At 70.5% G+C, this 461373-nt stretch carries 367 protein-coding genes, 15 pseudogenes and 1 riboswitch; of the genes and pseudogenes, 186 read left to right on the plus strand and 196 right to left on the minus strand.

Translation table 11 applies throughout. From position 1 onward, the window contains the following. Positions 1-343: 343 nt before the first annotated feature. From FRCN3DRAFT_RS0213255 to FRCN3DRAFT_RS0213275, 5 genes are all read right to left on the minus strand, one after another. Positions 344-724 (minus strand): nuclear transport factor 2 family protein, encoded by a 381-nt coding sequence (locus FRCN3DRAFT_RS0213255; protein ID WP_007514160.1) that lies wholly within the window; start codon positions 722-724, stop codon positions 344-346. A gap of 34 nt (positions 725-758) precedes the next feature. Beyond that, positions 759-1181 carry a nuclear transport factor 2 family protein gene (locus FRCN3DRAFT_RS0213260; protein ID WP_007514161.1) on the minus strand — a complete coding sequence of 141 codons (423 nt, stop codon included), beginning with the start codon at positions 1179-1181 and terminating at the stop codon, positions 759-761. A 5-nt stretch (positions 1182-1186) separates the two neighbouring features. Further along, positions 1187-1993, minus strand: coding sequence for an MBL fold metallo-hydrolase (locus FRCN3DRAFT_RS0213265; protein ID WP_007514163.1), 807 nt, complete (start codon positions 1991-1993; stop codon positions 1187-1189). A gap of 47 nt (positions 1994-2040) precedes the next feature. Next, complete coding sequence (locus tag FRCN3DRAFT_RS0213270) at positions 2041-2664, minus strand: DsbA family protein (protein WP_007514165.1); 624 nt, start codon at positions 2662-2664, stop codon at positions 2041-2043. A gap of 146 nt (positions 2665-2810) precedes the next feature. Continuing rightward, the gene (locus FRCN3DRAFT_RS0213275) at positions 2811-3293 is read right to left on the minus strand and encodes a MarR family winged helix-turn-helix transcriptional regulator (protein ID WP_007514166.1); all 483 of its coding nucleotides are present in this window, start codon (positions 3291-3293) and stop codon (positions 2811-2813) included. A 655-nt stretch (positions 3294-3948) separates the two neighbouring features. On the opposite strand from FRCN3DRAFT_RS0213275, the gene FRCN3DRAFT_RS55055 reads away from it, so the two are divergent. The 3 genes from FRCN3DRAFT_RS55055 to FRCN3DRAFT_RS0213295 all read left to right on the plus strand — a co-directional run bounded on the left by FRCN3DRAFT_RS55055 (position 3949) and on the right by FRCN3DRAFT_RS0213295 (position 7024). After that, complete coding sequence (locus tag FRCN3DRAFT_RS55055; protein ID WP_007514168.1) at positions 3949-4404, plus strand: alpha/beta hydrolase fold domain-containing protein; 456 nt, start codon at positions 3949-3951, stop codon at positions 4402-4404. A 301-nt stretch (positions 4405-4705) separates the two neighbouring features. Next, positions 4706-5272 (plus strand): TetR/AcrR family transcriptional regulator, encoded by a 567-nt coding sequence (locus tag FRCN3DRAFT_RS0213290; protein ID WP_007514170.1) that lies wholly within the window; start codon positions 4706-4708, stop codon positions 5270-5272. A 240-nt stretch (positions 5273-5512) separates the two neighbouring features. Continuing rightward, the gene (locus FRCN3DRAFT_RS0213295; protein WP_007514174.1) at positions 5513-7024 is read left to right on the plus strand and encodes an alpha/beta hydrolase domain-containing protein; all 1512 of its coding nucleotides are present in this window, start codon (positions 5513-5515) and stop codon (positions 7022-7024) included. Positions 7025-7224: 200 nt separating this feature from the next. Here the strand turns inward: FRCN3DRAFT_RS0213295 and FRCN3DRAFT_RS0213300 are convergent, their stop codons facing one another. Both FRCN3DRAFT_RS0213300 and FRCN3DRAFT_RS44335 read right to left on the minus strand, forming a co-directional pair. After that, positions 7225-7809, minus strand: coding sequence for an aromatic-ring hydroxylase C-terminal domain-containing protein (locus FRCN3DRAFT_RS0213300; protein WP_007514176.1), 585 nt, complete (start codon positions 7807-7809; stop codon positions 7225-7227). Positions 7810-7824: 15 nt separating this feature from the next. Next, positions 7825-8529, minus strand: coding sequence for an integrase core domain-containing protein (locus FRCN3DRAFT_RS44335; protein WP_007514178.1), 705 nt, complete (start codon positions 8527-8529; stop codon positions 7825-7827). Positions 8530-8975: 446 nt separating this feature from the next. Between FRCN3DRAFT_RS44335 and FRCN3DRAFT_RS44340 the strand changes: the two are divergent. Next, positions 8976-9260 (plus strand): annotated as a pseudogene (locus FRCN3DRAFT_RS44340) (group II intron maturase-specific domain-containing protein); the annotation flags it as partial. A 173-nt stretch (positions 9261-9433) separates the two neighbouring features. On the opposite strand, the gene FRCN3DRAFT_RS0213315 reads toward FRCN3DRAFT_RS44340, so the two are convergent. From FRCN3DRAFT_RS0213315 to FRCN3DRAFT_RS57095, 5 genes are all read right to left on the minus strand, one after another. Next, positions 9434-10567 (minus strand): glycosyltransferase, encoded by a 1134-nt coding sequence (locus tag FRCN3DRAFT_RS0213315; RefSeq protein ID WP_007514182.1) that lies wholly within the window; start codon positions 10565-10567, stop codon positions 9434-9436. A 376-nt stretch (positions 10568-10943) separates the two neighbouring features. After that, entirely contained in the window at positions 10944-11747 is an 804-nt protein-coding gene (locus FRCN3DRAFT_RS57690) for a DUF7507 domain-containing protein (protein ID WP_425343340.1), read from the minus strand. After that, positions 11693-12010 carry a DUF7507 domain-containing protein gene (locus FRCN3DRAFT_RS0213325; protein ID WP_027140541.1) on the minus strand — a complete coding sequence of 106 codons (318 nt, stop codon included), beginning with the start codon at positions 12008-12010 and terminating at the stop codon, positions 11693-11695. Before FRCN3DRAFT_RS0213325 ends, FRCN3DRAFT_RS57690 begins: the two co-directional genes overlap by 55 nt. 209 nt (positions 12011-12219) lie before the next feature. Further along, on the minus strand, positions 12220-13149 hold the full coding sequence (locus FRCN3DRAFT_RS0213335) for a methyltransferase domain-containing protein (protein ID WP_232794031.1): 930 nt from the start codon (positions 13147-13149) through the stop codon (positions 12220-12222). 490 nt (positions 13150-13639) lie between these two features. After that, positions 13640-18835 carry a tetratricopeptide repeat protein gene (locus tag FRCN3DRAFT_RS57095; RefSeq protein ID WP_198535969.1) on the minus strand — a complete coding sequence of 1732 codons (5196 nt, stop codon included), beginning with the start codon at positions 18833-18835 and terminating at the stop codon, positions 13640-13642. Positions 18836-18981: 146 nt separating this feature from the next. Here FRCN3DRAFT_RS57095 and FRCN3DRAFT_RS55065 point away from each other — a divergent pair, with 146 nt between their 5' ends. Beyond that, the gene (locus FRCN3DRAFT_RS55065; protein ID WP_027140542.1) at positions 18982-19251 is read left to right on the plus strand and encodes a hypothetical protein; all 270 of its coding nucleotides are present in this window, start codon (positions 18982-18984) and stop codon (positions 19249-19251) included. 172 nt (positions 19252-19423) lie between these two features. Here the strand turns inward: FRCN3DRAFT_RS55065 and FRCN3DRAFT_RS44355 are convergent, their stop codons facing one another. Further along, a complete protein-coding gene (locus FRCN3DRAFT_RS44355; RefSeq protein ID WP_007514195.1) occupies positions 19424-23071 on the minus strand; it encodes a WD40 repeat domain-containing serine/threonine protein kinase in 3648 nt (1215 codons plus the stop codon). Between the two features lie 388 nt (positions 23072-23459). On the opposite strand from FRCN3DRAFT_RS44355, the gene FRCN3DRAFT_RS57415 reads away from it, so the two are divergent. Next, entirely contained in the window at positions 23460-23804 is a 345-nt protein-coding gene (locus FRCN3DRAFT_RS57415) for a transposase (RefSeq protein ID WP_342435308.1), read from the plus strand. A 115-nt stretch (positions 23805-23919) separates the two neighbouring features. After that, positions 23920-24762: an IS5 family transposase gene (locus tag FRCN3DRAFT_RS0213370; RefSeq protein WP_027140517.1), complete on the plus strand. Its 843-nt coding sequence runs from the start codon at positions 23920-23922 to the stop codon at positions 24760-24762. A gap of 203 nt (positions 24763-24965) precedes the next feature. Here the strand turns inward: FRCN3DRAFT_RS0213370 and FRCN3DRAFT_RS0213375 are convergent, their stop codons facing one another. Both FRCN3DRAFT_RS0213375 and FRCN3DRAFT_RS54035 read right to left on the minus strand, forming a co-directional pair. Then, complete coding sequence (locus tag FRCN3DRAFT_RS0213375) at positions 24966-25772, minus strand: helix-turn-helix domain-containing protein (protein WP_007516208.1); 807 nt, start codon at positions 25770-25772, stop codon at positions 24966-24968. A gap of 72 nt (positions 25773-25844) precedes the next feature. After that, a complete protein-coding gene (locus tag FRCN3DRAFT_RS54035; protein ID WP_007516209.1) occupies positions 25845-26081 on the minus strand; it encodes a hypothetical protein in 237 nt (78 codons plus the stop codon). A 433-nt stretch (positions 26082-26514) separates the two neighbouring features. On the opposite strand from FRCN3DRAFT_RS54035, the gene FRCN3DRAFT_RS55070 reads away from it, so the two are divergent. Next, entirely contained in the window at positions 26515-27105 is a 591-nt protein-coding gene (locus FRCN3DRAFT_RS55070) for a hypothetical protein (protein ID WP_007516210.1), read from the plus strand. On the opposite strand, the gene FRCN3DRAFT_RS0213390 is transcribed toward FRCN3DRAFT_RS55070, so the two are convergent. Together FRCN3DRAFT_RS0213390 and FRCN3DRAFT_RS0213395 are read right to left on the minus strand one after the other, a co-directional pair. Beyond that, positions 27074-27838 carry an SDR family NAD(P)-dependent oxidoreductase gene (locus FRCN3DRAFT_RS0213390; RefSeq protein ID WP_007516211.1) on the minus strand — a complete coding sequence of 255 codons (765 nt, stop codon included), beginning with the start codon at positions 27836-27838 and terminating at the stop codon, positions 27074-27076. The genes FRCN3DRAFT_RS55070 and FRCN3DRAFT_RS0213390 overlap by 32 nt on opposite strands. Then, on the minus strand, positions 27835-28281 hold the full coding sequence (locus FRCN3DRAFT_RS0213395; RefSeq protein WP_007516212.1) for a nitroreductase family deazaflavin-dependent oxidoreductase: 447 nt from the start codon (positions 28279-28281) through the stop codon (positions 27835-27837). The genes FRCN3DRAFT_RS0213390 and FRCN3DRAFT_RS0213395 overlap by 4 nt, the downstream gene beginning before the upstream one ends. Positions 28282-28517: 236 nt before the next feature. On the opposite strand from FRCN3DRAFT_RS0213395, the gene FRCN3DRAFT_RS0213400 reads away from it, so the two are divergent. The 5 genes from FRCN3DRAFT_RS0213400 (at position 28518) to FRCN3DRAFT_RS0213425 (ending at position 34315) form a co-directional block, all read left to right on the plus strand. After that, the gene (locus FRCN3DRAFT_RS0213400) at positions 28518-29327 is read left to right on the plus strand and encodes an enoyl-CoA hydratase (protein WP_007516213.1); all 810 of its coding nucleotides are present in this window, start codon (positions 28518-28520) and stop codon (positions 29325-29327) included. A gap of 178 nt (positions 29328-29505) precedes the next feature. Beyond that, on the plus strand, positions 29506-30267 hold the full coding sequence (locus tag FRCN3DRAFT_RS0213405) for a sugar phosphate isomerase/epimerase family protein (protein ID WP_007516214.1): 762 nt from the start codon (positions 29506-29508) through the stop codon (positions 30265-30267). 112 nt (positions 30268-30379) lie between these two features. After that, positions 30380-31540, plus strand: a complete 1161-nt coding sequence (locus tag FRCN3DRAFT_RS44360; protein ID WP_007516216.1) for a nickel-dependent lactate racemase family protein — start codon at positions 30380-30382, stop codon at positions 31538-31540. A gap of 84 nt (positions 31541-31624) precedes the next feature. After that, the gene (locus FRCN3DRAFT_RS0213420) at positions 31625-32590 is read left to right on the plus strand and encodes a TIGR03621 family F420-dependent LLM class oxidoreductase (RefSeq protein ID WP_007516217.1); all 966 of its coding nucleotides are present in this window, start codon (positions 31625-31627) and stop codon (positions 32588-32590) included. Between the two features lie 33 nt (positions 32591-32623). After that, on the plus strand, positions 32624-34315 hold the full coding sequence (locus tag FRCN3DRAFT_RS0213425) for a thiolase C-terminal domain-containing protein (protein WP_007516218.1): 1692 nt from the start codon (positions 32624-32626) through the stop codon (positions 34313-34315). Here FRCN3DRAFT_RS0213425 and FRCN3DRAFT_RS0213430 read toward each other — a convergent pair. From FRCN3DRAFT_RS0213430 to FRCN3DRAFT_RS51420, 4 genes are all read right to left on the minus strand, one after another. Next, positions 34278-34997, minus strand: coding sequence for a GntR family transcriptional regulator (locus tag FRCN3DRAFT_RS0213430; protein ID WP_007516219.1), 720 nt, complete (start codon positions 34995-34997; stop codon positions 34278-34280). The genes FRCN3DRAFT_RS0213425 and FRCN3DRAFT_RS0213430 overlap by 38 nt on opposite strands. Positions 34998-35279: 282 nt before the next feature. Further along, on the minus strand, positions 35280-36146 hold the full coding sequence (locus FRCN3DRAFT_RS0213440) for an alpha/beta fold hydrolase (protein ID WP_007516221.1): 867 nt from the start codon (positions 36144-36146) through the stop codon (positions 35280-35282). Between the two features lie 29 nt (positions 36147-36175). Further along, positions 36176-37126, minus strand: coding sequence for a TauD/TfdA dioxygenase family protein (locus FRCN3DRAFT_RS0213445; RefSeq protein WP_007516222.1), 951 nt, complete (start codon positions 37124-37126; stop codon positions 36176-36178). 282 nt (positions 37127-37408) lie between these two features. Next, positions 37409-37873 carry a LuxR C-terminal-related transcriptional regulator gene (locus FRCN3DRAFT_RS51420; protein ID WP_007516223.1) on the minus strand — a complete coding sequence of 155 codons (465 nt, stop codon included), beginning with the start codon at positions 37871-37873 and terminating at the stop codon, positions 37409-37411. Between FRCN3DRAFT_RS51420 and FRCN3DRAFT_RS56155 the strand changes: the two genes are divergently transcribed. Beyond that, the gene (locus FRCN3DRAFT_RS56155) at positions 37851-38096 is read left to right on the plus strand and encodes a hypothetical protein (RefSeq protein WP_027140547.1); all 246 of its coding nucleotides are present in this window, start codon (positions 37851-37853) and stop codon (positions 38094-38096) included. The genes FRCN3DRAFT_RS51420 and FRCN3DRAFT_RS56155 overlap by 23 nt on opposite strands. A gap of 49 nt (positions 38097-38145) precedes the next feature. Further along, the gene (locus FRCN3DRAFT_RS44370; protein ID WP_007516224.1) at positions 38146-38406 is read left to right on the plus strand and encodes a hypothetical protein; all 261 of its coding nucleotides are present in this window, start codon (positions 38146-38148) and stop codon (positions 38404-38406) included. A 344-nt stretch (positions 38407-38750) separates the two neighbouring features. On the opposite strand, the gene FRCN3DRAFT_RS0213465 is transcribed toward FRCN3DRAFT_RS44370, so the two are convergent. After that, on the minus strand, positions 38751-39239 hold the full coding sequence (locus tag FRCN3DRAFT_RS0213465; RefSeq protein WP_027140548.1) for a DinB family protein: 489 nt from the start codon (positions 39237-39239) through the stop codon (positions 38751-38753). A 340-nt stretch (positions 39240-39579) separates the two neighbouring features. Between FRCN3DRAFT_RS0213465 and FRCN3DRAFT_RS0213475 the strand changes: the two genes are divergently transcribed. Together FRCN3DRAFT_RS0213475 and FRCN3DRAFT_RS0213480 are read left to right on the plus strand one after the other, a co-directional pair. Further along, positions 39580-40257, plus strand: coding sequence for an IS6 family transposase (locus FRCN3DRAFT_RS0213475; protein WP_007516227.1), 678 nt, complete (start codon positions 39580-39582; stop codon positions 40255-40257). Between the two features lie 242 nt (positions 40258-40499). After that, positions 40500-40940, plus strand: a complete 441-nt coding sequence (locus tag FRCN3DRAFT_RS0213480; RefSeq protein ID WP_131803649.1) for a hypothetical protein — start codon at positions 40500-40502, stop codon at positions 40938-40940. 473 nt (positions 40941-41413) lie between these two features. On the opposite strand, the gene FRCN3DRAFT_RS0213485 is transcribed toward FRCN3DRAFT_RS0213480, so the two are convergent. Then, positions 41414-42127, minus strand: coding sequence for an LmeA family phospholipid-binding protein (locus tag FRCN3DRAFT_RS0213485; RefSeq protein ID WP_007516229.1), 714 nt, complete (start codon positions 42125-42127; stop codon positions 41414-41416). A gap of 963 nt (positions 42128-43090) precedes the next feature. On the opposite strand from FRCN3DRAFT_RS0213485, the gene FRCN3DRAFT_RS44375 reads away from it, so the two are divergent. Next, positions 43091-44434 (plus strand): sensor histidine kinase, encoded by a 1344-nt coding sequence (locus FRCN3DRAFT_RS44375; RefSeq protein ID WP_035927762.1) that lies wholly within the window; start codon positions 43091-43093, stop codon positions 44432-44434. Continuing rightward, the gene (locus FRCN3DRAFT_RS0213495; protein ID WP_027140550.1) at positions 44337-45050 is read left to right on the plus strand and encodes a response regulator transcription factor; all 714 of its coding nucleotides are present in this window, start codon (positions 44337-44339) and stop codon (positions 45048-45050) included. Before FRCN3DRAFT_RS44375 ends, FRCN3DRAFT_RS0213495 begins: the two co-directional genes overlap by 98 nt. Before the next feature lie 2 nt (positions 45051-45052). On the opposite strand, the gene FRCN3DRAFT_RS0213500 is transcribed toward FRCN3DRAFT_RS0213495, so the two are convergent. Both FRCN3DRAFT_RS0213500 and FRCN3DRAFT_RS0213505 read right to left on the minus strand, forming a co-directional pair. Continuing rightward, a complete protein-coding gene (locus tag FRCN3DRAFT_RS0213500) occupies positions 45053-45514 on the minus strand; it encodes a VOC family protein (protein WP_007516233.1) in 462 nt (153 codons plus the stop codon). Between the two features lie 320 nt (positions 45515-45834). Further along, positions 45835-46782, minus strand: coding sequence for an NADP-dependent oxidoreductase (locus FRCN3DRAFT_RS0213505; protein WP_007516234.1), 948 nt, complete (start codon positions 46780-46782; stop codon positions 45835-45837). 185 nt (positions 46783-46967) lie between these two features. Here FRCN3DRAFT_RS0213505 and FRCN3DRAFT_RS0213510 point away from each other — a divergent pair, with 185 nt between their 5' ends. Beyond that, the gene (locus FRCN3DRAFT_RS0213510) at positions 46968-47459 is read left to right on the plus strand and encodes a MarR family winged helix-turn-helix transcriptional regulator (RefSeq protein WP_007516235.1); all 492 of its coding nucleotides are present in this window, start codon (positions 46968-46970) and stop codon (positions 47457-47459) included. 162 nt (positions 47460-47621) lie between these two features. Then, a complete protein-coding gene (locus FRCN3DRAFT_RS0213515; protein WP_007516236.1) occupies positions 47622-47867 on the plus strand; it encodes a hypothetical protein in 246 nt (81 codons plus the stop codon). Positions 47868-48019: 152 nt separating this feature from the next. Here the strand turns inward: FRCN3DRAFT_RS0213515 and FRCN3DRAFT_RS0213520 are convergent, their stop codons facing one another. Next, positions 48020-49225: a hypothetical protein gene (locus tag FRCN3DRAFT_RS0213520; protein ID WP_131803650.1), complete on the minus strand. Its 1206-nt coding sequence runs from the start codon at positions 49223-49225 to the stop codon at positions 48020-48022. A 486-nt stretch (positions 49226-49711) separates the two neighbouring features. Continuing rightward, on the minus strand, positions 49712-49963 hold the full coding sequence (locus FRCN3DRAFT_RS0213525) for a hypothetical protein (protein WP_007516238.1): 252 nt from the start codon (positions 49961-49963) through the stop codon (positions 49712-49714). Between the two features lie 132 nt (positions 49964-50095). On the opposite strand from FRCN3DRAFT_RS0213525, the gene FRCN3DRAFT_RS0213530 reads away from it, so the two are divergent. The 11 genes and pseudogenes from FRCN3DRAFT_RS0213530 (at position 50096) to FRCN3DRAFT_RS0213575 (ending at position 61709) form a co-directional block, all read left to right on the plus strand. Beyond that, positions 50096-50554, plus strand: a complete 459-nt coding sequence (locus FRCN3DRAFT_RS0213530) for a hypothetical protein (protein ID WP_007516239.1) — start codon at positions 50096-50098, stop codon at positions 50552-50554. 785 nt (positions 50555-51339) lie between these two features. Then, positions 51340-51750 (plus strand): hypothetical protein, encoded by a 411-nt coding sequence (locus tag FRCN3DRAFT_RS54045; RefSeq protein WP_131803651.1) that lies wholly within the window; start codon positions 51340-51342, stop codon positions 51748-51750. 56 nt (positions 51751-51806) lie between these two features. After that, positions 51807-54935, plus strand: coding sequence for an ATP-binding protein (locus FRCN3DRAFT_RS54050; RefSeq protein WP_007516241.1), 3129 nt, complete (start codon positions 51807-51809; stop codon positions 54933-54935). Further along, on the plus strand, positions 54932-55177 hold the full coding sequence (locus tag FRCN3DRAFT_RS54055; RefSeq protein ID WP_007516242.1) for a hypothetical protein: 246 nt from the start codon (positions 54932-54934) through the stop codon (positions 55175-55177). Before FRCN3DRAFT_RS54050 ends, FRCN3DRAFT_RS54055 begins: the two co-directional genes overlap by 4 nt. 693 nt (positions 55178-55870) lie before the next feature. Continuing rightward, positions 55871-57160: a GIY-YIG nuclease family protein gene (locus FRCN3DRAFT_RS0213545; RefSeq protein WP_131803652.1), complete on the plus strand. Its 1290-nt coding sequence runs from the start codon at positions 55871-55873 to the stop codon at positions 57158-57160. 149 nt (positions 57161-57309) lie between these two features. Continuing rightward, positions 57310-57408: pseudogene (locus FRCN3DRAFT_RS52995) on the plus strand (IS6 family transposase); the annotation flags it as partial. 64 nt (positions 57409-57472) lie between these two features. Then, a complete protein-coding gene (locus FRCN3DRAFT_RS58150; RefSeq protein ID WP_007516244.1) occupies positions 57473-57604 on the plus strand; it encodes a hypothetical protein in 132 nt (43 codons plus the stop codon). Between the two features lie 503 nt (positions 57605-58107). Beyond that, positions 58108-59289 (plus strand): cytochrome P450, encoded by a 1182-nt coding sequence (locus tag FRCN3DRAFT_RS0213565; protein WP_035924739.1) that lies wholly within the window; start codon positions 58108-58110, stop codon positions 59287-59289. Between the two features lie 227 nt (positions 59290-59516). After that, entirely contained in the window at positions 59517-59804 is a 288-nt protein-coding gene (locus FRCN3DRAFT_RS51430; RefSeq protein WP_084174313.1) for a transposase, read from the plus strand. An 82-nt stretch (positions 59805-59886) separates the two neighbouring features. Beyond that, a complete protein-coding gene (locus FRCN3DRAFT_RS0213570; protein ID WP_007516246.1) occupies positions 59887-60426 on the plus strand; it encodes an ArsR/SmtB family transcription factor in 540 nt (179 codons plus the stop codon). A 17-nt stretch (positions 60427-60443) separates the two neighbouring features. Beyond that, on the plus strand, positions 60444-61709 hold the full coding sequence (locus FRCN3DRAFT_RS0213575; protein WP_232794033.1) for an MFS transporter: 1266 nt from the start codon (positions 60444-60446) through the stop codon (positions 61707-61709). A gap of 32 nt (positions 61710-61741) precedes the next feature. Here FRCN3DRAFT_RS0213575 and FRCN3DRAFT_RS51435 read toward each other — a convergent pair. Then, positions 61742-62237, minus strand: a pseudogene (locus FRCN3DRAFT_RS51435) (IS6 family transposase); the annotation flags it as partial. Between the two features lie 329 nt (positions 62238-62566). On the opposite strand from FRCN3DRAFT_RS51435, the gene FRCN3DRAFT_RS0213585 reads away from it, so the two are divergent. Together FRCN3DRAFT_RS0213585 and FRCN3DRAFT_RS0213590 are read left to right on the plus strand one after the other, a co-directional pair. After that, positions 62567-62941: a PadR family transcriptional regulator gene (locus FRCN3DRAFT_RS0213585; RefSeq protein ID WP_007516248.1), complete on the plus strand. Its 375-nt coding sequence runs from the start codon at positions 62567-62569 to the stop codon at positions 62939-62941. Then, positions 62938-64308 carry a permease prefix domain 1-containing protein gene (locus tag FRCN3DRAFT_RS0213590; RefSeq protein ID WP_007516249.1) on the plus strand — a complete coding sequence of 457 codons (1371 nt, stop codon included), beginning with the start codon at positions 62938-62940 and terminating at the stop codon, positions 64306-64308. Before FRCN3DRAFT_RS0213585 ends, FRCN3DRAFT_RS0213590 begins: the two co-directional genes overlap by 4 nt. A gap of 186 nt (positions 64309-64494) precedes the next feature. Here the strand turns inward: FRCN3DRAFT_RS0213590 and FRCN3DRAFT_RS51440 are convergent, their stop codons facing one another. Further along, on the minus strand, positions 64495-65130 hold the full coding sequence (locus tag FRCN3DRAFT_RS51440) for a hypothetical protein (protein WP_051466249.1): 636 nt from the start codon (positions 65128-65130) through the stop codon (positions 64495-64497). A gap of 815 nt (positions 65131-65945) precedes the next feature. Here FRCN3DRAFT_RS51440 and FRCN3DRAFT_RS0213600 point away from each other — a divergent pair. Then, positions 65946-68522: a CHAT domain-containing protein gene (locus FRCN3DRAFT_RS0213600; protein WP_051466250.1), complete on the plus strand. Its 2577-nt coding sequence runs from the start codon at positions 65946-65948 to the stop codon at positions 68520-68522. A 318-nt stretch (positions 68523-68840) separates the two neighbouring features. Here the strand turns inward: FRCN3DRAFT_RS0213600 and FRCN3DRAFT_RS0213605 are convergent, their stop codons facing one another. Continuing rightward, the gene (locus tag FRCN3DRAFT_RS0213605) at positions 68841-69824 is read right to left on the minus strand and encodes an NAD-dependent epimerase/dehydratase family protein (protein ID WP_007516252.1); all 984 of its coding nucleotides are present in this window, start codon (positions 69822-69824) and stop codon (positions 68841-68843) included. A gap of 127 nt (positions 69825-69951) precedes the next feature. Between FRCN3DRAFT_RS0213605 and FRCN3DRAFT_RS0213610 the strand changes: the two genes are divergently transcribed. Beyond that, a complete protein-coding gene (locus FRCN3DRAFT_RS0213610; RefSeq protein WP_007516253.1) occupies positions 69952-70854 on the plus strand; it encodes a helix-turn-helix domain-containing protein in 903 nt (300 codons plus the stop codon). Between the two features lie 256 nt (positions 70855-71110). Here FRCN3DRAFT_RS0213610 and FRCN3DRAFT_RS53000 read toward each other — a convergent pair. The 3 genes and pseudogenes from FRCN3DRAFT_RS53000 to FRCN3DRAFT_RS53005 form a co-directional block, all read right to left on the minus strand. Continuing rightward, positions 71111-71398: pseudogene (locus FRCN3DRAFT_RS53000) on the minus strand (WD40 repeat domain-containing protein); the annotation flags it as partial. Positions 71399-71540: 142 nt separating this feature from the next. Further along, positions 71541-71924, minus strand: a complete 384-nt coding sequence (locus FRCN3DRAFT_RS0213620) for a hypothetical protein (RefSeq protein WP_007516255.1) — start codon at positions 71922-71924, stop codon at positions 71541-71543. Between the two features lie 539 nt (positions 71925-72463). Beyond that, positions 72464-72589: pseudogene (locus FRCN3DRAFT_RS53005) on the minus strand (IS6 family transposase); the annotation flags it as partial. Between the two features lie 559 nt (positions 72590-73148). Between FRCN3DRAFT_RS53005 and FRCN3DRAFT_RS56165 the strand changes: the two are divergent. After that, a complete protein-coding gene (locus FRCN3DRAFT_RS56165; protein WP_007516257.1) occupies positions 73149-73508 on the plus strand; it encodes a hypothetical protein in 360 nt (119 codons plus the stop codon). 642 nt (positions 73509-74150) lie between these two features. Continuing rightward, positions 74151-74300: pseudogene (locus FRCN3DRAFT_RS53010) on the plus strand (IS6 family transposase); the annotation flags it as partial. A gap of 686 nt (positions 74301-74986) precedes the next feature. On the opposite strand, the pseudogene FRCN3DRAFT_RS44385 reads toward FRCN3DRAFT_RS53010, so the two are convergent. The 14 genes and pseudogenes from FRCN3DRAFT_RS44385 to FRCN3DRAFT_RS0213705 form a co-directional block, all read right to left on the minus strand. Continuing rightward, positions 74987-75772, minus strand: a pseudogene (locus FRCN3DRAFT_RS44385) (IS1380 family transposase); the annotation flags it as partial. 74 nt (positions 75773-75846) lie between these two features. After that, positions 75847-77646 (minus strand): group II intron reverse transcriptase/maturase, encoded by a 1800-nt coding sequence (gene ltrA / locus FRCN3DRAFT_RS0213645; RefSeq protein ID WP_007516260.1) that lies wholly within the window; start codon positions 77644-77646, stop codon positions 75847-75849. 879 nt (positions 77647-78525) lie between these two features. Further along, positions 78526-79917: a group II intron reverse transcriptase/maturase gene (gene ltrA / locus FRCN3DRAFT_RS0213650; protein WP_232794022.1), complete on the minus strand. Its 1392-nt coding sequence runs from the start codon at positions 79915-79917 to the stop codon at positions 78526-78528. Between the two features lie 646 nt (positions 79918-80563). Beyond that, positions 80564-81103 (minus strand): annotated as a pseudogene (locus FRCN3DRAFT_RS44390) (transposase); the annotation flags it as partial. Between the two features lie 120 nt (positions 81104-81223). Further along, positions 81224-81937, minus strand: coding sequence for an ATP-binding protein (locus tag FRCN3DRAFT_RS44395; protein WP_051466252.1), 714 nt, complete (start codon positions 81935-81937; stop codon positions 81224-81226). Between the two features lie 211 nt (positions 81938-82148). Further along, positions 82149-83036, minus strand: a complete 888-nt coding sequence (locus FRCN3DRAFT_RS0213665) for a hypothetical protein (RefSeq protein ID WP_007507546.1) — start codon at positions 83034-83036, stop codon at positions 82149-82151. Between the two features lie 95 nt (positions 83037-83131). Beyond that, entirely contained in the window at positions 83132-83746 is a 615-nt protein-coding gene (locus FRCN3DRAFT_RS44400; RefSeq protein ID WP_007507543.1) for an RNA polymerase sigma factor, read from the minus strand. 301 nt (positions 83747-84047) lie between these two features. Then, positions 84048-84764, minus strand: coding sequence for an IS6 family transposase (locus tag FRCN3DRAFT_RS0213675; protein ID WP_027140559.1), 717 nt, complete (start codon positions 84762-84764; stop codon positions 84048-84050). Positions 84765-85760: 996 nt separating this feature from the next. Continuing rightward, positions 85761-87050: an ABC transporter substrate-binding protein gene (locus FRCN3DRAFT_RS0213680; RefSeq protein ID WP_232794034.1), complete on the minus strand. Its 1290-nt coding sequence runs from the start codon at positions 87048-87050 to the stop codon at positions 85761-85763. Between the two features lie 288 nt (positions 87051-87338). Further along, positions 87339-88193 (minus strand): ABC transporter ATP-binding protein, encoded by an 855-nt coding sequence (locus tag FRCN3DRAFT_RS0213685; RefSeq protein ID WP_007507538.1) that lies wholly within the window; start codon positions 88191-88193, stop codon positions 87339-87341. Beyond that, a complete protein-coding gene (locus FRCN3DRAFT_RS0213690; protein WP_007507537.1) occupies positions 88190-88960 on the minus strand; it encodes an ABC transporter ATP-binding protein in 771 nt (256 codons plus the stop codon). Before FRCN3DRAFT_RS0213690 ends, FRCN3DRAFT_RS0213685 begins: the two co-directional genes overlap by 4 nt. Beyond that, positions 88957-91173, minus strand: a complete 2217-nt coding sequence (locus tag FRCN3DRAFT_RS0213695) for an ABC transporter permease (RefSeq protein ID WP_007507535.1) — start codon at positions 91171-91173, stop codon at positions 88957-88959. The genes FRCN3DRAFT_RS0213690 and FRCN3DRAFT_RS0213695 overlap by 4 nt, the downstream gene beginning before the upstream one ends. Before the next feature lie 288 nt (positions 91174-91461). Further along, the gene (locus tag FRCN3DRAFT_RS0213700; protein ID WP_027140560.1) at positions 91462-92154 is read right to left on the minus strand and encodes a TetR/AcrR family transcriptional regulator; all 693 of its coding nucleotides are present in this window, start codon (positions 92152-92154) and stop codon (positions 91462-91464) included. A gap of 137 nt (positions 92155-92291) precedes the next feature. After that, complete coding sequence (locus FRCN3DRAFT_RS0213705; protein ID WP_035927796.1) at positions 92292-93506, minus strand: cytochrome P450; 1215 nt, start codon at positions 93504-93506, stop codon at positions 92292-92294. Between the two features lie 827 nt (positions 93507-94333). On the opposite strand from FRCN3DRAFT_RS0213705, the gene FRCN3DRAFT_RS0213715 reads away from it, so the two are divergent. From FRCN3DRAFT_RS0213715 to FRCN3DRAFT_RS0213735, 5 genes are all read left to right on the plus strand, one after another. Beyond that, entirely contained in the window at positions 94334-95458 is a 1125-nt protein-coding gene (locus tag FRCN3DRAFT_RS0213715; RefSeq protein ID WP_007507528.1) for an aminoglycoside phosphotransferase family protein, read from the plus strand. A 550-nt stretch (positions 95459-96008) separates the two neighbouring features. Next, entirely contained in the window at positions 96009-97127 is a 1119-nt protein-coding gene (locus tag FRCN3DRAFT_RS0213720; protein WP_232794035.1) for an ABC transporter substrate-binding protein, read from the plus strand. Positions 97128-97948: 821 nt separating this feature from the next. After that, positions 97949-98998 (plus strand): C40 family peptidase, encoded by a 1050-nt coding sequence (locus FRCN3DRAFT_RS0213725; RefSeq protein ID WP_007507525.1) that lies wholly within the window; start codon positions 97949-97951, stop codon positions 98996-98998. A gap of 94 nt (positions 98999-99092) precedes the next feature. After that, positions 99093-99611, plus strand: coding sequence for a hypothetical protein (locus FRCN3DRAFT_RS49465; protein WP_131803628.1), 519 nt, complete (start codon positions 99093-99095; stop codon positions 99609-99611). Between the two features lie 246 nt (positions 99612-99857). Continuing rightward, complete coding sequence (locus FRCN3DRAFT_RS0213735; RefSeq protein WP_007507519.1) at positions 99858-100499, plus strand: DUF305 domain-containing protein; 642 nt, start codon at positions 99858-99860, stop codon at positions 100497-100499. A gap of 166 nt (positions 100500-100665) precedes the next feature. On the opposite strand, the gene FRCN3DRAFT_RS0213740 is transcribed toward FRCN3DRAFT_RS0213735, so the two are convergent. After that, entirely contained in the window at positions 100666-103188 is a 2523-nt protein-coding gene (locus tag FRCN3DRAFT_RS0213740; RefSeq protein WP_051466253.1) for a heavy metal translocating P-type ATPase, read from the minus strand. A 60-nt stretch (positions 103189-103248) separates the two neighbouring features. Next, positions 103249-103536: a DUF2933 domain-containing protein gene (locus FRCN3DRAFT_RS0213745; RefSeq protein ID WP_007507514.1), complete on the minus strand. Its 288-nt coding sequence runs from the start codon at positions 103534-103536 to the stop codon at positions 103249-103251. A gap of 1 nt (position 103537) precedes the next feature. On the opposite strand from FRCN3DRAFT_RS0213745, the gene FRCN3DRAFT_RS57420 reads away from it, so the two are divergent. From FRCN3DRAFT_RS57420 to FRCN3DRAFT_RS0213770, 4 genes are all read left to right on the plus strand, one after another. Continuing rightward, entirely contained in the window at positions 103538-104530 is a 993-nt protein-coding gene (locus FRCN3DRAFT_RS57420; protein WP_342435310.1) for an MFS transporter, read from the plus strand. A gap of 116 nt (positions 104531-104646) precedes the next feature. Continuing rightward, complete coding sequence (locus FRCN3DRAFT_RS0213760) at positions 104647-104886, plus strand: hypothetical protein (RefSeq protein WP_157845211.1); 240 nt, start codon at positions 104647-104649, stop codon at positions 104884-104886. Between the two features lie 47 nt (positions 104887-104933). After that, positions 104934-105764 (plus strand): methyltransferase family protein, encoded by an 831-nt coding sequence (locus FRCN3DRAFT_RS44410; protein ID WP_007507509.1) that lies wholly within the window; start codon positions 104934-104936, stop codon positions 105762-105764. A gap of 173 nt (positions 105765-105937) precedes the next feature. Further along, positions 105938-106612 carry a class I SAM-dependent methyltransferase gene (locus FRCN3DRAFT_RS0213770; RefSeq protein ID WP_007507507.1) on the plus strand — a complete coding sequence of 225 codons (675 nt, stop codon included), beginning with the start codon at positions 105938-105940 and terminating at the stop codon, positions 106610-106612. A gap of 122 nt (positions 106613-106734) precedes the next feature. Here the strand turns inward: FRCN3DRAFT_RS0213770 and FRCN3DRAFT_RS56170 are convergent, their stop codons facing one another. Next, a complete protein-coding gene (locus tag FRCN3DRAFT_RS56170; RefSeq protein WP_232794036.1) occupies positions 106735-107469 on the minus strand; it encodes a C40 family peptidase in 735 nt (244 codons plus the stop codon). Here FRCN3DRAFT_RS56170 and FRCN3DRAFT_RS56175 point away from each other — a divergent pair. The 3 genes from FRCN3DRAFT_RS56175 (at position 107462) to FRCN3DRAFT_RS0213785 (ending at position 109609) form a co-directional block, all read left to right on the plus strand. After that, the gene (locus FRCN3DRAFT_RS56175) at positions 107462-107719 is read left to right on the plus strand and encodes a hypothetical protein (RefSeq protein WP_232794037.1); all 258 of its coding nucleotides are present in this window, start codon (positions 107462-107464) and stop codon (positions 107717-107719) included. The two genes, FRCN3DRAFT_RS56170 and FRCN3DRAFT_RS56175, sit on opposite strands and share 8 nt — an antisense overlap. 61 nt (positions 107720-107780) lie before the next feature. After that, positions 107781-107947, minus strand: a riboswitch (cyclic di-AMP (ydaO/yuaA leader). 308 nt (positions 107948-108255) lie between these two features. Then, the gene (locus tag FRCN3DRAFT_RS0213780) at positions 108256-108627 is read left to right on the plus strand and encodes a BlaI/MecI/CopY family transcriptional regulator (protein ID WP_007507505.1); all 372 of its coding nucleotides are present in this window, start codon (positions 108256-108258) and stop codon (positions 108625-108627) included. A gap of 1 nt (position 108628) precedes the next feature. Beyond that, entirely contained in the window at positions 108629-109609 is a 981-nt protein-coding gene (locus FRCN3DRAFT_RS0213785; protein WP_007507503.1) for a M56 family metallopeptidase, read from the plus strand. Between the two features lie 148 nt (positions 109610-109757). On the opposite strand, the gene FRCN3DRAFT_RS0213790 is transcribed toward FRCN3DRAFT_RS0213785, so the two are convergent. Both FRCN3DRAFT_RS0213790 and FRCN3DRAFT_RS0213795 read right to left on the minus strand, forming a co-directional pair. After that, complete coding sequence (locus tag FRCN3DRAFT_RS0213790) at positions 109758-110426, minus strand: response regulator (RefSeq protein WP_007507501.1); 669 nt, start codon at positions 110424-110426, stop codon at positions 109758-109760. Then, entirely contained in the window at positions 110423-111622 is a 1200-nt protein-coding gene (locus FRCN3DRAFT_RS0213795) for a sensor histidine kinase (RefSeq protein WP_232794038.1), read from the minus strand. Before FRCN3DRAFT_RS0213795 ends, FRCN3DRAFT_RS0213790 begins: the two co-directional genes overlap by 4 nt. A gap of 131 nt (positions 111623-111753) precedes the next feature. On the opposite strand from FRCN3DRAFT_RS0213795, the gene FRCN3DRAFT_RS57105 reads away from it, so the two are divergent. The 6 genes from FRCN3DRAFT_RS57105 to FRCN3DRAFT_RS0213825 all read left to right on the plus strand — a co-directional run bounded on the left by FRCN3DRAFT_RS57105 (position 111754) and on the right by FRCN3DRAFT_RS0213825 (position 117273). Next, positions 111754-111888, plus strand: a complete 135-nt coding sequence (locus FRCN3DRAFT_RS57105; RefSeq protein WP_269799822.1) for a hypothetical protein — start codon at positions 111754-111756, stop codon at positions 111886-111888. After that, a complete protein-coding gene (locus tag FRCN3DRAFT_RS0213805; protein ID WP_007507497.1) occupies positions 111885-112607 on the plus strand; it encodes an ABC transporter ATP-binding protein in 723 nt (240 codons plus the stop codon). Before FRCN3DRAFT_RS57105 ends, FRCN3DRAFT_RS0213805 begins: the two co-directional genes overlap by 4 nt. Next, the gene (locus tag FRCN3DRAFT_RS0213810) at positions 112604-113344 is read left to right on the plus strand and encodes an ABC transporter permease (protein ID WP_007507496.1); all 741 of its coding nucleotides are present in this window, start codon (positions 112604-112606) and stop codon (positions 113342-113344) included. The genes FRCN3DRAFT_RS0213805 and FRCN3DRAFT_RS0213810 overlap by 4 nt, the downstream gene beginning before the upstream one ends. A 416-nt stretch (positions 113345-113760) precedes the next feature. After that, on the plus strand, positions 113761-113973 hold the full coding sequence (locus tag FRCN3DRAFT_RS0213815) for a heavy-metal-associated domain-containing protein (RefSeq protein WP_007507494.1): 213 nt from the start codon (positions 113761-113763) through the stop codon (positions 113971-113973). Next, positions 113970-114914: a hypothetical protein gene (locus FRCN3DRAFT_RS0213820; protein WP_007507492.1), complete on the plus strand. Its 945-nt coding sequence runs from the start codon at positions 113970-113972 to the stop codon at positions 114912-114914. The genes FRCN3DRAFT_RS0213815 and FRCN3DRAFT_RS0213820 overlap by 4 nt, the downstream gene beginning before the upstream one ends. A gap of 31 nt (positions 114915-114945) precedes the next feature. Next, positions 114946-117273, plus strand: coding sequence for a heavy metal translocating P-type ATPase (locus FRCN3DRAFT_RS0213825; protein ID WP_007507490.1), 2328 nt, complete (start codon positions 114946-114948; stop codon positions 117271-117273). Positions 117274-117466: 193 nt separating this feature from the next. Here FRCN3DRAFT_RS0213825 and FRCN3DRAFT_RS0213830 read toward each other — a convergent pair whose 3' ends face one another. Continuing rightward, on the minus strand, positions 117467-117763 hold the full coding sequence (locus tag FRCN3DRAFT_RS0213830) for a metal-sensitive transcriptional regulator (protein WP_007507488.1): 297 nt from the start codon (positions 117761-117763) through the stop codon (positions 117467-117469). A gap of 123 nt (positions 117764-117886) precedes the next feature. Here FRCN3DRAFT_RS0213830 and FRCN3DRAFT_RS44415 point away from each other — a divergent pair, with 123 nt between their 5' ends. Beyond that, on the plus strand, positions 117887-118063 hold the full coding sequence (locus FRCN3DRAFT_RS44415) for a hypothetical protein (protein WP_198535971.1): 177 nt from the start codon (positions 117887-117889) through the stop codon (positions 118061-118063). A gap of 60 nt (positions 118064-118123) precedes the next feature. On the opposite strand, the gene FRCN3DRAFT_RS0213840 is transcribed toward FRCN3DRAFT_RS44415, so the two are convergent. Then, the gene (locus tag FRCN3DRAFT_RS0213840) at positions 118124-118588 is read right to left on the minus strand and encodes a hypothetical protein (RefSeq protein ID WP_007507485.1); all 465 of its coding nucleotides are present in this window, start codon (positions 118586-118588) and stop codon (positions 118124-118126) included. Between the two features lie 864 nt (positions 118589-119452). Between FRCN3DRAFT_RS0213840 and FRCN3DRAFT_RS54065 the strand changes: the two genes are divergently transcribed. After that, positions 119453-120016, plus strand: a complete 564-nt coding sequence (locus FRCN3DRAFT_RS54065; RefSeq protein WP_007507483.1) for an RICIN domain-containing protein — start codon at positions 119453-119455, stop codon at positions 120014-120016. Between the two features lie 501 nt (positions 120017-120517). Then, positions 120518-120913: an NUDIX hydrolase gene (locus FRCN3DRAFT_RS51465; RefSeq protein ID WP_027140563.1), complete on the plus strand. Its 396-nt coding sequence runs from the start codon at positions 120518-120520 to the stop codon at positions 120911-120913. A 260-nt stretch (positions 120914-121173) separates the two neighbouring features. On the opposite strand, the gene FRCN3DRAFT_RS0213850 is transcribed toward FRCN3DRAFT_RS51465, so the two are convergent. After that, positions 121174-122085 (minus strand): phosphotransferase, encoded by a 912-nt coding sequence (locus FRCN3DRAFT_RS0213850; protein ID WP_007507479.1) that lies wholly within the window; start codon positions 122083-122085, stop codon positions 121174-121176. 150 nt (positions 122086-122235) lie between these two features. Between FRCN3DRAFT_RS0213850 and FRCN3DRAFT_RS0213855 the strand changes: the two genes are divergently transcribed. Then, a complete protein-coding gene (locus FRCN3DRAFT_RS0213855) occupies positions 122236-123675 on the plus strand; it encodes an MFS transporter (protein WP_007507477.1) in 1440 nt (479 codons plus the stop codon). A gap of 496 nt (positions 123676-124171) precedes the next feature. Here FRCN3DRAFT_RS0213855 and FRCN3DRAFT_RS0213860 read toward each other — a convergent pair whose 3' ends face one another. Beyond that, positions 124172-126616 carry a tetratricopeptide repeat protein gene (locus FRCN3DRAFT_RS0213860; RefSeq protein WP_106410449.1) on the minus strand — a complete coding sequence of 815 codons (2445 nt, stop codon included), beginning with the start codon at positions 126614-126616 and terminating at the stop codon, positions 124172-124174. A gap of 94 nt (positions 126617-126710) precedes the next feature. Next, entirely contained in the window at positions 126711-127094 is a 384-nt protein-coding gene (locus FRCN3DRAFT_RS0213865) for a hypothetical protein (protein ID WP_007507474.1), read from the minus strand. 258 nt (positions 127095-127352) lie between these two features. On the opposite strand from FRCN3DRAFT_RS0213865, the pseudogene FRCN3DRAFT_RS50655 reads away from it, so the two are divergent. The 4 genes and pseudogenes from FRCN3DRAFT_RS50655 to FRCN3DRAFT_RS0213890 all read left to right on the plus strand — a co-directional run. Continuing rightward, positions 127353-127625, plus strand: a pseudogene (locus FRCN3DRAFT_RS50655) (DDE-type integrase/transposase/recombinase); the annotation flags it as partial. A 387-nt stretch (positions 127626-128012) separates the two neighbouring features. Continuing rightward, a complete protein-coding gene (locus FRCN3DRAFT_RS0213880) occupies positions 128013-128486 on the plus strand; it encodes a nuclear transport factor 2 family protein (protein ID WP_007507470.1) in 474 nt (157 codons plus the stop codon). A 214-nt stretch (positions 128487-128700) separates the two neighbouring features. Continuing rightward, a pseudogene (locus FRCN3DRAFT_RS44425) lies at positions 128701-129410 on the plus strand (IS6 family transposase). A gap of 148 nt (positions 129411-129558) precedes the next feature. Next, on the plus strand, positions 129559-130437 hold the full coding sequence (locus FRCN3DRAFT_RS0213890) for an MBL fold metallo-hydrolase (protein WP_007507467.1): 879 nt from the start codon (positions 129559-129561) through the stop codon (positions 130435-130437). Positions 130438-130467: 30 nt separating this feature from the next. On the opposite strand, the gene FRCN3DRAFT_RS0213895 is transcribed toward FRCN3DRAFT_RS0213890, so the two are convergent. The 4 genes from FRCN3DRAFT_RS0213895 to FRCN3DRAFT_RS0213915 form a co-directional block, all read right to left on the minus strand. Further along, positions 130468-131262: an SDR family NAD(P)-dependent oxidoreductase gene (locus FRCN3DRAFT_RS0213895; protein ID WP_007507465.1), complete on the minus strand. Its 795-nt coding sequence runs from the start codon at positions 131260-131262 to the stop codon at positions 130468-130470. A gap of 391 nt (positions 131263-131653) precedes the next feature. After that, on the minus strand, positions 131654-132970 hold the full coding sequence (locus FRCN3DRAFT_RS0213905) for an ABC transporter substrate-binding protein (protein ID WP_007507463.1): 1317 nt from the start codon (positions 132968-132970) through the stop codon (positions 131654-131656). Positions 132971-133076: 106 nt separating this feature from the next. Further along, positions 133077-133724: a carboxymuconolactone decarboxylase family protein gene (locus FRCN3DRAFT_RS44430; RefSeq protein WP_342435312.1), complete on the minus strand. Its 648-nt coding sequence runs from the start codon at positions 133722-133724 to the stop codon at positions 133077-133079. Between the two features lie 228 nt (positions 133725-133952). Next, on the minus strand, positions 133953-135116 hold the full coding sequence (locus FRCN3DRAFT_RS0213915; RefSeq protein WP_007507460.1) for an NAD(P)H-dependent amine dehydrogenase family protein: 1164 nt from the start codon (positions 135114-135116) through the stop codon (positions 133953-133955). Positions 135117-135930: 814 nt separating this feature from the next. On the opposite strand from FRCN3DRAFT_RS0213915, the gene FRCN3DRAFT_RS0213920 reads away from it, so the two are divergent. The 7 genes from FRCN3DRAFT_RS0213920 (at position 135931) to FRCN3DRAFT_RS0213955 (ending at position 141339) form a co-directional block, all read left to right on the plus strand. Further along, positions 135931-136536 (plus strand): TetR/AcrR family transcriptional regulator, encoded by a 606-nt coding sequence (locus FRCN3DRAFT_RS0213920; protein WP_198939480.1) that lies wholly within the window; start codon positions 135931-135933, stop codon positions 136534-136536. 295 nt (positions 136537-136831) lie between these two features. Further along, positions 136832-137758 (plus strand): IclR family transcriptional regulator, encoded by a 927-nt coding sequence (locus FRCN3DRAFT_RS0213925; protein ID WP_007507456.1) that lies wholly within the window; start codon positions 136832-136834, stop codon positions 137756-137758. A 110-nt stretch (positions 137759-137868) separates the two neighbouring features. Then, positions 137869-138084 (plus strand): SDR family NAD(P)-dependent oxidoreductase, encoded by a 216-nt coding sequence (locus FRCN3DRAFT_RS0213930; protein WP_232794040.1) that lies wholly within the window; start codon positions 137869-137871, stop codon positions 138082-138084. A gap of 94 nt (positions 138085-138178) precedes the next feature. After that, positions 138179-139465: a sulfotransferase family protein gene (locus FRCN3DRAFT_RS0213940; RefSeq protein ID WP_007507452.1), complete on the plus strand. Its 1287-nt coding sequence runs from the start codon at positions 138179-138181 to the stop codon at positions 139463-139465. Continuing rightward, positions 139462-140712: an MBL fold metallo-hydrolase gene (locus FRCN3DRAFT_RS0213945; protein ID WP_007507450.1), complete on the plus strand. Its 1251-nt coding sequence runs from the start codon at positions 139462-139464 to the stop codon at positions 140710-140712. Before FRCN3DRAFT_RS0213940 ends, FRCN3DRAFT_RS0213945 begins: the two co-directional genes overlap by 4 nt. Continuing rightward, positions 140709-140876, plus strand: a complete 168-nt coding sequence (locus tag FRCN3DRAFT_RS55075; protein WP_007507448.1) for a hypothetical protein — start codon at positions 140709-140711, stop codon at positions 140874-140876. Before FRCN3DRAFT_RS0213945 ends, FRCN3DRAFT_RS55075 begins: the two co-directional genes overlap by 4 nt. Further along, entirely contained in the window at positions 140866-141339 is a 474-nt protein-coding gene (locus FRCN3DRAFT_RS0213955; RefSeq protein ID WP_007507446.1) for a VOC family protein, read from the plus strand. Before FRCN3DRAFT_RS55075 ends, FRCN3DRAFT_RS0213955 begins: the two co-directional genes overlap by 11 nt. 180 nt (positions 141340-141519) lie before the next feature. Here FRCN3DRAFT_RS0213955 and FRCN3DRAFT_RS44435 read toward each other — a convergent pair whose 3' ends face one another. From FRCN3DRAFT_RS44435 to FRCN3DRAFT_RS0213980, 4 genes are all read right to left on the minus strand, one after another. Beyond that, positions 141520-143238, minus strand: coding sequence for a sialidase family protein (locus FRCN3DRAFT_RS44435; protein ID WP_131803630.1), 1719 nt, complete (start codon positions 143236-143238; stop codon positions 141520-141522). 665 nt (positions 143239-143903) lie between these two features. Further along, positions 143904-144131 (minus strand): dibenzothiophene desulfurization enzyme, encoded by a 228-nt coding sequence (locus FRCN3DRAFT_RS0213970; RefSeq protein ID WP_007507443.1) that lies wholly within the window; start codon positions 144129-144131, stop codon positions 143904-143906. 117 nt (positions 144132-144248) lie between these two features. Beyond that, the gene (locus FRCN3DRAFT_RS0213975) at positions 144249-145589 is read right to left on the minus strand and encodes an ABC transporter substrate-binding protein (protein WP_007507441.1); all 1341 of its coding nucleotides are present in this window, start codon (positions 145587-145589) and stop codon (positions 144249-144251) included. 119 nt (positions 145590-145708) lie between these two features. Next, positions 145709-146461, minus strand: a complete 753-nt coding sequence (locus FRCN3DRAFT_RS0213980; RefSeq protein WP_007507439.1) for a carboxymuconolactone decarboxylase family protein — start codon at positions 146459-146461, stop codon at positions 145709-145711. Between the two features lie 78 nt (positions 146462-146539). On the opposite strand from FRCN3DRAFT_RS0213980, the gene FRCN3DRAFT_RS0213985 reads away from it, so the two are divergent. Then, on the plus strand, positions 146540-147205 hold the full coding sequence (locus FRCN3DRAFT_RS0213985) for a TetR/AcrR family transcriptional regulator (protein ID WP_007507437.1): 666 nt from the start codon (positions 146540-146542) through the stop codon (positions 147203-147205). Positions 147206-147361: 156 nt separating this feature from the next. Here FRCN3DRAFT_RS0213985 and FRCN3DRAFT_RS44440 read toward each other — a convergent pair. From FRCN3DRAFT_RS44440 to FRCN3DRAFT_RS0214040, 11 genes and pseudogenes are all read right to left on the minus strand, one after another. After that, positions 147362-148697: pseudogene (locus FRCN3DRAFT_RS44440) on the minus strand (ABC transporter substrate-binding protein). 103 nt (positions 148698-148800) lie between these two features. Next, on the minus strand, positions 148801-149613 hold the full coding sequence (locus FRCN3DRAFT_RS0213995; protein WP_007507434.1) for an NAD(P)-dependent oxidoreductase: 813 nt from the start codon (positions 149611-149613) through the stop codon (positions 148801-148803). After that, on the minus strand, positions 149610-150341 hold the full coding sequence (locus tag FRCN3DRAFT_RS0214000; RefSeq protein WP_007507432.1) for a 3'(2'),5'-bisphosphate nucleotidase CysQ: 732 nt from the start codon (positions 150339-150341) through the stop codon (positions 149610-149612). The genes FRCN3DRAFT_RS0213995 and FRCN3DRAFT_RS0214000 overlap by 4 nt, the downstream gene beginning before the upstream one ends. Next, positions 150338-152266, minus strand: coding sequence for a sulfate adenylyltransferase subunit CysN (gene cysN / locus FRCN3DRAFT_RS0214005; RefSeq protein WP_007507430.1), 1929 nt, complete (start codon positions 152264-152266; stop codon positions 150338-150340). Before cysN ends, FRCN3DRAFT_RS0214000 begins: the two co-directional genes overlap by 4 nt. Further along, the gene (gene cysD, locus FRCN3DRAFT_RS0214010) at positions 152266-153201 is read right to left on the minus strand and encodes a sulfate adenylyltransferase subunit CysD (protein ID WP_083401894.1); all 936 of its coding nucleotides are present in this window, start codon (positions 153199-153201) and stop codon (positions 152266-152268) included. The genes cysN and cysD overlap by 1 nt, the downstream gene beginning before the upstream one ends. Positions 153202-153241: 40 nt before the next feature. Then, complete coding sequence (locus tag FRCN3DRAFT_RS0214015) at positions 153242-154000, minus strand: carboxymuconolactone decarboxylase family protein (protein WP_007507426.1); 759 nt, start codon at positions 153998-154000, stop codon at positions 153242-153244. A gap of 35 nt (positions 154001-154035) precedes the next feature. Continuing rightward, positions 154036-155070, minus strand: coding sequence for a zinc-dependent alcohol dehydrogenase (locus FRCN3DRAFT_RS0214020; protein ID WP_007507425.1), 1035 nt, complete (start codon positions 155068-155070; stop codon positions 154036-154038). After that, positions 155067-155873: a sugar phosphate isomerase/epimerase family protein gene (locus FRCN3DRAFT_RS0214025; RefSeq protein WP_007507424.1), complete on the minus strand. Its 807-nt coding sequence runs from the start codon at positions 155871-155873 to the stop codon at positions 155067-155069. Before FRCN3DRAFT_RS0214025 ends, FRCN3DRAFT_RS0214020 begins: the two co-directional genes overlap by 4 nt. Next, positions 155870-157105, minus strand: coding sequence for an MBL fold metallo-hydrolase (locus FRCN3DRAFT_RS0214030; protein ID WP_007507422.1), 1236 nt, complete (start codon positions 157103-157105; stop codon positions 155870-155872). The genes FRCN3DRAFT_RS0214025 and FRCN3DRAFT_RS0214030 overlap by 4 nt, the downstream gene beginning before the upstream one ends. Then, positions 157102-158373 carry a sulfotransferase family protein gene (locus FRCN3DRAFT_RS0214035; RefSeq protein WP_007507419.1) on the minus strand — a complete coding sequence of 424 codons (1272 nt, stop codon included), beginning with the start codon at positions 158371-158373 and terminating at the stop codon, positions 157102-157104. Before FRCN3DRAFT_RS0214035 ends, FRCN3DRAFT_RS0214030 begins: the two co-directional genes overlap by 4 nt. Beyond that, positions 158364-159170: an SDR family NAD(P)-dependent oxidoreductase gene (locus FRCN3DRAFT_RS0214040; protein WP_007507418.1), complete on the minus strand. Its 807-nt coding sequence runs from the start codon at positions 159168-159170 to the stop codon at positions 158364-158366. Before FRCN3DRAFT_RS0214040 ends, FRCN3DRAFT_RS0214035 begins: the two co-directional genes overlap by 10 nt. A gap of 83 nt (positions 159171-159253) precedes the next feature. Between FRCN3DRAFT_RS0214040 and FRCN3DRAFT_RS0214045 the strand changes: the two genes are divergently transcribed. Next, complete coding sequence (locus tag FRCN3DRAFT_RS0214045; RefSeq protein WP_035924752.1) at positions 159254-160186, plus strand: IclR family transcriptional regulator; 933 nt, start codon at positions 159254-159256, stop codon at positions 160184-160186. Between the two features lie 65 nt (positions 160187-160251). On the opposite strand, the gene fdhD is transcribed toward FRCN3DRAFT_RS0214045, so the two are convergent. Together fdhD and FRCN3DRAFT_RS0214055 are read right to left on the minus strand one after the other, a co-directional pair. Next, entirely contained in the window at positions 160252-161094 is an 843-nt protein-coding gene (fdhD, locus tag FRCN3DRAFT_RS0214050; RefSeq protein ID WP_007507416.1) for a formate dehydrogenase accessory sulfurtransferase FdhD, read from the minus strand. Between the two features lie 49 nt (positions 161095-161143). Next, positions 161144-163465, minus strand: coding sequence for an FdhF/YdeP family oxidoreductase (locus tag FRCN3DRAFT_RS0214055; protein WP_007507414.1), 2322 nt, complete (start codon positions 163463-163465; stop codon positions 161144-161146). A 667-nt stretch (positions 163466-164132) separates the two neighbouring features. Here FRCN3DRAFT_RS0214055 and FRCN3DRAFT_RS55080 point away from each other — a divergent pair. Together FRCN3DRAFT_RS55080 and FRCN3DRAFT_RS44445 are read left to right on the plus strand one after the other, a co-directional pair. Continuing rightward, positions 164133-164498: a hypothetical protein gene (locus tag FRCN3DRAFT_RS55080; RefSeq protein ID WP_007507413.1), complete on the plus strand. Its 366-nt coding sequence runs from the start codon at positions 164133-164135 to the stop codon at positions 164496-164498. A 46-nt stretch (positions 164499-164544) separates the two neighbouring features. Next, positions 164545-165414 (plus strand): AfsR/SARP family transcriptional regulator, encoded by an 870-nt coding sequence (locus tag FRCN3DRAFT_RS44445; RefSeq protein WP_007507412.1) that lies wholly within the window; start codon positions 164545-164547, stop codon positions 165412-165414. Here FRCN3DRAFT_RS44445 and FRCN3DRAFT_RS55085 read toward each other — a convergent pair. The 3 genes and pseudogenes from FRCN3DRAFT_RS55085 to FRCN3DRAFT_RS57705 form a co-directional block, all read right to left on the minus strand. After that, on the minus strand, positions 165399-165611 hold the full coding sequence (locus FRCN3DRAFT_RS55085) for a hypothetical protein (RefSeq protein WP_007507411.1): 213 nt from the start codon (positions 165609-165611) through the stop codon (positions 165399-165401). The genes FRCN3DRAFT_RS44445 and FRCN3DRAFT_RS55085 overlap by 16 nt on opposite strands. A 23-nt stretch (positions 165612-165634) precedes the next feature. After that, positions 165635-165958 carry a hypothetical protein gene (locus FRCN3DRAFT_RS55090; protein WP_007507410.1) on the minus strand — a complete coding sequence of 108 codons (324 nt, stop codon included), beginning with the start codon at positions 165956-165958 and terminating at the stop codon, positions 165635-165637. A 108-nt stretch (positions 165959-166066) separates the two neighbouring features. Beyond that, positions 166067-166301, minus strand: a pseudogene (locus FRCN3DRAFT_RS57705) (transposase); the annotation flags it as partial. A gap of 220 nt (positions 166302-166521) precedes the next feature. Between FRCN3DRAFT_RS57705 and FRCN3DRAFT_RS53040 the strand changes: the two are divergent. Beyond that, a pseudogene (locus FRCN3DRAFT_RS53040) lies at positions 166522-166638 on the plus strand (IS5/IS1182 family transposase); the annotation flags it as partial. Between the two features lie 54 nt (positions 166639-166692). On the opposite strand, the gene FRCN3DRAFT_RS0214085 reads toward FRCN3DRAFT_RS53040, so the two are convergent. From FRCN3DRAFT_RS0214085 to FRCN3DRAFT_RS0214110, 3 genes are all read right to left on the minus strand, one after another. Beyond that, positions 166693-167538: a LuxR C-terminal-related transcriptional regulator gene (locus FRCN3DRAFT_RS0214085; protein ID WP_007507408.1), complete on the minus strand. Its 846-nt coding sequence runs from the start codon at positions 167536-167538 to the stop codon at positions 166693-166695. Positions 167539-168334: 796 nt separating this feature from the next. Beyond that, positions 168335-169600: an ABC transporter substrate-binding protein gene (locus FRCN3DRAFT_RS0214100; RefSeq protein ID WP_007507407.1), complete on the minus strand. Its 1266-nt coding sequence runs from the start codon at positions 169598-169600 to the stop codon at positions 168335-168337. A gap of 370 nt (positions 169601-169970) precedes the next feature. Next, positions 169971-170429 (minus strand): WD40 repeat domain-containing protein, encoded by a 459-nt coding sequence (locus FRCN3DRAFT_RS0214110; RefSeq protein ID WP_007507405.1) that lies wholly within the window; start codon positions 170427-170429, stop codon positions 169971-169973. 1504 nt (positions 170430-171933) lie between these two features. Between FRCN3DRAFT_RS0214110 and FRCN3DRAFT_RS44450 the strand changes: the two genes are divergently transcribed. After that, positions 171934-172560 carry a TetR/AcrR family transcriptional regulator gene (locus tag FRCN3DRAFT_RS44450; protein ID WP_063630156.1) on the plus strand — a complete coding sequence of 209 codons (627 nt, stop codon included), beginning with the start codon at positions 171934-171936 and terminating at the stop codon, positions 172558-172560. Between the two features lie 612 nt (positions 172561-173172). After that, positions 173173-175476 (plus strand): MMPL family transporter, encoded by a 2304-nt coding sequence (locus tag FRCN3DRAFT_RS44455; RefSeq protein WP_007507403.1) that lies wholly within the window; start codon positions 173173-173175, stop codon positions 175474-175476. Positions 175477-175645: 169 nt separating this feature from the next. Here FRCN3DRAFT_RS44455 and FRCN3DRAFT_RS0214125 read toward each other — a convergent pair whose 3' ends face one another. Continuing rightward, the gene (locus FRCN3DRAFT_RS0214125; RefSeq protein WP_007507402.1) at positions 175646-176515 is read right to left on the minus strand and encodes an SAM-dependent methyltransferase; all 870 of its coding nucleotides are present in this window, start codon (positions 176513-176515) and stop codon (positions 175646-175648) included. Between the two features lie 447 nt (positions 176516-176962). Here FRCN3DRAFT_RS0214125 and FRCN3DRAFT_RS0214130 point away from each other — a divergent pair, with 447 nt between their 5' ends. Next, positions 176963-177424 (plus strand): DUF6941 family protein, encoded by a 462-nt coding sequence (locus FRCN3DRAFT_RS0214130; RefSeq protein ID WP_007507401.1) that lies wholly within the window; start codon positions 176963-176965, stop codon positions 177422-177424. Positions 177425-177464: 40 nt separating this feature from the next. Here the strand turns inward: FRCN3DRAFT_RS0214130 and FRCN3DRAFT_RS0214135 are convergent, their stop codons facing one another. From FRCN3DRAFT_RS0214135 to FRCN3DRAFT_RS0214170, 8 genes and pseudogenes are all read right to left on the minus strand, one after another. Beyond that, positions 177465-179111, minus strand: a complete 1647-nt coding sequence (locus tag FRCN3DRAFT_RS0214135) for a diguanylate cyclase domain-containing protein (RefSeq protein WP_007507400.1) — start codon at positions 179109-179111, stop codon at positions 177465-177467. Between the two features lie 871 nt (positions 179112-179982). Next, the gene (locus FRCN3DRAFT_RS44460) at positions 179983-181521 is read right to left on the minus strand and encodes a serine/threonine-protein kinase (protein WP_007507399.1); all 1539 of its coding nucleotides are present in this window, start codon (positions 181519-181521) and stop codon (positions 179983-179985) included. 305 nt (positions 181522-181826) lie between these two features. Next, positions 181827-182309, minus strand: coding sequence for an alpha/beta hydrolase domain-containing protein (locus tag FRCN3DRAFT_RS53045; protein WP_007507398.1), 483 nt, complete (start codon positions 182307-182309; stop codon positions 181827-181829). After that, positions 182287-182508: pseudogene (locus FRCN3DRAFT_RS56190) on the minus strand (alpha/beta hydrolase domain-containing protein); the annotation flags it as partial. The pseudogene FRCN3DRAFT_RS56190 and the gene FRCN3DRAFT_RS53045, both read right to left, overlap by 23 nt. Beyond that, the gene (locus FRCN3DRAFT_RS56195) at positions 182432-182614 is read right to left on the minus strand and encodes an alpha/beta hydrolase domain-containing protein (RefSeq protein WP_342435705.1); all 183 of its coding nucleotides are present in this window, start codon (positions 182612-182614) and stop codon (positions 182432-182434) included. The pseudogene FRCN3DRAFT_RS56190 and the gene FRCN3DRAFT_RS56195, both read right to left, overlap by 77 nt. Positions 182615-183071: 457 nt before the next feature. Then, entirely contained in the window at positions 183072-184082 is a 1011-nt protein-coding gene (locus tag FRCN3DRAFT_RS0214160) for a VOC family protein (RefSeq protein ID WP_007507396.1), read from the minus strand. Continuing rightward, entirely contained in the window at positions 184082-185317 is a 1236-nt protein-coding gene (locus tag FRCN3DRAFT_RS0214165; RefSeq protein ID WP_007507395.1) for a cytochrome P450, read from the minus strand. Before FRCN3DRAFT_RS0214165 ends, FRCN3DRAFT_RS0214160 begins: the two co-directional genes overlap by 1 nt. 439 nt (positions 185318-185756) lie before the next feature. Continuing rightward, entirely contained in the window at positions 185757-186365 is a 609-nt protein-coding gene (locus FRCN3DRAFT_RS0214170; RefSeq protein WP_007507394.1) for a TetR/AcrR family transcriptional regulator, read from the minus strand. Positions 186366-186530: 165 nt separating this feature from the next. Here FRCN3DRAFT_RS0214170 and FRCN3DRAFT_RS0214175 point away from each other — a divergent pair, with 165 nt between their 5' ends. Further along, positions 186531-187073 carry a PaaI family thioesterase gene (locus FRCN3DRAFT_RS0214175; protein ID WP_007507393.1) on the plus strand — a complete coding sequence of 181 codons (543 nt, stop codon included), beginning with the start codon at positions 186531-186533 and terminating at the stop codon, positions 187071-187073. A gap of 198 nt (positions 187074-187271) precedes the next feature. Here the strand turns inward: FRCN3DRAFT_RS0214175 and FRCN3DRAFT_RS0214180 are convergent, their stop codons facing one another. Continuing rightward, the gene (locus tag FRCN3DRAFT_RS0214180) at positions 187272-187970 is read right to left on the minus strand and encodes a response regulator (protein WP_007507392.1); all 699 of its coding nucleotides are present in this window, start codon (positions 187968-187970) and stop codon (positions 187272-187274) included. Then, positions 187967-189631 (minus strand): sensor histidine kinase, encoded by a 1665-nt coding sequence (locus FRCN3DRAFT_RS0214185; protein WP_051466257.1) that lies wholly within the window; start codon positions 189629-189631, stop codon positions 187967-187969. The genes FRCN3DRAFT_RS0214180 and FRCN3DRAFT_RS0214185 overlap by 4 nt, the downstream gene beginning before the upstream one ends. 166 nt (positions 189632-189797) lie before the next feature. Here FRCN3DRAFT_RS0214185 and dctA point away from each other — a divergent pair, with 166 nt between their 5' ends. From dctA to FRCN3DRAFT_RS0214235, 9 genes are all read left to right on the plus strand, one after another. Continuing rightward, entirely contained in the window at positions 189798-191255 is a 1458-nt protein-coding gene (dctA, locus tag FRCN3DRAFT_RS0214190; protein ID WP_007507389.1) for a C4-dicarboxylate transporter DctA, read from the plus strand. Between the two features lie 539 nt (positions 191256-191794). Beyond that, positions 191795-192772 (plus strand): hypothetical protein, encoded by a 978-nt coding sequence (locus FRCN3DRAFT_RS44465; protein ID WP_131803638.1) that lies wholly within the window; start codon positions 191795-191797, stop codon positions 192770-192772. Between the two features lie 428 nt (positions 192773-193200). Further along, positions 193201-194469 carry an amidohydrolase family protein gene (locus FRCN3DRAFT_RS44470; RefSeq protein WP_007507386.1) on the plus strand — a complete coding sequence of 423 codons (1269 nt, stop codon included), beginning with the start codon at positions 193201-193203 and terminating at the stop codon, positions 194467-194469. Positions 194470-194843: 374 nt separating this feature from the next. Beyond that, the gene (locus FRCN3DRAFT_RS0214210; protein WP_007507385.1) at positions 194844-196076 is read left to right on the plus strand and encodes an ABC transporter substrate-binding protein; all 1233 of its coding nucleotides are present in this window, start codon (positions 194844-194846) and stop codon (positions 196074-196076) included. Positions 196077-196157: 81 nt separating this feature from the next. Continuing rightward, positions 196158-198911: a branched-chain amino acid ABC transporter permease/ATP-binding protein gene (locus FRCN3DRAFT_RS0214215; RefSeq protein ID WP_007507383.1), complete on the plus strand. Its 2754-nt coding sequence runs from the start codon at positions 196158-196160 to the stop codon at positions 198909-198911. Continuing rightward, a complete protein-coding gene (locus tag FRCN3DRAFT_RS0214220; RefSeq protein ID WP_007507381.1) occupies positions 198908-199669 on the plus strand; it encodes an ABC transporter ATP-binding protein in 762 nt (253 codons plus the stop codon). Before FRCN3DRAFT_RS0214215 ends, FRCN3DRAFT_RS0214220 begins: the two co-directional genes overlap by 4 nt. Before the next feature lie 71 nt (positions 199670-199740). Then, a complete protein-coding gene (locus FRCN3DRAFT_RS0214225) occupies positions 199741-200520 on the plus strand; it encodes an SDR family NAD(P)-dependent oxidoreductase (RefSeq protein ID WP_007507379.1) in 780 nt (259 codons plus the stop codon). Positions 200521-200701: 181 nt separating this feature from the next. After that, the gene (locus tag FRCN3DRAFT_RS44475; protein WP_007507377.1) at positions 200702-201346 is read left to right on the plus strand and encodes a TetR family transcriptional regulator; all 645 of its coding nucleotides are present in this window, start codon (positions 200702-200704) and stop codon (positions 201344-201346) included. A 133-nt stretch (positions 201347-201479) separates the two neighbouring features. After that, positions 201480-203849, plus strand: coding sequence for a CaiB/BaiF CoA-transferase family protein (locus tag FRCN3DRAFT_RS0214235; RefSeq protein WP_083401913.1), 2370 nt, complete (start codon positions 201480-201482; stop codon positions 203847-203849). A gap of 45 nt (positions 203850-203894) precedes the next feature. On the opposite strand, the gene FRCN3DRAFT_RS0214240 is transcribed toward FRCN3DRAFT_RS0214235, so the two are convergent. Together FRCN3DRAFT_RS0214240 and FRCN3DRAFT_RS0214245 are read right to left on the minus strand one after the other, a co-directional pair. Further along, positions 203895-204659 (minus strand): FadR/GntR family transcriptional regulator, encoded by a 765-nt coding sequence (locus tag FRCN3DRAFT_RS0214240; protein WP_007507373.1) that lies wholly within the window; start codon positions 204657-204659, stop codon positions 203895-203897. Positions 204660-204870: 211 nt separating this feature from the next. Then, complete coding sequence (locus tag FRCN3DRAFT_RS0214245; protein ID WP_007507371.1) at positions 204871-205983, minus strand: acyl-CoA dehydrogenase family protein; 1113 nt, start codon at positions 205981-205983, stop codon at positions 204871-204873. Between the two features lie 123 nt (positions 205984-206106). Between FRCN3DRAFT_RS0214245 and FRCN3DRAFT_RS0214250 the strand changes: the two genes are divergently transcribed. Both FRCN3DRAFT_RS0214250 and FRCN3DRAFT_RS0214255 read left to right on the plus strand, forming a co-directional pair. Further along, entirely contained in the window at positions 206107-207003 is an 897-nt protein-coding gene (locus tag FRCN3DRAFT_RS0214250; RefSeq protein WP_035927876.1) for an SDR family NAD(P)-dependent oxidoreductase, read from the plus strand. 49 nt (positions 207004-207052) lie between these two features. Continuing rightward, positions 207053-208228: an acyl-CoA dehydrogenase family protein gene (locus FRCN3DRAFT_RS0214255; RefSeq protein WP_007507368.1), complete on the plus strand. Its 1176-nt coding sequence runs from the start codon at positions 207053-207055 to the stop codon at positions 208226-208228. A 462-nt stretch (positions 208229-208690) separates the two neighbouring features. Here FRCN3DRAFT_RS0214255 and FRCN3DRAFT_RS0214260 read toward each other — a convergent pair whose 3' ends face one another. Together FRCN3DRAFT_RS0214260 and FRCN3DRAFT_RS0214265 are read right to left on the minus strand one after the other, a co-directional pair. Then, positions 208691-209245: a PIN domain-containing protein gene (locus FRCN3DRAFT_RS0214260; protein WP_007507366.1), complete on the minus strand. Its 555-nt coding sequence runs from the start codon at positions 209243-209245 to the stop codon at positions 208691-208693. Positions 209246-209248: 3 nt separating this feature from the next. Beyond that, positions 209249-209707, minus strand: coding sequence for an excisionase family DNA-binding protein (locus FRCN3DRAFT_RS0214265; RefSeq protein ID WP_007507364.1), 459 nt, complete (start codon positions 209705-209707; stop codon positions 209249-209251). A 95-nt stretch (positions 209708-209802) separates the two neighbouring features. Between FRCN3DRAFT_RS0214265 and FRCN3DRAFT_RS0214270 the strand changes: the two genes are divergently transcribed. After that, positions 209803-210174 carry an acyl-CoA dehydrogenase family protein gene (locus FRCN3DRAFT_RS0214270; protein WP_084174250.1) on the plus strand — a complete coding sequence of 124 codons (372 nt, stop codon included), beginning with the start codon at positions 209803-209805 and terminating at the stop codon, positions 210172-210174. A 114-nt stretch (positions 210175-210288) separates the two neighbouring features. Here the strand turns inward: FRCN3DRAFT_RS0214270 and FRCN3DRAFT_RS0214275 are convergent, their stop codons facing one another. Next, complete coding sequence (locus FRCN3DRAFT_RS0214275) at positions 210289-210996, minus strand: DUF2306 domain-containing protein (protein WP_007507361.1); 708 nt, start codon at positions 210994-210996, stop codon at positions 210289-210291. Positions 210997-211151: 155 nt separating this feature from the next. On the opposite strand from FRCN3DRAFT_RS0214275, the gene FRCN3DRAFT_RS0214280 reads away from it, so the two are divergent. The 6 genes from FRCN3DRAFT_RS0214280 to FRCN3DRAFT_RS0214305 all read left to right on the plus strand — a co-directional run bounded on the left by FRCN3DRAFT_RS0214280 (position 211152) and on the right by FRCN3DRAFT_RS0214305 (position 217334). Then, entirely contained in the window at positions 211152-212393 is a 1242-nt protein-coding gene (locus tag FRCN3DRAFT_RS0214280; RefSeq protein ID WP_007507359.1) for a sensor histidine kinase, read from the plus strand. After that, on the plus strand, positions 212390-213055 hold the full coding sequence (locus FRCN3DRAFT_RS0214285; RefSeq protein ID WP_007507356.1) for a response regulator: 666 nt from the start codon (positions 212390-212392) through the stop codon (positions 213053-213055). The genes FRCN3DRAFT_RS0214280 and FRCN3DRAFT_RS0214285 overlap by 4 nt, the downstream gene beginning before the upstream one ends. Before the next feature lie 249 nt (positions 213056-213304). Continuing rightward, the gene (locus tag FRCN3DRAFT_RS0214290; RefSeq protein WP_232794042.1) at positions 213305-214447 is read left to right on the plus strand and encodes an ABC transporter ATP-binding protein; all 1143 of its coding nucleotides are present in this window, start codon (positions 213305-213307) and stop codon (positions 214445-214447) included. Continuing rightward, on the plus strand, positions 214444-215274 hold the full coding sequence (locus FRCN3DRAFT_RS0214295; protein ID WP_007507352.1) for an ABC transporter permease: 831 nt from the start codon (positions 214444-214446) through the stop codon (positions 215272-215274). The genes FRCN3DRAFT_RS0214290 and FRCN3DRAFT_RS0214295 overlap by 4 nt, the downstream gene beginning before the upstream one ends. Positions 215275-215397: 123 nt before the next feature. Beyond that, the gene (locus FRCN3DRAFT_RS44480; protein WP_035924761.1) at positions 215398-216732 is read left to right on the plus strand and encodes a sensor histidine kinase; all 1335 of its coding nucleotides are present in this window, start codon (positions 215398-215400) and stop codon (positions 216730-216732) included. Continuing rightward, positions 216729-217334 (plus strand): response regulator transcription factor, encoded by a 606-nt coding sequence (locus tag FRCN3DRAFT_RS0214305; protein WP_007507349.1) that lies wholly within the window; start codon positions 216729-216731, stop codon positions 217332-217334. Before FRCN3DRAFT_RS44480 ends, FRCN3DRAFT_RS0214305 begins: the two co-directional genes overlap by 4 nt. Before the next feature lie 89 nt (positions 217335-217423). On the opposite strand, the gene FRCN3DRAFT_RS0214310 is transcribed toward FRCN3DRAFT_RS0214305, so the two are convergent. The 5 genes from FRCN3DRAFT_RS0214310 to FRCN3DRAFT_RS0214330 all read right to left on the minus strand — a co-directional run bounded on the left by FRCN3DRAFT_RS0214310 (position 217424) and on the right by FRCN3DRAFT_RS0214330 (position 222599). Then, positions 217424-218467: an LLM class flavin-dependent oxidoreductase gene (locus FRCN3DRAFT_RS0214310; protein ID WP_007507347.1), complete on the minus strand. Its 1044-nt coding sequence runs from the start codon at positions 218465-218467 to the stop codon at positions 217424-217426. 7 nt (positions 218468-218474) lie between these two features. Further along, entirely contained in the window at positions 218475-219641 is a 1167-nt protein-coding gene (locus FRCN3DRAFT_RS0214315) for an acyl-CoA dehydrogenase family protein (RefSeq protein WP_007507343.1), read from the minus strand. Beyond that, the gene (locus tag FRCN3DRAFT_RS0214320; RefSeq protein WP_007507342.1) at positions 219638-220915 is read right to left on the minus strand and encodes an acyl-CoA dehydrogenase family protein; all 1278 of its coding nucleotides are present in this window, start codon (positions 220913-220915) and stop codon (positions 219638-219640) included. The genes FRCN3DRAFT_RS0214315 and FRCN3DRAFT_RS0214320 overlap by 4 nt, the downstream gene beginning before the upstream one ends. Before the next feature lie 78 nt (positions 220916-220993). After that, positions 220994-221737: a 3-oxoacyl-ACP reductase family protein gene (locus tag FRCN3DRAFT_RS0214325; RefSeq protein ID WP_007507340.1), complete on the minus strand. Its 744-nt coding sequence runs from the start codon at positions 221735-221737 to the stop codon at positions 220994-220996. 67 nt (positions 221738-221804) lie between these two features. Beyond that, entirely contained in the window at positions 221805-222599 is a 795-nt protein-coding gene (locus FRCN3DRAFT_RS0214330; protein ID WP_007507338.1) for an SDR family NAD(P)-dependent oxidoreductase, read from the minus strand. Between the two features lie 185 nt (positions 222600-222784). Between FRCN3DRAFT_RS0214330 and FRCN3DRAFT_RS0214335 the strand changes: the two genes are divergently transcribed. After that, positions 222785-223531 carry an SDR family NAD(P)-dependent oxidoreductase gene (locus FRCN3DRAFT_RS0214335; protein ID WP_007507336.1) on the plus strand — a complete coding sequence of 249 codons (747 nt, stop codon included), beginning with the start codon at positions 222785-222787 and terminating at the stop codon, positions 223529-223531. Between the two features lie 4 nt (positions 223532-223535). After that, positions 223536-224489, plus strand: coding sequence for an LLM class flavin-dependent oxidoreductase (locus FRCN3DRAFT_RS0214340; RefSeq protein ID WP_007507334.1), 954 nt, complete (start codon positions 223536-223538; stop codon positions 224487-224489). Positions 224490-224503: 14 nt separating this feature from the next. Here the strand turns inward: FRCN3DRAFT_RS0214340 and FRCN3DRAFT_RS0214345 are convergent, their stop codons facing one another. The 4 genes from FRCN3DRAFT_RS0214345 to FRCN3DRAFT_RS0214360 form a co-directional block, all read right to left on the minus strand. Next, positions 224504-225733, minus strand: coding sequence for an acyl-CoA dehydrogenase family protein (locus FRCN3DRAFT_RS0214345; protein ID WP_007507333.1), 1230 nt, complete (start codon positions 225731-225733; stop codon positions 224504-224506). 59 nt (positions 225734-225792) lie between these two features. Continuing rightward, entirely contained in the window at positions 225793-226104 is a 312-nt protein-coding gene (locus FRCN3DRAFT_RS0214350) for a hypothetical protein (RefSeq protein WP_007507330.1), read from the minus strand. 145 nt (positions 226105-226249) lie between these two features. Next, entirely contained in the window at positions 226250-227074 is an 825-nt protein-coding gene (locus FRCN3DRAFT_RS44485) for a FadR/GntR family transcriptional regulator (RefSeq protein WP_007507328.1), read from the minus strand. An 8-nt stretch (positions 227075-227082) separates the two neighbouring features. Then, on the minus strand, positions 227083-227910 hold the full coding sequence (locus FRCN3DRAFT_RS0214360; RefSeq protein ID WP_007507325.1) for an enoyl-CoA hydratase/isomerase family protein: 828 nt from the start codon (positions 227908-227910) through the stop codon (positions 227083-227085). A 227-nt stretch (positions 227911-228137) separates the two neighbouring features. Between FRCN3DRAFT_RS0214360 and FRCN3DRAFT_RS0214365 the strand changes: the two genes are divergently transcribed. The 10 genes from FRCN3DRAFT_RS0214365 to FRCN3DRAFT_RS44490 all read left to right on the plus strand — a co-directional run bounded on the left by FRCN3DRAFT_RS0214365 (position 228138) and on the right by FRCN3DRAFT_RS44490 (position 238625). After that, entirely contained in the window at positions 228138-229295 is a 1158-nt protein-coding gene (locus FRCN3DRAFT_RS0214365) for an acyl-CoA dehydrogenase family protein (protein ID WP_027140576.1), read from the plus strand. Then, the gene (locus FRCN3DRAFT_RS0214370) at positions 229295-230089 is read left to right on the plus strand and encodes an enoyl-CoA hydratase/isomerase family protein (RefSeq protein WP_007507321.1); all 795 of its coding nucleotides are present in this window, start codon (positions 229295-229297) and stop codon (positions 230087-230089) included. The genes FRCN3DRAFT_RS0214365 and FRCN3DRAFT_RS0214370 overlap by 1 nt, the downstream gene beginning before the upstream one ends. A gap of 177 nt (positions 230090-230266) precedes the next feature. Continuing rightward, entirely contained in the window at positions 230267-231418 is a 1152-nt protein-coding gene (locus FRCN3DRAFT_RS0214375) for an acyl-CoA dehydrogenase family protein (protein ID WP_007507319.1), read from the plus strand. Between the two features lie 76 nt (positions 231419-231494). After that, positions 231495-232934 (plus strand): OB-fold domain-containing protein, encoded by a 1440-nt coding sequence (locus tag FRCN3DRAFT_RS0214380; RefSeq protein WP_007507317.1) that lies wholly within the window; start codon positions 231495-231497, stop codon positions 232932-232934. Between the two features lie 3 nt (positions 232935-232937). After that, positions 232938-234140: an acetyl-CoA acetyltransferase gene (locus FRCN3DRAFT_RS0214385; RefSeq protein ID WP_007507314.1), complete on the plus strand. Its 1203-nt coding sequence runs from the start codon at positions 232938-232940 to the stop codon at positions 234138-234140. Positions 234141-234191: 51 nt separating this feature from the next. Further along, positions 234192-234623, plus strand: coding sequence for a Zn-ribbon domain-containing OB-fold protein (locus tag FRCN3DRAFT_RS0214390; RefSeq protein WP_027140577.1), 432 nt, complete (start codon positions 234192-234194; stop codon positions 234621-234623). Then, positions 234620-235771, plus strand: a complete 1152-nt coding sequence (locus FRCN3DRAFT_RS0214395; RefSeq protein ID WP_007507309.1) for a thiolase family protein — start codon at positions 234620-234622, stop codon at positions 235769-235771. The genes FRCN3DRAFT_RS0214390 and FRCN3DRAFT_RS0214395 overlap by 4 nt, the downstream gene beginning before the upstream one ends. A 131-nt stretch (positions 235772-235902) precedes the next feature. Continuing rightward, positions 235903-236751 (plus strand): enoyl-CoA hydratase-related protein, encoded by an 849-nt coding sequence (locus tag FRCN3DRAFT_RS0214400; protein WP_007507307.1) that lies wholly within the window; start codon positions 235903-235905, stop codon positions 236749-236751. Beyond that, a complete protein-coding gene (locus tag FRCN3DRAFT_RS0214405; protein ID WP_007507305.1) occupies positions 236748-237662 on the plus strand; it encodes an enoyl-CoA hydratase-related protein in 915 nt (304 codons plus the stop codon). Before FRCN3DRAFT_RS0214400 ends, FRCN3DRAFT_RS0214405 begins: the two co-directional genes overlap by 4 nt. A gap of 111 nt (positions 237663-237773) precedes the next feature. Beyond that, the gene (locus FRCN3DRAFT_RS44490; protein WP_007507304.1) at positions 237774-238625 is read left to right on the plus strand and encodes an acyl-CoA thioesterase; all 852 of its coding nucleotides are present in this window, start codon (positions 237774-237776) and stop codon (positions 238623-238625) included. Between the two features lie 344 nt (positions 238626-238969). Here the strand turns inward: FRCN3DRAFT_RS44490 and FRCN3DRAFT_RS0214415 are convergent, their stop codons facing one another. From FRCN3DRAFT_RS0214415 to FRCN3DRAFT_RS0214425, 3 genes are read right to left on the minus strand one after another with little or no spacing between them, the layout of a single operon-like run. Then, entirely contained in the window at positions 238970-239839 is an 870-nt protein-coding gene (locus tag FRCN3DRAFT_RS0214415) for a helix-turn-helix domain-containing protein (protein WP_007507302.1), read from the minus strand. After that, positions 239836-240387, minus strand: coding sequence for a DUF6879 family protein (locus tag FRCN3DRAFT_RS0214420; RefSeq protein WP_007507300.1), 552 nt, complete (start codon positions 240385-240387; stop codon positions 239836-239838). The genes FRCN3DRAFT_RS0214415 and FRCN3DRAFT_RS0214420 overlap by 4 nt, the downstream gene beginning before the upstream one ends. Continuing rightward, positions 240342-240575 (minus strand): hypothetical protein, encoded by a 234-nt coding sequence (locus FRCN3DRAFT_RS0214425; RefSeq protein WP_007507297.1) that lies wholly within the window; start codon positions 240573-240575, stop codon positions 240342-240344. The genes FRCN3DRAFT_RS0214420 and FRCN3DRAFT_RS0214425 overlap by 46 nt, the downstream gene beginning before the upstream one ends. Before the next feature lie 235 nt (positions 240576-240810). Here FRCN3DRAFT_RS0214425 and FRCN3DRAFT_RS0214430 point away from each other — a divergent pair, with 235 nt between their 5' ends. Together FRCN3DRAFT_RS0214430 and FRCN3DRAFT_RS44495 are read left to right on the plus strand one after the other, a co-directional pair. Continuing rightward, a complete protein-coding gene (locus tag FRCN3DRAFT_RS0214430; protein WP_007507296.1) occupies positions 240811-241284 on the plus strand; it encodes a glycine-rich domain-containing protein in 474 nt (157 codons plus the stop codon). A 115-nt stretch (positions 241285-241399) separates the two neighbouring features. Further along, positions 241400-242179: a phosphotransferase family protein gene (locus tag FRCN3DRAFT_RS44495; protein ID WP_007507294.1), complete on the plus strand. Its 780-nt coding sequence runs from the start codon at positions 241400-241402 to the stop codon at positions 242177-242179. Between the two features lie 461 nt (positions 242180-242640). Here the strand turns inward: FRCN3DRAFT_RS44495 and FRCN3DRAFT_RS0214445 are convergent, their stop codons facing one another. Together FRCN3DRAFT_RS0214445 and FRCN3DRAFT_RS0214450 are read right to left on the minus strand one after the other, a co-directional pair. After that, complete coding sequence (locus FRCN3DRAFT_RS0214445) at positions 242641-243126, minus strand: MaoC family dehydratase (RefSeq protein WP_007507290.1); 486 nt, start codon at positions 243124-243126, stop codon at positions 242641-242643. 116 nt (positions 243127-243242) lie between these two features. Beyond that, on the minus strand, positions 243243-244319 hold the full coding sequence (locus FRCN3DRAFT_RS0214450) for an amidohydrolase family protein (RefSeq protein ID WP_007507287.1): 1077 nt from the start codon (positions 244317-244319) through the stop codon (positions 243243-243245). Positions 244320-244572: 253 nt separating this feature from the next. Here FRCN3DRAFT_RS0214450 and FRCN3DRAFT_RS0214455 point away from each other — a divergent pair, with 253 nt between their 5' ends. Then, positions 244573-246072 carry an aldehyde dehydrogenase family protein gene (locus FRCN3DRAFT_RS0214455; protein WP_007507285.1) on the plus strand — a complete coding sequence of 500 codons (1500 nt, stop codon included), beginning with the start codon at positions 244573-244575 and terminating at the stop codon, positions 246070-246072. Beyond that, the gene (locus FRCN3DRAFT_RS0214460; protein ID WP_007507282.1) at positions 246069-246935 is read left to right on the plus strand and encodes an SDR family NAD(P)-dependent oxidoreductase; all 867 of its coding nucleotides are present in this window, start codon (positions 246069-246071) and stop codon (positions 246933-246935) included. Before FRCN3DRAFT_RS0214455 ends, FRCN3DRAFT_RS0214460 begins: the two co-directional genes overlap by 4 nt. A gap of 148 nt (positions 246936-247083) precedes the next feature. On the opposite strand, the gene FRCN3DRAFT_RS0214465 is transcribed toward FRCN3DRAFT_RS0214460, so the two are convergent. The 3 genes from FRCN3DRAFT_RS0214465 to FRCN3DRAFT_RS44500 form a co-directional block, all read right to left on the minus strand. Next, positions 247084-248088, minus strand: a complete 1005-nt coding sequence (locus tag FRCN3DRAFT_RS0214465) for an LLM class F420-dependent oxidoreductase (RefSeq protein WP_007507281.1) — start codon at positions 248086-248088, stop codon at positions 247084-247086. A gap of 36 nt (positions 248089-248124) precedes the next feature. Further along, complete coding sequence (locus tag FRCN3DRAFT_RS0214470; protein WP_007507279.1) at positions 248125-248904, minus strand: enoyl-CoA hydratase/isomerase family protein; 780 nt, start codon at positions 248902-248904, stop codon at positions 248125-248127. A gap of 96 nt (positions 248905-249000) precedes the next feature. After that, positions 249001-250251 (minus strand): ABC transporter substrate-binding protein, encoded by a 1251-nt coding sequence (locus FRCN3DRAFT_RS44500; protein WP_007507277.1) that lies wholly within the window; start codon positions 250249-250251, stop codon positions 249001-249003. Between the two features lie 125 nt (positions 250252-250376). On the opposite strand from FRCN3DRAFT_RS44500, the gene FRCN3DRAFT_RS0214480 reads away from it, so the two are divergent. Beyond that, positions 250377-250961: a nuclear transport factor 2 family protein gene (locus FRCN3DRAFT_RS0214480; protein ID WP_131803636.1), complete on the plus strand. Its 585-nt coding sequence runs from the start codon at positions 250377-250379 to the stop codon at positions 250959-250961. A 156-nt stretch (positions 250962-251117) separates the two neighbouring features. Here FRCN3DRAFT_RS0214480 and FRCN3DRAFT_RS0214485 read toward each other — a convergent pair whose 3' ends face one another. Next, a complete protein-coding gene (locus FRCN3DRAFT_RS0214485) occupies positions 251118-251933 on the minus strand; it encodes a FadR/GntR family transcriptional regulator (protein ID WP_007507273.1) in 816 nt (271 codons plus the stop codon). Positions 251934-252088: 155 nt separating this feature from the next. On the opposite strand from FRCN3DRAFT_RS0214485, the gene FRCN3DRAFT_RS44505 reads away from it, so the two are divergent. The 3 genes from FRCN3DRAFT_RS44505 to FRCN3DRAFT_RS0214500 are packed head-to-tail and all read left to right on the plus strand — an operon-like array spanning position 252089 to position 254639. Next, on the plus strand, positions 252089-252649 hold the full coding sequence (locus FRCN3DRAFT_RS44505) for a PaaI family thioesterase (RefSeq protein WP_232794043.1): 561 nt from the start codon (positions 252089-252091) through the stop codon (positions 252647-252649). After that, on the plus strand, positions 252646-253950 hold the full coding sequence (locus FRCN3DRAFT_RS0214495) for a phenylacetate--CoA ligase family protein (RefSeq protein ID WP_007507269.1): 1305 nt from the start codon (positions 252646-252648) through the stop codon (positions 253948-253950). The genes FRCN3DRAFT_RS44505 and FRCN3DRAFT_RS0214495 overlap by 4 nt, the downstream gene beginning before the upstream one ends. Continuing rightward, a complete protein-coding gene (locus FRCN3DRAFT_RS0214500; protein ID WP_007507267.1) occupies positions 253947-254639 on the plus strand; it encodes a hypothetical protein in 693 nt (230 codons plus the stop codon). The genes FRCN3DRAFT_RS0214495 and FRCN3DRAFT_RS0214500 overlap by 4 nt, the downstream gene beginning before the upstream one ends. 93 nt (positions 254640-254732) lie before the next feature. Here FRCN3DRAFT_RS0214500 and FRCN3DRAFT_RS0214505 read toward each other — a convergent pair whose 3' ends face one another. Then, complete coding sequence (locus FRCN3DRAFT_RS0214505; RefSeq protein WP_007507265.1) at positions 254733-256421, minus strand: N-acyl-D-amino-acid deacylase family protein; 1689 nt, start codon at positions 256419-256421, stop codon at positions 254733-254735. 292 nt (positions 256422-256713) lie between these two features. Here FRCN3DRAFT_RS0214505 and FRCN3DRAFT_RS44510 point away from each other — a divergent pair, with 292 nt between their 5' ends. Further along, the gene (locus FRCN3DRAFT_RS44510) at positions 256714-258090 is read left to right on the plus strand and encodes an MMPL family transporter (RefSeq protein ID WP_007507263.1); all 1377 of its coding nucleotides are present in this window, start codon (positions 256714-256716) and stop codon (positions 258088-258090) included. Between the two features lie 222 nt (positions 258091-258312). Here FRCN3DRAFT_RS44510 and FRCN3DRAFT_RS0214520 read toward each other — a convergent pair whose 3' ends face one another. Next, positions 258313-260613 carry a LuxR C-terminal-related transcriptional regulator gene (locus FRCN3DRAFT_RS0214520; RefSeq protein WP_007507261.1) on the minus strand — a complete coding sequence of 767 codons (2301 nt, stop codon included), beginning with the start codon at positions 260611-260613 and terminating at the stop codon, positions 258313-258315. A 372-nt stretch (positions 260614-260985) separates the two neighbouring features. On the opposite strand from FRCN3DRAFT_RS0214520, the gene FRCN3DRAFT_RS0214525 reads away from it, so the two are divergent. From FRCN3DRAFT_RS0214525 to FRCN3DRAFT_RS0214535, 3 genes are all read left to right on the plus strand, one after another. After that, entirely contained in the window at positions 260986-261675 is a 690-nt protein-coding gene (locus FRCN3DRAFT_RS0214525; protein ID WP_007507259.1) for a class I SAM-dependent methyltransferase, read from the plus strand. Between the two features lie 29 nt (positions 261676-261704). After that, entirely contained in the window at positions 261705-262445 is a 741-nt protein-coding gene (locus FRCN3DRAFT_RS49470) for a UbiA family prenyltransferase (protein ID WP_007507257.1), read from the plus strand. A gap of 380 nt (positions 262446-262825) precedes the next feature. Then, positions 262826-264208 (plus strand): flavin-containing monooxygenase, encoded by a 1383-nt coding sequence (locus FRCN3DRAFT_RS0214535; protein WP_007507255.1) that lies wholly within the window; start codon positions 262826-262828, stop codon positions 264206-264208. A 438-nt stretch (positions 264209-264646) separates the two neighbouring features. On the opposite strand, the gene FRCN3DRAFT_RS0214540 is transcribed toward FRCN3DRAFT_RS0214535, so the two are convergent. The 5 genes from FRCN3DRAFT_RS0214540 to FRCN3DRAFT_RS56200 are packed head-to-tail and all read right to left on the minus strand — an operon-like array spanning position 264647 to position 268914. Beyond that, positions 264647-265312 carry a hypothetical protein gene (locus FRCN3DRAFT_RS0214540; RefSeq protein ID WP_131803369.1) on the minus strand — a complete coding sequence of 222 codons (666 nt, stop codon included), beginning with the start codon at positions 265310-265312 and terminating at the stop codon, positions 264647-264649. A gap of 11 nt (positions 265313-265323) precedes the next feature. After that, the gene (locus FRCN3DRAFT_RS0214545; protein WP_007507249.1) at positions 265324-266193 is read right to left on the minus strand and encodes a hypothetical protein; all 870 of its coding nucleotides are present in this window, start codon (positions 266191-266193) and stop codon (positions 265324-265326) included. Then, the gene (locus tag FRCN3DRAFT_RS0214550; RefSeq protein ID WP_007507247.1) at positions 266190-267071 is read right to left on the minus strand and encodes an ATP-binding cassette domain-containing protein; all 882 of its coding nucleotides are present in this window, start codon (positions 267069-267071) and stop codon (positions 266190-266192) included. Before FRCN3DRAFT_RS0214550 ends, FRCN3DRAFT_RS0214545 begins: the two co-directional genes overlap by 4 nt. Before the next feature lie 2 nt (positions 267072-267073). Then, the gene (locus tag FRCN3DRAFT_RS44520) at positions 267074-267892 is read right to left on the minus strand and encodes a hypothetical protein (protein WP_007507245.1); all 819 of its coding nucleotides are present in this window, start codon (positions 267890-267892) and stop codon (positions 267074-267076) included. Further along, positions 267889-268914, minus strand: a complete 1026-nt coding sequence (locus FRCN3DRAFT_RS56200; protein ID WP_007507244.1) for an RNA polymerase sigma factor — start codon at positions 268912-268914, stop codon at positions 267889-267891. The genes FRCN3DRAFT_RS44520 and FRCN3DRAFT_RS56200 overlap by 4 nt, the downstream gene beginning before the upstream one ends. A 1499-nt stretch (positions 268915-270413) precedes the next feature. Here FRCN3DRAFT_RS56200 and FRCN3DRAFT_RS0214565 point away from each other — a divergent pair. Continuing rightward, positions 270414-274400 carry a putative Ig domain-containing protein gene (locus FRCN3DRAFT_RS0214565; protein WP_007507242.1) on the plus strand — a complete coding sequence of 1329 codons (3987 nt, stop codon included), beginning with the start codon at positions 270414-270416 and terminating at the stop codon, positions 274398-274400. Positions 274401-275119: 719 nt separating this feature from the next. Then, the gene (locus tag FRCN3DRAFT_RS0214570) at positions 275120-275920 is read left to right on the plus strand and encodes a hypothetical protein (RefSeq protein ID WP_007507240.1); all 801 of its coding nucleotides are present in this window, start codon (positions 275120-275122) and stop codon (positions 275918-275920) included. Positions 275921-276291: 371 nt separating this feature from the next. On the opposite strand, the gene FRCN3DRAFT_RS0214575 is transcribed toward FRCN3DRAFT_RS0214570, so the two are convergent. Further along, positions 276292-279249 carry a GH39 family glycosyl hydrolase gene (locus tag FRCN3DRAFT_RS0214575; protein ID WP_007507238.1) on the minus strand — a complete coding sequence of 986 codons (2958 nt, stop codon included), beginning with the start codon at positions 279247-279249 and terminating at the stop codon, positions 276292-276294. 148 nt (positions 279250-279397) lie between these two features. Here FRCN3DRAFT_RS0214575 and FRCN3DRAFT_RS0214580 point away from each other — a divergent pair, with 148 nt between their 5' ends. After that, positions 279398-280474 carry a LacI family DNA-binding transcriptional regulator gene (locus FRCN3DRAFT_RS0214580; protein ID WP_007507236.1) on the plus strand — a complete coding sequence of 359 codons (1077 nt, stop codon included), beginning with the start codon at positions 279398-279400 and terminating at the stop codon, positions 280472-280474. 335 nt (positions 280475-280809) lie between these two features. On the opposite strand, the gene FRCN3DRAFT_RS0214590 is transcribed toward FRCN3DRAFT_RS0214580, so the two are convergent. Next, positions 280810-282090 carry an IS256 family transposase gene (locus FRCN3DRAFT_RS0214590; protein ID WP_027140523.1) on the minus strand — a complete coding sequence of 427 codons (1281 nt, stop codon included), beginning with the start codon at positions 282088-282090 and terminating at the stop codon, positions 280810-280812. A gap of 363 nt (positions 282091-282453) precedes the next feature. On the opposite strand from FRCN3DRAFT_RS0214590, the gene FRCN3DRAFT_RS0214595 reads away from it, so the two are divergent. Next, the gene (locus tag FRCN3DRAFT_RS0214595; protein ID WP_007507229.1) at positions 282454-283626 is read left to right on the plus strand and encodes an epoxide hydrolase family protein; all 1173 of its coding nucleotides are present in this window, start codon (positions 282454-282456) and stop codon (positions 283624-283626) included. On the opposite strand, the gene FRCN3DRAFT_RS0214600 is transcribed toward FRCN3DRAFT_RS0214595, so the two are convergent. Then, complete coding sequence (locus FRCN3DRAFT_RS0214600; RefSeq protein ID WP_007507227.1) at positions 283600-284208, minus strand: TetR/AcrR family transcriptional regulator; 609 nt, start codon at positions 284206-284208, stop codon at positions 283600-283602. The genes FRCN3DRAFT_RS0214595 and FRCN3DRAFT_RS0214600 overlap by 27 nt on opposite strands. Positions 284209-284462: 254 nt before the next feature. Between FRCN3DRAFT_RS0214600 and FRCN3DRAFT_RS0214605 the strand changes: the two genes are divergently transcribed. The 5 genes from FRCN3DRAFT_RS0214605 to FRCN3DRAFT_RS0214625 all read left to right on the plus strand — a co-directional run bounded on the left by FRCN3DRAFT_RS0214605 (position 284463) and on the right by FRCN3DRAFT_RS0214625 (position 289091). Then, positions 284463-285542, plus strand: a complete 1080-nt coding sequence (locus FRCN3DRAFT_RS0214605) for a hypothetical protein (protein ID WP_007507225.1) — start codon at positions 284463-284465, stop codon at positions 285540-285542. Further along, positions 285539-286669, plus strand: coding sequence for a phosphotransferase family protein (locus FRCN3DRAFT_RS0214610; RefSeq protein ID WP_007507223.1), 1131 nt, complete (start codon positions 285539-285541; stop codon positions 286667-286669). Before FRCN3DRAFT_RS0214605 ends, FRCN3DRAFT_RS0214610 begins: the two co-directional genes overlap by 4 nt. Before the next feature lie 137 nt (positions 286670-286806). Continuing rightward, positions 286807-287520: an NAD(P)-binding domain-containing protein gene (locus FRCN3DRAFT_RS0214615; RefSeq protein WP_007507221.1), complete on the plus strand. Its 714-nt coding sequence runs from the start codon at positions 286807-286809 to the stop codon at positions 287518-287520. Positions 287521-287554: 34 nt separating this feature from the next. Next, complete coding sequence (locus tag FRCN3DRAFT_RS0214620) at positions 287555-288592, plus strand: zinc-dependent alcohol dehydrogenase (RefSeq protein ID WP_007507219.1); 1038 nt, start codon at positions 287555-287557, stop codon at positions 288590-288592. A 67-nt stretch (positions 288593-288659) separates the two neighbouring features. Next, positions 288660-289091, plus strand: coding sequence for a nuclear transport factor 2 family protein (locus tag FRCN3DRAFT_RS0214625; RefSeq protein ID WP_007507217.1), 432 nt, complete (start codon positions 288660-288662; stop codon positions 289089-289091). A gap of 179 nt (positions 289092-289270) precedes the next feature. Here FRCN3DRAFT_RS0214625 and FRCN3DRAFT_RS0214630 read toward each other — a convergent pair whose 3' ends face one another. The 6 genes from FRCN3DRAFT_RS0214630 to FRCN3DRAFT_RS0214655 all read right to left on the minus strand — a co-directional run bounded on the left by FRCN3DRAFT_RS0214630 (position 289271) and on the right by FRCN3DRAFT_RS0214655 (position 294585). Continuing rightward, the gene (locus FRCN3DRAFT_RS0214630) at positions 289271-289654 is read right to left on the minus strand and encodes a DUF2255 family protein (RefSeq protein WP_007507215.1); all 384 of its coding nucleotides are present in this window, start codon (positions 289652-289654) and stop codon (positions 289271-289273) included. An 81-nt stretch (positions 289655-289735) separates the two neighbouring features. Then, entirely contained in the window at positions 289736-290704 is a 969-nt protein-coding gene (locus FRCN3DRAFT_RS0214635; protein WP_007507213.1) for an aldo/keto reductase, read from the minus strand. Positions 290705-290819: 115 nt separating this feature from the next. Next, entirely contained in the window at positions 290820-291662 is an 843-nt protein-coding gene (locus tag FRCN3DRAFT_RS0214640) for an SDR family oxidoreductase (RefSeq protein WP_007507212.1), read from the minus strand. A 288-nt stretch (positions 291663-291950) separates the two neighbouring features. Next, complete coding sequence (locus FRCN3DRAFT_RS0214645) at positions 291951-292646, minus strand: flavodoxin (protein ID WP_007507210.1); 696 nt, start codon at positions 292644-292646, stop codon at positions 291951-291953. Positions 292647-292700: 54 nt separating this feature from the next. Beyond that, positions 292701-293555, minus strand: a complete 855-nt coding sequence (locus tag FRCN3DRAFT_RS0214650; RefSeq protein ID WP_007507208.1) for an SDR family oxidoreductase — start codon at positions 293553-293555, stop codon at positions 292701-292703. 52 nt (positions 293556-293607) lie between these two features. After that, on the minus strand, positions 293608-294585 hold the full coding sequence (locus tag FRCN3DRAFT_RS0214655) for an aldo/keto reductase (RefSeq protein ID WP_007507206.1): 978 nt from the start codon (positions 294583-294585) through the stop codon (positions 293608-293610). 191 nt (positions 294586-294776) lie between these two features. Here FRCN3DRAFT_RS0214655 and FRCN3DRAFT_RS0214660 point away from each other — a divergent pair, with 191 nt between their 5' ends. Continuing rightward, positions 294777-295688, plus strand: a complete 912-nt coding sequence (locus FRCN3DRAFT_RS0214660) for a helix-turn-helix transcriptional regulator (RefSeq protein WP_007507204.1) — start codon at positions 294777-294779, stop codon at positions 295686-295688. A gap of 955 nt (positions 295689-296643) precedes the next feature. On the opposite strand, the gene FRCN3DRAFT_RS0214665 is transcribed toward FRCN3DRAFT_RS0214660, so the two are convergent. The 3 genes from FRCN3DRAFT_RS0214665 to FRCN3DRAFT_RS0214675 form a co-directional block, all read right to left on the minus strand. Continuing rightward, positions 296644-298206: an AMP-binding protein gene (locus FRCN3DRAFT_RS0214665; protein ID WP_007507203.1), complete on the minus strand. Its 1563-nt coding sequence runs from the start codon at positions 298204-298206 to the stop codon at positions 296644-296646. A 110-nt stretch (positions 298207-298316) separates the two neighbouring features. Further along, positions 298317-299531: a thiolase family protein gene (locus FRCN3DRAFT_RS0214670; RefSeq protein WP_007507201.1), complete on the minus strand. Its 1215-nt coding sequence runs from the start codon at positions 299529-299531 to the stop codon at positions 298317-298319. After that, positions 299528-300004, minus strand: coding sequence for a Zn-ribbon domain-containing OB-fold protein (locus tag FRCN3DRAFT_RS0214675; RefSeq protein ID WP_007507199.1), 477 nt, complete (start codon positions 300002-300004; stop codon positions 299528-299530). The genes FRCN3DRAFT_RS0214670 and FRCN3DRAFT_RS0214675 overlap by 4 nt, the downstream gene beginning before the upstream one ends. 87 nt (positions 300005-300091) lie before the next feature. On the opposite strand from FRCN3DRAFT_RS0214675, the gene FRCN3DRAFT_RS0214680 reads away from it, so the two are divergent. Further along, positions 300092-300850 (plus strand): SDR family NAD(P)-dependent oxidoreductase, encoded by a 759-nt coding sequence (locus FRCN3DRAFT_RS0214680; protein ID WP_007507197.1) that lies wholly within the window; start codon positions 300092-300094, stop codon positions 300848-300850. 60 nt (positions 300851-300910) lie between these two features. Here the strand turns inward: FRCN3DRAFT_RS0214680 and FRCN3DRAFT_RS0214685 are convergent, their stop codons facing one another. After that, a complete protein-coding gene (locus FRCN3DRAFT_RS0214685; protein WP_007507195.1) occupies positions 300911-303418 on the minus strand; it encodes a bifunctional acetate--CoA ligase family protein/GNAT family N-acetyltransferase in 2508 nt (835 codons plus the stop codon). Positions 303419-303520: 102 nt separating this feature from the next. Next, complete coding sequence (locus FRCN3DRAFT_RS44525) at positions 303521-304306, minus strand: SDR family NAD(P)-dependent oxidoreductase (protein WP_007507194.1); 786 nt, start codon at positions 304304-304306, stop codon at positions 303521-303523. Positions 304307-304388: 82 nt separating this feature from the next. Between FRCN3DRAFT_RS44525 and FRCN3DRAFT_RS0214695 the strand changes: the two genes are divergently transcribed. The 5 genes from FRCN3DRAFT_RS0214695 to FRCN3DRAFT_RS0214715 all read left to right on the plus strand — a co-directional run bounded on the left by FRCN3DRAFT_RS0214695 (position 304389) and on the right by FRCN3DRAFT_RS0214715 (position 314246). Beyond that, entirely contained in the window at positions 304389-305198 is an 810-nt protein-coding gene (locus FRCN3DRAFT_RS0214695; protein ID WP_051466261.1) for an SDR family NAD(P)-dependent oxidoreductase, read from the plus strand. Positions 305199-305271: 73 nt separating this feature from the next. Then, positions 305272-306510 (plus strand): acyl-CoA dehydrogenase family protein, encoded by a 1239-nt coding sequence (locus FRCN3DRAFT_RS0214700; RefSeq protein ID WP_007507191.1) that lies wholly within the window; start codon positions 305272-305274, stop codon positions 306508-306510. Beyond that, positions 306510-307592, plus strand: a complete 1083-nt coding sequence (locus FRCN3DRAFT_RS0214705) for a phosphotransferase family protein (protein ID WP_007507188.1) — start codon at positions 306510-306512, stop codon at positions 307590-307592. Before FRCN3DRAFT_RS0214700 ends, FRCN3DRAFT_RS0214705 begins: the two co-directional genes overlap by 1 nt. Before the next feature lie 121 nt (positions 307593-307713). Beyond that, positions 307714-312630: a diguanylate cyclase gene (locus FRCN3DRAFT_RS0214710; protein WP_007507186.1), complete on the plus strand. Its 4917-nt coding sequence runs from the start codon at positions 307714-307716 to the stop codon at positions 312628-312630. A 473-nt stretch (positions 312631-313103) separates the two neighbouring features. Further along, a complete protein-coding gene (locus FRCN3DRAFT_RS0214715; RefSeq protein WP_007507184.1) occupies positions 313104-314246 on the plus strand; it encodes a thiolase family protein in 1143 nt (380 codons plus the stop codon). A 69-nt stretch (positions 314247-314315) separates the two neighbouring features. Here the strand turns inward: FRCN3DRAFT_RS0214715 and FRCN3DRAFT_RS0214720 are convergent, their stop codons facing one another. From FRCN3DRAFT_RS0214720 to FRCN3DRAFT_RS0214745, 6 genes are all read right to left on the minus strand, one after another. Continuing rightward, the gene (locus tag FRCN3DRAFT_RS0214720) at positions 314316-315431 is read right to left on the minus strand and encodes an NDMA-dependent alcohol dehydrogenase (protein WP_007507182.1); all 1116 of its coding nucleotides are present in this window, start codon (positions 315429-315431) and stop codon (positions 314316-314318) included. A gap of 47 nt (positions 315432-315478) precedes the next feature. Then, on the minus strand, positions 315479-316648 hold the full coding sequence (locus tag FRCN3DRAFT_RS0214725; protein WP_007507181.1) for an amidohydrolase family protein: 1170 nt from the start codon (positions 316646-316648) through the stop codon (positions 315479-315481). Between the two features lie 70 nt (positions 316649-316718). Further along, on the minus strand, positions 316719-317504 hold the full coding sequence (locus FRCN3DRAFT_RS0214730) for an SDR family NAD(P)-dependent oxidoreductase (RefSeq protein WP_007507179.1): 786 nt from the start codon (positions 317502-317504) through the stop codon (positions 316719-316721). 3 nt (positions 317505-317507) lie between these two features. Continuing rightward, complete coding sequence (locus FRCN3DRAFT_RS0214735) at positions 317508-319226, minus strand: N-acyl-D-amino-acid deacylase family protein (RefSeq protein WP_007507177.1); 1719 nt, start codon at positions 319224-319226, stop codon at positions 317508-317510. A gap of 70 nt (positions 319227-319296) precedes the next feature. Then, positions 319297-320265 (minus strand): PaaI family thioesterase, encoded by a 969-nt coding sequence (locus FRCN3DRAFT_RS49475; protein WP_007507175.1) that lies wholly within the window; start codon positions 320263-320265, stop codon positions 319297-319299. Between the two features lie 169 nt (positions 320266-320434). After that, positions 320435-322483: an oxidoreductase gene (locus FRCN3DRAFT_RS0214745; RefSeq protein WP_007507173.1), complete on the minus strand. Its 2049-nt coding sequence runs from the start codon at positions 322481-322483 to the stop codon at positions 320435-320437. Positions 322484-322511: 28 nt separating this feature from the next. Here FRCN3DRAFT_RS0214745 and FRCN3DRAFT_RS0214750 point away from each other — a divergent pair, with 28 nt between their 5' ends. Then, positions 322512-324008, plus strand: a complete 1497-nt coding sequence (locus FRCN3DRAFT_RS0214750; protein ID WP_198535973.1) for a class I adenylate-forming enzyme family protein — start codon at positions 322512-322514, stop codon at positions 324006-324008. Positions 324009-324063: 55 nt separating this feature from the next. Continuing rightward, positions 324064-324486 (plus strand): nuclear transport factor 2 family protein, encoded by a 423-nt coding sequence (locus FRCN3DRAFT_RS44535; protein WP_007507169.1) that lies wholly within the window; start codon positions 324064-324066, stop codon positions 324484-324486. 267 nt (positions 324487-324753) lie between these two features. On the opposite strand, the gene FRCN3DRAFT_RS49480 is transcribed toward FRCN3DRAFT_RS44535, so the two are convergent. The 4 genes from FRCN3DRAFT_RS49480 to FRCN3DRAFT_RS0214775 form a co-directional block, all read right to left on the minus strand. Beyond that, positions 324754-327927 carry a WD40 repeat domain-containing protein gene (locus FRCN3DRAFT_RS49480; protein WP_007507167.1) on the minus strand — a complete coding sequence of 1058 codons (3174 nt, stop codon included), beginning with the start codon at positions 327925-327927 and terminating at the stop codon, positions 324754-324756. Positions 327928-328220: 293 nt separating this feature from the next. Continuing rightward, positions 328221-329111, minus strand: coding sequence for a CATRA system-associated protein (locus tag FRCN3DRAFT_RS0214765; protein ID WP_131803588.1), 891 nt, complete (start codon positions 329109-329111; stop codon positions 328221-328223). Positions 329112-329182: 71 nt separating this feature from the next. Then, positions 329183-330607 carry a CATRA conflict system CASPASE/TPR repeat-associated protein gene (locus FRCN3DRAFT_RS0214770; RefSeq protein ID WP_007507163.1) on the minus strand — a complete coding sequence of 475 codons (1425 nt, stop codon included), beginning with the start codon at positions 330605-330607 and terminating at the stop codon, positions 329183-329185. A 303-nt stretch (positions 330608-330910) separates the two neighbouring features. Beyond that, the gene (locus FRCN3DRAFT_RS0214775) at positions 330911-331333 is read right to left on the minus strand and encodes a VOC family protein (RefSeq protein ID WP_007507161.1); all 423 of its coding nucleotides are present in this window, start codon (positions 331331-331333) and stop codon (positions 330911-330913) included. 136 nt (positions 331334-331469) lie between these two features. On the opposite strand from FRCN3DRAFT_RS0214775, the gene FRCN3DRAFT_RS0214780 reads away from it, so the two are divergent. Continuing rightward, on the plus strand, positions 331470-332432 hold the full coding sequence (locus FRCN3DRAFT_RS0214780; protein WP_007507159.1) for a helix-turn-helix transcriptional regulator: 963 nt from the start codon (positions 331470-331472) through the stop codon (positions 332430-332432). A 156-nt stretch (positions 332433-332588) separates the two neighbouring features. On the opposite strand, the gene FRCN3DRAFT_RS0214785 is transcribed toward FRCN3DRAFT_RS0214780, so the two are convergent. The 5 genes from FRCN3DRAFT_RS0214785 to FRCN3DRAFT_RS0214805 all read right to left on the minus strand — a co-directional run bounded on the left by FRCN3DRAFT_RS0214785 (position 332589) and on the right by FRCN3DRAFT_RS0214805 (position 336871). Continuing rightward, positions 332589-333035, minus strand: a complete 447-nt coding sequence (locus tag FRCN3DRAFT_RS0214785; RefSeq protein ID WP_007507157.1) for a nitroreductase family deazaflavin-dependent oxidoreductase — start codon at positions 333033-333035, stop codon at positions 332589-332591. Positions 333036-333107: 72 nt separating this feature from the next. Further along, complete coding sequence (locus FRCN3DRAFT_RS0214790) at positions 333108-333530, minus strand: VOC family protein (RefSeq protein WP_232794045.1); 423 nt, start codon at positions 333528-333530, stop codon at positions 333108-333110. A gap of 301 nt (positions 333531-333831) precedes the next feature. Beyond that, positions 333832-334239 carry a RidA family protein gene (locus tag FRCN3DRAFT_RS0214795; RefSeq protein WP_027140589.1) on the minus strand — a complete coding sequence of 136 codons (408 nt, stop codon included), beginning with the start codon at positions 334237-334239 and terminating at the stop codon, positions 333832-333834. 149 nt (positions 334240-334388) lie between these two features. Then, a complete protein-coding gene (locus FRCN3DRAFT_RS0214800) occupies positions 334389-335465 on the minus strand; it encodes an NHL domain-containing protein (protein WP_027140590.1) in 1077 nt (358 codons plus the stop codon). A gap of 998 nt (positions 335466-336463) precedes the next feature. Beyond that, positions 336464-336871, minus strand: coding sequence for a nuclear transport factor 2 family protein (locus tag FRCN3DRAFT_RS0214805; protein WP_007507147.1), 408 nt, complete (start codon positions 336869-336871; stop codon positions 336464-336466). A gap of 72 nt (positions 336872-336943) precedes the next feature. On the opposite strand from FRCN3DRAFT_RS0214805, the gene FRCN3DRAFT_RS44545 reads away from it, so the two are divergent. From FRCN3DRAFT_RS44545 to FRCN3DRAFT_RS44550, 4 genes are all read left to right on the plus strand, one after another. Continuing rightward, positions 336944-337783 carry an LLM class flavin-dependent oxidoreductase gene (locus tag FRCN3DRAFT_RS44545; RefSeq protein ID WP_007507145.1) on the plus strand — a complete coding sequence of 280 codons (840 nt, stop codon included), beginning with the start codon at positions 336944-336946 and terminating at the stop codon, positions 337781-337783. A gap of 171 nt (positions 337784-337954) precedes the next feature. After that, complete coding sequence (locus tag FRCN3DRAFT_RS0214815) at positions 337955-338986, plus strand: acyl-CoA dehydrogenase family protein (protein WP_007507143.1); 1032 nt, start codon at positions 337955-337957, stop codon at positions 338984-338986. A 7-nt stretch (positions 338987-338993) separates the two neighbouring features. Next, positions 338994-340139 (plus strand): acyl-CoA dehydrogenase family protein, encoded by a 1146-nt coding sequence (locus tag FRCN3DRAFT_RS0214820; protein ID WP_007507141.1) that lies wholly within the window; start codon positions 338994-338996, stop codon positions 340137-340139. Between the two features lie 202 nt (positions 340140-340341). Then, positions 340342-345234 carry a CHAT domain-containing tetratricopeptide repeat protein gene (locus tag FRCN3DRAFT_RS44550; RefSeq protein ID WP_007507139.1) on the plus strand — a complete coding sequence of 1631 codons (4893 nt, stop codon included), beginning with the start codon at positions 340342-340344 and terminating at the stop codon, positions 345232-345234. Positions 345235-345337: 103 nt separating this feature from the next. Here the strand turns inward: FRCN3DRAFT_RS44550 and FRCN3DRAFT_RS44555 are convergent, their stop codons facing one another. Both FRCN3DRAFT_RS44555 and FRCN3DRAFT_RS0214835 read right to left on the minus strand, forming a co-directional pair. Next, complete coding sequence (locus tag FRCN3DRAFT_RS44555) at positions 345338-345982, minus strand: CBS domain-containing protein (RefSeq protein WP_007507137.1); 645 nt, start codon at positions 345980-345982, stop codon at positions 345338-345340. 75 nt (positions 345983-346057) lie between these two features. Next, entirely contained in the window at positions 346058-346702 is a 645-nt protein-coding gene (locus FRCN3DRAFT_RS0214835) for a hypothetical protein (RefSeq protein ID WP_007507135.1), read from the minus strand. A 381-nt stretch (positions 346703-347083) separates the two neighbouring features. On the opposite strand from FRCN3DRAFT_RS0214835, the gene FRCN3DRAFT_RS0214840 reads away from it, so the two are divergent. The 7 genes from FRCN3DRAFT_RS0214840 (at position 347084) to FRCN3DRAFT_RS0214870 (ending at position 359498) form a co-directional block, all read left to right on the plus strand. Next, a complete protein-coding gene (locus FRCN3DRAFT_RS0214840) occupies positions 347084-348058 on the plus strand; it encodes a universal stress protein (protein ID WP_007507133.1) in 975 nt (324 codons plus the stop codon). 452 nt (positions 348059-348510) lie between these two features. Beyond that, positions 348511-349098: a DoxX family membrane protein gene (locus FRCN3DRAFT_RS0214845; protein WP_007507131.1), complete on the plus strand. Its 588-nt coding sequence runs from the start codon at positions 348511-348513 to the stop codon at positions 349096-349098. A gap of 416 nt (positions 349099-349514) precedes the next feature. Beyond that, the gene (locus FRCN3DRAFT_RS44560) at positions 349515-350333 is read left to right on the plus strand and encodes an ABC transporter ATP-binding protein (RefSeq protein ID WP_106410452.1); all 819 of its coding nucleotides are present in this window, start codon (positions 349515-349517) and stop codon (positions 350331-350333) included. Positions 350334-350357: 24 nt separating this feature from the next. Then, positions 350358-353318 (plus strand): ABC transporter permease, encoded by a 2961-nt coding sequence (locus FRCN3DRAFT_RS0214855; protein WP_007507128.1) that lies wholly within the window; start codon positions 350358-350360, stop codon positions 353316-353318. A gap of 37 nt (positions 353319-353355) precedes the next feature. Then, positions 353356-353937: a flavodoxin family protein gene (locus tag FRCN3DRAFT_RS44565; RefSeq protein WP_007507126.1), complete on the plus strand. Its 582-nt coding sequence runs from the start codon at positions 353356-353358 to the stop codon at positions 353935-353937. Between the two features lie 7 nt (positions 353938-353944). After that, positions 353945-356464: a phosphoenolpyruvate synthase gene (gene ppsA, locus FRCN3DRAFT_RS0214865; RefSeq protein ID WP_007507124.1), complete on the plus strand. Its 2520-nt coding sequence runs from the start codon at positions 353945-353947 to the stop codon at positions 356462-356464. A 154-nt stretch (positions 356465-356618) separates the two neighbouring features. Further along, positions 356619-359498, plus strand: a complete 2880-nt coding sequence (locus FRCN3DRAFT_RS0214870; RefSeq protein WP_198535974.1) for a cation-translocating P-type ATPase — start codon at positions 356619-356621, stop codon at positions 359496-359498. A gap of 179 nt (positions 359499-359677) precedes the next feature. Here FRCN3DRAFT_RS0214870 and FRCN3DRAFT_RS0214875 read toward each other — a convergent pair whose 3' ends face one another. Further along, positions 359678-360703, minus strand: a complete 1026-nt coding sequence (locus FRCN3DRAFT_RS0214875) for a universal stress protein (RefSeq protein WP_007507120.1) — start codon at positions 360701-360703, stop codon at positions 359678-359680. 465 nt (positions 360704-361168) lie between these two features. Here FRCN3DRAFT_RS0214875 and FRCN3DRAFT_RS58155 point away from each other — a divergent pair. Together FRCN3DRAFT_RS58155 and FRCN3DRAFT_RS0214880 are read left to right on the plus strand one after the other, a co-directional pair. Then, a pseudogene (locus FRCN3DRAFT_RS58155) lies at positions 361169-361258 on the plus strand (LuxR C-terminal-related transcriptional regulator); the annotation flags it as partial. A 209-nt stretch (positions 361259-361467) separates the two neighbouring features. Further along, positions 361468-362442 (plus strand): universal stress protein, encoded by a 975-nt coding sequence (locus FRCN3DRAFT_RS0214880; protein ID WP_007507118.1) that lies wholly within the window; start codon positions 361468-361470, stop codon positions 362440-362442. A gap of 181 nt (positions 362443-362623) precedes the next feature. On the opposite strand, the gene FRCN3DRAFT_RS0214885 is transcribed toward FRCN3DRAFT_RS0214880, so the two are convergent. Continuing rightward, positions 362624-363865 (minus strand): EAL domain-containing protein, encoded by a 1242-nt coding sequence (locus tag FRCN3DRAFT_RS0214885; RefSeq protein WP_232794046.1) that lies wholly within the window; start codon positions 363863-363865, stop codon positions 362624-362626. Between the two features lie 348 nt (positions 363866-364213). Between FRCN3DRAFT_RS0214885 and FRCN3DRAFT_RS44570 the strand changes: the two genes are divergently transcribed. After that, positions 364214-366895 carry a bifunctional acetate--CoA ligase family protein/GNAT family N-acetyltransferase gene (locus FRCN3DRAFT_RS44570; RefSeq protein ID WP_007507114.1) on the plus strand — a complete coding sequence of 894 codons (2682 nt, stop codon included), beginning with the start codon at positions 364214-364216 and terminating at the stop codon, positions 366893-366895. Between the two features lie 77 nt (positions 366896-366972). Here the strand turns inward: FRCN3DRAFT_RS44570 and FRCN3DRAFT_RS0214895 are convergent, their stop codons facing one another. Next, positions 366973-368049 carry an Acg family FMN-binding oxidoreductase gene (locus FRCN3DRAFT_RS0214895; protein WP_335341724.1) on the minus strand — a complete coding sequence of 359 codons (1077 nt, stop codon included), beginning with the start codon at positions 368047-368049 and terminating at the stop codon, positions 366973-366975. A 287-nt stretch (positions 368050-368336) separates the two neighbouring features. Then, on the minus strand, positions 368337-368936 hold the full coding sequence (locus FRCN3DRAFT_RS0214900) for a 2-oxoacid:acceptor oxidoreductase family protein (RefSeq protein WP_007507110.1): 600 nt from the start codon (positions 368934-368936) through the stop codon (positions 368337-368339). Between the two features lie 485 nt (positions 368937-369421). Between FRCN3DRAFT_RS0214900 and FRCN3DRAFT_RS0214905 the strand changes: the two genes are divergently transcribed. Both FRCN3DRAFT_RS0214905 and FRCN3DRAFT_RS0214910 read left to right on the plus strand, forming a co-directional pair. Further along, a complete protein-coding gene (locus FRCN3DRAFT_RS0214905; protein WP_035927967.1) occupies positions 369422-369691 on the plus strand; it encodes a DUF1876 domain-containing protein in 270 nt (89 codons plus the stop codon). A gap of 88 nt (positions 369692-369779) precedes the next feature. Beyond that, the gene (locus tag FRCN3DRAFT_RS0214910) at positions 369780-370460 is read left to right on the plus strand and encodes a DUF1918 domain-containing protein (RefSeq protein WP_007507105.1); all 681 of its coding nucleotides are present in this window, start codon (positions 369780-369782) and stop codon (positions 370458-370460) included. Between the two features lie 194 nt (positions 370461-370654). On the opposite strand, the gene FRCN3DRAFT_RS44575 is transcribed toward FRCN3DRAFT_RS0214910, so the two are convergent. After that, positions 370655-371089, minus strand: a complete 435-nt coding sequence (locus FRCN3DRAFT_RS44575; protein WP_131803590.1) for a CBS domain-containing protein — start codon at positions 371087-371089, stop codon at positions 370655-370657. An 860-nt stretch (positions 371090-371949) separates the two neighbouring features. Between FRCN3DRAFT_RS44575 and FRCN3DRAFT_RS0214920 the strand changes: the two genes are divergently transcribed. After that, entirely contained in the window at positions 371950-373611 is a 1662-nt protein-coding gene (locus FRCN3DRAFT_RS0214920; RefSeq protein WP_027140593.1) for a sensor histidine kinase, read from the plus strand. 169 nt (positions 373612-373780) lie between these two features. Then, the gene (locus FRCN3DRAFT_RS0214925) at positions 373781-374434 is read left to right on the plus strand and encodes a response regulator (RefSeq protein WP_269799823.1); all 654 of its coding nucleotides are present in this window, start codon (positions 373781-373783) and stop codon (positions 374432-374434) included. 65 nt (positions 374435-374499) lie between these two features. Here the strand turns inward: FRCN3DRAFT_RS0214925 and FRCN3DRAFT_RS49485 are convergent, their stop codons facing one another. Next, complete coding sequence (locus FRCN3DRAFT_RS49485) at positions 374500-374898, minus strand: HPF/RaiA family ribosome-associated protein (RefSeq protein WP_007507098.1); 399 nt, start codon at positions 374896-374898, stop codon at positions 374500-374502. Positions 374899-374955: 57 nt separating this feature from the next. Next, positions 374956-375420, minus strand: coding sequence for an SsgA family sporulation/cell division regulator (locus FRCN3DRAFT_RS0214935; protein WP_007507096.1), 465 nt, complete (start codon positions 375418-375420; stop codon positions 374956-374958). Between the two features lie 344 nt (positions 375421-375764). Here FRCN3DRAFT_RS0214935 and FRCN3DRAFT_RS49490 point away from each other — a divergent pair, with 344 nt between their 5' ends. The 7 genes from FRCN3DRAFT_RS49490 to FRCN3DRAFT_RS49495 all read left to right on the plus strand — a co-directional run bounded on the left by FRCN3DRAFT_RS49490 (position 375765) and on the right by FRCN3DRAFT_RS49495 (position 381733). Then, a complete protein-coding gene (locus FRCN3DRAFT_RS49490) occupies positions 375765-376196 on the plus strand; it encodes a hypothetical protein (RefSeq protein WP_007507093.1) in 432 nt (143 codons plus the stop codon). A 140-nt stretch (positions 376197-376336) separates the two neighbouring features. Further along, positions 376337-377533: a 4Fe-4S dicluster domain-containing protein gene (locus tag FRCN3DRAFT_RS44590; RefSeq protein ID WP_007507091.1), complete on the plus strand. Its 1197-nt coding sequence runs from the start codon at positions 376337-376339 to the stop codon at positions 377531-377533. Beyond that, complete coding sequence (locus FRCN3DRAFT_RS0214950) at positions 377530-377997, plus strand: cyclic nucleotide-binding domain-containing protein (protein ID WP_007507089.1); 468 nt, start codon at positions 377530-377532, stop codon at positions 377995-377997. Before FRCN3DRAFT_RS44590 ends, FRCN3DRAFT_RS0214950 begins: the two co-directional genes overlap by 4 nt. After that, positions 377969-378919 carry an FAD/NAD(P)-binding protein gene (locus tag FRCN3DRAFT_RS0214955; protein WP_007507086.1) on the plus strand — a complete coding sequence of 317 codons (951 nt, stop codon included), beginning with the start codon at positions 377969-377971 and terminating at the stop codon, positions 378917-378919. The genes FRCN3DRAFT_RS0214950 and FRCN3DRAFT_RS0214955 overlap by 29 nt, the downstream gene beginning before the upstream one ends. Continuing rightward, entirely contained in the window at positions 378920-379825 is a 906-nt protein-coding gene (locus FRCN3DRAFT_RS44595) for an NADH-quinone oxidoreductase subunit B family protein (RefSeq protein ID WP_007507084.1), read from the plus strand. A gap of 124 nt (positions 379826-379949) precedes the next feature. Next, on the plus strand, positions 379950-381179 hold the full coding sequence (locus FRCN3DRAFT_RS0214965; protein WP_007507082.1) for a Ni/Fe hydrogenase subunit alpha: 1230 nt from the start codon (positions 379950-379952) through the stop codon (positions 381177-381179). Next, positions 381137-381733, plus strand: coding sequence for a hydrogenase maturation protease (locus FRCN3DRAFT_RS49495; RefSeq protein ID WP_007507080.1), 597 nt, complete (start codon positions 381137-381139; stop codon positions 381731-381733). The genes FRCN3DRAFT_RS0214965 and FRCN3DRAFT_RS49495 overlap by 43 nt, the downstream gene beginning before the upstream one ends. A 44-nt stretch (positions 381734-381777) precedes the next feature. Here the strand turns inward: FRCN3DRAFT_RS49495 and FRCN3DRAFT_RS0214975 are convergent, their stop codons facing one another. Continuing rightward, positions 381778-382824, minus strand: a complete 1047-nt coding sequence (locus FRCN3DRAFT_RS0214975) for a zinc-dependent alcohol dehydrogenase family protein (RefSeq protein WP_007507078.1) — start codon at positions 382822-382824, stop codon at positions 381778-381780. 715 nt (positions 382825-383539) lie between these two features. Beyond that, on the minus strand, positions 383540-388147 hold the full coding sequence (locus tag FRCN3DRAFT_RS54075; protein ID WP_051466264.1) for a CHAT domain-containing protein: 4608 nt from the start codon (positions 388145-388147) through the stop codon (positions 383540-383542). A gap of 575 nt (positions 388148-388722) precedes the next feature. On the opposite strand from FRCN3DRAFT_RS54075, the gene FRCN3DRAFT_RS0214985 reads away from it, so the two are divergent. Both FRCN3DRAFT_RS0214985 and FRCN3DRAFT_RS0214990 read left to right on the plus strand, forming a co-directional pair. Continuing rightward, entirely contained in the window at positions 388723-390333 is a 1611-nt protein-coding gene (locus FRCN3DRAFT_RS0214985) for a CATRA conflict system CASPASE/TPR repeat-associated protein (protein ID WP_027140597.1), read from the plus strand. Positions 390334-390430: 97 nt separating this feature from the next. Continuing rightward, positions 390431-390796: a CATRA system-associated protein gene (locus tag FRCN3DRAFT_RS0214990; RefSeq protein WP_106410201.1), complete on the plus strand. Its 366-nt coding sequence runs from the start codon at positions 390431-390433 to the stop codon at positions 390794-390796. Positions 390797-390908: 112 nt separating this feature from the next. Here the strand turns inward: FRCN3DRAFT_RS0214990 and FRCN3DRAFT_RS44610 are convergent, their stop codons facing one another. The 3 genes from FRCN3DRAFT_RS44610 to FRCN3DRAFT_RS0215005 form a co-directional block, all read right to left on the minus strand. Then, positions 390909-394208: a CHAT domain-containing protein gene (locus FRCN3DRAFT_RS44610; protein WP_232794047.1), complete on the minus strand. Its 3300-nt coding sequence runs from the start codon at positions 394206-394208 to the stop codon at positions 390909-390911. Between the two features lie 770 nt (positions 394209-394978). Further along, entirely contained in the window at positions 394979-396292 is a 1314-nt protein-coding gene (locus FRCN3DRAFT_RS0215000; protein ID WP_007507069.1) for a thymidine phosphorylase, read from the minus strand. 134 nt (positions 396293-396426) lie between these two features. Continuing rightward, positions 396427-396978, minus strand: a complete 552-nt coding sequence (locus FRCN3DRAFT_RS0215005) for a DUF3592 domain-containing protein (protein ID WP_007507067.1) — start codon at positions 396976-396978, stop codon at positions 396427-396429. Between the two features lie 470 nt (positions 396979-397448). Here FRCN3DRAFT_RS0215005 and FRCN3DRAFT_RS55100 point away from each other — a divergent pair, with 470 nt between their 5' ends. Next, positions 397449-397592 (plus strand): hypothetical protein, encoded by a 144-nt coding sequence (locus FRCN3DRAFT_RS55100; protein WP_007512603.1) that lies wholly within the window; start codon positions 397449-397451, stop codon positions 397590-397592. Further along, positions 397593-397868 (plus strand): hypothetical protein, encoded by a 276-nt coding sequence (locus tag FRCN3DRAFT_RS44615; RefSeq protein ID WP_007512601.1) that lies wholly within the window; start codon positions 397593-397595, stop codon positions 397866-397868. Positions 397869-397970: 102 nt separating this feature from the next. Here FRCN3DRAFT_RS44615 and FRCN3DRAFT_RS0215015 read toward each other — a convergent pair whose 3' ends face one another. Further along, complete coding sequence (locus FRCN3DRAFT_RS0215015; RefSeq protein ID WP_007512599.1) at positions 397971-399206, minus strand: MFS transporter; 1236 nt, start codon at positions 399204-399206, stop codon at positions 397971-397973. Positions 399207-399251: 45 nt separating this feature from the next. On the opposite strand from FRCN3DRAFT_RS0215015, the gene FRCN3DRAFT_RS51495 reads away from it, so the two are divergent. From FRCN3DRAFT_RS51495 to FRCN3DRAFT_RS0215030, 3 genes are all read left to right on the plus strand, one after another. Next, positions 399252-400451, plus strand: a complete 1200-nt coding sequence (locus FRCN3DRAFT_RS51495; protein WP_007512597.1) for an ROK family transcriptional regulator — start codon at positions 399252-399254, stop codon at positions 400449-400451. Between the two features lie 121 nt (positions 400452-400572). Then, complete coding sequence (locus FRCN3DRAFT_RS0215025; RefSeq protein ID WP_007512595.1) at positions 400573-401169, plus strand: SigE family RNA polymerase sigma factor; 597 nt, start codon at positions 400573-400575, stop codon at positions 401167-401169. Further along, a complete protein-coding gene (locus tag FRCN3DRAFT_RS0215030) occupies positions 401166-402266 on the plus strand; it encodes a hypothetical protein (RefSeq protein WP_007512593.1) in 1101 nt (366 codons plus the stop codon). Before FRCN3DRAFT_RS0215025 ends, FRCN3DRAFT_RS0215030 begins: the two co-directional genes overlap by 4 nt. Before the next feature lie 54 nt (positions 402267-402320). Here the strand turns inward: FRCN3DRAFT_RS0215030 and FRCN3DRAFT_RS0215035 are convergent, their stop codons facing one another. Further along, positions 402321-404207, minus strand: coding sequence for a potassium transporter Kup (locus FRCN3DRAFT_RS0215035; RefSeq protein ID WP_232794048.1), 1887 nt, complete (start codon positions 404205-404207; stop codon positions 402321-402323). Between the two features lie 408 nt (positions 404208-404615). Between FRCN3DRAFT_RS0215035 and FRCN3DRAFT_RS0215040 the strand changes: the two genes are divergently transcribed. Next, positions 404616-405272, plus strand: coding sequence for a GntR family transcriptional regulator (locus FRCN3DRAFT_RS0215040; RefSeq protein WP_007512590.1), 657 nt, complete (start codon positions 404616-404618; stop codon positions 405270-405272). A gap of 36 nt (positions 405273-405308) precedes the next feature. Here FRCN3DRAFT_RS0215040 and FRCN3DRAFT_RS0215045 read toward each other — a convergent pair whose 3' ends face one another. The 9 genes from FRCN3DRAFT_RS0215045 to FRCN3DRAFT_RS0215090 form a co-directional block, all read right to left on the minus strand. Continuing rightward, positions 405309-406628 carry a gallate dioxygenase gene (locus FRCN3DRAFT_RS0215045; protein ID WP_007512588.1) on the minus strand — a complete coding sequence of 440 codons (1320 nt, stop codon included), beginning with the start codon at positions 406626-406628 and terminating at the stop codon, positions 405309-405311. Positions 406629-406738: 110 nt separating this feature from the next. Beyond that, entirely contained in the window at positions 406739-407836 is a 1098-nt protein-coding gene (locus FRCN3DRAFT_RS0215050) for a 4-oxalomesaconate tautomerase (protein WP_007512586.1), read from the minus strand. Then, positions 407823-408539 (minus strand): 4-carboxy-4-hydroxy-2-oxoadipate aldolase/oxaloacetate decarboxylase, encoded by a 717-nt coding sequence (locus tag FRCN3DRAFT_RS0215055; RefSeq protein WP_007512583.1) that lies wholly within the window; start codon positions 408537-408539, stop codon positions 407823-407825. The genes FRCN3DRAFT_RS0215050 and FRCN3DRAFT_RS0215055 overlap by 14 nt, the downstream gene beginning before the upstream one ends. Next, a complete protein-coding gene (locus FRCN3DRAFT_RS0215060) occupies positions 408536-409279 on the minus strand; it encodes a PIG-L deacetylase family protein (RefSeq protein WP_007512581.1) in 744 nt (247 codons plus the stop codon). Before FRCN3DRAFT_RS0215060 ends, FRCN3DRAFT_RS0215055 begins: the two co-directional genes overlap by 4 nt. After that, positions 409276-410145, minus strand: coding sequence for an ABC transporter ATP-binding protein (locus FRCN3DRAFT_RS0215065; RefSeq protein ID WP_007512579.1), 870 nt, complete (start codon positions 410143-410145; stop codon positions 409276-409278). Before FRCN3DRAFT_RS0215065 ends, FRCN3DRAFT_RS0215060 begins: the two co-directional genes overlap by 4 nt. A gap of 3 nt (positions 410146-410148) precedes the next feature. Next, entirely contained in the window at positions 410149-410967 is an 819-nt protein-coding gene (locus FRCN3DRAFT_RS0215070) for an ABC transporter permease (RefSeq protein ID WP_007512577.1), read from the minus strand. Further along, positions 410964-411758 (minus strand): ABC transporter permease, encoded by a 795-nt coding sequence (locus tag FRCN3DRAFT_RS0215075; protein WP_007512575.1) that lies wholly within the window; start codon positions 411756-411758, stop codon positions 410964-410966. Before FRCN3DRAFT_RS0215075 ends, FRCN3DRAFT_RS0215070 begins: the two co-directional genes overlap by 4 nt. 86 nt (positions 411759-411844) lie before the next feature. Then, on the minus strand, positions 411845-412849 hold the full coding sequence (locus FRCN3DRAFT_RS0215080) for an ABC transporter substrate-binding protein (RefSeq protein ID WP_007512573.1): 1005 nt from the start codon (positions 412847-412849) through the stop codon (positions 411845-411847). A 437-nt stretch (positions 412850-413286) separates the two neighbouring features. Next, positions 413287-413916 carry a TIGR03086 family metal-binding protein gene (locus FRCN3DRAFT_RS0215090; protein ID WP_007512569.1) on the minus strand — a complete coding sequence of 210 codons (630 nt, stop codon included), beginning with the start codon at positions 413914-413916 and terminating at the stop codon, positions 413287-413289. Positions 413917-414011: 95 nt separating this feature from the next. Between FRCN3DRAFT_RS0215090 and FRCN3DRAFT_RS0215095 the strand changes: the two genes are divergently transcribed. Next, on the plus strand, positions 414012-414596 hold the full coding sequence (locus FRCN3DRAFT_RS0215095) for a TetR/AcrR family transcriptional regulator (RefSeq protein ID WP_027140604.1): 585 nt from the start codon (positions 414012-414014) through the stop codon (positions 414594-414596). Between the two features lie 42 nt (positions 414597-414638). On the opposite strand, the gene FRCN3DRAFT_RS44620 is transcribed toward FRCN3DRAFT_RS0215095, so the two are convergent. Continuing rightward, on the minus strand, positions 414639-414779 hold the full coding sequence (locus FRCN3DRAFT_RS44620; protein WP_007512565.1) for a hypothetical protein: 141 nt from the start codon (positions 414777-414779) through the stop codon (positions 414639-414641). Between the two features lie 361 nt (positions 414780-415140). Here FRCN3DRAFT_RS44620 and FRCN3DRAFT_RS0215105 point away from each other — a divergent pair, with 361 nt between their 5' ends. Next, positions 415141-415584, plus strand: a complete 444-nt coding sequence (locus FRCN3DRAFT_RS0215105) for a VOC family protein (RefSeq protein WP_035924786.1) — start codon at positions 415141-415143, stop codon at positions 415582-415584. A gap of 271 nt (positions 415585-415855) precedes the next feature. Here FRCN3DRAFT_RS0215105 and FRCN3DRAFT_RS0215110 read toward each other — a convergent pair whose 3' ends face one another. Further along, positions 415856-416758: a helix-turn-helix transcriptional regulator gene (locus FRCN3DRAFT_RS0215110; protein WP_035924789.1), complete on the minus strand. Its 903-nt coding sequence runs from the start codon at positions 416756-416758 to the stop codon at positions 415856-415858. A gap of 234 nt (positions 416759-416992) precedes the next feature. Here FRCN3DRAFT_RS0215110 and FRCN3DRAFT_RS0215115 point away from each other — a divergent pair, with 234 nt between their 5' ends. The 3 genes from FRCN3DRAFT_RS0215115 to FRCN3DRAFT_RS0215130 all read left to right on the plus strand — a co-directional run bounded on the left by FRCN3DRAFT_RS0215115 (position 416993) and on the right by FRCN3DRAFT_RS0215130 (position 420206). Continuing rightward, positions 416993-418030 carry an alcohol dehydrogenase catalytic domain-containing protein gene (locus FRCN3DRAFT_RS0215115; RefSeq protein ID WP_007512559.1) on the plus strand — a complete coding sequence of 346 codons (1038 nt, stop codon included), beginning with the start codon at positions 416993-416995 and terminating at the stop codon, positions 418028-418030. Positions 418031-418244: 214 nt separating this feature from the next. Then, positions 418245-419222 carry an aldo/keto reductase gene (locus FRCN3DRAFT_RS0215125; RefSeq protein ID WP_007512557.1) on the plus strand — a complete coding sequence of 326 codons (978 nt, stop codon included), beginning with the start codon at positions 418245-418247 and terminating at the stop codon, positions 419220-419222. Between the two features lie 90 nt (positions 419223-419312). Continuing rightward, positions 419313-420206 carry an IS982 family transposase gene (locus FRCN3DRAFT_RS0215130; RefSeq protein ID WP_007507587.1) on the plus strand — a complete coding sequence of 298 codons (894 nt, stop codon included), beginning with the start codon at positions 419313-419315 and terminating at the stop codon, positions 420204-420206. Positions 420207-420321: 115 nt separating this feature from the next. On the opposite strand, the gene FRCN3DRAFT_RS0215135 is transcribed toward FRCN3DRAFT_RS0215130, so the two are convergent. Beyond that, the gene (locus tag FRCN3DRAFT_RS0215135) at positions 420322-425553 is read right to left on the minus strand and encodes a Tc toxin subunit A-related protein (protein ID WP_007512555.1); all 5232 of its coding nucleotides are present in this window, start codon (positions 425551-425553) and stop codon (positions 420322-420324) included. A gap of 168 nt (positions 425554-425721) precedes the next feature. Further along, positions 425722-433080 (minus strand): SpvB/TcaC N-terminal domain-containing protein, encoded by a 7359-nt coding sequence (locus tag FRCN3DRAFT_RS0215140; RefSeq protein ID WP_198535976.1) that lies wholly within the window; start codon positions 433078-433080, stop codon positions 425722-425724. A 619-nt stretch (positions 433081-433699) separates the two neighbouring features. Here FRCN3DRAFT_RS0215140 and FRCN3DRAFT_RS0215145 point away from each other — a divergent pair. Together FRCN3DRAFT_RS0215145 and FRCN3DRAFT_RS0215150 are read left to right on the plus strand one after the other, a co-directional pair. Further along, entirely contained in the window at positions 433700-434431 is a 732-nt protein-coding gene (locus FRCN3DRAFT_RS0215145; RefSeq protein ID WP_007512551.1) for a hypothetical protein, read from the plus strand. 411 nt (positions 434432-434842) lie between these two features. Then, entirely contained in the window at positions 434843-435337 is a 495-nt protein-coding gene (locus FRCN3DRAFT_RS0215150; RefSeq protein WP_007510981.1) for an NUDIX domain-containing protein, read from the plus strand. A 112-nt stretch (positions 435338-435449) separates the two neighbouring features. Here the strand turns inward: FRCN3DRAFT_RS0215150 and FRCN3DRAFT_RS0215155 are convergent, their stop codons facing one another. The 6 genes from FRCN3DRAFT_RS0215155 to FRCN3DRAFT_RS0215180 all read right to left on the minus strand — a co-directional run bounded on the left by FRCN3DRAFT_RS0215155 (position 435450) and on the right by FRCN3DRAFT_RS0215180 (position 448464). Beyond that, entirely contained in the window at positions 435450-436160 is a 711-nt protein-coding gene (locus tag FRCN3DRAFT_RS0215155; protein WP_232794049.1) for a class I SAM-dependent methyltransferase, read from the minus strand. 524 nt (positions 436161-436684) lie between these two features. Further along, positions 436685-442525: an effector-associated domain EAD1-containing protein gene (locus FRCN3DRAFT_RS0215160; protein WP_007512547.1), complete on the minus strand. Its 5841-nt coding sequence runs from the start codon at positions 442523-442525 to the stop codon at positions 436685-436687. A 378-nt stretch (positions 442526-442903) separates the two neighbouring features. Continuing rightward, positions 442904-443056 (minus strand): acyl-CoA dehydrogenase domain-containing protein, encoded by a 153-nt coding sequence (locus FRCN3DRAFT_RS54080; RefSeq protein WP_007512545.1) that lies wholly within the window; start codon positions 443054-443056, stop codon positions 442904-442906. A gap of 8 nt (positions 443057-443064) precedes the next feature. Further along, positions 443065-445800: an ATP-dependent RNA helicase gene (locus FRCN3DRAFT_RS0215170; RefSeq protein WP_007512543.1), complete on the minus strand. Its 2736-nt coding sequence runs from the start codon at positions 445798-445800 to the stop codon at positions 443065-443067. 324 nt (positions 445801-446124) lie between these two features. Continuing rightward, positions 446125-447447 (minus strand): tetratricopeptide repeat protein, encoded by a 1323-nt coding sequence (locus FRCN3DRAFT_RS0215175; RefSeq protein ID WP_007512541.1) that lies wholly within the window; start codon positions 447445-447447, stop codon positions 446125-446127. Positions 447448-447630: 183 nt separating this feature from the next. Then, positions 447631-448464, minus strand: coding sequence for an MmyB family transcriptional regulator (locus FRCN3DRAFT_RS0215180; protein WP_007512539.1), 834 nt, complete (start codon positions 448462-448464; stop codon positions 447631-447633). An 89-nt stretch (positions 448465-448553) separates the two neighbouring features. Here FRCN3DRAFT_RS0215180 and FRCN3DRAFT_RS0215185 point away from each other — a divergent pair, with 89 nt between their 5' ends. Beyond that, positions 448554-449276 carry a dienelactone hydrolase family protein gene (locus FRCN3DRAFT_RS0215185; protein WP_007512537.1) on the plus strand — a complete coding sequence of 241 codons (723 nt, stop codon included), beginning with the start codon at positions 448554-448556 and terminating at the stop codon, positions 449274-449276. Between the two features lie 79 nt (positions 449277-449355). Here FRCN3DRAFT_RS0215185 and FRCN3DRAFT_RS0215190 read toward each other — a convergent pair whose 3' ends face one another. After that, positions 449356-450501 (minus strand): patatin-like phospholipase family protein, encoded by a 1146-nt coding sequence (locus FRCN3DRAFT_RS0215190; RefSeq protein ID WP_198535977.1) that lies wholly within the window; start codon positions 450499-450501, stop codon positions 449356-449358. A 302-nt stretch (positions 450502-450803) separates the two neighbouring features. Between FRCN3DRAFT_RS0215190 and FRCN3DRAFT_RS0215195 the strand changes: the two genes are divergently transcribed. Continuing rightward, complete coding sequence (locus tag FRCN3DRAFT_RS0215195; RefSeq protein WP_007512534.1) at positions 450804-451763, plus strand: endonuclease/exonuclease/phosphatase family protein; 960 nt, start codon at positions 450804-450806, stop codon at positions 451761-451763. 132 nt (positions 451764-451895) lie between these two features. Here the strand turns inward: FRCN3DRAFT_RS0215195 and FRCN3DRAFT_RS0215200 are convergent, their stop codons facing one another. The 5 genes from FRCN3DRAFT_RS0215200 to FRCN3DRAFT_RS0215220 all read right to left on the minus strand — a co-directional run bounded on the left by FRCN3DRAFT_RS0215200 (position 451896) and on the right by FRCN3DRAFT_RS0215220 (position 458912). Further along, positions 451896-453011 (minus strand): aromatic ring-hydroxylating oxygenase subunit alpha, encoded by a 1116-nt coding sequence (locus FRCN3DRAFT_RS0215200; RefSeq protein WP_007512532.1) that lies wholly within the window; start codon positions 453009-453011, stop codon positions 451896-451898. After that, positions 453008-454159 (minus strand): N-methyl-L-tryptophan oxidase, encoded by a 1152-nt coding sequence (solA, locus tag FRCN3DRAFT_RS0215205; protein ID WP_027140606.1) that lies wholly within the window; start codon positions 454157-454159, stop codon positions 453008-453010. Before solA ends, FRCN3DRAFT_RS0215200 begins: the two co-directional genes overlap by 4 nt. 29 nt (positions 454160-454188) lie before the next feature. Further along, positions 454189-456510: a GcvT family protein gene (locus tag FRCN3DRAFT_RS0215210; protein WP_007512529.1), complete on the minus strand. Its 2322-nt coding sequence runs from the start codon at positions 456508-456510 to the stop codon at positions 454189-454191. A gap of 18 nt (positions 456511-456528) precedes the next feature. Then, entirely contained in the window at positions 456529-458022 is a 1494-nt protein-coding gene (locus tag FRCN3DRAFT_RS0215215; RefSeq protein WP_007512527.1) for a GMC family oxidoreductase, read from the minus strand. Positions 458023-458144: 122 nt separating this feature from the next. Then, the gene (locus tag FRCN3DRAFT_RS0215220) at positions 458145-458912 is read right to left on the minus strand and encodes an IclR family transcriptional regulator (RefSeq protein ID WP_007512525.1); all 768 of its coding nucleotides are present in this window, start codon (positions 458910-458912) and stop codon (positions 458145-458147) included. Positions 458913-459069: 157 nt separating this feature from the next. On the opposite strand from FRCN3DRAFT_RS0215220, the gene FRCN3DRAFT_RS0215225 reads away from it, so the two are divergent. Both FRCN3DRAFT_RS0215225 and FRCN3DRAFT_RS0215230 read left to right on the plus strand, forming a co-directional pair. Continuing rightward, positions 459070-459420, plus strand: coding sequence for an ArsR/SmtB family transcription factor (locus FRCN3DRAFT_RS0215225; protein WP_007512524.1), 351 nt, complete (start codon positions 459070-459072; stop codon positions 459418-459420). Further along, the gene (locus tag FRCN3DRAFT_RS0215230) at positions 459420-459698 is read left to right on the plus strand and encodes a hypothetical protein (RefSeq protein WP_007512522.1); all 279 of its coding nucleotides are present in this window, start codon (positions 459420-459422) and stop codon (positions 459696-459698) included. Before FRCN3DRAFT_RS0215225 ends, FRCN3DRAFT_RS0215230 begins: the two co-directional genes overlap by 1 nt. Before the next feature lie 19 nt (positions 459699-459717). Here FRCN3DRAFT_RS0215230 and FRCN3DRAFT_RS0215235 read toward each other — a convergent pair whose 3' ends face one another. Then, positions 459718-460926 carry a Clp protease N-terminal domain-containing protein gene (locus FRCN3DRAFT_RS0215235; RefSeq protein WP_007512520.1) on the minus strand — a complete coding sequence of 403 codons (1209 nt, stop codon included), beginning with the start codon at positions 460924-460926 and terminating at the stop codon, positions 459718-459720. 72 nt (positions 460927-460998) lie between these two features. Here FRCN3DRAFT_RS0215235 and FRCN3DRAFT_RS0215240 point away from each other — a divergent pair, with 72 nt between their 5' ends. Then, a complete protein-coding gene (locus tag FRCN3DRAFT_RS0215240; RefSeq protein ID WP_007512517.1) occupies positions 460999-461358 on the plus strand; it encodes a hypothetical protein in 360 nt (119 codons plus the stop codon). The last annotated feature ends 15 nt before the right edge of the window (positions 461359-461373 follow it).

Here is a 461373-nt window from a genome sequence, read left to right on the forward strand (position 1 = left end):
AAGAATCTGTCTCCGCCGCAGTAAATATCTGGGCTCCGTCCTGGGTGGAGTTTCTGTCGTAGTCAAGAGAGTTTATGGTCGCGGCAGACAGGAACGGGCGCGAGCGGGACGGCGGCCATGGTGGGCCGCCGAGTACCACCGCGAAAGGTTCGGCAATACCCGGACAGGTGACCCATGAGGAGAGGGGGGCAGGCACCATCAGGATCGACCGAGCGATGGGCACGCTCGCCCGGTCGCCGCGCAGGCCCGCGCCGCCATTCAGCCGCCCAGATCGGTGCGGGCGCGAAATAGGCGAGGGAACCTCGGTACAGGCCAACGCTCCGGGCCGTGTCGGCTGCCGCGATCAGAACATGGTGTTGTTGTTGGCGCTCTTCTCGGGCACCTCCTGGATGACGTCCCAGTGTTCGACGATCCTGCCGTCGGCGACGCGCCAGATGTCGGCGACGGCCATGCCGCGGTCGCCGGGTTTGAGGTGCAGATTACTGTGGGTGACGACGAGGTCTCCTTCGGCGATTGCCCGCTTGATGTCCAGGCGGAGGTCGGGGAACTGCCCGCGCAGCCAGCGGACGTAGCCGACGAACGCCTGCGGGTTGTCCCGCGCTTCGGGGTTGTGTTGGGTGTAGGTCTCGCCGAGGTATTGCGCGGCGGCTTGTTCCGGCTGGTTGTCGTTGAAGGCCTGCTCGTAGAAGGCGGTGACGAGTGCCTTGTTGTCGGTCGAGGACATGGAGTCTCCGTCGGTAGGCCGGCGTGGCGGTGGGTCAGTCGGTCATGGCGTCGTGGACGAGCGCGGTGTCGACGAACTGTTCGAAGCGGACGATCTGGCCGCCGCGGACGGTGAAGTGGTGGGCGACGCGGACGTCGAGCGGCTTGCCGGTGTTCTTGTTCACCGCGGTGTAGCGGGCCAGGACGACGACGTTCTCACCGTCGACGACGTAGGTGTCGTCGTGGGCGGTCCAGCCGTCCCAGTCGCCGGCGAGCCGTTCCATGACACCCGCGGTGACGCCTTCGGGGGTGCGGTAGGTGCCGGCGAGGGGGAAGCCGGCCATCTCGGTCCACTCCACGTCTGGGGCGAGGGTGGCGCGCAGGGCTTGCAGGTCGCCGGCGGCGGAGGCCAGGTACTGGCGGCGTACCACGTCGGCGGGCGCGGTGGAGGTGGCGAACTCGGCGGTCTGCGCGGTCATGGTCGTCAGCCCCAGCTCATCTCGCCCTTGGCGACCTTGGCTCCGATCTGCGCGGCGATCAGCATGCCGTGGCCGGGGTAGCGCCGCACGAGGGCGTCGGTCAGCGCGGCGCCGTCGGCGGCGCTCGCGAGTTCCTCCTCGAAGGCGGTGAGGTAGTCGCGGGTGGCGGTGATCGCGGAGGCGTCGGCGGGGGTGTTCGGCAGGCGGTGGCCGGGCACGACAATCCTCGGGGCGAGGGCGGCCATGTCGTCCAGCTGCCTGATCCAGGCGGCCCGCTGCTCGGGGGTGGGGGTGTCGGCGATCCAGACGTGCTCCTGCTGGAACAGCAGCACGCCGCCGAGGATCGCGCGCTGCTCGGGCTGCCACAGATAGTGCCGGTCGGGCAGCTCGGCCGCGCCGCCCCTGAGGTCGAAGCGGTGGCCTTCCAGCGTGAGGCCGCCGCTGAGCGGGGCCAGGTCGACCAGACGGGTGGGCAGGTTCGCCCCGAGAGCCGCCCACGCCTTGAGCTTGCCCTCGTAGGAGTGGTGGATGTGCTCGATGGCCGGCTCGGTGGCGACGAAACGCGCGTCAGGGAATGCGTCGGCGAGCACCTCGGCGCCGAAGTAGAAGTCCGGGTCGCCGTGGCTGAGGACCACGGTGGTCAGCCTCTTGCCGGAGTCCAGCACCGCGGCTGCCAGCCGGTGGCCATCCGCGCGGGTGAAGCCGGCGTCGACCAGCAGTACCTCGTTCTCACCGGCGACCAGGGTGGCGGTCTTGTTCTTGCTGCCTACGGGGAAGTCCAGGTCGAAGACGGTGAAGTCCAGGGTGCTCATGCGAGCGCTCCTTGTGTTCTGTGGGACGGACAGAGATGGGAGAACGGTCAGCGGGTGTCCGCGCGGAGCACGGCCAGGCGCGAGTCGACCTCGTCGGCGGTGGCGTGGCCGCGGGCCAGGGTGGTGACGCGCTCGCCGTCAACGGCGAGCAGGGTCGGGAAACTGGTGACGTCCAGCGCGGCGGCGCGGCGGAAGTCCGCCTCGGCCGCGGCCTCTGCCTCGGGTGCCTGGAAGGCGGCGACGACGGCGGCGGCGTCCAGCCCGGCCGTCTCGGCGACCCCCCTGTAGGTGGCCGGATCGGACAGACTGCGCCCGTCGACATAGAAGGCCCGCTGAAGCGTCGCCGCGAGTTCCAGCGCCCGTCCGGGGGCGGCCTGGCGTAGCGCGGCCACGCCACGGGCGGCGGCCTCGGAGTCCATGACGAAGGAACCGTCAGCGATCAGCCGGTCGTAGGCGTCCGCGAACTCCGCTCCGGTCAGCTCGCCGATCTTGGCGTTCGCGCCCTGCACGTATCCGAACGCCCGGATCGGTACCCGACGCTCCCCGGTGAACAGGCCACCCGAGACGACCTCCACCGACAGCCCCGGATGGCGGGAGACGACTTCGCGCACTGTCTCGGAGAACCCGTGCGACCAGCCACAGTAGGCATCGAAAACGTAGACGAGCTTCATCGAAGACCTCGACAGCCATGTCGACGCCCGCCCGATGCGGGCGATCTACCTGACGGAACAGTAACTGACTCGTCAGATATTTCCCCATTTGTATGACCTAGGCCACATGGCGCCTCCAGTAGGGGCGCCGCCGCGCGGGCCGGGGCTCAGGGCAGGCGCGGCAGCATGTCCCGCGCCGCATGGCTGAGAACGCGGAGGTCCTCCGCGAACCGCTCGCGGTCCGCTACGGGCAGTGGCTCCAGGAAGCACCGCCTGATGTTCTCCACATGCATCCGCGACGCACGGACCGCGGTCTCCTCACCCAGCGGGGTAAGCCGAACCAGCCGCCCGCGCCGGTCACCCGGAGCTTGCGCGCGTTCGACAAGCCCAGCCGCCTCCATGCGGGCCACCAGCCGCGTCACACCACCCGTCGTCAACACCTGCTCCTGGGCAACAGACCGCATCGACAGCCCCGGGCTACCCGCACGCCCCAGAATCAGCAGCACCTCGAACATCAGATGGCCGATCCCGCACTCCTCCTCCAGCGCGCGCCCGAGCAGGTACCCCAGCCGGTTAGCCGCCCCCTGCAACCGCCTGAAAGCCAGGACGAGCTCGTCATTCGCGGCCTCCTGCGCCGTCGAGATCCCCATCCGCTCATCCACGGGCCCACTGCCCACGTCATCGCCACCGGCGCCCACACACCGATCATGCCGCGCACGCCGACCAGTGAGCGGGCCATCCCTCCCTGCCCCGCACACTGCGCACGCAGCGCGCCTGACCATACGGACTTGCCGCAGGTCACGACCCGCGCCAGAGTTCCCCGACGACCAGCCTGGGCCCGGCAGGGCGGTTCGTCGTCTCCGCAGCGCGGGGTCACCGCGCTCGCGCCCGCGCGTTGCGGGGTTGTGGTTGTCCTCAACGCGGCCGGGAAGATCTCCAGCGGGCAGCCCGGGGGCATCACAGCAACAGGACACGAGTTCCTCGCGTGAGCAGATCAATCGACGACGCAGGCCTGGCGCGGCGCTCGCGGCCCATCAGCACACCGATCCCAACCATGGCGCCGTCCCGGGCAGCCACAGCGCGGGCGCCCCCGGACCCTCGACACACCGGACTCAACAGGCTGCTTGCCTAATGAACCGACGGGAGGTTGAACCAGCCATCGGCGAATCCTGTACCGGATCGATGCGCGAGCAGAACCGCGCCGTTCGGGCCGGTGGACCGGTCGGTGACCGGATGGCGGGGGGTGGCCGCGGTCGCCGAGCTGGTCGACCGGCTCGGGGTTGTCGAGGCGCTGCGGCCTGTCTGATGCTGGTCGAGCTGCTGCTCATGGCACATGTTCTGGTTCTGGAACGCGCCGCCGGCCTGGACCGGCACCTTGCCGGGCTCCTGCTGCTGAGCCCGATGCTCGATGACCGCATGCAGGCCCCGTCGTCCCACCTCACGGGCGACCTTCTATGGAGCCGGACCAGCAACCAGACCGGTTGGCGCATGCTGCTCGGAGATCGCGCCGGCGCCGACGGCGTCTCCAGCTACGCCGCTCCCGGCCGCGCGACCGACCTGTCCGGTCTCCCCCCGACCTTCATCGGCGTCGGCTCCGTCGAGCTCTTCCGCGACGGGGACGTCGCCTTCGCCTCCACCATCTGGGCCAGCGGTGGCGACGCCGAACTGCACGTCTGGCCCGGCGGCTTCCACGGCATCGAGGACATGGCACCCCACTCCGCGCTCGCACCGACGCCTTCACGGCACGTGACCGCTGGCTAACTCACGTCCTTGGCAGCCCGCGCCGGTGACCGTCCCGAACGGGCCCCATGAAGGCGATCAGGCCGAAAACACCCACGCGGATGCGTCGCCCCGCGAGCGGGGCATGGGCCCGCCGCGGTTCTCGGAGCTGAAGGCGAAGCGGGCGTCCCCGGCACCCCTGGAACCGGCCCCGCTCACCCACCCAGGCGATCGCGCCGCCCGACGGCGGCGATAGGATACATCTGTTCCTTTGGAAGCACATGTGTATTATTGAGACGTGCGACCTGAGCCGTCGCGGGAGCCCCGCACCCAGGACCGAAGGGTGCTGCGGTCGCGCTCGGCCCTGTTCGCGGCCGCCGTGCGCCTGGTCTCCGAGCGCGGCACGGCGGACGTCCCCGTCACCGACCTCGCCGAGGCGGCGGACGTGACCCGGAAAGTGATCTACACGCAGTTCGGCGATCGTGAGTCGCTTCTCGTGGAAGCAGCGGTGGACCTGGTCAATCGGGAGCTCTTTCCGCGGCTCGAGGACGGCGCTGAGGCTGAAGGGCTGGGGGCGCTGGCGGTGGCGCGGCACTTCGCTCGGTACCGGTCGTTTTATCGCCCGATGCTTTCCGGGTCGTGCGCGTTCGCCATGACCAGGGCGTTGAACAGCGCGTTCAGCTCATTCCAGGGACCGGCCATGCGGAGGCTGTTCGGCGAGTTGGACCAGGACGCAGTGGACGACCTGGCGGCGTTTTTCATGGGTGGGACGGCGGCGATCGTCAACGACTGGTTGTTCTACGGTGCAGACCCCCTCGATCCCGAGGAGTTGGCGGACCGCATGCTCCGCCTCGTATCGGTCCTCACCGGTGGCCAACATCCCCGAGCAGACCGAGGTCGCGTTCGATGAACCAGACGGCCGGGCCGTCTTTCCGCGCCTACGCATGGAAGGCCTTCCCGCCGCCGACCCGGGATCTGGTCATCGAATGTGATCTGCGAATGCCGATCTGCGGTGGGTCGAGTCGCGATATCCATCTAGCCCGGCAACCGGACTAACCCTTCCGAGCAGGTCTAGTTGGCCGTCCAATCCGCCAGCTGGTCATGATGCCAATGTCGGTGAACGTCAGGAAACAATGGAGGCTTGACCACAATGCGACGTGAGAATACGGCCAGAAACCGTAGGGTTGTGACGGGTCGGCATCTTTTGGTGATTATCGGTTCGCTCACCGTTGCCGCGTTGGGATCGGCTTGTTCCGGCGGCTCGGACGCAACGCCGGAAACGTCCGCGACAACCCCGCCCCGACCCGCGGGACCGGCTGCCGACTTACACGAACTCAGCGGCGGAAAAGGCGTCAACATGGGTGCCTCGACGACGGTCGTCAACCTGACCGGCACCGGGTACGTCGAGGACGAGTACGTCGCGTCAGGGACGGCGACGTCGTACAACCCGCAGGGCGCGCTCGCTCCCGACGGCCGTTGGACGTTCCAACCCGGCAGCACCGCCGCGTACAGCACCCGAGTGCTCGTCCGGCGACCGGCCGCGGGCAAGTTCAGCGGCACCGTCGTCGTCGAGTGGTTGAACGTCAGCGGCGGGGCCGACTCGGACGCCATGTGGGCCAACACGCACGAGGAGCTGATGCGCCGGGGCGACGCGTGGGTGGGCGTCTCGGCGCAGCGTATCGGCGTCATGGGCGGATCCGCGCTCGTCTCGGCCGGTGGAGCCCCCGCCTCGAGTGGACTGGTGGGCGCGGACCCCGCGCGGTACGGCTCGCTCGACCAACCCGGCGACGGGTACTCCTTCGACATCTTCACCCAGGCCGCACGCGCGGTACGCGGCGGCGGCATGGCGACAGGCGGCCTGAAGCCGCGGCACGTGCTCGCGGCCGGCCAATCCCAGTCGGCGTACGCGCTCGTCACCTACATCAACGGAGTGCAACCCCTCACCCGCGCGTTCGACGGTTTCCTCGTCCTGAGCCGTGGCGCCGGCGCCCTGCCGCTCGTCGCGCCCGGCCAGCCCGCCAGCCTCGCCGACCGCCCTGCGCAATCACCGACAGTCATCCGGACCGACACCGACGTACCTGTACTCGAGGCCCAGGCCGAGGGCGACCTCACCGTCGTGCTGAACTCCCTCAGCTCGCGCCAGCCCGACAGCGACCGGTTCCGCCTCTGGGAGGTCGCTGGTGCCGCGCACGCGGACGCGCACACACTCGGCCCGTTCGTGAGCGCGATCGACTGCGGGGCGCCGCTCAACAACGCCCCCATGCACCTCGTCGTGAAGGCGGCACTGCACGCCCTCGAGAACTGGGTCTCCGCGGGGACACGACCTGCCACCGCACCGCGGATCGAGGTCACACCGGACAGCCCGCCGCAGATCGGGCGCGACGCCAACGGCATCGCCCGGGGCGGCGTGCGCACCCCGCCCGTGGATGTGCCGGTCGCCGTGCTTTCAGGCAAGCCCGGGCCGAGCGGATCGCCGATCTGCCAGCTGTTCGGCTCGACGATTCCGCTGCCCGCCGAGCGACTCGCGGCTCTCTACCCGTCCCGTGACGCCTACCTTCGGCAGTACACAACGGCGGTCGACAGCACGATCAAAGCCGGATTCGTCCTCGAGGCAGACCGCGCCGCGCTGCTCGCCTTCGCGCAACCATCAGACATCAAGTGAAACTTGGCGCCGCCGACGTCGTCATTGCCTGCTTGGGAGCTGGTTGGCTATGCCGTCGAGGCTGTGGGTGAGGTCGGCGGCCTGATCTACTCCGGAGCCCGACATGGTCGTTACGACTGCCGCGACCTACACGAGCGACATGACTGGCGACAGCGCCAGCAACCAGCCGATCTGGTTCAGCCGGGGCGGCGTTTCAATCTCTACGAGTAGCACGATGGTCTCCCTTGGTTGTATGCGGTGCGCGGTTCACGCTGATGGCGTGGCGTCCCTGATCGGTTCCGCGCCTGGTCAGGCGGTTCCCCGGCCACGTCCCCGACGTATGCGGAAGGTCCGTCGTGTGGCTGCTGGTGGGCTGGGTTCAGCTTCCGGTGCTGGTGGTCAGGGCGGTGGATGTCCGTCACCGGATCGGTGGATGAGGTCCGGCTGCGCCAGGCGACGTGCCCGTCGGGGCGGACGAGGACCGCGCCGTCGGGCGCGACGCCATAGAGGCCCGGCCAGTTCGGCTCGGGGATGACATGGCTGTCGACGGGTGCCCTGGTGGCGTGGGCGGCGGCGGCGCGCCAGGCGTGGCCGGGTTCGGCGGTCAGCAGGACGAAGCGCTGGTCGAACAGGTCGATGGTGGACGTGCCGTCGGCCAGCCACAGATGGGGCGCCCGGCAGCCGGGTGCGGCGGTCGGCTGGTAGTCGGCGCCGGGCGGGTCGGCGTCGGGGCTGCCGTCGTCGACGACGACCGGTGACGTGTACTGGTAGCCCATGTCGTGAAGGGTGCAAGTGTGCGATTTCACCGGTCGGAGCCTTGATCATGCGGCTCGTTGGTATTCGTGGAGGAGGCCGCCGAGGCGGTCGATGCGTCTGATCGGGCCAGCCGGATCGCCGGTCGAGGTCTGCGCGGTGGGGGTGTCGAGGTCGATGCCTCGGTGAGGTCGAGCGGTGTTGTAGTGCTTGACGTAGGTCGACAGAACCTGGTCGGCGTGGCGCCGGTTCCAGATCAAGTTCCAGTCCAGGCGCTCGGCGCGGACGGCGCGGATCCAGCGTTCGGCGAAGGCGTTCGCCCGCGGCGCCTGGACCGGCGTCCTGAGGATCCGAATGCCCTCGTCGGTAAAGACCTCGTCGAAGCCGGCGACGAGCTTGGCATCCCGGTCGCGGATCAGGAACCTGTACGGCCCGCCGTGACTGTCGGCGAGCTGGTAGGTCAGGTTTCTGGCTTGCTGGGTGACCCAGGCGGCGGTGGGGTGTTCGGTGACGCCGGCGAGCCAGACGTGGCGGCGGTCGAGTCCGATGAAGAACAGCACGTAGAGCCTGGCCAGGGTCACGGTGTCGATCGTGAGGAAGTCGCAGGCCAGCGCGCCGTGGGCCTGAGCACGCAGGAACTGCGACCAACTCGGCCCTGCGCCACGGCGGGGTGCCGGGCCCAGGCCGTGGCGGCGCAGGAGATTGCGCACCGAGGTGGCCGAGACCCGGACGTGGAGCTTGTGGCATTCCCCGACGATGCGGACGTAGCCCATCGCGGGTTCTCCCGGGCCAGGCGCAGCACCAGCTGCACCGTCGCCTCCTGCAGCCGGCGGCCCCGACGCGTCGGCGGATAGGTCCACCGGCGCCGGACCAGCTCGCGATGCCAACGCAGCAGCGTCGCGGGGGTCACGAGGAACACCGACCAGCGCGGCCGGGGCAGGAACCGAGCCAGGCTGGCCAGCAGCATCCGATCGGACGAGGAGTACCGCGGCCGGGCGACTTGCTGGCGCAGCACTGCCAGCTGGTGGCGCAGGACGGCGATCTCAACGTCCTTCTCGTCCGGCCGACCACCGAGACCGGCCGCGCTGAGCAGCCTACGGATCAGCAGGAACACGACCGTCGACACCGTGTCCGCCATGATCCCTGACGTGCGGTTCGCCCAGCTCAGCGCCCCTGACCGTCCACTTGCACCCCACAGGCCAAGAGCGCGGAGGTCCGCTCCTGGCGGATCCACCGGCGCACCGGGCAGACGCTGGACGACCTCGCGCAAGCCATCAACCCGATGGTGCGAGGTTGGATGAACTACTGGGGCCGGTTCAACCGGCTGGAGATGTTCCCGCTTCTCAAACGCATCAACGCCTACGTGGTGCGATGGGCCCGCAGGAAATACAAACGGCTTCGCGCGTTCAAGTCTGCCATGGCATGGTGGCAGGCGGTCACCCACCGGTGCCGCACGCTATTCGTGCACTGGGTTTGGACACGCAACTTCTGGATGGCTGGATGAGAAGAGCGGAGTGAGGGGAGACCCTCACGCTCCGTTCCGTGGGAGCCGGGGAGTGAAAACCTCCCCGGCCACCCGACCATTCTTGCTGTCGTTGCGGCCCTTGCTGGCCTGCGCTTCCACAGCTGTTCTCACGGGTCTGTCGGCGGTGGGCATCTCACTGGTTCGTCATTTCCCTACCAGGCAGAGCGAGAGGCCCTCGGCGCGGGGCCTGCGATCATCGACGTGAGCACGTCGTCCGCGCTTGGCATCGTGTCGATCTCCTTCTGCACGGCGCGGGCCGCCGCCGCGTACCGCGGGTCGCCGAGCAGCTGACCTACTGCTTCGGTGATCGCGAGCGGGGTCACCACAGAGTCGTCGAGCGTGAGCGCGACACCCGCCCGCTGCGCGGCCGCGCCGTTGTCGAACTGGTCAGCGCCCTGGGGCAGCACGAGCTGGGGCAGGCCGTGTGCCAGCGTGCCGAGCAGGATCCCGGCGCCGCCCTGGGAGACGACGAGGTCGCAGCGGGGCAGTAGGAGCGCATGCGGGAGGTAACGCTCGACGAGGACGTGCGGCGGCTGTGAGCCGAAACGATCGGGAGCCACGTCGGGGCCGACGGTGACGACGAGGTTGACCGGCAGCTCGCGCAGCCCGGCGATGGCCGCCTCCAGCACTCCGGGTCGACGCTGGTGGAACACCGTGCCAAGAGTGAGGTGCAGGGTGCGCTCGTACGGCAGCGCCATGAGTGCCTCGGGTAGCCGCTCGCCCGGCGCGGGCTCGCCGACACCGGGGCGCAGCGGCTGCACCCTGCGCTCCGACGCCCTGCGCTCCGACCTGGTCGGTGGCTGCAGGGTCGGTGGGCAGATGGACAGGTAGACCGCGCCGCGATGTGCGTCGGCGAGGTCGGGCACGTCCCACTGCCTTCCGAGCTCGTCGATGCTCGCGGCAAACATCTCCCAGTCGCCGGCCGCGGCGATTCCCAGCCCGTGCACGACGTGACGGGAGTCGCCGCGAGCCGCGGCGATGGCCCCGGCGAACTCCAGTTCCTCGGACACGATGAGGTCCGGGCCCCACGCGGCGGCCAGGGGGAGCAGGTCGACGGCGCGCTGGCTGGCGGTGTGCCAGAAATACGCCGGCGAGCTGGGTGTCCCCGCCTCGACGGACGTGGGCCCGACCGACCAGGCCGTCAGACCGCGACGTGCGATGTGTTCCCCGAAGTCGGCGCCAGTGGCGACGGCAACCTCGTGCCCGGCGCGCTGCGCGGCCAGCGCGAGTGGAAGCACAGTGTTGACGTGGCCGAAGAAGGGGCAGGCGGTGAACAGGATCCGCATCGGCTGCTCTTTTCGCAGGTTGAGGAAGACCTTACCGGTCCGGCTCGCCCCCTGTTCACTCGACGCGGCGGGGGCACGAGCAGCTCGACGTCCTTCGACGCCGACGAACGACCGAGCAGGACAAGCCACCCACACACCCGAACAAGATCAGACAGAGCAGACGCAGGGACACAGTCGGGCGCTGTTGCATTGAGCTGGTCCGGGGTAAGGCTCGGGCGGGCTGGTTGCGTGGTCACAGAGCCAGGGGGAGTTCGGTGAACGCTGTTGCGGGTCGGTGATGGGTTTCGGCGTCGGCACCGAGTTCGTAGTGGCGGCGGCGGAGATTCTGGGCGAAGGCGTGCCCGGCGCCGATCGCTTGGGCGGGAACTCGTCGAGCTCACGGACTTCTGCGGCCAGGAACGCGATCCGTTCGTCTCCTGCACGCTGCCGGCCGAGCATCTCGGTGGGCACAGCTACGATCTCGGCGCCCTCGAGGCGGAACCGGGCGCGCCTGCCGTCTCCTAAGGACGGCGGGGACTGGCGCGGGACGCCGAAGGAGAAAGGCGCCGGCGGCCCATGCGGGGCCAGCGAGAACGGCAAGACGCCGCCTGGTCGGCCACCTCCTGACGAAACGGCCACCAGCGCGCGTGCTCAACCCGCGCGCCGGTGGCCGTTCGGAGCCATTCGCCCTGGTCAGGAGACCGTACGCCAGCCGGAGAACCAGGCAGTCGGCCAGACTCCGCCCGAGGTCCCCACCACTGGGAAAGGCGCAAGGAGACTGTCCGGGCCCCGGTCGTCCCAGGCGGTCCGGCGGGGCCTGTGGGCCCAGCCGGACCGGCTGGCCCAGCGGGACCGGTCGCGCCGGCAGGCCCGGCAGGCCCGGCAGGCCCGGCAGGTCCAGCGGGCCCGGCAGGCCCGGGCGGTCCGGCGGATCCGCCGCCGACGAGGCCGGCCGCGGCGGTGGCGGGGTTGACCACACCGAGCCTGAAGTGGGCGTGAAGGCGTTCGCGGCGGCCGTGTTCACCACGACGCCCGTGCTGACGTCGGCAGCCGACGTCGTGTGGGTGCCCGTGCACTCGGTGGACGCGCCGGGCGCCAGCACCGTCGCCTGATAGGCGACCGTCGGCAGGCTCGAGTCGATGACGGTCAGGTCGGCGAGGTCGGATCCGCCGGTGTTCGTGGCCGTGAAGTCGTACTGGATGTCCTGGCCGCGGCGGCGTACGTGGTCGGGCTCGCCGCCTTGGTGAGTGTGAGCGCGGGCGGGGCGGCGACCGCGCTCAGGAACGGCGTCGTGGTGGCCGTGACCGTGAGCCCCGCCGGGTCGATGCCGCTCGCGGTCACGGTGCCGCTCACATGCCCGGCAGCCAGGTCGGCCGCCGTGGTGGCGTAAGGGCTGGTGCAGATAACCGAGGCGCCCGCCTCGACCCCGATGAGTTCGACGAACTGGACACGGTCGTGCGCCACCTGGACGACGAGGCGAGATGCCCGCTGTCGTCTCATTCGCAACGGATTACCCTCAGTTAGCGAAATGGGTGGATATGCTCGTGGATGGCCGTTTGCTCGCCGTCGAGCCCGCGGTCCTCGTCTAGACCCGCCTGGGACTCCGCGACCTGCGGAAACGACGACGGACGACCGGTGACGGTCCGTCGAGGAGCCCTCGTTTCTGGCGCACCTCAAACCACGTCAAGATCGCCTTGTTCGGGGCGGCGTCCCCACGCCGAGATCAGCGGTGCGAGGGTGAGATCGAGCCCGCCGGCGCCGACGGCCGCGACGTGCGCGTCGATCTCGGCTTCATCGGCCAGCCGGGCGGCGACCAGCTCGGCGCGGACCTGTCGCATCGTCGCTATCTCCAGGCGGTCGCAGACCGCCCCGCCGACCGGGAAACTGCCCGCCGCCGCGACATCGACCAGGCCGGCCTCGCGCAACGTCCGAGGCAGCGTACGGCCGTAGCGCAGATCGGCGCCGCGGCGTGTCATCAACTCCCGGAAGGCGCGCCGCAGCCGGTTGGCTCGCCGCTGCGCCGGGCCGCTTTCGTCGAGGCACGCCAACGGCTGCAGCTCGGTGTCCGCGTCCTCCACCAGAAGCCAGCCGCCGGGCCGCAGCGCCGCCACCATCGTTGCCAGCGCTCGAGCGCGGTCGGGCACATGGACGAGGACGAGCCGGGCGTGCACCAGGTCAAACGTCCCCGGCGGGGGATCCGCGCCGATGTCGTGCCGGCGTACCTCGTAGGTCCCCTGCGGGTCCAGCCACGCTGGATTGATGTCCGTCGCCAGTACGTATCCGGTCGGTCCGACGGCCGCGGCGAGCGCCTCGGGGATGCTGCGACCTCCGGCCCCCACCTCCCAGCAGCGCCATCCCGGCCCCACCCCCAGGCGGTCGAAGTGCCCGCGCGTCACGCCGTCGAACAGCTCGGCCAGCGCGACGAACCGCTCGCCCGCCTCGGCCTGCGCGTTGTCGAGGAGATAGCGGTGATCAGGGGCAGCCCCCAGCACGCCCGGCGACGAGGCCCCGCCCGGCGAGCCGGGAGCCTCTGCGGGCGGACTCGCGGTGGTCGCCGGACCGGGTTCGGGGCCAGAGTCGCGAGCCCGCGGCGAGGAGTTCACGGCCACATCCTCACCTCCTACCGCGCCGCAGGTACCACGACGCGAGATGACATCACTGCTACGGCGAATCAGCACCGTGTGCCGTTGAGTGGCCTCGAAATCCTGGCGGCCAAGCCACGCCGCCCGTCCAACGAACCGCCCCTGACACCCGCCCCCGACCGATCCAATAGATCAACCCGGGGCTCGAGGAGGACCCGTACCGCCGTTGGCGACAGCGATGATCAAGGGTCCTTACGCCAGAGGGTCCCTGGATCGGCGAGTGTCAGCTACCGGGTCCGTTCGGTCCGCAGCGGTGACGATCAAGCCGTGGTCCTCGCGCCCCGATACCGGGGACAGCGCGGCCGTACGCTTCGAGGATGCGGGCCCGTTCCCGCGGGAGCGTGCCTCGCAGAGCGAGGGCCAGGCCCACGAGCCAGGCCAGGCAGGCCACCTCGACACGGATGCGGTCTCTTGGTGAATGTGCAGTTCTCGTAGCAATTGAGCATGGACATCATCCTTCTCGGAGCGTGTCGACGAGTTGGTTGATGGTGGTGGTGAGTTCTGGGTGGGTTTTGCGGAGGTGGTGGAGGCGGGTGGAGGCGGCGCGGCGTTGGAGGTCGGTGGCGTCGGCGGCTGCGGTGGCTGCCAGTTCGTTTGCGCTGGTGGGGTTGCCGGTGAGTAGTGCGTGGATGGCGGCGAGGAAGTGGCCGACGAAGGGGAGGTCCACGAGGTAGGGCGCGGTGGCGGCGATGCTGGCGAGCAGTTCGCTGTCACCGGCGGTGGCGGCTGCCATGGCGTCGGCGGTGGCGGCGGCGGGGTCGGTGAGGAGGTCAAAGACGTCGTCGAGGTCGCGGTCGGCGAGCAGGGTGAGAATGGCGAGGTGCTGGGCGGCCTTCGGGCCCGGCGCGGTTGCGAGCAGGGCACCGGCTCGGGGATCGGTGATCAGCTCGGGGTGGTTGGCGATGTAGTCACGGGACTCCGACCAGGTGGGTGCCGTGAGCCAGCCGAGGAGCAGCGTGCGGAACTCGTCGTCGTCGCGGAGGCGGCGCAGGGTGGCGTCGAGGCCGTCGTTGGTGATGTCGTCGAGGATGCCGGCGAGTTCGCCGGAGGCCGGCAGGTCTGGGAACAGGCGGGCGAGGACGTCGAGCTCGGCGCGCAGCGTGGGGTCGGGGAGGTCGGCGACGATCCGGGTGAGGACGGCTTCGTGCGCGTCCCAGGTTTCGGCGTCGGCCCAGGTGCCGACGGCGTCGATGGTGCTGTCTCGTACGGGGAGCTGGGCCCAGTCGGGCAGGTCGTGGCGGGTCGTGGTGGGGAGTCGCAGCGCGGTCGCGCGCAGGGTGCGGCGTGCCCGCGTCGCCAGCGCGCCGTTGTCGGCCTCGTGTAGGTAGCGGGCCGCGGCGGCGAGGTCGGCGGCTGTGCCTGGTGGATCGTCGCCGGCGCGCCATGACGCGCGAGCGGCCAGCAGGTAGCCCGCCCCGTCGGGCCCGAGGGCCTCTACCTGGTCGTCGTGGAAGGCGGCGAGGGCCTCGTCGTGCCGGCCGGCTCGGGTCAGCTGGTCCGCGAGGGTGCTGACCGCCGTGGCCAGGGCGGGAAGGAAAGCGGCGGGGCTTGTGTCGGCGAGGGTGCGGTAGGTGGTGACGGCCTCGCGGGCGGCGTTGAGTGCGCCGGTGTGGTCGCCGGTGTCGGCGAGCCGGTCGGCGAGGGTGCGCAGGGAGGCGGCGAGTCCCGGTCGGAACGCCGCGGGGTTGATCTCGGCGAGGTGGCGGCGCAGCGTGACAGCCTCGCGGGCGAACGCCAGCGCGCCGTCGTGGTCGGCTGCTGCCGCGGTGAGGGTCGCGAGGGTGGTGAGTGTCTGGGCGAGGCGCGGTGTGAACGCCGCGGGGCTGGCGTGGGCCAGTTCGCGGTAGAGCTCGAGGGCTTCGCGGGCCGTCGTGAGGGCGTGTGCGGGGTCGTCGGCGTTGGACAGTTCGATGGCGTGGGTGTGCAGCGCGGCGGCCAGGTCTGGCCGGAACGCTGCCCGGTTGGTCGCCGCGAGGCGTCGCCGCAGGTCGACGGCCTCGCCGGCAGCGGCGAGGGCCTGGTTGTGATGGCCGGCGTCGGAGAGGTGGATCGCGAGGTTGTGCAGCGCGGTCGCGAGTCCCGGCAGCGCAGTTTCGGGCCTGGTGGCGGCGAGCTGGCGGCGTAGGGCGAGGGCTTCCTGGGCGGTGGCGAGTGCCTGGTCGCGGTGGCCGGCGTCCGCGAGGCGGTTCGCGAGAGTGTTCAGCGCGTTGGCGAGGTCGGGCTGGTAGAGCGCCGGGTCGGTGGTGGCGAGCTGGCGTCGCAGGTCGGTGGCTTCGCGGGCCGCGGTGAGGGCCTGGTCGCGGTCGCCGGTCTCGGCGAGGAAGGTCGCGAGGTTGTTCAGGGCGGAAGCGAGGTCGGGTACGAACGCGGCCGGGTTGGTGGCGGCCAGATGGCGGTGCAGCGTGACGGCTTCGTGGGCGACGTTCATCGCTTGCCGGCGGTCGCCGGTGTTCGACAGGCTGGCGGCGAGGTTGGTCAGCGCGGTGGCGAGGTCGGGCAGGAACGCCGCCGGGTCGGCTTCGGCCAGCCGGCGGTAGAGCGTGGCGGCGGTGGTCGCCGCGTCGAGGGCCTGTGACCAGTCGCCGGTTTCGGCCAGCAGGCTGGCGAGGCTGTTCATCGCGCCGGCGAGCTCGGGTGTGAAGGCGGCCGGGTCGGCTTCGGCGAGGCGGTGGCGGAGCTCGACGGCCTCGCGGATCAGCGCGGTTGCCTGCTGCCGGTCGCCGACGTCGGCGCTGTAGAGGGCGAGGTTGGTCAGCGCGGTCGCCAGGTTCGGCAGGTAGGCGGCTGGGCCGTCCTCGGCGAGGCGGCGGTACAGCGTGAGGGCTTCGGCGCCGATGGTGACGGCCTGGTCGCGGTCACCGGTCGCTGCGAGGCGGGCGGCCAGGTTGTTCAGCGAGGTCGCGAGATCGGCCGTGAACGCCGCCGGGGTCGCCGCGGCCAGCGCTCGGCGCAGGTCGACCGCCTCGCGGATGACGACCAGCGCGGCCGCCTGCTCGCCGATGTCGGCGAGCCTGTTCGCGAGGTTGTTCAGCGAGGAGGCCAGGTTCGGGAGGAACGCCGTCGGGTTGGCCGTCACGAGGCGGCGGTGCAGCGCTACCGCTTCCTGGGCGGTCGCGGCTGCCTCGGTGCGGTCGCCGGCGTCGCGCAGCGCCTGGGCGAGGTTGTCCAGCGAACGGGCGAGATCGGGAGCGAACGCCGCGGGGTCGGCGTCCGCGAGCTGGCGGCGCGCGGCGGTGGCCTCGCGGGCGACGGCGAGCGCCTGGGCCCGGTCGCCGGTCTCGGCGAGATAGCTGGCCAGGTTGTTCAGCGAGGTCGCCAGGTCGGGCAGGACGGCCGCGTCGGCGTCGGCCAGCCGGCGTCGTAGCTCGGTCGCCTCGCGGGCGGCGGTGAGGGCTTGGCCACGATCGCCTGTCCTCGACAGGAAGGTGGCGAGGTTGTGCAGGGTGACCGCCAGCGCGGGTTCGAACCGCGCCGGGTCGGCCTGCGCGAGCTGGCGACGCAGGTCGGCTGCCTCCCGGGCCACGGCGACAGCGCGCCGGGAGTCACCGGTCTCCGAAAGCTCGCCGGCGAACGTGCTCAGGGCTCCGGCCAGGTCGGGGATGAACCGCGCGGGGTTGGCCGTGGCGAGACCCCGATACTGGTCGGCCGCGGCGCGGGCCGCGGCCAGGGCTTTCTCGGGCTCGCCGGACTCGGCGAGCCGCACCGCATAGGTGTGTAGGGCGGCGGCCCGCGTGGCGACGGTGGTCTCCTGCACGGTGGCGGACGGGACCTGCGCGTCCGCCACCTGGCGGGTCGCGGCGGCGAGCGCCAGCGGCCGCAGCGTGCCGTGGCCGAGCGGCAGGCTGCTGGCGAGCTGGTCGAGGGGCAGCGGGGTGTCGGGGCGTTCCGCCAGCCGGACGAGGGCGGTGAGCATGGGTCCGCCGCGCAGGGCGGCGACCGCGAGCGCCGGGCGCCACAGCCCGGAAACCTCTTCGACGGCGCGGGTCGCGAGCCCTTCGACGACCGTTGGGTCCTCGGCGGTGTCGGCGGCACGGGTCAGCGTGAGGCAGGCGTGCCGGCGCTCGGCGTCGTCGGCGTCGGTGAGCTGGGCGACGAGCCGCAGCGGATCGCTTTGATAGACCGTCGTCGCGAGGTGGTCGCCGACGCGGTCGGGGCGAACGGCGATCGTGCCGTCGGCCGGGTCGGTCGGCAGGACGCGGGTGAAGGTCTCGGCGACCTCGTCCCGGAGCTGGTCCGCGCGCGCCAGCACCGGCGTGTGCGCCAGGGCTGGTCCCAGCCGGGACGGCGTCGGGGCCAGGAGGGTGACCGCGGCGCCGGCAGCGCGCAGCACGGTGTGCGTGGGCACCCGGTCACCGAAGTGGCGGGTGTAGGCGCGGCTCCAGTAGCCAATCTCATGGTCGAGGACCGCCTCATACACGGCGGCGTGGCTGGCGGGAAGCGCGCCGGCACGATGGACGCGCAGCCAGGCGAGCATCACCAGGTCCAGCGTCGTCCACATGCCGACCATCGGTGGCGGCGGCGGGTCGCCGCCAGGGTCGGGACTGCCGGCCTCGGCGGCGAACGCGGCGCGGGCGCGCCGGTAGACCCGGCCCGGGCTCGGATGGTGGACCGGCAACGGGTCGTGCGCGGCCGTCGCCGGCAGGCCGTCGCGGCGCAGTGCCGGGCGCAGGTCGTCACTCCACCACCCGGACACCGTCCGCGCGCCGAGCAACAGGCAGGTCGGCGCTGTCGGGCGCAGCGCCAGCGCACGGGCCGCGGCCAGCACCGCCGGGGTGCGGGCGGCCTCGGCGTAGTCGACCGCGACCGCCACCGGAGCCTCGACCGTCGCCAACCAGTCCAGGCTCGCCTGCGGGAGATCGTCACGTAGGAAGCCGGCATACCACCCGTCGGCGGCGAGCCGCTGGGTCAGCTCGGCCAGCAGATGCGTCTTGCCGGAACCGCCGACACCCGACACGATCCGGATCTCCGGAGCCGACGTGGTCCCTGGGAGCCCGGCGCACCACTGCAGCAGCCCGTCGAGCTCGTCGCGCGGCTGGAACGGCACGATCCGCGACAGCGCCCGCATCGCCGCGAGCGGACCTTGCGCCCGGTCTACGCCCAGGTAGGGCGGGGACAACGGCTCGACGACCGGAAGGCCGAACAGCCAGGCCCCGCCCGGGAATCCCACCGCGCCGACCGGTTCCCGTGCCCCAGGCGGTAGTGGTGGCGGTGAGGTCGGCTTTGCCCGGGCACCGCTGAGCGCGTGGTGCACGGCCGCGACCAGCCGTTCGCGCGCCGCCGAGGCGTCGAGGCCGAATAGATTGACGGGCACCCGCGGCGCCAGCAGGCCCGTCAGCGGGACGTCCTCGACCCGGACCGGAATCAGCCGTCGCGCCTGTCCGGACAGGTCCGCGGCCATCGCGGCCTGCCATTCCGCCCTGCCGAGCAGGGACCGGTCATAGGCCGCCGAGACGACCGCGATCACGCACCGGACCTCGCCGACGGCCCGGTGGAGAACATCGACCCAGTTGGACGCCGGGACGGCGTCCCACACCGGCAGCAGCACCCGATAGCCGGCAGTCTCAAGCTCCCAGGCGATCCACTCCGCCCACGCCTGATCCTCCCGGGCATGGGAGACCAAGAACTCCCGACGCCTGTCCCCAGCCACGCCATCGGCGGTCCCACCCCCGTCGACCACCCCACGATCATCGCACCCCGCCTGGGCCCCGCCGATATCCCTGCGGTTGGCGGGCACCGGCCGGCCGGACATCCAAGCCGCCGTGTAGGTGCGGCCGGTCTCCGCCCAGTCGCCTGGTGCTCTCCGCGAGGGCGTCTGAGCCGTCCTGCGGGAGACGAAGGCCTCGACGTCCGTTCCTGCTGACGGGCCAGCCTGACCGGGCAGCACGGTTCGCCGCGGCGTCCGCGCACGAGGCCACGGACGTCCAGCGAGATGCCGCCATCGCCCGGCTCCGCCGGCTGCGGCAAACCCGACCGGACCTCGCCGCGGCCGTGGACGCCCTGATCGCCCGCTACGAAACCCCCACCCGTCAGGACGACGCCCCGGCGCCCGCGGCCGAGTCCTGATGTCGCCGCCACTGACTCGCGCGACGACGCCGCCGGACACGACCGGACCGCAGCCAGAGGCCCAGGCCTCGGTGATCCGACGGGACCGGCTCGGCGGCCTCATCCACGAATCCCTGCAGGCAGCCTGACCGGACCCGGTTCTGGGCACCCATAGGCTCAGCTGTTCGGTGGTTCATGGGATCTCACCCTGGGCCGCCGAACCGCCCGTGATGCCAGCGGCGGGGGACCGGGACGGGAAGGTGAAGTCCCAGGCCAGGCCCCAGGCGCACAGGCCGCTACTCAGGTCGGTGGTCGCCAGGAGCGTGCCGTCCTCGCTCAGCGTCGCCTTGGTGACCGGGGCGCTGTGTCCCTCCAACGTCCGCAGACAGCGCCCGGAAGCGACGTCCCAGACCTGCACCAGGCGTTCCCCGCCGGCGGTGACCGCGAACGAACCGTCAGCGCTGAGGGCGAAGGCACGCGGCTTCCCCGCCAGCGCCAGGGTCTGGCGCACCTCTCCGGTGTCCGTCGCCCACACGCGCAGCGCGTCCCGGTCGGGCGTCGCGGCCAACCCGTGGTCCGCGCTGAACGCTATGAGGGTGTCCCCAGTGCCGTAGCTGCCTTGGTTGGTCAAGGAGTACCGAAGCTCGCCGCTGGCGACGTCCCAGGCTCCGACGGACAGGCCGGTGCAGAGGAAGAGGGTCCGGCTGTCCGCGCTGAAGTCGAGGCGTTCGAAACGGCTGTGCGACGGCAGCGTCCAACTGGGCTGGTCCGCGTCGAGCGACCACGCCTTGACTTCACTGTCGCGGAAGGGGTTGTCGGACTCGTCCGCGTTCTGGTGGGTGCCGCCGAGGGAGGCCGCATACCGCCCGTCGGGACTGAGCGCGACCGTGTGGACCGCCCCGCCGTGCGCTCGCAGCTCGCGCAGGAGCGCACCTGTGGTAAGCCTGCGCAAGCGTAGGACGCCGGCCTTGTCACCGATCAAGATACGGTCATCGTCATCCGTCGGCATCAACGCGAACGCGCTGATCGCGCCCATCTCGTCGGTGAACAGCTGCCTGCTGCCGTCGACGAGGCTCAGCCGCTGGATCATGCCTTGGGACGTCAGAACGACGAGCAGGGCGCCGCCGAGCGCGAACCGGATGTCCCGCGCGCTCCCGCCCTCGCCACGGTTGAAGATGTGCAGCCGCTCACCGACGGCGAAGTCCCAGACATCCACCTCGCCGGTCCACCAGCCGATTGCCGAGACCAGGCCGTCGGCGCGCAGGGCCAGCGTCGTCGGCTGGGTGAACTCGCCGTGCCCGTTGTAGGAGTACAGCTGCCACGCGCCGAGCAGTTCGGACCTGTGGCCGTGCGCGCCGACCCGCGCCCACGCCGCCCGCAGCTCCGGATGGCGGGCGAAGCCCGGCATCCCCTGCGCGGACCGCAGGGCTTCGGCGGCGGCGGAGAACCGGCCCTGCGCCGTGAGGTCGCTCGCCTGGTCCATCAGGTCGCCGAACACGTCCTGCACCCCGGTGAGCTCGCGCGCGGCCCGGGGCCGCGCGTAGCACCAGGGCGCCTGGTAATCGGCGGCAGGCAGTGACCGGACCGCCACCTGGCGACTGCCGATGCCCAGGACGGCGACCCGGCCATCGGCGCTGACCGCCGCGGTGTGCACCCACCGGGCATGAGCCGGCAGCTGCTGGTCCAGCGTGCGCAGGCAGCGACCGGTCGTCGCGTCCCAGACCTGGACCGGCACGGCGGCATCGCCAGCCGTCAGCACGGTCGGCCCGGCCGAGCTGACCGCCAGGGACGTCACGGACCGCCACCGGTGACCGGCCTCGCTCACCACGATGCGCCGTCGCGCGTCGAACACCGTGAGCGGCCCCTTCCACCAGGCGACCACGGCGCACCGGGCGTCGGCGGACACCGCCCCGATGTCCATCGGAAAGCTGCGCACGGGCCTGCCGTGCAACGTTCCCCTGGCCGGCCCGACCAGCGTCGTGGTGCAGGTCCTGCGGGCGACGTCCCAGGCACGGACGGTGCCGTCGCCATCCGCCATCAGCCCGCCGAAGGACGCGGACAGTGCCATGGTGCCGTCGTGGCTCAGCGCCAACGAGCTGATCGCGCCCATGTGGTCGTCCATGGTGTTGACGACCCGGGGTGTACTCGCCTCCCAGACCCGCAGTACGCCGCGCGCGGACCCCGTCGCCACGTACCGGCCGTCGCCGCTGACCGCCACGGCCACCACGGCGGCATCCCCGTCGAACCGCGGCAGGTCCCGGCGCCGGCCGCGCCTGAGGTCCCAGATCTCGGCGGCGCCGGCGCGGACGGCGAGGCCGAGCGTGCCGGCGGTGTCCATCGCCACGGCCGTGACGGGCTCGCCATCCTTGGTCAGGGTGCGCCGCGCCCGCCGTCCGCCGCGCCCCGGCGCCCAGAGCAGCAGCCCGCCCGCGCGGTCACCGGACAGGACGAGGCCGCCGTCGGCGCTGCTCGCGACGGCAGACACGTCCGCGCCGTGGTCCTCGAGGCCGGCATGGATCCGTGGCGGGCGGTGCTCCCACGCGGCGAGCGCCGCGGCGACGTCCGCCGAACCCGGGTCGGTGACGGACGCCGCCCGCAACAGTTCCCCCGCGCGCTCGTCCTCGTGCCGTTCCAGCTGCGCGGCGCCCAGGAGCAGCGCGCCGCGCCCCGCCTGCGCCCCGCCGTCGGCGGCCATGGCCGCCTCGACGTTCGCGACCAGCTCCTCGCCGGTCTGGCGGCCCGACCGCCAGCGGTGCAGGCCGAGGTTGTAGACAGACGGAAGGTGGTACGGGTCGGTGCCGAGCGCCTCCAGCCACAGCGCTTCGGCCTCGTCTATCCCGCCTAGGTCGAGGAACGACAGGGCCTGGTTCGACAGGCCGTCCGCCAGCAGCCGGGCCGCCCTGGGCGCGGGCCGCTCGTAGGCGGCGCCGACGAGCTCGGGGTAGAGCCCATGCAGCCGCGCCGCCAGGTCGACGAGGCTCGCGGGGCGCGCCGCCGGATCGGCGGCGAAGCACTCGCGCAGCAGGACGGCGACGTCCGCTGGCATCGGCGGGATCCGCGGGTCGCCGACGCCGCTGCCGCGCAGGAACGCGTCGAGCGCCGCCCCGGCGGCCGGGCCGTGGCGGCCCGACCGACCGCCCGCGAACATCTCCAGGACGGTCACCGCCCAGGACCACACGTCCGTCGCGGCGGTCAGCCGGATGGTCCGGTCCACGGCGGCGGCGGCCTGTTCCGGCGAGCAGTAGGCGGGCGTCATCCCGCCGAAGCTGACGGCCACCGGGACGTCCGGCGGCCGTGCGGGCGCGCTCTCACCGGTCGCCGCCGCCCGCGCCTTGGCTACGCCGAAATCGGTGACCTTGGCCGTGCCGTCCGGTTCCAGCATCACGTTGGCGGGTTTGACGTCCATGTGGACGAGCCCGGCCGCGTGCGCGTGCGCGAGACCCCACGCCATCTGGACGGCCGTGTCGAGAATGCGGCCCAGCGCTGCCTGCCCGCCGCCCGCGTAGAGGTCCCGGCTGCTCACGGCCTGCGCCAGACTTCCGCCGTCCACCCACTCGGCGAACACCCGGGGGACGTCGTCGATGGTGCGGACATACGCGCAGGCGACCGTATGCGGGTGCAGCCCGAGCTTGACCCAGGTGGCAGCCTCGGCCTCGAAACGGGCGCGGCCATCCGGTGTGCGAACCATCTTCGAGCGCGGCGTCTTCACGGCCATGTCGATCTGCCAGCCGCGATGGCGCACTCGGTGCACGACGCCCATGCCGCCGCTGTGCACCACGTCGAGTACCTCGTACAGGCCGAGTACGACGTCGCCCGGTTTCCAGTCCTCAGCCGGCGCCATGGCGTCAGCCGACCAGCGCGTCGAGCGCCCGTTGCGTCCGCATGCGGCCCCCATGAGCTGGCCGAAAGTATGTCGCAAGGATCAGGCTAGTCGTGACGCGAAGACTCTGCCTATTCCGATCGCGTTCGCGACAGCTCAGACCCGGTGAGGCCGGTACCGGCGGCGAGCAAGGCCAGGCCGCCCGGCCGGAGCTCGACCCGACCGCCACCTTCGTTCCTCGCGGCTACATCGCCGCGCACCTTGGGTGCGGCCTCTACTTGATCGAACCCGACCCTGAAACCGACCCAATAGGATCGGGCGACCTGTTCACCGCCGTCGACGACGCGTGGCCGAACCGGGACCTGCGGGCCGTGATCATCCGGCCTGGGGCGGGAGGCACCAGCCATGGATGTTGACGAGGTCGTCGCGATGGTCACCTGCCGGTCTGCGGAAGCGTCGGCTGTGCCTCGGGCGACCCCGACTGCCTCGGGCCCGCCCGAGGAGGACTAACGGGAGCTACCGGGTCGGCATAGGGCAGGCTCAGCGCCGGCAGGGGAGAACCTGGATTGCTCCCGCGCACCCCCACGGCTCCGGCCTCGGCTGCCAACGCTTGCCCGTCGAGCGGACCATCGGCTGGATACGCCGGTTCCGCCGGCTCCGCACCCGCTGGGAACGCCGCGCGGACATCCACCAGGCATTCCTGACCCTCGCCTGCTCGATCATCTGCCTACGAAAACTCAAAGGATCATTCTGAAACCAGCTCTAAGAGCCTGTCCTGAATCTTGATGTTGTGGGCTGGCCGTGGCCCGTTCCCGATCTTCGCGGTGTGGTGGCGTGAACGGCTGGGACGGGCTGGTCACGGTCGGGACATGGGACGATCTCGCCGCTATCCCTCGGATATGTCGGATGAGGAGTGGGCGTACGTGGCGCCGCTGTTGCCGCCGGTTCCGAAGGACGGCCGGCCCGAGAGCCATGACCGGCGCGACATCGTGGACGCGATCCTGTACGTGGCCCACAACGGGATCGTGTGGCGGGCGCTGCCGGCGGACTTCCCACCCTGGAAGACGGTCTACGGCTTCTTCGACCGGTGGAAACGCAAGGGCGTCGTCATCCGGGTCCACGACGGGCTGCGCGACCAGTTGCGCCAGGCCGAGGGCCGCCGGCCGCGGCCGACCGCCGGGGTGATCGACTCCCAGTCCGTGAAGGGCGCCCAGACCGTCACCCACCCCAGCCGTGGCTACGACGCGGGCAAGAAGGTCAACGGCCGCAAGCGGTTCATCGTCGTCGACACGTTGGGCCTGCTGCTGGGGGTACTCGTGCTGCCCGCCAGCCGCCAGGACCGCGACGGCGCTCGCCAACTCCTGCTCGACCACTACTTCACCACCCCGACGTGTCGGCACCTGTTCGCCGACGGCGGCTTCGCCGGCAAGTTCGTCACCTGGGCCACCGACATTCTCAAGACCACCGTCGAGGTCGTCCGCAAGAAAGACGGACAGAAAGGCTTCACCGCCCTCCCGAAACGATGGGTCGTCGAGCGCACCCTGGCCTGGCTCACCGCGCACCGCCGCCTCGCCCGCGACTACGAACGAGACCCGGCAAGCTCGGTCGCCTTCATCCGCTGGGCCATGATCCGCACCATGGCCCGCCGCCTCGTCCGCGGCAAGCCCGTCGAACGCTGGACGGCCCGCGAGCAACCGAACACGGCGAGCTGATAGCCCTTCAAGATTCAGGACAGGCTCTAAGGGAAGCAGCGGTGTTCCAGTGCCGGTAGGCGGTAGCGAAGGCGAGCACGCAGCCCCCGGCGTCCTGGCTCGGCTCGCCATGATGGCACCGACACTCGTCCGCCCGCCAGGCACATCCGAGCCAGCATCGCAGGACCCGCTCGGCGCCTCGCGGCGGACCGGGTGACGAAGGCCTACGGTTCCTCGTTCTCCTGATCCCTCAGGTAGTCGTATGTACGGCGCGGCGGGGCACTGTTGCCTTCGGGGCGCGGATAAAGCGTCGTGAGCAGGGTCGCGAGATGGTCGGCGAGGCTGCGGTGGCGGGGGTCATCCGGTGGGTAGGCGGCCATCGCCGTGGTCAGCATCTCGATGGCCTTGTTGTGCTCCGCCGGATCGGAGGGACGCCCCAGGACGTGCATGGCGCGGGCGACCGCACGGTCATGGTCGGCCTGCGCGACAACACGTCGCCAGGCATCAAGCCACGCCGCTCGGTCGCCGCCGGGCACACGACAGACTGCGAGGATGGTCCGCAACGTGTGTTCGGACGGCCTGCCGTTCTTCAACGCGTCATGCGCTGTCTGAAAGGGGAGCGCCCGCGGCAGATTCAGCATGCGCGCCCGCCGCTCCATATCCCGGAACGACAGGCCCCTACTCTGCCGAAGCCCGTCGAGCGCCCTGGCAAAGTCCTCGGCTGTCCGCACGTCCTCCGGGCCCGGCAGCCTGGAGGCCTCGACGGCGCCTTCCCCGCCGCCAGCCTCGCGCCGGGTCCAGGCCTGGTGCTCGCGGGCGACGATCGCATGTTCCTGCTGCCAGACTTCCCGCTCGTCCTCGGACACACCGCAGGCCGTCAGGTAGGCGCAGGTGACCGACCAGGTCGGCATCTTCCGTCCCGCTGCGGCGGCCGCCAACGTCGGCTTCGAGCAGAGCGCGACCTTCGCCATCAGGTCAAAGGTCATCTCCGGTGGCCGCAGGTCCCGCAGACGCTGCGCGAACGCGGCCACCGGACCGCCGGCGGGATCGATCGGTCGTTCGGGTCGGCCCGGACGACGCTTGGCCGGATCCCTCGACACCGGTCAGCCCGGCTGCTTCTCGCCGCCCAGCATCTGGCGCCTGATCTCGGCCGCCGCCGCGGCGGCGGCCGAGATCAGGCCGAGCGTGGTGACCGGGTCGTAGCCATAGCGCCTCAGCACAACGACGACCACGATGACGAGAACGAGAACGAACAGGTGCAGGAGCACCGCCCACCAGGACGTCTGCTCAGATGAACCCGCGCGCTTCGCGCGCCAGATGCGGCTGGTGCGTGCGCCCACGGCACAGCCCCTTTCCAGAAGACAACGTGCTGATTACAGGTCCGGACGGGTCTTGCGACGAGCAGCCAGCACGTCGATCCGCCGGTAGCCAGCCGGCGAAAACGTGTGGCGTTACGGCGATGATGCAGGCCTACCGGGCCGTATGACAGGGACAGCGACCACCGTGTTGTCTGTTTCGACTCCGCATCGCGTTGGGACGGTCAGCCCAACAATTCCACGGCGCGGGCGTTGTCGAAGGAACAGCCACCTAACAACTATGAAAGCGCAGGTCAGAAGGCTTTTCGTCCGGGTGTATCCGAACGTCTGGCCGAACAGGCCTCCGATCCCGTCTACTAGGACCCGCAGCCGTACGCCGCCTAGGCGGCTGGCTGCACCGAGGCGGCGTCTGAATTGGTCCGGACGGCAACTCGGCGGAGCGGGCCCTCCACTAGCCATGGAGGGCCCCTCCCACCTCCCCGACGCCGAGTCGATGCTGGCGCTGCTGCACCACCGGCTTCAGGAGATCACCGACACGCTCGTGGAGCTGCTGATCTCGATGGTGCACCGGATCGGCGCGCGCGCGGACAAGAAGGTCATCGAGGAGCTGGTCAACGCGTTCAAGCGGGTGACCGGCAAGGAGAACATCCTGTTCGCGATCGCCGAGGCCTCGCTTAGCAGCCCGGATGAGCCGGTCTGCGAGGTGGTGTTTCCGGCGGTGGCCGGCGGGGAGCAGACGCTGCGGGACCTGGTGCACGAGTTCAAGACCAAGGGGCCGGTGTACCGGCGCACCGTGCAGACCACGCTGAAGGCCTCGTGCTCGAACCACTACCGGCGCGGGCTGATCGCGCTGCTCGACGTGCTGGAGTTCCGGTCGAACAACGCCGCCCCGGGCAGGAACCTGAACCCAGCGAACTTCGAGACCGGAGCCGGTGGACGACGAAGGCAGCGAGCCATCATCCGATCAGCCTGGGCGTCGACCGCGACCCCGCCTCCGACGAGTGCAACAAATCCTGCTATCGCATGGTTGTGCCTCCGTCGACGCTGAGTACCTGGCCGGTGACCCATTCGGCGTCGTCGGAGAGCAGGTAGGCGACGGCCGCCGCGATGTCCTTTGGCTGGCCGAGCCGTGGCGCCGCGCAGAGGTCCAGGACCTGCCGCGAGATGGCGTTCGCTCGGGCGAGCACGCCCTCGGTCAGGACGTAGCCCGGCGACACCACGTTGGCGCGGATGCCCTCCTTACCCCATCGGTGAGCGACATGGCGGGACAATGCCAGCAGCCCGCTTTTGGCTGTGGCGTAGGAGACGCGGCCCGACCCGCCGGTGAACGCCGCCGCCGACGCGGTATAGACGATGGCGCCACCGCTCCTGGCGCGCAGCTCGGCGAGGACGCGCCGAGTGACCAGAACGTGGCCCCGCAGGTTGACGGCGATGGTCCGGTCGAAGACCTCCAGGGGGACGGCTTCGGCGTCCGTGTCACGGCCGAGCGTGCCGGAGGAGAGATCCGCCGCATTGACATGCACGGCGTCGAGACCTCCAAAGATCTCGACGCTCCGGGTCACGAGTTCGTCGACGGAGGCCTCGTCGGCGATGTCGAACGGGATCGGGGCGGCCTTGCCACCGTCCTGGCGGATGGCGGCCGCCACGCGCTCGGCGTTGCCGGCGTCGATGTCGCCGACGACGACGAAGGCGCCCTCCTCGGCGAGGCGTATGGCGGTCGCGGCGCCGATACCCGACCCGCCGCCGGCGACGAGCGCGACCTTGCCGGCGAGGCCTCTCATGGCCGGTTCCCAGCTGGCGCGAGTACGACGACGGGGATGGCTCGGTCGGTGCGCGTCTGGTATGCGTCGTAGTTCGGCCAGAGGTCGGCCATGAACTTCCAGAGACGTGGCTTCTCGCTGTCGGATGCCGTTCGGGCGATGACCGGGATGTGCTCGGCCCTGACCTGGATCTCGGCCGCTGGACGTGCCCGGAGGTTCAGGTACCACGACGGATGCTTCGGAGCCCCACCGGTCGAGGCCACGACAAGGTAGTCGTCGCCGTCACGACCGAAGATCAGCGCCGAGGTCCGAGGCTCGCCCGTGCGGCGCCCTGTCGCGGTCAGCAGCAGGATCGGGACGCCGTTCCACAGGTACCCGACCTCGCCTCCGGTCTCCCGGTAGGCGCGGACATGGTTGTCCTTGAGCAGGGTCAGATCGTGCTGAGTGTAGGTCGGTTCGGTCATCGGGACTCTCCTTCGGCCGGCCGGCCGAAGGAGACCGGAGGCGATCGCCTCCGCTCGTATCTGGCGATCCGGGCAGGGCGGCGGCAGCACCGAGCCGACGGGCCGCTCAGCCGGGTTGGTCGACGGCCGGTGCAAGTTGGATCCATAATTCACTTTGCCGGCCGGATGCGCTAGAACCGGCTCATGCCGCGCGGTACGCGCTCGTGCCGCCGCCGGCATCGCTCCTGGGAGGACGCATGCAGCTCGATCATGTCCAGTTCGAGGTCGACGACCATGTCGGGATCATCACGCTGAACCGGCCAGAGGCCGCCAACGCCCAGAGCCAGAAGGTCCTGATGGAGCTGGACCAGGCGTGGCAGGCGGCGGACGAGTCGTCCGAGGTGAAGGTCATCGTGCTGCGGTCGAGCGGTAAGCACTTCTCGGCCGGTCACGACATGAGCGGCAAGCAGACGTCCACGATCGACCGCGAGATCCCGCTGCCCGACGCGCTGTACGACTGGGAGACCCGCCACTACTTCCACTACGCCAAGCGCTGGCGGGAGGTCCCCAAGCCGTCGATCGCCGCGGTACAGGGCAAGTGCATCGCCGCCGGGCTGATGCTGTGCTGGCCGTGCGACCTGATCGTCGCCGCGGACAACGCCGAGTTCTCCGACCCGGTGCTCTACATGGGCATCTGCGGCGTCGAGTACCACGCTCATGCCTGGGAGTTCGGCGCCCGCAAGGCCAAGGAACTGCTGTTCACGGGTGGGTCAATCACCGCTGAGGAGGCGCGCCAGATTGGCATGGTCAACAAGGTGGTGCCCACCGACGACCTCCTTCCCGCCACCCTTGAGCTCGCCCGCCGTATCGCCGCGCAGGACAGCTTCGCGCTACGGATGGCCAAGCGGGCGATCAATCGCACCCTCGACATCCAGGGCTTCGCGAGCGCGCTTGAGGCCTGCTTCGACATGCACCACTTCGGCCACACACGAGCCAACGTCGTCACCGGCGGTACTCCCTCATTGGCAGCCCTCACCGCGATGAAGGAGCGAAGCACCGCCCGGTGAGACCAGCGCTGGCGGCGTAGGAGCAGGGATGGTGGCGCCGGCCGCAGCCGGTTCGGCCGTTGTCCTGACATCGTCGGCGTGCCCGTACCGGTGGTCATTCGGCCGGTCGCCGCATCCCTGCACCGGCCGCCCTGCCGGGACTCGACTGGCCACTGTCCTGAGGAGAGGTGATCAGAAGATGGCCGTCGAACTTGCGCTGACTCCGGACAGCCGGTGGGACATCGACACGGACGGGCTGGTGCGGGCGGCCCGCGACGCGGGATTCTCGGCGCTTGGTATCCCCGCCGGCCGGGTGAACACCGAGGCCGCCGCGTCCTTCGCGTCCGCGGGGTTGCACTGCCATGAACTGCTGGCACTCGTCATCGCCGAGGACGAGACGGCGACGGTGTTCTCGGCGCAGCGGCTGGCCGAGGCGGCCGCCGTCATCGGCGCGCGCTGGGTCAACGCCGTTTTCCGGGTCGGCCTCACAGACGAGACCGCCAAGGTCATCGAACGATGCGCCGCGATCCTCGCCGAGGCGGGGGCAGGCATGGCCGTCGAGTTCAGCCCGCTCGGTCCGGTGACGTCGATCAGGACCGGCCTGGAGGTCGTGGCGGCCGCGGGAACCGACCGGGCGGGCCTGCTGATCGACACCTGGCACTTCTTCCTCGGCGACAGCACCTGGGAGGACCTGGCCCACGTCCCGTTGGAGCAGATCGCTTACATCCAGTTCGATGACGCGCCAGTGCCGGAGTCGGACAACCTGATGCGCGAGACGATGCACCGCCGGGTGATGCCAGGCGATGGGGTCTTCGAACTCGACCGGTTCGCGTCCACGCTGCTGGACCGAGGCTTCGACGGCGTGGTGAGCGTCGAGGTGCTCAACCGGGAGCTGCGCGCCCTGCCGGTACCCGAGTTCGCTCGCCGGGCCTACGCGTCGTCTGCTCGGTACTGGTCCTGATGCGGGTCGAGCTGGCCTACGGGCCGGGAACGGTCCCGGTCGACGTGCCCGACAACGCCCACGTGTTGCGCCGACCGACCGGCCCGGTCTTCCCGACCCGGCGGCGGCGCTCGTGACGGCGCTGCGCCGGCCGCTGGTCGGTCGGCCACTGCCCGATCTGGTGGCACCGGGCACGACGGTCGTGATCGTGTTCCCGGACATCACCCGACCCATGCCCAACCGGGTCGTGCTGCCCCCGCTGCTGGCCGAGCTGGAGCGGCTGGGCGCGGGGCCGCACGAGGTCACCCTGCTGTGCTCCACCGGAACACACCGGCCGGCCACGGCCGAGGAACTTGCGGCGCTGGTCGGCCCCGACATCCTGGCCCGCTATGCGGTGCACCAGCACGTCGCCACGGACGGCGACCACGTCGAGGTGGGGACGGTCGACGGGACGCCGGTGCTGCTCGACCGCCGCTACGTCGCGGCCGACGTGCGCATCGTCACCGGCTTCGTCGAGCCCCACTTCTTCGCCGGTTTCAGCGGCGGGCCCAAGGCGGTCTGCCCCGGCGTCGCCGCCCTCGAGACGATCCTCGCGGCCCACAGCCCCGCGCGCATCCTTCATCCGCGTTCCACCTGGACCGAGCTGGACGCGAACCCCGTGCACCGCTTCATCGCGCGGGCGGCGGCGCTCCTGCCGCCGGACCTCTCGGTCGACGTGGCGATCAACAGCGCCCGTGAGGTCACGGCGGCGTTCGTGGGCACACTTCCGGGCGCGCATCGCGAGGCGTGCGCGTTCGTGCGGCGGACCGCGGTGCACACCCTGCCGGCGGCCTGCGACATCGTGATCAGCAGCAACGCCGGCCTGCCCCTGGACCGCAACCTGTACCAGACGGTCAAGGGCATGGCGGCCGCCGAACGGGTGGTCCGGCCTGGCGGTGACATCGTGATACTGGCCAGCTGCGTGGACGGGTATCCCGACGAGGGGGCCTTCGCGCGGATCATCAGGTCGGCGACATCCGCCGCGGCGCTCACCGACCCGGACGTCGCCGCCTCCCAGGACACGTGGCAGACACAGGTGTTCGGCCGGGTGCTCTCGACGGCGACGGTCCACCTGTACACCGAGGGCTTGTCGGCCGACCAGGTGCGGGCCGCGCACCTGCGGCCCGTCGAGGACCCGTCCGCCACCGTCGCCGAACTGCTCGGCCGAAGGGGCACGGACGCCACCGTCTGCCTTCTTCCCGAAGGACCTCTCACCGTGGCGACAGTCGCGGGCGCGATCGAGAGCCATCCGTGAGATCGGTACGGCACCGCCAAGTTCGACGAGCACCTCGAGATCAGGTTCCTGACCTGGCAGGTGGCCTGAATGACTAGGAGCGACATGGGCGTGAGACCGATCCGGTTCGGGACGGGACCCGGGCGGGTTTCCGACCGCGCGGCGCTCCTCGAGGCCGGGCGGACCATCGAGAAGCTCGGCTACGCGACCTTCGCCATGGCCGACCACTTCATGCTGCCGTTCGCCCCGCTGCTCGCGCTGCAGGCGGTCGCCGACGCGACGAGCACGGTGCGGCTCACCCAGACCGTGCTCAACCAGGACTTCCGCCATCCCGCGGTGCTCGCCAAGGAACTCGCCACCCTCGACGTGCTGTCGGGCGGCAGGCTCGAGGTGGGCATCGGCGCCGGGTGGATGCGGGCCGAGTACGCCGAGGCCGGCCTCCGCTTCGACGACGCGCCGACCCGCATCGACCGTCTCGAGGAGGTGGTCGTCATCCTCAAGGGCCTGTTCGCCGACGGCCCCTTCACCTTCTCCAGACGTCACTTCGGGATCACCGACCTGGAGGGAACGCCGACACCGACGCAGCGCCCCCGCCCGCCGATCATGATCGGCGGCGGCGGTCGCCGGCTGCTGTCGGTCGCCGGCCGCCAGGCCGACATCGTCCAGATCATGCCGCGCATCTCGGGCGGGTCGCCCTCGCCCGAGTCCCGCCCCTTCGCCGCCGAGACGTACGAGGAGAAGGTCGGGTGGGTCCGCGCGGCCGCCGGCGATCGTTTCGACGAGCTCGAGCTCGGCGCCCAGCTGCTGAACGTCACGATCACCGACGACCCGGCCGGCGGGTTCGACGCGTTCTTCGAACGCTTCACCCGGCAGCTGAGGTCGCGGGAGGGCGCCGTCCCCTCGAAAGAGGAGCTTCGCGCGTCGCCGATGGTCGCCGTCGGCCCGCTCGACGAGGTCTGCGCGAAGCTCCGCGACACCCGGGACCGCTTCGGGATCAGCTACTTCTCCGCGCCGCTCGGGGCGACCCCCGAGTCCCTGGCCCCCGTCGTCGAGCGGCTGTCGGGACGGTAACGGCATGGGACCAGAGCGGCTTTGGAGAGATCGATGACTCGAATGCTGACCATGGAGAACGTCGAGCGTTCCTTACCGCTGCTCGACGAGGAAAGCCGACCGTTCTGGGAGGCCGGCCGCGACGGTCTGCTCTCCTTCGTGTGCTGCGATGGCTGTGGCGCACTGCTGCATCCGCCGCAGCCCGTCTGCCGTTACTGCCGATCCACTGATCTGGGGCGTAGGGAGGTCCCGGGGAGTGGTGTCGTCGCCGGGGTCACGGTGAACCACCAGCCGTGGGACCCCCGGATGCCACCGCCCTACGCGGTCGCGACCGTCGTTCTCGACGCGGATCCCCGGGTCCGGCTGACGACCAACCTCGTCGACGTCGACGCCGACGAGCTCAGGGTCGGCATGCGCGTCGTTCCCAGGTTCGAGCACCGTGGCGATGTCTGGATTCCGCTCTACGTTCCCAGCGGTGAGCCCGACGCCGACCTGCCAGCGGACGAGATCGCCCCCGAGGACCACCGGCTGCGCGTTCGGCCGATGGCGCGCTCGGACCGGTTCGAGGATCGGGTGGCCATCACCGGCATCGGCACCTCGCCGATCGGCCGACGGCTGATGCGACCGCCCCTGTCGCTCACGGTGGAGGCGGTGACGGCCGCGGTGGCCGACGCCGGGCTGGACCTGGACGACATCGACGGCCTGTCCACCTACCCGGGAACGCCGGCGACCGGCGGGATAGGCGAGGGTGGAGTCAGCGCGCTCGAGGACGCCCTCGGCCTACGGCCGACCTGGTACAACGGCGGCGGCGAGACGTTCGGCCCCGCCGGGTCGGTGATCGCCGCGATGCTCGCCGTGGCGGCCGGCCTGGCGCGTCACGTCGTCTGTTTCCGCACCGTCTGGCAGGCCACCTTCGCCGCCCGGCAACGGGCCGCGGGCCCGGGCGGCGCCAGCCCCTACGGGATGGGGAAACACGAGGGCCGGGTCCCCGGGTACAGCGGGCCCTACGGGGTGGGGTCGGCGGCGATCACGCTGGCACTGCGCGCGTCGCATCACTTCGCCCGGTACGGCACCACCCGTGCCGCCCTCGGCCAGATCGCCGTCACGCAGCGGGCGAACGCCGCGCTGAACCCCTCGGCGGTCTACCGGGATCCGCTCACGATGGACGACTACCTGTCGGCCCGCACCATCAGCACCCCGTTCGGGCTCTACGACTGTGACGTGCCCGCCGACGGGTGTGTGGCGGTCGTCGTGTCCGCGATCGAGGCCGCCCGCGACCTGCCGCGGCCTCCGGTGCTGGTGGAGGCGGTGGGCACGCAGATGACCGAACGGATCGCCTGGGACCAGGCGACGGTCACTCACGAGCCGCATACCCTCGGCCCGGCTGCCCATCTCTGGACGCGTACGTCGATGGGCCCCGACGATGTGGACGTCGCGTTGCTCTACGACGGGTTCACCTTCAACTGCCTGTCGTGGATCGAGGCTCTGGGGTTCTGCAAGATCGGCGAGGCGGGGGACTTCCTGGCCGAGGGGCGCAACATCGCCCGGGAAGGCGGCGCGATCGCGCTCAACCCGCACGGTGGTCAGCTGTCGGCCGGACGCACCCACGGCATGGGGTTCGTCCATGAGGCGGTCGTGCAGCTGCGGGGCGACGGGGGAGAACGCCAGGTGCCGGGGGCGCGGGTCGCCGTCGCCACCAGCGGGGGACTCACACCCGCGGGGGTGATCCTGCTCCGGCGGGACTGACCCCGGCGCCGTCTCGTGGGGAGCCTTCAGCCAGGACGCCGCGGCGGGCGAGGTCCTGGACGACTGCCTTTCCCGCGGCTCGGAAGTCCTCGACCCGGTGGTGGGACGCCTGCTCCGGCTCACCGGCAGCGATCGCTTCCACGACCCGGCCGTGCGCGAGGGCGCTGGTGCCCGGCGGCTGGCCGCTGTGCACCCGGAACACCCAGGACAGATACCCGGCGAAGGCGCGCAGCTGCGCCAGCAGACGCCGGGAACCGCCGGCGCGGTGTTCCGCCCGCAGGATCTCCTGGACGAGCTCACGCATCCGGTCCGGCGATCCGGCCGCCTCGAGTTCGCGCACCAGCCGGCGAAGCTCGGCGATGACCTCCGGGTCCGGCCTGGTCGCCAGCCGGGCGACCGCCACGCCGCTCAACAGACCCATCACCTCGAAGTCGTCCAGGATCGAGTCGGCGTCGAATGGCTCGACGAAAACTCCCCGATGCGGCCGGCTGGACACGATCCCGTCACGTTCCAACATGACGACCGCTTCGCGGACAGGACTCCGGCTGATCTCGAGGATCTTGCTCACGTTGATGATGTCGATGCGCTGGCCCGACCGCAGCCGTCCCTCGAAGATCTCCTCCAGGAGATAGTCGACGACCTGGCTACTGGCCTTCTCTAGCTTGATGGGATGCGAAACCACGATCAGCCGCCACCGACACCGTCGAGGAGCCCCCCGACCTCGACGCAGATCTTCGGCATCTGGGTGATCGTCCCCTTCTCCCTTTCGCCTCGCCGTCGGGTCACGACGGCGGGCGCGCACATACGCCCGAATTTTAGTGGTGCGTCGACAGCACCCCGCAGGTCAGCCGCCCTGACGCGCCGACCGCCGGAACACGGCACCAGACATGACCTCCTGAGACTGGCGCCGAGGCGGTCGAAGCCACCGCCGACGCCGTGACCGGAGCCGGCGGCGGTTCGGCGATCAGGCGGTGGTGCCCAGGACGTCGTCCGCCCAGGCCGTGAGCTGTGGGGCCAGGAGCGGCCAGCGCACGAAGATTCCCTTGTCACGCTCGGCCTGGCGTTCGTGCCACTCGCGGTCACCCCACGGCGGGTCGACCAGGCGCGCGTTCGGCAGCAGTTTCGCGATGCGTTCCGACACCCAGCGCGGATGGTTGCCGTCGCTCACGCCGCTGTTGAAGACCATCGCCGGTGGCGCGATGGTGGCCAGCTGGTCGTCGGGCAGGCCGGGAATGACCTCGTCGTCCCGCGGGATGAAGGCGCGCAGCCACCGGTCCATGGTCTCCAGGAACACGGCCGGGTCCTGGTCGAGGATCCGCTGCCGGTTCTCGGGGTTCTTCGTGATCTGTTCGGCCCAGTCCGGCAGCGCCGCGACCCCGGCCATGCCGGTCCGCCAGCATTCGCGCATGGACGGTGTGCAGTAGACGTTGCCAAGGACGAACAACTCGAACGCGCCTCCGCTGGGCCACCAGAGCGCGAGTGCCTTCGCGGTCGCGGGATGGCGGCTCTCGGCCAGGAGGGAGACCCGGGCTCCGGCCGACCCGGCGGCGAGGACGGCCGGAGCCATGTCCAGGTGCTCGAGCAGCGCGGCCAGGGTGTCGGCGTGCAGGTTCGATTCATTGGAGCCCTCGAAGCAGACGTCCGACTCGCCGCAGTTCGGGCGGTCCCAGATCAGCACTCGGCCGTCATGCCTGGCCAGTTGTTCGGCCAACTGCGCCAGCCCGGGGGTTTCCCGGGAGTACCGGCCGCCCGGGGCCAGCGCCCAGGAGCGCCGCCCGTCGCCGATGATGTCAAAGCCGATGGTCAACCCGTTCACCTTGGCTCGTGCCATATCGATTCCCCTGAAATCGCGTGTGCTGGTCAGTTGCCGGCGCCGCTGGCGGCGGCCTCGACGAGGCGTCCGACGCCGAAGGCGCCGGCGAGCGTCGTGCGCAGGCCACGACGGCGGTCGCCGATCCTGCTGCCGACCGCCGCGTGCAGGAACCGCCGGTTGTCCCATCCGACGACGTCGTCGACGGCCCAGCGATGCTTGTAGACGTACCGGCCCTGGAGCATGTGGTCGCACAGGTACGCGAACAGCTCGTCGCTGTCCACCGGCTCCATCCCGAGGAAGAAGTCGAACTCCTTCGGGCTCAGGAACAGGCAGGTACGGCCCGACTCCGGATGCACGACCACCGCCGGATGCACGACCGACGGCGGACTCGCGCCGCGCCGCCCACCATCGGCCGCGCGCCCCGACAGCCCTGCCTTCGCCCACTCCTCGTCGGTGAGTGGACGCACCGTCCGCCAGATCGCCCCAGGTCCGGTCTGCTCCATCGGCGAGCGCCGCAGGGTGGCCCGGTACTCCAGTCCGGCCAGGCGGGCCTTCACGTCGTCCGGCAGGTCGTCGTATGCCCGCGCCGTGTCGGCGAACATCGTCTCGCCGTCGACGTCCGGCGTGACGAGGATCCGCAGCAGCGCACCCGTCGAGATGTTCGGGGTGTAGGCCGTGTCCCGGTGCCAGGGAATCGTGCCGACCTTGATCTCCGCGTCGTCATAGACGTAAGGCCGTGAGATCTCGTCGCCGACGACCATGAACAGGTCGTTCTCCGGGGCACGGACACTGGGGAGCGGATGGATCTCCAGCTCGCCGAAACAGCGGCTCAGCGCGATGTGCCGCTCGATCGAGTCGACATCCCGGAACAGCAGGAGCCCGTACTCGAGCCACGCCGCGAACAGGTCATCCCGCACCGCGGGGTCGCCGGGGTCGCTGGTGAGGTCGACGATCTCAGCGCCGACGGTCAGCGGGCGAATCGAGAAATGCTCGGCCACGTGCGGCCTCCTCCCGGATCGGAACGCCCCGCGGGACGTCTCCTGGTTCCAGGACCGGGTCCTGGGCGGGCCGGCATGCAGACCGGGGCGGTCCTGTCCGCCGAATCACCCGCGCTCTCCGTAGGTACCTCCCGATGCATGATGGATTATGGATCCACATGAGCTAGCCGTCGAGCGTTCGTGGTACGGGAGGCCGGGTGGGAGCTCGCCATCGAGGGCTGGAGCGGATCGATCACCTCCGCCGTCGCGCGGCGCTGTCCCGTGGCGTCGGGGGCGTCGGGCCTACGGCACCAGGCCGGCCCTGCGTGCCGTGTTCACGGCGGCGATGCGATTGTGTACACCGAGCTGCTGCATGATGCTTCGCAGGTGCGACTTGATGGTTTCCGGCCTTACCGCGAGGAGTTTCGCGGCCTCCGCGTTGGAGTGGCCTTCGGCGATAGACCGGATCACCTCCAGCTCGCGTGGCGTCAGGCTGGAGACGGAGTCATGGTCGGCTACCTGATCCGTGTATCCATAGCAGATATACAACAGTTGGCGGATGGACTCGACCCGAGTCCGCACGGCCTGGTCGTCGTCGGACCGATCAGTCAGTCCTTCGAGTTCGGCCTCGATTCGGAGAAGAGTTTTAAGGCCCGGGGCGGGTGGTCGTGCGTCCGGAACGATCCCGGTGTTTCCCTTGAGGCCGCCGCCGTGGTACGCGAGGAATCGCTCGAATGCGCGAGCAATGTCGACGAAGGTGTCGCTCACGTTTGATCCGATCTGCTCCCTTGACCTTGTGGCGGCGTACATCACCGCCCAGGTCCCCCCGGCCCTGCGGATCGGGACGGCGGCGACAGCCAAATCGTCGGTGGAGGCGGGCCGGCGCTTCGACGGGCGTGGTGGGTCTGACCGGTCCGCCCCCGCCGCCGCGTTCTTGTTGATCTTTTTGGTGGCGGCGCTGGTAGTCTCGTGCGTGCGGGTCTGGCCGTGAGGTGGCTGTGCACCGTGGAGGGCTCGTATTGTAGTCCGGTGCCGTTCACATGGGAGGTTCGGCGGCGAGCCTGGATGATCCTTTTGATCCGCCGGAGGATCCTGCCGAGCGGGCTGTCTACCTGCGTGGGCGGGCGGAGCAGGCGCGTGCCCAGGCTCTGTTCGGGACGGTGACGAGGGAGACCTGGCAGTCCGACCCTTCGCTGCTGGTCCAGGTGAAGGCAATTCTCTCGGTGCCGCCGGAGCAGCGGCTGCGGATGCTGATGGCGGAGCACGCGGTGTTCGCGAGCGCCCGGCTGGTCGTCGAGTGATCGATATTTAGGTGCGCGCACGCTGATGCGTGATGCAACACGAGGACCTGCGTCTAGCCCGCCCCATGGAGGCACGTCCGCCGGTGGTCCCGCGCGCCTGATCAGGATGAAGAACCGAATCCCTGTCACGACGCTCGCGATTCGAGAAACCTGAAGAGATGTTCGAAGAGTGCCGCCGTTGCCGCATCGGAACCATCGCCGACCATTCTTTGCCAGGCGCCTTCAGGCTCGTCCGGAAGGCGGCCATGGAGATCAGGATCGGCCACGCGAGGTTGGCTCCATGTCCTAGCTGGTCCGCTAGCCATTCTCGAAAACCCGCGAGCAGCGCGCAACCCTGCCAACGCCTATCGTGCGGCGGTGATTTGTTCTCGGAGAATGTCACCATGGCCGGCGTGACGGGCGAAATCCTCGATCAGGAGCAGGTAGACAAACCGCAGACTGACATCGCCAGCGCGGGGGTGCGGCTTGGTGTCGTCGAGCTCGAAGTCAGCGGCGATCACGCGGGAACGCTCGCTGGCACGCTCAAACTCGGCGATCACGTCGGCCAGCGTTTCGCCGCCGGCGACAACGAAACTGCCGTCGTCACCGGTGGCGTAGCCGTCGCATGCGGACTCGTCCAGGCCGAGCAGGGTGCGTTGGAACCAGATGCGCTCGGCGGTGGCGGCGTGTTTGATCAGCCCGATCGGTGTGGTCAGTGAGACGACCAGGCGCCGCCGTGCGTCGGTCTCGGATAGCCCTCGCGTGGTGTCGATGAGCGCTTGCCGGTTGCGGTCAAGCAAGCTCTCCAACATGAGACGTTCGGGTCCAGCGGTCATTCGGGGCCATATGAACATTAATTGTTCAGCTTTCTGGGTTGAAAGGACATCGACGGATCAGGCCATGGGCGCGTACTCGAGCAGGATGAGGGTCGATCGGACAGGGCTCGTCTCGATCGCCGAGGAGAACACCGATGACATCGGTGCCGGAGGCCCGCCGGGGATGTAGGCGCTGCAAACGCTTCTCGGCCCTTGTCAGAGGGTCCTCGGGGAATGCCGTGTCCAGAGCCGAGGACGAGCCGGAGCGATCATAAGGATAACATCCAAGGGCGCTGTTGCGCCGGCGGGGCCGTGGTCTCTGCGGCGACTGCGGCATGATCGGATGATGGCTCGCTGCCGTCCTCGCCCGCCGGTCCCGGTGTCGGAGTTGGTCGGGTTCCGGTTCCCGTCCGAGGTGATCGTTCTGGCGGTGCGGTGGTATCTGCGGTTCGCGTTGTCGTATCGGGACGTCGAGGAGCTACTCGCCGAACGTGGCATCGATGTTGATCACGTGACTGTGTACCGGTGGGTGCGCCGGTTCACGCCGTTGCTGGTCGAGGCGGCCCGGCCGTGCCGGCACCGGCCGGCCAGTGGATGGTTCGTCGACGAGACCTACATCAAGATCGCAGGCAGGTGGACCTATCTCTACCGGGCCGTCGACCAGCACGGCCAGGTCATCGACGTGCTCGCCAGCGAACGGCGCGACCAGCTCGCCGCCCGCCGATTCCTCCAGCAGGCACTGACCCATGGCTGCCGGCCGGTCGAGGTCACTACGGACAAGGCACTGGTCTACCCGCGGGTCCTCGACGAGATGCTGCCCGAGGCCTGGCACATCGACGCCGCTCGGGAGAACAACAGGATCGAGTCTGACCACGGCCGACTCAAGGCCAGGCTGCGGCCGATGCGCGGGCTGAAACGCCTGCGCTCCGCTCAGACGATCAGCACCGGACACGCCTTGATCCAGAACATCCGCCGCGGCCACTACGAACTCGCCACCGACGTCGATCCGCGGCTGCGGCTATCGGCCGCGTTCTCCGAGCTCGCCGCCGTGGTCTGATCTTCGAGCTTGCCATCGCTTCGGCGGGCACTGTTGCATCGAGGCTCGATGCAACAGTGCCGCCCAAGCTCCACCCCCGGACCAGCTCAATGCATGCGCCCCCGGATTCCGGCGGGGACTGCCAGCGCGGTCGCAGCTCGGGCAGAGGTGCTCAGGGCGAAGTTCAGAACCGGTCGTGGGCGAGATGCGTCCGAGTTGCCATGAGGGGCATCCTGCGAGCACAGGCGTTGATCGTCTTGGTAGTGGGCCACATTGTTCTGGCCGTGGGGGCGGTGCTGTTGCCCTGGGCGGACAACGACATTACCGGGGCCGAGACCGCGCTCGACGTCCTCACAGATGCCGACCCTGTCATCGCCGCTGTCTTGGGGCTGGGCATCGGGGTGGCGGTCGCGCTGGAGATGGTCTTGGCCAGGGCGGCATCTTCCGGGCGGCCTGCTCACGGATGGTGGGTGGCCGGCCTCGCCGCCGCCCTGTGTGCTGTGCTCGCGGCTGTCCATTGCATCGTCACCGTCAGGTCCGAGACTGCCCGTGCCTACATGACGGATCCGGCAGGCAACCTGTTCGAACCGGTCGCCAACAGCCGCCCGGGTCTGGGCCTGCTGTCGGCGACCGGTCTCGGCCTGCTACTGCTGGCCATTCATGTCGCGTCACTCATAGGAAGCATACGAGCGCACCGCGTGTGAGCCCGGACACCGCGCCGGGTCAGATGCGGGTCAGCACCAGCCCATCTGTGGGCTCCGTGGCGGCGCGGCGATCCGGCTGCATGGCGATGGTCGGGCCTAGCCTGGTCGATCACCGAACTCGACCGCTGGGGACGGCTGAGTCCGTTTGCTGAAGCCCGTCCGGGGCTGTTGCATTCGGAGGGCCGGGGCGTCCTCGCCGCGGCGAGGACGCCCTCGCTTGCCATCGCCTCGGTCTCGTCGTGGTGAATCGGTCGATCATCCGGCGGGCCTCTGGGCGGTCCTCCGGGACGACACCGGTGAGCCGGGAGATGACGATGGAAGGCAGCCGGGCGCCGAAGTCCCGGACATAGTCGAAACCGGGCCTGCGACGTGGGGATCGAGCAGCTCCGCGCAGGTCTCGGCCTACCTGCGGGGGCCTGTCCCGGCGCGCTGCGGGCCGCGCAGAACGCCTACCCTGTCCGGCTCCCCGGGGTTCAGCATCCGTGGATGGTGGGTCCGGTCTGGGTGGTGTCGAGGGAGAGGTGGTCGGCCACCGCGGTGATCTCTATGCCGTCGGGGGTGGTTCGGGCCGCGGTCAGCTGAAGGTTCATGGGTAGGCCGGTCAGCGGCACAGTGGTAGTGAGGGTGTCGACCGCGCCGGTCGGGAGCTGGAAGGAGCCCAGGCCCTTGACGCCGAGGCCGGTGGGAGCGAGGGTCAGCCGGTTGTCTGTGACGCTGGCCTGCAGGTCACCGAACGCGGTGACCGACCCGAGCATCGGCACGTCGACCGGCGCTGAGAGCCGGAGGGCGCGGCCGGCGGGGGTGACCCGCAGGTGTCCGGGTTCGGTGGAGAGGAAGGTGTTGAGATCGGGGTAGGTGATCCGGACGGTGCCGACGGCGCGGTCGATCGAGATGGTTGTCAGTTTGTCGGCCATCGCCTTGCGCAGGGGGACATGGACGCCCTGCAGGTGCACTTTGATGTCATCGACGCAGAGGGTCGGCACCGCGATCCGGCGGACGCCGAGCTCGATGTCGCGGTAGCGGCCGGTCGCCACCTGGGTGAGGAATGGGACGCCACCGATGGACACCGTCGGCGGGTTCGGCAGGTGCTGGCTCTTCTGGATCTGGCTGACCATCTGGCCGGCCGCCGCGTGGGCCGCGACCCGGTCCCCGACTCCGAGCAGCACCAGCTGGCCGACCAGGAGCACGAGCAGAACGCGTCGCCACCGGCGGCGCCGTCGGTGGCGACCGGGCGGTCCGTCGGCCGGCTCGGTCGTCGCGGGCTGCCTCGGGCGCCCTCGGGGATCAGTTTGATCGGCGGTCCTCGGCCCGACGTTGGCCGGCCCAACCATCTCGGCCGGGGTCGTGTCGGGGCCCTCGGACCACCGTGACGGGGCGGAACCGGTCGAGGGCCGTCTGGGCCGAGTTTCATGGGGACTGTTTCGCCCGCTATTCACGTTCTCAACGCTCCTGTCCGTGCTTGAAGCGGTCCGACGAGGCTCGGAATTCCGGCAACATGGTTGTCATGTGCCAGCGTCGCTTTCGCTTTCTCGTCGAGCCTGTCCGGAGCCCGCTGGCACGTCGTCGTCCCCGCGCCGACATTTCCTGCTACGTCTTTCGTCGTACGTCGCGTGCCGTCATGGTGTGGCGGCTGGGCGGGAGGTGGGTTCTGCGGGTCCAGCCGGTGGATCGGGTGGGTCGCGCACGCTGCGCCGGGGTGCGAGGCGGATCGTGAGCCGGCGAGGCTCCTGCTGGCGGCGCTGCCAGGCGGTACGTACTGCACTCGTGGTACGGGGAACTGTCGGCGTAGGGATGACGACCGGGTGGGGGTCTGCAGGGCAGCCTGGAACGGAACCCGAGAAGAGGCGGAGACCTTTCGTGGCGAGTTTCCCGTATCGGCTGGGCCGGCTCGTCTATCGGCGATGGCGAGATGTCGTGGCGCTGTGGACGGTGGTGCCGGCGACTATTACCTTCGCCACAGCGAAGACACCGCCGGCTACCGGCGAGGCGTTCTCCCTTCCCGGTACCACTAGTTCCGCGTGCGCCGAGTCCGCCGCGGTCCGATGAGAATTCCCCGCCCCGAGGGCCGTCCCGACGACGCTGTGCCGCACCGGCCGGCGGACACGTACCGTAGGCGCCACAGTTACGGCACCCGACCGAAACTCGTGATCATGGCGATGGGCTGGCGACGGTTCGCGAGCGACCACCACGGGCTGGCCACAGCGGTGGTCGCACTGCTGATGTTCGTCGCGGCCGGGCCCGGTAGCCGCCTCGCTCCCGGCAAGGACACCCGCCCGGACTCCGCCTGGCCGGCGGTGATACTCGCCGCGATCTCCTGCCTGGCGCTGCTATGGCACGAACGGCGGCCACGCACGGTCGTGACGGTTGTTGCCGTCTGCACTGCAGGCATGGCGTTGCACGGCTACCTCCTGAGCATGCTGCTGATCGCCCCGGCTATGGCAGCTCTCTATTGGCTGGCCGACCACACCGACCGCAGGACCGCGATCGTGTTCACCGGCGCCACCGCCACTGTCGTCGTGACGGCGGCGCTGATCGGTGACCCAGCCAGCTACCCGCTGGTGCTGAAGACCATCGGTCCGATCGCGTGGCTGATACTCCCCGCCGCACTCGGTAACACCGCGCGGCTACGCCGTGGCTACCTGGCCGCCGAGCGGGCCCGCGCCGAGCACGCCGAGCACACCCGGGAGCAGGAGGCCCACCGGCGTGTGATCGACGAGCGCACCCGGATCGCCCGCGAACTGCACGACGTCGTCGCCCACCACATCACCCTGGCCAACGCCCAGGCCAGCACCGCCGCCCACCTCTCCACGACCCGCCCCGAGCAGACCAGGGAGATCCTGACCGGCCTCACCGCGACCACCTCGGCCGCGCTTCGGGACCTCAAGGCCACCGTCGGCCTGCTCCGCGCCGACGACAGCCCACACGCGCCGTTGGAACCCGCCCCCGGACTTGGCCGGCTACCCGACCTGACCGCCGCGCTCGCCGCGGCCGGGCTCACGGTCACCGTCGACGTGGCCGGGAATCCGAGGCCGCTGTCCCCCGGAGTCGATCTGACCGCGTTCCGCGTCATCCAAGAGGCACTGACCAATGTGGCCAAACACGCGGCCACCAACACCGCACACGTACAGATCACCTACTACCGCGACATGCTCACCATGAGCGTCATCAACGACGGCGCCGCGACCAGGCGGCCGCACCCCACGACAGCCGCCACCCAGGAGGAGCCGGATGCGACCGGCGGCGGGCAGGCGACCGGCGGATTCGGCCTCATCGGCATGCGCGAACGTGCCCGCTCGGTCGGCGGCGAGTTGACCGCCGGCCCTCGACCCGAGGGCGGCTTCCAGGTGGCCATGTGTCTTCCACTGCAGCCCACCCCCGTGACGAAGACAGGGACCGATGACGATCCGCATACTGCTCGCCGACGACCAGGCCCTGCTGCGGGCGACATTCCGGATGCTGATCGACTCCCAGGCGGACATGACGGTCGTCGCTGAGGCCGCCGACGGCGCAGAGGCAGTCACCCGCACCCGTCAGCACAGCCCGGACGTCGTCCTCATGGACATCCGGATGCCCGGCACCGACGGCCTGACCGCGACCGCCACCATCGGCGCCGACCCGGACCTGGCCGCCACCAGGATCCTCATCCTGACCACCTTTGAACTCGACGAGTACGTCGCCCAGGCACTGCGCGCCGGTGCCAGTGGATTCCTCGGCAAGGACGTCGGCGCTGACGAACTGCTGTCCGCGATCCGGCTGGTGGCCGCTGGCGACGCGCTGCTCTCGCCCGCCGCAACCCGCGCGCTGATCACCCGCTTTCTCGCCGTGCCCGAACCCAGCACCGCCCGCGCGACCTCCGACACGCTGAACGTCCTGACCACCCGCGAACGAGAGGTAGTAGCGCTCGTCGCCGAGGGCTACTCCAACGACGAGATCGCGGCCCGCCTCGTCATCAGCCCACTCACCGCCCGCACCCACGTCCATCGGGCTATGACCAAACTCCACGCCCGCGACCGCGCCCAACTCGTCGTCATCGCCTACCAGACGGGCCTGGCCATTCAGCCTCGCCGACCCGAGGCGGAACGGAACCGGCCTTGTCAGGGGCGGCACTAGCGTTACAGGCGCAGCGGTCGGGCGGTCGGGGCGCTCCAGTGCGCGGGGTCTTCCCAGTCGACGCCGGGTACGTCGATGAACAGTTCGATCTCGTTGCCGTCGGGGTCTGAGAGGTACAGGCTGTGGGTGAGCCCGTGGTCAGTGGCCCCGTGGATGGGAACGTCGTTGGCCACCAAGGTCGCGAGAACCTCCCGCAGCTCGTCATCGCTTGTGCCGACCCTCAGCCCGAAGTGGTAGAGGCCGACGTGACGTCCGCGCTGCAGGGGGGCCGCGGACTGGCCGACTTCGAGGAGCAACAGCTCGTGGTGGGTACGGCCGCCAGCGTTGAAAGCCATCCCGCGGTAGGGCAGGGGCCCGTCGCCCGAGTAGGCCGGGCGCCAGCCGAGGATGTCACGGTAGAAGTGGGCCGACCGGTCCAGGTCGCGCACATACAGGACGAGGTGTCCGAGCTCTTTGATCTCCACGTCAGGTCTCCCGATAGGCCGAGGGGCGAATTGATCTGTTTGCCAGCGGATTGAAGGGACGTGGTCGCGCCGCGAGCTGACGTCCGTGGCTACCGGGATCCGTACTGCGAAGCCGTCGCGAGCGTCTCCGACCTGGCGGCGGACGCCGAGAGGACCGGCGATCCAAGGCAGCCCCGCTGCCCGGGCTGGAGATGTCTGCGGCCCTGTTCGGAGGACCCCGGCTGGTGCCACGCCGTTTCGTGGTGGGCAGGTACCAGCCGGGGTCACCGGCCGTACGGGTGTGCCTCCGGTTCTGGGCTGACGGAGCGGGGCGCGTCCTGTCAGTCGTCGATCTCGACGACGATCTTTCCACGGGCGGTGCCGCTGGCGAGGGTGGCGAGCCCGTCGGTGGCCTGCTCGAGGGGCAGGACGGTGGTGACGTCGACCTTCAACCTGCCGGCGGCGGCCTGCTCGGCGAGCTCCGCGACGACCTCACGGACGGGAGCGGCCATGACGCCGGTGCCGGTCAGACCGACGGCGGCGAGGGCCTGTTCGTCGGCGGCGCCCAGGGTGCTGGCGACCTTGCCACCCTTGCGGACCGCGCCGAGGGGTGCACTGTCGGCGGTGTAGGCGACGAGGTCGATCAGGGCGTCGACACCGTCGGGATACGCGGCGTGCACCTGCTCGATGACTGAGCCGGCGGTGTAGTCGATGACGATGGTCGCACCCAGCGCGGTCAGTCGATCGGCGTCCACCGCGGTGCTGGTGGCCACGACCGTGACGCCGTGGGCCGCGAGCAGTTGGACGACGTAGGAACCCACGCCACCGCTGGCGCCGACGACGAGGACAGTCTGGCCTTGCTCGGGCTCGACGGCGTCGACGGCGGCCTTGGCGGCGGCCGCGGCGAGGGGAAGCGCCGCGGCCGTGGTGAAGCTGAGACCGGCTGGCTTGCGGGTGACCGCGGCGGCGGGCAGCAGTGCGTACTCGGCGAGGGTGCCGGCCTGGATCGGCGGAGCTAGCAGCATGTGGCCGATCACCTCGTCGCCGACGGCGACGTGGGTGACGCCGGCTCCGACCGCCTCGACGACGCCCGCGGCGTCACGGCCGAGGACCAGCGGGTACATGTGCGGCAGCATCTCGGCCATCATCCCGGCGGCCAGGGCGTTGTCGAGGGCGTTGAGACCGGCCGCCTTCACCCGGACCAGGACCGTGTCCTCGATCGGTCCCGGGATGGGCAGGTCGGACAGACGAGGCTGCTCGCCCGCGGCCGGGACATTCAATGCGCGCATGTGTGCTCCGTAGCAGATCGGGATCGATGACGACCCAGGCGGGTGGGTGAGTGTCGCGGCTCGGCTCTTCGCCGCGGCCGGCCAGTGCTCAAGTTGAAGCTTCAACTCAAACCTAGAGAGCATCACTTGAAGTGTCAAGTGACCAACGGGTTGGTTTGGTTGATGGTTCAAGCTAGGCTGATGGCGTGGACGCGCAGCAGCCGCGCTGGCTGACCGACGAGGAGATGCAGATCTGGCTGACCCTGGCCAGGGTGCTGATCAGGCTTCCGGCCGCACTCGACGACCAGCTCCAGCGGGACGCTGGGATCAGCCACTTCGAGTACCAGGTGCTGGCCGGGCTGTCCGGAGCCCCCGGGTGCACCCTGCGGATGAGCGTCCTGGCCGTCTTCGCCAACGGATCACTCTCCCGGCTTTCTCACGTGATCGGGCGGCTGGAGAAGGCGGGCTGGGTACGCCGCGCACCGGACCCCGGCGACGGTCGCTACACCCTGGCGATCCTCACGGACGCGGGCCGGGAGAAAGTCGTCGCGACCGCCCCCGGGCACGTCGAAGCAGTCCGCGCCCTGGTCTTCGATCCCCTCACTCGCACGCAGCAGCGGCAGTTGGGCGACATCGGGCGCCGCATCGCTCACACCGTCGACCCCGCCGGAAGCGACCTCGACAAGCTCACCAGCTGACAGGGCACTGTTGCATCCGGCGAAGCCAGGCGATCTTGACAGGAAATTTTGTCGCGCGAAGCCCGCGGGGACCACCGATCGGACTCGCGGGGGCGGTCGGTCGAGCCGTCAGAACGCCTGGTCGCGAGAAGATTTACGGCCAAGATCTCCCGGCTTGCCTGGATGCAACAGTGCCCCTCCATCGACTACCACGGCGGCACCGGCGCGATCCGGGCCTTCGACTACGACCAGCTCGGCCGGATCACCTCCGACACGGCCAGCGGCCCCGGCGGGACGCTGCGCGCCCAGACCTACGGATACGACGACAACGACAACCTGACCTCGACCACAATCACCGGGTCCGGCGTCGCCGGCGCTGGTACCCAGAGTTACGGCTACAACAGATCAGCGACTACGCCAAATCGTTGACCGGGCAACGTTGCCTGAAGTGGCACTGGAAGAGCCGGGGCTACACGTTCGTCCCACCCTAAGGCTCTGCACGGCCCGCTCCACCGCGGCCACGTGCGCGCCCGCCGGCGGCCAAGGCCACGATCTGGCCGCCGGCGGTGCGGGAGGACGCTTCAGGCCCGATGCCACCAGGCGTGCGCGAAGGCGTCAGGGAGGTTGGCCCGGTATTCGAACACCATCGCAGGGTGGCCGTTGATCGTCGAGGCCGCCGGGGCGTGGCCGCCCAGGGGACCCTCGCCGAGGATGTGGGCGCGGGCCTCGCCCCAGGTCTGAGCCGACGGCACGGCCCCGGAGCCCCAGTCGCCGGCCCAGGCGGGCACCGCTCGCCCGCCGATCGCCGCGTCGGCCGCCGGGCGCACGGCCGGCCGCATCGCGGCGAGGATCCGCGCCGGCGGCGTCTTGGGCAGGACCTCCCACATGGTCTTGGCCGCCAGGAGGTTCAGCGCCCGGGGGTGCTTGGTCCAGACCTGGGCCAGCCTCAGGACCGCGGACATCACGAGCGCGTAGCCGACCTTCTCGCGCTCGTCCAGCGTGCCCAGGCCGGGGTCACCGGTGAACCTCTCCACGTACCACGGCAGGGTCAGGTACTGGTGGACCTGGAACTTGGCGCGGTCGGCCGCCGTGACCCCGGTGCCGATCTCCAGTGCGGGGACGCCGACCGTGGCATGCTTCGACGTTCCCTGGACGGACCCGCCGCCGTCGATCCGGTGCACGACCTGTCCTGGGTTGAAGATAGTGATCTGATAGGCGCCGACCTCCTGGGTCACCAACGCGCGCCCGACCGACTGCTCGATCGTCGAGATCACGGCCCGCAGAGCGCGCACGCGCCTGTCCCAGCCGTCGTCGTCGGCCCGTTCGGTCGGCGTCGTCCGGAGCTCGATCGTGAAGACGCCCGGGCTCACCTGGAGATCCTTCGTGATCTGGACGAGCACCCCCTGGTCGCCGAGCCGGGTCACGGTCCCGAACAGGTTCCAGTCGCTCGCCGACATGCGGACGAACGCTGGCAACTCCTCCTCCGTGCCGAGCGACACGCCGGTGAACGCGGTGCGATAGTCATGCCGCGCGAAGTCCTGCTCTGCGACCGCCGAGCGGGCCATCACGTTCTGATAGATGTCGGCAAACATGGCCGAAGTCTTTGTCTTCAACTCGGTGATCTTGGCGAGCGTCTCCGCGTTCGCCTGTGCTGCCTGCGCCGCCCGCGCCATCTCCTCGAGTTCCTGCAGGTTGGCGAGAAGATTGGCAATCTCGTTCCTCTGGGTCTGGTTCGCGTAGTCGTCGAAGCCGAACGGCACTCGCTGCGCCGCCGTGCGTTCTGCCATCGCCCGCATCCTCCACCTGGTGCGCCATTGGGTCATCGTGGCGCACGCCAGTGACAATGCGCCGGGATGGTGGGTAAGGGCGCCCGCCGCCCAGCGCATAATGCCCGCCCACCCGGTGGCTCCGGGAGCCGAACGAAGAAAGTCGGAATATCCGCCCGCAATCTCCGGTATGTCACTACCGCAGCGTGCCGCCCGGCGCCCGGCTCGTCCCAGGAAGTCAGCCGGATCGGGCGGCTGCGGGAGGCACCCGCCGGTGAGGCCAGCCACCATCACGACACGGCGGTCCCGGAACAGTCCCTCCCGCTGCCCGGCGAGAGCGCCAGGGGGAGTGTCCGGGTCCGGCCCGATGTCCAGGCCGCCGGTGAGCTGAGGAGTGTCCTGGAGGCGTGTGCAGGCTCCTCCGACGATGGCGTACGGGACCTGGTGTTCGGCGACCATGCCGTGCATCCCGGAGAGCTGGAGGCGGGGGCGGGCGGGTTTTGTCCGTCACTCGGTGATCAGGCGGGCGTCGGTGAAGACGGCGGGCTCGTCCATGAGCATCTCGAGGCGTTCGGTGGGTGGCGGTGCGAGGATCGCCTTGACCTGGCTGCGGATTGCCGGGTCCGACTGGTAGGTGGTCCGGCTGATCGTCGTCGTCAGTCTTTGCGTGCGTTGACGTGCGAGCTCGGCTCGCTGCCGGAGGTAGGCGGAGCGTGCGGCGGGATCCGTCGGTGGGTCGAGGGGATCGTCGATGTTCATGGCAGGCCTCCCTGAGTAGCCCTGAACAGCTGAGCACCTGAAGACCGACGTGGCACGGCGGTGGTAGGCCTGGATCCGCAACTCGCAGGTGATGCCTGACAGGTCTGACCAGGCCAGCCGCATTGACGCGAGGTGGCGGCAAAACTTGCCGAGCCGCGGGTTCGCAAGGTCATCGGCCCGCTTCTCGCGGGCGATCCGCTCGTCCTCGATGCCTACGACGACGACCTCAGCTACGTCCGGGACCTCGGCCTCATCGCGCCCACCGCTCCGGTACGGCCGGCGAACCCGATCTACCGTGAGGTCATAGCCCGGGTTCTGTCGTCGAGTATCCAGGAAAGCGTGACGGCGAACCCGCACTCGTTTATCCGCCCCGACAGAACATTCGATCTTCCCAAGATGCTTGACGAGTTCGCGGACTGGTGGGTCGAGAACGGGGAGTTCCTTACCAGCAGCGGCTACTACAGCGAGGCCGCCCCGCAGCTCATCCTGATGGGCTATCTGCAGCGTGTCGTGAACGGCGGCGGCCAGGTCGAGCCAGCCCGAGGCGGGCGGCCCGCCCGGCAGGGGAGCGGATCCCGAGCGCGGGCCTGAACCTCGGCTGGAAGCGGAGACTCCTGTCGCGCCGAAGACGGAGGTAGATGCCCATTGACGCCGTGGATAGGGCGTGGCTACGTACGAGTCCCTCCGCCACCAGTGGCGCATCGACGCAGGTCAAGCGGCATGTCGATCTCTAAAGGGCAAGTTCATGCAAATATTCGAGGGGACGAATCAGATCCAGCGCCTGGTGATCAGTCGGCACTTGGCAAGGGCTTGATCAGAGGCTGTTCCCGCAGGTCAGAGGCTCCAGCCGGGGTCGGGAATGTCTCGTGATCGGCTCTGGCGCACATTCGGTGGTGACGTGCAGTGATTGTGTTGCGCAACGTCGCCCGCGTCGGCTTCGTCGCGTTTTGTAGCTTTCCAAGGCAGTGTGGCGGCAACTGTCCGAGCGTTCCGTGGCCGAGGAGTCACGCGCCTGCTGCCGGGTATGGGGCAGGTGGATATGGCATTCATCGGTCCGGCTTTGTCCCGCTCGGGCCCCGCCGTGGAGTGGGGAGAAGCAGATGAGCAATGGCATCGATGGCTCCGATCCTTCCGCGGCCGGCGGACGCTCCGAACCTGATCGTTCCGGCTACCGGGTGCCGCCGCGGTCCGACGACCCATCCATGACGTCCTATGACGCGGACTGGTGGGCTGACGCCGGCCCGGCGCGGAGCAGACGGCCGGAGAGGTCGTCGGGTGCCGCGCGGGATGTGGCGGACAGGTCGCAGACCGTCCAGCCGGCGGGACGGCGGGACAGTGGTGACTGGTATGAGGTGCGCCAGGGGTACGCCACGGTCGTGGGCCAGGCGCGCGGAATCACGCAACGCCAGGAAAGCTACGGGGACAACCAGTCGTCCACCGTCCTGACCTTCCGGCTGGAGCGCTACGACACCGACGGCAACCGGCTTCGCCCGGTTCCCGTTCAGATGCGGACGATCGGTTTTGACGGAGCCCTCGGTGACGGTGATGAGATCCTGGTGTCCGGCCAGTGGAAGGACGGCACGCTACACAGCCAGCGGATGGAGAACCTGACGACGGGCGGGGCCGTCAAGGGCCGGTCGATAAAGAAGATGCTGCTGATCTGCCTGGCCGCCCTGGTGGCCATGGCGGTGGTGATCGGTGGTTTCGCGATCTACTCGGAGCATTCTCAGACGCAGAATTTCTGCGAACAGGCCGCGCATGAGGGAATCAGACCGCCGATGTGCTGAAAGCGTCCTGACGAACCCGGCTCGCTGGTCGGGCGGGTGAGGAGTGCGAGGCGTTCATGACGATGCCCACCGGCGTCACCACCGACAGCGTCGACTATCTGCAGCGGATGTCCGTGGCACCCAGCCTGGAGGTGCCGTTCACCGTCGGCGATCCCGACGCGCGGCGGATCCTGCGGATACGCGGGGTGGGCCGCTCGGACCGTGACCCGCGACGGCCCCAGCCTCGGGAGCTGGAGGAGCCCTGGCGGGCTCGTACCGCAGATCTGATCACCGGTCTGTACGGGCACCGGGTCCCGCTGGCGTTCGAGATCGACGGCACCCCGGCCGGGGTGCGGGTACGGCTGGGCACGTGGTCGTCGACAGCACCACCGACGGAGACCCAGGACCGTCGACGGGACGTGCTGGCGGCGGTGCTGGCTGGTCTCTACAGCTCGACAAGCGCCGAGGAAGAGCCGGCGACAGTCAGCAGCCCACTTCCCGCCGGACCGATGCACGGCGGCGCCCCGCTCGGCGGGTTCGCGCTCGGTGTGCCCGACCCCACCGGTATCCAGGAGCAGGACGGTTCCGCGCCGATCGACCGGATCATCGCCGCCCTCAGCGGCACGACCTGGTCGATGCTGGTGCTCGCGCACCCCCTGTCCGAACACGGCGTCGCGCGGGTGCGCCAGCAGGTCCTCAACGAGCTGCGGGCCATCGCGACCGAGGCCGAGGCGGAGGGCGCTCCCAGCCCGCTGGCCGAGCACTACGTCGATCTGCTGAAGGCGACCCTCACGCACCTCGGGGACGGACTGGCCACCGGTGCCTGGCGTACCGGTGTGTACCTGCTCGGCGACGATCAGAGCTACCCGAGGCTCGCGGCGGCCTGGCGCAGTGTCTTCTCCGGAGTGCGGTCTCTGCCGGAACCGGTACGGGTGCACGACCTGCCCGAAGCGGTCGACCTCGCCCAGGACTGGGCACTGCCGGACCAGCCCGGCGAGCCCGGCCCCGGCCTGTACCGGCGGCCCTTCGAGCTGCAGTCGCTGCTGACCACGACGCAGCTGGCCGCCTACGCCCACCTGCCGGAACTGGAGACGCCCGGTTTCATGGTCGAGACCGTGGCCCGGTTCGACACGGCCCCGGCCGACGGGCGCGCGGACGGGCTGCCGGTCGGGCGGATCGTGCAGCGGGGAAGGGAACTGGCGAGCGAGTACCGGGTCAGTCTCGCCTCGCTCACCCGGCACGCGTTCGTCGCCGGTGTCACGGGCTCCGGAAAGTCGAACACCGTGCTGTCGCTGCTGGCCGCCGCGGACCGCGCGCAGGTGCCGTTCCTCGTGGTCGAACCCACGAAGACCGAATACCGGGCGCTCCTCGCGCACCCCACCATCGGGCCGCGCCTGCGGGTGTTCACCGCCGGGAAGCTCGCCTCACCACTGCTACTCAACCCGTTCGAGGTCCCCACCGGCACCGCCGTCAGCGAGCACCTTGACCTCGTCCGGGCCGCCTTCACCGCTGCCTTCGGGATGTGGACACCGCTGCCGCAGATCCTCGAGCGCTGCCTGCACGAGGTCTACACCGACCGCGGCTGGGACCTGCGCACCAACGAGAACTCCAGGCTGCGGCCGGGCGACGAGACCGCGCTCGCGTACCCGACCCTGGCCGACCTCACCGCCAAGGTGAAGGACGTGATCCCGACACTCGGCTACGAGGACCGGATCGCTGGCGACATGCGGGCCGCCCTGGTCACCCGTCTGGAGGGGCTGCGCGCCGGCGGCAAGGGCGCGATGCTCGACGTCGTCCGCTCCCTGCCCTGCGAGGAACTGTTCGGGCAGCCGACTGTGCTGGAACTGGAGGCACTGGGCGACGACGGCGACAAGGCCTTCCTCGCGGCGCTGATCCTCATCCGGCTGGCGGAGTACCGGCGGGCGCAGGGGCAGCGGCCGAGCCTGGCCCACCTGTTGGTGATCGAGGAGGCGCACCGGCTGCTCGCCAACGTCCAGCCGACCACCTCGGAGGAGTCCGCGGACCCACGCGGCAAGGCCGTCGAGACGTTCTCCAACCTGCTGTCCGAGATCCGCGCCTACGGGCAGGGCGTGATCGCTGCCGACCAGATCCCGGTCCAGCTCGCCGCCGGCGTCATGAAGAACACCGACCTCAAGATCGCCCATCGGATCGTCTCCGCGGACGACCGGGAGGCGATGGGCCGCGCCATGGTGATGGACGACGACCAGATCCGCGCCCTGGCCACCCTCGGCGTGGGCGAGGCGGCCGTGTTCAGCACCGGCGAGGACGCCCCCATGCTGGTGCGGATTCCTTTGGTCAAGGACCGGCTGACGACCACCTGGCCCGCGGACGGCGACGTCGCCCGGCACATGGCCGGCTGGCGCCAGGACGCGGCGATGGCAACACTCTTCCTGCCGAGATCGTTCTGCGCGGACACCTGCGCGGACGCGCCGGAGGCGTGCGCCGCCGCCCGGCGCATGACCGGTGACGACTATGTCCAACGCACCATCGCCCGCGTCGTCCTCGCCACCATCGAGGAGAGTGGCGCGCTCGACCGGCTGTGGGGGGACCTGGCGGCCGTCGTCAGCGCCCGCCGGCCACCGGAGATGGGCGAGCACGAGCTGCTGCGCGCGGTGGCCGGGCACGGCGCCGACTGGTATGCCGAGCGGCGCGGAGCGCAGGGGGCGTGGACCTACGCCGACACGGCGCAGGTGGAGGAGCTGTTGCGCGAGATGCTCCTCGACAAGGTCGACGGCGGCGCCGGCGCGGCGACAGCGCGCCGGCGAGCGGCGTTTCAGGCCGCCGCCCGCCGCCTGCACCAACGAACGTTCGCGCCCTACCCGGTCTGCGAGATGGTCTGCGCCCAGGACCCGCCGCTGTGCCTGTACCGCTCGGCCGTCGCCGACGTCGTGGCCAGCGGGCGGTACCAGCAGTCGTGGCTGGGCGCGGACACCGCGGACAGCGCGGACGCCGGACCATGCGGGCCCCGGCGGAAGCAGACCTGGGACGTCTGCCAGGACGCCGCCTACGAGATCACGGAGTTTCCCGAGGAGAACCTGCCGGCGCAGCTCGCCGACGACATCGTCGCGAGTGCGAAGAGGGTGTGCCTCTGCTTCGAGCAGCAGATGCTCGCCGCGGACCCGCGTAAGTCCCCCAGAACCGCGCGGCGGATCCTCGCCCGCGTGCTCACGGAGTCGAGCATATGAGCACCGACAACCCGGGCGGCGGCACCTCCGACGACGACAGTGATCGGCCTCGTACGGAGGACTATTCGGCGATCCTGAATTTTGGTTCGGGTGAGGGAGGCGGCACGCAGCCAGGTCCCCAGGATGATCACAGCGGAGATTCATCCAAGAAAGAAGATGAGGAACTTGAGAAGAAGAGGCGAGAGAACAACGAGCAGCTGGAACGAGAGCTGAGGACGATGCTCAGGAGACGGATCGGCTGAGGCGAGGGCGCAGTGAGCGAGAGTCGGAGCGAGCAGGCCAGCTCATCGAGGACCGACACCGGGCAGAGCTCGGACTCGGCCTCTCGGTCCGAGCGCGGCGACCTCGGTTCTGCCGGCTTCTCCGCGGCGCAGGACGGCCCTCACGAGGGCGAGTCTCATGACGAGACGTACCGTGACGGGGCTGGAACCGACACGGATTCCGGACCCGAACATGGGGCCCGGGATAGGTCCGACGGCGTCGCGGCCAACCGGGATACGGCCGCTGGGCAGCCGGCGTACGGCGGAGTCCCCGGCGGGGATGCCGCGAGCCGGTCCGAGCGCGGCGATCTGACCGGCGGCCCCGACGCGGCCAGCCACAGCGACGTCCAACCGGCCGGCGAGTCGAGTCAGCCAACGGACAGCAGCGGGCGGCCCGCGGCTCGTGATGCCGGGCAGTCGGCGTACGGCGCAGCTGCCGGTAGGGATGCCGCGAGCCGGTCCGAGCGCGGCGATCTGAACCGTACTTCCAACGCCGCCGACGCGTCCAACAAAGCCGCCCACGACAACCTGGGCCGCGGCCCCGCACCGTATAGCCAGAATGCGGCCGACAAGACCGCCAAGCCGCACGGCACGAAGGATTTCCGGACGCGGCCAGCCAGCCCGAGCGAGCGGAAGCTGGAGGACGACCTGCGCAATGGCAGGGGGTCCCCCGAGGTGGCCGGCGCCTACTTCCGTTCGCACGGCTTCCCGCACCTCAAAGGCACGCCGACCTGGAACGAGTCGATCAAGAAGTGGATGTTCCCCGAACAGAAGATCGAGACGGCCCCTGGCAAGGGTGGCGGCCAACTGGCGGGTGGCGGTGCTGGTGGTGGCAGGTCTGCGGATGGTGGCGGTGCGAAGTCGTCGGAGAAGGCGCCCAGCGGGGCGAAGCCGTCCGATGGCAGTGCTGGTGGGGCGAAGTCGGGCGGCGGTGCGGGCGGGGTCGACCAGTCCGACGCCGACCGCGCGGCGGCCCGGCAGCGGGAAGCCGACGACCAGAAGCTGGCCGAGATGGGCACCTCCCGCGAGCAGATCAGGGACAAGGTGAACATGACGAACGGCGCGTTCATGGAGAAGTACGGCCTTGGCGGCTGGTGGAAGTACCCGGCGACTGCCGTGCGCGACCTTCCGCCGGCCATGCTGCGCCGCATCCTGTCCGAGTCTGAGCAGGACAACACCCTGTACCTCCAGCCGAGCGGCCGTATCTCCACGAACGCCGTCGAGACGGCGAACAAGGTCGCGGAATACCAGCCGCCCGACAGCGCGCTCGGCGGCGTCGTGCGCGGCACGGCCCTCCTGGCTGGCGCCTCGGCCGAGGACGCCGAGAGGCTGGGCCGGTTGGCGGACGGCGTGTCCGTGCTCGTGGAGCTTGGGATGGCGTACGCCGCCCGGAAGGTCCGCGCCGGCCAGGCCGAGGGCGGCTCCGGGGGTCCTGGCGGCCGAGGCGTGGGCGACGACTTCAATGCCTCGCCGCGCTCCGACGGGACCGGCTCGGCGGGCAAGGACAGCGGCCCGCGCGCCCGCGTGGAGCGGGACTTCCGCGCCGATTTCGTCAACTACCGCGTCGCCGGCGCCAGGCAGGACTTCGAACGGATCGACTCCGAGACACCGCAGCGTTATCAGGTCTACGAGATCCGCGACGCCCAGGGCGGGAGCGTCTACGTGGGCATCGTCGGTGGAAGAACGGCGCCCCGGGACGCCGTCGACCGCCTCCAGGAGCACCTGCAGACCAAGCCTGGCGAGTTCATCGGCACCGCCGCCACCATCCACGTCCTGGGTACCAACCTGGACGAACGCCTGGCCCGCGCCCTCGAATACGATCTCATTAAAGAGAAGGCGCCGGCCTGGAACTCCCCCCAAGACCCGATGTCGTATGAGCGGAAATATGGCGATAAACCCGAGCCAGCCGAGGTCCGCGCCGCGAACAACACCCACCTTAATTTCACCATCACCATCACCCGGTAGGAGTCTGCTGCGGCCGGCTTTCAGCTTCCGCCTTGGTCGGGCCTGTAGGAACAACAGCGGGCGCTGTTGCATGGGCCGATGTCGTGGTCCATCTCGGTGGTCGAGGCATGATCGAGTGGTGTCTCGTTGCCGCTCGCCCGCCGATGCCGGTGTCGGAGTTCGCCGGGTTCCGGTTCCCGCTCGAGGTGATCGTGCTCTGCGTGCGCTGGTATCTGCGGTTCGCGCTGTCATACCGGGATGTCGAGAAGCGGCGCTGTTGCAGCGAGCTGGTCCTGTACCTGCCGAAAAGTACGTCCGGGCAGGTCGGGCGGCGTGTTCGTACTCGTGCAGGATGCCGCCGAGGCGGTCGCGTCGGCGGATGTCGAGGTGGGCGAGCCGGTCCGGGTCGGTGACCGGTTCGGGCAGCGGTTGGAGTGGCCTGGCATCGGCGATGCCCTGATGTGACCGATGATCGTTGTAGAACGCCTCGTATGCGCGGAGAGCATGCAGGAGGTAGTGCTGGTTCCAGATCAAGGTTCGGTCGAGGAGCTCCCGGCGGCAGGTTCCTACCCACCTTTCCATGATCGCGTTCATGTGTGAGGCTCGGACGCCGCTGCGCACGACCGTGATCCCGGTGTCGGCGAGGATCGCGTCGAACAACGCCGGGTATTTGCCGTCCCGGTCGCGGATGAAGTAGCGGGCGGCGGAGCCGGCGTCGTGGAGGTCCATGGCGAGGTTACGGGCGGCCTGGGTCACCCACGCCCCGGTGAGGCGCGCGGTGGCGCCGAGGATCCGGATGCCTCGGGTGGCGTGTTCGATCACGGCGAGGAGGTAGAGACGCGTCCCGGTCAGGGTCACGGTCTCGAGGAAGTCGGCGGCGAGCGGGCCGTGGGCCTGGGAGCGTAGGAAGCCACGGAGGTCGTTCTACGGTGGGCTCCCACCGTGGCGGGCGTGGAGGGGGACCACGATTGGAGATTGACTTCGCCGATCCGGGGTTTCTGCGGGATCCGTACCCGACGCTCGCCCGGCTGCGGGAGCGCGCCCCGGTGAGCTGGCACGCCGGCACGGGCCGGTGGCTGGCGGCGAGCCACGCCGCGGTCGGCGCGGTGCTGCGCGACCGCCGCCTGGGCCGGCTCTGGCAGGACAAGGAGCCTGCGGCTTTCTTCGCGCCCTTCAACCTGCTGCACCGCAACCAGATGATGGAGAACGAGCCGCCGGCGCATACCCGGCTGCGGTCGCTGGTCGCGCAGGCGTTCAGCCGCGGCCACGTCGAACGCCTGCGCCCGGCGGTGGCGGCCGAGGCCACGGCGCTGCTGGCCGCGGCCGGTCCCGACTTCGACCTGCTCGCCGACGTCGCCGAGCCGCTCGCCGTCACGGTCATCGCCGAACTGCTCGGCGTACCCCGCGCCGACCGGCACCGGCTGCGGCCGTGGTCGGCCGCGATCGTGCGGATGTATGAGGTGGCGCCGTCACCCGCTGCCGAGGCCGCGGCGGTCACGGCCGCGGGCGAGTTCGCCGGCTACCTGCGCCGGCTCGCCGCGCGCCGTCGCGACGACCCGCGCGACGACCTGATCAGCCACCTGGTGGCCGCGCGCGACGGCACCGACCGTCTGTCCGCCGACGAGCTGGTCGCCTCGGCGATCCTGCTGCTCAACGCCGGCCATGAGGCCTCGGTGAACGCACTCGGCGGCGGAGTGGTGGCCCTGCTGCGGCATCCAGACCAGCTGGCCAGGCTGCGCGCCGACCGTACGCTCATCCCGGCCGCGGTCGAGGAGATGATCCGCTACGACCCGCCGCTGCACCTGTTCATCCGCACCGCCACCGCGGACGTCACGGTCGCCGGCGTCACGATCCCGGCCGGGGCCGAGGTGGCCGCGCTGCTCGGTGCCGCCAACCGCGACCCGGCGGTCTTCGCCGACCCGGACTCCTTCGACGCGGGCCGCGACCCCAACCCCCACGTGGGCTTCGGTGCCGGCCTGCACTTCTGCCTCGGCGCACCGCTGGCCCGCATCGAGTTGCAGACAGCCCTGGCCGCGCTCCTCGACCACGCCCCGACCTGGACGCTGGCCGCCGAACCGGTCCAACGCCCCACCTTCGTCCTGCGCGGCTACACCGCCGTCCTGTTGACTCAGCCACCACCACATACCTGAACCACCTGGCTGTCCCGGTCAGGCATCCCGGAGACCTTCCTTGTGGCGTTCCCCGCCAGCGGGTCCTCTTCAGGGGAACGCCACGACCCGCGCGAATTCTCACGAGATGGTGATCGGCTCCGCCGAGTCGGACGGCCGCCGCCGCATGATGCCTGGCTCGGCACCGTGGCTCGCTTGCGTCGACCCACACCGGCCACCCGACCAGCCGCTCACAGATCGGCAACGCCCTGACCAGGTTCTTCAGCCACTGCGCCACCGTCGGCGAGAACGTTCCCGAGATCGTCGCACTCGCCGAGACCGTCTCCACCTGGCGCGAGGAGATCGCCAACACCGTCCTGCGCGGCCTGCCAAACGCCACCACCGAGGGCGTCGACCGGCTGATCAAACTGGTCTACCGCCAAGCGTTCGGCCTCACGTACGTCACCAACCAGCAATGCCGCGCCCGCTACATCGCCTCCCGGAGTAGTCGCCCACTCTGGCTACACACCGTTACAACCGTCGGGCACGTCGAGTGACCACCTGATAGCGACTTCTACCGAACTGCGAAGAGCCACACACCCCCTTGCCCAATGGTCAAGAAACGTTGACCATTGGGGTATGCCTACCGATGATCCTTCCGAGACGTTCCACGTCACCACTGACGAGCAGCTACGCGCCGTTTCCAACCTCACGCGTCACCGGATCATGGCCGTGCTCCGCTTCGAGCCCGCGACGATCACACAGATCGCCGAGCGAGTGGGCCTCGCGAAGGGGAGTTCCAGCTACCACGTACGGCTGCTCGAACGGGCCGGCCTGGTGAAGGTGGTACGAACGCGGAAGGTCCGAGGGGTCACCGAGCGGTACTACGCGATGGCCGCGCGGGCGATCGTGCTGCCGGATCCGGGCGAGGGAGGGCCGGATGTGCTGATGCGGCATGCGGTGGCGGACCTCGAGGCAGCGCCGGTGGACGGCGCGCGGCACGTACGGATGGCGCATCTGCGCCTCACCGACGAGCAGTTCGCGCAGCTGGGGGCGCGGCTGGAGGCACTGGCGGACGAGTACCGGGAGCTGTCCGATCCGTCGCTGCCGGACGCGTCGCTCGTCTTCGCGCTGTTCCACCCGGCACCGCGCGCGCAGGCCGAAGGGGACGCCAAGTGACCTCAGACAGTCGGAAGTTGCCGACGGGGTTCGGACGGCTGTGGTCTGCGCAGACGGTGTCCTCGCTCGGTGACGGGGTGTCGCATGCCGCGCTGCCGCTGCTCGCGTTGATGCTGACGCGGGATCCGATGGCGCTCGCCGTCGTCACGGCCGCCGGAACGCTGCCGTGGCTGCTCTTCGGGGTGCTCGGCGGTGCGCTGGTGGACCGCTGGGACCGTCGGCGCACGATGTGGGGCATGGACGCGGCGCGCGCTGTGCTGCTCGCGATACCGGCGGCAGCGGCCGCGCTCGACGTGCTGAGCATTCCGCTGCTCGCGGCCGTCGCCTTCCTGCTCGGTCTCGGCGGACTCTTCTTTGACACGGCCGCCACGGCCTATCTGCCGGATCTGCTCGGCCGCGACCCCACGCTCCTGCAGCGCGCCAACTCTCGCCTGCGCGGCACCCAGACCGCCGCGTCCGGCTTCGCGGGGCCACCTGCGGGCAGTGCCCTGCTCGCGCTCGGGCAGGCGGTTCCGCTGCTCGCCGACGCGGTGTCGTTCGCCGTCTCCGCGCTGCTCGTACGGTCGCTGCCTGCCGCGCCCCGGCCCGTACCGCAGGCTCGTGAGTCGCTGCTGCGGCAGGCGCGGGCTGGCGCCTCGTACGTATTCCGGGACAAGTTGCTGCTCGGGCTCGCGCTGCGTCCGGCGGTCGGCAACATCGCCTTCCTCGCCGTGGAGACCGTACTCGCCCTCTTCGCGCACGATCGTCTCGGCATCGACACCTTCGGCTTCGGCCTGCTCCTCACGGCAGAGGCCACCGGCGGTCTGTTCGGCGCGGGCATCGCCTCCTTCCTCGGCCGACGGCTCGGCACCGGCGCCGCGCTTACCTGCACGGCGGCAGCCGAGGGACTCGCCATCCTGGGCCTTGCCGCCGCCCCGAACCCGTACATCGCCGGCCTCGCCCTTGCCGTCTGTGGAGCGGGCATGGGCGCCACGATGGTGCTCGGCCCCTCCCTCCGACAGGCGATCGTCCCCGCCCACCTGATGGGCCGGGTCGCCTCCACCTCCCGCATGCTCGCCCTGTGCGCGGCCCCGTTCGGCGCCTTCCTCGGCGGCTGGCTGGCCACCACCTACGACGTACGCACCCCGCTCTACACCGCCGCCGGCCTCCTCCTCGCCATGACCGCCGTCACGTCGACCATGACCAACAACCGCCGGGTTGAGGCGGCGCTGGGTGCCGCCGCCCCGGCCGATGATCCAGATCACCCGGAATCCTTGGATCCCGTTCTGGAGGGTGCCATCTAGGGCTCCGCGAGGTCGTTGAGGGCGCTGTCGCGTTCGGCCGTCGACGTGGTGGGCGGCGGGGAGCTGTTCATCGAGGGCCCGTGGGTGGGCCGCGGCCCGGTCGGTGGTCACCTCGACCGGTCGGCGGCCGTGAGACAGCGCCCGGGTGAAGAACCGCGGCGCCGCTGCCAGGTCCCGCTTCTCGGAGGCGAGCACGTCGATGACCTGGCCGAACTGGTCGATGGCCCTGTGGAGGTATGTCCACCGTCCGGCGACCTTCACGTTGGTCTCATCGCAGAACCACCTGTCACCAGGGCTGTGGCGGCAGGGCCGGGCCGCGTCGATCAGCAGCGGAGTGAACCGCTGCACCCAGCGGAAGATCGTGACGTGGTCGACCTCGAGGCCACGCTCGGCCAGCAACTCCTCGAGATCCCGGTCCGACAGCGCGTACCGCAGATACCACCGGACGCCCAGCACGATCACCTCAGGAGAGAAGCGGAACCCCGCGAACTCCGAGACCGCGACCGGTGGACGAGGGCGGCGAAGCATCACTCGATCATGCCTCGACTACCGATCCGAGCCGCGGCCCCAACCGTGCAACAGTGCCACCCGGGCGGGGTGGACGGCGGAGGCGACGGCTGATGATCGCGACGGTGTGGGTGTTGCGGGTGACGCCCAGGCCGGGGTCCGCTGCGGCTACGCATCACACGGTCACACCGGACGGGGGCCGGCCCGGCTCCTGCGCTTGGCCGACGCAACGGTGCTCGCGGTGGGTGCGACGGCTGGTCCCGCCCGAAACGCCGTACCAGCCGTTGCGTCTTCTATACCTAGCAGTATTATGCATCGTACTTCTAGGGTGTCGAACGGGGTGAGGCCTGGTGAAGGTCGGCAAGGATCTGGTGGCCGCCTCGGCGACGCCGATGGTGCTCGGCATCCTGGCCGAGGAGGAGAGCTATGGCTACGCGATCCTCAAGCGGATCAACGAGTTGTCGGGTGGCGAACTGGACTGGACGGAGGGCCTGCTCTACCCGTTGCTGCACCGACTGGAGCGCCTCGGATGTGTGGAGTCCAGCTGGCGGTCGGTGACCGGCGAGCGGCGGCGTAAGTACTACCGCCTCACCGAGGCGGGTCTGGCCGAGCTGGCCGAGCAGCGCCGTCAGTGGGCCACGGTCATGGACGCGCTCAAGGGAATCTGGCTGGGTCTTGGTGACCGCGGGACGCTGACGGCGATCCCGCTGGAGGGCCGGGCATGACGGCGCGGGAGGGGCAGGAGGAGCTGGAGGCGCAGCTCGCGCAGTGGCGCCAGTACGTGGGGCGTCGCCGGGAGATGCGGCTGACCGACGCCGACGAGCTCGAAGACCATCTCCGTGGTTCCGTGGACGAGCTCGTCGAGGCCGGCCTCAACACGGATGAGGCGTTCCTGGTCGCGGTCAAACGGATGGGTAGCCTCGACGACCTGTCCCGTGAGTTTGCCCGGGAGCACTCCGAACGGCTGTGGAAGCAGTTGGTCCTGACCGCAAACCCGGCCGCGGACGCGCGGTCGCGGCGGGAGCTGCGGGTGATGGCCTTCTGCGCGGCGGGTGCCGCGCTGTCCATCAAGGCGCCAGAGCTGTTCGGGGTGAGGCTGGGCGACGACGCGTCGGCCTCGTTCTACGGGCCGAACGTCAGCCTGCTCGTGCTGCCCTGGCTCGCGGGTTTCCTCGCCTGGCGCCGGCAGGCCCGACGCTCACTGGTCGGGATACTGGTGGCGCTGTTCGCGCTCGGCGCCGTCGCGGCCAACGCCTACCCCCTGGCGGACAGCTCGCAGTCGCTGGTCATCACCAGCATCCACCTGCCCATCGCCCTGTGGCTCGTGGTGGGCCTGGCCTACCTGGCCGACGACTGGCGGTCGTCCCGTCGACGCATGGACTTCATCCGCTTCACCGGTGAATGGTTCATCTACTTCGTCCTCATGGCCCTCGGCGGCGGCGTACTCACCGCATTCACGACCGGCGCCTTCAAAGCCATCGGGATCGTTCCGCAGGAGTTCATCGCGGGGTGGCTCCTTCCGTGTGGCGCGGCGGCCGGGGTCGTCGTGGCCGGATGGCTCGTCGAGGCCAAGCAGAGCGTCGTCGAGAACATCGCTCCGGTGCTCACCCGGCTGTTCACCCCGCTGTTCACAGCGGTCCTGCTCGCCTTCCTCGTCGCCATCGGCTGGACCAGCAACGGCATCGACGTCGAGCGCCAAGCGCTGATCCTGTTCGACCTGCTCCTGGTCATCGTGCTGGGGTTGCTCCTCTACTCGATCTCAGCCCGCGACCCGCTGGCCCCACCCGATCTGTTCGACAAACTGCAGCTCGCCCTCGTGGTAAGCGCGTTGGCCATCGACGTGCTGGTACTCCTGGCCATCACCGGGCGCATCACCGAATACGGCACCACACCGAACAAGGCCGCGGCCCTCGGCGAGAACGTCATCCTGCTCGCCAACCTCGCCTGGTCAGCGTGGCTACTGCTGGGGCTCGTCCGTCGACGCACCCCGTTCGCGACGCTCGAACGCTGGCAGACCGGCTACCTGCCCGTCTACGCCGCCTGGGCCTGGATCGCGGCCCTCGTCTTCCCTCCGCTGTTCAACTACGCCTGACCCGCCCGCGCCCAGATGGCGCCGCCTTGCGAGTTCGACGTCCGTGGCGCCAGGTCGTCTCCCGGTGCCCCAGCCCGGCCGACGCCGTTGCCGGCTGCGACCACGCCGGCAGTCTGATCTCGGCGGGTTCGCGATCTCGTCGTTCGGGTCATGGGGTCGAGTAGATCTCGGTCTCGTTTGGCCGGGCTATCCGGAGCTGGGGGTGAGGGCGGTGAGGGTGTAGTCGACGTGGGTCTGGAAGTCGCCGGCGTTGCCGTCGATCGACAGGCGGTGGTTGCCGGCCGGGATGGTGTTCATCGCGATCCACAGGCCGCACGCGAACGACTGTGTTCCGTCCTCGATCAGGAGGGTCGGTTCGATGGCGGCCGGGCTGAGGGGTTGTTGGTCGAAGGTCGCGTTGCCGTGTGCGGCCGCGAGGAGGTCCTGGCAGTCCGCTTCGGTGTCGGCGCGGAAGTTCACCAGGGGGACGATGAAGACCCGGTCTGCGGGGACCGTGCATGCCCGGGCGGCGTCGCCGCCGTAGGTGCCGGCGAGGAACCACACTCTGGCCGGCTGCCGGTCGGCGCAGGCCCGGCCGTCCGGATCGTCCACCGGGCTGACCTGGCCGGTGGCCGGCGTCGTCGCCCACGTCCACCAGGCCTGCTGCACCTGCTCGGGGCGCAGCCGGTCCTGCGCGTCGAGCAGGTCGGTCGCGTTGTCTCGCGCGGCGGGCGTCGTTGGCGTTGCCGAGGCGGCCATCGGTGTCGGCTGCTGGCTCGCCGCGGTGGTGCCGCCTGGGTTGGAGGAGTTGGCGCACCCTGCGGTGAGCGTTACGACCGCCACCGCGGCGGCTGTCGCGGCTACCCGTCGAGCCCTGCCCCGCATCGCGAAATTCTCCTGCCTGTCCTGTCCCAGATCGCCGCAAACCGGCCGCCACTATCTCAGCTCTGCCGACCGACGCGATCAGCGGCTGACTGAAGTCGGGGTGGCGCGAGAACGCCTGGTGCATCGCGAGCGCTCACAGATCGCTGTTCGTGCCGCCCGGGCGGCATCCCTGGCGCTCCGCGCATGTACCCGCGACATCCGCACCGTCGGCGATCATGCGCCGGCCCTCTCCTCGGCCCAGGACAGGCACAAGGCTCGGGCGTCGGGTCGCCGTCGCGGCGACGGTGGTGTAGCTGCCTGCTCCTGGCCGGAACCGTGATCTCGACGGGTGCCTGTGGGGAATGTCTGACCTGCAGGACAGTCCCGGCTCGGGCGTATTCTCGGCGGGCGCTTGGTATGACTGCTACGTCGTGAGAGTGACTGTTCATGCTGTCAGCGCCAGGGGAGCGGTGGCCGTCGCGGCAGTGCGGCCCGACGGGCGTTACGGGGGCCGGAGGATGCGGGAGCGTCTGCTCGGGCGGGTGCGGTCACGGCTGGAAAGATCTGCGGTCGAGTGGAAGGCTGGCCGCGCTGTCTACCTGCTAGGCAAGACGATGCTGACCGGTAGCCAGTCGGCGCTGAACGATGCGATCGACCTGCTCCGGCAGGCTGTGGACGCTACTCCTGTTGATCGCCCTGACCGCGCCGGGCGGTTGTCCAACCTCGGCGCCGCCTTGAGCATCCGGTATGAGCGCAATGGGAGACCAGCGGACCTGAATGATGCGGTCGCTGCCATGCAGGCCGCGGTGGATGCCACGCCCGTTGACCATCCCGGGCGCGCCGTGGACCTGTCCAACCTTGGCAACGCCCTGCGCATCCGGTTCGAACAGGTCGGGAGGCTGGCGGACCTCGAGGCCGCGATTGCGGCGGGACAGGCCGCGGTGGACACCGTTCCCGTCGACCATCCCGGCCGCGCTGGGATGCTGTCCAACCTCGGCAACGCTCTGAACAGACGGTTCGGGTGGGGCGGCGAGCTGGCGGACCTGGAGGCTGCGATTGCGGCGGGACAGGCCGCAGTGGATGCCACGCCCGCCAACCATGCCGTCCGTGCCAGGCGGTTGTCCAACCTCGGTGACGCCCTGCGTGTCCGGTTCGAACGGGTCGGGGAAATGGCGGACCTGGAGGCCGCGATTGTGGCCGGTCAGGCCGCGGTGGAGGCCACCCCCGTTGGCCACCCTGACCGGGCCGTGTACCTGTCCAACCTCGGTAACGCCCTGTACGTCCGGTTCGAACGGGTCGGGGAAATGGCGGACTTGGACGCGGCGATTGTGGCCGGTCAGGCCGCGGTGGACGCCACGCCCGTCGATCACCCCACCCGCGCCGCGATGCTGTCCAACCTCGGTGGCGCTCTGCGCGTCCGGTTCGAACGGGTCGAGGAACTGGCGGACTTGGACGCGGCGATTGTGGCCGGTCAGGCCGCGGTGGACGCCACCCCCGTCGATCACCCCACCCGCGCCGCGATGCTGTCCAACCTCGGTAACGCCCTGCGCGTCCGGTTCGAACGGGTCGGGGAAATAGCGGACTTGGACGCGGCGATTGTGGCCGGTCAGGCCGCGGTGGACGCCACGCCCGTCGATCACCCCGACCGCGCCGCGATGCTGTCCAACCTTGGCAACGCCCTGAGTAGCCGATTCGAACGCGACGGTGAGCCGGCGGACCTGGACGCCGCGATCAGCGACTACCGGGCGGCGGTTGGGATGGGCGGAGCGGCGCCGCGGGTGCGGGCGGGCGCGGCGCATGGCTGGGGGCTGGCCGCGGCACGCGGAGGGCGGTGGCTAGAAGCCGTGGCGGGGTATGCCGCGGCGATCGAGTTGCTGGGGCAGGTCGCGCCGCGCAGCCTGAAGCGCGGCGATCAGGAGCATCTGCTGGCCGAGCTCGGGAATCTGGGCGCGGACGCGGCGGCCTGCTGCGTACGGGCGGGGCTGATCGGCCGGGCGGTGGAGTTGTTCGAGCAGGGTCGGGGGGTGCTGCTGGGTCAGGCGTTGGACACCCGCACCGATGTGACCGCTCTTGCCGAGCAGCATCCCGACCTGGCGGCATCGTTCATCGACCTGTGTACCGCCTTGGACCAGGCCGACGAGCTGCCCGGGCTGACGCAGTCCCAGGTCGGTGAGGATGCGGCCGCGACCGGCGCCGAACGCCGGGCGGCAGGCGTGGCGTTCGACGATCTGATCGCCCGGATTCGCGGGCTGGCCGGGTTCGAGGGGTTTCTCCATCCACCGCCGGTCGCGGAACTGTTGGCGACGGCGACTGACGGCCCGGTGGTAGTCGTGGCGGTCTCGGAGTTCGGTTCGTATGCGCTGCTGCTGACAGCCGGAGGGGTGGAGGCGGTGCCGCTGGCCGGGCTGACGCCGCAGGCGGTGCACGACCAGGTGATCGCCCTCCTCGGCACGCTGGATGACACCATCCCGGCGCCGCAGGGGCCGTTGGGTGAGATCGTCGGCTGGTTGTGGGATGTCCTCGCCGGCCCAGTGCTCGACCGTCTGGACGTCGTCGGCCCGCCGCGCAATGGCGGCCGGTGGCCGCGGTTGTGGTGGTGCACCTCGGGGCTCCTGTCGTTTCTGCCGGTGCACGCCGCCGGCCATCACAACACCCGGTTCGACCCGTCCCCGGCGACCGTCCTGGACAGGGCGATCTCCTCGTACACCCCCACCATCCGGGCTTTGGCCCACGCCCGCCGCACCAGCCCGCTACCGGGCGGCAGCCGTGTCAGCCTCCAGGACGATGGCCGGCTGGTCGCGGTAGCCATGCCCCACACTCCCGACGCCTCCGACCTACCCGGAGCCCAGGTCGAAACCACCAGCCTGCAGGCCCGCTTCTCCGGCCAGGTCGACCTGCTCACCGGTCCGCAGGCAACCAGGCAAGCGGTGCTCGGCCGGCTACCGACCGCCCGATGGGCGCACTTCGCCTGCCACGGCACCGCCAACACGGCCGACCCGTCCGCCAGCCGGCTGTTGCTCGCCGACCACCAGACCCGGCCGCTGACCGTCCTCGACGTCGCCCGGCTTCGCCTGCACGACGCGGAACTGGCGTTCCTTTCCGCCTGCGAAACAGCCCGGCCAGGCGAGCGGCTGACCGACGAGGCAATCCATCTGGCCTCGGCGTTCCAGCTCGCCGGCTACCGGCACGTGATCGCCACGCTCTGGCCGATCAGCGACCTGCACGCCGCCGACATCGCCGACGACATCTACACCACCCTCGCCACGACCGGGGACGCCGCCGCCGCCGTCCACACCGCCACCCGCCAGCTCCGCGGCCTGTGGGCCCGCATGCCGTCGATCTGGGGATCCCACATCCACGTCGGCATCTGACACCCACGCCCCTCGCAAGGCCCGACACCCCGACATATACCTGGGGGAGCGACACGATGCACACCAACGACACCAGCCCGGTGGCCAGCGACGACGGTGTGCTGGAGGCCGCCCGGGCGCCGAGGCCGTCTCCTATGACATGAGGCGTCATCACGGGAATGACATGAGGCGTTATCACGGGAACGCCAACCAACGATCAGTTGACCTGCGCGGACGCGTGGGTCACGGGGATGGTCTTCTCCGCGTTATCACGGGAACAGGACAGGGACGGGCCGTGCCGCCGACGGTCACGATTCCCGGCGGCCAACCCTCGCCGCTTTAGACGTTGTGTGCGAGGAGTCCGAGGTCGCGCAGGCTTTCGGCGGTGTCGACGATCGTTGCCTCGACGGGGCGTGGCCGCCAGCCGAGCTCGGTGCGGGCGCGGTCGTTGTGGATGATCGGTCGGGGCAGGTCGGCGCCGGGCGCCTCTTCTGTGGGCACGCCCACGGCCAGCGGCCCGAGGCGTGCGCGCAGGGTCTGGGCCACCGTCAGGTAGCTGATCGTCGGGCCGTCGGCGACGGCCAGGAATCGCTGGCCGGCGGCCTTCGGCGCGGCCATCGCGCGGATGTGCAGGTCGGCGACGTCGCGGACGTCGGCGAGGCCGAACCGGGCGCGGGGCGCGACCGGCATCGTCCCGTCGACCATCGCCTTGATCAGCTGGGTGGATGAGCGGAGGTCCGAGGTGAGGGTCGGGCCGAGGATGAACGTCGGGTTGATGGCGACCAGCTCCGTGTCGCCGCCCTCGCGCGCCATGAAGTCCCAGGCGGCCCGTTCGGCGATCGTCTTGGACCGTGGGTAGGGCGCGAGGCCGGGCGTGTCGGGATCGGTCCAGTCGTCCTCGGTGAACTCGGCGCCGGGCTTGGGCGTGTATCCGACCGCGGCGAACGAGGACGTCAGCACCACGCGGCGGGCGCCCGCGTCGCGCGCGGCCCGCAGTACCCGCAGCACGCCGTCGCGGGCGGGCACGATCAGATCGTCCGGGTTCTCCGGCTGGACGTAGGGCAGTGGGCTGGCGACGTGATAGATCTCCGCGCTGCCGGTCATCGCCTTGGCCCACCCGTCGTCCGCGGTCAGGTCCGTGGCGACCAGCTCCAGGCCGCCGTCGTCCGCGCCGCCGCGGCGCACGGCCGCGCGCAGCCCGTCCGAGCGTTCCAGCGAGCGCACCGTGGCGCGCACGGGAGTTCCGCCGCGCAACAGCGCGGCGATCAGCTGCGTGCCCACATATCCGGACCCACCGGTGACCAGGGCCAGATCGGTTGTCATGGTGTTCCTTCCGTCGTGGTTGCTCCAGCCGAGCCTGCGGGCGGCGGCGTGGGCGGGGGAGTGCCCGGGCGTTCCTGGGAGTGGCAGGACCCCCCACCGCCGGCGCGGGCCGACCTATGGTCGACGGGTGAGCGACGGACCGAACCCGCTGGGCGAGTACCTGCGTGCCCGGCGCGCGCTGGTCACTCCCGAGCAGGCGGGCATCCCGCAGCTCGGGGCGCGCCGGGTGCCCGGGCTGCGGCGCGAGGAGGTCGCGATGCTCGCCGGGATCAGCGCCGACTACTACCTGCGGCTGGAGCAGGGGCGCGACCGTAGCCCATCGGCGCAGGTCCTGGAGTCGCTGGCGCGGGTGCTGCGGCTCGACGCGGCCGGGCTGGAGTACCTGCTCGGCCTCGCGGACGGCCACTCCCGCCGGCCGCGGCGGCGCGAGCGCCGGCGCGAGGTCGTGTCGGAGAACATCCGCGCCCTGCTGGACGCCGTCACGTTCCCCGCCTTCGTGGAGAGCCGGTACTTCGACATCCTGGCCGCGAACCCGATGGCGGCGGTCCTCTCGCCGCGATTCGTCGTCGGGCGCAACCGGGTGCGCGACTACTTCCTCGAACCCGCCGAACGGGACTTCTACCCCGACTGGGAGAACTCGGCGCGGGGGATCATCGCCGGGTTCCGCACCTCGGTGGGCAGCGATCTCGACGACCCGCGGTTCGTCGAGATCGTGGGCGAGCTGTCCCTGGCCAGCGACCTCTTCCGCACCCTCTGGGCACGTCAAGACGTCGTCCGCCGCGAAGGCACCACCATGACGGTGCACCACCCCGAGGCCGGCGCACTCACGCTCTACCGAGAGAAGCTGCCGATCCCGGGCGCCGCGGGGCAGGTCCTGGCGCTGTGGCACGCCGCCGCCGGCTCGCCGGCTGAGGAGAAGCTCGCGTTACTGGCCTCCTACGCGCTGCGGGTTCGCGACCCCGCGAGCGATCCCGACAGCGAGGCCGCCGGGGCGGCCCGTACGTCGCACCGCGGACCGCAGCCGACCTGACGGCATCCGTAGCGGGACGCTTCTCGATCTTGTCGGTAAACGACCGTTTACCGACAAGATCGGGCGATCTGCCTGGCTGCGGGGCACTGGTCGGGCAGGTGTTCCGGTACGGTTCAGCGGCCAGGTAGCGGGTCCATTCCTGTTCGTCGAGGCCCCGGCCGGCGCGTTGGCGGGCCATCTGGACTGCGGCGTTCCGCAGCTCCTGAAGCACGCTGGCGTCCCACAGCCGTACGGTGCCATCCTCGCCGCCGGTGGCCAGCAGCCCGTCCGGGCCGAACGCCACCGAGCTGACCGAGCCGGTGAGGGGGTCGCCTAGCGGACGTGGTGCGGCTCGGTCGGTCACGTCCCACAGCCGCACCGTGCCATCCCCGCTGCCGGCGGCCAGCAGGCTGTCCGGACCGAATGCCACCGAGTTGACCCAGTTGGTGTGGCCGGCGAGCGCCCTGCCGATGGGGTGGGGTGCGGCCCTGTCGGTCACGTCCCACAGCCGCACCGTGCCATCCCCGCTGCCGGCGGCCAGCAGACCGTCCGGACCGAACGCCACCGAGCTGACCGTGTCGGTGTAGCCGGCGAGCGGTTTGCCGGTGGGGTGCGGTCCGGTCGGTCACGTCCCACAGCTGCACCGTGCCGTCCTCGCTGCCGGTGGCCAGCAGACCGTCCGATGGAGGGTGGGCCGCGGCCCCGGCTCAGGAGGAGGCAGCGCGGCGGCTCCTCAGCACCGCGAAGGCAACTAGAACCATGCCGATCGGGATGGCAAGCAGGGCGCACACGCCGGTCGACAAGTGGGTCAGCAGACGCAACGCGACGAACATGGCCGGGAAGGCGAACGTTCCGTCGAGCACCGGATGGCGCCGAGCCCAGGCCCGGCTCTGTCCCCAGGGGACGAGCGCCCGGGCGCCGAGGCAACAGAATTCGACCGCACCCACAATGCGCACCGCGAGGCCGTGGTCGACGAAGATCATCGAGACCGCGAGGGTGAAATAGAGGACCGCCAGTGCCACCCGGGTTCCGACCCGCGGTTCCGGCCACACGATTGACCAGCGCTCCCTTTTCTGGCGGGTCGCCTCCATGGGGCATCTCCCTCACGTTCGTCGGCGGACATCTTCCGCCGCAGCCCGCCATTTACTTTGGCCAGTCCGGATCGGTTCAAGGTGTGCCTGTCACGGATGCGACATACCGTTCATTCAGCCCTCACCCCCGGCGCCAGATCGCCGGCGGAAGGAGATCCGCTGTTCGACGGTGGTGGAACAAGATCTCCACCGGGCCGGGCCGCGGCGGCGGCGACCATTCCGCCCAAGACCGTGTCTCGCCGAACGCATATTGACACGCCGCCGCCTCGCCGCACATGCCCATCGATATCGATGTCATGTCGGACCACCGACAAAGACTTTGGAGCTTCCTTACCGCCCGGGGTCTGGCGGAAGAACCCGGCCGATGCATTCGGAGAGCCGAGAAGGAACGAGGACGCACCGTGTAATACCGCCTGACGTGCGTGGATCATGTTCGGGTCCCGGCATGGAGACAGATCGCGGGCACGCCCGGGTGCGGACCGAGGGCGTTGTTGCGTTGAGCGAGCGCGAGGCATGGCAGCGGCGGGTTGGCGGCCTGGTCAGATGGTGAGGGCCAGCTCGGTGAAGGCTGCGGCGAGCCGGCGGTGGGGTTCGGTGTCGGTGGCGAGTTCGTAGTGGCCGCGGCGAACGTTCTGGACGAAGGCGTGCCCGGAGGCGATGACCTGGGGAACCGGGCCCGCGTGCGCGTCCATCGTCGCGAGGCGACGGACCGCAGCTACGACGACGTCGCCAGCATCGATGGCCGCCTCGGCGAAGGTGAGGCCAAACCGCTGTGCGCGGCAGGACCGGGCACGTCCAAATTCGCTGCGCCTCCAAGACGCTGTGCTTGCGGCGGCGGACCGGGTGGGGAGCCCGGACGCCGCGAGCGTGATCTTCGGCTGCTCGACGAGTGGGACGCAGACGGGGCCGAGGCGGGCAACACCACAGGTCGGGCCAGGTAGCCTCCTGGTCTGCCCGGTTGGCGCGGGGAAGCGCCGGCGGATGACGGTATCGGGGGAGCACGTGGATAGTCCCGCAGTCAGTCGCGCCCGTCTCGTCGCGTGCGCGGGTCCCTTGGCGGCTGTGATCATCGGGATCCTCGGGATTTCCGGGTGCGGCGGTTCCGCCGACGGCGGCGCGTCGTCGACGGCAGCGGGGACGACACCGCGGACCGCGGCGGCCACACCGGCCACGGCCGGGGCTCCGGCCACCGCATCCCCGGCGTCGGCGCCGGCGGAACCGTCTTTGAATCCCTGCGGTGTCGTCTCAGCGCGGGAGGCTGAGCGGCTCGCGGGAACCGCGCTACTCAGTCCGGTCGCGGAGGACGAGACCTGCGTCTATGCCGCGACGCCCGACGGACCGACGGCTCAGGTCGAGGTCCGCGTCGGTCAGACCGCGGTCGACTACTACACGGCCGATCGCGGGACCGGCCACACGATGCAGCCGCTCACCGGTATCGGCGACGAGGCCTACATCTGGGAGTACGCCGTCTTCGTCGCCAAGGGCGACTCCCGTGTGTCGATCAATCTCGTCCGTGGCAACGACCCGGCGGACAACCGGGGCCCCCTGGAGAACCTGGCTCGCACCGTCGCCGATCGGATTTGACCCGCGCGGGACGGGCCCCCTGGTTCCCGACGCCGAGGCTGGACATGAGGGCGGCCGGGCAGCGGTCGCCGCGCGGCCCCAGCCGATACCGCCTTTTCGATCCTGGCGAGGTCGCCGGCGGTCAGCCGCAGCCGCACCGCGGGCAGCGCCTCGACCAGACGTTCACGGGCGCGGGCACCGACCAGCGGCACGATGTCATCGCCCACGCGGCGACCCAAGCGATGGCGAGCTGGGGGACTGCGCAGCCTTCGCCTCGGCGACCGGGCGCAGCGCGTCGACCAGGGCGAGGTTGTGCTCCACGTTGCCGCTAGTGAAACGCGGGCTGACGCCGCGGAGGTCGCCGGATCCGGCGTCACGGTCCGAGCTCCAATGGCCCGAGATCAGGCCCCGGCCGAGGACTCCGTAGGCGGTCAGTCCGATGCCGAGTTCCCTCAGGGAGCATCGGGCCGCTTCATGCCCGTGGCCTGGTGCTCGTGGACGGGCTTCGGCAACGACTTGCCGGTGGGCGACGACCGACGCTCCCGGTGCGTCGTCAGCCTTGGCGCCCAGCACGTCAGGACCCGACCAGCCGGACCTGGTGGGATAGACATTCCCGCACAAAAATTCCGACGTCGGCGCCGGTACCAGACGTAGTCGCCGTGAGGTCTGAAACGTCTGCGCTCCGCACAGGTCGTCGGCGCTGGGCACGCGTTCGTGCAGAACCTCCGCCGCGGCCACTACGAACTGGGCATCGACGTCGAACCACGTCAGCGGCCCGCGGCCGCCTTCACCGAACTCACCACGGTCATCTGACCGCCACCGCAACCAGAGGCCGTCATGCCTCGCATCGGCCCATGCAGCGCCATCTCGGCAGCAGCAGGTCAGAACGCAGGACCGACCGTATGGGACCACGCCCTCTCGAAGCGGCAATGCGTCCAAAGGGTGCCAATCGCCACGATCAGTAGCGACGGCATCCGACCACGAATAGTGTCAATGACAGGCGTACCCGACCGGGTGCTGGCTTTGAGAGATTTGAGTGGCCCCACCTTCCGCCCGCGGCCAGAACATGGCAACGAGCGCTGAGGGCGTCGGCCGGCAATGGTTCCTGTCCCAGGTCAAAGGGTCAGTACAGCGTGGCGACAGTCGGCTTGACCTTGCCGCCCTGAAGCGGCGGTGTGTCTAGTAGGGCTTTGTTAGGTGACCATGAGGTTCCGTTTCGTTGCCGCGCTGGTAGTGGTTCGTAGGGTTGGTGGCAGGTGCGGATGACCTTCGAGTCCTGAGCTGCTGCTCGTCCGGCGCCCTTGGCTTAGCCCGGATCTTTCATCGGTTGGTTGGGTGTGATCGCGGGTTGTCCTCTCACCCTTGTTGATGTTGAGTTTTGTGGGTCAGGTCGGGTGTGGCCGTGGTCGGGCGCCTCGCTGTCGCGCGAGGTGGGCGCCTGGTCCACGTCCGGGTGGTGTTGCTCCTGGTAGGTAGGGGTGGGAGGTCGGTGGCCCGGGTTATCCGGGGCTGGGTATGGCGTGCAGGGTGCTGATCGCCTGGGTGGTGAGCGCTGCCCAGGGGTGGTGCGTGGCCAGGTGCAGGACGACGGTGCGGGCGTGGCGGGCGAGCCGGCCGGCGAGCCAGAAGATCCGGTGGCGCAGCCGTTTCGGTTCCCATCGCCGTGCCGGCCCGTCGGGCAGGGCGAGCATCTGGGTCCAGGCGACGAGGTCGAGGGCGAGGGTGAGGGTGACCAGGGCGCACCAGACCTGGTTCTGGGCGAGGTCGTGCAGAGGCAGGTTGGTCAGGCCGGTGTCTTTGGCGCCGCGGATCCGGTCCTCGCAGCGGGCGCGGCGGCGGTGGCGCAGCTCGAGGTCGGCGAGCTGGCCGCGGGGCGTGTTCGTCGCGAACGCGGTGATCCGGTTGCCGTCGACGTCGGTGATCCGCAGCTGCGCGCCGGGATGCGGTCGTTCCTTGCGGACGATGACCTGCATCCCCGGTGGCCAGCCGGACAGGTCCATCAGGCCGGTCAGCTCGGCGACGAACGCGCCGGGTCTCGGCTGCCGGTCGGCGTCGTAGGCCGGCGTCCACGCTGTCTTCGGTAGCCGGGCGATCAGGACGGCGGCGTCGTCGGGGAGGGTGAACCCGACCGAGTAGCCCACCCGGCGCTGGGATAGCCAGTCCAGGAAGACGTGGGTGCCACCGGCTGAGTCCGCGCGGATGAGGACCTTGCGCGATCGGCGCAGATCTCGGGGCAGGTGGGCGAGCGCGTCGGTGGCGACCGTGATGTGGTCGGTCGCCGTGTTGTCGGGTAGCCGGAGCGCATTGCTGCGCTCCGGCCCCCTCAGAACCGTGCGTGCCAGCTTTCCCGGCACACGGCTCAAGCAGGCCCGATGGCTTCGCGGGCCGGAAGTCGTGCCGTCTTGCGCGTCGTGGCGTCACGCCGGCGAGCGCAGAAAGGGTGCATCAGGTAGCGGGTGTTGTCGTCCGCCGGGTGGTTCGGCGCGGTGATCGCTGTTCGGCGGATCGCCTTTCGTAGCGCGGTGAGCCACTGTTCCCAGTCCTGTGGGCTCTGCGGTTCCTGGCCTGTGTGCAATATCAGGTCACCGCAGGCCGGGCAGCGCCCGTTCTGTTTGCGGAGCAGGCGTGTCAGGAATGGTCCCAGCGGTGGTTTGCCGCGTCGCCGCCGGATCGCCCAGTACTCGGCCAGGGTCGGATCGTCGGGTGACGACCGGCCCCTGACCAGGGTATGGCGGACGATGGGGGTCCAGGAGAACTTGACCAGGTAGCGGCCGCTGTCGCGGTCACCGAACACCCAGCGATCTCCCCTGGCGGGGTGGAAGGCCCGAAAATATCGGGTTGCCACCCACCGTTTCCCCTTGTTTGGGTGTGTCCGTCGCGCCCACCGGTAGGTGAGCATCCACACGTAGTGGTCCAAGGCGGAGAAGATCTCCTTGGACACGGCCGTGCGGTAGTAGGCGGCCCAGCCCCGGATCGCGGGGTTGAGCCTGGTGATGACCGCCTCGGCGTTGGCCCCGTGCAGGGCTTGGACCTCGGCGGCGAGCCTGCGGCGGATGCTGTGCACCGCTACCTTGCTCGGTTTGGTCAGCAGCTTGCCGTTGCGGTAACGGCGGATGTTGAACCCGAGGAAGTCGAAACCGTCTTCGAGGCGGACGATGTGTGTCTTGTCCTCGTTGAAGGCCAGACCCCTGGGCGCAAGCCACCGCTGGAGGCTTTCCTTGACCTGCTGCGCCTGTTCGGCGCTGTGGCAAAGAGCCACCAGGTCGTCGGCATACCTCACCACGAGCGGACTTCTAGCCGTCACGCCCCCGGCGTGCTTGACATGCCCGGGGTGGTAACGGACACCGGCTGCCGTTTCCAGACCGTGCAGAGCCACATTTAGCAACAACGGGCTGATCACGCCGCCTTGGGGAACCCCCTCCCCGGTCGGGGTGAACCTTTCCCGCTCGACCACACCGGCCTTCAGCCACCCGGCGATCCTGCCCCTGGCGGGGAAAGTACCCAGCAGCTTCAGGAGATGGCCGTGATCGATGCGGTCGAACGCCGCGGCCAGGTCGGCGTCGAGGATCCACCGGCGGTGCGGGTTGCGCCCGCTCACAGTGGTGAAGATCGCCTCGATCGCGTCATGGCAGCCGCGGCCCGGACGAAACCCGTAGGACTTCGGCTCGAACCGGGCTTCCCACTCGGGTTCCAGGGCGTTGGCCGTCAGGGCTTGAAGCGCCCTGTCGGCGATCACCGGAATACCGAGCGGGCGGCGTTTCCCGTTGGCTTTGGGGATGAACACCCGCCGGACAGGCAGAGGCGACCACCGGGCCGACCGTCGCTGCACCCAGCCGGCCAGCTCGGCCTTCTGGGACACCGACAGCGCGGCCTTCCCGTCGACGCCCGCTGTCTGGCGGCCGGCGTTAAGCTCCGCCACCCGGCGCACGCTGACCACAGCGTTCGCCCTGGAGCGGAGCATCAACTTCTGGAGGCTACGGACCCGTTTAAGATCCCCAGCCCGCGATGCCGTGAAGATGCGTTGCCGTAGCCGCCGTACGTCGTCCTCGGCCTGCCGCCAGTCGATCGACAGCCAGTCCGGGCACGCGCCCTCCGGTCCGTTCACCACAGCATCGGCCGCCGGACGGGCCAAGGCCTGTTCCAGCATGTCCAAGGTCATGGCGTCCAACTTGCCCTTCGGTTCAGGTGCTCCTGGCTTCGGTCTCCACAAGCCCACCTGGCCACGTCAGCGCCCTTTCGGGCCGGGCACCTGCCCGTATCCGGCCGGTTATCCGGAACCGGCGACGGAGGTGGCCGCCACAACGTCCCGGTTTCCCGTCGCCTTTCGGCGCACCGGCATTCGCTTCTTGGCCATCCTGTTCCCGCCAGGGGATCGACCTTCCTCACGGTCAGCCCACCGCGCAGGAAACCTGCACGGACCCCGTCGGGGTTTCCACGTTCCACACGAGCGAGACACAACCGGGGTGGGCGCCCTCTAAACCCCGGGGACGGTGGTGTCCACCCGGCCGACGGTTCAGCTGTCCGACCGGCACCCGCCGTTTCGCAACGGCCAGCCCCTAAACCCCGCTGGAACCTTCCGCCTGCGGGGCTCAAACGTGACGAGGCATCATCAAGGGTTCACTCACGTTCACCCGTCCGGTTTTCCCCTTGCCTGTGGCCGGCGGACGGAACGCCAACCCTTGGGCTTCTTCCCCGAGCTTCGCACCCCGCCGTTACCAGCGACGCACGTCAGGGTGGGGACAGGCCTTGGACACTGGCCCGAGCTACACCGTCGACATCAGCCGAACCCCCAATCGGTGCAACCACTCAACTCGTGCGACCTCGTGTCGCACCGACCCGGCGTTGCCCGCCCGCAGCAGTACCGCCGCCGGCTCCCCGGTGCCGTCCTGGCCGTGGTCGACGAACGCCCACAGCGGATGGAACCCGTCGAGTAGGCCGTGGGCGCGGTGCCGGGATTACTCCCGGCCCGTTTCCCACGGCCTCTCTCCGCACCCGGCGTGCGCCTTTCGACGCACCGGGCGCTCCATGGTCCCTGCCGTTATGCGGGTTGTGGGGCCCAGGGGGTGGGGATCCGAGTGCCGCGGTAGCGGTACCGGGTGACCGGTATCTTGGCGGTCCGCTTCCACTCGGTGGTACCGGCCCAGTAGTTCAACCACCTCCCGGTGGGGGTGGTATATCGGGCGCGGAACTCCTTCCATCTCCAGCGGTGCCGGGTCATCAGCAGCCGAGCGAGACGCCACCAGACGAAGCTGTCGATGGCACTGAACACGTGCTTCGCCACGGCGTGCTTGAAGTAGCCGGCCCACCCGTGCGTGACCCTGTTGATCCAGGTCAGCAGGTCCTCCAGGCCCTGATGTGATTCCCTGGGAGTCATGGCCCTGATCTTCGCCTTCACCGCCCGGATCGCCCGGTCGGCTACGAAGGTGTAGACGTACCACTTGTCTGTCCCCCTCTTGCGGCGCCGCTGGATGCGGAACCCGAGGAAGTCGAAACCCCGATCCAGATGCGTGACCTGAGTCTTCGCCTCGGACAGGCGCAGCCCCATCGTGGTCAACACCCGGACTACTTCTTCGCGCAGCGTCTGGGCGTCGTGCTCATTCCCGTTGACCAGGACGACGAAGTCGTCCGCGTAGCGGACGAGCCGCCACCTCGGGAGCCCTTTCTTGCGCCGGCCCGCGCGTTTTACCTGGGTCGACTGCGCCCCACCCGGCTGCCACGGCCCGTGCAGATGCTCGTCGAGCACCGACAGGGCAATGTTCGCGAGCAGCGGTGAAAGAATACCGCCTTGGGGAACGCCGGTCCGGGTGTTCTGGGGCTCGCCGAGTTCGGTGAGGATCCCGGCTTTCAGGAACGCCTTGACCAGCGCCAGCACACGCTTGTCCTTGATCCGTTTCCTTACCCGGTCCATCAGCACGCCATGGTTGATCTCGTCGAAACACGCGTGGATGTCCGCGTCCAGCACCCAGCGGTAGCCCTTGGTGCCGAACATGTGGATCTCGGCTATCGCGTCCTGCGCCCGCCGACCCGGCCTGAAGCCATACGATACCGGCAGAAAGTCGGTGTCGAAGATCGGTTCCAGGACCAGTTTCAGCGCGGCCTGGACGACCCTGTCAGCGACTGTGGGAATCCCGAGTCGCCGTATTTTCCCCGCCCCTCCCGGTTTGGGAATCACGCGCTCTCTGACCGGCAGCGGGCGGAAGGTGCCCGCCTTCAGCTGGGAACGCAGGTCGTCCAGGAACCCGGAGACGCCCAGCTGCCGGTCGACGTCGGCGACCGTGAGGCCGTCGACACCAGCAGTCCGGGCGCCCCGGTTACCAGCGACCCGCCGATACGCCACGAGCAGCGTCGCCGGGTCACACACGAAGTTGTACAGGTCATCGAACCGGCGGCCAGGATCAGCCGCCGCCCAACGGTGAAGTTTGGCCTGCATCCCCGATACCCGCGCAGCCGCCACCGTGAGGTCGTGTCCGCGTGGAGCGCCGCCATCCAACGACGCGTCTTCCGGCATTGCAGCATCCTTCCCTTCTCGAAACCACTGCCGCCCTTCCCCATGTGCCGGGCTTTCCCCGGCTCGGAGTACTACGGCGGCTCCGCCCCACCTCGCCGGTTCGACGGTCGGTGCGCCTATCCCGACAGCCCGCTGGCTGCGAGCTTGCCCGGGAACCCGGACGAGGCGGTTCCCACGTTCACCATGTTTCGTTTGTCGGAGGAGGAGCCCGACTGTGTCCCAGCGGCATCGCCATGGGTACGCCGCAGACTTTCCCCGTGGCCTCCGGTTCGGCGGTTTCAGACCTCCCCGAAGTTCCCTCACACCCGGGTGGATGCTCGGTGCGCACCGCGACCGGCCCTTATCCACCAGATTTGAGCCGGCTCATTGTTTTAAAGGACGTAGACGTCGGTTCCTCGCGTACTCCTCTCCAACTCGCTCGCCAGGCCCGCACCATCTGGCAGTGCTGACACGTCCTGGCTTTGTCAGGGCTGCTCCCGCCCTTCCCGGCACCACCCGGATCAGGCTGCCCTCAGCTACAATCAACCTGCTGCGACAGGCTAAAAGCGAAGGTCTTCCACCCCCACTCGAAACACAGCGCCTCGTGGCGCACGAAGCCCTTCTTGAAGGTCGGCGCCGCGGCCTCCTTTTCCGAATGCGCGGTGACCAGCGTCGCGTCGAGGTCCACGACCAGCGGATCCTGCGCGGAGACCTGACGGTCGGGAGCGTGTTCACCAGCCATCGACCACACCCGGCCCCGCGCCACGGCGCGCGCCCTACCGACCGCGACGAGCACCCGGTCGACGTCACCGGCCAGCCGGTCGACCGTCCGTGACACCGTCGGGTCCGACGCCACCCGGCCGAAGATCTCCGGCTCGGCGCGCAGCAGGGCGATGTCCGCGAGGCAGTCCCCGCCCAGCGCCAACATCACGGCCAGATCCAGCAACACCTTCGCCGGATCATGGACCGCCAGCGGCGAACGCCACGGCCCGAGCGCTACTGACAACAGCCGACCCAGCCCGCTGACACGGACCGTCTCGGTCAACAACACCGCCCCAGCCACCGACACGACGCCGCGACCAGCCACATCGACACGGACGGATGGATAGACACCGGTACTCTGCACCATGAAGGTGCTCCTTGGTTCGGACAGGATTCAGGCCCTCAGCAAGCCCGATCCTCCCAGCTCAGGAGCACTTTCCTTTTCCCGACACACCCACCACCCGATCACCACCATGAAAGCCCTGGGTTAGGCGTCGAGGGTGCGCAGCCGGCCGAGGACCCGTTGCAGGATGGCCAGGTTGGTGCGGTCCGGAGGGGGCTGGTCGGGGTCTGATGGGGCTGACGGGGTGCGGCGCGGGAGGTGTGCCTCGTCGGCGGGGGTGTCGCCGGCAGCAGCCTGACGGCTTGGCTGGGGCTGGGGCAGGCTGGCCCAGACGACCTTGCCGTTCGGGTCGCCGTGTGCGTAGACGGGGTAGCTGCCCCAGCCGGCGGCGAGGGCGTTGACGAGGCGCAGACCCCCGCTGGTGCCGGCGGCCGGGTCGCCACGGCGGAATTCTGGCCGGCCCGCTGCCCGGTCCCAGACCTCGACGACGAGGCGATGACGGTCGTACGTCAGCTGGAGAGCGACGGACGGTTGCCCGTTCCCACCGGCGCTTCGTCTCGGCAGCAGCTCGGACGCACGGATGGCGTTCGTGACCAGCTCCGACGCGAGGAGGGTCGCTTCGTTCTGCAACTCGTCGAGGCCCCAGCCGCGCAGCTGGGCTCGCACGTGGTCGCGGGCGACGCTGGCCGAACGCCCATCCAGCGGATAGCGAAAGACACTGTGCACCGGGCCGCGCGCGCCACCCGGCCCGGCCGGGGGATTCGGGTCGGACCGGGATGGTGATGTGACGACGCGGCGGATGGTCACCAGCATCTCTCCGATCAGGTAGGCGCCGGGCGCGGACCGCGTCCTTCCCACACCCGGCGCTACCACCAGGGAGGGTGACGCTGGCCGCTGCTCCTCTGTGCGGCGAGGCGGCTGGAAAATCAGGTCGCGTGCCGTCGTGGCGGGACGGTCACGGACTTCGCCGAGGTCCCCGACCGGTGCCCGGCGACGGTGTCACCGCGGAGGTCTGGTAGATCACGTCGGCGCGGCCGGCGTGATCTACCAGACCTCCTGGAAGGCCTGCTCAGCGGCCGACCGACGCGTCCGCGCCGGCGCCGCCGACACCCGCACCGACGCCCAGGCCGCCAGGGCCCGTGCTCGCACTCGCGCTGGTAGCCGCGCCGGGAACCTGCGCGCCGACACCTGCGTCGGTCGCGCCGACGTTCACGCCCGCGCTCGTGCCAGGACCCGCGGTGACCTCGGCCCCGGTACCGCCGCCGCCCACCCCGGCCTCGGCCCCGGCGCCGCCCACGGCAACGTCGGCCCCGGCACCGCCCGGAGCCACACTTACGCCCGCGGCGCCCGGCGCCACGGTGGCGTTGGCCTGTGCCCGCAGTGCCGTCGCGCAGTAGGCGTCGACCTCGGCGCGGCCGCCTGCGGCGGTCACCAGCGCCTGCATGGTCGGAGAATCAAGGACAGTGTCGGGGTTGGTCTCTGCGGCGGCCTGGTAGCTGTGGCACAACGCGAGCAGTGAGGCGGAGGCGGAGGCATCGGCGCTCGGCACGCCGCTCGCCGAGACGTCCGCGCTGGCGGTGGCGCCAGCCGTCGGGGACACCTCGGTGCCGGCACCTCCGCCGACGCCAGGCAGGACTCCTGTGCCCGCGGCGACGGCGACGCCGCTGATGACCGTGGCCCCGGCCGCGATCGCGGCGATCTTCATGGTCAGCAGTCGGGCGAGCAGCGTCTTGTTCATGGGTTCTCTCCGTGGCTGGGTGACGTGGGCGAGACGCGCCTCCCGGAAAGCGGCGACTGCCGCTTCCTCGCCGTCGAGCTCACCTACGCGGGCCGGAGCGGCCGCCGCGGTGAGCAGATCGGCGAGAGGATCCACACCAGCCCCACCGTCGACCGGACCGCCGCGCAGCATCCGCTCAGCGGCGCCTCGGCCGATCCGACGGGGTCGGAGTGTGCTCATCTCACGTCCTTCAGCGTTGAAGCCCTCATCGGTGTTACACCCGGCCGATGTTCCTGGTCCTCGCCTTGCGCCGTCACCCCGATCATGATCATCGCCTACAGCCCGCCGGATCCGGTGATGCCCTGCTCGCCGAGCTGCTCGGCGAGTCTGCGTAACCCCCGGTGCGACGCGACGCGGACCGCGCCAGCGCGCTTGCCCAACACCCGCCCCGCGGCCTTCGCGTCCAGCCCCATGACCACCCGCAGGAGCACCGCCTCCGCCTGGTCCAACGGCAGACCCGCGATCAACCGCAGAGCCGCTGCGGTGGACACCGCCTCCAACGCGCTTCTGGAGGTGTCATCGGGCGCGGCCAATTCGGTCATCAGCATCTCAACAGGTATGTCGTCCCCCGGGCGGCGACTTCGTCGGCGCAGATGATCCAACGCGCGGTGACGCGCGATAGTCGCTGCCCAGCCGCGAAAGTCGGCGAAGTCCCCGCGGAACGACGCCAGGTCCCGAGCGATCTGAAGCCACGTCTCGGAGGCCACGTCCTCGGCATCGTTGCCGACGAGTAGCCGTAGGTACCGCAGCAGACCCGGCCCAGTCGTCCGGTAGATCAGCCGGAAGGCACCCTCGTCACCGCGCTGCGCCTCCGACAGCGCTGACGAGAGATCCGTCGTGTCGCCCTCGGCCCTGTCCTCATCGGCGATCGCGGACACAAGGGGCGGCACCGACGCCAGCGAGGCCGCCGGCCCGCCAGATCCGGGTCCCGGCCCCAGCAAAAACGATGATCGTCGCGAGGCGCCACCAGCGACTGGCGCGTCGCCGCCTATCTCCGCGCTCTCGGTCACCGCGCAGATGATGGGACCCCGCCTCGAACGCGGCGACAAGGGGGCCCTGACGGTAGCGGAATGGCATTGTGCCGGTACGTTCGGCTGTACACAGATGATCTTCCGGTCTCGCGACACGCCTCGACCGGGGCTGTTGCGTTGAGCCGGCCCGAGGCACGGCAGGGCCAAGTTGGCGACCTGATCAGATAGCCTGCGCGAGCTCGGCGAACGCTGTCGCGAGCCGGAGATGGGGCTCGGCGTCGATGCCGAGTTCGTAGTGTCCGCGGCGAAGGTTCTGGACGAAGGCGTGCCTGGAGCCAATCACCTGGGCCGAGTGCAGTCGTTTCAGTCCTCGCATCGGCCGCGGCCGGGCTTTCAACCGGCCGTGGTCGGCCTCGATCGGGTTGTTCGCGTAGCGGGCGTCCACGTGGTGAGCAGCAGGCAGTTGCTCGTCGAGGACGCGTGGGTAGGCCGGGGCCCGGTCGGTGGTCACCTCCACCGGGCGACGACCATGCGACAACGTGGCGGTGAAGAACCGACGCGCCGCGGCCAGGTCCCGATTCTCGGAGGCGAGTACGTCGATGACCTGCCCGTACTGGTCGATCGCTCGGTACAGGTAGCGCCACCGGCCCGCGATCTTGACATATGTCTCGTCCGTGAACCACCTGTCGCCCGGGCTGTGGCGACAGGGCCGGGCGGCGTCGATCAGCAGCGGGGTGAACCGGCGGACCCACCTGTACACGGTCACGTGATCAACGTCGACGCCGCGTTCGGCGAGCAACTCCTCGATGTCCCGGTACGACAACGCGAACCGCAGATACCAGCGAACTCCCAGAACGATCACCTCCGGTGGGAACCGGAAGCCGGCGAACTCCGAGGCCGAGACCGGGACCGGCGGATGAGGACGGCGGTGCGCCATCATCCGATCATGCCTGGCCGCCGGGACGGACCACAGCGTCCACCGACGCAACAGTGCGCGGTCAGTAGTAACCGGTCGGCAGCGTCTCCCATGAACGCCTCAAATGATCGTTTCTCATCCGCGCGCACCCTCGGCTCCGATCGGCTGGGGTCCTCGTCCACCTCGCCGGGCAACGGCCATTCCGCTGGCCGGCCTCGTTCACGGTTCCAAACGCGCCTGGCCCGCCCCGCTATGCGCCGACATCCGCCTGTCCGGCTCCTGGCGACCAAACGAGATCGACGGACCGGCTTCAGTGAGACGCCTAGGGATGCGGCCCCAGGGCTGCCCTGGTCAGAGCCTTGATCACGGGCCAGGTCTGCTTAGACGGGGCAGTCGAACGGATCCGACGCACCCATACGGCCTTGCACGACCTGCTCGCCGCTGGCCACACCGAGCGGGCGATCGCCCGCCAACTGCGGATGGGACGCCGCACCGTCCGCAAGTTCGCCCAGGCCGCCCGATCCGATTCAGCGCCGCCTACCGAATCTCCGACGGGACGCTGATCAGCGCCGACGCGCTGGCTGACCCCTCTACCTGATCTTCGTTCGGGTGTGTGGCTGGCTGACGCTGCTCGGTCGTTCATCGGCGTCCAAAGGACATCGAGTTGCTCGTCCTTCGGCACGTGGTCGCAGTGCCGCGACGCGCCCAGCCCAAGCCGCGGTGGAACTGGGCGGACCAGACCATGATCAACGCGCCGACGGAGCGCGTTGTCCATCTTCGACAAATGACCAGCCCGGGTTGCCCTAACCCGGACAGTCTATTGGTGTGTTGAAATTGACAACACGACCATCCCGCTAATCAAGCGGCATTGGGTTCGAGTCCCTCGTCGGCTTGATCAATATGACCTGACCGAAGAACGGATGGAGCAGACGCACGGCCACAGCCGCAACGGTGACCTGATGGCTCGTCCCCAGGGCCGGCGGTCCAGCCCCGGGGACGATGGTCAGCGGCTGTCGACTACTTGAAGTCGGTGAACGTGGGCTCGGACCAGGTTGGTTTTGCGGTGACCGGCCAGCAGATGAAGGGCTTGGACCTGCTACCGGCGACGGGTTCGAACGCGCCGTTGTGGACCTTGACGGCGGAGATGCACTTCTGCTTGTAGCCGTGGGTCACCGGGTCGCCCTCGGTCGGGGATTCGTGTTGGCGGGTCCAGTCGATCGGGTTGATGATCCCGTCAGCGCTGTAGGCGGTCATCTTGTTGGTGGCGGCGATGACGGAGGCACGGGAGAACGATGAGCCCGCGGCCTTGATGCCCTGGTAGGCGAGGTCGGCGTCGATCCAGCCGATCATGGCGTTCTCGGTCACGTCGGCCTCGGTCTTGCCCATCCAGGTGATGAAGTCCTTCAGCCCGGAGGTACCCGGGTCGGCCTCGAACGGCCGGAAGGTGGACAGGACGTAGTCGCCCTCGAACAGGCTGCCGGCGTCCGCGACGAACTTCTGGTCGTAGGTGTTCTGGTGGGCCATCGGAACCGCGCCCATGCCCTGGCGTTCCATTTCCTGGGCGAAGGTCTTCATGCTGTTGAGGTCGACGCAGCCGATGACGAGCTGGACTCCGGCCCTTTTCATGGCGGTGACCTCGGGGCCGACGCCGTTCGGTAGGCCGAACGGGAGGCTGTCGTTGAGATAGACGACCTTCTGCCCGAACTGGCCGCCGTACTGGTCGATGGACTTGACCACTCCGTTCGCGCAGTTCTTGGAGACCGCGGAGACCCCCAGCCCGAGCGCCGCGATCTTGGTGGCACCGGCGAGCTTGGCCAGATAGGTCCAGTACACCTGGGTGCACTCGATGCAGAAGGCGCCGGAGCTGGCGAAGATCGAGTCGTTGCCGGCCATCTCGGTGCTGTTGGCGGGGAGTGCGTAGAGGGGGATCTTGGCGGCGGCGAGGGTCTTGAACCCGCTGCCGACGACCGGTGCCGCGAACGTGGCGAAAGTGTCGTTCGAGGAGGTGATCTGCAGCGCGCCCTGCTGGTTGCTACCCAGCTGATCGTCGATCGTCCTCGAGACCACCAGTTTGCGGCCGTCGAGGCCACCTTCGCTGTTGCGGTAGGCGAAGTAGGCGTTGACCCCGGACAGGAAACAGTCCAGGAGGCAGGTTCCCAGCGGGTTGTTGGACTTGGTCCCGAGCATCGCGAAGCGGATCTCGTCGTCGGTGACGCCGGGTCCGGTGGGTTTGCCCTGCGCCGCGGCGGAGTCGTTCGCGGCCGACGTGCCCGAGTTTCCGCCCGCCGAGTTCGAACAGGCCGTCACGGCGAGTGCGAGTGCGACCAGGAGAACCGTCAGCCGGCCCAGCCTACGGCCAGTATGGCCTCCACGCGGACCGCCTCCAGCCGCGTCGCGCTGCCTGATGCCAGATTTTCTCACGTATTTCTTCCTCCTCAGAAGTGCGAATTCTTCCCTGTTCGGCATCGCGAACGCCGATCCCGCTCCCGCCCCGACGGGTCCTGCCGAGTGGAGACGCTCGGAGCCGACCAGGCACAGCCCGCGGACGGACAGGCGTGGGGCCTGCGCGTTGGTCAGCGATGCCGGCTCGGCGCCCTAGGCACCGACGGCGAACGCCTGGGCCACGCGCTGGGTGGCGTCGTCGCTGTTGCCGGCCCAGACGACGTGTCCGTGGTCGAGCACGGCGACCCGGTCGGCAAGCCGCAGCGCGTGGCTGACGTGCTGCTCGACGAGGAGCAGCGCGACCCCGTCGGCCCGGAGGCGGGTGAGGCTGTCGTAGAGCTCGCCCACGATCTTCGGCGCCAGGCCGAGGGAGAGCTCGTCGGCGACGAGGACCTTGGGTTTCTCGACCAGGACGCGTGCCATCGAGAGCATGCGCTGCTCGCCGCCGGAGAGGCTGCCGGCGAGCTGCTTGCGGCGCTGGCCGAGGACGGGAAAGAGCTCATAGGAATGCTCGAGGCCGCCGCGGACCCCGCCTCGGCCGAGGACCCGCCGGAAGGACAGCGTGAGGTTCTCCTGGACGCTGAGCGTGCCGAAGACGGAGCGCCCCTCGGGCGCGTGCGCGATTCCCGCTCGCGCGAACCGGAAAGTCGGTTTGCCGGTCAGGTCGGCGCCGTCGACGCGGACCGTGCCGTGGCCGGGTGGGAGCAGGCCGGATGCCACTCGGGCGATGGTGGTCTTGCCCGCGCCGTTGGAGCCGACGAGGGCCAGCGCCTCGCCCTTCGCCAGGCTGAGGGAGACGCCGAACAGGGCGCGGAACGGTCCGTAGGCGGCGTGGACGTTGTCGAGTTCGAGAACGGGCGCCGAGCCGCCGTTCCTGCCGCCGCCGACCGCGTCGCCGCTGGCCGTCTCGCCGGCGGTGACCGCGTACTCGTCCGCGGTCCGTCTTTCGTCGGGGGTCGCCGGGGTGGACATGGTGTCTTTTCCTGGTTCGGTCGTGGGACCGGTCATCGCGCCACCTCGAGGTCGCCGAGGTAGGCGGCGCGTACCCGGTCGCTGGTCATGATCTCGCGGGTGGGCCCTTCGGCGATGAGCCGGCCGAAGTCGAGGACGTAGGAGCGGGTGGTGAAGTCGGTGACCAGCTCCACGTCGTGTTCGACGAGCAGGATGGCGAAGCCCTGCTCGGCCTGGACGTCGCGCAGCGTGGAGGCCAGTGCGGCGACCTCGGGCCGGTCGAGGCCCGAGGAGGGCTCGTCCAGGAGCAGGAGCTTGGGCTCTGTCATGAGTGCCCTGCCGACCTCGACCAGGCGGCCCTGGCCCAGGGAGAGCCGTTCGATCGGCTCGTCGGCGAGGTCGGTGAGCCCGAGTAGCGCGAGAACCTCGTCGCAACGAGCAATCTCGTCCTTCGTGGGTCCGCCGAGGCCGAGGAGGTCTTTCCAGAGCCGTCCGTGGCCTTGCCGGACGCGTTCGGCGATGAACAGGTGGTCGCGCACCGTGCAGTCCCCGAACAGCTCGATGCGTTGGAAGGTCCGGCCCAGGCCCAGCCTCGCCCGTCGGAAGGCGGGCAGTCGGCTGACATCGCGCCCGGCGATCTCCACCGTGCCGCCGCCCGTCGGGATGACGCCCAGCAGGCAGTTGAAGAACGTCGTCTTCCCAGCGCCGTTCGGGCCGATGAGGCCGACCCGTTCCCCCGCCTCGATCTGCATGCTGACGTCGTGCAGCGCGGTGATGCCGGCGAACTTCTTCGTGATGCCGCGGGCGCACATGACGGGTGTCATCGAACCGGGTCCTCCTCTCGCGCCGACGCGGCGGCGGGCCCGGTCGGCGCGCCGACCGCCGTGGTCGCCCCGGCGGAGCGGTTCGCGGTGCCGTCCCGAGTCCCGTCCGCGGCGTCCTGGTTCGCCACGCCGGGGACGGCCGGCCGCGGCGAGGGTGGCAGGTCGTCGGCCGGAGCGCCTCGGAGGCGGGGGAACAGCCTGTCCGCGAACGACGGCCGGGCGTAGCCGCGTTCGACGAGGCCCTCGGGGTGACGGGCGAACTGGACGGCCGCCAGCCCGAACAGGACGAACACCCATTTGCCGGTGATCGGGAAAAGGCCCGGAAGCTTGTCCGAGCCGCCGATGATCCAGCCGAACAGGTCGCCCTTGAGGATGAGCTGGTCGAACAGCGAGAACGCGACGGCGGCGTTCAACGCGCCGGGAACGGTCCGCGCGCCGAGGGTCACGACGATCACCAGCCAGAACATGGCCGCGAACGGCGAGAAGTTGGTGTCGTAGTTCACCGACTCCTGCGACATCGCCAACAGCGCGCCACCCAGACCCGCGATGAACGCCGAGACCGCGAACGCGACCAGCCGGGCCCGGGGTGCCGAGATCCCGATGGCCCCGGCCGCGAGCTCGCTGCCCCGCAGTGCCGCGAGTGTCCGGCCGAAGGTGCCCGCGCGCAGCGCCGTCACGGCGAGCGCGACCACGACCAGCACGAGCGCCGCGAACACCAGGTAGCTCTTGTCGTTCGCCAGGTCCCAGGTGCCGATCAGCGGCCGTGGGACCGCGGTGCCGGTCATGATGGCGGCGTCGCCGCCGCCGATCCAGGACAGTTTCACGCCCACGGCGTCGAACGCGTAGGCGAACGCCATCGTCGCGATCGCCACCCAGATCCCGCCGAGCCGGCGGATCGGTAGCGCCAGCACCGCGGCGACCGCCGCCGCGACCGCCGCGCCCACCAACGAGGCCACGAGCACTGGCATGTTGTAGTGGGCCACCAGCTGGTACACGGTGAACGCGCCGATCGCGGCGAACGCGCCCTGGCACAGCGAGATCTGCCCCGCCATTCCGGTGATGACCGTGATCGACAGGAAGATCACCGACATGGCCACCGCCTGGGTCACCAGATAGACCCACAGCTGGTTGCCGACCGTCAGCACGACGACCGCGACCACCAGCAGCAACACGGCCGCGACGAGCCTGGTGACGAGCGTCGCCCTCGGGTCGCGGACCCGTCCGTGCACCGACGGCGGGGGTGGTTCGACTCCGGCCAGCGGGTCGGTGGACTCCCGCGCGCGGGCGATGCTCGGGACGAGCACGACCACGGCGAACAGCACGACGAACGGCACCGACGGCGTCAGGTTGTCCTGCACCGTCTTCAGCCAGGCATGATCGTCCGCCCAGCGTGGCAGGAACGTGTTCAGCAGCGCGATCCCGATGCCGAGGATGAAGGCGCCGGCCACCGTGCGCGGCAGGCTCACGAGCCTGCCCACGGCCGCCGCCGCGATCGCGACGACCATCAGGCTGAAGAAGTCGCCCGCGGCCAGGGTGTTGAACCGCGGCGCGATCAGCACCCCGGCCACGCCCGCGAACAGCGACGACAACGCCCACGCGAACGCTGAGATCCGGTCGGCCGCGATCCCGTTGAGCTCGGTCATCCGCGGGCTCTCGACGACCGCCCGCATCCGCAGCCCGAGGTCACCCCAGCGGAACAGCGTGCCGAGAGCGACCAGGGCCGCGAGCGCGACGCCCATGTCGACGAGCTCGTTGCGGCTGAACGCGTAGCTGCCGAACGGGTCGTAGAACACCCCGGCCCCGTCGGGCACGACGCCGACCGGCGTCGCCCCCGAACGCGGCGAGAACCCGAAGAGGATGTCGAACAGGTTCGGGATCGCCACCGCGAGCCCCACCGCGACGACGAGCTTCGCCACCGCCGGCGCCGTCCGCAGCGGGCGGAAGATGAGCCGCTCCAGCAGCAGCCCCAGCGCCGGCGCCAGGACGAACACCGACACGACGACCGCCGGGACCGTCGGCCAGCCCCAGTCGAGCCTGGCCTTGAAGTACATCGCGGCGGACACGTACGCCTGAGCACCGAACGCGAAGTTGAAGACCCCCGACGTCTTGTACGTCAGCACGAAGCCGAGAGCGACCAGGGCGTAGACGGCGCCCGGCGGTGTGCCCTGGAGGATCGCCTTGAAAAGATCTCCGCCTAGTGAGGAGCCAGCCATGCCGTGCCTTCCCGGTCAGCCGGCCGAGGTCTGGGAGCCAGACCACCCGTGGTGCGTGGTCGATGCGATGCCGGGCGGGAGCTCGCGCTGCTTCATGGAGGGGCATTCCTTATCGTCGGTGCGTGATTGATGACATCGGGTGACAGATGCCGAGCGGACCGATCCCGAGAGGCCGATTTCCGGCGCGCGGGCCGTGGGTGGAACGTCGCCGTCGCCGCTGCCTGCCTCGCATCGTGGCGACGGGCGGGGGTGATACACCACGCGGGATGTACCGCTCGAACGAACCGCCTAGCCCGTCGGAGTGGTGCGACTCCGGTTACGGCTGCTTCCTATGCCGCGCAGGCAGAAATCCCAGAGATGCTCGGTGATGGTCTCCACCGACTCCTCGTGTTCCGTGAACGCGTACTCGTGATAGGTGGCCATGACGATCCTGGCGACGAGGGCGGCATCCTGATCGATGTCGGTCGTCGCTATCAGTCCGGCATCGCGCGCCGCCCGCAGTTCGCGCGCGATGAGACTGGCGAAGGGCTGCGTCGCTCGCCTCAGGTCACCCGGATACTGGCGATGAAGGCGGGAGCGCTCGCTCGCGATGAACCGCGAGGCGGACGCCACCTCTCCGCCGGCGTCTATCAGGGATACCGTGTCCGTGACGTGCCGACGTAGTCGCTCCATGGGATCCGCGACGTCACGAGTGGCGTCCTCGAGGCGTCGGACCTGCTCGGTTATCAGGTCCTCGATGACGGCGATGAGCAGCTGGTCCTTGCCCGAGAAGTACCGGTAGAACGTCTGCAGCGCCATGCCTGCTTCTTTCGCGACCTCCTGCGTCGTGAACCGGCTGTCCTTGTCGACCACCAGCCGCTTCGCCGCCTCGACGAGAATCTTCATCTGTCGCAACGTGCGTGACCGCGAGCGCTGGACGAGTGGCGACTGATCGGCGGCGTGCTCGGTCCAGGACACGCCGGACACGCTATCGGTCGTCACGACGGTGACGGGATGGCGAGGGGGCCGTCCGCGCGGTCTCGGCCCGGCGGGTGCCGTAGATGGGCCGGGCGTCGAGATCGGAAGCGATGCAGCCGGGCTTCGGTACGATCCGGACCTCCAGGTGATCGGTAGTGGCGTCAGTCGAATACGACGGGAATCTCGGTGGCGCCACGCTCGTACATGCCGATGAAACGTGGGGGCTCGGCGTCCGGGTCGACTCTGAGGTTGGGTAACCGGTCGAGAAGGGCACCGATGGCGACGCGCATCTCGGCCCGGGCGACATGCATGCCGAGACAGACATGCTGCCCCCCGCCGAACGCGAACGACGGCCGCAGGGCGCGACCAACGTCGAACTCGTCCGGCCTGTCCCATCGGGCGGGGTCCCGGTTCGCCGCGCCCAGGCACAGATGGAGCACCGCACCTGCGGGCAGGTGCGTTCCGTAGAAGTCGACGTCCTGGGTGACGTGCCGGGAGAACATCGGGTCGGTAGGCATCCACCGCAGCGACTCCTCGATGGCCGGGCGTAGCAGCGTGCGGTCCGCCCTGACCGCGGCGAGCACCTCCGGTCGCTGCAGGAGCGCCGTGAGGGCGATACCCATCTGCTTCCACGTGGTGCCCGATCCGGCTGTGAGCAACAGCACCACGAAGGAGTGGATCTCCGCGTCGGTGAGTCGGTGGGCGATGCCATCCTCGTCCGTTAGCTCGGCCTGGACCAGGACGCTGATCAGGTCGTCCTGAGGCAGGCCGCGCCGGGCCGCCACAATGGGTTTGATCATCGCCACGAGGTCGTCGGCGCTGCGCAGGGCAGCGCGGACGTCCAGTGCCTGCTCGACCGGTACGCCGAAGCTGCCGGTGATGGTCAGGACGGGTATCGCCGCGCAGAAGTCGACGTTGAGCTCCGCTCGGCCGTCACCCACGAAGCCGTCGATCAGGAGATGGACGGTTTCTTCGATCCAATTGCGGATCCACCACTGAGCCTTGTTGGGGACGAACGAGGGCTGGACCAGCGCCCGGTACCTGCGGTGCTGGGCGCCACCCATCGTCAGCAGGCTGTTCTGCGCGTCGACCGGGCCGACGTTCGGATCTACTGGCTCGCTGGACGACGCGAACACCTCGGCATCCCGGAACGCTGCGTCACACGCCGCGTGGGTGAATGCCGAGAAGTGTGGCCGGTCGTCGAAGGGAAGGCCCTGGAAGAAGGCTGGCTGCTGGTGCCCCGTCAGCTCATGGACGACACCGGCGTGAACCGGAGCCTGCTCCCGCAGCCGGTGCCATACCGGGTAGGGATCGTCCTGATAGCTGCCGCCGAACAGGGCGTTGTAGCTGCTGCGCAGGTCGAAAAGCTCGCGCATGCGGTCCCGGTCCAGGGGGACGGCCGCGCTCACGCCGGACCCCGGCACATGGCGGTCGCGTGCCGCTGGATCGGTCCGTGCCCATCGCCGACGACGGCCACCTGGCGAGCAGCGCATGCTGCCTTCTCGGCGGGGGATGGGAGCAATACGAGACCGCCGCGCAGGGCATCTCTCAGGGGCTTGGCCGGGACTACGTCTGCTCTCCAGACGGCCAACGGTGGGCTCGCAACGGGCAAAAGTACCCGCTGCGCCGTGCCGACGACACTCACGCCGCCAACCGCGCCCACGTCTGCCTCCATCGAGAGCACCCTCCAGTGATCGTCGCGGCTCACTATAAGGTGAGGCGCAGTCGAAAACTAGAACATGACTCTCACCTCTGGAAGAGCTGTCTACCAGAAATTTTGGATCGTTGATGTGTGGGAAGCTGGAGGCCAACTCACTGGTGAGCGCAAGCCCGAGCCTGGCAGCTACGGACCCACATCGCGGTCCGGGCCGCCGTGCGATGTCGTGGGATGTGGTATCGACCCGGCGCGGGACGGCAGGGGAGCGGTAGTCGGGATGCGCCGTCTACCAGCAGAACTTCACAGACCTGCGACGGGTCTCGTTCACCGTTGTCCGGAACAGGCGGCGGGGCTTCCGCGCAAGTCCGTCACAGCCAACACCCAACCCTCCGCGATGGAAGAGAGAAGAATGTTGTTTGGGCCTATGGTGCTGCCGCCTCATCAGCCAACGGTTGTGTTGTTGCTGGGCGTGGGTGGGCTGACCGCTAACCACCTGGCGACGTCCGGCGGTGCGGTGTCGTCGTCCGGGAACCGCGAGGCCGTGCTGTGACCTTCGTCTCCGAGAATGACAACGCGGCCGTCGCTGGTGTGGTCGCCGGGCCGGGCATATGTGCTCCGCCGCGGGTGCCGGACAGCCTGGAAGAGCTGCTGACGCCGGCGTGGCTGACCGCGGCGCTCGGCCGGAGGTTCCCTGGCATCGAGGTCAGCGCCGTCACACCCGGCCCAGTGATCAGCCGAGTGGCGACGAACGCCAGGTTCACGATCGAGTGCGTTGGCGGTGTTCCGGCGGGGCTGTCGCCCAACCTCTGCGTCAAGGGCTACTTCACGGACGAGGGCCGTGGGGCCGCGGTGATCGGAGCCTTCGAGGCATCCTTCTACCGTGATGTGGCCGCCTCGGCGGGTGTGCGGACGCTGCGCGCCGTCTACGCCGACGTCGATCCCGTGACCGGCCACGGGGTCGTCATCACCGAGGACGTCGTCGCCGAGGGCGCGGTCTTCCTGGACGCCCGCAGCGACTACACCCCCGACCAGGCCGCCGAGAGCCTTGGCGAGCTCGCCCGGCTGCACGCGGCGGCCTGGGGCGACCCGGCACTCGCGAAGGCCGACTGGCTCGCCAGCCGCATGAGCATGTATCTGCTGGTCCGCGGCGTCCAGGAGATCCGGGACAACTTCGGCGGGCCGATCGGTGCCGGGGTGCCGGTCGAGGCGCGGGACGCCGAGCGGCTCGAGGCGGCCTACCGCGTGCTGGCCGGGCGGGTCGAGTCCGTGCGCCGATGGACGGTGATCCACGGCGATGCGCACGTCGGCAACGTCTTCCTCGACGGCGCCGGCCGGCCATCGTTCGTCGACTGGCAGACTGCACAGCGCGCGCCCTGGTACCTGGACGTCGGCTACCACATCGCGTCCGCACTGACCGTGGAGGACCGGCGCCGGACCGAGCGCGACCTGGTCGGTCACTACCTCGACCGGCTGCGCGCCGGCGGCGTCGACGTCCCGTCCTGGGACCACGCCTGGCTGGGCGTGCGTCGCGGCATGGTTCAGGGATTCTTCATGTGGGGCATTACCTTCAAGGTCGACCCCGCGATCACGAGCCTGCTCCTGACACGCATCGGAACCGCCGTCGCCGACAACGACGCCCTCACCGCCGTCGAGAACGACCAGGAGTGGTGACGACAACGGCAGGGCACAGCGCTGCCGGCATCGACCGTATGACCCGGCGTCCATAACCGGGCACCGTCCGCGGCTCGCGGAACCGGCGAAGGCTGGCCGGAGGAAAGTTGTCGAGCCGATGGTTCGTTGGGCGGCAGGCTCCTCGATCCGAGAATCGCGCTCTGGGTGTTTGCGATATCAGGCGGGCCTGCCCTGAGAATGTCACTATCGTCTTACCCTGTGCGTCATCTCGCTTGAGAGGCGATCGCCGATGTGGTTGATGGTGTCGAAACGCTGATGCCATCCACGCCGCCGGGATTCTCAGCCCGGCCGGCTTCAGATTGCCTCCTGCTGGTTCACCGACCGGTCCCCGGGGCCAAAAGACCTGCTTACCCGAGGGTCTGGTGGCTCTCATTTTCCCTGCCCTAAGGAGATGGAGTCCTTGTCTGCTCGCCTACGCCGGCACCAGGTGGCGGCGGTATTCGCCAGTATGGTCATCCCGCTCGCCGCGATCGGCTGTTCGGACAGCGGTCAGGCCGTAGGTGGAACTGGGGGGTGTAACAGCCCCGGCGTGACCCCCACCACGATCAAGGTGGGGCTGATCTACCCCGACAGCGGTCCCATCGCCGCGACGCTCGGACCCACGCGCGCGGGTGTCGAGGCCAGGGTCCGTCTGGCCAACGCCTCCGGTGGAGTGAACGGGCGTCAGATCGAACTGACGTGGAAGGACGACGGGGGAGATGCGCGGACCTTCGAGAACGCGGCCGGGGAGCTGGTGACAGGGGAGGGCGTCTTCGGTCTCATCGCCGAGACCCTCAACATCACGAACGTGGCCGACAGGCTGGACCAGCAGGGCATCCCGATCACGGGGCTGCCGGCGGAGGCGGCGTGGACCCAGCACCGGAACATGTTCACGCTCGCCGTCCTCCCGACCCCGACCTCCCCCATCACGACCTTCGGGGTGTTCGCGCACCAGCTCGGAGCCACCCGCGCCGTGGTGGTCACCGATCCGTCGTCACCGTCGGTCGTCCAGCTCAGCCAGTCGTATGCCGTCAGCCTGCGTTCTCAGGGCATCGAGGTGGTGGACACGATTCCCTTCACCGCCGGGGTCACGAACCCGGTCAGCGTGGCCGCGAAGATCCGGGCCGCCAGGGCGGATGCTCTTTTCGGCCCGCTGACACCCGACGACTTCGTGGCGGTCTACGACGAGGCCAAGAAGGCTGGCGTGACGATCAAGGTGGCGCTGAACGGCTCGGGTGACGGCCGCGAGATGCTTGCCAAGTACGGCACCGCGGCGACCGGTATCTCGCTGATGGCGAACCACACGCCGTTCAGCGTGGAGTCGGCCGCGATGGACAACTACCGGCGGGCCATGGTGGCGTTCGCGCCGGAGTCCTCCGAGGTCGAGAACGACATCACTCTGGTGGGGTATGTCACGGCGGACGAGTTCATCCGTGGCCTTGAACTCGCTGGGGACTGCCCAACGCGCCAGTCATTCATCACCAACCTGCGCGCGGAGAAGAACTACAATGCCGGCGGCCTGATACCCGACATCGACCTCAGCCGCTACAGCGAACCCACCCTCTGCTACATATTCGTCCGTGTCAACGAGGCCGGCACCGCGTTCGAGGTGGTGCCGAACACCGGAGCCCCTGATCCCACCCAGTGGTGCGGCACTCGGCAGAACTGACGCCGGCTGGGCCGGTGCCCGGTGATCTCAAGCCGGCGCACCGGCCATCGGCGTGTTCGGGACGCCCGCTGGTCCGCCAGCCGGACCGTCGCGTTGTGGCCGCGTCGAGCACCCGATGCGTCCGCAGTGCCTGGGTGACTAGTTTTCCCCATGACGTAGCTGCACCTGACGCCGGCTCTTTGGCCCCGAACTCCTTGGCTCACACGCCGCACGGAGATCCACATGCCCCGACCGCCGCCCGCCTGGCGGCCTTTCGGGCCTGGCCGCCACCACCGTCCCAGCGCGCTGATCGTGGACTGTCGGGGGCGCACCGCCGCCCCGTTCATCAACACTGTCACTCCCATGGACCTACAGACCGTCTTGGCGCGACTGCTTGTGGAGCCGACGGCTGACCCCGCCGGCCGCACAGGGTGGGCCGCATGTGCGGGTAGGTGCTCGGCCTTCCGCCGCGACCGCAAGAACGATGATCGATCGTAGCGGCGCTTCCGGTTGCATCCCTAGCCCGAGTGTCAGGCTGGCCGCCTATCGGCGCATCCACACAGAAAACTACGCTAAGTACCCATCTGCGGGGAACGGCCGGTTTGAGGTGACCCGCCCCTATCTACTACGCATCATAGTGGTCTAGGGTGACGTCGTCAGCAGCGCCGGGCCGCGCCAGTCCTGCCCCGAGTCCGAGATCTCGGACATCGCGGTCGGGCGGGAGCGGAGGCGAGCCCGCGGATCCGCCGGTGCTCGCCGTCCTCGAACTCCTAGAAACGGAACGGGAGCGGACGGGGGATCGGCGTGCCCGCCTCGATGGCGGACCTACGGAAGGATGTGCGTTGCCTGCTCCCTACAGTGACCGTCCGTCCGCGGACGAGGCCTGGTCCCAGCATGGTCATCGCCCCCGGCGGCCACCGGCCGAGACGGTCCGGCGTTCCACGGGCTGGGCGTTTCGCCTCACGCGGCGGCAGAACCGGGTAGCCGCGATCGCGGCCCTGACAACCAGCGGCCTCGCGGTCTCGACCGCCAGCTTTGCCGCGACGGTCACGACCACCGGCAGCGACATCGGTCCGGTCGACAGCGCTCCGGTCACCCAGGCGGCGATGTTCGGCGCCGGCGCCGGCGCTGGCGCCGCACCGGCCGCTGAGCGTGCTCCCGACTCGCTCGCGGCGGCGCTCGCCGACCCGATTCCCGACTTCACCACCACGACGATCGAGGCTGAGAAGTCCGCCATCGCCCCGAACGCGGAGGCTCGGTTCACGATCCACGTCCGCGACGCGACGACGGGAGCGCCTGTCGCGGGCGAGAACGTGAACGTCGTCGTCGTGGCTGGAACGCGCTGGTCCAGGAGTGCGACGCTGCGGACCGACGACGAGGGGATGGCGCGGATCGGCGCGCGGCTGCTGTCGACCACCACGGTCACGGCGGTCTTCGACGGCGGGGCCTCGCTGCGCCCGTCGGTGGCCGCCGCCGCCACGGTCACCGTCACCAGCCCCACCCCGACCCGCCCTACCGGTGTGGCCGCCATCCCGGGTAGCACGATCGGGGCGAAGGCGGTCTACCTGGCGTCCCTGCAAAGGGGGAAGCCGTATGTGTGGGGCGCGACGGGCCCGTACGCGTTCGACTGCTCCGGTTTCTCCCAATACGTTTACAAGCAGCTCGGTCGCTACCTGCCCCGGACCGCGCAGCAGCAGTTCGAGGCGACGCTGCGGGTGCCGCAGTCGGCCAAGCAGCCCGGGGACCTGCTGTTCTTCGGCTCTCCCGACAACATCACTCACATGGCCATCTACGCAGGAAACGGCTACATGTGGGCGGCGCCGCAGACCGGCGACGTCGTGAAGCTGGAGCCGATCTACACGTCCACGTACTGGGTCGGCCGCGTGCTGTAGATCTCTGTGACCGCCAGTCCTGGACGAGAACGGTGCATCACTGGTGCGGGCGTGACGCGTAATGGTCGCCGTGTGGATCTGGAAGGATGAGGCCGTGACCAGCCCAGCTCGTCGCGCGGCCAGTCGCCTGGCCGTCCCCCGTGTCGGGGTACGCAGCCTGGTGCTGGTCGGGGCGGTGCTGCTGGGGATCCTGCTCATGCACGGCGGGCTGGGCACTCACCTCGGCGCCGGCATGATGATGGAGTCCCGGGCCGGGATGGCGCCGGCCAGCGGCGAGGTGGGCATGGCGACGCCGACGTCGGCGTCTGCGTCGTTGGTCTCGATGGCACCGGATCCCGTCCCGACCCGGCATGCCGACCACGATGTGGGTTTGGCCGGCGCGGCCAGGATGCTGACCGCCATTCCCGGCCATGACGGTCATGCGGGTGAGTTGTGCCTGGCGGTGCTGCGCTCCGTGGTGCTGTTCGCCGGTCTGCTGCTGGTGTTTCTGTTCGTCGGTGTCCGCGGCGGCGAGGCGCTGCCGGGACCACTCAGGGCCGGTCAGGGTCGGCTCCGATATCTCTCACGGCCGACGGGGCCGTTACTGTCCGCCCTCTGCGTGCTTCGTCTGTAAACCGACGCCCCCGCCCGCGCTGAAGGCCATCCGTGGCGTGCCGCGGCCCGCGATCCACATCGTGATCGCGTAGCCGGCTTGGCTGTCTGCCCGCCACATGGCGTTTGTGCCTGTGCCTGTCACACGGCGCGTCGCGCGTCCGGCGCATGACGTCGGGCGGCGGACCCCTGTCTGGCATGGACACGCGGGCGATGACGCGTCCCCGTCCGAGAACCGGACATCCAGACGACCTCTTGCGAGGGATTCATGAAACGACTCGTCATGCTGCTCGGTGCCGTGCTGGCCGCGGTCGTGCTCGCCGCGTGCGGCGGCGCCTCGACCGGTGCCAGCGCTGGTTCCGGCGGTTCCATGAGCTCGATGGGCACGACCGCCAGCGAAGATCACAACGCGGCGGACGTCGCGTTCGCACAGGGCATGATTCCGCATCACCAGCAGGCCATCGAGATGGCGGACCTCGCCCCCACCCGGGCGTCCTCGCCTGACGTGAAGGCACTGGCCCAGAAGATCCGCGAGGCCCAGGCCCCGGAGATCACGACGATGACCGGCTGGCTGACCAGCTGGGGCGAGCCAACGGCCGCGCCGAGCGCCAGCGGCGGGATGGATATGGATCACGGCGACATGTCGTCGATGCCGATGGCCACGCCCAGTGCCTCGATGGGCGGGATGATGAGCGAGGCGGACATGTCGATGCTGGAGAACGCCTCTGGCCGCGGCTTTGACCGGATGTTCCTCACCATGATGATCCAGCATCACCGGGGGGCGATCGCCATGGCGACCACGGAGCAGCGCGACGGCGACTACGGCCCGGCCAAGCAGCTGGCCGGGGCGATCGTGACCAACCAGACCGCCGAGATCACCACCATGCAGACACTCCTCCAGAAGATCTGACCCCCTGACCTGGGTGGTGGGCTCCACCAACCGGAACCCACCACCCGGGCGCGACCGGCACCTGGCATGACTCCCTTGCCACCGGCTCTGGCATCTACAGCGATTCACCAGGGTGAAGAGCCAAAGACGTCTCATCCCCACTGCTGGGCAGTCGCTGTCGAAGGACCTACCTCGCCGGGTGAACCGGCGGTCGGTCGGCGGTGACGGTGGAGACTGCCGTCGCCGGTCCAGGCACGGCGACCGTGCGGGGCAGTCGCAGACGCTTGAGAAGGATGGCGTTGACGGCGACGAGGAAGCTGGAGCCGGACATGGCCAGGGCGGCGATCTCCGGCCGGAGGGTGAGCCCGGTGGCGGGCTCGAAGACGCCGGCGGCGATCGGTAGGGCGATGGCGTTGTAGCCGACAGCCCAGCCGAGGTTCTGGCGCATCTTGCGCAGTGTGCCGCGGCCGATGAGCAGGGCCGCCGGCACGTCGAGTGGGTCGGAGCGCATCAGGACCACGTCGGCGGTTTCGATCGCCACGTCGGTGCCGGCGCCGATCGCGATGCCCAGGTCGGCGCCCGCCAGCGCCGGCGCGTCGTTGACGCCGTCGCCGACCATCGCCACCCGCCGCCCGGCCTGACGCAGCTCGGCGACCTTGGCCGCCTTGTCGCCGGGGAGCACCTCGGCGATGACGGTGTCGATGCCGAGCTGTCCGGCGATCCGCCGCGCGGTCGCCTCGTTGTCGCCGGTGAGCATGACAACCTCGACGCCGGCGTCGTGCAGGGCCCGGACGGCCTGGGCCGCGGTCGGCCTAGGCGCGTCCGCCAGGCCGATCAGCCCGGCCGCCTTACCGTCCACGGCGACAAGTACCGCGGTCCGACCGCCCGTGACCAGCGCGTCCCGACGCTCGCCGAGCTCGTCGGCCTCGACGCCTTCTCGGGTCATCAGGCGAAGGTTCCCGACCGCGACCCGGCGTCCGTCCACAGTCGCGACGGCACCGTGGCCGGGCACGTTGACGAACCCGTCCGCGTGCGGCGGCTTCAGCCCGCGGGTGCCTGCGTACCGAACAACCGCGGCGGCCAGCGGATGCTCCGATTCCCGCTCCACCGCGGCGGCCAGCCACAGCAGCTCGTTCTCGGCGACGCCGGCCGCGGCGAAGAGGTCGGTGACCTCGGGCTCTCCCTTGGTCAGGGTGCCGGTCTTGTCCAGCACGACGGTGTCGATGCGGGCCGCGGACTCGACCGCGATGGCGTTCTTGAACAGGATGCCGCGCCGCGCTCCGAGACCGGTACCGACCATGATCGCGGTTGGGGTCGCGAGCCCGAGCGCGTCCGGGCAGGTGATGACCACGACCGTGATCGCGAACAGGATCGCTTCGCGGGCGGGCCGGCCGGTGGCGAACAGCCAGACCAGCAACGTGCCCAGCCCGCCGAGCAGAGCGACCAGCACCAGCCAGAACGCGGCCCGGTCGGCCAGCCGCTGCCCGGGAGCCTTGCTGTTCTGCGCCTCCTGGACGAGCGCGACGATCTGCGCCAGCGCGGTGTCGGCGCCAACCTTGGTCGCGCGGACCCGCAGCGTGCCGTTGGTGTTGACGGTCGCTCCGATGGCCTGCGAGCCGGGCGCCTTGTGCACGGGCAGGCTCTCGCCGGTCACCATCGACTCGTCGACGTCCGACTCGCCGGCCTCCACCACCCCGTCGACGGCGATCTTGGCGCCGGGGCGGACCAGCAGCAGGTCTCCGACGACGACCTCGGCGGTGGGCACCGCGACCGGCTCGCCGTCACGTACGACGAGCGCCTGCTCGGGGGCGAGCTCGAGCAGGGCGCGGATCGCGTCGTTCGCGCCGCCGCGGGCGCGCATCTCGAACCAGTGGCCGAGCAGCACGAACGCGGCGAGCAGGGCCGCGGCCTCGTAGAAGACCTCGCCACCGCCCGTCAGTGTCACGACCAGCGAATAGACCCAGCCGGTGCCGATCGCGACCGCGACCAGCACCATCATGTCCAAGGTCCGGGCACGCAGGGCCCGCACCGCACCGTCGAAAAAGATCCACGACGACCAGAAGACCACCGGCAGGCTCAGGACCAGCTGGAACACGTCGTCCCGCAGACCGAACGGCGCGGCCACGCGGAACCCGAGCACGTCACGGCCGATCGATGACCACAGCACGATCGGCACCGCGAAGACCACGGCCACCACGAACCGGTTGCGCATGTCCGCGACCATCGCCGCCATCGACATGGACCCGTGCCCGCCATGGCCCATCGCCTCGTGCGGCGACGTCACCCGAGTCCCACCGTGCTCGTGGGCGGCGTGCCCCTCGTGGACGGCATCGGCCTGAGGCGGTTCCAGGGTTCCCACCGCCGCCCGATCCGACGTTCCGGGCACCGGGGCTGCCCCTTCAGGCCCGTGGCCACCAGCCTGAAGGGGCTCCGCGAGCGGATCACAAACATGCTTCGGAACGGACTGCCCACCGCAGTGGTAGCCACAGTCCCGGATCCAGCCGGCGAGCTGCTCGGCGGATGTCCGGGCCGGGTCGTACGTGACGACCGCGGTCTGCGCCACCGGGTTGGCCGCCACCACGACCACCCCCGGCCGGCGCCCCAGCACGGCCTCCACCCGCGCCTTCTCGGTGGCGCAACGCATCCCCGAGACCTGCAGAACAACCGTCGCGAGCGGCGGCCGTCCGGATCCGCCGTGGTGAGCGTGCATGCTCAGCTCCAATCCGGCGCGCGGCCTGGGCAGTGTTGTGAAAGGCGTGGCCAGGAACGATCAGATCCGCCTGGTCTCGCCCGACGGTGCGTCGCGGGTCGGCTTCGACGCCTCCGAGTGAGGTGAGGACGGCTGATGAGACGAAGGGCCTGGCGTGTCACGGTGCTGATGCGAACCGCCGCCGCCGTGCATGCCGTGTTCACCGTGCATGAAGAACATCGTCAGCGGGCACGCGAGCACCAGCAGCAGCGGCAGCAGGACGCCGGCCGGCAAATTGACCGTGAGGACAGCGACGACGGCGGCCACCACCAGGGCCAGCGCGAGCGACGGCAGGTTCTTCCGCGTCATAATGCTCCCCTCCTTCGGACAGACCGGGTGGCGACCGGTGAGTCGGCGGAAACGGCCTCACCGGCCGCCGCGCAGCGGCACGTCACCGGCTGGCTTCCCATCGCCGGGAACCCACCTCCGCGATGCGGTGCCAGTTTCTCTCGGCATACCCCCCGGAGGTAGGGGACCCTGCACCGTCGCGACGGGTAGATATGCACGCCGAGAGGCGTCCAAGTACCTACTACGCTTCATCGTAGGATGTGGGGTCGGCGAACGATACCGCGTCTGGGGATGGCTCGACGACCTGCCGGACTCGTCGTCACACCCGGCGCTCCGTGACGGCGACGGCTGCCGTATCGGTTGTGACGGGCCCAGACGACCTCGCAAGGGGCTGCATGGGTTGCTCAGTCTGGTTACTGCCTCCTCGGCGGGCCTTGCCTTGTTCGAGGGAACGTTCGTGCTTTATGGGCAGAGCCGGCTGGGGATCGGGCCTGCTCGGGCCAGCGTCGCGTTCATGATCTGTGGGCTGGTGATGGCGGCACTGCAGGTCGCCGCGGCCGGCGCGCTGTCGAAGGTCGCCGCCCCGACCGTCCAGGTCGCGGCCGGATTCGTCGTCATGGGAATCGGCATCGCCGCGATCGTCATCACGCGTGACTTCGCCGTCGTGCTCGGCGTGGTCGCGCTGCTCGCCGCGGGCTCCGCCGTCGTCACCCCGAACCTGTCCGCCCTGGTATCGGCCGGCAGAGGTGACCACGCCGGAGCGGCGCTGGGGATGAAGAGCACGGCGACCAGCGTCGGCCAGTTCGTGGGCCCCGGCCGGAGTCGGCCTGCTCAACTGGCGGCCCGCCTCTCCCTTCGTGCTCGCCGGCGGCCTGCTCGCGATGCTCGGCGCCGCGGTCGGCATCCTGCACTGGATGAGGCCAGGCCACGGCCATGGAGTCGACGGGCAGAGCGGAGCCTTCGACTGACGGCTGAGCACCCAAAAGCATTTTCTACTACATTGAATAGTAGGTAATGTGGCATGCGACGGCGTGCGCATCGGCCCCACCGGTCACCCCCGGTCGTCCCCTTTTCGACGGCTCAGCCAGCGGAAACACTCCTCACGAGGCACTGAGGAGGAGAGCCATGAACATGAAGAAGCACCTGCCCATCTACGTGGCGATCGCGGCAGTCGCAGTGATCGTCTTTCTCGTCGCCGGGCTGCCGTCGGCGGCTCTGGTCTCGCTCCTGCTGATCGCCGGATGCGCTCTGATGATGTTCGTGATGATGCGGGCCATGGGGATGGGAGGGAACGACCAGGACCACACCGACGACCACGCTCGCCGCACCGACGACCGCGACCACGATGACTTGCCGCGAACCCACGGGTGAGGACCGCCCGGTCAGAGGCCGAGAAGCCCTGGAGATGGCGGTGCTCGATGGCTGACGCTGCGTACGGTCTGTGGCCCCTGGTCGTTCTCAACACGTTGCTGTTCGCCGCCTTTGCGGTCAGCTTCTTCCACCCGCGGACCCGCCGAGACTGGCGGGCGATGGGAGGGTTCACCGCGTTCCTGGTGGCGCTGTTCACCGAGATGTACGGAGCGCCGCTGACGATCTACCTGTTGGGAAGCTGGCTGGGATCGCGGTTCCCGCTGCTGCGCGACACCCACGCGGGCGGGCATCTATGGAACGACTTGATCGGCTGGAAGGGTGATCCGCATCTCAGCCCGTTCCACCTCGCCAGCTACGTGTTCATCGGCGGCGGCTTCTGGCTGATCGCCGCTGCGTGGCGGGTGCTGCACGAGGCAGCCCGGACCGACAAGCTGGCCGTCACCGGCCCCTACGCCCGGGTCCGGCATCCCCAATACGACGGTCTCCTTCTCGTCATGGTCGGCTTCCTGCTGCAGTGGCCGACCATCCCCACACTGGTCATGTTCCCGATCCTGGTCGCCGTCTATGTTCGGCTGGCCCGTAGCGAGGAACGGGAGGTGGCCGCGCGGTTCGGCGAACGCTGGTCGGCCTATGCCGCGTCTACTCCGGGGTTCCTGCCACGGCGCCGTCACGGCGACACGGGCACTGGCGACGCCGAGGGCACCGGCCCTGACACCGGTGGGCGCGCGGACGCCGGCCGGACCTTCACCGGGCCTGACGTCACGGATGCCGACGCTGCCGCAGGCCGGCGCGGTGGCGGCGGGTCCGCGGCGCGGGCACCCGCCCGTGGCGACGATCACATCTCTCGCCGGGTAGAAGCCGGGCACCGCCCGTTCTGAGTAGCGCGAGGACGCACCCTCGGCGGCTCCGGCCAGGCTGTGCCGCGGACCGGTCCGTGACCTGCGTCGCCTCCTCCTGGTCGGCAAGCAGGCCGATTGGTGGCCTGGTGTCCGGAAGCAGCGCGGCTCAGGCTGGGAAACAAGGACGACCCGGGCTGGAAGGGTTGTGAGCGGTGAGGAATGATCTGTCGGCCTTGCAGCATCCCCGGTTCGCCCGGTCCTACCCACGGATGAGCGCCGAGTCCGACCGGCGTGGCTCGGCCGCCCACCGCGACCGCCTGCTCGCCGGACTCGCAGGCCGGGTGCTGGAGATCGGGGCCGGCCACGGGCCGAACTTTGCCCACTATCCGCCGGAGGTGCGCGAGGTGGTGGCGGTCGAGCCCGAAGACCAGCTGCGCGGACTCGCCAGCCAGGCCGCGGCGGACGCCCCCGTGCCGGTGCGCGTGATCGCCGGCCAGGCGGGTGCGCTTCCCGGGTGCGACGGAGAGTTCGATGCCGTGGTGGTCTCGCTGGTGCTCTGCTCGGTCCCCGACCCAACCAGTGCGCTGGCCGAGGTCCGCCGGGTGCTTCGGCCGGGTGGGCAGTTGCGGTTCTACGAACACGTGCGGTCCGAGCATCGACTGCGAGGGCTGGCCGAAGATCTCATCACGCCGCTGTGGGCGAAGGGCGGTGGTGGCTGCCACCCGAACCGCCGGACGGCCGAGGCCATTCGCGCCGCCGGCTTCGCCGTCGAGGAGATCGCCCGGTTCACCTTCCGACCCCTGCGGTTCCTTCCGTCGACCGCCCACATCCTCGGCCGCGCCCAGCGGCCACTCGACGACACAGCCGCAGGCCACCAGGCGCAGTAGACCGGGTACGAGGCCGGATGACCGCATCGTGAGGACCGATCGCCGACGCGTCCTTGCTCGGATGCCGCCGCGGGTGCCCGCGGGCCGGACGGTGGGACCGGCCCACGGGCACCCGTCTGGTCCTACCGCACCCTGCCGACGTAGTAGGACGAGGTCCAGATGGCCTCGAGCTTGACCACGTCACCGCTCTTCGGCGCGACCCAGATCTTTCCGTCGCCGGCGTAGATGCCCTCGTGGTAGATCGACCCCGGCTCGCCGAAGAAGATCAGATCCCCTGGCTGTTCGGAGCCGCGCGAGATCCGGGTCGTCGCCGCGAACTGCTGGTCGGTGGTGCGGGGCAGCGTGATGCCGAGCTGCTTGTAGACGTACTGCACCAGCCCCGAGCAGTCGAAGTCGTACGGCCCCTCCGCCCCGTACACATATGGCTTGCCGGCCTGTAGTGATGCCAGGTACACCGCCTTCTCCCCGATCGTCGTCGCGCCGGTGGGCGCGTCGGCGATGGTCTCGCCCGCGGGCCCGCGGGCGGCGGCCGGGGCGGCGGTCGCGGGCGGCGCGGGGCGGACGCGGACGACCGCGGCGTCGGAGGTCGCGGCGTCCAGCTCCGGGCCGCCCGCGAATGTCGCCCTGATCTGGGTGGTCGTCAGGACCCGCGCCGCGTAGCTGGCGTAGCCGCCCGCGTCCGTGCGTAGTGCTTTGAACGTCGTCCAGCCGGTCGGGAACAGTGCCTGGACGAGGATGTCCTGGTCCGCGAGGGCACCGCCGCCTCGGGTGGTGAGCCGGAAGCCGACCTCGACCGGCTCGTCGGCGTTCACCGTGACGTCGGGGACGGCCGGCGTCAGCGAGACCGCCGTGCGCACGTGGAGAGAGACCGGCAGGGCCGACCCGGAGGTGGAGGCCGCAGCGGGAGTCGTCTCGGTGCCCAAGGCCGCGCCCAGGGAGTTCGCGGTGATCCTGTGCGCTCCGGTGTCCGTGTCCGCTGCGCCGGGGCCGAGAGAGCCAGCCAGTGCCACCCCGGACACGGCCACGGTGCCCGTGGTGATCACCGCGAAGGTGGCGCGGCTCGAAGTCCGAGCCAGCAGCGTCCCCGAGCGGGCGCGGGCGCGGTGACGACCGCGCCGGGCCGTGGCGGGACTCCGTTCGGACGTTTGTGGTTCGCGTGCCTGCACGTGAAACCTTTCCCAGACGCCTGCGAGGTGAGCTGTCGGGTTCGGGCTGGGAGCCCGGCCGGCCGTGTCGAACACGCCCGGCTTCACCCCAAGGGCGCCGCCGGAGGGATGCGGCGCCCGGTGGAACGTGGTTCCCCCGCTCCTGCCCCGGCTGCGTCGGAGGGGTATCGCCGGACCGGGGGCAGGACTCGGCGTTCGGTCCGACGGCGATAGCGGGCACAGCCTAACAACTACACGCCATAGTAGGTCGCGTGGGGTGGATGGCACCGGCCGCGGCCATCGGAACTGCTCGGACCACAAACCCCCGCAGCCGACAGCCGCCGGACGTCGGTCCGAGGTCCCTTGGTGTTTTCGTGAGCGCTTCCCCCGATGGCGGCCGATCCGCCCGGTCGACGGCCGCCGAGCCGTGACACCATCGCAACGTCCGGAGACGCGCTCCGGCACACTCCGCATGGGCGGGCGGGTGATGGAGGCGGAATGGAGCTGTTCGGCGACCTCGAGGCCGAGGTGATGGACCGGATGTGGGCACGCGTGGAAGCCGCCACCGTGCGCGACATCCTGGAGGAGCTGCAGCAGGCCCGTCCCCTCGCCTACACCACGGTCATGACCGTGATGGATCGGCTCTTCCAGAAGGGCTGGCTCACCCGGGAGCGGGTCGGCCGCGGGTACGTCTATGCCACGACGCTCACGCGCAGCGAATACACCGCCCGGCAGCTGAACGAGGTGCTGTCCGGCACCGACAACCCGGGGATGGCGCTGCTGCACTTCGTCCGGTCGATGGACGCCGCCGAGGCCGAGGCGCTGGGCGACGCGCTGCGCTGGCGGGCCCAGGAGAAGGGCACCGGCTGACGTGGCGGCCCCGCTGCTGACCGGCTACATCCTGATCATGCTGTTCCTCGCGCCGCGGCTGCTGCGCGCCGCCGGCTGGACCCGCAGGGCGCCGAGGCTGGGCATCGGCGTCTGGATCGCCGCGTGCCTGTCCGCGGTCGCCGCGGTCTGCCTCGCCGGCGCCCTGCTGGTCGTGCCACTGCTGACCGTCGGCCACGCGATCATCTCGCTGGTCATGGCGTGCGGCATCTCGCTGCACCACATCTCCCGCACCGCTGTGTCGCTGGCCATGGACGCAGCTGGAATCGGTGTCCTGGCGGTCATCGCGGCGCGCATCATGTACGCGACGGCGGCCGTCGCATGGCCGCAGCGGCGGTTGCGGCGCCGGCACGCCGCCGCGTTGCGGATGGTCGGCCGTCGCCACCCCGCCCGCGGCGACATCCTCGTCGTCGAACACCCCGTCCCGGCTGTCTACTGCCTGCCCGCGCGGCGCCGCCTCGTCGTCGTCTCCGAGGGCGCCCTCTCGCTGCTGGACCCGCCGTTGCTGGACGCCGTGATCGCCCACGAGCACGCCCACCTGCGTGGCCACCATTACCTGATCACCACCGTCACGGCGGTACTGGCCCGCGCTTTCCCCCGACTGCCGCTGTTCACCGTCGCTGACGACGAGGTACGCCGCCTGGTCGAGATGGCCGCCGACGACAGCGCCGCCCGCCGCACCACCCCACGTACCGTCGCCTGCGCCCTGTTGGACCTGGTCGCCGGCCAGGTACCTGCGCCCGCGCTCGGGATGGCCGGCGTCGGTGCCGCCGAACGAGTGCGCCGTCTGCTCGCCCCCAGCCGTCCCCTCAGCCTGGCCGCGCGCTACCTCGCCGCCGCCGGCGCCGCCGCGTTGCTACTCCTGCCGGTCGCCGTGCCGACGGTGCCAGCCCTCGTCGACGACGCGACCCACTGTCCTCCGGCCACCACCGCGGCGGACGTCGCGGCACGCTCCGCGCGCTGATCTCGCAGCCTGGAACGAGCACGCAAACGAGCATTGATAGCCGGCGACCTGGACAGGGCTGCCTTGATGCGGTCGGCCAGCTTCTGCTCGTCTGCTGGGCCACGCCGGCCTGCGCGTTCGACGGCGGTGGCGAGAGACGACCGACAGGTCAGGGCGCCATCGTGCCGCCGGGCTGGTTGATTCCGGTCTCGTAGGCGAAGATCACTGCCTGGATTCGGTCGCGGAGGCCGAGCTTGGCCAGGAGCCGCTTGGCGTGGGTGCGGACGGTGGACTCCTCGACCACCAGGCAGTTCGCGATCTCGCGGTTGGACAGACCCCGCGCCATCAGCTCGAGGACCTCGCGTTCGCGGCGGGTGAGCTCGGCGAGCTCCCGCGTCCCAGCCAGCTCCGGGACGGGTTGCCGGGCCATCCTGTCGATCACCCGCCGGGTCACCGACGGTGACAGCAGCGCGTCGCCGGCCGCGATGGTATGCACCGCGGCGATGAGCTCCTCGGGGCGGGTGCGCTTCAGCAGGAAGCCTGAGGCGCCGGCGCGCACGGCTCCGAACACGTAGTCGTCCTGCTCGAAGGTGGTCAGGATGAGCACCCGGGTCTCCGGCACGCCGCGCGTCAGTTCGCGGGTAGCAGCGATGCCGTCCAGGTCGGGCATCCGTACATCCATGAGCACGACCTCGGGCCGGTGCTGTCGCGCCAGGGAGACGGCCGCGCGGCCAGTGGCGGCCTCGCCGACGACGGCGATCGTCGGGTCGACGGTGAGCAGCTCCACCAGGCCGGCGCGCATGAGGTGGTCGTCGTCCGCGATGACGATCCTGGTCATGCGGCGCGCCCGGTGCGCGGAAGCCGCGCCTCGACGCGGAACTCGCCACCGTGCTGCCGGGCCGTCAGCGTGCCGCCGAGCAGGCTGGCGCGTTCGCGCATGCCGGCGATGCCGTGGCCGCCCGCGCCCGCGCCGGCGTTCGCGGGGACGGGGTTGGTGACCGTCAGCGCGAGGCCGGCCGAGTATGCGTCGATCGTGACGGCCACGGAACCGGCGCCGTGCCGCGCGGCGTTGGTCAGGGACTCCTGCAGGATGCGGTACGCCGCCTGATCGACCGCCGTGACCAGGACGTCCGGATCACCTTGGCGGGATACGGATACCCGCAGGCCGGCGGCTCGGTGCTGGGCGACGAGTGTGTCCACCGAGGCCAGACCGACCGGCGACTCGACCGCGAGATCGCCCGTCTCGTTCGCTTCACCGGCGCGCAGCGAGCCGACGATCTGGTCGATGTCGGCCGCCGTCTGGCGGGCGACCGACTCGATGTCGGCCAGCGTGGCCAGCGCGCGCCGTGGGTCGTTGCGCAGCCGCGCCGCCCCGGCGCGTACCGCGATCACGTTCAACGCGTGTCCCGCCGAGTCGTGCAGGTCGCGGGCGATGCGGGTTCGTTCCTCGGCGACGGCGAGCCGCAGGTTCGCCGTCGCCGACTCGGCCGCCCGGTGCGCGCGCTCGTGCAAAGCTTCGATCTGCTGGCGTCGCAGCCGGGCGCGCTCGCCGGCGAGCCACGCCGCGGCGCAGGCCAGGACAGTATGGCCCAGGTCCACCGCCACCCAGCCGCTGGCGGCGATCGTGACCGCGAGGTAGGCGGTGAGCAGCCCCGCGACCGTAAGCGTCGTGCGCCGCGACCATGCGGCGGTGTCCCTGCCGCCGGCCAGGAGGTAGAGCGCGACGGCGGGCCCGATCGGCGGCCACAGCGCCTGGCCACGCGCGGCGAGGCCCAACGCCACGACAGTGCTGGTCGTAAAGGTGCCGAGCGGTGCGATCCGCCACCCGGCAATCGGGAGGCTCGAGGCAGCCAGCAGGACCAGGTCGGTCATCTCGAAGCGGTCGCCGTGGGACAGCCCGACCAACCAGCCACTGAATACCCCCGCCGCGATCGCCGCGTCGAGGAGACGAGGACGACGCCGTCGGGCCGGCGCCGTCGCCGCCCGGGAGACGAAGAGAGTGAAGGGATGGTGCGGGATCGCCGCGGTCGCCACGCCGCGAGCGTAGCCCGCGCGAGCTGCGTTCGGATCCCCCCACGGGGGGACACTGGTGGACGACCCGGGGACGGTGGAGATCCACCTCATGGGTGTTCTGCGCGTCGGCGGACGGACCTAGCGTCGCCGGGGTGCTGACCTTGCCTCCGACGACGTCCGCGACCGCCTCCGGGTTCGCGGATCGTCCCGTCCTCCATCTCGCGGTCATCGGCGTCGTCGTGATCGCGGTCGTGGTTGTCCTCGTCGTCCGCCGAGGGCGCTCATGAACGGCACGCCACCGGTCGTGGCCGTCGAAGGGCTGACCAAGCGGTACGACGGCCAAGCCGTCGTCGAGGACCTGACCTTCCACCTCGACCGCGGCCAGATCACCGGGTTCCTCGGACCCAACGGGGCCGGCAAGTCGACCACACTGCGACTCCTGCTGGGCCTTGCGTCGCCGTCCAGCGGCACCGCCCGCGTCCTCGGCAAGCCCTATGCCGACCTCGGGGATCCGGCGCGCACGGTAGGCGCCGTGCTGGAGTCCAACGACTTCCACCCCGCCCGGTCGGGTCGCGACCACCTCAGGGTGCTCGCGCTGGCGTCCGGTATCGGACGTGCCCGCGTCGATGAGGCGCTGGAGACCGTCGAGCTGACGGCCGCCAGCAGCAGGGCGGTGAGGACCTACTCACTCGGGATGCGCCAACGGCTCGGGCTCGCGGCCGCGCTGCTCGGCAACCCCGAGCTGCTCGTCCTCGACGAGCCCATCAACGGGCTGGACCCCGCCGGCGTGCACTGGCTACGCGCATTCCTGCGGAGCTACGCCGATCAGGGCGGCACCGTGCTCGTCTCCAGCCACGTGCTCGCCGAGGTCGCCCAGACAGTCGACCGCGCCCTCATCATCAGCCGGGGCAGGCTGGTCGCCGACCGGCCGATCAGTGACTTCGCCCAGGACGGTCAGACCTTGGAAACGGCCTATCTCGCCCTTACCGCGGTGGTGGCGCCATGAGGCGGCAGCTACGCTCCGAGTTCGCCAAACTCACCAGCACACCGGCACTGGCGGGCCTGCTGGCCACCCTGGTCGGACTGGTCGCGCTCGCCATGGCGCTGCACGGCTACGGCCTGGCCACCGACCGCCTCGCCACCAGATCCGAGCAGCTCGGTGTCTTCGTTGATGTGGGTGCCAATCTCGGCGCCCTGTTTGCCGCCCTGCTCGGCGCCCTGTCGATCACGGCGGAGATCCGGAGCGGCACCATCCGGCCAACCCTGCTCGCGACCCCACGACGTACCACCGTGATCAGCGCGAAGGCCGTCTCCGTGTGCGTGACCGGACTGCTCGTCGGGCTGCTCTCGACCGGAACCGCCGCGGGTGTCGGCGGGCTCGCCCTGCACCTGCGCGGGCTCGCGGTCCAGCTCACGGCGAGCGACTATGCCCTGCTCCTCGGCGGCGGCGCGGCCGGCGGCGGGCTGCTCGCCACGATGGGTCTGGCCGTCGGCGCTGTTGTCCGTGGCCAGGTGCCGTCCCTCGTCGCTGTCTTCGCCTGGCTGTTGTTCGTCGAGAACCTGCTCCTGGAACTGCCAACGGTGCACCGGTTCGCTCCCGGCGCGCTGGCCCAGGCACTGGCGGGCCAGGACCGCGCCGGCGCGCTGCGCAGCCCCGGCGGAGCCGCGGCCCTGCTGACGGTGTACGCCGGTCTCGGCCTCATCGCCGCCATGCTGGCGACATCCCAGCGCGACGTTCCCTGAGGCCCACCAGACCGACGCCGCCACGATCGACACCTTCACCACCCTGGTCGTGCTCGTATTCGACCGTGGAACCTGCCGGCTGGAAGCTACCGACGCCGCGCCCGTCCTGATACTCGAAGGTGAGCGCTTGCCGTGGTAGTCGTCGCCCGGAGGCTCGCCTTGTCCGGTTCCGACGATTGACGGCTGGCCGAGGTCGCCGACGACCGGGGGTACCCATCGGCTGTCGGGCTCAGCGCGCCACGACATCACGGCTGTCGCAAGATCGTCAGACGGTCGTGGACGCATGTACCCGCGGACCGTCGCGCTCTTGTCTGTCCGCTCTCCGCGCTCTCGCGTTGACGGGATACCCGGAGGGGGTATAAACATGACCGTGAGATACCCCACCGGGGTATATGAGGTTCGAAGGGGCGAATGGGATGACCACGAGCGAGTACCAGGTCACGGGCATGAGCTGTGGGCACTGCGAGGCCTCGGTCCGAGACGAGGTCGGCAAGATCGCCGGTGTCGAGGACATCCAGGTAAGCGCGCGGACCGGCCGCCTTGTCGTGACCGTGACCGGGCCGGTGGACGACGCGCAGGTGCTGGCCGCCGTGGACGAGGCCGGCTACGAGGCGGCCCCGGTCCGATGAACGTCCCGACCCGGCTCGGCGCCTATGCCACCGGTCTGGCGCTCCTGTTCGGCGGCGCCTTCGCCGTCGGCGCCGGCGCTGTCCCCGACTCGATGGTCGCCTCGTGGACGAGGACAGCACAGGAGAGCTCGATGGATCACACCTCGACGCAGGCTTCAGCCAGTGCCCCGCCGGTGCACGGGCTCTCGATCGAGCAGGACGGATATCTGCTCGGCGAGGTGGCCGCGCCCAGCCGGGTCGGGAAGTCCGGTGTCCTGTCCTTCCACGTACAGGGCGGCGACGACCACCCGTTGACGGCGTACACGACGTCGCATGACAAGGACCTTCACCTCATCGTGGTGCGTTCGGATGGCACCCAGTTCCGTCACGTGCATCCGACGATGAGCTCGGATGGGACCTGGTCGATCCCGTGGACGTGGAACGCCGCCGGCACCTACCGAGTGTTCGCCGACTTCGTGCCCGCCGACCGGGACACCTCTGAGGCCCCTGACGTGACCCTTACCCGCACGATCGACGTCGCCGGCGACGTCATCCCGGCCCCAGCCACTCACACCGCGACGACGTCGCAGGTCGGCGGATTCACCGCCTCCGTGCACGGCGCCCTGCGCGCCGGCGAGATGTCAGACCTGACTGTCGAGATCACCCGCGCTGGCAAGCCGGTCACCGCCCTGCAGCCCTATCTCGGCGCTTTCGGCCACTTGGTCGCGCTGCGCGCGGGCGACCTGACCTACCTGCACGTCCACCCCGAAGGCGGGGAACCGGCCGCGAGTGACCTGTCAGGCCCGAAGATCGGCTTCATGGCCGAGGTACCTACCGAGGGCCGCTACCTGCTCTACCTCGACTTCCAGGTCGACGGACAAGTCCACACCGCGACCTTCGTCCTCGACACCACGTCCGGCACCGCGGGCGACACCGTCACCGACGTACACACCGGCCATTGATCCGAGAAGCGCGGTAGGAGCGAGAACCACCATGGCCACATCCCCGGCCCCGTCGGCACCGTCCGTAACCAGCGTCGAACTCGAGATCGGCGGGATGACCTGTGCCTCGTGCGCGATGCGGATCGAGAAGAAGCTCAACAAGCTCGACGGCGTCGCGGCGTCGGTCAACTACGCCACCGAAAAGGCCAAGACCACCGTGCCGACGGGCTATGACCCGCAGCTCCTGATCGCCGAGGTCGAGAAGGCCGGCTACACCGCGAAGCTGCCCACACCGCCGAAGGCTGCCAACGGCTCCGCAGACGCCGCGCAGGAACAGCCCGACCACGAGCTGCTCACACTACGGAACCGGTTGGCCGGGACCGTGGCGTTGACCGTCCCGGTCATCGTGCTCGCCATGGTGCCCGCGCTGCAGTTCACCTCCTGGCAGTGGGCCTCTCTCGCGCTGGCCTGGCCAGTGATCATCTGGGCGGCGTGGCCGTTCCATCGAGCGGCGTGGACCAACCTGCGGCACGGCGCTGCCACGATGGACACCCTCGTCTCGATCGGCACCCTCGCGGCGTTCGTCTGGTCGTTGTACGCCCTGTTCTGGGGCACCGCTGGCACTCCAGGGATGAAGCACGGCTTCGAACTCTCCGTGACCCCGACCGACGGCGCCGCCAACATCTACCTTGAGGTCGCCACCGGCGTGACGATGTTCGTACTCGCCGGCCGCTACTTCGAGAAGCGGTCCAAGCGCCAGGCCGGCGCCGCGCTACGGGCCCTGCTCGAACTCGGCGCCAAGGACGTCGCGGTGCTGCGGGACGGAGTCGAGAGCAGGGTCCCGGTCGAGGACCTGGCGGTGGGCGACGAGTTCGTCGTCCGCCCCGGGGAGAAGATCGCAACCGACGGAGTCGTCGTCCTGGGAACCTCGGCGATCGACCTGTCGATGCTCACCGGCGAGTCCGTGCCGGCCGAGGTCGGCGAGGGCGACACCGTCACCGGTGCCACCGTGAACGCCGGCGGCCGTCTGGTCGTGCGCGCCACCCGGGTCGGCGCCGACACCCAGCTGGCCCAGATGGCCAGGCTGGTCGAGGACGCCCAGTCCGGCAAGGCGGAGGTCCAGCGGCTGGCTGACCGGGTGGCTGGCGTCTTCGTACCGGTCGTGATCGCCATTGCCGTGGCGGTCCTTGGAGCCTGGCTCGGCGCCGGGTTCCCCGCGGCCGCCGCGTTCACCGCCGCCGTGGCCGTGCTGATCATCGCCTGCCCGTGCGCCCTGGGACTGGCCACCCCGACCGCGCTGCTCGTCGGCACCGGCCGCGGCGCCCAGCTGGGAGTGCTCATCAAGGGCCCCGAGGTCCTGGAATCCACCCGCCGGATCGACACCGTCGTTCTCGACAAGACCGGCACCGTGACCACCGGAAAGATGACGCTCGTCGAGGTGGTCACCGCTGACGGCGTGGACCGGGCCGAGCTGCTACGCCTGGCCGGCGCCCTTGAGAACGCCTCCGAGCACCCCATCGCGCAGGCGATCGCGAAGAGCGCCACCCAGCAGGTCGGCGACCTGCCGACGCCGGAGGACTTCGCGAACATCGAAGGCAAGGGCGTTCAGGGCGTCGTCGAGGGCCATGCCGTGCTCGTCGGCCGCCAGTCCCTGCTCTCCGACTGGTCGCAGCACCTCACCGCCGAACTGGTCGAGCGCAAGGCCCACTTCGAGCAGGCTGGAAGAACCGTTGTCGCGGTCGGCTGGGACGGGGAGGCCCGCGGCCTGCTGGCCGTGGCCGACCAGGTCAAGCCGACCAGCCGCGAGGCGATCAACCAGTTCAAGGCACTCGGCTTGGCGCCAGTGCTGCTCACCGGCGACAACCGGACGGTGGCCGACCAGATAGCCGCCGAGGTCGGCATCGATCAGGTCATCGCCGAGGTCCTGCCCGCCGACAAGGTCGACGTGGTCAGGCGGCTCCAGTCCGAGGGCAGGGTCGTCGCGATGGTCGGCGATGGCGTCAACGACGCCGCCGCGCTGGCCCAGGCCGATCTGGGCCTGGCGATGGGCACCGGTACCGACGTCGCGATCGAGGCCGCCGACATCACCCTGGTACGCGGCGACCTGCGCAGCGCCGCCGACGCCATCCGGCTCTCCCGTCGAACCCTCGGCACGATCAGGACGAACCTGTTCTGGGCCTTCGCCTACAACATCGTGGCGATCCCGCTCGCCGCCCTCGGCCTGCTCAACCCGATGCTCGCCGGCGCCGCGATGGCGTTCTCCAGCGTCTTCGTCGTCGGCAACAGCCTGCGCCTGCGCTCCTTCACCAGCCAGGCGTTGGACAGCGCACCCTCGACGAACGCACCGCGCACGGACTCACCGCGCCTCGCCAACGCGTGACAACACGACACCGGCCCCGCTCCCAACAACGGGGCTGGTGGAAGATATTGACGGGCCGTCGCCGTCGCCGTCTTCGCCGGCAGCGGCGAGGGGCTGACCCGCAGCCGTGGCCGCCGTGTGAGGCGAGTGTTGCCCGGGGCTGGCCACGAGCGACGGGCCGGCCCCGAGGCACCCATGAATGCCTCGGGGACGGTCAGCCGCGTTTCATCAACCGGCCGACCGCGGCCATCATCTCGGTCGCCATCTCGTCGGCACGTCCCTCGGCGGCACCCTCGTGCATGCAGTGGCGGGCGTGTCCGTCGAGCAGGCCGAGCGCCACCTTGTCGAGCGCCGCCTGGATGGCGGATATCTGGGTGAGCACATCGATGCAGTACCGGTCGTCGTCGACCATGTTCTGGACGCCGCGCACCTGCCCCTCGATGCGGCGCAGGCGCGACTGCAGTTGGTCCTTGGTGGCGGTGTAACCGCGGACCGTGGCGGGTGTCTCCATGGATCGACGGTATAACCCCCCGGGGGTATTTTCACCTGTGAGAGTAGAGAGGTGCTCCTACCGGCGACAAGGTCTTGCCCTGGCGAGCACGTCGACGTGGTCGTGGCCGACACGCTGGATCGGTTGGCGGCGACTGAGGCTGGGCGGATGCGGGTGCTGGGCATGCTGCGCGACGCGGGGGTACGGCTCCTGATCGCCCGGGATGGGATCGACACCGGCGACTGGATCGGCGCTGGGCTGGTCGACTCCCTGATCGGCCCGCCCGTGGTGGGCAAGGCCCGTGCGGCGGCGTCCTGGTGAGCGGCGAGAACGGCTGGCCGGCGGCGCGGCCACATGCCCATGTCGTCCAACCGCCGCTCGTTAGGGCAGATCCGCATCCCCGCCGAGATTTGCGATCATTCGTCGCAGGACGTTGAGTGCGGCGACGTACTCCGACGTTGCGATGCCATCGTGGATTTGCGCCAGCGCCTGGTGGCTACGGTCGGCGGCCCGGGTCCGCCCCGCTTCTCCGTCCTCAGTGAGACCGAAGGTGCCTGCCTGTGTCTGAGTCATCCAGCCGCGCTCGAGCAGATCGTCGATGACGCCGTCAAAATCACTGCCGAGATCGTCGAACGGTGACAGCCGTTGGATCAGATGCGTGCGATCCCACTTGCCAGGAGCGCCCGCGACATGGTTGAGGATCCACCAATGCGGCTGGGTGAGCCCCTCGACCGCCAGATCCGCGCGGATCCGGCCGACAACTCTGCGGTAGGTCTCGCCGCTCCAGTACCCGATCGGCTGCGCCGCCAGCACCTCGTCGGGATACCCCTTGATGCCCGGGACCATGACAGTCCTTCCCTCCGGCGCGTGGCAATGCGTCCTGGCCGGATAGCAACATTCCGACGTCAGGCGATCACGCTAGAACTTCAACCGAACTTGAGGTCAAGGGCATACCGGTCTGGAAAAAGGTACAGGAAGTCCGCGACGATCTTGGCGCGCACTTGGCGCACACCGCTGAGTCGGGTTATCCGATCTTCGGTGATGCTTTACCTCTCGGTCCTACCTGCCGCTTGGCGGCCTGCGCCGGGCTTCAGTTCTGGTCGTGGGTTCGGGGTCGCTTGGCGGCGTGGCCGCCGTGTGCGGGGGGTGGCGGCGTCGGGCGGGGTGGCCTGCCCCTGCTCCTGAGGTGCGAGGGCCTTGGCCTGGGGCGGAGCAGCCCGGGTGGTCTTTGCTCTCCCGCGCGCAGCGCACGGCGTCTTGTGACCGTATCTGCCGCCCGGGTCCTCCCGGCCAGCCCGCATCGACCCGCACCCCGGCCTGCCGTGATCTGTCTCTACCCCAGGACCAGACCTGATCGCTGTACGCTGGGCGGCGTTGCGCCATGGGTCCTCGGCGTTTCTCGGCTTTCCGAATGCATCGGCCGGGTCGTTGCGCCAGACCCCGCACGGTAAGGAAATTCCAAAGGTCCTGTCCGCGGTCCGACATGATATCGATATCGACGGGCATGCGCGGCGAGGCGACGGCGTGCCAATATTGTTTGCGGCGGGGAACGCTCGCTGGCGACCAGGCCGTCGCCGCGACGGCCTGGTCGCGTGGCGGTCCTGTACCAGTGAGTTGTTCTCCGTCCCGCCCGAGCCGGCCGTGATGTTTGAGGCGGCGCGTGGAGGCCCGGGCTCCCGGTGACGCTTGAAGTGAAAGAGGTATCTCGGGATGAAGACCTGGAGAAAATCTAGGCCGGCCGTGGAACGACGGCGCCGAAGGGTTACCGGGCGGCTCGCGGCGCTCGTAGCGGCGATGGCGGGTTCAATGGCCGCCGTGGTCGTGTTCGCAGGTCAGGCCAACGCCATCGTGACTCCGCCGGACGACCCGCCGCCGTCTAACCCCGTCCAGTACTCGCTGATCAGCGATGTGAACGGCCAGTGCCTCGACGTTTATAAACTCTCGGATGGCACGTACGGCTACTGGACGACTCGCCAGTGCAACGGATCCTCCTCGCAGAAGTTCCAGACCATATATGGCAGTGGGTACGCTAGCGTCAGGGACGTCAAAAATCAGGCTTGTATGATGATGTATACCAATTCGTTCGTTTCCGGGTATGATTGCGACGGTTCGATTAGCGTGCGGTGGACGCCGGTGTCTGGACCCAACGGGTCGACGCAGTGGCGCAGCCAATATAACGGTCTGTGTCTGGGCATACCCGTGCCAGCGGGAAGTGAATTCCGGCCCGAAGGCCGGTCCTGCACCGATACGAGCACCTACTGGCACTTCGGCTAGGCTAGGCCGCGCCTCGCAATCAAGGTTTCTGGATAGTTTCATAATCGATGGCCGGTCGGCATGAGATCACCGGCATCGCGTGGGCGCGGATTAAGGCACTATTGCCAAGCACCCGCCCACGCGGTGTCGGTGATTCGATCACGGCAAGGTCCCGGCCGAACCGAGCATCCGTGAAATGTCTGTGGGCCGTTTGCCTTGATGGCGCGAGAGAAGAGCGGTTTTCGCGCGCCATGCGGCGGGCCGTCAGCGGGCCGAAGCCAGCCGGGACTCGAGCGCGGCATCTCTCACCGACACGGCCTTAAGTGTCCCAGATCGACTGTCAACCATGTCCTGGGACGGAAACGTTGAGCATCACCTGAGACTCGACAATCTTCGTTGGGAGTGTCTGATCGCGGGTGTAAGTGGCCTGGCCGTGGCAACCGAGTGGATCTTGGTGGGATGGGCGGATGGTATTCTCGGCAGCACACCTTCAAGAATCGGTCAATAGGCAAAGAGGAAAAGATGAAGATAATTGATAAACTCGCGTGGATTCGGATTGAAGAAAAGAGAATACTTAGTACGCGATCGAAAGGCAAGGATGCCTATTATATTCCTGGCGGCAAACGAGAAGGTGCTGAGACGGACCGGGAAGCGCTGCAGCGGGAAATTACTGAGGAACTTTGCGTGAGACTTCTTTCTGAGACGATGGAGCTCGCAGGAGTATTTGAAGCACAAGCTCACGGAAAATCCGAGGGCGTTATTGTAAGGATGACTTGTTACCGGGCGGAATATGATGGCGAGCTGGCGCCGAGCAGTGAAATCGAAGAGATGGTCTGGCTTGACTACTCTGGGCGGGAGAAGTCGTCGCTAGTGGATCAGATCATATTCGACTGGCTTCGAGACCGTGGGGAGCTCTGAAATCCCTTTCCTGTGAGGCGGTCATTTAACTTGACGGAACAACGGTGCAACTCCCCTCCGACTCGAACCCCCATGGTTGTGGCCTTGCGAGTTCGACGTCCCCGGCGCCAGTTTGTCTCCTGGTGCCCCAGCCTGGTCGACGCTGTTGTCGGCTGCGACCACGCCGGCGATCTGATGTCGGCGGGTTCGCGGTCTCGTTGTTCGGGTGGCTCTTGTGCCGGGGGAGTCGTCCGGGCGGTGTTCTGGGCTGGGGGAGTGGGTCAGGGGCCGTTGCGGGCTGGTGGGCCGGTGAGGAGGACGTCGTCAGCCAGGCGGCGCAGTGCCCGATACCGGTCGGCGACCTGCGGGATGGATGTGGCGTCGCGGTGGATGCGTAGTTCTCGTAGGAGCAGGGCCGCGATGTTGAATCTGAACGCTGTGTGGTCGGTGGCGTGGGCGGTGATGTGTGCTTGGGCGGCTGGGTGGTCCATGTGGGTGAGCCAGAGTAGGGCGTGGTCGTAGCCGGGGAGTCGTAGGCCGGCGTATTCCCAGTCCAGGAGCGCGGCCTCGGTGTCCGTGGTGAGGGTGTTGGTCAGGAGCAGGTCGCCGTGGCTGAAGACGTGCGGGGTCGAGGTGAAGGTGGCGGCCCAGTCCTGCAGGGTGCTGGTCGGTGCGCCGATTTCGGCGGCGGTGGCGAGGTCGCTGGGGGTCAGCGGCGGTCGGCGGTGGTCGGCGGCGAACGTCGTTGCGCCGGGCCAGGTTGCGAGCGCGTTGGCGGCGGTGAGGACGGATTCGAGAATGGGCGGCGTGATGTTTTTGGGATATCGGCTGGTGGCGGCTGGGTTGCCGGGTAGGTGTTCGATGAGCAGCAGGCCGGGAGTCGGCGGGGCGAGTAGTCGGGGTGTGCGGACCGGCGGTGGGTCGGCGGCGAATCGCGTGTAGGCGCGTGCTTCGGCGTCGTGGTGGCGCTGCCATCTCGCGTCCCCGGCCGTGAGGATCTTCAACACGGATGCGGAGCCGTGGTAGTCGGCAGCGACCAGCACCGCTTTGCCGGTGGTGTGCAGCAGGCGGCGTAGGACCAGCCCGGGGTAGTGGTTGTGGACGTCGGTGAGCGCCTGGTCAGAGACGGCCGGTGGCAACCAGGCGGGGCGGCCGGCCGCGCGGGTCATGCTCGGCAGGCGCCGGGTGCTCACAGGTTGATCTCCCAGCCGCCGCGGTTGGCGAGGTGCTCCTTGGCGGACATCGGTCGGTCTACCGTTGTCGGTGACAGTCGCGGTTGTACCTACGATGGCGCCAGACTGCAGTTGCAAGGCCGATGACCGTCCACTTCGGACAGGACGCCGATGGTCAGCCAGGAACAGGACGGCGGGACGCGGACGAGCGTCAGCGACACACCTGACCCAGTTGTACGCCAGCCGGCTCTCACGCTGGCGGTCCTCGTGACCTGCCAGCTGATGATTTCAATGGATAGCGGCGTCATCGCCATTGCCTTTCCCAGTATCACGTCTGGTCTGGGCTCCGAGTTCACCGGCGTGGCCTGGGTTTTCGGCGCATGCTCGCTGGTCTACGGGGGGCTGTTGCTGGTCGGCGGCCGGGCTGGGGACATCCTTGGTCGGAAACGGATGTTCATGTGGGGGGTGAGCATCATGGTGGCCGCGTGCGTCCTGGGTGGGCTCGCGCCCGAGATCTGGGTGCTGATCACTGCGCGGGCGCTGCAGGGCGTCGGGTTCGCCCTCGCGGGGCCGGCCGCGCTGTCCCTGATCGTCACGGGCTTCGCACCGGGCCTTGAGCGGACCCGGGCGCTGGGCGTGTCCTGCATGGTCACCGGCCTCGGCCTCCCGCTCGGTCTGGTCCTCGGCGGTCTGCTCACCATGGTGAGCTGGCGGTTGGTCTTCTTCGTCAACGTGCCGATCGGCGTGGTGACCATCCTGATCGCCCGCCGCCACCTCACCGAGGCGCGACGCCATCCCGCCCGCTTCGACCTGCTCGGCGCGCTCACCTCGACCATGAGCATGGTCTGCATCGTCTACGCCTGCATCCATGCGTCTTCTGCCGGCTGGACCGCCGCCAGCACCCGCGGCCTGTTCGCGGTGGGGGCGCTCCTGTTCGCGGGGTTCCTGCTCATCGAACGCGGGGCCGCCCAGCCGATCGTGCCGCTGCGCCGGTTGCCCCGCCACGGCCGCGTCGGGGCTCTTCTCGCGTTCGTGCTGCTCATGGCCGCCCTGGCCGATGTGTTCGTCCTGCTGTCGGAGTACCTGGGAGGTGTGCGCCTGCAGAGACCGCTGGTCACCGCTCTCGGCCTCCTGCCGCTGACGGCCGCGCAGGTGCTCACCGCTCGTGCGGCGGCGGTCAGGCTGATCCCCCGGTTCGGCCGGAGGAACGTCGTGGTGACCGGCGCCGTGCTGATGCTCGCCGGGGCTGTCTGGCTGGCCGTGGGGGGCCGGACCTACTCCTATGCATCGTCGCTGCTCGGGCCGCTCCTTCTGTTGGGCGCTGGGCTCGGCCTTTCCTTCGTCGCGCTCACCATGACTGTGTTGGACGGGCTGGAGCCACGGGAGATCGGCGCGGCGTCGGGCCTGTTGCAGGCAGCTCAACAGGTGGGCCTGTCGCTGGGGGTGGCCATCATGACGACGGCCTACTCGCGGACCATCGAGTACCACTCGGTCGAGGAGAGCCTGGCCGCGGCCTTTCTCACCGCGGTCGAACTCACCGGCGCAGCGCTGCTCGTCATCGCGCTCGTCATCAGGGCCCCTGGGCCCGCGCAGGCCCCGACAGGACACTGACCGGTCGGCGGGGCTCGTACGCCGAAGTCTTCCACGCTGCCAGATCAGGACTTCGTCACCGTCAGCGCGAACGACATGCCCGCACGTCGGCGTGCGTGCGCCTGCCCTCTGCACTCGCTCGAGCCCTCCTGTGGCGCAGGCGCGGTAGGCGACCCGTTCGGGATGGTGCGGAGAAATCCAGTCGTGTTGTCCACGCCGTTGACGATGTCGCTCGGCCATAATGATCATGGCTGGCTGGAAGCTGGGCCATGGGCACGAACGGGAAGTTGACGGAAGTCGAGTAAAGGCCCCGACACACGGATGACCTGGGTCGGCCGCCATCGAGCGCTGGTGTGATCAGGGCCCGGTGCGCGTAAGGCGCACGCATGCCCGGCACGCGCTTCTCATCTGGCCTCGATTCACAGCACCGAACGGTGGGGTGCAGTGTGCCAAAACTCGATTCGGGGCGTGACCTGGGGTTTCGCTGTTCGGTCAGGCGGCCGGTAGTGCTCGTTGATCACACCTCCGAGGACCTTGCGGCGGCGGATCGGGCGGTCGAAAGGTACGACGGTGGCCGGCTCGTGGTTCGGTGGGCGCTGGCAGGTAGCGCACCAGTCGCTGCCGCGGTGTTCGGATGCTCGGCCTCAGGGAGCCGCGCGGTGTCGGCGACGATGCGTTCTTCGATGGCGATCGCCTCGGCAGTCCGTCCGGCCTGCCGATACGAGGCGGCGAGGTTGCCACGCGCCCGCAGCGTGTCCGGATGCTGGTCCCCGAGCAGCCGTCCGGCGTCGGCCACGACCCGCTCTTCCAGGGCGATCGCCTCGCCGGTCCGCCCCGCCCGCCCATAGGAGGCCGCGAGGTTGGCCCGCGCGATCAGCGTGGACGGGTGTTCGTCGCCGAGCAGCCGCGCGCGGTCGGCGACCACCCGCTCCTCGAGGCCGATCGCCTCGGCCGTCCGCCCGGCCCGTCCATACGACGCGGCGAGGTTCCCGCGGGCGATCAGCGTGTCCGGGTGCTCGTCGCCGAGCAGCCGTACGGTGTCGGCGATCACCTTCTCCTCTATCAGGATCGCTTCACCGGTCCGCCCCGCCTCCCGATACGACGCGGCGAGGTTGGCACGGGCGATCAGCGTGTCCGGGTCCTCGTCCCCCAGGAGCCGCCCGGCGTCGGCGACCACCCGCTCCTCAAGCACGATCGCCTCGCCGGTCCGCCCCGCCCGCCCGTACGACGTCGCGAGGTTGACCCGAGCGATCAGCGTGGACGGGTGCTCGTCGCCGAGTAGCCGCGCGGTGTCGGCAACCACCCGCTCCAGCAAGCTGATCGCCTCGTCCGTCCGCCCCGCCTCCTCGAAGGGGCAGGCGAGGTGGCCGCGGGCGATCAGCGTGGACGGGTGCTCGTCGCCGAGCTGCCGTGCGGTGTCGGCGACCACCTGTTCCAGCAGGCTGATCGCCTCGTCGATCCGTCCCGCCTGCCCGTATGCGAAGGCTAGGTTGCCGCGGGCAAGCTGCGTGTCCGGGTGCTCGGCCCCGAGCAGCCGGGTCGCCTTACCGGTCAGGTGGTGCCAGTAGACGACGGTGGCGGTGTGCAGCCCGGCGCGCAGCAGGCTGAGACCGGCCCGGTACAGCAGGGGGTGGCCGTCGGGATGCCAGAGCTGGTCGCCGGCGTGGGCGGCGAGGGTGGTGGTGTTGGCGCGGAGCGCGGCGACGAGTTCGGTGGTGGCGTAGTCGTCGGCGGGCCACAGCGTGAGCAGAGCATCGGCGGCGGTGTGGGCGACCGCGGCCGGGTCGGCGAGGGTTTCGCGGGCGGCGCGGGCGGTCAGGGCATGGATCCGTACCGCGCGGGCGGAGTCGGCGGGCGTGTGGGTGAGCAGGCCGTAGCGGTGTAGCAGCCGCAGGGTCTTGCGTGCCTGGTCGGCGGTGACGGGCGGGCCGCCGGTGCCGGCGCGATGAGCGGTCAGATACCTGGTGACGGCGGGCGCGGCCCACAGGGCGTCGGGATGGCCGGCGGGGTCGAGCAACGCGGCCAGGGCCAGGGCGAGCCGGGCCAACCCGGCAGGGGCGGCCGTGTCGGCGGCGTCCAGGGCGAGCAGGAGGGTGACGGCCACCGGCCGGCCGTAGCCGTCGGGGTCGATATCCGGGGGCATCAGCTCGGCCAGTCGGCCGTCGGCGGCGGCGTAGCGGGCCAGGTAGGCCGTACACCCCTCCTCCTGGCCGATCATGTAGGCGGCGGCGTGCGACAGCGCCAACGGCAGATGCCCCACCGCGACAGCCAGGTCAGCCGCGGCACCGTCGAACAGCTCGCCCTTGCCGGCGTCACCGAGCCGCCCAGCCAGATACGCCGCGGACTCCGCTGGGCGGTACACGTCGATGTCGACCTGGTGGCGGCCCGCGCTGACCAGCGTCGGATCGTCACGCAGCCGGGTGGTCGCCAGCGTCCAGCCGTCCGGGCGGTGCGGAGGCCACCAGCCGGCCAGCGCCGCCGGGTCGGTGACGTCGTCGAGAACAACCAGCCAGGACCGGTCGGTGGTATGCAGCCATTCCAACAACGCGGCAGCGTCCCCGGCCGGATCGCCGCCGCCCGCTCCGGGCGCCTCCACCCGCGCCGCCGCCCGGGCATAGGTCGTGATCACCTCGTCGGCGCTGGCCGCGTCCGCCCACACGACCAGGTCCGTGCAGCTCTCGGCGGCGTGGCAGGCGAACCATGCCGCCAGCTGCGACTTCCCGACCCCACCCCCACCGGCCAACACCCGCGTCCCCGTCCCCGCCCCGCCGCGTCCCGTCGTCGCGCCCTGAGCCGCGACGACGTCCTGATCATGCGGTCGGGCAGCCAGGATCCGGTCCCGTAGCGCATGCCGGGGCTGGAACGCCGACGCCAACGCCGGAGGCCGCCCCACCAGTACCGGCCAGGACGGCGCCGGCGCCGCACACGGATGGTGATGGTGCTCGACGGTCAGATCACCCATGACCCCCGAGTTGGCGATACCACCACGGTCGGCCGACGCCTGCCCGGAATCCGTGACCGTGGCCGCCTCCGACGCCACGGGAGGTGACGCTCGGTCAGCCATCACGACCAGGGCCCCGCTGGACGCCGGTATTGGCCACGGATCCAGGCCCGTCCGCGAACGTGTCACCTGTCCGCGCGACCTGTACCGGCCGACCGGCGTCCAGGGCCTGCAGCCCGGTATTGGCCTGCCCACCGCCCGCGGCACGGGCACTGCCCGTGTCCTCGGCCCGGTTCGGCTCAGCCGCCGGCGTGCCTCCGGGCCAGGGCAGCAGATACGGCGCACCCAACGCGCTGAGCGCCAGCACCGCTCCGATGCTGCTGGCCAGTTTGTCCGCCTCGTCGAGCCCGACCATGGCGAGATAGACGACCAGCGCCCCGACGATCACACCGAACACGATGCGCCCGGCCCATACCCACCGCCAACTCCGACGAGGCATGCCAACCGCCCTCAAAAGATCAGATCTTGGTGATCGGCGCCAGTCTACGAGTAAGGATTTCCTGGTCTTGTAGTACGGCAGTGACCCCTCGGCGGTGCATTCGCCAACCGCTGTCGTCGACAGGCGCTGTCGCCCAAGAATGCACCCACTCGGGTTAGCGCATTGCGCCTCCTGCCCGTTTATCGGCAAGAGTACTAATCTTCCCGAACGTGCCGATTTGCTGAACTCGACCGTGGGAGATCCTGAGACTCATTCCAGGCGCCTGTACCACGGGTCCTCGACGAACAGCTGCCCGCCGCCCGCCACATCGACGTCCGGTACGCCAACAACAAGATCGAAGCTGACCATCGCCGGCTCAAAGCCCGGCTGCGGCCGATGCGAGGGCTGAAGCGGCTGCGCTCCGTCCAGATCGTCAGCTCCGGGCACGCCTCCGTTCAAAACGTCCGCCGCGGACACTACGAAGTCGGCACCGACGCCGAACCCCACCGCCGGCTTGCCGAGACGTTCATCGAGCTCGCTCTGGTGCTCTGACCAGGGCAGCAACCCGCATCCGCCAGGCCTTGCCGCGGCCGAACGCAACAGCGCGCGCCGAACTCGTCCAGGCCATGTGATCGTCGCACTGGCGGCGGCTCCGCGTGCCCGGCTCCACGCAACGCAACAGCCCCGCCGGGTCTACCCGGCTCCACGCCCAGCGCCCGGTCCTGCCGGGCGAGGGCCGGACGCTGGAAGGGCCATGATCGGTCCCGGCGGCGGTGACCACCCTGACCAGGGCGGATGCCATGGTCGGCAGGCACAGCGCTACGGGGGGTATGCTCTGCGCCGCGGGTTGCCCGATATCGACCGGGGTATTCAATATCGTGTCCGGTTTGCTCATGGTCGATCCTGCCGAGGTCTTTTATCACACAGGGAGGCGACGGGATGACAGCGATCGACCTGAACCAGATCGCGGTTGAGTCCATGCGGCACCAGAACGGCTACGCATGGGCCATCGACACCCGCGACTGGGATTTCTTTCGGACGTTGTTCACGCCCGACGTCGTCGCGGTCTATCCGACCGGAACCTACAGGGGAATCGCCAGCTGGCTTGACTTCTTCATCCCGTTCCACGACAGCTGCGCCTGGACCCTGCACGTAATGACCAACCATCTGGTGGGTGCCGACGACAACGGCGTGTGGGCCAGCTGCTACGGCTGGGTGCAGTGGGTCTACCAGGCCAAGCAGGACCGGATCAACCGCGCCGCTGTCGTCTACCGCGACAGGCTTGTGTACCACGACGGTGCCTGGCGCATCGCGCGCCGCCGGCTCGACCAGGTCCTGAGCGAAGCGGGCACGTCAATCCCGGCGGGCCTGAAACTCCCGAACTCCGTCCTGGACTTCGCGGACCTCTCCTGAAGCCTGATCCGGTTCAAGCCTCATACCTGAGCTTTGGAGCGATCCCGATCTCGAAGAGTCTCGGGATCGACAAGACGAGCTTGGGAAGCGGGTGAAAAAGGCGAAGAACGCGGGCGAGGGCGAACAGAAGCGTGTAGGGCCGAGTGGTCGATGCGTCGGGTCTGTTGCGCTGGTCGGAGGCGGGGTCGCGGTCGACGCCCAGGCTGATCGGATGATGGCTCGCTGCCTTCGTCGTCCACCGGCTCCGGTCTCGGAGTTCGCTGGGTTCCGGTTCCTGCCCGGGGTGATCACGCTCGTGGTCCGGTGGTACCTGCGGTTCGCGCTCTCGTTCCGGGACGTCGAGGAACTCCTGGCCGAGCGTGGCATCGACGTCGACCACGTGCCGATTTTCAGGTGGGTGCAGCGGTGCACGCCGTTGCTGGTCGAGGCGGCCCGGCCGTGCCGGCGCCGTCCGGGTAGTAGGTGGTTCGTCGACGAGACCTATGTCGAGATCGCCGGGCGTTGGGCGTACCTGTACCGGGCCGTTGACCAGCATGGGCAGGTCATCGACGTGCTCGTCAGCGAGCGGCGCGACCAGGTCGCGGCGCGTAGGTTCTTCATCCGGGCGCTGGGCCACGGCCGTAAGCCGGTCGAGGTCACCACCGACAAGGCGCCCGTCTACCCGAGGGTTCTCGACGAGCTGCTTCCCGAGGCCTGCCACGTCGACGCCGCTCGGGAAAACAACCGCATCGAATCGGACCACAGCCGGCTCAAGGCCCGGCTGCGACCGATGCGCGGTCTCAAACGCCTGCGCTCCGCCCAGACGATCAGCGCCGGACACTCCCTGGTTCAGAACATCCGCCGCGGACCCTACGAACTCGCCACCGACGCCGAGCCACGACTGCGGCTGCGGTCGCGTTCACCGAACTCGCCCGCGCCGTCTGATCACCAGGCCGGCGGCGGCTCCGCACGTCCGGCTCCTCACTACGCAACAGGCCCCGCCTCTCACCCTCGGTCCTCGCCGCTCGACGAGCGAATGGAGATCCACGAGCCGGCGACATCTGCCCCCGGCCGGGGTCGGTAGCATCGCCGCATGGCTTTTCGGGTTGGCGCGGCCTTTGTCGAGCGGGTCGAGGAGCAGAGTTTTCGTGCCTCCGCCAGAACACTCGCCGGCGATGAGGAATTCGTCGCTCGCCGCATCGACCCGCTGCCGGGCGGGTTTCTTGACCGGGCGACGATGACCTTCGAGTTCTCCAACCACAGCTGGATCGTCCGCGTGGACGGCCTGACCGTGCTCGTCGACCCGTGCAACGGCAACGGCCGCCAGCGGGGAGTCCCGCCATTCGACAATCTCGACCAGCCGTACCTCGAACGACTCGCCGCCGCCGGCGCGCCGGCCGACACGATCGACGTCGTCTTCTGCACACATCTGCACAACGACCACTGCGGCTGGAACACGATGAAGGTCGACGGGAGATGGGTACCCACCTTCCCGAACGCCCGGTACTTCTTCGTCGATGCCGAGTACCGGCGTTGGGACACCAGCTCCGCGTACCGCCATCCCAACGACTTCAACGTCTCGGTGTTCGACGAGTGTGTACGTCCGATTGCCGAGGCCGGTCAGGCCACGATCGTCCCCGCGACGTACGCGATCTCCGCGAGCCTCTCGGTGGAGCCGGCGGCCGGGCACACGGCCGGCCACGCGATGCTCCGCCTGGAGTCCGGGGGCGAGCGCGCCTACTTCACCGGCGACGCGTTTCACCACCCAGCCCAGGTGTCCAGGCCCGAGCTGCACCTGCCGGGCTGCGACGACCTCCCGGCGGCCATCGAGACCCGCTGGGCACTGGTGCGCAGACTGCGGGCTGAGGGGGCACTCCTGTTCCCGGCGCACTTCTCCGCGCCGCATCACGGACATGTGGACCTCGACGGCGACGAGTTCGTCTTCGTACCCGGCGGTGCCCCCAGCAGCTAGACCCGCCTGCCGCACGCGCGGAAGACGGGTCTAGTAGGTCCTCGCCTGCAGGGCGCTGCCGCCGTCGACGGGGAGGATGACGCCGGTGATGTAGGACGCCTCGTCGGAAGCCAGGAAGACGGCGGCGTTGGCGATGTCCCAGGCCGTCCCCTGGCGGCCCATCGGTACCTGGGTGGCTCTGGCGGCGGCGACCTCGTCTCGGTCACGTCCCGTCGCCTCGACGACCCGGTCGACGCCAATCGGTGTGTCGATCATTCCTGGGACGATCGCGTTGACCCGGATGCCATGTGGTGCGTACTCGAGCGCCAGCCCGCGGGTAAGCGCGTTCACGCCGTTCTTTCCGATCGAGTAGGGGTTCGCGCCGGCCAGGAGCCCGGCGAGCGACGAGATGTTGAGAACGACGCCGTGCCCCTGGGCGCGCATGACAGGCAGGAACTGCCGGCAGACCAGCCACAGGCCGGTGAGGTTGATCGAGAGCCCGCGTTCCCAGTCGTCGAGGCTGGTCGCCTCGGTCCCCGCGGCCACGACCGCGCCGACGTTGTTGTGGAGGATATCGACGCGACCGAACGCCTCGGTGGCGGCACGCACGATGGTTTCGCAGTCCGCCGGCCGGGTGATGTCGGCGCTGTGAGCCAGGCCGTACCCGCCTTCGGCACGCAGCTGGGCGACGGTTTCTTCGGCCGCGTTCAGGTCGCGGTCGACGACGAGCACACGCGCGCCCTCCCGGGCGAACGCGACCGCTGTGGCGCGGCCGTTGCCGATGGTGGCGCCGGGACGCTGCCCGCCCCCGACGACGATGGCGGTCTTACCGGCGAGCCGGTTCATCCTCAACTGCCTCCTTCGTGGGTGCCGTCGGCGCTGCGCGCTGGCGGGCAGCCGCGGTGATCGACGGCTATTGGTCGCCACCGCGCAGCGTCATGACGCTCTGGTGGGCGAGTTCGACAAGCGTGATCTGATCGGCCACGCCGACGGTCCGGCGACGTCGAGCATGATGCCGAGGTCCTTGCGCGGCAGCGATCCGGCGCCGCGCAGCCCGGTGGTGTCAAAGCCGGATCGGGCCGGCGTGACGACGGCCAAACCGCCGCCGCCGCGAGGTTGTCCCGGGAGCGCCCGGCTGTCCCGGGACGTCCCGGGACAAACCCGCGGAGCGGCGGTGGTTGGGCTGGGTTGTAGCTTGCGGTTTCGGTTGCCCTGCTCAGTTCTTGATCGGTTCTGTTCAGTCCTCGATCGGCGACTGGCCAAGCGGCGTGTAGGTGGTCGGCTGGCCCTTGTCGTCGAGTGTGGTGACCAGACCGCCGCGCACGCAGACGGCGGGTAGCGCCGGACTGGCCTTGCCGTTGCAGCGGTAGCGCATGCCGCCGGCGCCGGGCAGGTCCTTCTCCGGCATCTTCTTGAGCGCCGCGGCGATGCCCGCCGGGGTGAGGTCGTTCGGCGAGATCCCATCGAGGGCGTCACGGAAGCCGGCCATCGAGGAGAACATACCGATCGCGACGCCGTTGCCGGTGTCGATGTTGCTGCCGTACGTCTCCGAGACGGCCTTGAACAGTTTGATCGACGGGTCATCGTCGTCGCCGAGCGGCGATGCGGCGCCGATGGTCATGCCCTTCAGGAAGCTGCCGGGGACCGCCTTGCGGGACGAGTCGCCGAGGCACTGGGTGATGCTGGCCGTGATGCCCTTGTAGCCGACGGCGTTCAGGGCGTTGAAGGCGGCGATGCAGAACGGCTCGCCGCCGACGACGAAGACGAGGCCGGTGCCGTCGGTCGCGATGCGCTGGGCCTGCGGCGTCATGTCGGCCTGGTCCGGCGGGACGGTGACCAGCTGGAGCTCGACGCCAGCTGCCTTGTAGATCGCGGGTGCCTGGTTCTGGTAGATGTCCACGGCGGCCGGGATGTCGATCACGATCGCCGAGACCTTCTTGACGCCCTTCTCCTTGGCAAGGCCGGCCGGCATGCCGAGCGCGCCGAAGACCGCGTCGGCGAGGACGTGCGCATTGGGATCGGTGAGTACCTTGTTGCTGCTCGCGCCATAGAAGAACATCGGCAGTTTCGCGTCGTGCAGCGGCTGCCAGATGGCGTCCGGGAAGGCCGGGCCGCCCATGACGACGGCCGCGACGTTGTCCTCGACCATGCGGTTGCCGCAGTCCGCGGCCTTCGCGGGGTCACCCAGGTCCTCGCACTTGACGAGTTGGATGGGCCGGCCGCCGAGCCCGCCCTGGCGCTCGTTGATCCACTTCACGGTCGCGTCGGCCACCCGGCCCTCGACGGAGGCGTCGCTGCCCGGGTACTTACCATCGGAAACCATTCCGATCTTGATCGGCTCACCCTTGGCCGGGTTCATGGCGCCGAGAACCTTGTCGCCGCTGGCCGGGGCCGAGCCCGGCGCGTTCGGAGCGGTGTTCTTGTCGCCGCCTCCGCCGCAGCCGGCGGCGAGGAACGTGACGGCTGCCAGCGGCACCGCTAACAGCGCCAGCGCGGAGCGTTGCCTCTCTCGTCTGAGCGCGATGCTGACCCCAGCAATTCCGATGTGCGGCATTGTCATCCCCATCTAGCGGTCTTGTGTGGTGGAGGAGCGGAGTGCGGCTCGCAGGCAATTTCGGCCGCACCGTATTGACTCGCGCGGACAATGGGCTGCTTCGTCGTCAGATCGACGTGGAACCGGCCTCGATGCTCACAGCGAACGAGCGCAACATCCAGGCGAGGGTCTCGTACGCGCCGACAGTAAAAATTACGTCCATGAGATGCTGGACGTCGAGCGCCGCCGCGAGGACCACCCACGTACTGTCGCGAATAGCGCCGTCGGCGACCAGTTCGTCGACGGCGCGCAGCAGGGCAGCTTCAAGCGGATCCCAGCACGGCGCGCCTGGGCCTCGGGCGATGCCTGCGATCTCGTCATCGTTCACGCCGGCATCCCGGGCCATGAAGACGTGTTCCGCCCACACATAGGAGGACTGTCGCAGCGTCGCGACCCGGAGGATGAGAATCTCCCGCTGCCGCTCCGACAACGTGGTCGTCAGCAAAGCGTGGGCATTGAAGGTAAAGAATGCCCGGGCGAGCACAGGATGATGCGCAAGATCCCCAGCATGTTGAGTGGTACAGGCTTGCCCTCGGACTTTGGTAGTGGATGACGCGGCGCCGGCGGCAACAGGGCGGTCATGGCTGCGCGCATCTCCTGTGTCCATGCACGCGGCGCGATGGGACCGATGCGGTCCATGCAGGTTGTCCTTTCTCCGGCGAGCGCGGGGCCGCTGGTCTCCACCCAGGTCCGCGGCCGAGTCGTCGCCGATCATCGCTACGAACTCCTGCCCCGGTGCCGCGTACCCGGGCCTCAGCCGCTGGTGGGTCGGCTGCGGTTCGGCCGACCCGCCAGCCGGACAACTCCGGCCACCCAGTCACGACGATGGCGCGACCGTGTTGCCGCGAGTTGCGGTTCTGCGGGCCGGTCAGCCTGCGTCCCTGGAAACACGAATGATTTTCGTTCGTCCATCTCGCCGATCGCCGGGGATTTCAAGGACGGACTACCTATGCCCGAGGCGCGCGACAACCGGCGGTAGATCGAATACCGTGCGGATGCCAGATTCGGCCTCCACGACGTCGGGGACCGAGTTCACGGCCGGGGTCGCGGTGTATCCGGCGAGGTGCTCGGAGTACCCCTCGTCCGTCCTTCCGTACGTCACACGGACCTGCATGGGCGCGTCGCCCTTGGTAGTGAAAAGCCAGCCCTCGCCGGTGATGTTCCAGTCCTTGTCGAGACGCGGTGTGCAGAACCAATGAGCTCGGAAGGTCAGAAACGGCTTGCCGTTGCGCAGGCCGGCGACCGTGATCCGCTGCGCCGCCATCGTACCCTTCTCGATGACGGAGCCGTCCGAAAGCGTGTACGGCTCGGTGGCGCGCGCGATATCCCCCCGTACTTCGAAGCCGTCAAGTGGCAGGCCAATCGCGTCGGCAAACGCGGTGAGTGACTGCCGGTAGCCCTCGGCGGTGCCCTGCAACAACCGCGGGTCCATCGTGTCCTGGTGAACCGGCGCGCCGAAGCGCATGACTTTGGTGATCATGTCGGGTCCCACCGAGGCCGGGATATCGGCGTACTCGTCGATGGTGAGTTCGTCGAGCCTTCGCATGGGGTAGACGAGCGTCATTGGCATCGTGGTCGTGCTGAAGCCAGGACTGCTGCCGGTCGCATGGATCGACGTGCCGCCCTGCTGGCAGGCCTGCTCGACGCGCTGTCGGATGGTTGGATCCATCGCCGCCGCATAGAAGAACTCGCTGCGGGTGGTGACGATGTTGATACCGGAGCTCAGCAGCCGCGTCACATCGTCGAGGTCGAAGCCCTCCTGCATGTAGAGCACGCAGTCGGGTTTCAGCGCCAGGACGTCCTCGATGTCGCGGGTGGCAAGGATGCCAAGCGGGCTGATTCCGGCCAGTTCGCCGGCATCCTTGCCTTCCTTGTCCTCTGAGTAGACGTAGAGGCCGACCAGCTCCAGGTCCGGATGGTCGACGACACCGCGGATGGCCTTCTTCCCCATCCGGCCGGCGGCCCACTGAACGACACGGTATTTCCTGTCCACACGTTGGGTCGGGTTGGAACCATCGCTGGTCAATGGGGGCTCCCTCGAAGCTGACTCGGCCATCTCGCTGGCCCGACTCTCGACCAGACCCATCAGGAAGCCGAGGTTCTGCATGCTGCGAAGTGTTAGGGGTCATGAACTTGGCGGCGTTCGTTCTTGTGCGCCGGACGGTCGACGGGGCGCGTCGGACGGGGTGAGAGCGAGGACAGCCCGCGCCGAACCCGTCGGCGTTCAACCGCCGCGTCTGGCCCGGCTGATGCCGGAGGCATCGCCGGTGAAAATCGCGTTCTTCACACCTACGCCTCGTTCCCACGATGGTGGCCCGATAAGAGGTTCGCTCGGAGGAGGTGCGGGCTCGGTGCCCTCGTGACAACCATGAGACCTCCCCTTCGCGCCGCGTGGCCAGGAGCTCGCTCGCGGGAGGGCGGCGGAGGCCCTGGTGACGAGAAGTCGATCCCTACCTCTGTCTACCGTCCGGACGGTAGGTAACCTAGGGTGAGTTCAGACCTGTGTCAACGCATCGCGCAAGCTACCTCGCCCGCCCGGGCGCACCGGGTCTGCCTCTGGCGCTGGGAGACCGGTGACGATCGACCGCCACGAGAACGGCCTGCTGGCGTCAGTCCGCGTGTACTGGAGCCTTCCGAACGGTTGCCGGCCGCCGCCGGTCCGAGGCGCGCTCGGCCAGCCGCCGGCCTGGACGCTCGACGACACGGCGGGCGACTCCCCGCATCCGCGGGTTCAAATGATCAAGGCGTCGGGCCCCAGCCCGGATCGCCGGTGCGCTCCTGTTCGTCCGGCGGTTCCTGCCCCTCGCCCGCGCGACGCCACCCTGTGGATTCGCGTGTCGAAACCGTCGGCGGTTCGGCCTGGGCGTCCTCGGCGCTCATAGAATCAAGAAATTTAGCGGAACGGACGGAGGTCCTCAGTGGTGGACGAGCAGGCGCAGGCCCCGTTGCCGGCGAAGTCTCGTAAGGCGCAGATCCTGAAGGCGGCAGGCGACCTGTTCGAGCGGCGCGCCGACCAGGAGGCGTCCATGGAGGCCATTGCGCAACACGTCGGGATTCGCAAGGCGTCGCTGTACTATTACTTCCGCAGCAAGGACGAGCTGCTGGGGCAGATGCAGCAGGAGATGATCGAACCGGTCATCAACGCGCACCAGAGCCGCTTGGGCGAAGGTACCCTTGACCCGCGTGGGCTATTGTTGGCCATGATGACCGACCTGGTTTCTTTGATGGAGACTCATCCCGGCCACATGCGCGTCTACTTCGAGCGCAACCGGGAGCTGCCCGAAGTCATCCGCAGTAAGATCGCCGAGCAGGCCGACCGCTATCGAGGGATGCTCGTCGACGTTCTCAACCGGGGGGTGGCCGAAGGCGCGTTCGCGGTCCCGGCCCCGAACCTGACCGCGCTGGCGATCCTGGGCATGTGCGGCTCGACTTACCAGTGGTACCGCCCTGGCGGGAAGCGCACCGCCCCAGAAATCGCCCAATATTTCTACGACACCATCATGAACGGCATCGGGATCCCCTCTTGACGGGCGGCACGCTACGGGCCTGGCACTACCTGGCGGTGCGGATGGCGGTCCGGGGAGCGCGCCCTAGACCCGACCCGCATGCCCGTCGGCCGTGTCGGGATCTCCTGACGTCCTGCCGATGGCATGCGAATCGACCCCGGCCAACGGCCAGCGTCCCGCGGCGCGTCGAGATCGACCGCCCTCTGGCTGTCCGCTGAGGTCACGACCAGGTCGTGTTCATTGCTATGCCAAAAGTCACTTTGCAATCAAGTCGTGAGCCTAGCTCAGACCACGTCAATATCGCTATCTTGGGTGTATGGCCAGGCCTGCGCCCGCATCCGCTCGCGCGACGAACATCGTGTCGTTCCTCACCGCGCACCCTGGCAGGGGCTTCACGATCAGCGAACTTGCGACGCACCTGGGCATGAACATCGCATCCGCCCACGCCACCCTGGCCGTCCTGTGCGACTGCGGGTTCCTTATCCGGGATCCGATGCATCGCACCTATGGCCTGGGCCCGGCGCTGGTGGCGACCGGGTTCGCCACCCTCGACCAGCATCCGGCGATTGGCGCCGCCATCGAGCAGGCCGAGGTACTCGCGAGCGAACTCGACGTCGAGGTCGGTGTGTCCGCCCTCGCAGGCCGCGACGTCATCCTCCTCGCTCGTCGCGGCCCAGTACCCCTCGCGCCGAGCATCGGATACCCAGGCGATCGGACGCCGCTGCTCGCGCCAATCGGCGCCGTTTTCTTGGCTTGGGCGGATGACGACGCGGTTGCCACGTGGTTCGACCGTGCGGCCCTCACCGGCCCGCTCGCCGAGCTCTACCGCGGCGTCCTAGCCGAGATCCGCGCGAGGGGTTTCAGCGTGCCGCTCCAGGCGATCGCCGCGCCGGCGGTGATCGACGCCGTCGCGAAGCTGCGTAGCGAGCCGACCGACGAGGACGCGGAGCAGCATCTCGCCGAGGTGCTTGGCCGGACCGACGAGATGCTCCTGTCGCTTGACGGCTTGGCCGAGGCGGACGAGATCCTCGTCAAGACGGTCGCTGCCCCGATCTTCGACCCGATCGGCCGTGTGCTCGTGTCGCTCAGCATCACCGCACCCGACCATCCGGTGCTCGTCGACCAGGTTCTCGATCTCGGCCGTCGTCTGGTCCAGTCCGCCGCGATCGTGACCCGCGAGGCCCGTGGTCGGATCCCGGTCCGCGACCGGCCGGGTGTCGCTGTCCTGGGCATGGCTCGCTGACGTAGTCGCCTCCGGCGGATCGGGCCGGCCGTTCGGGGCCTCGGCCCACGTGGAACGCTGATCCGACCCGCTGCCGTTGACGCAAATCAGGTTTTGTTATAGCAATGCTTATGTTTGACTTAGCGGGGCGCGTCGTCCTTGTCAGCGGCGGCAACGCGGGGATCGGCCTCGCCTTCGCACGCGGCATCGCGCGGTCTGGCGGTGACGTCGTCATCTGGGGCCGACGGGCTGACAAAAACGCCGAGGCAGCCAAGGCGCTGGGCGAGTTCGGCCATCGGGTCCTTGCCCAGGAGGTCGACGTCAGCGACGCGGCGTGTACTTCATGAGCGACGTCTCCCGGTTCCACACCGGCGACGTCGTCGTCATCGACGGCGGGTGGTTGGCCAACGCGGGCAAGACCGACGTCTCGGAGCTGCCGCCATGGCCGTAAAGATTCTTCGCGTGGAGGGCATGCGGGAGGACAACCGCGATCCCGCGGAACGCGCCCGCCTGGAGGCCGCGGAGCGCGAACCGCTCGACATGACCGTCGACGCCGTGCTGACAGCCGCCCGGACACGTACGAGTCTCGACGACTTCGGCCTGATGGACTTCACCGAGCGGCTGGCGCGCCTGCTCGCCGAGGTCGGAGCGGACGAGAACGTCTGGAAGGCACACAAGGCGACTTTCGTCGAACACTGTGTCGGTGCCGCGGCCAACCGTTTGTTGATCCAGCGTTACTGGACGGCGCACCCCGACTGCCTTGGCGCGCCGATCGTGCGTCCGATCAACGTGGTCGCCCTGCCGAGGTCGGGGAGCACCCATCTCGAGAACCTGGTCGGTGCCGACCGCCGCCTGCGCCACCTGCCGGTCTACCTCGCGGCGCAGCCGGCGCCGCGCCCCGACGAGCCATCCGGGCACGGCGCGGGCGTGGTGGACCCGCGGTGGACGAGGTCGCAGGCGCGGTGGGAGCGGGCCAGCCAGAACGAGTTCTTCGCGGCGATGCACGAGCACTCGCCCGACCACGCGTGCGGCGAGAACGAGCTGCAACTGCTGGACTTCGCGAGTTACCAGTGGGAGTGGCTGGCCCGGGTACCGGGTTGGCGCGACTACTACCTCACGCGGGACCAGACGCCGCACTACCTCTATATGCGCGACGTCCTCAAGGCGATCGCCTGGCAGCTCCCAGCCGAACAGCGTGAGCTGCGGTGGATGCTCAAGTCGAACCAGCACAGTGAGCAGCTCGGCCCGCTGCTGGCGGCCTACCCGGACGTGACCGTCGTGATGATCCACCGGGATCCGGTGGCTACTCTCCAGTCGTTGCTGACGATGCGGGGCCTCGCGCTCAAGATGAGCCAGCGCCGGCCTGACATCAACGCGCACGTCGACTACTGGGTGAACCGCCTCGAGCTCATGCTGCGTCGCTACCTGCGTGATCGGCATCTGGTGCCGCCAGAACAGCTCGTCGAGGTCAGGTTCGACGACATCGTCGGCAATGACGTCGAGGCAGCGGCCGGTGTGCTCGAGCGAGCGGGCCTGGCAGCGACCGGCGAAAGCATCGCCGACATCGAGGCATACCTGGCGAAGCATCCGCGAGGTCGGCGCGGCCGGGTGGTCTACGACCTGGAGGGGGACTTCGGCCTGGACGCCGGTCGGCTCCGTGACCGGTTCGCCTTCTACATCGACGCCGTCGGCCTGCGACCGGAGGCAGAAAAGGGACGTGGCCGATGAACCAGCCGTCAGACCAGCCGCTCAGGCAGCCGCAGAACGCACTGATCGTGAAGGAGGGCGAGGGCGAGCAGGACGCGGTCCCGATCAACGACCACATCTTCGCCTCCAGAGGGATCTCCAACAGCTATCTGATCACGACCCCGGACGGCGATCTGCTGATCAACACGGGGATGTACAACGAGGCGAAGCAGATCCGGGACCGCTTCGAGAGGGCGAGCGGCAACCCGTTGCGGGTCATCGTGTTCACCCAGGGCCACGGCGACCACGTCGGCGGCTGGTCCCAGCTCAACGAGCCGGGCGTCGAGACGATCGCCCAGGCCAACCACGCGACGGTGCGGGAGTACTGGCGGCGCCTGCAGCCGTTCTACACCCGCCGTACCGGGCGGCTGTGGAGCCGTGACATCACGGGCGTCGACCGCTCCTACCAACCTCCCGAACCCGTCGTCACCACAACCTTCCTAGATCGACACGCGTTCACCCTGGGCGGTCGCCGTATCGAGCTGTACTCGACGCCGGGTGGGGAGACGACCGACTCGCTGGTCGTCTGGCTGCCCAACGAGCGCACCGTGTTCACTGGCAACCTCACCGGTCCGCTGTTCGGGCATGTCCCGAACCTCTACACGGTCCGTGGCGACAAGATCCGCGGCTCGCTGGCCTTCATCCAGTCGGTCGACCGGGTCATCGCGCTGGAGGCCGAACTGCTGATCACCGGGCACGGCGAACCGGTCCGCGGCGCCGAGGAGATCCGCCGCCGGCTGACCCAGATCCGTGACGCGACTCAGTACGTGCGTGACCGGACGATCGAGGGCATGAACGCCGGCGTCGACCTGTGGACGCTGATGGGCCAGATCACCCTGCCTCCCGACCTCACCATCCCCCAGGGCCACGGCAAGATTCCCTGGATCGTGCGGGCCATATGGGAGGAACACACCGGCTGGTTCCGCTACGAATCGACCACCGAGCTCTACGACATGCCCCCCTCGGCGATCTGGGAGGAACTCATCGAGCTCGCCGGCGGCACCGCTCCACTACTCGACCGGGCCGAGACCCACCTGGCAGCCGGACGAGCACTGGAGGCGCTGCACTTCACCGAGATCGTCCTCTCGCAGACACCCCAGGACACCGCCGCCCTACGCGTGAAGCTCGAAGCCCACGAACTGCTGCTCGCACGCAGCGGGCGGGAGAACTTCAGCGAGGTCCGCTGGCTGGAGGCCGAGATCCGCGACGCCAAGGCAGCACTGTCATGACGCACCCGCGCCTCTCCGTCAGCGAAATGTGCACCTATCCATGGACATTCGCCGACGACCGCACCGGGCTCAGCCTGATCGCCGACCTGGGTAACTGCTGGACGGAACGCGACGTCGAGCCGACGGTCCGGCGGGCGAGCTCACGCTACCGATATGACGTCTGAGCGTCGCCCGGTCGCCGGCGGTGGGACGCCGCCGCCGGCGGCGGTGAGCTGCTTCTCACACCTGGGAATCACCGTCGCCGATCCGGCCGCCTCGGCCGACTTCTACATCCGGGTCCTCGGGTTCAGTCAGTTGTACACGGACACGGGGGAGGGCTGGACTCGACTCGGCCTCGGAATAGGCGAGACCGTCGTCGAGCTCTTCGGGCCTCGTTCCGACGGCTTCCCCCAACCAGAAGTTGACCCTTTCTATCCGATGGAGTTCGGGCGGCCAAAGATCGCATTGACCGTGGTCGACATCGAAGACACCTACCGACGGGTGACCGCCATCGGGGCCACGCCGCTGTGCCCGATCACCGAAACCAGGGTCTCGCGGTTCTTCTTCATCGCCGACCCGGACGGAACACCGATCCAACTACAGGAGTTCAGCGCCGGCCGCCAACGGGTGGTCGAGCTTTTCGCCTGACCAGCGCGACGGCTGGCGTGCACGTCCTCCCGCGCGGAGAGACCTCGCCGGCCATGGGTACGTCGAGTGGCCAGGAGGCGGTCGCCCCCTGGCCACTCTGCGCTCCGAACGTGAATTCAGCGGTTCCCTCGGTTGGCGCCGGTTGGGTACCGAGCCCCGTCGAACCTGCCCCGGTAGGACCTACTTGTACCGAGAAATCGGCACCCTGGCGAGAACACCGTCGGGCGTGCCGCCGTTCCGGCCATCTGACCAGGACACGTACGCGTACTTGTCCGTGACCAGAATCCGCGAGAACTCGTCGCCCGCGGCGGTGACGCCTGGCTCCGTCACCTTGTTGACCTTCACCGGCGGACTGAAGGTCTTCCCGCGATTGAATGAGACCGCGGAGTACACATCGACGGCGGATGTGCGCCACATGACGCCGAGAAGCCCCGTCGAGCCGAAATCAATCCACGGCTTGACCGCGCCCGCCGCGGGAATCACGGTCGGCCCAGTCCATTTCGCGCCGGAGTTCTCAGTGATGTAAACCTCCAGGTTGTCGCTCCGCGGAATCATGAGCGCGAACCGGCCGTTGTGTGTCGGATCCGCCGAGACCCACGGGAGCGGGTCGGTGGCACCGGTCGCCAGGTTGGGCAGGGAGGGGCCGACAGGCGGCGCCACTGGGGTACCGTTCGTCGTTGTCACTGGGAAGTTGGTAAAGGTCTTCCCACCGTCACGGCTCGCCTGGAAGATCACGTCCGTCCCCAGGAACACGACCCCGTTGTCCAAATTCACCGTGACGCCGGTAGCGGCGGCGAGAGTTCCACCCTGCGCGGCGATCTGCGTGCCGAACGGCTGCTGCGGCAGGACCGCGGGATCGCTCCAGGTCGCCCCTCGGTTCTTGGTCACCGAGACCGCTATGTTGCCCGCGGTGTCCTGGCCGACGGCGTAGATGTTGTCATTCGCGGCGTCGATCCGCAGCCGAGGGGTGACGCCTATCAGCAGCGGAGTGTCGATCGGAGCCGACCAGGTACGGCCGCCGTCGAGCGACTTCGAGAAGCCCAGATGGTTCGGCACGTCGGTGCAGCTGCCGGGCGAGGCGGGCTCGGGTTCACCTGGCGCGCAGCCCAGCCGGTTGAAGGCGACGTAAAAGACCCCGTGGGAGTCGACGACCAGGTTCGGGTCACCGCACATGGCCCGATTCCCGTTTGGCCAGGGAATCTCCGTCCACTTTGCGCCGCCGTCACGGGAGTACGCGGCGTAGCAGTGGAATTTGTCGGGTGTCACCGTTCGCTCTCCCGGCCGATGGTCCGTGGAGATGAACACCAGGTTGTTCCGGTCTTTCGGGTTGACGGCGACCTCGGGCTGACCGTTGTCCCTGGTCGGGTCGTTCGTCACGTTGGTCTCGGTGATCGCGTTGGCGGAGCCGCCGTTCGTCGCCGCGGTCTGTGCGCGGGCCGTCGCCGGTAAAGCCAAGAGCACGGCGAGGCTCAGGATCATACCTAACCCCAGAGTAGGCACTCGCCTCCTCACCCTAGTCTGGACGAATTCGTCCCGCCTCGCCATTACTTTCTCCTCTCCGTGGTGCACCCTCGGTCCATCCGAGCCGCGAAGGTCCACGGACGTGGTCTCGAGACAGTGTTCATCGGGTCGGCTGACCACACCGTGTTCCTCTTCGGCACGTATATCCAGCGCGCTACCGCGCGCACGGTGCCAATAGAATGCCCGGACGACCGCAACCGCGGCAGCGCGATGGATTCGGACCCACCCGCACCGTTCGCGGCCCTCGATGGCACGTGCCGGCGTCGCCAGTTCGCCGTCGCTGTATTGGTCGTCATCGTTCGAGACCGCGGCGTCGTCGCGGTCGGGCCACGTTGGCGTGGGCTCGTTGATACCCCTGCCAGGTGCGGCCGAGTCCACGATCTGGACGGGAGGATTGAGTCCTGACCGTTCGTTGCGACCTGACGATTCCAGAAGGCGTCTGTTCTCGACGCGCTGGCTCCGTAACAAGGCGTCGCCAACCGGGGTGCACGGTGTCACCGGCTGGTCCGAGGCTGGCACCTCACCCGCCGCGGCGATCGGCCCCGCCCGATCGGGCGCAGTTGCTTTCTATACCAAAGCCAAGATTGCGTCAATGGCATAGATTTTGCGATAGCAATGGAGTCTTGTACGGCAGACCGCGGGCCCCGCCTCCGGTCAGCTCGCGATCCCGCTGGCCGGGGCACCTGTCACTGGTATCCGCGCCAGCGGAGATCCGGCACCACGCCTGGGCGGTGGGCCGGCGACGAGGTCCTCGGCATGCCCGTGCTGGCCGGTGATGGTTGGTCAGGTCGTCGGGGGCGTTTCGTCGCGGGCATCTGGGCCAGGTGTTGGCGGCTACCCGGGAAGTAGAGGAACGCCGACAGGTCCGACGGGCGGGCCGGCACCGTCTCGGTCAGCCTTTCCGGCCAACAGCGCGGGCCTCGACGCCCAAGGCATTTCCAACCCGGTGGAGCAGGTCAACACCCAGGTCTGGTCTCGGTCAGACCAACGGCCGGAGGGAAGCAGGTCGTGGGCTTCACCGCCCCCCGAGCACCAGGGAGGGCTCACAGCAGGCCGCGGCGGGGTGGCGGCGTTCCGTGCAGCAGCCAGCGGCCGAGGTGCCGGAGCTTCCAGCGGGTGGGGTAGTGCAGCGCGTGGGTGCGTGCGTCACGCCAGAACGGGGACAGGTTCGCCGTCTCCAGCGCTGATCGGGTTCCGGCGAGTTCGAACAGGGCCGACGCGGTGTCGACGGCGGCCCGCGCGGTGGCCACCCGGGCCGCGGCGGTAGCCACCGACGCCTCGGCCGCCGACTACGACCTGTGTCGACTCGTCGAGAACGGTCGGGTCGTGGGGGCCGAAGGCGGGCAAGACCCGTCGGATGTGGCCCGTCCTTCGGCCCCCACGAGCCGTCAGTCCGCGATCGGGGTGTTGCCGAGGACCTTGTATGCGGCGGGCTGGCCCTTGTCGTCGAGCGTGGTCGACAGGCCGCCGAGGACACAGACAGCCGGGGTCGCCGGAATGGCCTTGCCGTTGCAGCGGAACTTCAGCCCGGCCGAGGCCGGAAGCTCGGTCTCCTTCATCGCCTTGATGGTGGAGGTGAGGGTGGCGGGGGTGATGTCACCGGAGATGCCCTGCGTCGCCGCCTGGAAGCCGGCCAGGATCATGAACATGATCATGCTGTCCTGGTTGCTGAGGTCGATGTCCTTCCCGTAGGTCTTGGCGACCGTCGCGTAGAGGTCCATCGACGGGCTGTCCGGGCCGATCGGCGTGGACGCGCTGATGACCATGTCCTTCAGCGTGCTACCGGGGATCGCCTTGCGGGTGGCGTCGGTGATGCACTGCGAGATGGCGCTGATGGTGCCGGTGAAGCCGACGGCCTTGAGGCCGTTCATGGCGCTGATGCAGAACGAGTCGTTGCCGGTGATGAAGACCTGGTCGGAGCCGTTGTCGATGACCTGCTGCATCTGCGGGGTCATGTCGGCGGTGCCGGGGGCGACGCGGAGGAGGTGGTAGCCGATGCCGGCCTTCTGGTAAAGCGGCGGCGCGATGTCCTGGGCGGCGTGCAGCGCGGCCGGGACGTCGATGACGATCGACGTGACGTTCTTGTTGCCCTTGTCCTTGGCGACCTGGATCGGCAGGTCGATGACGGCGAAGGTCAGGTTGGCCAGCACGAACGTCGTCTGACTGGCCAGGAGCGACGGGTCGGTCGACCCGTAGATCATGACGGGGATCTTGGCGTCGTTCAGCGGCTTCCACGCGGCCTCGACGACGCCGGATGTGCCGATCATAACGGCGGAGACGCCCTTCTCGACCATCTGGTTGCCGCAGTCGGTGGCCTTCGACAGGTCGGCGAGGGTCTCACAGATCGTGATCTCGATCGGGTGGCCGCCGATCCCGCCCTTGTGCTCGTTGAGGTACTTGGCGGTGGCCTGGGCGACCTTGTTGTCGTTGGTGTGGTCGGTGTTCGGGCTGGGCCCCTCCGTGATCACACCGATCTTGACCGGAGTGCCGGTCGCCTTCGAGACCGGGCCGAGGACGCCGTCGGCGGCCGCGGAGCTGTTCGCCGGGGTGGCAGTGCCCTTGTCGTCGGAACCACCACCACAGGCCGACACGAAGGCCAGGCTCGCGGCCAGGACGGCGACGCCGGCCAGCCGTAACCTGCCCGGCGGCCGGAAGGACTGCGTGGATTCAACGGCCCGGAACGGTCGGGTGCCCGTCTGTCGACCGGCCGGCCTGCGGATGGGTGACATGTCTCTCCCTTGTCTTGGATGTCGAGCGACTGGAAACGATCGATATTGCCGAATGCCTGCGATGGCTCAGTGCGCCCTGACTTCTCTGGGAACGCCTGGGCCGCCCCCGGGTCTTCGTGTTATTTCTCTGCGGCCGTAGCGGCGTCGCCCAGCGCCTCGCCCTTGGCGAAGCCGTAGTAGGCGGAGAACTGGAGCACGATCTCGTCCATCTCCGCCTTGGTCAGGTCGCCCGAGCGCAGGGCTGAGCCGACGTGCGTGGCCAACGGTGTGGGCGAGTCGTCGATGGCCACGCAGGCGACGGTGATGATGCGCCGCTCCCGGCGGGTGAGGCCGGGTCGTTGCCAGACGTGGCCGAAGACGAAGTTGAGGATGCCGGCGTGGCGGTAGGGCGTCTCCGGTCGCGGTGCCGGCAGGAGGTTCACGTCGACGAACTCCTGGACGCCACGCTCGAGCCGCCCTTCCCAGTCACTCGGGCCCAGGGCGTCGTTGTCGAGGACTGGCCACGGGGCCGGCTCGCGCCCCTGCTCGCGCTCGATGCGGTGCCACTGGCGGACGACTTCCATCTCCAGGTGCGAGGCCTTCGGCCAGCCGCAGTAGACGGCGAAGTGCAGTACGAACTCCAACATCGCGTCCAGCTCGATGTCACCGCTGCCCAGGGCCGCGTACACGTGGGCCTCGATCGGCCCGGGCGCGTCGGCGGCGGCGACGCAGGTCAGCGTCACCCACCGCCGGTCGCGCCGGCTCAGCCCGGGCCGGTTCCAGACCTCGCCGAACACGAAGTCCCGGCTGGCTAACTCCAGGGGGGTCGCCGCCGCGGGCGGTTCGACCGTCATGACCTCGCGGTAGGTCTGCTCGGCGGCGGCGTTGCCCATGCGTTCCTCCAGGTTTCGAACGGATGCCTGGAAGCTAAGGCAATTGACTGACGATGTCCAGCATGTTTCGATGGCCCCATGCTGGTACCCCCGTCACCGAAGGAACGGATCATCCTGGCCGCCGAGGCGCTCTTCGCCGAGCACGGGCTGGATGGGGTATCGCTCCGGCAGATCTCCGTGGCGGCCGGCAGCGCCAACAACTACGCGGTCCAGTACCACTTCGGCACGAAGGAACAGCTGATCCAAGCGATCTTCGAGTTCCGCCTCCCCCATCTGCACGAGCGCCGGAACCTGCTGGTCGCCCAGCACCGCCCGGACAGTCTGCGTTCCTGGATGGAGTGCTTCGTGCTGCCGATCCTGGAACAGGGTGAGCAGGAGGGAAGCAACTACCTCAGCTTCGTCGCCAACCTGTACAGCCACGGCAGCCGCGAGGTGTTCGACCAGCTCGCGCCCACCTACCTGGCCTCGACCGAGGCGTTCCAGGACCGTTTCCGGTCGCTGCTCGCGCACGTCCCCGAGCCGCTGCGCACGCACCGGATCAACCAGGCCGCGGCGTTCGCCGTGCACACCGCCGCGGACCGCGAGCGGGCCAGCGCCAGGGGGCAGGAGGTGCTGTCCTTCGCCGCGCACGTCGCCGACCTGCTCGACGGGCTGGTCGGCTTCCTGATGGCACCGGTCTCGCCGGCCGCGCTCGCGGCCTGCGGCAGCACCGACGCCGCCGCGACGCGCCTCCTGGTTCCGTAGGCCGTCCCAAACCCGTTCCGAATTCGTTCCGAATCCGTCCCCGAACCCGAGAACCCGCCTCCATGCCGAATGAGCCACCCGGCCCCGGCCGGACAGCGCGCGCCGAAGGGTGCGCGACTGGTGCAACGTCGCGCGCCCTTCGGTCCACCTGAGACGTCAGTCCGGGATCGGGGCGTAGCCGAGGACCTTGTACGCGGCGGGCTCGCCCTTGTCATCCAGGGACGTGGACAGACCGCCACGGACGCAGACCCGCGGGCTCCTGCGGTATGGCCTTGCCGTTGCAGCGGAACTTCATCCCCGCGCCACCGGGCAGCTCCGTCTCCTTCATCCCCTTGATCGTCGAGGTGATGGTTGCCGGAGTGATGTCGCCGGAGATGCCGGCGGTAGCGGCCTGGAGGCCGGACAGGGCCATGAACATGATCATGCCGTCCTGGGAGTCCAGGTCGATGCCCTTCCCGTAGGTGTCGGTGACCTTGGTGTACAGGTCCATCGACGGGCTGTCCGGGCCGAGCGGCGCGGTGGCGCTGACGACCATGCCCTTCAGCGTGGCACCTGGGACCGACTTGCGGGTGGCGTCGGTGATGCACTGCGAGATTCCGCTGATGGTGCCGGTGAAGCCGACGGCCCTGAGGCCGTTCATCGCGCTGATGCAGAACGAGTCGCTGCCGATGATGAACACCTGGTCGGAACCGTTGTCGACGACCCCCTGCATCTGGGGCGTCATGTCGGCGGTGCCGGGCGCGACGCGGACGAGCTCGTAGCCGATACCGGCCTTCTGGAACAGCGGCGGCGCGATGTCCTGGGCGGAGTGCAGCGCGGCGGGAACGTCGGTGACGACCGCGGTGACCTTCTTGTTGCCCTCGTTCTTGGCGACCTGGATCGGCAGGTCGATGACGGGGAACGTCGGGTCACCCAGGGTGAACGTCGTCTGGCTGGCGAGCAGGTCGGGGTCGCTCGAGCCGTAGATCATGACGGGGATCTTGGCGTCGTTCAGCGGCTTCCACGCGCTGTCGATGACACCGGAGGTGCCGATGACGACGGCGTCGACGTTGTTCTCGATCATCTGGTTGCCGCAGTCGGTGGCCTTGGACGGGTCGGTGAGCGTCTCGCAGATCGTGATCTCGATCGGTCGCCCGCCGATTCCGCCCTTGTGCTCGTTGAGGTACTTGACCGTGGCCTGGGCGACCTTGTTGTCGGTGGTGTGGTCGGCGACCGGGCTGGCTCCGTCCGTGATCACACCGATCTTGACGGGCGCGCCCGTCGCCTTGCTGACCGCGCCGAGGGGGTCCGCGGCGCTCGCGGAACCACTGGCCGCGGGGGAGTCGCTCTTGTCGTCGGAGCCGCCACAGGCCGAGACGAGGGCCAGGCTCGCGGCCAGGACGGCGGCGCCGACCAACCTTAACCCGCCCAGACGGGCAGACGACTGTGTGGATGTGATGGACCGTAATGCCCGGGAGGCCGTCTGCCCGCCGGGTCTCTGGACGTGCGACATGCGTGCAACCTTTCGCCGAAATAGGTGGCCGGGTTTGGTTGGAACTGCCGGCGACAGACCCAGGGAATGCGTTACCGACCCCCGAGCTCGAAGGCGCCTGTCTCTATTCGAGGGTTGTCAGCGTGGTGGCGGCGAGTTTTACCAGGGCGGCTGGTTCCGCGGCACCATGTGACTGTGCGAGGTTAAGCATGATGCCCACGTCCTTACGGAGCAGTGGCGCGGCCTGTCGCAGTCCGGCGGTGTTGAAACCGGAGGCGGCGAGAATCGCGCTCGCTCGGCTTCCGCCGCTGCCGTGTGCCAATACCCGCGCCACCGCGGTGCGATCCATGCCGAGCGCCTCGGCGAACGTGAACGTCTCCCACGCGACGGTGACCTGCGCGGTGAAGACGAAGTTGTTCAGCACCTTCGCCAGCTGTCCGCTTCCGAGCGGGCCAAGATGAATGAGAGGGTTGGCGAACGTCTCCAGCACCGGCCGGCACCGCGCCACGTCCTCGGCGCCGCCGCCGGCCATGACGAGGAGGGCGCGCGCCGCCGCCGCCGCGCCGCCGCCGCTGACGGGTGCGTCTATGACGGCGATCTCGCGTTTCGCGGCCTCGCCCGCGATCCGTCGGCAGGTGTCCGGGTGGATCGTGGAGTGGATCGCGACGACGCCTCCCGGTGACATGCCGGCCAGGACGCCGTCGGTCCGCAGGAGAACGTCCTCGACGTCGGCGTCCCCGACGACGCAGAGACAGACGACGTCGCTGGACGCTCCCAGCTCGGCGGGTGTGGCGGCGACCTTCGCCGTGGTGTCGGCGAAAGGCTCCAGGGACGCGGGCCTGCGAGCCCACAGGGTCAGTGGGTAACCGTGCTCGACGATGCGCCGCGCCATCGGCGCGCCCTGGCTGCCCAGTCCGATGAATCCGACCCGGATCACGCGTTCACCCAGTCCCGCAGCGCGTTCAGGACCGGCTCGGCCAGCTCCAGGCGGCAGATGAGCAGGTCTGGCAGGTAGGGGTCGGGCTCGTTGTAGCGCAGGGGGGAGCCGTCGAGGCGGGAGACGTGCAGCCCGGCGGCAGCGGCGACGGCGACGGGCGCGCAGGAGTCCCACTCGTACTGACCGCCGGAGTGGGCGTAGATGTCGACCTGCCCGCGCACGACGGCCATCGCCTTGGCGCCGGCCGAGCCCATGGGAACCAGCGCGGCGTCCAGTCGACTGACGAGGTGGTCCACGCAGGCCGGCGGACGGGTCCGCGACACCGCGAGACGGATCGGGCCGGCCGCGCGGGAGATGAGGGTGGGTGGTTTGCCCGTGTGCAGCACGAGATCGGCGGCGGGCAGCGCCACGGCGCCGACGGCGGGGCTGCCGTGGACGGCGAGGGCGACGTGGACGGCCCAGTCGTCTCGCGGGGGCTCTCCGTACTCGCGGGTGCCGTCGAGCGGGTCCACGATCCAGACGCGGTCATGCCCGAGCCGGGCGCGATCGTCGGTGCGTTCCTCCGACAGGATGGCATCGTGGGGACGAGCCTGTGCCAGGCGATCGAGCAGGAGCTCGTTGGACTGCTTGTCCCCGGCGGCACCGCCCTGGTCGCGGATGGCGAGCAGGAGGTTGCCTGCCTCGGCGGCGAGGGCGGCCGCGAGCGCGTGGTCGTCGATGTCGTTCATGCCTCGTCCGCCGGAGTGAGGTGGCCGGTGTCGCGGAGGTAGCTGACGACCTGCTCGGCGCTGGTCTCGGGGGCGATCGCACCGGAGGCGTCGAGGTGCAGCTCCGGGTTGGGTGGTGGTTCGTAGGGGGAGTCGATGCCGGTGAAGTTGGCGAGCTCGCCGCGGCGGGCCTTGGCGTAGAGGCCCTTGCGGTCGCGGGTTTCGGCGACGTCGAGGGGGGTGTCGACGAAGACCTCGATGAACTCGCCGGGGTCGAGCAGGTCGCGGGCGAGTTGGCGCTCGGCACGGAACGGCGAGATGAACGACGTCAGCACGATCAGCCCGGCGTCGGCCATGAGCCTGGCGACCTCGGCGATGCGGCGGATGTTCTCTACGCGGTCGGCTTCGGTGAAGCCGAGGTCCTTGTTCAGGCCGTGGCGGACGTTGTCGCCGTCGAGGAGGTAGGTGTGGAAGCCCTCGTCGTGGAGCTTCTTCTCGACGAGGTTGGCGATGGTGGACTTGCCGGCGCCGGACAGGCCGGTGAACCAGACGACCGCCGGGCGCTGGCCCTTGCGGCTGGCGCGGACGGTTTTGGTGACCTCGACGGCCTGCCAGTGGATGTTGTGGGCCCGGCGGAGGGCGAAGTGCAGGAGGCCGGCGGCGACGGTGGCGTGGGTGTACCGGTCGATGAGGATGAACCCGCCGGTGTCCCGGTTCGTGGTGTAGGGGTCGAAGGGGACGGGCCGGTCGAGGCTGAGGTTCGCGACGCCGATCTCGTTGAGCTCCAGGGTGCGGGCCGCGGTGTGTTCCAAAGTGTTGACGTTGACCTTGTACTTCGGCTGCGCGATCGTCGCGTTGAGGGTGCGGGCGCCGAGCTTGAGCAGGTAGGGCCGGCCGGGCAGCATCGGCTCGGTGGCCATCCAGACGAGATGGCACTCGAACTGGTCGGCGACCTCGGCAGGGCTGCCCGCCGCGGCGAGCAGGTCGCCACGACTGATGTCGATCTCGTCGGCGAGGGAGATCGTGACCGACTGGCCAGCGAAGGCCTCGGCCAGGTCGCCATCGGCGGTGACGATCCGCTCCACGGTGCTTTCCTGCCCGCCGGGCAGGGCGCGGACCCGGTCACCGGGGCGGACGGTGCCGCCGGCGATCTGGCCGGCGAAACCGCGGAAGTCCAGGTCCGGCCGGTTGACCCACTGCACCGGCAGCCGGAACGGGCCGGCGGCCGACACGTCGTCGATCTGCACGGTCTCCAGCTGGCCGACCAGAGTGGGTCCGGCGTACCAGGGGGTGTTCCCGGACAGCGTGGTGATGTTGTCGCCGCGCAGTGCCGAGAGCGGGATGCAGGTGATGGCCTCACCCTCGAGGCCGATCTGGGCGGCGAAGGCACGGTAGTCGGCCTCGATGGTGTCGAAGACGTCCTTCGAGTAGTCGACGAGGTCAAGCTTGTTGATCGCCAGCACGACGTGGCGGATCCCGAGCAGCGAGACCAGGTAGCTGTGACGGCGGGTCTGGGTGAGCACACCCTTGCGGGCGTCGATCAGGATGACCGCCAGATCCGCCGTGGAGGCACCCGTGACCATGTTGCGGGTGTACTGCTCGTGGCCCGGAGTGTCGGCGACGATGAACTTGCGGTGCTCGGTCGAGAAGAACCGGTACGCCACATCGATCGTGATGCCCTGCTCACGCTCGGCGGCGAGGCCGTCGACGAGCAGCGCGAAGTCGAGCTCACCGCCCTGCGTGCCGACCTTCTTCGAGTCGGACTCCAAAGTGGCGAGCTGGTCGGAGAACACCAGCTTCGCGTCATACAACAGCCGACCGATCAGCGTCGACTTCCCGTCATCGACGCTGCCACAGGTGATGAACCGTAGCATCGACTTGTTCTCGTGCCGACGCAGGTACTCCTCGATATCGTCGGCGACGAGGTCATCGGTCGCATGCGCCATCAGAAGTACCCCTCGTGCTTCTTCTTCTCCATGGAACCTGACGAGTCGTGGTCGATGACCCGACCCTGACGCTCCGAACTCGTCGTCAGCAGCATCTCCTGGATAATCTCGAGCAGAGTCGCCGCCTCGCTTTCCACGGCACCGGTCAGTGGGTAGCAGCCGAGTGTGCGGAAACGGATGGAACGCTGCTGGGGGACCTCGCCGGGGTTCAGCCGCATCCGCTCGTCATCGACCATGATCAGGGCGCCGTCGCGCTCGACGACCGGTCGCGGCGCGGCGTAGTACAGCGGGACGATCGGGATGTTCTCCTTGTGGATGTAGAGCCACACGTCCAGCTCGGTCCAGTTCGACAACGGGAACACCCGCACGCTTTGCCCCGGCCCCTTGCGCGCGTTGTACAACCGCCACAGCTCCGGCCGCTGGTCCTTCGGGTCCCAGCGATGCTGCGCCGAGCGGATCGAGAACACCCGCTCCTTCGCCCTCGACTTCTCCTCGTCGCGGCGCGCCCCACCGAACGCCAGGTCGAAGCCGTACTTGTCCAGCGCCTGCTTCAACCCCTCCGTCTTCCAGATGTCGGTGTGCATCGCCGAACCGTGGTCGAACGGGTTGATTCCCTGCGCCAGCGCCTCCGGGTTCTGGTGGACCAGCAGGTCCAGGCCATTCTCGGCGACAAACCGGTCCCGGAAGGCGTACATGGCCTGGAACTTCCACGTCGTGTCGACGTGCAGCAACGGGAACGGCGGCTTCGACGGGTAGAACGCCTTCATCGCCAGATGCAGCATCACCGCGCTGTCTTTGCCCACCGAATACAGCATCACCGGCCGCTCGGACTCGGAGACGGCCTCCCGGAAGATCTGGATGCTCTCGGCCTCCAGACGCTGCAGGTGCGTTAGATGGCTCATGGCGCATACCTGTTCTCTCTCCGCGTGAACCACGCGGTGCGCGCTCGACGCCACGGTTCTCGCATTGCTGACATCAGCCGCTCTTCGCTGCCCACGCGGATTCGGCGGCGTCGTTCAGAGCCTCGCCCTTCGCGAACCCGTAGTAGACGGAGAACTGGAGCACGATCTCGTCCATCTCTTCCTTGGTGAGATCGCCGGAATGCAGGGCCGAGGAGACGTGGGTGCGCAGGGGTGTAGGCGAGTCATCGAGGGCGACACACGCTACGGTGATGATCCGCCGCTCTCGGCGGGTGAGGCCGGGGCGCTGCCAGACATGACCGAAGACGAAGTTCAGGATGCCCGCGTGACGGTAGGGCGAGGTGGGCGGCGGCGCCTGGGTGAGGTTGACGTCGACGAACTCCCGCACGCCCTCCTCCAGCCGCTTGTCCCAGTCGTTCTCCCCGAGCGTCTCGTTCGACAGAACGGGCCACGGCTCCGGCTCCCGGCCGTTCTCGCGGGCGATCCGGGCCGACTGCTGGGCGATGACCATCTCGAGATGGGACGCCTTGGGCCAACCGCAGTAGACCGCGAAGTGCAGGACGAACTCGAGCATCGTCTCGACGTCGAGGTCACCACTGTTCAGCGCGGCATAGACCTGGTCATCGATGGGCCCCGGAGAATCCGCGGCGGCGACGCAGGTCAGCGCCACCCACCGCCGGTCACGCCTGCTGAGCCCCGGCCGGGACCACACCTCGCCGAACACGAAGTCCCGGGTGGCGGCCTCGTAGGGAGTCGTGGCCAGCGCCGGTTCCCGGGTCATCACCTCGCGGTAGGTCTGGTCCGCGTCGCCCATGTCGGGATCTCCTGCCCTCGTGTGGTGGTCGGCGGTCAGCTCAGCCGGAGCGCGACGCGTACCGAGTCGCGGCCGGGAGTGGACCGGGTCAGGAGCGCGAAGGCGTCCTCGAACTTCTCCAGCGGGAACGAGTCGCCGAGCAGCTCGGCGGTCGGCACCTTGCCCGCGTTGATGAGCGCCACGGCGCCCGCGGCGTCCAGGCCGGCGCCAGGGTGCAGCGTGATGCGCCGGGTCGGGATCCAGTCGCTGTGGAAGCCTTCGAGCGGACGGTCCTTCATCCCGGCGATGACGACATGGCCGCCCTTGCGGACGAGGTCCATGGCCAGATTCACCGTCACCGGGTTACCGGCCGCGGCGTCGATGACCACGTCGGCCATCTGGCCGCCGGTGATCTCGCGGACTCGCCCGACGGGGTCGGCGGCCTCGACGTCGATGGTGTGGTCGGCGCCGATGCGGCGCGCGCAGTCCAGCCGGAACCGGTCCCTGGCCGTCCCAGTGACGATGACGCTGGCCGCGCCGGCCGCCTTCGCCGCGACGATCGTGGCCATGCCCATGTGCCCGGGCCCCTCGATGACGACGACGTCACCGCTCTTCACCGGCGCGACCCAGGTGACCGCGCAGCTCAGCGGCTCGAAGACGGTGAGCTGGTCGGCCGGGACGTCGTCGCGCAGCTTGTAGACCATCGACCCGGGTAGCAGCTCCAGGTGCTCGGCGAAACCGCCGTAGAGCCCGGAGCCCTCGTCGACGGAGAAGTCGTGCCCATAGATGCGATGCCCCTGCGGGGTGAACACGATGTCCCAGACCGCGACCCGGTCGCCCTCGTCGACGCCCCACTTCTCGGCGGCCGCCGGGTCGATCTTCTCGATACGCCCGACGATCTCGTGGCCCGCGATGGAGGGGAACTCGCCGCCCCACGAGGTGTGCACGTGGCCGCGGAAGTGGTCGATGTCGCTGTGGCACAGCCCGGTGGCCTCGACGCGCAGGACGGCGCCGCCGGGCTGTGGGTCGGGCACCGGGAGGTCGCGCAGCTCCCAGGTCTCGTCGCCGTTGAAAACGATCGCCCGCGTCATGGCAGCACCTTCTCCAGGAATGTGTTCGCCCGGTCGACGGCGCGACGGGTCGCGGAGTCGAGGCCCTCGGACTCGACCGCCGGCCCGACGAGCTCGAGCTCGAAGAGGCCGGTGTAGCCGGTCTCGAGGACCGCGTTCAGAAACGTCTCGACGGGCATGTCGCCGTCGCCCGGCACGACCCGGGTCCCGGTCGGCAGTGGTCCGCGGTCGTGGGCGAGGACGTCGCAGAGCTGGGCGACCGCGAGGCGGTCGCCCACCCGGTGGATGGCGGCGGCCAGGTCGGGCTCACGCCAGCAGTTGCCGAGATCGACGATGAGCGCGAGGCCGGTGCGGTCGGCGACCTCGGCGGCCTCGCCCAGGGTGTGCACGAACGAGCGGTTCCTGCGCTGCGTCGGTTCGATCGCGAGCCGGACGCCCTGGGATGCCGCATGGGCGACGCAGGGCGCGGCCGCGGCGGCGAGCGCGTCAGTGAGCTCGTCGAACGACCGGCCAGGTCCAGCACCGGGAGTGATGTAAACGCATCCGCCGCGCAGCGCCGCGAGGTCGATGGCCTGGTTCACCTCCTCACGGGTCGCCTCCCAGGTCTCGGGCGCGCCGAGGTCGAACTGGTCGGCGATGAGGGTGGTGAGGCGCAGCGACCGAGCGGCGAGAGCGCTGATCGCCTCGTCGCGTCCGTGGGCGCTGAGCTTGGCGTCAAGCACGCCCACGTGGTGCAGGTCGAGGGAGTCCCACAGGACCAGTTCCTCGGCGAACGTCCACGGGTAGGTGCACATCTCGCTCACGGAGAGCCGCGGATGCGTCACGACAGCTCCGCCCGGATGTCGCGGATCTCGGCTTCGAGCCAGCGGACCTCGCTGAAGTTCTCCCGCCCGCTGCGTGCGAGCAGCAGCTCGTGTGCTTCTAGCTTCACCCGCAGGGCCTCCATGTCCTTGGGTTCCTGCGACAGAACGATCTCGGCGAAATGCAGGGCCTGCAGTGCCCGTCCGGCTGCCAGGTGCGCCTCCGCCCGGTCGAGCAGTGGGGCGGTGCCGCCGGCGAGGTCGACGAGCTCGTCCCAGATCGCCGAGGGGGGCACGTCGTAGAGCTCGGTGGTCGATTCGTAGCGGAACCAGCCGGTGTGTTCCTCCCAGATCGCCCGCACGATCCACGGGACCTTCCCGTGCCCCTGGGGAATGTCGAGCGCGGGGGGAAGGGTGATCTGGCCCATCAGCGTCCACAGGTCGACGCCGGCGTTCATGCCCTCGATCGTCCGGTCACGTACGTAGGCGGTCGCGTCGCGCATCTGGGTCAGCCGCGTCCGAATGTTCTCGGCTCCCCGAATCGGCTCGCCATGGCCGGTGACCAACAACTCCGGGCCCAGCCCGATGACCCGGTCGACGGAGTGGAGGTAGGCGATGGCGCTGCGGATCTTGTCGCCGCGGACCGTGTACAGGTTCGGGATGTGACCGAACAGGGGTCCGAAGAGATTCCCGGTGAACAGCGTGCGCTCGTCGGGGAGCCAGACGACCAGCGAGTCGGTCGTCTCCCCGCCCGGCGTCGAATACAGCTCGATCCGGCGGCCGCCGAGGCTGAAGGCGTGGCTGTCGAGGAACGTGGTCGTCAGGATCGGCTCGGGCGGCTGGTAGGTCGGGTCGACCCTGGTGATGTCACGGTTCCACAGCCGGCCGCTGCGCCGCGCGAAGAACGGCTGCAGCCGACGGAAGTACTCCCGGACGTCCGTGTGGTTCGCCTGGGCGATCGTCTCCACGCCGGGGGCGTCGAGCTGCGACCAGCCTCCGACGTGGTCCGGATGGCCCTGGGTGAACACGATGGCACGCACCGGGTTGGCGCTGACCGCGGCGAACCGCGTCCTGATCTGCTCCGCCTCGTTGTACATCCCGGTGTTGATCAGCAGGTCGCCGTCCGGGGTGGTGACGAGATAGCTGTTGGAGATGCCTTTCGAGGCGTAGATGCCGTCGCCGAGGGAGACGGCGTCCTGGACGCCTTCTCCTTCCCGGACGATGAGTGCGTTGAGCGGCTGCTGCTCGGAGCTCACCGGGCACGCTCCTTTCCCACCTCGGGCCGGATCTGGAAGGTGTCCGTGTAGAAGGCGAACCGGGCGCGCAGCTCGTCCGCGTCAAGCCCGAAGTCGCCTTCCAGGTCGTAGACGACCCGGCCGCGCTTGCCGCGGGGATGTGACGCCAGGTAGTGCTCGATGTCCGCACGGGTCTCGTCGGTGACCTCGAGGCCGGCGCGTTCCAGCACGCCGGCCGCGGCCTGGACGTCGTTGCCGACGATCTCGTCGAACCTCAGCTCGACGAGCTGGCCGGCGGGTACGACATGCCGATCGCGCAGGTAGCTGCGCAGCATCCGCTCAAGGCGGTCGACCCAGTAGGCGACGTGGGTGTCGATGTCGGGCCGCTTCTGGCTGGTCTTGAGCGCGAGGCCACGCATCGTCAGCAGCGACTGGATCGTGGCGACCGGGTCGCGGTGGATCATGACGACGGTGGCGTCCGGGTAGGTCGTCAGCAGTGGGACGAGTTGCTCGCTGTGCTGATTCGACTTCAGCATCCAGCGCTGGTCGCTGGGGAACTGCCAGGCGATCGCCCGCAGGACGTCTTTCATGTAGCGGTAGTGCGGCGTCTGATCGTGGCTGAGGTAGTGGTCGCGGTAGCCGGGGACGTTGGCCATCCACTCCCACTGGTAGCTGGCGAAGTCGGGCACCTGCAGCTCGTTCTCGCCGCAGGCGTGGTCCGGCGAGTGCTCGTGCATCGCGGCGAAGATCTCGTTGCTGCTCAGTCGCTGCCACCGCGCGTCCGACCGTGACCAGCGGGGGTCCCTCCCGCCCGGTTCCGCCGTCTCGCCGACGCCCGGGGCCGGCTGTGCGGCCAGGTAGACCGGGAGGTGCCGAAGCCGCCGATCGGCGGCCAGCAGGTTCTCCAGATGGGTGCTGCCCGACCGGGGCAGCGCGATGACGTTGATCGGGCGCTCGATCGGCGCGCCGAGGCAGGCGGGGTGGTCGTCCCAGTAGCGCTGGATGAGCAGCCGGTTCGCCGCCGCCCGCACGCACTGGTCGACGAACGTGGCCTTGTGGGCCCGCCACACGTTGTCGTCGGCCTCGACCTCGGCCAGCAGCAGGCCGAGGCGCTGGGTGAAGTCCAGCGAGCCTAAGTCGTCCAGGCCGGTCTCCCGGCTGGCTCCCTCGAGCACCGCGTCGATGCTCATGTCGAGCGGCCGTGCCTCGTCGGCTTCCAGGGCGGCCCGCTCCGCCGGATCACGGGTGTCGTCGCGCATCCCTTCGACGCGCAGCACTTTTACGGCCATGGCGGCAGCTCCGTAACGTCGGTCTTTCCTGCGTTCGCCAACCAGCCGCCATCGATGACGACGAGGTCGCCGGTGTGGTAGCGCGACCAGTCGCTCATGAAATAGACGCCGATACCCTCGAAGTCCTCGGCTCTACCCGCCCGTCCCGAGGGGTTGTAGCGGCGGTTGCGGTCGAACAAGGGGCTGTCGACAGGGATCTGGACTGTCTCGCTCTCCGTGTATCCGGGGCACACGACGTTGCTGCGGATGCCGTAGCGGCCGGCCTCGACCGCGATGCCACGGGACATGGCCGCCATGGCGCCTTTGGACGCGTTGTAGTGCTGCATGCCGGGGCTGCCGGTCAGCGCGGAAAGGCTGGCGCAGAACAGCAGCGACCCGCCGGGGTCGCCGGCGTCGTGGCGCCGCTTCATGTGGCGCGCCCCCTCGCGCATGACGAAGAACGCGCCGTGCTGGTTGACCGCCAACAGGCTGTGCCAGGCGTCGCTCGTCATCTCCGGGAAGCTGCGCTCCCTGCGCATCAGGCCGGCGTTCGCGATGACGCCGTCGACCCGGCCCAGCTCCTCGACCACCTCGGCCATCGCCTCGACGACGCGAGCCTCGTCGGAGACGTCGACCTGCTGCGCAAGCACGCGGTGACCGAAGCCGGCCAACTCCTTGGCCGCATCGAGGTTCTTCTCCGCCCGTCGGCCCCAGATGACCACGTCACCACCGGCCCGGGCGACACCTCGGGCGAAGGCCAGACCGATCCCGGCGTTGCCACCACTGACCACGACCACACGGCCCGCTAAGTCGAACATGGGACATTGCTATAGCAAAATGCTTCTTGCAGTCAAGCGTCTTCTGTGGCCCGGCGCGGGTGGCCGTCCGCTACCGTGTCTGCATGGCCCGGCCCGCGCCCGCGTCCGCCCGCGCGACGGACATCGTTGCCTTCCTCACCGCGCACCCGTCTCGTGGCTTCACCATCAGCGAGCTCGTCACACACCTCGGGATGAACATCGCCTCGGCCCACGCGACCCTGGCCGTGCTGTGCGACTGCGGGTTTCTCGTCCGGGATCCGGTGCACCGCACCTACGTTCTGGGCCCGGCGCTGGCGGCTACCGGCTTCGCCGCACTCGAGCAGCATCCGGCGGTTGGTGTCGCCATAGAGCAGGCCGAGGCGCTCGCGAGCGAGCTCGACGCGGAGGTCGGTGTTTCGGCCGTCGCGGGCAGGGACGTCATCTTCCTCGCTCGTCGCGGACCAGTGCCCCGCGCACATGTTCTCGGCTACCCGGGAGACCGCACGCCGATGCTCGCCCCGATCGGCGCGGTGTTCATGGCCTGGGCTGACGACGAAACGATCATGGGCTGGCTGGAGCGGGCCGCGCTGACAGCACCGCTGCGCGAGTTCTACCGTCGGAATCTCGAGGAGATCCGCGACCGAGGCTTCAGCGTCCCCCTGCCCCCCATAGCCGCACCCGCGATGATCGACGCCGTCGCGAAGCTGCGCGACGAGCCGACCGATGCGCAGGCCGAGCACCACCTCACCGAGGTGCTCGCGAAGACCGACGAGATGCTGCTGTCCTTCGCCGGCCTCACCCATGCGGACGAGATCGTCGTGAAGACCGTCGCGGCGCCGATCTTCGACTCAATCGGCCGGGTGCTGCTCTCGTTGAGCATCACCGGGCCGGACCACCCGATCCGGGTCGAGGACGTCCTCGAACTGGGCCGCCGCCTGGTCCAGTCCGCCGCCGTCGCGACCCACCAGGCCCGCGGCCGGGTTCCTGGCCGCGACCTGCCACCGACCGGAACGGCCCACGCGGGCCGACAGCGCTGAGGGGGTAGTGGTCCCGAGAGCTCTTCCCGCCAGTACTCGACCAACTCGCGAGGCGGGCGGAGTGGTCAGCCCAGAGCCACCCGGTGCGCGCCGCTGTAGATGTTCATCGTTCGGCCCCGGACGAAGCCGGCGAGCGTCATCCCGGACTCCTCAGCCAGGTCCACCGCCAGCGTCGACGGTGCCGACACTGCCGCCAGGGCGGGCACACCGGCCATCACCGCCTTCTGGACCAGCTCGAACGACGCCCGCCCGCTGACTACCAGCACCCGCGCCCGCAGCGGCACCAGGCCGCTCCGGGCCGCCCAGCCGATCACCTTGTCGACGGCGTTGTGCCGGCCAACGTCCTCGCGGACGGCGAGGATCGTGCCCTCGGCGTCGGCCAGGGCGGCGGCGTGCAGCCCGCCGGTCGTGGCGAACAGGCGCTGGGCGCGGCGCAGCCGGTCGGGCAGTTCCGCCAGCACCTCGGCGGGGACGCGCAGCGGGTCGTCGGCCACCGGGTGACGGGTGCGCACCCGCACGGCGTCGATGCTTGCCTTGCCGCAGAGCCCGCAGGAGCTGGTGGTGTAGAAGTTCCGGGCCGCGGCGGGGTCGGGCGCGGGCACGCCGGGCGCGAGGGCCACGTCCAGCACGTTGTAGGTGGGCCGCCCGTCGGCGTCGGTCGCGCCCTCGGTGCCCACGCAGTAGCGCATGCTCGCGATGTCCGACCCCGCGGCGATCAGCCCCTCGCCGAGCAGGAAGCCCATCGCGAGGTCCATGTCGTCGCCCGGGGTCCGCATGGTCACGGCCAGGGACCTGCCGCCAACCCGGATCTCCAGGGGCTCCTCGCCCACGAGTGTGTCCGGCCGGACCGTCGGCTCGGCGCCCAGCGTCACCTTCATCACCCTGCGCCGTGCGGTTGCTCGACTCATGAGGCCACTGTTCCTTGTCGGTACCGGTAGACGCCCACGCGGCGTGGTCTCAGGCGCCGACCGGACGGGCCTCCAGGCGGATGACCAACGACTTCGACGTCGGGGTGTTGCTGCGCCGTGCGGTGCTGTCCAGCGGCACGAGCACGTTGGTCTCGGGGAAGTAGGCGGCGGCGCAACCCCGGGCGGTCGGGTACGCCACCACCCGGAAGTTCTCCGCCCGGCGGTCGACCCCGTCGGTCCAGACGCCGACGAGGTCGACGTGGCTGCCGTCGGCGATCCCGAGGGCGGCGAGGTCGTCGGGGTTCACGAGCACCACGTGCCGGCCATGGCGGACCCCGCGGTATCGGTCGTCGAGCCCGTAGATCGTGGTGTTGTACTGGTCGTGGGACCGGATGGTCTGCAGCAGCAGGTGGCCGTGGGGCACCCGGAGCACCTCGCAGAGGTTGACGGTCATCGCCGCGCGGCCGGTGGGAGTGTGGAAGGTGCGGCTGTCGCGCGGCGGGTGCGGCAGCAGGAAGCCGCCGGGTTCGGCGAGCCGGTTGTCGTAGTCGGCGAAGCCGGGGACGACGTTCGCGATGTGGCCGCGGATACGCCGGTAGTCGGCGGCGAGCCCGTCCCAGTCGACCGCCGGCGCGGACGCGCGGGCGCCGAGCGTCGCCTGGGCCAGCCCGCAGACGATGGCGACCTCCGAGCGCAGGTCGGGCCCGGCCGGGTCCAGCGCGCCGCGGGAGGCGTGCACCATTCCCATCGAGTCCTCGACGCTCACGACCTGCGCGACCCCGCCGCGCAGGTCGACCTCCGTCCGGCCGAGGGTCGGCAGGATGAGCGCGCGTTCGCCGGTGACCGCGTGCGAGCGGTTCAGCGTGGTCGACACCTGCACGGTCAGCCTGCAGGCGCGCATCGCGGCCTCGGTGACGGCGGAGTCGGGGGTCGCCGCGACGAAGTTGCCGCCCATCCCCATGAAGACCTTCACCCGGCCGTCGCGCATGGCGCGGATCGTGTCGACGGTGTCGAGGCCGTCATGGCGGGGCGGGGCGAAGCCGAACTCGGCGCCGAGCGCGTCGAGGAAGCGCGCCGGCATCTTCTCCCAGATGCCCATCGTGCGGTCGCCCTGCACGTTGGAGTGGCCGCGCACCGGGCAGACCCCGGCTCCGGGCCGGCCGATGTTGCCGCGCAGCAGCAGGAAGTTGACCACCTCCTGGATCGTGGCCACCGAGTTGGCGTGCTGGGTCAGACCCATCGCCCAGCAGACGACGACCTTCTCGGCGGCCAGGATCCGCTCGGCCAGTTCGTCGATCTCGGCGCCGGTCAGGCCGGTGGCCGTGGCGATGTCGTCGTCGGTGAGGTGGGCGCGCACGTGGGCGGCGAAGGCGTCGAACCCGGTGGTGTGGTCGGCGAGGAACGCCTGGTCGAGCACGGTGCCGGGGGCGGCGTCCTCAGCGTCGAGCAGCCGGCGCGAGAGCGCCTGGAACAGCGCCATGTCTCCGTTGAGGCGGATCTGCAGGTACTGGTCGGCGAGAGCGGTGCCCCGGCCGACCAGGCCCTGGGCGTTCTGCGGGTTGCGGAACCGGCGCAGGGACGCCTCGGGCAGCGGGTTGACGGCCACGACGCTGCCGCCGGCCCGCTTGACCCGCTCCAGCGAGGTCAGCATCCGGGGATGGTTGGTGCCGGGATTCTGGCCGCAGACGAGCACCAGGTCGGCCTGTTCCAGGTCCTCGAGGGTGACCGAGCCCTTGCCGATGCCGATCGTCGCGTTCAGGGCCGCGCCGGAGGACTCGTGGCACATGTTCGAGCAGTCGGGCAGGTTGTTCGTCCCGAACGCCCGGGCGAACAACTGGTAGAGGAACGCGGCCTCGTTGCTGGTGCGACCGGAGGTGTAGAAGGCGGCCTCGTCCGGGCTGTCGAGGGCGTCCAGCTCGGCGGCGATGACACCGAAGGCCTCGTCCCAGGTCACGGGCGTGTAGTGGTCGGCGCCCGGTGCCCGGTACATCGGCTCGGTCAGGCGCCCCTGGCCACCGAGCCAGTACCCGGAGCGGCCGGCGAGGTCGGCCAGCGCATGGGTGGCGAAGAACTCGCGGGTCACCCGGCGACGGGTCGCCTCCTCGGCGACGGCCTTGGCGCCGTTCTCGCAGAACTCGGTCGCGGACCGGTCCTCGGGCCGGGGGTCGGGCCAGGCGCACCCCGGGCAGTCGAAGCCGTGGTCCTGGTTGAGCAGGCGCAGGGTGGTGACGCTACGGCGCACCCCCATCTGCCGCCGGGCCTGGGCGAGGGCATGACCGACCCCGGGCAGCCCGGCCGCCGAGCTGGCGGGCGCCGTCACCCGCAGCGCGACCTCGTCGTCGCGCCTGTCGGTCGAATGGCCACGAAACATGGCAGTCACCTCTCTCCCAGCTCATCGGGTCACACCGCGGCCCTCCTGGCAAGTGTGGGTCAGCGGCCAGCGCGCGAGTCAGGTCCCGGGGCGAAGGAGATGGCGCTGTTGCGTCCGCGACGGGCACGGCATGGCAGCGCCCGGGCGGTCATGGTGATCAGATGGCGTGGGCGGTTCAGTGAACGCGGCTGACGGCCGTAGCCGCGGGTCGATGTCGGTGGCGAGTTCGTAGTGGCCGAGGCGGATGTTCTTGGACCAGCGCGTGCCTGGTGCTGATCGTCAGGGCGGAACCTCGCTGGGATCGAACACGCCAGCCGCCGGATCCGGATCCCGGGAGCCACACCCCATCGCAGCGTGCGTGACCTCGCATGAACGCGATCATGGAACGGTGGATGCGAACCTGCCGCCGAGAACTCCTCGACCGAACCCTGATCTACAACCAGCGTGATCGGCGACGACTACATGATTTCCGCACCGTCGACACGGTGCCGTCACCGATCCGGATGGCCAGCACGGCCGACTGCGTCCGGTTCGAACGGGAGTCGTTTGGCGCGCTGCACCAGATGCTCTCCTGCCTACCTGAACCGGAACGGGAGGCCGCCTGGGACGGGCTGATCTGCTGGGAGAACTACATGCCGCTGGCGCGGTTCACTTTTACGCCCAGGGCGTGGATATCTGGGCCGCGCCGACGCTCGCGACCAGCGACGGCTGGGTCTCCACGACGCGGCACGTCGCCCTCGATGGCCGCTGCTACGTCATCGCCGTCCGCCGGCTGTTCGCCGGCAGCGGGGTCGAGATTGAGTTCTCCCGCGGCCACAACCCGTGGCGGTTCGACTCGGCGGAACAGGTCGCGATCATGGAGAGCCGCTACGGCCCCACTGTCAAGGCACGCGAGCGCCTGACCGCGGCGGGCCGCTGGGACGAGTGCCGCGCCGAGATCGTCGCGATGGTCGAGCGCCGCAACGACGCCGACGGCGGCGGCCTGCTGACGCGGGCCGAGTACCTCGTCACCGTCGGCCGCAAGACCGCCTGATCCACCCGCGGCGAGCTGTGCTCACGAGCAGGACAGGAAGACACTGATGATCACTACCTCGCAGCTAGGGGCGCGTGCCAGGGCACGGCCCACCGTGGCCGGCCCCGCGTCGCTTCCGCTGCCGCGTGCCGCAGGGGGCATCCCCGCCGGGGACGCCGAGGACGACGCCGGGGACATGGAAGGACTGGCGACGCGCAGCGCGCCCAGCGAAGTGACGACGCAGATCCGGCTGATCGGGCCGCCGGCGATCGAGCGAGGCGGCCGGCCGGTTCCGCCGCCGCGGGGGCGCAAGGCGTGGGCGGTGCTGTGCTATCTGCTGCTCGCCGACCGTGCGCCCAGCCGCCGCCACCTGGCTGACCTGCTGCTGGGCAACGCGGCGGACCCGCTCGGCGCGCTGCGCTGGATACTGGCCGAGCTGCGCCGGACGCTGGGGGCGCCGAACGCCTTCCGGGGCGACCCGGTGAGTACGGCGCTCGGGGACGGCGTCTGGGTCGACGTCCTCCTGCTCACCCGCGCGCCGGCCGGCCCGGACGCGCCGTTGCTGGAGCTCGACGGCGAGCTGCTCGACAGCGTGGAGCCGGCGGCCGCGCCCGGATTCGACTCCTGGCTGCTGGTGGCGCGCCACCAGGTCGCGGCCGCGCACGAGGCCCGGCTGCGCAACGTGGCGGTGGCGCGGCTGGCCGCCGGGCAGGCGGGCGACGCGGTCCGGTACGCCGCCCACGCGGTGTCGCGCAACCCGTTCATGGAACACAACCACGAACTGCTCGCGCGCGCCTTCACGATGGCCGGTGACCATCCCGCGGCGCGCCGCCAGCTGGCGCTGGCGGCCGAGCTGCGACGACGGGAGCTTGTCGACGCCGGCCCGGCCCACACGTCCTTTGACCCGGACGTCTGGGCAGCTCACCGGAGAGAGTGACCGGCGGTGGGGTAATGGTTCGGTCCGCCCTCGGACACAGACACTGCGCACATCGATGATCTTGGTTTCGCGTCGGCCATGATCGTCTCTGTTTCATGGTCGTAGGTCAGCCTCAGGCCGAGTTCGTGGTAGACCTGCGCCTTGTCGGTCGGGTCGGCGTCTTTCAGGATCGTGAGCAGCCCACCGAGTCCGTCCACGGGTGTCTTGATCTGGGGGCGGGTCAGTCTTGGTCGGGTTGGGTGGAGGTCGCTTCGGCGTTCGAGGGCGGCGCGGTGGCGAGCGAGTTGAGGTCGCAGGCGGCGATGGCCTGTCGCAGCGGGTCTGTGGTGGGGGAGTCGTCGGGCTGGGTCCGTTCCAGTGCGGTGGGGGTGGCCTCGACGTGATCGGGATCGAACGCGGTGGCGAGCCAGGCGTCGAGGGTGGGCAGGATGGCGTCCTCGCGGACGTAGACGGTCAGGGGGTGGTCGATGTGGTTGGCGCGGGCGTGCTCCTGGGGGTAGCGGTATCGGTAGTGGGCGTGGCCGTGGTTCCAGTTGCCCTGCATGCGTCGGCCGCACTGCTTGTGGAACAGCAGGCTGCGTAGCGCGTAGGGGTGCTGCGTGCGTGGGGTGCCGATGCGCTCTGACGTTGAGTCGCGGCTGCTGAGGCGCTGCGAAGATCAGCATGCGGTCGGTGACCTCGGCCCGCACGGTACGGACGAAACGCCCTGCGTAGGCATTCGCTCGAGGAGCCCGTGGTGGGATCTTGATCGGGGTGATGCCGGCGTCGGCGAGGGCGCCGTCGAACGAGGCGGTGAACTGTCAGGCGCGGTCCCGGATCAGGAACCGGAACTCGGCTGCGCGGTCCCCGAGGTCCATGAGAAGGTCACGGATTTGCTGGGTGGTCCACCGGCGGCGGTGCCATCGAAGAACGGTGCCAGGAGTGATCAGCCGGTGCCGCCGAAGCCCTCACGGCATGAGTCGGATCAGCGCGGCGAGCACGGACCGGTCCGCCCAGTCCCACCTCGGCCGAGGTCGAGTATGGCGCAGCACCGCGACCTTCATGCCGACAGCCAGTCCATCGCATCAGCCCAGGTCACAGCCCCGGCCGACTTCTGGCACCCCGCAGGGCAAATACCGCCGCCTGTCCAAGGACTACGAATACCTGACTGCCACCGCCGAGAACGCCATCTACCTCGCGATGAGCATGATCCTGCTCCACCGCCTCACCGGCGCGCCACCCTGACCCTTCTCAGACATCCTCTAGTCGGCCGGATTCTGGAGCTCGACGGGCCTCCGATCAGCGCAGCAGGCCGGACCGCCGAGCCAGATCCACTGCGGCGGTCCGGTTGTGCACTCCAAGCTTGGACCGGATGGTGCGCAGGTATGACTTGACGGTCTCCGGACTGATAACGAGCCGCTCTGCTGCCTCGGTATTGGACAAACCTTCGGCCACCAGCTCGAGCACGTCCAGTTCGCGGCGAGTGAGAGAGTTCACCGAATCCACCGCCGACAACGACTTGAGGACGCTGTCTTCAAGCAGGTTGCGGATCGTAGCTATTCTCACGAGAGCGGGCGTCGCGGCGACGTCCAGGGACAGCGCTACCAGCTCATCGTCGACTTGGCGTAGAACCCGTTCGTCCACGTTCCACCGCCGGGGTGCGTCGGTCTCGTAAGTCTTCGTGACCTGGGCGACGGCGATCTCGAACTGCCGCACAAACGTTAGCGCGAACTTGGTGGTAGCCGCGCTGATCGACTTCTTCGATCGTTCCGCTAGGTAGAAGACACAGAGCGCCCGTCCGCCCAGCCGCAGTGGTATTGCAAGCACAGAGCTGACATGCTCGCCGCAGTCCACTCGGCCCGGCTCGCCGGGGCCGTTCCCCGCCGATCTGTCACGGTAGTCAGTTAACACATGCTGACCGAGTTTGACGGCCCTCCCGCCAATCCCCTTTCCTGGGGCGGCGGTAATTCCCAGACACGCGTCCGTACGTGCACCGTTAGTATACCGTATTGAAAGCAACCCGGTACGCGGATGAACCCACCCGGCAAGAGTAAGATCGGCACCGGTACGGTCTCGTAGCCGAGAGGCGCCTTTGGCGAGGAATCTGTCGATTAGTTGGTTGTCGGCGTACCGCTGTGGCTGCACTGTTCCTCCTCAACGATCCGCCACTAGGTGTTCACAGGCGCGGTGCTAGGCATGAAGTCAACGGACGTCCCCGGCCTATTGGTGCAGGGGAATTCCCAACTTCTGCTCCAGCTGACTCGACCAGACCTCACCTGTCGGTGTGGCGGTCACTGGTCGCCAGCCGACCAGCCTGGCGTCTCCACGAGACGATCGACATCGCCAGTTGTCATCTGGTAGCGGAACTTCCTCATTTGGTAAGCGTCGTACATCGACGAGCGTATGTCATCCGGGTTGTACGGAGAGGCGGAGTCGTAGGGCAGAAGTTCGCCCAACTTGTTGATCCGTTGCTACGACCCGGGTGTAGCCACGGTGCTGGCGTGCCCTGCTCGATCGTTTGGAGCTGACGCTGCCAGCCGGCCAAAGTCGGGTGGACACCACCCGACCCGCGTCGACCTGGGTGCACAAGAAACCGAGAGGAAACAAGAGGGGGCCGGCGGGCGCGATGAGGCGGTGCGGGAATTCCAACAAGGATCACAACGTCGGATGATCTGGCGGCCGAATCGTTGATTCGTCGACAGTGGGACGTTGATCCAGTAGTCGATGTCGGTCTCGAGTTCGACGGCGAAGTGGCGTGCGGCGCGGCGGGGCGGTTGTTCAGTTCGGCGAATCAGCGTTCGACGAGGTCCCGTCCAGGAGGCGCAGGTGCGCGGGCGAGCGAGCCGGTTCGTCGTTGGTTGCGCTGCCACGTCGCCGCCCGGTTGCCGCGGTCGCGGCGACCTGTCCGGCGTAGACCAGGACCATGGTCCACACCGTGGTGCTATTGGAGTGGTTCGCCGCACCAGTAGCCGTCGTGGTTGAGCGCCGCGGGTGGTTGGACGGGGGTGAAACGATGCCCTGTGGGGTCGACGTTGATGAAGTTCTCGCAGAGGATCGGCTGTGTCGGCTGAGACAGATTGATCGGGGGGATCAGGCTGCCGGCGGTGAAGTCGGTCACCCCGCGCAGCGTCTGGATGAACGTCTGGCGGGTGGGGCAGGGTCCGGCGAGTTGGAGTCCTTGGATCATCTCGTCCGCGGCCACGTAGCCGGCGAGGGCGAGCTCGTCGGTGGGGTCCGCCAGCTCCGGCGCGTATACGGTCATGGCTTTCTGGTAGGCGTTCATCGCGGGGGAGCCCTGCGCGGCGACACTTGACATGATCGACATTCCGGCCATGTCGCGGCCTCGCTGGGCGAGCAGACCGGGGCTGAAGCCGGTGGCGTTCAACGCCACATTAATCTTGACTCCACGAGCCTTGGCCTTCGCGTAGATGTCGATGAAGGCGCCGGACTGGGCGGCGCCGACGAGGGTGTCCGCGCCGGAACTTTTCAACTCGTCGGCGACCCGGGCCGGGTCGGTGACCCCTTCGGTGTAGGTGACCTCGTCGACGATCTGAATGCCGCGGCTTTGCAGACTGGGGACGAACTGTGCCGCGAGGCTCCGTGAGGCCGCGACGTTCGGGTCGACGACGACGAGCGCCTTCCTACCACCCTGCGCCTTGACGAAGTCGCCGAAGACGGAGGTGCCGCCGGTGTTGAACAGGTTGCCGGCATGGAAGAGGTTAGGGTAGTTGCTCCAAGTGGCGCTCGTCCCGGTTCCGGTGACCGGGACGTCCTCCCGCTCGAGCCAGCCGGCTGACTTGTCGAGGACGATCGACGTGGCGATCAGGCCGAAGACCCGCTGGGTGCCGACGAGGTCATGCGCGACCTTGGAGAAGGTCTCGGCATCGGACTGGTCGTCGCCCCACACCAGGTCGATCTCCCGGTCATGGACGCCGCCGGCGGCGTGTTGCAGGTCGATGCGCGCCTCGACGCCGCTGCGGGCGGCCTTGAAGGCGGAGGCGATCTCGGCGGGCCCGGTGTCGGGGTAGACAAGTCCGATCTTGATGGAAGTGGTGGTCACCCCTGGTACCTGCGTCGGGCAGGCGCCAGCCTCACTGGTAGCCGAGTTCGACGATATGTCACAAGCGGTGAGGGCCGTGGATAGTCCGACCGCCAGGGCTGCGATCATCGCCGAAGCGGTCCGCATATGCGGGCGGAAAAGAATCATGGAGCGCGATCTCCCCTTGGTAAGTCTATGCGAAGTACGACGGCTCGGTTCTTGTCCCCTACCTTCCGACCTGCACATCCCAGGGCTGCCATCCTTGGGCGCGCTGAGGGTGGTCGATGTTGATGGCCCAGCGGGTACCAGCGATCTGGACGGGCCCGGCCAGCGAGGTGGGCTGGGGCTACGGATATGACAAATGGTTCATCGGCGCCCCTATTCTCTTCGAGGAGGGGCGGCATCGTGATCCGACTGGCGCTCCGTCGCTACTAGACAAACGCCTTCTCGGGCCCGAGATCCTCGGCCGGGTATTCCTGAATCGGCTTCACGTCGACGATCAGTGGCATTTTCATGGACAGCGGATCCGGGTGGATGGTCATAGTCGCCACAGCCGCTCCGTTCCGTCCTCGCTGGCGCCGGCGAGCGTGTGTCCATCGGGCGCGAGGGCCACTGACCACACCCGGTCGGTGTGGCCGGCGAGGGGCCGGCCGAGTGGACACGGCCGGGTCGGCCTGAATACGTCCCACGCGCGCATCGTGCGGTCGGTGCCGGCGGCGGTGAGGGCGCGTCCGTCCGGAGCGAACGCCGTCGTCGGCACCGGGCCGGTATGTCCGGTGAGCGGTCCTCCCAGGGGCTGTGGCAGGGACGGGTTGGACACGTCCCACGGCCGTGCTGTGCCGTCGACGTTGGCACTGGTGAGGGTGCGTCCGCATGACCCGAATGCCACCGATCCCACCAGGTCGGTGTGGCCGATGAGAGGCTGTGTGCGGGTGGGGCCGGACACAGCCCGCAGCCACACCGTGCCGTTGGTACTTGTGCTGGCCAGGGCGTCCATCCGGTACGAACGTCACCGCCAACGCCCAGGCGCCATGGCAGGTCAAGGGTCGGCCGCGGCGCTTCAGCCGGGCGCGGCGAGACGCACCAAGTGGTCGAGAATTTTGCGCTTCACGCGGTCGGCTGAAGAAATCCCAGCCCTCTGCGCCTCCTCTTGGTGCCGTGACCGTCGCAGCTCCAATCTCCGCGCTGGTCCCTGTCGGCTCCGCTTCATCCCGCCGCAGACTCCCCGGCGGCCAATGAATGCCGCCCGCGCGGGCTCGGGTTCCGATGTCCTGGACGAGACGCGGCAGCCTGGTGGTGCGACAAAATAAGTTCCGCTCCGGCCTGGGAGGCTGGGCCGAGGATGTCTCGCGTCGAGCCACACCCAGGTGATCTTGGTGATGCCTTTTCGTCCGAGGGCTTCGTGGCCGGCGGGCGACGTATTCGATGGTGGAGTGGCCCGCTGTCCGGAGGGGCCGTTTGCAGAAGGATCTACGGGAGAGATCGGAGCCAACTGTCCGAAGCGGGTCTCGGGAGCGGCTCGGCGTCAGCAACGGCCGAACCGTAGGCGGGAAATCTCCCCGCGGGTGCCTGGGTGATGTGGACAGGGGTCAAGAAGCGGATGCCCGGGATGGCCGAGGCGGCCCGCGCTGATGTCGGCGGAAGGTTGGCGTCGAGGAGGTGGACAACGACCGGGGTGAACCAGTTCTAGACGGGGCGGCTGGTATCGCCGATGCCGGTGGTGCTGCCTCCACGCGCACGGCTGGTGCGGAAACTCTGCGGTTGCGCTCCCGGCCATGGCCACGCGGACACGTGTGGCTGTCGCCGCGACGGCGCCTTCGAGGGCCATCCGAGTGGTCGGGGCAGGGCCGGTTCCGCCTCCTTCGCCGTCTTCCGTCGCCGACCTGTCCACCAGCAGCACAAGACCTCCCAGTATTTGAATGTGGAGCGGGAGTTGGGCGTGGCGAGTCAGAGATGCCTGACGTCCAGCGGCCAACCCGGGGTCGACTCCGGAAGAAGCTGCGCGGAGACACAGCTCACGGGGTCGGACGGGGCTCGGGGCCTGCCGTCCGCATGTTGTCAATGGGGACAGACCGTAGGTGCTAGACGCCCAGTTTGCAAGTAAATACTCACTGACATGAATCCGAGCAGTCACCTCGCCGCGCCCGTCGCCTCGACCAGGGGAAATTACTCAATGTAACTATCTGGTAACGGGGCATGGTGACTCTGGGGCGCCAGTTGATCTCATCGCTCGCTTGTAAGCCGTGCCCGGCCGCCGCGATCATCCGGCGACCGCCCTGAGGCGGCGGCGGGACATCGGGAGTCACCCGGACCGGCGAAGGCGGCGAACGGCTCGCCTGGCCGCCGAGGCCGGGCCGTTCCTGGGACCGTGGCGCCCGCCGCAATCGATTGAGCGAGGTTGGAGCGCCTATGTTCAGAGGGCGGACGGCCACAGCCAAACGGCAGCGGTCGCCAACCGACGTCACTTGACCATTATTTGACGGTTGTCTACTGTCGGGCGCATGCAGGGCGAGCCGTTACCAAGCGGGCACAGCCAGGACAGGCGGGTGCAGCGCTCCCGAGCGGCGTTGATGGCCGCCGCGGTGCGGCTGGTGTCCGAGCGTGGTACGACCGCCATCTCGGTCACCGACCTTGCCGAAACGGCGAACGTCAGCCGGCAGCTCGTCTACCTGCAGTTCGGCGACCGCGACACGCTCCTTGTTGAAGCCGCCGCCGACCTGGTCAGACGAGAGGTTCTGCCGCAGATCTCGGACGGTCCCGAGGTCTCCAGGGCGCTGGCATCGGCGCGGCACTTCGCTGCGCATCGTTCCTTCTACCGGGCGATGCTGACGGGGTCATGCACCTTCGCGATAGCCAGGGAGCTCACCACGCTCTTCAGCGATCTACAGCGAATGGCTGTGCGCACTCTGTTCGGTGACCTGGACCCAGCCACGGCCGAGCACCTGGCCACGTTCTTCGTCGGCGGCTCCGGCGCAGTCATCAACGACTGGCTGATCAACGGCGCCGAGCCGCTCGATCCCGAAGACCTAGCGAACAGTCTGCTCGGCGTCTTCTCCGTCTTCGCCGGCATCTACCAGCGACAGCCGGAGGTGGCTCCGCTGTCGGCCGCGCCGCACCAGCCCGACTGACCAACGGCGCGAAGGCGGCCTTCTCGCCCCGACGGCCGGCCCGAAGCCCACCACGACGGCACCGTTGTCCGCGGCGACCGAAACACCCCCAGGTATTTGCAGGCGGTCCTCGGCTCGGCCGCCACGATCAAGGCCGGATTCGCCCTGTCCTCGACCGCGTCACCCTGATCGCCTATGTCCGAGCAATCATGCATCCTTTATACACCCCTGCGTGGCCGCGTGATCTTTCGTCGCGCCCCAGCGAGTCTGGCGAAACGGCAGGTGTCGCGATGCGTCTGCCTGGACGGTTTCACGGACCAGTTCGTCCCCGACATTCGGATAGCCGATCCGGGCGTAGCCTCAGGCCGCCGAGTCGGGCTTTCCCGCAGGCTGGGCCACGAGCAGGTCCTCAGGCCATTTCTGGCTCGATTGGTGGGGGCGAGCGTTCGTACCGACTGCCTTGGCGTGTCCGCTGTCGCCTGCCCATGCCCGCTGCCTGGGCAGCATCACCCTGGACGGACCGGATGGGCAGGTGCGGCCACACTCGGGGTCTGCCGACCCTGGTCCAAGACGGCGTTTTGGACTATTTTGTCGTAAATGTGGCGAAACCGTGGCTTTGCTTCTGCTGGGCGCATGCTTTTCGCTGGGCTCTGTGCCCGTCACCGCTGGGTGATCGTCGGGTTGTGGGCCGTTTGCCTGGTGACGCTTGTTCTCCTCGCGCGCGCGCAGGGCGCCCGCTTCAACACCGACGTCGCCGTTGCGGGCAGTGACTCCGCGCGTGCCCTCGACCTCGCGAGTCGGGCGCTGGGTGGTACAGGCATACCGGACACCGAGTCGGTGGTGCTGCACGCCCGTCACGGAACTGTCGACGATCCGCTGGTACGGACACAGGTTGCCGCGATGGTGGCGCAACTGAGCAAGGTGCCGAAGGTCGCTGGGGTGGTCGACCCGTTCTCCCCGGCGGGCGCGGTCGTCCTCGGCGTCGACCCGGTAAGCACGAACCGGCGCACCGCGGTCGTCTCGGTGATCGTGAAGGGTTCGGCGTTGCACCCCGACCGGGCCACGGCGGGGCGCCTCGTCGCCACGGCGCGGGCCTACGATGGGCCAAATCTGCAAGTCGAGGTCGCCGGCCCGGATGCTACAGCCGTAAACGCCACGGCCATCTCTCCGTGGCCGATTCTCATCGCGCTCGCGGCTGCCCTGCTGCTGCTCGGCGCTACCCTGCGTTCCCGCGGCGCGGTCGCCGTCTGCGCCGTGACCACCTCCGTCGCCACCGTGACGGCACTGGCGATCGCCGTGTTGCTCTCCCACGCGACGACGATGACGTTGTACGCGCCGCTGCTCGCGGCCGTCGTCGCGGCCGGAACCAGCCTGGGCGGGGCCGTCGTCGTCGTGCACCGAGCCCAGTCCTGGCTGCGGGAGGGGGCCGCCGCGCTCGAGGCGGTGACGCGGGCCGCCGCGCAGGCCGGCTTCGCGATCGCCTGCGGCGGCTTCTGCGTCACGCTGGCGATGGACGGCGTCGTGGCACTGGGCCTGCCTTTCTTCAACGGCGTCGCGCTCGGCTCCGCCGCCGCCGGGACGGCGACCGGCCTGGTGATCCTCACCCTGCTCCCGGCGCTGCTGGCGATCTGCGGACCACGGCTGCTCGGCTGGACAGAACGACATCACCTGACGACCAGCGGCCGTGGCCTGCGCCACCCGCCGGGGCTGCGGGCATGGTGGGCCGACTGGGTGCATCGCCGCCCGCGGGTCGCCGCCTGCGCCGCGGGCCTTGTGCTGCTCGCGCTCGCCGCGCCGGCGTTGACCCTCAAGCTCGGCGGCGCCGACGACGGCGCCGAATCGACATCGTCGACGACTCGGCGGGCGTACGACCTGCTCAGCACCGACTACTTTCCGGGGCTCAACGGACCGATGCTCGTCACCGTCGACCTCGGCCGCGCCCCGTCGGCGGTGTCCCCCGACGCCGTCGCGGCCGCGCTCGCCAAGGATCCCGGGGTCGCGCGGGCGGCGGTGAACCTGAACAACGCGCAAGTGGGAGTCGCCGTGATCCGTGTCTTCCCGACGGCCGGCCCGCGCTCGCCGGAGGCCACCGCCCTGCTGCACCGGCTACGCGGCCAGGTCATCCCACGCGTACTGGCCGGCACCGGCTCCCGGGCCTACATCGGCGGTTCCACCGCCCTGTTCGTCGACATGGCGGCGAACTTCCACGGCGCGACAACCGGGTTCCTCGCGGTGGTCCTCCTCACGGTGCTCGGATGCGGGCTCCTCATGCTGCGATCGGCGACGATCGCGGCCGCCCTGGCACTCACCAGCGCCCTCGCGATTCTCGCCGCTGCTGGCGTCCTCGCCCTGCTGTTCCAGACCAACCTCGTCACCCGGACCCTGGGACTGGCGACCGGGCCGGTCGAACCCTCACTGCTGGTCATCGTCCTGGTCGCCGTGTTCGGCCTGCTCCCGGGCCTGAACCTCAGCCTGCTCGACCGACTCACCCAGCCCCCCGGCCCCAACCGTGGCGGACAAGCCCGTCACCGCCGCGACGCGACCGGCCCCGTCCGGCTCGGCCACGCCGACGTCGGCCACGTCATGCTCACCATGAACCTCGTGATGCTGTTCCTCTTCGCTGCGGTCGCCGCACAGCCGGCACGCATGATGAAGGTCATCGGATGCGGCCTCGCCGCCGGTGTCGCCATCGACGCGTTCGTGCTGCGGGCAACTTTGCTGCCCGCGCTTCTCCACCTGCACACACCACAACCGAGCGCCCGCCGCGGATCCAGCCGGCGCCGAGACGTGCCGGACCTCGACTGGACACAGTCGCCGGTTGGCGGGCCCCCCGACCAGGCCGGCGCCGCATGGGACAGCTCCGAGACCGCGACAGCGCCGTTCCAGTCCCGGCCTGACGCATCGCGTCAGGCAACGCCGCGACCAACCAGGCGGTGACCAGTCGCCCACACGAGGTACCAGGCAGTAGGCGCGGCGGATGGCCAGGCGGGAAATCCTGCTCTGCGATGTGTTCAACGCCGACCCGGAATGTGTCGCTCACGGTCGCCGTCCCACGCTCTACGGCGACCGGCCGCGCTGCTGGGGCGCGGCGGTTGGGTGGTCGGGATCAGGGTTTGCGGGCGACGCCGCCATAGCCGCCGATCACCGTGTCCGACGGCGGCGCCAGGTCGGGATGCCAACGGTCGAGGGCGACCACGCCGGGCTCAAGGAGATCGTGTCCGGCGAACAGACGGGTGATCTGGTGGTGATCGCGGGCGACCATCGGGATGCCGCGCTGCTGGTACGCCGCCGCGACGGTGTCCAAGGCGGGGTCAAGATCGTTGGCGATGTGTGTGATGGTCAGGTAGCTGCCCGCCGGCAGCCGCTCCATCAGGGAACATACGATGTCGAAGGCCTCGGTATCGTCGGGAATGAAGTGCAGAATCGCGATGAGCGAGAGAGCGACGGGCTCGGTGAGATCCAGGGTGGACTGGAGAAGATCGGATACCAGAATCGCCGCCGGATCGCGAAGATCGGCGTCGATATAGACAGTCCGACCCGCCGGATCGCTGGTCAGGAGGGCTCTGGCGTGTGTGAGCACGATCGGGTCGTCGTCGACGTATACAACCCTAGCCTCCGGCGTGACAGCCTGGACGACCTCATGCAGGTTCGGCGAGGTGGGAATTCCGGTACCGATATCCAGAAACTGCCGTACCCCGCGCTTGGCGGCGAGGTGGTGCGCGACGCGGGTCATGAACGCCCGATTCGCCCGGGAGGTCACCGGCGCGTTCGGATAGATGGAGAGGATCTCCTGCGCCGCCTCCCGGTCGGCCGGATAGTTGGTCTTGCCTCCGAGGAAGTAGTCGTACATCCTCGCGGTGTGCGCGACATCTACGTGCAGGTCAACAGGCGGCGCACTCCTTGAGATGACGGAGCCGTGCAGGGAACTCCGCCTGGACACCTCGGTCGACTCGTCTGTCCTGTCCGGCTCGGTCACGGCCCCCGCCCCTCACCCAGCGGGCAGCCTCCTGCCACCGCGCCACCCTCACAAACGTTATCTTCCTGCCAGCTTGTACCACTACCAGGCCCATCCTCCCGGCCGCCACAGCCCGCCTCGGTTACCCGCAGCCCGGACGACGGCAGGCAGGCCTGAGCCCACCCGGGCCGCACGACGGTCCCGCCGGCCGGCGGGGAGATCTCCAGGCGAAATTTCTCGAACCTCGACGGACACCGCCTGTGTAGCTGGGAGTCGGTTCCACCTGTCGACGTGACCGAGGGTGTGACCGGCCAGCGGACGTCGCAGCACGGTCGGGCCACCCGCCCGCGGAGGCGCAGCTCCCACGATCGCCCTCCAGGCGTAGCAGCGCGAACGCGACGAGCAGAGCCGGCCCTTGCTGATGGGCCGCCTTGTGCCCGCCGCACGAGTGGGATCAGGAGCAACTCTGTGAAGCTCACCATGATCCTCTGCGATGCCGCCCAGGTCGCGGAGGGCAAGCTGAACGTCATCGGTGGCGGCTGGAACCTCATCGGACCGCTGCCTGCCCCGTCCGCCCTCGGCATCAGGATCGAGGTGCCCTGGGACAGGGCGAACTCGCCGTTCACGCTGCGCCTCGAGCTACATGATCAGGACGACGAGCCCGTCATGCAGCCGGGGCCGACCGGGCCTCAGACGGTGCAGATCGAAGCGGTCATGGAGGTGGGTCGACCCCCCGGGCCTGACCGAGGGCTCCCCTTGCAGATCCCACTAGCGATCACCGTACCGCCCCTGACACTGGCCATGGGCAAGCGCTACCGATGGGAGGCGACCATGGTCGGCGAGCCGGAACGCGACGACCGGAACGTCAGCTTCCAGACCAGGCCAGCAACGCCCCCGCCCACACCGCATGTCAGCGGACCGGACGACTGAATCACGAGCACCTCACGACGGCACAGACCTCCGCCGCGATCTACTCCGGCCTTGAGAATCCCTGCACCAGGTCGGGGTGGTAGGCGACAAGTCTGCCCGCTCGTCCGCGTTTCGCCGCGTACATCGCCAGGTCGGCCTGGTGAAGCAGCGCGTCGGGGCTGGTTGGCCGCTGGTCGCGGTCGAGGGTGACCAGTCCGAGGCTGGCGTGGGGGGTGTAGGTCCGGCCGGCGAGCTGGCAGGGTGCCTGCATACGGGTCGCGAGGCGTTCGGCGACGCGGTACGGGTCTTCGGAGCCGGCGCCGTCGAGGATGACGGCGAACTCGTCGCCGCCCAGGCGGGCGACCGTGTCGCTGGCGCGGATTCCTTCCCGTAGCCGCGCCGCGCTGATCCTCAGGAGCTCGTCACCTGCGGCGTGGCCGAGTGTGTCGTTGACCCGTTTGAAGTGGTCGAGATCCACGAACAGGACGGTGATGGGGTTCGACGGGCCGGTGGGCCCGCGGTCGGTGCCGGCCGTCTGGTTGATTGCCTGCTGCAGCCGCCGGGTGAACAGGGCCCGGTTCGCCAGACCGGTCAGCGAGTCGTGAAACGCCTGGTAGTGCAGCTGGCTCTCCCGCTCCTGAACTGTGGCTAGCAGGCGGGTGTTCTCGGCGATGGTGAACATCTGTCGCGTGAGCGCGAGCACCAGCAACAGGACCATGCCGTAGGTCTCGACCCGGTCGAGTGGCGCGCCGGCCGCCAGCCTGCCGAAGATCAACAGGCCTGCGGACGCGAGTACCACATAGGGCAGCACGGCGTGCGCCCACATGGCCCGCGGGCGCCGCGGTGGCGGGTCCTCCGGGTCCACCGTGTAGCGATCAGGCACGAGCGCGGCGAGCGCCATCAGCAGGATCGATGCGGTGAAGGGGATCAGGCTCCAGGCAGGGAGGTCCTGGTGGCCCTGGGCCTGACGGTAGACGAAGGTGCTGGTGGTGAGCCCGTAGATCAACAGGCCCGCCCCGAGCAAGGCCAGCGTGGACGGGGACGTCGGGCGGCGGAAGCTCGCGATCAGCAGGACGGCCACCGCGAGTATCAGTGACGCCACCTGCTGGATCAGGGAAAACACCACCACCGTGCCGCTCGGCGAGTGCGCGTCGGCGATCGTGCGCAGCATCGTCCCCCACTCCATGAGGACGACGGAGCCGACGATCAGCGCACAGTCCAGGATGATGATCGCGTGCCAGCGACGCGGACCACGGCTGCGGCCACCTCTGCTCTCGACGGGGTAGGTGGGCAGGCAGAGCAGGCCCGCCAGAGCGAGCCCGTAGAACACGTCAAGGAATAGATACGCCGACGAGTTGCGGGCAGCGAGCGAGCCGCCGCTGAGTAACGTCGCTGTGGTGATGAGGTTGGTTCCTGCCATGGCGATCGCCAGCACGCCAATGAGCCATCGCCATCGCCGGTCGCCGGCACGGGCGCGCCGCGCGCTCCACAGGCAGGCCACCGCGAGGGCCACCTCGGCGGCGAGGGTCACGAACATCCCCGCGATCAGCGCGGGCCCGGGACTGAGTAGCGTCGCGAACGCGACCACCAGCCCGGTCAGGAGCGCGTAGCCCCACACCGCGCGCGAGAACAGCCGCGACGGGCGTTCCAAGCGGCCTTCAGGGCGCTGGAGGCCTGGTGCCGCGCTCCCGACGCGAAGCCCAACCATCACTCCCCCTAACCCAGCCTATCGGTCACCACCTTGGCTCGGACGGTGAACGCCTGCGACCTAATGCCCGCCATGGGTCATATCGGTGTGTATACCGCAGGCATGTAGAGGCACTCGGTGCCAGGCTTTCGGCGGCTTCGCGCCACGGCCGCGAGTCGTCGCTGCGATTCGCGCCGGAGATCATGCACAGGTACAACCTCTCGCTGATCCCGTCGTCATTGACGAGCTGCAGGGGGAGTACTCCGAGGCCTAGGAGACGGAGAAGGACCGGGCCGGGCCATCGGCAAGCTGGCCCGGATCGCCCGGCCCGGCGGCCGGCTTCATCCCGATCTACGCCTGCAAACGGCCGGACGCGAAGAGCGTGCCGACGAAACAGCGGAAAATCACCACCTTTCGTTAGACCGCCCAGGTCACGACAAGACGCGGTCGACATGGTGCTCGGCGACGGCAAGGCCGCAGCCGGCGCCCCGACCCGCCCGAAGACCACTCGGCGTGGATGTGATCATCACTAGCCCGGCGTCGTTCGTCACTGTCAAGGTCGACCTGGTCGACCGCCAGCGTTCGAGACCATCTACCAGCCCGGTCGTAAGCAGCGCCCTGTGGAACATCGTCGACAGGGCCGACGTCGCCGCCCGCCACACCGCTGCCCAGCAGGGCCGACCCGGGCCTTGTCACGACGAGTATGTGCGACTCGCCGTGACAGGTGACGAGCCTTCTGTTACCGGACGTCTTGCTCGACCTCATCGATCGGTGCCTGGTCCGGCTCGCGCGGCCGACCGCTGGACCTGTGGATGATCCAGGCCGTCTACAGATCTCAGCTATCGCACTGTTGGCTCGGGCTCTGGAGACGACGGGGTAGGTGGGCGCGCAGTCAGCGCGTCGACGGGGATGGTGTCGTGGAGGACGAAGGGTTGAGTAGGGCGTAGACCAGCCCTGCGAAGCCCGACGTTGGCGTCGCTGAAGGTTGCTGGGTGGGTGTCACGCTGACCGTCGGCGTCGGCGTCGGCGTCGGCGTTGGCGTTGGCTCCGGCTTTTGCGTCGGCGTTGGCGTCGGCGGGCTGGTCGACAGGCTCGTGAGCCGCCCGCTGGATGGGCTTGCGGCCGTCGCGGATGGGGGGATGGCTGGGGTCGTAACGGTCGGTGCCAGCGAGAGCGCTGTGGTGTCGCCGCTGGCGTGGCCGTGGTGACGACCGAGCAGCGCGAGCAGCCCGGCGAGCACCAGCACCATCGCGCCTGCGGGGCCGACGATAGCGATCGTGACCCATCGGGGGCGACTCCAGCTGGTGGACGCGGAATGGCGGAGGGTGTCTGCGGGGGTCCGGTCGAGCTCGGCAGGCGGTTCGGCTTTCCCACGGAGGTGGGTGCGTGGGGGCAACATGGTGGCTGCCGCGCGCCGGTATCGGTTGATCTCGACATCCACGGCGTCGGGCAGCCATCCCTCGCCGAGCAGGCCGCGCGACGCCGTCGGGACCGTGACGCTGCCGACCCGCACGTCGAGTTCGCCGGCGAGGCGGCCGCACAGGTCGATGATGTCGGCGCATTCGGCCCGCTGTTTCGGTGACTTCGCCAGGCAGCGGACCAGTACGAGCCGCAACGGCCAAGGGACGGGCTCCCAGTCGGGGTCCGCGTATTCGATGCGGTGATAGACGGCGATGTCGCTGCCGAACGGGTACTCGCCGGTCGCCGCGAAGTAGGCGGTCGCGCCCAGAGAGAACACGTCCGAGGAGCGCTCCGCCTGTCCGTCGATGACCTGCTCCGGCGACATGAACGCGGGCGTTCCCACTGCCACTCCCGGGCGGCTGACAGCCGCACTGACACTATCGGCGGCCCGCGCGAGCCCGAAATCGATGAGCAACGGCCCGTCCGCCGCGGTGATGACGTTCGAGGGCTTGAGGTCCCGATGGATGACCCCGGCCCGGTGGATCGATTCGAGCGCCTCCGCGACCCCGGCGATCAGGCCGAGCACGGTGCGGGCGGGCAGTGGTCCACCGCGGCGGACCACTGCTGACAGGTTTGGTGCCGGCACGTAGGACGTCGCGATCCACGGCTGGGCGGCCTCGGTATCCGCGTCGATGACCGGCACTGTATAGGCGCCCTGCACACGACGCGCGATCGCGACTTCGCTGGCGAACCGATGGCGGAACTCCGGGTTGTCCGCGAACTCCTGGCGTACCAGCTTCAGCGCGATCGGCCGTCCACTGCGGCTCGCTGACAGAAAGACGGTTCCCATGCCGCCCTGGCCGATCCGGGCGCGCAGCGCATACCCGCCTACCTCGGCCGGGTCGTCGGGCAGCAGAGGCAGGAACAGATGATCTGCGGCTGAGCGCCGCCGATTGCGCGAGGCGCCGCCGCCAGAGGCGCTGGCACCCCGCCGCCTCGAAGGCTCGGTGGTCTGCGACAAAGTCTCCATCGGCTCCTCACAGCCCGCCGACCGGCGCTTCTGTGCAGGCAGCCTGAACTGCCCTCACGCACCGGCTGTATGACGGGCGGCTCACGTCCAGGCTGCCCGCGCAGAAGCCCCCCGGCCGACAATAGTGTACGAAGCGTGGCAGACACGTCGCCTTCAGGCTTCATCGGGCGCAGCGGATCCGTCACGCGAACCCCGAACGCATGCGCCACCCCGCGCGGGCCGTGACCCACGCCGGAGGCCTGGTGTCTGGGACCGTCGCCGGAAGCCCATGGTTCGCATTCCGGACCCATCGCCGACACTCCCTGCTACGCCGTGACGCGGTCTGGTTGGGCGTAGGCGAGCATCGCGTCGCGGTCGGCCTGTAGGACGAAGCCGGCCTTGACGGCCCTGTCGACCGCAGCGGTGTACTTCGTCATGTACTGATCTCGGGACGGGTAGAACTGTGCGATCCGCCCGGTGGGCAGTGGGGTGGTGGACCCGAACAGGGTGCAGATAACCGACGGGTTCGGGCCGGGGGTGCCGGACAGGGTATTGACCGGGACGTCCACCGGCGGGGTGCGTATCCCGCCTTTGGCGATGCCGTCGCCGTCGCGGACGACGTGTGGATCGTCGCCGGTCGTCGTCTCGATCCGTGCGACGGCGGCGGGCGCGGTGCCGGTAGAGACCCAGGTCTCTAGAGCGTGCAGGGCCGCCTTGACGACGCATGGGTGCCAAGCCGCCCAGCACCGGCCCGCCAGCCCGGACGGCGCGCGCGACCTGGGTGAAGATGTCAAAGGCGTAGCCGTCACCGGGATGGTCGAGAGAGCCGTACCGGGCCGGGTCGGTGCCCTTCAGCCCGGAGGCTCCGGCGCCTGCTGCGCCTGCTGCGCCTGCTGCGCCTGCTGCGCCGGCGGTGAGCGCGGCACCGCCATCACTCCGGTGTACTGCGCCGAGACCCCGACTCACACGTCGCCGTTGCGGACCGTCTCCTCGTGCGCGCTCGTCCACCCCGCGTGGCGTACGAGGTAGCCGTCCCGGAGACGGCGTACTCGGCCTCGACATATCCCGTGCCCGTCAGGTCGACTGCCGGTTCTACGACTGGCGCTGGCTGCAGCCGAACACCGGCCCGCTCGGCTTCCGAGACTTCCGTCTGCCGATCGCGGCCTGGTCCAGATCCGTGGCCATGGAGCGGACTGGGCCGCGACGATCACCGAGGCGGGAAAGTCGTTGCTTGCTGGCGAGAAGTCGGCCGTCGCCGTCGCGACGGCCGAGGCCAGGACGCCGGCGTGGCGTCCAGCTGTCGAGAGGACGGCGGCCGCGTCGATGCCGGCGCGGCGACCGCTGGCAGGCGATGCGGCGGTGTCCGGGGCGACCGTGGTCGACGAGGTGCTCGAGGCCGGGGTGCCGCGGATCGAGAGCCCGGACGAGGCGGTCCGGGCGGCCTACCGCCGCGCGCTCGGGGGCCACGTACCAGGCGTCGTAGGAGGTGACGTTGTCGCGGAGTTCCCACACCTGCCTTCCGAAGGGATCGTGGGCGGCCAACCGACAATGAGTCCGGCGTACTGGCTCCGCTATCGGTCGGTGGCGAGGGCTGGGTGCCAGGGTGGTCCGGCGTGGTCGGCCTCCCGGTACCGTCCCCGCGGATACGTCACGAGTTCGAAGTAGAGGCCGAACGGGGCGAGGCCGTGGATGGTGTAGGCCTCGTCGCCGGCCTCGTAGTCGTATGCCGGCTTCTTGCGGCCGAGGATGTGCGCGTCCCGGGTGGTCAGCGAGTCGAAGGCGGCGTCGATGTCGTCGACGTAGATCGCCAGGTGCCAGCCGCCGACGTCGAACATCGCGGGCCAGCCCTGCTGCTGCCCGGGGTAGGGCGGACATTCGATGAGCTCGATGCTGAGGTGCGAGGAGCGCAGCGCGCGGGCGCGGGTCGGCCTGGCTCGCGCGTCGACGTTGGCGAAGGCGCGTAGCCCGCCATCCGGACCGCCCGGTGGCCACGGTGGGAGGTCCACGTCGCGCCGGAACCCGAGGATGTCGGCCAGGAAAGCGCTCGCCTCGTCGAGCTCGGCGACCGTGACGCGTAGTCGTTCGAAGCCCCGGAAACCCGGCAGCGATCCGGGCCGCGGCCGCCAGGCCGGCTCGGCGATGGGCGTGGATTCCGCCGGTGCCCGTACCAGCTCGAAGTGCAGGCCGAACGGGGTCAGGTAGCGGCGTTCCCCTAGTGCGTAGACGTCCCGCTCCGCCAGGAAATCGACGGCGGCGTCGATGTCGTCGACCGCGGCGGTAAGGCCCCAGCCGCCGACGTCCAGCAGGTCGGGCCAGACTGTCCGCTGGCGGGGCGTGCTCACCTGAAACAGCTCGATGTTGAGGAACGGGCTGCGTAGGACGCGCACGTAGTGGACGACGGAACGCACGTCGGCGTTGGCGATGACCCGCATGAACGGGCCCCTGCGGCCTTCGAACGGGCCCATCGTGTACAGCGTCTGGCAGCCGAAGACGTCGGTGAAGAACGCCGTCACCTCGTCCAGGTCGGCCACCGTGATGTTCAGATGCTCGATACCGCGCGACGTCGGCAGGCCGGCGGTCATCAACGGACCGTGAAACTGATCGGCTCGGCGAGGAGTACCCGGTTCACCGTCGCGCGGAATGCGATCTCGGCGCCGTCCTGGAGCCGGAAGCCGTCCAGCCGCCGCAGCAGTTCCTCGAGCGCAATGCGCAGGTTCATCCGAGCCAGGTTCGAGCCGAGACAACGGTGCGGACCGGCGCCGAAGGCGAGGTGCCGGTTCGTGGCGCGGTCGAGGTCGAAGTCCTCCGAGTGCGCGAACTCCCCCGGGTCCCGGTTCGCCGAGGCCCAGTAGATGATCACCTTGTCGCCTTTCCTGATCTGGCGACCGGCGATCTCGACGTCGCGCATGGCGGTGCGCGTGATCTGCACGAACGGGCTGTCCAGGCGTAGGAGCTCCTCCACCGCCCGCCCCAGCAGGTCGGGCTTCTCGCGCAGCAGCACCGGAATCTCCGGGTGTTCGCAGAACCGGAGCATGGACTGGCCGAGCGCGCCCGCCGTTGTCTCCAGCCCGCCGAGGACCAGGAGCTGGACGGTGCCGACGATCTCCTCCTGGGTGATCGGCCGACCCTGGATCTCGGCGTTCAGGATCGCGTCAATGACATCGCCCTTCGGCTCTTGGCGCCTCCGCTGCGTCAAGAAGTCGCCGATCCAGTCGGACAGGCCTCGCCAGCACGCGGCCGCCTCCGGGTCCTGCGGAGCGCCCGACTTGTTGGCCAGGTAGGCGACATACTCGACCTCGTCCGCGGGCGCGTTGATCGCGACCTCGAAGAATGACTGGGCGGGGTATGGACGGGCGAACTCGGTCATGAAGTCACACGCACCGCGGTCGGCGAAGCCGTCGATCAGGCGGTTTACCAGCGTCCTGGTCCGTGGCTCCCATGCCCGGACGGCCTTCGGTGTGAAGAACGGGTTGATCAGCCGCTTGAACTCGCGCTGAAGCGGTGGATCTATCTCGACGGGCAGGTTCCGTACAGCGATCGGGGCCACCGGCACGGTCAGACCGAAGGCAGAACTGTAGGTTTCCCAGTCCTGGGCGATGTGCAGCACCTCGTCGTACCTGGTGACGACCCAGTAGCCGCCGTAAACATCGCTGTGCGCGACCGGGCACGTCGACCGCATCCGGTTCAGCACCGGGTACAGGTTGTCGATGACCTCCTGCGATAAATGGTCGAAATGGTGTTCGCACCATTCGTCGGTGATGGACGTTCCGTCGATGAGCGCTTCCCTGGACCGCCCGTCCGTCGGCTCGTCAGCCATGGACTCTCCCTGCTGATCGGTGCTACCTCGCCATGACAGCCCCGGCGGCAGGCCGCCCGTCGTGGCGCGCTGGCGGCGCGGCTGGCGCGAGGGGCGGGGTCCCGGGGACAGCCACCTCCTCCGCCGGCGCCTGGCCGGCTAGTAAGTGAACGCATGCTCGCAAACATTCGATCCTAAGGTCAATCCTCTGACCCTGTACCTGCCGAAAATTACATCCGTGCAGGTCAGGCCGCGTGTTCGTGCTCGTGCGGGACGCCTGTACCGTGCCAGAACTCGGTTTCGGGCCGTTGACCTGCGACTTCGCTGGCCGCCGCGGCTTTCGAAGGTGGTCGCCAGGGCGTTGAGGACGGGCTTCCAGCAGGTCAACCGCAATGGCCAAGTTCTGGCGCTCAACGGCCTGCTGGTGACTTGGCGTGCTACCGACACGGTTGACGGACCGTCATGGCTCCGGGCTCCCATGGCGTGCGAGGCCGGCCAGGAGGGCGTTCAGGCCGAGTTCCCACCGTCGGTTGATCGATTTCGGGCTCGTGCCCAGTCGTCGGGCGATCTCGGCGGCGGCCAGCCCCTGGGTGAGCGCGATCACGATGTGAGCGATGTCCGTCTCGTCGCCCTGCAGGACGCCGGCGTCGATGCACCGGCGGACGTGGACGACGATGAAGATCCGCACTGCGCTGCTTGCCTCCAGCTCCTCCGGTTCGGGGTCGAAATCGCTGAACGGCCGGGAGAACATCACCTGGGACAGGACGGGATTGTCGCGGACGAAGTCCCGGTAGATCAGCACGAGGCGGATCAGGTCAGCGCGGGGATCATCGGTGTCAGCCAGGAGATGTAGCTGTTGGCCGAGCAGCCGGAAGCCGGCGAAGAACATCTCCCGGACGAGGCCGCCCTTGTCCCCGAACAGCTCATATACGGCCGGGGTCGACGTGCCCGCCGCGCGCGCGACGCCCCGGGCCGTGAAGCCGGCCACACCTTCCCGCGCGAGCAGGTCGGTGGCGGCCGACAGTACCCGGTCGCGCAGTTCGGGGGTCCGTCGCTTCGGCCTCGGCACGGGGGTGATCTTAGCAAGGTAGCGAGACGTTGTTCCGGAACGACGTTACGTTATGCTTTGGCCACCAGGCCAGCGGGATGGCTGATCGCGGGGCGCGCGCAACACCGTGCATGACCCTGGCGGGCCGACCCGCGGGATCCGGAGCGCGATCTCGGGAAGGCGAAGATGACGGAGCCGCTTGACGAGTTCACCCACGCCGCCGAGGGCGACCCCGCGACGTGGGGACCGCGGCACAGCCGCACCATCACCTGGCACGGTCACGAAGCGGCAGTACGTGCTGGCGCCCACCTCTCCGGCCTGGACTACCTGACCGCGATGAAGGACGGGCGCCTGCCGGTCTCTCCGATCGGACGCCTCGTCGGTCTCGAGGCGGCCCGCGTCGACCACGGCGACGTCGTGTTCCGATGTATTCCGGACCATTCCTTCTACAACCCTCTGGGAATCATCCACGGCGGCTTCATGTGCACGCTGCTCGACGCAGCGGCAGCTTCCGCAGTGCATACAACACTCGCGGCCGGCGTCGGCTACACCACCGTGGAGATCAAAGTGAACTTCCTGCGCGCGATACGGGCAGGCGACGAAGTGCAGGCCCACGGTTGGGTGACCAGGCCGGGCTCCCGCCTGACTTTCGCCGAGGCCGACATCCGCCACACGGACGGCAAACTGATCGCCAATGCCACCACCAGCTGCCTCATCCTGCCGTCCTGAGAGCGGCGCGATCCGCGCGGTCGCGTGGATCGCGTCGTCTCACTTGTCACCGCCGGACGTGGCGGGCGTCAGTCAGGCCAAAGTCGCTCCCCGACGATCGACGCCAGCCGATCGTCTGTGATCGCTGGGGGTGCTCAATCCCGGGCAGGCCCGCCTCGGCGAGGCACAGCGGAGCCTGGCCGAGCGGTGCATCGCGGCTCAGTTGCCCGACCAGCGGTAGAGGAACTCGGGGCGGCCGGTGCCGCCGTGGCGTTGGGCGCGGTCGGCGAGATGCTGGCTGGCCAGGTGCTCGAGGTAGCGACGCGCCGTCACCCGGGAGACCTCGACGGCGGCGGCCACGTCGGCGGCGGTCAGGTTGCCGCCGTCCGTGCGCAGGTGCCGGACGACCGCGGCGAGGGTATCGGCCGAGAGCCCTTTCGGGGCCTGGGCAGCCGCCGGTTCCCGCAGCGCGGCGAAAGCCCGGTCCAGGTCTCGCTGGTCCACCGACGGCCCGGCGCCGGACATCTGGCGGCGGTAGTCGGCGTAGCGCTCGAGACGGTCCCGGAACGTGGCGAAGCTGAAGGGCTTGAGCAGGTACTGCACCACCCCGTAGGCGAGGGCGGTGCGCACGACGTCGAGGTCGCGCGCCGACGTCACCGCGATGACGTCGACCGCCGCGCCGTGGGCGCGCAGCGACCGGCACACAGCGAGGCCATTCATGTCGGGCAGGTAGAAGTCGAGGAGGACGAGGTCGACCGGGTGTTGGGCGACGAACCGCAGAGCCGCTGTCCCGCAGTCCGCGACGTCGGCGACCGCGAACCCGGGTAATCGCCGCACGAACGTCCGGTGCGCCTCGGCGAGCAGGGGATCGTCCTCGACGACAAGCGTGCGGATCGGCTCGCCGGCCACGCGCCTCACGGTCGGCCACCGGCTGGCGCGGCGGGAACGGCGGGCCTGGGTAGCCGCACGGTGAAGACCGCGCCGCCGGCCCGGTCGACCTCGTCGGCCGGGCCGGCGGCGCGGTCACGGCCGACCTCGATCCGGCCGTCGTGCCGGTGCACCACCTGCTGTACGAGGGCGAGCCCGAGGCCCCGGCCGTGCGGCGCCTCGGCGATCTTCGTCGACCAGCCGCGCCGGAAGGCTGCCTCGAGGTTCGCCTCGTCGATACCGGCGCCGGTATCGGCGACCCGGATCACCAGCCCGTCGTCGTCGGTACGGACGGAGACGGTGACCCGGCGGGGCGGCTCACCGGCCCCGGCGGCGTCGATCGCGTTGTCCACCAGGTTCCCGACCAGGGTGACCAGGGCGTGCGGCTCGGTGAAGGTGGCATGCACGGCCGTGTCGCCGCTGATGTCCAGCTCGACGCCCCGCTGATGCGCCTGGGCGGCCTTGCCGAGCAGGAGCGCGGCCAGCACCGGCTCGTCGACGGCGGCCAGCAGGCGGTCGGTGAGCACCTGCGACGCGGCGAGCTCGGCGGTGCCGAACTCGACCGCTTCCCGCTCGCGGCCGAGCTCGACCAGGGTGACGACCGTGTGCAGGCGGTTCGCGGCCTCGTGCGCCTGCGCCCGCAGCGCCTCGGTGAACCCGCGGATCGAGTCGAGTTCACCGGTCAGGGCCCTCAGCTCCGTCGTGTCCCGAAGCGTGGTGACCGTGCCCAGCACCTGACCGTCCCGGACCGTCCGCCGCTGGTTCACCGCGAGCACCGCATCGCCGGTCAGGTGTACCTCGTCGTTCGCCACCCGTCCCGAGGTGAGCAGGTCGAGCAGCGAACCGTCGAGGCTGAGGTCGTTCACCGGCCGGCCGGTGGCGTCGGGCGGTAGCTCCAGCAGGCGTACCGCCTCGTCGTTCGCCAGCAGCAGCCGGTGGTGGGTGTCGACGACGAGCAGCCCTTCATGCACCGCGTGCAGGACGGCGTCGTGATGTTCGTACATCCGCGTGATCTCTTCCGGGCCCAGTCCCCTGGTCTGCCGGCGCAGCCGGCGGCTCACCAGGATGGTGCCCCCGGCGGCGAACAGCAGGGCGACGGCCGCGGCGCCCAGCAGGACGACGAGCTTGGCACGCAACGTCCGGCTGACACGGTCCACGGTGATGCCGGCGGCCACCAGCGCGACCACGTGGCGTTGTTCGTCGAACACCGGCACGATGGCCCGCACCGAGGGCCCGAGGGTGCCGGTGTACGTCTCGGTGAACGCCCGTCCCCGCACGGCCGTCTCGATGTGGCCGAGGAACGTGTGGCCGATCTGGCTGGGGTCCGGATGTGTGTAGCGCAGCCCGCGCGGGCTCATGACGACGATGAAGTCGACGCCGGTGTCGCGCCTGGCGGCCTCGGCGCGCGGCTGTAACGCCGGGCTCGGGTCGGGCGCCCGCAGCGCCGCGAGCAGCCCGGGGGAGTCGGCGAAGCTCTGCGCGACGGCGAGTGCCCGGGTGCGGGCGTCCTGGCCCGCGGCGCGCCGGGCGTCCGCGACCAGCGCGCCGGCCGCGGCCACGGCGAGCACAACGATGACCACCACCTGGAGCACCAGGACCTGCGTCGCGACGCTGCGGCGGCCCAGCGACGGCCGTAACCGGCTTGCTTGCACCTGACCAGTGTCGTTGCTGCTCGCCGGACGTCCAGCACCGCGAGGTCCGCCGGCCGTGACCGTTATGAACGAAAGAGCGTTTTCGGCTGTGAGCGGGGTCACCGTACTCGGCATCGAAGAGACCGGTGGCGGCCAGCGGTTGCCGGCCGCCTCGCGAGGAGGACCGATGCCTGCGCCAAGACCGATGCCTCAGCCGGGAACGCCGCACACGCCGGCGGCCAGTTCACCCTCCGCCGCCAGCCCGCGCGTGGCCGCCGCCGGCCGCCGCCGGTGGTACCGGCAGCTGTATCCGTGGGTCCTGCTCGGCATCGCGGCCGGGATCGTGGTCGGCACCTTCGCCCCAGGCGTAGGCGTGGACCTGCAGCCGCTGGGCACCACGTTCGTCGACGCGATCAAAATGATCATTGCGCCAATCGTGTTCTGCGTGGTCGTCGGCGGGATCGCCCAGATCGACGACATCCGGCGGGTCGGCCGCGTCGGGCTCAAGACCCTCGGCTACTTCGAGGTCCTCACGACCGTGGCCCTGGCGCTCGGGCTGGTCGTGATGAATGTGTTCCGGCCCGGTGACGGTGTCCACGCCAACGCCGCCGAGCTCAAGGTGTCGACGACCGTCGCCGGCTACATCAGCCAGGGCCAGGAGCAGGGCTGGGGCCATTTCCTGTCCGACCTCGTGCCGAGCAGCGTGGTCGGGGCGTTCGCGGAAGGGAACGTCCTGCAGGTGCTGTTCTTCGCGGTGCTGTTCGGGATCGCGCTGAAGCTGGTCGGCTCCGCCGCCGCCCCGATCGGGGTGGCCGTCGAACGGCTCGGCAAGGTCGTCTTCCAGGTGCTGCGAATCGTCATGTACGCCGCGCCCGTCGGCGCGTTCGGGGCGATGGCCTACACGATCGGGAAGTACGGCCTGCACACCCTCACCAGCCTCGGCCAGCTGATCGCCATCTTCTACGGCACCTCGTTGTTCTTCGTCCTGGTCGTGCTCGGGGGCATCGCGAAGGCCTGCGGGATCAACATGTTCAAGCTGCTGCGCTACCTGAGGGCGGAGCTGCTGGTGGTGCTGGGCACGTCCTCGTCCGAGTCGGTGCTGCCGCAGGTCATGCGCAAACTCGAGGCCGCCGGGGCGCCCCGGCAGATCGTCGGCCTGACGGTGCCGACCGGGTACTCGTTCAACCTCGACGGCACCTGCATCTACCTGACACTGGCGTCGCTGTACGTCGCGCAGGCGCTGGACGTGCACCTGTCACTGGGGCAGCAACTCGGGATCATCGCCGTGCTGCTGCTGACATCCAAGGGCGCCGCCGGTGTCACCGGATCCGGGTTCATCGTGCTGGCCGCGACCCTGTCCACGGTGGGGACGATCCCGGTCGCCGGCATCATGCTGCTTTTCGGGATCGACAAGTTCATGTCGGAGTGCCGCGCGCTCACCAACGTCTGCGGCAACAGCCTGGCGACTCTCGTCGTCGCCCACTGGGAAGGCGTGCTGGACCGGGAGAAGCTGCGTCGGGCACTCGCCGGTGAGCCGGTCGACGGCGAGTTCGTCGACGAGCCGGCCAAGGGGGTCGGACACCCAGCCGAGCGCCCCGTGCCGGTGGCCGCGGGCCATGCCCTGCCGGTCGGTGGGGCGGGCTGAGAGCAATCAATCCGGGCTGAGCGATGTCGCCGCCGCTGGCCACCGGTCAGCGGCGGCATAGCCCCATGACCACGGCTGCCAAGGCGGACGGTCACAGATCCACACTGAATCCAGTGGTCTTCCACGGTCTAGCGAAAAACAACGGACGTCGGAGTTACTCACCCGGAGCCTCCGACGATCAAACTGGTGTGTCTAGTGGATAAAGAATTCGCATAGCCTATACCGCCGCGTGATCTTCGACCTCTGCGGCCGGACTGGACCAGCCCGCCCGTCGATTTCATTGTCAATGCCCGGGTGACCTTGCGTGACCACGGGATGTGTGCCAGAGCCGATCTTGAAACAGTCCCCGTCGGAAAGATCAGGAACGAGGCAACCGCCGCCCGACCTGAGAGACAGGCAGGTTAAACGACAAGCTAAGACTGGCGGACGGAAAGACCCCGGTCACCTGGGACGACCTTCTGGAGTTCGGCGGAGGAACGCCCGAGGCGTTGGTGGCGAGGTTGTGTCGTGCACCTGCCCGGGACGGCATCATGGCGGGGATGGAATTCGACGAGATCGCCGACGAGTTGTACGGCCTGGCGCCGGGGGAGTTCGTTGCGGCCCGGGGGGAGCGGGTCTCGGCGGCGAAGGCTGCTGGGGACCGGGCGTTGGCCGTGGCGGTGGGGAAGCTTGCTCGGCCGACGGTGGCGGCGTGGCTGGTGAACCTGTTGGTCCGTGCCGAGCCCGAACAGGTGGGCGAGCTGCTGGACCTCGGCGTGGTGTTGCGTGACGTTCAGGCGGCGGGTTCGGGTGACGAGCTGCGCCGGTTGTCGGTCCGCCGGCATGTGTTGATGGCGGCGCTGACGCGCCGCGCCGCCGATCTTGCGGTGGCGGCCGGTCAGCAGGTGTCCGACGACGCTGGTCGCGCGTTGGCTGGCACTCTTGAGGCCGCGCTCGCTGACCCGGGGGCGGCTTTGGCGGTGCGCGCGGGCCGGCTGACTCGGGCGCTGAGCTACGCAGGATTGGGGCCCGTCGAGGCCGTTTCCACCGCGCCGGCGACATCGGAGCAGGCCGGCCTGTCCGGACGCCGACGCCAGGACCGCGGGCAGCCCACCGCAGCCACCCCCACGCCCAGCCCGAAAACCGCGAGCGACACGCGACGCGAGACAGGACGGGGGCCGAGGGTACGGCCGGCCGCTGCCGACCAGGCTCACGAGCGCAAGCTGCGGACCGCCCGCGATGAGCTGGTCGAGGCCGAGCAGACACTGTCCGCCGCCCGGCAGCTGGCCGCGGACCGGGAGTCCACCGTCACCGAAGCCCGTCACGACCTTGCGGACGCTCGACACCACGTCGACGAACTGACCGCCCAACTGGAACGGGCCCGACACGCCGCGGACGCAGCGCACGCCGCCGCCGAGAACGCGGAGCGGGAACTCGCCGAGGCGACGACAGCAGCCCGCGAAGCCGACCTCCGCCGATCCGCAGCGCTGACTGCCCTTGCGCGCCTTCGCGAGCCAACGACTCCCCGGACAGGCTGAGCCCGGCTCCGCCCCCGGCTGCCCACGCCAACGCGGTGATCCAACGGGTCGGCCCGACGGCATCGCTCACGAAACCGGCAGGCGGCATAACCGAACCCGATCTCGGCCACCCGCGGATCAACTACCCGCACCCGGCGCCGTCACGAACCCGAACCGCTCTACTCCACCGAGAACCTGCTGACAGCCGAGGACGCCCTGTTCGCGTTGTACCGCCAAGTCCAGGGCACCGCCGGCGCCGCCCCCGCCTCCTCGCGGACCCGGAGCACCTCGACACGGGCTGAGACCTCGTCGCGCAACGGCGCGCGTCGGATCCGCTGACCCGCGTCACCGGTCGCCGGGCGATCGTGGACTTGTATCGTCAAATCAATTAGCTTATTGTTCTATCTTGACGATGCGGGTTGGCCGCGGGGGACGGAGGTTCTGCTCGCATGACTCCAAAGATCGTCTCGGTGGACGACCACGTCCTGGAGCCGGGTGACCTATGGACCAGCCGGCTTCCGGCCCGCTTCGCCGCGGACGCGCCCGTGCTTCGGCGCGTCCGCGGGCGCTTCGGCACCGGGCCGCGCGGCGCGTGGGAGCAGACCGACGACGGCGGCTGGGCCGACGTGTGGCACTTCGACGGGAACCAGGCAGCGATCCTGCCTGGCTTCGCCGCCGCGGGAAAGGATCAGAACTGGCTGGGCGCCCACTGGGACCCGATGCTCTACGACGACATCCGCCCGGGCTGCTTCGAGCAGTCCGCGCGGCTGGCGGACATGGACGCCAACCACACCGAGGCGTCCCTGGCCTTCCCGACGTTCCCGCGGTTCTGCGGCCAGACGTTCCACGAGTGCGCCGACCGCGAGCTGGGCCTGGCCTGTGTCCAGGTCTACAACGACTGGATGATCGACGAGTGGTGCGCTGGCGCGGGCCACGGCCGGCTCATCCCGCTGACCCTGATCCCGCTGTGGGACCCCGAGCTCGCGGCCGCCGAGGTCCGCAGGTGCGCCGCCAAGGGCTCCTACGCCATCGCTTTCTCCGAGAACCCGACCCGGCTGCGGCTGCCGAGTATCCACACCGGCCACTGGGACCCTCTCTTCGCGGCCTGCGAGGAGACCGGCACGGTGGTGAACCTGCACATCGGGTCGTCCTCGACGTTCCCGGTGACCTCTCCCGACGCGCCGCGGGCGGTGTCGTTGGCGCTCACCTACCAGGGCGCCGCACATGCCTTCTGCGACTGGCTGACCAGCGGTCTGCTGGAACGGTTCGCGACGCTGAGGGTCGCTCTGTCCGAGGGCCAGGTCGGCTGGATGCCCTACCTGCTAGAACGCCTCGACCAGGTGTGGAACGAGCGGCCGGTCTACGGCAACGTCGAGAACCTGATCACCCGGCCGCCGAGCGGCTACCTGGCCGACCGGCTCTACGGCTGCGTCTACGACGACGTGGCCGGCCTGCGGCAGCGAGACGTGATCGGCATCCGCCAGATCATGTTCGAGGTCGACTACCCGCACGGCGACTCGACCTGGCCCCACTCGCTCGCTGTCCTGGAGAAGACGGTGGCCGAGGCGGGCCTGTCCGACGAGGAGACCTGGCTGCTGGCGCGAGGAAACGCGATCCGCTGCTACGGCCTGGAGCGCTTCGGCATCACCGACGGGCGTGACGTTGACGGGCCCGAGCCTGCCGTCGGTCACCCCGACGAGGGCGTGGCCGTTCGCTGACCGCCGTTGAGTGAGCCGTGTCGGCGCGGTACGAGCCGTGCCCACGCGCCCACACGCCCGCGCGGGAGACCAGCGGGAGCGCACATCACCGCTCCTGCTCATGTGCCGGCGCGGCGGTCGCTACGCCGGGGCGGCCGCCGCGTCTTGCCTTACTGCACGCATGCCGCTGACCCATGTGGTGGCTGACTGTTCCGGGGTCGGGAGCCCGCCCGTATCGCAACATCGTTTAAAAAGATAAATCATCTGTCTGATGTCTTGCCAGGTGATCGCAGGGCCCCTACCGTTCCCTCGCACCAGCTCACGGGTCGTCGAGACGCCGGGCTGGGTCGGGGGAGCGGCGCGGGGTCGCGCTGGCCAGAGGAGGCTGGGTAACAGTGAGGTACGGGAAATTAGGCGCCTGGGCCCGGCTGGCGGTTGTCGCCGTCGGTGCTACCACCCTGCTCGCCGCGTGTGGCGGGTCCGACGATCCAAAGGGTGCCCCGACGAGCGAGACGACGGCACCCGCACCCACCGGGTCGCCGATCAACATCGGCGTCATCGGTTCGCTCACCGGGGCGCAGGCAAGCTCCAGCAACCAGGGCGCGACCGTCGGCCCTGCCTGGGAGCGCTACATCAACGAGCAGCTGGGGGGCATCAACGGCCATCCGGTGAAGATCTTCGTTGAGGACGACAAGGGCGACCCCGCGCAGGCCCAGGCGGCAGCCCGGCGACTGGTCGACGACAAGGTGGTCGCGATCGTCGTGTCGTCCGACAACGAGGTCAGCGCCTTCGACGACGCCGTCATCGCCGCCGGGATCCCTCTGGTCAGCGGCACCGCCAACGCGACCGACTGGTACACCAAGGCCGGCATGTACCCGACCGTGACCGACGTGCTGTCCGGTCTGAGCGACCAGGTCTTCGTCGCCAAGAAGTACGGGAAGGCGACCAAGTTCGCGGACCTGTACTGCAGCGAGGTCGCGGCCTGCCAGCAGGCGAACGCGCCGCTGGAGGCCGCCGCCGGCAAGGCGGGCATCGGCTTCACCTCCCTGGCAATCAGCTCCACCGCCACGAGCTACACCGCGGAATGCCTGAAGCTCCAGCAGGAGAAGGTGGACTACGCCCAGCTGAACTTCACCACCGCCGCGGCGTCCAAGTTCGTCCAGGACTGCCAGCAGCAGGGCTACAACCCGACCTTCGGCACCTCTGCCCAGGCCGTCGGCGCGGACCTGCTCGACATCCCCGACTTCACCGCGTTCGGACCGGCCTACGCCTTCCCGTCGCCGTTGAGCGCTCCGGCGGCGACCGCCTTCGTCGCGGCGATGAAGCGGTTCGCGAAGGGTGACAACTGGGCCGAGGGCACCGGCTCCTACACCTGGAGCGGTCTTGAGGCCGTCCACAAGGCACTCGCGTCGGCTGGCGCGACCGTGGCCGCCAAGGACGTCACCGCCGGTCTGAACACGTTCAACGGCGAGACCCTTGGCGGGCTTCTCGCCAACCCGGTGACCTTCACCGCCGGCAAGCCCGTCAGCTTCGGCGCGCACCCGTGCGCCTTCGTCATCGGCATCGCGGACGGCAAGGCGGCCGCACCCGCCGGTGTCGAGACCGTCTGCGCCAACGCCAGCAGCTGATCCCGACGAGCAGTCCGGGGGAGGGCGGGGGCTGTCGCGCCGGCCCTCCCTCCGGGCGTTCGCTCGCGAGAGGTGATTCCCGTGAACGCGTTCTTACCGTTCATCATCAGCGGTATAGCCACCGGCTCCGTCTACGGGCTCGCCGGCACCGGCCTTGTCCTGACGTACAAGACGTCGGGAATCTTCAACTTCGGCTACGGCGCCCTGGCGACCGCCGCCGCCTACCTCTTCTACTGGCTGCACCTGGACCTCGGCCTCGGCGTCTGGCCGGCCCTGGTGGTGTCCGTCGTCGTCGCCGGGCCCGTCCTCGGGCTGGGCATGGAGCGGATCGCGCGCGGTCTCGCGTCGCGGGGCACCGCCATGAAGATCGTCGGGACGGTGGGTCTGATCCTCGTCGTCCAGGGCCTGGCGACCGTCTGGCGAGGCGCCGACACGGTCCGGGTGCGGCACTTCCTGCCGATGGCCAGTCGCAGTTTCCGGGTGGGCGGGGTCAACGTCCAGTACCCGCAGCTGTGGGTCACCCTCGTGGCGATCATTGCCGTGGCCCTGCTGTTCGCGGTCTTCCGCTGGTCGCGGACGGGCCTCGCGATGCGCGCGGTCGTCGACGACCCGGACCTGCTCTCGATGCAGGCCACGAGCCCCGTCCGGGTCCGGCGGATCTCATGGGCGGTCGGCACCACGTTCGCCGCGCTGTCCGGCGTCCTCGTCCTGCCCTTCATCGGCCTCAACGCGATCAGCCTGACGTTCCTGGTGGTCCAGGCGTTCGGCGCCGCCGCCATCGGCGGCTTCGCCAACATCCCGCTCACGTTCGTCGGCGGCCTGCTCCTCGGCGTCGGCTCCGACCTTTCGAAGAAGTACATCCTCGACGTGAGCTGGCTGTCCGGGCTGCCCGCCAGCCTGCCGTTCATCGTCCTGTTCGTCGTCCTCCTGGTCACTCCTAAGAACAGGCTCGCGGGGAGTCCGGCCGCCGAGGCACGACCGCGGCTGCGGTATCACGCGCCGGCTCCGGTCCGGGCCGGCACCGCGGCCGTCGTCGTCGCGGTGCTGGCGCTCGTCCCACTGGTCGTCGGCGCGGACAAGCTCGGGTTCTACACCATCGGGCTGACCCAGATGGTCATCGTCCTTGCGCTGGGTCTGCTCGTGCGCACCTCCGGCCAGGTATCGCTGTGTCAGTCCGTCTTCGCGGCGATCGGCGCGGTCGCGTTCTCCCAGTTCGCCGTCGGTCACGGGATTCCCTGGCTGGTGGCGGTGCTTCTTGGTGCCCTGGTCGCGGTGCCCGTCGGCGCGATCGTCGCGATCCCGGCGATCCGGCTGTCCGGCCTGTTCCTCGCTCTGGCGACGTTCGGCTTCGGGATCCTCGTCGAACGGCTGCTGTACGCGCGTGGGTTCATGTTCACCGTTCTGCAGAACGGCCGCTCGATGCCCCGGCCGTCGCTGGCGACGGGGGACCGGGCCTACTACTACGTCGTGCTGGCGTTCGTCGTCGTCACGGCGCTCGCCATGGTGGCGCTGCACGCCTCCCGGCTGGGGCGCATGCTGCGCGGCCTGGCGGAGGCCCCGATCGCGGTGATGACCATGGGCTTGTCGACGAACACCACCCGGGTCATCGTCTTCTGCATCTCCGCGTTCTTCGCGGCCATCGGCGGCATCCTGTACGGCGGGTCCGTGCACTTCGCGGTCTCCGGCGACACGAACTACACGGCCTTCTACTCGCTGGTCCTGGTGGCGGTGCTCGCGCTGGCCCCGTTCGGCGAGCCGTGGTATGCGATCTTCATCGGCATCACGTCGGCGATCCCGGCCTACGTCACCGGCGCCGACACCACCAGCTGGCTCAACGTCATCTTCGGGTTCTTCGCCGTCCAGATCGCGGTCCAGGGCGGCCACCCGGCGATGCCGGAACGGCTACGGGCCCTGCTCGACCGGTTTGGCCGGCCCGCGCCGGCGCTGGCCGGACCAGCGCCGGCGGCCGCCGCGGCGACCGTTCGGGAGCCCGTCGCCCCTGCCCGCGACCAGGACGCCGCGCCGCGGACCGGGCTCGAGGTGACCGGTCTCGGAGTCCGGTTCGGCGGGCTGGTCGCCGTCGACGGTCTGTCCTTCTCGGCACCGCTGGGCCGCATCACCGGCCTGATCGGCCCGAACGGCGCGGGGAAGACGACCACGTTCGACGCCTGCAGCGGGCTCAACCGCCGGGCTTCCGGCCGGATCAGCCTGCATGGCCAGGACATCACGGGCGTCGGCCCGGCTGCCCGCGGCCGCGCCGGCCTCGGCCGCACCTTCCAGCGGATGCAGCTCGGTGACTCCCTCACCGTCGCCGACAACGTCGCTCTCGGCCGGGAGGCCAGCCTGGCCGGCGGCCACGTCTGGGCCCAGGTGGCGGCGACTCCGCGCCAGCGCCGCGAGAGCCGGGACGCCGCCCTCGCCGCGCTCGACCTGTGCGGCATCGCCGATCTGGCCGATCAGCAGGCCGGGGCGCTGTCCACCGGGCAGCGCCGCCTCGTCGAGCTCGCCCGTGGTCTTGCCGGCCCGTTCGACGTCCTGCTTCTCGACGAGCCCTCCTCCGGCCTCGACCACGCCGAGACGGCGGCGTTCGACGAAGTCCTGCGCAGGGTGGTCGCCGAACGGGGCTGCGGGATCCTCCTCGTCGAGCACGACATGTCCCTCGTCCTCACGATCTGCGAGTACGTCTACGTCCTGGACTTCGGTCGGCTGCTGTTCGAGGGGGAGCCGGCGGCGGTGGCCGCGAGCCCGCTCGTGCAGGCCGCCTACCTCGGATCCGACGCGGTCGCGCAGGGTGCGCCGGCCCTGTCGGCCGTCGCCGAACGGGAGAACGCATGAGCACCGCGAGCCCCGAGGTCGTCTCCGTGGGTGGCCAGGACCCGGCAGAGCCGTCGCGGCTCGAACCGGCCTTGGTCGTGAGCGGCCTGACGAGCGGTTACGACCGGACCACCGTGCTGCGCGACGTGTCGCTGACCGTGCCGGCCGGCGAGGTGACGGCGCTCATCGGCCCGAACGGCGCGGGCAAGAGCACGCTGCTGCGCGCGGTGTGCGGGTTCCTGCCGGCGAGCCGCGGCACGGTCACCCTGCTGGGCCGGGACGTGACGACGCTGGCCACGCACCGTCGGTTCGCCGCCGGCCTGTGCCACGTGCCCGAAGGCAGGGGCGTCTTCCGCTCCCTGTCGGTCCGCGAGAACCTGCGGATGCAGGCGCCTCGCGGCCAGGAGGCCGCCGCCGTGGAGCGCGCGGTCGGGGCGTTCCCGGTGCTCGGCCGCCGGCTGGGGCAGACCGCCGGCACCCTCAGCGGTGGCGAGCAGCAGATGCTCGCCCTGGTGAGCGCCTACGTGCGCGACCCACGGCTGGTGCTCGTCGACGAGGCTTCGCTTGGCCTTGCGCCCAAGGTCGTCGACGAGGTGTTCGCGTTCCTGGCGACGCTGCCCGCGGCCGGCGCCGCGCTGCTGGTGGTCGACCAGTTCGTCACCAAGGCACTGGGGCTCGCGACCACCGCCTATCTCCTGCGCCGCGGCCAGGTCGTCTACGCCGGGCCGGCCGCCGCGCTTGGCGACGCGGACCTTTTCCAGCACTACTCGGGTTCCTGAGCGGGCCGCGGCGGGACCCGGCCGGCGCCGGTCCCGCCGAGCCGGGCTCGCAGGGAGGAAGGAGGCAGGCAATGGGGGAACGTCTCACCGGCCGCGTCGCGATCGTCACCGGTGCCGGTTCCGGTATTGGCAGAGCGACCGCGCTGCGGTTCGCGGCCGAGGGCGCGCACGTCGTCGTCAACGACCTGGCGGCCGACCGCGCGCAGGAGACCGTGGCGCTGGTCGCCAAGGAGGGCGGCAGCGCCCACGCCCACCCGGGCGACGTCACCGGGGCCGGGTTCGTCGCGGCGCTCGTCGACGCGACGGTCGCCGACTCCGGCCGGCTCGACGTCTTCCACAGCAACGCCGGCAATGGCCTGGCGCAGGGGCCGCTGCTGTCGGTCGCCGACGAGGGCTGGCGCGCCGACCTGGAGCTCAACCTGACCGCGATGTTCGTCTGCGTCCGGGAGGCGCTGCGGGTCATGGTTCCGGCCGGCCGTGGCTCGATCATCTGCACGTCGTCGGCCGCCGGGGTGGGCGCCGTCCCCGGGACCGGGCCGTACGGGTCGGCGAAGGCGGGGATCCTCGCCCTCGTCCGCTCCGCCGCCGTCGAGTACGGCGCGTACGGGGTTCGGGTCAACGCGATCGTGCCGGGGTCGGTGCAGACCCCGGCGTTCCGGCACTGGGTCGGCACCGAGGAGCGGCTCGCGGCCTACGGGCGGCAGATACCGCTTGGCCGGATGGCCCAGCCGGAAGACATCGCCGACGCCGCGCTCTGGCTGGCCTCCGACGAGTCGTCCTACGTCACCGGCGTCGCCCTTCCGGTGGACGGCGGCGCCACCGCCGCCCTGCACCAGCCTCATCTGGACTGACGGGCCATCGCCGTGGCGGTCGGCGTGGGCCGGCCACCGCGCTCGGTCCGCTACGGTGGACATCCGTTGACCCTGGCGGTTCCCACCTTCCGCGCGGCCGCGGCGTCCGATCGGCGTCGGGACGCGCACGCCGGACGTTGCGCGCGGCCAGGGTCTCGCGAGGCGGACTCGGGGGTGACTGGTGGTCGACGATCCGGCCGGCTCCAGGCTCGTCGACCGGCAGCGCCGCTTCGCGGAGAGCCAGATCGAGGACGCCGCGATGGCGCTCTTCGTCGAGCGCGGCTTCGACGCGGTGACCGTCCAGGAGATCGCGGAAGCGGCGGGGACGTCGTCGCGGACCTTCTTCCGCTACTTCCCGACGAAGGTGGACGTCGTCCGTGGCTTCCACCGTCGGCTGCTGGACCGGCTGATCCGCGCCGCCCTGGCGCGTCCGGCCGACGAGGACGGGGTGCGCGCGCTGCGGGCGGCCTTCCTGCGGACCGCTGAGATGGGCCCGGCCCAGGTCGAGCGTGTGCTGCGGATCGGCCAGGTTCTCACCGGCAGCGCCGGCGCCGCCGCCCGTGACATCGCCTACGAGACCCGCTGCGCCGATGAGCTTGCCACGTTCGTCGGGAGCCGTCTGCCCGGCGAGGCCGAGGGCGGGGTGACGTCCCGGGTCGTGGCGGTCAGCATGCTGGCCACCGCGCAGGCCGTCTTCGCCAGCTGGCTCGCGGCACACGGTGAGCGGAGCCTGACCACGCTGCTGACCGAGGCGTTCGACGTCCTCGACGCCGGGTTCGGATCGACGCGCCACCCCAGCGCGGCCGCGTCGCGACGGCCCCTGTAGCGACCCGGCACCGACGGCACTCGTCTGGCGCGCCCGGCCACCTTCGGCACGCGTCACCGTCGCGACCGGGAACGGTTGGACGCCTGCGCCCCAAGCCCGAGAGAAGGCTATTATTTAGCTAACTAATTGTGCGATGTTGGGGGCTATCGTGATGGAGGCGAATCCGGCTCCAGCGGCGCTCGACGGGTGGTTCCGGCCACTGGCCCGCGTCCGGGTGCTCGACACCGGCCGTTGGGTAGCGGCGCCGTGGTGCGCGCAGGTGTTGTCCTGGCTGGGCGCGGACGTGTCGCGGCTCGAACCGCCGGGCGGCGACCCGCTGCTGGCCCTCGCCGACGGCCCGGTGTCCTCGGCGCGCTGCCTGTACGACGACGCCAACCGCGGCAAGCGCGTCCGCACGGCGCGTACCCCGCAGGAGTACGCGGAGTCGCTGCGGGCGGGCGCCGCCGCCGCCGACGTGCTCGTCGACGACCACACCCCGGCCGAGCTCGCCGCGCTCGGCGTCGACCTGGCCGAGCTGACCCGGCGGTACCCGGCGCTGGTGGTCGTCTCGGTCACCGGCCATGGCCTTACCGGCGCCACCGCGGATCGTCCGGCCTGCGAGCTGACCGCCTACCACGCCGGCGGCGAGGGCGCGACGCTGCCGAGCGAGAACGTCTACCGGCTGTTCCCCGACCGTCCGCCGGTTCGGGCCGGCCGCTTCCTCGCCGACCACGACGCGGGTCTCACCGCCGCGGTCGGCGCTCTCGCCGCCCTCGTCGGCCGGCGGCGCCGAGGCACCGGCGACGTCGTCGAGGTCGCCGGCGACCAGGTCGAGCGAGGCCTCAACCGCACGACGCTGTCCCGGGCCTGGTTCGAGGGCCGCGACTACGACCGGACCTACCGTGGCTACGACTACGCCGGCGCGCTGCGCTGCCTCGACGGCTGGGTCGCGATCCGCCCGGTCGAGGAGCGGCACTGGCGTTCCTTCTGCCAGGTCCTCGGCCGGCCCGACCTGGCCGGCGACCCGCGGTTCGCCGACCGTGGCCGCCGCTACGACAACGCCACAGCGCTCACCGGGGAGCTGGAGTCGTGGACGTCGACGGTGACCCGCGACGCGGTCCGGCGCGTCCTGCTGGAAGCCGGCTGTCCCGGCGGCCCGTTCCTCGAGCCCGCCGAGCTCGCCGCCGACCCGGCGATCGCCTCCCGTCACCTGCTCGGGCCGGTCGCCGGCGGCGGGGTGGCGCCCGTGCGGTCCTTCCTCGTCCGGCCCGTTGAAAAGCGGTTCGCCGGGGCGGAGACGCAGGCCACCCCACCTGCGCCGGCGGTCTCGCGGGCGGCGGACCCGCGGGCGCTGGCGGCCGGGCAGCTGCCGCTGAGCGGGCTGCGGGTCGTCGACCTGACCTGGGTCGCCGCCGGTCCGTACGCCACCGAGTTGCTGGCGTTCCTCGGCGCCGACGTCGTACGGGTCGAGTCCCCGACGGCACCGGACCTGTTCCGTCGGGACATGGCCAACGCGGGAGCCGATCTCGACTCGTCGATCCGGTTCATGGACCTCAACCAGGCCAAGAGCTCGGTGCTCGCCGACCTCAAGTCGCCCGCTGGCCGGGAGCGCGTTCTGCGTCTCGTCGAGGCGGCCGACGTGCTGGTCGAGAACTACCGGCCGGGCGTGCGCGACCGGCTCGGCCTGGGCGACGAGGTGCTGCACGCCCGCCGGCCCGACCTGGTCGTCCTGTCACTGTCCGGCTTCGGCACGGACGCTCTGGACGCCGACCGGCCGGGCTACGCCTCCGTGTTCAACGCCGAGGGCGGCCTCGGCGCCATGACCGGGTATCCGGACGCACCACCATCGGACATTCGCGACACCAACGACCTGCGCGCGGGCACCAACGGTGCGCTCGGCATCCTCGCCGGCCTGCTGCACGCCTGGGACGGCGGCGGTGGGGTCACCGTCGACGCGGCGGCCCGAGACGCACTGGTCGTGCTGCAGGGTCACCTGGTACTGGCGGCCTCCCGGGGCGGCCGCCCGCTGCGCGCCGGCAACACGGTCGACTTCGCCGCCCCCTACGACTGCTTCCCGACGCTGGACCGCAGGTGGGTGGCGGTGGGTGTCCGCACCGACGACGAATGGGCCGCCCTCGCGGGCCTGCTCGGCCCGGCCGCGGCCGAACCGGCCCTGCGCACGTCGAGAGCCCGCGTGGCGCGCAGGGCCGAGGTCGACGCCCTGGTCGCCGCCTACACCAGCCGCCACGACGCGGCGTCGCTCGTCGCCCGGATGGCGGCGGCCGCGGTGCCGGCGGGCCTGTCAGCGGCCGCGAGCGACCTTGCCGCGGACCACGGTCTCGTGGCCCGAGGCGCGCTGCGCCTGGTCGAGCACCCGCGGCTGGGCCGGCTCACCCTGGTCGGTTCGCCGTTCCGGCTGCTCTCCTGCCCGGACCCCGACTACCCGCGGCCGCCGCTGCTCGGTGAGCACACGGAGAAGATCGAGCAGCGGTGGGGCGTCACGTCCCGGGTCGCGGCCCCCTGACGGCGCGGAGCGACCTCCCACAGGCCGCGACGGGCTCGTGGAGGGTCAGGTCAGCAGCAGGTCGAGCGCCGTCTCGGCGGGCAGGTCCTCCAGCAGGAACGCGGCCACCGTCGTCAGGTGGCGGTTCCAGTAGGCCTCGACCTCGGCCGGCTCGCCGCCGTCCTTGAGGATCTCGACGAGCCGGACGTGGCTGCGGTGCGTCCGCGCCCGTTGCGCCTCCGAGTCGGCCTTGCGCCGGTGGACCTCGCTCGACGACGCGACCGCCGCCTCGACGATGTTGTAGAGCATCTGGACCAGCAGGCTGAGCGTGTCGCTGCCAGTCAGCTCGACGACGCCCAGGTGGAACGCCTCGTCGGCGGCGAGGAACTCGTCGTCCTGGCCGGCGCCCAGCGCCGCCGCCTCCGTGCCGAGCAGCTCCTCGAGCCGCGCCACGGCCGCGTCCCGACGCGCGCCGGCCAGCATGCCGGCCGCCTTGGACTCCAGCAGCGCGCGGACCGCGTACACGTCGGTGAGCGTGGCCCGCCGGTGCTGCAGGATCGCCCCGGCATAGCGGGAGGCCGCCGCCGTGTCCGGCACCTGTACCCGCGCCCCGCCGTTGGCGCCCCTGCGGACCTCGATGAGCCGTTCGGCCTCCAGGATCCGGAACGCCTCACGCATCGTCGGCTTCGACACCCCGAACTGGGTCGACAGGACGGTCTCGCTCGGCAGCACCGCGCCAGGTTCCAGGGTGCCGCGGATGATCTGCTGTCGCAGCTGGCCCGCGATGAGCTCGCCGGCCTTGGGAGCCCGGACTCGGCTGGGATTCGGCACGCCGTCCTCCGATCGCCTGGCCACCCGCGGGCGCGGCCGGTGGGACGGCCTGTTTCTCTAAATGAGATGTACAAGTAGAAGTCTATCCGCACGCTGGGCCACCACTGGGGCGGCGTCCCGGCATCTCGGGTCCGCGAGGGTGTCCACCAGATCGGTTCGCCTCCGGTGGGCGCTCGGCGGGTGATCCGCAGGCTGACGGGCGTACCCGCAGCTAGATGCCGACCCGCTGGGCCAACAGCTCCCGGTGGTAGGTCGGGTCGCCGAACAGCAACTGGGAGCTCTTCGCCCGTTTGAAGTACAGGTGGGCGGGGTGCTCCCAGGTGAAACCGATGCCGCCGTGGATCTGGATGTTCTCACCCGCGCAGCGGAAGTAGGCGTCGGAGCAGAAGGTCTTTGCGACGCAGGCGACGGCGGGAAGCTCCTCGTTCAGCTCGCCGGCGGCCCACAGGCCGTAGTAGGCCGCCGACCGGGCAGACTCGAGATCGACGAGCATGTCGGCGCACTTGTGCTTGATGGCCTGGAACGAGCCGATCGGGCGGCCGAACTGAACGCGGACCTTCGCGTAGTCGACGGCCATCTCCAGTACCCGGGCGGCGCCGCCGACCTGCTCCGCGGCCAGCCCCACGGCGGCGAGGTCGAGAACCCGTGACAGCACCGGCCAGCCGGCGCCCTCGGCGCCGAGCAGCCGCGCCGGCGTCTCGTCGAAATCGAGCCGCGCCTGCCTGCGGGTCATGTCCATCGTGGGCAGCGCCTGGCGGCGCAGGCCCGGCGCGTCGCCGGCCACGGTGAACAGGCTGACGCCAGCACCGGTCCGGGCGGCGACGACGATGAGGTCGGCGGTGTGGCCGTCCAGGACGTAGGTCTTGGACCCGGACAGCGACCAGCCGCCGTCGCGGGGACGTGCGGACGTCGTGACGCCGCCCTCGTCCCAGCGGCCCGAGTCCTCGGTGAGCGCCAGGGTGCCACGCAGGGAGCCCGAGGCCAGGCCTGGCAGGTAGTCCTTCTTCGCGGCGTCGTCGTCGGCGAGCAGCACCGCCGAGGTCGCCAGCACCACGCTGGACAGGTAAGGCGCGCACAGCAGTGCCCGGCCGGCCTCCTCCAGCACGATGCCGATCTCGACGAAGCCGTAGCCCGCGCCGCCGAACTCCTCCGGCACGGCGAGGCCGAGCAGGCCGAGCTCGCCGAGCTGCGCCCAGACGGCCGGGTCGAATCCGGTCTCGGTCTCCATCAGGCGGCGGACCTCGGTCTCCGGCGAGGCGTCGCCCAGCAGGTCACGGACCATCTGGCGCAGCTGGTCATGCTCCTCGCTGAACGCGAAGTTCACGGGTTCTCCTCCGCCGTCAGTCGGCCACGGGCGTGCTGGCCTCAGCCCAGGCACCTCATTATGCTTAGTCTAGATAGATAAGTTAACTGATTGACTCGTGATCTGGGAGGGTTGCCCGTGGGCATGCTCGACGGCAGGGTGGCGATCGTGACCGGCGGCGGGCGCGGCCTCGGCCGGGCGCACTGCCTGGCACTGGCGGCGGCCGGCGCGACGGTCGTGGTCAACGACCTCGGGGCCGGCCTGCACGGCGAGGAGACACCTGAGTCCCCGGCCCAGGAGGTCGCCGCCGAGATCTCCGCGGGCGGCGGGCGAGCTGTCGCCGATCACGGCTCGGTCGTCGACTGGGCCGCGACCGAGGCGCTGGTCGAGCGCACCGTCAAGGAGTTCGGCCGCCTCGACGTCGTCGTCAACAACGCCGGCATCATCCGCGACCGGATGCTGTTCGCGACGACCGAGGCCGACTTCGACGCTGTCATCGCGGTCCACCTCAAGGGCTCGTTCGCGCTCACCCGGCACGCCTGCGCCTACTGGCGGGCCACCGCCAAGCGGGGCGAGCCGGTCAGCGGCCGGATCATCAACACCACCTCCGGCACCGGCCTGTTCGGCACGGTCGGCCAGGCCAACTACGGCGCGGCCAAGGCCGGCATCGTCAGCCTCACCACCATCGCCGCGATGGAGATGCGCCGCTACGGCGTCACGGCCAACGCGATCTCCCCGCTGGCCGCGACCCGGATGACCGCCGGCATCGCGCTCGGCGCCGAGGCGGCGGACGGCGGCTTCGACCCGCGCGCCCCGGAGAACGCCTCCGGCGTCGTCGTCTACCTCGCCTCGGAGGCCGCGGCCTGGGTCACCGGCCAGGTGTTCCGCGTCGACGGCAACCGGGTGCAGCGCCTGCGCGGCTGGGCCGTCGCCGGCGAGTACGTCGGCACCGCGGGCGGCGCGGTGAGCGCGCAGGAGCTGGTCGACGGGCTGCCGCCCGTTCTCGGCGTCGCCCCGACGGGGCGGGTCGCGCTCGCGTGACGCGCGCGGCCCACCCGCGCGGCGCCGGCGGCCACGGACAGGAGACCTCATGGACATGAACGACGGCCCGGCGGACGCGGAGTTCCGGGCCGAGGTGCGCGCCTGGCTCGCCGACCACCTGGTCGGCGAGTTCGCCGACCATCGCGGCGTCGGCGGCCCGACCGACGACGAGCACTGGGACCTGCGGCTGGCCTGGGAGCGCCAGCTGGCCGACGCCCGGCTGCTCAACATCAGCTGGCCCGAGGAGTACGGCGGCCGCGGCGGCACCGTCGAGCAGGAGATCATCTTCCTGCAGGAGCACGCGGCCGCGGCCGCGCCGTACTGGGTCGGCGTCCAGGGCCGGGACCTGTTCGGCCCGACGCTGCTGCGCCACGGCACCCCCGCCCAGAAGGCCCGCTTCCTGCCCGCGATCACCCGGGCCGAACAGTTCTGGGGCCAGGGCTTCTCCGAGCCCGGCGCCGGCTCCGACCTCGCCGGGCTGCGCACCCGCGCCGTCCGCGACGGCGACGAGTGGGTGATCGACGGGCAGAAGATCTGGACGACCTTCGGCGACACCGCCGACTGGCTCTACGTGCTGTGCCGGACCAACCCGGACGCCCCGAAGCACCGCGGTATCTCGATGCTGCTGGTCCCCGCCGACCAGCCCGGCGTCGACATCCGGCCGATCCGCAACATCGTCGGCAGCCGGGAGTTCTGCGAGGTGTTCCTCACCGGCGCGCGGACCGCCGCCGACCTGGTGGTCGGCGAGGTCGACGGCGGCTGGAAGGTCGCGATGGGCACCGTCGGCGCGGAACGGTTGCTCACCACGCTGCCATACCAGTACATGTTCGCCCGCGAGCTGCGCTCGCTCGTCGACGTGCTGCGCGACCGTGGCCGCACCGCCGACCCGCTCGTCCGCCAGCGGCTCGCGGACGCCTGGATCGGCCTCGAGGTGGTCCGCTACACCAACCTGCGGATGATCGGCACGCTCACTCGGACGGGCGACCTCGGCTCCGAGTCGTCTGTCTCCAAGCTGCAGTGGGCCACCTGGCATCAGCGGCTCGGCGAGCTCTCGATGCGGCTGCTCGGCCCGTCGGCGGAGATCGTCGGCGACGGCTACGCCCTCGACGGCTTCCAGCGAGGCTTCCTCAACAGCCGTGCCGAGACCATCTACGGCGGTGCCAACGAGATCCAGCGCACCATCCTCGCCGAACGCGTCCTCGCCCTCCCCAAGGAAGCCACCTGAGCTCTGACCCGGCGGGGTCAGAAGGACCAGTGCCAGGTGAGTAACGCGCCGAGCGCGCCGGCGGCCGCAACTTGGGCCAGTGGCTCCTCGACGGGAGGGAACGGTCATCGGCGATTCTGTCTGCTCCGCTAACCCGGCGGCACGGGCGCGGCTTTGTCGGGCTCAGGGCCAGCAGCGGTGGACGCGTAGGAGGGCGGACACGGCGGCGGTGACGGTCTCATCCTGAAGGCCGGCGTTGAGGGCGATCTGGACTACCTGGGTGACGGCCGGATCCGGTTTCCTTTCTTGCCGGGTGTTTGGTGAGGTTTCGGGACGGTCGTCGTGCTGGCGGGTGTGAGACGTTCGAGGACCCTGCCATGGAGTACCTGTCGACGGCTTCCACATGGATCTTCCCGGCAGCCGCCGCGGGCCTGCCTCCGGACGGACACCTTCTCGCCGCCGCAGTGCCGACCGGGTGATTGGCTATACCGTTCGGAGCGCGGCGACTGATTCCACGAGGCCGTCGCGTTCCAGCTGGTCGAGGACGTCGTCGATGGACTCCGGTGGGTTGGTCCGAGAATCGGCGATCTGACGGACGGATGCGGCGACTGCGCGCCCCTTGACGCCGATCTGGTTCAGCACGAAGGTGTCGGGCGACTGGGCGTCGATGTTCCACGGTTCCAGGTCGGTGGCGGGGAAGTGCTTCAGGTTGCGGGTGACGATGACCTGGGCGCCGGTCTTGACCGCCGCGGCGAGGACATGCCGGTCGTCAGGATCCGGGAGTTTAAGCCCGTCGATCAGCGGCTCGTGGCCGGACACCAGAGCGTCTCGGACAGCTGCGTTCATGAGGTCACGGAGACGGTCGAGGCGCGTGGGCGGAATGTCAGGCCGGTTGCGGCGGAGCGCGGTGACCATCTCGTCGAGGATCTGGCTGGTCCACTTGGCCTGGACCAGGCCCGACTGGGCGATTCTGATCAGCAGGTCGCGCAACGTGTTCGGGTAGAGCACATTGGCGTCGTAGACCACCGTGAAGGTCATCGGTCAGTACAACCCCAGTTCCTGGGTCAGCTGGGTCAGTTCATCGGCTGCGCGCCGCCGGGCCAGGTCGTCACGGCTCTTGTAGGCGCGCAGGTCCTGGAACCTGACTCGGCGGTGGGTGCCGACCAGTCGGAACGGGATCTCGCCGGATTCCAGGAGTTTGATCAGGTAGGGGCGGGAGACGTTGAGGAACTCGGCGGCCTGCTGTGTCGTCAGCTCGGCGGAGTCGGGGATCACATGGACGCCCTCGCCGTTGGCGAGAAAACTGAGGATCTTCGCGAGCAGGACGGCCGCTTCGCGTGGGACAACCAGCGCGTCGTCACCCGCGAGCTCACCGTTGATCGTGACCGGGCCCTCGCCGGGGTGAGTCGTCAGGTACTCGCCGATGCGTCGCGCCGCCCGCAGGGCAAGCTCTCTCTCGGCGCCCTGCTGCCTGGCCGCGCCGTCAACCTGGCCGGGCATCGCCGTCACCTCCACCATCGCGCACGGTCTTCTAATCGAAGTATCCGCAACAATCGCAACATCTGCAAGCCGGCTGACGCCACACGACCGGCACCTTGAAAGGGGGCGAGCACCTGACGGCCGTGGGCCGCAGCTCGTCCTCGGTCAGCGCGGACGTCTGGATCGGCCTCGAGGTGGTCCGCTACACCAACCTGCGGATGATCGGCACGCTCACTCGGACGGGCGACCTCGGCTCCGAGTCGTCCGTCTCCAAGCTGCAGTGGGCCACCTGGCATCAGCGGCTCGGCGAGCTCTCGATGCAGTTGCTCGGCCCGTCGGCGGAGATCGTCGGCGACGGCTACGCCCTCGACGGCTTCCAGCGAGGCTTCCTCAACAGCCGTGCCGAGACCATCTACGGCGGTGCCAACGAGATCCAGCGCACCATCCTCGCCGAACGCGTCCTCGCCCTCCCCAAGGAACCCGCCTGAGCCCCGGCTGGGGCGAAGCCCATCAGGAGGCTGGCATCCGCGGCCGTGAGGCGATGAAGGGGCGGGCCTCCGCTCCTGGTGACGCCCCGGGTGTGGGGAGGTCCTCGGGGTTGCTCACGGCCCGGCCACCGAGCGGGGGGTGGCCGGGCCGGCATACTTGTTGATGACCCAGTGGGCGACGATGAGATTGGGCACCCAGCAAAGAAACGGCACCACCTGGTATGCGCGGTCGAACGCGAGATCGGACTCGGTGCCAGCGATGCCGCTCTGCGCCGCGATCAGCACGCCCAGCCACAGGCGGAGGGTCACCGCGGCGTAGGTCATGGCGAACGTCCGGATCGCCCAGCGCCGGTGCGCGCGGATGTCCCGCCGGACGCCCGCCCGTGCCGCCGCCACGGCGAACACCACCCACAGCACGGCCAGGAGGCCGAAGCCGGCCGTGCCGACGCCGCCCGCGAGGCTGACCGGCGCCAGCACCGCGCCCGCGGTGCCCGCGACGCAGATGGCCGCGATCGTGATCCGTCCGACGACCCGGTGTAGCCCGGCCGCGCGGGCGCGCACCCTGGCCGAGAGCTGGATGGGTGACAGGAGCAGGGCCGTCCCGCCGAACACGACGTGCAGGTAGAACGCGGTCCGCAGCGGCAGCGAACGGTCGACGTAGTTGGCGGCCAGCCGGCTCTGGTCATCGGCCAGACTGCTCAGCGACGAGGTCAGGTACGGCAGCGGGGCGAACATCGCGATGGCCACCGCGCTGAGCGCGAACCACCAGAATGCCGCAGTGCGGGTGCGGCTCGGCGCGGCGGGCCGGTCGATCGTTGACATGGCGCCAACACTGGATCTCCCGCCCGATCCGGATCGACCCCCAGGCGGGTGGATTCCGGCTGCCCGCCCGGGGATGCCGCATCACCCGCACGGGTGACCCGAGGCTGCCCTGACCGGGGGTCGCGCGGGCGGACCGACGACCGTCACCATGACCTATGTCATCCACAGCCGTGGCCGGCCCGGCCGCCCGCCGCTCGACCCGAAAGGTGCGCGGGGACCGCCATGTTCGGGCGGCGTTCGTCACCTTGACGAGCCGCCCCGCGCGCTCCGACGTCTGGTTGGCCGTGGGCTTGGCGGCCGTGACCGTCACCGCGACGGTGCTCTCGCCGGGTGACCCGCCACACCGCCCCGCCGGCCTGCTCGGCGCGGCTCTCGTCGCTTGCGCGGCGTGGTCATTGGTATGGCGGCACTCAGCACCCCTCGCCGCGAGCGCGGTGACGTCGGTGGCCGTGGTGGTCAACTCCGCGGCCGGCTTCGCCACGGGCGCCGTGCAGTGGCCGGCCTGGCTGGCGCTGTTCGGCGTCTTCGCCGCCGGCGGGCTCGTGCCGCGTCTCGCGGGATCGGCACTGGCCGCGGCCGCGGTGGGCGGCTATGCGCTGTTCGACCGTGACGTACCGACGGCTGGAACGTTCAGCGGCATCGCGATGTGCTTCCTGATCTCAGTGATCGCTGGCGATGCCGCTCGGGCTCGCCGTGCCTACGCAACAGAACAGCGGGCCCGGCTGCTGGGTGAAGCGAGGGAACGGGAGCTGGCCGTGGAACAGGCGCAGTTCGACGAGCGTGCCCGCCTCGCGGGCGAGTTGCACGACGCGCTCGGGCACGCGGTCAACGTCGTGGTGCTGCAGGCGGGTGTCGCCCGCCGGGTCTTCGCCGACAATCCCGGTTTTGCGCGCCAGGCCCTCGCCGACATCGAGAACGTCGGCCGCGAGGCGCTGGGTGAACTGGATATGCTGCTGCGGCTGCTGCACCCGCGGGACGAAAAGCGGATGAGCGCGCACGGCGACGGTGGGGGCCTGGGCGTCGAGCTGGCCGGCCTCGTCGACCGGATCCGGGCGCTCGGCAGAGTGGTGGAGCTGGAGCTGGAGCCGATCGACCCCGCCCTGTCCGCCGATGTCGCCCGCACCGTCTACCGCGTGGTGCGGGAGGCGTTGACAAATGCCGTGCGCCACAGCAGCACCGGGCGCATCGAGGTACGAATGCGGGCCGACCCCGGCCGCGTCACGGTCGAAGTGTTCAATGAAGGTGACGGGTTCGCCGGCCCGGTGCTGGGCCGGGGTCTAGCCGGAATGCGGGAACGGGTACGGATCGAGGGCGGGTCCTTCGAGGCCGGCCCGGTCGAGGGCGGGTTCCGGGTCTTCGTCACGCTTCCGCTCCGCGCCGACGATGCCATCTCATGATCAATGTGCTACTGGCCGACGACGACGTTCTTGTGCGTAGTGGACTTCGCGCGCTTCTCGACGCGGAGCCCGGGATCAGGGTGGTGGGCGAAGCGGCGACCGGTGAGGACGCGGTGCGTCTGGCCCGCCGCGAGTGCCCCGACGTCGTCCTGATGGACGTGCGGATGCCGCGGCGGGACGGGGTCTGGGCAACCCGCCAGATCGCCAGCTGGCCCCTTCCTCGGCCGAGAATCCTCGTTCTGACCACGTTCGACCTCGACGAGATCGTCGAGGATGCGTTGACGGCCGGCGCGGACGGCTTCCTCCTCAAGCGGGCCACCCCGGACCAGTTGGTGGACGGGGTGCGGACGGTAGCCGCGGGCGACGCTCTGGTCGCGCCAGCGGTCACCCGCCGCCTGCTGGAGAAGTTCGCTCGCCGCCGCCCACCGGACCGGGAGCGACTGATACAGGCCGACCAGCTCACCGAACGCGAGAAGCAGGTGCTGCTCACACTGGCCGACGGACTGTCGAACCAGGAGATCGCCGAACGGCTGAACCTCTCCGTGGAGACGGTACGGACCCATCTCAAGCGGATTCTCGGCAAGCTCGGGGTCAGGGACCGCACCCAGGCGGTGGTATGGGCATACCGGACCGGCTTTGTCGACGCGGTATCTCACGACTAATTCGCGCCCGAGTAGATCGCGACGGGCGGGACATCGATGTCGACGACGCCATCGTCGGCGTCGAGAACGCAACACCGCCTGCCCAACAGCCTCGCCGACCCCACCCGTACACCCTGTGCGCCCGACGTGGCGTCGACGAAAACGTCTGGCCATCGCTGACATATGTCATGGGTGAACCCGGGTGCGGCTCATTGAATCTGGTGACGACGTCACCGTTCGTGATGCCGATGTTGCCGGATGCTAAATGCTGTGGACGAAGACACCAATGTCATCACCGTCACGGAGCTCTGGCGCCGCTATGGCCCGGTGGGAAGGCGCGGCTACGACGCGGTCCAGGGGGTGGAGTTCTCGGTACGTCGAGGCGAGCTGTTCGCGTTGCTCGGGACCAACGGCGCCGGCAAGACCTCCACCCTGGAGGTGCTCGAGGGTCTGGCCAGGCCGAGTGCCGGCACCGTCAGGGTGCTCGGGTGTGACCCGTTCCGGGACCGGCGCCTGGTACGCCCCAGAATCGGGATCATGCTCCAGGCCGGGGCGTTTCCCGCCGATCTGACGGTCACGGAGGCAGCCTGGGCGTGGGCCGGCACGCTGACGTCGCCGCGCCCGGTCGCCGAGGCGCTCGACATCGCCGGTGTGCGCGACCGGGCGACGGTCCGCATCCGGCAGCTGTCCGGAGGTGAGCGGCGCCGGCTCGACCTCGCCATGGCCATCCTCGGCCGGCCCGAGGTGCTGTTCCTCGACGAGCCGACAACCGGTCTGGACCCGGAGAGTCGCCGTGCGACCTGGGACGGGATCGGGAAGTTGCTCGCGGCGGGAACCACCGTGGTGCTCACCACCCATTACCTCGAGGAGGCCGAAGTGCTGGCGAACCATTTGGCAATCATGCATCGGGGCCGCCTCGTGCGGACCGGCACGCCGGCTGAGGTGGTCGCGTCGCAACCCGCCCGCATCTCGTTCGAACTGGACGCCGAACTCCCCGTCGAGCTACCGGAACTGCCCGGCACGCGGCTGCACCTGGCCGAGGCGTGGCTCGGCCGCCGGAAAGGCAAGGGCAAGGGAGGCAGCGGGAGCGGCGGAGGTGACGGCGGCGGCAGTGACAGCGGCGGAGGTGACGGCGGCGGTGACGGCGGCGGGGGTGGGGGCGGCTGCGCGGTCCTGCTGACCACCGCGGACCTCCAGCAGACGCTCGCGGTGCTTCTGGCTTGGGGGGACCGGCACGGGATACGCCTGCACAACCTCAACGCCCGGTCCGCGTCGCTGGAGGAGGCCTTTCTCGCCGTGGCCCAGGCCGAGGAGACCCTCGCCGGCGAGTTCGAACGCCCTGGGCGAGCAGTGCGGTCAGCCCAGGCGGCGCGGGCAACGCGGATGCGGCAACCGGACAGGATGTCGGTGTGAGCCGCGAAACCGGGCTGGCGCGCCTGCTGCCAGGAGTGGTCGGCGCCGGCGCGGCGCGTCGGATCAGGTCTCTGGGGCGGGCCGAAGCAGTGCTGCTCCGGCGGAACGTCGTGGCGCTGCTCATCGCTCTCGGAACCCCGGTGAGCCTGCTGCCGCTGGCCATGTCGGCCTCGGACCCGGACCGCCGGTTCGCCGGGCTCGGCGCGGCCGCGATCACCGCGCTGACGGCGATCGTGCTCCTGGCTGCCGTGTACTACAACCTCGTCACCACGCTGGTTGCTCGGCGTGAGGCCCTGGTGCTCAAGCGGCTGCGGGCCGGTGAGGCCAGTGACCTCGAAATCCTGGCCGGGACGGCGGCGCCGGCCATCGTGGTGGCCTGGGCGCAGATCGTGGTGGCCGCCGTGGCCACGGCGGCGCTGTTCGACCTGGCCGCGCCGGTGAACCCGCTGCTCGTGGTGGCCGCCGTCGGACTCGGCACGGTCGTGTTCGTGCTGCTGGCCGCGCTCAGCACCGCGGTGACCCCCAGTGTCGAGCTGGCACAGGTGACGACCATGCCGGTGCTGCTGGTGCCGCTGGCTCTGTGCGGGCTGTTCATCCCCCTGGACGACCTGGCCGCGCCGTGGCAGTCCGTCGCCCGGGTGCTGCCACTCACCCCGGTGGTCGACCTGATGCGACTTGGCCTGACCGGAACCGCCACCGACGGGCGCATCGTCGACTTCGCCGGGTCGTTCGGCGCGGCAGCGGTGCCGACCCTGGTACTGGTGTCGTGGGCGGGCGCGGCTGGCTGGGCGGCGCGGCAGTGGTTCCGGTGGGAACCGCGCCAGTGACCAACCGCCGGGCCGGGACGCGGGAAGATCGCGCTCGACCGTCCGAGGCGTGGTGGTCGTGACAGTGTGGACCGCATGACCAGGTGGTGGCGGTGGTGGCGCGCGCGGAGCAGCGCCGAGCGCATGGACGCCATGGTCCGGTGGCCGCTCTATCTGTTCTCCGCCGCCGAGCCGGGGCTGGCGCTGCTCGCGGTCAACTCCCGGGCGGGGGCCTGGGGATCGCTGGCCGCCGGTTTCCTGGTGGTGTCCGCGCTGCATGCCGTGGCCTGTGTCGTGCTGCTGCGCGCCGGGCTCGCGGCCTACCTGGGCGGACCGCGGCCGCCGGCTCGGCTGGTTGCCGGGGCCGCGGCGGGCGCCATCGCGGTGGTCGCGGTGGGCGCCGCCGTCCCCGGGTTCGCCGCCGATCCCGGCGACGGCGTCCCGGTCACGCTCACCGTGGCGATGATCGCCGGTGGCATGCTGACCGTGGCGGTCGCGCCGCTGCTGCGGACACCGGCGCTGCTCGGCTGCGTGTCGCTGGGCGCCGTCGTCGCCGGGGGGCTGGTCGCGGTCGTGGGGGCCGGAACGACGGGGCCCGGGAACGCGTCGGGCACGACGGCGTTCGAGGCGGCCGTGATTTACGCGTACACGGTCGTGTTCGTGGCGCTCACCTACCGGGTCTCGACCTGGATGCTCGGTGTGGTGTGGGAGATCGACCGGTCGCGGGCGGTCCACGCCAGCCTGGCCGTAGCGGAGGAACGGCTGCGGTTCGCCCGAGACCTGCATGACGTCCTCGGTCATAACCTGTCGCTGATAGCGGTCCAGAGCGAACTCGCCGCGCGCCTGGCCACCCGCGGCGACGCCGGAGTCGTGAAACGGATGCTGGAGGTCCGTCAGGTGGCCCACGATTCGCTGCGTGAGATGCGCGCGGTGGTCGACGGTTACCGCCGGGCCGACCTCGGCGCGGAGCTCGCGGGCGCGCGGTCGCTGTTGCGTGCGGCTGGCGTGGCCTGCCGGGTCACCGGCGAGGTCAGCCGGGACGGCCGTGATCAGGCCCTGCCCGCCTCCGCGCAGGCCACGCTCGGATGGGTCGTCCGGGAGGCGACCACCAACGTGATCCATCACAGCGAGGCCACCACCTGCACCATCGACCTCGAGGTGCGCGGCGGCCCCGGTCGCGCGCGTACCGCGGTGCTGCGGATAGCCAACGACGGCGTTCCGGCAGTCCCGGCGGGCACCACCAGGCTGGGCGGCTCGGCCCCCGCCCCTGGGGCGGGCAGCGGCCTCGCCGGCCTCGAGGAGCGGCTCGCCGGCTTGGGCGGCGTTCTCACCGCGGCCCGGGAGCCGGGCGGCTACTTCGTCCTGGAGGCGCGGCTCCCGGTCCCCATCGACGCCGCGGAAGGCACGTCCCTGGTCGGGACATCGCCGCCCGCGTCGCCCGCGTCGCCCGGGGCTACCGTGGCGGAGGCGGGCCGGTGATCAAGGTGCTGCTCGCCGATGACGAGAACCTCATCCGCGGTGCGCTGGCGGTGCTGCTGTCCATGGAAGACGACATCACGGTGGTCGCGCAGGCGGCATCCGGGCCGGAGGCGCTGGCGATGGGACGGCTCCACCGCCCCGACGTCGCGCTACTCGACCTCCAGATGCCTGGTCTGGGCGGCATTGCTGTCGCCCAGGCGCTGCGTACCGACCTGCCCACGTGCGCCAACGTGATCCTGACCAGCCACGGGCGGCCCGGCTATCTCAAGCGGGCGCTCGCCGCCGGAGCGCGCGGCTTCCTGCCCAAGACCGTGTCCGCGCAGGTGCTCGCCGACGTGGTGCGGGTGGTGCACGGCGGCGGCCGCTACGTGGACCCGGAGCTGGCCGCCGAGGCCATCGCGGCCGGAGACAGCCCGCTGACGCCGCGCGAGACCGAGGTACTCGATCTAGCTGCCGGCGGCGCGCCGGTGGAGGAGATCGCGGCGCGGGTGTCGCTGTCGCGGGGTACGGTGCGCAACTACCTGTCGTCTGCTGTCGCCAAACTGAGTGCCGTCAACCGGCACGAGGCCGTCCAGCTCGCTCGCGCCCGCGGCTGGATCTGACCCGGAAGCGCCCGCCCTCGGCCGTCAGCCGGGACGCCTGCTCCCGCCGGCAGGCGCCGGCGGAGCGGTCGAGCAGGTCGACGGCCGTGTCAGCGCTCCACAGCGCTCGTGATGCGATCGGCACGGGACGCGCTCCCTCCGGTGGCCGGGCCGGCGGCGAGGAGCGGGGCGAGCCGGGTGCAGATCGTCTGGACGTGGCGGGCGACGGTCTCCTCGGGCTGGCCGCCGACCGACGCCCACAGGAAGACAGTCTCGACCGGGGCGTCGCTCACATGGTCGAAGATGCGCCCGGCGATGGCCTCCGGAGTGTCGCACCAGAAGTAGCCGAGGATCCGGGCGGAGCGGGTCCGCAGCTTCTCCGGGTCGAGCGCCCTGGGCTCCGGCTGGTCGGTGCCCTCGACCATGTGCCGGCGGTAGGAGTCCTGCTGGTAGGCGAGGTAGGGGGCGACCAGCGGCCAGTCGGCCTCCGGGTCGTCGCTGACCCACGCCTGGATCCCGCCGGCCATCCGGGCGGTCGCCGGGTCGTGGCCGGCCTCGACGAGCCCCGCGCGGTACTGCGGCCAGTTCGCCGCGTCCGCGGACAGCAGCGGCTCGCCGAGCAGGCCGGCGCGCCGTGCCCCCTGAGGGCCCTGGTAGCCCATCCAGATCGGGGGCCGTTCCTGGACCGGCCGGGGCGTCACCCCACCCGGTCCCCACAGCCGGCGGATCTCGCGTGCCCGCTCGTCGGTCTGCCCGTAGCGGCGTTCCATGGACGCCCCGAACAGGGCGTACTCGGGGACGCGGTAGCCGGCGCCGATACCCAGATCGAGCCGCCCGGCGGAGACGAGGTCGACCATCGCGGCCTGCTCGGCGATCTCGGCGGGATGGTGCAGCGGCGCGACGACGATGGCCGTGCCGATGCGCACCCGGGACGTCCGGGCGGCGATCGCCGCGGCGAACGTCAGCGGCGCGGCGAGGTAGTCGTCGTCGAACCGGTGGTGCTCGGTCAGCCAGACGGAGTGGGCCCCGAGGTGCTCGGCCTCCTGGCACATCTCCAGGGTGAAGGCGTGCAGCCTGGCCGGGTCGCGCCGCCACCGCGGCGGGTTGCGCAGGTCGAAGTAGAGGCCGACGTCGAGTCCTCCCGAGGCGTTCACCGGCGCCTCACACGCCGGCCCGGGCCAGCAGCCGCTCGTGGTAGACGGCCGGGCCGCCGAACAGCAGCTGGGACGACTTCGCGCGGCGGAAGTACAGGTGGGCGGGATGCTCCCAGGTGAAGCCGATGCCGCCGTGGACCTGGATGTTCTCCGCCGCGGCGGACATGAACGCCTCGGAGCAGACGACGTGGGCGACGGCGGCGGCCAGCCCCGGGTCGGGCGCGCCGTCGACGCCGTCCAGGGCGGCGGCGGCCTCCCGCGCGGCCGCGTCGGCGACCTGGATGCGGGTGAACATGTCGGCGCACTTGTGCTTGACGGCCTGGAAGGTCCCGATGGGCCGGCCGAACTGCACCCGGTCCCTGGCGTAGGCGGTGGCGGCGTCGAGGCACGCCCGCGCGCCGCCGACCTGCTCGGCGGCCAGCGCCGTGGTCGCCACGTCGAGGACGCGACGCAGGACGGCGGCGGCGGCGCCGGGCTCGCCGACGACGGTCGCCGGGGTGCTCCAGAAGTCGAGCCGGGCCACCCGGCGGGTGAGGTCGAGGGTGGGCAGCGGGGTCCTCGTGAGGCCGCCGGCAGCGCCGTCGACGACGCACAGCGTCGGGCCGGCCGGGCTGGCGGCGACGACGAGCACGACGTCCGCGCCGGCGCCGTCGACGACCAGCGGAGCCGAGCCGTCGAGCGTGACCCCGCCCTGCCCCGGCTGCGCCGTCACCGCGAGGCCACCGACACCGCCGAGGTCCCAGCCGCCGCCGGCGCCGGGCGCGGCCAGCGCCGCGAGGGTGGTGCCGGCCGCGATGCCGGGCAGCAGGCGTCCGGCGGCGTCGCCGTCGCCGGCGGCCGCGAGCGCCGTCCCGGCGAGCACGACCGACGAGAGGAACGGCACGGGCAGCAGCGCCCGGCCCAGCTCGCCGAGCACGACGGACAGCGCCGTCACGCCGGCGCCGTCGCCGCCGTACTCGGCTGGTAGCGCGAGCGCCTGTAGACCCAGCTGTTCGGCCATCTGCGCCCAGATCTTCTCGTCGTAGCCGCGGTCGGAGGCCACGGCGGCGCGCACGGCCGCCTCGTCGGCCTTGGCCGCGAGGAAGTCCCGCACCGCCGCACGGAGTTCCTCGAGCTCCGCCTCCCCGATCAGCCCGTCCGGGGCGTCGAGGCCCCCGCCGAGGTCGCCGGTCATGACTCGCCCCTTCCCGAGCGGCGTAGCTCCCGGAACGGCGACTTCGTGTCGATGCCCGGCTCCTTCGGCAGGCCGAGCACCCGCTCCGCGAGGATGTTCTTCATGATCTCTTCGGTGCCGCCGAGGATGCGCAGCGCCGGGGTCGCGAGCAGCAGCTCCGTCCAGGCGAACGTGCCCCATTCGCCGGTGTCCGCGACGAGGCGCGGGCCGACGATCTCGGCCGCGAAGTGCGCGCCGCGGGTGAGGTTGCGGGCGTACATGAGCTTGGAGACGCTCGCCTCCGGGCCGGGCTGCTCGCCGGCCCTGGCCCGGCGCAGCGACTGGCGGTTGAGGTAGTCGGTGGCGGCCACCTCGGCGTAGAGGCCGGCGAGCTCGCGGCGCGCGGCGGCGTCGTCGAGCCGCCCGTTCGCGCGCAGCAGTTCCGTGAGGAACGGCAGGGACACGGCGCGGCCGGCGGGGCCGGACGTGCCCTCGCCCCCGACGCTGGCCCGCTCGTTCATCAGCGTGGTCATCGCGACGGCCCAGCCGCCGTCGACGTCGCCGAGCCGGTGGTCGTCCGGTACGCGGACGTCGGTCAGGAACACCTCGTTGAAGTCGGCACCGCCACTCATCTGGCGCAGCGGGCGGATCTCGACGCCGGGCGCCGCCATGTCGACGAGGAACGCGGTGATGCCCCGGTGCTTGGGCTTGTCGGGGTCGGTCCGGCACAACGCCAGGCCGATCGCGGCGTGCTGGGCGACCGACGTCCAGACCTTCTGGCCGTTCAGGACCCACTCGTCGCCGTCGCGGACCGCGCTCGTGCGCACGCTCGCGAGGTCCGAGCCGGCGCCCGGCTCGCTGAACAGCTGACAGGCGATGATGTCGCCGGCGTACATCGCGGGCAGGTAGCGGCGCCGGATGTGCTCCCGGGCGTGCGCGAGGATCGTCGGCCCGATCATCCCGAGCCCGATCAGGGAGAGCACCGACGTGTCGGGCACGTCGTACTCGGCCTCGACAGCGTCGTACGCCAGGTCGTGCACGGAGGTCAGGCCGCGGCCGCCGAACTCGGCGGGGCCGGTGATCCAGCCGAAGCCGCCCGTGTGGCGGGCCTTCTGCCAGGCCTTCGCCTCGGCGACCTTCGCGGCGTCGACGTCCGGCGGGTCGGTGCTGAAGTAGACGACCTGGTCGTCGCCGACGCCCCACTGGACGGCCTGGCCGCCGCCGGCGCGCCGGGTCGCGTGGGCGTCGAGGAAGGCACGTGCCTCCTCGACGAAGGAGTCTGTGTCGCTCGGCATCCGCGGGTCTCCTTGGCCGTGGGAATGAGGTGCCGCGGGCGTCGTGGGGCGCCCGTCGGCGGACGGGGTGCGGGCCGGTCAGGCGCCCATGCTCAGGCCGCCGTCGACGGTCACCACCGACCCGGTGACGTAGCTGGCGCGCTCGTCGAGCAGGAAGGCGACGGCGTGGGCAAGCTCCGCCGGGTCGCCGCGGCGACCCATCGGGATGAGGCCGCGGATGGCCTCCTGCGACGAGGGCGCCATCGCGTGGGTCATGTCGGTCTCGAAGACACCGGGCACGACGAGGTTGACGGTGATGCCCCTGCGCGCGACGGCCCTGGCCAGCGACCGGGTCAGGCCCGCCAGTCCCGCCTTCGCCGCTCCGTAGCCGACCTGCGAGGGATGGCCCATGGGGGCGGTGACCGAGCCGATGTTGACGATCCGGCCGAACCGCTGCCGCTCCATCGGCTCCAGCGCCGCCTGTGCCAGGTGCCACGGGCCGGACAGGTTGACCCGCAGCGCCAGGTCCCATTCGTCCGCGGTCAGCCGCGCGGCCTTGTTCTCCACCAGCAGGCCGGCGTTGTTGACCAGGTGATCGAGGCGGCCATGGGTCGCGACCACGTCGGCGACGAGTCCGCGCGCGAACGCGCGGTCGCCGACGTCGCCCGGGTGCAGGCTCACCGAGCCGCCGGTGTCGGCCAGGCGGTCTCGCAGCGCCCGCGCCCTGTCGTGGTCGCCGGCGTAGACCGCCGCGACGTGCGCCCCACCGGCCACCAGCAGCTCGGTGACCGCGGCGCCGAGGCCGCGGGTGCCGCCCGTGACGATCGCGACCCGTCCCTGCACGCTTTCTCCCTCGTCGTCGCCTGTTCCCGGCTGTCGCCGGCCGGGCTGTCCGGCCGGCTCGTCGAGGTCAGGTGCGCATGTAGGCGCCGCTGGCCACGTTGACCGACTCGCCCGTGACGCAGCGGGCCCGGTCGCTGGCGAGGAAGGCGATGGTCTCGGCGATGTCGCCCGCCGTCGGCATCCACGGCAGCGGTCCGCGGTTGCCCGGGTCCTCGATGATCTCCGGGTGCTGGTCGATGAACCGGGTGCCGCCGACGACTCCCATCGCCACCGTCACGGCCCGGATCCCGAAGGGCCCGCCCTCGTGGGCCACCGACCGGGTCAGCACGTTCAGGCCGCCCTTGGTGATCGCGTACGGGCTCTCCAGGCCGTTGCCGCCCACGTCGGGGGCGTAGGAGGAGACGTTGACGACGACCCCGCGCCGGCGGTCGCGCATCGCGGGCAGCAGCCGCCGGCACAGGTACCACGGCCCACTGAGGTTGATCTCGACCGCTCGGTCCCAGTCGGCCGGGTCGTAGTCGAAGTGCCCGCCCATCCGGTTGAACGCCGCGTTGTTCACCAGCACGTCGACCGCCCCATGGTCGGCGAGCACGGTCTCGACGACGATGTCGATCGCGGCCCGGCTACCGACGTCGAGCTGATGGCCGACGACGGTCGCGTGGCGGTGCTCCCGCGCCAGCCGCGCGGCGACGGCCTCGGTGCGCCCCCGGTGCGCGTCGGTGACGACCACCGTCGCGCCCGCGGCGGCGAACCGCCGAGCGGTCGCCTCGCCGATGCCGCCGCCCGCGGCCGCGGTGACCAGCACGACCCGGCCGGCGAACTCCTTCGGGTCAACGACCGGCGGGAGCTGGGGATGCGGCACCAATGATGACCTCCTCCGTCCACGCGGGGCTCGGATGGCGTGAGCCGGACCGCTGTCCTCCCGACTCCCGAACAGATAAATTAACATACTAATTCAATCTGTTGGAAGGCTGGCGACCCGACTGGCCGGCCCGCGTGAGCGGGCCTCCCGCCCGGGTCGGCGGCGAGGCCGAGAGGGGAACGACGATGGGTCGGACAGCGGTGGTGACCGGCGCGGCGCGTGGGATCGGCACGGCGATCGCGGAGGGTCTCGCGGCGGCGGGCCACGACGTGGCGGTGCTCGACCTCGACGCCGACGCGGCCGGGAAGGTGGCGTCCGGGCTCACCGAGCGCCACGGCGTCCGGGCGATCGGGGTGGGCGTCGACATCACCGACGCGGCGGGCGTCGGCGCCGCCGTCGCACGGGTGACCGAGACGCTCGGCCCGGTCGAGGTCCTCGTCAACAACGCCGGCGTCGACGTGATCAAGCCGTTCCTCGACTCCACGGAGGAGGAGTGGGCCCGCATCGTCGCGGTGAACCTGCTCGGCACGATCCGGATGACCCGGGCCGTGCTCGACCCGATGGTCGAACGCGGCTGGGGCCGCGTCGTGATGATCGCGTCGGATGCCGGCCGGGTAGGCTCGTCGGGCGAGGTCGTCTACAGCGGCAGCAAGGGCGGAGTGATCGCCTTCGGCAAGGCCCTGGCCCGGGAGGTCGCCCGGCACGGTGTGACGGTGAACAGCGTCTGCCCCGGCCCCACCGACACCGCGCTGCTCGACCAGGTCGCCGCCGTCAGCCAGAAGCTCTACGAAGGCCTGGCCAAGGCGGTCCCGATGCGCCGGATCGCCACCCCCGAGGACATCGCGCCGGCGGTCGCCTTCCTCGCGTCGGACGGCGCCGGCTACGTGACCGGCCAGACCCTGTCCGTCAGCGGCGGCCTGACGATGGCCTGATCCGGTGGCGATCCCGACGGGCCCGGCCGCGGCCGGGCCGGCATCCGCGGGCCCACGCGTGGGCCTGCGGGTTCCCCGCGGGCTGTTCACCGCCGGCCTGCTGCCCGGCGCGGTCGCGCGGGCCGAGGACGCCGGGCTGGACCTGCTGGCCGTGGGGGACCACGTGACCTTCCACGGTGGCCAGGGCGGGGACGGCCTGGTCCAGGCCGCGGCCCTGGCCGCGCTTGCACGCCGGGCGCGGATCGCTGTGTCGGTCTACCAGCTCGCGCTGCGTCATCCGGTCGCCGTCGCCCGCCAGCTGGTCGACGTCGCCGCGCTCGCGCCGGGCGGGCTCTCCTTCGGCGTCGGCGCCGGGGGCGAGGACCGTGCCGAGGTCGCCGCGCTCGGCGTCGACCCGGCGACCAGGGGACGCCGGCTCGACGAGAGCCTGGCGGTTCTGCGCCGGCTGCTCACCGGCGAGCCGGTCGATCACGAGGGGCCGTTCTTCTCGCTGTCCGGCGTGGCGGTGCGGCCGGCGCCGTCCCGTCCCGTCCCGATCATCGTCGGTGGGCGGTCGGACGCGGCGCTGCGCCGGGCCGCGCTGCATGGCGATGGCTGGCTCGGGGTCTGGGTCTCGCCGCGCCGCTTCGCCGAGGCTGTCGGCCAGGTCGAGACGATCGCGGCGGACGCCGGGCGGGCCGCGCCGGCCTGGCGACACGGCCTCCAGGTGTGGTGCGGCTTCGGCGCCGACCCGCGGCGGGCCGCGGCGGCCCTGGCCGCCGAGATGGAGGGCCTCTACGGGCTGCCCTTCGAACGGTTCGCCCGGTGGTGCCCGGCCGGGCGGCCCGACGACGTCGCCGAGTTCCTGGCTCCCTACGTGGCGGCCGGGGCGGGCGAGATCTGCCTGATCGCGGCCGCCGGCGACCCGATGGAGGCGGTCGCCGGCGCCGCGGCCGTACGCGGCCTGCTGCGCGCGTAGGGCGGGCAGGTGGCCTAGGCCGCCGGGCGGGGCTCGCGGGGCAGGCCCAGGACCGTCTCGGAGATGATGTTGCGCTGGATCTCGGACGCGCCGGCATAGATGGTGCCGGAGCGCGCCGCCATCCAGGCGCCGGCCCACGAGGCGGTCGAGCTGGCTGGCACGCCCGGGTCGTCGGCCCGGTAGGCCCGCAGTGGCGGGCGGCCCTGGAGCACCTGCCCCCGGGGGCCGAGGACGTCCTCGGCCAGCTCCGTCACCCGCTGGTGGTACTCGCTCCAGTACAGCTTGGCGACCGACGCCGTCGCGGCCAGCTCGCCGCCTCCCGCGAGGCCGGTGAGGATCCGGTAGCCCAGGTGGCGCATGACCTCGACCCGGACGACGGCGTCGGCGAGCCGCTGTCGGACCACCGGATCGCCGGCCTTGCCGTCCTGCCGGGCCAGCCGGATCAGGCGGTCGAGCTCCGAGCGGAACAGGATCGGGTTGGTCGCGGCCTCCTCGCCGCGCTCGTGGCCCAGCAGCGCCGTCGCCACCTTCCAGCCTTCGCCGGGCGCGCCGACGACGTTCTCGGCCGCCGTGCGTGCCTCGGTAAAGAAGACCTCGCAGAAGTCACTCTCGCCCGTCATCTGGCGGATGCGCCGAATCTCGATGCCAGGCTGGTCGATCGGCACGAGCAGGAAGCTGATCCCGCGGTTGCGGGCGGCGGCGGGATCGGACCGGGCGAGGACGAAGATCCAGTCGGCGTCGAAGGCGTGCGACGTCCAGATCTTCTGGCCGTCGATGACCCACTCGCCACCCTCGAGGCGTGCCCGGGTGCGCAGCGAGGCCAGGTCGGAACCCGCCTCGGGCTCGGAGTAGCCCTGGCACCAGTGCTCCTCGCCGGACAGGATCAGGGGCAGGAACCGCTCCTTCTGCGCGGGGGTGCCAAAGCGCAGCAGGGTCGAGCCCAGCATCTTGATCGCGTAGGTGTCGTACGGCGCTCCGTAGGGAACGCCGGCGCGGGCCAGCTCCTCGACGAGGGCGACCTGGTGCAGGCGGGACAGGTCTCGGCCGCCGTACTCGACGGGCCAGGTGACCCCGAGCAGCCCGCGCCGGTACAGCGTGGCCCGCCAGCTCTCGACGAACTCCTCCGCGGCGGTCCGGTCCTCGATCGCCCCGAGGCCGGCGAAGCCCGCCGGGAGCTCCTCGGCGAGGATGGCGCGCACCTCGGCGCGGAAGGCCTCGACGTCGGGTGGGTAGCGCAGGTCCATGAGATAAAGATAGATTATTTATCTAATTTGGGTGGGTGATGTGGGCCGCTTCCCGGTCGTCAGCCTGGCCCGGTGGCGCGCCCACGGCGGCGTCCGGCCCCGGCGGGACGAGCGGCGGGGCGGCGGGGCGCGCGCCGCGCCGACCGGTCGACGCGGTGCGCGGCCACCGGCTCGCCGTCGCGCGCGGGCTCGCCCGTCCACGGCGCCACCTCGGGGTGCTGGCAGCCGGGCTCGTGGATGTGCGTCGCCTGCCAGTAGCCGGCGCGGTCGCGCCGCAGGTCGAGCACCCCCGCGCAGCAGTGGGTCGAGTAGGTGGCGGCCGCCTCGAGTAAGAGCCGTGGCGGCTGCTCGTCGGCGACGATGAGCCTCATCCTGGGTCCTCCCGCGTCGTCTGCGTCGGAACGCGGCCGCCATGTCCGGCCGGTGCCCGCTGGCCGCCTGCTCGGCTGGCGGCCGTCTTGCGATAGCGCTAAATCATCGTGCTTGCTTGGCGGTCTCGCTAGGGGGTGTGGCCGCTCAGCTCATCAGGTCGACGGCGGTCTCGGCCGGAACGCCCGTGAGCAGGAACGTGCTCACCGACTCCAGGTGGCGGGTCCAGTAGGCCTCGACCTCGATGGCCGTCCCGTCCCGCAGCAGCGCGACCAGCCTCCGGTGGCTGCGATGGGTGCGCTCGCGCAGGGCGGCGTGGGTGTCCGGCGGCGCGTCCCAGGTCGATGAGACGTTGGCTGTCTCGACGACGGCGTAGAGCATCCGGACCAGCAGGCTGAGGGTGGGGCTGTCGGCCAGCTCCACCAGGCCCAGGTGCAGGTCCTGGTCGGCGGTGAGGAAGTCGTCGTGGCGGGCGGCGGTGTGCGCGCGTGCCTCCGCGGCGAGCAGTTCCTCGAGCCGGGCCACCTTCGCCGGGGTGCGGGCCGCCGCCAGCCGGGCCGCGGCCTGGCCCTCCAGCAGCGTGCGGATCTCGAAGACGTCCTTCAGCCGGGCTCCGCGGTGCTGCAGCACGGCGCCTGCCTGACGGGCGAGCGCCGCGGGGCTGGGCACCTGGACCCGGGCGCCGCCCCGGGACCCGCGCAGCACGGTGATGAGGCCCTCGGCCTCGAGCATGCGGAAGCCTTCGCGCAGCGTTGGCCGGGAGACGCCGAACTGGGCCATGAGGACGGACTCCGACGGGAGCATGGTGCCCTCGGCGAGCTCGCCTCGCACGATCCTCCCGCGTACCTGGCTCGCGACCAGCTCCCCGGCCTTGGGTACGCGTACCTGGCGGCCTGGTCCGGCACCGCCCTGGCCCGCGCCGCCGGGGCTCACGCCGGTCTGGGGGGAGCGCCCTTCGGACGTGGTCGTCATACCTGGCTTCAGCCGGCCGGCGGGGCGTCGTCGTCGCCGGTCGCGCCGGTGAACCGCGCGGGACGCTTCTCCTGGATCGCCGCCATGCCCTCGACGGGGTCGGGCCCACCGAAGCCGTAGAACTCCAGTGCCAGCGACGCGTCGAAGCTCGGGCCCATCGCGCGGTACCAGTTGTTCAGCGCGTACTTCGTCCAGCGGACGGCGCTGGGGGAGACGGCCATCAGCTTGCGCGCGACGCCGAGTGCGGTGTCGCGCAGGTCGGCCTCGTCGACGGCCAGCGACACCAGCCCGATCCGCTCCGCCTCGGCGCCGGTCAGGGTGTCGTTGGTGAGCAGGTAGTACTTCGCCTTCGCCATCCCGGCGAGGATCGGCCAGCTGATCACGGCGTGGTCGCCGGCCGCGACGCCCAGCCGGGTGTGCCCGTCGAGGATGCGCGCGGTCCTCGCCGCGATCGAGACGTCGGCCAGCACGCCGACGACCAGGCCGGCGCCCACGGCCGGGCCGTGGATGGCCGACACGATCGGTTTCGAGCAGTTGATGACGTTGTAGACGAGGTCGCGGGCCTCCCGCATGACCCGGGTGCGGGTGGCGTAGTCACCCGTCATGTCGGCGAGCAGGTCGAAGCGGCCGCCGGCGGAGAACCCGCGGCCCTCGCCGCGGACCACGACCACCTGCGTGTCGGGATCCCGGTCGACCACTCTCCAGACCTCCGCGAGGTCGCGGTGCATCCGGGGGCTCACCGCGTTCAGGCCCGGGCCGTCGAAGACGAGCTCGAGGACGCCGGGCTCGGGCCGCTCGAGCCGAAGACTGGGGAAGTCCGTGTACAGGTCGGACATCGGGCCGCCCTTCCAGGTCGAGGGTCGCGGGTGGGCGCCGCCCGTGACCGGCCGCACGTCGGCCGGGCGCCCGCCCGTGCGATGGACTCTACGCGAATAAGATAGTTAATTGATACAAGTACGTCCTATCGCGGGGCCGGGTGGTCCAGGTTGGGCTCGGGGAGTAGCCCTGGCTGCCCGGCGACCCGGCCCGCCAGGCCCTCATGTATCCCCAGGAGGCGGACACCGTGCAGCGCAGGCACTTCGAGGTGGAGCACGAGGCGTTCCGCGACCTGTGCCGGTCGTTCTTCGTCAAGGAGTGCGCGCCGAGGGTCGACGAGTGGGAGCGGGCTGGCCAGGTCGACCGCGACGTCTGGCGGCGGGCCGGCGTCGCCGGGATGCTGCTCTGGGAGGCGCCCGAGGAGTTCGGCGGCCAGGGCGTCCGGGACTACCGCTACTCCCAGGTGCTCGCGGAGGAGATCTACGCGACCGGCACCGCGGGCGTCGGCTTTGGCCTGCAGAACGACGTCATGCCGCCCTACCTGATCGACCTGACCAGCCAGGAGCAGAAGGCCCGCTGGCTGCCCGGCTCGGTCACCGGCGACACCATCTGGGGCCTGGCCATCAGCGAGCCGGGCGCGGGCAGCGACGTCGCCTCGATCCGCGCGACCGCGCTGCGCGACGGGGACGCCTACGTCGTCAACGGCGCGAAGACGTTCATCACCAACGGGCTGCTGCTCGACAAGGCCGTCGTCGCGGTCAAGACCGATCCGGCGCAGCGGCACAAGGGCGTAAGCCTGCTCGTCGTCGAGGACGGCATGCCCGGCTTCGAGCGCGGCCGGCACCTCGACAAGGTCGGCCAGCGCTCGCAGGACACCACCGAGTTGTTCTTCCGCGACGTGCGGGTGCCGGTGGCGAACCTGCTCGGCGAGGAGGGCAGGGGCTTCGGCTACCTGATGCGCAACCTGCCGCAGGAGCGCCTCGGCGCGGGCGTCGCCGCCACCGGCGTGATGTGGCGGGCCCTCGGGCTGACCATCGACTACGTCCGCTCCCGCCAGGCCTTCGGCCAGACGCTGGGCGGCTTCCAGAACACCCGGTTCGAGCTGGCCGAGGTCAAGACGCTGTGCGAGGTCGCGCAGGCCTACGTCGACAAGGCCGTGGTGGAGCACCTGGCCGGCGACCTCTCGCCCGAGGACGCCGCCGGGCTCAAGCAGTGGACGACCGACACCCAGAACCAGGTCGTCGACCGCTGCCTGCAGCTGTTCGGCGGCTACGGCTACATGAACGAGTACGAGATCGCCCGGCTGTGGCGCGACAGCCGGGTCCAGCGGATCTACGCCGGCAGTAACGAGGTCATGAAGGAGATCGTCGGCAGGGCGCTGCGCCTCGACGGGCCGGCCGCCTGATGGGAGCCGCCAGCACGCAGCCACTCGTCCGCCTGGAGGCCGCCGACGGTGTCGGCACGATCCGGCTGGACCGCCCGCCCGTCAACGCGGTGAACGCCGAGATGCGCGCCCAGCTCGCCGCGGCGGCGGCCGAGGCCGGCCGGCGCGACGACGTGCGCGCGGTGGTCGTGTACGGCGGAGACAGGAGCTTCGCGGCCGGGGCCGACGTGCGTGAGCTCGCCGCGACCGACCTCACGGGCATGGTCGCGGACGTCGGGGAGCTGCAGGCCACCCTCGGCGCGGTCGCCGGCATCGGCAAGCCGACCATCGCCGCTCTCACCGGTTTCGCGCTTGGCGGTGGCCTGGAGATCGCGCTCGCCTGCGACTTCCGGATGGCGGCGCGGGACGTCCGGCTCGGGCTGCCCGAGGTCCTGCTCGGCACGATCCCGTGTGGCGGCGGCACCCAGCGGCTGGCTCGGCTCGTCGGCCCGGCGGTGGCCAAGGACCTGCTGTACACCGGCCGGCAGGTGCGCGCGGACGAGGCGCTCGCGACGGGTCTCGTCGACGCGGTGCTCCCCGTCGGGGAGGTCTACCAGGCGGCGCTCGCCAGGGCGGCGGCGTTCGCCACCGGGCCGGCGCTGGCCCTGCGGGCACTCAAGCTCGCCGTCGACGAGGGCCTCGAGGTTCCGCTGGACAGCGGCCTGGCCATCGAGCGCTCGCACTTCCTGGGCCTGTTCGCGACCGAGGACCGCGCCGAGGGCATGACGTCGTTCCTCGAACGCGGCCCGGGCAAGGCGGTCTTCACCGGCCGCTGACGGCGGGAGTCGTCCTGAGCCGGCTCGCCCATGCCTTGCCGTACGCCCAAAATCGTGTAATTTTCTAACTAATAATGCGATGGGGTGGGCCTCCGTCGTGGATGCCGGGGCCGCGCCCATGCGCGGTGCCCGCGGCGCGGCGGCCCCGCGCGCCCGATGGTGACCCGGGATGGGGACATGGACTTCGGACTGACTGACGAGCAGCGCCTGCTGCGCGAGACGGCGCGCGAGTTCGTGACCAAGGTGTGCCCGCCCGAACGGGCGAAGGCGTGGGACGAGGCGGGGACGTACCCCGCCGAGCTGTTCACCGCGATGGCCGAGCTTGGCTGGCTCTCGCTGCCGTTCCCCGCGGCGCTCGGCGGGGACGACGGCGGGATCGTCGAGCTGTGCCTGCTGGCAGAGGAGCTCGGGCGGGCCAGCCTCGACATCGCGATGTGCTACGCAGGCACGTTCATCCCTGGTCTGACGCTGTTGCGGTGGGGCTCACCGGCCCAGCACGAGCGCTACCTGGCCGACATGATGGCCGGCCGGACCCGCTTCGCCGTGGCGATGAGCGAGCCCGACGCCGGCTCCGACGTGGCGGCGCTGCGGACGTCCGCGGTGGACGACGGCGACCACTTCGTCGTCAACGGGCAGAAGGCCTGGTGCACCGGCGCCAGCGTGCCCGGCGCGATGATCGCGATATACGTGCGGACCGACCCGGACGCCCCCCGGCACCGGGGGCTGTCCCTCCTGCTCGTCGACCCGGCCTCGCCCGGCGTGGAGATCCGCCGGACACCGACGCTGGCTCGCCACATCCTCGGCACGAACGAGGTGTTCCTCACCGACGTGCATGTCCCCAAGGAAAACCTCGTCGGCCCGCTGCACGGCGGCTGGCAGGTCATGCTCTCCGGCCTGGACGTCGAGAAGATCCTCATGAGCGCCGCCTACGTCGGCACCGCGCAGGCGACGCTCGACGAGGCGCTGGCCTATGCGCGCGAGCGGCGGGCGTTCGGGCGCCCGATCGGGGAGTTCCAGTCGCTCGCGCACGCGCTGGCCGACCTGCAGACCGAGATCGACGCGGCCCGGCTGCTGTCCTACCGCGCGGCGTGCCTGCTCGCCGTCGGCGAGCCGTGCACCCGCGAGGGCGCGATGGCGAAGCTGAAGGGCTCCGAGACCTACGTGTCGGCGGCCCGCTGGGGGATGCAGGTCCTGGCCGGCCACGGGTTCTCGACGGAGAGCGTCATGAGCTTCCGCTGGCGGGAGTCGATCGTGGCGACGATCTCCGGCGGCACCAGCCAGATCCAGCGCAACGCGATCGCCCGCAGCATGGGCCTGCGCTCCTACTGACCCCGGGCCCGGGGCGGCGCTGGCCGTCCCCGCCCGGATGGCTACCTGACAGATCTGATCGTTCGTGGGAGGGCGCATGGCGAGCTCCGTCGGGATCACCGGCTACGGCGCGCACGTGCCGTACTGGCGGCTGAGGCGCGCGGCGGTCGCCGCCGCGCTGGGCGCCGGGGGTGGCAAGGGCACCCGGGCCGTGGCCAGCTACGACGAGGACACGACCACACTCGGCGTCGAGGCGGCGCGGGCCGCGCTGCGCGGGCGGGCCGGCGCGCTGGGGACGCTGTACTTCAGCACCACCGACCCCGCGTACGCCGACAAGTCCAACGCCACCGTCGTCCACGCGGCGCTCCGCCTCGGCCGGGACGTGCTCGCGGTGGACTTCGGTGGCGCCGTGCGCAGCGGCGTCGGCGCCCTGCTCGCCGCCACCGGTGCCGCGGTGGGTGGCGCGACCGGGCTGGTCGTGCTGGCGGACACCCGCACAGGCCTGCCCGGCGGGCAGGACGAGACGGCGGGCGGCGACGCGGCGGCGGCCCTGCTCGTCGGGCCGGACACTCCGGGCGCCCCGGTGCTGGCCGAACTGGTCGCCCAGGCCAGCGCCACCGCCGAGTTCCTCGACCGGTGGCGGATTCCCGGCGCGTCCGCGTCCCGCGGCTGGGAGGAGCGCTTCGGCGAGCAGGCCTACCTGCCGCTCGCGCACGAGGCGTTCGCTGCCGCGCTCAAAGATGCCGACCTCACGCCCGACCAGCTCGACCATGTGATCGTCTCCGGCACCCATGCCCGCGCGGTCCGCGCCTTCGCCGCCCGCTGCGGCGCCCGCCGCGACGCGCTCGCGCCCGACCTCACCGAGGCGCTCGGCAATCCCGGCACGGCGCAGGCCGGGCTGCTGCTCGCCGACGTGCTCGACCGGGCCGAGCCCGGCCAGACGATCGCCCTGGTCGTGCTCGCCGACGGCGCGACCGCGACCGTCTGGCGGACGACCGACGCCCTGCCCGCGGGCCGGCCGGCCGTCGGCGTCGCCGCCCAGGTGGCCGCCGGAAACGACGCCCTGCCGTACGCCTCGTTCCTGACCTGGAAGGGCCTTCTGGACCGGGAGCCGCCGCGTCGCCCCGACCCGGCGGCCCCGGCGGCCCCGCCGTCACTGCGCAGCGCCGCGTGGAAGTTCGGGTTCGTCGCGTCGAAGTGCACCGCGTGCGGCGACATCCAGCTGCCCCCGGGCAGGGTCTGCAAGAAGTGCGCGGCGGTGGACGAGACCACCCCGGTGGCACTGGCGGACACGCCCGCGAAGATCGCTACCTTCACCGTCGACCGCCTCGCCCATACCCCGAGCCCGCCGCTCGTCGGTGTCGTCGTCGACTTCGACGGCGGCGGGCGTACCGACTGCGAGCTGACCGACAGCGCTGGCGACGTCGCCATCGGCCAGCGGGTCGAGATGACCTTCCGGCGTGTGGCCACCGCCGGAAACGGGGTTCACAACTATTTCTGGAAGGCCCGGCCGGTTCGTTTCACCAAGGAGCGCTGAGCTATGGCGTCATCGGGTATCCGCGACCGCGTCGCGATCGTCGGGATGGGCTGCACGGCCTTCGGCGAGCACTGGGACAAGGGCGTGTCCGACCTGCTGATCGAGTCGTCCACGGCCGCCATGACGTCCGCCGGGGTGACCCGCGACGACATCGACGCCTACTGGCTCGGCACGATGGGCTCCGGCACCAGCGGGCTGACGCTCTCGCGGGCGCTGCGGCTGGACAACAAGCCGGTCACCCGGCTGGAGAACTTCTGCGCCACTGGTTCGGAGGCGCTGCGCAACGCCTGCTACGCCGTCGCGTCCGGCGCCTATGACATGGCCATGGCGATCGGCGTCGAGAAGCTCAAGGACTCGGGCTTCTCCGGCCTCGTGACCACCCCGGTGCCTGGAGACGGCACGGGCAGTGACCTGACGGCACCGGCCGCGTTCAGCCTGCTCGCGCCGGCCTACGCGAGGCGCTACGGCGTCGACGACGCCGAGCTGAAGGACGTGCTCGCCAGGATCGCGGCGAAGAACCACTACAACGGCGCCCGCAACCCGCGGGCGCAGTTCCGCAAGGAGGTCAGCCGCGAGGCGGTGTGCGCCGCGCCGCTGGTCGCCGGGGCGCTGGGCGTGTTCGACTGCAGCGGCGTCTCCGACGGCAGCGCCGCCGCGATCGTGGTCCGCGCCGAGGACGCGCACCGGTACACCGACCGGCCGATCTACGTGAAGGGCCTGTCGTTCGTCGCGGGCCCGGCGACCGGTACGTCCGACCCGTCCTACGACTACACGACCTTCCCCGAGGTCGTCGCGAGCGCGCGGGACGCCTACCGGCAGGCCGGGGTGACGGACCCGCGCCGCGAACTGGCGATGGCCGAGGTCCATGACTGCTTCACGCCCACCGAGCTGGTCCTGATGGAGGACCTCGGCTTCGCCGACCGCGGCTTCGGCTGGAAGGAGGTCCTCGCCGGGACCTACGAGCTCGGCGGGGACCTGCCGGTCAACCCGGACGGCGGGCTGAAGGCCTTCGGCCACCCGATCGGCGCCAGCGGCCTGCGGATGATGTTCGAGTGCTGGCTGCAGCTACGCCGTGAGGCGCCGCCGGAGCGGCGGGTCGCCTCGGTGGACGCGGGCCGGACACTCGCGCTCACCCACAACCTGGGTGGCCGGCCGGGTGAGTGCGTCTCGTTCGTCGGCGTCGTCGGCTCCGAGCCCGGCGACTGAGCGCTCGTCCGAGTGATGCTAATTAGTTAACTTCTTGCTATTATCCAACCTATGGTTGCGCAGGTACCGGTGGCCGAGGGCTTGTTCACCTGGCCGTCCGACGAACCCCGGCTGATCGGCTCGGAGCGGGACGGGGTGATCTCCTTCCCGGCCCGCACCGGCGAGCAGGAGCGCCTGCTCGGCAGCCGCGGCACGCTCTGGAGCTTCACCACCCAGCAGTTCCGCCCGCCGTCCCCGCCCTACGACGGTGCCGACACGGCGGAGACGTTCGTGCCGTACGCGGTGGGCTACGTCGAGCTGCCGGGCGAGCTGCTCGTCCAGGGCCGCCTCACCGAGGCCGACCCGGCGAGGCTCGCGATCGGCCAGGAGATGGAGCTGACAGTCGTGCCCTACACGACCCGCCCCGACGGGACCGAGGTGCTGACCTTCGCGTTCACGCCGACGGGCGGAGCGGACGAGCGGGAACAGGGGGATAGCGCATGAGCACGGCGGACGTCGCGATCGTCGGGGTCGGGTTGTTCCCGTTCGGCCGGTACGGCGCCAAGCCGTGCATGGAGATGGGCGCCGAGGCGGCCCGCGCCGCGCTCGCGGACGCGGGCGCCGACTGGGCCGACGTCCAGACCGCGTTCGTCGGCAGCCACGAGGTGTCCAACCCGGACGCGATCGTCGGGCTGCTGGGCCTGACCGGCATCCCGGTGCGTGGCGTGTTCAACGGCTGCGCGACCGGCGGCACCTCCCTGCAGATGGCCGCGCGGGCCATCCGCTACGGCGAGGCCGACGTCGCGATGGCGATCGGCATGGACAAGCACCCTCGCGGCGCCTTCTCCGGCGATCCGGCGATCATGGGCCTGCCGGCCTGGTACGGCCAGACCGGGATGTTCCTGACGACGCACTTCTTCGGCACGAAGATCAACCGGTACATGCACCAGCACGGCGTCACCCGCGAGACGCTGGCCCGGGTCGCGGCGAAGAACTTCGCCAACGGCGCCCGCACCCCGCACGCCTGGCGGCGCACCCCGATGACGGCCGAGCAGATCCTCGACTCCGAGATCGTGAACTACCCGCTCACCCGGTACATGTTCTGTGGCCCCGATGAGGGGGCGGCCGCGGTCGTGCTGTGCCGGGCGGACCTCGCCCGCCGGTACACCTCGGCCCCCGTGTTCGTCCGGGCCGCGGAGCTGCGCAGCCGCCGCGCGGGCGCCTTCGAGGTGCAGAGCCCGTCCCTGCCGCTGGAGTCGGCGCCGAGCCCGACGGTCGACGCGTCCCGCGCCGCCTACGAGGCGGCGGGCATCGGCCCGGGGGACGTCGACGTCGCGCAACTGCAGGACACCGACGCCGGCTCCGAGGTCATCCACCTGGCCGAGAACGGCTTCTGCGCGGACGGCGAGCAGGAGAAGTGGGTCGCCGAGGGCACCACCGAACTGACGGGGCGGCTGCCGGTCAACACCGACGGCGGCCTGATCGCCAACGGGGAGCCGATCGGCGCCTCCGGCCTGCGCCAGGTGTACGAGATCGTCCAGCAGCTCCAGGGCCGCGCCGGCGACCGCCAGGTCGGCGGCACTCCGCGCGTCGGCTACACGCACCTCTACGGCGCCCCGGGGGCGTCGGCGGTGTCGATCCTGTCGCGCTGAACGGCACGCACCGAGGACGGCCACGTCCGCCATCGGCGCGGCTCCGGCCCTCGCTGCGCGCCCGGCCGGCATCCGCGCCCCAGGGGCCGGCCGGGCGCCAGCGGCGCGCCGGCCGGCGGGAACGGAAGGGCATGAGCACGCTCGACCAGCTGACGGTGGCGCCTGAGGACACCGTTCTCTACGACGTCCGGGCGGACGGGGTGGCCGTCCTGACGCTGAACCGCCCGGGCCGGCGCAACGCCTGGGGTTACGACATGGAGACCCGCTACTTCGCGCTGCTCGACGAGGCCGCCGCGGACCCGGCCGTCCGGGTCATCGTGGTCACCGGCGCCGGCGGCACGTTCTGCCCGGGCATGGACATGGACATCCTGCGGCGCGCGTCGACCGACCCGACCTACCAGCGACCGGCCCGCCGCCCGCAGACCCACGCCCGCACCGTGCCCAAGCCCGTCGCCGCCGCCGTGGACGGGGCCTGCGCCGGTATCGGGTTCGTGCAGGCACTGATGGCGGACCTGCGGTTCACCACCGCGCGGGCGAAATGGACGCCGTCGTTCACCCGGCTCGCGCTGACCTCGGAGGACGCGGTCAGCTGGCTGCTGCCCCGTCTTGTCGGCGCCGGCCACGCCGCGGATCTGCTGTTGTCCTGCCGGGTGGTGCGGGGCGACGAAGCGGCGCGTCTGGGCCTTGCCAACCGCTGCGTCGAGCCCGACGACCTGCTGCCGGCCGCGCTCGCCTGGGCCGCCGACGTGGCGCGCGGCTGCGCGCCCTGGGCGCTGGCCCAGGTCAAGAACCAGCTGTCGCTCGACATGACTTCGACGTTGGAGGAGTCGCGGCTGCGCTCGAACGAGCTACTGACCGTGGCCCGTGAACGGCCCGACTATGCCGAGGGTGTCGCCTCGTTCCGGGAGCGCCGGGCGCCCCGCTTCGAGGGTCTGCCTGTCGACCATCCGCCGGTCGAGCTCGCCGGGCGGGGCCGATGAGCGCGGACGGCTCGGCCCCGCCCGCGCCCGCGACGGCCGAGTCGGCGGTGGCCGAGCCCGTGGCTGGGGAGCCGCGGGATCTCGTCGGGTACGAGGTCGACGACGCCGGCGTGGCGGTCGCGACCCTGGACGACCCCGAGAACCGCAACGGCTGGTCGCCGGACATGGAGAACGCCTACTTCGCCGTCCTCGACGCCGCCGCGGCCGACCCGGCCGTGCGCGTCGTCGTGCTCACCGGCGCCGGGCGCACGTTCTGCCCCGGCCTGGCGATGAGCCGGCTCGGCGCGGTCGCCACCGGCGGGCTGCGGCTGGCCGACCGCCGGCCTCAGTACACGCCGCGGCTGTTCCCGAAGCCGCTGATCGGCGCGATCAACGGTGCCTGCGCCGGGATCGGCCTCATCCAGGCCCTGCAGTGCGACGTCCGGTTCGCTGCCCGCGGCGCCCGGTTCTCGACCGCGTTCGCCCGCCGCGGCCTGTCCGCCGAGTACAACCTGGCGTGGGTGCTGCCGCGCCTCGTGGGCGTCGAGCGCGCGCTCGACCTGCTGCTGTCTGCCCGCACGTTCGACGCCGAGGAGGCCCACCGGATCGGCCTGGTCAGCCGGCTGTCCGAGCCCGGCGAGGCACTCGCCGACGCGCGCGCCTATGCCCGGGACCTCGCCGTCAACTGCGCGCCGACCGCGCTCGCGGTGATCCGCCGCCAGGTGTACGCCGACCTGGACGTCGACTTCAACGAGGGCCTGCGGCGCTCGTTCGCGGCGATGGCCGACATGAACGCCCGCCCAGAGCTCGCCGAGGGTGTCGCGAGCTTCCGTGAGCGGCGCCCGCCGGACTTTCCGCCGCTGCCGGCGGACTTCGATCCGGCCGCGGTCCTCGACGCCGCGCCGGCGCCGTTCCCGCGTCCGGTGGCCTGACCCGCGGCCGGCTGGCTCCGCGGTCGGCCACACGACGAACGATCAGCTATCTGGTGGAAGAGGTGCGCCCTGACCGCCCAGCATCCTGGCCGCCTGGGCCCGCTGCTGGACGTGCGGCCCCTGGGCGGCGACCTGTTCGCCGGCCCGGGAGGCCCACCGCAGTCGGGCACCAGGGTCTTCGGTGGCCTGCTCCTCGCGCAGGCGCTGGTGGCCGCCGGCCGCACCGTCGGACCGGGCCTGGCCGTCAACAGCCTGTACGCGGGCTTCCTGCGCCCAGGACAGGCCTCGTCGCCGCTCGAGCACGAGGTGGACCGGGTCAAGGACGGGCGCAGTTTCAGCTCCCGGGCGGCGCGGACGACCCAGAACGGGGCCGTGCTGCTACGGATGGAGGCCTCGTTCCACGCGGGGGAGACCGCGCTCGCCCACCAGGTGCCCGCCCCCGACGCGCCGGCGCCGGACGCGCTCGCTCCGGCGGAGAGCTGGTTCCACGGCGCGGGCCAGGATCCGGCGCGCTGGGCGCGCGCGTTCCTGGGCAGCCACCCGGTCGACGTCCGTTTCCTCTCGGAGCCGCCGCCGCTGTCGGTGCGCCGTGGACCGCAGCCGCCGTGCCTCGCGGTGTGGCTGCGCTGCCGCGGGCCGCTCGGCGACGACCAGCTGCTGCACGCCGCGGCGCTGGCCTACGCCTCCGACCTGTTCATGCTGAGCGCGGCTCTGCTGCCCCACGGCGAGGTGCTGGCCGGCGTGGGCGCGTTCTTCGGCACGACGCTGGGGCACGCGATCTGGTTCCACGAGCCCCGCAGGGCCGACGACTGGCTCTACTTCGAGCAGGTGAGCCCATGGACGGGACACGGCAGGGCGATGACGCAGGGCCGGGTGTTCGACCGCAGCGGCGCCCTGGTCGCCACCGTCGCGCAGGAGGGTCTGCTGCGCCGCCGGGAGGCCACGGCGCCCGCGCCGTTATAGGATCGCGGATAGGTGACCAGTCGGCCTGGGATCCGTTCGGTGGGGGAGTACAGCGGGCTCGACGTGGAGGCGTTGCGGGCGGAACTCGGGGATCGTCGAGGATCAGCTGCCGCACCCAGAGAGGTTTCTATGCGTGTCGGAGAAGGCCGCGGTCAGGCCGATTCCATCACTGACCTCGGCCGAGGCTTTTGACTCCGGGGTGTTGCTCGCGCCAGCGCCGGCGGCGCGGCTCATCGAGCATGCGAGGCAGTGCCTCGGTCGTCGATGTGGTGCGGCTACCACTGCAGGCGCGGTTACTGTAGGCGGCTGCGTCGTCGGTCAGGCCGCGGTTGGCCGAGGTCGCGTCAGCCCTTGTTCAGGTGCTCGTAGTCGGCGGCGATGCGCGCGAGGTGGTCGCGGGCCGCGTCGTCGAAGAAGGCGAGGTCGACGAGGGCCTCGAACAGTTCGATGTAGGTGGCGATGTCGGCGGGTCCGGTGAGGGTGGCGGTCGCGGTCTCGGTGCCGACCATGACGGCGTCCTGGTCGTAGAGGTGGAAGCCGTGCCGGGGGAACACCCGTACCGGGGTGGTCCAGGGGATAATTCCGAGGCGCACGTTGGGCCGGTCGATCGCCTCGGCAAGGGCGTGGACCTGCTCGGCCATGGTCGCGGCCGAGCCTGCCTGCCAGCGCAGCGCGCCCTCGGTCATGACGAGGACGAACTGTTTCGAGGTGTCGCCGAGTTGTCGCTGCCGGGCGAGGCGTGCCTGGGCGGCTTCGTCGATCTCGTCGCTGGACAGGGCGTGGGAGTCGGGGGTGCCGAACACGCACCGCATGTAGGCGGCGGTCTGGAGCAGGCCGATCACCATGGTTGGCTGGAACGCTTGGACGAGGGTGGCGGAGACCTCGAGGTTGCCGATGCGGCGCTGGGTCTCGGCGACGCCGCGGGCCATGATGACCTTGGTGGAGGCCTCGTCGCGTAGCCCGATGACGAGGGCGACAAGGTGGTCGCGTTCGTCGGTGCCGAGCTTGTAGGCGTGGCAGAGTGCGGTGACGTCGTCGGTGCTGGGGAGGAGAAACCCCCGCTCGATCTTGGAGATCTTGGACTGGGACATGCCGGTGCGCCGGCCGGCCTCGGCGCCGGAGAGTCCGGCGGCGAGGCGGGCCGCGCGCAGGGTGGCGGCGAGGCGGGTCCGGTCGGCCGGGCCCCGGCCACGCACGGGCGCAGGGGTGGTCATGCGGCGCGGTTGGCCCGCCATTCCTCGGGGTGTCGGGCCCACCAGTCGAGGAAGGGTTCGGCGGTGGCGACGGCGGCGTCGCGGCATCGTCGGTAGGCGGTGGTCTGGTCGTCGTCGACGGGTTCGGCTCCCTCGAACCGTCCGGTGGGGTCGTAGTGCATGCGCAGGCCGTGCTGGTTGTCGACGATCCAGAAGTCGTGGTCGACCAGGGCGGCCGGTGGTGGGGTTTCGGTGAGGTCGAGGACGCGGATGTCCTCGAACCGCGCGTTGGGCCGGTAGCCCCATTCGCATTCGTAGCGAAGGTAGTCGGTGAGCGGCGTTCGCAGCACGTGGACGCGCTGGTTGAGGATTCCGGCTTCCTTTTCGTGGCGGAGCCGGTCGAGCCAGGGCTGTTTGCGGGCCAGGTCGGGGCCGGGCTCGCCGCGCAGGTAGCGGGCGACGTCGGCGCCGTCGGTGGCGTCGTCATAGTGGTCGAGGGTCTCGAGCCGGAACGCCGAGTGGGTCAGGCGGGCGTCGATGTACTCGCCGAGCTCGACGGCGTTGAGCATCGCGTGACCTCCTCCAGCAGCGACAGCGGAACCTCGACGGCCGTCTCGTCCGCCCCGAGAGGTACCCGTGCCAGCGTGCCCGCGTCAAGGCGGTAGCCCTGGATGACCACGGTGCCGCGGTCGGTCGCATAGGCCGTCGGGCAGGTCCGCCCGTCCGGGCATTCGCCCGCGATCCGCGTGAGTCGCATCGGTCCTCCTGTGGTCCGCGACGATCGGTTAGCCCATCTTAGATGGAATAGCTTGACATGCAAGATCCCGGCGACCTAGTTTCTTAGTCCAGTTCTGATGGAATTGAAGGCCCGGCGGGTGTGGCCGGCGCGTAGCCTCCGCCACACGCGCCACAGCCCGTCCCGAGACCCGCCGCCGCCCGGAACAGCGACCGAACGCCGGGCGGCGTCGGCACCACCCTTCCAGGAGGACCCGTTGACGACCCTTGCCCCATCGTCCACCGACACCCCGCCAGCCGTCCGGCGTGGCCGCGAGCTCGTCGACGAGACGCTGTTCGGCCGGCTCACCGCCAAGGTCGCCGAGGACCACCCCGAGTTGACCAGCGACGCCGAGCGGATCGTCGACCAGGCGCTGGCGTTCCTCGGCGCCTGCGCGGGCAGCCCCTCCCGTTTCTCCCCGTCCCACGCGGTCGACGTCGGCTGGCATGCGTTCCTTCTCCACACCCGGGAGTACGCGCAGTTCTGCGCCCGGGTCGCCGGGCGGTTCCTTCACCACGTTCCCGAGCACCCGTCCGAGTGGGGGGTCACCGTCCTGACCGTGGCCGATATGGTGGCCGCCATCGAGAGGGCCGGCTTCCACGTCGAGCGCGACCTGTGGACCGGTCGGCACGGCGAGTGCCAGACCACGAACTGCCACCAGTGCCACGCCACCTGCCACGACAGTCCCTGACGAGGAGCCGGCCCTGCGATTCCAATGGGCTGACCTCCCCGCGAAGGCCCGGGCCGCCGTCGAACGGCGGTGTGGACCTGTCCGCGCGGCGGCGACGGCCCCGGACGGCCTGACGGTGGGTGTCGCGGCCCGGCTCGACACGGAGACGGGGCCGGTGTTCGTGAAGGCGTCGCCGCTCGGCGCCCCGGCCATCGGCCACTACCGCCGCGAGGCGGACGCGAACGCCGCCCTGCCCCCGGGCACGCCTGTGCCGCGGATGCTGTGGTCCGCCGAGATCGAGGGCTGGTTGCTGCTGCTGTTCGAGTACCTCGACGGCCGGGACTCGGATCTCGCGCCGGGCTCGCTGGACCTGGCCGCGGTCGGGCGGGTGATCGAGACGCTTGCCGGACGGCTCACTCCAAGCCCGTGGGAGCGCGCGCCGAGTGTGGTCGTGAAGATCAAGGCGCTGTACGAGAAGGCCGGCGAACTGCTGGGCCGGTGCCCCGAGGAGTTCTCCGGCCTCGCGGCGGCGACGCAGTTCGACCTCGGAGCGGTGGAGGGCGCGTCGCTGCTGCACGCCGACCCGCACCCCGGGAACTACGTCGTCACCGCCGACGGCGTGCGGGTGATCGACTGGTCGCACGCGTGCCGTGGCGCCGCGTGGGTCGACGCCGCCCTGCTCGCGCCCCGGCTTGTCGTTGCCGGGCATTCCCCGGCCGAGGCCGAGGCCCTGATGGACCAGTTGTCGGTCTGGGGTGACGCCCCGGCGCGCGCGGTGACCGGCCTGGGGGCGGTCACCGCGCTGTTCTGGGCGCATCAGGCCAGGTTCGGCCCGCCCCGGATGCGCGCGCGGCGGGCGGTCGCGGCGGCGGCCGGGCTCGCGTGGGCCACGCACCGGATCACCCGCGGACACTAGCGGTAGTCCGTTGGATCAAGATTGTGGTGGGTAGGCCTTCACTGGCCCTCGGGGGGAGGGAGTCAGTGATGACCAATATGGTGGCCTGCCCGCCGGCGCCGGGTCCGTTGGAGGAGTATGCGGCGCGGTTCGATGATGTGTTCTCGGCGGTGGCGCAGCGGCGGGGGTTCCGGAGTATCTGACCGGGCTTTTGGCGCCGCGGGATCGGAACAAGACGTTGACCGCCCTGGCCGGGGCGGAGCCGCTGGGGGTCCGCCAATCCCTCGAGGGGAGTCTTCCGCCTCGTCGATGCCTTCCGCCACCTCCACCCCACCGACAACGCCTACAGCTGGGGCGGCCGCACCGGCGACGGCTACCGCTACGACCACGCCCTCCGCTCCACTTCCCCCTCGCCCTCGAGCGCACCACCAGACCGTCGAAGGAGGCACGAGGTGGAACATTTTCGCCCCTCCGGCGGCCCTTTAGCCGGCGTCGTCGCCCTTGATGAGGCGGACCGGGGTGTAGGTCATGACGGTCTCGCCCCGCTGGTTGAGCACGGTGTTGCGGGTCGTGACGACGCCACGGTTCCCGCGACTGGCGGGGCGGGACTCGGTCACCTCGACCACGACGGTCAGAGTGTCGCCGACGTAGACCGGCGCGCTGATCGACAGATCGGTCCGCATGAAGGCCATGCCGGTGCCGTGCAGCACGTTCGTCCCGATGACCAGGCCCTCCGCGTAGGAGAAGACCATCATCCCGGGGCACAGTCGGCCGGTGTACCCGGCGGACGCGGCGTGCTCGGAGTCCATGAACAGCGGCTCGGTGACGCCGACGAGCTGGCGGAACAGCACCAGGTCGGTCTCGGTGATCGTGCGCGCCGGTGTGCGGAACGTGGTGCCGACGGTCATCTGCTCGTAGGTCTGCCCGACCACCAGCGGCGGGGCGTCGGTCGGCGCCGTCGTCGTCATGCGTGCTCCCTTCGAGGCACCCGGCCGGGCGTCGATCGGCGCACGCCGGGAGGATCTGCCAAGCTATTGGTTAGATAATATGCCGGTTTAGAGTCTCGCGACGGCTCAAGCCAGCCTCAGGTGGCTTGGACCGGCATCGGCGGGACGTCGAACAGCTCGGCGAACGCGCCACCCAGGACCCGGTCGCGCACCGCCGGGTCGACGTCGTCGAACAGCTCGTGCAGGACCTTCTGGGTGTTGGGGAACGTGCCCTCCAGGTGCGGGTAGTCGCTGCCCCACATGACCTTGTCGTAGCCCAGGGCGCTCACGGCCAGCAGCGCGCTCGGGTCATGCTGGAACGAGGTGTAGACCTGCGAGTAGACGATCTCGCGGGGGGAGCGGGAGAGCTTGGGCCGCACGAACATGTCGTGCTGGCGGTAGCCCTCCTCCATCCGGTCGGCGAGCGCGGGAATCCACGCGGCGCCGGCCTCGGCGACGAAGATGCGCAGGCCCGGGTGGCGGTCAAGCGCGCCCGAGGCGACCAGGTGGGCCACCACCCGCTGCCCGGGGAAGAAGGTCTCGACGTAGTTGATGACGCTGCCGCCGGGCCCACGGGAGATGACCTGGGGCATCATGCCGGTGCCGATGTGGAAGCACAGCGGGGTCCGCGACTGTTCGGCCAGGCTCCACAGCGGCTCCCAGACCTCGGAGTTGTAGGGCCGGTCGGGCGGGGGAGTGGCTGGCATGTACACGGCCTGGAAGCCGCGGTCGCGGGCACGGGCCAGCTCGGCCACCGCGTCGTCGGTGTCCAGCACGGACGTGATCGCGGCGGGCACCAGCCGGGGACTTGCGGCGATGATCGTGTCCGCGGCCCAGTCGTTGTAGGCCGCCGCGCTCGCCCGGGCCAGCTCCGGGTCTGTCATGTTGTGGATCCAGAAGCCGCGGGAGGGGAACACGACCTCGCCCCAGACCCCCTGGTCGTCGAGGTCGGTCAGGCGGATCGTGACGTCCTCGGCGCCCGGCGGGCGGATCGCCTCGGCGAAGGACAGCGGGTCGCGGCGCATGATCTGGCCGTCCACGTAGACCGTCTCGCGGTTGTCACTGCGCTCCACCCGGGGCGCGCGCTCGGCCAGCCGCGCCGGCAGTGCCCGCTCCCACAGGTCCAGCGGCTCCAGCGCGTGCGAGTCGCCCGAGTTCGCCCAGATCTTCCCCATGATGATCTCCCCTTCTGGCGCGCAACCTCACAGCGTGAAGCCGCATGCCACAAGATCGTAAAGTTACGTACCGCAGGATCCCGGTGCCTCGGTCGCTGGTTGCCGGCGCCTTGACGGGGTCGCGCGGCGGGGGACATACTGCCGCCCAGCCAGCTAAAGATAAATTATAGAACTAATTGAGCGTTCGTGGGGGCGAGGCGCCGACGTCTCGAGCACCCACAACCCATCGGCAGGTGACCCCGAGGAGAAGGCGATGGCGTTGGACGCAGAGCCCGAGGGCCGGCTCTACATCGGCGGGCAGTTCCGCGAGGCCGCGGCCGGCGGGCGGTTCGACGTGCTCAACCCGGCGGACGAGACGCTGGTCGGCACCGCCGCCGACGCTCAGGCCGAGGACGTCGCCGCCGCCGTCGCCGCGGCGCGGCGCGGCGCGGACGAGACGTCCTGGGCCAGCGACCACACCTTGCGTCAGCGGGTGTTACGCCAGCTACAGGAAGGGCTGCGCAAGGAGGCAGCGGCGGCCCGGCGGCTGCAGGTGGCGGAGGCCGGCACCGTGGTCGCCAACATCGGCAACCACATTGACGTCATGACCGAGGACATGACGTTCTTCAACGACCTCATCGGCCGGTTCCCCTGGGAGACCGACGTCGGCGTCCACCAGGGCGTCGGGCTGCCGAGCAACCGCCGGGTCCGCTATGAGCCCTACGGCGTCGTCGGCGCGATCACGCCGTGGAACGCGCCGTTCATGACCGACATCTGGAAGATCCAGCACGCGCTCGCGACCGGGAACACCATCGTGCTCAAGACCGCGCCGGACACGCCGCTCACCGGCGCCCTCATCGCCCAGGTGGCGCATGAGCACACGGAGATCCCGCCCGGCGTGCTCAACGTCATCAGCTCGCGCGACAAGGCGGCCGCCGGTGAGGCGCTCACCGGCGACCCGCGGGTGGACATGTACCACTTCACCGGCTCACCCCAGGTGGGGCAGCGGATCTACGAGCGGGCCGCGGTGGGCATCCGCAAGGTGTGCCTCGAGCTCGGCGGCAAATCGGCGAACATCATCCTCGACGACGCCGACCTCGCCGTGGCGATCCCGGTATCCGTCGGGATGTGCATGGCCAACAGCGGCGAGGGCTGCGCGCTCGCCACCCGGATGGTGGTCCACGCCGCGCGCTACGACGAGGTCGTCGAAGCGGTGACCGCGGCCGTCGCGGCGCTGCCCTGGGGCGACCCCACCGACCCGGCCAACGTCGTCGGCCCGATCATCAACGCCGCGCAGCTCGCCCGGATGGAGGGCCTGGTGGACCGGGCGGTCGCGGCCGGCGCGCGGGTGACCGTCGGCGGGCGGCGCGGCGCGTCGCCGACGGGCGGCAGGGGCTTCTGGTACGAGCCGACGGTCGTCGCTGACGCCCACGAGGACTCCGAGATCGCGCAGTACGAGGTCTTCGGCCCCGTGCTGACGATCGTCCGCTACGACGGCGACGATGACGAGGCCGTCCGCGTCGCGAACAACTCCCGCTACGGCCTGTCGTCCTATATCCAGACGTCCGACCCGGAGCGGGCCTGGCGGCTGGCGAACCGGATGGCCGCCGGCACGGTCAATATCGGGCCGTCGTTCTACCTGTCGCCGGACACCCCGTTCGGGGGGTACGGCATCAGCGGCGTCGGCCGCGAGCACGGCGAGGACGGTTTCCGCGAGTACCTGCAGGCCAAGACCATCGCCAGCCCGGCCTTCCCGGCGGGGGTCGGGGCGTGAGCGGCCGGCTCGCGGGCAGGACGGCGCTCATCACCGGCGCCGGTTCGGGCCTCGGGCGGGAGTCCGCGCTGCTGTTCGCGGCCGAGGGAGCGAACGTCGTCGTCACCGATCTCGTGCCGGCGCGGGTCGACCGCGTCGTCACCGAGGTCCTGGCGGCCGGCGGCGTCGCCGTCGGCGCGAAGACCGACGTACGCGAGGCGCAGGAGTGTGTCGACGCGGTCGCGCTGGCGGTGGACACCTACGGGCGCCTCGACATCCTCATGTGCTCGGCCGGGGTGCCCGAGGAGGGCTTCGGCACGAAGGCCTTCGAGGACATCTCGATCGAGGGCTTCACCTCCATGCTCGCCACGAACCTGACCGGGGTGTTCCTCGCGGCGCGCGCGGCGGTGCCGGTGATGAAGGGGCAACGCCGCGGCACGATCCTGGCGGTCTCGTCGATGGCCGGCTTCGTCGCCTACCCGGGCTTCCCCGGCTACGCCGCGGCCAAGCACGGCGTCAACGGGCTGGTCAAGGGCATGTCGCTGTCGCTCGGCGCCTATGGCATCCGGGCGAACGCGCTCTGCCCTGCCCACGGCATGAGCATCAACTTCTCGATGCCGCCGGACGCGGAGGTGCTCGGCAGGAGCTACGAGGAGATGCAGCCCTGGGACCCGACCGCGACGTCGATCCCGCTCAAGCTCGACCGGCCACCGTCGCTGCGCGACAACGCGGGCGTGGCGCTGTTCCTGGTCAGCGACGAGTCCGCCTACATGTCCGGGGTGTGCCTGCCAGCCACCGACGGTGGCAACCTCGCCCGAACGTCGATCATCTTCCCCGGTGACCTGGGCGGTGAGGCCGGCGTGCTACCGGAGGCCCTCCGCTAGCGCGCCCGCCCCGTCCCTCCGGCACCCGCCGGCCCCTCGGACACACGCCGGTTGGACGAGGGGCCGGCGGGTTCTCCGTCCGCCGGCAGGCAGATGGCCCGCCGGCCAGGCACGCGACCTGGCTGGCGGGCCATCTGGGTGGCCGGTGTCAGCGCAGCGCGGACAGCACCTCGGGCCAGACCGCCGGGTCCGACTCGTAGGTCGCGTAGAAGGAGACGCGGGTCGACACCCGCGTCAGCTTCGCGCGTAGACCCTTGCCGACGTCGGCAGGTGTCCCCACGACGCTGAACTCGTGCAGCATCTCGTCGGTGATCAGGTCGCCCATGTTCGACCAGCGTCCCTGCTTGGACAGCCGTGTCAGTTCGGGCTGCAGGTCGCCCCAGCCGTGTACGTCCAGCACCGGGCGGTAGGCGGGCGTCGAGGCGTAGAACGCGATCTGGTCCTTCGTGCCCTTCACCGCCACTGCCAGCTCCCGCTCGTCGCGCCCGACGGTGACGAAGGACGGCCCACAGACGGTGAAGCCCTCGAGACTCCTGCCCGTCCTGGCGCGGCCGCGTTCCAGCGCGGGGAGGGTGACCTCGTCGAGGTAGCGCCGGGTGGTGAACGGATGCACGAAGAACCCGTCGGCGACCTCGCCGGCCACCTCGGTCATGAGCTCCCCGACGCCGGCGACAAACACGGGCGGGGGCCCGAACTCGTGCGGCGGCGGCGCGAAGAACGGCGTCATCAGCGTGTGCGTGTAGAAGTCGCCGCGGAAGTCCAACGGGGTGCCGTCCTGCCAGGCCGCCCAGATCGCCCTCATCGCCAGCACGAACTCGCGCATCCGCGGCGCCGGGTGCGACCACGGCATCGAGAACCTGCGCTCGATGTGTGGCCTGACCTGCGAGCCGAGGCCCAGGACGAAGCGACCGCGAGAGTAGCGGGCGAGGTCGAACGCGCTGTTCGCGAGCGTCATCGGGGTGCGCGCGAACGCGATCGCGATGGCCGTGCCGACGGTGGCCGCGTCGGTTGCGTCGACGGCGTGCAGGGCCTGCAGGAACGGGTCGTGCCTGGTCTCGCCGATCCACATCCCGTCATAGCCGGTGTCCTCGATCGTGCGGGCGCCCGCCTTCGTGGCCGAGATGTCCTTGCCGAGGCTGGCGTCGATCTTCATGGGGTCCTCTCGGTCGGCGTCCTCGGGACGGGCGCGTCAGCCCTTCCGGCGGGCCTTCTGACGGGCGAACTGGTCGGGCACCGCGAGGTACTCGGCGGTGTCGTGTGACTGGCTCTCGGCCGCGAGTCCGTAGCCCAGGGCCGCGACCGAGGAGGCGCGCAGTTGCTGGTTGAGAAGCGCCTTCGTCTCCTGCACCGCCTGGTGGGGCAGTGCGGCCAGCCGCTCGGCGAACGCCCGTGCCTCGTCCAGCAGGCGCTCCCGGGGGACCGCGAACGTCGCCAGGCCCAGCCGGACCGCCTCCGCGGCCGGAATGCGGTCGCCGGTCAGCAGGTAGCGCTTCGCGGTGAGCAGGCCGGTGTGGTGCGGCCAGGTGACGGCGCCGCCGTCGCCCGCCACCAGCGCGACGGCGACGTGCGGGTCGGCCAGGTAGGTGTCGTCCGCGATGAAGACGATGTCGCACAGCGTGCTCAGCGTGCAGCCCAGCCCGACCGCGGGGCCGTTGACGGCGGCGACCACCGGGACGTGGACGTCCAGCATCTCGGTGACGACCCGCCGCGCGTCCCGCATCGTGCGGCGGCGACGCGCGAAATCGGCGTGCAGCAGCGGGAAGTCGTCGAGGTTCCCGCCGGCGCAGAACGCCCGGCCGGCGCCGGTCAGCACGACCGTGCGGACGTCCCGGCTGTCCTCGACCTCGCGCCACACGTCGTTGAAGGCGCGGTGCAGCGTGGCGTCAAAGGAGTTCAGCTCCGCGGGCCGGTTGAGCGTGACGGTCCAGACCGGTCCCGACCGGTCCAGCAACAGCACCTCGTCGCCCATGGCCACCTCCATCGTGATCGCGCCTGATCTGATGAAATCATCTTAATGAGATAGTTATATAGGCGAGAGGTGGAGGAGGGGAAGATGGCGGAGCGCTCAGCCCTCGATGCGTTGGCCACACCATGCGTTGCCGCCCGGTCCTGCCCCTCCGGGGACAGCGTCGAAGCCGCTGCCGGACTGGTCCACCCGGACGAAGTAGTAGCAGGTGTTGAGCTGCCCGAACCCGCTCGTCATGTCGATCGGCTGGGCTAGCAGGCCACCCGCGTCATAGTCGCGCACGGCTCGTAGCCCGCTGAGGAACGCCGCGCGCGTGGGGCACGGTCCCGCCGCCTCAAGACCGCGGACGAACAGATCAGCGGTGATGAAGCCCTGCAACGTGGTCTCCTGCTGGGCGTCGGCCTGCTCCGGTGCGTAGGCCGCCACGGCTGCCTGATAGGCGTCGAGGGCCGCGGACTTTACCTGGAAGGAAGGTGTGGTGAGGTAGACGGACATCCCGGCGATGTCGGCGCCGTACCTCCCGGGCAGGCTCCGGTCGTAGCCGTCCGGCCCGACGGCGGCCTTGAGGGAGATTCCAGCCGCGTGAAGAGCCTGGACGATCGTGGCGAGCCCGTCGCCCGAGATCTCGGCGAGGACAACATTGGCCTGCTGGTCGCGGACCGCGTCCACGACGACCTGGGGGCTTGTCACCTGCTCGGCGTAGCTGACCTGCCCGACCACCGAGACCCCTGCTGACCGGAGGCTGGCGGCGTCCTTCTCTGCGACACCGTGCGACGACGGGTTGACCGCGCTTACCACCATGATGGCTCGGGTTCCGCCCGCTCTGGCCACGTAGGTGCCGAGCGTCGTGACCGAGGGGCCGGTCGTGTACGGGTAGGCGAACGCGAACATGTTGCGGTACCGGCCCCATACCGACTCGGCCACGATTCCCGCGACGGGGATGTCCTTGTCGGCGAGATAGGAGGCGGACCCGGAGGCTACAGCCGTCTCCTCCAGGAGACCGAACACCTCCACGTTCTCGACCAGCTCGCGTGCGGCGGTCAGGTTTGCCGAGGGGTCCGACTCGTCGTCGCGCCAGGTGATGTCGATGCGGCGGCCGCCCACGCCACCGTTCGCGTTCTGCTTGGCGATGCGTGCCTCGACGCCGGCTCGGACCGTCTTGAACGGTCCGGATAAGGGCCCGCTGTCGGGGTAGACGAGTCCGACCTTGATCGATTCCTCGCTGACCCCTGGGCTGGAGCAGCTGGCCGCGCTGGATGATCCGGCGGATCCGGAGCACCCGGCGATCGCCGAGGCGAGCGCGACGCACGCGGCCGCGGCGGCGTGCCGCCAGACCTGCCTGTGGGCCACGGTAACTCCATATCGCTAAATGATTAAGCTTAGAATATAGTTACCATGCGTGGATCGGCGTTGCCGCGGCGGGGGTCGCCTCCCGGCCCACGTGATCTGACCGAGCCCGTGAAGGGAGTGGCGTGTTGGGTGACCAGGAGCTGGCGGCGGTGTACGCCCGGCTGGCGATGCTGGAGGCACGGGAGGCGATCCGCGACCTGGCGGCGCGCTACGCCGCCGCCGTCGATGCCCGTGACCTCGATGGGCTGACGGGGTTGTTCGTCGAGGACGTGCGGTGTGCGAACGGTGTCGGGCGCGCGGCGCTACGGGAGTATTTCGTCGATCTCGTCGGCCGCCGAGCGCCGTTCACGACGACGGTGCACCTGATAGCCGGCCACGTCATCGACCTCGACCCCGCCGACCCGGACGCCGCGCGGGGCACCGTGCACTGTCGGGCCGAGCACAAGGTCGGTGAGCACTGGGTGGTGCAGGCGATGCAGTACAGCGACCGGTACGCGCGCCGGGACGGTCGCTGGTACTTCCGTGGTCGCCGCCCCCGTTCCTGGTACAACGCCGACGTCCTCGAACAGCCCGCCACGGGCGACCGCCTCAAGTGGGCCCTCGAGGACGTCGGCCTTGCCCCAACCGCCGAACTCCCCGAAACCTGGCCTACCTGGACCGCCTTCTATGCCGAGATCAGCGACCCCGCGGCGACGGCCACTGCCGGGTAGGCGTCGTCCGAGGCGACCGAGGCTGGGGCGCTGGCCTTCGCGCCCCGTGCACCCGCGGCGTTCCGGTCGGCGAAAGTCCCGGCTGGGCGTCCCTGCGCTGGACGGCGCGGGCCCCCATCGCCGCCCAGCCCGCCGGGGTGGCGTCGCCGGGCGCGGTCAGCCGAGCAGGTCGAGGACGGTGCGGGCGCCCGAGCCGGTGCGGAAGTGGTCGCCCTGCTCGTCGAGATGGCGTCGCCAGAGGGTCTGGGCGTTGTCGGCGTCCCGGTCGCGCAGGTGCTCGATCAGCTTGGCGTGCGCTCGCTGTCCCTTGAGCGCGGCCCGGCGCTGCGCTGGCAGCGCGGACTCGGCGCTGACGTAGGCCTGGTTCGCCCGGTCGACGATGTGGCGGAGCATGCCGGTGAGCACGGTGAGGGTCTGGTTGCCGGTGAGCTCGACCAGGAGAAGATGGAACCGGTCCTGGGCGTCGAGCAGGGCGAGCGGGTCGTTCTTGACCCGCTCCGCCTCCTCGTACAGCTCCTGGAGGCGGTCGAGGTCACCCTCGGACCAGGTACCGGCGAGCAGCGCGGCGCACGGTGGCTCGATGATGGCGCTCGCCTGGTAGACGTCCCCGACCGTGGTCTCCCGATGCTCCAGGATCAGACCGGCGTAGCGGGCGGCGATGTCCCCGTTGGGCGCGTGCACCCGGGCGCCGCCGTGGGCGCCACGCCGGACGCTGATGAGCGCCTCGGCCTCGAGGACCCGGAACGCCTCGCGCAGGGTGGGCCGGGAGACGCCGAACTGCTCCATGAGCACCGACTCGGGCGCCAGCGCCTCGCCCTCGCGAAGCTCACCCTTGATGATCTGCCGGCGCAGCTGCGCGGCCACCAGCTCGGCCGTCTTCGGCACGCGGATCTGGTGGCCGACCGGCTGGACCGCGCTGTGGGCGCCGTTGGCCGTGGCCGTGGCGCCGACTACTGTGCCGCGGACCGCCATCGCGCGCCGCCTCTCGTCGAAATGATTTGTCCAATAGTACCTAGTGAGGCGCCGGAATCGCGCCGCGACGGTCACTGTCGGCGCGCGAGGCCGGGTGCGAGCCGGCCCTCGCTCCTTCGATGGCAAATCATCTAACTAAGCTGTATATTCAACTTGTGGCCTGCGACACAACCGGTGAGGCATGGGCGGGCGGGGACTGGCAGCGCCCGGGGCTGTCGCCCAGCGGGGTCGCGCTGTGCGGCGGCTGCCAGGCGGCCGCCCGGTGCCGGCTCGGGATCGAGACGGAGCACCCGGTCGACGGTGGTGTCGTCTACACCCTGACCTGCCCGTGGGAGGCCGAGGGCGGCCCCCGGGTCGCGCACGGGGGCTGGACCGCCGGGGTCCTCGACGAGGTCGTCGGGCATGTGCCGCTGCTGCACGGCCAGCTGGCGGTGACCGCCTCGCTGACCGTGGGCTTCGTGAAGCCGGTCCCGGTCGGCCGCCCGCTACGGGCCACCGCCCGGTTGGCCCGGCGTGAGGGACGCCGGTGGTACGTCGAGGCCGAGCTGACGCTCGGCTCGACCGGCACGCGGCTCGCGACCGCGCAGGCGGTCCTGGTGGCCCGTGACCAGGACCATTTCGCGCGGCACGAGGCGTGGCTCGCCGAGCAGGACCAGTCCACCGGGGCGTCCGCCGGCCGGCGGCGAGCAGACAGGAGAGGGGAAACGGAAGGGTGACCTACCTCGAACCGGAGATCGAGACCGCCCCGGCGGACCGGATCGCCAGCGAGCAGACCAGGCGGCTGTTGGAGGTCGTCCGGCTGGCCCACGAACGTTCGGCGCTCTACCAGGGCCGGTGGGACCCGGCCGGCGTCAAGCCGGATGACGTGCAGTCGCCGGCGGACTTCCGCCGCCTGGTTCCCTTCATCGACAAGGACGCGGTCCGCGCCTTCCGCGACCGCACCGGCGACGCCTTCGGCGGCCTGCTCTGCGTGGACCCCGCGGACCTGACCACCATCACCGCCAGCTCCGGCACGACCGGCGACCCGACCTTCTTCAACGAGATGTGGGCGGGCCTGGCCTGCGCGCCCCTGCCAGCGGGCTACTTACGGGCCCTGTGGATGATGGGCGTGCGGCCCGGGGACCGGGTGCTGTGCAACGCGGCGACGTTCCGCGGCTGGATCGAGGACGCCTTCCGCGCGATGGGCCTGGTCCCGCTCCTGGTGGACACCTGGATGGGCAAATGGGCCGAGGTGCTCCGCGTCATCGAGCAGCACCGGCCCACCTACGTCCAGCTGATGAGCACGAACCTGGTCGAGCTGGAGCACCTCGCCCCCCACCACGACCTGCGCAAGCTGTTCGACTCGTTCAAGGCCGTCTCCTTCGCCGGCGAGCCACTGGGCGCGCGGATGCGCGAGCGGCTGTCCACCGAGTGGGGCCTGGACGTCTTCGTCTACACCAGCGCCGGCGACACCGGCCTGGCCTGGGAGTGCACCGAGCACGACGGCTACCACCTGTGGTGGGACGAGGTCTTCCTCGAGGTCGTCGACCCGGCCACCGGCGAGCCGGTCGCCGAGGGCGAGGTCGGCGAGATGGTGGTGACGTCGCTCGACAACGACGCCGCCCCACTGATCCGCTACCGCACCGGCGACCTCGTCCGGCACAGCACCGCCGTGTGCCCGTGCGGCCGGACCTCGCCCCGGGTGTGGGTGCTCGGCCGCGGCGGCGACGAGACCGTCGTCGCCGGCCGGTCTGTCCTTCCTCACGAGATCTGGACGGCGGTCGAGAGCGTTGATGAGACGCAGACAGGACTGTTCCAGATCATCCGCCCGACCCGCGAGGTCGAGCGCCTGCGCCTGCGGGTCGGCTACGACGCCTCCCGCCCGGTAGATCTGCCCGAACTCGCCGCCCGCCTCGCCTCGTCGGTCGCCGACGCCGCGCGGCTGCCGGCCGAGCTGGTGGACATCGAGCTGGAGACGGAGGAGGCCCTGTTGCGACGAGGATCGGCCGCCAAGGTCCCGCGGGTGGCGAAGTCATGACGCTGCTGTCGGTGACCGAGGCCGCGCTGCGGCTGCCGCGCCAGCCGCTGTATGGCATCTCGTGGTGGTACGTCGACGGCGAGGCCGTCGAGTTCGCGATCGGCGATGCGGACGTCGAGCGTGACACCGCGTGGGCGACCGCGCGCCTCGCCGCGGCCGGGCTCGGCCGCGGCCACGTCCTGGTCGCGGTGGCCGGGCCCCACGAGGGCGGCTGGATCCAGCCGTTCACCCGGGCCGCGGGAACGCTGCGCGCGACCGTCGCGCACGCGGACCGGTTCGGCTGGGACGCGGGCCGGGTCGAGATGTTCACCCGCCGGCTGCCGGTGCGGTTGGTCGTCGGGCTTCCCGGTGACGTCGCCACGGCGCTGGTCGAACGTGACCTGCTCGCGCAGGTGGCCGCGGTGCCGGTGCTGCTCGCCCGGCCGGACGCCGTCGGCACGCTGCGCGCGGCCGGCGCCGCCTGCGGTGTGCTCGCGATGCTCGGCCCGGCGGTCGCGATGACCGCGGACCCGACACCGGGAGCGCCGCTGGCCTATGACGCCGCCGAGTGGCGTTTCGACGACGACGGCACCGGTGAGCTGCTCGTCAGCACCGTCGGCCCGAGGACGAGCAGGTTCGAGCGCGCCCGGACGGGGGTCGCCGGCCGGGTGGCGGGCGAGGGCCTGCTGGAGCTGGTCCTGCCCGTCTGACAGCACGACGGAAGTGGCCGGCGCCATCGGGCGCCGGCCACTTCGCGCGCCGGCCACTTCGGGCTGGGCCACCGGCTCGGCCGGCGGCCGGGCTCAGCCAGCCCCGAGGAACCGGCCTGGGCGGGCGTCGGTGAGCTCGCCGTCCTGCTGGGTGACCTCACCTGCGACGGCGGTATAGCGGTATCCGCCTGACGGGCGGCGCAGCCGGGAGCCACCCGCCGGCAGGTCGTCGATGAAGACGTCGGTCTGCCAGGCCAGCTCGTCGAGGGCGAACACGACCAGGTCCCCGGCCGCGCCGGCGCGCACGGTGCCGCGCCCGCGCAGCCCGAACGCCTCCGCCTGCCGCCCGGTCAGCGCGTGGACGGCCTGCTCCAGGGTCAGGTCGGCGCGGTCGCGCACGTGGCGGGTCAGCAGGAGCGTGCTGTCGCCGGTCGCGCACATCATCTGCAGGTGGGCACCGGCGTCGCTGTTGCCGATCAGGGCGGCCGGGTGAACGAGCGTGGCGGCGACCCCGTCGGGGTCGGCGTTGGCGACGCCGACCCCGACGAGCCCCGGGTCCAGGTCGTTGTCCAGCACCCAGTCCGCGAGGACGTCCGAGGGGTGGCCGCCACGCTCGGCGACCAGGTCGGCCAGCGTCGCGCCGACCCACCGGGCCAGCTCCGGCCGGCGGACCTCGACGAGGCGCAGCCGGTCGGGGAACCTGTGCGGGATCATCGTGCGGGGCACCCGGTCCCACTCCTCGCGGGCCACCGCCCGCCAGGCCGGGTCGACCAGCAGTGCGCGCTTGGTGGCGGCGTCCGCCTGGACCATCCGGTGCCAGCCGTCGGCGAGCGCGAACCACGACATGCCGCCTGACCAGTTCACCCGGATGTCCAGCGTGCGCGGCGACACCTGCGGCAGCGTCCGCACCCCCTGCTGCTGCAGCGCGAGGGCATGGTCGAGCATCCGGGTCGCCGCGTTCGGGTGGTCGGCGTCATGGAAGACCCCGATCCAGGTGTGGGGGATTCCGCGTGGCCCGCAGAGAGCCGCGATCCGCTCGACGTCCGCCCGCATCGCGCGGCCGCCGGTCTGGTCGGGGATGAACTGCAGGGCCCGGCCGCGGGCCGCCACGACGTCGAGGAGCGCCGCCAGCTCCGCGTCGTCGGCCAGCCGGCTCGGCACGGGCCGCTTCTCGCGGTCCTCGTCGAAGCCCAGCGAGCTCGACAGGCCGAGCGCGCCGGCGGCGAGGCTCTCGTCCAGAACCCGCGCCATCTCTGCTCGCTCGGCGTCCGTCGCGGCCCGTTCCCACGCCTGCGGGCCCATGACGAACAGCCGGAGCGGGGTGTGGCCGACGAACCCGATCGTGTTCACACCGAACCCACGGCCGGCCGCGGCGGCGCGGTAGTCGGGCCAGCTCTCCCACGTCCAGGGGATGGCGGCGTCGAACGCGGACTCGGGCAGATCCTCGATGTAGCAGAACAGGCTCGTCACGCCGGCCCGGTCCGCGGCGCGCACCGGCGCGAGCGAGAGCGAGCAGTTGCCCATCAGCACGGTGGCGACGCCGTGCTGCGGCATCGGGTCGCACGAGGCGTCCCACCACAGCGACGGGTCGACGTGGGTGTGGTTGTCGATGAACCCGGGTGCCACGACCGCCCCGCCGGCGTCGAGGACGCGCTCGCCCGCCGGAGCGAGCCCCGGCCCGACCTCGGCGACCCGCCCGCCACGGACGCGGACGTCGGCCGCGCGGGCCGGCGAGCCGGTGCCATCGACGAGCAGGCCGCCTCGGACCAGCAGGTTAGCCATGGTTCACCTCCGCGCGCCAAGGACGACGGCCGGCCGAACGCCGCGTCCGTGCCCCGACAGCCTCCCGATACAGATGCATAAGATAAAAGATACAACTAATTAATCGCTGAGGCAGGGGCTGTGTCCCCGGGGTTCAGCATCCGTGGATGGTGGGTCCGGTCTGGGTGGTGTCGAGGGAGAGGTGGTCGGCCACCGCGGTGATCTCTATGCCGTCGGGGGTGGTTCGGGCCGCGGTCAGCTGAAGGTTCATGGGTAGGCCGGTCACCGGCACACCGCGGTCGCATCGGTAATCGTGAAAGGCTCGGCGCTGCACCCCGACCGAGCCACCGCGCAGCGCCTTGTCGCCACGGCGCGGTCCTATGACGGGCCCAACCTGCAGGTCGAGATCGCCGGCCCGGATGCGGTCGCGGTCAACGCGACCACCATTTCCTGGTGGCCGATTCTCATCGCGCTCGCGGCTGCCCTGCTGCTGCTCGGCGCTACCCTGCGTTCCCGCGGCGCGGTCGCCGTCTGCGCCGTGACCACCTCCGTCGCCACCGTGACGGCACTGGCGATCGCCGTGTTGCTCTCCCACGCGACGACGATGACGTTGTACGCGCCGCTGCTCGCGGCCGTCGTCGCGGCCGGAACCAGCCTGGGCGGGGCCGTCGTCGTCGTGCACCGAGCCCAGTCCTGGCTGCGGGAGGGGGCCGGCGCGCTCGAGGCGGTGACGCGGGCCGCCGCGCAGGCCGGCTTCGCGATCGCGTGCGGCGGCTTCTGCGTCACGCTGGCGATGGACGGCGTCGTGGCACTGGGCCTGCCTTTCTTCAACGGCGTCGCGCTCGGCTCCGCCGCCGCCGGGACGGCGACCGGCCTGGTGATCCTCACCCTGCTCCCGGCGCTGCTGGCGATCTGCGGACCACGGCTGCTCGGCTGGACAGAACGACATCACCTGACGACCAGCGGCCGTGGCCTGCGCCACCCGCCGGGGCTGCGGGCATGGTGGGCCGGCTGGGTGCATCGCCGCCCGCGGGTCGCCGCCTGCGCCGCGGGCCTTGTGCTGCTCGCGCTCGCCGCGCCGGCGTTGACCCTCAAGCTCGGCGGCGCCGACGACGGCGCCGAATCGACATCGTCGACGACTCGGCGGGCCTACGACCTGCTCAGCACCGACTACTTTCCGGGGCTCAACGGACCGATGCTCGTCACCGTCGACCTCGGCCGCGCCCCGTCGGCGGTGTCCCCCGACGCCGTCGCGGCCGCGCTCGCCAGGACTCCCGGGGTCGCGCGGGCGGCGGTCAACCTGAACAACGCGCAAGCGGGAGTCGCCGTGATCCGTGTCTTCCCGACGGCCGGCCCACGCTCGCCGGACACCACCGCCCTGCTGCACCGGCTACGCGGCCAGGTCATCCCACGCGTACTGGCCGGCACCGGCTCCCGGGCCTACATCGGCGGTTCCACCGCCCTGTTCGTCGACATGGCGGCGAACTTCCACGGCGCGACAACCGGGTTCCTCGCGGTGGTCCTCCTCACGGTGCTCGGATGCGGGCTCCTCATGCTGCGATCGGCGACGATCGCGGCCGCCCTGGCACTCACCAGCGCCCTCGCGATTCTCGCCGCTCGGCTGCGGCGACGGCGTACCCGGCGCCGTCATGGCCGAATTCGGCCTGGAATGCCCCAGCTGACCTGGTAACCGGTCTGGACTGGCCGGAGCTGGGTTCCAGGCTGGCGGGAGCGGTAGGTAGGTCCTCGCTCAGACAGCGCAAGGTTGGCCGGACCGACATGTGATCATGCGTCCCAGTCGCCGGTGCCGCCGAGCTGTTCGATCCGTTCCGCGGACAGCCTGGTCGGCGCGGCCACGCTCGCGCAATCCCCGTGGGTTCAGGTGATCTGAGGGTTCCCCAGTGAGCATCCGCTACTGGTTGGATGACGCAATCCAGGCGGCGATCTGGGCGCGTGAGTTGAATCCAAGTTTGTTCAGGATGTTGCGGATGTGGCTGTCGACGGTGTGTTCGGAGATGAGCAGGCGCGCTCCGATCTGTTTGTTGCTCAGTCCGTCGACGACCAGGTGTGCGACCTCGGCTTCCCGTTTCCCGAGCGGCGGCGTCCGGGTATCGCCTGATGCCGCGGCGGTAACGTGAGTGGGTTCGCCGAGCGCCAGGCGGATCGGGTCTTCTCGGCTCTGGCGTTGTCCGGCCTCGAACTCTGTCTGGAACGTGTGTATTCCGAGTGCGGTTCTGGCCGATTCTTTGGCTTGGGCCAACAGCGGAGCCAGGTATGGCAAGACGGTTGCGCCGACGCCCGTTTGCACGGTTTCGGCCGCCCCGAGCAGTCGGGCTGCGAGCCGTGGTTGGCCGGAACCCGCGGCGTGGCAGCCCAATGCGTCGAGTAGGCAGTACTGCGCCACCCGGTCATCGATCTGGCTGGCGATCCGTAGCGCTTCTATGAACAGCGGCTTTGACTCGTCGAGATCTCCGCCAATCAGAGCGGCGAGGCCGAGGTTCAGAAGCATCATCTCGCGACTGTAGAGGTCGCCCGCTCGGCGGCTGCGAAGCGCGCCTTCTGAGGACGCCGATCTGACCGTGTCGAGATTGCCCTCGATGAGACCGTCGAGCGCTCGAGCCTGCAGCAACGCGATCGTCGCGGGATAATCGCCAAGGGTCATCGTGATGGCTCGAGCTGCGTCGAGCAAGCGGCTAGCCGATGCACGATTACCGGCCATGCGGTGGGCGATGGATGCCAAGGACAGCGATTGTGACTGCAGGCTGACCTGCCCTGCGTCCTGAGCCGCTGTCGCCGCTCGTTCCAGCGCCGGCGTGGCGGCCGTCGGATCGGACTGCAGTACGGCGAGGAATCCGCGGAGGAAGTGGGCCAAGGCGGGGGCCTGCGGGCTGCCGCTTCCCGCCTCGAGCAGCTCATCGAGCCACCAGACACCTTCGCTGGTCGCACGGGTAATCCAGTACCACCCTATCGAGCTGGCCAGATCCAGTCCGCGTTCGCTGTCTTGGTGGGCCACACATCGCTGAAGGACCGAGCGGATGTTGTCGATCTCCAGGTCCATCCAGTCGAGCCATTCGACGAGCCGGTACCGGGCTTCCGCCCGCGAGCGTAGGCACCTCGACCGGTAGTAGTCGGCGCAGCGTAGTTCGACGGCCGCCACCTCACCCGCTTCTCCTGCCTTGAGGTTGGCATATTCACGCATCGTCTCGTGTAGCCGGTAACACGCGATGTCCTTGACGTCCTCCTTCAGCACCAGGGATTTGTCGACAAGCGACGACAGCAAATCCAGTGCCTGTGCGGCCGGCACGTCGTCGGACGTGCAAACCGACTCGACGTCGTCGAGAGTGAACCTTCCCGCGAACACCCATAGCCGCCTCAGCAGGATCTGCTCGCCGGCCGTCAACAGGTCGTGGCTCCAGTCGATGGTGGTCCGCAGCGTCTGGTGACGAGGCAAGGCGGCCCGGCCGCCACCGGTCAGCAGGCCGAACCGGTCGGTCAAGCGATCGAGGATCTGCTGCGCGGTGAGGACCCGGGTCCGGACCGCCGCCAGCTCGATCGCCAACGGCAGACCGTCAAGCCGGCGGCACAGATCGACTACGGCCGTCTGGTTCGCGGCGGTCAACTCGAAGCTGCCCGATCCAGCCGCCGCCCGTTCGGCGAACAGCATGATCGCCTCGTTCTGTCGCAGTTGCGGGAGAGACACCCGCGGGTGAGCCGACGGCAGGTCCAGCGGCGGCACGGGGACCACGTGCTCACCTGGTATCGATATCGGCTCCCGGCTGGTGGCGATCACCCGCACGCCTGATGCGGCTCTCATGACCTCGGTCACGAGCCGAGCGGTCGCTTCGATTAGGTGCTCGCAGTTGTCCACGACCAGCAACAGTTGCTTGTCCCGCAGGTACGACAGCAGCAGGGCCACCGGCTCGGTCGCGGCCTGGTCCCGCAGGTCCAGCGCCGCCATGACGGCGTTGCCGACGAGTGCGGGGTCTCGGACTTCAGCGAGCTCGACCAACCAGGCGCCGCCGGGGAATCCCCGTCCGAGGTCGGTCGCCGCCCGGATCGCCAGGCGGGTCTTGCCGACCCCGCCCGGCCCGATGAGGCTGACCAGCCGGGCCTCGGTGAGCTTCTTCCTGAGTTCGGCGAGCTCCCGGCGGCGGCCGATGAAGCTGGTCGCTTCGGCCGGCAGGTTACCTGGACGGCGCGAGGGTCTGGCCATGGTGGCAGGAATTTTACCGCTGGGAACACCGTCGCGGGCCGGCCACGGTAGCTACCTCATCACGAATTCCATTGATGTCGGCGGCCCGGCGTGCCGCCTAGGCTGACGGCTGTGACCGCGGAGCCACCGGTACAACGAGCCGAGGTCAGTTCCGTCGGTGCCCGTACCGCCCAGCTGGCCAGGTGTGCGTCGGGTTCAGCGAGGTGGAAATCGACGGTCCGGTCCAGCGCTGTTTGGTCAGCAACAGCTTTCAGTCGTTTCTCGAGTCGTTGCGCGGTTGCGAGGTAGACAGCCTTCAGTCAGTGACCCGATCAAAATTGCAGGTTTGCCGGCAGGTAGCCGACGCGACGATCGAAAGGTGTGATTGGACGGATGTCAGGACGGAGCCTGGAAGAGCAAGCCCGCGCGCTTTTTGCACCGCTCGGGCCGACGTACGACCGCGTCGGCGCCACGCTCTCGCTGGGACAGGACCCGCGCTGGCGCCGCTACCTCGTTTCGTGCCTTCCGCGCGGCGGTCACGTTCTCGACGTGGCGACAGGGACGGGGCTGGTCGCGGCGGAACTCCTGCGGCAGGGATTCGGGGTAACCGGAGTCGATCAGAGTCCCGAGATGCTCGCGGTCGCGCGCCGTCGCTTCGACGACGAGGTCAAGCTGATCCATGCCTCGGCGGATACGCTCCCGCTCGGTTCCGAGTACTTCGACCACGTCACGGTTACGTACCTCCTTCGCTACGTCGCCGATCCCGCGGCGACGCTGGCCGAGCTCGCGCGCGTGGTGCGTCCGGGTGGCTTCGTCGCCTCGCTCGACTTCGGCGTCCCGAGTGGTGCCGCCCGCCCGCTGTGGGATCTTCACGTCCATGCGGTGCTACCGCTCGCCGGCCGCCTTCTCCGGAACGGCTGGCGGGAGGTCGGCGACTTCCTCGGAGGCTCGATCCGCGACTTCTGGGAGCGCCACCCGCTCGAGCACCAGCTCGAGTGGTGGCACGCGGCGGGCCTCCGCGGGGTCGAGGTGAAACGGCTGAGCCTCGGCGGCGCCGTCGTCATCTGGGGACGGAAGACGTGAGCCCTCCCGATCGTGCGGCCGAGGGCGTCATGACGCGGGAGGTTCAGCCGGTCTCCCGTCCCGCCTGGTACGCGCTCAAGCACGGCGGCTGGCGGGACTACGTGACGCTGCTCCATCCCCCCTACACGGCGTGGCACCTGTCGTACGTCGTCATCGGCGGCTGTCTCGCGCCCGTCGTTGCCTGGGACAGGCTCGGTGCCGTCCTCGCCGCGTTCGCGCTCGCCGTCGGTGTCGGCGCGCACGCCCTCGACGAGCTGAACGGGCGACCGCTGCGCACCAACATCCCTGATCGGGTTCTCGTCGCGCTCGCCGGCGTCTCGACCGTGGCCGCCTGCACGATCGGCGTCGTGGGCGCGCTTACCTTCGAGGCCTGGCTCGCGCTCCTCATCCCCCTCGGGATCTTCCTCGTGCTGGCCTACAACCTCGAGCTCGCCGGGGGGCGCTTCCATTCCGACCTCTGGTTCGGGCTCGCGTGGGGAGGCTTCCCCGTGCTCTGCGGCTACGCGGCCGTCGCGGGCGACATCCGAGGCGTGACTGTGCTCGCCGCGGTCTTTGCGGTGCTGCTCTCGCTCGCCCAGCGCGTGCTCTCGCACCACGTGCGGTACGTGCGACGCCGGGTGATCGCCGTCCGCGGCGAGCTCGAACTCGCCGACGGGAGCAAGGAGCCGCTCGACGCCAGGCGGCTCACCGCTCCTGCCGAGACCGGACTGCGGCTCCTCTCGCTCGCGACCGCCGTGCTGGCCGCGACCCTTGCCGCCGTCCGCATCTGATCGGCCACCACCATGGCCGCGTGCCGCTCCTCGCGCAAATTCTCCTGGCCGCGCGCTACGTTGGGCTCCCCCGGTCGCGCACGGTCCGCGCGGGTTGAACGAGATCGTCGCCTCGGCCCGTCGCGCGGTCCGCGGCGCCGCGGAGCAGGCTGCGGCCCAAGAAGGACAGCTGCGTATCTCGCAATGTTCCCCGAATGCCCGCGGGTCTCTGTCAGCGTGTACGGCGGAGGAGTGGCGGTTCTCGGACGAGTGCCGCGGCGACTCGCCTTGCGAGCTGCCGTTCGACCTACGGTTTTGGCTGTTGCCGCTGTTGCCGCTGTTGCCGCTGTTGCCGCCGTTGCCGCCGTTGGTGTCCGCTGGAGACGTCGAGTGGAATGGTGATGGCGAGCGCGATCCTGGCGGCACGCGAGCGGAACCTGACTGAGGACGGCGCCCTGCACGAGGCCGTGAATTCATCTGGCGAAACGCGGATCTGTGTGATCGGCGCAGGCCCCTGCGGTCTGACCGCGCTGAAGAACTTACTTCAGGTCGGCTGCCGCAACGTCGTCTGCTACGACGAGAGCAGCGGCATAGGGGGAAACTGGGCGTACACCGACGATCCCCATCGGGCCAGCGTCTATGAGTGCTCGCACATCATCTCGTCCCGGCGCATGTCATCGTTCGCCGATTTTCCGATGCCGGAAGAATACCCGGACTTTCCTTCGCACCGGCAGCTGCTTGCCTACTTCACCGAATATGCAAGAGCGTTTCAGCTCGAGCCGCACATCCACCTCGGTTCGCATGTCGAGCAATGCACGCTCGGCGGCGACGGCCGATGGGCGGTGCGTGTCATCACGAACGGCGAAACAAGGGTTGAACTTTTCGACAGCTTGCTGGTCTGCTCCGGCCACCACCGCGAAGCGCTCGTGCCTGAATACCCGGGCATGTTCACAGGCAAGATCGTTCACTCCTCGGCCTACAAGCGCCCCGAGCCGTTCCGCGACCAGCGCGTGCTCGTGGTCGGCGCAGGAAACTCGGCCGCTGATATTGCCGTCGACGTCGCCCACATCGCCTCGCGGGCCGCGCTCAGCATGCGCGAGGGGACCTACTTCATTCCGAAACTCATGTCCGGGAAGCCGATGGACGTCCTCTATGATTTCTGGCACGGCAAGATTCCGAAGCCGCTACTCCAGTCGGCACTGAAGCTTTGGCTGCGGCTCGTGATCGGAAAATGGGAAGAATACGGTCTACAGACCCCGACCAAAGCGCCGCTCGCGAAACACCCGACCTTGAATTCCAGCGTACTCGACGCGCTACGCGATGGCCGGCTCGTCGCGCGCCGCGGCATCGAGCGCTATGACGGAAACATTGTCCACTTCGCCGACGGCGCACAGGAAGAATTCGACGTCATCATCATGGGAACCGGCTTTCGCACGAGCTTCCCGTTCCTGTCCGAGCGGATCGCCGGCTGGGACATGGCCAAGACGCCGCCACTCTATCTGAAGATGATGCATCCGACGATACCCAGCCTTTTCTTCATCGGCCTGTTCCAGCCGATCGGCTGCATCTGGCAGCTCGCCGACTACCAGGCACGCCTCGCGGCGCTGCAGATCAGCGGGCGGGTGAGACGCCCGTCCGACATCGATACGCGCATCCGCCGCGAAGTCGCGCACGCGCATTCTCGGTCCGATACGTCGCCCCGGCACGCGATCGAAGTCGACTATCACGCATTCCGGCGAGAAATGATGGGCGCGCTCGCCCAGGCCAAGCGCAATGCTACGTAGCCTAAAGTTTGGGACGTTCTGTCCGATTCGCGCTCGTCGGTGTCTGACTTTCGGCGGTCTCACTTCCCGTTGTAAGTGGCGATTGTTGGCATGCCGAGGTTGGTTGTGGCCGCTTGCGCGGCGCGGGTGGCTCGGTCGGGGCCCGCGAGTTTGGTCTTTGCGGCTTCGAGGCCGTGTTGGAGTCCCTCGACTTCGCCGAGCCACCCTTTGGTCTGTGCTTCGTCGATGCCACCGGGATATACAGGCTCGAGATCCCGTCGCTGAGCTTCAGGTCGCCCCAGATGATGAGGGTCAGGGCCAGTACGGCGAGCGCGGCCAGCAGCGTCGCGGCCCACAATGCCGCGGTGAGGCGTCTCACCGGCCGGATCTGGACGGCGGTCCGATCCGGTGGCCCGGCGGTGCTCCAGTCCTCCGCGCTCGCGGGCGCCGCGGTGAGCCTCATGCTCGCCGCCGGACGATCACAGCCAGGACGAATTTATGACCGCGACCCCGGCCAAGGTGAAGCCGAGGGTACGGAGCCCTGGTCATCCACCAGGGCAGCTTTCGGCCACCGATCGAGATAGTGACGGCCACCACGCACACCGCGAGGACGGTCCACCACACGGTGTTCGACGACAGGCCGTCGGCACCGGATGTCGGGAATGTACTTGCCCGGCGGCCCACCGCCGGCAGGAGAGTGGGCGCCATCAGGATCAGCACGACGGCGGCGGAGGCCGGCGCGCCCGGTTCACCGGTACGCGTGCGAGTCACACACGCCACGGCGAATCCCAGCAGCACGTTGCCGGCGAGCGCGAGCCCGGTCGCCATCCACGGCAGCGCCAGCCCGCGCTGCGCGCCGGCCAGCATCAGCACCGCGCCGGCGGCGAGCGGGGCCAGCAGCGCCAGGGCGCGGATCCCGGTGCGCCGGACGGGTCCGGTCGGTGCCACGTCGACGACCTGGCTGGCCGGCTCGTCAAGGGCGAACGCGGCTGCGGCGGCCAGCAGCGTGAAAGCGATCGGGAACAGCGCGGTCGCGGTCGCAGGGAACGCGACGCCGCAGCCGCCCACCACCACCGCTGCGCCGCTGACCCCGGTGACCGCCAGCCACGCCCCGGCCCGCAGCATCGACCGGACCATCATGCGTGGACGGCGTGGGTGAAGCCGCCGCCGACGGCCAGCACGAGCACGATTGCGGCCAGCCCCAGGACGATCGAAAGGGTACGGACGATCCGGGACCGTACCCGGCCTTCGGCTCCGCGCAGCAGGGCCACCAGCACCGCGATCGCGCACAGCGCGAGCTGCCAGCCGATGAAGAACCACGGGGATCCGCGCCAGGTGGTCATCTCGGCGCCGTTGTTGGTGTAGGTGAAGTGCGTGAACGGCGCGAACAGTCGCAGCGCGGTGAAGGCCGTCGAGTCCGGATGCGTCAGGGATGGGACCGTCGCCAGGTTCACCCAGCCGAAGATGACCAGGAGCGCCACGAACGCGGCACCGGGGAAGCGGATCCAGCGGCCGAGCGCGACACCGAGCAGCGGGCCGCCGAGCGCCGGAATGACGATCTGCCCGACGAGGACGGCGACCTGCGCCGGTGGACTGAATGCTCCGTACACCCGGGCATCGAGCGGGTGGAAATGCAGGAACGCGAACAGGGTCAGCACGCCGCAGAGGAACGGCACGACCGCGACCGTGCAGATCGCGGCGGTACGCGTTGGCAGTGTCGTCGGGGTGACGCCGACGACCGGCTCGCTGGTGCGCATGGACTGGGTCAGCCCGAACGTGGCCATCATGCCGAAGCCGCCGAGGAAGATCGCCGGGTACCAGTTCACGGCGTTGATCTCGGTGACCGACGCGCTCGAGTTGCCCCACGTCGTCCACGCGGTCAGCACGACGGCGAACAGGAAGACCGGCTTGACGACGAATCGACGCAGCTCCCGGGCGGCGAGCGCGACGAAGGTGGTCCGGGCGGCCGGGGCTTCGGGCCGGGTGGGCGCGAGCGTCGCGGTCACGACGCCACCTCCTCGGCCGCCGTGGCCTCCGGCAGTTCGCCGCGCAGCAGCAGGTACGCGTCTTCGAGGGACGGTTCGACGTGTTCGACGCCGTCACGCACGTGGGCGCCGACGTTGCGGTACCGGCCGGTGCCGGTCCGCCAGGAGACACGTGCTGCCGGGTCCGGTTCGTCGGCCAGCCAGACCCGCCCGGCTGCCTGGCCGACCAGGTCGGTGACCGGGCCGTCATAGCGGACCCGGCCGCGGTCCAGCACGATCACGCGCTCGCACAGGGCCGCGACGTCCTCGGTCTGGTGGGTGGACAGCACCACGATCGACGTGCGCGCGATCTCCGCGAGCACGGTCCGCAGCGTCACCCGCTGCTCCGGGTCGACGCCGGTGGTCGGCTCGTCCAGGATCAGCACCGGCGGCGAGCCGAGCAGCGCCTGGGCGAGCGCGACCCGCCGCCGCTGGCCGCCGGACATGGCCCGGATCCGCTTCGGGCCGAGGTCAGACAGCCCCACCAGGCCGAGCACGCGGCGCACTTCCGCGTGCCGCGCCGCCGGCTCGGTCCACTCCTTGAGCATCGCGATGTAGTCCACGAACGCGAAGGCAGTGAACCCACGCGGGAAGCCGAGCTCTTGCGGCAGGTAGCCGAGCTGGCGGCGGATGCCGGTCCGTTCGGCCGGCACCTCCGGATCCAGGCCCAGCACGCTCACCCGTCCCCGAGTGGGGGGCAGCGCGGTGGCCAGCAGGCGCAGCAGCGTGGTCTTGCCGGCGCCGTTGGGGCCGAGCAGTCCAGTCACACCGGGTTTCAGGCCCAGGTCGACGCCGACCAGCGCCTGGGTGGCGCCGAACCTGCGCCCGACCTCACGCAGGCTGATCGAAGCGGTCACCATCGCTACCTCCACACTCGAAGCTGGCGCACCCGGCGCCGGCGCAGCAGGAAAATCGCGAACGAAGCCGCCGCCAGCGCCAGGAAGCCCGCCTGCGCCCGGCCCTGGAGCACCGCGCCTGGCGAACCGGACCGCACCGCCAGCAGCCAGACCACCGCGAGCCAGATGGAGCTGACTGTGATGGCCGCGCGCAGCGGGCTGACCCAGGTCGACGCGGCCAGGACCACCGCGACGAAGCCGACCGCCGGCAGCAGCCAGGCGAACGCCGTCTCGCCGGGTACGAACAGCCCGAGGAGCAGCACCGTCGGCAACGCGAGCGCGAGAACCGCGATCGTGCGCAGCAGGATCAGCCGGAGCGCCGGATAGGGCGTGACGAGTTCCGGTTCGAGCGCCGGGTCCATCCACGGGTCATAGCTGGACGCGACCACCAGGCAGGGCACGACCGGCGCCACGGCCAGGAACAGCCATAGCCCGCGGGCGTGTCCGACCGCCGCCGCGAGCGCGGCGAACGCGAGGACCGCGGCCACGCCGACCAGCCACACGCCGCGGAAGGCGCTGGCCACCGCGACCAGCCGCGCCTCGTGGGCGGGAAGGCCGGCGACGCGCAGCAGCCGCTCGAACACCGACGGCCGCGGCACTTCTACGGCGTCCCGCGTGCGGTCCCACACCGCGGCCAGGTCGATCACGTCGACCGCGGGGTTGACCCGCGCCCGGCACTGCTCGCAGGACAGCAGGTGCTGCTCGACTGAGGCCCCTTCGGCCAGCGAATCGGTCCGTTCGACGTAGCGGCGCAACATGGCGTCGTCGAGGTGCCAGCCGGTCATGACGGTCCCTCCGCTAAGGCGGCCCGCAGGTGCGCCTTGGCCCGGTAGAGCCTGGTTTTCACGCTGCTCACCGGTACGTGCAACAGCTGCGCCGCTTCTTTGGCGGACAGGCCGTCCAGCACGACGGCCTGGATGACGGCGCGCATCTCCGGCGACAGCCGGGCCAGCGCCTGGCCGATGTCGCCGTACTCGACCGACAGCAGCACCTGGTCTTCCGCCGCCGGCGCGGTTCCGGCGTTCTCGAACACGGCGGCGACGCTGCTTCGGGTCCGCAGGCGGCTCACCAGCCGGCGGATCGCGATCCCCCACAGCCATGCCGCGATGTCGCCGTCGCCGCGAAAGCCCCGCGGTCTCTGCCAGACGGCGACGAACGTGTCCTGAATCGCGTCCGCCACGAGGTCGCGGTCGTTGCACCTCCGGGCGAGCCGGATCGCGAGCCAGCCGGCGTGGCGTTCATACAGCGTGCGGAAAGCGCCCGTGTCGCGTTCGGCGACGGCGAGAAGCAACATCTCGTCGCTCGGGCCGCTGTCCATGCCCCAACTGTCGCGTCCCCGGGCCGGAAAAGATTCACCCCACGGCCGAATTTTCCGGGCCCGCCCGCACCGGAGGCGTGGCATCCGGGCAGACTGCTTCCCTGTACCCGTTCGCGTACTACGTTGGGTCTTCCGTGTCCGGCACCCTGGTCGGCCCCGCCTGGGGGCGTCGGTCCAGGCGGTCTCGGGCACGGCGGCATAGGCCCGCCACAGCGCGGCGTTCCGCGGCGCGGCGATCGCGAAGTCCGCGTCGGCGGCCACCGCGGCGCGGGCCAGTTCGCCGGTGAAGAACCCGGAGTCCGCCCGGACCAGCGGCGGGGCGCAGACCGCGGCGGGCAGGTTGGCCAGTGCCCGGGCCGGCAGGGCGGCGCAGCGCGGCAGGACGCCCTGGTCTCCGGCGAGCAGGTCCGCGGCCAGGAGCAGCCCGGTGCGTGCCCAGCTCGCCAAAAGCGGCCGCCCCGCCCGTTTCCCTTCGTAGGTGTAGGCCACGCCCCGTTTCGCCCGGCCGTAGACCTCCGCATCCGAGGAGTCCGAGCCTAATCAGGTTGAACTGCCGGCCCCAAGGGCTCCCGGCCAGATCAGGTGGGGCCAACCCCACGTCGCGCCTGATGAGCATTTGCCGCTGTCGCCGATCTTGTAACGATGCTCGGTCAGAGCGTCGGGACTCTACGCTTTTGTTACTAAGATCAAAGGTCTGGACGTGTGAACCACCGAACGGCCAAGTCAGGCGGCATGTGACGCCTACCATCGGACGACTGGTGGACCCTGTGTACCAGCATCCGAACCGATTGATCTTGGTTGCTGGCCCTGAAATCACTGTCCGACCGGTCGCTACCCGGGCCCTGGCCAGGAACGATGACCAGTGACCGCGCCGACCTCTACATCATCCGTCGAGTCGAACACTCGTTCCGAATCTCTGGCGGTTCCGGACGTGTCGGCCCGTCTGGAAGCCGTGGTCGTGGGCCGGTGGAAGTGTTGCGCTCGGCGCGGAGGCGCCTCATCTTCGCGAGCCTGGTGACGCTCGCGCTGAACACCGCGGAACCCCCTGATCACCGGCCGTTACGGCAAAGCGGCGTTCGACGCCGTCGGACCGCTACTCCTCATCGGCTGGTCCGAAGTCGCCCCAGACCTCCTCTACGCCATGCGAACCACAGCGCCCAGCCGACAGCCCGCCGCTGGCACAGGCCAATCGCCGCGAGCGGGCACCCGCGACGGCAGCCGAGCCGATACGCGGCGGGGTCACAGTCGAGGGCCCGCTGTCGCGCGAGGCCGCTCGCGGAGCACGCAGGCAGGACCGGCTGTACCGCGCCCGCGCCGAGGACGTCCTGCACTGGCAGATCCGAAGGTCACCGGGAAAGTCCGCGGCGTACCGGTGGCGAATCCGCTGGGACGCAGGCGGGCTTCTTCTCCGACAAATGAAACATGGGTGAACGTGGGAACCGCCTCGGTCGGGCTCCCGGTCGGCCGGCGGCGCAGCGGCTTGGCGGCTGGCAGACGCCGCCGAGGGTAAGCCCCGCCCCGGAGGCGGACCGGGCGCCTGCTCCCCGGACGACTGCGCGGTACCCGCGGCTACACCAGGCCAGACCGCCAAACTCCACATCAACAAGGGAACAAGCCAGCCCATGGCTGCCCGCAGTCGACACACGAAAGGTCTGGGCTAATCGCCTCTTGCTCGGCATCCGCAACCCGAGTAACGTCGTATACGGCGCTGTATGCATATCTCATTATCCAAACGCTTTTTGATATCTCTGTCCGCATGATTTTCTTCTGTTGTCCGCGAGATTTTGCCGCTCGTCCGCCGATTGTGGCGGTGACTCCGATCGGTAGGGCTCCACAGTGTCGGTGTGCCACGTGTCTCCCGGTGAGGTGGGGTGGTCACGTGAAGCGGCGGCCGGGCGGTCGCCGATGACCGTTGTTTTACGTTCGTTTCATGTGCGTCCGCGTGATATCGCGCGCCGCTCAGTACTCCGCGACAAGGCGGTCCACCCGTGAGCACTCACGAACCCGTTTCGCATCCAGCCGGCCTCCGCTCGTCCGGCCGCCGCGTTGGCCCGGGCGCCCCGACTGGTCTGGGCGACTCGCCGACCAGCGCGCTCGACGGACCCGGATCCACCCGCGTCTCCAGCCCGCTGATGCAGGACGCGGTCAGGGCGGGCGGCCTCGACGTCGGCCCTTCCAAGGTTCCCGGCACGTTCGCCGGCAAGATCGCGCCGTTCGCGAACCCGTTCCTCGACGGCAAGGAGGAGGCACTGGTCGTCGACAGCAGGGGTCGGCTGACCTATCTGCGGCGGGGGGACACCGAGACCGGGTGGCAGCAGGAGCTGGTCACCGGCGGCGGGACCGAACCCCTGGAAGCCAGAGAGGTCGTCGTGGTGGTCCACCCACGTGACCTCACGGTCTGGGCTGTCTACACCGGCGCCTACGAGCTCGTCCAGACGTCGGCGCTCCAGCTGACCGCGACCACGACCGCCGGGAAGACGACCTGCACCTGGAAGGCCGTTCCCGACAGCGTCCAGTTCCTCGCGCCCGGGGTCTTCCCGCTCAGTCAGCTGTCGGTGTACTACGACGACACCCGCGTTCCGTGGATCACCGGCTACGAGTCGCTGTCGCGCCGTGTCGTGGCGATCCAGGCGGTCATACCGAGGGACTACGTCCCGGCGCCCAACCTGCGCTTCCAGCTCAGGCCGCCCGGCCAGCAGCTGCCGGTCGGCTGGCAGGTCAACGAGCTGGCGGCCGGCTGGATCCTGCGGCCGGACTGGTCGCCCATCTGTTACCTGCGCGTCAACGGCAACCAGCTGGTGCGGTTCATCCCCGGGAGCAAGGACGCCCCCGTGACGATCGCGACGAACCTGGCCCAGATCGTCGGGGTGTACCGGTCGTATGACAACAGCGATCCAGAGATCGACTGTGTGTACCTCGACACCGCCGGGAATCTGGTCACTTACCACAAGGTGAGTTCCAGCAAACATGAAACAAAAACGCCGGGTCTGGGTTTCGCGGCGGCGGACTGCTGGGTCGACGCCAACAGGATGGCGCATATCTACGGGCTGGACAGCGCGCAGACACTGAAGGTTCTCCATCAGGTCTCCTGGGACATCCTCGGCGGACCGGTCTGGGCCGCTTCGGTGACGACGACCGGCAAGAAGGTGGCCGCCTGCGTGGGGCTCGTCCCGCACGTCGCCGCCTACACACTGGACCCGTTCCCGGACACGCTGCCCTCCCAGCTGGTGAAGCGGTCCGGAACCACGGAGGCCGACGAGCTGCACAGCTTCTACACCCAGGACATCACCTCGGCGCGGTGGTCACGGGACAAGATCCGGCTGCCCGCCGGGGGCGACCCGCACCGGACGACCAGCTACCTCAGCTCGGTCACGATCCTGGACCGGCGCGGCAAGCCCATGGCGGGTCTGCCGGTGAGCGTGTCCGCGAGCACGCTCACCGAGATCCAGGTGGCGGGGGCCTCCTGCCTGGTCGGGCCCGGGCACAGTGCCGCGCTGGTGACCAACGCGCTGGGCCGGGTCGTCATCGCGACCCCCGCGGACAGCCTGCTGCCCGCGACCCTGCGGGTCGACGCGGCCGGCCTCGCGAACGGCGCGGTCATCCAGCCCGCCACGGGAGTCCACGACTACCTCGCGGGAACCGGGACGCTGCACTCCCAGAATGGCCTGTTCACCGAGGCCGCACTCAGGGCCGCCAAGATCGTGAAGAACGGCGATCTGGTCCCCGTTATCGTGAACGGCTGTCGGAACATCTTCCGGCGCGCGGAGGGCGCTGCACTGCGCTCGCGGGTGGATGTCGGTACCGGCCCCGCGCGGGAGATCCACGGTTTCGCGGCCGGCGGCGCACTCGGTGGCGGGCGGGCGGGGTACCACGAGTTCGACAGGCCTGAGGATTTCACGGCGTATCTGGACGCGATCAGAGACCTGCCAAACTATGGCGGGGTCTGGACAGACTTTGCCAACTGGTCCGGAGACGTCTGGCAGGGAATCAAGAACGGCACGATCCAGGTTGTGGACGTCCTCGTCGGCGCGATCACGAAGATCTTCATCAAGATAGGCGATGCGGTCGTCGAGCTCCTCGACCTCGTCATCGACACCGTCGAGTCCGCGGTGCGCGCCGTCGAGGCGCTGTTCCGCCGTGGCGTCGACACCATCGGCGAGGTCGTCGACTGGCTGAAGGCGCTCTTCAACTTCAAGGACATCTGGGACACCAAGAAGGCGCTCCAGGACGGTGCGGGCACCATTCTGAGCTATGGCGCCGCCACCGTGGCGCACTTCGGTCACGTCGCGGACGGCTGGTTCGCCAGCAAGGAAAAGCAGGTCAAGGACCACTTCAACGACCTCAAGAAGCAGTACGCGGGGCGCCCGCTGGGCGATGCCGCCAACCAGATCCCGGCGCTGACCGACGCGGCCGGTCACAGCCTGACCGAGTCGGCGCTACGCGACGACCCACAGGCCAACTGGCTGCTCAACCAGGCGCTGAGCGCCCCGGCGCTGAAGGCCTTCGCCGACGCCGACGCGGCCGGCCTGACGGTGCTCTCCGGGTCGCCGATCCCCGCCGCCTGGGAGTCGTTCATGCGGAAGCTCACCGAGGCCGACATCGGCCCGACGTTCCTGGAGATCCTTGGCGACCTGGAAGTGGTCGTCACGAAGGTTGTCAGCCCTGACGACCCGGCCGGAGCGTCCAAGGCGTCGATGGTCGCGCTCATCGAGATCCTCGAGCGTCTGACCCATGCAGCGCTGCGGGCCCTCGACCTGATCCACAAGTCGGCCGTAACGCTGGTCGAGACCGTCGCTGCCGGCCTCCAGGGCCTGCTCAACCACGAGCTGCCACTTGGCCCCGTCAACACGTTCTACCGTTGGATCCAGACCCAGAACGGCATCAAGAATCCCGAGAACCTGACGGTCGGTGGCCTCGGTTTCCTCCTCGCCGGCTTCGTCACCAGCACAAGCCACAAGCTCGCGTTCGGCGTTGACACAGTCCCGTTCCCGGACGGTTTCCCGGCGATCCCGGCGCCGCCCTGGCACTCCTCCTACGACCCGTCCCACCAGCTCGCGCCCGACCCGGCGGGCGTCGCCTTTGCGATGAAGGTGCTGCAGGGCGTCGCCGGGTTCTCGGGGCTCTTCGCGAGCTTCCCCGAGGCCTACGGTGACATCTCGGCCGCCTTTGGGGAGGAGCAAGGAGACAAGGGGACACGCCTGGTCTGCGCCATCGGCGCGACGATCCTCGACACGCTGATGTTCAGCGCGCTGACCTCGTGCCCACCGGTCACCGGCTCGACCTGGCAGCGCGAGGACAAGACCGTCAACGGCTGGACCTACTCGTTCCTCGTCTCGGTGGGTATGGTTTTCCTGAACGCCAGCATGATCGCGGTCGACCTCAGCGGCCAGAGCAACACCGCGTTCTTCAAGAACGCCGGCAACGTCCAGACCGGGCCGGTAGCCGTCGGTTACCTCGCCGGGTGCTACATGGTCTTCGCCGGCATGGCCATCCACGACGATGGGGTAAATGCCTACTCGGCAGCGGCCATCCAGCTGTCCGCCGTGCCCTCCATCTTCCAGGCCGTCCGGTTCAAGGTCGGTGACGGAGACCGGTACTACAAGCACCGGGTCGGCCTGGTCGCCGGTGTCGACACTGCGGCGATGTGGACGTCGACCATGATGGTCATCGTCGCGGCGCTGACCCCGGCGCCGTCGATCTCCAACCGACAGAAGCTTCCCACGGGCAACGTCGGGAAGGAGTACAAGGCGAAGATCGCGGCCAGTGGCGGGGAGAAGACATACAACTACCCGCTGAAGAACTTCGAGGTCCTGAGCGGCGCGCTGCCCGCCGGCATCCGCCTCGACGGGGACGGCCAACTCCTGGGAACCCCGACCGAGCCGGGCAAGTCGACCTTCGCGGTCCAGTGCACGGACTCCTTCGGGCCGAACCAGTACTCGAACAAGGCCGAGCTGTCGATCGAGATCGGCCTCTGAGGGCCGCGCGCGGCTCGACCATCCGCTCGCGGATGGTCGAGCCGCGCCTTCCGCGGCCAGGCGCGGCAGGCAGCGATGGCCGCCGTCTTCGGTGACCGTCAAACGCCAGCCTGGTACCCCTCACGCTCTCCCCGGTACGGACCCATCTCTGAGATGAGACGAAGAGCGGGCCTGCCATGACGCGCCAGTGGCCTGCACCTCTTCTCCAGCCACATCAGGTCGGCCTCGACCGGGTCAAATGACGCGCCGACGCCTGATCGAGATCTGTCGCATCCTCCGTCGCGGCGGCTCGGGACAGACGCACCGCACAGCGTCGAATCGACTGCATAACATGCTGGTCCGATCTCTGACCGGGACACCGTCACACGACTGGGACCAGCTCTGCCTCGGTGGCCGGCGTGCGCGGTCGCCGCCTCTTGCGGCACGGAGGTGCTCAAGCGCAGTACGTAACCGGATATCACTCACAGCAGCCATCCGGGAGCTGAAGGCCGGGGACCATCTTTCCGTACGAACCGGGGAACTGGGCCGTCTACCTGCTCGTTCAGCCAACCTCCGAGCGCTCGGACCGATAGCTCCAACCTATTGACCCAGGTCAGACGCCAACTACGGAGCGTGGTGGACCATGTGTACCAGCATCCGAACCGATTGATCTTGGTTGCTGGCCCTGAAATTACCGTCCGGCCGGTCGCTACCCGGGCCTTGGCCAGGGACGATGTCCAGTGACCGCGCCGACCTCCACATCATCTACCGAATCGAACAAGCGTTCCGTAGACCTGGCGGTTCCGGATGCTTCGGCCCGTCTCGTCACCGTGATCGTCGGCGTGGTCGTCGCGCTGACGTTCTGCTTCGGCTTCGGGAATGTCTTCGCGCTCGGGCTACGCCTCGGTGTGCCGATCTGGGTTGCGCCGCTCGTCGCGCCCGCGGTCGATCTGTCGGTCGTAGGTCTGCTGCTCGGCAGTCGGCAACTCGCTGTGAACGGCGGCTCGGTGGAAGTGCTGCGCTCGGCGCGAAAGCTCCTCATCTTCGCGAGCATGGTAACGCTCGCCCTGAACATCGCGGAACCCCTGATCACCGGCCGCTATGGCAAAGCAGCCTTCGACGCCGTCGGACCGTTGCTACTTATCGGCTGGGCCGAGGTCGGACCGAGCATGCTGCATGCCATGCAAGCCACAGCAGCCGACCGGCATCCGGCCGAATCGTGGGCTTCCGATAGCGCACCTCCGACGGGGACCCCCCGTCAGCAGCTGGCATCCGCGTCCGCTGTCGGGGTCATGCCCGACGAGACGACAGTCGTGGGTCTGTCGCGGGAGGCCGCACGCGAGGCGCGCAGGCAGGATCTACTGCACCGTGCCCGTGCCGAGGATGTGCTGCATTGGCAGGAGCACCAACGTCCGATCGCCGCGGAAACGCTGCGTAGGCGGCTAGCCGTCGGCACCGGCACTGCTCGCAGCCTGGTCACTCAGCTACGCGCTGACACTCACACCGCGCTCGACGGTCGGGCCAACCCGGCGGCACCGTAGGCCTCGCACGCGGTTCCGTCTCGATCGGCTTCGTCGTTCATGTCGGCTCGATTGCGGACCTACATGGCGGCTCACGCGGCGCCGCGATGGGTCGCCGCCGAGCGGAACCCGGTGTCCGTCCGGATTCGCGCCCGGTCGATGGCTGTTCGGCAGAGGGCCACCGGTGATTCGAGAATCACCGGTGGCCCTCTCATGCCTGCAGTCGACACCGGTTCACGCCAACCTGGTCGCCCGACCCGCCGGGCAGAGCCCGACTTCGAACTCGGGCTGGGATTCTCGTCCGCGGTGCGGTGCTACCGGCCTGGTCGGCAGGGTTGGATGGTGCGTCGTTGGCACCTCATTCCAGCGGATTCGGGGTGGTCGTTTGGTGCCTATCCGGCTTGGAGGGTGAAGTCGTCGGCCTGCAGGGGTCCGCCGCCCTGGTTTTTGTTGAGGTAGACGGTGGCCTTGGTGGTGTTGGCGCCTGTGGTGAAGGTGACCCAGGTTGCCGCCCAGGCAGTTGAGTCGACGGTGCTGTGCAGTGGCGTTCCGCCGAAGTCTTTGACGCCGAGAGATGCACGGACGTCGGCGGAGCCCCTCTTGATATAGCCGCCGAAGGTGTATTTGGTGTTCGGCGTCAGTCCGGTCGCGGTGTAGCGGATGCCGCTGCAGGTGCCGTCTAGTTCGAGCGCGCCGTTTCCTGAGAAGACCGTGTCGTGGGTAATGGCGACGTGGCCGTCGGTTGTCCATGGGCTGGTCGTGTTCTCGAATCCTGCGGCGGGAAGGCCGTTGTGTGTCGCTTCGAGTTCGGCCAGCTGGAAGCCGTAGTCCGTGGTGCCATTCTCGTTAGTGACCGCGCCCAGCCGAGTCGCGGAAACCCGTAGGTAGCGGTAGGAGCCGGGAGCGACGTCGAAGGTCTGGGGGCCGTCGACGGGCTTGCCGTCGTTGTAATTGCCTGTCTTGTAGAGGGTATTCCAAGACTGATCATCGGAAGAGCCGGCGATCGTGAAGGCGGTGGGGAAACCCGCGCCGTTGTGCGCGTAAGTGTCACGAGGCCAGAGCGTGACGGTGTCGACTGGTTTGGTCGCGCCGAAATCGCTCTGGATGTATTCGCCGGCGTTGGGTGTGGTGTGGGTGGCAGAGCTCCAGCCTTCGTTCGGGCCGCCAGCGCCGTCACCGTCGAAGCTGTGCCGCTGGCCGTCCACGGCGAAGGTCAGGTCCCAGCCGTGCTTCGGGTCCTTCACCGAGCTGCTGGCGGTGGTGGTCGCTCCTGACGCGGCGGCGGCGAGGTCGGTGACGACCGGTTGCGGGGAGGTCGCGACGGTCCCGGGGGGTTGGGTGGTGGGAGCGAGGCGCAGCAGGGTGACGCTGTGGTCCGCCAAGGCGATCACAGCTTGGTAGGACGTGGCGGCCGGCTGCACCGTCGCGGCGACAACGGGGGCGTTTTCGGATGCGGCCGGGCGCGCACCTTTGACGCTCGTGTAGTAGTTGCCCTCGGTCTTGCTGACCCGGGTCTGGGTCACGGAGAAAGCGGTTTGGGCGTAGGGCAGCTGGCCGAGTGAAAGCTTCATCGTGGTCGCAGCCGCCGTGTTGTTCCACAGCAGCAGTGTCATCTCGCCTGTGGTCGAGTTCTTGCTGGCCAGGCCGTTGACGTCGTTCGTGCTGACGCCGGGTCCGGTGACGGTCGTGGTCAGTCGGGATCCGGCGAGTTGGGAGTACATCTGGAAGACGTTGGCCGCCGCCTTGCGGTGCCCGGTGTCGGTGAGCAGCCCGAGATCTCCGCTGAACTCGACGGCCGGTTTTCCTCCTTCCATGGCGCTGAAATAGTAGATTTTGTCGAGGTCGGAGCCAACGGCCGAGCTGAGTTGCTTGGCGACATCCGATGCGCCACCGCTGCCGCCGTTAGCGTCGCCGCCCGTGCCAGCGTCCACGTTGTCCGAATTAGCATTCCACTCGGTGAGATAGAGCTTGGCCGAGCCGCGCCCGGCGGTGTCGATCATTTGCCGTGCGGTGGCGGCTGACACGCCGGCGGTGCCGCGGAAGTCTCCGGGTGTGTTGAAGTCGTCGGTCAGGTACTGGTGGTAGGAGAAGAAGTCCATCGGTATCCGGGGGTTCGCCTGCAGCCAGCTCAGGAAAGCCGCGTTGAACGGAATGTTTTTCGGGAGAAATGCAAGGGATGCTGCGCCGTCGCCGCCGACGAGGGCCGTGGGGTCGGCGGCCTTGACCGCGGTGGCTGCCGCGGCGTACATCGACTCGTACTGTTCGACGGTGCCGTTCCAGAACTCGCCGTCGGGTTCGTTCCAGATCTCCCAGGTCCAGCCGCTGTAGCCGAGCGTTCGGTAGTGCCGGACCATGGCGGTGACGGCGTCTGCCCAGGCCTTGTCCGAGTCCGGCGGTCCAAACACGACCGGGCCTAACGCCTTGGGGGTGTAGGACAGCGAAATGAACGGATCCAAACCGTTGTGGGCCAGCGGCAGCAGTACCTTGTCGAGGTAGCTGAAGTCGTAGGTGATCGCACCGGATGCGTCCTTGTGCACAACGTGGTAATAGCCGTCGTCGAAGACATGGTCGAGGCGGACCTGCCGAACACCCATACTGGACAGCTGGCCTGCCTGCTGCGCGAACCAGTGCTGGTTCTGCATGGGGCCATACCCGCCCTCAGCGACGTTCAGGAGCTGGTCCGGATCGATGGCGCCATCAGCGGTGGCGAAGTCGGTGGATAAGGTCGCTCCGTCGTCCGCCGGCGTGGGCGCAACCGCCGCGACGGAGCGCGCCGTCACGGCAGTTGACCCCTGGCTCGAACAGGCCGAGAGAGACGTTGGCGACGAGGACCCGCACGCCACGAGGAGGCCCCCGGCCATCACCGCGACGAGGCCCACGGCACACCTCGTCCCGCGGGGCTTCCGTCGAGTACTCCGGCCGGCAACCTTGTCGCTAACCCGATGATTGGAACGTTTCATAATGTGAGCCTTCTCAGTGAGGGGGAAGCTGCCTGACCGCGTCAGACAGGAAGGCGTGAAGGACGCCGCGGAAGCGTCACCCGTAATTAGGGCGGCTTTCGCCGGCTCTCGCTGCGGGCCGGACTGAGATTTCAGCACCGCGGCCAGGTCGGTTTCCCGTGCCTGGTACGACGTCCACCCGGGCACCAGCACCTCATCACCCACCCGGGTGCCATTCAGGTGCGCCTCGATCAGCCCCAGCGCGGTGACGTGCGGCGTCGCCTGCGGACGCCCGCGGCCGACGGTGAACTCGCGCCGCAGATGAGGCGACGGAACCGGACTCGTCCGCGCGGCCCGCGACGGCGGCGTGATGAAGGCGGCTTGCCAGGGACGTGGCAGGTACCCCTCCATCCTCAACGACTCGAACCGTCGCGGTACCCGCGCCGACCAGCGGGTGCGGCACGGCACTAGCGCGCGCTAAATCGTGGGGCGGAAGTTAGCATGTCGCCACTAGAGCGGGCAAGTACCGCCTTTTGCTACTCGATGTGATCGGGGCGTTGTGTCAGAGGCGGCGGGGCGGCGCGTCACGGCCTCGGACGTCGCCCGGGAGGCAGGGGTCTCCCGCGCGACGGTCGGTTTCGTCATGAGCACCACCCGCCGACAGAGCATCTCCACCAGCACCCAGGAACGCGTGTTCGAGGCCGCGCGGCGCCTCGGCTATCGTCCGAACGGCACCGCCCAGGCGCTGGCCACCGGCCGCAGCCGGATCGTCCTGCTGGTACTTCCAGGCTGGCCCGTCAACTTCGGCTTCCGTGCCTACCTCGACGAGGCCTCACAGGTGCTACACGAGGCCGGCTACTCCCTCGTCACCTACGCCCATTCCCTGGTCACCTACACCCATCAACCCACCGGGGCAGCCAGGCCGCTATGGGAGTCGCTGAACCCGGAGATCGTCATCGGCATGGCACCCTTCAGCCCCGACGATCTCGCCTCGATGCACAGCTGCGGAATCCGGCGGATCTTTCCCGACCCCGCCGGCCGCGATCCCCTCGACCTCTCCATGCTGGTAAGCGTCGGGCCGAGGCTGCAGGTGAGCCACCTGCAGCAACAGGGGTTCCTGACCATGGTCTACGCCGCCTTCGACGAACCGAATGAGCGCTCCCTGGTCGAGGCACGCCACCGCGCCGCCCGCGACCAGGCCGAATCCTTCGGCCTACCGCCTCTGCACCTCCGATTCATCGATGACCGCGAGGGCTCCGCCAGCCGCGCTGTCCGCGACTGGCACGCCGCCGGCGTGACCGGCGTCGTCGCCTTCAACGACGAGGTCGCCGCAGCCGTCGTCGGGGCCGCGATCCGGCAAGGCATCCAGGTGCCCGGAGAGCTCGCGGTCATCGGCCACGACGACGCCCCGATAGGTCGACTGTTCGTCCCGGCCTTGTCGACCGTCCACTTCGACGCGACGGCCCTCGGCCGCGCATTCGCCAACTTCGCCCTCGCCCAACTAGAGGACCGGCCACCGGCCCCCTGGCACACACCCACCTCCGCCACCCTCGTTCGCCGTGAATCCACCCAGCCCACGACAAACGGAACCGACCGCCGGTGCACCCAAGCCGGCCCACCCGCGTCCGCCGACTGAGGGGATGCCTCCCGCAGCACGCCCGCGGACATGCCGGCCCCGTCCGCGACTCGCCGGCCCTGTCGCGAGCGCCATCAGGTCCCCACCACTGCCCAGAAGGGCACGTCCGCCACCGACCCCGCCGACCCCCGGATCAGGGGCTCCCAGCCGGTCATCGGCCGGACGGAACTCGGCGAGCAACCATCCAAAGACGGCCTCGCCTAACGCGGCGGACCGGTCGAAGGAAACTCACTGCGGCCGGACGGAATACTCGTCGCCGCAGCTCTGACGGCACGCCGAGATCGACTCAGCGTTCGGCGGGAGTATCCCGTGACCGGTGTTTCCGGCAGTTTTGATCAGTAGGTCTCGGCGGACGGCCAGCGGTCACGGAAAGTGATCGCCATGGCGTCGATCACGGGCTTCCAGCGGACTGCCCACCGGGCGCGGCCGGTCCCGGTCGGGTCCAGGCTGCGGGTGACAAGGTACAGGCATTTCAGCGCGGCCTGGTCTGACGGGAAATGCCCGCGGGCGCGGACCGCGCGGCGGTAGCGGGCGTTCAGCGACTCGATGGCGTTTGTGGAGCACAGGACCCGCCGTATCTCGGCGTCGTAGTCGAGGAACGGTATGAACTCCTCCCAGGCGTTCCGCCACAGCCGGATCACCGCGCGGTACTGCTTTCCCCAGGTTTCCTCGAACTCGTCGAGCGCGACGGCCGCGGCTTGCGGGGTCGGAGCGGTGTAGATAGGCCGCAGGTCGCGTTTGATGGCGTCGTGGTCGCGCCTGGAGGTCAGGCGGAAGGTGTTGCGGATCAGATGAATGATGCAGGTTTGGACGGTGGTGGCGGGCCAGACGTTCTCGACGACCTCGGGCAGCCCTTTCAGCCCGTCGCAGACGAGGAAGAACACGTCGCCGACGCCCCGGTTGCGCAGGTCGGTGAGCACGGACATCCAAAACTTGGCGCCCTCGCCCCCGGTCCCGGCCCACAGGCCCAGGACGTCCTTGTGGCCGTCGATGGTGACCCCGATCGCGGCGTAGACGGGCCGGTTGCCGACCTGCCCGTCCCGGATCTTCACGACGACAGCGTCGATGAAGATCGCCACGTAGACGCGATCGAGTGGACGAGAGGCCCATTCATTCATCTCGGCGAGCACCGTGTCGGTGATCCGTGAGATGGTCTCCCTCGACACCGACGCCCCGTAGATCTCCTCGAAATGCGCCGAGATCTCCCCTGTCGTCAGCCCCTTCGCATACAGCGACAGCACGATCTCGTCGACACCCGAGAGACGCCGCTGCCGCTTCTTCACGATCTGCGGCTCGAACGTCCCTTCCCGGTCCCGCGGAACGGCGATCTCCACCTCGCCAGCCGCCTCGGAAACCACTGTCTTCGACCGGCTGCCGTTCCGCACGTTCGTCGATTCCCGCTCGACCGGGGCGCGGTTCTTCTCATGGCCGAGGTGCTCGGTCATCTCCTCGGCCAACGCCGTTTCCAACACACTCTTGGTAAACAGCTTCAACAGACCGTCCGGCCCGGTCAGCGCCAGCCCCCGCGCCTTCGCGTCCGCGATCATCGCCGCGGCGGCCGCCTGCTCCGGCGACAGCTGCCGCCCCACATCCCGATCTTTCCTGCGAGGGGTCATATCACCCGATGTCATCACTCACAGTGCCCATCCCGCCGGACCCGAGGCCCGGCGTGTCGGGCCGGAAACACCGATCTTGAAGCACTCCCCGTTCGGCGGGCTGTCTCTGCCGGACTCGGTGCAGGCGGCGAAGCCTTCGTGCTCGGATCGCCGGTATGCGTTGATCCGCCGGGGTGTCATCGCGGCGTTGGCATCCGGAGTCGTCCTGTGCGCTCGGGCCGATGCGTCCCGCACGGCTCAACGTGGGCGCTCGCCTTCGCGCGGTGACAGAGGCGGTGGCCGGCCCGGCCTTGTCTCTACGCTGCTCGGTTGCCGCCCGCCCCAGCGGATGACGCGGACACCCACGATGCGAGAGGCACCGCCGTGACCCTTGAACCCTTCCAGATCAAGATCGGCCAGGATCGGCTGGATCTGCTCGGCGAGCGGCTGCGTTCGGCGGTGTGGGCGGACGAAGCGGCGGGAGGCGAGGGGTGGGGCTACGGGGTGCCTGGCGGGTATCTGCGGGACCTGGTCAGGTACTGGCGGGACGAGTACGACTGGCAAGATCATGAGGCGGCGATGAACCGGTGGCCTCATGTGCGCGGTGAGATCGACGGGGTGACCGTCCACGCCCTTTACGAGCGTGGCTCGGGGCCGGCGCCGCTGCCGCTTGTGCTCTCGCACGGTTGGCCGTGGACGTTCTGGGACTTCGCGAAGGTGATCGAGCCACTCGCGCACCCGGAGCGGTTCGGCGGTGACCCGGACGACGCGTTCGACGTCGTGGTGCCCTCGCTGCCCGGTTCGGTGTTCTCCGCACCGTCGCCGTCCGGCGTTGGCTGGCGGCGGACCGCGGGTTTATGGGTGAACCTCATGGCCGAGCTGGGCTATGAGCGGTTCGGCGCGCACGGTGGCGATTCGGGTGCGTTCGTCACGGCGCAGCTGGCGCATGAGTTCGCCGACCGGCTGATCGGGGCGCACCTGACGTACCCCGCGTTGCTCGGCGCCGACACGGCCAGTCTGCGCAGGGAGGACTTCGCGCCTGACGAGGTTGGCTACTTCGATGCCCGCCGTAGTCCGCAGGCGAACCTCACCCACTTTCTGACCCACACCCTGGAACCGCAGACTCTCGCCTGGGCGATGCAGGACTCCCCCGTGGGTCTGGCGGCGTGGATGGTGCAGCGGCGGCAGGCGTGGAGCGACTGCGACGGCGAGGTGGAACGCCGGTTCAGCCGCGACGAGCTCATCACGAGCTTCGCGCTGTACTGGCTGACCGGCACCGTCGGCGGCTCGCTGCGGTTCTACGCGGACTCTTTCCGGCTGCCGTGGACCGCCTCCCACGACCGTCAACCGGCCCTGGAGGCACCGACCGGAATCGCGGTGTTCCCGCGCGAGCTGACGCATGTGCCCCGGGCCTTGGCTGAGCAGCACGCGAACCTGGTGCATTGGACGCGGATGCCCGGCGGCGGTCACTTCGCCCCGGCCGAAGAACCGGGCCTCCTCGTCGACGATCTGCGTGCGTTCTTCCGGCCGCTACGCGAGCTTGACCGCGCCCGGTAGCTGTCCGATGCCGGCGAAGACGGCGTCGACGAGCTCGTCGGCGGCGCCCGCGGTGAGCGGCCGTCGGTTCAGAACGCGGTAGATCATGCCGCCGACGAGGGCCTGAGCTACGACCGCTGGCGAGCTACCGGCCTGGATCTGGCCGGCCCGTTCGGCCGCGCGCATCCGGGCCGCGAGGGCCTCTTCGAGGGAGCCGATGAAGCGTTCGTGGAACCGCGCGGCGACGTCCTCGCTGTCGGCCGTCGCGGCCACGGACGCGCGGAACAGCGACGCGGTGTGCGGCTCGCTGTTGTGCTCGGCGAAGGCGCGCAACCAGTCCCGGAGGTCACGGTACGCGTCACCGGTGTCGGGGACCGCGATGCTGTCGGCCAGGAAGTAGCCCTCCAGGGCGCACTCGGCGACCAGGGCGCTCTTCGACGGGTACCAGCGGTAGACGGTCTGCTTGCCGACGCCGGCCGCGGCCGCGACGCGGTCGATCGACAGCTTGTCGTAGCCGCACTCGCTCAGCTGGTCGCGGGTGGCTTCGAGGACGGCGTGCCGCGCTGTCTCGCTGCGCACTCGACCGCGGCGAGACCCAGGCATGGTGACGAGCGTAGCGGCTTGGGGTACTGTGGCCGTTCAACGAGACAAAAAGTCTCGCAAATCAGGGACGCGCCCCGGCAGGTAGCGAGCACGAACTGGTCGTCATCAGAGCGGAGGTGGGGCAGCCCGCCCGCCGGATGGGTCCCAGCCGACGGCCGAACTCGCCGACGTCGGCGAGCAGGCGGCTTGGCGATCTAAGCCGCAGCCCGCACGCCCAGATCCATCGACCCACCCATCGACCCGAAGGAGCTGTCATGACGGTGGACATGTCGTCGGGACTGCCGGATGAGCGGGACTTCATCGTGGCCGAGTGCCCCGACGTGCCCATGTGGTCGGAGAACCTGCTGTTCGCGGTGTACGACCCGACCTCCGGAGTCACGCTCTGGCTGCATCTCGGCACGGTCCCCGGAAAGTGGACGATGTGGGAGGACCGGGTGCTCGCGCTCCTGCCGGGCCATGACGGCGCCCTGTCGCTGCGCGGCTACCACCACACGGCTCCGGAACGGCGACCGGCCGGCCCCGGGCTGGAGTTCCGGCAACGCGAGCCGTGGCGGCGCTGGCAGGTGACCTTCGACGGCGCCGGTCTGCACACCCCTGAGGCGGAGATGCTCGCCGGCGTGGCCCGCGACGGCTGGACGAAGCCCCTCGCGGTCGACCTTGAGGTCGAGTGCGTGACCCCCGCCTGGGACGCTCGCACGGCCAGCCTGCTCGCCTCGGGCGGCGGCAGCATGGACGGTCACGACTGGGCGAGCGAACACTACGAGCAGCTCGTGCGCGCCACCGGCACCGTCACCCTCGCCGAAGGCACCATCCCGTTCTCCGGCTACGGCTGGCGCGACCATTCCCGCGGCCCGCGCAGCCACGCGACCCTCACCGGCTGGGGCGGGCATGTGATCCTCGGCTGCGTCTACCCGGACAGCGGCCGTGCCTGGGGCTTCTCCCGTTATTTCAAGCAGGACGGGCTGATCACGCTTGAGGGCGGCTACGTGTTCGTGGACGGGAAGTTCGAACACGCACGCGTCGTCACCGCACCCCGCCTCCTCGAACTACGCCATGAAGGCGAGACTCTCCCCGTCGCCCTCGAATGGTCCGGCGGCCTGATCGAGGTCCAGCTGGAATGCGACCGCTCGCTGTGGACCTCGATGAGCCGCAGCCTCGCGGTCGGCAAGGACCTCGACGGCGACAGCATCATGTACGTCCTGAGCCACGGCCACGCCGACTGGGACGGCGAGACCGGCTACTTCTACAGCGAACGCTCTGACCGCCTCAACAACCTCGCACCCGAACCACACCACGGCACCGCCGCCGCGGCGACCACAGGGGCGAGCGCGTGACCGGCTCGGACGGCTCCGACTTAGTCGGATCGGGATGGCACCTGAAGGAACAGACCCAGACGCTCGACCGCATCCGCAGCGGCCTGCAGGGCTGGCTACGGGACCGCCTCGACGACCCGGCAGCCGAGATCGGCGCTCTGAGCACCCCGGGCGGCACCGGCATCGCGAACGAGACCGTGATGTTCCCGCTGCGCCGCACCACCGGGGCCGCCGCTGGCAGGACCGAGAGCTATGTCGCGCGGCTCGCGCCGGCCGACCCGCTCTACCTGGACTACGACCTGCACCGGCACTACCGGATGTACGAGGCCATGATGGCCTTCCCCTCGATCCCCACGCCCGACGTGCTCGGCTACGGACCTGACGCCACCATCGTCGGCGCACCCTTCTTCGTGATGGAGAAGATCGACGGGGTCGTCCCTTCCGACACTCCCTCCTGGGAGAACGAGGGATTCGTCGTCGACGCCGAACCCGCCCAGCGGCGCGTCCTGTGGGAACGCACCGTGCGGATGATGGCCGAGGTCCACCGCCTCGACCGCGAGCCGTTCCTGTTCCTGCGGACCGGCCGCACCGACAGCGGCGCTGGGGACTGCCTCGACTACTGGATCCGGTCCCTGCAATGGGCCGGCCTGGACGAACCACTGCCCCTCACCCAGGAATGCGAGCAATGGCTGCTCGCCCACCAACCGAACACCACCGCATTGTCGTGGGGCGACAGCCGACTCCCGAATGTCATCTACCGCGATTTCACGCCGGTGGGACTGCTCGACTGGGACCTCGTCTCACTCGCCGGCCCCCAGACCGATCTCGCCTGGTGGATCATCATGCAACGGTGGGAACGCCACCAGCTCGCCGGCATCGGGACCAACGACGAGCTGGTCGATCTGTGGGAAGAGGCCAGCGGTCAACGCGCCACCGACCTGCACTGGTACCTCGTCTTCGGCGCCTACCGACTCGCCGCCATCTTCGCGAAGCTCTACACGATGAGCGTCAAGCAGGGGCATCTGAGCGCCGAGGACGCCCGCGTCCGCCTCGTGCGGGGCTACCACATCGAGCTGATATCCGGGCTGCTGGACCTGACGCCTCCGCCCGGTGTCGTCCCGCTCGTCCCCGATCTGCGACGTCGCTGATCGACGTCCAAAAGGACAGCTGTCCGGCTTGAAGGTGCGGTCCATCGCACGACACCAGATTTCTTCGACATAAGGCCCAGCGGCGCCGCCTTTCCCGGCCGGCGCCCCTGGTCCGCTGAGGCGGGAGACAACGCACTGTGACCAAGACCCTCGGGCTCATCGGCAGCGGAATGATCGGCGGCACGCTCGCGCGCCTCGCTGTCGCCGCCGGCCTGGACGTCGTCCTGAGTAACTCGCGCGGCCCAGAGACCCTCGCCGCGCTCGTCACCGAGCTGGGCGGGCGGGCGCACGCCGCAACGCCGATCGAAGCCGCGCAGGCCGGTGACCTGGTCGTGGCGACGATCCCGCTCGGCGGCTACCTGGTCCTTCCCGCGTCGGCCCTGGCAGGCAAAACCGTGGTCGACACGATGAACTACTACCCGGAGCGCGACGGCACCCTCGCCGAACTGGAAGCAGGCACGCTGACCTCCAGCACCCTCGTGCAGCGCCACCTGCCCGATGCCCGGGTGGTCAAGGCGTTCAACAACATCGACTTCCACCACCTGTTCACCCTCGCCCGGCCCGCGAGCGCTCCCGACCGCAGCGCCCTACCGATCGCCGGCGACGACCCCGCCGCCAAAGCGGACGTCACCGCACTGTTGGACTCCCTCGGCTACGACGCGGTCGATATCGGCACCCTCGCCGATAGCTGGCGCAGCCAGCCCGGCACCCCGATCTACGTCGACCCCTACCTGCCACCCCGGCCCGAAGGCATGAACCAGGAAGAAAGCGGTCGCTGGTTCTTCGAGACGCCGGGCATTCCGGTGCCCGCGGCCCGCGTGAAAGAACTGGCCGACGCCGCCGTCCGCTAGACGACTCACGATCCATCGAACAAAGGGAGCACTTGTGGGACGCGCGATTGTTTTCAACGGTGATGGGACCTGGGAGGAGCGGGAGTTGCCGGTTCCCGATCCCCAGCCGGGCGGCGCCGTGCTCCGGGTCGAGGCAACAGGGCTGTGTCACGGCGACGTCGACCAGTTCCACGGTGTCGGCCGCACGCCCCGGGGCGGAGCTTTCCCCGTGATCCCGGGACACGAGATCGTCGGGCGCATCGAGAAGATCGACCGGCGGACGGCCGAGGACTGGGGAGTCACCGAAGGCGACCGGGTCGCGGTCCGGACCATCATCATCAAACCGGATGGTGGCACCCGCGCCTACGGGATCGACTTCTCGGTGAACGAGGGCTCCGGCCTGTACGGCGGCTACGCCGAATACCTGGAACTCCTGCCCGGCTCGGCGGTCTACCGGCTGCGCGAGGACCTCCCCGCGGCCGAACTCACGATCTTCGAGGCGTTGTCCTCGACCGTGACCTGGGTCCGCCCCGTCAAAGAAGGCCACACCGTCGTCGTTGAGGGGCCCGGCCACATGGGCCTGGCCACCGTGGTCGCGGCCCGCGCCGCCGGCGCGGGCACCATCGTCGTCACCGGGCTGACCCAGGACCAGTCCCGGCTCGACTGCGCGCTGCGGGTGGGCGCCGATCACGTCATCGACGTCCAGAAACAGAACGCGACCGAACGCCTCGCCGACCTGACCGGCGGCCGGATGGCCGACGTCGTGATCGACGCGTCGTCGGGATCCTCGCAGACAGTCAACGTGGCGATGGATCTCGTCGGTCGAGGCGGCACGATCGTCGTCGCCGGCTTCAAAGACAACCCGGTGAACGGACTGGACAGCAACCAGTTCGTCTTCCGGCAGATCACCATGCAAGGCGGCGCCGGGCTCGACGCCGCCCACGCAGTCCAGCTCATCAACGACGGCAAGGTACCGACCGCCGAACTCGCCGGCGAGACCTTCCCCCTCGATCGCTTCGAAGACGCCTTCGCTCTCCTGGACCGCCGTGTCGCCGGCCGCGACGCGGTGCGCGTCTCGCTGCAACTCTCCTGAACGCCCACCGAGCGAATCCGAACGATCTTCCGCTACAGGCCGCCGGCAACGGCGCGAGGAGGAATAGATGGACCTGCAGGCGCTGTCCGACAAGATCGAAATCCACGAGCTGCTCGCCCGCTACGCACGGAGCTGTGACTTGAGGGACTGGGAGCTGTTCAGGACGTTGTTCACCGAAGACGCGTTCCTCGACTACCGGTCAGTGACCTCAGCCGTCGGTTCCCGCGACGAGGTCGCGGCGTGGCTGGAGGCGAACCTCAGCAAGACGCCGATGACGCAGCACTTCATCAGCAACGTCGAAATCGACCTCGACGGCGACAGGGCGAAGGTGCTCGCCATGTTCTACAACCCGATGCAGCTGCCAGGGATGCCCGAGATGAGCTACTGCGGCGGCTACTACCACCACGACATGGTCCGCACCCTACAGGGATGGAAAAGCGAACGGCTCGTCGAGGAGAACAAATGGTTCGTCAATCACCCAGCCGCCCCTGACGCCTGACGTAACTGAGCGAGGTCAAAGCGATGAGCTAACCGCCTGCATGCCGGTGACTTCGAATCGGTCTGGGCGCAGCCCAGTGGCGGCCGGACAATCGGCCGCCGGCGAGTGGGCTGGAGGACAGTGTGCCCTTGCTCTGGCGCTGCGTCGACGGGCTCACGCGCGGGCGGTTCTGGCTGCGGTCAGGGCCGTGGCAGTAGCCGGATCGTCACTTCGGCGGCCTTGTCCCCGGTGACCGATCCGACGATCGCCGGGCCGTATCGGTCGTATTTGGCGTGGTAGGCCGCGTCAATGGCGGCCTGGGTGTCGGAGTCCGTTCCCGCGTCGGCGAACGAGACGTCGCGTTCTAGATCGCCGGCGCGGATGCGGCCCGCGCCACTGGCTTTCGCCCTGCGGTACCACGGGTTGTCCGCACCGTAGGCCGAACGGACGTACACCTCGTCACCGGCCCGGACGACCCACATGGTCACGTATCGGCGCAGCGTGCTGTCGGCGCGCAGGGACGCGAGGCGCAGTTCCTCGGCCCGGCCGATGCGGTCGAGGTCCTCGGTGGTCCAGGTGCTCATCGTGCCTCCTTGGGCAAGGCCAGGTCGGTCTGTCACGCGTCGGTCAGCCTTCGCTGGCTGGCTCGACCGCCGGGCTCGGGTTTAGCGGTTGATGAGCTTCTGCATCGCTTCGGGGTAGCGGTCGCCGGTGAGCTGGAACGCGTCGGCGGCCTGCTGGATCTCGGCGAGGTCTTCGTCGGTGAGCGCGACGGTGGCGCCGCCGACGTTCTCCTCCAGCCGTTCGATGCGGCGGGTGCCGGGAATCGGCACCGCCCAGGGGTTGCCGGCGAGAATCCATGCGATCGCGACCTGTCCCGGGGTCGCGCCGTGGCGCCTCGCGATGCGCTGCAGCAGGTGGACCAGGCCCTGGCTGGCTTCGATCGTGTCCTGGGTGAATCGGGGGAAGATCGTCCGGAAGTCGTCCGCGCTGGAGATGTCGGCGACCGAGGTGATGTTTCCGGTGAGGAAGCCCTTGCCGAGTGGGCTGTAGGGGACGAACCCGATGCCGAGCTCCGTCAGGGTCGGCAGGATCTCGGCTTCCGGCTCGCGCCACCACAGCGAGTACTCGCTTTGCAGGGCGGTGACCGGCTGCACTGTGTGGGCGCGGCGGATGACCTCGACCCCGGCCTCGGACAGGCCGAAGTGGCCGACCTTGCCCGCCTCGATCAGCTCCTTCACGGTTCCCGCGACGTCTTCGATCGGCACATCCGGGTCGACGCGGTGCTGGTAGAGCAGGTCGATGTGGTCGGTGCGCAGCCGGGCCAGGGAGGCGTCGACAACTTCGCGGATGTGCTCGGGCCGGCTGTTGAGGCCCGCCTGGCGGCCGTCTTCGAGGTTGAACCCGAACTTCGTGGCGATCTTCACCTGGTTGCGCACCGGCTGCAGTGCCTCGCCGAGGAACGCCTCGTTGGTACGCCCGCCGTACACCTCGGCAGTGTCGAAGAACGTCACGCCCAACTCGATCGCGCGGCGGATCAGGGGTAGGGCCTCGTCGCGTGAGCGCAGGCTCATGCAGCCCAAGCCGACTGCCGAGACTTCCAGGCCGCTGGTCCCCAGGAATCGCTTCTTCATCTCTCTTCGCTCCTCTTCGGTCCGGTCTGGCTTCTCAGCTCTTCTGACGCCGTCCACGCATCGTGCGCGTCGGGGTTTGCCTCCGACGCGGCAACCGGGGCGCGGATCGCTCGCGTTACTCGCCGGGCGCGTGGTCGGTGGAAACCGCGAGATCACGCTGGCGTTCGAAGCCGTCCATGCGAGCGCGCAGGGTCCCCAGGGTCGTGTCGAGCGCCTGGGACCCCAGGACGAGGCGCAGGGGCGCGGGTTCGACCTCGACGCTGTCGATGATGCGGGCGGCCATCCGCGCCGGGTCACCGGCCGCGGGCGCGCTCGCCGGGTCGAGCATCGCGAGGAAGCCATGCGCCGGGGTGGCGTCGTAGACGTCCAGAAGGTCGGCGACCTGGGCGCTTCCGTACCGGAACTCGGTGCGCGCGCCGCCGGGCTCGACGATCGTCACACCGATCCCGAAGCCGGCTACTTCCTGGGCGACGGACTCGGCGAAGCCTTCGATACCCCATTTGGTGGCGTGGTAGAGCGAGTTTCCGGGGAAGGCGACCTGCCCGCCGTAGGAGGAGATCTGGATGATCCGCCCGCCGCCCTGAGCGCGTAGGTGGGGCAGCGCGGAGCGGATGACCTGGATCGAGCCGGTGAGGTTGGTCGCGATGATGTGGTCGATCTGGGCATCGCTGAGTTCCTCGGCCGCGCCGAACAGCCCGTAGCCGGCGTTGGAAACGACGACGTCGAGCCGCCCCGCGATAGCGAACGCGCGGTTGACGACCGTGTGGATCGCCGGGGTGTCGGTGACATCGAGGACCTCGGCGTGGAAGGCGTCGCCGTGGGTGTCGGTCAGGTCCTTCACCTTGGCGGGGTCGCGGACGGTGCCGACGACGCGATCGCCGCGGGCGAGGAGCTGCTCGGTGAGCTCACGGCCGAAACCGCTGTTGACCCCGGTGATCAGCCACGTCCGTTCTGTCATCGCGTCCTCCGCGGTGGTCTGGGAAGGTGGCCAACGCCGCGTCGCGGCGGTGACCTCGTCCACGGCCCGCAGGCCGTTGAGGGTGGGGGGATCCTGGCTGCTCCGGGATCAGCCCTGCCCCTGACGCGGAGCCCGGAACTCGGGATCACGCTGCCCCTGTAGGGCTCCTACGCTAGGTGCGCTACCGGCAAGCAGGCAGGTTCTGTCATTACCTGTAAGGCCAGAACCTGCCACTCCGGCGCGCTTCGCCAGCGGCAGCGCGGCCGGGCCTGGACCGCTCAGAAGCGTTCAGCGGGTTCGCAGCGTGTTCGTCACCCATCGCTCGACGTCGCCGCCCGCGTTGTCGACCTTTTCGCCCTGCACGGCCAGGCCGGTGCCGAGGCGTGCGTGGGGAGCGGCGGCGGTGTACTCCTGCGCCGTGAGCCCCAGGCCGCTCATGGCGCAGGTGGTGAACGGGATGAGGGCTTTGGTCTGAAGGTCGAGGTTGGCGAGGAAGGTGAGCATGATGCGCGGTGGTCGTACGTTCCAGATCGGACTGCCCAGCAGGATCGTGTCGTAGCCGGTGACGTCGGGCAGTGGTCGGGCGATGGCGGGGCGCGCGTCGCTGCGCTGTTCCTGAACGTTGCGGGCGACGGTTTGGTCGTAGCTGTCCGAGTACGGGTCGGCCGCTTCGATCCGGTAGACGTCGCAGTCGATGTTCGCGGCGATCATGGTGGCGAGCTTCTCGGTGTTGCCGACGGTGAGGGTGCGCCTGCCGCCGTAGTAGTAGTTCTCCCCGGCTCTGGAGAAGTAGGCGAGAAGGACGCGCCCAGTCGCCTCCGACGGCGTGAGTGCTGGTCTCGCGGCCGAGGAGGTCGACGCCGAGGTGGAGGTCGTCGATTGTGGGTCGTCCCGCGAGCAGCTCGTGGGGCCGAGGCCGACCGTGGCGATGCCGCCTAGCGCGGCGGCTCGCAGGAGGTGCCGGCGGTGGAGCGTAGAGGTCACGCAGCCTCCTGAGCCGTGATCGGTAGTACTAGTCGTCGCGCGATCGCTTTGGGATCAGCCGAGGGACAGGCTGTAGCGGCCGGTGACGATGGAGGCGATCACGCCGCCGTCGATGAGCAGGTCGGTACCAGTGACGAACGCCCCGTCGCGTCCCATGAGGAAGGCGGCGGTGGCAGCGATCTCGTCGGGGGTGCCGACACGACCGGCGGACGAAGTTTTGATCATCTCTTGGTAGGCCGGGCCGGCGGGGGAGTTGAACTCATCGAGGGCGAGCGGGGTCATGATGATGCCAGGGCTCAGGGAGTTCAGCCGTGCCCCCCGGTCGCCCCAGACCACGCTGGCCGCCTGGACCCGCAGAACGTTGGCGCGCTTGGCGATGGCATAAGCCATGCCGGAGTTGGCAAGGACATCGGCGGCCAGGAACGGCAGCGCGGCGAGCTGCGAGGCGGGGGTCGCGGCCAGCGCCTGGTTCTGCTCGGCGGGTAGTGGCGGGATCATGTGGCCGGCCTGGCTGGCGATGACGATGCCGGAGCCGCCTTCGGCGATGACGCCGCCGAACTCCTCCAGTGCGTAGGCGACGCCGACGAGGTCCACCTGGATGATCGCCTCGGGTGTGGCCTGCGCGGGCGACAGCCCGGCGGTGTGGACGAGGTGAACGACCTCGCCCAGGTCGGTGGCGGCCGTGACCAGGGCTCGGACGGAGTCCTGCGAGGAGACGTCGACATGGGCGGTAGCCGTCGCATATCCGGCTGTGGTCAGGGCCGTCGAGGCCGCTTCGGCGGCGTCGAGACTCACGTCTGCGAACAGGACGGTCTTGCCGACGCCGATGCGGCGGGCGATGGCCTGGCCCATCGAGCCGGCGCCGATGACGACGACGACCTCGGTGGCCGTGGCCGTGGACATGCTCATGCAGTGCTCCTCGTCACGAGGGTGCGTCGGCGGTCGCCCGGGATGTCAGCGACTAGAAGTAGGTCGGCAGTCGCGGTGTGTAGGGGTCTTCGAGGGCGGCGATCTCGTCGTCGGTGAGCGTTACGTCCAGGGCGGCGACGGCGTCGCTGAGGTGATGGCTCTTGGTGGCGCCGACGATGGGCGCGGAGACCACCGGGTTCTTCAGGACCCAGGCCAGCGCGATCTGCGCCATCGAGATGCCGCGGGCCTCGGCGATCTGGGCTACGGCGTCGACGATGGCCTGGTCGCTGTCGAAGACCAGCGGGCGACCGAACATGTCCACGTCAGGGTTCGCCTTGGCACGCACGGTGTCCTTCTGCCCCCACGGGCGAGCGACCCGGCCACCCGCCAGCGGGCTCCACGGGATGGACCCCACACCCTGGTCGGCGAGGAGGCCGAACATCTCCCGCTCCTCTTCCCGTGCGAGGAGGCTGTACTGGTCCTGCATGCTGATGAACGGCGTCCACCCGTGGGTCCGCGCCGCGTGCTGCATCGTCGCGAACTGCCACGCCCACATCGACGACGCACCCAGGTAGCGGACCTTGCCGGCCCTGACGAGGTCGTGCAGGGCTTCCATCGTCTCCTCGACCGGAGTCTCAGGGTCGAAGCGGTGGATCTGGTAGAGGTCGACGTAGTCGGTGCCGAGACGCTTCAGGGAGGCGTCGATCTGCTCCATGACCGCCTTACGTGACAGTCCCGCCCCGCCGGGACCCTCATGCATCTTCGAGAACAGCTTGGTGGCCAGGACGACGTCGTCGCGGCGGGTGTACTTCGTGATCGCGCGGCCGACGATCTCCTCCGACGTTCCGTGCCCGTAGATATTGGCGGTGTCCCAGAAGGTGATCCCGGCGTCCACGGCCTGGCGGAAGATCGGCTCGGCGCCGGCGTCGTCGAGCGCCCAGGACATCCGCGAGGTGTCCCCGAAGCTCATACATCCCAGCGCGACCCGGCTGACCTTCAGCCCGGAGCTGCCCAGACGGGTGTACTGCATGGCGGCTTCCTCTCCTTGATGGTCTGCCCCAGCCTGTGATCGCGTCTGCGAGGCGATGGCTCGTCGTGGCGGCCGGCCCCGGCGAGCAGCCGTGGCGAGCGGGACAGTTACGAGGCTAGGTAGACCCGGGCAGGGGTGGGAGGTTCTGTCAGGGCCAGCCACCCTGCACGCCGGACGCCTACCGTCGAGGTATGGACAACCGCGAACAGGTGCGCAGTTTCCTGGCCAGCCGGCGGGCGCGGATCACCCCCGAGCAGGTCGGCCTGCCCACCTACGGTGGCCTGCGCCGGGTGCCGGGACTGCGCCGCGACGAGGTCGCCCAGCTGGCCGGTGTCTCGGTGGACTACTACACACGCCTCGAACGCGGCGACCTCACCGGTGCCTCCGACAGCGTCCTGTCCGCCCTCGCCCGCGCCCTACGCCTGGCCGACGACGAGCGCCAGCACCTGTTCGCCCTGGCCCGCGTCGCGAGAGCCGGCCGCGGAACCCCGAAGCGCCGGCCACGGCAGGTCAAGATACGCGAGAGCATCCGCGCCATCGTCGAGGGTCTCAGCGACCTGCCCGCGTGCGTGGTCAACGGCCGCATGGACCTGGTCATGACCAACCGGATGGGCCGCACCCTGTACGACCCCCTGTTCGACGACCCCACCCACCCGCCCAACCACGCCCGATTCGTCTTCCTCGACACCCGCGCCCACGACTTCTGGGTGGACTGGGAAGTACAGGCCACCGAAGTGGTCGGCGCTCTACGAGCCGCGGCAGGACGCGACCCCTACGACAAAGACCTCACCGACCTCATCGGCGAGCTCGTCACCCGCAACGACCGCTTCCGCACCTGGTGGGGCTCCCACGACGTGTTCAACCACCGCGGCGGAACGAAGAAGATCAACCACCCCGTCGTCGGGCGTCTCGACCTCACCTACGAGATCCTGACACTGCCCTCAGACCCCGACCTGTCCATCCTGACCTACTCCGCCCCGCCCCAGTCCCCGTCCCACGACGGACTGCAACTGCTCGCCGCGTGGACGGCGACCGGCGACGAGACCACACCGGGCGATCGCGCCATCGCTGCCGAGATGAAGGACTCTCCTCAGGGGTCGTAATGACAGCTGGCCACCTTCTGGTCAGCGCGCCATACCGAAAAGGTCACGGCCGCCGCGGCCCGCGCACCGCTGTCCGCTGCCGACGCCGAGCAGCTCGCCGGCATCCTCCGGCCGGCCGGTGGTCGCGTAGATCGAGACCGTGCCGATGACTGCGGCGCAACGAGAAGAGGCAATCTCCGCGCTGCGGGCAGGCAGGGAGCACCAGCAGAAAACCGGGCCAAGCGGGCTGATTCTGGACTTACGCTCGCCGATGTCGAACAGGTGCCGAAAGGGTCATGGTCGCTGCGGCCGAAAGTGGGTCCGACGGGTAGCTCTCCTTGACATCGCCAATCTTTTCGAGGGCTTTCGCCAGGAGACCGCCTGCCACCGGTGGAGGAAGGTTCCGATTCAGACTAGTGAGAGCCTGCGAGGCAGGCGCTCCGTCGTGCAGCCGGAGTTATCCAGCGAGAGCCCTATTAACATTCCCCGGCAGCATGAGTGATCCCGGTTCGCCACTGGGCTGCTTGTCGTGATGCTCACCGCTCCAGTAGGAGCGTCGCGCCCGACGTTCCTCCTACCAGTTCGACCTGCTGAAGGCTCCAGGCCTGTGGTGATCCAGACGAGCCTGCCGCCAGCGCTGGCGAGGGGCGGCGGATGCCAGAGGAAGCAGATCCCGCACCGACAGTCACCGACAGGCCGGCAGTCCCAGGAAGTCTGGCATTGTACGAACCGGTTGATCATGTGTTCTGACCTGCAACGATGACATCTCGCGCACCATTCCGACTCATAGGTCAAACCTATTTGACCAGGTCGGGGGCTTGTTGCGCTCCGTAGTGGGGCGGGCGGGGCTCGAATCCACGTCCGGACGAACGCAAGGCGGTAGCTCGCACCCGACGGAGCGAAGCGAGGCACTCGGAGTGCCTGTGCCTGGCCCCGGAGTGCCTGGGCCGGGCACACGACGTTGTGGGGCGCGCGGTCAGTGGCCCGCGCCGAGGTGGCTGCCGCCCGGGTAGCCGCCGCCGCCGAAGCGTTCGTCGAGGGCGTCGTAGTCGACCGCGCCGCCGGCCCGGGGGAGCGCGTCGACGAACTCGACCGTCTTGGGCTTCTTGTAGGTCGCGATCAGCGCGCGGCAGTGTTCGATCAGCTCGGCGGCGTCCGCGGCGGCGCCGTCGGCGAGCGCGATGACGGCCTTGACGTCCTGCAGCCAACGCTCGTTCGGGACGCCGATGACGGCCGCCTCCCGGACCGCCGGGTGGGCCTCGAGCGCGCGCTCCACCTCGGCGGGGAAGATGTTCTCCGCGCCTGACTTGATCATGCGGGTGAGCGTGCCGACGAACGTGATGCTGCCGTCCGCCTCGCGCCGCCCGGCGTCGCTGGTGTGCCACCAGCCGTGCGCCCAGCGGCGGGCGTTCACCTCGGGACGGTTCCAGTAGCCGAGGTTCACCAGGTCGCCGCGGGCGCAGATCTCGCCGACCTCCCCGACGGGCACCTCACGCCCGTCCGGGTCGAGGAGGCGCACCTGCAGCAGCGGGGAGGGCCGACCGGCGTTCGCCCCGCCGTTGCCATAGGAGCGCAGCAGGTTCATGCCGGCCAGCTCCGTCTGCCCGTAGCCCTGCCCCATGCCGCCGCCCATCCGGGCGAACCGGCTCTGGTCGGTCTCGACCACCCCGTTCCACAGCGGGGCCGCGAACGTCGCTCGCAGCGAGGACAGGTCCCGTGGCTCGGCCGCCTGCAGGGCGACGACCTCGGCGATCGTGGCGGGCATGAGGTAGGCATGGGTGCAGCGCTCCTCAGCGAGCAGGCGCAGCACCTCGGCGGCGGCGACGCGGGGCAGCACGACGTTCGTGCCGCCGAACAGGAACGTGGAGACGCCGAAGTACTGGAAGTTGCCGATGTGGAACATCGGGCCCGAGTTGAGGAAGACGGTCTCGGCGCCGATGTCGCCGGCCCAGGCCGTCGTCATCCCCATGCCGATCAGGTTGGTGTGCGACAGCATGGAGCCGCACTGGCGGCCGGAGATGGCGGCCGTGTAGATGACCAGCAGGGCGGCGTCGGGGGAGACCTTGGTCTCCGGGTCGGTGTCGGCTCCGCCGGTGAGGAACGCCTCGTAGGCGTCCGGCCCGTCGGCGTCGTGCTGGAGCCACAGCGCCTTGTGCCGGTCGCCGACCTGCGCGCGCGCCTCCCGGACCGTCGCGCCGATCTCCTCGTCCTGCCAGACCACGACCGTGGGGGAGAAGTCCTCGATCGCGAAGGCCATCTCGTCGACCGACCAGCGCCAGTAACCGGGGCACACCATCGCGCCGATCTTCGCCGCCGCCGCCAGCAGCTCGTACACGCGCGCGGAGTTCTGGCCGAGCCACAGGATCCGGTCGCCCTCCCCGGTGCCGGTCGCGCGCAGCGCGTCGGCCAGCCGGTTGACCCGGCTGTCGAGCTCCGGCCAGGTCAGCCGCGTCTCGCCGTCGACCAGGGCGACCTGGTCCGGGAAGGCGCGGGCGTGGTCGCGCAGGACGTCGCCGAAGGTCTGGCGGTACACAGGCATGTCGATCTTCTCCTGGAGAAGGAAGCCGGCGCTCGGGCGGACGGTGGCTCGGGAGGACGGTCGATGATCGTGGGTCGGCCGGGCCGGCTGGGTGGGCCGTGCACGAGTGTTCAGTCGTCGGTGCGCAGGACGAGCCCCTGAGCGTTGAAGAACAGGCCGCCGGGCGTCAGGAACGCCACCCGCGCGTCCGGCACCTGGCGCTCCCCGGCGATGCCGCGTAGCTGGGTGACGGCCTCGCGGACGTGGCCGGCGGCCTGCGATCCGCCCTCGGAGAGGCTGCCGCCGTGCGGGTTGATGGGCACCCTGCCGTCGATGAGGACCCGTCCGGTGTCGTCGGCGCGGTGGGCGCGCAGGAAGTCGCCGGCCTCGCCCGGCTTGCACCAGCCGTAGGTCTCCAGGCAGCGCAGCGTCAGGAACGAGAAGCCGTCGTAGGGGAGGAACAGGTCGGCGTCCTCGATCCACAGGTCGCTCTTGGCTCGCAGGTCACGGGCGACGACCGCCTGCCCGGTGACGGACAGGTCCTCGGCAAGGTGCTCCTCGGGATGGCGGGTCATGCCCATGCTCGCCGCGTGCACGAGCACGGGTGGCGTCACCAGGTCGCGGGCGCGCTCGGTGGTGGTGACGACGAAGGCGTCCGCGCCGTCGACCGGCACGTCCATGTCGAACAGGCACAGCGGTTCGCGGATCATCCGGCCGACGAGGTACTCGTCCATGGTCAGCGGTGCCCGCATGACCGCGTTCGGGTTGCGGGCGCCGTTCGCCCGCGCGTTGAGCGCGACCAGGCCGAGGTCCTCGCGGGTGCGGCCGAACTCGGCGAGGTAGCGGCCCGCCCAGGCCGCGTAGCCGATCGAGCCGAACATCCCGTAGGGCTCGCCGTCGGTGTGGCCCTCGCCGGTGGCGGCCCGGCCGTCCGGCAGGCCGAACGCGGCGCGGCGGCGGAACGGGTCGGCGCCCGCGCCGCGGGAGTTCCCGCTCACCCGGTACATCGAGTGGTAGACGAGGACGGTCTCGGCGGCGCCGGAGCAGACCGCGCCGATCGCCGCGAGCAGGTGGTTCATGATGGGCGGGCGCACCTGCGCCCAGTAGGTGACCTCGTCGAGGCCCAGGGCCGACACGACCGTCGACGGGTCGATCCCCCCGGTCAGCAGGCCGCCGCCGACGACTCCGTCGATGTCGGCGCCGGTCAGGCCCGCGTCGCGGACTGCCGCCGTGGCGGCCTCGAGCACCATCGAAAGCTCCGTCGTGGCGCCGCGGTCGCGGGCGTACGGCGACAGGCCGACCCCGGCGATGGCGACCTTGTCCTTGGCTCGGTTGCGCGCGCTCACTGGTGTACCTCCGTGCTCGGCGCCGCCGGCCGGAACGCGTACCAGGGCGCGCCAGTGCGGGTGATCCAGGTCAGCTCGACGGGCAGGCCGACGGCGAGCCGCTCGGGCGGGCAGTCGACGATCGTGGCGGCGAACCGCAGGCCCGGCTGCTCGGCAAGCTCGACGGCGGCCAGCGGCCACGGCCTCGTGTAGTCGACGTCCGGCGCCGGCGGCCCCTGGTGCAGCAGCGTGAGCGTGTGGACGGTCCCGCGCCCGGACACCGGCGCCGGGGTGACGTTCGTCGACCAGCAGGCCGGGCAGAGCGGGCGCTGCTGGGCCGCCCAGTTCCCGCAGTCCCCGCAGCGGGTCGCCAGCAGTTCATGACGCAGCAGACCGGCGTAGAACCGGGCATTGAGGCGGTCCAGCCGTACGTCCGGGTAGGCCAGCAGCACCTCCTCGTCGTCGACCGGCCCGGTGGCCGTGCCAGCGGTCATGCGGCGCCTCCCTGCTCTGTTGCGCTCCACGTCACATCCTATAATTATAGTGAGAAGTTAGCTATTTGAAGAGGTGGGGTGGCGAGCATGGGACGACTGGATGGCCAGGTCGCGCTGGTGACGGGCGCCGGCCAGGGCGTCGGACGGGGCATCGCGCATGCGCTCGCCCGGGAGGGCGCCCGCGTGGCCGTGTCCGGCCGGCGGGCCGAACCCCTCGACACCGTGGTGAAGGAACTGGTCGACCTGGGCGCCCGCGCCCGCGCGCTCGCGGTCACGGGTGACGTCGGCGTGCGGGCCGACGCCGACCGGATGGCCGCGGCGACGGTCGCCGAGTTCGGCGCGCTGGACATCCTGGTCAACAACGCGCAGTCCTCGGTCCAGGTCCGGCTCGAGCAGACCACGGACGCCGACGTCGAGCTCGCCTGGCGCAGCGGCGCTCTGGGCACGCTCTACTGCATGCAGGCCTGCCTGCCGCACCTGAAGGAACGCGGCGGCAGCATCGTGAACTTCGGCTCGTCCACGGGCGTCCGCGGCGACACCACCTTCGGCTCCTACGCGATGGCCAAGGAGGCCATCCGCGGCCTGTCCCGGGTCGCGGCCCGCGAGTGGGGCCGCTACGGCATCCGCGTGAACGTCATCTGCCCGACCGCGACGTCGCCCGCCGCCGAGGAGTATCGCGAGGCCAACCCCGAGCGCTTCGCGATGGTGATGCGGGAGATCCCGCTGGGCCGGTTCGGCGACCCCGAGACCGACATCGGCCGGGCGGTGGCCGCGCTCGTCAGCGACGACATGTCCTACCTGACGGGGGCGACCCTCATGCTCGGCGGCGGTCGCGAGGTCCAGTGACCCACCCGTCGGCGGCCGCGCGCGGTTCGGCCGCCGCCGCGCGGCCGGGCTCGGCGGCCGTCAGCTCGCCGTGTCGCCGGATGCCGCGTCGCCAGATGCCGCGCCGTCCGGCGACGCGAGAGTGAGGCGAGCCTCCAGTACGGCCACGCCGCCGCCCTCGGGGAACACCCGCAGCGGCCGGATCGCCAGGTCGGTGACCCGCGGCAGGTCCTCGACCAGCGCCGACACCCGCAGCAGCACGTCCTCCAGCGCGGCGACATCGCACCGCGGCGCTCCCCGCCAGCCGTCCAGCAGCGGGAAGGCACGTAGCGACCGTGTCATCTCCGGTGCGTCCCGGCTGGACAGCGGGGTGACGCGCAGCGCCACGTCGCCGACCAGATCCGCGTAGTCGCCGGCGAGCGCGAGGGTCACCACCGGGCCGAAGACCGGGTCGGTCGTCACGCCGACCGCGACGTCCACGGCGCCCGGCTCCTCGCCCGCGGCCGGTTGCCCGGCGGCCAATTGCCCGGCGGCGGGTTGTCCGGCGGCGGCGCGTCCGGAGACCGGGACTGGAATGCCGTAGCCGCGCAGCAGCGCCCGGACGGCGTCGGGACCGACAGGACCCGCCGGCTGGTCGTCGAGCAGCGCCCGGGCCGCCGCGCGGTCCGGATCGCGCGGAGTGATCACGACGCCGGCCGGGCTGCGCCGCCACGCGCCGTAGGCCGCGGCCGCGCCGAGCGCGGTGGCCGCCGCCTCGGGAAACACGTAGCTGGGGATCGCCCGTCCCTCGCGGCGCAGCAGCGAGGGCAGCCCCGACGCGGACAGGAAGCTCGTCACGACCGGCTTGTCGGGCGCCGCCGCGGCCGCCGAGGCGATGGCCGCGGCGACCTCGGTGACGTGCCGGACCAGCGGTGGGACGTACAGGACGATCGCCGCGTCCACCGCCGGGTCGGCGAGCGCCGCTGTGAGGCTCGTCTGGTAGTCGGCGGCCGTCGCGGTCGGGCCGAGGTCCGCCCCAGCGTGCTCGGCGACGACCAACCCGCTCGCCCGGCACGCGTCGGCGGTCAGGGCGCCAGGGCCACCCGCGTTCGTGACGATCGCGACCCGGTTGCCGCCGGGCACCGGCTGGTTCGCGAGCAGCAGCGCGACGTCGAACATCGCGCCCAGCGAACGGGTCCTGATGATTCCCGACTGCTGGAACAACGCGTCCAGCGCGGTGTCGGCGCCGGTGACCGGCCGGGCGTCCCGCGTCGCGCCGCTGGCCCGGCCCGACAGCGTCGGCACGCCAGCGTGCACCGCGACGATGGGCTTGCGGGCGGCGATCCGCCGGGCGACGCGGGCGAACTTGCGAGGGTTCCCGAACCGGTCGAGGTGCAGCAGGATCACCCCGGTCGCCGGGTCCTCCTCCCACCACTGCAACAGGTCGTTGGTGGAGACGTCCGCGGCGTTGCCGATCGACACGAAGCTGGCGAAGCCGAGGCCGAGCTGCTCGGCGTGCGTCAGCACCGCGAGCCCGAGCGGCCCGGACCGGCTCGACATCGACACCGCGCCGGGCGGCGGGAGACGCGGCGCGAACGTGGCGAACACGGTCCGGTCCTCGATCCGGCTCACCAGGCCCATGCAGTTCGGCCCGACCAGGCGCATCCCGGCTGCCCGGGCGGCCTGGACGAGGCGTCGCTCCCGGGCCAGGCCGGCGGGCCCCGTCTCGCCGAACCCCGTCGACACCACGACCACCGCGCCCGCGCCGACGGTCGAGGCCTCCCGCACGACCTCCTCCACGCCCTCGGCGGGCACGGCGACGATGACGAGGTCCACAGGCTCCGGCAGGTCGCGCAGGCTCGGGAACGCCGGGACGCCCGCGATCTGGTCGGCATGGGGATTGACGGGGTGGACGGGCCCGCCGAAGCCGTGGGCGACCAGGTTGCGCAGGATCTCGTGGCCGATCGTCTCCGGCCGTCGTCCGGCGCCGACGACGGCGATCGAGCGGGGTCGCAGGAGTGGCCGCAGCGACGAGCGGACCGCGACGTGCTCCCGCCGGTCGGAACGGGCCACGGTCTGGGCGCCCGGATCCGTCGCCATCGTCACGTGCACGACCGACCCGTCCCAGACCGTCTCGGTCCGGTACCCGGAGCCCGCGAAAGCACGCAGCATGCGAGTGTTGTCGGCGAGCACGTCCGCGGTCATGGTCGTGACGCCGCGGGCGCGGGCCGCCTGGGCGAGCCGTTCGAGCAGCAGCGCGCCGAGGCCGAGCCCCTGGAAGTCGTCCTCGATGGTGAACGTGGCCTCGCCCTGGTCGGGCTCCTCCGGCGCGCGCAGGCAACGGGCTCCGCCGATGAGCCGGGCGCCCAGGAAGGCGACGAGCGCGATGTGGTCGACCTGGTCGACGTCGGCCCAGGCGCGCAGGGTCCCGTCGCTGATCCGCACCACCGGGCCGAGCAGCCGGTAGGAGATCGTCCGGCGGGAGAGCCGGTTGCCGAACGCGGTCAGGGCTTCGGCGTCGTCCACGTGGATCGGCCGGACGAGCACCGACCGGCCGTCACGTAGCAGCCCCGGCCGCTCCCACGAGGAGGTCACCCTGTCCTGCCTCATCGCCGCCACCGATCCAGCCTAGCGGCGATGATCAGCAATCGCCGTCGACCGCGCCCAGCCCGCCAGTATCCCGCTCATACCGTCGTCCCGCGTCGTCGCCGGTCAGTCGATGAACGGCGACGGCGGACGCAGGTCGCCGAGGCGGCCCGTGGTGTAGGTGAGCCAGCGGTCGTAGTCGGTCGCCTTGTTCCGGAACGACGAGCCCACCTGTGGGTTCGGCAGGATCAGGAAGTTCTCGGCCGCGAGCCCCGCGACGGTGATCTCGGCGACCTCGGCCGGTGTCTGCACCAGGCCGATCCCCGGGAGGTCGGCGCCGCTGACGGTGCGCGTCTCGACCGCGGTCGGGCACAGGCACGACACCCGGATGCCCTTGTCCGAGTAGTTGATTGTCAGCCACTCAGCGAAGCCCAGCGCGGCGTGCTTGGTGACGGTGTAGGCCAGCTCCGAGGGTCCGGTGATCAGTGCCGCCGCAGAGAGCGTCTGCAGGAAGTAGCCGCCGCCGCGGCGCAGCATCCGGGGCACCAGGCACTGCGCGGCCCAGACGTGGGCGAGCACGTTGACCCGCCACGACCGGTCCCAGGTCGCCGCGCTGGTCTGCAGGTTGCCGCCCTCCGGCCCGCCGAACACCGCCGGGTTGCCGCAGAACAGGTCCGTCGGCCCGGCAGTCTGTTCGGCCCAGTCGATGAACGCCGTCAGTGCCGCCTGATCGCCGACGTCGCACGGACGCCCGGGGACGCCGAGCGTCTCGGACATCGCCGAGACGGCCTCGGTGTCCAGGTCGCTGACGACCACCGACCGGGCGCCGTGCGCCAGGAACGCCTCGACGAGGCCGCGGCCTATGCCGTGCGCCGCGCCCGTCACCACGATCCGGCTGCCTTCGATCTTCATGGCCGTCTCCGCATCGCCGTAGGGCCTGTCCGGACAATCCTCTCAGGTGGTGGCAGCGAATGCCATCGTGGCAGACTCTGCCATGAGCGACGCGACTGGTGCGCCGCGAGGGGAGGCGACGGTGGGTCTGGCGGAACTGTTCGACCTGGAAGGCCGGGTCGCGGTGGTGACCGGCGGCAGCCGCGGGATCGGTTACGCCGTCGCCCGCGGCTTCGCCGCCGCCGGCGCCGACATCGTCGTCGCGAGCCGCAAACTGGACGCCTGCCAGGCCGCCGCCGAGCGGATCGCGAAGGAGACCGGCCGCCGGGCGGTTCCTCTTGGCTGCCACGTCGGGCGCTGGGCGGACTGCGACCGCCTGGTCGACGAGGTCTACGCCGCGTTCGGCCGCTGCGACGTCCTGGTCAACAACGCCGGGATGTCCCCGCTCTACCCGGACCTTCCCAGCGTCACGGAGGACTACTTCGACAAAGTCGTCGGGGTCAACCTCAAGGGGCCGTTCCGGCTCGGCGCGCTCGCCGGTGCCCGGATGGCGGCCGCCGGCGGCGGCAGCATCATCAACGTCTCGACGATCGGCTCGCTGCGCCCCGGCGCCGACGAGCTCGTCTACGCCTGCGCCAAGGCGGGCCTCAACGCGCTGACCATCGGGCTGGCGGAGGCCTACGGGCCGGCGGTGCGCTCGAACGGCATCCTGCCCGGCGCCGTGCTCACCGACATCGCCGACGCCTGGACCCCCGAGCGCCGCGAGCAGGCGGCGCGCGCCACCACCCTCGGCCGCGCCGGTACCGCCGACGACTTCGTCGGCACCGCCCTGTGGCTCGCGAGCCCCGCCTCCGCATGGGTCAGCGGCACCCTCATCCGCGTCGACGGCGGCGCATACCGGCAGACCAGCTAGCCAGACCAGCCGCCAGGCCGGACCGCCACCGCCGTCGACCGGCGCGGGTCGGGCCGGCGAAAGGAGAGCAACCGTGGTCGACTTCGCCATTCCCGAGGAGGCCCAGGCCGTGCGCGCCAGGGCCGCCGACTTCCTCGACACCCACGTTCTGCCGGCCGAGGCGCGCGTCGGCCGGGAGCCCTACTTCGACATTGTCGCCGAGCTGCAGGCGAAGGCCCGGGCCGACGGCCTGTGGTGTCCCTTCGTTCCGGTGGAGTGGGGCGGCATGGGCCTCGGCCCGCTGGCGAACGCGCTCGTCCAGATCGAGGTGGGCCGCTCCTTCACGTACCTGGGCGCGTGGGCGCTGAACTGCATGGGCCCGCAGGACGCCACGATGCTCACCCTCATCGAGCACGGCACCCAGGAGCAGAAGGAGCGCTACCTGCGCCCGCTCGTCGCCGGCGACCTGCGGATCTGCTTCTCGATGACGGAGCGGGCCGCCGGCGCGGATGCGACCGGCCTGCGCACCTCCGCTGTCCGCGACGGCGACCACTGGGTGCTGGGCGGCGAGAAGTGGTTCAGCAGCAACGCGTCGATCTCGCAGCTCGCGCTCGTCATGGCCCGCACCAGCGAGCAGGGCCCGCGCCGTGAGCAGTTCACGACGTTCCTCGTCGAGCTGCCGAACCCCGGCTACCGGATCCTGCGCAACATCCCGACGATGGACGAGCCGCTGCGCCCCCGGTTCGAGGACGAGGTGACCAGCGGCCACGCGGAGGTCCGGATCGACAACCTCGTGGTGCCGCACGCGAACGTGCTCGGCGGCGTCGGGCGCGGCTTCGCCATGGGCCAGCACCGGCTGGGCTACGGCCGGCTGCGGCACGGGATGTGGAGCATCGCCAAGGCGCAGGCCGCCCTCGACCTGGCCGCGGGCCGGGCGCTGTCGCGGGAGACGTTCGGCGCGCCCCTCGCCGACCGGCAGGGCGTCCAGTGGATGCTCGCGGACTGCGCCGAGCGGCTCTACCTGAGCCGGCTGATGGTCCTGCACATCGCCGCGAAGATGGAACGCGGCCAGGACCTGCGGCAGGAGAACGCGATCGCGAAGAACTACATCGCGCACATGCTGCACCACGTCGTCGACACCGCCCTGCAGCTCCACGGCTCCCTCGGATACACCCTCGACACCCCGCTCGCCGAGTGGTACGCCGAGGCCCGCCAGCAGCGGCTGGTGGATGGCCCCGACGAGGTCCACCGCTGGATGATCGGCCGGGGCGTGCTGCGGGCGTTCGAACGCGACGGCACCACGGCCGCCGCCGCCGGCGGGGACCTGCTCTGATGGGCGCGGACGCCACGCCGGCCGCGGCCGCGGCGGCCCCGGAACGGCCGGCCGCCCCGCTCGTCGACCTGCCGCGGCTGGAAGCCTGGCTGGAGACCCTGCTGCCGGGCGGCGGCCCGGCGCGCCTCGCCCGGCTGGGTGAGGCCACCGGCATCGCCAATGCCCTGTTCGCGCTGGACTGGGGCGGGCGGACGCTCGTGCTGCGCCGGGCGCCCGCGGCCCGGATCACCAGCAGCGCCGGCAACACCCTGCGGGAGGCGACCCTGCTCGGCGCCCTCGCCGACACCCCCGTCCGGCACCCGCCGCTGGTGGCGACGTGCCCCGACCCGGACGTCATCGGCGCGCGGTTCATCCTCATGGAGCGTGTCGACGGCTTCACCCCGACGGGCGACCTGCCCGCCCCCTTCGACCGCGCCCCCGAGGTCCGTCGCGCCCTGGGCGTGGAAGCGGTCGACGCGCTCGCCGAGCTCGCGTCCGTCGACTGGCGGGCGGCAGGGCTCGACGGCTTCGGCAGGCCCGACGGCTTCCTCGACCGGCAGGTCGACCGCTGGCTGTGGCAGCTGGGTACCTACCAGACCCGGCCGTTGCCCGACGCCACCGACGTCCTCGCCCCGTGGCTGCGCGCCCACCAGCCCGCCACCGGGCCGATCGCGATCATGCATGGCGACTACAGCCTGTTCAACGTGATGTTCGCGCACGACGCGCCGGCGCGGCTGGCCGCGATCGTCGACTGGGACACCGCGACGATCGGCGACCCGCTCCTGGACCTGGGCCACCTGCTGGCCCGCTGGGACGAGCCGGGCGAACCGCCCACCTTCCTCGGATCCTCCGACATCGCCGACCGGACGGGCCTTGCCACCCGCGCCCAGCTGGCCGCCCGCTACGCCGACCGGACCAGCCTCGACCTCGCGGACCTCCGGTTCTACGAGGTGCTGTCGCTGTTCAAGCTCGGCTGCATCCTGGAAGGCCACCACGCCCAGGCGCCCCGGGCCGGCGACCCGGCCGGCGGCCAGTTCGCCCCGATGGCGCCGGCTGTCTTCGCGGACGCGGCCGCGATCGCCCGCGGGGAGCGGACGCTCTGAGGGCCACATCCGCGCAGGTGTGTCTGGTCCGTCCCATTGCCAGGGGCGTGGTCTGGGCAGAACCTGGGCAGAGTCCGGGCACGCGAGATGAGCTCGGCGTGGCGTGGTGTGGGGCTGGTAGATGGACGAGCGGGCAACGGTGCCGGGCCGGGATCCGTTGCTGGCTGCGCGGGTGACGGTGCTCCATGAGACGGAGCGGACCCGGGTCGTTCGGCTGACGTTCCCGGGCGGAAGCGTGATCCGCAAGGAGCTGCTGGGGCCCGGCGCGCGGCGGCGGCAGCGGCATGAGGTGGAGATCCTCGGTCAGCTGTCCGGTGTCGAGGGAGTCACGCAGTTGGCGACCGGGCTGCCGTCGTCCCCGGACTCGATCCTGCTGGCCGATGTCGGCGGTGTGGCGCTGTCCGAGCGGACTACTCCGCTGGATCCGGTCGAGCTGGTCGGACTGGCCGGGTCGCTGGGGCGGGCGATGGCGGAGATGCACCGGCGGGGGGTGGCGCATCGGGACGTCAATCCGGCGAACATCGTGATGACTGATGGCGGGGGAGCGCCATGCCTGGTCGATTTCTCGCTGGCCACCACGTTCGCGGTGGTTCAGCCGGAATTCGTACATCACAGCGAGATCGTGGGAACGGTGCCGTATTTGGCGCCGGAGCAGACTGGCCGGACTGGTTGTCACGTCGACCAGCGGGCCGATCTGTACGCGCTCGGGGCGACGCTGTACGAGCTGGCCACCGGGGCGCCGCCGTTCGGTGCCGGTGATCCTGTTCAGGTCATTCACGACCATCTGACGCGGGTGCCGGCGCCGCCGTCGGCCGTGAACCCGGCGGTGCCGGCCGGCCTGTCGGCGATCATCATGCATCTGCTGGAGAAGGAGCCGGACGATCGCTACCAGAGCGCCGACGGACTGGTGCACGATCTCACCTTGGTACGTCGTGGCGCCTTCTTGGTGCATCCAGGCGAGCACGATTTCCCCGCACGGCCACTGACGCCATCCCGGTTGGCCGGGCGTGACCAGGAGATCCGCGAGCTGGGCGTGGCGTTCGCCGAGGCGATGGAGGGTCGCTGCCGCGGGCTGCTCGTCGGCGGTGCGCCGGGGGTGGGCAAGACGGCGCTGGTCAACGAACTGCGGCCGATCGTGGCCGGTGCCGACGGCTGGTTCGTGGCGGGCAAGTTCGACCAGTATCGCCGTGACCAGGAGTACGACGGGGGCTGGCAGGCGTTCCGGGCGCTGGGCCGGCTGTTGCTGGCCGAGCCCGAGCAATACCTGGCCGAGGTGCGGGAGCGGATACTGCTGGCGTTGGGACCCAGCGCCGGGCTGGCGACCGCCACCGTGCCGGAGCTGGCGGCGCTGCTGAAGGTCCCCCCGGATCCGGGCGATCCGATGACCGCGCAGGTGCGAGCGCTGCGCAACGGAGTCGAGGTCCTGCGCGCCGTCGCCTCCAGGAAACGGCCGGTGGTGTTCTTCGTCGACGACCTGCAGTGGGCCGGGCGGACTCCGCTGGGCTTCGTCGATCTGATCCTCAGCGGCGCCGAACAGGTCGAGGGACTGCTGCTGGTCGGCGCCTACCGGGACAAGGAGGTCGACCCGGCTCATCCGATGACGCCGATGCTCGCCCGCTGGCAGCGCCAGCCGGCCGGTCCGCGCATCGTGCGGCTGGGCAACCTGACCCCGGACGGCCAGATGGCCATGGTTGCAGACCTGGTGCGCGTCGCGCCTGAGGCCGCCGCGGAGCTGGCGCGGATGATCGCGCCGTCGGCCGGTGGCAATCCGTATGACACGCAGGAGCTGCTGAACTCCTTACGCCACGACGGTCTGCTCGTCGCTGGCGTCGGCGGGTGGCGATGGGATCGGGCGGTGCTGGATCGCCGGCTCGGGCGGGTGGATGTGGCCGGGATGCTGGCCGCTCGGGTGGCCGGGCTGCCGTCGGCGACCAGGCAGGTGTTGGCGGTGATGGCGTGTCTGGCGGGCCGGGTGGAGCTCGACCTGTTGGAGGTCGCGGCGGGGCTGGCCACGGAGGATGTCGAGCACCGGCTGGGCCCGGCGTTCGCCGCCGGCCTGCTGGTGCTCGAGCCTGGCGGCGGGCAGGGGGTGCGGTTCCACCACGACCGGACATGGGAGTCCGTGCTGGGCGCCCTCAGCCCGCGGCGGCGGCGTGGCCTGCGACTGCGGCTGGCCCGGCGGCTGGCCGAGCGGGGCGAGTACTTCGCGGTCGCGGCCGAGCAGTACCTGCACGTGGTCGACGTGGTGCGGGACGACGCCGAGCAGCGGCTGGTGGCCGGGCTGTTCCAGCAGGCCGCCGAGCAGGCGCGGCTGCTGAGCAACCATCCGCTGGTGGAGCGGTTCCTGACCGCGGCGGTGCCGCTGGTCGACCCGACCGACACCGACCAGCTGATCGAGGTCCGCACCGGCCGGCACGCCGCCCTGTACAGCCTGGGCCGGTTGGAGGAGGCGGACGAGGAATACCGGAACGTCAGTCGGCTGTGCACCCGCCCGGCGCAGCGCACGGCGGCCACCGTGCTGCAGGTGATCAGCCTGACCAACCGGGGCCGCGCCGAGGAGGCGGTCCGGCTCGGCGTGGACCAGCTGCGCGAGGTCGGTTTCGCCGTGCCGGACCGGGAGCGCCTCGACGCGGAGATCGACCGAAGACTCGACGCGGTCTACCGGTGGATCGACCAGTCCAACGCATCCGACGACCTGTGCCGCCCGGAGGGCACCGACCGTTCGCGACTGGGCATCATCAAGCTCATCAACCGGCTCATCCCCGCGGCGTTCCTCTGCGACCGGCCGATGATGGCCTGGCTGACCGCGACGGCGCTGGAGATGTGGGCACGGGACGGACCGGATCCCGCCCTGATCGGCCCGACCAGCCACGCCTCCGTCCTGACCACGGCCCTCAGGCACGACTACCGCACCGGGCACCGCATCATGCGGCGCCTTCTCCAAGTCGGTCACGCACGCGGCTACGAACCGGACATCTGGCAGATGCAGTTGATGTATGCGGTCTTTACCGGCCACTGGTTCGACCCGCTCGAGGACAACCTGTCCGCCGCGCGTCGCGCACTGGAGGGCCTGCTCCAGGGCGGCGACCTGCAGTACGCCTGCTGGACCCATGTCGTGCTGCTGCCGGACCTGCTGGACTGCGGCCCGTCGCTGGACGCCTATGTCGCCGGTGCCGACGAGGCGATGGCTATCGCCACACGCACCGGCAACGGATACGCCGAAGAGGTGTTCCGGCCCTGGCGCCAGCTGGCGAGGGTGCTGCGTGGCGAGGCCGTCGGCCAGGCGGCCGACGAGGCGGCCGAGCAGGGCCTGCTGGCCGCCAACCCGCTCGCCGCCGCCAACATGCACCTCACCCGGGCGCTCGCCGCCGCCATCTTCGATCATTCGGCCGAGCTGGCCCGGCACACAGCGGCGGTGATGCGGTTGCTGCCGGTCCTCGAAGCGACCTACCTGATCGCGGTCGCGCGCGTGTTGCGGGCTCTGGCCCTGACCGGGCAGGCCCGGACGACGGAAGCGGGCCGGCGCGGGGCCGTGCTGGCCGAGCTGGACGAGGTGGTCGACTGGCTGGCCGCCCGCGCGGCCGACGCGCCGGTCAACTTCCTGCACCTGTTACGCCTGGTCGAGGCCGAACGGGCCTGGGCGGCAGGTGACTTCCGGGAGGCCGCGTACACCTATGACCTGGCACAACGTGAGGCCGCCACCCGCACACGCCCCTGGCACCGGGCACTGACCTTGGAACGCGCCGCACGGTTCCACCTCGCCCAGGGCATGGAGGAAACCGGCCGCATGCTGCTCGCCGCCGCCCGCCGCCAGTACGCCGACTGGGGCGCCACCGCCAAGGTCAGCCAGCTCGACTGGGCTTACCCGGCGCTGGCGGCCGAACCCGCCGGCGCCGAACCCGCTGCGCGAGCACCAGCCCAACCCACCACGGGCAGCCCCGCCGTCACCACCGGCACCATCGACCTGCTCGGCGTCGTCGCCGCCTCCCAGGCGCTGAGCTCCGAGACCAGCATCGAGGGCCTGCGCGCAAAGGTCGTGGGAATCCTGTCCGAGATGACCGGCGCCACCGGCGTCCACCTCCTCCTTCGCGACCAGGACGACAACGATGGCGGCTGGCTGGTACCCACCGACGACGGCGCCATCCCCCTGCGCGAGGCAGGCCTGCGCCGCCTGCTGCCGCCCTCGGTCGTCTGGTACACCGAACGCACCCACGAACCCACCGTCATCGCCGACGCCACCCGCGACGACCGATTCGCCCGCGACCCCTACCTCACCAGCCTCGACCGCTGCTCCCTACTCGCCATCCCCCTCACGATCCGCGGCGAACTCAAAGCCATGCTCCTGCTGGAGAACCGAATGATCCGCGGCGCGTTCGCCACCAACCGCCTCGAACCGATCATGCTCATCGCCGGGCAGCTCGCCGTCTCCCTCGACCACGCCCAGGTCTACGCCTCCCTGGGGCGCAAAGTCGCCGAACGCACCCACCAACTCGCGGCCGCCAACCAACGCCTGGAACAACTGTCCATCACCGACCCCCTCACCGGACTGGCCAACCGACGACGCCTCGAAGAAGTCCTCCACGCCGAATGGCACCAGGCCTGCCATCAGCGCACCCCCCTCGCCGTCGCCATGACCGACATCGACTACTTCAAGCGCTACAACGACCACTACGGCCACACCGCCGGCGACCGCTGTCTCCGACTCGTTGCCGCATGCCTGGCCGACAACACCCGCGACACCGACCTCGCCGCCCGCTTCGGCGGCGAGGAGTTCGCCATCGTCATGCCCCACACCGACACCGACACCGCCGCCCGCGTCGCCCGAGACCTACGCGACGCCGTCGCCGCGCTCGCCGAACCACACCCCCTCGGCATCGACCACATGATCACCCTCAGCATCGGCGTCGCCGCCACCATCCCCACCACCGACAATCAGCCACAAAGCCTGATCGATCTCGCCGACGTCGAGCTTTATCGAGCCAAGCGTGCCGGACGCAACCGCGTCGAGGTAGCACACCCACACCCCGCGTCGCTATAGCCGGCGGGGACCCGCGGCCGCTCTGACGGCCGCATTCGCGTGGACCCGGGGTACGCCGCGGGTGCTGATGCGGTGCACCAGACGGCGCTCGCCGTCGCGGTCGCTAGGGCGATGCGCCCGCCAGCAGAGGGCGTGGGCCGGCTCACCCGAGCGAAAACGCTAAATTAGTTCTATGATTGTACGCAAGGTCCGGAATGGTCTGGCGCTGAGCAACCATCGAGCCGCGTGCGGTTACCACTCGGCGCAAGAAGCGGGACCGCGGCCAGCCCGGTACGGACGGGACGCCCCGCCGTGGAGGTCGTGGACCGCGCGGCGGGGAAGTGTCCTCCGGGCAGTCGCTCTGATGCCGACGGTCAGCGATCTCACCGCCAGGCATCGGATCTCAGGCATGGACGATGCCGTGCGGCGGCGCGGGCGGACACGAGGTGAGTCCGACTGTCGCTGTCGCCCGGCCTGACCGAACGGAGCGCCGAATGCGGGATGCAGTGATCGTGGCGGCGGTGCGCACGCCACTCGGCAAGCGCAACGGTGCCCTGTCGACCGTGCATCCGGTCACGCTGTCGGCTCATGTGCTGACCGAGCTCGCCGCCAGGAGCGGCGTCGATCCCGCCGAGATCGACGACGTCGCCTGGGGCGTCGTCGGGCAGGCCGGCGAGCAGGCCGCGGACCTCGCTCGCACCGCCGTGCTGGCCGCGGGCTGGCCGGAGTCGGTGACCGGCTACACGATCGACCGCCAGTGCGGGTCCTCGCAGCAGGCGGTGCACTCCGCGGCGGCCGGGCTGATCGCGGGACAGTACGACCTGGTCGTCGCGGGCGGCGTCGAGTCGATGTCACGGGTGCCGATGGGCTTCTCCACCCAGGGCAAGGACCCCTATGGCGAGCTGTATCTGGCCCGCTACGGGGCCTACCCGAACCAGGGGATCGGCGCGGAGATGATCGCCGAGAGGTGGGGGTTCTCCCGGACCCAGCTCGACGAGTTCTCGATCGCCAGCCACGAGAAGGCCGCCTCGGCCCGGGCCGAGGGCCGGTTCGACGCCCAGATCGCTCCGGTCACGCTGGCGGACGGGACGGTCGTGGCGAGCGACGAGGGAATCCGGCCTGGCGGGACGGTCGAGGGTCTGGCGAAGCTGAAGCCCGCCTTCAAAGAGGACGGCGTGATCCACGCCGGGAACGCCTCACAGATCTCGGACGGTGCCGCGGCGCTGCTGTTGACGACCTCCGAGAAGGCCGGGGAGCTCGGCCTGACGCCGATCGCCAGGGTGCACACGGCGGTCCTCGCGGGCGCCGACCCGGTGATCATGCTTACCGCGCCGATTCCGGCGACGCAGAAGGCGCTGCGGCGGTCCGGGCTGACGATCGACGAGATCGGCGTCTACGAGGTCAACGAGGCGTTCGCGCCGGTGCCGCTGGCCTGGGTCGCGGAGATCGGCGCCGATCCCAAGGCACTCAACCCGAACGGCGGCGCCATCGCCCTGGGGCATCCTCTAGGCGGCTCCGGGGCCCGCATCATGACGACGATGCTTCACCACATGCGGGACAATGGTGTCCGCTATGGCCTGCAGACAATGTGCGAAGGCGGCGGGCAGGCCAACGCCACCATCCTCGAACTGCTCTGAACGAAGGAGGCCACGGCCGGAGGTCTCACAATCCTCCGGCCGTGGCTCCGAGCCCCTCACCCCTCGCGGTCAGGTCGCGACCTCGACTATGCCCCGGATGTTGAGGCCGTCGGTCATGTCCTGGTAAGCCTTCTCGATCTCGTCGAGCGCGTAGCGGCGGGTCACCATCTCGTCGAGCCGTAGTTGGCCGTCACGGTAGAGGCCGAGCAGCATCGGCACGTCCTGGTGTGGGTTGCAGAAGCCGTACAGGCAGCCGACGACGGTCTTCGAGAACGAGGTGAGCATTCCTCCCGGCAGCTTCACGGTAATTTCGTCATAGTGGTCCGCGATACCGGTGAGAACGATCGTGCCGCCCTTGCGGGTCATCTCGTAGCACTCCGTGGTGACCTGCTCGGTTGCCACGCCGACACACTGGATGACGCTGTCAGCCAGCACTCCGGCGGTCTGGCGGCGGACGTGGTCGAGCGCTTCGGCGTGGGTGGTGAAGCCGGCGTGGGCGCCGAGGCGCCGGGCGAACTCGTTCTTGAACGGCACCGGGTCGACGGTGACGACTCTCGCGGCGCCGGCCATGAGCGCGCCCTGTACAGCGGCGGCGCCGACGCCGCCGACCCCGTAGACCACGACGACGTCGCCGGTGCGGACGCCCGCCGCCCGCACCGCGGAGCCCCAGCCCGTCGGCACGCTGCAGCCCAGCAGGCACGCCGCGTCCAGCGCGGTGTCGTCGGGCACCTTGACCAGCGAGCGTTCCTGGGCGACGAAGAAGTCGGTGAACGTTCCCAGCGCGCAGAACCCGCCGGCGTCCCGCCCGTCGCGTAGATGCATGCGGTAGGTGCCGTCGGCGAGCGCCCCCGTCAGGGTGCTCGCGCCCGCGTCGCAGAGCCAGGACTGGCCGACCGTGCACCAGCGGCACCGGCCGCACGCCGGAATGAAGCAGGTCACCACCTTGTCGCCCGGTCGCAGCCGGGTGACCCCCGCGCCGACCTCCCGGACGATCCCGCTGCCCTCGTGCCCGCCGACCAGCGGGAAGCGCAGGCCCGCGCCCTTGTTGAGGTGGTCGTCGGAGTGGCAGAGGCCGGCGAAGGCGGTCTCGACCAGGACCTCGCCGGCGCGGGGCCCGTCCAGCGAGATCTCCTCGACCGTCCAGGGCTGTCCCGGACCGCGTAGGAGCGCGGCACGCGTCTTCATATCAACCCTCTCGAGTATCCGGCGTGTGGCGGCTGGGCGCTGGGATCTCAGTGGGCGACGAGCTGGGCCGCGGTGTTGTACATGACGTCCTCGGTGACCTGCTCGTCGAGGCCGTCGAGCAGGTTGCGGAAGTCCGCAGGGGAGGCGAGCCCTTCCGCATGCGGCCAGTCGGAGCCCATGACGATGCTGTCGTGGAAACCGAGCCGCCGGATGATCTCCACCGGGTCGTCCTCCGGGTAGGGGACGACGCGGATGTGGTCGCGGAAGACCTCGCTGGGCCGGCGGTCGAGCTGGCCGCCGATCCAGGGGCCGTTGCGGCCCATGCCGCGGCTCTTGTCCATGTGCCTGACGAAGTGCGGCACCCAGGACGCGCCGAACTCGCTGGCCAGCACCCGGATCTCGGGGAACCGGCCGAACAGGTTGTCGAACACCAGGGCCGACAAGGTCTCCGTGATGGGCCGCTCGCCATAGGTGTTCTGCCACTGCCACGCCGACATGCGGAAGTGGATCGGATCGGGTTCGTGCCCCCAGGCCGGCGCCAGGTTGGCGTTGTAGTACGCCTCGGTGATGTGGTAGCAGACGGTCGCCTTGGCCTCGTTGATCCGTGCCCAGATCGGGTCGAAGTACGGGTCGCCGGGGCTGCGGCCGTAGGCGGGGCCGGTCGTCATGAGAATGAACCGGGCGCCGTCGGCGAGGACCTGGTCGAGCTCCTTGACGGCGAGGTCCCGGTCCTTCAGGGCGATGGTCGCCGGCGCGTAGATGCGGCCCTTGTGGTCGAAGCCCCACTGCTCGTTCATGTAGGTGTTGAACGAGCGCAGGTTCGCGTACAGGGCGTCCGGCCGGGTGATGTAGGCCTCCGCCATCAGCCCCCAGCTGCCCGGGTACATGATGGTCGCGTCGAGCCCCTGGGCGTCCATCTCGCGCAGCCGCGCGTCGCGGTCCTGGTAGACGTCGCGCATCGGCTCGAACATGTAGGTCTCGGTCGGGGCGCCGGTGCTCATCTGCTTGAGCATTTCCTTGAGTGACCCGGGCTTGTAGGCCTTCCTGAACTCGGGCTCGACGGCGACGAGGATTCGCTCACCCATGAGGATCGCCTCGTCGCCGTTCTCCAGCGTGACCGGCTTGACGGTCCGGTGAGCCCATTCCGGCGCGATGTGCCGGGTGAACGCGTCGAGTGTCTCGTACATGTGCTGGTCACAGTCGAAGATCCTGCCCACGGCTGCCTCCCTGCGCGTCCGTGCGCCTGTGGGCGCGAATGGTGTGGTGGAGAGAAGGACCTGACCGAGGTCAGGTGATCGTCCGGCCACCGTCGACGGCGAGCTGCTGGCCGGTGACGTAGGCGGCGGCGTCGGAGAGCAGGAACCGGACCGCGCCGACGATGTCGCCCGGGGTTCCGGTGCGTCTGAGGGCGAGCCGGTCGGCGAAGAAGTCGGGCGGTTCGGCCAGCCCGCCGACCATTTCCGTCGGGAACATCCCGGGAGCGACCGCGTTGACCCGCACGCCGTAGCGGCCCCACTGGACGGCCAGCTCGCGGGTGGCGTGCGCGAGCCCGGCCTTGGCGGCGCAGTAGCCCGCGCTCGGCACGGTCAGCCCAGTGGTGACGATGCCCGACATCGAGGTGATGTTGACGATCGACCCGCCGCCGGCGTCCCGCATCGCCAGGGCGGACCGGCGGGCCAGGTCGAGCGGTGCCACCAGGTTGATCTCCAGCAGGGCGCGGACGTCGTCGGCCGTCTCCTTGAGCGCCGGGACGGCCCGCAGGACGCCCGCGTTGTTGACGAGCCCGTCGATCCGGCCGTGCGTGTCCAGCACGGAGGCGACGAGCTCGGCGCGGGCGTCGTCGTCGGTGAGGTCGGCGGGCAGGACGGCGCAGCGCCGAAGCCGGGCGGCGAGTTCCTTCAGCCGGTCGTCCCGGCGGCCGGTGGCGACCACCAACGCCCCGGCGGCGTCGAGCCCTTCGGTGATCCAGGCTCCCAGGCCCGAGGTCGCGCCGGTCACCAGCACGACGCGGTCGGTCACGTCGAACGGTTCGCCCACCGGCCGGGCGGGGGAGGAGTCGATGGGGTCGGTCACGGGCTAGACCATCGCCGGGGTGGCTGTGTCCCGGCCCGACCGCAGCACCCGGCCCGGGGTGTCGCCGGTGAACGTCCGCCCCGCCACGATCGGCACCCCGCCGACGACGACGTGCGCGATGCCCTCCGGCTCGCTGTAGAGCCGGCCGGCGCCGGCCGGCAGGTCGAACCGGGTGGTGAGTGGTTGCAGCGAGATCGCCGCCGGGTCGAGGACGACGAGGTCGGCGGCGGCGCCGGGAACGATCCGGCCTCGGTCCCGCAGCCCGTAGAGGTCCGCCGGCACCGATGTCAGTAGCCGGACCGCCTCCTCGATACTGATCACCTTGTGCTCGCGGACGCCGTGGTGCAGGACCATCGTCGTGTAGGCGAAGAAGCCGATCATGTCGAGGTGCGCGCCGGCGTCGGAGGCGCCGAGGACCGCGCGGGGGTCGCGCCAGATCTCGGCACGCGCCGCCCAGTCCTCGGCGGTCGGGGCGTGCCAGGGGTTGGAGAACGTCGTGCGCAGCTCGTCGGCGACGACGATGTCGACGAACGTGTCGAACGGGTCCCGGCCCTGCTCCGCCGCGATGTCGCCGACCCGGCGCCCGGCATAGGCGGCGGTGGATGGCGAGAACGTCTCGATGATGTGGCGGCTCGCCCAGTCGACAAGGTGGCTGTAGGGGGACGGGGCCGCGCACGCGTCCCGCAGGGCCGCGCGCCGCGCCGGGTCGCGCAGGATCGCGAGCCGCTCGGCCGGCGGCAGGAACAGGAAGTCGTGCAGGCCGGGCACCATGTCCAGGACGAACCCGGACAGGAAGGAGAACCGTGACGGCGGCGTGTCGGGCATGGTCAGCCCGACGACCTTCGCCCCGCGGGCCCGCGCCTGGTCGCCGAGCGCCAGCTTGGCGCGGGCGTCGTCGAGGGTGCGGGCGGTGACGCTGAGGATGTTCCAGTTCAGCGGACGACCTGCGGCGAGCGACATCTGGATCATCAGCTCGCCGATGTCTTCGGGGAAGTAGCCCTTGCCGGGCACGGTCGGCAGGTACTCCAGCGACGTGCCGGGGTGCTCGCCGGCCACCGCGGCCAGCTCGAGCAGCTCGCCGTCCGTCGCCCACCGCGACGGCACCGGCTGCCCGTCCGCGTCGTGATGGCTCTGCGCTCGGGTCGTCGAGAAGCCGAGGCCGCCGGCCGCGAGCCCCTCGTGCAGCAGTCGCTTCATCGTCGCCAGCTCGTCGTCCGTGGCCGGCCGCTCGGTGGCGGCGGGTCCCATCGCCACCCGGCGCAGCGCCGAGTGGCCGACCATGTAGCCGGTGTTGATCGCGAGGGTGCCGTCGAGGCGGTCGAGGAACTCCGCGGTCGTGCGCCAGTCCCAGGGCACGCCCGCCTCCAGGGCGGTCAGCGGCATGCCCTCGACCCGGGCGAGCATCCGCATCAGGTAGTCGCCGGCCGTCTCGTCCAGCGGGGCGACCGTGAAGCCGCAGTTGCCGGCCAGCGCCGTGGTCACACCATGCAGCGGGGACGGCGACAGGGTCGGGTCCCAGAATCCCTGCACGTCGAGATGGGTGTGGACGTCGACGAAGCCGGGCGTCACGACATGTCCCTCGGCGTCGATCGTGCGGGTGGCGCCGTCGGTGAGCTCACCGATCGCGACGACCCGCCCGCCGTCCACCGCGACGTCCACGCGCCGTGCCGGCGCGCCGGTCCCGTCGACCACCTCGCCGCCTCGGATCACCAGGTCATACATGACTCTCCTTCGTCGGCCTCGACGACAAGACTCCGTCGTCATAATAAGCTAACTAATTAATTTCAGACAACTATCGATCTGCCCTGGTGGGGTGCCGGGTACCGGCCGGTCGCGGGTGTCCTCCCGGGCGGATCTGCGTGCCGGCGGAGAACCGGACGGCGCAGCGCCCGTCGCCGAGTGCGATCTGGCCCTCGGCGACGACGAAGGTCCGGCCGCGGTGGGTGACCGTGGCCGTGCTGGTCACCGGGCCGCCGGCGGCCGGCACGCCGCGCACGAAGTTCACCAGGAGGTCGAGCGGTACGGCCTCGTCGTCCGGGCCGAGCAGCGGCCTGACGGCCTCCGTCGCCGTGAGGTGGGCGAGCATGGCGACGACCCCGCCGTGCACCGCCCCGAAGCTGTTGGCGACCGCTCTGGTGGGCTCGAGCTCGAGATGGGCATGGCCACCGCCCGCGGCTTCCCCGGTGACGCCGAGGAGGTGTCGCGGGTCGGCGAACTGGTCGGGGTCCGCTCCCTGTGCGGGGACGGGGACGGGCGAGGCGGCCGCGGGCAGGCCGCGCCAGGCCGCGGACACCGACCGCAGCGTGCAGATGGCCAGCAGGTCGCCGTCGGCGTCCACCAGGTCGGCGCGGGCCAGCGCCGCGCCGCCGCCCTCGCCGACGGCGGCGAGCGTCGCTCTGCCCTCGACCCAGCCCGGCGCCACCGGTGCAGGGCGGACGAACTCCAGGCGCAGCTGGGCGCTGAGCACCGCGCTGGTGGCCGGGAGTCCGGTCGCCGCCGCGGAGCCGCAGCACGCGTCGGCCACGATCCCCAGGGCGCCGGCGAGGATCCGCCGGTCGGGGCCGAGCACCGCGGAGCTGGCCGGCATCCGGGTGACGCAGTGGCCGGCTTCGGCTTCGCGTACCTGAAGACCCAGCGTCCTGTGGACGGGCAGCGCGGCCCCGCCTCGGCCCCTTCCCCTGCGCAGCCACTCCAGCTCCGCGGCGGCGCCGGGATCGCCCACCGTGGCGGGCGTGGTCTTCGGATCACCGACGCGCGGCACCCTGTCCTCCTCGTCTCGTGCGGCCTTGAACAGGAGGATACGTCAAATAGCTAAAAAATTGTTCTGAATCTGGGGTGTCGGCGCAGGCCTGGCCGCCCAGCTGGGAGGCGAGGCCACCTCTCGGCCGCCGCGTCGGCCTGCCAGCGCGGCGGCAGGCCGACGGAGGCCGTCAGAGAGTGACGGCCAGACGGGTGGCCTGGTCGATCGCGCGGACGGCGTCGAGTCCCTCGGCGTCGTCGGCGCCCCCGACCAGGTGGGCCTTGACGCCTCGCGTGGCGAGTGCCTGGTGGAGGCCTCGATCGCTCTCCTGGCCGGCGCAGAGGATGACGGTGTCGCAGGCGTGGACGCGGGCCTGCCCGTCGACCGAGTAGTGCAGGCCGCCGTCGTCGATGGCGAGATAGCGGGCGCCGGTGACCTCGGCTACCCCGGCCCTGCGCAGGCGGCCGCGCAGGATCCAGCCCGTCGACCTGCCCAGGCCGCGGCCGGTGCGACCTGCCTGCCGCTGGAACAGGGTGATCTCGCGAGTGGCCCCGGCGGGCGCGGGCGGGTCGGTCACGTCGCCGCGGCGGCGGGCGTCCGGGTCCGCCACGCCCCAGTCACGCAGGAACGGCTCCGGGTCCAGGGCGGCCCGGGCGTCGCCGACCAGGTAGTCGGCGGTGTCGAACCCGATGCCGCCGGCGCCGATGACGGCCACCCGCCGTCCGGGTGTCACCCGCCCGGTCAGCACGTCGGCGTAGGACACGACCATGGGATGGTCGATGCCGGGGATGTCCGGCCGTCGGGGGGTGGCGCCGGTCGCCAGGACGATCTCGTCGTATCTCTCGCCGTCGAGCTCGTCGGCGTCGACCGGTCGGCCGAGGCGCACCGTGACACCCAGGCGACCCAGGCGGACCCGGTAGTACCGGATGGCCTCGGCGAACTCGGCCTTGCCGGGAACGACCTTGGCGAGGTTCCACTGGCCACCGATCTCCTCCGCCGCGTCGTAGAGCGTGACCGCGTGACCACGTTCGGCCGCGGTGACGGCGCACGCGAGGCCGGCGGGCCCGGCGCCGACGACTCCGATCCGCCGGTGTACGACGGGCGCGTCGGCCAGGAACTCGATCTCCCTGCCCGCGCGCGGGTTGACCATGCACGAGGCGGTGGCGTCCGTGAAGATCTGGTCGAGGCATGCCTGGTTGCAGGCCACGCAGGTGTTGATCTCATCGGCACGCCCGGTGCGGACCTTGCGCGCGAAGTCGGGATCGGCCAGCAGGGGGCGGGCCATCGAGACCAGGTCGGCCGTGCCGTCCGCGAGCAGCTTCTCGGCGACACCCGGGTCGTTGATCCGGTTGGACGCGATGACCGGCACCGTGACCGCGGATCTGACGCGGCGCGTCGCGAAGGCCCACACCGCGCGCGGGACGCTGGCGGCGATGGTGGGTACCGCCGACTCGTGCCAGCCGACGCCGGTGTTGAGGACGTCGGCGCCGGCCGCCTCGACCCGGCGGGCGAGTTCGGTGATCTCGTCACCGGTCAGGCCGTCCTCGACGAGGTCGATCGCGGAGATGCGGTAGATCAGGAGGAAGTCCTCGCCGACCCGCTCGCGGACCCGGCGCACGATCGCGACGGGCAGTCGCAGCCGGCCGTCGAGGTCGCCACCGAACTCGTCGGCTCGGTCGTTGGTCCGCGGTGAGGTGAACTCGTTGATCAGGTAGCCCTCGGAGCCCATGATCTCGACACCGTCGTAGCCGGCGGCACGCGCCAGCTGGGCGGTGCGGGCGAACTGGTCGACGATCTCCCAGACCTGCGCGGTGTCCAACGCCCGCGGGGCGTAACGGTTGATGCGCGCCTTGGCGGCGGACGGGCCGACGCAGCCGGGCACCTTGGCATAGCGACCCGCGTGCAGTATCTGCAGGGCGATCAGCCCGCCGGCGTCGTGGACCGCGCGGCACACCGCCCGGTGGGGCTCGAGGTCGTGGTCATCGTCGAGGACGCCGGACTCGGGATCCATGCGGCCGTCCGGGTGGGGAGCGTAGCCACCCGTGAGGATGAGCCCGATCTCGCCGTGGGCCCTGGCCGCGTAGAACGCGGCCATCCGTTCCACCGGCCGGTCGAGGGTCTCCAGGCGGGTGTGCATCGCGCCCATGACCATGCGGTTGGGCAGGATGACCGGTCCCACGCGCAGCGGCGCCAGCAGGCGTGGGTAGGAGGAGGCCGCGGGCGCATCGCCGATCTTCATATAGATAACTTAATGTTATTATTGTGGAGTGTCGAGTGTAGATCGTCACGGTGGCCGGCCGGAGACCCGGGTGGACGTGCGCGCCGGAACCTGGTCGGCGCTGGTTGCCGAAGCCAGGCCGCGGACGCAGGAAGCGGTCGTCGGTACCGCCGACCGGTGGAGCCGCGCAGACCTCGCGGACCGGGTGAACGGCGTCGGCGCCTGGCTGACCGGCCTGGCGCTTCCGAGCGGCCGGCCGGTTCCCGCCCTGGTCGCGGACACCGGTCCCGCGCTGGCGCTCGTCATCGCCGGCGCGGCGACTGGCCGGCCGATCGCGCCGCTCGGCGCCCGGCTCACCGTGACGGAGCTCGCCGAGATCGCGCGCGGCCTGGCCAGCGGCGTCCTGCTCGCCGAGGCCGGCCTCGTGCCGCTGGCCGCCGAGGTCGCGTGGGCCGCCGGCAGCCAGCTCGTGGTGCTGCCAGACCCGTTGCCGCCCGGCGGCCCGCGACTGCCCGCCCCGGAGGCCGACGACGTGGCCATGGTGCTGCACACCTCCGGCACGACCGGGGCGCCCAAGGCCATCGCCCTGCGGCAGCGGGCACTCGCCGCCCGCGTCCGGGCCTACCGGTCCGTCGTACCGCTCGGGCCCGGGGACAGGTTCGTGACGGCGGCCGGGTTCCACCACATCGCCGGGCTGGGCAATCTGGCGGTGGCGGTGGCGGCGGGTGCGACCGTGGTCTCGTTCCCGGCCTTCTCCGTCGACGCCTGGCGGGCGCTCGCGCCCTTGGGTGTGACCCACGCCCTGCTCGTCCCCACGATGATCGAGATGCTCCTCGCCGCCGATGCGCTGGCGCTGCCCGCGCTGCGATGGATGCAGTACGGAGCGGCACCCATCCATCCCGACACGCTGCGCGCGGCGCTGGCCGCCCTGCCAGGCGTCCGGCTGGCCAACCTGTTCGGCCAGACCGAAGGATCGCCCCTGTGTGTGCTGACGGGCGAGGACCACCACGCCGCTGTCGCCGGTCAGCCGGAGCTGCTCTCGTCCGTGGGCCGGGCCGCTCCGGGCGTCGCGCTGCGCATCGAGAGCGCCGACACGGACGGCGTCGGTGAGCTGTGTGCATGTGGCGACCACGTGTTCGCCGCTGACGCGGACGGTTGGCTACGCACCGGCGACCTCGCGCGTATCGACGCGGATGGCTACGTCCACCTCGCCGGCCGGACCGGGGACACGATCAACCGAGGCGGCGAGAACGTCCGCCCGGTGGAGGTCGAGACGCTGCTGCGCAGCCATCCCGCGGTCTCGGACGCGGCCGTCGCGGGCGTACCCGACCGGCGCCTCGGGGAGGAGGTCGCAGCCTGGGTCGTGCCCGTCGACACGAACAGTCCGCCGAGCGAGGAAGAGCTGACCGGCTACCTGCGGGCCCGGCTCGCCGGGTTCAAGGTTCCTCGACGTTGGGCTTTCGTCGAGTCCCTGCCCCGCGGCGCCGCGGGCAAGTTGTTGCGTCGAGCCCTGGCTGACATGGCTGCGCCCACTTCGCAGGGCTGAGAGCGATCGACGCGCGTCGCCCGGCGGAAGCCCGCCGGGAGGGAGAGGAGATCGCATGTCCCGGCTCGGAGCCTGGCGGCCAGACAGCGTCGAGGCCCGCCTCGACCGAATGGAGTCCCTTGCCGAAATCCGGCAACTGCCCTACCGCTACGCGCTGGCGCTGGACTCGCGGGACATGGACGCGCTCGTCGCGTTGTTCGTGCCCGACGTCCGCGTCGGTCGCGACGCCCAGGGACGCGATGCGCTCAAAGCATGGTTCAGCGCGCAGATGAGCCATCCGAAGACCAGCGTGCACTTCGTCGGCAACCATGTTGTCGACTTCGACGGGCCAGAGGAGGCGCACGGGATCGTCTACTGCCGCGACGAGCTTGAATGGCCTGAGCGCGGTGAATGGGAGATCGGCGTCCTGCAGTACTGGGACAGCTATCGGCGGGTTGATGATCATTGGTGCTTTCAGCGTCGCCGGTTCCACCGCTGATACATCGTCGATGCGTTGACGCGTCCCGCGCACGGCCACGGCGTGGGGACCGACGGTCTCGCCACCACCCAACTGCCCGAGGCGGGCGCCAGTTTGTCTCCTGGTGCCCCAGCCTGGCCGACGCTGTTGTCGGCTGCGACCACGCCGGCAGTCTGATCGCGGCGGGTTCGCGATCTCGCTGTTCGTGCAGCTCCTGGGCTGGGCCGGGCAGGCTGGCAGACCCGGCGCGGCGCTCACGACTCGCGGCAAGCCTGGCCGGATGCGGCACTAGGGCTTGCGGCAGGGCCCGCGGTAGCGCACCCCGGGTGCATACCGTGCCCAGTCGGCCGGGCTCACGTCGCCGACGTCCCGGGCGCAGGCCGCGGCCAGCGGGTCGTGCCGGAGCCGCTCGAGCGGTGCCAGGTCCCACTCGGTGATGTCGCGGTTCTCGTCGCCGGTCAGCAGTGACGCACCGTCGGGTGAGAAGAGGACCGTAGCGACCGTGCGACCAAGAGTGATGGCTGTTTGACCGAGCGGGCGGACGCGGGCCGGGTCTGTCAGGTCCCACATCGTCACGGAGACGTCTCGGCCGCCCGCGAGCGTGCGCCCGTCCGGCGAGAACGCGAGGGTCCTGACGGTGCTCTCGCCGTCGTCGGCGCCGCCGACGGCCAGCGGGGGCCCGAGCCGCCGGGGACGAATGACGTCGGTGAGATCCCACACCGTGACGGTTCGGTCCTGACTCCCGAGTGCCACCAGATGCCCGACCGGAGAGAAAGTGATCGCATAGATCGAATCGGTGTGACCCGTGAGCGCACCGACCTGCCGGGGCCGGGGCGGCTGCGCCAGATCCCAGAGCAACGCGGTGTGATCAATGAGCCCGGCGGCCAGGATCCGCCCGTCCGGGGAGAAGGCCACGGAGCGGGCGGACCTCTCGGTGAGCGGAGCGCCCAGCTGTTCCGTGTCGTCAGGATCGTGGACGTCCCACAGGGACACGTCGCCTCCCGCGGCCGCGAGCAGCCGGCCGTCGGGCGAGAAGGCGAGCGCCCTCGGCTTGCTCTCGTCGCTCGAGTAGACCTCCACCACGTCGGCGACCCGCGGTTCCCCGGGTTTCGTGAGGTCCCACAGGGTCAGTTCGTCGTCCGGTCCGGCGATGGCCAGAGTGCGCCCGTCGCGGGTGAGCGCGATGGCGTCGATGCCCTTCTTGCCGGCGTGGAACCGGCTCAGCAGACGGCCGTGGTCGCTCCGGTCGAAGACGCGGATGTAGAACAGGCCGGCGGCGACGAGTAGGCGTCCGTCGGCGGAGGACGCCAGGGCGGAGATCCTGTCAGCGTTGGCCGACGACCTCCCGCTCAGCGGGGCGCCGTCCGGCGGGAGCGGGACCGGGCCGGCCAGGTCCCACAGCGCGAGCGTGCCGTCCCCGCTGCCCGTCACGAGGGTCCGGCGGTCCGGCGAGAACGCCAGCCCGTACACGGCATCGCTGTGGCCCGTCAGCGGTTCGCCGTAGCGTCGCGGCTCGGTAGGGTCGTGCACGTCGTAGAGAGTCACCGTGGCGTCCAGCGAGGCCGCGGCGAGCAGGCGCCCGTCGGGCGAGAAGGCAACCGCGGCCACGTCGTCCTTGTGGTCGGCGAACCTGAGGCCGACTCGATCCGGACTGTCGGGGTCGCTGATGTCCCAGAAGCGGATCGTGCCGTCGTCGTCGCCCGTCGCGATGATCTTTCCGTCTGGGGAGAAGGCCATGGACAGCGGGGATGACGTGCCCAGGTCGGTCGTCTCCAGGTCGAAGGGCACGCCGGTGCTGCGTGGCCGGGACCCAGGGCTGATCTCCCACATCGTCACGGTGCCGTCCTCGTCGCCGGTCGCGAGGACACCCCCGTCGGGGGAGAAGGCCACCGAGGTCACCGGGACGTCCTCGTCGGCCGGCGGCGCGGCGATCCGACGCGGCCTGCTCCGGTCGCGCAGGTCCCACAGAACGGGGGCGGCGGACTGGTAGGCGAGGGCCGCCAGCTTGTGGCCGTCACGTGACAGGGATAGTTGCTCGATCTCGCCGACGTCCGGTGTCAGCGGTATGCCGATGCGGCGCGGACGGTCCCGGTCAGACAGATCCCAGAGGATGACGGTGTCGTCATCGCCGCCGCTGGCCAGCATGCGGCCGTCCGCGGTGAACGCGAGCGCAAGCACGCTGTCGGTGTGTCCCGCGAGGGGCGTGCCGGTCCGCCTGGGATGGGCGCGGTCGGTCACGTCCCACAGCGAGATGGTGTTCGCCTCGGTCGCGACGGCCACGGTGCGGCCATCGGCGGAGGACGCCACCGCGTGGACGGCGCTGCCGGCGCGCGTCGAGGAGATGTGCCTGCTGGCGGTGAGCGCGCTGACCAGGCTGGACCGGGTCTCGGGCGGCCCGGGGAAGTTCGCGAATGCGGCGGCGCTTAGCCGAAGCGCGGTCCCAGTGTCCGGGGGTGTGGCCGTGCGCGCCGTGTCCGCTGTGCTGACCAGTGTGTGCGCGGCGGCAGCCTGCTGCTCGCTTCGGGTCGCTTCCCGCTGCCGCCAGACGGCCGACAAGGCGAGTGTCACTGCGAGCAGCAGCGTCACGACGACGATCGAGGTGACGACGAACAGCGGGTTGAGCCGTCGTCGGGACTGCCGGAACGCCTGGTCGACGGTGGTCGCGCCGCGCACCTTCAGATCGGCGGGCGGGTCGGGAAACTCCGGGGAACGGCGCGCGCCCGCTGCTACGACGACCGATCGCAGCCGCGCCTCGTGGGCGGCCTCAAGCTTGGGGCGGTACCCGTCGACAGCCTGGAGCCGGGTGGCTGGTTCGTCGACGGCCGCCGTGACCGCGCAGCGAGGGTCCAGCCGCCGCGGGCTTAGTCGGCCGCGGGCCCGGCGCAGGCGGTGCAGCTCCCGCAGGCCGACCGCGAACGCCGCGCCGAGCGAGCCTTCCAGGACCTGGTCACGGGGCGTGTCACCGTCGAGCACGGACCAGACGACGCACCGTCCGGCGCGGCGGGGAGCGCTGGCACGCCAGGCGCGGCGCGCCGACTCATGGAAGGCGGCGTCACCGACGAAGAACGTCATCGTGCCCGGGTCCGGGTGCAGTCCTGGCGGGCCGTCGGCCAGCTCCTCCAGCCGCAGCACGCCGACCGCTCCGGTGTCGCCTTCCAGCTCGAAGAGCACCGGCAGGGTGACGCGCCGCCGGACCGTGGGCAGCCGACCCGCCAGGCGCAACGCGAGGAGCGCCAGGAAGCCGCGGAGCGGGCTGTCCGTATCGGTCTGAATCTTGGTCAGCAGGCTCCTGCCGGTTTCGGACACCTGGTCGAACATCGCCATGGGGAACGGCTTGCCTTCATCGAACGCGGGAAGACAGGCTCGCTCCCAATGGGCCGCCGCCGCCTGTATAAGCCTGCGCTGGCTGGGCTTCCCGGTGAGCCCCTCCGCGACGGCCGCCACGGCGCGCGCGGCTGCCACGTCGGGCGATCCGTCATCGTCCGCAGCCGCCGGCCCACGCGGAGGCCGGTCGGCGGAGCGTGGCCAGCGTCGGACCTCCGCGAGCGCACGCCGGTGCGGCTGACCGGGCCGAAGCAGACCGTCGATCAAGGCGGGCGACTGCTGCTCGACGGCCACCGAGCAGATCGCGAGCCATCTCTGCTGGGCCCCGGTGAGCGCGTCGTGCAGTGCGAGGGGATCTGTGTGGTCTTCGGATGGACGCTGCCCGGGGTGCCTGTTCGGGTGGCGAGCCAATGGCCGCCAGGCAGGCGGCGTCACGTCCGTGTCGCCTCGAGGACCGCCGTCCGCACCGGGTCGTCCGGCAGCCGGGCCGCGGCGATGCGGCGCCACGCGTCGCGGCCGGAGTTCGTGGTGACCGCGATCGATCTGGCGATCGCCGCCGCGTCGTCGCCGGTCAGCCGACGAGCGGGGAACGGCGGGATGACAGCCATGGAGATCCTGGCCGAGCGGAGGCGGATCCTCGCGGTCGCGACAAACGGTTCCTCGGTGGAGTACCGCCACAACGGGAGGAGAAACAGCGTGCCGGGGTCAGTGCCGGCGCGTACCGACAGCGCGACCAGGTCATTCCCGTTTGTCTCCCGCCCGGCGGTGACGACGACCTCGACGGTAGTGCGGTCGGCCATGCGCCGGACGATCCGCAGCCCGGCCACTTCGGCGGTCTGCTGGCTCGCGCGGCGGTCGGCGTCGGTACCGGCAAAGGCCACCCCCGCGCGGTCGAATACGGGCATTTCCGCGAGCCGTCTCGTGACGCGGGCCGCGAAGGCGAGTGGCGCCGGATCCGGCGTCGTCTCCGCGTCGGGCGGCGGGGCCTCGAGCGTTCCCCCGAGCTCGTGTACGAGGACGTTGAGTCGCTGGCGGATCGGCGGCGGGAGCGGCCCCGTCCCGGGCGGTGGCGCCTCGCCGAGCCGAACGGCCAACAGACCCAGAGCGGCCAGCTCGCGACGGGCCCGCTCGCCGGCAGGTCTGTCGCCCACCGCGTTCGCCGCCTGCCAACGGGCCAACGCGGCGGCCACCGCGTCCCACGACTCCGCGGAGAGCCGCCATTGTGGAATCCTCGAAAGGAGTTCTCGTCCGTTGCCGTTGAATGCCCGCCGGCCGTCGAAATCCAGGTGACGGCGACGACGGCCCCCCGTGCTGTCCCCCATACCCCCGGACAATAGACGGCTATCGGAGGTGTAGGGACGGAAGGCCCTGAGACGACTTGCTCGATGGCCGATCAGGCGTCAGTCGTCCCGCCCAGTCGGCGCGCCGTCCTCAGCGTGCTCTTCACCCGATCGACGGCCGTGGTGAGAAAGAACCGGTCCCGGCCAAGCTGCTCCGTCAGGTACGTGGCCAGCCGCAGGTCCTCGGCGAACAGACCGGGCCCGTCTTCGGGAGACCGGTCCTCCCGCAGCATTTCCCGAATGTTGCTCACCGCGATTTCCACGCTCTCTCGCATGTCGTCACGGTCCGCGCGCGCCGCCACGAGGAGATCGAGATGTACGAGAAGCCGGTCCGTGAGCACAGCCTCCGCAGGGTCCGCGCCGGACGCGACGTCGGCCCGCGGCGACATCAGTCGCCGCCTCAGCTCGGTCACGTCGGTGGCGGCGCGCTCGCGCAGCGCCGCCACCGACGGCGCGTCAGACCACACGCGGTACTGGTATCTGACCTTCGCCGCGTTGGCGAGATAGCCGACCAGGTACGGCAGGGACTGATCCGTGCGCGTCCACGTGTAGGCGCTGAGCGCGTGGTCGCGCTCAGCGGCCGCCAGCACGACGATCTGGCGTTCGATCCGGAGGTCGTCGCCCTCACCCAGCTCCCATACGCCGAAGCCGGAGCCGGTCGTCACGCCGCGTTCCTCCCATCCGGGCCGGCCGCCTTCGCTCGGAGGAAGAGCGTGCCTGCAGCCGCGCGCCAGGGCTTCGCTGACCGTCACCTGGCCGTCGTCGGCGCGGCGTCGGACGTGACCCTGGTAGATCCGCACCGCTCCGACCAGGTCCGTCGACAACGGGCCGACCGCCCGGGACCACAGGGCGTCCAGAGGGGTCCAGTCGAATGCGCCGGCGCCGGCCGCGGGCGCGAGTACCGCGGACAGCCGGACAAGATCGTGGTCGCGCCGCAGCAAGGCCTGGTATACGCCCTCGCCCCCGCCGTCGACGGCGGCGAGATCGCCCGTCGCTCGGCCAAGCGCCGCCGGCGGTCGGGTCGCAAGCCGCAGGCCCGGTGCGGGATGACGCATGCCCAGATGGTCGCGGCAGCGTTCCCAGACGGACAGCAGATGCGCGTATGCGGCCTCGGCGCGCGGGCCGTCCGCCGGAGCGAAGAGGTGCACGACGAGTTCCGCGTCCCGCAGGTCAGGCGGAGCGTCGTCCTGGTCCGTGTCCCGGGCACGGTCCGTCACCCGGGTGCGGCTGGCAGCGAAGGCCGGGTTCGCCGGATGGAGGTCACGCGCGGCCGTCAGTAGCCGGATCCGGCCGTCGACGACGGCGCCGCTGCGCAGCGCCTCGAAAACTGAGAACCAGAAGGCCCCCACGGTCCCCGAGTCGGCTGGAACCAGCGCGTTCGGGAAACCGGCCACCCGCAGCAGGCGCCGGGCATCCTTCACATCCGGGAACACGGCCATCAGTGCGTCCAGCTCGGCGGCTGTCAGCTCCTGACTCACCCGGAACCTCCCATCCGAGCCACCCGGATCCGTCTGTCCCGACGGTAGTCATCGCGGGCAGGTAACCGGGCCGGGTCCGCCGGGGCCGGCGGGCGCCGTTCCACGCCGCCGTGTACACGATGCCGGCCGGCCGGATGACCGCCGGCGACGGGGTGGTCGGGCCGTCGAGGCCGGAGATTACGGCTGCGGTGGGGTCGTCGTGGGCGACCGCGACGGCGAGGCCGCCTGTCACTTTGGTCGGGTGAGGCATCGAGAGGCCGCCGCGATCACTTCTGGTCGAGGCGGCCACGTCGACGAAGCGACTCAGGCGGGGACGTACTTGACCGCGATGTCCAGGACCCAGGTCACGCCGAACCGGTCAGTGAGCTGCCCGTAGAGCGGCGCCCACTGGGAAGGGCCGATTGGCTGCTTGACGCTGGCGCCGTCGACGAGCTTGTCCCAGTAGCCCTGGAGTTCGGTGGGATCGGTGCCGCGGACGGAGACGAAGAACGGGTCCTGCCCCTGGTCCCAGGGAAGGTGGGGGTAGACATCGTAGGCCATGATGCGGAAGCCGTTGTCGCCTGTGACCTGGCCCCACACGACGTTGTCGGCGGTGGCGGGGTCGGCGTTGCCCATCTCGGCATAGCTCACGGCGACGAGCTCGCCTCCGAAGACGGACCGGTAGAACTCCAGCGCCTCGCGGGCGTTGCCGCGGAAGTTCAGGTGGGGCGTGACGCCGATGGTCATCGTGGGACTCCTTGCCCTTGTTGTCATGACGAGCCGGCTCAACGTTCCAGCCGCAGCACAAGACTCACGGCAGTACCGGTCAGGCCATGTCCTCTTCTACGGAAGACTGGATGGCATGGCCGGATCACCGTCACGGATGCTGAGACTGCTGTCGCTGTTGCAGACACGGCGCGACTGGCCAGGCCGTGTGCTCGCGGAGCGCCTGGAGATCAGCGACCGCACGCTGCGCCGCGATGTGGACCACCTGCGAGAACTGGGCTACCGGATCAATGCGATCAAGGGCCCGGACGGCGGGTATCGACTCGACGCGGGTTCCGAGCTGCCTCCGCTGCTGTTCGATGACGACCAGGCCGTCGCGCTCGCCATCGCCCTGCAAGTCGCGTCGGTCTCGGGCGCGGCAGGTGGCGAGGCAGCCCTGCGAGCGCTGACGACCGTGCGGCAGGTGATGCCCCCACGGCTACGTCAGCGGATCGACGGCATGACGTTCACGACGCTCCCTGCCGCTGACACGGCCGCGGTCGCGGTGGAGCCAGAAATGCTCATCACGGTGAGCGCGGCTGTCAGGGCACAGGAGGTCCTGCGATTCGACTACGTCTCCATGGGTCGAGCCCCGGGTGACAGCCCTTCCAGGCGGCGCACGGAACCCCGTCACATCGTCTTCGGCGGCGGGCGCTGGTACCTCGTCGCCTGGGATCTTGACGCGAGCGACTGGCGAGTGTTCCGTCTCGACAGGGTGACCCCATGTGTCCCGACCGGCCCCCGGTTCACGCCTCGCACCGTGCCCGGAGGAGACGTCCATGACTTCCTCGCCGGGCGCCTCAAGGGCTCGGATCGTGGGAACACCTGGCCGTGCACGGGAGAGGCCGTCCTGGAGCTTCCCCTGCGCGACGTGGCCCCCTTCGTCCACGACGGCATCGTGGAAGAGCTCGCGCCCAACCGGTGCCGGCTGGTCGTCGGCTCCTGGTCGTGGGTGGCGCTGGCCGCCTCGCTCGGCCGCTTCGACGCGGCCATCATCCAGGTGGCACCCCGTGAGCTCGGGGATGCCTTCGGGGTGCTTTCTCAACGTTTCGCCGAAGCCGCTGCCCACACCGCCGGCTGACGATCGAGACGATGAGTCGCCACACCACCCATGATCGACGAATAGTGGGCACTTTGAATAACAGCACTCCACCAGTCAGGTGAGATCTATTGGCGCCACATGCGGCCTTGAGTTTCACGGTCTGGTCGGCCATGTGTTCGTGCATAGGTGGTTGGGTCAGTCCAGCGGGGTGAGCAGGACGAGCGGGATTACGCGGTCGGTCTTCTGTGCGTACTCGTCGTATAGCGGGAAGATGCGCGCCATCTGGGCCCAGAGGGGTTTGCGCTCTGCCGAGGAGGCGACACGGGCGCGCGCGGTGAACCGGCGGGTGCCGACCTGTACCCCGACGCTCGGGTCCGCCTGGAGGTTCTTGAACCACGCCGGATCCTCGTCGGCGCCGCCCTTGGACGCGACGACGACGAAGTCGTCCCCCGAGGTGCCGTAGATCAGGCAGGTACGACGTGGCTCGCCGGTCCTGCGTCCGGTCGTGGCGAGCACGAGTGTGTACACGCCGTTCGACTCGTGTCCCACGGTTCCGCCCGAGGCCAGATACGTACGGGTCTGCTCAGCGACCCAGTCCCACGCCGAGTCGGTGGCGCGGTCGAGGTCCTCGGCGACGGCCATGGCGGCGGTCCTTTCCGGTATCGCTGGTACTGGTTGGTGATCACCTACGTGACGTAGGAGAATCGTGTTGCCTCAGCCGAGCTCCTCGACCAGCCCGATGATGATGCCCTCGGGGCCGCGGACGTAGCAGTACCGGCAGTAATCCTCGTACTGCGCCACCCCACCCACGAGTTCGGCGCCGTGGGCGCGCAGGCGGGCGAGGACGTCGTCAACGGCGTCGACGACGAACGTCAGGCGAGGGATGCCCGGGGTGTTCAGCGGCGCCCTCGGCGCAGTGCTGGTGGCCACCGGCGAATGGAACGTCGACAGCTCGACCCGGCCGTGGCCGTCCGGGGTCCGCATGACGGCGAGGTCCGCTCGGACGCCGTCCAGCCCGACGAGCTGATCCACCCATGCACCCTCGACCGCTGTCTCGCCCTCCAGTTCCAGGCCCAGTTCGACGAAGAACGCAATGGCGGCCGCGAGATCCTCGACCACAACGCCGGCGTGATCCATGCGGTGGATCGTCATGAGTTCCTCCCGTGTCGCGCGGCGCTCGCGGCCGCTCGTGTCCCTGGGACGGAGCCGGCGCTACGTTCTCGACGGACAGGAGTCCGAGCGATCCTGGTCATCGCGCCGGGCACCAGGACCCGTACCGCTGCCAGTTCTTCGCCCGGCCGGACGAGATCTTCCGGGCAGGCAGCTGGATCCAGTGCACCGTCCAGGTCTCCGACACCGGGCAGACCACCTTCGGCTGGCGCGCCCTTGCCGCCGACAACTGGATGATGTTGTTCGAGCAGTCGCCGCGTGTGACCGCTCACGCCGCGGCGACGACCGCGATCTCGAGCAGCCAGGATGGCTGGGCCAGAGCCGGGACGGTCACCAGCGTGCTGGCCACCCGGCGGCCGCCGAGGAATTCGTCGCGTGCCGCCATGGCCTGCGCCAGCCCGGGTGTCACCTCGGTCGCGACCAGGTAGGTGGTGACGCTGACGATGTCCCCGGCCGTCATGTCGGCCTCGGTCAGTATCGCGGCGATGTTGCTCCACACCTGGCTCGCCTGGGCCGACACCCCGTCCGGTACCGAACCGTCCGGGGCCACCGGCACGACTCCGGAGGTGTGCAGCCACCGGCTGGCGTTCTCGACCAGGACCGCGTGGGCATAGCGGGCCGCCGGGGGAGCCATGCGGTCGGGGCTGATCGTTCGGCGGGTGACGGCGTCGGACATGCGCAGACCGTACAGCCCGCTGCGACGCCGCTCGTCGGCAAGCGGTTCGAGTCGGATCGGACATCCGGCGTGGTCGCTGTACACGTATGCGACAGTGCCCGCCGCCGCGCGCCCCAGCTCCAGTCGGGCCGTCGGTCAGGCGTCGCGGCTCACGGGGCCTTGGCGATGGTGGTGATGGTCCCGTCAGGCCCGATTCGCCGAATCCGGTTGTTCGCTATTTCGGCTACGTAGAGTGCGCCGCTCGTGTCGACGACCACCGAGTGGGCTCCCCAGAAGGTCGCCGCGACCGCCGGCCCCCCGTCGCCCCCGAAGCCCGTCTGGCCGGTCCCCGCGACGGTGGTGATGGTTCCGTCGGGCCCGATCTTGCGGACGTTCTCCTTGACGGGGCTGACGACGTACAGCGTCCCGTCGGGCCCGATCTCGAGAATGGGCTGGAACAGGCCCGCCTTCAGCGCCGGGCCGCCCTCACCCATCCGGCCGTCGGCGGTTTCGTCCGGCTGGCCGCCGGCGACGGTGGTGAACCCGCCGTCCGGGTCGAGGCGGTCGACCGCGGAGCTGATGAGATCGGTGAAGTAGAGGGCGCCGTCAGGGCCGACCTCGGCGGTGCTCAGGCCGCCGCCGGGCACGTGGATGACCGTGGAGATGACGCCGTCGGGCGTCACCTTGCGGATGCGCTCGTTGCCGAAGTCCGCGAAGTAGATCGTGCCGTCGGCAAGCACCGCGAGGTCGTCGACAGAGCCGATCTGCGCCTCGGTGGCGGGGCCGCCGTCACCGGAAAATCCCTTGACACCGGTTCCGGCCACCGTGGTGATCGCGCCCACAGGGTTGATCTGATTGATGCGGTGCTCGCCGAGATCGGGGTAGTAAAGGTTACCGGCGTCGTCGAAATCGACCTGCCCGATGCTCGGCCTACCGCTGTAGCCCGGATAACTGACGTCGATGTTAACGACGTCGCCGTCCCGGCCGATCCGGTAGATCATGGCGCCGCTGGAGCCATTGCAGGACACGTACAGCGTGCCGTCCTTGCTCACCGCCACGTGTTCCGGTTCGAAGTCCGCGATCGTGAGTGCCTCGCCGGCGTAGGCAGGCCCGGGGCCAGGAGGCGGGGTGCGGGTGGGTGTCGGGAGGGCAGACTGCCCGGCGGGGGCGGTTCCGACCGCGGTGGGCGTGCCGGCCGGCGATTCGTCCGAGTCGCTGACGATGAACGCGGTCGTCCCCGCGGCCACGAGAACGACAACGGTCGAGAGGACGGCTGGGATCAGCCAGGTCCGGCGGCGGCCCCGCGGGGCACCGCCGCCGACGGGCCCGTACCCATGCGGAGGCGCGCCACCCCAAGGCGCGCCGCCGGCCGTGGGCCAGCCGGTGGCACCGGCTGGGCCCCCCGGGACTTCCCCGGGGGTGGCGCCGGTCGGAGTGACCCAGGGGGTGGCGCCGGTCGGGCCGCCCGGGACGGCCCAAGGCGTAGTGGCGGGCTGGGAGCCGTCGGGGGCGCCGCTGGGCGGGGACCAGAACGCGGCTTCTGCGGGGAGGGCGGGACCGCCGACGGATGCCGTGGAGACTCGACCGGAGGGGACGGCGCCGGAGAGGGCGCCCCCTCCGGCCGCGCCCGGCGGCGCGGTGATGGCGACCGCCGAGGGCTCGGAGCCGGTCGGATGGCCGCCCCCGCCCGCATGTTCGGGCTCGGGGGCCGGCGGCACGGCGCCCAGGTGACCGGCTGGGAGACTCGTTCCCGAGCCGCGAGGCGTGGTGTCATCTGGCGCCGATCCAACGGTCACAGCCGGCTGCACTCTCCCTGCTAGAACCCGGCCAACTTGGCCCACATAGGGCATGCCGAATTGAGTACGGCGATGCTAGCGTAAGGGTGCGGCAGGATCCATCCGTGCTGCCCTTATCGAGGACAGGCCTGCGGTAGGCCGTTGTCGTGCCGCGTAGTGCGCGGTAGACGGCGTCGCGAGCGGGCCTGCCAGGGAAGCCGCCAGGTACTGGTTCGTGAATACCGTGAACCGGCGCACGAGATCGATCCGGCCCGGATCGTGGCCGGCCGAAAAATCCGGCTCTGCTGCTGACGCGACCAGCCTTCCAACATTGCCGCGAACACCGCCGCCGCCGGATTGAAATGCGCGATCGTCATGTCCAGAGCAAGATGCGCAGCCCCGGGCAGCGCGAGGCCCACCTGCCACCGTAGCGATCATCCGTGCTGGACGGTCACTACATCGGCAAGTGCTCAGGCCGGCGCCCGCATGAGGACGGTGTCCCGGCGGCTGATACGCCAGGTGCCGCCCGATCGGACAAGCGTGTCGGCGTACCGGCCGGCCATGATCGGCGTCGGCCGGCCGTCCACGACCTGCAGGACGACGAAGTCGGACAGCGCGGTGGCGGTGTCGGGCCCGGCCGGTTCGGCGACGACGTTGACGGTGAGGTGCTTGCCCCGCCGTTGCGGCGCGTCCCGCAGCGGCGCGAAGAACTCGGTGAGCCCCGCCGCCCCCTTGGCCACCGCCTGGCCGTACGTGTAGACCGCGTCCGCGGTGAACAGCTCCAACAGCCCGGAGACGTCACCGTCGTCGCAGCGATGGCAGTACCGCGCGAGCACGGTCCGGATCGCGAACTCGTCGGCGACCTCGAGCTCGGCCACGGCTGCCCCCCTAGTATTGATGTCGATCTCGAATTCGACGCTAGCAGGCTCCGGCTGCAGGGGAGACACACGATGCCCAGCCCGACCGGCGCCGGCGGGATCGGCCTGTGGGCCGGCTTTCTCGACCGGCTGCCCGCCGCCGAGGCGATCGCCACCGCCCGCCGCATCGAGGACGCCGGCGTCCGGACGATCTGGCTTCAGGAGTACAGCGGGGTCGACCCGTTCGTCCGGGCGGCGCTGTATCTGTCCGCGACCAGGGACCTTGTCGTCGCGCTCGGCGTCGCGGTGATCCACGGCCGGGACCCGGAGGCGATGGTCGCGGTCGCGTCGACGCTGGAGGAGGCGTTCCCGGGGCGGTTCGTGCTCGGGCTCGGCGGCAGCCACAAGGCGCTGGTCGAGGCGCGCGGGCACACGTTCACCCCGCCGCTGGCGACGATGCGGACCTACCTGGCGGCGATGGACGCGGCCCGCGGCCACCGCCGCCTGCCGACCCGGGTGCTCGGCGCCCTCGGCCCGAAGATGATGGAGCTGGCGGGGACCGCGGCGGACGGCGCGCACACGTACTTCACGCCGGTGGCGCACACGGCGGCGGTGCGGGCGGCGCTCGGGCCGGACCGCTGGCTCGCGCCGACCCAGATGGTGGGCCTCGACCCGGGGCAGACCCGCGACTACCTGCAGCTGTGCCTCGGCATGCCGAACTACACCCAGACCCTGCTGCGGTTCGGCCTCGAGCAGGCGGACCTGGACACGACGAGCGACCGGCTGGTGGACGCGCTGGTCGTCCCCGCGGACGCCGTCACCGACCGGGTGGCCGAACAGCGGGCGGCCGGCGCCGACCAGGTGGTACTCCAGTTCGTGCCGCCGCCGCCGGCCGAGGTGGTGCTCGAACGCGTCGAGAAGGGGCTGACATGACCGTCACGGGCGTCCTCGTGTCAGCCTGTGGGGTGCCAGGACTCGGCCACCTGCGTTGAGCTGGGCTTCTGTACGGCTCGTTCGTACTCGTTGATCAGCCCTCCGAGGGCGGGCCGACGCTTGATCCGTTCGGCCCGTCCGCCTCGACCGATAGTGACCGGTGAGCACCCGATGAACCTTGCACCGACCGAGGAGCAGGAAGCGCTGGTCGCGTCGTTCGCCGACCTGCTGGCGACGCACGCGACCCCGGACCGTGTCCGTGCCGCCGAGCGGACGGGCGGCTTCGATCCCGAGCTGTGGAAGGCGCTGTTGGACGTCGGGGTGGTCGAGATGGCCGTCCCGGAGAGCCGAGGCGGTTGGGGCGCCGAGCTGCTCGACCTGGCGCTCGTCGCCGAGCGGATCGGCGCGGCCGCCGCCGCGGCGCCCGTCATCGAGGCGCAGGTCGCCGCTCGGCTGCTCGCCTCCCTCGACACGGCGGCGGCGCGGACCGCGTTGGCGGCGGCGCTGCGTGGTGAGCGGCTGGTGACCATCGCCGTCCGGCGGGCCGCGGCCGGCGTCGCGTCGCTCGTCCCAGGGGCCGCCGTCGCCGACGAGGCGGTCGTGCTCGATGGTGACCGTCTGTTGCTGGTGCCGCTGCGCGACGGGACGCGTACCGCGGTCGCGAACCTCGCCGCGGCCCCGCTCGCCGACGTCACGTTCGGCGCGGACGTCACCGAGCTGGCCGTCGGCGAGACGGCGGCCGTCGGGTTCGAGGTGGCTCTCGACGACTGGCTGGCGCTGACGGCCGCCGCGCTCGTCGGCGTGGGGACGGCGGCGCACCGGCTCACCGTCGGGTACGTCAAGGAGCGCCGGGCCTGGGACCTGCCCATCGGGGCCTACCAGGCGGTGGCCCACCCGCTGGCGAACACCGCGACGGCGCTGGACGGTGCGCGGTTGCTGGTCGCCAGGGCGGCCGAGGAGCTCGGGCGAGGCCGCCCACGGGGCCGTGAACTGGCGGCGATGGCCTTCGCGTTCGCGGCGGAGACCGCGCGGCAGGCGACGTACGACGGTGTCCACTTCCACGGCGGCAACGGCTTCACGCTCGAGTTCGACGCCCAGCTCCACTACCGGCGGGCGCGCGGCTGGGCACGGGTGTGGGGCGAACCGCGCGACGCCTACCGGCGGGCTGGCCGTGCCCGGTACGGCCGCGCCCAGGAGGTCTGAGCACATCATGGATTTCGACGTCGACGCATCGGTGACGGCGCTGCGCGCCCAGGTACGCGCGTTCCTCGCCGAGGAGCTCCCGCCCGAGCTGGAGGAGCGGGTCTATCGCAGCGGCGTGTCGCACGACGCCACGTTCATGCGGCGGTTGGCCGAGCGCGGCTGGATCGCTCCCGGCTGGGAGCGCGCCGACGGCCGTCCTGGGCTCGGCCCGTATGAGGCGCATGCCCTCGTCGACGAGCTGACGAAGGCCGAGGCGCCGATCTACGCCATCGGTACCACGGAGATGGTGGCGAACGTGATCCGCCGGGTCGGTTCCGAGGGGCTCAAGGCCGAGATCCTGCCGCGGTTTCTGCGCGGCGAGGTGACGATCGCCCTGGGTATGACGGAGCCGGACGCCGGGTCGGACGTGGCCGCGGTGCGCACCAGGGCGCGTCGGGACGGCGATCGCTGGTTCGTGAACGGGCAGAAGATGTTCACGACCAACGGGCACATCACCGACTACATCTTCCTGCTCACCCGGAGCCGTCCGGACGGTCCGAAGCATGCCGGTCTCACGATGTTCCTGGTCCGGCTCGATCAGCCGGGCATCGAGGTACAGGCTGTCTACACGCTGTCCGGCGAGCGGACGAACATCATCTATCTCAGCGACGTGGTGGTCGAGGACCGGTGGCGGATCGGTGAGGTCGACGGTGGTTGGCGGGCGCTGATGATCGCCCTTCAGGACGAACACTCGGTGCCGTTCAGCCCGCATCTGGCCCGCCTGCTCGAGGCGGTGGAGGAGTGGGCGCACGAGCGGGGCCGGATCGACGAGCCTGACGTGGGGGAGCGGCTCACCCGCTGGGCGACGGCGCTCGAGGTCGCTCAGCTCCTGGAGCTGCGGACCACGTGGATGGTCGCGAATGGCCAGGTGCCGGTGGCGGAGGGCCCGATGTCGAAGCTGTTCAGCACCGAGTCCATGGTGGGCGCGGCCGAGGACCTGACCGAGCTGGTCGGCCCGGACGCCCTGCGCGGCCGGCTCGACCCGACCGCGGCGGTCGGCGGCCGGATCGAACACGCGTTGCGGTTCTCCCTCGGTACCACGATCTACGCCGGGACCAGCGAGATCCAACGCAACATCATCGCCCAGCAGGGCTGCGGCCTGCCCCGCAGCTAGCGCGCATCGGCATCGCGAAGGGTGGGGCCAGGGCGCGCCGAGTCTTCACGGCCACCCTGTACAAGTCCGCCAGGTGATCGGATCCGGGCACGTTTTCGTTCAGAAGGTTCGCCGCGGGCACTACGAACTGCCGCCCGATTTCACCGGCGAGGTGATCGTCGCGACGGTACGATTCCGCGCGGGGTGAGCGGCGGGGGTGGGCATGCGGGAGCGGCTGGAGGCGTGGCTGCGGGCCCGGACGGAGCTCTCGGCGGTGCGGCGTCGGCCGCCGACCGAACGGGGGTCTGGCGACGTATCGCGGGAATCAGGGCCGTCGAACCCGCGGGACGATCGCGGGACGAACTCTCCGCCGGAAGTCGTCGCGCTGCGGGACGCGCTGCGGACGGGTGATCCCGCGCTGCTCGACGCGGCGATCGAACTCCACGCCTCCGCCCTGACGGCGCTTCCCGCCGGCCACCCGAATCGTTCGCTCGTTCTGACCAACTTCGGGGTCGCGCTGCGGGCTCGGTTCGAGTCGCGGGGGGAACTCGGCGATCTGGACGAGGCGATCGTGATGCTGACCCGGGCGGCGGCCGCGCTGCCCGACGACGCCGCCCAACGAGCGGTGGTCTTCGCCGGTCTCGCCGGCGCGCTCTACGTCCGCTTCGGGCAGCTCGGCGAGATTCCCGACATAGACGGCGCCATCGACGCCGACCGGGCCGCGGCGGCCGCGGTTCCCGTTGCGGATCCCGACCGTCCCTCGTATCTGAACAACCTCGGCAACGCCCTGCGGGCGCGGTTCCTCCGACTGGCCGAATCCGCTGATCTTGACGGTGCGATCGACGCCTATCGCGCCGCTTTGGCGGCCGCCCCCCTCGACCATGTCGATCGCGCGGACTACCTGTCCAACCTCGGCGGGGTCCTGCGGGCTCGCTTCGAGCGGGTGGGGGAGCCGGCCGACCTGGACGAGGCGGTTGAGCGTGGCCGCGAACTCGTAGCGGTCCTCGGCGCTGGTCACCCCGGCCGGCCCCGCGCCCTTTCCGCCCTGGGCAATGTCCTGCGATCCCGGTTCGAACACGCGGGCGGGCTGGCTGACATCGACGGCGCGGTCGACGCGTACCGCCAGGCGACCGTCCTCGCCGCGTCCGGGGACTCGGGGCGCGCTGGCCTGCTGTCGACGCTCGGCGTCCTCCTGCGCCTGCGTTTCGAGCGGCTCGGGGACGTCGCGGACGTGGACGAGGCGGTCGAGGTCACCCGGCGGGCCGCCGCCCTGACAGGGGAGCAGGACGACGACGCGGCGGGTGTGCTGACCGCACTGGGTAACGCCCTGTCCGCCCGGTCCCGGCGGTCGCGGAACGCGAGCGACCTCGACGAGGCGGTCGACGCCCACCGGCGGGCCGTGCGCAGCGCCTCCGCTGACCACCCCGACCGGGCCGCCGCGCTCACCAACCTCGCCAACGTCCTGCGTGCCCGGTCCGAGCGGACGGGATCACCGGCCGATCTCGACAGTGCCCTCGAGCTCCTGCGTGACGCGGTCATGTCGACCGCCGTCGGCCATCCCAACCGGCCCACCGTCCTGTCGAGCCTGAGCGCCGCGCTGCTGGCCCGGTTCGCGCGGACCGACCGGATCGCCGACCTTGACGAGGGGGTCGAAGTCGCGCGGCGCGCGCTGGACGGCCTCGCCGACGGCCACGCCGACCGCGCCGCGAGCCTGCGCGCTCTGTGTGAGGCCCTGCGCGCGCGCTTCCGCCGGCTCGGATCCAGCGCCGACATCGAAGCCGCGGTCGACGCCGGTCGCCAGGCGGTGGCCGCGGCCGGGGCTGACGATCCCGTGCGCACAGAGGCATCGATCACTCTGGGTGCCGCCTTGCGCGACCGCTACCTGCGGTTCGGGGACGTCGGGGACATCGAGGAGGCGATCGACGCGTTCCGCTCGGCGCTGGCCGCCGTTCCGGCCGGTCACCCTGCTCATACCGCCGGCCTGGCGAGCCTGGGCCTGGTCTTGCTGGACCGCTCCGCCGCCGGCGGAGGGCTGGCCGACCTGGCCGAGGCCGTCGAGGTGTCGCGTCGCGCGGTGGAGGCCACCCCGGACGACGATCCCGATCTTCCCGGGTACCTGTCCAACCTCGGCCTGGCGCTGCACGGACGCTTCGACCGGCTCGGGAAGCTCGCCGATCTGGATGAGGCGGTCAAGGTTGTCCGGCGCGCGGTGGAGACCTCGCCGCCCGGCAGCCCCGATCGCGCCAGCCTGCTGATCACTCTCGCCGCCGCCACTCACGACCGGTTCGAACGGGTGGGGGATCTCGCTGACCTGCGCCAGGCGGTTGAGGCAGCTCGTCAGGCGCTGGAGGCGATGCCCGCGGACCATTCCGACCGCCCCGCCGCTCTGTCGTTGCTCGCCTTCGCCTTGCGGGGCAGGTTCGAACGCGTCGGGGAACGCAGCGACCTGGAAGAGGCGATCAAGCTTCATCGTCAGGCGCTGCACACCCTTCCGGCCGACCACGCCGACCGCGCGGCGTATCTCGCCGTCCTCAGCACCGACCTGCGGCTGCGGTCCCAACGCGTCGGTGACCTGGCCGACCTGGACGAGGCGATCGAGCTCGCCAGGCGTGCGGTGGAGGCCGTCCCGCCCCACCATCCCGACCTTCCCGCCTACCTTTCGCCCCTCAGCAACGCCCTGCGCTTTCGTTTCGTCCAGGTCGGGGAGCTGTCGGACGTCGACGAGGCCGTCGAGGTCGCCCGGCGCGCCGTGGAGGCGGTCGCGCCCGACCATCCCGGCCGTGCCTCGTACCTGTCGAACCTGGGTGCCGCCCTGCAGGATCGTTTCGACCGGGTCGGGAACCGTGCGGACCTCGACGAGGCGGTCACCGTCGCGCGTGCGGCCGTGGAGGTCATCCCCGTCGGCCATGCTCGACGCTCACTGAGCCTGTCGAACCTCGGAATCGCCCTGCGGAACCGGTACGAACAGGTAGGCGACGCAGACGACCTGGCCGACCTGGACGAGGCGATCGAGATCAGCCGGCGGGCGCTCGCGGAATGCCCCGCCGACCATCCCGACCTCGGCGACTTCCTGTCCACCCTTGGCAACAGCCTGTTGATGCGCTTCCGGCGGACCGGGTCGCCGTCCGACCTCGACGACACGATCGAGGTGCGCCGCCGAGCGGCGGAGACGACTCCCGCCGACCATCCCCACCGCGCCGGCACCCTGGCCAACCTCGGCGGCGCGCTACGGGCCCGCTTCGACCTGACCGGCCGGCAAGTCGACGCCACCGAGGCCGTGGCCGCCGGCCAGGAGGGGGCGCGGGTGACGGTGGCGCCCCCGCGTGTCCGCGCCGACGCCGCCCGGGTCTGGGCCGGGGCGGCCTACGCCGCCCGGGACTGGGATGAGGCCGTCGCCGGTTTCACCCAGGCGATCGAACTGCTTGGTCTCATCGCGCCGCGAGCCCTGAGCCGCCGCGATCAGGAGGGCCTGCTCGCGGAGTTCGGCTCGCTGGGCGCCGACGCGGCGGCCTGCTGCGTCCGGGCGGGCCAGCTGGATCGGGCTCTCGAGCTGTTCGAGCAGGGGCGGGGGGTCCTACTGGGGCAGGCGCTGGACACGCGCACCGACCTCGCCGACCTCGCCTCGCTCGACCCCCGGCTGGCCGATCGGTTCACCGACCTGTGCGCGCGACTCGATCATCTCGGCGGGCCGGCGGCGCGCGCGGCCGCGGCCGAACCGCTCCCGCCGGCACCGCCGCGGCCGTCCCAGCCGCTGCCGCGGGTACCCGCTTCGCCGGCCGTTTCGAGGACCTCGGTCCCCGGAAGCGATCCGGAGGTGGGTCGCCATGAGCGTGAGGACCGGCGCCGGGCCAGCGCGGACCTCGACGAGACCATCGCGCTGATCCGCCGGCTACCCGGACTCGAGGACTTCCTACGCCCACCGCGGGTCGCCGACCTGCGAGCCGCCGCCGCGCGCGGCCCGATCATCGTGGTGGTCGTCTCCCATCTTGGGTCGTACGCGCTCGTCGTCACACCGGACGAGCCGCTCGGCGCGGTCACGCTGCCCGAACTCACCCCCCAGGCCGTCTCCGAGCGGACGATCAACTTCCTGACCGTCCTGTCGAACGGCGCTCTGTCCGACGCTTCGAAGGACCTGAACGTCACGCTCCGCTGGCTGTGGGACGCCCTCGCCAGTTCCGTGCTCGATCGGCTTGGCCTCACCGGCTCACCAGGTTCACCCGCCTCCGAGGCCGCTCGTTCCGGTTCCGCCGGTTCCGCTGGTTCCGCCAGCCAGGCTGGTCGACCGACCGAGCCGCGGCCGGTGTGGCCGCGGCTGTGGTGGTGCCTCTCCGGAGCGCTGTCCTTTCTCCCGGTTCATGCCGCCGGCTACCACAGCACCCGGCACGACCCGAATCCGAACACAGTGCTGGACCGGGCGATCAGCTCGACCATTCCGACGATCCGCGCGCTGATTCATGCCCGGCGTCCTGCGCGCGGCCCCGCCCCCGCACCGGGCGACGGTCGGATCATCGCGGTCGGAATGCCCCGGACCCCGAGCGCCAGCGACCTGCCCGGCACCAGGCTGGAGGTACAAAACCTGAGCAGACTCTTCCCGGGACGAGTCCACCCGCTTGTGGGCCCGGAGGCCACCCGGGACGCGGTGCTCGCGGCGCTGCCGACCGGGCGGTGGGCGCACTTCGCCTGCCACGGCCAGGCCGACCTGCTCGAACCATCCGCCAGCAGGCTGCTCCTCGCCGATCACCTGGACCGGCCGCTGACCGTCCTGGACGTCGCGCGGCTGCGTCTCGACGGCACCGAGTTCGCCTTCCTGTCCGCCTGCGAGACGAGCCTTCCCGGCACGCGGCTCATCGACGAGGCGATCCACCTCGCCGCGGCGTTCCAGCTCGCCGGCTACCGGCAGGTGATCGCTACCCTCTGGGCGATCAATGACTCGGGCGCGGTGGCGCTCGCCGAGGACGTCTACGCCACCCTGGCCGAGGTGGAGAAAAAGGACGCCGCCCGAGAGCCTGCGGCCGGGCGCACCGCGTCCGCCCTGCATGACGCCGTCCGCCGCATGCGCGAGCCCCGGCCGGACCAACCCGCGCTGTGGGCCTCCCACATTCATGTTGGCGCCTGACGGCGGCGACGTTCCCATGGCGGTGCGGGTACCTCTGCTCCCGAGCCGCTGGCCATCACCGCCAACGGGGACGCCCTGAGAACGGTGGACGGGGAGCTTTTTCTCAGACGTCGGTGGCGGGTTGGTGGGCGTCGACGGTGACCTGGGCATCGAAGATCGCGTGACGTACCGCGATCACCCCGGGGACGGCGCGGACGAGGTGGTCGACCTCGGGACGTGGCCATCCGGCGACGGCTGTCAGGTTGACCTCGCCGTTTTCGACACGAACCTCGGCCCTGCTGGCGACGCCCCAGTCGACGAGGACCTGGCGAACGTCGGCTTCGATGTCGGAGTCCGGGCGGACCAGCGGCCTGAGCAGATCGCTGCGGCTGACCAGCCCGACCAGACGGTCGCCGTCGTCGAGGACCGGGACCCGGGTGACGTGGGCGGCCAGCATGATCTCGGCAACGTCGGCGATGTCGGTGCCGACACGGGCCGCGATGACCGGCGTCGTCATGAGGTCGGCGGCGGTCCGCGGCGGCCGACCTCCGGCAGGCAGGTCGCGCCGGGCATGCCGGCGCGGGTCCGGTGCGCTGGCCTCGACAGCGATCAGGTCGGCTTCCGTGATGATGCCGACAAGCCGCCCGCCTGCGTCGACGACCGGCAACGAACCGAAGCCATGCCGGACGAGCCGCTCGGCTACCTCCTTGACCGGCGTCTCTGGTGTCACCACGGCCACCGCCGGCGTCATGATCTCCTCGACACGCATGGCCCCTCCGTAAGTTGTTAGGCGCTGGCCGACGGGTTGGAAGTCAGCCGCGGCGGCCGGGATGGGTGACGAGGGTCAGCGCGTCTCGACGGGCTTCGCACCGATCAGAACCGCCCACCATGGCCGGCGGCCGCTGTCGGCCCGGTCCGTGCCGGGCTGGCGCCCGGTGCGATATCCACGGGGCAGGTGACCAATGGCTCGCGGTATGTGCTTGGGGCCGCGAGCCCCAGGGCTCGGCCTGTTCTGGCGTGTTGCACCTGGGTTCCGGGCAGACCGGGAAACGGCGGAGGCTGTCGCCCGGGAGGTGCGGATCTTCGTGGCCCCGCCGCGCATGCTGACCCAGCCGCCGGGGCCCATCTGGATCCGGGCTCGAGGACCGCCGCGCAGGCTGTCGAGGTGGTCGAACAGGTGGACGGCGATCACAGTTCCCGCCGCGGCGAGCTCGCCGACGACGAGCACCTTGGTCAGGTCGATCTGCGCCAGCAGACGGCCGGTCCGCCCGTTCTGTCCGAACCGGACAACCGCCTTCTGATTGTCCGTGTTGCCGACCGGGCCGTGGGGCGGCGCACCGTGGACGTGCGTGTCGTCGAGCAAGGGCCGCTGGCCTGGCCCGGCCGGCGTAGTGTTTCTCTCGACGGTCCCGCGGTGCTGGTCCTGGGTGTGGCTGGCCCTGTCGCTGCATGCCCACTCTGTCGCGATGACGTTCGCATTGCGGCGCATAACAGGCCTCCCTGGGCCGACGCCATTCTCTGTATCTCCATTGCCGCGCGTCTCCATTCTTGGCGGAACGGCGATGGGATGAACTGCCCAAGTCGTCCCGCGGGACCGGGACCAATGGGGAAGGAGACTCGGCTGGAAGGGTGGGTGGCCCGCCCAGGTGCACCGCGCCACCCGGCCGGTCGGCCCATGCGGACCTGCCCAAGGCACCGTCACGGACCCACCGGATGGCGTGATCTCACCGGTCGGCCGCGGTGGAACAGTCAGGGAGGTCGATCACCGGCCAACTCGGCTTCCGACCGATCTCCCAGATCGGTGCCGATCGGCGGGTGGACCGATACAGCGGGCACGGCGACGTGCCGCACCGGACGTGGAGCGTGAGGCATGAGCAGCTCGGTACACATTCTTGTCGGAGTCGACGGCTCTCCCGGGTCGGAGGCCGCGCTGCGGTGGGCGTTTCGAGAGGCGGCGATGTGGTCGGCCGCGACGGAGGGTGCCGGCCGGGGTGCGGCCCCGACGGTGACCGCTCTGTTGGCCTGGACCGCGGACGGGCTGCCGACGGGCGTGCTGCGCGCCGCGACCCAGGGCGATCATGATGGGCTGACCAAGGCGGCCACCGAGATGCTGGAGCGCACGATCAGGCGGGTCGGCGAGCCGCCGGCGTCGGTCACGCTGCGGCGCACCGTCGTCCTGGACGAGCCGGTCGCGGCTCTCACGGCGGCTGCCGCGGACGCTGACGTGGTCGTCATCGGGGAACGCGGCCACGGGCCGATCCACCGGATGACCGCCGGCTCCGTCAGCCAGGGGGTCGTCCACCACGTGCCCGGGCCTGTCGTCGTCGTCCGCCCGCCCAAGGACGACGAGACGCCCCGGACCGACGACCGCCGGCCGGTCGTCGTCGGCGTCGACGGGTCGGACCCGTCGTTGACCGCACTGCGCTGGGCGGCGCACGCCGCGGCGGTCCGCAAGGTGCCGCTGCGGGTGGTCCACGCCTGGGGCGGCTACGACCCGATGTACGCCGAGGTGCTCGTCGGGGCGCAGGGACTGCTGGTCAAGCAGGCAGACGACGTCCTCGCGCAGGCTGTCAAGCTCGGCCTGGACGACGCACCCCGCCTGACCGTCGAGTCGGTCGTCTCGCCCGACTCGGCGATACGTGCCCTGCTGCGCGAGGCCCGCGAGGCGCAGCTCCTCGTCGTCGGCAACCGGGGACACGGCGGTTTCGCCCGGCTGCTGCTCGGCTCGGTCAGCCACCAGTGCGTCCTGCACGCGCACAGCGACGTCGCCGTCGTGCGCTCCGACCCCGCCGCCGTTGCGGGGGACGTCCCGGCGGGAAGTGGCGCTGCCGGTCTACCCGCCTAGGGTCGAAGCCCCCGGACGTCGTCCCCGCTGGGATCCTGCCAGCCGATCGCTCTCCATCGACCGGGGCAACCGAGGCCGCGCAGGCGGCGCTGACCTCCTGGGCCGTCATGGCTGGCTGCCCACGCCACAGCAGGTCGGCTCGCCCGTCAGACCCAGACGTGAGGCGCCTCCCGCGCAGACCGCCGCGGGAGGCGCCTTGCCGTGTCTCCGGCCGCCTGGCTCCGCGGCGCGTGCGGCCTGTCCACAGCACGGTCGGCCTGTACGGCCAGGGCGCGCCCGTCCGGCGGCTCGCTCGAGCTTCTCCGACAGTCCCACGGCGGATGGGCCGATCGGCCCACCGACGGCACGCCCCGACAGGTCGAAACGACCGCCCGCGTGGCCCGCGCAGCCCCTGATCCGGGCGCCGCGGACGCACGACTCTAAGAGCCACACAACCAGGGAGGCGAAAGCACATGACAACCACCAACGAAACCGCCGCCAAGGCCGAGACGCGGTCCGGTCCGGTCGTCCCGTCGCCGTTCTCGACAATTTTCCGGCAGCGCGCTGGCGTCCGTGGCCTGGCCCTGGATATCGTGCTCGCGCTGACCAGGGTCAGCCTTGGATGGGTATTCCTGTGGGCGTTCCTTGACAAGCTGTTCGGTCTCGGCCACGAGACCGCTTCGAAGGCGGCCTGGATTCACGGTGGCAGTCCCACCGAGGGATTCCTGGCCCACGGTGCCGTCGGGCCGTTCACGTCGTTCTACCACCACATCGCCGGCGCGGCCTGGGCCGACTACCTCTTCATGATCGGCCTGGTGGCCATCGGCACCGCACTCATCCTCGGTGTCGGGATGCGCTTCGCGGCCGGTGCCGGCGTGGTCCTGCTCGTCATGATGTGGTCGGTCGTCCTGCCGCCCGAGAACAACGTCTTCATGGACGACCACCTGATCTACGCGCTCACCCTGATCCTGCTGGCCGCCCTGAACGCCGGCCAGTCGTTCGGCCTCGGCGGTGCCTGGGCGCGCACCGCGATCGTCCGCGGCCGCCCCTACCTGGTCTGAACATCCAGTCGGTCGATGAGTGGACCGGCACCGGACATCGTGAACCCATACGGTCAGCCCGGCATCCAGCGGTCGGGGCGCGTCACAGGACGCGCCCCGACCGCTTCGCGCACCCCACGACGGGGATCGCCCGACGTGCGTATCTGCTGTTCCCTGCTCGCTGAGCAGTTCGGCACCCCGGACTCCCTGACGGCCGCGGACGGCGAGGTGCAGGAAAGTCCGAGGGGCAGGAAGGCCCGAAACGCATCGCCGGGTCTTCGCTCTCCCGCGCGAATCGAACGTGCCAGTAGCCGGGCGGTTGCCCGCACACGGTGGCGCGTCAGCGCGGATGCGCCCTTCGAGCCAGTCCGAAGGTCCTGAAGCGGGTACGCGGTGGGCACATGGTGGCGATCTGGTGCCGGTGGTTCGCTGGAATCATGGTCGAGAAGAGCGGGGCGACCGCCACGCCGCTGCTGCGCGCCGAAGGTGTACGAAAGATCTATCGGACCGGCGCCGTCGAGGTGGAGGCGCTGCGCGGCCTCGACCTGGAGGTCGAGGCCGGCGAACTCGTCGCGGTCATGGGCCCGTCGGGTTCCGGGAAGACGACGCTGCTCAACTGCCTGTCGGGGCTGGACGACATCGACGGTGGCCGGGTGATACTCGGTGGCGTCGACCTGTTCGCGATGCCGGACGCCAAACGCACCGAGCATCGGGCCCGCACGATGGGTTTCGTCTTCCAGGCCTTCAATCTCATCCCGGTGTTCACCGCGGTCGAGAACGTGGAGCTTCCGCTGCTGCTCGTCGGCGTCGCACCGGCGCAGGCCCGCAGGCGAGCCGCGGACATGTTGGAGCGGGTCGGGTTGGGCGCGCGCGGCGCGCACCGGCCGAACGAGCTGTCCGGCGGCGAGCAACAGCGGGTGACGATCGCCCGGGCCCTGGTGGCCCGCCCGGCGATCGTCTGGGCGGACGAGCCGACGGGGAACCTGGACAGCGAGATGGCGGCGCAGGTCATGGACCTGCTGCGGACGCTCAACCGGGACGAGGGCCAGACGATCATCCTGGTGACCCACGACCCGGGGATCGGCGCCGCTGCCGGCCGGCTGGTCCGGATGCGCGACGGCGCGCTGATCAGCGACGAACGCCGCGTGCCCGCGGGTGTGCCAGCGTCCCCGGTGCCGCCCACCCCTTCCACTGCTGCCCCGGCGTCGGCGTCTTCGGCGCCCGAGGCGCCGGATGCACTCACATCGGTCGTCTGAGCGCGGCTTGGGGATGAGACGATCATGTATCCGGAACTGACCGGCCCGCTGCTGGTCCTGCTGGTCGCGGCCGCGGTCGCGCTGATCACGGTGGGGGTCATCCGCCCGTTCCTGCGCAGGCTCGCGCTGCGCCAGGTGTCGCGCCGGCCGCTGGAGGCGGTGCTCGTCATCGCCGGCTCGCTGCTCGGTACGGCGATCATCGTCGGCAGCTTCGCGGTCGGTGACACGATCGACCACTCGGTGCGGACCACGGCGTTCCGCACGCTGGGGCCGGTCGACGAGGAGGTCTACTCCGACGACCTGGCGCGCGGCGACGAGGCGGCGCGGCGTCTGGCGGCGCTGCGCGCCGACCCGGACGTCGACGGGCTGCTCACCGTGGTCATGGACAAGTCGGCGGTCAGCCGCGGCGACGGCGCGGCGCGCGTCGCCGAGCCGCAGGCGCAGGTCCTCGAGACCGACTTCGCCGCCGCCGCGGACTTCGGCGGCCGGGGCGCCGACGGCCGGGACGGCAGCCACCTGTCCGGCGCGGGTCCGGCGCCCGGCTCCGCCGTCGTCAACGCCGACCTGGCCGACTCCCTGGGCCTGCGGCCGGGCGACACCCTCACCGCCTATCTGTACGGCCGGCCGACGGCGCTGCGGGTCGAGCGGGTGGTGCCGGCCCGGGGGCTGGCCTCGCTGGGGTTCGCCAACGTCAACCGCGACCTGTTCGTCGCCCCCGGCACGCTCGCGGCCGCCGCGGCCCAGGCGGGCGGTGACAGCACCCCCTCGACGATCACGCTCGTGTCCAACCGGGGCGGCGTCGAGTCGGGCAGCGCGCTCACCGACGTCGTCGAGAAGAAGATCCGCGCCGCGCTCGGCGGGCTGACGACGTCCGGCGCGCAGGTGACGACGCCGAAGAAGGACGCGCTCGCGACCGCCGAGGACGTCGCCGGCCAGCTTGGCTCGTTGTTCCTGTTCATCGGCAGCTTCAGCATCATCGCCGGCGTCCTGCTGCTGGTGAACGTGTTCGTGATGCTCACCGACGAGCGGCGTGGCCAGCTGGGGATGCTGCGCGCGATGGGGATGCGCCGACGGCGGTTGATCAGCGCCTTCCTGCTGGAGGGCAGCGTCTACGGCGTCGTGGCGGCGGCGCTCGGCGTGGCCGCCGGCATCGGGGTCGGCTGGGCGGTGGTGCTGGTCGCGGCGCGGATCTTCGCGGCCTTCCAGGACGGCGGCAACGCGCTGGAGCTGACCTTCGCCGTCACCCCGACCAGCCTGTTCAACGGCTTCGCCGTGGGCTTCCTGATCGCGTTCGCCACGATCGCGGCGACCAGCGCGCGGGTCAGCCGCCTCAACATCATCGCCGCGATCCGGGATCTGCCAGACGGGGCGGGCCGCAGGCCGCGTCGGTCGCTGCTCGTCGGTTCGATGCTGCTCGCGGTGCTGTGCGCGGCCGCCGCGGTCCCGGCGGTCGCCAGCAGCGAAGGTGTGACGACCTACCTGTTCCCCGCACTGGCCGTGCTGTTCGCCGTGCCGCTGGCGCGCCGGTTCGCCGGCACCCGGGCGGTCGCGACCGTCGCGTCGGCGCTGGTGCTGGCCTGGGGGCTGCTCGCGAACGTCGCGCGCCCGGACGTGTATGACAACGGCTCGACCGCCACCTACGTCGTTCTCGGCGTCATGGTCACGGGGGCGGCGGTGGTGCTGCTGTCGGTGAACCAGGACATCGTGCTGCGCCCGCTGCGCCTGCTCACCTCGCGGGCGGGGGAGACGGGCCTGGCCGCCCGGCTCGCGGTGACCTACCCGACGTCGCGGAAGTTCCGTACCGGCGCGACGCTGCTCATGTACTCCCTGATCATCTTCACCCTTGTGATCATCACCGAGATCGGCGCCATCATCGGCGCCGGCACCGACCAGGCGGTCGTCGAGGCGTCCGCCGGCTACGCGATCCGGGCGGACATGGCCCCGTCGACGCCGATCGGCGACCCGATGCGCGCGCTGCGCTCGGGTGACCTGGCCTCCCAGATCACCGAGGTGACCCCGCTGACGATCGGCCGGGGCACCTCGGACGACCCCACCGGGCGTACGGACACCCCGTTGCCGGTCGTGCTGATCGGGCTGCCCGTGGCCGCCGCTACCAGCCATCCGCTCGCCCTCGACGCGTGGCTGCCATCCCTGGGCGCCGACGAGGCGGCGGCATGGCGCAGGATCGTCGCCGACCCCCGCTACGTCGTGCTCGACCCGTACTTCAACAGCACCACCGGCCCGAACACCGACCAGGTCAAGCCGGGCGCCACCATCACCCTGACCGACCCGGCGACCGGCCGGGACGAGAAGAAGATCATCGCGGCGAAGGTCAAGAACGCCCTGCCCTACTACTCCTTCCCGGGACAGCCGCCGGCCTATCCCGTGTTCGCGGGCGCGGACACCGTACGGGCGATCTACGGCGACCGCGCGCAGGACACCAGCCTGCTCATCCGCGCCGCACCCGGGGTGAGCGACGAGAGGCTCGCCGCCACCCTGCAGGGCCGGTTCCTGGCCAACGGGCTGATCGCCAACCGGATCGAGCGCGACGTCCGGCGCACCTTCGCCGCCAACGTGAGCTTCTTCCGCCTCATGCAGGGCTACCTCGCGCTGGGCCTGCTCGTCGGCATCATCGGCCTGGGCGTCGTCATGGTGCGCGCCGTGCGCGAGCGGCGCCGCACGATCGGCATCCTGCGGGCGCTGGGAGTGCGTTCCCGGACGGTCACGGCGGCCTTCCTCGGTGAGAGCGCGTTCGTCGCGGTCGAGGGGATCGTGCTGGGCGCCGGACTGTCCCTGCTCACCTCGTGGCTGATGTACACCAACAGCCCGGCCTTCGGCGGCCTCGACGTCGGATTCCCGATCGACTGGCTGACCATCGGCCCGACCGTCGGCGCGACCCTCGTCGCGTCGCTGCTGGCCAGCGCCGGCCCGGCACGCCGCGCGGCCGCCATCCGCCCCGCCGTCGCCGTCCGCGTCGCCGACTGACAGGGCCAGTCATGTCAACCAGGAGAGGTGGGGCACGATGCGCGCACTGATCGTCTTCGAGTCGATGTTCGGTAACACCAGGGAGATCGCCGAGGCGGTCGCCGCCGGCCTCGCGGAGCGGATGGACACCGAGCTGGTGGAGGTCGGCGCCGCACCCGCCGCCCTGACCGGCGATGTCGACCTGCTGGTCGTCGGCGGCCCCACCCACGCGTTCGGTATGAGCCGGCCGAGTAGCCGACAGGACGCGGCTCGCCAGCTGGCCGACGCCACCAAGGGCGATCCCACCGCGGCCGGCGTGATCTCGACGGGTGTGGGGATCCGGGAGTGGCTGGCCGGCCTGGACCTGGCTCGGCCGGCGCCGGCCGCGGCGGTCTTCGACACACGGATGGGCTCGCGGCTCGCGGGCTCCGCCGCGGCGAAGGCGGCGCGGCTGCTGCGCCGACGCGGCGCGAACGTCGTCGGCCGCCGCAGCTTCTACGTCACCGGCACCCAGGGGCCCCTGCGCGACGGTGAGCGTGACCAGGCCCGCCAGTGGGCGGCGGCCCTCGCCGCGGACCAGGCGGCGGGTGGTGCGGCGGCGGGAGAGACTGCCGGGGTGCCCGATGGCGCGAGGGAGTGAGACCGTGATGAGCCAGAACGGACCGATGAGCCAGAACGGACCATGGATCGCCTGGTTCAAGGAGCTGTCCGTCCACGACGTCGGCCTGGCCGGCGGCAAGGGTGCGAACCTGGGCGAGCTGACCCAGGCCGGCTTCCCTGTCCCGTCCGGCTTCGTCGTCACGTCCGCGGCCTACCTGCGAGCGCTCGCCGAGGGCGGCCTCGCCACGGAGCTCGCCCGGCGGGCGGCCGAGGTGGACCCCGACGACACGGCCGGACTGGCCGCCGAGGCCGCCGATCTGCGGGCGCGCGTACGCGCCGTGCCGGTGCCGGGCGACATCCGTCGGGCCGTCCTGGGCGCCTACCACGAACTCGGCGGCGGTGGCGGCCGGCCGATGCTCGTCGCCGTGCGTTCGTCGGCGACGGCCGAGGACACCGCCGGTACCTCGTTCGCCGGGATGAACCAGACGTTCACCGACGTCCGCGGCGACGACGAGCTGATCGAGCGCGTCCGCGACTGCTGGGCCTCGCTCTACGGCGAGCGGGTCCTGGCCTACCGCGCCGGCCAGGAGAAGGCCGGGCCAGGGTCGGACGCCGCGGAGCCCGCGCTCGCGGTCGTGGTGCAACGGATGGTGAACTCGGAGCGGTCTGGCGTGATGTTCTCCGCCGACCCGGCGAGCGGGGACACCAGCCGGGTGGTGATCGAGGCGGCGTTCGGCCTCGGCGAGGTCGTCGTCGGCGGGCAGGTCGTGCCCGACACCTACATATTGACCAAGGACGGCGGCGCGGGCGGGCCGGCGCTGCTGGACGCGCGGGTCGGGCGGCAGAGCCACCAGATCGTGCGCGGGCCGGACGGCCATGACACCCGGGTCGAGCTGACCGAGACCGAGGGCTCGCGCCGGGTTCTTTCCGGCGAGGAGGCCGTCGAGCTCGCCCGCCTGGCCGTCCGGGTCGAACGGCACTACGGCGCGCCGCAGGACATGGAATGGGCCGTCGAGACAGGCCAGACCTACCTCGTGCAGTCCAGGCCGATCACCGCCATGGGAACGCGGGAGGCCGACGGCGCCGCGGCGGCCGACCAACCAGGTGGCGCCCCCTGGGAACCGCGTGCCGCGGTGGCGCCTGGCGGCACGCGTCCCGGCGATGCCAGCGGTGGCAGTGGTAGCGACGGTGCTGGCGGAGCGCCGCTGCTGACCGGGCTCGCCGGCTCGCCCGGGCGGGCGAGCGGGCGGGTACGTATCCTGCGCTCCCCGGAAGACGAGGACCAGTTCCGTGACGGCGAGGTGCTCGTCGCCGAGATGACCTCGCCCGACTGGGTGCCGGTGATGCGCCGGGCCGCGGCGATCGTCACCGACAGCGGCGGCATGACCTGCCACGCGGCGATCGTCGCCCGCGAGATGGGCGTGCCCTGCGTGGTCGGCGCCCGGGTCGCGACGTCGACGCTGTCCGCGGGGCAGATGGTCACCGTCGACGGCGCGCGCGGCGAGGTGCATGCCGGCGAGCTCGTCGCTCCGGCCGCCGCGGGTGCCGTCGCCGTCGCGGCGGAGAGGCCCACGGCTGCGGCGGCGCAGCCGGCTCTGGCGGTCGAGACGACCGCGACGAGGCTCTACGTGAACCTGGCGGTCGCCGAGCGCGCCGAACAGGTCGCGGCGCTGCCCGTCGACGGCGTCGGCCTGCTGCGTGCCGAGTTCATGATCGCGGATGCGCTCGGCGGCCAACACCCCCGCCACCTGCTCGCCTCCGGTGGGCGGGCCGAGTTCGTCGAACGGATGTCGGCCTCGCTGCTGCGGATCGTCCGCGCCTTCGCGCCGCGGCCGGTGATCTACCGGGCGACCGACTTCCGGACGAACGAGTTCCGCGGCCTGCGCGGCGGAGAGCGGTATGAGCCGGTCGAGGCGAACCCGATGATCGGCTACCGCGGCTGCTACCGCTACATCCGCGACCCCGAGGTGTTCGCGCTGGAGCTGGAGGTGCTCGCCAAGGTCCGGGAGGCCTCGCCGAACCTGCACCTGATGATCCCGTTCGTGCGCACCCGCTGGGAGCTGGCAGCCTGCCTGGAGGCCGTGGATCGCAGCCCCCTGGGCGATCACCGCCGTGACCTGCACCGGTGGGTGATGGCCGAGGTCCCGTCGGTCGCCTACTGGATCCCCGAGTACGCAAAGCTCGGCATCGACGGCGTCTCGATCGGCTCGAACGACCTGACACAGCTCATGCTGGGTGTCGACCGCGACTCCGAGACCTGCGCCGAGCTGTTCGACGAGTCCGACCTGGCGGTGCTCGACGCGATCGGGCGGATCATCACCTCCTGCCGGGAAGCCGGCATCACGTCGTCACTGTGCGGGCAGGCGCCGTCGACCCATCCCGAGTTCGCCGAGCGGCTCGTGCGTCTTGGCATCACGTCGATCTCGGTCAACCCGGACGCCGTGGACACCGTCCGGCACACCGTTGCCGCCGCCGAGCGCCGCCTGGTGCTCGATGCGGCCCTGGGGCACACCATGGGACCAGGCCCGGCGACGAGGGCGGCAGCAAGCCCAGGACGTCCTGCGTGAATCCTGCGCGGGGCCACGTCGGCCGGCGATGTGATGCCTGGCCTCACTCATCGATTCCCCTGCCGCCGCGCGCCGCGCCGGCGGTGCGATGAATCCCGGTCCGGTGCCGCCAGGCGCCACTGACCGGATCACCGCCGGTCCTGATCCCGTCGCGGTGACCGATCCGCGGGAACCACTCGCGCTGCTGTTGCGTGACCTGCGTGCCGGGCGGGGCGGCCTGTCCGAGCGGGAGGCGGCGCGGCGACTGGTCAGCGCCGGGCCGAACGAGCTGTCCCGGCGGCGCGGGCGCACCTGGCCGCGGGAGATCGCCCGCCAGCTGATCCATCCGCTGGCGCTGCTGCTGTGGCTCCCCGCGGGCCTCGCCGCGGTGTCCGGCTCGGCGGCGCTGGCCGTCGCGATCGTCGTCGTCGTGCTGCTCAACGCCGCCGTCGCGTTCGTCCAGGAACAGCACGCGGAGAAGGCGGTCGAGGCGCTCGCCGCCTTCCTGCCGCCGCTGGCGACCGTGCTGCGCGACGACGCCGAGCGCCGGGTGCCGGTGCGGGAGATCGTGCCCGGGGACGTGCTGGTGATCGGCGAGGGCGACCGGGTGGCGGCCGACGCGCGGCTGCTCGACGGCTACGTCGAGGTCGACATGTCGATGCTGACCGGCGAGTCGGTGCCGGTCGCCCGGTCGGCGACCGAGGCGCCGGACACCGGGCCGCTGCTCGCCGCGGAGGACCTCGTCTTCTCCGGCACCTCCTGCACGGCGGGGTCCGCGCGGGTGCTGGTCGTCGCGACCGGGATGAACACCGAGATCGGCCGGCTCGCCGCGTTGTCGGAGCGGGTCCAGCGCGATGAGAGCCCGCTGGAGCGCCAGGTTCGCCGGGTCGCCTGGCTGATCGCGGCGGTCGCGGTCGGGGTCGGCGTCGCGTTCCTGCCGATCGGGCTGGCCGCCGGGCTGCCGTTCGGTGAGGCGCTCACCTTCGCGATCGGCCTGCTCGTCGCGAACGTGCCCGAGGGCCTGCTGCCGACGATCACCCTGGCGCTCGCGGTCGGCGTGCGGGTGCTGGCCCGGCGTGGCGCGGTCGTGCGCCGGCTTTCCGCGGTCGAGACCCTTGGTTCCACCACTGTCATCTGCACGGACAAGACCGGCACCCTCACCGAGAACCGGATGCGTCCCGTCCGGCTGTGGACCACCGCGGGAGACCTGCCCGTCGACGGCGTGAACTGGGCGGCGTCGGCTGACGGCGGGTCGTCGGTGGACCGTTCGTCGCGGGTGCTGGCGGCGCTTGGGGCGGCGTTGGCGAGTTGCTCGGACGCGCAGCTCGCCGGCGACACGTACCAGACCGGCGGGCAGGTCCCGTCCGGGCGGCCTGGCCCGGACGACGCGCCACCCGGGCCGCCCAGGCAGGGCACCGAGCTCAGCAAGCGCGACGACGAGAGCGAGGACCGCGGGGACGAGGACCGCGGGGACCCCACCGAGATCGGGCTGCTGCGGGCGGCCGCCTGGCTGGGGGCGGACACGGGGCGCGCCGTGCGGCTCGCGCGGCGGTGCCTTCAGGCGCCGTTCGACCCGAGGCTGCGCCGGATGACCACGGTCGACGAGACCGCGCCGGGCCGGTTCGCCGCGTTCGTCAAGGGCGCTCCGGAGGCAGTGCTCGAGCGTTGCGAGACACTCGCGACCCCGGACGGCGGTGCCCGACCGCTCGCCGCGGCCGACCGAGACCAGGTCGCGGCGCTGCTCGCCGCTCTGGCGGCGGACGGGTTGCGGGTGCTCGCGATCGCCGACCGGGAGCTGCCCGCCCTGCCCGCCACGGGGCCCGACCATCGCGAATGGCGCGACGGCGTGGAGAGCGGGCTGCGGCTGCTTGGGGTCGTCGCGCTCGCCGACCCGCCGCGGGCGGGCGTCGCCGACGCGGTCGCGGCCTGCCACCGGGCGGGCATCCGGATCAACGTCGTCACCGGCGACCACGGGCTGACCGCCGCGGCCGTCGCCCGCCAGGTCGGTATCGGCGGGCAAGGTACCGCCGGGCTGAGAATCGTCGCTGCCGAAGAGCTCGACACCCTGCCCGAGAGCGAGCTCGACGAGCTGCTGCGCGATGACCGGGAACTGGTCTTCGCCCGCAGTTCCCCGGAGACCAAGCTGCGGATCGCCGACGCGCTGCGCGACCTCGGGCAGGTGGTCGCCATGACCGGCGACGGCGTGAACGACGCCCCTGCCCTGCGCCGCGCCGACATCGGCATCGCGATGGGCCGCTCCGGCACCGACGTCGCCCGCGAGGCATCCACTATGGTGCTGACCGACGACGACTTCGCCACCATCGTCGCCGCGATCCGGGCCGGCCGGCAGGTCTACGACAACGTCCGCAAGTTCGTGCTGTACATCTTCGCCCACGCCGTGCCGGAGGTCGTCCCGTTCCTGGTGTTCGCGCTGTCCGGCGGCGCGGTGCCGCTGCCACTGACGGTCCTGCAGATCCTCATGATCGACCTGGGCACGGAGACGCTGCCGGCGCTCGCGCTCGGCCGCGAGCCCGCCGAGCCCGGACTGATGTCCCGGCCACCCAGGCCGCGCCGCGAAGGTGTCATCCGCCCGGCGATGCTGCTGCGCGCCTGGGGAATCCTCGGCGTGCTGTCGGCCGTCCTGGTCCTGGCCGCGTTCTTCGTCGTTCTGGGCCGCGGGGGCTGGCACCCCGGCGACCCGGTGGGCGCCGGGGACCCGTTGCACCACATCTACCTCGAGGCGACGACGATGAGCTTCCTCGCGATCGTCGCCTGCCAGATCGGCACCGCGCTGGCCGCCCGCACCGAGCATGCGGCGCTACGTGAGGTCGGCCTGTTCAGCAACCGGCTCCTGCTCTACGGCATCGCCTTCGAGATCGCGTTCGCCGCCGCCGTCGTCTACCTGCCGTTCCTGCACCCCGTGCTCGATACCGTCGCCGTCAGCCCGTCGAACCTGATCTTCCTGCTGCCCATGCCCATCATCGTCTGGGGTGCTGACGAGCTCTGGCGAGCCGCCCGCCGCCGACGTGCCCAGCGACAGCCCGTCACTCACTGAACGAGCCGCCACCATCCGGCGGCGGGCAGGTGCAAAGACGTGGTCCGCTCGGGAGTCCGGCATGCATTGCGGCGTGTTGACTTCAGCTGGCGAGACGCAGAAGCGCGTCCATCGGGCCAGGTGATCGGTGTGCTGGTGGTCGAGTCGCTGTCTGGACGAACCGCTGTCTGGACGAATCGCTACCCGTGGCCTCGGATGATGGCGGTGGGGCAGGAGACACGGGCCAGGCACTGATGGGCGGTGCTGCCCAGCGACAGAGCTGGGAACCCGCCGGCGCCGCGTGCGCCGAGAACCAGCAACTGGGCGTCCCCGGCGGCCTCGAGCAGGAGCGTTGCCGCGGCCCCGCCGGCCACCGACATCGGCTCGACGGGAGGTGCGCCAGGCATGGTCCGAACGCCGGCCACGACGCGGCGGACCGAGTCGACCGGGTCGAGTACCGCATGGGTCCGTGCCGCGGCGACCGGCGCCCACCCGCCCCCGCGCCCGCCGCGGCCGGTCGCGGCCACCGCTCCAACGGGCGCCCAGGGAAGGGCCGACGTCCGATTGATCACGGGAATCGTCATCGGTACCCGGCTCTGTGCCGGCGCAGTGCCCCGGACGGCCGCGACGTGCAGGACACGCAGCGGCACCCTCCGGAGGGCGGCTTCGCCGGCCGCCCAGCGGGCCGCGATCGCGGAGGCGCGCGAGCCGTCGACACCGACGAGAACCGGCTTCCCTGCCCGGTGTCGCGAGCGCGCCGTACCGGCGTCTGGCGGGACGACCACAAGCGGAATTGGAGCCTCGTGGGCGCATGCGTCGCCGACTGGGCCGGCCAACGCCCACCGCGTGGCAGCCCGCGGCTCGGCGCCTATGACCAGCAGTCCGGCGTCGAACGATTCCTGGAGAAGCGCGTGCGCGGCGGTGCTGTAGACCGTGCGTTCGTCAACGGGGACCTGAGCGCCGCTCAGCCGCAGGCGGTCGCCACCGGTACTGGCATACCGAGCGGCGGCGACCAGCCGCCGTAGCACCTTGTCGGCGGCCGCGGCCAGGTCCTCGAGCCCGGGCGAGGTGGCGATCGCGTCGACCTCGGCCGGGCGACTGTCGTCCGCCCATGCCAGTACGGCCCGCACCCGGACTCCCCGCCGGGACGCGTCGTCGAGTGCCCACGCGAGCGCCGCGGCGGACCCGGGAGAAGCGTCGACCCCGACGACGATCTCGGTGCGCATGGCGATCTCTCTTTCCGCGACGGTTCCGCCGGTATTCGCGAGGGAATGAGGAGAGCCAGGGCACGTTCGGTGACGCTTTCTGGCGCGTGCTCGGCATGCTGGCGGGAGAGCCGGTGAGGCCGGCTCGGTGCCGGTGGCGGCTCACGTCCCGGCGTCGAAAACCACGACGTCGTCGCGGTGGCAACCCTCGAGACCTCCTCCTGTGCTGGTATGACGGTCTCGCGGCGGCGGCTGCCCCATCAGAGGCTGGGCGTGCCCCCGCGCTGGGTCGTTCGGCCTGTCGCTTGGGGTCCACCCATGGGCCGAGTGGCACGGGTCGACGTTTCCCGAGTGGACCGGGCGGCTACAACGTTAGGCCCGGTCATCTTTCCGGAAGCTGTCTGCCCAATTATTCTGCAGATCATGAAAAATGTGCGGGTGTTCCTCCTCGACGACTACGAGATTGTATGGCGTGGTATCTCGTAAAAGACCGTGAAGAACCACTTCTCCGCAATTCTGGCGAAGCTCGGACTGGCCAGCCGTACCCAGGCGGCCGTCTTCGCCACCAACGCCAGGACCAGCAACCTTGTGTCACCCGAGTGGCCTTCGATGATGCCGTCGCCGTCAGTCCCTGGGTAACGACTCCTTGGTCTCCGAGCGGGAGTCCGTGGCGCGGGCCACCATCTGGACGATGGCAGCGCGGCCGGGCAGGTGGTCAACCGCCCGTCCTCGTCCACGAACAGATCCGAAAATGATCGAAAATTGCCGGACAGGGAGAGTGGGTCATGGGCGCGCTACGTGTGCTCGTCGGGGTGGACGGTTCTCCTGGTTCCGAGGTGGCGTTGCGCTGGGCCCTCCGGGAGGCGGCACTGTGGTCCGCCGCGAGGATCGACGGCGGCCACGACGGTGGAGCACCGATAGTTACCTCGCTGCTGTCCTGGACCACGCAGGAGCCGTTCGGTGGCGTGCTGCGCGCGGCGACGACTTCTGATTCCGAGACCCTTGCTCAGGCGGGGAGACGGAGGTTGGAGCGCTCGATCGAGCGAGTTGGCGGGGCGGTCCCGTCGGTCGACCTACACCGGTTGGTCGTCCCCGGTGAGCCGGTTTCGGCGCTCGTCGAGGCGGCTGGTGGCGCCGACATGATCGTCGTGGGGAGGCACAGGCACGGGCCGTTCCGTCGCGTGAACATCGGTTGCGTCACCCAAGGCGTCGTTTACCACGCTCCCGTTCCGGTCGTCGTCACCCGCCCAGCGGGCGACAGCGATGACGACGACGGGCTTGCCGGGCGGCTCGACGATGATCGACGCGCGGTCGTCGTCGGGGTCGATGGTTCGGAACTGTCGTTGGTGGCGCTGCGCTGGGCGGCACAGGCCGCTGCCATCAGGCAGGTGCCGTTGCGGGTGTTGCATGCCTGGGGCTGCTATGACCCGCTGTATGCAGACGTGTTTGCCGCCGCGGAGGATTCGTTGGCCAGGAAGGCCGACGAGATCGTCGATCAGGCGGTGAAGTTCGGTTTGGGCGACGCGTCTGATGTCACCGTCGAGCCGGTCGTCTCGTCTGAGTCGGGCATTCGTGCCCTGCTGCGCGAATCGGAGCAGGCTCAGTTGCTCGTGGTCGGCAGCCGCGGCCTTGGCGGCTTTGAGCGCCTGTTGCTCGGTTCTGTGAGCCACCAGTGCGTCGTGCACGCCGCCTGCGACGTCGCCGTCGTCCGTAACGACCGCCAGTCACCTCAGGATGTCGTGGCCCACGGCGAGAGGTAGGAGCGGAACAACGGCTACGCGGTCGATTGGCCCGTCGAGCCCGTCGAGCCCGTCGAGCCCGTCAAGCGCCGGCCGAGTGGGCCGGAGACGCGGGGGACATGTCCCTGGATGACCGATCGGTCGTAGGTGTCGGGCGAGATGGCGATCGTCAGTATGCCGGTGCTCGCGCTGCGCGCGTGTGTCAAAGGCACGGGTTGAGCGACATCGCGGTGCCACGTGCCTGGCCGCCGGCTGCCGTGGCTGGCGGGAGACGGTTGCCCAGGCAGGCTTCGTTGATATCGGCGGTCGGTAGTCCGAGTAGGTTGCCCTGGCCATAGGTGATGCCGGAGGCGACAACGGCGTCCAGCTCGGCGGTCGACTCGATGCCCTCGGCCACGACGCGTCCCCCGATCTCGGCCGCTACCTTCGTGAGCCCGGCGGCCACGGCCCGTCGCGCCGCGTCGAGATGGATTCCATGGGTGATGAAGTAATCCATCTTGATCACTTCGGGCCGCAGGTGCAGGAGCTGTTCTAGTCCCGAATAGCAGCTTCCGACGTCGTCCACCGCGATGTGCGTTCCGTGCCCTCGCAGCACCTCGGTAGCCAGGAGCAGATTGTGGTCGTCGCCGATGTAGTCGTGCTCGGTGATTTCGACGGCTATCCGTTGCGGCGTTCCGGTCTCGACGATGAGGTCGGTCAGTTTGTCGTTCACCGTAGCTGGTGACGCGTTCACGGCGAGGATCACATCGGGTGGCATTGCCGGCAGTGCTCGCAGCGCGTTGCGGATGGCCGCTGTCTCCAACTCGTAGCCCAGACCCACGCTGGCCGCGGCGGCGAACAGGTCCTGCGGTCCGCGAGTGAGCGTCGGGAACCGTGCCAGTCCTTCGACCGCGACGGTTCGTCCGGTGGACAGGTCGACGACTGGCTGGAAGAACATCCGTGGGCCGCCCTGGTCGAGCAGATCGCTGATCTGTCGCCAGAGCGCGCTGCGCGTGTCCCACAGCCTTCTGAGATCGATGACGAACTCGGTGAGGAACGACGCGAGTAGCCGTAGGAACCCACCGTCGCTTTGATGGAGCGAGAGGCAAGGCTGTCGACCGAGGCAGCCGAGCATGCCGTACACCCGTCCCTCGGTGTCGGTGACCGGCGTCGCCGCGTACGAGCCGATGGCGAACTCGTCCACCACGGGCACATGTGAGGTGCGCGGATCCGCCTGAACGTCCGGGATCAGCGACGGGAGATCCCCGGAGAGAACCTTCGCATACAGCGAACCGTCGCGGCGCACGCTGGTACCGAGGCCCAGCCCGAACGCGGAGGTATCGCCGCTGACCACCTGAAGGATCAGCAGATCTCCTTCCAGCCGTCCTAGCCAGGCGAGATCCATGTGCAGTCTGCGCCGCAGAACCTCGAGCAACTCGACGAGTACCGCCCATGGCTCGGCCACCTGAGACCGAGGCCCCAGGCATGACGCGTGGCGCCGCGACCTCAAGTCCACTCCTCTCCGTTACCCCTTGCTGTCGAACCAACACACATCCGCTGCAACGCCGTGACCGGCTCGACGTATGTCCGCGTCCAGGCGGGTCGAGGTGCCAGACGACCGGGCGCAGCCATGTCGGAGGTCCCGACGTGGCTGGTCATCAGCACCCTGCCGGCCCAGACGCGCATGAAGGACGCTCGATATCGCCGGACCGGACGATCACCGGACCGTCCACAATGCCGCCTGTCCGAGCGCACAGCCAGCCGGATCCGCTCGACCGTGCGCGGTGTGGCGGCCGACGAGGGGAGATCGAGGATGTGGTCCGAATGCGACGTGGTCCTGCGCGACGGCGCGATCGCACACCTGCGTCCGGTGCGAGCGGGTGAGGGGACGGGGCTGAAGGCGCTGCATGCCCGGTTGTCGGACCGCAGTAGCTACTTCCGGTTCTTCACGTCCGGCAGGTTGGCGGCCGACCGCTATGTCGACCACCTGGTCGACACCACCGACCCGACGCACGGCGCCCTGGTCGCAGTGGTCGGCGGGCGGCTGGTCGGTGTCGCAGGCTACGAGCTGCTCGCGGATCGGACCCAGGCGGAGATCGCCTTCGCCGTGGAGGAAGCTCAGCACGGCCGGGGCGTCGGAACCCTGCTGCTGGAGCATCTCGCCGCGTACGCCCGTGACCGTGGGGTGACGACGTTCGTCGCGCAGGTCCATGCGGAGAACGTGGCGATGCTGGGGGTCTTCACCAAGGCGGGATTTCCGGTGCGCCGGCACCGCGATGCCGAGGTCGTCGACATCACGTTCCCGGTGATCCCGACCGAAAGCCTGCTCGCTGCCCAGGACAGCCGGGAGAGCGAGGCCGATGTGCGCAGCCTGCGGGCGTTGTTGCGGCCCCGGTCGGTGGTCGTGGTCGGCGCGTCGCAGCGGCCCCGCACCGTCGGTCATGAGGTCGTGCGCAACATCGTGGCGGGTGGCTTTCCCGGTCCGGTGTACGTGGTGAACCCGCATGCCACCGAGGTGGCCGGCGTCACCGCCGTGCCGACCGTGCGTGATCTGCCGGGGCTGGTGGATCTCGCCGTGGTGGCGGTTCCCTCGGCCGTGGCGGGCGAGGTCGTCGAAGACTGCGCGAGCGCCGGCATACGCGCCGTCGTGGTGCTGACGGCGGGATTCGCCGAGGCCGGTGTCGAGGGACGGGCCCGCGAAGCGGAGCTGGTGGCCAGGGCCCGGTCATCCGGGATGCGGATCGTCGGACCGAACTGCATGGGAATCGTCAACACGACGGCTGGGGTGCGGTTGAACGCCACGTTCGCGGTCGCGCCACCGCACGCAGGCCGGGTCGCCGTGGTCTCGCAGTCGGGCGGCCTGGGAATCGCCCTGCTCGAGCAGGCCAGCGCGCTGGGGCTGGGGCTGTCGACGTTCGTCTCGACCGGCAACAAGGCGGACGTCTCCGGCAACGACCTGCTGCTCTGGGCGGAGCAGGACGCGGACACCGACGTCGTCGCGTTGTACCTGGAGTCCTTCGGTAATCCGCGGAAGTTCTCCCGGATTGCCCGGCGGGTGTCCCGCAGCAAGCCGGTGGTGGCGGTCAAGGGCGGCGGCTCGGGGGCCGGGGCGCGCGCGGCCCGGTCGCACACCGCCGCCGCGGTGACGTCACGGACGCACACCGACGCGCTGTTCCGGCAGGCCGGCGTGATCGCGGTCGATGGGCTTGGAGAGCTCCTGGACACGGTGTCGCTCCTCGCGCACCAGCCGCTGCCCGCCGGCAACCGGCTCGCGATCGTTGGCAATGCCGGTGGCCCATGCGTGCTCGCCGCGGACGCGGCCGAGGCGGCCGGACTGACGGTCGCCGAGCTCACGCCCACCACTCAGGCCGAGCTGCGTGCGGTGCTGCCCGCCGGCGCCGCCGTCGCCGGGCCGGTGGACGCCATCGCCTCGGTGTCCGGGCCGGCGTTCGAGAAGGCCCTGCGCGCCGTTCTCGCCGACCCAGGAGTCGATGGCCTGCTGGCCGTCGTCGCGCCGACCCCGCTGACCGAGCCGGACGACCTGCCGGCCGCCGTGCGTGCGGCCGCCGCACACACCGGCAAGCCTGTGCTGGCCGTGCTGCTGGGTCAGGTCGCCCGAGTGACGACGCTGGAGCCATCCGACCGGACGGTCTGCGCGTACAGCGTGCCGGAGGACGCGGTCCGCGCCTTCGCCCGAGCCGCGGGTCACGCCGCATGGCTGGCCCGACCGGTGGGAACCGTCCCGGACCTGACCGGGCTGGACCGCGACCGGGCGCGGGCCATCGTCAACGAAGCCCTCGTAAAGGCTCCGGATGGCTGCTGGCTCCTGGCGGAACACGCCGTCGAGCTCGTCGCCTCCTACGGCATTCCGGTCGCGCCGGTGACCCGGGTGGACTCGCCCGACGCCGCGGCCGCCGCCGCCGCTCAGATCGGCCGGTCGGTCGTCCTCAAGGCGGGCAATCCGGATCTGGTGCACAAGAGCGACCGGGGCGGCGTCGCGCTTGGCCTCACCACCCCGGCGGCCGCTGCCGCGGCCTACGTGAAGATGGCCGCGCTGCTCGGTGACGAGATGGGCGGCGGTCTCATCTCGCCGACAGCCGAGGCCGGGACGGAGACATTGATCGGCGTCGTGCAGGACCCCGCGTTCGGACCGCTTGTCGCGTTCGGGCTTGGTGGCGTCTTCACCGATCTGCTCGCTGACCGTGCCTACCGACTCCTGCCGCTGACGGACGTCGACGCGGCCGAGCTCGTCCGCGAGCCCCGTGGTGCCAGCCGGATCCTCGGCGGATTCCGTGGCGCCGCGGCCGGCGATCGCGCAGCCGTCGAGGACGTGTTGCTGCGCGTCGGCCGCCTCGCCGACGACATCCCTGAGATACGTGAGATGGACGTCAATCCACTCATCGTCACCTCAAACGGAGCGGTGGCTGTCGACATCAAGATCCGCATCGCACCGGCGCTTGACGCCACCGACCCCACCTTGCGGCGGCTTCGCTGAAACCCGTGACCGTCGACCTCGCGGTGAGATCGACAACCTGCCGACGGTGCGCCACCGCGTAGTCGACGATTGCGTCCTCAGGCGCCGGCGAGGTGTTCGAGCACGTCCGACACGGGACGACGCCTGGTCGGCGCCAGTGGGGGAGTGGACGTGTCGGGGTAGCCGACACGAATGATCATTTGCGTGAGGCCGGTGGCTCCGGTCAGTGAGTGGACCAGCGAGCGGGTCGCCTCGATGTCGAGAGCCTGGCCGAGGGGAGAGGTCGCGAGGCCCTCGGTCGTGGCGGTCAGCAGCACGCGGCTGAGTGCCCGGCCAGCGCGTAGGCGGTCGGCGGGGCCGTCGGCGTCGGTGCCGAGGACGAGCACGCCAGGGTGCTCGACTCGGGCGGCGCGCACCCGTTCCCCGGCCTCGTCGGCGTTGGCCGGTTCGCCCCCCGCGCCGCCGGTGAAGTCGCGGGCCGGGAACTCGGAGGGACGCGACTCGGCGCTCGACAGAGCCGCCGGGCGCGGGATGCCGTCGGTGGCCTCCGGGTCGTCGCGGATCCAGGAAGCGAGCTCGGCCTGGTAGCCGGGGTCGTTGCGTTCGATCCAGTCGGCCCTGGCCAGCAGGACCGACAGCTCGATGCGGGCGTCCTCGCTGGTCAGCGACGCGAGCCAGCAGCCTTCTGCCTCGGCGGCCCGGCGCAGCGCGCGCACCTCGTCGATGGACAGCTCCGCCGGGGTGAGCGGGCGGCGGTCGGTGTGCCGGCGGGTGATGGCCTCGGCGAGCTGGGTCTCGTCACCGGTGGGTGGGCGATGGCCGATGATCGTCAATGTGGCCAGCCGGTCGGTGGTGAGGTCGGGGCCGTCGGGGAAGTCGCCGACCTCGACGTCCAGCCCGGCGGCGCGCAGCGACAACCAGCCGTTGAGCAGCGCGGCGCCGCAGCTGACCAGCAGCTGGCGGTGATCGTGGTCGATGACCGGGACGGCCCGGGAGAGGTCGGCGAACAGTTCCAGGGTCTCGTCGCGGAACCGCCATTTCCAGGGCTGGGTGTTGTGGATCGACGGCGCCAGGCCCGCGGCCTCGACCGCCGCGTATACCTGCTCCATCGAGAACGTAGTGCCGCTCGTGACCATGGTCGTCTCCTCGTCCCGCTGCAGCCAACCGAACTTCATCGCCAACCCGGACCGCGACCAGCCCTCGCCCGGGGCATCATCACACGACTGCCCGGGGCTCACCCGGACACGCCGCACTCGTGATCCTGTCAGCTCGGCTCCGGCGTGCTTCGCGAGGAGTGGACGGTCACTGGGCGCCGGCCGCGACGGCCTCGAACGACTGCGCCGCGAGCGCTGCGACGATCCAAGCCTAGATCGGCAGGTGCCGGTCGAAGGTGCGGCCGCCGGACGGCGGTCGACCGGCGGGATGCCCGGCCGTCATCTGCGTCCGTCACCGCTGGATCGCGCTATGCGCGCGCCGCTCCCGGGGCGCGGTCCACGAGGGCGTAACGGACGAAGGCGTGTGCCGACCGGGCGGCCTCGACGTTGTCCGCGGCGACCCGGCCGGTGAAGCCTTCCTGGATCGCGGTCTCGACGGCCTCGAGTGTGACGACGCCGGTCAGCGCGGCGAAGGCGCCGAGCAGGGCAGTGTTCGGCAGCGGGTGCCCGAGCGTGCGCCGGGCGATCTCGGTGGCGGGAACGGTCAGCAGGCGCACGGCCGCCAGGCCATGGTGCGCCGCGAGGTCGTCGAGGCCGAGTTCGTCGACGTCGTGGGAGGAGTTGACGAGGACGTAGCCGTCCGGCCGGATCCCCTCGAGCGTGTCCACCACGTGGAGCAGCGTTGGATCCTGCACGATCAGCGCGTCCGGGTGCAGCACTGGCTCGCGACGGCGGATCGGCGCGTTGTCGACCCGGCAGAACGCGAGCATCGGCGTGCCTGCGCGCTCCGGGCCAAATCCGGCGAATGCCTGCGCGTACCTGCCCTGGGAGAAGGCGGCGGCCGCCAGGGTCTCGGCGGTGGTGACGATCCCCTGCCCGCCGCGTCCGTGGATCCGTACCGTGAACATCTCTACCCCGTTCCTGTTGCTGCCGGGCGCCGAAGGCGCCGCGCCTGACAGCCACGGCGCTGTTGCGAGCCGGTGCCCCCCGACGGTGCACTCCCATCAGCGGCCAGGGCGTCCGGAGCGTCGACGGTCGGGTACCGGCACTATTGACTGTGCGCCATCGGCAAGGCCGGATCGCGGTACGTACGTCCCATCCTCGGGGGACCTGCGGGCACCGGCGCCGACCTCACCTTCCCGAGGTCGCCTTCCCGAGGTCGCCTGTCGCCCTCGTCGCGTACGCGCAGGCCGTCGACCGGCCGGACCGACCACAAAGGGGACCACCGCCGCGGTCAGGGAACACCTCGAAGGGTCGGATCGCCAGGCGGCCCCGTGCCGGCCGGGCCATCCGACGACGGTCCGGTCGGCACGGGTACGGCCTACCAGGGGCCCTGTCACCGGTCGATCGGCGGGGCGAGGCTCTAACCCATAGGAGAAAGGCGGTGTGCATCATGATCCAGGAAAAGACTTGGGCGGTAAGCATCTTCCTGACCGAGGGCGACGGCCTGACACAGGCGGAGGCGGTGCTGTACTCCGGCGCCGACCGTGAGCTGCGCGGCATCGGCCGCGCCCGGTGCGACCCGGACGACTACGAGATCCCCGAGATCGGCGACGAGGTCGCAGCGTCCCGGGCACTGGCGGACCTGGCGCGCAGGTTGCGGAGCACGGCGGCCGGCGACATCGAGGCCGTGACGGGCGTCCACGCCCACGTGCATCCGTGATCCGTGAGATCGCGGAGCGCCAGAGCCACGAAGGACGCCAGGAAGACCCATGGCGCGCCGAGGACTGCCATGAACTACGGAGGCTGAAATGACAGTCACCTACCAGCTGCCGGTCACCGTTTCGCCGGACATGAGCCTCGCGGAGGCTGCCGGGCTGATGGACCGGGCCGGAGTCGGCTCGCTGCTCGTCGTCGACCGCGACGTCCTCGTCGGCATCGTCACCGACCGCGACCTGGTGCTGCGCGCCGTCGCCCGGCGGGTCCCGCACGACAGCCGGATCGACGGCGTGATGACCACCGGTGTGGTTGCCCTGCCCGCGACAGCCGAGCGGGACGAGGTCGTACGGGCCTTCCAGACGCACGCGGTTCGCCGGCTGCCGCTGATGGACGGCGCCCGCGTCGTCGGGCTCGTCACCCTGGACGACCTGCTCATCGACGCGTCGCCGGCGGAACTGCCGCGTCTCGCCGCCCTCGTCCGCCAGGAGGTCCGGCACCCGCACCACGAGGCTGGCCTGCCGGTCCTGGTGCACGCGCCGACCCGGCCGGCGCATGCCGTTGGCGCCGAGCCGGGGCGCCGGCAGGCCAGGGTCGGCGACCAGATCGTCATCCACCGGCACGCGGTTGGCGAACCGGACCGGGACGGGGAAATCCTGGAGGTGCGGCCGCCCGCGGGCGACCCTCCGTTCCGGGTGCGCTGGGCGGACACCGGCAAGGTGACGTTCTTCTACCCGGGTCCGGACGCCGAGGTCCGCCACCTCGTTCACCACTGACCGCCCGAGTGGACGGCGCCGGCCGGGGCGAGACCTTGCGTCTCCCTCCGGTCGGCGTCATGCGTTGCGCGGTGGTGAAGTCGACGGAGCGGTCACGGACCGGCCTATTGAGCTTGTAGATGTGGTCGCCGAGGAAGAACAGCATGGCGGTGTCGGTCTCGACGGTGCGGACCACCGCCTGGCGGCGAGCGGGTTCAGCTGTCAGCGGGGAGCACCGGGGTGAGCCGGAACAGCACGGGTGTCATCGTCGTGGCCGTGGCTTCTCGGTGCGCTGGCAGCCCGCCGGCGAGCGCGCGGACCAGATCGCTGGTCGTGACGACGCCGATCAGGTCACCGGCTGGAGTCGTTACGCAGACGGCGTCGGTGCGATCGGCCGCCATCCGCGCGGCGACGTCGCGCAGGGACGCGTCCCTGCGTACCCGGAGGGGCGGGTGATCGACGAGGTCGCGGACGGACCTGGCGGCGAGTGGGCGGACCATGCACTCGCTGGCCAACCGTCGGTCGTCGATCAGTCCGACCAGCCGGGACCCGTCCACGACTGGTAGGTGGCGGATGCCTGCGTGGATCATCAACTCCCAGGCAAGGAGGATGTCGTCGTCCGGGGTCGTGACCAGGACCCGGGTCGTCATCACCGCATCGACCGGCAGGTCGGCAACGTCGCCCACCGGCGCCCGGAACGTCTCCGAGGCAGAAGGTCGCACGTCTTCTCGGTCGCTGGGGCTGGGGCCGCATTCTCGTGGGTCGGGCTGTGTCCTCACCCGTGCCTCCCCTGGATCAACCGGCCCGGTCCGTCGATGACCGCGGTCGCCGGTTTGCCGACTCCATCGTGAGGCGCCACGTGCGGTGGCACGACCGGCAGAAGTCGCTGATGAGACGGAGCCGTTCGGACCACCGCTCACGGACGTCCGGCACAGGCAGCGATCAGCGGCACCGGCCACCAGCGGCGGCTCTTCGTCGGTGCGCGGTCCTGGCGAGGCGCTGGCCGTGTTCGGACCTATGAGACGTGCGGGCCGGACCGAAAGTCCCTGTTGATGGGGGCGGCTGCGGGGCAATCGTGGGATCCACCTCGACGACGGTGCACCTCCCCCCGGCGGGCTGTCGGCGATCGATCATGGCTTCGGCGGCGTGCTGGGGTCAGCCCGCGAGCCTTGGACCATGACGAGGGGCAACATCCTTCGTCGCGATGCGTCGGTAGTCGGACACAGTTTTGGATCGGCCGCCTCGTCCCGTAGCCGTAACGCCCTCCAGTGACCACCAGAAGACGGCGGGCGAGTCAACCACATCTCGTGGTGCCTGATCACTCGGGGCACCTTGTTGCGCCTGCAACGGAGGGAAAAGGCGGAAGCATGCGTGAATATGCGGAGACTAGATGGCCGGTTGCACACAGTTTGGCTACGCTCCGGCCGTGGATGCAGTCAGCCGAGCGGACGTTTGGGCCGACCCGTTTGAGGCGCGGCGGTCCGAGCCACCGCTTGATGGTGACGACCTGATGTTTCCGACTGTTGCTCGCCTTGAGCTCGATGAGTTGCTGGCGCAGTTGGTCGACCGTGCCCAGGACGTCATGGCCACTCAGGGCCGGCTGCGGGGCCTGTTGCGCGCACACCGGATGGTGACGGCGGACCTGCGGCTGCCGACACTTCTGCGGCTGGTGGTCGAGGCCGCGTGCGATCTCCTGGACGCGCGGTACGGGGCGCTGGGAGTGGTGGCCCCCGACAGGACCCTCGAGGAGTTCGTCCACGTCGGCATCGACCCCGCGGACGTCACGCGCATCGGCCACCTGCCAACCGGTCAGGGCGTCCTGGGCGTTCTGATCGACGACCCGCATCCCCGCCGGGTGGACGACATCGCCCGCGACCCGAACGCCATCGGCTTCCCGCCCGGGCACCCACCGATGCACACGTTCCTCGGAGTGCCCATCACCGTGCGTGGCGAGGTATTCGGCAACCTGTACCTGACCGAGAAACGCGACGGCCGGCCCTTCACCGCCGAGGACGAGGAACTCGCGCTCGCGCTGGCGGTCACCGCCGGAGTCGCGATCGACAACGCCCGGCTGTTCGACGAGGCGCAGCGGCGACACCAGTGGATGAGGGCGTCTGCCGAGGTGACCCACGAGTTGATGACGGAACCAGCAGAGCCGATCGACCTGGTTGTCGAGCGGGCGCGAGCCACCGCGCATGCCGACTACGCGGCCATGATCACCCGCGGTGACGATCCCGCCGCCGCGGTCGTGGAGGTCGCGGCCGGAGCGGACACCGCGGGAAACGCGGTTCCCCTCGATGGCAGCCTGACCGGGCGCGTACTCGCCGAACAGCACCCCGTGCTCACCGATGACGCCGCCGCGGACGCCTGCGATCTGGAACGAGGACCTGACATCGGGTGCCTCATCGCTCTGCCGCTGCGGGCCAGCACGGACGCCGACCGCCGTGTTCTCCTCCTGGGGCGCGCCCACGGACGTCAGGTGTTCACGGCCCCCGACCTCGACATGGCATCAAGCTTCGCCGGACACGTGGCGGTCGCCCTGGAGCTCGCCCGGTCCAAGTCCGAGCGGGAACGACTCGTGGTGCTGGCCGACCGCGGTCGGATCGCCCGTGACCTTCACGATCACGTCATCCAGCGAATGTTCGCCGTCGCGTTGGGTATCCAGGACGTCGCGCAATACGAGAAGACCGCGAACGCGGACCGCCTCAACGGCTTCGTCGAGGACATCGACGCGACGATCAAGGACATTCGGCGGTCGATCTTCGAGCTGCGAGGAACCGCCCAGCTCGGGCGCGGGAACCTGCGCTCCGCCGTCGAGAAGATCGCCGCGGACGCCAAAGCCGGACTCGGCTTCGCGCCGACGGTGACCTGCGCCGGCCCTCTCGACACCGTCGTCGACGACACGCTGGCCGCCCACCTGCTGGCGGTGGTACGGGAAGCGGTGTCCAACGCGGCTCGGCACGCCCACGCCACCGCACTGCGGGTCAGCGTCCGCCTGGAGAACGACGAGATCGTCATCGACGCCGAGGACGATGGCGTGGGAATCGGGGACGCGGTCCGCAGCAGCGGGCTGACCAACCTGCGAGAGCGTGCCGACTCGCTCGGCGGGACGTTCCGGCTGACGGTTCCCACCGGGGGCGGCACCCACCTGCGCTGGACAGCTCCGATCTAGGTCCCCAGCCTGCGCGATGCCGTCGGCGGCGGGACCTTCGTAGTCATCGGAACCCATCGACGTGCGTCCGCGCCGGTCGTTGGGCGTGCGCGCCGCATGACGAAGGTCCCGAGGTCGCCACTCCGGTCGACGGATATCGGTCGAGGTCATGCCGCGTATCGTCCTCGGCGTGGAGAAGATTACGGTATTCATCCTCGACGACCACGAAATCGTACGAAATGGTCTACGGCGCACCCTGGAGCGTCATGACGACATCGAGGTGGTGGGGGAAGCCGGGCTCGTGGCGGAGGCGCTGCGGCGTATACCTGCCCTGACACCCAACGTGGCGATCCTCGACGGCCGGCTGCCAGACGGCAGCGGGATCGACGTCTGCCGCGAGATCCGGTCGCAGTATCCAGGCGTCGCCTGCCTGATCCTGACCTCGTTCGACGATGACGATGCCCTCTTCTCCGCCATCATGGCCGGCGCCGCGGGCTACGTGCTCAAGGAGATCCGCGGCACCGACCTGGTGGGCGCGATCCGGACGGTGGCGTCCGGCCAGTCGCTGCTGTCGCCGTCGGTGACGCAGCGGGTGCTCGCCCGGCTGCGCGAGGGACCGAAGCAGGATCCGGTCCTCGCGGAGCTCAGCCCCCGCGAACGCGAGATTCTGGGGCTCGTCGCCGAAGGCCTCACCAACCGCCAGATCGGAACACGTATTCACCTGTCCGAGAAGACCGTCAAGAACTACGTGTCGAGCATCCTGGACAAACTCGGGCTGACCAGCCGCACCCAGGCCGCCGTCCTCGCGTCCAAGCACCTCGGTCAGGACCACCCGGCCTCCTGACTCGCGCTGATGCCGGGTAGCGGGCGACCCAAGCCAGACAGGTCGCCCGCTACCTGGCGACCAGGTCACACGGGGTCGGAAGCGGTGCCGCCGGCGCCATCACCCGGGGGCCGCGCGGACGGGCCCGTGCGGATCGACTCGCTCCGGCGAGGGCGATCCTCCTGCCGGACGAGTCTCGCCCGCAACCGGGCCTGAAGTAGGTCGGTCGCTTCGCGCAGCGTTGTTCCCTCCCCCTGTGCCCGCACCTGGGTCCCGTTGACGTCCAGACTCGCCGTCGCCGACGCCGGGACCGTGCCAGGTCGTCCGCCCGTATCGAGCCTGATCTGCGTGTGCAAGATCGGTTCGTGGCACAGGCGTGCCAACGCGCTCACCTTCTCCACGGCATAGTCGCGTGCTGGCTGGGGCACGGGGCCGGAGATCTGGAACGTGACGACACCGAGATCGTTCCGCGAAGTGCTGGTCATTTTCTTCTCCAGGATGCATCGCCTTGCCGTGCATTCAGCTGCCCATCGGCGGATGAGTCACATGTCGGTCGGCCTTTCCGATCGGGAGTTGCCGAATCCGAGTAGCGGTCCGAACTCGGCGTTCCAGTCGATCAAGCCGGCCTCGATCTCGGGCGGGACGGCCGTGTAGGTGCGGCGCAGAAAGGCCGCGACTCGCTGGGATGGCATTTCCAGGTCGGCCTGGCCGTCCGGGGTCGTCAGCGTCAGGGCCGTGACCCGCCGTTTGGCACCGCAGGCCAGCCGGACCCGTACGTCGCCCACGTCAGGCGGTCGAGGACCGCCCGCCTTCAGCAGGGCGCGCGCGAACGTCCACTCGACGTTCTTGTCGGCCGCCATCCGAATGACGAGTGTTATCGCGATGGGGTCGGCGGGATCAAAACTCAGATGGCCGGTCAGCGGCAGCCGCTCCCCGTTGTCGACGACCAGGCCGATCGGCAGGTCGCAGGTGATCTTCTTTGCCGCGGATGACCGGTGATGCAGCATCTCGACCCTCCTCGTCTTCTGCCGCGGTCCGTTCTGTGCTGGCCTAACCAATTTGCCGCCTGACCACGGCCTGGTCCTGAGACGACCGGCCGGACTTGGTAGGAGGAACGGACCTCTTGCAACGGCCCCGATAGACGCCAGGGTCCCGGCGAACGGGACTGTTGCCCCGTCGGCGCGGGGACCAACGCACCGTGACGGCCAGCCTGACGAGCGAGCGACCGCGCGAGGCCGCTGGACGTCGCGAAGGCCACGTCGCGAAGGTCAAGGCGCGAAGGCCGAATGGCACGGGTGGACCGGCCGGCAGTCATCTCGTTACCCGGCCTTCTGGGTGGGAGCCTGTGACCATGACCGCCGCGCTATGCCTCTTCGTTTTCACCGTTGGAGCCATCTTCACCTTCGCGGTCCATGCCGAACCGGCCAGCATTGATTTCACCGCCGTCGGCGTCATCCTGATGGCGGTGAGCGCCTTCGCCTTCGTTCTCGCGATCGGTCGGGATTTCTGGCGTGATCGGGTTTATCAGGAGCGAGTCCGCCAGGGGACCGCACCTCCGATGCCGATCGACCACTCGCTTCTTGTCGACCGCGACGCTCCCATCGAGGGCGAACGGCACAGCACGGGTGGTGCCTGGCGCCACGACCCGACTACGGACGCCTGGCATCGCGAGCGCGACGAAGGCCGCAGCGGCGCCGACGGTCCACTCGGTGCGGATGACCGCGGCGCTCGTGGCGCCAGCCACGCGGCCTCCCGCGGCGAACACACCGAGACCAGGGCGTGATCCGACGGCGCCGGTGGGCGCTCGGTGGTTGATGGTCATCCGGTCGACGCCGGTGCTGGCGTTCGGCTCGGTGTCAGTCCGCCGCCGCCGGGGATACTCCGACAGCACTGAGAGTGTCGTTCCGATGACGGTGGGGGGCCATGGCTGCGGAGACTCGGGCGCCAGAGACCGTCGTCGCGCCGGCGGAGTTGGACAACCTCATCGGGGTGCTTCGCGGCCGTGGGTACCAGGTGATCGGGCCGACCATCCGCGATGGCGCGATCATCTACGCCGAGATCACCACCGCGGCGCAGCTGCCCACGGGATGGACGGACGCGCAGGAAGCGGCCACCTACCGGCTCGAGCGACGGTCGGATGAGGCCCGGTTCGGCTATGCCGTCGGGCCGCACTCGTGGAAGCAGTGCCTCCTGCCGCCCCGGCTCCGCCTGCTGCGTGTCCAGCGTGACCCGGAGCGCGGCTTCGACGTGCGGGAGGAACCTCCGCCCGATCGGCCGATGGCGCTCCTTGGTGTGCGCTCGTGCGAACTGCACGCGATCGCGATCCAGGACCGGATCCTCGCGGACGGCCGCCACCCGGACGACGACTATGCGGCGCGACGCGCGGACCTGTTCATCGTCGCGGTGAACTGCCATGAACCGGGCGGCACCTGCTTCTGTGCGTCGATGGACACCGGCCCAGCCGTCAGCTCCGGCTATGACCTCGTGCTCAGCGAGATCCTCGACGGCGAACACCGGCTGCTCGTCGAGGCCGGCACGGCCCGCGGCCGCGAGGTTCTCGACCAGCTGGCCAGCCAGCCCGCGCGACCAGTCGACAGGGAGGCGGCGGCAGCCGCGGTGCGCGCGGCCGCTGACCGGATGGGCCGTACCGTCGAGGCGCGGGGACTGCGCGACCTGCTCGCGGACAACCTGGAGCACCCGCGCTGGGACGACGTCGCCGGGCGCTGCCTGACCTGCGGCAACTGCACCATGGTCTGCCCGACCTGCTTCTGCACCACCGTCGAGGACGTCGGTGACCTGGCGGGCGGGACGGCGGAACGCTGGCGCAGCTGGGAGTCCTGCTTCTCCCTCGACCACTCCCACCTGCACGGCGGCGACGTCCGAGCCGCCCCGCGCTCGCGCTACCGTCAGTGGCTGACCCACAAGTTCGGCACCTGGCACGACCAGTTCGGGACGTCCGGCTGCGTCGGCTGCGGACGCTGCATCACCTGGTGTCCTGTCGGCATCGACGTCACCGAGGAACTCGCGGCGATCCGCGGGAACGACGTGGACGGTGACCCGCCGGCTGTCCACCTGCCGCCGCCGACGGACGACGCCGCCGCCAGGGACGCGCAGCGGTGAGCACGGTCGACAGCTCGCTGCGCGACGCGGAGCTGTTCGCCGGAATGCCTCCAGAGCGTCTCGCGCTCCTCGCCGGACACGCCCGGGACGTGTCCTTCCACGCAGGTGACGCTCTGCTGCGCGAGGGGGATCCGGCCGACGTCTTCTACGTTCTGCGGCAGGGAACGGTCGCAATCGAACTGTTCGTCCCCACCCGCGGCCTGGTCCCGATCGAGACGGTCGGCGCAGGTGGACTGGTCGGATGGTCGTGGTTGTTCCCGCCATACCGGCTGGTCTTCGACGCCCACGCGCTCTCGCCGGTCACCGCCAGCGTGGTGGACGGCGCGCGGCTGCGTTCCCAGTTCGCGGCCGATCCCGCGCTCGCCTACGACGTCCTCGTCCGCGTCTCGCGGGTGCTCGCCGAGCGGCTGTGGGCGACCCGCCTGAGGCTGCTCGATGTCTACGGAAACCCAGAGCAGGGCTGACCGGAGCGGCGCCGGGGCCATGACTCCCCGCCCGTTCCGCGTCATCCAGCGGCACCAGGAGACCCACGACACCTGGACCCTGTACCTGGCCCCGGCGGTCGGTACGGAACCGCTTCTCCGCCACCGCGCCGGGCAGTTCACCATGGTGTACGCGTTCGGCGTCGGCGAGGTTCCCCTGTCCCTCGCGGGCGGCGCCGGCTCCAGCGGCGGCGCGTGTCCGACCACCGGCACCGCGCCGGCGCTGGAGCCGGCACCACCCCGCACGGAGCCGGCGGCAGACGGGCGGACGCTGGTCCATACCGTCCGGGCGGTGGGCCCGGTGACGGAGGCGATCTGCGCGAGCCGGCCCGGCGACGTGCTCGGGGTCCGGGGGCCGTTCGGCCGAGGCTGGCCCCTCGACCCGGACCGGCTGGCGGGCGCGGACCTGGTCCTCGTCGCAGGCGGCCTGGGACTGGCGCCACTGCGTCCCGCTGTCGAGTACGTCCTGTCCCGGCGCCAGGAGTACGGCGACGTCGCGCTCCTCGTCGGCGGCCGCACCCCCTTGGATCTTCTCTACCACGACGAGCTCGCCGCCTGGGCCCGCGGCGGTGACATCCAGGTGCTGGTGACCGTCGACGCCGCCGACGCCGGCTGGACAGGAGACGTGGGCGTCGTCACCGCCCTGCTGCCCCGGACCCGGTTCGATCCGGCCCGCACGGTGGCATTCACCTGCGGTCCGGAGATCATGATGAGGCTTACCGCCCAGGCTCTCGTCGAGCGGGGCGTACGCGCGTCCGCCGTGCACCTGTCGATGGAGCGCAACATGCACTGCGGAGTCGGCCACTGCGGCCGCTGCCAGCTGGGCCCGCTGATGCTCTGCCAGGACGGTCCTGTCGCCGACTTCGGCCGGCTCGGCCCGCTGCTCTCCGTACGGGAGCTCTAGATGACCGCTTCAGCCGCCACCGTCCCGGTATCGGACGTCGGCGCCGGCGACCCCGCCACCACGTCTGCCGGGCGCCGGCGCCGGCTCGCGGTGTGGAAGTTCGCCTCCTGTGACGGCTGCCAGCTCACGCTGCTCGACTGCGAGGACCAGCTGCTCGCGCTGGCCGACGCGATCGAGGTGGCCTTCTTCCTGGAGGCGTCCAGCGCCGTGGTCGCGGGGCCCTATGACCTCTCGCTCGTGGAGGGCTCCATCAGCACCGCGGAGGACGCCGCGCGTATCCGTCAGGTCCGCGCCGCGTCCCGGCGACTCGTCACGATCGGTGCGTGCGCCACCGCGGGTGGCGTCCAGGCACTGCGGAACCTCGCCGACGCCGACGAGTACCTCGCGGCCGTCTACGCCAGCCCCGAGTACGTCACCAGCCTCTCGACCTCCACCCCGGTCTCCACACACGTGCGGGTCGACTTCGAGCTCCAGGGCTGCCCGGTCGACCCCGGCCAGCTGCTCGAGGTCATCGGCGCCTTCCTGGCCGGACGGCGCCCGGCCATCTCCTCGGCCTCGGTCTGCACGGAATGCAAGCGCTCCGGGCGGGTCTGCGTCATGGTCGCGCACGGCACACCCTGCCTCGGACCCATCACCCATGCCGGCTGCGGCGCGATCTGTCCCGCCTACCACCGCGGCTGCTACGGCTGCTTCGGTCCCATGGAAAGCCCGAACACGGCCGCGCTGATCCAGCAGCTGGAGGTGCTGGGCATGGACGAGCGTGGGGTCACGAGGGTGTTGCGGACGTTCAACGTCGGCGCGCCCGCCTTCCGCGACGCCCTCGTGGAACCGCCCGCTGCGGCGGCCCAGCACGAGCACGCCGTAAGCGCGGCCCGTCGAAGGGCTAGAGACGATGAACGGCACTGATCCGACGCGTGCCACCGGACCTCGGACGCCGGGCAGGCCGGCGCGGCTGACCGGGCCGGGGGCAGCGGGCACGAGAACCATCGCGCCGGCGCCGCTCACCCGCGTCGAAGGTGAAGGACGTCTGGTGGTGCGGATCCGCGACGGCCACGTCACCGAGGCCCATCTGGAGATCTTCGAGCCGCCGCGGTTCTTCGAGGCGCTGCTGCGCGGCCGGGCCTACACCGAGCCACCCGACATCACCGCCCGCATCTGCGGCATCTGCCCGGTCGCGTATCAGATGAGCGCGCTCGCGGCCATCGAGGACATCTGTGGCGTCGACGTCGAGGGCCCCGCCGCCGACCTGCGCAGGCTGCTCTACTGCGGCGAATGGCTGGAGAGCCACGCGTTGCACGTCTACCTGCTGCACCTGCCCGACTTCTTCGGCCATGACAGCGCCGTCGACCTCGCTCGGTCCCAGCCTGAGCTCATCCGCGGGGGACTCGCGGTCAAGAAGGCCGGCAACACCGTGATGTCCGTCATCGGCGGACGTCCCATCCACCCCGTCAACGCCCGCGTCGGCGGCTGGTACCGGGCACCGGACCGCGCCGAGCTCCTCGGCCTCGTCGGCCCGCTCGAACGGGCCCGCGACCTCGCGGCCGACACCGCCCGGTTCGCCGCCGGGCTGGACTTCCCCGACGACCACGTCCACCAGCCGTTCGTGGCCCTCCACCAACCCGGCGAGTACGCGATCGAACGCGGGCGGATCGTTTCCACCGAGGGCCTGGACGTCACCGCCGCCGAGTACGACGACGCGGTCACCGAGCGGCAGGTGCCCTGGTCGAACGCGCTGCAGTCCACTCTCGCCGACGGCCGCTCCTACCTCGTCGGACCGCTCGCGCGCTTCGCGGTGAACGCTCCGTCCCTCGCCCCGGCCGCGCGGGAGACGGCCGCGGCCATCGGCCTGCGCCCGCCCGAGCGCAACCCCTACCGAAGCATCCTCGTGCGCTGCGTCGAGATGGTCCACGCCGCCGACGAGGCACTGCGGCTCATCGACGCCTACACCCAGCCGGACTCGCCCGCCCTCCCGACCCCGCCCCGGGCGGGGACGGGCCACGGCGCCACCGAGGCCCCCCGCGGCCTGCTCCACCACCGCTACACCACCGACGACGCCGGCACCATCCTCGACGCGAAGATCGTCCCGCCCACCTCCCAGAACCAGCTCGCCATCGAGGAGGACCTGTGCGGCGTCGTCGAACGCCACCTCGACCTGCCGGAAGCCGAGCTGACGCTGCTCTGCGAACGCACGATCCGCAACCACGACCCCTGCATCTCATGCGCGACGCACTTCCTGACCGTCGACGTCACCCGCGGCTGATCGTCGTCGGGATCGGCAACCCGCACCGCGGCGACGACGGCGTGGGGCGGCTGGTGGCCGGGCTGGTCCGCGGCCAGCCAGGACCCGGAACGGAGGTGATCGACTGCGCCGAGCCAACCGGCCTGCTCACGGCCTGGAACGGGGTGGACGCGGCCTGGATCATCGACGCCGCCGGCCCGCCGGCCCCGCTCGCCGGGCCCGACAGGGCCGGAACGGTGCGCCGCCTCGCCGTGGTCGAAGGCGGCCCGCTCCACCCGGATTCCGTCGCCTCCACGCACGGACTGGACATCGCGCACGTGATCGAGATCGGGCGAGCGCTCGGAGAGCTGCCAACGCTCGTGGTCATCTACACGATCAGGGCCCACCACCTGTCGGCAACCACGCCGATCCACCCTCAGGTCGCGAGTGCCGCCCACCGGGTGGCCAAGGCCGTCGTCGCCGAAGCCGCCGCCTACCCGACAGTCCTGGGCGGCCTCCCATCAGATGATCAGGTTTGGAGTCGCTGGGACGGAGAGCTCCCGGCTGATGATCAGCATCACGTCCGACACCACTGAGCCTCGAGGCCCTGGCAACGAACGGGCGCATCAGGCCTCCCGCATCAGGCCTCCCGGCTCAGGACGACCTTCAGCGCACCGGTCTTGTCCGCGTGGGCGAACACGTCGTAGGCCTGCAGGAACTCGTCGAACGGGAAGTGATGCGTGACGAAGCGGGACGCATTGATCTGCCGGCTGGTCAGCAGGCGCAGCAGCGTGGGCGTCGAGTAGGTGTCCACCAGGCCGGTGACGATCGTGACGTCTCGTGTCCACAGCCGTTCCAGGTGCAGGGTCGCCGGCTTGCCGTGCACGCCGATGTTGGCCACCCGCCCACCCGGCCTGATGAGATCGGCGGCGAGTTCGAACGTGGCCGGAACCCCGACCGCCTCGATCGCGACATCCACGCCCAGCCCGCCGGTCAGCTCCATCACCACGTCACGGGGATCCTGCTCACCGTTGTTCACGACCAGGTCCGCGCCGAACCGCTTCGCCGCGTCGAGCCGGCTCGACGCGAGGTCGATGGCGATCACGTGACTTGGGCTGAACAGCCGCGCTCCGCTGATCGCGGACAGACCGATCGGCCCCGCCCCGACCACCGCGACGACGTCCCCGGGCCGGATCTGACCGTTGAGCACGCCGACCTCGTAACCCGTCGGCAGGATGTCAGAGAGCATCAACAGCTCGTCGTCGCTGACACCGGCCGGCACAGGGTAGGTCGAGTTGTCGGCGAACGGCACGCGGACGTACTCGGCCTGGGTACCGTCGATTTCGTTTCCAAGAATCCATCCGCCACCGCCGAGGCACTGGCCGTAACGGCTTTCTCGGCAGAACCGGCACACACCACACGCGCTCACGCACGACACGAGGACGCGGTCGCCGACCCTCACGTTCTTGACACCCGTGCCGACCTCTTCGACGGTGCCGACCGCCTCGTGGCCGATGATGCGACCGTCCGTCACGGCGGGAACGTCGCCCTTCAGGATGTGCAGGTCCGTGCCGCAGATCGTGGTGGTGTCCACACGCACCACCGCGTCCGTGTCGGACAGGATTTCGGGACGCGCGACGTCCTCCCAGGACTTGACTCCCGCACCGTGATAAACAAGCGCCTTCATAGCGGCCTCCAGATGCCCGGGCGAATCAGCCTCCCTAGACTGCGTCCGGGGAGGCAGCCACAGGAGAGGCTGAAGGTCCCGCGCCCGCCGGCCGCTGGACACCCCTGTATCAGCTCCGGGCCGCCCGGTCGGTTGACTGCCCACCTGAGCAGGTGAGGACGAGCCGTTACGGCCAGATGATCCTGGAGCGGAAGTGACAAGGCGTCCGCATCCCCCAAATCCTGCACGGGTCGGGACCTTTGATGTTCTCGCACCGAAAGCCGGTGGGCAGAAGGTGTGGTTCGAGGTCCGAAGAAGGCCCGGGACAGGTAGGCGGGTGTCGGCTCCCGCCAACGAGGCGGGCGCCAGACGGACGGCGCCCAGTGGGAGGGGATGTCCACGTCGCCCCGCGCGGGTCTGTCGGGCGGGGGTAGCGGCCAACGTGTCGCGAAAACCGCTACCCCCTGCCGGCAAGCTATCGGCCGGGCTGGCACTCTCCTGGCCACCGACATTCCCAGCCGCCCAGATGAGGCCGAAGGTCTCGCCCGGATCTATTCGCGTGTCGAGCAAAGCCGTCGACTGACGGGTCGCAGACCGCCCGCCCCCGCCGCCCGTCCGGGGCGGGCGCGGTACGGCGGGGATCGCGCTGACACTCCGAACCGGCAGGAATCCAACATGAGGGAGAGCCTCCCTCTCGCGAGTTCCTATTGCGGGTATCGCCCGTGCCAGTGGCCGGTCAGGCACCAGCATGAATGTGGGATGCCCACTCGGAGGGGTGACGGGGCCAGGAGTCACGCAGATTTCGGGTGGCCGTGTGGACGGCGCCGGCGATGTTCGGGGGCTCGCTGAGGGTGGCGTAGATGTACTCGGCGAAGGTGACGGCGCTGTGGTCGGCGACGGGCCAGAGGGTGGCGATGACGTGGCGGTAGCCGGCGAGCTGGAACGCGGAGGCGAGGTGGATCGCCTCGTCGGCGAGCCGGGCGCCGGGACGGGCTGTCTCGCAGGCGGACAGGAACGCCAGCTCGGCGTGGTGGAGCCGTAGCTGGGCCACGTCGACCACGGTCAGCGGCTGGTCGTGCAGGAGAAGCCGGCTGTTCGACGGGTCGGTGATCTCCGCGGTGCCGTGGCAGGCGAAATGCACCCACCGCGTGTCCGGCAGCCCAGCGAGGACGGCCTGACGTGTCGCCTCGGTGTCCGTCAGCACCGTCACGCCGCCGGGAAATCGTTCTTCCAGGCTGGCAGCCTCGGCATGTGCGCCGGGCAGGTCGGCTGCTCCGGGGGTGTGCGGCATCGCCACCGCCATCACTGACTGCCTGTCGAGGCCGTCGGTGGGACGTGGCCGCTCGGTGTCCACGTGACCGACGCGGCGTGCATAGGCCAGCCCGCGGACCGTCGGCGTGTAGGAGGAGATCACTCGATCGATGACCGTGGCCGGGGCAGGGGCGGTGCGGCTGGAGTGATGACCCGCGGCGTGAACAGGAAGAAATGACAGCAGCCCGGCCACGCACCACCACACCCGGGGCCAGGACTGTTCCTCCTCGGGCGGCCCGTGGATTCCCAGGTGGTCCAGAACCGGGCCGGCCACGGCGTCCCACAGCCAGCCCAGTATGTCGTCCAGCCGCCGCTGCGCGGCGATCCTGGTCGCGGACGAGCGGGGTGTGGCCAGGGCGTCGAGGAAATCGGCCACCCGGTTGTTGACCTCGGCGGGGGTCAGCTCACCCAGCTCGACGACATCGATACTGCCGGAGGTCACGAGCAGGGCATGGGACCCGAAGGCGGAGACCGCGACGATCACGACCGGACCGTCGGCCGCCGCTGCCCGCAGCTGTTCCACCGGCGGGGGCAGGAGGAAGTCCCGGAAGGCCGGCAGCGCGCGGATCTCCGCGACGTGCTGGTCGAAGTCGGCGACCGCTCGTTGGCGCCGCGCCTGAACGCGGGCCATTCTGGCGGAATCCAGCAGCGCGGCGCCCGGCTGTTCCGCCGCTGGTTCGGCCGGCTCACTGGGCCGGTCGAGCTCGTAGCACAGCTCGACAAACCGTCTGGCGAGGTCGGGGTGAAGCTCGGCAAGCGCCGTCACGTCGGTACGGGTATCCAGCGCCTGGCCCAGCAGCACGCCGCGGCCCTGCTCGAACAGTTCCACGGCACGCTCAGGCAGGCCCGCGCGCACGCAGCACGCCGCCGCGTCCGCGGCCAGCCCGCTCATCTCGAACAGCAGATGCTCCTGGTCGGGGCGATCGAGGCCACGCGGCGCCACACCTCCCAGAAGACCGACGGCTGTCTCGAAACCGGCCGCCGCCTCCCGCCAGCGTCGGGCCGCCCCGGCGGCACGCCCCCATACAAGGGCGCCTCGGGCGCGCGCACGCGGCGAGGCCACCTCGACCGCGGCGGCCGTCTGTCCGGCGCGGACCGCGGCGTCGAGATCTGCCTGCACGCCCGTCTGCTCGAACCGGATGTTCAGCGTCGCACCAAGCTCGGACAGCATCGCTGCCCGGTTCGGATGGTCGGCGGGGATGGTGTCCACCGCGGCCTGCCCGGCGCGGATTGCCGCATCGAGATCGGGCAGGGCGCCACCCTGTAGATACCGATTGCGCAGCGCGAGGGTGAGGTTGAACAGCGACGTGGCCCGGCTGGGGTGGTCAGGGGGAGCCACCTCGATGGCAGCCTGTCCGGCACGGATCGCGGCGTCCAGGTCGGCCAGAACGCCGGTCGCTTCGAACCGCGCCTGCAGCGAACCGCCGAGATTGGACAGGCGCCCGGTGAGGTTGGGGTGGCCGGCCGGGGTAGCCTCTACGGCCGCCTCTCCGGCGGTGATCGCGGCGTCGAGATCGGTCTGCATGCCGGTTCGGTCAAACCGGCTTTGCAGCGCAGCGCCGAGGTTGGACAGGTACCTGGCGCGGTAGGGGTGGTCGGCCGGAGTGGCCGCGACGGAGGCCTGTGCGGCGCGGATCGCGGCATCGAGATCAGCCATCGCCCCACCCCGCTCGAATCGGATGCGAAGCGCAACGCCCAGGTTCGACAGGTATATGACCCGGTCAGGGTCGTCGGCGAGAGCCGCGTCTACCGCGGCCTGCCCGGCGTGGACCGCGGCGTCAAGATCTGTCATGGCGCCGCTCCGTTGAAACCTGACGCGCAGCGCTATGCCGAGGTTGGTCAAATACGTGGCGGCGACCGGGTTGTCGGCGGGCGTCGCAGCCACCGCGGCCTGCGCGGAGCGGATCGCGGCGTCGAGATCCGCATGTGCGCCCGTCTGCTCGAATCGGATGCGCAGCGCGGCGCTGAGATTGGACCGGTACCCGGCGGCGGCAGAGCCGATGGCAGGTGTGGCCGCTACCGCGGCCTGTCCGGCGTGGATCGCGGCGTCGAGGTCGGCCAATGCGCCGTCCAGCTCGAACCGGGTCTGCAGCGCACCGCAGAGGAAGGACAGGCGTACAGCGGAATCGGGGTCGTCGGCGGGGGTGGCCTCGACCGCGGCCTGCGCGGCGTGGACCGCGGCGTCGAGGTCGGCCTGCACACCGGTCCGCTCGAACCGGGCCTGCAGCGCGACCGCGAGGTAGGCCAGCAGCGCGGCCCGGCTGGGATGATCGGCGGAGGTACCCTCGACCGCGGTCCGCGCGGCGTGGACCGCGGCGTCGAGGTCGGCCTGCACACCGGTCCGCTTGAACCGGGTCTGCAGCGCGACGCCAAGACTGGCCAGCATCGCAGCCCGCTCGGGGTCGTCGGCGGGAGCTGCAGCCAAGGCAGCCTGCCTAGTGACGATCACGGCGTCGAGGTCGGTCGAGGCGCCGCCTCGCTCAAACCGGCTCTGCAGTGCGTTACTTAGGTTGGCCAACATCGCCACCCGGTCGGGGTGGTCGGGTGGAGCTGCCTCCAAGGCAGCCTGCCCAAAGGCGATCATGGCGTCGAGATCTGTGTGCGCGCCTGTCTGCTCGAATCGGGTCTGCAGCGCGGATCCAAGGTTAAACAGCATCGTGGCCCGGCTGGGGTGATCGGCGGGCGTGGCCTTCACCGCGGCCTGTATGGCGGTCATAGCGGCGTCGAGGTCGGGCGAGGCGCCGCTTCGTTTGAACCGGCTTTGCAGCGCGGCGCCGAGATTGGACAGCATCACGGTCCGGCTGGGGTGGCTGTCGGGAGTTGCCTCCACCGCGGCCTGCCCTATCCGGATCGCGGCGTCGAGGTCGGCCTGTGCGCCGGTCTGGTCGAATCGGGCCTGCAGCGCAGTGACGAGGCTGGACAGGTAATCGGCCTGGTTGGGCTGGCCGTCGGGGGTGGCGTCCACCGCGGCCTGGGCGGCGTCGATCGCGGCGTCGAGATCGGCCAAGGCATGACGGCACCCAAACCGGGTCTGCAGGAGGACGCCGAGGTTGTACAGCATCGCCGCCCGGTTGGGATGGTTGTCGGAAACCAAGTCCGCTGCGGCCTGTGCTGCGTGGATCGCGGCGTCGAGGTCGGCCAGCGAGCCGCCGCGTTCAAACCGGGTCTGCAACGCTATGCCGAGGCTGGCCAGGTATACGGCACGCTCGGAGTGGCCGGCGGGTACTGCCTCCGCGGCCGCCTGTCGGGCGATGATCTCGGCCTCGAGGTCAGCCACGGCCCCGTCCCGCTGAAACCGGGTCCGCAGCGTACGGGCGAAGTTGGACAGAACCGCGGCCCGGCTGGGATGGTCAACAGGAATTGCCGCCACCGCGGCCTGTCCTGCGGTGACCGCGGCGTCGAGGTCGGCAGAGGCGCCATCCCGCTCGAACCGTATGCGCAGGGCACTGCCAAGGTTGGACAAATGGCCGCCACGGTCCGGTCTGTCGGCCGGGGTGGCCTTCAGCGCCTCCTGGGTAGCGGCGACCAGGGCGTCGACGTCGGCAGAGGCACCGTCCCACTCGATCCGGATCTGTAGCGCGCGGCTCAGATGAGACAGGTACATGACGCGATCGGGGTGGTCGTCGGAGATCGTGCCCAGGGTTTCGCGCAGGAGATCGATCGCGGCATTCAGCGCGGCACGGTCCCCGGTGCGCAGCGCCTCGTCTACCAGGACGGTGGCGTTGGAAATCCGAGACGCGGGCGTGTCGATGGGAGACGGCGGATGGGCGTCGAAGTGGGCGCGCACTTCATCAGGGAGCGCGTCCGGCAGGCTCTGGTACACCGGCGCGAACAGGACCAGCGCCGCCGCAAAGTCCCGTTGACCCTCCTCTGGGCCCAAGGCGATGCAGCGCGCCCAGTGCAGCCACCCGGCCTGAAAGGCGACTTCCAGATCGGCGAGAGGGTCGGGAACGCTGCGAAGCAGAGCCTCCAGCTCGGCGACCGCCTTCGGACCCAGGACCGTGGCCGGGTTCCGGTAGCGGAGGAAACGCACCAACCTGGATTGTGCCCGGGCGAGCGCCCGCTTCCGCATCTTTGCCCCCGTATCAACCCGTCGTCGGGCGCGGCGACGGATCTGGTCCCACTCAGACCGTCAACGGTTCCTGATGGGCTGAGCGTCGAACCGGTCCGTCTCCTGAGCCACATCAACAGAATGACAGACCGCGTCTCGGCCCGTGACCATGCCCGCACCAGCGGTGCTGGGAGCAGTCCACGTAATCTCGCCAGCCCGCGACGGGCCGACATAGCCGCGGCTTGGCTAGCCCTTGTCTTCGACACCTGTCGTGTCGCTGCTAGAGGCCGCGACGGCGGCAACACCGCGTTCCTTCGTCGCCGGGTCCGCGACCGACAGGATCCGCCAGACAGCCGCGGTTAGTGGTCCTTCGCTAGGCTAAGTCGATCTTCTAGCTGTCGGGGTGGTGATCGTGCGGCAGGTCCCCGATCCACGATGCCTGAGGAATGGTTGACTGAGTGGCGTGACCATGGGGCCGGATTCATCCTGGGCGGCAAGGGAGCCGTGTTGCCCCGCGGGCAGCGATGACTGACCGACCGCAGGCACAACCGGAAGCGGTGGCGGCGCGGCCGCTGGTCGACCCGGTGCTGGTCGTCTACCTTTTCGCTCCGCTTGGCGGGCCGGGCGCCTCGGACGCGTTCGACCACCTGCGTACTGTCTGGGACGCGTGCCGGGCTCGCCTGGGTATGGATCAGGCGATTGGCGCGATCGGCGCTCCGGACACATTGCCGGACAACCTCACCGGCCTGTCGGCGACGACCGGCCTGCCGCCGACAGGCCGGGTATTGAGCGCCCAGGCTGGCCGAGACGCGCAGGCCGGCCGTGGCGAGGCGCTGCTGCGGCTACACCACGAGGTGCTGAGCCTCACGGTTCGGCTGGGGCCTCCGGCAGGGGCGCGGGGGTGGCGTGAGCTGGATGAACGCTGGTCCACGCAGACAGGACCATGGCCGCCCGAAACGATCACGGCTGTTCCCGTCGGTGGCCAGAAAGCCGATCCGGCCGAATGGGCCGATCCGTCGATCGGCGCGCCGGACGCGGCGCTGCTGGGTAGCGCCCGGGCGTACCTCGGGCTCATGGACGACACAGACGGGCAGCCGGTAGCGGCGGACGCAGCGACTGCCCGTGCACTGCTGACCTCCCTGCCGGCCGACATCGGTGACGACTGGGTGACCCGTGGCGCCGCGACCCGGTCGGGTTATGCCGTATGGGAGCTCGCCGACTGCCCCGAGGGACGGCAGCGGCGGCGGATCGTTGTCATAGGCCCACGCAGCCGGGAGAACGGGCTGAGCGCCTGGGCCTGGTCGCGGGGGACGGCCGAGATGACGCCCTTGGGCTACTACCTCCTGCAGGCGGCGAAGATTCGTTACCTGAATCGGCTTTGGGACGACGGACGTCGGGTCCGGGCGACCCGCGCCGTGTTGGACGGGATCACGGGCTCACTCGCCCGGCTGCTGGCGGAGGCTCCCCGGGCCACGGCGGCCGACGCCGCGGCGGCCCAGGTGGATGAGCGCGCCGACCCGGCGAACGACCTGCGGCGCCGGTCACGAGCCGCCGCAGCGGTCCTGGTCACGCAGTCCGCGGAGATCGGAGACCTCGCCCAGGCCGTCGACATCGCCACGTCGAACCTGGCCGAGGCCCGCAAGGCCGAGGTGCCTGTCGACCCGTCCGCCGGCTTGTTCGGCGATGACGTGGCGATGGCCCGTCTCTTCGCGCAGTCGCTCGCCGACGAACACAGCTATGTCGAACGCTCGTTGACCCGGTCGCGCGCGACCGCCGAGCTCGCCGCGGCGGACGGCCCGCCGTCCCCCGAGCGGCCACCGCCGCGCCCGCCGGCGCCGCGACCTGGGTCGTCCACGCCCCCGTCCGTTCCGCGCCGTCTTGAGGACTCAGCTCGTCAGGACCTGCTGAAGGCGCTGGCGAGGGCCGTCTACCGGCCGGAGAGCGCCGTCGAGCTGCTGGAGGCCGTGGGCCTGAACAGGTCGTTGCAGGCCCAGATCGGCCCGTCGGGCGCGCTCGCTGCCTGGACGACGAACCTTGACGAGCTCGAGAACGGCAGGGTGGCAGACCCGCATCGCCGGCTCGTCAAGGCCGCTCTGGAGCGCTACCCGTACAACGAAGACTTCCGGGCCGCGGCGAGACATCTTGGACTCCCCGTCGCAGACTTGTGATCCCCCGCTGCAAGCGGCCCAGCTGGTTCTCACGACTCGCGGAACCATGGTCAGCCGGGACGCGAAGAGCCGCGAAGAGCCATTATCATGTCAGCCCATGGGGGACAGTGGCGCTGTTGTGTCGCCAGTACCAGCCGAGCTTCGGGGCCAAGCCTTGCTGACACTCCGCATGGCGCCCCGTTGGCGTCTCCCGCGGCAACAGTGGGACGACCTGGCCGGGCTTCTCTCTCTGCTGGAAGCGGCGCTGGACGCTGGCGACTCCACCACGTTCGGCAGGGCCGTGGACGACCTGATTGTCCTCGCCCCGACCAGGAACGTCAGCAACGTCGACGGTCCCGTCGTCGCGCCGCCGCCCGAGAAGATTCGCGAACGCCTCAACACGCTGGTCCATACGCTGAGCGAGCCCCTGCTGGAGGTCGCCACCGAGCCTGCTCGCCAGCCGGACCTGCCCGGCCAGCGCTGAGCAGGGTCCACCCGCGCCGACGGCGATCCCGAGGACGGGGGTCACCTGAGCGAGCTCCACACCGACCATCGGGGTGACAGTGACGCGTGACCGAACGTCAGCGTCGGTCTCGTTACGGTCCGGCATGAATGTGCGACGCCCACGCTGACGGTCGTGAATACTGCTCCTGGAGCATACGAAGCGCCGCGTCATGAACGGCGTTGGCGACGCCCTCTCCTGCCGCGAGCCCGTCGTAGACGCGGCGGGTGATCCTCGCGGCGTATACGTCGTTGACCGGCCAGAGGGTACCGATCACATGGCGGTAGCCGGCGAGCTGGAACGCGGACGCCAGATGTATCGCCTCGTCGGTCAGCCGACGAGGCGACTGCGCCGTCGAACAGGCGGCCAGAAATGCGAGGTGTGCGTCCTCCAACCGCAGCCGAGCGACATCCACGACGGTGAGGGGCCGCTGCTGGTGATCTGCGAGCAGCAGCTTGCTGGCAGAGGGGTCCAGCGGGTCGACCTGCGCGTGACAGGAGAAATGGACTGACGGGGCTGACCGCATCGCGGTCAGCACGGACGTACGGCTCGCGTCGTTCCCGGTCAGTACCAGGGCGGAAGGGAACCGGCTACGAATGTCGTCCGCCTCGCTGGCGGCCCCGGGCAGGTCGGGCTCGTCGGGAGTTGTGGGCATGGCGACCGCGAGCACGCGGGGTACCACGTCACCGACGTGCCCGTCGACGCTGTCCAGGGCGCCACTGACGCTGTCGCCCGCCGATCGTTGGGAACGCACACGTCGTGAGTATGCGAGGGCTCGAAGGGTCGGGGTGTACGAGGAGATCGCGCGGGTGATCACCGACTCCGCGATGCCGGATCCCATGTCATGGCGTCCGGCGGCGTGCAGGGGGAGAAGCGACACCGGTCCCGATGGGCACCACCAGACCCGAGGCCATGGTTCGCCCGGCTCGGGAGCCGCCGTGAGGCCCAGCCGGGCGAGGACGCTGCTTGCCAGGTCGTCCCACAGCCAGCGCAACGTGTCGGACAGTCGTTGCTCCGCCTGCCGGCTGGAACTGGAATCAGCGTGCGACCGGGCCCTGTCGTCGACAAAGGCCGCCACCCGTTCCTCGACCGCCTCGACGTTCAGCCTTGGCAAAGGCACTGGTTCCTGCACCTCCCCGCCGCTCACGATCAGCGCATAGGAACCGAACGCGGATATCGCCACGATCACAACGTGGCCACCGGTCGAGACGGCCGCCAGCTCGTGCACCGACCATGGGCGCAGGAAGTCGCCGAAATCCGGCGAGGCTCGAATCTCTGTGACGATCTTTCCGAATGCCTCGACGAGTTCGCGGCGCTGCTCGTCACGGCGACGGGACCAGACGGCACGGAGGTCGGCAGCGTCAACACCGTCGGTCCCGGCACCCGCGTCGGCGCCGGGCACGATGCTCGGCTGGGCGACGCTGTCCGCCTGGTCCAGCTCGTCCCGGAGGGCGACGAATCGGCTGGCCAGGGCCGGGTGACGGGCGCGCAGTGCCGTGAGATCGGTGCGAGTGTCCAATGCCTGGCCCAGCAGGACGCCGCGGCCCTGCTCGAACAGCTCCACCGCCAGGTCCCAACGTCCGGCGTGGACACAGCACACCGCGGCGTCCGTCGCCAGGCCGCCGAAATCCTCCAGGAGGTGCTCCTGGTCGTCACGGGCAAGGCTGCGCGGCGCCACGAGACCCAGGAACTCCACCGCGAGGGTGAAACCCCGCACCGCCTCGTCCCACCGGCCGTCGGTCGCGGCGGCGAGTCCCCAGCGCCGGGCCGCGGCGGCCCTTCGTCGTGGCGTGGCGCTCTCGACCCGTGCGGCATCCTGGTAGGCGTTTCTCGCCTCATCCAGATCCTGTCGCGCGCGGAACCGATCGAACCTCAGCCGCAGGGTGTCGCCGAGATTCGACAGATACAGAGCACGGTCGGGATGGCCGTCGGGGGTGGCGGCCACCGCGGCCCGGATCGTCTCGGCGGCCTCGTCGAGGTCGCCTCGCTCACCGGTCCGCTCGAAGCGGGCCTGTAGACAGATACCAAGGTTCGACGAGTGGCCCGCGAGGCCCGGGCCGCCGAGAGGGCTCGCGGCGACCGCCGCCCGGGCCGCCTCGACCGCGTCGTCCAGGTCGGAGGCATTGGCGGCGCTCGCCGAGCGCTGGAGAAGCGTGGTGCTGAGGTTCGTCAGATATAACGCGCGGTCTCCATGATCCTCGGGGGTCGCGGACACTGCCGCTCGGTCCGTCTCCACCGCTTCGTCCAGGTCCTGCTGGCTTTCGGTCCGCGCGGACCGGATACTCAGGGCGATTCCGAGATTCGACAGGTGGGTGGCGAGGTTCGCATGGTCCGTCGGTGTCGCGGCGACCGCCGCCCTGCCCGCCTCGACCGCCTGGTTCAGATCGGCCAAAGCGCCATTGTGTTCAAACCGGCTCCACAGCCGGTTTCCTAGATTCGACAGGTACATGGCGCGGTCGGGATAGTGAACCGGGCATGCGGCGACGGCCTCCCGGGCCGCCTCGACCCCCTCGTCCAGATCCTGGAGCACCGCGGTCCGGTCGAACCGGGCCTGCAGAGCGGTCGACAGATTCGACAGGTACATGGGGCGGCTGGTGTGATCCTCGGGGGTGGCGGCCAATGCCGCCCGGGCCCTCTCGACAGCCTCGTCCAGGTCCGCCCGGCTCCTGTCCCACGCCGCCCGGGTCCACAGCAAGTTGCTGAGGTTCGTCAGGTACTTGGGGTGGTTGGCGCCGCGAACGGCGCTGGCGGCCACGGCCGCCCGTGCCCGTTCGACGGCCTCGTCCAGGTCCGGCCGCTCCCCGGCCCGTTCGAATCTGCGACGCAGGGTGATGCTGAGGGCGGACAGGCGCAGGGCGTGGTCGGGATGACCCTGGGCGCTGGCGGCCACCGCTGCCCGGGCCAGCTCGATCGATTCGTCCAGATAGGGCAGACCATCGGCACGCTCGTACCGAGTGAGCAGGAAGATACTCAGATTGGCCAGGATCGACGGGCGGTCGGCGTGGTCGGCGGGTGCGGTGACCAGCGCCGCCCGTGCCGTCTCGATGGCCTCGCCGAGGATTTCCAGGCCCCCGTCCCATTCGAACCTGAGCCACAGCGCGCCGCCCAGATTCGACAGGTATTTGCAGCGGTTGGGGTCGGTTTCCCTGGCGGTCGTGACCGCCTCCCTCATCAATTCGATGGCCTCGTCCAACTGAGGCATGCCAGGAGTGCGCTCGGACTGGTCCTGCAGGGCGAGGCCGAGATCCGACAGCCACCGGGCCCGGTCCGGATGATCCGGCCCCCCGGCCGCCAACGCCTCCCGAAGCAGCCGCACGGACTTGTCCAGCTTCCGGTCGTCACCGTGTCGAATTCCCTCGCGAAGCAGCCGCCCGGCCCCGGCCGCACTGTCCACGGCGATCGAGCGATCGAGTCGTTCCTGAAACCGGAGCAACCGTTCCTGCGTCCGTATGAGCCGCGCCCGAACCCCCATGCCTGCATGCCATCACCTGGAAGGCGGTCCGGTACAGGAATGCGGAGATCTGTTTCTCACCCGCCGCTGTGAATATGCGACGACCGGGCGTGGGAGCAGCGGGAGGACAAGCTCGGCCTCCAGCTCGGCTCCTGGCAGATCGGCGAGCCCCGGTGCCGAGGGCATGGTCACCAGCACGCCCACCACTCGGACCGTGCCGGTCGGAGCGGCGGCGGGCGTGCGTGAGCGCTCGCACGGTGGGCGTGTAGGACGACACCACCCGGTCGAGCACCGTTTCCGGACTGGCGGACGCGCGGGTCTCGTGCCGCCCTGCCGCATGCACCGGAAGGAAGGACAGCAGCCCGGCGGTGCACCACCACACTCGTGGCCACGCGTCGCCGGCAGGCGGGGGCCGGCCATCGCGGCCTCCGCCTCCGCCATCGCCTCCGGCGCCAGTACCAACGACGGTTCGCCCAGCCGGGCGAACCGCAACAGTCGCCGTCGCAGGCGCACGAGCGCCAGCCGCCCCATCCGCACCCCCGTCCCGGACCGGCCGCCCCGGCGCCGGCGCCTTTCGCTGGCCCGGGCACCGCCTCGGCCGCAGGACGCCACCGCCGGCACGATCATCGCGCGCGGCACCGATCGAACAGTGAAACCGCAGGCCACGCCCCCAAATCGGGTCTTGGCTCGCTACAGGCTCCGGTCGGTGCCCGTCAGATGACCTGAAGGACGACCGGTCTGCCGGGCGGCGCGGACTCGGACACCCGGAACGCGTCCCGGACGAGATCGACGGGCGGTTCGACACCGTGGCGATGGTGGATGACGGCCAGCGGCTCGCCGATCGACACGTGGTCTCCCACCCGGTGGCGCAGCACGACCCCGGCCGAGTGGTCCAGCGGTCCGCCCTTGACGAGCCGGCCCGCGCCGACCCTAATCGCGGCCGTGCCGATGGCGCGTGGGTCGATGTCCTCGAGGTAGCCCTCGCGGTCGGCGACGACCTGCTCACGACAGTCGGCGGTGGGCAGCCCGCCCGGCTCCGCCAGCGCGTCCGGCTCGGCTCCCTGCGCCACCGCCCAGCGGAGGAACCGTTCGTAGCCCTCGCCGCTGGCCAGGACCGCGTTCACCTTCCGCTCGGCCGCCTCCGGCGCGAGGTCCGGCTCGGCGCCGCGCAGCATCAGGGCGGCGATCGTGCGGCACACCTCCGTCAGCCCCGGCACCTCCCGTCCCCTGAGCACGTCCAGCGCCTCGCTCACCTCGAGCGCGTTGCCGACCGCGTACCCGAGCGGCTGGCTCATGTCCGTCAGCACGGCCCGGCAACGCAGGCCGGCCCCGGTGGCGACCTCGACCATCAGCCGCGCCAGGTCGAGCGCCCGATCCTGGTCCGGGAGCAGCGCACCCGCACCCGTCTTCACGTCGAACAGCACGCCATGCGCACCCACGGCGATCTTCTTGCTGACGATGCTGGCCGCGATCAGCGGAAGGCTGTCGACCGTTCCGGTGACGTCCCGCAGCGCGTACGTCACCTTGTCGCCGGGGGTCAGGCGCGCGCTCTGCCCGGTGATGACCATCCCCACCTGGTCGACCAGGCGATAGATCTCGTCGGCGTCGAGCTCCAGCCGCAGCCCACGAATGGACTCCATCTTGTCAATCGTGCCTCCGGTGAGGCCCAGGCCGCGTCCGCTCATCTTCGCCACCGCCACCCCGCACGCCGCGACCAACGGCACGACGACGAGACTCACCGTGTCGCCCACGCCGCCGGTGCTGTGCTTGTCGAGCACCAGCCGCCCGGTCCTGGCGAAGTCGAGCGTCTCACCGCCGGTCACGTAGGCCCGGGTAAGGGCCACGGTCTCCGCCCGCGACAGTCCTCGACAGGCCACCGTCGCCAGCCAGGCGGACATCTGGTAGTCGGGGATCCGACCGGCGACGAAGTCCGCCACAAGCCGCTCGATCTCGTCCGCGGCCAGGGCGCTCCCCATCCTGGTGCGGACGACGGCGTCGATGGCGCGCGCCGAGGCGTCAGCATTCATGCACTCAGTCTCCACGCCGGTCTGGGAGATCCTGGGCGAGGCAGGCATCGCGAGCCCGCACCCGAGCGGACCGTGACCACCTGGTTCGACTTCCTGCGCCCCAGGCCCATGCGATCCTTGCCGCCGGACTGCTGTCACCAGTCGGTGGCCAGGGCGATGCCGAACAGGACGAAGCCGGCGCTGAAGACGACGAGGAAGACGGCCAGCCCGAGACCGACGTTGGTCACCTCGCTGGCCGCCCGGACCGAGTGAGGGTCGCCCGGGTGGTAGACGAGCGCGACGGCCGACGGAGGCTTGTGCCTGCCCGAGACCGTCTCGATCTGGGTGGCGCCGTCCTGGTCGGTGAAGCGGACCCGCGTGTACTCGTCCGTCGTCGTGGTCGTCGTCGTGTTTCCGTTGGCGTCCGTGCTGGTCGAGGTGTAGGTCTCGGTCCAGGTGCGCAGCGCGGTGCCGGTCGTCCGCATTCCGTTCGACCGCAGCTCGACGATGTCGACCACGTTCCAGACCGCGACCGCCAGGAACAGCACCGCGAGCCCCATCCAGACCAGGCCGAACAGTGCCTCTCCCACCCCGGAGAGCGACATCCACCCGCGCCGGCGATACCTTCGCCGCGCCCGGGCGGCGGCGAGCCGCCGGGTGAACGAGCGCGGCCTGTCGCCGCTGCCGGTGGGGGTGTATGGCGGCACGACAGCTCACCGTCCCATGCTCGGACGGTGAGCTGTGTCGATCACCGACATGTGTGCTTATGGGCGGAGGTAGATCGTAACCGTCCAGGTGCTGCCGGACAGTGACGTATCCGGCACCGGACACCGCGGTCCGCGCGCGGACCGGGGCCGTGGAGCGGCCCCGGTCCGCGCGCGGACCGCGCGGGCGGATCTCCTGCCCGAATGCGTCGCCGTTACTCCAGTGGGTCGGCTGGGGCGCGAGGGGGGCCGTTCCAACGTGCACGTCACGACCCCGTCCGGGAGGGCGCCGGGCCTCAGCGCTCAGCCAGGCGACCCTCGTGCCCGGAGGTCGCTACCCGGCGAGGGCCACTGTGGGGCTTCATGAGGGGCAGGACGGCCACCGTCAGCCCTGCGCACTCGCAGGCCGACCGACCCGGGCCGTGCGTAGCGATCATTCGGCCGGACCGTGACGTGACGGGAGGTGCCTCGCGGTGGATGAGGAGTCGTGGAAGGTGTGGGTCCGGCGGTATGGCCTGCGGCCCGCCGCGATGGATCTCGGCGAGGTGCGGGACATGGTGGGTGCCGAGACGGACCTTGGCTGGGACGCCGACGTCGAGCTGATGCGGGTGGGCTGAGTGCAGCTGTTCAACGCCGGCGCGCTGGCGGACGTCCTGACGGTCTGGGGGGCCAAGGAGACCAACTTCGACGCGCACTGTTCGATCGATGTCCAGCTGCTCTGCGGCGCTGGCCTCGATGAGGCGAAGGCCCACCCGTCGGCGGCATGGGCGGACTCCGAGGACGCGGCCAGGGCGCTCGAATACCTCCTCGAGTGCGAGGCGGCCGGAGACTTCGAGAACTTCAACGTCGAGCGTTGGTCCCGCGCGGTGGCGGACTACTACGAAACCAGCTGAGCGGCGACGTCCCGATGGCTGCGCGGACGCTGTTCGACAGCGAGACGCCCGCGTATGGGGTGACGCATGTCGAGCTGGGCGTTCAGCGGCTGCGTCGTCGGGTCACCGCGACACTGGCTCGGGAACCGGTCCGATCGTTCTCGCGGTGGCGCGGCGGTCGAGAGCGAAGCTGATCGTCGCCAAGGTCAGGCCGACGGCGCCGAGGGCCGCGCCGACCCAGGCGGGGGCACGGTAGCCCAGGCCGGCCGCGATCACGACGCTGCCGACGGCCGCGCCCAGGCTGTTGGCGATGTTCATGGCCGACTGGTTCACCGCCGCCCCCATCAGCTGGGCGCCGGGCGCCACGGCGATCAGCAGCGACTGGAGGGCCGGGGCCAGGAACAGGCTGGTCGCGCCGAGCAGGAAGGCGGCCGTGAACAGCCCGGCCGCGGTGCTCGCTGCCAGCCCGAAGAAGGCCACCGCGGCGATCATGCCGGTGAAGCCGAGCAGTGTGGCGCGGTGCAGGTTCCGGTCGGCGTACATACCGCCCAGCGCATTGCCCACGGTCATGCCGAGCCCGACCGTGACCAGCACCCACGCCACCGTGCCGGGCGGCAGACCGGCCACCGAGGTGGTCACCGGCGCGATGTAGCTGTCCACGGCGAAGAATCCGGCGAACCCGACCGCGGCGGTCACGGCGACCAGCCACACCTGCCGTCGGCGCAGCGCCCGCAGCTCGGCCGCGGGTGACCCGCCGGCGGCAGGCGTCTCCGGCACGGTGGCCGCCACGGCCAGCAGCGCGAGCAGGAAGACCGCGGCGATGGCCAGGTAGGCGACCCGCCAGCTGGCCGCCTGCCCCAGCCAGGTGACCAGCGGCACGCCGGCCACGTTGGCCACCGTCAGCCCGCTGAGCACGGCGGCGAACCCTCGTCCCTCGTTGCCCGGCCCCATCAGCGACGCGGCCAGCAGCCCGGCCGCCCCGAAGTACGCGCCGTGCGGCACACCGGCGACGAACCGGGCCACCAGCACCAGCTCGAACGTCGGGGCCAGCGCCGACACGACGGTGCCGAGCATGAGCAGTACCAGCAGCCCCAGCACCAGCCGCCTGCGAGGCATTCGGGCGGCGAGCACGGCGATCAGTGGCGCTCCCACCACCACGCCCAGCGCGTACGCGGTGATCATCCAGCCGGCGTGTGCCACCGCGTGCGACGGGGAGCGGGAGTACTCGGTCTTGAGCACTCCGTGCGCGATCTGTGGCAGCAGCCCGGCCGGCGCGAACTCGGTCAGGCCGATCGCGACGGCGCCGAGGGCCAGAGCGAGCAGCGCCGACCAGCGGCGCCGAGGGCTGAGATCATCCACGCCGGCGACTATAGCAACGCTGTTGCTTTAGTGTAATGTGACGATGTGCACCTGTCCTTTCTGCGGGACTACCACGAGGCTCTCGTCATCGCGCTGGCCCGGACCACGCCGACGATCGAGCGCGGCATGGTGGCCGACGTCACCGGCCTGACCCCGCAGGCGGTGTCCAAGGTGCTGGCCCGCCTGGTCGAGGAGGGTGTGATCGTCCCGGCCGGGGTGCGCCGCCCGGCTCTCGGCAAGCCGGCCACGGTCTACCGGCTGGTGCCGGACAGCCGCTGGGCGATAGGCGCGCACGTCACCCGGCGCGCCGTGCGCCTCGCCCTGACCGACCTGGCTGGCACGGTCCGCGCCTCCACCACCACGTCGCTGCCGGCCGACTTCACCCCGGACCAGTTGCTGACCCACCTCGCTGCCGGCGTCGAGGGCATGACCACCGAGCACCACCTGTTCCCGGAACGGAAGCCGGCCCAGCCACCTGCCGCGGGACATTCGCAACCACGGCCAGGCCTCGAAGCCACCCGCGCGAGCGCCACCGACCAAACCGGTACGTCAACGGCGACCCGCCTCGGGCGCAGGCTGGTGGGAGTCGGAATCGGCATGATCGGTCCGCTCGACCAGGCCAGCGGCATGGTCCGCGACGCACACGGGCTGCGCCACTGGCACGACGTCCCGCTGGCCGATCTCGCCGAGAAGAGGCTCGGCCTGCCGGTGCTGGTGGACAAGGACGTCACCGCCGGAGTGACGGCCGAAGCCTGGCGATGCGGCGCCGGATTCCGCGACGCCGCCCTGGTCCTGGTCGAGACCGGGATCGGCGCCGGACTCTGGCTGAGCGGTGCGGCGCACCGTGGAACGCACACCAACGCCGGCGAGTTCGGGCACACCGTCGTCCAGCTCGACGGCCCACCGTGCGTCTGCGGCCGGCACGGCTGCCTGGAGGCCGTCCACAACCGTGCCACTGATCCGGCCGCGGCCGCGGCCGTGCTCGCGACCGGTGTGATCAACCTCCTGCAGACCCTCGACCTCGGCCACGTCGTCCTGGCTGGGTCCGACCTGCTCCGCCACGGCGCCGTCTACCACCAGACCGTGGAACGGGCCGTGCGCACCCAGGTTCCCCGGGCCGACTGGCTCACCGTCAACGTCACCCTGACCAGCCTCGGCACCGACGTGATCGCGGCGGGCGCGGCGATGCAGGTACTGAACGCGCGTTACGGCCTGCCCGACCCGACCCGCCTGCGTGTCCCATAGCGGGCGCGAACCACGCCGCCCCGGGCCGTTTCATCCTTTGTTGTTCCACTCATAGCGCGCCGGCTCCGTCGCGTTGACGCGGGCGACGGCGCAGGGAGCGGAGCGACTGGAGGCGGCCGAGGTGCTGGACGACCGGGAGAGGGACGACGGTGACGACCCGGAGGGGACCTTCGAACGGTTCGTCGCCGTGTCGGGGGACCGGCTGCTGCTGACCGCGCTGTGGCTCGTCGGCGGTCACCGGGGCGAGGCGGAGGATCTGCTGCAGGGCGCGTTGGAACGCACCTATCGCCACTGGAACCGGGTCTGGGTAGGAAACCCGGAGGCCTACGTCCGCCGGGCGCTCGCCAACGCCGCGACCAGCCGCTGGCGCCGGCTGAGGGTCCGGGGCCATGAGGTGCCGCTGCTCGCCGAGCATGAGCCCGCCGGCCCCGACCTGCTCGACCACGCCATCCGGCTCACCCAGCGGGACGGGCTGGTCCGTGCGCTCCTGTCGCTGCCACCCCGTCAGCGGGCCGTCATCGTGCTGCGCTACCTCCACGACCTGCCAGAGGGCGAGGTGGCGGCCGCGCTCGGCTGCTCGATCGGCTCCGTCCGCAGCCAGGCGTTCCGCGGTCTTGCCAGGCTCCGCGACAGCCACCACCTGGTCGACATCGCCGACCCCCCGCCCGGCGACGAGCCGGCCGGGGCGAACACACCGCGCGGGAGGAACACGCTGTGACCACAACTCCCCTCGAGGACGAGGTCCGCGCCACCCTGCGGACCGGGCTCGGCCACCCGTCCGTCGACCCTGGACTGGCGGAAGCAGTCCGTCACCGCGTCCAGCGCCGCCGTCGGCGGACCCGGGCCCTCGCCGCCATGGCCGCGGTCGTGGTCGTGGTCGCGGTCGGTGTCTCGCTACCGGTCGCCCTCCGCACCGACGGGGCTGAGCGCGACAGCCGGCCAGCGCCCGCGGACACTGGCTCCACCTTTGCCGGTCTGGACTGGGCGAACACCACCGTCGACCCGCCGGCGCGGTGCGCCGCGGGCGATGGCGCATCGCGAGTGACGCTCCGCCACGGCGGCGGGCTGGTATCCGGCACGACCAGCGACGGTCCTGGCGAGGGCGTGCTGCTGGTGTTCGGCGGTTCCGCCACCGGCCGCTTCGTCGCCGGGTCCACCGCCGACTACGCGGCTGTCCTTCTGTACTGCCGCCACCTCGACCCGGGCGGCCCCGCCGTCGATACCTCGTTCGTTCAGGTCTATCGCGACGACCGCACGCTGCTCGCCACCCTCAGCCCGCCCGCGGTCAACGGCCAGGTTCCGACCGGGTTCGCCGACCGGAAGGTCCGTGCCATCGGCAACGAGCTCGTCACCGCGGTCGACTACCCACCCGCGCGGGACACGCCCGGGCTGATCACCCGCCGTACCTTCGTCTGGCGGTGGAACGGCGCCGAGTTCACCCCCTTCCTCACCGGCGAGGAACCCATCCAGGTGGTCCCGAAGGCGTTCATCCACGTCTGGTCCGGCGACATCGCGCGCAGCGATCTCGCCGCGCCCCGGCGCGTAGCCCTCGAGATCGCCGGCGGCGAGCAGGGAACGGTCATCGGCGTGCTGCTGCACCTGAACTGCTCCGGGAAGATGAAGCTCCTGTCGGCCGCGGCCGACGGCTCCGAGATCTACCTGGAGGAGCTGCCGGGGAACAACGGCTGCGCTCCGCCGCCCGCCCGCCTGACCATCGACGCCTCGGGCCGCCTGCACTACGACTATGTGCCGCCCACCGACCCCGGCTCGAACGCCCAGAGCCTGACCGGGGGCGGCACCCTCACGAATCCCTAGTCGAGGTCGGCGGCGCGGGCGAGGTTGGTGAGGACAACGACCTCGCCGCGAGCGCTACAGCTCGATATGTGAGCCCATGACGACGGTGCGGTCGCGGGGGAGTCCGAAGTGTTCCGCCGCGTCGGCCGTCAGGTGGGACGTGGCGATGAACAGCCGCTTGCGCCAGCGTGCCATGGTCGGTGCGTCACCGGGTCTCAGCTCGATCTTGGACAGGAAGAAGGACGCCCCGGCCAGGTCCAGCTCGCCCTCGGTGGCTACCGGGTCGAGCATCCGCAGCGCGCCGAGCACGTCCGGTGTCTCCATGTAGCCGTACCGGGCGGTGACGTGGGTGATGCCGTCGTCGGTGTAGCCGAGTTCGTCCACGGCTGTCCGGTCGCTCGCCGGCACGCGTGGCACGGGCAGGGTCTCGACCGACAGGATCACGACATGGTCGTGGCGGACGTGGTTGTGCTCGACGTTGGCCCGCAGCGCCAGCGGCGCGGTGCGCTTCCCGCGGTTGAGGAACACGGCCGTGCCCGCCACCCGCATCGCGGGCAGGGCGCCGGTGCGCAGGTCGTCGACGAACGCGCGCAGCGACCCCTCGTGCTGTTCCCGCTGCGCGGTGACGATCCGGCGGCCGCGTTGCCAGGTGGTCATCACCGTGAACGCCGTCAGCGCGATGAGCAGTGGCAGCCACGCGCCGTGGACGAGCTTGGTCAGGTTGGCCGCGACGAACAGCAGGTCGACCAGCAGCAGCACGCCCGCGCCCGAGAAGAGCAGCCACCGCGGCGGGTGCCACGTCCACCGGGCGATGTAGAAGAACATCAGGGTGGTGATGGTGATCGTCCCGGTGACCGCCATGCCGAACGCGAAGGCCAGCGCCGCCGAGCTGCGGAAGGCGAAGACCAGCGTGAGCACGGCCACCATTAGCATCCAGTTGATCCACGGCACGTAGATCTGCCCGTAGGTCGACTCCGAGGTGTGGACGACCCGCAGCCGGGGCAGGTAGCCGAGCTCGGCGGCCTGGGCCGCGACCGAGTACGCCCCGGTGATCACCGCCTGGGCGGCGATCACGGTCGCCGCGGTGGCCAGGAGGACGAGTGGCAGCCGTGCCCAGCCGGGGGCGAGCAGGAAGAAGGGGCCGCTGATCTTGTCCGGGTCGCCGAGGATCAGCGCGCCCTGGCCGAGGTAGCTGAGCACGCAGGCGGGAAACACCAGGAGCAGCCAGGCCCGGCTGATCGCCGGCCGGCCGAAGTGCCCCATGTCGGCGTACAGCGCTTCGGCTCCGGTGACCGCGAGCACGACCGCGGCGAGGGAGAAGAAGGCGATGCCGAAGTGGTCGGTCAGGAAGCCCACCGCGTAGGTGGGTGACAACGCCTCGAGGATGGCCGGGTGGCCGGAGATGCCGACCACTCCCAGCGCGCCGATGGTCACGAACCACACGATCATCACGGGTCCGAACATCCGGCCGACGGCGGCGGTGCCGAATCGCTGCACGAGGAACAACATCACGATGATCACCGCGGTGGCCGGCACCACCGCCTCCTCCAGCGACGGCTGCACGATCTTGATGCCCTCGACCGCGGACAGCACGGAGATCGCCGGAGTGATCATGCTGTCGCCGAAGAACAGCGCCGCCCCGAAGATGCCCAGCCCGGCCAGTATCGCGGCGGTCCGGCCACCCCGCCCTGTTCCCGGCCGCCGCAGCAGGGTTATCAGGGCCATGATGCCGCCCTCGCCGTCGTTGTCGGCGCGCATGGCCAGCAGCACATAGGTGACCGTGACGATGATCGTCACGGACCAGAACACCAGCGACACCACGCCGAACACGTTGTCCCTGCTGACCGGGACGGGATGTGGGTCGCTCGGGTTGAACACCGTCTGAAGGGTGTAGATCGGGCTGGTCCCGATGTCGCCGAACACCACGCCGAGGGCGCCCACGACCAGCGCGAGCCGCGCCACCTCGCGCCCCTGTGGACCGTGGGTGCCTGCCGGCGACGCCGACCCGGGACCCGACGCCGTCAACTGCCGGCGATCCGTCACGGCCGTCCTTCCTGAGTACTGGCGGCGCGCTGGAAGCCCGGCATCCGCGCCCAGACGGTACCGCCGCCGCGCGGGTGCCTCCAGGTTCGGCGTCCCCGACCGCTCAGTCCCACCCGACAGGTATCCCGTGTGACGTCCGCTGATCAGGGCTCGGCCTGCGCCGGCTCTGCGCCGGGCCTGCGGCGACCGGCCTGTGATCACGGGTGCCTGTGACACCACCCACTCCGATGCTTCGACGGCCGAAAATGTGTGCGATATTGTTGACAATCGTTGTGTGATGGCGCCTGAGCTTCCCGTGCTCCGCCCGTCGCAACGAAGGAGGTGCTTGTGGACGGCCCGCCGCGGGAAGGTGCCGCCGGTGCCCGGGTCGCCGCGGACGCCCTGCGGGACTCGCTCGCGCGCGGCGACCTCGCGCCCGGTCAGCGGCTGGTCGAGGGTGACCTCGCGGAGATGTACGGCGTCACCCGGGCGAGTGTGCGCGCGGCTCTCATCGACCTGACGGCCGAGGGCCTGGTCGAGCGGATTCCGAACCGGGGTGCCCGGGTGCGGGTGGTCTCGGTGGACGAGGCGGTCGCCATCACCGAGTGCCGGATGGTCCTGGAGGGCCTGTGCGCCGGCCGGGCCGCGCGGGCCGCCACCGACGACGAGATCGCGTCACTGGCCGCGCTCGGTGAGCAGCTGAGCGCGGCCGTCGCCGACGGAGAACCGATCAAGTACTCCGACCTCAACCGGGAGCTGCACCGCCGGGTCCGCGACATCGCCGCCCAGCCGGTGGCCAACCAGGTGCTCGACCGCCTCAACGCGCAGCTCGTCCGATACCAGTTCCGCCTGTCCCTGCGGCCCGGCCGCCCGCAGGTGTCCCTCGCGGAGCACCTGGCCATCATCGCGGGCATCGCCGAGCGTGACCCTGCCAAGGCCGAGGCCGCCGCGCGGGCCCACATCGCGAGCGTGATCGAGGCCCTGCGGCAGACCGAGACCGCCTGACCGCCTGACGGCCCTTCGGCGCGGCGCGGATGGGATCTAGGTTGCCGGCGCGTCGCCTTCTGGTGACGTCTTCCAGGGGTCGCTCTTCGTGGCCTGACTTCCGGAGACCGAGTAGAGCACCTTCGTGTTCCGGGTGGCCAGGAAGTCGTCCAGCGATTCGCCGCGCATCGCGGCGTAGATGTGCAGGTTCGAGGTGCCGACCACGGCCCCCAGCTTCTCCAGCACGAAGAAGATGACGCCGTAGTGGATCATGGCTCGCCAGTCCCGCCGGCGAACGAGATCCCTTTCAGTGTCGGTGAGGCCCGCCTCGTCGAACGACGCCTCGGGGTCGGCCAGGAAGCGGGCCCGGTGCGCCGGGTCGATCATCGCGTGCAGGTACTTGTTGAGCCGGTAGGCCTTGAGGCTGCGGGCCAGGTCGAACGGGTAGGTGCCCGGAAGCCGGTCGATGCCCCTGAGCTGCTGCGCCATGCGCTCGCGGTGGCGGTGGCGGTCCTGTGCCGCCACCGGAAGGTCCGCCGTCTCGTTCTCCAGGACGAGCGTGCCGATGTCGGTCATCGATGGCAGATAGAAGGAGCTGCTCACCTGACGGACGTTCTCCGAGAGCGCCCCCCGCATGATCAGCCACATGATGACCTCGGAGCCTTCCAGGCCGCCGAGCTCCGCGTATTCGGCATGGGTCATCGCGGCGAGGGTGGCGGGATCGCGAGTGATCGTGTCGAGGAACGTTCGATCCCAGTCGGTGTTGTTGAAACCCGCGCGCTCGCCGTGCACCTGATGCGAGAGCCCACCGGTCGCGACGACGGCCACGCTGATGTCCTCGGGGTAGCTTTCGACGGCGCGCCGCAGTGCCTGGCCCAGCTTGAAGCACCGGGCGGCGGACGGGATGGGGAACTGCAGCACGCCGACCTGGAGCGGGACGACGGTCGTCGGCCAGGTGCCGTCCGCGTGTTCGAGCAGGACCGACATCGGGGAGAAGAAGCCGTGGTCGAGCGGTCTGTCCTGGAAGAACGACATGTCGAACTCGTCGGTGACGAGGCTCGTCGCGATGTGCTGGGCCAGGCGCGGGTTCCCGGGCACCGCCGGGAGCGCCCGCGGGCCGCCGCCCTCGTCCGCCACGGGGTAGCTGTCGCCGATCCCCAGCGTGAACGCGGAGTAGTGGTCGAAGAAGAACGACGTGACGTGATCGTTGAAGACGTAGACGATCGCGTCGGGTCGCTGCTGGCTGAACCAGTCGCGCACCGGCTCGAACGCGGTGAAGATCGGCGCCCAGGCGGGGTCGTCCTGCTTGTCCGCGTCGTAGGCGAAGCCGATGGTCGGTGTGTGCGAGACCGCGACGCCGCCGATGATCCGAGCCATCCGCTCCTCCAGTCGTTCGTTCGGCCCGTGGTGGCTGGCGCGGCCGCAGCGGCCGCCGGGCGCGGGCCGGAGCCGTGAGTCGTGAGTCGTCAGTACTCAGTCGTCGGTCGTCAGTGGTCGCGTGGGAAGGCCACGCCGTCGAAGAGCTTGCGCGCGGTGCGCACGACGCCCGAGCGGCGGACCCGCACCGGTTGGCTGGTGGTGTCGACCTCGACGTCGACGAGCAGGTGACCGGTGGGGTGCTCGACGTCGACGAAGCGCGCGCCGGCCGGCCGCCGGGCCGCGAGGCCGTGCCCGACGGCGTCCGGTATCAGCATTCCGGTCACCGCGCTGATCGCGGCGAGCACGCCGATCGTCGTGTGCGGCTGCACCGGGATGAAGCTGCGGGTGGCGACGTGGCCGCCGTCCCGGGGCGGGCTGACGAGCACGGTCTTGGGGACAGGGGCCCCGCGGACGTCGCCGAGTCCCATCGCGTCGGCCGCCGCGCGGCGCAGGGCGTCGATCCGCTCGCGCAGGGTGGCGTCGGAGCGCAGGAGATCCGGCGGCTCGCTCCCGTCGAGTCCCAGCGAGGCGGCCTCGGCCAGCACGACGGGCATCCCGTTGTCGACGCACGTCACCTGTACGCCGTCGACGACGTCGCGGACCCGGCCGGTGGGCAGCAGGCGGCCGGTCGTCGAACCCTCCGTGCCGGTGAACGCGAGGGAGACCGCCGCCGCCGTCCCGGGCACGCCCGCGATGGCGGTGTCGCCGCGGTAGTCGGGCCGCCCACCGGGGCCGGGGAAGCGGGCGACCGCCATGCTGTTCGTGTTCACCATCCGGATGCGCACCGTCGCCAGGCCGTCGGCCGTCTGCGCGCCGCCTCGGACGAGGCCGCGTTCGAGTGCGAACGGACCGACGCCGGCGAGGATGTTGCCGCAGTTCTGCCGGTCGCTGACCGTCGCCTCGTCGACGCCCAGCTGCAGGAACAGGTAGTCGACGTCCGCCTGGCCGTCGGCCGCCGGCGACACGACGGCGACCTTGCTCGTCAGCGAGGTCGCGCCGCCGAGCCCGTCGATCTGGAGCGGGTCGGGCGTACCCATCAGCCGCAGCAGCAGGTCGTCGCGCTCCGCGGGGTTGGCCGGCAGGTCGGAGGCCAGGAAGTACAGGCCACGTGAGGTGCCACCGCGCATCATCATGGCGCGGACGCCGATGTCGTCATGACTGGTCATCGGGGCGTTCCCGCTGGTAGTCGGCGTGCGAGACGTACTCGATGCCGAGCTGTGCCAACCGGTCCCGCAGCCCGTACCGGTCCAGGCCCAGCTCACCGCCGAGGAACGCCGCGCGGGTCGCCTCTTCCTTCTCCGCCCGGGCGCGGGCCGCGGCGAGGGCGGCCGGCGCCGCCGCGCGCGGCACCCGCACCACGCCGTCGTCGTCGCAGACGATCACGTCACCCGGGTGGATGCTCTGGCCACCGAGCACGACCGGGACGTTGACGGCACCGGGGGTGGCCTTGACCGTGCCCTGCGCGCTGACCGCGCGGGACCAGGCCGGGAACCGCGCGTCGCGCAGGTCGGCGACGTCCCGGACGCCGCCCGCCACGACGACGCCCAGGGCGCCGCGGTGGCGCAGCGCCGTCGCGAAAAGCTCCCCGAACAGGCCGTCGTCGGACGTCGAGTTCGTCGCCACGACAAGGATGTCCCCGGGCCCGCACTGCTCGACGGCCACGTGGATCATGAGGTTGTCGCCGGGCCAGCACAGGGCGGTCACCGCGGTCCCGCCGATCCGCGCGCCGGGCCAGGCCGGGCGGAACGCCGGGCCGAGGTACCCGATGCGCCCGAGGGCCTCGTGGACCGTGGCGACGCCGTGCGCGCCGAGGGCTGTGGCGACCTCGGCGTCGGCCCGCGGCGGGTCCGTGACGACGATCGTCCTCATGAGAGGACCTCCGTCACCTGCGGGTAGACCCGCATGAACGCCTCGGCCATCGTGCCATGGGAGAGGCCGAGGTTCGGCCCGGCGTTGCGCCGCAGCTGGACGCCGCGCCGCCTGGCGAGGTCCGTGTAGTAGTCCCACATGTGCTGCTGGGCCTTCAGCTCCTCCATCGCGGCGCGTTTGCGTTCGAACACCGGCGTGATGTCCAGCAGCACCTCGGGGCTGAACCCGCACATCTCCGGCTGGTGGGGTTCGAACAGGAACACCGGTGGTGCGCCCAGCGGAGCGCCGGGAGCGTCGTAGCCGGCCGCCTGGGCGAGGATCCGCGCCTGCGTCGCGATCCGCGCGGCCACCGCGTGGTCGTTGTTGTACGGGTCGGAAAACGTGTGTGTCAGCACGATCGTCGGTGTCACCTCCCGGTAGATCCCGACCAGGCGGTCGACCAGCTCCGGGGACTCCGGCAACGGGTAGTCCCCGGCGTCCAGGAAACGGACGTCGGCCCCAAGCGCGGTGGCGGCCTGCTGCGCCTCGGTCCGACGCAACGCCTTGATCTCGTCCAGGCGCAGGCCCTCGCGCCAGGCGCGGGCTGACTCACCCCGCTCGCCGTAGCTCAGGCAGACCACCGTCACGCGATCGCCACGCGCGGCCGCCGAGGCGATCGCCCCGCCGGCCCGCCACACGAAGTCGCCGGCATGCGCGCTGACGACGAGCAGCGAGCCGTTGCCGGAAGCCGGGTAGGTCACGGGCGATGTCCCTTCTTCGCTTGCTGGACGAGTGCGTAGACCTGGCCGCGCAACTCCCCGAACCTCGCGGCCGAACGGGTCAGGAGCTGGTCCCGCTCGGCCGGCAGGTCGACGCGGAGGTCGGCCAGCACCGTGGTGGGGCGGTCGGACAGCACGAGCACACGCTCGCCGAGGTAGACGGCCTCGTCGATGTCGTGCGTGATGAACAGCACGGTCACCCCGAGCCGGTTCCACAGCGCCCGGACGAGGTCCTCCAGCTCGGCGCGGGTCTGCGCGTCCACCGCCGCGAACGGTTCGTCCATCAGCAGGACGCTCGGGCGGTAGGCGACGGCCCGGGCGATGGCCACCCGCTGCTGCATGCCGCCGGAGAGCTGCCAGGGATGCGCGTCGCCGCTGTCGGTGAGACCGACGGCCGCGAGCGCCTCGTCCACGACGGCGCGTCGTTCGGCGCGCCGGATGCCCTTCTCGATCAGGGGCCGCTCGATGTTGCGCCGGACGGTCATCCAGGGAAAGAGGCTTCGCCCGTACTCCTGGAACACGACGGCCATGTCGCGAGGCGGGGCCGTCACCCGGACGCCGCCGAGCAGGATCTCGCCGCGCGACGGGTCGAGAAGCCCGGCGACGCAGCGCAGCAGGGTCGTCTTGCCTGCCCCGGACGGGCCGACCACGCAGACGAACTCGCCACGGCCGACGGTGAACGTCAGGTCGCGGATCGCCTCGACCGGGCGCCCGTGACCGGAGTAGACCTTGCCCAGAGCACGGACGTCCAGGGCGACCGCGGTGTCGGGCGTCAGCCCGGGGGGCCCGTCGTCGTCCGGGCCGGTCTCGGCCGGCGGGGCGGGCTTCGCCGCCTCGATGCCATTCATCTGTCAGGCTCCTCGGTCGGCGTCGCGCAGGCCCCGGTACCAGGCGAGGGCGAAGTGCTCGACGATCTGGAAGATGGCGGACAGCGCGACCCCGACCAGGCCGAGGACGATGATCCCCGTCCACATCTGCGGGATCGCGAACCCGCGTTGGAACTGCACGACGCTGGCTCCCAGCCCGTGGTTGGCGCCGAACAGCTCGCTGACCACCATGAGGATCACCGCGATCGACAGCCCCTGGCGTGCCCCTGCGAACGTCCGCGGGCTGGACCCACGCAGCACCACGTGCAGCAGGGTGGTGCGCCGGCGCAGGTGATAACTGCGGGCGGTGTCCAGCAGGACCTCGTCCACCGCGCGCACACCCTCGACCGTGTTGAGCAGGATCGGCCAGACACAGCCCAACGCGATGGTCAGGATCTTCGAGGCTGATCCGGTGTAGCCGGCGAACAGCGCGATCACCGGCACGAGGACCGGCGGCGGGATGGCCCGGAAGAACTCCAGCGCCGGCTCGGTCAGCGCCCGCAGGACGCGGGACAGGCCGATCGGGATGGCCACGGCGACGCCGATCACCACGGCGAGCAGGTACCCGGCCGTGAGCCGACCGAGGCTCGGCAGCACGTCGGTGGTGATCCGGTCGCCGAACCACGTGTCCGGAAACGTCCGGAGGATCGTCGACAGCGGCGGCCAGTAGAAGCTCGTGCTGCCGGCCGTCACGATCCACCAGACGGCGACGAGGACCGCGGGCAGCGCCAGCCCCGTCACCAGCCGCAGCGCCGCGGTGCGCACGCCCCGCGGGACGCCGACACCGCGCTGGGCGATTTTCATGCGGCCTCCCGCCAGACGGAGGGGTGCCAGCTCAGTGCCGGGCGCTCGACGGCCCTGGCCGCGAGGTTCACCAGGACGCCGAGGAGGCCGACGACGATGACGAGCGCGTACGTGTCGGCGACCGCGCCGGAGGACTGCGCGACCCCGATGGACTGCCCGAGCCCGGGGACGCCGATGACGAGCTCCGCGGTGACCTCCAGGATCAGCGCGACGGCGGCGGCCAGCCTGAAACCGGTGAGCACGTAGGGAAGGGTGGTCGGCCAGACCACCGATCGGGCGACCGAGAGCCGGGAGAACCGGTAGGAGCGGGCGGTGTCCCGCGCCACCGGGTCGATGTCGGCCACGCCGTAGAGGACCTGGACGAGCACCTGCCACGTCGCGGCGTAGACGACGAGGACGAGCGCGGAGCGCGGTTGGCTGCCATAGAGCAACACGACCAGGGGGATGAGCGCGACCGACGGGATCGGGCGCAGGAACTCGATCGTCGACGCCGTGAGCTGGCGCAGGAGCGGCACACTGCCGATCACCAGCCCGCCGGCCACGCCGATCAGCATGGCCAGCGCCAGCCCGGCGGCCCAGCCGCGGATGGTCTCGCCGACGGCGACCCAGAAGTCCCGCTCCTGCACGAGACCGCCAAGGGCGGCGGCCATCGAGGTGAACGGCGGCAGGTAGTCGCGGTCCACCAGGCCGCTGCGGGGCAGGATCTCCAGGACGGCGACGATCACAAGCAGGCCGAGCAGGCCCAGACCCACGTCCGCGAAAGGCAGGGATCGACCCGCTCGATCCGGCATGGCCGGATCGAGCGGACCCGTCGAGGCGGCCGGTGTCACGGGATCCCGGGCGACCGAGCGCTGTCGCGACGACATGACGGCGCGGGTCAGGGCAGGAGCGCGGACAGGTCCGGCTTCTGCGTGATCAGTTTGTCCTGGACGGCCAGGTCGGCCAGCTTGCCGACGGAGTCCGTGGAGATCGCGGTGGGCCACTTGGGCAGCGTGATCGCCTTCTGGACGGCGGGGTCGATCTTGAGGTACGAGGTCAGGACCGTACGGACGGCGTCGGGGTTGCCGTCCGCGTACGCCAGCGACTTGTTCATCGCCGTGGTGAACCGGCGCACCACGTCCGGGTGGCTCTTGGCGTAGTTCGCCGAGGTGAAGTACATAGCGATGGTCAGGCTCGGGTTCGTCGCCGCGTAGTTCGAGGTGACCTCACGCATGCCCTGGTTCTTCGCGATGGTGAGGAACGGCTCGACCAGCTGCCCCGCGTCCACGTCGCCCTTCGCCACCGCCGGCGTGATCTCCGGGAAGGCCAGCTCGACGTAGTCGATGCCGGAGGGGTCGCCGCCGCCGGCACGGACCGCCGCGTTCACGGTGGTCGTGTTGATGTTGTTGAGCGTGTTGACGGCCACCCGCTTGCCGGCGAGGTCGGCGGCGCTGTGGATCGGGCTGTCCGCGGGCACGACGACGGCGCCGAAGTCCTTGCCCTCGCTGCCCGTGGTGGCGACGCCCGCGGTCAGCGCCTTGACCGGCAGCCCCTTCGAGGCGGCGAGCAGCAGCGACGTCGTGTTGCTGAAGCCGAACTGGTACTGGCCGCTGGTGACGCCGGGGACGATCGCGGCGCCTCCCTGGGCGGTCGCCAGCTTGAGGTTCAGCCCCTCCGCCTTGAAGAAGCCCTGTTGCACGCCGAGGTAGATCGGCGCCACGTCGACGATCGGGATCACTCCGACGTTGACGGTCGTCGTACCGGGCGTCGAGTCCGACGAGGGCGAGTCGGAACCGGACGAACCTCCACAGGCGGAGAGTAAGAGGGCGGTTACCGCGCCTGTGGCCACGAGCGCGGGTCGCCGACTCCGTTCGATCCAGAGACCGAGGGCTCTTACACGCATGGGCACTCCCTTGGGCGCGCGATCAATCAGCTCCCACAACCTGACGGAATGGCCGACAGATTGTCAACAATAATGTTGTAGATCTTTTCGCCATCCTGGGGGCGGGGTCGGGTCCGTGGCCGATCGGGCAGGACCGCGGCCAATGCTGGGGCGGGCCAGCGGTGGCGCAGTCCGGTGGGGGTGGACCGGCCGTCCATCATTGACCTGAAGCGGGTGTGGGAGGCGAGGAGCCGGGTGTCGCAGACGGTCTGCGCCGTGGTCCCGGCCCGCCGCCCGAGGAAGTACTCGAAGCCGGCGGCCCGTTCGGGGGCGCCCATGCTGCAGCCAAGCAGCAGGGCCGGTTCGTCTATGGGTCTTCTCTCTGCGCCGCGTTCTGCGCCCGTGGTACCCGGCGGTCGGCGCTCTCGTGGCGCCCGGGTGGGCGGACGAGCTGTGGGTCAGTGTGGCGGGAGGGTACGGCCGAGGAAGGCCAGTAGCTGGTGGTGAGCGGGGGCGCCGGCCGGGGCGGAGAGCGCGGGGCCGAACATGCCGGGTCGGCGGAAGGTGTCGAAGTCCATGCCGACCATGACCGTGAGCAGGCTCGCGCAGGCGTGCTCGTCGAGGAGGGCCTCCTGGCTGGTGGCGATCGCCAGGTCGGCACCATGGACAAGGACCTCGGTGAGGTGGATGAGGGCGGCCATCGGCCCAGGGACGGCGCCGAACCCGAGGTGCACCGTCATTCCGAGCACGTGGGGGCGGTGCCAGGCGGCACGGTCGAGGTCGGCGGCCGTGGCAAAGGCGGCGTGAGGGTCGCCGCCGAGCCAGTCGGTCTCGTGATCGGCGCCCGCGTCGGTTCTGGTGAGTTCGGCGGCGAAGATGCGCATGCCACCGACGAGATGGTTCAGCTCGGTGCGTACGTCCCATCCGGGGCAGGGCGTGGGAACGGCGAGTCCGTCGTCGGTGATGCCCTTGACCACGGCGGCGGTCATGTCGAGGGCACGGTCGATCTGGTCGATCACGCCGGTCATGCCGTAGTCCTCGTGGGTCTCGCGCCAGACGTCGGGTCTTCGGGAAGGATCGGGGGCCACATACTCGCTCCTAAGGCAGTGGATGGCTGCGTTAAGACCACCGTAGGGCGGCAATCCCGGCAAACGCAAGTCCGGGCTGCGTTAAGATGGGTGGTGTGGCGGAACAGCAGCCGGCCCGCCGGCCTGGCGGGCGCAGCGCCCGCGTTCATGCCGCGGTACACCAGGCGGTCACCAGGCTGATCACTGAGCGTGGCTACGGACACTTCACCGTCGGCGACGTCGCCGCCCGCGCCAAGGTGGCCGACAGCAGCATCTACCGCCGCTGGGGAACCCTCGAAGCCCTGCTCACCGACGTGGCGATCACCTGGCTGACCACGACATCCCCGATTCCCGACACCGGCAGCCTGGAACGAGACCTGCGGACCTACGCCGCCAACGTCGCCCACGACGTCACCGGCCCCGACGGGCTCGCGGTACTACGCCTGATCGTCGCGCTGTCGTCGGCAGGCGAGGCCGGCATGCGCGCACGGGACGCGTTTCTGGCTGAACGCGGACGCCAGCTTCAGGGCATGCTGGACCGGGCCCGCGGCCGAGGTGAACACCCACCCGAGGGCTTCGACATTCTCGACCACATCCTCGCCCCGATATACATCCGCGTGCTGTTCGGCGCCGGGCCGCTCACTCCCGGCTACGTCAACGCCCTGGTCGACCGTCTACTCGCCGGCCCAGTCCTCCGCTGAGCGCGGTCAGGCGGATCAACCGCTACGCCTTCGCCCCCCGGTTCAGGCGGTGCGGGTGTCGTACGTCGCACGGTTGGCGAACACATCGTCCATGTGCATCTCGGCCCAGGTCTTGAGCCCGCGCGTCATCCGATGCAGGGAGAGACCGAGGTCGGTCAGCTCGTAGGAGACCGTGACAGGCACGGTCGGCGTCGACGGCGCACCTGCGCGAGAACGTCGCCGGCACGGGACTCTCGCTCTCCGACGAGAAACTCGCCGAGCTCGACGAACTGTCGCAACCGGTCGAGCTGGTTGGGACCGTGTGCGCGGATCGGTCAGGCGGCACTGCTGACGCGTGGAGATGAGCGATGCAGGCGGCTGAGCTGTCACGTCACCGGGTGAATGCAGGGGCGCGATGGAGATGGTGAGGCCACCCGGTGGTCTGGCGCGCGGCCGCGGCGCGCTTCACCGATGAGTTCCGCCGGCCCGGCCGGTCTACCTGGACGTACTCGTCGCACTATCGACCTGGAGACCCGACGTGACCGCTCCCGCGCACCCCGGCCGCATGCTGTTCGTGAACATCCCCGTAGCAGACCTCCAGCGCAGCAAGGCGTTCTTCGCGAAGCTCGGGTTCAGCTTCAACCCGAACTTCACCGACGAGACCGCCGCCTGCATGCTGGTCGGCGAGCAGGCCAGCATCATGCTGCTCAGCCACAGCAAGTTCGCGGAGTTCTCGAAGCTGCCTATGGCCGATCCCGCCACGCATGCGCTGGCGCTCTACAGCTTCGGCGTGTCGTCCCGCGAGGAGGTCAACACGGTCGCCGATGCCGCGCTGGCCGCGGGCGCCGTCGAGGCGGATGGCCTGGAGGACTATGGCTTCATGTGCTCGCGCAGCTTCTTCGACCTCGACGGCCACGGCTGGCAGGTCATGTGGATGGATCCGGCGGCGGCGCTGAAGGGCCCCGAGGAGTTCGCAGCCTCGATGCAGGACGCCGACGCCCCGGCCTGACCTGACCTGACACCGGCGCGGGGCCGCCGACGGCCCGAACACCATCGAGGACGCCCCGGACGGCAGTCTCTGCGTCACGAACATCGTCAGTGGAACCGTCCAGCGCATCGACCCCGCCGGCCGGCTCACCACCGTCGCCGGCGTCGGCGGCTGGGGCATCAGCTCGACCGGCCGCGCAGGCGAGGGAGGCAGGGCTACCCCGACGAACCTGACCACCCCCGGCATCGGCCTCGGTCCCGACAGTTCGCTCTACATCGTCCGCACGCCGACGTCACCGATCGCCGTGGTGCTGCCTGTGTTCGGATGATCTCGGCTCGGTACGGGGGGCGGTCATGTCGAGCAGGAGCATGGCGTCGTGGTCGGGGGTCGCGGGCTCGGCCGTGTAGACGCCCATGCGGTGCCCGGGGGTGCCTTCGAGGGCCATGCCCTGGAAACCGAGGGTGATCTTTCCGACCTGGGGGTGCTGGAAGGTCTTGGTGAGGTTCTTGCGGCCGGCGACTTCGTAGCGTTCCCACAGGCCGGCGAAGGCGGGGCTCTTGACGAGCAGTTCTCCGACGAGGACGGCGAGGTCGGGGGCGTCGGGATCGGTGCCCGCCAGGGCGCGCAGGCGAGCGACGCAGCCGCGGATCTGGTTGTCCCAGTCGGGGAAGACCTCGCGGGCGGCGGGGTGCAGGAAGAGGTAGCGGGCCAGGTTGCGCTGCGTGGCCGGCCAGTCGGCGAGCCCGGCGTACAGGGCGAGGCCGCCGGGGTTGTGGGCGAGGACGTCCATGCTGCGGCTGACGACGTAGGCAGGGTTCGGGCGCAGGGCTTCGAGCACCAGGTTCAGGTGCGGGCGCACGGTGCGGCTGGGTGCCTGGGCGGCCTGGGGCGCGTAGCGGGCGGCGTGCACGGCGAGGTCGCGCAGGTGCTGGTGCTCGGCGTCGTCCAGCTGCAGGGCGCGGGCCAGAGCGTCGATCACGGCCGGGCTGGGACGGGTTTCCCTGCCGCGTTCCAGGCGGGTGTAGTAGTCGATGCTGACGCCCGCGAGCGTGGCCAGCTCCTCGCGGCGCAGGCCCGGGGTGCGGCGCACGCCAGGGCCAGGGGTCAGGCCGACGGACTGGGGGTTGGTCTGGGTGCGGCGGGCGCGCAGGAAGCGTCCCAGCTCGTCGCCGCCGCTGTGCGGCTCGGGTGCCATCACGCCAGTGTCTCTCCGCCAGCTGTGCGCCATGCCTGTCCAGGGGGGCCCTGCCACACCCCGGCTGGCTACCCCCTGGCACGCCTCGGCCTGCCTGGAACAGCCGTGAACGGGCAGGGTTGAGCGTGTCGCCTCGCTGACCGAGCCCCCCCGCCCGGCCGCACCAGCGCGGCCTTCGCTTCCGGACCATCCGGTTCACAGAGCTACCGCAAGCCACGAAAGGCGAGATCTTCCATGCGTGCCACCTTCATGTACGGGCCTGGAGACGTGCGGATCGAGAACGTCCCCGGCCCCAAGATCGTCGAGCCCACGGATGCGATCGTCCGGATCACCCTGGCCTGCGTCTGCGGCTCCGATCTGCACCCCTACCACTCGATGGACAAGACCGATCAGGGCGTGCCGATGGGGCACGAGTTCCTCGGCGTGGTGGAGGAGACCGGCTCCGAGGTGCGCGGCCTGCGGCGTGGCGACTTCGTGGTCTCCCCGTTCGCGTTCGCCGACAACACCTGCCCGATCTGCCGGGACGGCTTCCAGACCGCCTGCCCGCACGGCGGCTGGTACGGCGCCGGGGGTGTCGGGGGCGCGCAGGCCGAGGCCGTCCGCGTACCCCAGGCCGACGGCACCCTGGTGACGATCCCCACCGACGTCGACGCCGCGCTCCTGCCCTCGCTGCTCGCGCTGAGCGATGTCTACCTCACCGGCTACCACGCCGCCCACATGGGCCGGGTCGAGCCCGGCAAGACCGTCACCGTGATCGGCGACGGCGCGGTGGGCCTGTCCGCGGTGCTGGCCTCCCGGCGCATGGGCGCCGAGCGGATCATCCTGATGGGCCGCCACGCCTCCCGCACCGACCTGGGCAAGGAGTGGGGCGCCACCGACGTCGTCGCCGAACGCGGCGAAGAGGGCATCGCCACGGTGATGGACCTGACCGGCGGCGAGGGCTCCCACGTCGTGCTGGAGGCCGTCGGCCTGATGCCCGCCTACGAGCAGGCGTACGGCGTCGTGCGCCCCGGCGGGATCATCTCCCGCGTCGGCGTCCCGCAGTACGAGGAGGCCCCGGTCGGGTTCGGGTCGCTGTTCGGGAAGAACGCCCAGCTGGCCGGCGGCCCCGCCCCGGTGCGCGCCTACCTCGAACCCGCCATCGAGGATGTGCTCGCCGGTCGGATCGACCCGGGCAGGGTGTTCGACGCCGAGGTCGCCCTGGACGAGGTCGCCGACGCCTACCGGGCCATGGACGAGCGCAGCCGGCTGAAGGTGATGGTGCGCCCGTGACCGCCCGCAGGCCCAACGCCGCCGCCACAGCCCCGCCGTGCGCACGACGGTGGACGCCGCGTTCGCCGCCGGCCGCGTCGACGTGATCGTCTCCAACGCCGGCTACGGCCTGTTCGGCGCCGCCGAGGAGATAGGGGAATGACCGCGGATCCCCGTCGCGCGGCCGGCCGCACCGTTCGCTCCAAGTCCTTTCCATGAGGAGAAGCACGCCATCATGAAGCACATCAAGCTGGGTGACCTGGAGGTCGCGCGGATCGGGCTGGGCGCGATGGGCATGTCCCACGGTCTGACGGGTGCCGGAACCGATGACGCGGAGTCCATCCGCACCGTGCACCGGGCCATCGACCTCGGCGTCACCCTCATCGACACCGCGGAGATCTACGGCCCCTACATCAACGAGGAGCTCCTCGGTCAGGCTCTGAATGGCCGCCGCGACCAGGTCGTTCTGGCGACCAAGTTCGGCCTCGTCTCCCACTCGGGGGCTGGCGTGTGGACGCTGGACTCCAGCCCGGCCAACATCCGCACCGCACTCGAAGGATCACTGAAGCGGCTGGGCACCGACCACATCGACCTGTATTACCAGCACCGCGTCGACCCGAACACCCCCATCGAGGAGACGGTCGGCACCCTGGCGGAACTCGTCGCCGAGGGAAAGGTTCGCCACATCGGCCTGTCCGAGGCCGGCCCGGACACCATCCGCCGCGCCCACGCCGTCCATCCCGTCACCGCCGTGCAGTCCGAGTACTCGCTGTGGACCCGCGGCATCGAGGACCGCATCCTGCCCGTCCTGCGAGAGCTGGGCATCGGCCTGGTGCCGTTCTCCCCGCTCGGACACGGATTCCTCACCGGCACGGTCCGCAACGAGGCCGACTTCGAAGAAGGCGACTTCCGTCGCGGCAACCCGCGCTTCACCGGGGAGAACCTCCAGCGCAACCTGGCACTCGCCGACGAGGTCCAGGCCATCGCCGTCGAGGTGGACGCCACGCCCGCGCAGGTCGCGATCGCCTGGCTACTCGCCCAGGGCGACGACCTCGCCCCCATCCCCGGCACCAAGCGCGTGACCCGCGTCGAGGAGAACACCGCCGCCGACAGCCTTCAGCTACCCGCCGACATCCTGACCAGGCTCTCCAGCCTCCCCCCGGCCGCCGGCGACACCCACACCGAAGCCGGCCTGCGCATGCTCGAACGCTGACCAGCCCGCTCCCGCACCACCTAGACGAGTAAGTCCGAAGTCTGGGTGACCGGTGGTCGGGCATGGAGAGAGGGTTTCCAAGATCGAGTTGTGACGCAAGACCTGGAAACCCTCCTGACCGCACTCTATGTGAAGATCGACGACCGGATCGGAGGGAGACGACGGACCGGACGGCCACCCACGCTGAGCGACTCCGAACTCGTCTGCCTCGCGGTCGCCCAGGCCCTGCTCGGCCACCACTCCGAGGCCCGCTGGCTGCGCTACGCCCGCAGGCATCTGACCGGGATGTTCCCGTATCTGCCGGGCCAGTCCGGCTACAACCGGCGTCTGAAGACGGCGCTGCCGCTGGTCAAGGAGGCGATCAGGGCGGTCGCGGTCGACAGCGACTTCTGGTTCGACAACCACTGGATCACCGACGCCACCCCCGTCCCGTGCGGGATGTCCCGGCCGACCGTGAAGCGCTCCGAGATGGCCGGCTGGGCCGGCTACGGCTACTGCGCGTCGCACTCCCGGTTCTACTGGGGCCTCAAGCTCTACCTGGTCTGCACCCCGACCGGCATGCCCGTCCTGTGGGCACTGGCCAACCCGAAGATCGGCGAACGGGAGGTGCTCGCCGCGATGCTCGACCACGACGCCGCCCTGATCGCCGAACGAGACCGGATCCTGCTGATCGCGGACAAGGGGTTCGCCTCGAACGACCTCGAGGCGGCACTGTCCGAGCAGCGCATCGACCTGCTCCGTCCGCACCGCAAGGACGAGACGGCGCGCAACGGCGAGCCGATGCTCAAGAAGGTCCGCCAGCTCATCGAGTCGGTCAACGACACCCTCAAGGGCCAACTCGACCTGGAACAACACGGCGGGCGGACCTTCGAGGGCGTCGCGGTCCGCGTCGCCCAGCGCCTACTGGCGATGGCCGCGGCGATCTGGCACAACAACAAGACCGCCGCGCCCGTCACCCGCTCCCTGATCGCCTACGACCACTGACCAGAGATCGGAATTACTCGTCTAGCCCGGCCGCGGACGGGGCAGCGGTCGATCGCGGTCGCTGGTGATCTATGGCGTGTCGTGCCAGCCTGCCCGGCTTTTCACGCGGTCTGCGTCAGTTCGGCCAGTCCGGCGTCATCCCCTCGACGGTCAGGACGAACAGCAGGTCGCTGATCCGCTGGTCCTTGAACAGGGTGCGCAGCTCCTGGGTGTCGCGGAAGGAGATCTCCCATTCGCCGGACGGTGCCCGGCCCAGCAGCCCGCGCCAGGGTGTCCCGTTGCCGCGCCGGGTGCTGATGATCCCGTCCACCGGGGTGGCGGCGCCTGTGCTGGCGATCACCTCACCGGTGTCGTCCGCGGTGAACGAGAGCTCGTCGACCGTGAGCGCCACGATCTGTCCGCCCGTCCCGGCGGCGAACAGGACCACCTGTCCGATGGTCAGGGAGTCCAGGTTCGGGGGGAAGTCGCCGCGGTCGGTGCGGAACCCGATCCGCATCGGCGTGGCCGACTGGTCTGGGTTGTTCAGGTCGAACCACGCGTCGGGCAGCGTGTGACAGAAGCTGAACGCCCGGTCGACGGCGACCCGCGGATCGAGCGAACGGGTCACCTGGTCGCGCAGCACCGGGCTGTCCAGCGCCGTGTACTCCACGGTGAACAGCACGTCGAACATGGTCGAGAAGTCGAACGGGTTGGCGGCCTTCGGCATGCGTAGCTGCCAGGTCGTGTCGACGCCGAACCCCTCGAACGGAGGCCGCAGGTCCGGTTGGGCGTCGAGCTCGAACAACCCGGTCGCGTTGTTCGGGGCGGACAGGGCCACCTCCTCCGGCCCGTGTCCGATCGCCACGGTCTCGAACCCGGCATCGGTCTCGATCACGACGCGCGACACGCCTGCGCTGGTGAGCGTCGCCCGGATACCGGCGTCCGGTGGGATCAGCGCCACCACCGAGGTGCGAACCCTCCTGATCAGACGCACGTGGTGCCCGGGGAAGTCGCGGTCGAACAAGCTGCCGGGGGTGGCGAAGGCGAGGATGCCGGTTTCCCGGAACTGCTCGAACGCCACCGGGTCCAGCGCGGCGAGCGAGATGGTCTTCGACAGCTGCAGCCGCCGCCGGTCGGTCGTGAACGCGTACTGGTCGAGCTGGGTGAGGTCGCGCAGCAGCTGCTCGGCGCCGGTGAGCCCGCGCCGGTCGGGGCCGGACGCGGACCCGCCGCGGCCCGCGGAGGCTGGCGGCTCCCAGTAGTCGGCGCGGATGAACTCGGGCAGCTCCTCCTGCCGTTCGAACCGCAGCTGCCGTTCCGCGAGCCGGGCGATGACGGTGGCCTGGAGCAGGAAGTACCGGTAGATCTCGCCGAGGACGCCGGCCATCCACTCGAAGAGCTCCGCGTTGGTGAACTTCGTCGCCAGGAAGTCGAGCGTCGTCTGGGCGTTGGCCAGTTGGAGCTCGGATATGCGCCGGTCGGCCTCGGCGATGCCGACCTGCAGCTGGGCCATCCGGACCTGTTGGTCGGTGATGGCCAGGTCCTGACCGGCCAGGCGCAGCTGGGTGGCCGTGTCCTCGCGCTGCCGCTCGTAGCTGGTCGCGGCGCCGAGGAACGAGGTGACCGCGCCCAGCGCGCCGGGTATGCCGGCCTGGTTGGCCGCGGCGATCCCGTTGCCGATCGACCGCCCGCCGAGGCCGGTCATGAACGCGCCCGCCACGCCACCGATGCCGGGGGCGACGCTCGCCACCGCGAACAGCGCCCGCAGCCCGGCAGCAGCCACCGCCGCCTTCTCACCGAGGCCGGTGGCCCGGTCGAGCAGCGTCTGGGCGTGATCCCGCTGGATGACGGCTCGGCCGCGCTGCAGTTCGCCCAGTTCGACGCCGGCGTGCGCCTCGGCGACCGCGACGTCGCGCAGCTGGACCGTGGCCTGGGCGACCGTGATGTCCTGGCGCGCCTTGAGCAGGTTGTACGCCTCGGCGTCGGCCTGCTGCAACGCGGCGAGGAACCGCTCCTCGATCTGCTGCGCGGTGCCGACCAGCCGTCGCGCCCGGTCGAGAAGGGTGACGAAGCGGTAGGGCGTGGGTTTGCGGGACGTCGCCCGTTCCAGCCCGAGGGGGTTGAGCCCGGTGCGCAGCTTGCGCAGCCCGCCGGTGGCCCGCTCCTGGAGGGCCGACCGGGCCGGGTTGGGCGCGAGCGGCACGCCGGCGCCGTCCTTCAGCGGGGTGAACTCGCCCTGGCTGCCGGCGAGCAGGTCGAGCGCCGCGTCGTACAGCTGCCGAGCCCTGGGCAGCGACTCCGGGGTCTCCCTGCTGAACTCGGCGTCCGCGAAGGCGAGAAGCTGACGGCCGAGGGTGAGCAGGGTTGCCCGCGAGTACGCGCCCGAACGGTTGACCGCCAGGTCGTGTGGTCGCATGCCGTTCCCGAGCAGCCAGCCCACGCTCCGGACGACCGGCGGCGGGACGCTGCCGGCCGGCGGCTCCTCCAGCCGCAGGCCGCGGTAGATCTTACGGTCGCCGGGCGGCAGCTCATAGGCGTAGACCGTGCGGATCCAGTCCAGCGCGGCGAGGTGCTGCCCGGACTTGGCCAGCTGCTCGGCCATCAGCATGGGCACGAAGAAGAACACCTCCGCCAGCCACACCCGGGTGGTGGCGAACGAGGTGTTGACGCCGACGGCGCCGCTGGGCGGGGCGAACAACGCGTAGTCCTGACCGACGGTCCCGGACGGCGGGTTGGGGATAGTCCCGGTAGCGAGCAGGACGTCGCGCCGCTGGGCCAGCTGGCTGTCGGTGAGCAGCTCCGTGATGACCACCTTGGCGTCGTCCCGCACGGCGGCCGGCAGCGTGGGGCTGGCGGTGGGCGGGAACTCCGTACGCAGCTCGGTCAGGTAGTCCCGGGCCTCCGCCCGGGCCTGGGCGGGGGTCAGGCCGAAGTTGCCGCGGACCCGCTCGGCCAGGGCGCGGAAGCTGGCGGTGGTGACGAGGGCGTTGGGTGTCTCGCCGGTGCCCGGCGTCCGGCGCAGCGTCGGCCCGAGCACGTTCTCCGGCCAGAGGAACGTCGACATGGCGGCCCGCCAGGTCCCGTACTCACCCAGGAAGCGCCATTCCTCGTCGAATCCGGCGTCCGTGTAGCCGTTCGTCTGGGTGAGCGCCCAGCCGTTCGGACCGGTCGCCGGGTTCGACCCGAGCACCGCGAACGCGCTCTTCAGCCGCTTCGCGCGCACGGCGAACAGCACCCCCTGCAGGGTCTCGATGGCTTGGTCCAACCGGCTGGTGAGGGTGGTGCCGGCGGCGAAGAAGTCGAGCAGCAGCTCGTCGATGAGGGCGTCGCCGGCCGCGTCCGGGGCGAGCGGACCAGCCGGACCAGCCGAGCCGGTCGAGCCGGTCGAGCCGGGACGGGCGGAGCCGACGACCGCGATCAGGTCGTCCCGCAGGCGCGGCAGCGTCTCCACGTCCGCCGCCCGCGCCGCCGCGGCGAACGCCTCGCGGACTGCCCGCTCCTCGCTCTCCCTGGCACGCACGATGTTCTCCCAGCCCACCCGCGCCGCCAGCGTGGTCAGCCAGGCGGGCAGGGCCGCCGGCGCCGCGGGAGGCGACGAGGCGACACGGAGATGGTCGGGGCCCAGCCACAGCCCGGACTCCTGGGCCCGCCACGGCGGGTAGAAGTCGCGGCGCTTGCGGACCGCGACGACGATCGCGACCACGTCGGCCCACTCGCCCTGCCTGACCGCGTTGACGGTCGCGAGCCCGCGGATCGCCACCAGCCGGCGAAACGCCGCGAGGTCGAGGCGCAGTGCCGCCACACCGGGGCCGATGTCCTTCCCGGCCAGCTCGTCGGCCCCGAGAGCGGCCAGCGTTGCGGCCGCGCCCACGCCGAGCACGCCGTCGACGACCGTCGTGAACACGCCGCCGTGTGTCGCCCCGGGCGCCGCCAGCGCCTGCGTCACCTGGGAGTTACGCGCGGTGAATTCGGCGTCGATCTGGCCACGGCGGGCGGTCCGCAGCGGGCCCGCGGGGCTGCCGGGCGGGATGTCGGCGGGGGTCACCAGGTCCGGGTCGACGATCGGTACGCCGGCCGCGTCGTCCTGGCGCTGCCAGGTGTTGTGCAGGGCGGTGAGCTGGCGCTCCAGCAGGAGCGGAAGCGGACGGCTCGGCGGAGTGTACGGGTTGCGGCCCGTGTCCACGACCCCGTAGACGTCCTCCAGATTCGCCGCGGTCAACGTGTCCGGGTCCAGCGCGAGCGCGTCGAGGTCGGCCACGGTGAATGCCGCCAGCCCGAGCCGGGCCGCGAGCGCGGCGCGGGTCGCGTCGTCGGCGATGCGTGCCGACCGCAGCTCCTCGGGCGAGGTGCCGAGCCCACGCAGCACCGCCCGGTAGGCGGCGCGCAGGTACCGGCGGTCGGCCGCGCCTCGCGCCTCGAGCGCCGGCCCGGACAGCGTGGCGCGGCGTTGCAGGTAGTCACGCAGGACCTCGACGGCCACCCGGGCCTGCGGGACCGGGGCCGTCGCCACCGGCGCGTTCGCGGCCGCGGCGGCCTGCTCGAAGCGCTGGCAGAAGACCATGCCCAGCGCCGACGCCGTCGCCTGGCCGTTCGCGACCCGGTCCAGCGCGAAGGCGAGCAGGTCGGACAGGTACCCGCCGGCGCTCAGCACGCCCGCGGGGTCGGGCGCGGTGAACGGCGCCGCCACGTCGATCGTCACCGAGGCGGTCGTGACGTTGCTCCGGTTGTCCCGGGCCAGCACCACCACGTTCTGGGCGCCCGCCGGCGGGCGCACCGTCACCGTGGCGGACCAGTTGACACCGTTCGTCCCCGTGCGCGTCGCGGTCGCCGCCGGACCGGTGCCTACCGCCACGGTGACCTGGTTCACCCCGCTCTCGGCGTCGCCGACCGTGCCGGTCACCAGGAGCGGGAGCTGGGCGTCCGGCGCGGTCGTCGGCAGCGCGACCTGCTGGCCCGCGATCGGTTGGTCGACCATTACCGTCGGCCCGGTGGTGTCCAGCTTCACGGTGCGGGAGCTGGTCCGGGTGTCCGTGGTAGTGGACGAGGTTCGGAACGTCATCTGGGCGGTGATCGTGAGCTGTGCCGGGCCGGGCGGGGTGGCGGTGGTGAACGTCCAGGCGGACAGCGACCCGCCGGAGGCGGCGGGGGTGGCCGCGGCGAAGCCGCCCGAGCCGAGCTGGACCTCGACCTTGATGATCTGCAGCGGCTGCTCCTCGACCGACGGGGCTCCGTCGCTTCCGGTCGACGTCACGAACCTGGTGGCTACCGCCGTGCCCGTCACCGTGATGGTCGGTGTGAAGACCGCCGCGTTCTGCGCCGGTGACGTGATGCCGACACTCGCCGCGATGCTCGTCTGGGTGCTCGCCATTTCCGCTCCGTTTCGACCGAGCCGCCGGATGTCGTCAGGGGTTCTGTGGAGGGGGTCCGAGGGAAGAATTCAATGTCAGGAGGCCGAGAACCAGGACACGAGGTTCGTCGGGCTTTGGGCTTTGGGCTTTGGGCGCTGGGCTGGGCCGAGGTCACGGTTCTCCCGCGGCTACCAGAAGCTGGAGACCCAGCCGCCGAAGGCATATGCCCCTTCCATGATCAGCCCGTATTCGCCCTCGGCTGCCCGCCGGTCGATCTCCTGCCGGGCCGACATGTCGTCGGTGAACAACGACTCGACCAGCGCGGTCGAGCCGTCGGCGAGGAAACTGATTCCGCTGTTCAGCCCGAGGTCCACGCCGAAGGCGAACTTGATTCCCGCGTCGCCGGCCATGGCCACCGTCCCGACTCCGGTCAGGCCCACCGCGATGCTGGCGCCGCCGGCGACGACGCCGCTGCCCACCTTCCCGCCGGTGGTTGTGTTCGGGCTGTTCAGCCCGGTGCTGATTCCACCCAGCACACCGCTGGCGACGTTCACCACGCCGTAGGCGCCTTTAATGGTCGCCAGATCGCTCTTCGCGACCTCTGGTGCCGTGTCCGCCAGCTCCGCGCCAAACTGGTAGAGCCATGTTTGCGCCGGCCCCTGCCCGCCCGCGATCGTGAGGGCGGTCGAGATGCCACCGGTCACCTTGCTTGCCGAGGGCCCCGACGCCGACGCCGGGCCGGGCCCACCCGGGCTTCCCGACGCGACGACCGGCGCGCCTGGTGGTACCGGGCCGGCACCGCCAAGCGACAGGGTCGGCAGCGCGAACTTCTCCAGCAGCGACGGCGCCGGTGCCTCCGCGAACGGGATGGGCAGCGCCGCAGGCTGCTTCGCGGGCGGCGGTTTCCCGGCCGGCGCGGCCGCGGCCGCCGGTGTGGGTCTTGCCGTGGTCGTGGGTGGATAACTCAGGAAGGTCTTCTTCTCCAGACCGGGAATCAGCAGCCCCGGCCCGGACAGCGTGACGATGTTCGTCGTCGGCGGCGTCGAGGTCGGCGGCTGGGTGGTCTGTTTCGGCTTGTCCGGGACCTGGCTGCAGTTGCAGGGCCTGGCCACCGTGCTCTTTATCCCGGTCTCGTCCTCACCCTCGGTGCCGCCCCGGTCCGTCGCCCGGATCGGGTTGCCGGCGACATACCGGTAAAGGTTCGGCCCGTCGACCGCGCCGGCCGGGTCGCAGCTCGTCCAGCGGGCAAGCCAGGGTGCGTAGTAACGGGCCGCGTGGTAGCCGAGCCCGCTCTCCTCGTCCCGTTCCCTCCCGGTGAACCGGTAGCGCTTTCGGGCATGGCCACCGAACGACGTCTCGCCGTACGGGGTGAACTCCTCGCGGGAGATGAGACCGCCGCCCGCGTCGACGACCACCGCGTTCGAGCCGAGATGGTCGGGCAGGTGGTACTTCACCGGCGGCGTGCGGTCGTCGTCGAACGCGGGACCCACCCGGATCTCGGCGACCCGGGTGGTGCCGACGCTCACGTGGAGGGTGGTGTTCTCGACCGTCGCGCCGGCCGGCTGGGCGACGGTCTGGTGCTCGAAGATCCCGCCGATGTACACGGTGGTCTCGAGGCGGCCGCCCTTGCGGACGACCTTCTTCACCCGTTGCCCCGCGCCGTCGTAGAGGTATGTGGCGTGCAGCGACGGCTCGGCCGCGCCCGGTGCCTGGACGCGGAACGACCGCATCCGGTCGACGGCGTCCCATTCGAAATGCCGGGAGGCGGTCTCGTTGATCAGGTTGCCCGCGGCGTCGTAGCCGTAGTCGAAGGTGGTCTTCCCCGAGGTCATGGCCGCGAGCCGGTTGGAGCCGCCGACGATGGCCATGGCTCGGACGAAGCCGCCGGCGGCGTTCGCGTGCGTGAGCCGGACCAGGTTGCCGTCCGCGTCGTAGGCGAAGGACTGCGTATAGGCCCGGGTGCGGCTGAGATCAGCGCAGCGCGGCGCGGCGTCGAACGGCGCCGGCGGGGACAGGTCGCACTCGCGGCCGGTGGCCGACGTCAGCCGGTAGAGCGGGTCGTACGTGAACAGCCGGTCGAGCGCGTCGGCCGTCGGCGCGATCCCGCAGCCCGGCGTCCGGTCCCGCAGCGCGACGATGTTGCCGGCGAGGTCGTAGGAGTAGGCGTAGTCCTGCAGCGGAGTGCCCGCGGGCTGGTAGGCGGCCGGACCCAGGTTCCTGTACCGCTCGGTGCGCAGCCGGGACAGCCGGAACGTCCGCGGGTCGTAGGCGTACCGAGTCAGCAGCCCGTTGCCGTACGCGATGAGCGCCCGCTGGCCCCTGACGTCGTGGGCCACTCGCTCGACGATCGTCTCCCCGTCCAGCGACACGCCGCGCGGCGCACCCGACGGGTGGTAGCGGGACGTGAGCTCCCGTCGCCGGCCGTCGGCGTCCTCGGGGTAGCGGACGGAGGTGGGGCGGTTCAGGGCGTCGTAGCCGGTGGAGCACTGGTAGCGCCGCGGGTCGAGCAGATCGGCGGTCGTCCCGGCGAGGTCGGTGACGGCAGGCTGCCAGTCGACCCGGAACGGCGGCCGCCCGCCGCCGTCGGGCGCGGCGCCGACGAGCAGACGGTCGGCGACGACCTGCCGGGTCGTGGCGAGCACGTTGCCCTTGAAGTCGTAGCCGTCGGCGGTGGTCGCGCCGGCCTCGTCCAGCGTCAGCAGCGGCCGTCCCAGCAGGTTGGCCACCCGCGCGTCGCCCGGCTTGACGCCCGACTCGACGCTGTCGCCGTAGATCGTGTAGTTCCGCAGCGTCACCGGCTCGGAGCCGGCGTCCCGCGCCCACCGAAGCACGGGGCGGTTGAGGACGTCGCGCGCATACAGCTGCAACGCCCCTTTGGCGTCCCGCCGCTCGACCGGAGCTCCGGTCGCGTCCAGGACCTGGCGGCGCACCCCGTAGTCGATGTTCTCGTCGTAGAGGCGCTGATCCGCGAGGTCGTAGCGGTAGCGGAACGCCACCCGGCCGAGAGCGTCGGTGACGGTCAGCAGGTTGCCCCGGACGTCATAGGCCGAGCGGACGGTGAACCAGTCGTGTTCCGCGTCGGGCCCGTTGCGGGCGACCGCGCGCACGGAGCGGCCGAGCGCATCCACCTCGATGCTGGACGGGGTGTCCCAGTGGTCGCGGTGGGCGGACGCCTCGGCGGGATGGGTACGACCGGCGTTGTCGTTGGCGTCGTAGACGTAGGACTCCCACGGGGTGGGGGTCACCTTCTCCGGGTCGGAAAGGTCGTCCGGTATGCCGAACACGACCCGCCGCTCGGAGCCGTCCGGGTCGACGGTCCGGACCACGTGGCCGCGCGGGTCGTAGCACAGGATGGACTTCTGACCGTCCTCGGCCTCGCCCGGCCGGCGGTAGGCGAACCCCGCGGCGAAGTAGGGCTCGAACGTCTCGACGACCCGGCCCTTGGTGTCGTAGACCTGCCGGCCGGTGACGGCGACCCGAGGTTCGTCGCGCGAGCCGGATGACGCTCCCACGACGGGACCATCCACGGGCGATGAAGGTTCGGCCGGCAGAACGCCGCCACCGAAGGCCGGGGCGCCGAAGTCCACCTCCTCGGCCAGCGCCCTGGTCTGTAGCACGCGGCCGAATCCGTCGAAGTAGCTGACCGTCTCGATCGTCTCGTCCCGTTCGGGCAGCGGGATGTCGGTGTCGGTGACGTGGTGGACCCGCCGTACCGTCCGTACGGACGCGGGCTCACCCCGCTCGGAGAACGCGAGCAGGTCGTAGCTGTGCACCGTTCCCGGCGCTTCGAGTGTGTCGCCGGTGGGCACCCCCGGGCCGCCAGGTTCGTCCGGCCGACCGGGCTTGCCGAGCAGCGCGGTGGCGGCGACGAAGCCGAGCGGCGTGAAGGACACCGCGGCCCGGTTTCCATTCGGGTCGGTCAGCTCCCGCGGCCGCAGCACGCGGTAGTCATTGCTCGCCGTGGTCACGAGGCCCGCCGGGTCGGTGGCGGACACGGGCAGCAGTCCGAAGGCGTCATGGGAGATGACCGTCTCCCGCCCACGTGGGTCGAGGCGGGCCAGCAGCAGGCCTCGGACCGGGCCCCGGGCGGTGGCGTCGCCGTCGGCGGCCTGGCTCGGCGCGGCCTGGCCAGCGGGCACGTCGTGGCAGTCGTAACGGCGCCGGTCGGTCACCGCGAAGTACCCGCGGGCGAACGGCCCGTCCCCGCCGTCCCGGAACACGTAGCCGGCCAGCGGCGGTATCAGCTTGGTGAACTCGGGTGGGTATTCGGCCGGGTAGACCGGACCCTCGGCGGCGGGGTCGGATGTGACACCGACCGTGAGACAGGGCGGCAGTTCCGGCCCGTATGCCTGGTGCAGGATCTCCTCGGTCAGCACCAGCGTTTCGGTGCGCGCCAACACGCCGTAGTCGCCGAGCAGGCCGAACGGACGGCCCTGGAACGGCGCGCCGTCGTAGAAGCTGACGGTCTGGCCGATGATCCGTCGCGGCGCCGCGCCGGAGCTGATCGCGGCGTGCAGGTCCGCCACGGCGTCCGAACCGTCGTTGGGCACCTCGTAGGACGTGACGCGGGCGACCCGGTCGACCAGGTAGCACTCGGCGTCGTCGCGCTGCGCGTAGCGGCTCTCGGCGTGGGTCGCCAGGTACGGCGCTGCGCCCGCGCCGGTCGCCGCGCCCTGCCGGTAGTCCCGCTCGCGCGGGACGGCGATCAGGGTCTGCGCCCGCGGCTGGCCGTAGCTGTCGTAGTCGTCGGTGAAGCCGACCTGGGTCATCGGGTCGACGCCACGCTCCCACTGGGTGGTCCGCTCGGCGCGCAGGTGCGGGAAGAAGATTCGCCGCCGCCCGTCCTCGATGGGGGTGGGTGGCGCCTCCTCCCGCAGGCCGTACACCGCCTCGGTCACCGTGAAGGGCCGGTCCGCGCGCTCGCCGCCGTCGCGGGCATACAGCTCGGTCCGCAGCACCCGCCCGCGCAGCGCCCGCAGGGCGTCGCGACGATCCCGGGGCGGCAACGCCGCGAGCATGGCGGCCGTGTCCGTCGGTCGGGGCAGCGCGGGCGGGTCGTCGCCGAAGCTCTCGTGCGTGAAGTCGGCTTCGACATATCCGCCGTCCTCGTCGCCGAGCGCGCCCAGATGGAACCAGGTGCGCGTCTCCGTCGGCGGCGAGAACGACCGTCCCGGCGCGTCGCCGTCGGCCGTCGCCGTCGCCGCGGTCGACGCCGGCGCGAGGCCCGGGCGCGGCGCGGTGAACGTCTCGGTGTCGCGTTGGTCGACTCGACCGAAGCCGCGGAACTCCCGCTCGACGCCGTCCCAGTAGCCGTGGTGATAGGCGTACTCGGTGGTGAGCCGGCCGCCGGACAGCACGTCCACCGCCGCCACCTTCGCGACCACCTGCACGGGGAACGGCAGCGGGGGCTGGAGACGGGTTCCCGGCTCGCGGCCACGCTGATCGTCGGCCTGTCGAAACACCGTGGACGGCGCGTAGGTCACCCGGGTCAGGGCGCCGAGATGGTTGTCGACGCTGTCCAGCAGGTATGGCTTGACGCCGCCGGTGAGGTCGAGGAAGAACATGTGCGGCCGGCCGGTCCGGCCCAGCCGGTCCGGCCGGGCGGCCCGCGTGGCGTCGGACGTCCAGAGCACGCCGGGCACGCCGGTGCCCAGCAGGTCGGTCAGGCGCACGTCGTCCAGGTCCGTCAGCCGCGGCGTGCCGGTGATCTCGATCGGGTCGCTGAAGCCGTTACCCGACCGGTTGATCCACACGGTCAACGACCCGTCGTCGACGTAGACCACGTCCGCCAGACCGTCGCCGTCCACGTCGCCGACCAGCACCCGACGAGGGTCGAAATCGAACGGGAGGCGTGGGCTGTCATCCATGAGCACCCGGCGGCCCCACCTGCCGTGACCCCGGTTCGGCCAGTAGGCCACCGACCGTGCCGATACCAGGACGATGTCGGTGAGCCCGTCTCCGGTGGCGTCGGCCAGCTTCACCCGGGGGTCGGTGAAGGCGACGTCGGGGAAGGTGGCGAGATCGCCGCGTTCGACGTGCCGGACCTCCGTCCATCCTTTCCTCGAGTCCTGGAAGAAGCACTCGAACCGATCGCCCGACCGCAGCGCGTCGGTCACCCCGTCGCCGGTGAGATCGAGCAGCTTCACCAGGGGGTCGGCCAGGTCGACGCTGGGTGCCTGCCGGTAGCGGCGGAACCCATGTCGGTCGAACAGCCCGTCAAAGCGCAGCGGGAAGTAGCCAGCCAGCCCCGAGCCCGGTGCACCGACCAGCACGTCCAGACGGCCGTCGCCGTCGGCGTCCAACAGCCGCACGCCTGGGCCGGTCAGCGCGACGCCCACAGGCAGTTCGGGCAGCCGACGGGGCCGATCGAACCGGCCACCGCCAAGGTTGCGCCAGAAGCGGGCGCGGGCGCCGGGGCCGGGGTCGATCTCCACGATGTCGGGCAGGCCGTCACCGGTCAGGTCGGCGAGGTCGCAGCCGTCGCGACGCAGCGAGAACGGCGGCGCGTCCGGACCGTCCACAGGAATGAGGTCGCGCCGCTCCGGCTCGAACGCCGAGTACCCGAACTCCAGCGGAGGCAAGGTCTCGGTCGCCGCTGCGTCGTGCCCGCTCGCGACGACCTGAGCGAGCAACGACACGCCGTTGCTGAGCCTGGGCGTCGGCCGGGCCAGCTCCGGGTCGTCGGCATAACGCAGCTGGTAGTCGCGCACCAACACCGGATCGCTGTCTGCCTGGGTGAAGACCTGGATCTGGCGGCACCGCTGGGTCGTGCGAATCTCGAACCCGGCGCGATGCTCGGAGAACGGATCGGGCCGATCCTCGTAGCCGAACCGGACTGTGACCACGAACAGGGGCGCGGCCGGGTCACCATGGTCGGCATAGTGGATCTCGGCCAGGTAGGTCTGGGTGCCAGCATGGCCGTGGCCAGCCGTCGTGACGGTCCGGTAGGTGTACTCGATCAGGTTGCCGAACTGGTCGACCGTCCTGGTCAGCTTCCAGGCGAACACCCGGGACGGGTCGTCGACGTCCGCGACGACCGCCGGATCGTGTCCGGCGGTTCCCGGCGTGCCGTAGACGTTGACCAGCCCGTCCCTGGAGCGGACCGTCCAGTAGTCATCACCGGCCGTCCGGCGGTGTTCGATCCTGGCGAACAGGCCCTCCGTGCGCGGCCGGTACGCCTGCGTCGGGCCACCGGCACCGGCCGGCTCGCGGTCATCCACCACCGGGACGAGGTCCTCGACGCCGGACAGCAGGAAGACATCTCGGCTGTCGTCGTAACGCGGCACCCCCTTGGACGTCCGACGCGTCACGCCAGGAACGCTCAGGCTCCACCCGAGCCCAAGCGGCCCATTGCCCGCTCCGCTGCTGTAGGCGAGCGCTACCTCCGGCGTCAGGCCGTTTCGGCCCTCCGGCACCGCGATCGGAACGCTGAAGTTCCCGGTGCCGGTCCGCGGGTCAGGGGTGAACTTCTCGCCCAGACCCCGCACCGCGCCACCACCCAACGGCAAGGCGATGACCGCGGCGGCGCCGTCCGACTCCCCACTCATCAGGTCCCCCTCGTCTGCCTGCGCGCCGCGGTCGAACTCGGGAGGCCACCGGACCGTGCGGGCACTCGGATGCAGCCCACCGTGCAAGGCGAGAAAGGCCTCCCGGCAATGCCCGCGAGATGTCGACCGACCTGCGGCGGAGACGGCCGGCGACGCAATCGAGAACTCGTCGAGCGAGCACCGAGTAGGTACATCGTTGGACACGAGCATCCGGATGCCTCACGGCGACAAACATCAGGGAGATCCCGGAGCCGGCAACGGTCACCTGGCCTGTTCCGACGTCAATCTCGGTCCGCCGACAAAGACCTAGGTCGACCTGATTCCGGTCGTTCGGCGTCGACGCCGAGTTCGTAGTGCCCACGGGCGGACTTTTCGGACAAACGCATGCCCGGAGCTGACCATCTGCGTGGAATACGGTCCGCTGGCTGGCCCGGAGTCGAGTTCCGGCACGGTACAGGTGCGGCTGCGCCTGAGGATCGACGAGCTCACGCAGAGGTCCTGTCGGGGCTTCGACAGTTCGTTCACACGGAGGGTCACACGGTCGCCGGGTTGGCTTGCCCCATCAGAGCCTCGAAAAGTCGTCCGAGAATCCGGCGGCTGCCAGTCAAAGGAGACTGTCATGACACGACCTACCGGATGGGGGCGCTGGCTGCGGCTCAGCGTCGCCGTCGGCGCCCTGGCCCTCGTGGGCGTCGCGCTGGGCGGTCCGGCCAGTGCGGACCCGGGCCCAGGCGGCGTCGACGTCGCCGGCCAGGTCGCCACCAGCCCCGGTGGCGTCCTCGCTCCCGTCAGCGAGGACCCCGTCCCAGGCCGGGTCGGCGACGAGGTCGCCCCCGGGCCGGGCGACGTCCTCGCGCCGCCGGAGCCGAACCCCGTGTCGAACCCGCTGCCGGACGCGTCCCGGCTGTGGAAGTTCACCGTGGTGGGCGGCCAGTGCCTGGCCGACTTCGGGAAGGGGCACTACACCACCCGGGTCGAGACCTGGCCCTGCGTGCCGGACCTGGACTGGCAGGCGTGGGAGCACGAGATCGTCGGCACCTACAAGGGGCTCCCGGTCTTCCAGCTCCGCGGCGTCGACTCCGGCCTGTGCATGACCGCGGGCAGTTTCTGGGGAAACACGCATGTCTACACGGCCGGCTGCGACGCCGAGCCACACCAGCTCTGGCAGCTGCTGCCCGTCCCCGGCTCGGCTGACCAGCGGTTCATGGTCAGCGTGACCCTGCAGACCTGCGCGGACCTCGACACCGCGAACCAGACCCCCGTCATCGGCACCTACGTTCGCCACACGGTCCCGGTCGACCGGTGCGCGGCGTCGCCCACCTCGCGCTGGCGCGTCGAACTCTGGTCCTGACCGAGCCGGCACGACCGAGCCCGGCGTGCTGGCCGGCGACATCGGCCAGCACGCCGGGCTCGGTCGAGACGCGCCCGCGGACGAGTCACAGCGGCGCGGCCCTGGCCCGCATCGAGCGCGGCGATCGCGGTCCTGCAGTCCCGGGGCCGTCGGCGTCCAACAGCGGTTCCGGCTTGGGTTCTGCGGGCGGCTGGTTGGGGTGCAGGGTGGCGCAGGCGCTGAACGGCGGGTGAATGACCAGGCCTGCGCTATGCGCACGACGTCCGACGCCCGACCGAGTGGCCGGCCCATTCGGCGACCAGGGTGGGCGGCACTCCGGAGTTGAGCCAGGCCGACAGCCGCGGCCAGTTCTAGAAGGTGAAACCGGGAAATCGGATAGCCGGTCAAGGTCAGCCCGCTACGGTGGCGGCCGTGGAGGCTGCGACCGGCTCGGCTGGGTTGGCCTGGCAGCGTGGGCTGCCGCGTAAGCGGATGGCGGCCGCGGTTGTGCTGGTGGACGACGGGGGCCGGGTGCTTCTGGTGCGGCCGACGTATCGGCCGGGCTGGGATCTTCCGGGTGGAGTGATCGAGCAGGACGAGGCGCCGCGTGCGGCGGCGCGTCGGGAGCTCGTCGAGGAGCTGAGCCTGGACCGGGCTCTCGGCAGCCTGTTGGCTGTCGATTGGGTGCCAGCGACAGCTGAGCGTACCGAGGGTCTGATCGTGGTTTTCGACGGCGGGCGGCTGACCGCGGCCGAGGCCGCTGGCATCCGGCTGCCTGCCGAGGAGCTGGCGGAGTGGACGTTCGCGGCGGCCGACCAGTTGTCCGCGCTGATGATGCCGCTACTTGCCCGGCGGGTGGCTGCCTGTCTGAGGGCGCGGGTGGTCGGTCGGACCGTCTATCTGGAGGACGGAACGGCGCTGGGCTGACCCGCGGCAGGTCTCCTCCGGTCAGGCACTCGCTCGTTGTCGCCTTGGTCCGTGCGCAGCGCGAGGAAGGCGGCGCCGTCGTCCGTGCTGGGTGAAGGTGGGGTTGTCACGGTCAAGATCCAGGCTGGTAGTAGGAGTGGACGGCGGGCTGGTGGGTGTAGTTGGGGCCGGCGTGGTCGTCGGCGCCCAGGTAGCGGAACGGGAGAAGGATCTCGCGTCGGCCGTGGCAGGCTAGTCGGTGTCGACGGGCGTCGTAGGAGAGCCCGGCGGCGCGAAGCGCCGTCGTCAGGCCGCGCCCCATGGGCTGTCCGTCCGGGCGCCGAATGCTCGCGGCGTCGAAGTCGGCGATGAACAGTCCCGTTTCGGTCAGCGCATCCACGGCGCGGGTGAGGACCGCGAGCTTGTCGCCGACGTAGTGCAGCCCGTGGACGCAGGTGATCAGGTCGAACCGGCCGGATGGCTGCCAGCTCACGACCGACGCGGTGACCAGTTCCACGTTGCCGCCCGGCGGTCGCGGCGTGAACGCGTCGACCAGGTCGATGCCGACGAGGCGGGTCACGTCGCCGAGACCCTCCGTGCGCAGCGCGTCGGCGGCCTGGAGCAACGCCCGGCCGGTGCCGCAGCACAGGTCGAGCCATGCAACCCGGGTCTTCTCGGTCCTGCGGTCGTCGCCTGTCAGACGAGCGCGTAGCCAGTCCAGTGGCCGGAAACCGAGCTCACGCTCGTAGCTGTTGACCCCGGTGAGCTGGCGCTCCCGGTTCATCGCCCGGTTCGCCACTACCGACGAGGCGGTCAGCGCGTCCTCGTTGAGCAGGCTGGTCACCACAGCAGTCTCCCGGATCGCCGTTCCGCGTCCGGTCGCGGTGGGGGCCGTCTGCGATGGCCAGGCCGGTACAGAAGCCCGCGGGTGGCCGGGCGTTGCGGGGCAGCGCGATGTCCTGGGACGAAGGGGAGTCGTCGGACAGGCCGTGGCGCGCCAGCGATTGATTTGCTCCTTGTAGCTCTGGATGGCTTGTCGCGGCACGGGTCCGCTCGACAGCCCTCAAATCGAGGCGTGAGGGAGGCCTTACCGATTGCGCCCGTTGGGGTCTTCCATACGTCGGCGTGGGCGGCGGGGGCATTGTGGCTGTCTTCGCCGATAGCACCGCTCCATACATCGCCGTGTCGGACACCGCGACGCCCGCGGTGAGGCATTCAAGGTTGAGCAATCCGTAGCCACGAGCACCCAACGGCGATCGGTTCCCGACCCTGAAGCCTCGTCGGCGGGCGAGGCAGGTGGACGAGCCATCACAGGGCGTTTGAACAGTGGCTCCGACGTGCTGTTCTGGCCGTCGGATAGAACAATTATTAGATGATCATCTCGTCGCCAGTTGGCGTCAGGTCCTTTATGCGGCCAGGATGTTTTGTGATTTTCGAAAGTGATTCGGCAGCCTTGTTTCGTGTATCGGCGTCGTGCGATGAGTCGATGACGTCCAGACGAAGAGTGTGGAGCGCAGCGAAATGGTGGGCCGGCGCGATGGCGGCTAGAGCCTCGGCGATCTCACGCCGCCTCGCCGGATCGGCTAGTCGTGCCGCGTGGAGGGAGACGAGAGCGTTGATTGCGATCGTCCGGTGAAGGGCTCCGAACCGCGCGGCCTCATAGCAGGTCATCGCCTGGTCGAATCCTCCGTTGCTGCACCGTTGCAGGAGCTCACGCAGAACCCTGCGCGCCGGGGCTCGGAACTCCCGACCGAAGTCGGGGAGGAGACGTGCTGCCTGTCGACGGTCAGATGGCCGCTGTGTGGTGTCGTCAGCCAGGTGGAGGAGCATGTCGATCGCGTCCCTGGGATCATTGCCGCGGTTCTTGTGGAGCTCCTTGCGGGCGAGTGCGCGTTCAAGCGGAGTCGACGCTTCGTCGGTCGCCTGCTGACGAAGATATTCAAGAGCCTTTCGGCGAAATTCCTGGCCTCCCTTGGCCAAGCATCTTGCTGAATCCAGACGGGTCTGGGCATCAGCATCTGAATCCAGGCAGATCGCTTCAAGCGCCACGACTGCTTGGTCGGAGGCGAGCGTTGCAAGCGGCCGGGCCGCAGACAGGCGTTGTCCACCGGAGATGCCGGTGTCGGTGGCAAGGCGTTCGAGGATGGCGACTGCCTGCGGCCGATGCTGGTTGAGTTCTAGGAGCGCAGTCGCGGCCTCGGCCCGTTCCCAGGGATCAGCGAGCACATCGCCGGTGACCAGGAGAAGTAAGTCGGCGGCGTCGACACGGGTCTTCGCACCAAGGGTGGCCAGCCTGTCCGCAGCCTGGCGGCGTTCCCAGGCGCGCAGGGACCCGTCGGCGGCGATCGCGGAGAGAAGCTGGGCGGATCGATCCTCGTGGTGTCGGCTTACTGCGAAAAGTTCGCTGGCTGCGCAGACGCGACGCCAGCCGTCTTCGAACTTATCAGAGGCGGTCTCGATAAGGAGGTCCACCACACGGTGGTGATGGTGGTCGTCGAGGTCGGCATGTATTCCCTCGCAGTAAGCGCGGACCAGTCGATCGTCGATCGTGTCGCTGGTCAAGGATTTTAGCGCCCGCATTGACGCCTGCCGGCCACTGGTGCCCAGTTCGGTGAGCGTCTCTGCCGCCCAAAGGCGGTTCCACATGTCGGTCGTCGTTTCGGTGCACAACGCGTACAACGCGGCGATGGACTCGGTGAGCGCGGAAGGGCCGAGTTCGGCCAGCGATCGTGCTGCCCAGCGGCGGACTGGTGCATCGAGCACGCGGCTAGTCGTAATCTGCCGGAGCACGCCGCGGGCGGCGATCTGCCCCGGTGAGCCGAGCCGTGCAATGCCGCGTGCGGCCACTAGGCGTTCATGCGCGTCGTTGTCTGGGTCGACGGCCAGCTGGGAGAGCACCCGGATCGCGCTTTCCCAGTGCTCGGCCCCGTAGCGGGCCAATGTCTCCGCCGCCGCCTGTTGGTTGCCTACACCGAGGGATGGGTCGGTGGCCAGTTGGGCGAAGACATCTGCCGCGCGGTGGTGCTGATCCGCTCCCCGAAGTCGTTGGATTCTGCCCGACGCCTCCAGCCGTGCGTCCTCGTCCGCTGCAGGGTCAAGTGCCAGAGCCGACAACAGCTCTGCTGCTCGGGCGGGTTGCGCGTTGAGGCTGGCCGCCGTCGCTGCTACGAAGGTCCGATCTTCGGCGCCGATCGCAGGCTCGACCGCAAGCAGGTCTAGGAGTTCCTTGGCCTGTTGCGCGTCGTTCGGGCCAAGGTTCGCCAGAGCCTCGGCAGAGAGCAGCCGGGTTCTGAGTCTGACCAATGGGCTCGCGGTGAGATCGTGGAGGACGCCAGCGCCGCGTCGCAGGTCGTCACCACGCAGGCGGATGAGACTCTCCGCTGCCCGGCGCCGTGTCGCAGCAGCCATGGCTGGGTCGCCGGCAAGATCACGCAGTACGGCGGCGCCGCGTCTCCGATCCTCACTGCGCAGCTCAGCCAAACTGCTAGCGGCTTGGCGCCGGTCACCCGCGTTGACGGTTCCGTCGATTGCGAGGCTATACAAAGCATCCGCGGCGCGATGCTGATCTTCTCTGCCGAGTTCCGCTAGGCTGTCTGCGGCCCGGCGCTGGTGGTCGGCGCTGATCATTCCGTCAACCGCAAGGTTGTAGAGAACGGCGGCCCCCCGACGCTGATCCTCACCGCCCAGCCTCGTTAGAGCACGCGCGGCTTGGTGTCGGTCGTCGACGTCTATGGTTCGGTCGGTCGCAAGGCTGTAAAGAACGGCGGCCCCGCTGCGCCGGTGGTCACCACCCAGCTCGGCCAGCCTCGCCGCAGCCCTCGACCGCTGGTCTACGGCGATGGTCGTGTCAACCGCGAGATCGTAGAGTACAGCGGCTTTCGAGCGGTGTCCATCACCACGGTCTGGCATTGCTGCTGCAGCGGTCACGCGATCCGCGTCGCTCAGCAGTGGATGCGCGGCGACTTCGCAAATCAGCTGCATGGCGATCTCGCTATACTGTGGGCCAAGATCGGTCAACGTATGCGCCGCGTCGAGTCGAGTCGAAGGAGCGGCGGTGAGACTGGCCGCGATGCGGCTTACGAGAGCACCTACGAGCGGGCGGGCACTGGGCTCCAAGACGGCAAGAACTGCTGAAGCCAAGAGATGTTCGCCTGACGCCGCCGTGGCGTCGCGTAACACGCTGGCGAAGAACTCCAGAACTTCGCGGCGGTGCTCGGCCGATATCTTGGCCTGGCTCTCTGCCGCGATACGGCGTTCGTCGACGGCCCTGGTCGGATCCGTGAAGATCCGGTACATGGTCTTCGCGACCAGAGCTGGGTCTTCGTCGGAGAGCCTCGCTAGAATATGCAGAATATCATCTTTGCGAGTCGAATAAGGTCCAGGACCCTCGACAATCTGTTGCAATGCGGGGAGTATTTGGCGTCGGTGTTCCTCGTTTATTTCCGTCAGGTCGCGCGCCGCTAGTTCCTTCCAATACCAGTCGATGTCGTTCTCTCGGCCAATCGGCGCGACTACGAGGGCTAGGAGCGCTTGGGCGGCCTGATCGCGGCGCTGCGGGCCGAGGTCGGCCAGTTTTCGCGCGGCCTCGAGACGTTGGTATATCGAGGTGGTGATGTCTGCGGTCAGATCGCGCAAGGCGGTGGCCGCCGCGTCGCGAAGATCGGGGATGATTGCGGCAGCGGCGGCGAGGGCCTCCGTCTGATAACGCCTGTCGACTGTCGGGTCGGAAGCGATAATCCGCAGGATGTCTGCGGCACGTTGCCGATATTCTCCGCCGAGTTCGGCGAGGGTGCTAGCGGCCTGTACCTGGATGTAACCGGTGGTGGCTGGACTCTGGGCAAGCTCTTGCGCGATGACAGCCCCGCGATCTCGATGCTCACCACCGAGTCCAGCCAGCTCGCGCATCGCAAATGCGCGGTCGTACTCGTCACCGCCTTCTTCAGCAGCCATGGTGGCCAGTGCGTCCGCAGCGTCCGCGCGGTCGTGTACGCCGAGCTCGGCAAGTTCCCGCGCAGCTCGAACTCGCTCCGTTATCGGGTAGGTGTGATCGGAGGTCAATGTTCGTAGGGCTGCGGCGGCACGGATGCCATGGCTTCCCCCGAACCGGGCGAGACATCCAGCCGATGCGCATCGAAGCGCTATCGATTGATCATCGGATATCCATCGGTTCAGAGCGTCGATGGCACGATCGTGGAGGTCCGGACAGCTTTTCCGGAGAAGGCCGAAGATGGTGATTGTCATGGCCGGTTGGACTTGCGGGTTGGCCGACAGCTGGCGTAGCTGGTTCCGGACCGCCGAGTGGCGGGTCAGGCCGGCCATTTGTCGCAGCCTCCAGGCCCCCCAGAGACCAACGAGAACGCGCTCTTCGAGCTGGCTGAGAAAGGTGGCCAGTTGGGCGCTGTCTGCCGGAGCTCCCTGGATGACCAGTTCGGCACCACGGTCCTGGTAGTCGCGCCCGCCAGTCAGGAGCATCGTCAGCAGGCTGGCGCCTGGGCCTTGGCGGTGCAGGTAGTGCAGCACTACGCGGGTGCCGCTCTCGTCCTCAAGCAGCAGTCGGCGGATCAGGTCGTCCCACGGGGGCAGCTCCGGCCGGACGTCGTCCGGGAGTGCCCGCGCCGTCGCGCTTGCTGCGAGGTGCTCCGCGAAGGTCTGGTGAAGGAATCGCAGACGCCCGCCTTGCCGACTGAGCAGGCCGCTGAGCGAGAGCCATTCGGCCATCGACTCGGTCCAGCCTGCGGGCAGACGTTCTGGTAATGGAGCCTGCGCCACTAGGTATTTCTCAGTGTCATCGAGCAGGCGGGTATCGGCCGTCGTGTAGGTCGTGGCGAGTCGCTCAAGGAGCTCGACACGGTGTGCCTCCAGCCAGTCCGCAAACGCGGTTCCGCCAGCAACGAGCCGAAACGATTCGAGCGCGGCGGAACGGGCAATCGCGCGGATAGCGCCGAGGTGGTCGATGTACTGCTCGTAGAGTTCGTACCGGCTGCCGGGCAGAGGCTGATCCAGCCTCGCGGCATGGACCTGTGCGGCGAGCGCGGCGAGGAGAGGAACCTCCAAGATGTCGCCGAGCCCCGCCGCTTCAATCTGGTCGAGGAACTCCCGTGCGGCGGCCTTGCCCGCCAGGCTGTTATCGGGGTCGAACCAACGATATGCGAAGGTGTTCAGTGCCGCTGCGTCGAATGGTTGCAGTTCGTAGAAGCCCACCTGAGGACCGGCCAGCAGTTGGACTTCTCCTGGTGCCAGCGGCCTAGTGGTCACCAGGAAGCGGGCCGGGCTGTCCGGGTCGGACATCCGTGCGGCCAATGCCGTGAGCAGCTTCTCGCGGCTGGCCTGGTCGGGAATCTCGTCGAGCGCGTCGACGATCACAAGCCAGGGCAGGTCGTGGACCGTGGTGGTGAAGAGAGCGGGGATTGGCAGGCCATCGCCGAGCGTGTCGTATTCGTTGGCGACCGCCGCGGGCAACGCCTCGTTCCAACCCCGGTGTAGGTGCATTGCCAAGACCCGGGCCGGTAATACCAGCGGCACCGCAAGCCGCTCGACCGGTGGCGTTCCGGTCGGGTCGAGCAGGGCCCGCGCCAGTTCGTGCGCGACCTGGTAGCCCAACGTCGTCTTGCCGAGACCGGCAGCGCCCTCGATCACGAGGTGGCCATGCTTGCCGACCACTTCGTCGAATGGCTGGGCCAATGCCCGCACCAACCGGTCCTTCTCAACCCACGGCGCGCCGGCCCTCTCTGGCGCTTCCTCGCGAACCTGCCGGGCCTCGCCTGCGGCGCTGACACTCGGGCGGACATAGACACTCGACAACGATGATCGCCGATCACCACGAAACGACCGCGGCAGGCTATCTGTAACCTTCAGCGTCATCCGTAGCAGGCTCAGTAGCCTCGGTGGCGCTTTCGGTCGCCCCTTCGCGGCGCCGTCCGTGACGAACGGCCCGTCATCGGTCAGGCCAGCAGGCCCGAGACCAAGGATCAAGGCATCGTGTCCAGGGAATAGCCGAGAGGCCTCGGTGAGGATCGCGGTTCGCAGACCAGGGACGGCGCCGTGAACGATCAGGAGCGAGACCTCTGTCCAGAAGGTCAGGCGGTCCCGGCTCTGCGACGCGGGATGCCGGCTGCGAGGAAGCCCTGCCCGTTCCAACAACTGCTCGGCCTCGAGGGGGGCAAACAGGTTCGCGAGCGTGTCGATCTCCTCGCGTGACAGCCCCTCCACGCTCCGCCCACCCCCGCGCGCTCACCGGTCGCAGTAAGGTCGCGACCCTGACGGACATCATCCACCGTGTCGTTGTGCCGCACCCGGGCCTATAGGCAGATCCGGAGAATTGAGAGTGCGGCGATGTTGCGGCCACGGATCGTGGATCGCTAGGGCGACGCCCTCGGGCCCGCGGCGGGCATCGTTCGAGCCATCGCAATGTCGGACGCTGCGATGCCTGCGTCGTGGGCGGCCAGAAATCGCGTGGCGTCTCCACTGAGGCGTCGGAGTTCTGTCGTGTGGCGGCCCGGCGTCCGGTTCCGGCAAGCCGGCTGTGGACTATACGTGGACTCGATCTTGTACGGCGCCTGGCTGCGGTGAGCGACCGCTAACCGGTCATCAGCGAATGTGCAGGCCAGAGATGGCGCGGGCGGTCACCAGACGCTGGATTTCGCTCGTGCCCTCGAAGATTGTGTAGATCTTCGAGGGCGCGAACCAGATCCAGGGCCAGGTGATCAGCCGCCACCTGGTGAAGGCCCGTGGGAGCGCCATCTGACATGTCAGCGGGTACGGGGGGCGACGCGCCGGGTCGGTGGGGCCGTGGTCGGGTCGTCCGGCCAGGGGTGGCGGGGGTAGCGGCCGCGCAGTTCCGAGCGGACCTGCGGGTAGCCCGTCCGCCAGAACGATGCGAGGTCGCTGGTCACCGCCACCGGGCGGCCCGCCGGTGACAGCAGGTGCAGCACCAGCGGGGCGCGGCCGTCGGCGACGACGGGTACCCGCTCCCAGCCGAACACCTCGGCGATCTTCACGGCCAGGACGGGGCCGGCGGCGCCGGTGGTGTCGCTGTAGTCGAGGCGCACCCGGGAGCCGCTCGGCACCGTCACCCGCTCGGGCGCCAGCTCGTCCAGCCGGGCGGCCTGTGGCCAGGGAAGCAGGCGGCGCAGCGCGTGGCCGGCGTCGACGCGCTCGAGGTCGGCGCGGCGGCGCACTCCGTCGAGGTCCGGCCCGAGCCAGTCGGGGGCGCGGGCCAGCAGGGTGGCGTCGGTGACGTCGGGCCAGGGGGCGCCGAGTACCCGGTGGCAGAACGCGAGCCTGTCCCGCAGGGCGAGCGCGTCGGCGTTCCAGCGCAGCACGGGGAGTCCGGCGTCGCGCAGCCCGTCGAGCGCGGCGGCCCGCAGCTTGGACGGGTCGGGCCTGGTCACCGGGCGTTCGGCGAGGATGATCGCGCCGAGGCGTTCGAGCCGGCGGGCGACGATGTCGCCACCGGACCAGGCGACCTCGTCCTCGGTGCGCAGCAGCGCCGCGCCCGCCTCCCGCGCGGTGGCCGCGTCGAGGGCGACGGCCAGGCGCACCCGGGCAGACGTCCGGCCGGACCCGCGGTCGGCGACCGCGATGGCGAGCCATTGCGCCCCGGCCAACGCCGAGCCCGCTGCGAGCTCGGCACCTGTCCCACCGGCCATCAGGTAGTTCGAGCCGCCGGGATCGCGGGCCCGCGCGAGCCGCTCGGGGAAGGCGAGGCCGACCACGAGTCCGGCCGCAAGATCGTCGGTCATCCCACCCGTTCCCCGTGCCGCGGGTCCGGCAGGCCCGGCAGGTCCGGTAGGCCGGGCGGGCCCGGTAGGCCTGGCGGGCCCGGTAGGCCTGGCGGGTTCACCGGGCCGGGCGGGTGCGGCTTCCGCGACTTCCGCGGCCGAGCGCAGCCGGCGGGCCTCCTCCCGCCAGCGGGCGGATGCGGCCCGGTCGGTGTCCGCCCGCAGGCGGCGCCACGTGGCGACGAGGTCGTCGGAGGGGCCGCCCGCGGGGCCGTCCCCGGAGAGCATCGCCACGACATCCGCCGCGCGGCGGGCGCCGACGGCCCTGGTGCCGTCGAGCAGCGCCCGTGCGAGCCGCGGATGGGCCCCGACCTGGGCGATCGAGCGTCCTCGCGGGGTGACTCGGCCGGTCTCGTCGACGGCGCCGAGCGCCCGCAGCGAGACCCCGGCGGCCTCCATCGCGCCGGCGGGAGGGTCGCTGAGCAGCGGCAGGCCCACGCCGCCGGGATGGCCCCAGACCGCCAGCTCCAGCGCGAAGGCGGTGAGGTCGGCGACGGCGATCTCCGGTTCCGGCTGGGCGGGCAGCCGGTCGTGTTCGGCGGCGGACCAGCAGCGGTACACCCGGCCCGGCGCCTCCCGGCCGGCCCGGCCCGCGCGCTGCCCGGCGGACGACCGCGACACCCGCACGGTGACCAGCGAGCCCAGCCCGCGGGCGTGGTCCATCCGGGGGGACCGGGCCAGACCGGCGTCGACGACTACCCGCACGCCGGGCACCGTGAGGCTGCTCTCCGCGACCGCGGTCGCCAACACCACCCGGCGACGCGGGCCGGCGCGCAGCACCGCGTCCTGCGCCCCGCCGGTCTGGCGGCCGTGCAGGCTGAGCACGTCGACCGCGTCGACCGTGTTCCGGTGCCCGGCGAGCCGACCGGCGACGGCGGCGATCTCACCGGCCCCGGGCAGGAAGACGAGCACATCCCCGGACGTCTCCCGCAGCGCGCGCCCGACGGTCGCGGCGACGTGGTCGAGCAGCCTCGGGTCGACCCGCAGGCCATGCGCCGGGGTGATCACCCCGGGCGGGGGCGCCCAGACCACCTCGACGTCGAACATCGAGGCGTCCGTCCCGATGACCGGCGCGGGCTGGCCGGGCGCGCCGAGCATCGCCGCCAGCCGCCGGGTGTCGGCTGTCGCGGAGGCGGCGAGCAGGAGCAGGTCGGGGCGCAGCGCGGCGCGGACGTCGAGCAGGAACGCGAGCGCCAGGTCGGCGTCGAGGTGGCGCTCGTGGCACTCGTCGAGGATGACCGCGTCGGTACCGGGCAGCTCGGGGTCGCGTTGCAGCCGCCGGACGAGCACTCCCGGCGTGACCACCTCGACCCGGGTGGACGGCCCGACCCTGCGCTCGCCGCGGATCGTGTAGCCGACCGCGCCGCCCACCTCGCCGCCACCCACACCGCCGCGACCCGCGGCGTCCGCACGAGCCCCGGCGCCGCCCGCCCCGCCAGCGCCAGCGAGGCTGGCCATCCGCCGTGCCGCGGCGCGGACGGCGATCCGCCGCGGCTCGACGACCAGTACCCGGCCGGGGACGTGGTCGGCGAGCGCGAGCGGGACGAGCGTCGTCTTGCCCGTGCCGGGCGGGGCCACCAGCACCGCGGCCCCGCCGGCGCGGCCCGACCCGTGCTGGTCGCGGGCGGTCAGCGCGGCGACGAGCGCTGGCAGGGCGGCCCGGACGGGCAGGTCCGCCCCGGCGACCGTGAGGTCGGGCAACATGCGCCCAGTCTCCTCGGACCAACGCGGCAGAGAGCGGCGCGGCATCCTGCCCAATGCTCTTCCGCTGACGATGCGCCAGTTCGACACTGGATCTGGACGCGCCAGTTCGACACTCGGATCTGGTTGAGAGGCGGTAAGGGACGGATACGGAGGGGGCGCACGTCGCCTAGGATTTCGCGACCTGTTGGCGCCGTTCCTTGAGCGTGGGGGAGTCGAGAACGGTGGCGTCGCCGCGTTGCCGGTTGAAGGTCGAACAAGGTTTCCAGCGGGGGCGCGGCGGCCAGAGATGCCACCGCCTCGGTGAGGACCCGGTGGGCTGGCTGGTCAGCTGGTGAGAACGGCCAGACGGGCGGCGGCCTCCGCGGTGTCGGGGTGGTCGGGGCCGAGAATGCGTCCGGAGCGTTCGAGCGCGTCGCCGAGCAAAGAGCGGGCTGCGGGAACGTCTCCCTGCGCCTGCAGTTCGGCTGCCATCTCCCGTTCGACGAGGACCGTGAATTCGTGCTCCTCGCCCAGGGCTCGGCGGGCATGCTCCAGGCAGTCCGCGAACGCCGCCCGCGCCGCCGGGTGATCTCCCTGCATCCCCAGCACCGAGGCGAGGGTGTACTCGGCGCCGATGGTCGACAGATCATCCGCGCCGCGCATCTGCCGGGCTCGGGTAACCGCCGCTTCGAACGCCTCCCTCCCGGCCGGCCCCTGCTCACCGGACGACAGCGTCTGTACGGCCAGCCGCTGATCGATGCCGACAGTGTGCGGGTTGCCCTCGCCCAGGATCCGCCGTGCCCGGGCCAGCACCGCCTGCAGCTCCGCCCGGGCCGCCTCGGTGTCTCCGGACCCGTGCAGGGCGGCCGCGGCGTCCGCGGCCGCGCCGATGGTGTCGGGATGGTCCTCGCCGAGGGCGCGGCGATGGTGGGCAACGACCTGCACGAGCAGCTCTCGCGCCGCGGAATACTCCTGCAACGACATCAGACTCAGCCCGAGCTGGTAGGCGGTGGCGACCGACTCCGGATGGTCGGTTCCGAGAAGGTGCCGACGGTGGTGAAGCACCTGCTCGTACAGGTGACGCGCGGTCGGGTAGTCCCTTTCCACGACCAGCGCGGCGGCCAGGTCCGCACCCGCGGTAAGGACGTCGGGATGCGCGTCGCCGTGGGCGGTGAGTAGACGCTCATAGCGGGCGCGAGATTCCGCCACCGGTGCACGCCCCGGAAACCACGGGGCTGTCTCCCCGGAGTCCACGCCGTCCCCCGAGGCCGGCCGCACGGCCCGGACAGCGGCCAGAAGCCGCCTGCGCGCCTCGTTCTCCTCCAGGTCGAACAGGTCCACACAGTCGGCCGGGTCGACCTGGCCACAGCGACTTACCCGCACCCGCACCACGGCCAGGGCCTGCCCCGACGGGCCGAGTGAGGATGCCAGCCGCCGTTCCACGGCGTCCCCGACGGTGCCGACATACACCGGCGAAAGCACCAGGATCAGACTGGTCGGCCCGTTCACCTCTGTGCCGAGGCCGCCGACCCTTATCCCTATGTCGTCGCCGCCGCCGGCGGCAGGCGACGACACCAGGTCGAAACCGCCCGCCCGCAACTGCCAGGAGATCCACTCTGCCCAGGTCCGGTCGACCTCGGCGAACGACACCATGAAACGGCCGTTCATACCGGCTCCCGTCATCGAACGGTGAACACCGCGCGCTAATTATACCGTCTGGTCGCAGCGTGAATTCTGGAGAAATCACCAACAGTGGATGGCAATGCTCGTCAGCTGGGCCGCCGTGGCGGCTTTGCGGCAACCAGGTCGTGAGCGGGCGTCCCGCGCCGCCCGCGGTGCTCCCGCTTCCGACTACGCCGACAGTCCGTCGGTCCGCGCGGTGTAGGTGACCAGGGTCTGCTCCGGATGATCGGTGACGCTCAGCACCACGTGTGCATAGTCCACCGGGCCGAGACGTGGATGGCGGAGCCTTTTCACGCCGCTACCGCCGATCGAGACGACGTCATGGTTCGGCCACCACCGCCTGACGTGCACGCTGTCGCGCAGGAGTTCGGCGACGAGGGCAGCGACGCTCGGCTCGTTCGTGTAGGCAGCGGTCGCCAGCCGGAATCGTCCGAGCATGGCGCGCGCCTCGTGCTCCCAGTCGAGGTAGACCCGCCGGGCCTGATCGTCGGTGAACATCCAGCGCACCAGGTTCCTGTCCGCCGGTAGCCGGACCTCCCAGTCGGTGAACAGCTCACGTGCCGCCACGTTGGCTGCCAGCACATCCCAGCGGCGCCCCTTCACGAAGGTCGGATGTGGGTCGAGGCGCCGCACCAGATCGGCGACGCCGGCCGCTATCACCTCGGTCGGCGGCGCCGAATGCCCGTCAGGCGCGGTACGCGACCCGGCGTGGCCGGGGCGGCCATAGGCCAGCACGTCCAGGTACTGACGTTCCGCGCCGTCCAGCCGGAGCGCGGCTGCGAGCGCGTCGAGAACCTGTGGGGACGGGCGGACCGGGCGGCCCTGCTCGAGGAACGCGTAGTAGGTGGGCGACAGGTTCGCGAGCAGGGCGACCTCCTCGCGGCGCAGGCCGGGAGTACGGCGCCGTGCCCCAGGCGGGAGACCCACGGCCGCGGGGGTGAGCCGGGCGCGCCGGGAGCGGAGCAGCTCGCCCAGTGCCGCCGGATCCCCATCAGGTCCCATGCCCTACCAGCCTAGTCATGCCAGTACCACCAAGACTGTGCTGTGGTCACGCATCCGTCCTCGGATGAAGACTGTTCCGCGTGGACATCATGAGGCAACGGGTCGAGATATCCGTCGAAGACGGCACCACAATGCCCGCGTACTGCGCTCGGCCGGACGGCGCGTTCGCCCCGGTCGGCGTGGTAGTGGCGCATGAGCTTTTCGGGGTGAACCCCGATATCCGTTCGGTCGTGGATGAGATCGCGGCCGCGGGACACGTTGTCCTGGCGCCGGAGTTCTACCATCGGGACGCTGAGGCGGGCCGGTACCTGTCCCGCGACGACGCGGGGCGCGACGAGGGCTTCGCCCTGTTGCACAAGATGACTCGGGCGGGGGCGGTCGCCGACGTGCGGGCCGCTGTCTCGGTGCTGGCCGATCGGTATGCGGTCAGGGAGGCCGCCATCGTCGGTTTCAGCGCCGGTGGGCACCTGGCCTATCTCGCCGCGGCCACGCTGCCGATTGCCCGCGCGGCCATCCTGTATGGCGGCTGGCTCCCAAGCACCGATATCCCGCTCAGCCAGCCGGAACCCACCCTCGACCTGACCCCGGGAATCAGTGGAGAGCTGCTGTTCATCGTCGGCGGAGATGATTTTCTCATTGGCTCCGATCAGGTTGACAAGATTTCCGCTGCCCTGCGGCTGGCTGAAGTCCGACACGAGATGGTCATCTATCCAGGGGTTCAGCACGCGTTTTTCTGGCCCGACACCCCGGCCTTCGACCGGGATGCCCGGGACGACGCCACAAGAAAAATCCTCGCACTGCTCGCCCGGTAGCGGACGAGACGACGCACAGCTGCCCGCCGCCACATCGTCGCCGCCCAGAAGCTCGCGGACCTCCCCGTGCGGCCCCGCGTCAGAGCGGCGGTGAGTCCTCTATCGCGGCGAGGTCGGCGAGCTCGGGGTGGAACGTCGCGAAGGCGGCGCCGGTGAGCCACCAGCCACGGTAGATGAGCAAGCGGCACAGCCGGGAGTCCAGACGGTCGAAGACGGTCGGGAAAAGCGCGAGATCCCGGCCATTCCAGGAGCGGTGCTCGGGGAATCTTCGGCGCCACCTGTCGGCGGCCGGTGACCGCATCTCGGCGGCGAGGCCGAAAAGGACGCCCCGGCGTGCGGACGAGGGCCGGCCGCCGGCGGACAGGTCGTTCCAGGAATGGAAGCGTTCGACCATCCAGCGGGTGCGCAGAGCCGTGCTCTGGCGGTAGAGGAGAGAATTCGCCCGCTTCAGCTCGCCGGCCACGGGAACCCGGTCGAGCGGGCCCGGGATGAAGATTCCGCCGGCATTGAGCGCGACGAGGAAAACGTCCTGGTACCGATCCTTGTCGAGGGCTTCGAGGCCGGTGTTGTCGTAGGCGCCGCCGTCGGCCAGTATCGGGGTCCGCCTGGCGTCCGCGCAGGGGAAGGCGATGCCCGGCAGGCGCAGCGGTGGGAATGTGCCCGGCACGGCCGCCGAGGCGGCGACGGCGGTGGCCACGCGCAGCCCTGTTCCGGCGGTGGGCGCGAGACCGAGGACGTAGTCGCCGACGACGTCGCGTTCGAAGGCGAACCGGACTCCGGTGCCGAGGTTCGCGGCGTTGATGATGTAACGGCACGCCGGGTCGAGGTCCTCGAGCAGGGCGCCCGCGAAGAACCGCCGGTCGAGGGCCTCAGCCAGCAGCTCCGTGCGAGTGGCGGGACCCGCCGTGCGCCACGCGTGGCGCACGAGCTCCCACTTCAGCGACGACCCGGCGACCGAGTCCACGAGCGGGCCGACGACGAGCTCGTCGAGCGCGGGCGTGCTGAATCCGCGCTCCCGCAGACGCGTCCAGCGGGTCGCGAGCATGCCGTTCGTCACCGACCCGCCGGAAGCCGAGGACACGAAACGGACGTCGCGCAGCAGGCCCGCGTCGGCGAGGAAACGCAGCACTCCGAGCGCCGACAACATCGCCCGGAAGCCACCCCCGGAAAGGGCGACGGCGAAGGTCGGCCCGTCGAGGACTCGCCCGGGATCCTGCGGCCGCAATGTGTCGCCGCACCGCCTGATCGTGTCATCGCCGATGCCACTCGACGCGAGTGAGGGCGATGGTGATGCCGACAGAGCTGCTCCGGATCTCGTTCCATCCCCGGTCAGCACCGCCCGGCCATTGTCGAAAGGACTCATTCCTCACCCCAGACGCGAGCACCCGGCGCCCGCACTCTAGACGACGCCGGACAACGCCTCCAACCGAGTGCTGATTACTTGCGCGGACAATGGGCCGACGCCTCGCGCGCGCCGCCGTTATCGTGAGCCGACGGTCGGCTGGTGACGCGTGGGAGGATCACAAGGTGCTGCTCGGAACATGGAACCTGGAGAACCTTTTTCGCCCCGGTGGAGCCTTTGGCGCTGCCGATATGGCCACCTATCAGGTCAAGGTTGCCGCGCTCGCGGCGACCATCAACAGCAGCGGCGTCGACGTGCTCGGTGTCCAGGAAGTCGGTAGCCCAGACGCTTTCGCCGACCTGGTCGGTGAACTGGACGGTACCTGGCACTCGGCGCTGTCCACCCAGTTCGATGCGCAGCACCCGATCCGGGTCGGGATTCTCTCCCGCCTGCCGATCGAGAGCGTCCAGGAGGTGGTGGACTTCCCCGACGGGCTTCTTCCCGTCCAGACCGGTGACGACGCGCAGACCACCCAACGGATGGGCCGAGGGGCGCTCGCGGCCACCGTCACGTCCAGGTCCGGGCAGCCGGTGACCGTCGTGGTCTGCCACCTGAAGTCCAAGCTCCTGAGCTTCCCGGCCAACGGCGGCGGCAGCCGGTTCAGCACCGACGACGAGGAGGAGCGAGCCCGCTACGCCTCCTACGCGCTCCACCGCCGTGCGGCCGAGGCCGTCACCGTCCGCGGGTTCGCCACCCAGCTCCTCGAGGGCGACGGCCGCGTGCACCGCCTCGCCGTCGTCGGTGACCTCAACGACGAGCCACACGCCGCGAGCACCCAGATCCTCAACGGCCCGCCCGGGTCGGAGATCGGCACCCACGCGTTCGACCGCGAGGACAGGGGTGACGCCGAGCGGCTGTGGAACCTCGGCGCGGCGATCCCCGAGGACAAGCGCTACTCCCGCGTCCACGAGGGCCGTAAGGAGCTCATCGACCACATCCTGGTCAGCCACGCTCTCCTGCCCAGGATGGGGAAGGTCACCACCCTCCTCGACCGCCCGCTCCCGACCGTCGGCGACGACCCCACCGAACGCCGCCGGGCCCGCGACTCCGACCACGCCCCGGTCCTCGCGGAGCTGGCCGTGTGACCGGCGCCGCCGCTCATCGGCGCGGCCTTTGCCAGGGCCGCATGCGGCGGTCTCGCCTGTTCGAGCTCGTGGGCCTCAGGCCGGCGAACGAACGCCTGCCGGCCGCTCGAGACCGGACGCACCGGATCCGCGTCAGCCCTGCGTGCGCTGGACCCAGTCGTGGAACTCGCGGATGTGGTGCTCGCTCGGCACCAGCACGCCGCCGGCGGCGTAGGCCCGCGAGGCCATGGCCGGCTGGCAGCGCTCGCAGGCGTCGAAGTCCTGGCGGTTCACCCGGTCGAACAGCTCGACCGAGCGGTCGATGTCGGTACCCCCGTCGACGACTGCCGGCAGGTACAGCCAGTCGCACTCGACCAGCGTGCGGTCGGCCGCGACCGGGAACATGCGATGCAGGATGACGTGGTCGGGGACCAGGTTGACGAAGACCTGCGGGCGGACGGTGATCGCGTAGTAGCGGCGGTCCTGCGCCTGTTCCAGGCCGGGCAGGCGTTCGACACCGGCCGACCCGTCGACCGTGAAGCCCGTCACCTCCGGGCCGAACTCGGCGCCATGCCCGACGTAGTACTGCGCCGCGTACCCCAGCGCGAACTCCGGCAGCACCTGCACCAGCTCCGGATGGATGGCCGCGCAGTGATAGCACTCCAGGAAGTTCTCGACGAGCAGCTTCCAGTTGGCCCGCACGTCGTAGGAGATGCGCCGACCGACGCGGAGGCCTTCGACGTGGTAACGCTCGATGGCCGCCGGGTCCCCGAGGCGCTCGGTGGCCGCGCCGACGACGGTGTCCTCGAACGAGGGCGGCGACGCGTCCAGGCACACCCAGACGTAGCCGAGCCACTCGCGCACCTGCAGCCGGTGCAGACCATGGGCGGACCGATCGACGTCGGACAGGTCCTTGAGATGCGGCACGGCGACGAGTGAGCCGTCCAGGGCATACGTCCAGGCGTGGTACGGGCAGCGAAGGGTACGCCGCGTCCGCCCAGCAGGCTCCGTGCACAGCCGCGCGCCCCGGTGCCGGCACACGTTGAGAAACGCGTGCACGGACCCGTCCAGCGCCCGGGTGATCAGCACGCTTTCCCGGCCGATCGGCACGGTGCGGAACTGCCCGGGCTCGGCGATCTCCGAGCCGTGGACCGCGCAGTTCCACAGCCGCTCGAAGATGCGTTCCTGCTCCTGGGCGAAGACCTCCGCCGAGGTGTAGGCGGCGCCGGGCAGCGTCGGCAGCAGGCTCGGACCGGCCGGGGTCGTCATCGGCGCGCCTTCAGGGCCGGCCGCGCCGGATCGAACAGCGTGATGGGGTGGCTGGTCGCTCCGGTCAGGGCGAGGTCGGCAAGGATCTCCCCGACGACCGGGACGAACTTGAAGCCGTGCCCGGAGAACCCGCAGGCGATGGTGACCCGGTCGTGCGCCGGGTGCGGGGCGATGACGAAGTGCTCGTCGGGCGTGTTGGTGTACATGCAGGCCTTGCCGCGCAGAAGACGCCCGGCCGCGTCCGGCAGCCGTTCGGCCAGATGCGTGGCCATGACCTCGACCTCGTCCGGGCGGATGCGGCGGTCGATGGTGTCCGGCGTGGTCGCCTCACCGCGGCGGAAGAAGGCCACCTTCACGCCGCCGTCCGGGCCGTCCAGCGCCGGAAAGCCGTACACCTGCGTTCCGGCCGGCCGTTCCCAGATGTAGATCGGCTGCCGGTCCGGCCGGAACGGTTCGATGCCGCCGCGCGGGGCGAACCAGAACTGCACGTGCCGCTCCACGACGAGCGGCAGGCCGAGGTCGGCCAGCAACCGCGACGCCCACGGGCCGGGGCAGACGACGAGGGCACCGGCGTGGTAGGTCCCGGTACCCGTGCGGACCGTGACGCCGCCGTCGTCGGCGGACCACTCGGCGACCGGCTCGTGGAAGCGCAGCTCGGCGCCGAGCCCAGCGGCAAGGGTCAGGTTGGCCGCTACGGTCGCCTCCGGCCGGACCAGCCCGGCCTTCGCCTCATACAGTGCCACCTCGTCCGGCCGGGGCCGGAACATCGGGAACCGGCGCCGGATCTCGGCCGCGTCGAGCATCTCGTGCTCCAGCCCCCACTCCTGCGCGCTGCGCCGGCTACCGGCCACGGTCAGCGAGTCCGGCAGGCCCGTCATCAGCCCGCCGGTCAGCGTGATCAGTTCTCGGCCGGAGTCCCGCGCCAGCTTGTCCCACAGCTCATAGGCGCGCAGCAGCAGTGGCACGTACGCCGGGTCCTCGAAGTAGGACTGGCGGGTGATCCGGGACCCTCCGTGGCTCGCGCCCTGGTCGTGGGCCGGGCCGAACCGCTCCAGCCCGAGCACCCGCTGCCCACGGGCGGCCAGGTGATGGGCGGCCGAGCTGCCCATGCCACCGAGCCCCGCCACGATGACGTCGTACGACTCCACCCCGAACCCCACTCATCGCCGGATTCCACTCATCGCCGGATCCTGGTGCCCTTCGGGTCGAACAGCGGCTCCGCCCGCACGGTCGCGCCGACCCGCTGGTCGAAGTACGCGATCTCCACCTTTTCCCCGGGCGTGGCCAGTGCCCCGGGCAGCCACGCGTAGGCGATCGGGGCGCGGACGCCGTACCCGTATGCGGCGCTGGTCACGTGGCCCACCGGCGCGTCGCCCGCCAGCACCGGCTCGCGGCCCATCGGCACGGTCCGGCCGTCGTCGACGGTGAGGCAGCACAGCGCCCGGGGGCCGTCGGGCCCAACGTCGGCGCGGCCCAGGGCGGCGCGGCCGAGGAAGTCGCCGTGCCGAAGGTCGACGGCGAAGCCGAGGCCGGCCGAGTACGGGTCGTCCTGGGCGGTCATGTCCACGCCCCAGGCCCGGTAGCCCTTCTCCACCCGCATGCTGGTCAGCGCGCCGCGCCCGGCGGCGACCGCGCCGAGGGCCTGGCCCGCCGTCCACAGCGTGTCCCACAGCCGCAGCCCCAGCTCGGCGCTCGCGTACACCTCCCAGCCGAGCTCGCCGACGTAGGAGACGCGCAGCATGGTGACCGGCACCGCGTCCAGATGGGTGCGGCGGGCGGTGAAGTACCCGAACGCCTCGTGCGACAGGTCCAGCGTGGTCAGCGGCGCCAGCAGGTCCCGAGCGGCCGGCCCCCACACCCCGACGCAGCACGTGGCGCCGGTGATGTCGGCGATGTGCACGCCGGCCGGCGCGTGGGCGCGCAGCCACGCCAGGTCGAGGTGTCCGTTCACGCCGACCTGGAATTCGTGCTCGCCGAGCCGGGCCACGGTGACGTCGCTGCGCACCCCGCCGCCCTCGTCCAGCAACAGGGCGTAGGCCACCGCGCCGACCGGCCGGTCGACGTGGTTGGAGCACATCCGCTGCAGGAACGCGGCCGCGCCCGGTCCCGTGACCGCGAGCCGTTTCAGCGGGGTGAGGTCGAACAGCCCGGCCCGTTCCCGGGTGGCCATCGCCTCGGCGGCCACGATCGGCGACCAGTGCCGGGCCGCCCAGGCGTCCCGCGGCGGCAGGTCCGGCGTCGACAGACCGGCGTTCGCCTCGTACCACAGTGGCCGCTCCCAGCCGGCGCCCTCGGTGAAGCGCGCCCCGAGCGCCAGCTGCCGTGCGTAGAAGGGGCTCACCCGCAGCGGCCGCGGTTCGTGGACCGGGTCGAGCGGATGGACGATGTCGTACACCTCGACGAACGCGCGCCGCGCGCGGGCGTCGATGTAGGACGGCGCTCGCTGCGCCTCCTCGAAGCGCCGGGTGTCGCACTCGTGCAGGTCCACCGCGGGGCGCCCGTCGACCAGCCACTCGGCGACGGCGCGGGCGACGCCGGCGGAGTGGGTGACCCAGACGGCCTCGGCCAGCCACAGGCCCGGCCGGCCCTCGACGGGGCCGAGCAGGGGGAAGCCGTCGGGCGTGAACGAGAAGATGCCGTTGATGCCGTGCTCGACGTCGGGCAGGCCGGGCAGCACCGCGCGGGCGTCCGTGAGCGACGCGGCGAACTGGGCGACCTCGAACGGCGGCTCGACCGCGGTCGGCATCGGGTCGTGCGCGTACGAGCCGATGCCGAGGCGACCCGCGGTCTCGCGGAAGTACAGGTCCCGATCCTGATGCCGCAGGATGGGCAGGCCCGTCGGCAGGCCGTTCACCGCGCCGGTGACCGCGTACTGGTGGGCCAGGGGCAGCAGCGGAACCGGCGCCAGCCCCGGCCCCCAGTACCCGGCGCAGCAGACGACCAGGTCGGCCGGCACGTGCCGCTCACCCACCCGGACGCCGTCGTCCTCGATCGCGGTCACCTCCTGGTGGCCGTGGAAGACCGCGCCGCGGGCGATCGCAGCCCGTGCCTGTGCCCGCGCGGCGTCGACGGCGCGGGCCAGCCCGTCGGTCGGCACGTGCAGGCCGCCGAGCACCGCTGCGGGGTCCAGCAGCGGGAACCGGTCGTGGCACTCGGCGGGGGAGAGGACCCGCGCCCCGATGCCCCAGGCGAGGGCGAAGCCGTGCCGCCGGTGCAGCTCCGCCAGCCGCTCGGGCGTGGTCGCGACCTCGATGCTCCCGACCTGGTCGAAGCAGCCGAGAGCCAGGTACTTCTCGACGGTGTAGCGGGCGAAGCCGGCCATGGTCCTCGACGGGTTCACCTGGAACACGAGCCCTGGCGCGTGCGACGTCGAGCCACCGGTGCGAAACAGCGGGCCGCGGTCGAGCACCGTCACGTCCGTCCAGCCGCGGCCGGTCAGCTCGTCGGCGAGCGCGCACCCGACGATGCCAGCGCCGATGATCACGAGGCGTGGGCTCATACCGGATCCACCGAGTCGTCAGGTCGGCTGCGTCATCAGGTCGGCGCAGCGCTCGGCGACCAGCAGCACCGTGACCATGGGGTTCACCGAGGGCAGCGTCGGGAAGACGGACGCGTCGGCGATCCGCACGTTGGCCAGCCCGCGCAGCCGAAGCTTCGGGTCGACCACCGCGAGCGGGTCGTCGGGGGCGCCCATTCTGCAGGTGCCGGCCGGGTGGTAGACGGTGTGGTGGGCGGCGCGGCCGTATACCGACAGCTCCTCGTCGGTCGTCAGCGACGGGCCCGGCGCGATCTCGCGGGCGATCCAGTCCCGCAGCGGGGCCGCCGCCGCCACCTCGCGGGCGATGCGCAGGCCGTCGACGATGGTGCGTTCGTCGTGGCCCTCGGCGTCGGTGAAGTACCGGAAGTCGAGCAGTGGCTTGGTCTCGGGACTGTCGTCGGCCAGGGTGAGCCGCCCGCGGCTGCGGGGCCGGGGCACGTTCGGCGTCAGCCCGAAGCCATGGCCTGGTACCTCGTAGCCAAGCGGCTCGGTGTTGAACGTGAACGGCAGCTGGTAGATGTGGAACATCAGGTCGGGCCGGTCCTGCGCGGTGTCCCGGCGCACGAACAGCGCGGCGTCGGCGTCCATCGCGGACTCCGGTGGCAGCGGCCGGGTCGCCTCCCACATGATGATCGACTCGGGGTGGTCGAGCAGGTTCTCGCCGACGCCTGGCAGGTCGAGCCTCGTTCGCGTGCCCAGGTCCCGCGCCGGTCCGACGCCGGCGAGCAGCAGCAGCCGCGGCGTGTCGATCGCGCCGGCGCACAGCACGAACTGGTCACCGTGGATCTCGCCGCGGCTGGTGGCGATCGTGACCGCCCGGTCGCCGTCGATCCCGATGTCGTACGCCCAGGTATCCGTCAGCAGCGTGAGGTTCGGGTGGTCGAGGATCGGGTGGAGGTACGCCACCGAGGACGAGCTGCGCACCCCGGTCTCCGGGTGGTAGCCGACCGGCACGAACCCGGCGCCGTCGACGAACGGCTTGGCGTTGAAGTCCTCGACCACCGGCACGCCCAGCGCCTCCGCGCACGCCGCCACGAAGGCCTCCGTCAGCGCGTTGCGGTGCCGCGGCGCCACCGGCACGATGTTGGTCCGCAGCCGCTGGAAGAGCGGAACGAGCGAGTCGTACGTCCACCCGTCCGCCCCCGCGGCCACCCAGTCCGTGAAGTCGGCTGGCGGCGGGAGGAAGCTGATCATCGTGTTGTGTGACGAGCAACCGCCCAGCACCCGCGCCCGCGCGTGCCGGATGCGGCTGTTGCCCCGCGGCTGCGGCGTAATCGGGTAGTCGTAGTCCAGCTCGGACTCGAGCAGGTTGATCCAGTTGCGCAGCCGCAGCACGCGCTCGTCCCCGACGTCGCTCGGACCGCCCTCGATGAGGCAGACCGTCGCGCCTCGCTCCACCAGCCGGGCGGCCACCACGGCGCCGGCCGTCCCGCCGCCGACGATCACTACGTCGTACCCGCCGTACGCCTCCATCGGCAGCCCCGTCCGGTGCGCTGCTGTTGCGGATGGCACAACGTGGTGCCTCTGTCGCAACAGGATCAGGCCGGGTCGCGGGCCGGTCAATGGCTCGCGGCAGGCATTTACCGGCGCGAAACCTAGGCCAGATGCCCGACCGTCGCATCGATCTCGGCCGCGGCCCGCCGCACGGCCTCGGCTACGGCCGGGAAGCTCTCCCTGGGAAGGCGGTAGGTCGGCCCCGAGACGCTGACGGCCGCCCGGAGCTGGCCGCCCCACCCGCGAATCGGTGCGGCCACGGCATTCAGCCCGATCTCCAGCTCCTCGCAGGTGCTCGCCCAGCCGCGTTCCGCGACGTCGAGTACCTCGGCCCGGAGGCGGGCGGGGTCGGTGATCGTGTGGGGCGTGAACCGCTCCAACGGATCTCCCAGGATCTCGTCCTGTTCCGCCGCCGGCAGCGTGCTGAGCAGGATCTTGCCGCTGGATGTGGCATGCAGCGGCGTCAGCTGCCCCACCCAGTTGTGACTGGACACGGCCGCCCGTCCGCGCACCTGACTGATGTTGACGGCGAACCCGCGGTCGACGATCGCCACGTTGACGGTCTCGCCCAGCTTCTCGGCCAGCCGCTCGCAGACCTCGCGGCTCGCGCGCGCCAGGTCGAACTGCGCGGTGACGGCCCCGGCCAGCCGCGTGATGCCCAGCCCGAGCCGGTACTTGCCCCGCCCTCGCGGCTGGTCGACGAGTCCCCGCCGCTCCAGCGCCCCGACGAGCCGGAACGCGGTCGACTTGTGCACCCCGAGCTCGGCCGCGATCTCGGTGACGCCGGCCTCCCCGCTGCGCGCCAGGATCTCGAGCACGGTGACCGCCCGATCGACCGACTGCACCAGCGCCGTCTCGCTGTTGCTCATGGCGCAACTGTAGGGGTTGACGCGCTGGGCCAGGGCGAGATGTCCACCGGGCTCGCCCGTGAGCCCGCCGGTTCCGTCACCTATTTGGCAGTGTCGCCAGACGCATAGCGTGTTATCTTTTCACCTGTAAGGAAGTTCTTTCATGTGAAGGAGGGACATGACGGAGGCCCGGCCGACCGGCGACGAGCTGGTCGAGATGCTGGCGGCCCTGGCCAATCCGCTGCGGCTGCGCATCGTCGGCACGCTGGCCACCGGCCGTGACTACGTGAGCAACCTGGCTCGGGTGATCGGCGTGAGCAGGCCGCTCATGCACATGCACCTGCAGCGCCTGGAGGCCGCCGGCCTGATCGTCGGCAGCCTGGAGCTCTCCGAAGACGGAAAAGCCATGAAGTACTACGAGGTCACCGATTTCGACCTGCGCCTGACCGCGTCCGCGCTGGCCGCCGCGGCGAGCAGTCTCACGACCCATGACCCGGACAAGGGTCACGCATCCAAGGAGAGTTCCTGATGTACCTCGCCGATGACTTCAGCGCGGGTGAGGGGATTGCCGCCCTCGCCTTTTTTATCGCTATCGCGGCCGTGACCATCGCGGTCCTCTGGTTCACCTTCGACTACCGCAAGACGAAGCTCCGGACCGCGCAGACGGAGGACCTGAGGCAACTCGTCCAGCGGTTCGAGCAGCTCGCGGAGAACACGATGGACGCCCAGCAGCGGGTCGCCACCGACGTTGCCGAGCTGCGGACTCGTACGGCCTCCATCGAGAAGATCCTGAGTTCCGTCGGATGAGTATGGGCCTGGTCATCGGTCATGGACGCTCTGGCGGAGTCGGTCGGTCCGCGAGAGGCGCGCGTTGCTGGGCCGATGGCTCCGCTGGCCGCTCGTCGTAGCGCCAAACGGGGGCCGGCCCGTCCGCGCTGTCTGGCCCGGCCTCGCTCGGACCCGCCGTGGCGGCGCGCGACCGGATGTCCTCCAGGCTGACCTCCAGCACCTTCCACACGGCGGACAGGCTCCCGGCGAGGGGATCCCGGCCGTCGAGCAGCCGCTCGGCGGCCGGCTCGGCCTCACTGGTGGGAGCGGCCCCGGGGTCGGATGGGGCAGTGGTGGTGTCGTCCCCGGCCTCCGCTTCGGGGTTCGGTGAGGCGCGGTGGCCGCTCAGCGCGGCGAAGGCGAGTCGGGCCAGGCCGACCAGCCGCCGGTCGGTGGCCTCCACCACGACAGCCGAGTCGGTCAGGCGCAACGACATCCCGCGGCGCCCGGTGACCTCGGGCAGCTCGTCCGACGTGTCGGTCAGATCGACGCGCAGCAGGGCGTCGCGGGCGGCCGAGAGATCGAGGCCAAGGCTCGTCAGCGTCCTGGTCGCCGCGTTGTTGGGATCGCCGAGCAGGGCCAGCAACAGGTGGTGCGAGCCGACCGGGTCGTGTCCGGCGTAGCCGTTCGCGGCCGAGATGCCCGCGACGGCCGCCGCGGTGCGGCGCGGCTCGTCCTCCTCCGCGCCGAGGACACCGGTGTCGTCGTCGGCCAGCGAGACTCGCCGCCGCGAGCCGGTCAGCGGGGGAAGGCCGGCCGTGCGGTCGGCGCCTGCCTCGGCGATGAGCGCGAGGACCCGTGCGCGCAGCTCTGCGCTGTCCACCTTCCACTCGTCCAGCATGATCGCGGCCAGGCCCTCGCCCAGCTCCAGCAGGCCGAGCAGGACGTGCTCCGTCCCGATGTAGTTGTGCCGAAGGGCGAGCGCCTCCCGTAGCGACATCTCCAGGACCTTCTTCGCGCGGGGGGTGAACGGGATGTGGCCCTTCAGCGGTTTCTTTCCCCGGCCGACGGCGACGACGACGCGCGACCGGGTCATCTCCAGCGAAAGGTCGATCTCGGCCAGAGCGCGCGCGGCGATGCCCTCGGTCTCGCCGAGCAGCCCGAGCAGGATGTGCTCGGTGCCGATGTAGTTGTGATCGAGTTCGCGGGCCTCCTCCTGGGCGAGGACGACGACATGGCGGGCCTGGGTGGTGAATCGCTCGAACATGAATGCAGCGTCACCCTGCTGCATGACCTGGTCAATACCATGTTAATAGTAGGGTGGATCGAGGAGGTGGGCGTGAGCTGGGATGATCGTCTGGACCGGTGGGACGCCGAGCGAGAACTTGCCTCCCGGCTGGAGGACTCCGACTGGGTGACCCTCCAGCAGGCGACCACCCGCACCGGGGTGTCCCGTGCCGCGCTACGGACCTGGTACCGGGCCGACCTGATCCCGTCGCGTCTCGTCGACGGCCCGCACGGTCCGCAGCGCCTGGTCCCGCTGGCGATGGTGGCCGCGCGGGCGAAGGACTCCCCGCGACTACGCCGCACCCTGGAACGGCGCATGAGCGAGGAGGCGCTGATCGAACTACTGCAGGACCGCATCGACGCGCTCGAGGCCCGGGTAGCGGCGCTGGAGAGACGCGACGCCGGCGGCTGACCGGCCGGGCGGCGA

It is taken from the genome of Pseudofrankia saprophytica (genome assembly GCF_000235425.2).
GTDB lineage: Bacteria > Actinomycetota > Actinomycetes > Frankiales > Frankiaceae > Pseudofrankia > Pseudofrankia saprophytica.

Excerpts from the sequence above, each read along its gene's own strand:
- FRCN3DRAFT_RS0213255 (WP_007514160.1), bottom strand. The coding sequence starts at position 724 with ATGTCCTCGACCGACAACAAGGCACTCGTCACCGCCTTCTACGAGCAG.
- FRCN3DRAFT_RS0213260 (WP_007514161.1), bottom strand. The coding sequence starts at position 1,181 with ATGACCGCGCAGACCGCCGAGTTCGCCACCTCCACCGCGCCCGCCGAC.
- FRCN3DRAFT_RS0213265 (WP_007514163.1), bottom strand. The coding sequence starts at position 1,993 with ATGAGCACCCTGGACTTCACCGTCTTCGACCTGGACTTCCCCGTAGGC.
- FRCN3DRAFT_RS0213270 (WP_007514165.1), bottom strand. The coding sequence starts at position 2,664 with ATGAAGCTCGTCTACGTTTTCGATGCCTACTGTGGCTGGTCGCACGGG.
- FRCN3DRAFT_RS0213275 (WP_007514166.1), bottom strand. The coding sequence starts at position 3,293 with ATGGGGATCTCGACGGCGCAGGAGGCCGCGAATGACGAGCTCGTCCTG.
- FRCN3DRAFT_RS55055 (WP_007514168.1), top strand. The coding sequence starts at position 3,949 with ATGCTGGTCGAGCTGCTGCTCATGGCACATGTTCTGGTTCTGGAACGC.
- FRCN3DRAFT_RS0213295 (WP_007514174.1), top strand. The coding sequence starts at position 5,513 with ATGCGACGTGAGAATACGGCCAGAAACCGTAGGGTTGTGACGGGTCGG.
- FRCN3DRAFT_RS44335 (WP_007514178.1), bottom strand. The coding sequence starts at position 8,529 with ATGGGCTACGTCCGCATCGTCGGGGAATGCCACAAGCTCCACGTCCGG.
- FRCN3DRAFT_RS0213315 (WP_007514182.1), bottom strand. The coding sequence starts at position 10,567 with ATGCGGATCCTGTTCACCGCCTGCCCCTTCTTCGGCCACGTCAACACT.
- FRCN3DRAFT_RS44355 (WP_007514195.1), bottom strand. The coding sequence starts at position 23,071 with ATGGCGCCGGCTGAGGACTGGAAACCGGGCGACGTCGTACTCGGCCTG.
- FRCN3DRAFT_RS57415 (WP_342435308.1), top strand. The coding sequence starts at position 23,460 with ATGTTGACGAGGTCGTCGCGATGGTCACCTGCCGGTCTGCGGAAGCGT.
- FRCN3DRAFT_RS0213370 (WP_027140517.1), top strand. The coding sequence starts at position 23,920 with ATGGGACGATCTCGCCGCTATCCCTCGGATATGTCGGATGAGGAGTGG.
- FRCN3DRAFT_RS55070 (WP_007516210.1), top strand. The coding sequence starts at position 26,515 with ATGGAGGGCCCCTCCCACCTCCCCGACGCCGAGTCGATGCTGGCGCTG.
- FRCN3DRAFT_RS0213390 (WP_007516211.1), bottom strand. The coding sequence starts at position 27,838 with ATGAGAGGCCTCGCCGGCAAGGTCGCGCTCGTCGCCGGCGGCGGGTCG.
- FRCN3DRAFT_RS0213395 (WP_007516212.1), bottom strand. The coding sequence starts at position 28,281 with ATGACCGAACCGACCTACACTCAGCACGATCTGACCCTGCTCAAGGAC.
- FRCN3DRAFT_RS0213400 (WP_007516213.1), top strand. The coding sequence starts at position 28,518 with ATGCAGCTCGATCATGTCCAGTTCGAGGTCGACGACCATGTCGGGATC.
- FRCN3DRAFT_RS0213405 (WP_007516214.1), top strand. The coding sequence starts at position 29,506 with ATGGCCGTCGAACTTGCGCTGACTCCGGACAGCCGGTGGGACATCGAC.
- FRCN3DRAFT_RS0213420 (WP_007516217.1), top strand. The coding sequence starts at position 31,625 with ATGGGCGTGAGACCGATCCGGTTCGGGACGGGACCCGGGCGGGTTTCC.
- FRCN3DRAFT_RS0213425 (WP_007516218.1), top strand. The coding sequence starts at position 32,624 with ATGACTCGAATGCTGACCATGGAGAACGTCGAGCGTTCCTTACCGCTG.
- FRCN3DRAFT_RS0213440 (WP_007516221.1), bottom strand. The coding sequence starts at position 36,146 with ATGGCACGAGCCAAGGTGAACGGGTTGACCATCGGCTTTGACATCATC.
- FRCN3DRAFT_RS56155 (WP_027140547.1), top strand. The coding sequence starts at position 37,851 with ATGTCGACGAAGGTGTCGCTCACGTTTGATCCGATCTGCTCCCTTGAC.
- FRCN3DRAFT_RS44370 (WP_007516224.1), top strand. The coding sequence starts at position 38,146 with ATGGGAGGTTCGGCGGCGAGCCTGGATGATCCTTTTGATCCGCCGGAG.
- FRCN3DRAFT_RS0213465 (WP_027140548.1), bottom strand. The coding sequence starts at position 39,239 with ATGTTCATATGGCCCCGAATGACCGCTGGACCCGAACGTCTCATGTTG.
- FRCN3DRAFT_RS44375 (WP_035927762.1), top strand. The coding sequence starts at position 43,091 with ATGGCGATGGGCTGGCGACGGTTCGCGAGCGACCACCACGGGCTGGCC.
- FRCN3DRAFT_RS0213495 (WP_027140550.1), top strand. The coding sequence starts at position 44,337 with ATGACGATCCGCATACTGCTCGCCGACGACCAGGCCCTGCTGCGGGCG.
- FRCN3DRAFT_RS0213505 (WP_007516234.1), bottom strand. The coding sequence starts at position 46,782 with ATGCGCGCATTGAATGTCCCGGCCGCGGGCGAGCAGCCTCGTCTGTCC.
- FRCN3DRAFT_RS0213515 (WP_007516236.1), top strand. The coding sequence starts at position 47,622 with ATGCAACAGTGCCCCTCCATCGACTACCACGGCGGCACCGGCGCGATC.
- FRCN3DRAFT_RS0213520 (WP_131803650.1), bottom strand. The coding sequence starts at position 49,225 with ATGGCAGAACGCACGGCGGCGCAGCGAGTGCCGTTCGGCTTCGACGAC.
- FRCN3DRAFT_RS0213525 (WP_007516238.1), bottom strand. The coding sequence starts at position 49,963 with ATGAACATCGACGATCCCCTCGACCCACCGACGGATCCCGCCGCACGC.
- FRCN3DRAFT_RS54050 (WP_007516241.1), top strand. The coding sequence starts at position 51,807 with ATGACGATGCCCACCGGCGTCACCACCGACAGCGTCGACTATCTGCAG.
- FRCN3DRAFT_RS54055 (WP_007516242.1), top strand. The coding sequence starts at position 54,932 with ATGAGCACCGACAACCCGGGCGGCGGCACCTCCGACGACGACAGTGAT.
- FRCN3DRAFT_RS0213570 (WP_007516246.1), top strand. The coding sequence starts at position 59,887 with ATGCCTACCGATGATCCTTCCGAGACGTTCCACGTCACCACTGACGAG.
- FRCN3DRAFT_RS0213590 (WP_007516249.1), top strand. The coding sequence starts at position 62,938 with ATGACGGCGCGGGAGGGGCAGGAGGAGCTGGAGGCGCAGCTCGCGCAG.
- FRCN3DRAFT_RS0213600 (WP_051466250.1), top strand. The coding sequence starts at position 65,946 with ATGCAGGCCGCGGTGGATGCCACGCCCGTTGACCATCCCGGGCGCGCC.
- FRCN3DRAFT_RS0213605 (WP_007516252.1), bottom strand. The coding sequence starts at position 69,824 with ATGACAACCGATCTGGCCCTGGTCACCGGTGGGTCCGGATATGTGGGC.
- FRCN3DRAFT_RS0213620 (WP_007516255.1), bottom strand. The coding sequence starts at position 71,924 with ATGGAGGCGACCCGCCAGAAAAGGGAGCGCTGGTCAATCGTGTGGCCG.
- ltrA (WP_007516260.1), bottom strand. The coding sequence starts at position 77,646 with ATGACCTTGGACATGCTGGAACAGGCCTTGGCCCGTCCGGCGGCCGAT.
- ltrA (WP_232794022.1), bottom strand. The coding sequence starts at position 79,917 with ATGCAGGCCAAACTTCACCGTTGGGCGGCGGCTGATCCTGGCCGCCGG.
- FRCN3DRAFT_RS0213665 (WP_007507546.1), bottom strand. The coding sequence starts at position 83,036 with ATGAGCACACTCCGACCCCGTCGGATCGGCCGAGGCGCCGCTGAGCGG.
- FRCN3DRAFT_RS0213675 (WP_027140559.1), bottom strand. The coding sequence starts at position 84,764 with ATGGCGCACCGCCGTCCTCATCCGCCGGTCCCGGTCTCGGCCTCGGAG.
- FRCN3DRAFT_RS0213685 (WP_007507538.1), bottom strand. The coding sequence starts at position 88,193 with ATGACCGGTCCCACGACCGAACCAGGAAAAGACACCATGTCCACCCCG.
- FRCN3DRAFT_RS0213690 (WP_007507537.1), bottom strand. The coding sequence starts at position 88,960 with ATGACACCCGTCATGTGCGCCCGCGGCATCACGAAGAAGTTCGCCGGC.
- FRCN3DRAFT_RS0213695 (WP_007507535.1), bottom strand. The coding sequence starts at position 91,173 with ATGGCTGGCTCCTCACTAGGCGGAGATCTTTTCAAGGCGATCCTCCAG.
- FRCN3DRAFT_RS0213705 (WP_035927796.1), bottom strand. The coding sequence starts at position 93,506 with ATGCGCGAGCTTTTCGACCTGCGCAGCAGCTACAACGCCCTGTTCGGC.
- FRCN3DRAFT_RS0213735 (WP_007507519.1), top strand. The coding sequence starts at position 99,858 with ATGAAACGACTCGTCATGCTGCTCGGTGCCGTGCTGGCCGCGGTCGTG.
- FRCN3DRAFT_RS0213740 (WP_051466253.1), bottom strand. The coding sequence starts at position 103,188 with ATGCACGCTCACCACGGCGGATCCGGACGGCCGCCGCTCGCGACGGTT.
- FRCN3DRAFT_RS0213745 (WP_007507514.1), bottom strand. The coding sequence starts at position 103,536 with ATGACGCGGAAGAACCTGCCGTCGCTCGCGCTGGCCCTGGTGGTGGCC.
- FRCN3DRAFT_RS57420 (WP_342435310.1), top strand. The coding sequence starts at position 103,538 with ATGCTCCCCTCCTTCGGACAGACCGGGTGGCGACCGGTGAGTCGGCGG.
- FRCN3DRAFT_RS0213760 (WP_157845211.1), top strand. The coding sequence starts at position 104,647 with ATGAAGAAGCACCTGCCCATCTACGTGGCGATCGCGGCAGTCGCAGTG.
- FRCN3DRAFT_RS44410 (WP_007507509.1), top strand. The coding sequence starts at position 104,934 with ATGGCTGACGCTGCGTACGGTCTGTGGCCCCTGGTCGTTCTCAACACG.
- FRCN3DRAFT_RS0213780 (WP_007507505.1), top strand. The coding sequence starts at position 108,256 with ATGGAGCTGTTCGGCGACCTCGAGGCCGAGGTGATGGACCGGATGTGG.
- FRCN3DRAFT_RS0213790 (WP_007507501.1), bottom strand. The coding sequence starts at position 110,426 with ATGACCAGGATCGTCATCGCGGACGACGACCACCTCATGCGCGCCGGC.
- FRCN3DRAFT_RS0213805 (WP_007507497.1), top strand. The coding sequence starts at position 111,885 with ATGAACGGCACGCCACCGGTCGTGGCCGTCGAAGGGCTGACCAAGCGG.
- FRCN3DRAFT_RS0213810 (WP_007507496.1), top strand. The coding sequence starts at position 112,604 with ATGAGGCGGCAGCTACGCTCCGAGTTCGCCAAACTCACCAGCACACCG.
- FRCN3DRAFT_RS0213815 (WP_007507494.1), top strand. The coding sequence starts at position 113,761 with ATGACCACGAGCGAGTACCAGGTCACGGGCATGAGCTGTGGGCACTGC.
- FRCN3DRAFT_RS0213820 (WP_007507492.1), top strand. The coding sequence starts at position 113,970 with ATGAACGTCCCGACCCGGCTCGGCGCCTATGCCACCGGTCTGGCGCTC.
- FRCN3DRAFT_RS0213825 (WP_007507490.1), top strand. The coding sequence starts at position 114,946 with ATGGCCACATCCCCGGCCCCGTCGGCACCGTCCGTAACCAGCGTCGAA.
- FRCN3DRAFT_RS0213830 (WP_007507488.1), bottom strand. The coding sequence starts at position 117,763 with ATGGAGACACCCGCCACGGTCCGCGGTTACACCGCCACCAAGGACCAA.
- FRCN3DRAFT_RS0213840 (WP_007507485.1), bottom strand. The coding sequence starts at position 118,588 with ATGGTCCCGGGCATCAAGGGGTATCCCGACGAGGTGCTGGCGGCGCAG.
- FRCN3DRAFT_RS54065 (WP_007507483.1), top strand. The coding sequence starts at position 119,453 with ATGAAGACCTGGAGAAAATCTAGGCCGGCCGTGGAACGACGGCGCCGA.
- FRCN3DRAFT_RS51465 (WP_027140563.1), top strand. The coding sequence starts at position 120,518 with ATGAAGATAATTGATAAACTCGCGTGGATTCGGATTGAAGAAAAGAGA.
- FRCN3DRAFT_RS0213855 (WP_007507477.1), top strand. The coding sequence starts at position 122,236 with ATGGTCAGCCAGGAACAGGACGGCGGGACGCGGACGAGCGTCAGCGAC.
- FRCN3DRAFT_RS0213860 (WP_106410449.1), bottom strand. The coding sequence starts at position 126,616 with ATGGGTGATCTGACCGTCGAGCACCATCACCATCCGTGTGCGGCGCCG.
- FRCN3DRAFT_RS0213865 (WP_007507474.1), bottom strand. The coding sequence starts at position 127,094 with ATGCCTCGTCGGAGTTGGCGGTGGGTATGGGCCGGGCGCATCGTGTTC.
- FRCN3DRAFT_RS0213880 (WP_007507470.1), top strand. The coding sequence starts at position 128,013 with ATGACAGCGATCGACCTGAACCAGATCGCGGTTGAGTCCATGCGGCAC.
- FRCN3DRAFT_RS0213890 (WP_007507467.1), top strand. The coding sequence starts at position 129,559 with ATGGCTTTTCGGGTTGGCGCGGCCTTTGTCGAGCGGGTCGAGGAGCAG.
- FRCN3DRAFT_RS0213895 (WP_007507465.1), bottom strand. The coding sequence starts at position 131,262 with ATGAACCGGCTCGCCGGTAAGACCGCCATCGTCGTCGGGGGCGGGCAG.
- FRCN3DRAFT_RS0213905 (WP_007507463.1), bottom strand. The coding sequence starts at position 132,970 with ATGCCGCACATCGGAATTGCTGGGGTCAGCATCGCGCTCAGACGAGAG.
- FRCN3DRAFT_RS44430 (WP_342435312.1), bottom strand. The coding sequence starts at position 133,724 with ATGATCGGCGACGACTCGGCCGCGGACCTGGGTGGAGACCAGCGGCCC.
- FRCN3DRAFT_RS0213915 (WP_007507460.1), bottom strand. The coding sequence starts at position 135,116 with ATGCAGAACCTCGGCTTCCTGATGGGTCTGGTCGAGAGTCGGGCCAGC.
- FRCN3DRAFT_RS0213925 (WP_007507456.1), top strand. The coding sequence starts at position 136,832 with ATGGCCAGGCCTGCGCCCGCATCCGCTCGCGCGACGAACATCGTGTCG.
- FRCN3DRAFT_RS0213930 (WP_232794040.1), top strand. The coding sequence starts at position 137,869 with ATGTTTGACTTAGCGGGGCGCGTCGTCCTTGTCAGCGGCGGCAACGCG.
- FRCN3DRAFT_RS0213940 (WP_007507452.1), top strand. The coding sequence starts at position 138,179 with ATGGCCGTAAAGATTCTTCGCGTGGAGGGCATGCGGGAGGACAACCGC.
- FRCN3DRAFT_RS0213945 (WP_007507450.1), top strand. The coding sequence starts at position 139,462 with ATGAACCAGCCGTCAGACCAGCCGCTCAGGCAGCCGCAGAACGCACTG.
- FRCN3DRAFT_RS55075 (WP_007507448.1), top strand. The coding sequence starts at position 140,709 with ATGACGCACCCGCGCCTCTCCGTCAGCGAAATGTGCACCTATCCATGG.
- FRCN3DRAFT_RS0213955 (WP_007507446.1), top strand. The coding sequence starts at position 140,866 with ATGACGTCTGAGCGTCGCCCGGTCGCCGGCGGTGGGACGCCGCCGCCG.
- FRCN3DRAFT_RS0213975 (WP_007507441.1), bottom strand. The coding sequence starts at position 145,589 with ATGTCACCCATCCGCAGGCCGGCCGGTCGACAGACGGGCACCCGACCG.
- FRCN3DRAFT_RS0213980 (WP_007507439.1), bottom strand. The coding sequence starts at position 146,461 with ATGGGCAACGCCGCCGCCGAGCAGACCTACCGCGAGGTCATGACGGTC.
- FRCN3DRAFT_RS0213985 (WP_007507437.1), top strand. The coding sequence starts at position 146,540 with ATGCTGGTACCCCCGTCACCGAAGGAACGGATCATCCTGGCCGCCGAG.
- FRCN3DRAFT_RS0214000 (WP_007507432.1), bottom strand. The coding sequence starts at position 150,341 with ATGAACGACATCGACGACCACGCGCTCGCGGCCGCCCTCGCCGCCGAG.
- cysN (WP_007507430.1), bottom strand. The coding sequence starts at position 152,266 with ATGGCGCATGCGACCGATGACCTCGTCGCCGACGATATCGAGGAGTAC.
- FRCN3DRAFT_RS0214015 (WP_007507426.1), bottom strand. The coding sequence starts at position 154,000 with ATGGGCGACGCGGACCAGACCTACCGCGAGGTGATGACCCGGGAACCG.
- FRCN3DRAFT_RS0214020 (WP_007507425.1), bottom strand. The coding sequence starts at position 155,070 with ATGACGCGGGCGATCGTTTTCAACGGCGACGAGACCTGGGAGCTGCGC.
- FRCN3DRAFT_RS0214035 (WP_007507419.1), bottom strand. The coding sequence starts at position 158,373 with ATGGCCGTAAAAGTGCTGCGCGTCGAAGGGATGCGCGACGACACCCGT.
- FRCN3DRAFT_RS0214040 (WP_007507418.1), bottom strand. The coding sequence starts at position 159,170 with ATGTTCGACTTAGCGGGCCGTGTGGTCGTGGTCAGTGGTGGCAACGCC.
- FRCN3DRAFT_RS0214045 (WP_035924752.1), top strand. The coding sequence starts at position 159,254 with ATGGCCCGGCCCGCGCCCGCGTCCGCCCGCGCGACGGACATCGTTGCC.
- fdhD (WP_007507416.1), bottom strand. The coding sequence starts at position 161,094 with ATGAGTCGAGCAACCGCACGGCGCAGGGTGATGAAGGTGACGCTGGGC.
- FRCN3DRAFT_RS0214055 (WP_007507414.1), bottom strand. The coding sequence starts at position 163,465 with ATGTTTCGTGGCCATTCGACCGACAGGCGCGACGACGAGGTCGCGCTG.
- FRCN3DRAFT_RS44445 (WP_007507412.1), top strand. The coding sequence starts at position 164,545 with ATGATCACTACCTCGCAGCTAGGGGCGCGTGCCAGGGCACGGCCCACC.
- FRCN3DRAFT_RS55090 (WP_007507410.1), bottom strand. The coding sequence starts at position 165,958 with ATGCAGGGCAACTGGAACCACGGCCACGCCCACTACCGATACCGCTAC.
- FRCN3DRAFT_RS0214100 (WP_007507407.1), bottom strand. The coding sequence starts at position 169,600 with ATGATTCTTTTCCGCCCGCATATGCGGACCGCTTCGGCGATGATCGCA.
- FRCN3DRAFT_RS0214110 (WP_007507405.1), bottom strand. The coding sequence starts at position 170,429 with ATGGACGCCCTGGCCAGCACAAGTACCAACGGCACGGTGTGGCTGCGG.
- FRCN3DRAFT_RS44450 (WP_063630156.1), top strand. The coding sequence starts at position 171,934 with ATGCAGGGCGAGCCGTTACCAAGCGGGCACAGCCAGGACAGGCGGGTG.
- FRCN3DRAFT_RS44455 (WP_007507403.1), top strand. The coding sequence starts at position 173,173 with ATGCTTTTCGCTGGGCTCTGTGCCCGTCACCGCTGGGTGATCGTCGGG.
- FRCN3DRAFT_RS0214135 (WP_007507400.1), bottom strand. The coding sequence starts at position 179,111 with ATGGTTGGGCTTCGCGTCGGGAGCGCGGCACCAGGCCTCCAGCGCCCT.
- FRCN3DRAFT_RS44460 (WP_007507399.1), bottom strand. The coding sequence starts at position 181,521 with ATGGAGACTTTGTCGCAGACCACCGAGCCTTCGAGGCGGCGGGGTGCC.
- FRCN3DRAFT_RS0214160 (WP_007507396.1), bottom strand. The coding sequence starts at position 184,082 with ATGACCGCCGGCCTGCCGACGTCGCGCGGTATCGAGCATCTGAACATC.
- FRCN3DRAFT_RS0214165 (WP_007507395.1), bottom strand. The coding sequence starts at position 185,317 with ATGGCTGACGAGCCGACGGACGGGCGGTCCAGGGAAGCGCTCATCGAC.
- FRCN3DRAFT_RS0214175 (WP_007507393.1), top strand. The coding sequence starts at position 186,531 with ATGACGGAGCCGCTTGACGAGTTCACCCACGCCGCCGAGGGCGACCCC.
- dctA (WP_007507389.1), top strand. The coding sequence starts at position 189,798 with ATGCCTGCGCCAAGACCGATGCCTCAGCCGGGAACGCCGCACACGCCG.
- FRCN3DRAFT_RS44465 (WP_131803638.1), top strand. The coding sequence starts at position 191,795 with ATGGAATTCGACGAGATCGCCGACGAGTTGTACGGCCTGGCGCCGGGG.
- FRCN3DRAFT_RS44470 (WP_007507386.1), top strand. The coding sequence starts at position 193,201 with ATGACTCCAAAGATCGTCTCGGTGGACGACCACGTCCTGGAGCCGGGT.
- FRCN3DRAFT_RS0214220 (WP_007507381.1), top strand. The coding sequence starts at position 198,908 with ATGAGCACCGCGAGCCCCGAGGTCGTCTCCGTGGGTGGCCAGGACCCG.
- FRCN3DRAFT_RS0214225 (WP_007507379.1), top strand. The coding sequence starts at position 199,741 with ATGGGGGAACGTCTCACCGGCCGCGTCGCGATCGTCACCGGTGCCGGT.
- FRCN3DRAFT_RS0214235 (WP_083401913.1), top strand. The coding sequence starts at position 201,480 with ATGTTGGGGGCTATCGTGATGGAGGCGAATCCGGCTCCAGCGGCGCTC.
- FRCN3DRAFT_RS0214250 (WP_035927876.1), top strand. The coding sequence starts at position 206,107 with ATGCTCGACGGCAGGGTGGCGATCGTGACCGGCGGCGGGCGCGGCCTC.
- FRCN3DRAFT_RS0214255 (WP_007507368.1), top strand. The coding sequence starts at position 207,053 with ATGGACATGAACGACGGCCCGGCGGACGCGGAGTTCCGGGCCGAGGTG.
- FRCN3DRAFT_RS0214260 (WP_007507366.1), bottom strand. The coding sequence starts at position 209,245 with ATGACCTTCACGGTGGTCTACGACGCCAATGTGCTCTACCCGAACACG.
- FRCN3DRAFT_RS0214265 (WP_007507364.1), bottom strand. The coding sequence starts at position 209,707 with ATGCCCGGCCAGGTTGACGGCGCGGCCAGGCAGCAGGGCGCCGAGAGA.
- FRCN3DRAFT_RS0214275 (WP_007507361.1), bottom strand. The coding sequence starts at position 210,996 with ATGTCAACGATCGACCGGCCCGCCGCGCCGAGCCGCACCCGCACTGCG.
- FRCN3DRAFT_RS0214280 (WP_007507359.1), top strand. The coding sequence starts at position 211,152 with ATGTCATCCACAGCCGTGGCCGGCCCGGCCGCCCGCCGCTCGACCCGA.
- FRCN3DRAFT_RS0214285 (WP_007507356.1), top strand. The coding sequence starts at position 212,390 with ATGATCAATGTGCTACTGGCCGACGACGACGTTCTTGTGCGTAGTGGA.
- FRCN3DRAFT_RS44480 (WP_035924761.1), top strand. The coding sequence starts at position 215,398 with ATGGACGCCATGGTCCGGTGGCCGCTCTATCTGTTCTCCGCCGCCGAG.
- FRCN3DRAFT_RS0214315 (WP_007507343.1), bottom strand. The coding sequence starts at position 219,641 with ATGACCGGCGACCTCGGCGGGGGCCTCGACGCCCCGGACGGGCTGATC.
- FRCN3DRAFT_RS0214320 (WP_007507342.1), bottom strand. The coding sequence starts at position 220,915 with ATGCCGAGCGACACAGACTCCTTCGTCGAGGAGGCACGTGCCTTCCTC.
- FRCN3DRAFT_RS0214335 (WP_007507336.1), top strand. The coding sequence starts at position 222,785 with ATGGGTCGGACAGCGGTGGTGACCGGCGCGGCGCGTGGGATCGGCACG.
- FRCN3DRAFT_RS0214345 (WP_007507333.1), bottom strand. The coding sequence starts at position 225,733 with ATGGACCTGCGCTACCCACCCGACGTCGAGGCCTTCCGCGCCGAGGTG.
- FRCN3DRAFT_RS0214350 (WP_007507330.1), bottom strand. The coding sequence starts at position 226,104 with ATGAGGCTCATCGTCGCCGACGAGCAGCCGCCACGGCTCTTACTCGAG.
- FRCN3DRAFT_RS44485 (WP_007507328.1), bottom strand. The coding sequence starts at position 227,074 with ATGACGACCACGTCCGAAGGGCGCTCCCCCCAGACCGGCGTGAGCCCC.
- FRCN3DRAFT_RS0214360 (WP_007507325.1), bottom strand. The coding sequence starts at position 227,910 with ATGTCCGACCTGTACACGGACTTCCCCAGTCTTCGGCTCGAGCGGCCC.
- FRCN3DRAFT_RS0214370 (WP_007507321.1), top strand. The coding sequence starts at position 229,295 with ATGGGAGCCGCCAGCACGCAGCCACTCGTCCGCCTGGAGGCCGCCGAC.
- FRCN3DRAFT_RS0214375 (WP_007507319.1), top strand. The coding sequence starts at position 230,267 with ATGGACTTCGGACTGACTGACGAGCAGCGCCTGCTGCGCGAGACGGCG.
- FRCN3DRAFT_RS0214380 (WP_007507317.1), top strand. The coding sequence starts at position 231,495 with ATGGCGAGCTCCGTCGGGATCACCGGCTACGGCGCGCACGTGCCGTAC.
- FRCN3DRAFT_RS0214385 (WP_007507314.1), top strand. The coding sequence starts at position 232,938 with ATGGCGTCATCGGGTATCCGCGACCGCGTCGCGATCGTCGGGATGGGC.
- FRCN3DRAFT_RS0214390 (WP_027140577.1), top strand. The coding sequence starts at position 234,192 with ATGGTTGCGCAGGTACCGGTGGCCGAGGGCTTGTTCACCTGGCCGTCC.
- FRCN3DRAFT_RS0214395 (WP_007507309.1), top strand. The coding sequence starts at position 234,620 with ATGAGCACGGCGGACGTCGCGATCGTCGGGGTCGGGTTGTTCCCGTTC.
- FRCN3DRAFT_RS0214400 (WP_007507307.1), top strand. The coding sequence starts at position 235,903 with ATGAGCACGCTCGACCAGCTGACGGTGGCGCCTGAGGACACCGTTCTC.
- FRCN3DRAFT_RS0214405 (WP_007507305.1), top strand. The coding sequence starts at position 236,748 with ATGAGCGCGGACGGCTCGGCCCCGCCCGCGCCCGCGACGGCCGAGTCG.
- FRCN3DRAFT_RS0214415 (WP_007507302.1), bottom strand. The coding sequence starts at position 239,839 with ATGACCACCCCTGCGCCCGTGCGTGGCCGGGGCCCGGCCGACCGGACC.
- FRCN3DRAFT_RS0214420 (WP_007507300.1), bottom strand. The coding sequence starts at position 240,387 with ATGCTCAACGCCGTCGAGCTCGGCGAGTACATCGACGCCCGCCTGACC.
- FRCN3DRAFT_RS0214425 (WP_007507297.1), bottom strand. The coding sequence starts at position 240,575 with ATGCGACTCACGCGGATCGCGGGCGAATGCCCGGACGGGCGGACCTGC.
- FRCN3DRAFT_RS0214445 (WP_007507290.1), bottom strand. The coding sequence starts at position 243,126 with ATGACGACGACGGCGCCGACCGACGCCCCGCCGCTGGTGGTCGGGCAG.
- FRCN3DRAFT_RS0214450 (WP_007507287.1), bottom strand. The coding sequence starts at position 244,319 with ATGGGGAAGATCTGGGCGAACTCGGGCGACTCGCACGCGCTGGAGCCG.
- FRCN3DRAFT_RS0214455 (WP_007507285.1), top strand. The coding sequence starts at position 244,573 with ATGGCGTTGGACGCAGAGCCCGAGGGCCGGCTCTACATCGGCGGGCAG.
- FRCN3DRAFT_RS0214465 (WP_007507281.1), bottom strand. The coding sequence starts at position 248,088 with ATGAAGATCGACGCCAGCCTCGGCAAGGACATCTCGGCCACGAAGGCG.
- FRCN3DRAFT_RS0214470 (WP_007507279.1), bottom strand. The coding sequence starts at position 248,904 with ATGGGCGACGAGGTGCTGTTGCTGGACCGGTCGGGACCGGTCTGGACC.
- FRCN3DRAFT_RS0214485 (WP_007507273.1), bottom strand. The coding sequence starts at position 251,933 with ATGGCGGTCCGCGGCACAGTAGTCGGCGCCACGGCCACGGCCAACGGC.
- FRCN3DRAFT_RS0214500 (WP_007507267.1), top strand. The coding sequence starts at position 253,947 with ATGACGCTGCTGTCGGTGACCGAGGCCGCGCTGCGGCTGCCGCGCCAG.
- FRCN3DRAFT_RS0214505 (WP_007507265.1), bottom strand. The coding sequence starts at position 256,421 with ATGGCTAACCTGCTGGTCCGAGGCGGCCTGCTCGTCGATGGCACCGGC.
- FRCN3DRAFT_RS0214520 (WP_007507261.1), bottom strand. The coding sequence starts at position 260,613 with ATGGCCAGACCCTCGCGCCGTCCAGGTAACCTGCCGGCCGAAGCGACC.
- FRCN3DRAFT_RS0214525 (WP_007507259.1), top strand. The coding sequence starts at position 260,986 with ATGTCAGGACGGAGCCTGGAAGAGCAAGCCCGCGCGCTTTTTGCACCG.
- FRCN3DRAFT_RS49470 (WP_007507257.1), top strand. The coding sequence starts at position 261,705 with ATGACGCGGGAGGTTCAGCCGGTCTCCCGTCCCGCCTGGTACGCGCTC.
- FRCN3DRAFT_RS0214535 (WP_007507255.1), top strand. The coding sequence starts at position 262,826 with ATGGCGAGCGCGATCCTGGCGGCACGCGAGCGGAACCTGACTGAGGAC.
- FRCN3DRAFT_RS0214540 (WP_131803369.1), bottom strand. The coding sequence starts at position 265,312 with ATGCTGCGGGCCGGGGCGTGGCTGGCGGTCACCGGGGTCAGCGGCGCA.
- FRCN3DRAFT_RS0214550 (WP_007507247.1), bottom strand. The coding sequence starts at position 267,071 with ATGGTGACCGCTTCGATCAGCCTGCGTGAGGTCGGGCGCAGGTTCGGC.
- FRCN3DRAFT_RS44520 (WP_007507245.1), bottom strand. The coding sequence starts at position 267,892 with ATGACCGGCTGGCACCTCGACGACGCCATGTTGCGCCGCTACGTCGAA.
- FRCN3DRAFT_RS0214575 (WP_007507238.1), bottom strand. The coding sequence starts at position 279,249 with ATGGAGGGGTACCTGCCACGTCCCTGGCAAGCCGCCTTCATCACGCCG.
- FRCN3DRAFT_RS0214590 (WP_027140523.1), bottom strand. The coding sequence starts at position 282,090 with ATGACCCCTCGCAGGAAAGATCGGGATGTGGGGCGGCAGCTGTCGCCG.
- FRCN3DRAFT_RS0214600 (WP_007507227.1), bottom strand. The coding sequence starts at position 284,208 with ATGCCTGGGTCTCGCCGCGGTCGAGTGCGCAGCGAGACAGCGCGGCAC.
- FRCN3DRAFT_RS0214605 (WP_007507225.1), top strand. The coding sequence starts at position 284,463 with ATGACGGTGGACATGTCGTCGGGACTGCCGGATGAGCGGGACTTCATC.
- FRCN3DRAFT_RS0214625 (WP_007507217.1), top strand. The coding sequence starts at position 288,660 with ATGGACCTGCAGGCGCTGTCCGACAAGATCGAAATCCACGAGCTGCTC.
- FRCN3DRAFT_RS0214630 (WP_007507215.1), bottom strand. The coding sequence starts at position 289,654 with ATGAGCACCTGGACCACCGAGGACCTCGACCGCATCGGCCGGGCCGAG.
- FRCN3DRAFT_RS0214635 (WP_007507213.1), bottom strand. The coding sequence starts at position 290,704 with ATGAAGAAGCGATTCCTGGGGACCAGCGGCCTGGAAGTCTCGGCAGTC.
- FRCN3DRAFT_RS0214640 (WP_007507212.1), bottom strand. The coding sequence starts at position 291,662 with ATGACAGAACGGACGTGGCTGATCACCGGGGTCAACAGCGGTTTCGGC.
- FRCN3DRAFT_RS0214650 (WP_007507208.1), bottom strand. The coding sequence starts at position 293,555 with ATGAGCATGTCCACGGCCACGGCCACCGAGGTCGTCGTCGTCATCGGC.
- FRCN3DRAFT_RS0214655 (WP_007507206.1), bottom strand. The coding sequence starts at position 294,585 with ATGCAGTACACCCGTCTGGGCAGCTCCGGGCTGAAGGTCAGCCGGGTC.
- FRCN3DRAFT_RS0214660 (WP_007507204.1), top strand. The coding sequence starts at position 294,777 with ATGGACAACCGCGAACAGGTGCGCAGTTTCCTGGCCAGCCGGCGGGCG.
- FRCN3DRAFT_RS0214665 (WP_007507203.1), bottom strand. The coding sequence starts at position 298,206 with ATGCCTGTGTACCGCCAGACCTTCGGCGACGTCCTGCGCGACCACGCC.
- FRCN3DRAFT_RS0214675 (WP_007507199.1), bottom strand. The coding sequence starts at position 300,004 with ATGACCGCTGGCACGGCCACCGGGCCGGTCGACGACGAGGAGGTGCTG.
- FRCN3DRAFT_RS0214680 (WP_007507197.1), top strand. The coding sequence starts at position 300,092 with ATGGGACGACTGGATGGCCAGGTCGCGCTGGTGACGGGCGCCGGCCAG.
- FRCN3DRAFT_RS0214685 (WP_007507195.1), bottom strand. The coding sequence starts at position 303,418 with ATGAGGCAGGACAGGGTGACCTCCTCGTGGGAGCGGCCGGGGCTGCTA.
- FRCN3DRAFT_RS44525 (WP_007507194.1), bottom strand. The coding sequence starts at position 304,306 with ATGAAGATCGAAGGCAGCCGGATCGTGGTGACGGGCGCGGCGCACGGC.
- FRCN3DRAFT_RS0214695 (WP_051466261.1), top strand. The coding sequence starts at position 304,389 with ATGAGCGACGCGACTGGTGCGCCGCGAGGGGAGGCGACGGTGGGTCTG.
- FRCN3DRAFT_RS0214705 (WP_007507188.1), top strand. The coding sequence starts at position 306,510 with ATGGGCGCGGACGCCACGCCGGCCGCGGCCGCGGCGGCCCCGGAACGG.
- FRCN3DRAFT_RS0214710 (WP_007507186.1), top strand. The coding sequence starts at position 307,714 with ATGGACGAGCGGGCAACGGTGCCGGGCCGGGATCCGTTGCTGGCTGCG.
- FRCN3DRAFT_RS0214715 (WP_007507184.1), top strand. The coding sequence starts at position 313,104 with ATGCGGGATGCAGTGATCGTGGCGGCGGTGCGCACGCCACTCGGCAAG.
- FRCN3DRAFT_RS0214720 (WP_007507182.1), bottom strand. The coding sequence starts at position 315,431 with ATGAAGACGCGTGCCGCGCTCCTACGCGGTCCGGGACAGCCCTGGACG.
- FRCN3DRAFT_RS0214735 (WP_007507177.1), bottom strand. The coding sequence starts at position 319,226 with ATGTATGACCTGGTGATCCGAGGCGGCGAGGTGGTCGACGGGACCGGC.
- FRCN3DRAFT_RS0214745 (WP_007507173.1), bottom strand. The coding sequence starts at position 322,483 with ATGAAGATCGGCGATGCGCCCGCGGCCTCCTCCTACCCACGCCTGCTG.
- FRCN3DRAFT_RS44535 (WP_007507169.1), top strand. The coding sequence starts at position 324,064 with ATGTCCCGGCTCGGAGCCTGGCGGCCAGACAGCGTCGAGGCCCGCCTC.
- FRCN3DRAFT_RS0214765 (WP_131803588.1), bottom strand. The coding sequence starts at position 329,111 with ATGGGGGACAGCACGGGGGGCCGTCGTCGCCGTCACCTGGATTTCGAC.
- FRCN3DRAFT_RS0214775 (WP_007507161.1), bottom strand. The coding sequence starts at position 331,333 with ATGACCATCGGCGTCACGCCCCACCTGAACTTCCGCGGCAACGCCCGC.
- FRCN3DRAFT_RS0214780 (WP_007507159.1), top strand. The coding sequence starts at position 331,470 with ATGCTGAGACTGCTGTCGCTGTTGCAGACACGGCGCGACTGGCCAGGC.
- FRCN3DRAFT_RS0214785 (WP_007507157.1), bottom strand. The coding sequence starts at position 333,035 with ATGGCCGTCGCCGAGGACCTCGACCGCGCCACCGACTCGGCGTGGGAC.
- FRCN3DRAFT_RS0214790 (WP_232794045.1), bottom strand. The coding sequence starts at position 333,530 with ATGGATCACGCCGGCGTTGTGGTCGAGGATCTCGCGGCCGCCATTGCG.
- FRCN3DRAFT_RS0214795 (WP_027140589.1), bottom strand. The coding sequence starts at position 334,239 with ATGTCCGACGCCGTCACCCGCCGAACGATCAGCCCCGACCGCATGGCT.
- FRCN3DRAFT_RS44545 (WP_007507145.1), top strand. The coding sequence starts at position 336,944 with ATGCCCAGCCCGACCGGCGCCGGCGGGATCGGCCTGTGGGCCGGCTTT.
- FRCN3DRAFT_RS0214815 (WP_007507143.1), top strand. The coding sequence starts at position 337,955 with ATGAACCTTGCACCGACCGAGGAGCAGGAAGCGCTGGTCGCGTCGTTC.
- FRCN3DRAFT_RS0214820 (WP_007507141.1), top strand. The coding sequence starts at position 338,994 with ATGGATTTCGACGTCGACGCATCGGTGACGGCGCTGCGCGCCCAGGTA.
- FRCN3DRAFT_RS44550 (WP_007507139.1), top strand. The coding sequence starts at position 340,342 with ATGCGGGAGCGGCTGGAGGCGTGGCTGCGGGCCCGGACGGAGCTCTCG.
- FRCN3DRAFT_RS44555 (WP_007507137.1), bottom strand. The coding sequence starts at position 345,982 with ATGCGTGTCGAGGAGATCATGACGCCGGCGGTGGCCGTGGTGACACCA.
- FRCN3DRAFT_RS0214835 (WP_007507135.1), bottom strand. The coding sequence starts at position 346,702 with ATGCGCCGCAATGCGAACGTCATCGCGACAGAGTGGGCATGCAGCGAC.
- FRCN3DRAFT_RS0214840 (WP_007507133.1), top strand. The coding sequence starts at position 347,084 with ATGAGCAGCTCGGTACACATTCTTGTCGGAGTCGACGGCTCTCCCGGG.
- FRCN3DRAFT_RS0214845 (WP_007507131.1), top strand. The coding sequence starts at position 348,511 with ATGACAACCACCAACGAAACCGCCGCCAAGGCCGAGACGCGGTCCGGT.
- FRCN3DRAFT_RS44560 (WP_106410452.1), top strand. The coding sequence starts at position 349,515 with ATGGTCGAGAAGAGCGGGGCGACCGCCACGCCGCTGCTGCGCGCCGAA.
- FRCN3DRAFT_RS0214855 (WP_007507128.1), top strand. The coding sequence starts at position 350,358 with ATGTATCCGGAACTGACCGGCCCGCTGCTGGTCCTGCTGGTCGCGGCC.
- FRCN3DRAFT_RS44565 (WP_007507126.1), top strand. The coding sequence starts at position 353,356 with ATGCGCGCACTGATCGTCTTCGAGTCGATGTTCGGTAACACCAGGGAG.
- ppsA (WP_007507124.1), top strand. The coding sequence starts at position 353,945 with ATGAGCCAGAACGGACCGATGAGCCAGAACGGACCATGGATCGCCTGG.
- FRCN3DRAFT_RS0214875 (WP_007507120.1), bottom strand. The coding sequence starts at position 360,703 with ATGCGCACCGAGATCGTCGTCGGGGTCGACGCTTCTCCCGGGTCCGCC.
- FRCN3DRAFT_RS0214880 (WP_007507118.1), top strand. The coding sequence starts at position 361,468 with ATGGGCGCGCTACGTGTGCTCGTCGGGGTGGACGGTTCTCCTGGTTCC.
- FRCN3DRAFT_RS44570 (WP_007507114.1), top strand. The coding sequence starts at position 364,214 with ATGTGGTCCGAATGCGACGTGGTCCTGCGCGACGGCGCGATCGCACAC.
- FRCN3DRAFT_RS0214895 (WP_335341724.1), bottom strand. The coding sequence starts at position 368,049 with ATGAAGTTCGGTTGGCTGCAGCGGGACGAGGAGACGACCATGGTCACG.
- FRCN3DRAFT_RS0214900 (WP_007507110.1), bottom strand. The coding sequence starts at position 368,936 with ATGTTCACGGTACGGATCCACGGACGCGGCGGGCAGGGGATCGTCACC.
- FRCN3DRAFT_RS0214905 (WP_035927967.1), top strand. The coding sequence starts at position 369,422 with ATGATCCAGGAAAAGACTTGGGCGGTAAGCATCTTCCTGACCGAGGGC.
- FRCN3DRAFT_RS0214910 (WP_007507105.1), top strand. The coding sequence starts at position 369,780 with ATGACAGTCACCTACCAGCTGCCGGTCACCGTTTCGCCGGACATGAGC.
- FRCN3DRAFT_RS44575 (WP_131803590.1), bottom strand. The coding sequence starts at position 371,089 with ATGACGACCCGGGTCCTGGTCACGACCCCGGACGACGACATCCTCCTT.
- FRCN3DRAFT_RS0214920 (WP_027140593.1), top strand. The coding sequence starts at position 371,950 with ATGTTTCCGACTGTTGCTCGCCTTGAGCTCGATGAGTTGCTGGCGCAG.
- FRCN3DRAFT_RS49485 (WP_007507098.1), bottom strand. The coding sequence starts at position 374,898 with ATGACCAGCACTTCGCGGAACGATCTCGGTGTCGTCACGTTCCAGATC.
- FRCN3DRAFT_RS0214935 (WP_007507096.1), bottom strand. The coding sequence starts at position 375,420 with ATGCTGCATCACCGGTCATCCGCGGCAAAGAAGATCACCTGCGACCTG.
- FRCN3DRAFT_RS49490 (WP_007507093.1), top strand. The coding sequence starts at position 375,765 with ATGACCGCCGCGCTATGCCTCTTCGTTTTCACCGTTGGAGCCATCTTC.
- FRCN3DRAFT_RS44590 (WP_007507091.1), top strand. The coding sequence starts at position 376,337 with ATGGCTGCGGAGACTCGGGCGCCAGAGACCGTCGTCGCGCCGGCGGAG.
- FRCN3DRAFT_RS0214955 (WP_007507086.1), top strand. The coding sequence starts at position 377,969 with ATGTCTACGGAAACCCAGAGCAGGGCTGACCGGAGCGGCGCCGGGGCC.
- FRCN3DRAFT_RS44595 (WP_007507084.1), top strand. The coding sequence starts at position 378,920 with ATGACCGCTTCAGCCGCCACCGTCCCGGTATCGGACGTCGGCGCCGGC.
- FRCN3DRAFT_RS49495 (WP_007507080.1), top strand. The coding sequence starts at position 381,137 with ATGCGCGACGCACTTCCTGACCGTCGACGTCACCCGCGGCTGATCGTC.
- FRCN3DRAFT_RS0214975 (WP_007507078.1), bottom strand. The coding sequence starts at position 382,824 with ATGAAGGCGCTTGTTTATCACGGTGCGGGAGTCAAGTCCTGGGAGGAC.
- FRCN3DRAFT_RS0214990 (WP_106410201.1), top strand. The coding sequence starts at position 390,431 with ATGGGGGACAGTGGCGCTGTTGTGTCGCCAGTACCAGCCGAGCTTCGG.
- FRCN3DRAFT_RS0215000 (WP_007507069.1), bottom strand. The coding sequence starts at position 396,292 with ATGAATGCTGACGCCTCGGCGCGCGCCATCGACGCCGTCGTCCGCACC.
- FRCN3DRAFT_RS0215045 (WP_007512588.1), bottom strand. The coding sequence starts at position 406,628 with ATGGCTCGGATCATCGGCGGCGTCGCGGTCTCGCACACACCGACCATC.
- FRCN3DRAFT_RS0215050 (WP_007512586.1), bottom strand. The coding sequence starts at position 407,836 with ATGACCAGTCATGACGACATCGGCGTCCGCGCCATGATGATGCGCGGT.
- FRCN3DRAFT_RS0215055 (WP_007512583.1), bottom strand. The coding sequence starts at position 408,539 with ATGAGGACGATCGTCGTCACGGACCCGCCGCGGGCCGACGCCGAGGTC.
- FRCN3DRAFT_RS0215065 (WP_007512579.1), bottom strand. The coding sequence starts at position 410,145 with ATGAATGGCATCGAGGCGGCGAAGCCCGCCCCGCCGGCCGAGACCGGC.
- FRCN3DRAFT_RS0215070 (WP_007512577.1), bottom strand. The coding sequence starts at position 410,967 with ATGAAAATCGCCCAGCGCGGTGTCGGCGTCCCGCGGGGCGTGCGCACC.
- FRCN3DRAFT_RS0215075 (WP_007512575.1), bottom strand. The coding sequence starts at position 411,758 with ATGCCGGATCGAGCGGGTCGATCCCTGCCTTTCGCGGACGTGGGTCTG.
- FRCN3DRAFT_RS0215080 (WP_007512573.1), bottom strand. The coding sequence starts at position 412,849 with ATGCGTGTAAGAGCCCTCGGTCTCTGGATCGAACGGAGTCGGCGACCC.
- FRCN3DRAFT_RS0215105 (WP_035924786.1), top strand. The coding sequence starts at position 415,141 with ATGCTGTTCGTGAACATCCCCGTAGCAGACCTCCAGCGCAGCAAGGCG.
- FRCN3DRAFT_RS0215110 (WP_035924789.1), bottom strand. The coding sequence starts at position 416,758 with ATGGCACCCGAGCCGCACAGCGGCGGCGACGAGCTGGGACGCTTCCTG.
- FRCN3DRAFT_RS0215115 (WP_007512559.1), top strand. The coding sequence starts at position 416,993 with ATGCGTGCCACCTTCATGTACGGGCCTGGAGACGTGCGGATCGAGAAC.
- FRCN3DRAFT_RS0215125 (WP_007512557.1), top strand. The coding sequence starts at position 418,245 with ATGAAGCACATCAAGCTGGGTGACCTGGAGGTCGCGCGGATCGGGCTG.
- FRCN3DRAFT_RS0215135 (WP_007512555.1), bottom strand. The coding sequence starts at position 425,553 with ATGGCGAGCACCCAGACGAGCATCGCGGCGAGTGTCGGCATCACGTCA.
- FRCN3DRAFT_RS0215140 (WP_198535976.1), bottom strand. The coding sequence starts at position 433,080 with ATGAGTGGGGAGTCGGACGGCGCCGCCGCGGTCATCGCCTTGCCGTTG.
- FRCN3DRAFT_RS0215145 (WP_007512551.1), top strand. The coding sequence starts at position 433,700 with ATGACACGACCTACCGGATGGGGGCGCTGGCTGCGGCTCAGCGTCGCC.
- FRCN3DRAFT_RS54080 (WP_007512545.1), bottom strand. The coding sequence starts at position 443,056 with ATGGCGCTCCCACGGGCCTTCACCAGGTGGCGGCTGATCACCTGGCCC.
- FRCN3DRAFT_RS0215170 (WP_007512543.1), bottom strand. The coding sequence starts at position 445,800 with ATGTTGCCCGACCTCACGGTCGCCGGGGCGGACCTGCCCGTCCGGGCC.
- FRCN3DRAFT_RS0215175 (WP_007512541.1), bottom strand. The coding sequence starts at position 447,447 with ATGAACGGCCGTTTCATGGTGTCGTTCGCCGAGGTCGACCGGACCTGG.
- FRCN3DRAFT_RS0215180 (WP_007512539.1), bottom strand. The coding sequence starts at position 448,464 with ATGGGACCTGATGGGGATCCGGCGGCACTGGGCGAGCTGCTCCGCTCC.
- FRCN3DRAFT_RS0215185 (WP_007512537.1), top strand. The coding sequence starts at position 448,554 with ATGAGGCAACGGGTCGAGATATCCGTCGAAGACGGCACCACAATGCCC.
- FRCN3DRAFT_RS0215200 (WP_007512532.1), bottom strand. The coding sequence starts at position 453,011 with ATGACGACCCCGGCCGGTCCGAGCCTGCTGCCGACGCTGCCCGGCGCC.
- FRCN3DRAFT_RS0215210 (WP_007512529.1), bottom strand. The coding sequence starts at position 456,510 with ATGAGCCCACGCCTCGTGATCATCGGCGCTGGCATCGTCGGGTGCGCG.
- FRCN3DRAFT_RS0215215 (WP_007512527.1), bottom strand. The coding sequence starts at position 458,022 with ATGGAGGCGTACGGCGGGTACGACGTAGTGATCGTCGGCGGCGGGACG.
- FRCN3DRAFT_RS0215220 (WP_007512525.1), bottom strand. The coding sequence starts at position 458,912 with ATGAGCAACAGCGAGACGGCGCTGGTGCAGTCGGTCGATCGGGCGGTC.
- FRCN3DRAFT_RS0215225 (WP_007512524.1), top strand. The coding sequence starts at position 459,070 with ATGACGGAGGCCCGGCCGACCGGCGACGAGCTGGTCGAGATGCTGGCG.
- FRCN3DRAFT_RS0215230 (WP_007512522.1), top strand. The coding sequence starts at position 459,420 with ATGTACCTCGCCGATGACTTCAGCGCGGGTGAGGGGATTGCCGCCCTC.
- FRCN3DRAFT_RS0215235 (WP_007512520.1), bottom strand. The coding sequence starts at position 460,926 with ATGTTCGAGCGATTCACCACCCAGGCCCGCCATGTCGTCGTCCTCGCC.